General features: G+C 45.5%; 406 protein-coding genes, 2 tRNA genes and 8 pseudogenes (2 of these 416 only partly in view). 166 read left to right on the top strand and 250 right to left on the bottom strand.

The features are described from left to right. From PK654_RS07580 to PK654_RS07495, 18 genes are all read right to left on the bottom strand, one after another. On the bottom strand, positions 1-188 hold the 5' portion of the coding sequence (locus PK654_RS07580; RefSeq protein WP_271698647.1) for a hypothetical protein. It extends 4 nt beyond the left edge of the window; the window shows 188 of its 192 coding nt (coding positions 1-188); the start codon lies at positions 186-188; its stop codon lies beyond the left edge, outside the window. After that, positions 178-570, bottom strand: a complete 393-nt coding sequence (locus tag PK654_RS07575; protein ID WP_271698645.1) for a hypothetical protein — start codon at positions 568-570, stop codon at positions 178-180. Before PK654_RS07575 ends, PK654_RS07580 begins: the two co-directional genes overlap by 11 nt. Beyond that, positions 548-1,027 (bottom strand): structural protein, encoded by a 480-nt coding sequence (locus PK654_RS07570; RefSeq protein WP_271698643.1) that lies wholly within the window; start codon positions 1,025-1,027, stop codon positions 548-550. The genes PK654_RS07575 and PK654_RS07570 overlap by 23 nt, the downstream gene beginning before the upstream one ends. Then, positions 969-1,220 (bottom strand): hypothetical protein, encoded by a 252-nt coding sequence (locus PK654_RS07565; protein ID WP_271698642.1) that lies wholly within the window; start codon positions 1,218-1,220, stop codon positions 969-971. The genes PK654_RS07570 and PK654_RS07565 overlap by 59 nt, the downstream gene beginning before the upstream one ends. Positions 1,221-1,306: 86 nt before the next feature. After that, positions 1,307-1,741 carry a hypothetical protein gene (locus PK654_RS07560; protein WP_271698641.1) on the bottom strand — a complete coding sequence of 145 codons (435 nt, stop codon included), beginning with the start codon at positions 1,739-1,741 and terminating at the stop codon, positions 1,307-1,309. Then, positions 1,741-2,262 (bottom strand): hypothetical protein, encoded by a 522-nt coding sequence (locus PK654_RS07555; RefSeq protein WP_271698640.1) that lies wholly within the window; start codon positions 2,260-2,262, stop codon positions 1,741-1,743. Before PK654_RS07555 ends, PK654_RS07560 begins: the two co-directional genes overlap by 1 nt. Continuing rightward, entirely contained in the window at positions 2,262-2,705 is a 444-nt protein-coding gene (locus PK654_RS07550) for a hypothetical protein (RefSeq protein ID WP_271698639.1), read from the bottom strand. The genes PK654_RS07555 and PK654_RS07550 overlap by 1 nt, the downstream gene beginning before the upstream one ends. 9 nt (positions 2,706-2,714) lie before the next feature. Further along, positions 2,715-2,918 (bottom strand): hypothetical protein, encoded by a 204-nt coding sequence (locus tag PK654_RS07545; RefSeq protein WP_271698638.1) that lies wholly within the window; start codon positions 2,916-2,918, stop codon positions 2,715-2,717. A gap of 9 nt (positions 2,919-2,927) precedes the next feature. Then, positions 2,928-3,203 carry a hypothetical protein gene (locus tag PK654_RS07540; RefSeq protein WP_271698637.1) on the bottom strand — a complete coding sequence of 92 codons (276 nt, stop codon included), beginning with the start codon at positions 3,201-3,203 and terminating at the stop codon, positions 2,928-2,930. A gap of 11 nt (positions 3,204-3,214) precedes the next feature. Continuing rightward, on the bottom strand, positions 3,215-4,024 hold the full coding sequence (locus PK654_RS07535; protein ID WP_271698635.1) for a major capsid protein P2: 810 nt from the start codon (positions 4,022-4,024) through the stop codon (positions 3,215-3,217). 265 nt (positions 4,025-4,289) lie between these two features. Next, positions 4,290-4,979, bottom strand: coding sequence for a DUF87 domain-containing protein (locus tag PK654_RS07530; protein ID WP_271698633.1), 690 nt, complete (start codon positions 4,977-4,979; stop codon positions 4,290-4,292). Continuing rightward, positions 4,966-5,463 carry a hypothetical protein gene (locus PK654_RS07525; RefSeq protein WP_271698632.1) on the bottom strand — a complete coding sequence of 166 codons (498 nt, stop codon included), beginning with the start codon at positions 5,461-5,463 and terminating at the stop codon, positions 4,966-4,968. Before PK654_RS07525 ends, PK654_RS07530 begins: the two co-directional genes overlap by 14 nt. Then, entirely contained in the window at positions 5,447-5,746 is a 300-nt protein-coding gene (locus PK654_RS07520) for a hypothetical protein (RefSeq protein ID WP_271698631.1), read from the bottom strand. Before PK654_RS07520 ends, PK654_RS07525 begins: the two co-directional genes overlap by 17 nt. Further along, entirely contained in the window at positions 5,739-5,930 is a 192-nt protein-coding gene (locus PK654_RS07515) for a hypothetical protein (RefSeq protein ID WP_271698630.1), read from the bottom strand. The genes PK654_RS07520 and PK654_RS07515 overlap by 8 nt, the downstream gene beginning before the upstream one ends. A 209-nt stretch (positions 5,931-6,139) precedes the next feature. Next, complete coding sequence (locus PK654_RS07510) at positions 6,140-7,828, bottom strand: rolling circle replication-associated protein (protein ID WP_271698628.1); 1,689 nt, start codon at positions 7,826-7,828, stop codon at positions 6,140-6,142. 160 nt (positions 7,829-7,988) lie between these two features. After that, a complete protein-coding gene (locus tag PK654_RS07505; protein ID WP_271698627.1) occupies positions 7,989-8,246 on the bottom strand; it encodes a hypothetical protein in 258 nt (85 codons plus the stop codon). Next, a complete protein-coding gene (locus PK654_RS07500) occupies positions 8,243-8,572 on the bottom strand; it encodes a hypothetical protein (protein ID WP_271698625.1) in 330 nt (109 codons plus the stop codon). Before PK654_RS07500 ends, PK654_RS07505 begins: the two co-directional genes overlap by 4 nt. 10 nt (positions 8,573-8,582) lie before the next feature. Continuing rightward, positions 8,583-8,795: a hypothetical protein gene (locus tag PK654_RS07495; protein WP_271698624.1), complete on the bottom strand. Its 213-nt coding sequence runs from the start codon at positions 8,793-8,795 to the stop codon at positions 8,583-8,585. A 139-nt stretch (positions 8,796-8,934) separates the two neighbouring features. On the opposite strand from PK654_RS07495, the gene PK654_RS07490 reads away from it, so the two are divergent. After that, the gene (locus PK654_RS07490) at positions 8,935-9,201 is read left to right on the top strand and encodes a transcriptional regulator (protein WP_271698623.1); all 267 of its coding nucleotides are present in this window, start codon (positions 8,935-8,937) and stop codon (positions 9,199-9,201) included. Positions 9,202-9,344: 143 nt separating this feature from the next. On the opposite strand, the gene PK654_RS07485 is transcribed toward PK654_RS07490, so the two are convergent. Both PK654_RS07485 and matP read right to left on the bottom strand, forming a co-directional pair. Continuing rightward, positions 9,345-9,656: a DUF3634 family protein gene (locus tag PK654_RS07485; protein ID WP_271698622.1), complete on the bottom strand. Its 312-nt coding sequence runs from the start codon at positions 9,654-9,656 to the stop codon at positions 9,345-9,347. A gap of 18 nt (positions 9,657-9,674) precedes the next feature. Further along, positions 9,675-10,124, bottom strand: a complete 450-nt coding sequence (matP, locus tag PK654_RS07480) for a macrodomain Ter protein MatP (RefSeq protein ID WP_271698621.1) — start codon at positions 10,122-10,124, stop codon at positions 9,675-9,677. Positions 10,125-10,286: 162 nt separating this feature from the next. Here matP and PK654_RS07475 point away from each other — a divergent pair, with 162 nt between their 5' ends. Both PK654_RS07475 and fabA read left to right on the top strand, forming a co-directional pair. Then, positions 10,287-11,945 (top strand): Lon protease family protein, encoded by a 1,659-nt coding sequence (locus PK654_RS07475; protein ID WP_271698619.1) that lies wholly within the window; start codon positions 10,287-10,289, stop codon positions 11,943-11,945. A 65-nt stretch (positions 11,946-12,010) separates the two neighbouring features. After that, positions 12,011-12,529 carry a bifunctional 3-hydroxydecanoyl-ACP dehydratase/trans-2-decenoyl-ACP isomerase gene (gene fabA, locus PK654_RS07470; RefSeq protein WP_271698618.1) on the top strand — a complete coding sequence of 173 codons (519 nt, stop codon included), beginning with the start codon at positions 12,011-12,013 and terminating at the stop codon, positions 12,527-12,529. Between the two features lie 122 nt (positions 12,530-12,651). Here the strand turns inward: fabA and rmf are convergent, their stop codons facing one another. From rmf to PK654_RS07400, 14 genes are all read right to left on the bottom strand, one after another. Beyond that, a complete protein-coding gene (rmf, locus tag PK654_RS07465; RefSeq protein ID WP_271698617.1) occupies positions 12,652-12,825 on the bottom strand; it encodes a ribosome modulation factor in 174 nt (57 codons plus the stop codon). A gap of 165 nt (positions 12,826-12,990) precedes the next feature. Further along, entirely contained in the window at positions 12,991-14,949 is a 1,959-nt protein-coding gene (locus PK654_RS07460; RefSeq protein ID WP_271698616.1) for a DUF3466 family protein, read from the bottom strand. Continuing rightward, positions 14,950-16,869: an ABC transporter ATP-binding protein gene (locus tag PK654_RS07455; protein WP_271698614.1), complete on the bottom strand. Its 1,920-nt coding sequence runs from the start codon at positions 16,867-16,869 to the stop codon at positions 14,950-14,952. After that, positions 16,847-17,095, bottom strand: a complete 249-nt coding sequence (locus PK654_RS07450; RefSeq protein ID WP_271698613.1) for a glutaredoxin family protein — start codon at positions 17,093-17,095, stop codon at positions 16,847-16,849. Before PK654_RS07450 ends, PK654_RS07455 begins: the two co-directional genes overlap by 23 nt. Continuing rightward, positions 17,088-19,211 (bottom strand): bifunctional 23S rRNA (guanine(2069)-N(7))-methyltransferase RlmK/23S rRNA (guanine(2445)-N(2))-methyltransferase RlmL, encoded by a 2,124-nt coding sequence (gene rlmKL, locus PK654_RS07445; RefSeq protein WP_271698612.1) that lies wholly within the window; start codon positions 19,209-19,211, stop codon positions 17,088-17,090. Before rlmKL ends, PK654_RS07450 begins: the two co-directional genes overlap by 8 nt. A gap of 557 nt (positions 19,212-19,768) precedes the next feature. Further along, the gene (locus tag PK654_RS07440; RefSeq protein ID WP_271698610.1) at positions 19,769-20,311 is read right to left on the bottom strand and encodes a cell division protein ZapC; all 543 of its coding nucleotides are present in this window, start codon (positions 20,309-20,311) and stop codon (positions 19,769-19,771) included. A gap of 158 nt (positions 20,312-20,469) precedes the next feature. Continuing rightward, a complete protein-coding gene (pyrD, locus tag PK654_RS07435) occupies positions 20,470-21,480 on the bottom strand; it encodes a quinone-dependent dihydroorotate dehydrogenase (protein ID WP_271698609.1) in 1,011 nt (336 codons plus the stop codon). Positions 21,481-21,527: 47 nt separating this feature from the next. Beyond that, complete coding sequence (locus tag PK654_RS07430) at positions 21,528-26,369, bottom strand: NAD-glutamate dehydrogenase (RefSeq protein ID WP_271698608.1); 4,842 nt, start codon at positions 26,367-26,369, stop codon at positions 21,528-21,530. A 221-nt stretch (positions 26,370-26,590) separates the two neighbouring features. Beyond that, positions 26,591-26,809, bottom strand: coding sequence for a DUF2835 domain-containing protein (locus tag PK654_RS07425; RefSeq protein ID WP_271698606.1), 219 nt, complete (start codon positions 26,807-26,809; stop codon positions 26,591-26,593). A 47-nt stretch (positions 26,810-26,856) separates the two neighbouring features. After that, positions 26,857-29,478, bottom strand: a complete 2,622-nt coding sequence (pepN, locus tag PK654_RS07420; protein WP_271698604.1) for an aminopeptidase N — start codon at positions 29,476-29,478, stop codon at positions 26,857-26,859. A 189-nt stretch (positions 29,479-29,667) separates the two neighbouring features. Then, positions 29,668-30,333 carry a hypothetical protein gene (locus tag PK654_RS07415; RefSeq protein ID WP_271698603.1) on the bottom strand — a complete coding sequence of 222 codons (666 nt, stop codon included), beginning with the start codon at positions 30,331-30,333 and terminating at the stop codon, positions 29,668-29,670. Positions 30,334-30,472: 139 nt separating this feature from the next. Continuing rightward, the gene (prc, locus tag PK654_RS07410; protein ID WP_271698602.1) at positions 30,473-32,476 is read right to left on the bottom strand and encodes a carboxy terminal-processing peptidase; all 2,004 of its coding nucleotides are present in this window, start codon (positions 32,474-32,476) and stop codon (positions 30,473-30,475) included. A gap of 17 nt (positions 32,477-32,493) precedes the next feature. Beyond that, positions 32,494-33,129: an RNA chaperone ProQ gene (proQ, locus tag PK654_RS07405; protein ID WP_271698600.1), complete on the bottom strand. Its 636-nt coding sequence runs from the start codon at positions 33,127-33,129 to the stop codon at positions 32,494-32,496. 100 nt (positions 33,130-33,229) lie between these two features. Next, positions 33,230-33,703 (bottom strand): GAF domain-containing protein, encoded by a 474-nt coding sequence (locus PK654_RS07400; protein ID WP_271698599.1) that lies wholly within the window; start codon positions 33,701-33,703, stop codon positions 33,230-33,232. Positions 33,704-34,052: 349 nt separating this feature from the next. Between PK654_RS07400 and PK654_RS07395 the strand changes: the two genes are divergently transcribed. From PK654_RS07395 to rsmF, 3 genes are all read left to right on the top strand, one after another. Next, positions 34,053-35,285 (top strand): paraquat-inducible protein A, encoded by a 1,233-nt coding sequence (locus tag PK654_RS07395; RefSeq protein WP_271698598.1) that lies wholly within the window; start codon positions 34,053-34,055, stop codon positions 35,283-35,285. A gap of 31 nt (positions 35,286-35,316) precedes the next feature. Next, a complete protein-coding gene (locus tag PK654_RS07390; RefSeq protein WP_271698596.1) occupies positions 35,317-37,953 on the top strand; it encodes a PqiB family protein in 2,637 nt (878 codons plus the stop codon). Between the two features lie 102 nt (positions 37,954-38,055). Continuing rightward, the gene (rsmF, locus tag PK654_RS07385; RefSeq protein ID WP_271698593.1) at positions 38,056-39,483 is read left to right on the top strand and encodes a 16S rRNA (cytosine(1407)-C(5))-methyltransferase RsmF; all 1,428 of its coding nucleotides are present in this window, start codon (positions 38,056-38,058) and stop codon (positions 39,481-39,483) included. 206 nt (positions 39,484-39,689) lie between these two features. Here rsmF and PK654_RS07380 read toward each other — a convergent pair whose 3' ends face one another. Together PK654_RS07380 and PK654_RS07375 are read right to left on the bottom strand one after the other, a co-directional pair. Next, entirely contained in the window at positions 39,690-40,529 is an 840-nt protein-coding gene (locus tag PK654_RS07380) for a CvfB family protein (protein ID WP_271698831.1), read from the bottom strand. An 80-nt stretch (positions 40,530-40,609) separates the two neighbouring features. Beyond that, complete coding sequence (locus tag PK654_RS07375) at positions 40,610-41,086, bottom strand: PaaI family thioesterase (RefSeq protein WP_271698591.1); 477 nt, start codon at positions 41,084-41,086, stop codon at positions 40,610-40,612. 304 nt (positions 41,087-41,390) lie between these two features. Between PK654_RS07375 and PK654_RS07370 the strand changes: the two genes are divergently transcribed. Together PK654_RS07370 and PK654_RS07365 are read left to right on the top strand one after the other, a co-directional pair. Continuing rightward, positions 41,391-42,446: a 3-deoxy-7-phosphoheptulonate synthase gene (locus PK654_RS07370; protein ID WP_271698589.1), complete on the top strand. Its 1,056-nt coding sequence runs from the start codon at positions 41,391-41,393 to the stop codon at positions 42,444-42,446. A gap of 12 nt (positions 42,447-42,458) precedes the next feature. Next, positions 42,459-42,941: a YajQ family cyclic di-GMP-binding protein gene (locus PK654_RS07365; protein ID WP_271698588.1), complete on the top strand. Its 483-nt coding sequence runs from the start codon at positions 42,459-42,461 to the stop codon at positions 42,939-42,941. A gap of 94 nt (positions 42,942-43,035) precedes the next feature. Here the strand turns inward: PK654_RS07365 and PK654_RS07360 are convergent, their stop codons facing one another. Further along, on the bottom strand, positions 43,036-43,980 hold the full coding sequence (locus tag PK654_RS07360; protein ID WP_271698587.1) for a precorrin-2 dehydrogenase/sirohydrochlorin ferrochelatase family protein: 945 nt from the start codon (positions 43,978-43,980) through the stop codon (positions 43,036-43,038). A 436-nt stretch (positions 43,981-44,416) separates the two neighbouring features. Between PK654_RS07360 and PK654_RS07355 the strand changes: the two genes are divergently transcribed. From PK654_RS07355 to PK654_RS07330, 6 genes are all read left to right on the top strand, one after another. Continuing rightward, the gene (locus PK654_RS07355) at positions 44,417-45,445 is read left to right on the top strand and encodes an amino acid ABC transporter substrate-binding protein (protein WP_271698586.1); all 1,029 of its coding nucleotides are present in this window, start codon (positions 44,417-44,419) and stop codon (positions 45,443-45,445) included. A 72-nt stretch (positions 45,446-45,517) separates the two neighbouring features. Further along, positions 45,518-46,723: an amino acid ABC transporter permease gene (locus PK654_RS07350; RefSeq protein ID WP_271698585.1), complete on the top strand. Its 1,206-nt coding sequence runs from the start codon at positions 45,518-45,520 to the stop codon at positions 46,721-46,723. A 2-nt stretch (positions 46,724-46,725) separates the two neighbouring features. Further along, positions 46,726-47,823, top strand: coding sequence for an amino acid ABC transporter permease (locus tag PK654_RS07345; protein WP_271698584.1), 1,098 nt, complete (start codon positions 46,726-46,728; stop codon positions 47,821-47,823). Positions 47,824-47,844: 21 nt separating this feature from the next. Continuing rightward, on the top strand, positions 47,845-48,594 hold the full coding sequence (locus PK654_RS07340; RefSeq protein ID WP_271698583.1) for an amino acid ABC transporter ATP-binding protein: 750 nt from the start codon (positions 47,845-47,847) through the stop codon (positions 48,592-48,594). A gap of 213 nt (positions 48,595-48,807) precedes the next feature. Beyond that, positions 48,808-49,470, top strand: a complete 663-nt coding sequence (locus tag PK654_RS07335) for a Bax inhibitor-1/YccA family protein (RefSeq protein ID WP_271698581.1) — start codon at positions 48,808-48,810, stop codon at positions 49,468-49,470. A 99-nt stretch (positions 49,471-49,569) separates the two neighbouring features. Further along, a complete protein-coding gene (locus tag PK654_RS07330) occupies positions 49,570-49,899 on the top strand; it encodes a TusE/DsrC/DsvC family sulfur relay protein (protein WP_271698579.1) in 330 nt (109 codons plus the stop codon). Positions 49,900-49,945: 46 nt separating this feature from the next. On the opposite strand, the gene yccX is transcribed toward PK654_RS07330, so the two are convergent. Beyond that, a complete protein-coding gene (gene yccX, locus PK654_RS07325) occupies positions 49,946-50,221 on the bottom strand; it encodes an acylphosphatase (RefSeq protein ID WP_271698577.1) in 276 nt (91 codons plus the stop codon). Positions 50,222-50,373: 152 nt separating this feature from the next. Here yccX and PK654_RS07320 point away from each other — a divergent pair, with 152 nt between their 5' ends. Beyond that, complete coding sequence (locus PK654_RS07320; RefSeq protein ID WP_271698576.1) at positions 50,374-51,567, top strand: class I SAM-dependent methyltransferase; 1,194 nt, start codon at positions 50,374-50,376, stop codon at positions 51,565-51,567. 70 nt (positions 51,568-51,637) lie between these two features. Here PK654_RS07320 and PK654_RS07315 read toward each other — a convergent pair whose 3' ends face one another. Continuing rightward, positions 51,638-55,204 (bottom strand): VCBS domain-containing protein, encoded by a 3,567-nt coding sequence (locus PK654_RS07315; protein ID WP_271698575.1) that lies wholly within the window; start codon positions 55,202-55,204, stop codon positions 51,638-51,640. Between the two features lie 445 nt (positions 55,205-55,649). Here PK654_RS07315 and PK654_RS07310 point away from each other — a divergent pair, with 445 nt between their 5' ends. Together PK654_RS07310 and PK654_RS07305 are read left to right on the top strand one after the other, a co-directional pair. After that, on the top strand, positions 55,650-56,954 hold the full coding sequence (locus PK654_RS07310; RefSeq protein ID WP_271698574.1) for a TolC family outer membrane protein: 1,305 nt from the start codon (positions 55,650-55,652) through the stop codon (positions 56,952-56,954). Between the two features lie 9 nt (positions 56,955-56,963). Beyond that, complete coding sequence (locus PK654_RS07305; protein WP_271698573.1) at positions 56,964-57,575, top strand: OmpA family protein; 612 nt, start codon at positions 56,964-56,966, stop codon at positions 57,573-57,575. Between the two features lie 72 nt (positions 57,576-57,647). Here the strand turns inward: PK654_RS07305 and PK654_RS07300 are convergent, their stop codons facing one another. The 4 genes from PK654_RS07300 to PK654_RS07285 form a co-directional block, all read right to left on the bottom strand. Further along, positions 57,648-65,966 carry a cadherin domain-containing protein gene (locus PK654_RS07300; protein WP_271698829.1) on the bottom strand — a complete coding sequence of 2,773 codons (8,319 nt, stop codon included), beginning with the start codon at positions 65,964-65,966 and terminating at the stop codon, positions 57,648-57,650. 302 nt (positions 65,967-66,268) lie between these two features. Then, positions 66,269-66,403, bottom strand: a complete 135-nt coding sequence (locus PK654_RS07295) for a hypothetical protein (RefSeq protein WP_271698572.1) — start codon at positions 66,401-66,403, stop codon at positions 66,269-66,271. A gap of 119 nt (positions 66,404-66,522) precedes the next feature. Beyond that, on the bottom strand, positions 66,523-66,720 hold the full coding sequence (locus tag PK654_RS07290; protein WP_271698570.1) for a VCBS domain-containing protein: 198 nt from the start codon (positions 66,718-66,720) through the stop codon (positions 66,523-66,525). 269 nt (positions 66,721-66,989) lie between these two features. Beyond that, positions 66,990-68,933 (bottom strand): VCBS domain-containing protein, encoded by a 1,944-nt coding sequence (locus PK654_RS07285; protein WP_271698569.1) that lies wholly within the window; start codon positions 68,931-68,933, stop codon positions 66,990-66,992. A gap of 442 nt (positions 68,934-69,375) precedes the next feature. Between PK654_RS07285 and PK654_RS07280 the strand changes: the two genes are divergently transcribed. From PK654_RS07280 to PK654_RS07270, 3 genes are all read left to right on the top strand, one after another. Next, positions 69,376-70,686, top strand: a complete 1,311-nt coding sequence (locus PK654_RS07280; protein ID WP_271698568.1) for a TolC family outer membrane protein — start codon at positions 69,376-69,378, stop codon at positions 70,684-70,686. Positions 70,687-70,696: 10 nt separating this feature from the next. Continuing rightward, positions 70,697-71,311: an OmpA family protein gene (locus PK654_RS07275; protein WP_271698567.1), complete on the top strand. Its 615-nt coding sequence runs from the start codon at positions 70,697-70,699 to the stop codon at positions 71,309-71,311. A gap of 146 nt (positions 71,312-71,457) precedes the next feature. Then, positions 71,458-71,961, top strand: coding sequence for a C40 family peptidase (locus tag PK654_RS07270; RefSeq protein WP_443088741.1), 504 nt, complete (start codon positions 71,458-71,460; stop codon positions 71,959-71,961). Here PK654_RS07270 and PK654_RS07265 read toward each other — a convergent pair. Further along, complete coding sequence (locus PK654_RS07265; protein WP_271698565.1) at positions 71,958-72,302, bottom strand: DUF3802 family protein; 345 nt, start codon at positions 72,300-72,302, stop codon at positions 71,958-71,960. The genes PK654_RS07270 and PK654_RS07265 overlap by 4 nt on opposite strands. A gap of 274 nt (positions 72,303-72,576) precedes the next feature. Here PK654_RS07265 and PK654_RS07260 point away from each other — a divergent pair, with 274 nt between their 5' ends. Together PK654_RS07260 and PK654_RS07255 are read left to right on the top strand one after the other, a co-directional pair. Continuing rightward, a complete protein-coding gene (locus PK654_RS07260; RefSeq protein ID WP_271698564.1) occupies positions 72,577-73,437 on the top strand; it encodes a fructosamine kinase family protein in 861 nt (286 codons plus the stop codon). Between the two features lie 39 nt (positions 73,438-73,476). Continuing rightward, complete coding sequence (locus PK654_RS07255; RefSeq protein ID WP_271698562.1) at positions 73,477-73,680, top strand: CPXCG motif-containing cysteine-rich protein; 204 nt, start codon at positions 73,477-73,479, stop codon at positions 73,678-73,680. Position 73,681: 1 nt separating this feature from the next. Here the strand turns inward: PK654_RS07255 and PK654_RS07250 are convergent, their stop codons facing one another. Continuing rightward, positions 73,682-74,296 (bottom strand): riboflavin synthase subunit alpha, encoded by a 615-nt coding sequence (locus PK654_RS07250; protein WP_271698560.1) that lies wholly within the window; start codon positions 74,294-74,296, stop codon positions 73,682-73,684. 214 nt (positions 74,297-74,510) lie between these two features. On the opposite strand from PK654_RS07250, the gene PK654_RS07245 reads away from it, so the two are divergent. The 3 genes from PK654_RS07245 to PK654_RS07235 all read left to right on the top strand — a co-directional run bounded on the left by PK654_RS07245 (position 74,511) and on the right by PK654_RS07235 (position 77,448). Next, positions 74,511-75,881, top strand: a complete 1,371-nt coding sequence (locus tag PK654_RS07245) for an MATE family efflux transporter (protein ID WP_271698559.1) — start codon at positions 74,511-74,513, stop codon at positions 75,879-75,881. 272 nt (positions 75,882-76,153) lie between these two features. Then, entirely contained in the window at positions 76,154-77,095 is a 942-nt protein-coding gene (locus tag PK654_RS07240) for a peptidoglycan DD-metalloendopeptidase family protein (RefSeq protein WP_271698557.1), read from the top strand. Beyond that, positions 77,005-77,448 carry a bactofilin family protein gene (locus PK654_RS07235; protein WP_271698554.1) on the top strand — a complete coding sequence of 148 codons (444 nt, stop codon included), beginning with the start codon at positions 77,005-77,007 and terminating at the stop codon, positions 77,446-77,448. Before PK654_RS07240 ends, PK654_RS07235 begins: the two co-directional genes overlap by 91 nt. A 74-nt stretch (positions 77,449-77,522) precedes the next feature. On the opposite strand, the gene PK654_RS07230 is transcribed toward PK654_RS07235, so the two are convergent. Beyond that, a complete protein-coding gene (locus tag PK654_RS07230) occupies positions 77,523-78,365 on the bottom strand; it encodes a DNA ligase (RefSeq protein WP_443088740.1) in 843 nt (280 codons plus the stop codon). 287 nt (positions 78,366-78,652) lie between these two features. Between PK654_RS07230 and PK654_RS07225 the strand changes: the two genes are divergently transcribed. Continuing rightward, positions 78,653-78,729 (top strand) — tRNA-Val (locus PK654_RS07225). Between the two features lie 346 nt (positions 78,730-79,075). Here PK654_RS07225 and PK654_RS07220 read toward each other — a convergent pair. Beyond that, positions 79,076-79,429, bottom strand: a complete 354-nt coding sequence (locus PK654_RS07220; RefSeq protein WP_271698552.1) for a type II toxin-antitoxin system RelE/ParE family toxin — start codon at positions 79,427-79,429, stop codon at positions 79,076-79,078. Beyond that, the gene (locus PK654_RS07215; protein WP_271698551.1) at positions 79,407-79,691 is read right to left on the bottom strand and encodes a type II toxin-antitoxin system Phd/YefM family antitoxin; all 285 of its coding nucleotides are present in this window, start codon (positions 79,689-79,691) and stop codon (positions 79,407-79,409) included. Before PK654_RS07215 ends, PK654_RS07220 begins: the two co-directional genes overlap by 23 nt. Before the next feature lie 416 nt (positions 79,692-80,107). Here PK654_RS07215 and PK654_RS07210 point away from each other — a divergent pair, with 416 nt between their 5' ends. Together PK654_RS07210 and PK654_RS07205 are read left to right on the top strand one after the other, a co-directional pair. Continuing rightward, complete coding sequence (locus PK654_RS07210; RefSeq protein ID WP_271698549.1) at positions 80,108-80,449, top strand: DUF4258 domain-containing protein; 342 nt, start codon at positions 80,108-80,110, stop codon at positions 80,447-80,449. Positions 80,450-80,462: 13 nt separating this feature from the next. Then, positions 80,463-80,912, top strand: a complete 450-nt coding sequence (locus PK654_RS07205; RefSeq protein ID WP_271698547.1) for a transcriptional regulator — start codon at positions 80,463-80,465, stop codon at positions 80,910-80,912. A gap of 60 nt (positions 80,913-80,972) precedes the next feature. On the opposite strand, the gene PK654_RS07200 is transcribed toward PK654_RS07205, so the two are convergent. Beyond that, positions 80,973-81,179 (bottom strand): hypothetical protein, encoded by a 207-nt coding sequence (locus PK654_RS07200; RefSeq protein WP_271698544.1) that lies wholly within the window; start codon positions 81,177-81,179, stop codon positions 80,973-80,975. 443 nt (positions 81,180-81,622) lie between these two features. Here PK654_RS07200 and PK654_RS07195 point away from each other — a divergent pair, with 443 nt between their 5' ends. After that, positions 81,623-82,471, top strand: a complete 849-nt coding sequence (locus PK654_RS07195; RefSeq protein ID WP_271698541.1) for a hypothetical protein — start codon at positions 81,623-81,625, stop codon at positions 82,469-82,471. A gap of 107 nt (positions 82,472-82,578) precedes the next feature. Here PK654_RS07195 and PK654_RS07190 read toward each other — a convergent pair whose 3' ends face one another. Further along, entirely contained in the window at positions 82,579-82,767 is a 189-nt protein-coding gene (locus PK654_RS07190) for a hypothetical protein (RefSeq protein WP_271698539.1), read from the bottom strand. A gap of 92 nt (positions 82,768-82,859) precedes the next feature. Next, positions 82,860-83,183, bottom strand: coding sequence for a hypothetical protein (locus PK654_RS07185; RefSeq protein ID WP_271698538.1), 324 nt, complete (start codon positions 83,181-83,183; stop codon positions 82,860-82,862). Between the two features lie 205 nt (positions 83,184-83,388). Between PK654_RS07185 and cqsA the strand changes: the two genes are divergently transcribed. Beyond that, on the top strand, positions 83,389-84,564 hold the full coding sequence (gene cqsA, locus PK654_RS07180; protein ID WP_271698536.1) for an alpha-hydroxyketone-type quorum-sensing autoinducer synthase: 1,176 nt from the start codon (positions 83,389-83,391) through the stop codon (positions 84,562-84,564). Positions 84,565-84,620: 56 nt separating this feature from the next. Here cqsA and PK654_RS07175 read toward each other — a convergent pair whose 3' ends face one another. Beyond that, complete coding sequence (locus PK654_RS07175; protein WP_271698535.1) at positions 84,621-86,660, bottom strand: response regulator; 2,040 nt, start codon at positions 86,658-86,660, stop codon at positions 84,621-84,623. 287 nt (positions 86,661-86,947) lie between these two features. On the opposite strand from PK654_RS07175, the gene PK654_RS07170 reads away from it, so the two are divergent. From PK654_RS07170 to PK654_RS07160, 3 genes are read left to right on the top strand one after another with little or no spacing between them, the layout of a single operon-like run. Continuing rightward, positions 86,948-88,984, top strand: coding sequence for a type VI secretion system Vgr family protein (locus PK654_RS07170; protein ID WP_271698534.1), 2,037 nt, complete (start codon positions 86,948-86,950; stop codon positions 88,982-88,984). Continuing rightward, positions 88,984-89,556, top strand: a complete 573-nt coding sequence (locus PK654_RS07165) for a DUF6931 family protein (protein WP_271698533.1) — start codon at positions 88,984-88,986, stop codon at positions 89,554-89,556. Before PK654_RS07170 ends, PK654_RS07165 begins: the two co-directional genes overlap by 1 nt. Before the next feature lies 1 nt (position 89,557). Further along, a complete protein-coding gene (locus tag PK654_RS07160) occupies positions 89,558-89,854 on the top strand; it encodes a PAAR domain-containing protein (protein WP_271698531.1) in 297 nt (98 codons plus the stop codon). Here PK654_RS07160 and PK654_RS07155 read toward each other — a convergent pair. The 24 genes from PK654_RS07155 to PK654_RS07040 form a co-directional block, all read right to left on the bottom strand. Further along, positions 89,840-90,394, bottom strand: a complete 555-nt coding sequence (locus PK654_RS07155) for a protein kinase domain-containing protein (protein WP_271698530.1) — start codon at positions 90,392-90,394, stop codon at positions 89,840-89,842. The two genes, PK654_RS07160 and PK654_RS07155, sit on opposite strands and share 15 nt — an antisense overlap. Positions 90,395-90,653: 259 nt before the next feature. After that, entirely contained in the window at positions 90,654-94,115 is a 3,462-nt protein-coding gene (tssM, locus tag PK654_RS07150; RefSeq protein WP_271698527.1) for a type VI secretion system membrane subunit TssM, read from the bottom strand. Between the two features lies 1 nt (position 94,116). Further along, positions 94,117-95,274 (bottom strand): type IVB secretion system protein IcmH/DotU, encoded by a 1,158-nt coding sequence (gene icmH, locus PK654_RS07145; RefSeq protein WP_271698526.1) that lies wholly within the window; start codon positions 95,272-95,274, stop codon positions 94,117-94,119. 8 nt (positions 95,275-95,282) lie between these two features. Next, complete coding sequence (gene tssK / locus PK654_RS07140; RefSeq protein WP_271698524.1) at positions 95,283-96,599, bottom strand: type VI secretion system baseplate subunit TssK; 1,317 nt, start codon at positions 96,597-96,599, stop codon at positions 95,283-95,285. Beyond that, the gene (gene tssJ / locus PK654_RS07135) at positions 96,599-97,069 is read right to left on the bottom strand and encodes a type VI secretion system lipoprotein TssJ (protein WP_271698523.1); all 471 of its coding nucleotides are present in this window, start codon (positions 97,067-97,069) and stop codon (positions 96,599-96,601) included. The genes tssK and tssJ overlap by 1 nt, the downstream gene beginning before the upstream one ends. Next, positions 97,066-98,037, bottom strand: coding sequence for a type VI secretion system-associated FHA domain protein (locus PK654_RS07130; protein ID WP_271698522.1), 972 nt, complete (start codon positions 98,035-98,037; stop codon positions 97,066-97,068). Before PK654_RS07130 ends, tssJ begins: the two co-directional genes overlap by 4 nt. A gap of 1 nt (position 98,038) precedes the next feature. After that, entirely contained in the window at positions 98,039-98,761 is a 723-nt protein-coding gene (locus PK654_RS07125) for a transporter substrate-binding domain-containing protein (RefSeq protein ID WP_271698520.1), read from the bottom strand. Then, on the bottom strand, positions 98,761-99,912 hold the full coding sequence (locus PK654_RS07120; protein ID WP_271698519.1) for an ABC transporter substrate binding protein: 1,152 nt from the start codon (positions 99,910-99,912) through the stop codon (positions 98,761-98,763). The genes PK654_RS07125 and PK654_RS07120 overlap by 1 nt, the downstream gene beginning before the upstream one ends. After that, complete coding sequence (locus PK654_RS07115) at positions 99,909-102,104, bottom strand: MFS transporter (protein ID WP_271698518.1); 2,196 nt, start codon at positions 102,102-102,104, stop codon at positions 99,909-99,911. Before PK654_RS07115 ends, PK654_RS07120 begins: the two co-directional genes overlap by 4 nt. A 6-nt stretch (positions 102,105-102,110) precedes the next feature. Next, on the bottom strand, positions 102,111-103,268 hold the full coding sequence (locus PK654_RS07110; protein WP_271698517.1) for a D-alanine--D-alanine ligase family protein: 1,158 nt from the start codon (positions 103,266-103,268) through the stop codon (positions 102,111-102,113). 114 nt (positions 103,269-103,382) lie between these two features. Further along, positions 103,383-105,995 (bottom strand): type VI secretion system ATPase TssH, encoded by a 2,613-nt coding sequence (gene tssH, locus PK654_RS07105; protein ID WP_271698828.1) that lies wholly within the window; start codon positions 105,993-105,995, stop codon positions 103,383-103,385. Positions 105,996-105,997: 2 nt separating this feature from the next. After that, the gene (locus tag PK654_RS07100; RefSeq protein WP_271698516.1) at positions 105,998-106,987 is read right to left on the bottom strand and encodes a type VI secretion system baseplate subunit TssG; all 990 of its coding nucleotides are present in this window, start codon (positions 106,985-106,987) and stop codon (positions 105,998-106,000) included. After that, entirely contained in the window at positions 106,969-108,750 is a 1,782-nt protein-coding gene (gene tssF, locus PK654_RS07095; RefSeq protein WP_271698515.1) for a type VI secretion system baseplate subunit TssF, read from the bottom strand. Before tssF ends, PK654_RS07100 begins: the two co-directional genes overlap by 19 nt. Continuing rightward, positions 108,743-109,165 carry a type VI secretion system baseplate subunit TssE gene (tssE, locus tag PK654_RS07090; protein WP_271698514.1) on the bottom strand — a complete coding sequence of 141 codons (423 nt, stop codon included), beginning with the start codon at positions 109,163-109,165 and terminating at the stop codon, positions 108,743-108,745. Before tssE ends, tssF begins: the two co-directional genes overlap by 8 nt. Beyond that, positions 109,162-110,529 (bottom strand): type VI secretion system contractile sheath domain-containing protein, encoded by a 1,368-nt coding sequence (locus tag PK654_RS07085; protein WP_271698511.1) that lies wholly within the window; start codon positions 110,527-110,529, stop codon positions 109,162-109,164. The genes tssE and PK654_RS07085 overlap by 4 nt, the downstream gene beginning before the upstream one ends. Positions 110,530-110,580: 51 nt before the next feature. After that, positions 110,581-112,062, bottom strand: coding sequence for a type VI secretion system contractile sheath large subunit (tssC, locus tag PK654_RS07080; RefSeq protein ID WP_271698509.1), 1,482 nt, complete (start codon positions 112,060-112,062; stop codon positions 110,581-110,583). Beyond that, on the bottom strand, positions 112,062-112,568 hold the full coding sequence (tssB, locus tag PK654_RS07075) for a type VI secretion system contractile sheath small subunit (RefSeq protein ID WP_271698508.1): 507 nt from the start codon (positions 112,566-112,568) through the stop codon (positions 112,062-112,064). The genes tssC and tssB overlap by 1 nt, the downstream gene beginning before the upstream one ends. Before the next feature lie 81 nt (positions 112,569-112,649). After that, the gene (locus PK654_RS07070; RefSeq protein WP_271698507.1) at positions 112,650-113,168 is read right to left on the bottom strand and encodes an Hcp family type VI secretion system effector; all 519 of its coding nucleotides are present in this window, start codon (positions 113,166-113,168) and stop codon (positions 112,650-112,652) included. Positions 113,169-113,199: 31 nt separating this feature from the next. Beyond that, positions 113,200-114,606, bottom strand: a complete 1,407-nt coding sequence (locus PK654_RS07065; protein ID WP_271698505.1) for a type VI secretion system protein TssA — start codon at positions 114,604-114,606, stop codon at positions 113,200-113,202. Between the two features lie 24 nt (positions 114,607-114,630). Then, complete coding sequence (locus tag PK654_RS07060) at positions 114,631-115,932, bottom strand: hypothetical protein (RefSeq protein WP_271698504.1); 1,302 nt, start codon at positions 115,930-115,932, stop codon at positions 114,631-114,633. A gap of 639 nt (positions 115,933-116,571) precedes the next feature. Continuing rightward, positions 116,572-117,744, bottom strand: coding sequence for an EAL domain-containing protein (locus tag PK654_RS07055; RefSeq protein ID WP_271698502.1), 1,173 nt, complete (start codon positions 117,742-117,744; stop codon positions 116,572-116,574). A 153-nt stretch (positions 117,745-117,897) separates the two neighbouring features. After that, positions 117,898-119,142 carry a sensor domain-containing diguanylate cyclase gene (locus PK654_RS07050; protein WP_271698501.1) on the bottom strand — a complete coding sequence of 415 codons (1,245 nt, stop codon included), beginning with the start codon at positions 119,140-119,142 and terminating at the stop codon, positions 117,898-117,900. 184 nt (positions 119,143-119,326) lie between these two features. Beyond that, positions 119,327-119,749, bottom strand: coding sequence for a DUF3859 domain-containing protein (locus PK654_RS07045; RefSeq protein WP_271698499.1), 423 nt, complete (start codon positions 119,747-119,749; stop codon positions 119,327-119,329). Between the two features lie 110 nt (positions 119,750-119,859). Continuing rightward, positions 119,860-121,374, bottom strand: a complete 1,515-nt coding sequence (locus tag PK654_RS07040; RefSeq protein WP_271698498.1) for a DUF3612 domain-containing protein — start codon at positions 121,372-121,374, stop codon at positions 119,860-119,862. A 176-nt stretch (positions 121,375-121,550) separates the two neighbouring features. Between PK654_RS07040 and PK654_RS07035 the strand changes: the two genes are divergently transcribed. After that, positions 121,551-122,126, top strand: coding sequence for a hypothetical protein (locus tag PK654_RS07035; RefSeq protein ID WP_271698497.1), 576 nt, complete (start codon positions 121,551-121,553; stop codon positions 122,124-122,126). Between the two features lie 64 nt (positions 122,127-122,190). Here PK654_RS07035 and PK654_RS07030 read toward each other — a convergent pair whose 3' ends face one another. Together PK654_RS07030 and PK654_RS07025 are read right to left on the bottom strand one after the other, a co-directional pair. Continuing rightward, positions 122,191-122,364 carry a hypothetical protein gene (locus PK654_RS07030; RefSeq protein ID WP_271698496.1) on the bottom strand — a complete coding sequence of 58 codons (174 nt, stop codon included), beginning with the start codon at positions 122,362-122,364 and terminating at the stop codon, positions 122,191-122,193. Between the two features lie 67 nt (positions 122,365-122,431). Continuing rightward, entirely contained in the window at positions 122,432-122,929 is a 498-nt protein-coding gene (locus PK654_RS07025) for a M48 metallopeptidase family protein (protein ID WP_271698494.1), read from the bottom strand. Positions 122,930-123,016: 87 nt separating this feature from the next. Here PK654_RS07025 and PK654_RS07020 point away from each other — a divergent pair, with 87 nt between their 5' ends. Beyond that, positions 123,017-123,250 (top strand): glutaredoxin family protein, encoded by a 234-nt coding sequence (locus PK654_RS07020; RefSeq protein ID WP_271698492.1) that lies wholly within the window; start codon positions 123,017-123,019, stop codon positions 123,248-123,250. 3 nt (positions 123,251-123,253) lie between these two features. Here the strand turns inward: PK654_RS07020 and PK654_RS07015 are convergent, their stop codons facing one another. Both PK654_RS07015 and PK654_RS07010 read right to left on the bottom strand, forming a co-directional pair. Beyond that, on the bottom strand, positions 123,254-123,634 hold the full coding sequence (locus PK654_RS07015; RefSeq protein ID WP_333909659.1) for an MmcQ/YjbR family DNA-binding protein: 381 nt from the start codon (positions 123,632-123,634) through the stop codon (positions 123,254-123,256). Continuing rightward, positions 123,585-124,673, bottom strand: a complete 1,089-nt coding sequence (locus tag PK654_RS07010; protein WP_271698490.1) for a sensor domain-containing diguanylate cyclase — start codon at positions 124,671-124,673, stop codon at positions 123,585-123,587. The genes PK654_RS07015 and PK654_RS07010 overlap by 50 nt, the downstream gene beginning before the upstream one ends. Positions 124,674-124,956: 283 nt before the next feature. On the opposite strand from PK654_RS07010, the gene PK654_RS07005 reads away from it, so the two are divergent. Further along, positions 124,957-125,529 carry a nucleoside triphosphate pyrophosphohydrolase family protein gene (locus PK654_RS07005; RefSeq protein WP_271698488.1) on the top strand — a complete coding sequence of 191 codons (573 nt, stop codon included), beginning with the start codon at positions 124,957-124,959 and terminating at the stop codon, positions 125,527-125,529. Between the two features lie 73 nt (positions 125,530-125,602). On the opposite strand, the gene PK654_RS07000 is transcribed toward PK654_RS07005, so the two are convergent. The 3 genes from PK654_RS07000 to PK654_RS06990 form a co-directional block, all read right to left on the bottom strand. Continuing rightward, positions 125,603-126,634, bottom strand: a complete 1,032-nt coding sequence (locus tag PK654_RS07000) for a succinylglutamate desuccinylase (protein WP_271698487.1) — start codon at positions 126,632-126,634, stop codon at positions 125,603-125,605. 147 nt (positions 126,635-126,781) lie between these two features. Beyond that, entirely contained in the window at positions 126,782-127,810 is a 1,029-nt protein-coding gene (gene cobT / locus PK654_RS06995) for a nicotinate-nucleotide--dimethylbenzimidazole phosphoribosyltransferase (RefSeq protein WP_271698827.1), read from the bottom strand. 85 nt (positions 127,811-127,895) lie between these two features. Next, positions 127,896-128,849: a lactate/malate family dehydrogenase gene (locus PK654_RS06990; protein WP_271698486.1), complete on the bottom strand. Its 954-nt coding sequence runs from the start codon at positions 128,847-128,849 to the stop codon at positions 127,896-127,898. Between the two features lie 413 nt (positions 128,850-129,262). On the opposite strand from PK654_RS06990, the gene PK654_RS06985 reads away from it, so the two are divergent. The 6 genes from PK654_RS06985 (at position 129,263) to purT (ending at position 134,936) form a co-directional block, all read left to right on the top strand. Next, positions 129,263-129,970 (top strand): NAD(P)H-binding protein, encoded by a 708-nt coding sequence (locus PK654_RS06985; RefSeq protein ID WP_271698485.1) that lies wholly within the window; start codon positions 129,263-129,265, stop codon positions 129,968-129,970. Positions 129,971-130,103: 133 nt separating this feature from the next. Then, on the top strand, positions 130,104-131,528 hold the full coding sequence (gene sbcB / locus PK654_RS06980) for an exodeoxyribonuclease I (protein ID WP_271698483.1): 1,425 nt from the start codon (positions 130,104-130,106) through the stop codon (positions 131,526-131,528). A gap of 2 nt (positions 131,529-131,530) precedes the next feature. Next, a complete protein-coding gene (locus tag PK654_RS06975) occupies positions 131,531-131,893 on the top strand; it encodes a CidA/LrgA family protein (protein WP_271698481.1) in 363 nt (120 codons plus the stop codon). Beyond that, positions 131,893-132,570: an LrgB family protein gene (locus PK654_RS06970; protein WP_271698826.1), complete on the top strand. Its 678-nt coding sequence runs from the start codon at positions 131,893-131,895 to the stop codon at positions 132,568-132,570. The genes PK654_RS06975 and PK654_RS06970 overlap by 1 nt, the downstream gene beginning before the upstream one ends. Positions 132,571-132,744: 174 nt before the next feature. Beyond that, the gene (gene cdd / locus PK654_RS06965) at positions 132,745-133,632 is read left to right on the top strand and encodes a cytidine deaminase (protein WP_271698480.1); all 888 of its coding nucleotides are present in this window, start codon (positions 132,745-132,747) and stop codon (positions 133,630-133,632) included. Positions 133,633-133,760: 128 nt separating this feature from the next. Further along, positions 133,761-134,936 carry a formate-dependent phosphoribosylglycinamide formyltransferase gene (gene purT / locus PK654_RS06960; RefSeq protein WP_271698479.1) on the top strand — a complete coding sequence of 392 codons (1,176 nt, stop codon included), beginning with the start codon at positions 133,761-133,763 and terminating at the stop codon, positions 134,934-134,936. 24 nt (positions 134,937-134,960) lie between these two features. Here the strand turns inward: purT and PK654_RS06955 are convergent, their stop codons facing one another. Continuing rightward, entirely contained in the window at positions 134,961-135,611 is a 651-nt protein-coding gene (locus PK654_RS06955; protein WP_271698478.1) for a thiopurine S-methyltransferase, read from the bottom strand. Positions 135,612-135,851: 240 nt separating this feature from the next. On the opposite strand from PK654_RS06955, the gene PK654_RS06950 reads away from it, so the two are divergent. Beyond that, positions 135,852-136,622: a RelA/SpoT domain-containing protein gene (locus tag PK654_RS06950; RefSeq protein WP_271698477.1), complete on the top strand. Its 771-nt coding sequence runs from the start codon at positions 135,852-135,854 to the stop codon at positions 136,620-136,622. Positions 136,623-136,734: 112 nt separating this feature from the next. On the opposite strand, the gene ihfA is transcribed toward PK654_RS06950, so the two are convergent. Continuing rightward, a complete protein-coding gene (ihfA, locus tag PK654_RS06945) occupies positions 136,735-137,031 on the bottom strand; it encodes an integration host factor subunit alpha (RefSeq protein ID WP_271698476.1) in 297 nt (98 codons plus the stop codon). A gap of 685 nt (positions 137,032-137,716) precedes the next feature. Here ihfA and glgC point away from each other — a divergent pair. Continuing rightward, positions 137,717-138,970, top strand: a complete 1,254-nt coding sequence (glgC, locus tag PK654_RS06940; protein ID WP_271698475.1) for a glucose-1-phosphate adenylyltransferase — start codon at positions 137,717-137,719, stop codon at positions 138,968-138,970. Positions 138,971-139,068: 98 nt separating this feature from the next. Here the strand turns inward: glgC and pheT are convergent, their stop codons facing one another. Together pheT and pheS are read right to left on the bottom strand one after the other, a co-directional pair. Then, positions 139,069-141,456: a phenylalanine--tRNA ligase subunit beta gene (pheT, locus tag PK654_RS06935; protein ID WP_271698474.1), complete on the bottom strand. Its 2,388-nt coding sequence runs from the start codon at positions 141,454-141,456 to the stop codon at positions 139,069-139,071. Between the two features lie 17 nt (positions 141,457-141,473). Beyond that, positions 141,474-142,457 carry a phenylalanine--tRNA ligase subunit alpha gene (gene pheS / locus PK654_RS06930; protein ID WP_271698473.1) on the bottom strand — a complete coding sequence of 328 codons (984 nt, stop codon included), beginning with the start codon at positions 142,455-142,457 and terminating at the stop codon, positions 141,474-141,476. A 418-nt stretch (positions 142,458-142,875) separates the two neighbouring features. Here pheS and PK654_RS06925 point away from each other — a divergent pair, with 418 nt between their 5' ends. Beyond that, positions 142,876-144,972 (top strand): methyl-accepting chemotaxis protein, encoded by a 2,097-nt coding sequence (locus tag PK654_RS06925; protein ID WP_271698472.1) that lies wholly within the window; start codon positions 142,876-142,878, stop codon positions 144,970-144,972. Between the two features lie 67 nt (positions 144,973-145,039). Here the strand turns inward: PK654_RS06925 and rlmF are convergent, their stop codons facing one another. Both rlmF and PK654_RS06915 read right to left on the bottom strand, forming a co-directional pair. Next, the gene (gene rlmF, locus PK654_RS06920) at positions 145,040-146,086 is read right to left on the bottom strand and encodes a 23S rRNA (adenine(1618)-N(6))-methyltransferase RlmF (protein ID WP_271698470.1); all 1,047 of its coding nucleotides are present in this window, start codon (positions 146,084-146,086) and stop codon (positions 145,040-145,042) included. Between the two features lie 78 nt (positions 146,087-146,164). Then, the gene (locus tag PK654_RS06915) at positions 146,165-147,274 is read right to left on the bottom strand and encodes a GGDEF domain-containing protein (protein ID WP_271698469.1); all 1,110 of its coding nucleotides are present in this window, start codon (positions 147,272-147,274) and stop codon (positions 146,165-146,167) included. Between the two features lie 160 nt (positions 147,275-147,434). On the opposite strand from PK654_RS06915, the gene PK654_RS06910 reads away from it, so the two are divergent. Together PK654_RS06910 and PK654_RS06905 are read left to right on the top strand one after the other, a co-directional pair. Continuing rightward, positions 147,435-148,511 carry a PQQ-dependent sugar dehydrogenase gene (locus PK654_RS06910; protein WP_271698467.1) on the top strand — a complete coding sequence of 359 codons (1,077 nt, stop codon included), beginning with the start codon at positions 147,435-147,437 and terminating at the stop codon, positions 148,509-148,511. A 305-nt stretch (positions 148,512-148,816) separates the two neighbouring features. Continuing rightward, complete coding sequence (locus PK654_RS06905) at positions 148,817-148,999, top strand: hypothetical protein (protein ID WP_271698466.1); 183 nt, start codon at positions 148,817-148,819, stop codon at positions 148,997-148,999. Positions 149,000-149,111: 112 nt separating this feature from the next. Here the strand turns inward: PK654_RS06905 and PK654_RS06900 are convergent, their stop codons facing one another. The 7 genes from PK654_RS06900 to yqfB form a co-directional block, all read right to left on the bottom strand. Beyond that, on the bottom strand, positions 149,112-149,357 hold the full coding sequence (locus tag PK654_RS06900) for a Rho-binding antiterminator (RefSeq protein ID WP_271698464.1): 246 nt from the start codon (positions 149,355-149,357) through the stop codon (positions 149,112-149,114). Positions 149,358-149,391: 34 nt separating this feature from the next. Next, positions 149,392-149,586: a DUF1289 domain-containing protein gene (locus PK654_RS06895; RefSeq protein ID WP_271698463.1), complete on the bottom strand. Its 195-nt coding sequence runs from the start codon at positions 149,584-149,586 to the stop codon at positions 149,392-149,394. Between the two features lie 125 nt (positions 149,587-149,711). Beyond that, on the bottom strand, positions 149,712-150,065 hold the full coding sequence (gene rplT, locus PK654_RS06890; protein WP_271698462.1) for a 50S ribosomal protein L20: 354 nt from the start codon (positions 150,063-150,065) through the stop codon (positions 149,712-149,714). A 41-nt stretch (positions 150,066-150,106) separates the two neighbouring features. After that, positions 150,107-150,301, bottom strand: a complete 195-nt coding sequence (gene rpmI, locus PK654_RS06885) for a 50S ribosomal protein L35 (protein ID WP_271698461.1) — start codon at positions 150,299-150,301, stop codon at positions 150,107-150,109. 105 nt (positions 150,302-150,406) lie between these two features. Continuing rightward, positions 150,407-150,958 (bottom strand): translation initiation factor IF-3, encoded by a 552-nt coding sequence (gene infC / locus PK654_RS06880; RefSeq protein WP_271698825.1) that lies wholly within the window; start codon positions 150,956-150,958, stop codon positions 150,407-150,409. 3 nt (positions 150,959-150,961) lie between these two features. Further along, the gene (gene thrS, locus PK654_RS06875) at positions 150,962-152,887 is read right to left on the bottom strand and encodes a threonine--tRNA ligase (RefSeq protein WP_271698460.1); all 1,926 of its coding nucleotides are present in this window, start codon (positions 152,885-152,887) and stop codon (positions 150,962-150,964) included. Between the two features lie 173 nt (positions 152,888-153,060). Then, a complete protein-coding gene (yqfB, locus tag PK654_RS06870; RefSeq protein WP_271698459.1) occupies positions 153,061-153,378 on the bottom strand; it encodes a N(4)-acetylcytidine aminohydrolase in 318 nt (105 codons plus the stop codon). 401 nt (positions 153,379-153,779) lie between these two features. Here yqfB and PK654_RS06865 point away from each other — a divergent pair, with 401 nt between their 5' ends. Then, positions 153,780-154,505: a DUF3581 domain-containing protein gene (locus PK654_RS06865; RefSeq protein WP_271698458.1), complete on the top strand. Its 726-nt coding sequence runs from the start codon at positions 153,780-153,782 to the stop codon at positions 154,503-154,505. Positions 154,506-154,565: 60 nt separating this feature from the next. Here the strand turns inward: PK654_RS06865 and PK654_RS06860 are convergent, their stop codons facing one another. Both PK654_RS06860 and ydiJ read right to left on the bottom strand, forming a co-directional pair. Continuing rightward, positions 154,566-155,024 (bottom strand): methyltransferase family protein, encoded by a 459-nt coding sequence (locus tag PK654_RS06860; RefSeq protein WP_271698457.1) that lies wholly within the window; start codon positions 155,022-155,024, stop codon positions 154,566-154,568. 21 nt (positions 155,025-155,045) lie between these two features. Next, positions 155,046-158,087 (bottom strand): D-2-hydroxyglutarate dehydrogenase YdiJ, encoded by a 3,042-nt coding sequence (gene ydiJ / locus PK654_RS06855; RefSeq protein WP_271698456.1) that lies wholly within the window; start codon positions 158,085-158,087, stop codon positions 155,046-155,048. A gap of 168 nt (positions 158,088-158,255) precedes the next feature. Here ydiJ and PK654_RS06850 point away from each other — a divergent pair, with 168 nt between their 5' ends. The 4 genes from PK654_RS06850 to PK654_RS06835 all read left to right on the top strand — a co-directional run bounded on the left by PK654_RS06850 (position 158,256) and on the right by PK654_RS06835 (position 161,070). Beyond that, positions 158,256-158,936: a DUF3334 family protein gene (locus tag PK654_RS06850; protein ID WP_271698455.1), complete on the top strand. Its 681-nt coding sequence runs from the start codon at positions 158,256-158,258 to the stop codon at positions 158,934-158,936. A 211-nt stretch (positions 158,937-159,147) separates the two neighbouring features. After that, positions 159,148-159,831 (top strand): DUF2786 domain-containing protein, encoded by a 684-nt coding sequence (locus PK654_RS06845; RefSeq protein ID WP_271698454.1) that lies wholly within the window; start codon positions 159,148-159,150, stop codon positions 159,829-159,831. 45 nt (positions 159,832-159,876) lie between these two features. After that, positions 159,877-160,782 carry a hypothetical protein gene (locus tag PK654_RS06840; RefSeq protein ID WP_271698453.1) on the top strand — a complete coding sequence of 302 codons (906 nt, stop codon included), beginning with the start codon at positions 159,877-159,879 and terminating at the stop codon, positions 160,780-160,782. A 102-nt stretch (positions 160,783-160,884) separates the two neighbouring features. Further along, positions 160,885-161,070 (top strand): hypothetical protein, encoded by a 186-nt coding sequence (locus tag PK654_RS06835; protein WP_271698452.1) that lies wholly within the window; start codon positions 160,885-160,887, stop codon positions 161,068-161,070. Here the strand turns inward: PK654_RS06835 and PK654_RS06830 are convergent. Next, positions 161,014-161,157 (bottom strand): hypothetical protein, encoded by a 144-nt coding sequence (locus tag PK654_RS06830; RefSeq protein ID WP_271698906.1) that lies wholly within the window; start codon positions 161,155-161,157, stop codon positions 161,014-161,016. The genes PK654_RS06835 and PK654_RS06830 overlap by 57 nt on opposite strands. A 152-nt stretch (positions 161,158-161,309) precedes the next feature. On the opposite strand from PK654_RS06830, the gene PK654_RS06825 reads away from it, so the two are divergent. The 3 genes from PK654_RS06825 to PK654_RS06815 all read left to right on the top strand — a co-directional run bounded on the left by PK654_RS06825 (position 161,310) and on the right by PK654_RS06815 (position 163,729). After that, positions 161,310-161,717: a hypothetical protein gene (locus PK654_RS06825; protein ID WP_271698451.1), complete on the top strand. Its 408-nt coding sequence runs from the start codon at positions 161,310-161,312 to the stop codon at positions 161,715-161,717. Between the two features lie 204 nt (positions 161,718-161,921). Next, positions 161,922-163,028 (top strand): phosphoribosylaminoimidazolesuccinocarboxamide synthase, encoded by a 1,107-nt coding sequence (locus PK654_RS06820; protein WP_271698450.1) that lies wholly within the window; start codon positions 161,922-161,924, stop codon positions 163,026-163,028. Between the two features lie 254 nt (positions 163,029-163,282). Further along, positions 163,283-163,729: a hypothetical protein gene (locus PK654_RS06815; protein WP_271698449.1), complete on the top strand. Its 447-nt coding sequence runs from the start codon at positions 163,283-163,285 to the stop codon at positions 163,727-163,729. Between the two features lie 114 nt (positions 163,730-163,843). Here PK654_RS06815 and PK654_RS06810 read toward each other — a convergent pair whose 3' ends face one another. The 4 genes from PK654_RS06810 to PK654_RS06795 all read right to left on the bottom strand — a co-directional run bounded on the left by PK654_RS06810 (position 163,844) and on the right by PK654_RS06795 (position 169,397). Then, positions 163,844-164,563 (bottom strand): substrate-binding periplasmic protein, encoded by a 720-nt coding sequence (locus tag PK654_RS06810; protein ID WP_271698448.1) that lies wholly within the window; start codon positions 164,561-164,563, stop codon positions 163,844-163,846. Continuing rightward, positions 164,548-166,257 carry an ABC transporter substrate-binding protein gene (locus PK654_RS06805; RefSeq protein ID WP_271698447.1) on the bottom strand — a complete coding sequence of 570 codons (1,710 nt, stop codon included), beginning with the start codon at positions 166,255-166,257 and terminating at the stop codon, positions 164,548-164,550. Before PK654_RS06805 ends, PK654_RS06810 begins: the two co-directional genes overlap by 16 nt. A 158-nt stretch (positions 166,258-166,415) precedes the next feature. Then, complete coding sequence (locus PK654_RS06800) at positions 166,416-166,793, bottom strand: transporter (RefSeq protein WP_271698446.1); 378 nt, start codon at positions 166,791-166,793, stop codon at positions 166,416-166,418. 255 nt (positions 166,794-167,048) lie between these two features. Then, a complete protein-coding gene (locus PK654_RS06795; RefSeq protein ID WP_271698445.1) occupies positions 167,049-169,397 on the bottom strand; it encodes a helicase-related protein in 2,349 nt (782 codons plus the stop codon). 163 nt (positions 169,398-169,560) lie between these two features. Between PK654_RS06795 and PK654_RS06790 the strand changes: the two genes are divergently transcribed. Beyond that, a complete protein-coding gene (locus PK654_RS06790) occupies positions 169,561-169,884 on the top strand; it encodes a DUF3392 family protein (RefSeq protein ID WP_443088739.1) in 324 nt (107 codons plus the stop codon). Here the strand turns inward: PK654_RS06790 and PK654_RS06785 are convergent. Continuing rightward, a pseudogene (locus tag PK654_RS06785) lies at positions 169,856-171,260 on the bottom strand (helicase-related protein); the annotation flags it as partial. The gene PK654_RS06790 and the pseudogene PK654_RS06785 sit on opposite strands and share 29 nt — an antisense overlap. A gap of 163 nt (positions 171,261-171,423) precedes the next feature. Here PK654_RS06785 and PK654_RS06780 point away from each other — a divergent pair. The 6 genes and pseudogenes from PK654_RS06780 to cydC all read left to right on the top strand — a co-directional run bounded on the left by PK654_RS06780 (position 171,424) and on the right by cydC (position 178,903). Then, on the top strand, positions 171,424-171,753 hold the full coding sequence (locus PK654_RS06780) for a DUF3392 domain-containing protein (RefSeq protein WP_443088738.1): 330 nt from the start codon (positions 171,424-171,426) through the stop codon (positions 171,751-171,753). Beyond that, positions 171,726-172,437 (top strand): annotated as a pseudogene (locus PK654_RS06775) (SanA/YdcF family protein). The gene PK654_RS06780 and the pseudogene PK654_RS06775 overlap by 28 nt, the downstream one beginning before the upstream one ends. A gap of 281 nt (positions 172,438-172,718) precedes the next feature. Next, positions 172,719-174,056, top strand: a complete 1,338-nt coding sequence (locus PK654_RS06770) for an SLC13 family permease (RefSeq protein ID WP_443088737.1) — start codon at positions 172,719-172,721, stop codon at positions 174,054-174,056. A 147-nt stretch (positions 174,057-174,203) separates the two neighbouring features. After that, positions 174,204-175,163, top strand: a complete 960-nt coding sequence (trxB, locus tag PK654_RS06765; RefSeq protein ID WP_271698441.1) for a thioredoxin-disulfide reductase — start codon at positions 174,204-174,206, stop codon at positions 175,161-175,163. 244 nt (positions 175,164-175,407) lie between these two features. Beyond that, positions 175,408-177,189, top strand: a complete 1,782-nt coding sequence (gene cydD, locus PK654_RS06760) for a heme ABC transporter permease/ATP-binding protein CydD (protein WP_271698440.1) — start codon at positions 175,408-175,410, stop codon at positions 177,187-177,189. Then, a complete protein-coding gene (gene cydC / locus PK654_RS06755; RefSeq protein WP_271698439.1) occupies positions 177,182-178,903 on the top strand; it encodes a heme ABC transporter ATP-binding protein/permease CydC in 1,722 nt (573 codons plus the stop codon). The genes cydD and cydC overlap by 8 nt, the downstream gene beginning before the upstream one ends. Positions 178,904-178,979: 76 nt before the next feature. On the opposite strand, the gene serC is transcribed toward cydC, so the two are convergent. Beyond that, the gene (gene serC / locus PK654_RS06750) at positions 178,980-180,062 is read right to left on the bottom strand and encodes a 3-phosphoserine/phosphohydroxythreonine transaminase (RefSeq protein ID WP_271698437.1); all 1,083 of its coding nucleotides are present in this window, start codon (positions 180,060-180,062) and stop codon (positions 178,980-178,982) included. A 133-nt stretch (positions 180,063-180,195) separates the two neighbouring features. Next, positions 180,196-181,458 carry a DUF945 family protein gene (locus PK654_RS06745; RefSeq protein ID WP_271698435.1) on the bottom strand — a complete coding sequence of 421 codons (1,263 nt, stop codon included), beginning with the start codon at positions 181,456-181,458 and terminating at the stop codon, positions 180,196-180,198. Between the two features lie 174 nt (positions 181,459-181,632). Between PK654_RS06745 and PK654_RS06740 the strand changes: the two genes are divergently transcribed. The 3 genes from PK654_RS06740 to PK654_RS06730 all read left to right on the top strand — a co-directional run bounded on the left by PK654_RS06740 (position 181,633) and on the right by PK654_RS06730 (position 184,810). Further along, positions 181,633-183,591 (top strand): ATP-binding protein, encoded by a 1,959-nt coding sequence (locus tag PK654_RS06740; RefSeq protein WP_271698433.1) that lies wholly within the window; start codon positions 181,633-181,635, stop codon positions 183,589-183,591. Beyond that, a complete protein-coding gene (locus PK654_RS06735) occupies positions 183,591-184,088 on the top strand; it encodes a response regulator (protein WP_271698432.1) in 498 nt (165 codons plus the stop codon). Before PK654_RS06740 ends, PK654_RS06735 begins: the two co-directional genes overlap by 1 nt. A gap of 176 nt (positions 184,089-184,264) precedes the next feature. Beyond that, the gene (locus PK654_RS06730) at positions 184,265-184,810 is read left to right on the top strand and encodes a hypothetical protein (protein WP_271698431.1); all 546 of its coding nucleotides are present in this window, start codon (positions 184,265-184,267) and stop codon (positions 184,808-184,810) included. A gap of 70 nt (positions 184,811-184,880) precedes the next feature. Here PK654_RS06730 and PK654_RS06725 read toward each other — a convergent pair whose 3' ends face one another. From PK654_RS06725 to PK654_RS06700, 6 genes are all read right to left on the bottom strand, one after another. After that, positions 184,881-185,687 (bottom strand): ABC transporter ATP-binding protein, encoded by an 807-nt coding sequence (locus tag PK654_RS06725; RefSeq protein ID WP_271698430.1) that lies wholly within the window; start codon positions 185,685-185,687, stop codon positions 184,881-184,883. A 25-nt stretch (positions 185,688-185,712) separates the two neighbouring features. Then, positions 185,713-186,546: an ABC transporter ATP-binding protein gene (locus PK654_RS06720; protein WP_271698429.1), complete on the bottom strand. Its 834-nt coding sequence runs from the start codon at positions 186,544-186,546 to the stop codon at positions 185,713-185,715. A gap of 9 nt (positions 186,547-186,555) precedes the next feature. After that, complete coding sequence (locus tag PK654_RS06715; protein ID WP_443088736.1) at positions 186,556-188,382, bottom strand: extracellular solute-binding protein; 1,827 nt, start codon at positions 188,380-188,382, stop codon at positions 186,556-186,558. Positions 188,383-188,410: 28 nt separating this feature from the next. After that, positions 188,411-189,454: an ABC transporter permease gene (locus PK654_RS06710; protein ID WP_271698428.1), complete on the bottom strand. Its 1,044-nt coding sequence runs from the start codon at positions 189,452-189,454 to the stop codon at positions 188,411-188,413. 2 nt (positions 189,455-189,456) lie between these two features. Next, a complete protein-coding gene (locus PK654_RS06705; protein WP_271698427.1) occupies positions 189,457-190,485 on the bottom strand; it encodes an ABC transporter permease subunit in 1,029 nt (342 codons plus the stop codon). A 176-nt stretch (positions 190,486-190,661) separates the two neighbouring features. Further along, positions 190,662-191,252, bottom strand: coding sequence for a TfoX/Sxy family DNA transformation protein (locus PK654_RS06700; protein ID WP_271698426.1), 591 nt, complete (start codon positions 191,250-191,252; stop codon positions 190,662-190,664). A 384-nt stretch (positions 191,253-191,636) separates the two neighbouring features. Here PK654_RS06700 and PK654_RS06695 point away from each other — a divergent pair, with 384 nt between their 5' ends. The 5 genes from PK654_RS06695 (at position 191,637) to PK654_RS06675 (ending at position 197,393) form a co-directional block, all read left to right on the top strand. Beyond that, a complete protein-coding gene (locus tag PK654_RS06695; protein WP_271698425.1) occupies positions 191,637-192,557 on the top strand; it encodes an HDOD domain-containing protein in 921 nt (306 codons plus the stop codon). Between the two features lie 32 nt (positions 192,558-192,589). Beyond that, a complete protein-coding gene (locus tag PK654_RS06690; protein WP_271698424.1) occupies positions 192,590-193,495 on the top strand; it encodes a lysine exporter LysO family protein in 906 nt (301 codons plus the stop codon). Between the two features lie 173 nt (positions 193,496-193,668). Continuing rightward, positions 193,669-194,181: a hypothetical protein gene (locus PK654_RS06685; protein ID WP_271698423.1), complete on the top strand. Its 513-nt coding sequence runs from the start codon at positions 193,669-193,671 to the stop codon at positions 194,179-194,181. 133 nt (positions 194,182-194,314) lie between these two features. Beyond that, a complete protein-coding gene (gene panP, locus PK654_RS06680; RefSeq protein ID WP_271698422.1) occupies positions 194,315-195,955 on the top strand; it encodes a pyridoxal-dependent aspartate 1-decarboxylase PanP in 1,641 nt (546 codons plus the stop codon). A 583-nt stretch (positions 195,956-196,538) separates the two neighbouring features. Beyond that, positions 196,539-197,393 carry a MurR/RpiR family transcriptional regulator gene (locus PK654_RS06675; protein WP_271698421.1) on the top strand — a complete coding sequence of 285 codons (855 nt, stop codon included), beginning with the start codon at positions 196,539-196,541 and terminating at the stop codon, positions 197,391-197,393. A gap of 57 nt (positions 197,394-197,450) precedes the next feature. Here the strand turns inward: PK654_RS06675 and PK654_RS06670 are convergent, their stop codons facing one another. Next, a complete protein-coding gene (locus tag PK654_RS06670; protein WP_271698420.1) occupies positions 197,451-198,698 on the bottom strand; it encodes an iron-containing alcohol dehydrogenase in 1,248 nt (415 codons plus the stop codon). A gap of 349 nt (positions 198,699-199,047) precedes the next feature. On the opposite strand from PK654_RS06670, the gene PK654_RS06665 reads away from it, so the two are divergent. Further along, on the top strand, positions 199,048-199,308 hold the full coding sequence (locus PK654_RS06665; RefSeq protein WP_271698419.1) for a GrxA family glutaredoxin: 261 nt from the start codon (positions 199,048-199,050) through the stop codon (positions 199,306-199,308). 84 nt (positions 199,309-199,392) lie between these two features. On the opposite strand, the gene fabV is transcribed toward PK654_RS06665, so the two are convergent. The 8 genes from fabV to PK654_RS06625 form a co-directional block, all read right to left on the bottom strand. Next, positions 199,393-200,595: an enoyl-ACP reductase FabV gene (gene fabV, locus PK654_RS06660; protein WP_271698417.1), complete on the bottom strand. Its 1,203-nt coding sequence runs from the start codon at positions 200,593-200,595 to the stop codon at positions 199,393-199,395. 193 nt (positions 200,596-200,788) lie between these two features. Further along, the gene (locus tag PK654_RS06655) at positions 200,789-203,071 is read right to left on the bottom strand and encodes an acyl-CoA dehydrogenase (protein WP_271698416.1); all 2,283 of its coding nucleotides are present in this window, start codon (positions 203,069-203,071) and stop codon (positions 200,789-200,791) included. Between the two features lie 56 nt (positions 203,072-203,127). Beyond that, entirely contained in the window at positions 203,128-203,754 is a 627-nt protein-coding gene (locus PK654_RS06650; RefSeq protein ID WP_271698415.1) for a TetR/AcrR family transcriptional regulator, read from the bottom strand. Positions 203,755-204,164: 410 nt separating this feature from the next. Next, positions 204,165-205,340, bottom strand: coding sequence for a Na+/H+ antiporter NhaA (gene nhaA, locus PK654_RS06645; RefSeq protein ID WP_271698414.1), 1,176 nt, complete (start codon positions 205,338-205,340; stop codon positions 204,165-204,167). 301 nt (positions 205,341-205,641) lie between these two features. Further along, positions 205,642-206,748: a lipocalin-like domain-containing protein gene (locus PK654_RS06640; RefSeq protein WP_271698413.1), complete on the bottom strand. Its 1,107-nt coding sequence runs from the start codon at positions 206,746-206,748 to the stop codon at positions 205,642-205,644. 1 nt (position 206,749) lies between these two features. Further along, on the bottom strand, positions 206,750-209,230 hold the full coding sequence (locus PK654_RS06635) for an ABC transporter permease (RefSeq protein ID WP_271698412.1): 2,481 nt from the start codon (positions 209,228-209,230) through the stop codon (positions 206,750-206,752). Further along, positions 209,211-209,882 (bottom strand): ABC transporter ATP-binding protein, encoded by a 672-nt coding sequence (locus tag PK654_RS06630; RefSeq protein WP_271698410.1) that lies wholly within the window; start codon positions 209,880-209,882, stop codon positions 209,211-209,213. Before PK654_RS06630 ends, PK654_RS06635 begins: the two co-directional genes overlap by 20 nt. A 198-nt stretch (positions 209,883-210,080) precedes the next feature. Next, complete coding sequence (locus tag PK654_RS06625) at positions 210,081-211,460, bottom strand: MATE family efflux transporter (protein WP_271698409.1); 1,380 nt, start codon at positions 211,458-211,460, stop codon at positions 210,081-210,083. 97 nt (positions 211,461-211,557) lie between these two features. Between PK654_RS06625 and PK654_RS06620 the strand changes: the two genes are divergently transcribed. Continuing rightward, positions 211,558-213,006, top strand: a complete 1,449-nt coding sequence (locus PK654_RS06620) for a DUF2867 domain-containing protein (RefSeq protein ID WP_271698408.1) — start codon at positions 211,558-211,560, stop codon at positions 213,004-213,006. A gap of 1 nt (position 213,007) precedes the next feature. On the opposite strand, the gene PK654_RS06615 is transcribed toward PK654_RS06620, so the two are convergent. The 3 genes from PK654_RS06615 to rsuA all read right to left on the bottom strand — a co-directional run bounded on the left by PK654_RS06615 (position 213,008) and on the right by rsuA (position 215,627). Continuing rightward, positions 213,008-213,658: a DUF2913 family protein gene (locus PK654_RS06615; RefSeq protein ID WP_271698407.1), complete on the bottom strand. Its 651-nt coding sequence runs from the start codon at positions 213,656-213,658 to the stop codon at positions 213,008-213,010. Further along, positions 213,655-214,848 carry a Bcr/CflA family multidrug efflux MFS transporter gene (locus tag PK654_RS06610; RefSeq protein WP_271698406.1) on the bottom strand — a complete coding sequence of 398 codons (1,194 nt, stop codon included), beginning with the start codon at positions 214,846-214,848 and terminating at the stop codon, positions 213,655-213,657. The genes PK654_RS06615 and PK654_RS06610 overlap by 4 nt, the downstream gene beginning before the upstream one ends. Before the next feature lie 83 nt (positions 214,849-214,931). Further along, positions 214,932-215,627 carry a 16S rRNA pseudouridine(516) synthase RsuA gene (gene rsuA / locus PK654_RS06605; RefSeq protein WP_271698405.1) on the bottom strand — a complete coding sequence of 232 codons (696 nt, stop codon included), beginning with the start codon at positions 215,625-215,627 and terminating at the stop codon, positions 214,932-214,934. A 79-nt stretch (positions 215,628-215,706) separates the two neighbouring features. Here rsuA and PK654_RS06600 point away from each other — a divergent pair, with 79 nt between their 5' ends. The 3 genes from PK654_RS06600 to PK654_RS06590 all read left to right on the top strand — a co-directional run bounded on the left by PK654_RS06600 (position 215,707) and on the right by PK654_RS06590 (position 219,566). Next, positions 215,707-217,446: a DEAD/DEAH box helicase gene (locus tag PK654_RS06600; RefSeq protein WP_271698404.1), complete on the top strand. Its 1,740-nt coding sequence runs from the start codon at positions 215,707-215,709 to the stop codon at positions 217,444-217,446. 121 nt (positions 217,447-217,567) lie between these two features. Next, complete coding sequence (locus PK654_RS06595; protein ID WP_271698403.1) at positions 217,568-218,227, top strand: response regulator transcription factor; 660 nt, start codon at positions 217,568-217,570, stop codon at positions 218,225-218,227. Continuing rightward, the gene (locus tag PK654_RS06590; protein ID WP_271698402.1) at positions 218,217-219,566 is read left to right on the top strand and encodes an ATP-binding protein; all 1,350 of its coding nucleotides are present in this window, start codon (positions 218,217-218,219) and stop codon (positions 219,564-219,566) included. Before PK654_RS06595 ends, PK654_RS06590 begins: the two co-directional genes overlap by 11 nt. A gap of 211 nt (positions 219,567-219,777) precedes the next feature. Here PK654_RS06590 and PK654_RS06585 read toward each other — a convergent pair whose 3' ends face one another. Further along, entirely contained in the window at positions 219,778-220,272 is a 495-nt protein-coding gene (locus PK654_RS06585; RefSeq protein WP_271698401.1) for a GNAT family N-acetyltransferase, read from the bottom strand. Positions 220,273-220,385: 113 nt separating this feature from the next. On the opposite strand from PK654_RS06585, the gene PK654_RS06580 reads away from it, so the two are divergent. Continuing rightward, entirely contained in the window at positions 220,386-220,739 is a 354-nt protein-coding gene (locus PK654_RS06580) for a DUF1428 domain-containing protein (protein ID WP_271698400.1), read from the top strand. A 7-nt stretch (positions 220,740-220,746) separates the two neighbouring features. Here PK654_RS06580 and PK654_RS06575 read toward each other — a convergent pair whose 3' ends face one another. The 3 genes and pseudogenes from PK654_RS06575 to PK654_RS23010 all read right to left on the bottom strand — a co-directional run bounded on the left by PK654_RS06575 (position 220,747) and on the right by PK654_RS23010 (position 221,739). Beyond that, positions 220,747-220,965 (bottom strand): hypothetical protein, encoded by a 219-nt coding sequence (locus PK654_RS06575; RefSeq protein ID WP_271698399.1) that lies wholly within the window; start codon positions 220,963-220,965, stop codon positions 220,747-220,749. A 44-nt stretch (positions 220,966-221,009) separates the two neighbouring features. After that, a complete protein-coding gene (locus PK654_RS06570; RefSeq protein ID WP_271698398.1) occupies positions 221,010-221,507 on the bottom strand; it encodes a GNAT family N-acetyltransferase in 498 nt (165 codons plus the stop codon). Between the two features lie 43 nt (positions 221,508-221,550). Beyond that, a pseudogene (locus tag PK654_RS23010) lies at positions 221,551-221,739 on the bottom strand (type II toxin-antitoxin system Phd/YefM family antitoxin). Between the two features lie 159 nt (positions 221,740-221,898). Between PK654_RS23010 and PK654_RS06560 the strand changes: the two are divergent. Continuing rightward, positions 221,899-222,348: a superoxide dismutase [Ni] gene (locus tag PK654_RS06560; RefSeq protein ID WP_271698397.1), complete on the top strand. Its 450-nt coding sequence runs from the start codon at positions 221,899-221,901 to the stop codon at positions 222,346-222,348. A 108-nt stretch (positions 222,349-222,456) separates the two neighbouring features. Here PK654_RS06560 and PK654_RS06555 read toward each other — a convergent pair whose 3' ends face one another. Together PK654_RS06555 and PK654_RS06550 are read right to left on the bottom strand one after the other, a co-directional pair. Then, positions 222,457-223,077, bottom strand: coding sequence for a DsbA family protein (locus tag PK654_RS06555; RefSeq protein WP_271698396.1), 621 nt, complete (start codon positions 223,075-223,077; stop codon positions 222,457-222,459). After that, positions 223,071-223,937 carry an MBL fold metallo-hydrolase gene (locus PK654_RS06550; protein WP_271698395.1) on the bottom strand — a complete coding sequence of 289 codons (867 nt, stop codon included), beginning with the start codon at positions 223,935-223,937 and terminating at the stop codon, positions 223,071-223,073. Before PK654_RS06550 ends, PK654_RS06555 begins: the two co-directional genes overlap by 7 nt. 107 nt (positions 223,938-224,044) lie before the next feature. On the opposite strand from PK654_RS06550, the gene PK654_RS06545 reads away from it, so the two are divergent. Both PK654_RS06545 and PK654_RS06540 read left to right on the top strand, forming a co-directional pair. After that, positions 224,045-224,932, top strand: coding sequence for a LysR family transcriptional regulator (locus PK654_RS06545; protein ID WP_271698394.1), 888 nt, complete (start codon positions 224,045-224,047; stop codon positions 224,930-224,932). A 131-nt stretch (positions 224,933-225,063) separates the two neighbouring features. Continuing rightward, positions 225,064-225,681 (top strand): HAD family hydrolase, encoded by a 618-nt coding sequence (locus PK654_RS06540; protein ID WP_271698393.1) that lies wholly within the window; start codon positions 225,064-225,066, stop codon positions 225,679-225,681. A gap of 137 nt (positions 225,682-225,818) precedes the next feature. On the opposite strand, the gene PK654_RS06535 is transcribed toward PK654_RS06540, so the two are convergent. The 6 genes from PK654_RS06535 to PK654_RS06510 all read right to left on the bottom strand — a co-directional run bounded on the left by PK654_RS06535 (position 225,819) and on the right by PK654_RS06510 (position 229,203). Further along, entirely contained in the window at positions 225,819-226,115 is a 297-nt protein-coding gene (locus PK654_RS06535; protein ID WP_271698392.1) for a hypothetical protein, read from the bottom strand. A 90-nt stretch (positions 226,116-226,205) separates the two neighbouring features. Further along, on the bottom strand, positions 226,206-226,685 hold the full coding sequence (locus PK654_RS06530) for a hypothetical protein (protein ID WP_271698391.1): 480 nt from the start codon (positions 226,683-226,685) through the stop codon (positions 226,206-226,208). A 70-nt stretch (positions 226,686-226,755) separates the two neighbouring features. Then, positions 226,756-227,151 (bottom strand): DUF6896 domain-containing protein, encoded by a 396-nt coding sequence (locus PK654_RS06525; RefSeq protein WP_443088730.1) that lies wholly within the window; start codon positions 227,149-227,151, stop codon positions 226,756-226,758. Positions 227,152-227,223: 72 nt separating this feature from the next. Then, positions 227,224-227,598 carry a Ypar14, super integron cassette gene (locus PK654_RS06520; protein ID WP_271698389.1) on the bottom strand — a complete coding sequence of 125 codons (375 nt, stop codon included), beginning with the start codon at positions 227,596-227,598 and terminating at the stop codon, positions 227,224-227,226. 88 nt (positions 227,599-227,686) lie between these two features. Further along, on the bottom strand, positions 227,687-228,175 hold the full coding sequence (locus PK654_RS06515) for a hypothetical protein (RefSeq protein ID WP_271698388.1): 489 nt from the start codon (positions 228,173-228,175) through the stop codon (positions 227,687-227,689). Positions 228,176-228,474: 299 nt separating this feature from the next. Then, complete coding sequence (locus tag PK654_RS06510; RefSeq protein WP_271698387.1) at positions 228,475-229,203, bottom strand: glycosyltransferase; 729 nt, start codon at positions 229,201-229,203, stop codon at positions 228,475-228,477. Positions 229,204-229,525: 322 nt separating this feature from the next. Here PK654_RS06510 and rplY point away from each other — a divergent pair, with 322 nt between their 5' ends. Further along, a complete protein-coding gene (gene rplY / locus PK654_RS06505; protein WP_271698386.1) occupies positions 229,526-229,804 on the top strand; it encodes a 50S ribosomal protein L25 in 279 nt (92 codons plus the stop codon). 140 nt (positions 229,805-229,944) lie between these two features. On the opposite strand, the gene PK654_RS06500 is transcribed toward rplY, so the two are convergent. From PK654_RS06500 to paaZ, 14 genes are all read right to left on the bottom strand, one after another. Continuing rightward, on the bottom strand, positions 229,945-230,550 hold the full coding sequence (locus PK654_RS06500) for a DapH/DapD/GlmU-related protein (RefSeq protein ID WP_271698385.1): 606 nt from the start codon (positions 230,548-230,550) through the stop codon (positions 229,945-229,947). Positions 230,551-230,640: 90 nt separating this feature from the next. Next, the gene (locus PK654_RS06495; protein ID WP_271698384.1) at positions 230,641-231,564 is read right to left on the bottom strand and encodes a PaaX family transcriptional regulator; all 924 of its coding nucleotides are present in this window, start codon (positions 231,562-231,564) and stop codon (positions 230,641-230,643) included. A gap of 115 nt (positions 231,565-231,679) precedes the next feature. Next, entirely contained in the window at positions 231,680-232,978 is a 1,299-nt protein-coding gene (gene paaK / locus PK654_RS06490; RefSeq protein WP_271698383.1) for a phenylacetate--CoA ligase PaaK, read from the bottom strand. Between the two features lie 146 nt (positions 232,979-233,124). Then, entirely contained in the window at positions 233,125-234,330 is a 1,206-nt protein-coding gene (gene pcaF / locus PK654_RS06485) for a 3-oxoadipyl-CoA thiolase (protein ID WP_271698382.1), read from the bottom strand. Further along, positions 234,331-234,807: a hydroxyphenylacetyl-CoA thioesterase PaaI gene (gene paaI / locus PK654_RS06480; RefSeq protein WP_271698381.1), complete on the bottom strand. Its 477-nt coding sequence runs from the start codon at positions 234,805-234,807 to the stop codon at positions 234,331-234,333. Between the two features lie 2 nt (positions 234,808-234,809). Beyond that, complete coding sequence (locus tag PK654_RS06475; protein WP_271698380.1) at positions 234,810-236,309, bottom strand: 3-hydroxyacyl-CoA dehydrogenase; 1,500 nt, start codon at positions 236,307-236,309, stop codon at positions 234,810-234,812. 3 nt (positions 236,310-236,312) lie between these two features. After that, positions 236,313-237,101 carry a 2-(1,2-epoxy-1,2-dihydrophenyl)acetyl-CoA isomerase PaaG gene (paaG, locus tag PK654_RS06470; RefSeq protein ID WP_271698379.1) on the bottom strand — a complete coding sequence of 263 codons (789 nt, stop codon included), beginning with the start codon at positions 237,099-237,101 and terminating at the stop codon, positions 236,313-236,315. A 2-nt stretch (positions 237,102-237,103) separates the two neighbouring features. After that, complete coding sequence (locus tag PK654_RS06465) at positions 237,104-237,892, bottom strand: enoyl-CoA hydratase-related protein (protein WP_271698378.1); 789 nt, start codon at positions 237,890-237,892, stop codon at positions 237,104-237,106. Between the two features lie 24 nt (positions 237,893-237,916). Further along, entirely contained in the window at positions 237,917-238,972 is a 1,056-nt protein-coding gene (gene paaE / locus PK654_RS06460; protein ID WP_271698377.1) for a 1,2-phenylacetyl-CoA epoxidase subunit PaaE, read from the bottom strand. Between the two features lie 14 nt (positions 238,973-238,986). Continuing rightward, entirely contained in the window at positions 238,987-239,493 is a 507-nt protein-coding gene (gene paaD, locus PK654_RS06455; protein ID WP_271698376.1) for a 1,2-phenylacetyl-CoA epoxidase subunit PaaD, read from the bottom strand. Between the two features lie 8 nt (positions 239,494-239,501). Beyond that, entirely contained in the window at positions 239,502-240,260 is a 759-nt protein-coding gene (gene paaC / locus PK654_RS06450) for a 1,2-phenylacetyl-CoA epoxidase subunit PaaC (RefSeq protein WP_271698375.1), read from the bottom strand. Between the two features lie 10 nt (positions 240,261-240,270). Next, the gene (paaB, locus tag PK654_RS06445) at positions 240,271-240,558 is read right to left on the bottom strand and encodes a 1,2-phenylacetyl-CoA epoxidase subunit PaaB (protein ID WP_271698374.1); all 288 of its coding nucleotides are present in this window, start codon (positions 240,556-240,558) and stop codon (positions 240,271-240,273) included. A gap of 75 nt (positions 240,559-240,633) precedes the next feature. Continuing rightward, positions 240,634-241,563 carry a 1,2-phenylacetyl-CoA epoxidase subunit PaaA gene (gene paaA, locus PK654_RS06440; protein WP_271698373.1) on the bottom strand — a complete coding sequence of 310 codons (930 nt, stop codon included), beginning with the start codon at positions 241,561-241,563 and terminating at the stop codon, positions 240,634-240,636. A 181-nt stretch (positions 241,564-241,744) separates the two neighbouring features. After that, positions 241,745-243,796, bottom strand: a complete 2,052-nt coding sequence (paaZ, locus tag PK654_RS06435; RefSeq protein WP_271698372.1) for a phenylacetic acid degradation bifunctional protein PaaZ — start codon at positions 243,794-243,796, stop codon at positions 241,745-241,747. A gap of 204 nt (positions 243,797-244,000) precedes the next feature. On the opposite strand from paaZ, the gene PK654_RS06430 reads away from it, so the two are divergent. Genes PK654_RS06430 through PK654_RS06420 form a run of 3 tightly spaced genes read left to right on the top strand, consistent with a single transcriptional unit; the run spans position 244,001 to position 246,869 of the window. Beyond that, a complete protein-coding gene (locus PK654_RS06430; protein ID WP_271698371.1) occupies positions 244,001-245,035 on the top strand; it encodes a TRAP transporter substrate-binding protein in 1,035 nt (344 codons plus the stop codon). 9 nt (positions 245,036-245,044) lie between these two features. Continuing rightward, positions 245,045-245,569: a TRAP transporter small permease gene (locus PK654_RS06425; protein WP_271698370.1), complete on the top strand. Its 525-nt coding sequence runs from the start codon at positions 245,045-245,047 to the stop codon at positions 245,567-245,569. Position 245,570: 1 nt separating this feature from the next. Further along, a complete protein-coding gene (locus PK654_RS06420; protein ID WP_271698369.1) occupies positions 245,571-246,869 on the top strand; it encodes a TRAP transporter large permease in 1,299 nt (432 codons plus the stop codon). An 84-nt stretch (positions 246,870-246,953) separates the two neighbouring features. Here PK654_RS06420 and argF read toward each other — a convergent pair whose 3' ends face one another. Both argF and PK654_RS06410 read right to left on the bottom strand, forming a co-directional pair. After that, positions 246,954-248,000: an ornithine carbamoyltransferase gene (argF, locus tag PK654_RS06415; protein ID WP_271698368.1), complete on the bottom strand. Its 1,047-nt coding sequence runs from the start codon at positions 247,998-248,000 to the stop codon at positions 246,954-246,956. Positions 248,001-248,298: 298 nt separating this feature from the next. Beyond that, positions 248,299-248,904, bottom strand: coding sequence for a TetR/AcrR family transcriptional regulator (locus PK654_RS06410; protein ID WP_271698367.1), 606 nt, complete (start codon positions 248,902-248,904; stop codon positions 248,299-248,301). Between the two features lie 487 nt (positions 248,905-249,391). On the opposite strand from PK654_RS06410, the gene PK654_RS06405 reads away from it, so the two are divergent. After that, positions 249,392-250,816: an APC family permease gene (locus tag PK654_RS06405; RefSeq protein ID WP_271698366.1), complete on the top strand. Its 1,425-nt coding sequence runs from the start codon at positions 249,392-249,394 to the stop codon at positions 250,814-250,816. A 17-nt stretch (positions 250,817-250,833) separates the two neighbouring features. Then, positions 250,834-251,925, top strand: a complete 1,092-nt coding sequence (gene aguA / locus PK654_RS06400) for an agmatine deiminase (RefSeq protein WP_271698365.1) — start codon at positions 250,834-250,836, stop codon at positions 251,923-251,925. 68 nt (positions 251,926-251,993) lie between these two features. Here aguA and PK654_RS06395 read toward each other — a convergent pair whose 3' ends face one another. Beyond that, positions 251,994-252,260: a DUF1289 domain-containing protein gene (locus PK654_RS06395; protein ID WP_271698364.1), complete on the bottom strand. Its 267-nt coding sequence runs from the start codon at positions 252,258-252,260 to the stop codon at positions 251,994-251,996. Between the two features lie 218 nt (positions 252,261-252,478). Between PK654_RS06395 and PK654_RS06390 the strand changes: the two genes are divergently transcribed. Next, positions 252,479-252,907, top strand: coding sequence for an META domain-containing protein (locus PK654_RS06390; RefSeq protein WP_271698363.1), 429 nt, complete (start codon positions 252,479-252,481; stop codon positions 252,905-252,907). A 99-nt stretch (positions 252,908-253,006) separates the two neighbouring features. After that, on the top strand, positions 253,007-253,918 hold the full coding sequence (gene metR, locus PK654_RS06385; RefSeq protein WP_271698362.1) for an HTH-type transcriptional regulator MetR: 912 nt from the start codon (positions 253,007-253,009) through the stop codon (positions 253,916-253,918). Between the two features lie 131 nt (positions 253,919-254,049). Here metR and PK654_RS06380 read toward each other — a convergent pair whose 3' ends face one another. Together PK654_RS06380 and PK654_RS06375 are read right to left on the bottom strand one after the other, a co-directional pair. Beyond that, positions 254,050-254,250 carry a DUF4250 domain-containing protein gene (locus PK654_RS06380; protein WP_271698361.1) on the bottom strand — a complete coding sequence of 67 codons (201 nt, stop codon included), beginning with the start codon at positions 254,248-254,250 and terminating at the stop codon, positions 254,050-254,052. Between the two features lie 85 nt (positions 254,251-254,335). Beyond that, complete coding sequence (locus PK654_RS06375; protein ID WP_271698360.1) at positions 254,336-255,016, bottom strand: hypothetical protein; 681 nt, start codon at positions 255,014-255,016, stop codon at positions 254,336-254,338. 124 nt (positions 255,017-255,140) lie between these two features. Between PK654_RS06375 and PK654_RS06370 the strand changes: the two genes are divergently transcribed. After that, entirely contained in the window at positions 255,141-257,417 is a 2,277-nt protein-coding gene (locus tag PK654_RS06370; protein WP_271698823.1) for a YgiQ family radical SAM protein, read from the top strand. Positions 257,418-257,439: 22 nt separating this feature from the next. Here the strand turns inward: PK654_RS06370 and PK654_RS06365 are convergent, their stop codons facing one another. Beyond that, complete coding sequence (locus PK654_RS06365; protein ID WP_271698359.1) at positions 257,440-259,935, bottom strand: bifunctional diguanylate cyclase/phosphodiesterase; 2,496 nt, start codon at positions 259,933-259,935, stop codon at positions 257,440-257,442. Positions 259,936-260,101: 166 nt separating this feature from the next. Beyond that, a complete protein-coding gene (locus tag PK654_RS06360) occupies positions 260,102-262,606 on the bottom strand; it encodes a bifunctional diguanylate cyclase/phosphodiesterase (protein WP_271698358.1) in 2,505 nt (834 codons plus the stop codon). 257 nt (positions 262,607-262,863) lie between these two features. On the opposite strand from PK654_RS06360, the gene PK654_RS06355 reads away from it, so the two are divergent. Genes PK654_RS06355 through PK654_RS06345 form a run of 3 tightly spaced genes read left to right on the top strand, consistent with a single transcriptional unit; the run spans position 262,864 to position 266,048 of the window. Then, positions 262,864-264,195, top strand: a complete 1,332-nt coding sequence (locus tag PK654_RS06355) for an aspartate aminotransferase family protein (RefSeq protein WP_271698357.1) — start codon at positions 262,864-262,866, stop codon at positions 264,193-264,195. A 2-nt stretch (positions 264,196-264,197) separates the two neighbouring features. Further along, complete coding sequence (locus PK654_RS06350) at positions 264,198-265,028, top strand: 3-keto-5-aminohexanoate cleavage protein (protein ID WP_271698356.1); 831 nt, start codon at positions 264,198-264,200, stop codon at positions 265,026-265,028. 48 nt (positions 265,029-265,076) lie between these two features. Then, positions 265,077-266,048: a TAXI family TRAP transporter solute-binding subunit gene (locus PK654_RS06345; RefSeq protein ID WP_271698355.1), complete on the top strand. Its 972-nt coding sequence runs from the start codon at positions 265,077-265,079 to the stop codon at positions 266,046-266,048. 92 nt (positions 266,049-266,140) lie between these two features. Here the strand turns inward: PK654_RS06345 and PK654_RS06340 are convergent, their stop codons facing one another. Next, positions 266,141-267,064 carry a LysR family transcriptional regulator gene (locus PK654_RS06340; RefSeq protein ID WP_271698354.1) on the bottom strand — a complete coding sequence of 308 codons (924 nt, stop codon included), beginning with the start codon at positions 267,062-267,064 and terminating at the stop codon, positions 266,141-266,143. An 11-nt stretch (positions 267,065-267,075) separates the two neighbouring features. Further along, on the bottom strand, positions 267,076-267,987 hold the full coding sequence (locus PK654_RS06335; RefSeq protein WP_271698353.1) for a LysR family transcriptional regulator: 912 nt from the start codon (positions 267,985-267,987) through the stop codon (positions 267,076-267,078). Positions 267,988-268,263: 276 nt separating this feature from the next. Between PK654_RS06335 and PK654_RS06330 the strand changes: the two genes are divergently transcribed. Genes PK654_RS06330 through PK654_RS06320 form a run of 3 tightly spaced genes read left to right on the top strand, consistent with a single transcriptional unit; the run spans position 268,264 to position 270,824 of the window. Next, a complete protein-coding gene (locus tag PK654_RS06330; RefSeq protein ID WP_271698352.1) occupies positions 268,264-269,469 on the top strand; it encodes an acetyl-CoA C-acetyltransferase in 1,206 nt (401 codons plus the stop codon). A 22-nt stretch (positions 269,470-269,491) separates the two neighbouring features. After that, a complete protein-coding gene (locus tag PK654_RS06325) occupies positions 269,492-270,166 on the top strand; it encodes a CoA transferase subunit A (protein WP_271698351.1) in 675 nt (224 codons plus the stop codon). Beyond that, positions 270,159-270,824, top strand: coding sequence for a 3-oxoacid CoA-transferase subunit B (locus tag PK654_RS06320; RefSeq protein ID WP_271698350.1), 666 nt, complete (start codon positions 270,159-270,161; stop codon positions 270,822-270,824). Before PK654_RS06325 ends, PK654_RS06320 begins: the two co-directional genes overlap by 8 nt. On the opposite strand, the gene mak is transcribed toward PK654_RS06320, so the two are convergent. The 6 genes from mak to PK654_RS06290 all read right to left on the bottom strand — a co-directional run bounded on the left by mak (position 270,825) and on the right by PK654_RS06290 (position 279,357). Continuing rightward, positions 270,825-271,748, bottom strand: a complete 924-nt coding sequence (mak, locus tag PK654_RS06315; RefSeq protein WP_271698349.1) for a fructokinase — start codon at positions 271,746-271,748, stop codon at positions 270,825-270,827. A gap of 96 nt (positions 271,749-271,844) precedes the next feature. After that, positions 271,845-273,614: an HD domain-containing phosphohydrolase gene (locus PK654_RS06310; RefSeq protein ID WP_271698348.1), complete on the bottom strand. Its 1,770-nt coding sequence runs from the start codon at positions 273,612-273,614 to the stop codon at positions 271,845-271,847. A gap of 225 nt (positions 273,615-273,839) precedes the next feature. After that, entirely contained in the window at positions 273,840-275,084 is a 1,245-nt protein-coding gene (locus PK654_RS06305; protein ID WP_271698347.1) for a B12-binding domain-containing radical SAM protein, read from the bottom strand. Between the two features lie 78 nt (positions 275,085-275,162). After that, positions 275,163-276,959, bottom strand: coding sequence for an ABC transporter ATP-binding protein/permease (locus tag PK654_RS06300; protein WP_271698346.1), 1,797 nt, complete (start codon positions 276,957-276,959; stop codon positions 275,163-275,165). Between the two features lie 73 nt (positions 276,960-277,032). Further along, positions 277,033-277,836, bottom strand: a complete 804-nt coding sequence (locus PK654_RS06295) for a substrate-binding periplasmic protein (RefSeq protein WP_271698345.1) — start codon at positions 277,834-277,836, stop codon at positions 277,033-277,035. A gap of 495 nt (positions 277,837-278,331) precedes the next feature. Then, positions 278,332-279,357: an IS110 family transposase gene (locus PK654_RS06290; protein WP_271698813.1), complete on the bottom strand. Its 1,026-nt coding sequence runs from the start codon at positions 279,355-279,357 to the stop codon at positions 278,332-278,334. A gap of 206 nt (positions 279,358-279,563) precedes the next feature. Here PK654_RS06290 and PK654_RS06285 point away from each other — a divergent pair, with 206 nt between their 5' ends. After that, entirely contained in the window at positions 279,564-280,526 is a 963-nt protein-coding gene (locus tag PK654_RS06285) for a transposase (protein WP_271698344.1), read from the top strand. Positions 280,527-280,781: 255 nt separating this feature from the next. On the opposite strand, the gene ppsA is transcribed toward PK654_RS06285, so the two are convergent. Continuing rightward, complete coding sequence (ppsA, locus tag PK654_RS06280; protein ID WP_271698822.1) at positions 280,782-283,181, bottom strand: phosphoenolpyruvate synthase; 2,400 nt, start codon at positions 283,179-283,181, stop codon at positions 280,782-280,784. A gap of 145 nt (positions 283,182-283,326) precedes the next feature. On the opposite strand from ppsA, the gene ppsR reads away from it, so the two are divergent. After that, a complete protein-coding gene (gene ppsR, locus PK654_RS06275; RefSeq protein ID WP_271698343.1) occupies positions 283,327-284,160 on the top strand; it encodes a posphoenolpyruvate synthetase regulatory kinase/phosphorylase PpsR in 834 nt (277 codons plus the stop codon). A gap of 64 nt (positions 284,161-284,224) precedes the next feature. Here ppsR and PK654_RS06270 read toward each other — a convergent pair whose 3' ends face one another. Next, complete coding sequence (locus tag PK654_RS06270; protein ID WP_271698342.1) at positions 284,225-284,821, bottom strand: TfoX/Sxy family DNA transformation protein; 597 nt, start codon at positions 284,819-284,821, stop codon at positions 284,225-284,227. 425 nt (positions 284,822-285,246) lie between these two features. Further along, on the bottom strand, positions 285,247-286,767 hold the full coding sequence (exaC, locus tag PK654_RS06265; protein ID WP_271698341.1) for an acetaldehyde dehydrogenase ExaC: 1,521 nt from the start codon (positions 286,765-286,767) through the stop codon (positions 285,247-285,249). Between the two features lie 256 nt (positions 286,768-287,023). Between exaC and PK654_RS06260 the strand changes: the two genes are divergently transcribed. Further along, entirely contained in the window at positions 287,024-288,784 is a 1,761-nt protein-coding gene (locus PK654_RS06260; RefSeq protein ID WP_271698340.1) for a sigma-54-dependent Fis family transcriptional regulator, read from the top strand. Between the two features lie 12 nt (positions 288,785-288,796). Here the strand turns inward: PK654_RS06260 and PK654_RS06255 are convergent, their stop codons facing one another. Both PK654_RS06255 and PK654_RS06250 read right to left on the bottom strand, forming a co-directional pair. Beyond that, positions 288,797-289,486: an aspartate/glutamate racemase family protein gene (locus tag PK654_RS06255; protein ID WP_271698339.1), complete on the bottom strand. Its 690-nt coding sequence runs from the start codon at positions 289,484-289,486 to the stop codon at positions 288,797-288,799. A gap of 108 nt (positions 289,487-289,594) precedes the next feature. After that, positions 289,595-289,792 (bottom strand): hypothetical protein, encoded by a 198-nt coding sequence (locus tag PK654_RS06250; RefSeq protein WP_271698338.1) that lies wholly within the window; start codon positions 289,790-289,792, stop codon positions 289,595-289,597. Between the two features lie 262 nt (positions 289,793-290,054). On the opposite strand from PK654_RS06250, the gene PK654_RS06245 reads away from it, so the two are divergent. The 3 genes from PK654_RS06245 (at position 290,055) to PK654_RS06235 (ending at position 292,435) form a co-directional block, all read left to right on the top strand. Continuing rightward, positions 290,055-290,897, top strand: a complete 843-nt coding sequence (locus PK654_RS06245; RefSeq protein ID WP_271698337.1) for a substrate-binding periplasmic protein — start codon at positions 290,055-290,057, stop codon at positions 290,895-290,897. Positions 290,898-290,989: 92 nt separating this feature from the next. Further along, entirely contained in the window at positions 290,990-291,610 is a 621-nt protein-coding gene (locus PK654_RS06240; RefSeq protein WP_271698336.1) for an alpha/beta hydrolase, read from the top strand. A gap of 228 nt (positions 291,611-291,838) precedes the next feature. Continuing rightward, complete coding sequence (locus tag PK654_RS06235; protein WP_271698335.1) at positions 291,839-292,435, top strand: EF-hand domain-containing protein; 597 nt, start codon at positions 291,839-291,841, stop codon at positions 292,433-292,435. Between the two features lie 42 nt (positions 292,436-292,477). Here PK654_RS06235 and PK654_RS06230 read toward each other — a convergent pair whose 3' ends face one another. After that, entirely contained in the window at positions 292,478-294,028 is a 1,551-nt protein-coding gene (locus PK654_RS06230) for a methyl-accepting chemotaxis protein (protein ID WP_271698334.1), read from the bottom strand. Positions 294,029-294,318: 290 nt separating this feature from the next. Between PK654_RS06230 and PK654_RS06225 the strand changes: the two genes are divergently transcribed. Then, complete coding sequence (locus PK654_RS06225; RefSeq protein WP_271698333.1) at positions 294,319-295,065, top strand: MBL fold metallo-hydrolase; 747 nt, start codon at positions 294,319-294,321, stop codon at positions 295,063-295,065. Between the two features lie 14 nt (positions 295,066-295,079). Here the strand turns inward: PK654_RS06225 and PK654_RS06220 are convergent. The 7 genes and pseudogenes from PK654_RS06220 to PK654_RS06190 form a co-directional block, all read right to left on the bottom strand. Next, positions 295,080-295,445 (bottom strand): annotated as a pseudogene (locus tag PK654_RS06220) (DNA alkylation repair protein). Positions 295,446-295,531: 86 nt separating this feature from the next. After that, on the bottom strand, positions 295,532-295,864 hold the full coding sequence (locus tag PK654_RS06215; protein ID WP_271698332.1) for a hypothetical protein: 333 nt from the start codon (positions 295,862-295,864) through the stop codon (positions 295,532-295,534). A gap of 393 nt (positions 295,865-296,257) precedes the next feature. Beyond that, complete coding sequence (locus PK654_RS06210) at positions 296,258-298,105, bottom strand: alpha-amylase family glycosyl hydrolase (protein WP_271698331.1); 1,848 nt, start codon at positions 298,103-298,105, stop codon at positions 296,258-296,260. 122 nt (positions 298,106-298,227) lie between these two features. Continuing rightward, the gene (locus tag PK654_RS06205) at positions 298,228-299,349 is read right to left on the bottom strand and encodes an ABC transporter ATP-binding protein (RefSeq protein WP_271698330.1); all 1,122 of its coding nucleotides are present in this window, start codon (positions 299,347-299,349) and stop codon (positions 298,228-298,230) included. Positions 299,350-299,441: 92 nt separating this feature from the next. After that, on the bottom strand, positions 299,442-299,921 hold the full coding sequence (locus PK654_RS06200; RefSeq protein WP_271698329.1) for a glycosidase: 480 nt from the start codon (positions 299,919-299,921) through the stop codon (positions 299,442-299,444). Between the two features lie 11 nt (positions 299,922-299,932). After that, on the bottom strand, positions 299,933-300,874 hold the full coding sequence (locus tag PK654_RS06195; RefSeq protein WP_271698328.1) for a UDP-3-O-(3-hydroxymyristoyl)glucosamine N-acyltransferase: 942 nt from the start codon (positions 300,872-300,874) through the stop codon (positions 299,933-299,935). 24 nt (positions 300,875-300,898) lie between these two features. Next, positions 300,899-301,921 carry a porin gene (locus tag PK654_RS06190; protein ID WP_271698327.1) on the bottom strand — a complete coding sequence of 341 codons (1,023 nt, stop codon included), beginning with the start codon at positions 301,919-301,921 and terminating at the stop codon, positions 300,899-300,901. 433 nt (positions 301,922-302,354) lie between these two features. Here PK654_RS06190 and PK654_RS06185 point away from each other — a divergent pair, with 433 nt between their 5' ends. The 7 genes from PK654_RS06185 (at position 302,355) to PK654_RS06155 (ending at position 309,827) form a co-directional block, all read left to right on the top strand. Then, on the top strand, positions 302,355-303,581 hold the full coding sequence (locus PK654_RS06185) for a sugar ABC transporter substrate-binding protein (protein ID WP_271698326.1): 1,227 nt from the start codon (positions 302,355-302,357) through the stop codon (positions 303,579-303,581). A gap of 8 nt (positions 303,582-303,589) precedes the next feature. Next, positions 303,590-304,873 carry a carbohydrate ABC transporter permease gene (locus PK654_RS06180; protein ID WP_271698820.1) on the top strand — a complete coding sequence of 428 codons (1,284 nt, stop codon included), beginning with the start codon at positions 303,590-303,592 and terminating at the stop codon, positions 304,871-304,873. Between the two features lies 1 nt (position 304,874). Beyond that, positions 304,875-305,708: a sugar ABC transporter permease gene (locus PK654_RS06175; protein ID WP_271698325.1), complete on the top strand. Its 834-nt coding sequence runs from the start codon at positions 304,875-304,877 to the stop codon at positions 305,706-305,708. 17 nt (positions 305,709-305,725) lie between these two features. Then, a complete protein-coding gene (locus PK654_RS06170) occupies positions 305,726-307,495 on the top strand; it encodes a glycoside hydrolase family 13 protein (protein WP_271698324.1) in 1,770 nt (589 codons plus the stop codon). Positions 307,496-307,518: 23 nt separating this feature from the next. Continuing rightward, positions 307,519-308,394, top strand: a complete 876-nt coding sequence (locus PK654_RS06165; RefSeq protein ID WP_271698323.1) for an ROK family protein — start codon at positions 307,519-307,521, stop codon at positions 308,392-308,394. Positions 308,395-308,459: 65 nt separating this feature from the next. Then, positions 308,460-309,260 carry a TrmB family transcriptional regulator gene (locus PK654_RS06160; RefSeq protein WP_271698322.1) on the top strand — a complete coding sequence of 267 codons (801 nt, stop codon included), beginning with the start codon at positions 308,460-308,462 and terminating at the stop codon, positions 309,258-309,260. Positions 309,261-309,416: 156 nt separating this feature from the next. After that, positions 309,417-309,827 (top strand): hypothetical protein, encoded by a 411-nt coding sequence (locus PK654_RS06155; RefSeq protein ID WP_271698321.1) that lies wholly within the window; start codon positions 309,417-309,419, stop codon positions 309,825-309,827. A gap of 31 nt (positions 309,828-309,858) precedes the next feature. Here PK654_RS06155 and PK654_RS06150 read toward each other — a convergent pair whose 3' ends face one another. Further along, positions 309,859-310,215: an HMA2 domain-containing protein gene (locus PK654_RS06150; protein WP_271698320.1), complete on the bottom strand. Its 357-nt coding sequence runs from the start codon at positions 310,213-310,215 to the stop codon at positions 309,859-309,861. Positions 310,216-310,410: 195 nt separating this feature from the next. Between PK654_RS06150 and PK654_RS06145 the strand changes: the two genes are divergently transcribed. The 7 genes from PK654_RS06145 (at position 310,411) to PK654_RS06115 (ending at position 315,355) form a co-directional block, all read left to right on the top strand. After that, positions 310,411-310,740 (top strand): HMA2 domain-containing protein, encoded by a 330-nt coding sequence (locus tag PK654_RS06145; protein ID WP_271698319.1) that lies wholly within the window; start codon positions 310,411-310,413, stop codon positions 310,738-310,740. Beyond that, positions 310,740-311,492 (top strand): YtxH domain-containing protein, encoded by a 753-nt coding sequence (locus tag PK654_RS06140; RefSeq protein ID WP_271698318.1) that lies wholly within the window; start codon positions 310,740-310,742, stop codon positions 311,490-311,492. Before PK654_RS06145 ends, PK654_RS06140 begins: the two co-directional genes overlap by 1 nt. Then, positions 311,489-311,794 carry a hypothetical protein gene (locus PK654_RS06135; RefSeq protein WP_271698317.1) on the top strand — a complete coding sequence of 102 codons (306 nt, stop codon included), beginning with the start codon at positions 311,489-311,491 and terminating at the stop codon, positions 311,792-311,794. Before PK654_RS06140 ends, PK654_RS06135 begins: the two co-directional genes overlap by 4 nt. Further along, positions 311,772-312,089 carry a YtxH domain-containing protein gene (locus tag PK654_RS06130; protein WP_271698316.1) on the top strand — a complete coding sequence of 106 codons (318 nt, stop codon included), beginning with the start codon at positions 311,772-311,774 and terminating at the stop codon, positions 312,087-312,089. The genes PK654_RS06135 and PK654_RS06130 overlap by 23 nt, the downstream gene beginning before the upstream one ends. A 2-nt stretch (positions 312,090-312,091) precedes the next feature. Then, positions 312,092-314,149, top strand: a complete 2,058-nt coding sequence (locus PK654_RS06125; RefSeq protein ID WP_271698315.1) for a heavy metal translocating P-type ATPase — start codon at positions 312,092-312,094, stop codon at positions 314,147-314,149. Positions 314,150-314,375: 226 nt separating this feature from the next. Further along, complete coding sequence (locus PK654_RS06120; RefSeq protein WP_271698314.1) at positions 314,376-315,020, top strand: TIGR04219 family outer membrane beta-barrel protein; 645 nt, start codon at positions 314,376-314,378, stop codon at positions 315,018-315,020. Between the two features lie 137 nt (positions 315,021-315,157). After that, on the top strand, positions 315,158-315,355 hold the full coding sequence (locus PK654_RS06115) for a lipoprotein (RefSeq protein ID WP_271698313.1): 198 nt from the start codon (positions 315,158-315,160) through the stop codon (positions 315,353-315,355). Between the two features lie 20 nt (positions 315,356-315,375). Here the strand turns inward: PK654_RS06115 and PK654_RS06110 are convergent, their stop codons facing one another. Then, the gene (locus PK654_RS06110) at positions 315,376-317,214 is read right to left on the bottom strand and encodes an HD domain-containing phosphohydrolase (protein WP_271698312.1); all 1,839 of its coding nucleotides are present in this window, start codon (positions 317,212-317,214) and stop codon (positions 315,376-315,378) included. Between the two features lie 539 nt (positions 317,215-317,753). Between PK654_RS06110 and PK654_RS06105 the strand changes: the two genes are divergently transcribed. Then, positions 317,754-318,410 (top strand): substrate-binding periplasmic protein, encoded by a 657-nt coding sequence (locus PK654_RS06105; protein ID WP_271698819.1) that lies wholly within the window; start codon positions 317,754-317,756, stop codon positions 318,408-318,410. 72 nt (positions 318,411-318,482) lie between these two features. On the opposite strand, the gene PK654_RS06100 is transcribed toward PK654_RS06105, so the two are convergent. The 3 genes from PK654_RS06100 to iadA all read right to left on the bottom strand — a co-directional run bounded on the left by PK654_RS06100 (position 318,483) and on the right by iadA (position 322,592). Then, complete coding sequence (locus PK654_RS06100) at positions 318,483-319,709, bottom strand: hypothetical protein (protein ID WP_271698311.1); 1,227 nt, start codon at positions 319,707-319,709, stop codon at positions 318,483-318,485. 267 nt (positions 319,710-319,976) lie between these two features. After that, complete coding sequence (dcuC, locus tag PK654_RS06095) at positions 319,977-321,443, bottom strand: C4-dicarboxylate transporter DcuC (protein WP_271698310.1); 1,467 nt, start codon at positions 321,441-321,443, stop codon at positions 319,977-319,979. A 12-nt stretch (positions 321,444-321,455) separates the two neighbouring features. Next, positions 321,456-322,592, bottom strand: coding sequence for a beta-aspartyl-peptidase (gene iadA / locus PK654_RS06090; protein WP_271698309.1), 1,137 nt, complete (start codon positions 322,590-322,592; stop codon positions 321,456-321,458). Between the two features lie 301 nt (positions 322,593-322,893). On the opposite strand from iadA, the gene PK654_RS06085 reads away from it, so the two are divergent. Beyond that, positions 322,894-323,811, top strand: a complete 918-nt coding sequence (locus tag PK654_RS06085; RefSeq protein ID WP_271698308.1) for a LysR family transcriptional regulator — start codon at positions 322,894-322,896, stop codon at positions 323,809-323,811. A 49-nt stretch (positions 323,812-323,860) separates the two neighbouring features. Here PK654_RS06085 and PK654_RS06080 read toward each other — a convergent pair whose 3' ends face one another. Then, positions 323,861-324,919 carry an NAD(P)/FAD-dependent oxidoreductase gene (locus PK654_RS06080; RefSeq protein WP_271698307.1) on the bottom strand — a complete coding sequence of 353 codons (1,059 nt, stop codon included), beginning with the start codon at positions 324,917-324,919 and terminating at the stop codon, positions 323,861-323,863. A gap of 125 nt (positions 324,920-325,044) precedes the next feature. Between PK654_RS06080 and PK654_RS06075 the strand changes: the two genes are divergently transcribed. After that, on the top strand, positions 325,045-325,920 hold the full coding sequence (locus PK654_RS06075; protein WP_271698306.1) for a LysR family transcriptional regulator: 876 nt from the start codon (positions 325,045-325,047) through the stop codon (positions 325,918-325,920). A gap of 167 nt (positions 325,921-326,087) precedes the next feature. On the opposite strand, the gene PK654_RS06070 is transcribed toward PK654_RS06075, so the two are convergent. Continuing rightward, positions 326,088-326,651 carry a dihydrofolate reductase family protein gene (locus PK654_RS06070; protein WP_271698305.1) on the bottom strand — a complete coding sequence of 188 codons (564 nt, stop codon included), beginning with the start codon at positions 326,649-326,651 and terminating at the stop codon, positions 326,088-326,090. Between the two features lie 122 nt (positions 326,652-326,773). Here PK654_RS06070 and PK654_RS06065 point away from each other — a divergent pair, with 122 nt between their 5' ends. Beyond that, positions 326,774-327,346 (top strand): TetR/AcrR family transcriptional regulator, encoded by a 573-nt coding sequence (locus PK654_RS06065; RefSeq protein ID WP_271698304.1) that lies wholly within the window; start codon positions 326,774-326,776, stop codon positions 327,344-327,346. Between the two features lie 52 nt (positions 327,347-327,398). Here PK654_RS06065 and PK654_RS06060 read toward each other — a convergent pair whose 3' ends face one another. Beyond that, positions 327,399-327,911, bottom strand: coding sequence for a PIN domain-containing protein (locus PK654_RS06060; RefSeq protein ID WP_271698303.1), 513 nt, complete (start codon positions 327,909-327,911; stop codon positions 327,399-327,401). Next, a complete protein-coding gene (locus PK654_RS06055) occupies positions 327,911-328,363 on the bottom strand; it encodes an excisionase family DNA-binding protein (RefSeq protein WP_271698302.1) in 453 nt (150 codons plus the stop codon). Before PK654_RS06055 ends, PK654_RS06060 begins: the two co-directional genes overlap by 1 nt. A 207-nt stretch (positions 328,364-328,570) precedes the next feature. Between PK654_RS06055 and PK654_RS06050 the strand changes: the two genes are divergently transcribed. Continuing rightward, positions 328,571-329,041, top strand: a complete 471-nt coding sequence (locus PK654_RS06050) for an AraC family transcriptional regulator (protein ID WP_271698301.1) — start codon at positions 328,571-328,573, stop codon at positions 329,039-329,041. A gap of 23 nt (positions 329,042-329,064) precedes the next feature. Here the strand turns inward: PK654_RS06050 and PK654_RS06045 are convergent, their stop codons facing one another. Then, positions 329,065-329,829: a GNAT family N-acetyltransferase gene (locus PK654_RS06045; protein WP_271698300.1), complete on the bottom strand. Its 765-nt coding sequence runs from the start codon at positions 329,827-329,829 to the stop codon at positions 329,065-329,067. Positions 329,830-330,171: 342 nt separating this feature from the next. Between PK654_RS06045 and PK654_RS06040 the strand changes: the two are divergent. Then, a pseudogene (locus PK654_RS06040) lies at positions 330,172-331,791 on the top strand (ATP-binding cassette domain-containing protein). 61 nt (positions 331,792-331,852) lie between these two features. Beyond that, a complete protein-coding gene (locus PK654_RS06035) occupies positions 331,853-332,731 on the top strand; it encodes a sensor domain-containing diguanylate cyclase (RefSeq protein WP_271698299.1) in 879 nt (292 codons plus the stop codon). A 1-nt stretch (position 332,732) separates the two neighbouring features. Here the strand turns inward: PK654_RS06035 and PK654_RS06030 are convergent, their stop codons facing one another. Both PK654_RS06030 and PK654_RS06025 read right to left on the bottom strand, forming a co-directional pair. Next, entirely contained in the window at positions 332,733-333,254 is a 522-nt protein-coding gene (locus PK654_RS06030) for a rhodanese-like domain-containing protein (RefSeq protein WP_271698298.1), read from the bottom strand. 1 nt (position 333,255) lies between these two features. Beyond that, positions 333,256-333,714 (bottom strand): MauE/DoxX family redox-associated membrane protein, encoded by a 459-nt coding sequence (locus PK654_RS06025; protein ID WP_271698297.1) that lies wholly within the window; start codon positions 333,712-333,714, stop codon positions 333,256-333,258. A 505-nt stretch (positions 333,715-334,219) separates the two neighbouring features. On the opposite strand from PK654_RS06025, the gene PK654_RS06020 reads away from it, so the two are divergent. Beyond that, on the top strand, positions 334,220-335,626 hold the full coding sequence (locus PK654_RS06020) for a hypothetical protein (RefSeq protein ID WP_271698296.1): 1,407 nt from the start codon (positions 334,220-334,222) through the stop codon (positions 335,624-335,626). 48 nt (positions 335,627-335,674) lie between these two features. On the opposite strand, the gene PK654_RS06015 is transcribed toward PK654_RS06020, so the two are convergent. Then, positions 335,675-336,292, bottom strand: coding sequence for a DsbA family protein (locus PK654_RS06015; protein WP_271698295.1), 618 nt, complete (start codon positions 336,290-336,292; stop codon positions 335,675-335,677). Between the two features lie 201 nt (positions 336,293-336,493). After that, positions 336,494-337,027 carry a molybdopterin adenylyltransferase gene (gene mog, locus PK654_RS06010; RefSeq protein ID WP_271698294.1) on the bottom strand — a complete coding sequence of 178 codons (534 nt, stop codon included), beginning with the start codon at positions 337,025-337,027 and terminating at the stop codon, positions 336,494-336,496. Between the two features lie 335 nt (positions 337,028-337,362). On the opposite strand from mog, the gene PK654_RS06005 reads away from it, so the two are divergent. The 3 genes from PK654_RS06005 (at position 337,363) to PK654_RS05995 (ending at position 340,050) form a co-directional block, all read left to right on the top strand. After that, positions 337,363-339,363 (top strand): methyl-accepting chemotaxis protein, encoded by a 2,001-nt coding sequence (locus PK654_RS06005; protein WP_271698293.1) that lies wholly within the window; start codon positions 337,363-337,365, stop codon positions 339,361-339,363. A 167-nt stretch (positions 339,364-339,530) separates the two neighbouring features. Next, positions 339,531-339,773, top strand: coding sequence for a type II toxin-antitoxin system ParD family antitoxin (locus PK654_RS06000; RefSeq protein WP_271698818.1), 243 nt, complete (start codon positions 339,531-339,533; stop codon positions 339,771-339,773). Next, the gene (locus PK654_RS05995) at positions 339,766-340,050 is read left to right on the top strand and encodes a type II toxin-antitoxin system RelE/ParE family toxin (protein ID WP_271698292.1); all 285 of its coding nucleotides are present in this window, start codon (positions 339,766-339,768) and stop codon (positions 340,048-340,050) included. The genes PK654_RS06000 and PK654_RS05995 overlap by 8 nt, the downstream gene beginning before the upstream one ends. 102 nt (positions 340,051-340,152) lie before the next feature. Here PK654_RS05995 and PK654_RS05990 read toward each other — a convergent pair whose 3' ends face one another. The 12 genes and pseudogenes from PK654_RS05990 to PK654_RS05935 all read right to left on the bottom strand — a co-directional run bounded on the left by PK654_RS05990 (position 340,153) and on the right by PK654_RS05935 (position 357,091). Then, a complete protein-coding gene (locus PK654_RS05990; RefSeq protein ID WP_271698291.1) occupies positions 340,153-341,403 on the bottom strand; it encodes a DEAD/DEAH box helicase in 1,251 nt (416 codons plus the stop codon). 405 nt (positions 341,404-341,808) lie between these two features. Next, positions 341,809-342,750, bottom strand: a complete 942-nt coding sequence (locus PK654_RS05985; protein ID WP_271698290.1) for a sensor domain-containing diguanylate cyclase — start codon at positions 342,748-342,750, stop codon at positions 341,809-341,811. Positions 342,751-342,837: 87 nt separating this feature from the next. Next, positions 342,838-345,327: a bifunctional diguanylate cyclase/phosphodiesterase gene (locus PK654_RS05980; RefSeq protein WP_443088729.1), complete on the bottom strand. Its 2,490-nt coding sequence runs from the start codon at positions 345,325-345,327 to the stop codon at positions 342,838-342,840. An 839-nt stretch (positions 345,328-346,166) separates the two neighbouring features. Further along, positions 346,167-346,568: a hypothetical protein gene (locus PK654_RS05975; protein ID WP_271698288.1), complete on the bottom strand. Its 402-nt coding sequence runs from the start codon at positions 346,566-346,568 to the stop codon at positions 346,167-346,169. 141 nt (positions 346,569-346,709) lie between these two features. Next, positions 346,710-347,600 (bottom strand): YeeE/YedE thiosulfate transporter family protein, encoded by an 891-nt coding sequence (locus tag PK654_RS05970; RefSeq protein ID WP_333909658.1) that lies wholly within the window; start codon positions 347,598-347,600, stop codon positions 346,710-346,712. Positions 347,601-348,103: 503 nt separating this feature from the next. After that, positions 348,104-349,294, bottom strand: coding sequence for a phosphorylase family protein (locus tag PK654_RS05965; protein WP_271698287.1), 1,191 nt, complete (start codon positions 349,292-349,294; stop codon positions 348,104-348,106). Beyond that, on the bottom strand, positions 349,287-349,742 hold the full coding sequence (locus tag PK654_RS05960) for a hypothetical protein (RefSeq protein ID WP_271698286.1): 456 nt from the start codon (positions 349,740-349,742) through the stop codon (positions 349,287-349,289). Before PK654_RS05960 ends, PK654_RS05965 begins: the two co-directional genes overlap by 8 nt. 8 nt (positions 349,743-349,750) lie before the next feature. Further along, complete coding sequence (locus tag PK654_RS05955) at positions 349,751-352,951, bottom strand: hypothetical protein (protein ID WP_271698285.1); 3,201 nt, start codon at positions 352,949-352,951, stop codon at positions 349,751-349,753. Positions 352,952-353,108: 157 nt separating this feature from the next. Continuing rightward, positions 353,109-354,801: pseudogene (locus PK654_RS05950) on the bottom strand (methyltransferase). Between the two features lie 107 nt (positions 354,802-354,908). Further along, on the bottom strand, positions 354,909-355,073 hold the full coding sequence (locus PK654_RS05945; RefSeq protein ID WP_271698814.1) for a hypothetical protein: 165 nt from the start codon (positions 355,071-355,073) through the stop codon (positions 354,909-354,911). 4 nt (positions 355,074-355,077) lie between these two features. Next, the gene (locus PK654_RS05940) at positions 355,078-355,377 is read right to left on the bottom strand and encodes a hypothetical protein (RefSeq protein WP_271698284.1); all 300 of its coding nucleotides are present in this window, start codon (positions 355,375-355,377) and stop codon (positions 355,078-355,080) included. A gap of 310 nt (positions 355,378-355,687) precedes the next feature. Continuing rightward, the gene (locus tag PK654_RS05935) at positions 355,688-357,091 is read right to left on the bottom strand and encodes an ankyrin repeat domain-containing protein (protein WP_271698283.1); all 1,404 of its coding nucleotides are present in this window, start codon (positions 357,089-357,091) and stop codon (positions 355,688-355,690) included. Positions 357,092-357,552: 461 nt separating this feature from the next. On the opposite strand from PK654_RS05935, the gene PK654_RS05930 reads away from it, so the two are divergent. Then, on the top strand, positions 357,553-358,191 hold the full coding sequence (locus PK654_RS05930; RefSeq protein WP_271698282.1) for a ZinT/AdcA family metal-binding protein: 639 nt from the start codon (positions 357,553-357,555) through the stop codon (positions 358,189-358,191). A gap of 227 nt (positions 358,192-358,418) precedes the next feature. On the opposite strand, the gene PK654_RS05925 is transcribed toward PK654_RS05930, so the two are convergent. Next, positions 358,419-359,141 carry an HD domain-containing protein gene (locus PK654_RS05925; protein WP_271698281.1) on the bottom strand — a complete coding sequence of 241 codons (723 nt, stop codon included), beginning with the start codon at positions 359,139-359,141 and terminating at the stop codon, positions 358,419-358,421. A 151-nt stretch (positions 359,142-359,292) separates the two neighbouring features. Between PK654_RS05925 and PK654_RS05920 the strand changes: the two genes are divergently transcribed. The 4 genes from PK654_RS05920 to PK654_RS05905 all read left to right on the top strand — a co-directional run bounded on the left by PK654_RS05920 (position 359,293) and on the right by PK654_RS05905 (position 364,457). Beyond that, positions 359,293-360,282 (top strand): GlxA family transcriptional regulator, encoded by a 990-nt coding sequence (locus PK654_RS05920; protein ID WP_271698280.1) that lies wholly within the window; start codon positions 359,293-359,295, stop codon positions 360,280-360,282. A 184-nt stretch (positions 360,283-360,466) separates the two neighbouring features. Continuing rightward, positions 360,467-361,195, top strand: a complete 729-nt coding sequence (locus PK654_RS05915) for a hypothetical protein (RefSeq protein WP_271698279.1) — start codon at positions 360,467-360,469, stop codon at positions 361,193-361,195. 653 nt (positions 361,196-361,848) lie between these two features. After that, complete coding sequence (locus PK654_RS05910; protein ID WP_271698278.1) at positions 361,849-363,312, top strand: C69 family dipeptidase; 1,464 nt, start codon at positions 361,849-361,851, stop codon at positions 363,310-363,312. Between the two features lie 119 nt (positions 363,313-363,431). Further along, positions 363,432-364,457 carry an IS110 family transposase gene (locus tag PK654_RS05905; RefSeq protein WP_271698813.1) on the top strand — a complete coding sequence of 342 codons (1,026 nt, stop codon included), beginning with the start codon at positions 363,432-363,434 and terminating at the stop codon, positions 364,455-364,457. Between the two features lie 307 nt (positions 364,458-364,764). On the opposite strand, the gene PK654_RS05900 is transcribed toward PK654_RS05905, so the two are convergent. Further along, positions 364,765-365,313 carry a GNAT family N-acetyltransferase gene (locus PK654_RS05900; protein ID WP_271698277.1) on the bottom strand — a complete coding sequence of 183 codons (549 nt, stop codon included), beginning with the start codon at positions 365,311-365,313 and terminating at the stop codon, positions 364,765-364,767. A gap of 296 nt (positions 365,314-365,609) precedes the next feature. Here PK654_RS05900 and PK654_RS05895 point away from each other — a divergent pair, with 296 nt between their 5' ends. Together PK654_RS05895 and PK654_RS05890 are read left to right on the top strand one after the other, a co-directional pair. Further along, complete coding sequence (locus PK654_RS05895; RefSeq protein WP_271698276.1) at positions 365,610-366,095, top strand: DUF3015 family protein; 486 nt, start codon at positions 365,610-365,612, stop codon at positions 366,093-366,095. Between the two features lie 32 nt (positions 366,096-366,127). Next, complete coding sequence (locus PK654_RS05890; RefSeq protein ID WP_271698275.1) at positions 366,128-367,951, top strand: Lnb N-terminal periplasmic domain-containing protein; 1,824 nt, start codon at positions 366,128-366,130, stop codon at positions 367,949-367,951. Positions 367,952-368,244: 293 nt separating this feature from the next. Here PK654_RS05890 and PK654_RS05885 read toward each other — a convergent pair whose 3' ends face one another. Beyond that, positions 368,245-369,207 (bottom strand): transposase, encoded by a 963-nt coding sequence (locus PK654_RS05885; RefSeq protein WP_271698274.1) that lies wholly within the window; start codon positions 369,205-369,207, stop codon positions 368,245-368,247. A 151-nt stretch (positions 369,208-369,358) separates the two neighbouring features. Continuing rightward, positions 369,359-369,835: a GNAT family N-acetyltransferase gene (locus PK654_RS05880; protein ID WP_271698273.1), complete on the bottom strand. Its 477-nt coding sequence runs from the start codon at positions 369,833-369,835 to the stop codon at positions 369,359-369,361. 123 nt (positions 369,836-369,958) lie between these two features. Between PK654_RS05880 and PK654_RS05875 the strand changes: the two genes are divergently transcribed. Next, positions 369,959-370,264, top strand: a complete 306-nt coding sequence (locus PK654_RS05875) for an ATP-binding protein (protein WP_271698272.1) — start codon at positions 369,959-369,961, stop codon at positions 370,262-370,264. 59 nt (positions 370,265-370,323) lie between these two features. Here PK654_RS05875 and PK654_RS05870 read toward each other — a convergent pair whose 3' ends face one another. Next, a complete protein-coding gene (locus tag PK654_RS05870) occupies positions 370,324-370,587 on the bottom strand; it encodes a hypothetical protein (RefSeq protein ID WP_271698271.1) in 264 nt (87 codons plus the stop codon). Positions 370,588-370,958: 371 nt separating this feature from the next. Between PK654_RS05870 and PK654_RS05865 the strand changes: the two genes are divergently transcribed. Next, positions 370,959-371,384 (top strand): hypothetical protein, encoded by a 426-nt coding sequence (locus tag PK654_RS05865; protein WP_271698270.1) that lies wholly within the window; start codon positions 370,959-370,961, stop codon positions 371,382-371,384. 33 nt (positions 371,385-371,417) lie between these two features. Here the strand turns inward: PK654_RS05865 and PK654_RS05860 are convergent, their stop codons facing one another. From PK654_RS05860 to PK654_RS05845, 4 genes are all read right to left on the bottom strand, one after another. Next, positions 371,418-372,092: a Crp/Fnr family transcriptional regulator gene (locus PK654_RS05860; protein WP_271698269.1), complete on the bottom strand. Its 675-nt coding sequence runs from the start codon at positions 372,090-372,092 to the stop codon at positions 371,418-371,420. Between the two features lie 419 nt (positions 372,093-372,511). Further along, positions 372,512-373,834: an extracellular solute-binding protein gene (locus PK654_RS05855; protein ID WP_271698268.1), complete on the bottom strand. Its 1,323-nt coding sequence runs from the start codon at positions 373,832-373,834 to the stop codon at positions 372,512-372,514. Between the two features lie 48 nt (positions 373,835-373,882). Next, entirely contained in the window at positions 373,883-374,740 is an 858-nt protein-coding gene (locus PK654_RS05850; protein WP_271698267.1) for a carbohydrate ABC transporter permease, read from the bottom strand. 11 nt (positions 374,741-374,751) lie between these two features. Next, positions 374,752-375,585 carry a carbohydrate ABC transporter permease gene (locus PK654_RS05845; RefSeq protein WP_271698266.1) on the bottom strand — a complete coding sequence of 278 codons (834 nt, stop codon included), beginning with the start codon at positions 375,583-375,585 and terminating at the stop codon, positions 374,752-374,754. A 170-nt stretch (positions 375,586-375,755) separates the two neighbouring features. On the opposite strand from PK654_RS05845, the gene PK654_RS05840 reads away from it, so the two are divergent. Continuing rightward, entirely contained in the window at positions 375,756-376,781 is a 1,026-nt protein-coding gene (locus PK654_RS05840) for an IS110 family transposase (RefSeq protein WP_271698813.1), read from the top strand. A 412-nt stretch (positions 376,782-377,193) separates the two neighbouring features. On the opposite strand, the gene PK654_RS05835 is transcribed toward PK654_RS05840, so the two are convergent. Both PK654_RS05835 and PK654_RS05830 read right to left on the bottom strand, forming a co-directional pair. Then, a complete protein-coding gene (locus tag PK654_RS05835) occupies positions 377,194-378,282 on the bottom strand; it encodes an ABC transporter ATP-binding protein (RefSeq protein ID WP_271698265.1) in 1,089 nt (362 codons plus the stop codon). Positions 378,283-378,298: 16 nt separating this feature from the next. Next, positions 378,299-380,170, bottom strand: coding sequence for a beta-L-arabinofuranosidase domain-containing protein (locus PK654_RS05830; RefSeq protein ID WP_271698264.1), 1,872 nt, complete (start codon positions 380,168-380,170; stop codon positions 378,299-378,301). A gap of 212 nt (positions 380,171-380,382) precedes the next feature. Here PK654_RS05830 and PK654_RS05825 point away from each other — a divergent pair, with 212 nt between their 5' ends. Continuing rightward, a complete protein-coding gene (locus tag PK654_RS05825) occupies positions 380,383-381,417 on the top strand; it encodes a LacI family DNA-binding transcriptional regulator (RefSeq protein ID WP_271698263.1) in 1,035 nt (344 codons plus the stop codon). Between the two features lie 35 nt (positions 381,418-381,452). Here the strand turns inward: PK654_RS05825 and PK654_RS05820 are convergent, their stop codons facing one another. After that, positions 381,453-383,132, bottom strand: coding sequence for an amidohydrolase (locus tag PK654_RS05820; RefSeq protein WP_443088728.1), 1,680 nt, complete (start codon positions 383,130-383,132; stop codon positions 381,453-381,455). A gap of 366 nt (positions 383,133-383,498) precedes the next feature. Here PK654_RS05820 and PK654_RS05815 point away from each other — a divergent pair, with 366 nt between their 5' ends. Both PK654_RS05815 and PK654_RS05810 read left to right on the top strand, forming a co-directional pair. Next, complete coding sequence (locus tag PK654_RS05815; protein WP_271698262.1) at positions 383,499-385,370, top strand: methyl-accepting chemotaxis protein; 1,872 nt, start codon at positions 383,499-383,501, stop codon at positions 385,368-385,370. A 423-nt stretch (positions 385,371-385,793) separates the two neighbouring features. Beyond that, a complete protein-coding gene (locus PK654_RS05810; protein ID WP_271698261.1) occupies positions 385,794-387,614 on the top strand; it encodes an Ig-like domain-containing protein in 1,821 nt (606 codons plus the stop codon). Between the two features lie 90 nt (positions 387,615-387,704). On the opposite strand, the gene PK654_RS05805 is transcribed toward PK654_RS05810, so the two are convergent. The 7 genes from PK654_RS05805 to PK654_RS05775 form a co-directional block, all read right to left on the bottom strand. Next, positions 387,705-389,342 (bottom strand): hypothetical protein, encoded by a 1,638-nt coding sequence (locus tag PK654_RS05805; RefSeq protein ID WP_271698260.1) that lies wholly within the window; start codon positions 389,340-389,342, stop codon positions 387,705-387,707. Between the two features lie 287 nt (positions 389,343-389,629). Next, on the bottom strand, positions 389,630-390,997 hold the full coding sequence (locus PK654_RS05800; protein WP_271698259.1) for a sigma-54-dependent transcriptional regulator: 1,368 nt from the start codon (positions 390,995-390,997) through the stop codon (positions 389,630-389,632). Between the two features lie 323 nt (positions 390,998-391,320). After that, the gene (locus PK654_RS05795) at positions 391,321-392,574 is read right to left on the bottom strand and encodes a hypothetical protein (protein WP_271698258.1); all 1,254 of its coding nucleotides are present in this window, start codon (positions 392,572-392,574) and stop codon (positions 391,321-391,323) included. A gap of 30 nt (positions 392,575-392,604) precedes the next feature. Further along, complete coding sequence (locus PK654_RS05790; RefSeq protein ID WP_271698257.1) at positions 392,605-393,543, bottom strand: DUF2860 family protein; 939 nt, start codon at positions 393,541-393,543, stop codon at positions 392,605-392,607. A 133-nt stretch (positions 393,544-393,676) separates the two neighbouring features. After that, positions 393,677-394,555 (bottom strand): AEC family transporter, encoded by an 879-nt coding sequence (locus PK654_RS05785; protein ID WP_271698256.1) that lies wholly within the window; start codon positions 394,553-394,555, stop codon positions 393,677-393,679. A gap of 113 nt (positions 394,556-394,668) precedes the next feature. After that, on the bottom strand, positions 394,669-395,292 hold the full coding sequence (locus PK654_RS05780) for a bifunctional 4-hydroxy-2-oxoglutarate aldolase/2-dehydro-3-deoxy-phosphogluconate aldolase (protein WP_271698255.1): 624 nt from the start codon (positions 395,290-395,292) through the stop codon (positions 394,669-394,671). 330 nt (positions 395,293-395,622) lie between these two features. Then, the gene (locus PK654_RS05775; RefSeq protein WP_271698254.1) at positions 395,623-396,075 is read right to left on the bottom strand and encodes a type II secretion system protein; all 453 of its coding nucleotides are present in this window, start codon (positions 396,073-396,075) and stop codon (positions 395,623-395,625) included. A gap of 349 nt (positions 396,076-396,424) precedes the next feature. On the opposite strand from PK654_RS05775, the gene PK654_RS05770 reads away from it, so the two are divergent. Continuing rightward, entirely contained in the window at positions 396,425-397,225 is an 801-nt protein-coding gene (locus PK654_RS05770) for a type IV toxin-antitoxin system AbiEi family antitoxin (RefSeq protein ID WP_271698253.1), read from the top strand. Continuing rightward, positions 397,209-398,132 (top strand): nucleotidyl transferase AbiEii/AbiGii toxin family protein, encoded by a 924-nt coding sequence (locus PK654_RS05765; RefSeq protein ID WP_271698811.1) that lies wholly within the window; start codon positions 397,209-397,211, stop codon positions 398,130-398,132. The genes PK654_RS05770 and PK654_RS05765 overlap by 17 nt, the downstream gene beginning before the upstream one ends. Before the next feature lie 279 nt (positions 398,133-398,411). On the opposite strand, the gene PK654_RS05760 is transcribed toward PK654_RS05765, so the two are convergent. The 11 genes and pseudogenes from PK654_RS05760 to PK654_RS05715 all read right to left on the bottom strand — a co-directional run bounded on the left by PK654_RS05760 (position 398,412) and on the right by PK654_RS05715 (position 411,112). Beyond that, complete coding sequence (locus PK654_RS05760; protein WP_271698252.1) at positions 398,412-398,657, bottom strand: hypothetical protein; 246 nt, start codon at positions 398,655-398,657, stop codon at positions 398,412-398,414. Next, positions 398,633-399,805 carry a methyl-accepting chemotaxis protein gene (locus PK654_RS05755; RefSeq protein ID WP_271698251.1) on the bottom strand — a complete coding sequence of 391 codons (1,173 nt, stop codon included), beginning with the start codon at positions 399,803-399,805 and terminating at the stop codon, positions 398,633-398,635. The genes PK654_RS05760 and PK654_RS05755 overlap by 25 nt, the downstream gene beginning before the upstream one ends. Positions 399,806-399,906: 101 nt before the next feature. Continuing rightward, entirely contained in the window at positions 399,907-400,719 is an 813-nt protein-coding gene (locus PK654_RS05750; protein WP_271698250.1) for a nucleoside-specific channel-forming Tsx family protein, read from the bottom strand. 39 nt (positions 400,720-400,758) lie between these two features. Continuing rightward, entirely contained in the window at positions 400,759-402,006 is a 1,248-nt protein-coding gene (locus tag PK654_RS05745) for a NupC/NupG family nucleoside CNT transporter (protein WP_271698249.1), read from the bottom strand. A 68-nt stretch (positions 402,007-402,074) separates the two neighbouring features. Beyond that, positions 402,075-402,326, bottom strand: coding sequence for a YgjV family protein (locus PK654_RS23005; protein WP_443088727.1), 252 nt, complete (start codon positions 402,324-402,326; stop codon positions 402,075-402,077). A 12-nt stretch (positions 402,327-402,338) separates the two neighbouring features. Continuing rightward, positions 402,339-403,265: a nucleoside hydrolase gene (locus PK654_RS05740; protein ID WP_271698248.1), complete on the bottom strand. Its 927-nt coding sequence runs from the start codon at positions 403,263-403,265 to the stop codon at positions 402,339-402,341. A gap of 223 nt (positions 403,266-403,488) precedes the next feature. After that, positions 403,489-404,154: a Crp/Fnr family transcriptional regulator gene (locus PK654_RS05735; RefSeq protein WP_271698247.1), complete on the bottom strand. Its 666-nt coding sequence runs from the start codon at positions 404,152-404,154 to the stop codon at positions 403,489-403,491. A 59-nt stretch (positions 404,155-404,213) separates the two neighbouring features. Beyond that, positions 404,214-405,440 (bottom strand): ribokinase, encoded by a 1,227-nt coding sequence (gene rbsK, locus PK654_RS05730; RefSeq protein WP_271698246.1) that lies wholly within the window; start codon positions 405,438-405,440, stop codon positions 404,214-404,216. A 522-nt stretch (positions 405,441-405,962) separates the two neighbouring features. Continuing rightward, positions 405,963-407,496: pseudogene (locus PK654_RS05725) on the bottom strand (IS3 family transposase). Between the two features lie 323 nt (positions 407,497-407,819). Further along, positions 407,820-410,720: a DUF3427 domain-containing protein gene (locus PK654_RS05720; RefSeq protein ID WP_271698245.1), complete on the bottom strand. Its 2,901-nt coding sequence runs from the start codon at positions 410,718-410,720 to the stop codon at positions 407,820-407,822. Beyond that, positions 410,720-411,112, bottom strand: a complete 393-nt coding sequence (locus tag PK654_RS05715; protein WP_271698244.1) for a (deoxy)nucleoside triphosphate pyrophosphohydrolase — start codon at positions 411,110-411,112, stop codon at positions 410,720-410,722. Before PK654_RS05715 ends, PK654_RS05720 begins: the two co-directional genes overlap by 1 nt. Before the next feature lie 260 nt (positions 411,113-411,372). Here PK654_RS05715 and dgt point away from each other — a divergent pair, with 260 nt between their 5' ends. From dgt to PK654_RS05700, 3 genes are read left to right on the top strand one after another with little or no spacing between them, the layout of a single operon-like run. Further along, positions 411,373-412,971 carry a dGTPase gene (gene dgt, locus PK654_RS05710; protein ID WP_271698243.1) on the top strand — a complete coding sequence of 533 codons (1,599 nt, stop codon included), beginning with the start codon at positions 411,373-411,375 and terminating at the stop codon, positions 412,969-412,971. A 51-nt stretch (positions 412,972-413,022) separates the two neighbouring features. Beyond that, positions 413,023-413,406 (top strand): hypothetical protein, encoded by a 384-nt coding sequence (locus PK654_RS05705; RefSeq protein ID WP_271698242.1) that lies wholly within the window; start codon positions 413,023-413,025, stop codon positions 413,404-413,406. After that, a complete protein-coding gene (locus PK654_RS05700; protein ID WP_271698241.1) occupies positions 413,379-413,804 on the top strand; it encodes a hypothetical protein in 426 nt (141 codons plus the stop codon). Before PK654_RS05705 ends, PK654_RS05700 begins: the two co-directional genes overlap by 28 nt. 164 nt (positions 413,805-413,968) lie before the next feature. Here PK654_RS05700 and PK654_RS23000 read toward each other — a convergent pair. Both PK654_RS23000 and PK654_RS05695 read right to left on the bottom strand, forming a co-directional pair. Further along, a pseudogene (locus PK654_RS23000) lies at positions 413,969-414,079 on the bottom strand (nuclear transport factor 2 family protein); the annotation flags it as partial. Then, the gene (locus tag PK654_RS05695) at positions 414,079-414,933 is read right to left on the bottom strand and encodes an SDR family oxidoreductase (RefSeq protein ID WP_271698240.1); all 855 of its coding nucleotides are present in this window, start codon (positions 414,931-414,933) and stop codon (positions 414,079-414,081) included. The pseudogene PK654_RS23000 and the gene PK654_RS05695, both read right to left, overlap by 1 nt. A 117-nt stretch (positions 414,934-415,050) precedes the next feature. Between PK654_RS05695 and PK654_RS05690 the strand changes: the two genes are divergently transcribed. The 4 genes from PK654_RS05690 to PK654_RS05675 all read left to right on the top strand — a co-directional run bounded on the left by PK654_RS05690 (position 415,051) and on the right by PK654_RS05675 (position 420,823). Then, positions 415,051-415,941, top strand: a complete 891-nt coding sequence (locus PK654_RS05690) for a LysR family transcriptional regulator (protein ID WP_271698239.1) — start codon at positions 415,051-415,053, stop codon at positions 415,939-415,941. Between the two features lie 125 nt (positions 415,942-416,066). Then, positions 416,067-416,369, top strand: coding sequence for a helix-turn-helix domain-containing protein (locus tag PK654_RS05685; protein WP_271698238.1), 303 nt, complete (start codon positions 416,067-416,069; stop codon positions 416,367-416,369). A 225-nt stretch (positions 416,370-416,594) separates the two neighbouring features. After that, positions 416,595-417,737 (top strand): efflux RND transporter periplasmic adaptor subunit, encoded by a 1,143-nt coding sequence (locus tag PK654_RS05680; RefSeq protein ID WP_271698237.1) that lies wholly within the window; start codon positions 416,595-416,597, stop codon positions 417,735-417,737. Continuing rightward, on the top strand, positions 417,734-420,823 hold the full coding sequence (locus tag PK654_RS05675; RefSeq protein ID WP_271698236.1) for an efflux RND transporter permease subunit: 3,090 nt from the start codon (positions 417,734-417,736) through the stop codon (positions 420,821-420,823). Before PK654_RS05680 ends, PK654_RS05675 begins: the two co-directional genes overlap by 4 nt. Positions 420,824-420,876: 53 nt before the next feature. On the opposite strand, the gene PK654_RS05670 is transcribed toward PK654_RS05675, so the two are convergent. Together PK654_RS05670 and PK654_RS05665 are read right to left on the bottom strand one after the other, a co-directional pair. After that, entirely contained in the window at positions 420,877-421,434 is a 558-nt protein-coding gene (locus tag PK654_RS05670) for a nucleotidyltransferase family protein (protein WP_271698235.1), read from the bottom strand. Positions 421,435-421,443: 9 nt separating this feature from the next. Further along, the gene (locus PK654_RS05665) at positions 421,444-422,247 is read right to left on the bottom strand and encodes a LysR family transcriptional regulator (protein WP_271698234.1); all 804 of its coding nucleotides are present in this window, start codon (positions 422,245-422,247) and stop codon (positions 421,444-421,446) included. 143 nt (positions 422,248-422,390) lie between these two features. Here PK654_RS05665 and PK654_RS05660 point away from each other — a divergent pair, with 143 nt between their 5' ends. Further along, positions 422,391-422,600, top strand: coding sequence for a hypothetical protein (locus PK654_RS05660; RefSeq protein ID WP_271698233.1), 210 nt, complete (start codon positions 422,391-422,393; stop codon positions 422,598-422,600). Here the strand turns inward: PK654_RS05660 and PK654_RS05655 are convergent. Beyond that, the gene (locus PK654_RS05655; RefSeq protein ID WP_271698232.1) at positions 422,575-423,507 is read right to left on the bottom strand and encodes a LysR family transcriptional regulator; all 933 of its coding nucleotides are present in this window, start codon (positions 423,505-423,507) and stop codon (positions 422,575-422,577) included. The genes PK654_RS05660 and PK654_RS05655 overlap by 26 nt on opposite strands. A gap of 115 nt (positions 423,508-423,622) precedes the next feature. Between PK654_RS05655 and PK654_RS05650 the strand changes: the two genes are divergently transcribed. Both PK654_RS05650 and PK654_RS05645 read left to right on the top strand, forming a co-directional pair. Further along, a complete protein-coding gene (locus PK654_RS05650; protein WP_271698231.1) occupies positions 423,623-424,546 on the top strand; it encodes an SDR family NAD(P)-dependent oxidoreductase in 924 nt (307 codons plus the stop codon). 31 nt (positions 424,547-424,577) lie between these two features. Continuing rightward, complete coding sequence (locus tag PK654_RS05645; RefSeq protein WP_271698230.1) at positions 424,578-424,949, top strand: DUF4345 family protein; 372 nt, start codon at positions 424,578-424,580, stop codon at positions 424,947-424,949. A gap of 79 nt (positions 424,950-425,028) precedes the next feature. On the opposite strand, the gene PK654_RS05640 is transcribed toward PK654_RS05645, so the two are convergent. The 6 genes from PK654_RS05640 to PK654_RS05615 form a co-directional block, all read right to left on the bottom strand. Further along, positions 425,029-426,933 carry a methyl-accepting chemotaxis protein gene (locus tag PK654_RS05640; protein WP_271698229.1) on the bottom strand — a complete coding sequence of 635 codons (1,905 nt, stop codon included), beginning with the start codon at positions 426,931-426,933 and terminating at the stop codon, positions 425,029-425,031. Between the two features lie 319 nt (positions 426,934-427,252). Beyond that, positions 427,253-428,503 (bottom strand): SGNH/GDSL hydrolase family protein, encoded by a 1,251-nt coding sequence (locus PK654_RS05635; RefSeq protein ID WP_271698228.1) that lies wholly within the window; start codon positions 428,501-428,503, stop codon positions 427,253-427,255. A 72-nt stretch (positions 428,504-428,575) separates the two neighbouring features. Next, positions 428,576-433,954, bottom strand: a complete 5,379-nt coding sequence (locus tag PK654_RS05630) for a hypothetical protein (RefSeq protein ID WP_271698227.1) — start codon at positions 433,952-433,954, stop codon at positions 428,576-428,578. A gap of 150 nt (positions 433,955-434,104) precedes the next feature. After that, entirely contained in the window at positions 434,105-436,249 is a 2,145-nt protein-coding gene (locus PK654_RS05625) for a type I secretion system permease/ATPase (protein WP_443088726.1), read from the bottom strand. A 4-nt stretch (positions 436,250-436,253) separates the two neighbouring features. Beyond that, a complete protein-coding gene (locus PK654_RS05620) occupies positions 436,254-437,630 on the bottom strand; it encodes an HlyD family type I secretion periplasmic adaptor subunit (RefSeq protein WP_271698225.1) in 1,377 nt (458 codons plus the stop codon). Beyond that, positions 437,631-439,754 carry a type I secretion system permease/ATPase gene (locus tag PK654_RS05615; protein ID WP_271698809.1) on the bottom strand — a complete coding sequence of 708 codons (2,124 nt, stop codon included), beginning with the start codon at positions 439,752-439,754 and terminating at the stop codon, positions 437,631-437,633. Positions 439,755-440,497: 743 nt separating this feature from the next. Here PK654_RS05615 and PK654_RS05610 point away from each other — a divergent pair. Continuing rightward, positions 440,498-441,079 carry a TetR/AcrR family transcriptional regulator gene (locus PK654_RS05610; RefSeq protein WP_271698224.1) on the top strand — a complete coding sequence of 194 codons (582 nt, stop codon included), beginning with the start codon at positions 440,498-440,500 and terminating at the stop codon, positions 441,077-441,079. 20 nt (positions 441,080-441,099) lie between these two features. Next, positions 441,100-442,515 carry a coniferyl aldehyde dehydrogenase gene (locus PK654_RS05605; protein WP_443088735.1) on the top strand — a complete coding sequence of 472 codons (1,416 nt, stop codon included), beginning with the start codon at positions 441,100-441,102 and terminating at the stop codon, positions 442,513-442,515. Between the two features lie 103 nt (positions 442,516-442,618). Here PK654_RS05605 and PK654_RS05600 read toward each other — a convergent pair. Beyond that, positions 442,619-442,706, bottom strand: a tRNA-Ser gene (locus tag PK654_RS05600). Between the two features lie 277 nt (positions 442,707-442,983). On the opposite strand from PK654_RS05600, the gene PK654_RS05595 reads away from it, so the two are divergent. From PK654_RS05595 to PK654_RS05555, 9 genes are all read left to right on the top strand, one after another. Further along, a complete protein-coding gene (locus tag PK654_RS05595; protein WP_271698222.1) occupies positions 442,984-443,613 on the top strand; it encodes a response regulator in 630 nt (209 codons plus the stop codon). Between the two features lie 20 nt (positions 443,614-443,633). Further along, positions 443,634-445,181, top strand: coding sequence for a signal transduction histidine-protein kinase/phosphatase UhpB (uhpB, locus tag PK654_RS05590; RefSeq protein WP_271698808.1), 1,548 nt, complete (start codon positions 443,634-443,636; stop codon positions 445,179-445,181). 11 nt (positions 445,182-445,192) lie between these two features. Further along, positions 445,193-446,524 (top strand): MFS transporter, encoded by a 1,332-nt coding sequence (locus tag PK654_RS05585; RefSeq protein WP_271698221.1) that lies wholly within the window; start codon positions 445,193-445,195, stop codon positions 446,522-446,524. Positions 446,525-446,940: 416 nt separating this feature from the next. Beyond that, positions 446,941-447,978: an ABC transporter substrate-binding protein gene (locus tag PK654_RS05580; protein WP_271698220.1), complete on the top strand. Its 1,038-nt coding sequence runs from the start codon at positions 446,941-446,943 to the stop codon at positions 447,976-447,978. 168 nt (positions 447,979-448,146) lie between these two features. Then, a complete protein-coding gene (locus tag PK654_RS05575) occupies positions 448,147-450,246 on the top strand; it encodes an ABC transporter permease (protein WP_271698219.1) in 2,100 nt (699 codons plus the stop codon). Between the two features lie 17 nt (positions 450,247-450,263). Then, a complete protein-coding gene (gene fbpC / locus PK654_RS05570) occupies positions 450,264-451,319 on the top strand; it encodes a ferric ABC transporter ATP-binding protein (RefSeq protein ID WP_271698218.1) in 1,056 nt (351 codons plus the stop codon). A gap of 355 nt (positions 451,320-451,674) precedes the next feature. Then, the gene (locus tag PK654_RS05565) at positions 451,675-452,046 is read left to right on the top strand and encodes a GntR family transcriptional regulator (protein ID WP_271698217.1); all 372 of its coding nucleotides are present in this window, start codon (positions 451,675-451,677) and stop codon (positions 452,044-452,046) included. Then, on the top strand, positions 452,043-452,897 hold the full coding sequence (locus PK654_RS05560; protein ID WP_271698216.1) for an ABC transporter ATP-binding protein: 855 nt from the start codon (positions 452,043-452,045) through the stop codon (positions 452,895-452,897). The genes PK654_RS05565 and PK654_RS05560 overlap by 4 nt, the downstream gene beginning before the upstream one ends. Then, a complete protein-coding gene (locus PK654_RS05555; protein WP_271698215.1) occupies positions 452,897-453,742 on the top strand; it encodes a hypothetical protein in 846 nt (281 codons plus the stop codon). The genes PK654_RS05560 and PK654_RS05555 overlap by 1 nt, the downstream gene beginning before the upstream one ends. Positions 453,743-453,773: 31 nt before the next feature. Here the strand turns inward: PK654_RS05555 and PK654_RS05550 are convergent, their stop codons facing one another. Beyond that, positions 453,774-454,838 (bottom strand): cysteine synthase A, encoded by a 1,065-nt coding sequence (locus tag PK654_RS05550; protein WP_271698214.1) that lies wholly within the window; start codon positions 454,836-454,838, stop codon positions 453,774-453,776. Positions 454,839-455,041: 203 nt separating this feature from the next. On the opposite strand from PK654_RS05550, the gene PK654_RS05545 reads away from it, so the two are divergent. The 4 genes from PK654_RS05545 (at position 455,042) to PK654_RS05530 (ending at position 458,287) form a co-directional block, all read left to right on the top strand. After that, positions 455,042-455,266, top strand: a complete 225-nt coding sequence (locus PK654_RS05545) for an acetyltransferase (RefSeq protein ID WP_271698213.1) — start codon at positions 455,042-455,044, stop codon at positions 455,264-455,266. A 103-nt stretch (positions 455,267-455,369) separates the two neighbouring features. Continuing rightward, a complete protein-coding gene (locus PK654_RS05540) occupies positions 455,370-456,743 on the top strand; it encodes an NfeD family protein (protein WP_271698212.1) in 1,374 nt (457 codons plus the stop codon). Next, on the top strand, positions 456,740-457,540 hold the full coding sequence (locus tag PK654_RS05535) for a slipin family protein (protein ID WP_271698211.1): 801 nt from the start codon (positions 456,740-456,742) through the stop codon (positions 457,538-457,540). Before PK654_RS05540 ends, PK654_RS05535 begins: the two co-directional genes overlap by 4 nt. A 207-nt stretch (positions 457,541-457,747) precedes the next feature. Further along, positions 457,748-458,287, top strand: coding sequence for a type II secretion system protein (locus PK654_RS05530; protein ID WP_271698210.1), 540 nt, complete (start codon positions 457,748-457,750; stop codon positions 458,285-458,287). A gap of 343 nt (positions 458,288-458,630) precedes the next feature. Here PK654_RS05530 and glpC read toward each other — a convergent pair whose 3' ends face one another. The 3 genes in view from glpC to glpA are tightly spaced (each overlapping or abutting the next) and all read right to left on the bottom strand, a layout consistent with a single transcriptional unit that may run on beyond the window. Beyond that, the gene (gene glpC, locus PK654_RS05525; RefSeq protein WP_271698209.1) at positions 458,631-459,854 is read right to left on the bottom strand and encodes an anaerobic glycerol-3-phosphate dehydrogenase subunit GlpC; all 1,224 of its coding nucleotides are present in this window, start codon (positions 459,852-459,854) and stop codon (positions 458,631-458,633) included. Beyond that, on the bottom strand, positions 459,848-461,179 hold the full coding sequence (glpB, locus tag PK654_RS05520) for a glycerol-3-phosphate dehydrogenase subunit GlpB (RefSeq protein WP_271698208.1): 1,332 nt from the start codon (positions 461,177-461,179) through the stop codon (positions 459,848-459,850). Before glpB ends, glpC begins: the two co-directional genes overlap by 7 nt. Beyond that, on the bottom strand, positions 461,176-461,373 hold the 3' end of the coding sequence (gene glpA, locus PK654_RS05515) for an anaerobic glycerol-3-phosphate dehydrogenase subunit A (RefSeq protein ID WP_271698207.1). 1,446 nt of this gene lie beyond the right edge of the window; the window shows 198 of its 1,644 coding nt (coding positions 1,447-1,644); the start codon falls outside the window, past its right edge; its stop codon occupies positions 461,176-461,178. Before glpA ends, glpB begins: the two co-directional genes overlap by 4 nt.

The following is a 461,373-nucleotide window of genomic DNA, read 5'->3' as shown; positions in this document are numbered from 1 at the left end:
GCAGCCGCTTTGCTGTCGTCGCTAAACGTTTCAACTAAGCCAGATACGGAACCCGCCGCCGCGATAGCCGCGCCCATTAAGCCACCCGTTGCTGCTTCCCCTGCTACATAACCCAGAGTCAGTGCTAAGGTAGATAAGCCTTGCCAAGTAGAACGCTGTTTTAAATACTTTTTTAGTTTACCGAACATGTAATTTCTCTCTTGTAATAGATTGATTAATGAGTGGCAGATACTGCGGTTTCATTGCGCCGCCTTTACTGCCGAAAAGCTCTGTTAAAAGTGGCCGCCATGGTGACCATTGCCACAAGGTGCGCTCCGCATCCGCTGTTAACCGGTAGTTTTCATCCAGATAAAAATCCTGAATCATTAACGGCTTAAGCTCCACCGGAGACCAGCCATTCATTCTGGCGCTCAGCTCTGAAAACACCTCACTGACCGGACGAGTGGCGTTATCGGCTAACTGGTTCAGTTTGCGCCCAGCAACAAAGCCGGCACCACCAACCAGTGACACCGCCGCCAGTAACAGGCCAGCGCCTATCAGAAATGCATCAAGCTGCTTGGATACCAGCATGGATTACCTCATCGCTGTAGGGTTGAACGCCGTTTTCGTGCTTGATAATGGTCTTTATCAGTTCCGGATAACGCTCCATTGGAATGCGGGTATAACGGTCTAAGTTGAGCGCCTTTTCAGCGTGTGCAATGTACGCTTCCGTGTCATTCTCAACCGCCGGAGCCCAGCGGTTAATCACTTCATGGATAGTATCGAACCCCTGCCCGCCTATGCCTGACAAACCCTGATACTTATTGCGGTAAGTAAACAGCGTTCGCGCCATGGCTCTGATACCGTTCGTCGCGTGGTCAAAGATGATAAAGCGGCCATCATTACCGACGCGACCGCGCCATGGTGTGCCGTTATCCTCTATGTTGCCCGGATTGTTGTTTCTGATTCCACGAACCATAGTTGACCCCTTAAGCGCCAGCAGCAGCGTTGCCGCCGTTGCCAGCATCCACAAGTGCTTGTTGTTCATTGGCCAACGCCTCCGCTTTTGCCTGTACTTCGGCCTGATGTTTCTGGTAACGCTCATGCTCAGTGACCAACCATGCATAGTGCGCGTCAAAACCTTGCTGGGTTAACGCTTCGTTCGGGCGGTTATCCAGATACTCAATTTCGCCATAGCCTTTGTCGGTATCAAAATGCACTGCCCATTCACCGCGCGTCATGTTGTATCCGCCAAGCTCCGCCATGAGCGCAACCGCGCCATTCACGACAATAATCTGGTCTTGTGTAACTGCTGTAATGTTCACGGTTAAAGTTTCCTTATTACATAAAGTGCAACGGATTTTTGTCTTACATCCATGTTGCCGTGGTCATGCGCCTGACTGCCGCCCTTACTGCTGGTTCTCGGATGACTAGCACCATAGGGAACATTTCCGTAATCTTCACGGAATCCGCCGCCTACTTCCTCAACGCCATAAATGGCCGCACCTTCGTAGCCGTCAGATATGACGCCTGCCTGAAGATGGTAATGGTAGGGAATCTGCGCCTCTGACAATGTGTGTGCATTGGTTCGTTTTGTGTCCTCTCCGAACTGAGCGCCACTTTGATGGGTACCGCCCGCACCAACAATGGCGCGGTCTAACGTATCACCATCAATGACCCACCCTTTAGGGATGGAATCGGCAGAACCATGCCACAAACGACGGTCACCTGATTGCCATCGGCGTTCCTGAATTCGTGCCATTAGTTCACCTCAGCCATGTATTTCACACGAATCGCACTCCCTGAAAGCACATACAGTGCGGCACTGGCCTTGATTTCAATGGCACCATCCACTTCAATGCCGTTATCCGTGGTCAGGTTCTCCCCGCCAACCAGAAACGGGCTGTCTGCTTGCATCAGCACGGAGCGCCGCCCCAGTTGCTGCGGGACGACTTTAGTCAACGTATTCACCGGCACGTCTTTAAAACCGTTCAATATGGCGGTTGCCCCATTGATAGTGGTTTCTCCGCTTTTGTTGGTCATTTCGGCCATGCCCGACCAGACCGTTATGGTCTGGGCGAATTCGGTTTTAACCCAGACGGCCTTAAACGGCACATCAAAGCGAATGCCGCGCCCCTGTGTCAGCTCAATTTTTTCGGTTTTCGCGCCGTCAAATTCAAACGTTAGTGACACAACGCCAGCCGCTGCAATTACATCAAAATAACGCCCCGTCAGACCATTCGCCGCGCCGGAATTACCTGTAAAAAGCTTGTGTTGTGCCATTACCATTTCCCCCGTAATGCGAATGCAACGCCTACTGCCGCCATGGCATAGGCAAAGTACTTCCCTAACTCTTGCGATGTGCTGGCGTCGTTGGCTTTTGCCGTGGTTGCTGCCCACTCCATCGCCCCCATGGTGGCGCGCTCTGTGGTTCTTAATGCGTCACCGGTTACGCTGTTGGTGATATCCCTGACCAGACTGGTTAAGTCAGTCGTTAGCTGTGAAGCCAGTCCGGTCACCTTCTCTGTGGCTTGTTGCGTTACCAAGCCGTTCGACTGGAGTGCTGCCGAAACCGCGCCACCATCGGTCATAGTGATGGTTGAACGGTTGATGTTTGAGAGCAAAACGCCCTGATTGGCACCAGATACACCGACGGTTGAACTGTTCGCTTCCGTTTGCGTGTTATTGGTGGTACTTGAACTGCTGCTGCCGCCAAATAATCCCATGATTGCCCCCTATTTTTTGTACAGATAGGCGGCAACGCCCAATGCTGCGACCGCGATTAGCGGCCAGTTAATGGCGCTTTTGGGTTGCGCCATGTTCAGAACCGGATTGAGCACAAACGAAGAATCATGATAGCCACCGTATGCGCCGGACGGACCCGCCGCACCACCGGAAGCTGATTCAAGCGCGCCGAACGCGCCTGTTAAATCCATCATTTTGCCCCCTTAGCGACGAGCAACGAGCACCAGAACCCCGACCGCCATTAATGCGCCAATACCGTATTTCATTTCTTTGGAAATACCGCCTTGCGTTGGTGTTGCCAACGTTGAGTTTTTCGGAATGGCTTGGCTGTCTTTTTGAGGTACTTTTGTGATTGTTTCCTGACTCTGGCCAGAAGCATCAATACCATGCTGTATGCGCTGATACTCCAAGCCATAACCAATCATTCTGTCAAAGGCACCATCTTTATCAAACAAGCCTGTAAACATGCTTGTATCCATTGGCTACCCCCTTAACCCAGAATGGTTTGTGCGCCGTTTTCGATGTACTCAACCACAATGTCACCGCTGGTTGCCTTGGCTAAGTCCATCGTCAGGCGGAAATCATTCACCTTATCCAACTGAATGGCCTGAGCGATATCACCTTCAAGGATGAAATCCAGAGATAGCTTATCGGCGCTTTGCGGGTCGCGTCCGTAATCGGTCTGCACCTTCGCCGCCATGGCGCGTTCCAGCTCGAAAACCGTTTCGTTATTGCGCTTAAGCGTTACGCCGTCCACATCCGCCGAATAGATGTGAATCGCCGCAATTGCCGCGCCTTTGGTGTCAATTGGGATGTTAGATACTTCAAACTTGCCGCCTGTACTTGAGGCGAAAGGCAGTACCAGTTTGCGAGTGATGATATCCAGTGGCGCTGGGTCACCGTGAATTGTCCACGCATCCAGTTTCGGGTTTACCGCATCGTCTGCAATGGTGATATGCAGTGACATAGTAGACACGTCCGCCGTACCAATGGCGAACATACGACGAGCAAACACGTTATCCATTTCCGGACGGATAAAGTACAACGGCAGCATATTGGCCGTAGCCGCGCCGCGCTTATAGTGCTTGTTGTCTGAGTTCAGGCGTTCGCCGTCCTTCCATTCCTGAAACGTGTGACCGTTGATTTTCAGCTTGATGTCCGTCATTTGAGCCAGTGACATGTTTTCAAACTTCAGAATGGTTTCGTGGTACGACAGACCGCCAACAGGAAAAGTTAGCACTGCGGTCGAACCCGGAGCGACGTTGTTAAATGATGCGTTTTTTGTGGTTAAGCGTCCCATGTAACCCCCTGTTACTGGCCGTGAACAAGCTGGCGAACAGGCTGGATGCGATTAACAATCGCGGCGCTTACGATAGATACCAATACGAGAGGTAAATACTTTTTAACCATGTTTTATGATTCCTATAAGTGACGTCATCACGACGTGAAAAATGGGCGGCGTCTCCCGACGTGACCCGTAATGAGGACTGAACCGTAACGGGCGGAAATCAGCCCGTCAAATCGCCCCATTTCCTACGTAACGTAAGGTTACGTAACGTAGGTATTTAGCCTCCTTTTCGTTTTGTGAAGCCGTTCACAATTAGCGGTGCATTCCAGTTCTCACGGACAATAATCCCCTTGCCTTTGTACCCGCCTTTCAGCTCTCCGGTTCGTCTGTCCAGTTCAAAAAATTCCAGCTCACCCAGAGAGGAAATCAACTGCGGGTCAATGCGCATATTCGCGGCTACTCTGGCAATATCCCCTTCACCATCCAGACGACCTGACCAGATTTTCGCGGCTTGAGTAAACACGGTTTTATCCGCCTCAGCTGGGCGCTGAGTCACGGCAAAAACCGTTACCCCACGTTTACGGCCACGACGAAGCACAACGCCCCACCCGCTTGCCGCTTTGCTGGCGCTGGTTACGTCTGCGATTTCTTCCCCCACAAAGGCGCATTTACCCCAGACGAACGCGGCCAGAGAGATAAACCCGAAGCATTTACACAGCATCTTGCTGTCCATGGTTTTCGGTACAAATCGATAAATACCATCACCGGATGCAATGAAATCCATCAACTCAGAGGCTAAATGCGTTGTTTTGATGCCGGGCATTGCTCCATACTCATCGTCTGGATCCCAAATCAAAACTCGCTTAAAGGATTTAATGCGCTGTTTGACCTGATAACTCTTACCAGAGCCGGACGCACCAATCACATAAACGTGTTCACAACGCAGAGTTGTATCAACCTTCGTCATGGTTTTCCCCCTTACTTGGAAGCTCACCACGCGGCGGGATACCGGCCTGAGTGCGGGACATAACGACACCGGCAACCGCAATACCTAGCGCGATTTCGGGGCCACCTTTTTCAACCAAGTTCGGGCAGTGTTTATCCAGTAGCAGCTTTGATAGCTGGGCAATGGGTTTCAGCTCCGCCTCTTCCAGTTTCCAGTTAGGGAAAGCCAGCGACCAAATTGCGTCTACACCACCTGCAACAATGGCTTCAGCTTGGGAATCGGCAATATCCACAGCGGCGCTATCGATGCTTTGCCGTCGCTCTGCTTCATCCGCTGCTTGCTGCTCTTCCGGCGTGAGGGGCAACGCTTGCGCACCGTCAATTTCCGCCGCAATAGCGCGCATTTGCGCCAGCTCGTGCGACACATCGCTCTGATACTCACTATCAGATTCAGAACCGTTAAGAGGCTGGTTATCTGGATTAGAATTATTAAGCGATACATTCATCAGCACCCCCGAACACGTCATCTAACAGACCACTGAACAGCCCACCTGACTTGGCAGTTTCTTCACGTTCAATGTTTGTTGCAATCGGCTCTTCATGTGCTGGTTCAGGTTCTACCCCTTCCAGATTGGCATGAGCTTTTAACCAGCTCTGACCGTCTGCACTCTTAGGTGATATCAATCCGGCCTTGCCTGAATAGTAAAGTTTGCCGTTTTTGTCCTTACGAACGTCAGCGACATCACCGCACATAGGGCAAATAATGGTTCCGATGGTAGGGTTAGCCATGGTGCGCCCCCTTTAACGACTGAATTTCCAGCATCAAATATTCAACAATATCAATGGCGATGCTCGCGGCCTTTTCGGCCTCAGCCGCTTTGGTTAGCGGGCTAATGGATTTTTTCGCCGTCTGTTGGTGCTGGCGAATCTGTGCAAGCTGATATGATGCTGCACTCATGTTTTGAATTTTCATTTTTCGACGTCTCCCGACGGTAAATTAAGAAATGGCGGCGTCTCACGACGTGACCAGACAGTGATTAATTGTGTTGATTCTCCTGGGCCATCGCCTCCATTTGCTGCTCTAACTGTAGGAACTTGGATTTAATAAAAATCCAAATCATCCGAGGTAAGTAATGCGAGTTCTTTACCTTGTCGTCAATTTCTTGCTGTAGCCGGTCAATTTCATGCTGTGATTTGTTGAATTTCATAATGCGATAATGTCTCCAGATATTGCTTTTCTGCCAATGCTATTTCGTCATCTGAATACACATGTGGCCTAGCTTGTGTTAACTGACTGCGCCAGTCGGCGCGGGTTTCTAAAAATCGTTGGTATTCATCTTCATAACGCTCTACGGCGTATTGCTGAAGGTCGGATAAATCCGCGTCTTTGGTGTTCATTGTCCAGTTACGAGCGCCAGCCGCCCAAACCAGAAAGTTGTCCATTTTTTCGCGCGCTTGCTCACCCTCAAAGACGATAGAAAATGTATTGTCACTGCGGGCAAACGCGCCGCGATTTCTGATAGTCTGCTTAAGCTCAAAACATTCTGTTTCCAGAGTAGAAATCAGCCTTTTCAGCTTGTTTAGTGTACGTCCGTCGCCCTTCTCTTTAGCAACGCCAGCCGCCTTGATAAATTCATCTTTCTTCTGCTTTTTGGCGTATATCTTGCGCTCTATTGGTTTTCGCCAACGCTCCAATTTATAACCGCATTCTTTGATGATTGCGGCCATGTTATCAGCGTCGAACGAGGCCAGAACCTCCCAAGCGGGAGCGCGCGAGCAGCGAGCAATGTTATAGCGGTTTCCACGTATAACACCTTGCTCTGCATTAGCGCCCTTAGCAGCGTAACCAACAGCCTTAATCAAGTAAGCACTAGCGGCCTTAGGTTGTTTAATTCTCTCCAGCTTTGCATACCCATGACCCCAAACGCCCTCAATTCGCTCAGCCCATGTTTTAAAGTGGCGACGTGCAACATTCCAACTAAGCAAAACGTGAATGTGTGGGTTCGGGCTACCATCTTCATTTTGCGGGCATTCCGCAACCCATATGTAATGAAAATCGTCGGATTTTCCCTCTACAAACTCAGTTTCGTTGAAATCAGCTATGTCACCTTGACGATTGTCGGCGTTTTGTCCTGAAATGACCGCATCAAATCCACGGCGGTATATTTTTTTAATACCATCCAGAAAGCGGGAAACTTCAGCCCCCATGGTTAGCTCATTGTTAACTAATATTTTCTCTCTTTGTTCCGGTGTAAATGTCAGCGTCAAAAACGTGTTAAAGCCATTTTCACAGGTTGCCACATATGCGCCTGATTCAAATATCTTGCGAACAGCGCGAGAGGTTAGTTTTTCGCTATATCGGTCACCGCTGTTTGCGTCTGGGGCGTCACATGGGCGCGGCTGGTAAATCATCTGCGCTTTAATTTGCTCTGACCATGGACGATTAAGCACATAGACTCTTGATTTGCCATGGTGCTGGCGCTCTCCAAGCTCATACAAGGCGTCAGAGTTGTAAAACGACTCACTGCTAGAAAGAATACTAACAGGGCTAATCTGACCCGACAGGGTACGCAGACGGCGGGATAAACGTGTTTTTCTTGCGTCTGGTTTGCCTGTCGGACTTTTGCGCCCTTTGACGAGCCTAGCCTTTTCGGCACTTCGTGCCGCCGCTTCGCGGCCGTGTTCCGTATGTAAATTCCTGCGCACAGCATGCGCCTGTTCCATAGCTTTTAGCTTACGGTTTTCAGATCCAATTCGTTCTGCAGAATCCTGAGCACTAAAAAAACCGCTATCATAAGCGGCTAAATTCTTTTCAGTAATGTTATGCGGCTGAACAGCAGCCGCAACATACAAAATGTCTTTTTCGTTCATCAGATTAGCCCTTTTTTGTCAAAAAGGTTAAGCACCTGATACAAGGCCAAGAAAAATAATGCTACACCGCCACTGATTGGCGGCCAGTAGTTGGCTAACCAACTGGATACAATAAACCCATTCATGAAAATGAAAATTGAGCGACGCTTAAAGGGGTTCATTATTTCGCTCCCTTAGCTGCACCAGATGCAATTGTTGCTTTAGTGATTATCACTCTGTGAGGCAATGACATTTTGGATTTAGTTGGATGAGCAGCTAAATAGCCAGCCATGGATTCTGCTACTATCACAGCCACATATTGGAATCTCAAAGAAGAACCAGTGGCTTTCTCTTTCATCCATTCGATAAAGAGTTTTTCTTTTCGATGGTTAGCCTCAAGGACGGCCATTTCGGTAATTGGTGATTTGAACCCTCTCACGCATCACCCCCAACAAGGGAAGAATCCGCGCCATCAACGGTTAAAACCTCCGGCGCTTCATCTTGCTTAGGGATTCTTTTCTTAAGGGCGCGAATCTTAGCGCGTAGCTTTTTCGACTGAAGTCTAAAAACTAACGACTGTTCGCGTGTGGCATCTCTCGTGATTAGTAAGCCTGAGATAAGGAGATTTATATCTCTCGCTAACCGTTCGCTTCCAAGCTCTTCAGCCAAGTCCTCAGTGTTATGAATTATTCCGATGATATTACCCAGCTCAGATGAAACCTTCTGCTGAGCATAATATTCACGAAACTCTTTTGAACTCTTCATACCGATGCCCTCACTTCTCATCTGCTGGAATGTCACGGATAGACGCTTGTCGATAGCTCTCAGGAATCTGAGAAACTGTCTTGCGAGGCATTCCGGAGCGAACCATTTTCAACAGTTCGGCCAGCTTTGGCGCATTGCGCTTCGAAAGTGATGGGTCGAAATTGGTACACCCTGCCATATCTGGGCAAGGCAAGTGAATGGGGTCTGAAACTTGAGTTGTCATAACGGCGTATCCCTAAGCTGTTGTTTGTTCTTAAATCACAATAAGGCAAACAATTTGCTATGACAACTCGGTTTCGCATAGTGAAAAGAACATTATGATCCACTATGATTTAACAAATGACCTTTAAGGGATTTTGCAAATGACAAATTACACCAACACGCTGCTAGACCGCTTGAAACTTAAGTTTGAGCTAACTAGCGAGTACCAATTGGCTCAATTATTAGAGGTTGGGCATGGTAGATTGCGCCACTGGCGCAAAGGTAAGTGTTCTATGGACTGGGATGTGGCTTTCCAAATAGCCGATTTGTTAGAGGAAGAGGATCAAAATGTCGTCTATGGTTTGATAGACGATAAGTATACAAACCCTCGCCTAATCAATGCCTTACATGATGGGCGCGCCTCCTAGCGCCTATTTACCACATTATACCTAATGCGAACTGAGACATGGAGGTGCTTGTATCTTCAATACATAACAAAAAAGCCCGTAAGCATGTCAGATTATGGGCTTATAATTAAAACGATTTTTTTACTGTTTACATCTACCAAAAACTAGCGAGCCTTTTTGTTTCCTTTGCTGGTGAAACCCTGATGTGGAAAAACATTCCTGATCCGTTGTTGAATCTTATTTGAAATACCTTTTGAAAACTTCAATTTTGGGCCTGAGCGCGTCATATAGACTTTAACCGTTCCGCTAAATGGTGTCTTATGCCCAATTTCGCGGCAGTTATGACTGAAACCATGAGGCATATTACCTTTATGCTTTATCAGTTCGCCATCTTTAAACTCCATTTTCAAAACAGGCCTGTCTATTGCAACTAACCAGAAAATTACTAAAGCACCTGCAATTATTACATACATCATAACTTACAACTCTCCTAATTAATCACCTAGCAATTTGCTTAAATCTTCCTTTAAAGTATTCACTTTCTTTGCCGCTTTTTCTGTGCGTGCTGCTTCACTAAGAAGATATTCAATAGCATCTGACAAGGTACAGCCAAGCTCATTTGCCTGATTGGACAATTTTTCCCAGACACGATAATCAAGATCGATCGACTTCTTCTTAGTATGGACCTGTTCGGCGTTAAAGTGACGCTTGCGCTTGGCACGAATAGCCTGCTTTAACTTATTATCCAACTCGGGAGCCATATTAGCGTCAATCCAATCCAGTACTTTCACCGGATCATGTTCTAGTGCCTTCAGTGCCTCAATGGCTTGCTGCGCTTCACTAGTATCAATATGACGCGTAATGGTTTCTCCATCTTTCCATTTCTTTATAAGATAATGCCACTTCCAGCCACACTCTAAGTTTTCAAGTTGTTGGTATTTCATAAATTATTCCTGCCGCAAGTTATAGTGACAGCGTAACCCACATATCACTAACAACCAAACATTTTTTTACTGACAGATTAAAAAATGTTAACTAGATTAGAAGTATAAGAAGCAGACATTTTTATATATAATCGACACCCTTTTCCTTAACTTAGTTTTTCAATGAATCAAGAAAACTGGCGCTCAGTCACTCCTCAATATGATGAATACCAAACGAGTATTGATCGTTTTGCCTCTATAAACAGTCTTACATTTTTAGATCTGCAACCAAGATTGCGTGCAGCCTTGGTTCGTTTCGAACAACTTAAAAACTGGACCAAAGTTCTTCTTGTTAACTCTCCGGACAATGCTATCTACCGTAATGCTGTAATTGACGCTATCCGCAAAGAGCATTTAGTTCCTGATGACCGGGTTGTTATAAAAGCCGAAACGCTTGAGATTCGCTCTATTCTGGGTGAGTACAAAGCCAAAGATGGTCAGGTTGATATTTTATCTGAAGGTTTATTAAGTAAGGCAAATGGCGGCTATCTCGTGGTATCAGCCAACTTAATTATGGCAAATCCATCATCCTGGATGATACTGAAGTCAGCTCTACTTGGTGAGTCGGTATCCCCAGTCAGTGTTGATCCTAAACACCTGACATTAACCCCACCCTCTAATCAGTATGACATCAAACTGATCGTTATCGGTGACAGGGAGCAGATGAGTGAGCTCGACTATTTTGATTCTGATATTCATTCAGGCTTTTGCATCTTTAGCGAAATTGAGTTAGAGGCCAAACTCACATCAGAAAGCATTGAGGGCTATCTTGGCTATGTTAAAGGTCTGTGCAGTGAGTTTGAACTACCGCTCCCTGACAGCAGCGGAGTTAAGCGCTTATTATTAGCCGGTGCGAGAGAAAGAGAAGATCGACATGTTGTTCCTCTGTGTCTTCAATGGCATAACTCTTTGTTATCAGAAGCCGCATTAGAATCTAACGGGAATTTCATCTCTGATGGCGATCTTGATGCTGCACTTGATAAGAAGTATTACCGAGAGTCTTACCTGCCCTTACGAGCCCTTGATGATATTCTTGACGGCCAGGTAATTATTGAAACTAGTGGCGAGCAAGTTGGTCAGGTAAATGGTCTTACTGTTATCGACGTGCCCGGGCACCCGGTCTCTTACGGCGAACCGGCACGAATTTCCTGCGTTATTCATTTTGGTGACGGGGATATTTCAGATGTAGAAAGAAAGGCTGAGCTGGGCGGAAATCTCCATGCTAAAGGTATGATGATAATGCAGGCCTTCGTTAGTTCAGCTTTAAATCTCGATGAACCTTTACCCTACTCAGCTTCTATCGTATTTGAACAGTCTTACTGCGAAGTTGACGGCGACAGTGCCTCTCTGGCTGAGCTCTGTAGTTTAGTCAGTGCCCTTTCCGGATACCCTATTAATCAGCAAATCGCGGTTACAGGAGCGGTAGACCAGTTCGGCCGGGTCCAGGCTGTGGGTGGATTAAACGAAAAAATAGAAGGTTTCTACCGGGTTTGCGAGCATCAAACTCTGACAGGAAACCAAGGTGTAATTTTACCTAAATCGAACCTCAAGCATTTAGCATTGCATAAAGACGTTATTCAAAGTGTTAAAGATGGACGTTTTCATATCTGGTCCGTTGAGAATGTCGATGAAGCTATAGCGTTACTAACTGGTAAGGTGTTCAGAGGCGATGACGACGACACCATTATTGAAAAAATATCTGAGCGGATCGATCATTTTAACCGTGGTGATTATGCTCCCGGCCTAATTCAGAGGTTAAAAAACAGGCTGCTAGGTAACTGATCGGACTTGATTAGCGTACACCTGTTCACTAAGATGCTCTTACCAAAATCTGGAGTAACTAAAAAATGCAAAATAAGCGTAGTTCATATAATCGTGAAGACCTTTTAGCTTCTAGCCGTGGCGAACTTTTTGGCCCGGGCTACCCACAACTTCCTGCACCTAACATGCTGATGATGGATCGCGTCACTCTGATGACAGAAGATGGCGGTGATTTCGGTAAAGGTTATATTGAGGCAGAGCTGGATATCACTCCAGATTTATGGTTCTTCGACTGCCACTTCCCGGGCGACCCGGTCATGCCAGGCTGTCTTGGCCTTGATGCAATGTGGCAGCTAGTTGGTTTCTTCCTTGGCTGGGTTGGCGGAAAAGGTAAAGGCCGCGCACTAGGTGTTGGTGAAGTTAAGTTCACAGGCCAAATTCTGCCAACAGCGAAAAAAGTAACTTACCAAATTAACATGAAGCGTGTTGTAAACCGCAAGCTAGTTATGGGTTTAGCTGATGGTCGCGTTCTGGTTGACGGTAAAGAAATTTATGTAGCGAAAGACCTTAAAGTTGGACTCTTCCAAGACACATCTAATTTCTGATAAGATTTTGAAAAGGCAGCAGAAATGCTGTCTTTTTTGTATCTAAATATTTAGTTATAATGCATTATAGGTGTAAAATATGACCCCAATTAAGGGGTCTTTGCTAAAATTCTGAGACTTATCTATTTATAGAGACCCGTCTGTTTGTCGTCTCTCGCATCACGCCATCCGCCTAGCCAGAATGATCTTGCGTCTGTTTGTTGATATGGACATGCGTCCACTGACCTTCCGTTTAGACCCGCTTTATAGCCTTGCGATTGTGCTCTTTCCAGGCGATCACGCTTCTGTCTCTTCATAGTGCAGTTCCTCATACCTTGAGATGTTTCCTAACGTACTACTATTACTGTTTCGTGGATGTTTTGTTACCCCACGAATTAAGAATGAGTGAATTAAAACTGTTTCTCAAGCACAAAAAAAGCACAGGCTCAAAAGTTTGAACCTGTGCCTCGTGAAAGAAAAAATTATTTTCTTCTGATGAAACTTATTAGCCCTAATAGTGTCAAAGTTATCCAGCCAAGGCCAGAACCCTGACGCGACACTTTAGTTGTCGTTGTCGAGCGCTCTACAATATCTGCGCTAGTAGCACCATTAATCGGAATCAATTTAACTGCAACAATCTTCTCTACTGATGAACCACCACCACATAACGCATTGTGAGCCGTAGTGTCATATTCACCAGCAGAACACTTCACTGCCGTTGCAGAAATTACACCGGCATCATTAATATCTGACGCATTAATTACACGGAAGTGGTTGTTTGCACTGCTAAACGCACCACCGTTGGTCAGATTATCAATCCACCAAGCCTGATTTTTAAATCTGGCCATACGTGTTGCATTAGAGTTAGTACCGTTGTACGGATAAATAAATGCCCTATGTTTGCGCTCCCGGCCATTTATTTCTCTAACAGCTTCTGAATCTACCTGACCTACAATTTCATTGTGGTTGTTGATCGCGTTAGCTTCTCCACCGGCACCATTAAAGAAGATACCACCGGAAAAATAGTTTGCTGATGGGTTACCAGTTGAAGCATCGGCAATAAACATCTTATTAGGTAAAGCATTGTTATCATTAATTGCGCGCTTTGCTTCACCAATAACTAATAAGTTTTTATTTATATCTTTGGCCAGAGAGTTACGGTAAACCACATCACTGCCATCTTTCACCGTTGCGCTGGTAATAAATTTGTTCTCCCACGCTTCCGGGTTAGTAATAGTAAAACCCGCTTTAGGATAATACACTGCCGCCTGCATAAATAAGCTTGAACCATCTTTTTGGGTATTAAAACCGGCTAGTACAGGGTTACCATTATGCAAAGCTACATCTGATAATACCGCCGCTCTTACACTACCAATAGCTGAAGCATTACCTTCTCTTGAATTGTCCACTGTTTCACTGTCATGAGCAGCACTCATTCCCACCCAGTTAACGGCTGGCAGCCCTGAAGGTGTTGCTGGTGTCGTAGTCATATCCCAGACATATGGTTTAAGAGCGAAACCGACAGTCTGACATGCTTTTACTGACGATGGGTTAGCTGCGGCCGCACATGTACTAACGTCACCTAATACATCTTTGTTTACGTCATCAAAATAGTAAGGTGCAACGGCTGCTGCTCCGACAACGTAAGTTTTCCCTCCGAACGTGAAAGAATCATAAGCAAAGGTTCTGCCCATCTCTTTTACAATGGCTGCCGACGCACCTTGTCTTGGAGGTAAAAGTACGGGAGAACCACCAACAACATCATAAAAACCGCGACTTCTGAATACCTGAGCATTTTTAGTCGTTGCTCCCATCGTATAAAAGCCGCTACTAGTGATGCCTATGGCTTGGGTTCCGTCTAACGCAGTAATCACTATATTCTTCGAGTTAACATTTGGGTTAGCACTAGCGCCCGCGGGAGCAGAAGCCGCGTCTGCGGTATCAATAGCGGTTGTTGATGTAGGCTCGATAAATCCCGAAGCATTCGACGGATAATTTGTTGAACTGTTCCACGCAAACAGCTCTCTTTTAAATCCACCTAGTCCCTGAGCATCTAGCCCCAACCACTCTGCAGTGGTCCACGCTCCGCAAGTCGCGTAATTAAGATAAGTTGAGCAATAACCACTTAAATCAGATTCAGAGTTATATGAAAAAGTATTATCTACTTTAAAGGCTACTTCATCTTTATATGGGTTCCCTTCCGGTCCCTGCAATATTTCCCCGGCGAGATCATAGGCATTGTCTGCACAAGCTGATGTAAAACAGTCGCCTGTACCCGCTTCTATTGCACTACCGTATGTACCACGTACATCAGGCTGTAGGTTATAGTTCTGAAGAGTCGGTCCCGGTACTTCCACAATACGATACAGAGCCGCATTTGCCTGTGTGGCTGCCAGAATAACAGCGGATAATGTCGATAATTTAAAAATTGTACTTCTCATTTAACTACTAAATTCCTGTTGCATCGCTTCAAGCTCTTCCCATCGTTCAAACGCTGTTTCAAGCTCTTGTTCTTTTGCAGAAAGTTTATCTAAAACTGTTTGTGTGTAATCGACGGGTTTTGTGAAAAACTCAGCCGAATTCACTTCTTGTTGTATAAGTTCTATTTCACTCTCAAGCTCTTCAAGCTTAAGAGGTAGCGACTCTAATTCGCGCTGTAGTTTATACGATAGTTTGTTTGGTTTACTTCTCGAAACCTGAGGTTTGGGACTTTCGACAACCTCTTTTTGCTTATCGGTCAAATGTTGTGCACGTGACTGACGTACTTGCTCTCTCTGTTGTTGTGCATCGTGATATCCGCCAACAAACTCTTCGATTACGCCATTGCCTTCAAAAATCCAACTTGTGGTAACTGTGTTATCAACAAACTGCCTGTCGTGGCTGACCAATAATAATGTGCCCTCATAGTTGGCAAGCAAATCTTCTAAAAGTTCCAGAGTTTCGATATCTAAATCGTTAGTTGGTTCATCGAGCACCAATAAATTGTTCGGTTTTAGCAGGATTCTCGCCAGAAGAAGCCTATTTTTTTCACCACCAGAAAGGGCTTTTACCGGAGTTCTGGCCCGCTTAGGCGGAAACAGAAAGTCTTGCAGATAACTAAGGGCATGACGCTGTCTGCCGCCTACCATCACTTCCTGCTTACCATCGGCAAGGTTATCGATTACCGTCTTCTCAGGGTCTAACTTCTCCCGGTACTGATCAAAATAGGCCACTTCAAGCTTAGTGCCACAGCGAAGTTTGCCGGTCTCCGGCTTTAGCTCGTCAAGCAGTAATTTAAGTACGGTACTTTTACCGCAGCCATTTGGCCCGATTAAAGCAATACGATCCCCACGCATAATATTAAAGCTGAAGTTGTTAACAATTGGTTTTCCTTCATAACTGAAGTTGACCTTTTCAGCTTCAAATACAATTTTGCCGGAGCGGGCTGAGCTATCAATATTCAGGTTTGCTTTACCCTGCACTTCGATCCGCTCTTTTCTTTCCCGTCTAAGCTGTTTCAGCGCCCTTACCCGTCCTTCGTTACGTGTTCTTCGCGCTTTAATACCCTGCCGTATCCAAACCTCTTCCTGAGCCAGCTTTTTGTCGAACTCAGCGTTCTGCATCTCTTCTACCCGCAGAGCTTCTTCTTTATCGACAAGATACTGATCGTAGTTACCCGGATAAGAGCTCAGTTTGCCCCGATCAAGATCGACAATACGTGTCGCCATAGATTTGATAAAGGCCCGGTCGTGAGAGATAAAGATAATTGAGCCACGGAAATCTTTCAGAAAAGTCTCCAGCCACTCAATAGTGGTCACATCAAGGTGGTTGGTCGGTTCATCGAGCAGAAGAACGTCTGGGTCGCACACCAGCGCCTTAGCAAGAGCCGCTTTTCTCTGCCAGCCACCAGACAAAGATGAAAGTTCCGTATGTCCATCCAGTTTCAGGGCACCAAGTACATTCTTGATACGATCTTCAAAGCGCCATGCACCGGAATGCTCCAACTGCTCCTGAATTCTTGCCAGACGGGCAATATTCCCGTCTGTCGGTTCAGTCGCTATCAGATCTAATTGATCCTGATAGATCTTTAACTGCTCACCTATCTCTTGCAGGCCACTGGCCACATAGTCCATAACGGTTCCGGACTGATCTCGCGGTGGGTCCTGTTCCAGACGGGATACAACAACATCCTGAGTCACCTGCATCTTGCCGTCGTCCATAATGACTTCGCCGGCAAGAACTTTCATCAGGGTTGATTTGCCGGCTCCGTTACGCCCGACAAGACACACCCTTTCGTTCTCTTGTAAAACGAAATCAGATTTATCTAATAAGGGGTGATCGCCGAACGCGAGTTGTCCGTTATGTATGGTAAGTAATGCCATTATTTTCTAACCAAATTTGTAATTGTTCTATTTGAAAAGGCCAGTTGAGCTCTGATTCGTTAAACTTAACTACGGGAATAGTGACCCCGTAACGCTCAAACAGTGTGTCGTCGAATGCTATATCCACCAGCTGATAACTGACGCCACATGCATTAAGCTGCTCACTTGCTAACTCACATAAGTGGCAGCCATCCGTGCTGTATAAAATTACCTTGTTATCAGGCATGTGAAATCACCCAGCAGTTATGAATATGCTTGTTTCTCTGAAAATCGAGGGGCAGCGTTTGTGAGGATATATTATTAGCTGACAATCCAAGAGACTTAAGGCCTTCAAGGTCCATTTTAAAGTGACGCTTGTTATTAGAGAACACAATGACGCCGTCGTTTCTCAGCAGACGCTTAAGGTTTTTCATCAGCTCAAGATGATCGCGCTGAACATCGAAGGTTTTTTCCATTCTTTTTGAGTTTGAGAACGTCGGCGGATCAATAAAAATAAGGTCATACTGCCCCTTCTCACTCTCCAGCCACTGAAGACAGTCAGCCTGCTCAAATCTATGTTGTCTGCCGACAATGCCATTTAGCTTCAGGTTCTCTTTTGCCCATTCAAGGTAGGTTTTGGACATATCTACTGTTGTGGTGGACTTAGCGCCACCACAAGCAGCATGAACGGTAGCAGAACCAGTATAAGCAAACAGGTTAAGGAAATCTTTACCTTGTGCCATCTCAGCAAGCTTGCGTCTGGTCAGTTTGTGGTCAAGGAACAGGCCGGTATCCAGATAGTCGTGTAAGTTAACCAGCAGTTTTACGCCATACTCTTGTACAGCGAAGCTGGCAGAGCCCTGATTCAGTTTCTGATACTGAGAACTGCCCTTCTTTTTCTCCCGTGTTTTCAGCACCACATCATTGGCATTAACACCCAATACCTGAATCGTAGCGCGGATAACATCGGTTAAACGGCGTTTGGCTTTCTCTTCTGCGATATTCTTAGGCGCGGCATACTCCTGAATCACCACCTGATCTAAATAGAGATCGATAGCGACGTTGTAGTCCGGCAGATCGGCATCGTAGACCCTGTAGCAGTCAAGTTTCTCTTTACGGGCCCACTTTCCTATTTTCTTAAGGTTTTTCTTTAGCCTATTCGAGAAGTCCGGAGCGATTTCAGCCTCTTGTTTAACCGCCTGACCATCGCTTTCAGCCCTTTTTTCAGAAATACTGTAGTTCTTTTGGTGACATTGTAACGAACCATTGTTCAGCTTGTACTGCTTATCTGCCCGCATACGCAGGCAACTTAACAGCTCATCAGAACTAGAGAAGATAGAGGCTTTACAGCCGGCAAACTGCTCTTTTAAGCGTCCGCCAAAAGCTGTGTATAGGGCGATAAGGCCCGGCTCAGTGCCCAGTCGCTCACCATATGGCGGGTTACAGATAATAACACCCGATTCAAAGCTTTCAGGCTTCTCAATTACAGAAGCGTCTCCAAGTTCAAACTCGATAAACTGGTCAACACCCGCGCGCTTTGCGTTCTCTTTCGCTGTGCGAAGTACTTTTTTATCGTTATCAAAACCGAAAAACTTAGTGTCATTATTTTTGACACCACGTCTGGCTTGTACATTTGCTTCTGATTTAATCTCAGCCCAAAGCTCGGGTTCAAAGTCCGTTAATGACTCAAATCCCCAGTAGTTACGCTTCACTCCCGGAGCGATATTACAGGCTATTAATGCCGCTTCAATTAGTAACGTACCTGAGCCACACATAGGGTCTAGCAGTGAGAGCTCCTTGTTCCAGCCTGATCTCAATACGATAGCAGCAGCTAAAGTTTCTCTTAGAGGCGCCCTGCCTGATTCAGTCCGGTAACCTCTTTGATGAAGGCCGGAACCAACCATATCAATACCAAGAATCGCTTTGTCTCTATGCAGCCTTACATGTACGCGAAGATCAGGTTGATCTTTGCTGATCACCGGTCTTGGAAGATTCTTTTTGTTGAAGCTGTCGACAATGGCATCTTTCACTTTCATCGCGCCATACTGGCTATTGCGGATTTCCCGGTTGGTACCATTGAAGTCCACCACCAGCTTACTACCCGCTTTAAACTGAGACGACCAGTTAACTGCGCTAGCTGACAAATAAAGGTCCATATCATCCTGACATCGAAATTCTGATAAAACCCTTACAAATCTGGACGCTATTCTGCTCCAGATACAACAACGATAAATCTGTTCATTGGTTGCTTTAAATTTTACTCCCGCCTGAACTGGTTTCGGTTCATTTATTCCGAGCATTTTAAGCTCTTCAACCAGAAGGTTTTCCAGCCCGTTTGAGGTAATCGCTAAATATTGATTCATGGTGTTCTTTGTCAGCAAAAAAATGAGCTTGATTATACCTGAGAATCCGTCAAATGCAGAAAAGAAAGCAGTATAAATACAAACTACTCAGCTAACTGGGCAGAAATTAGGCACAGACAACCGCCCTTATAGCCAGTCATCTTAATTTTTTGAAAAAATGAAGTGAGCATTTACTTTAGAATTCGTCCGAACTTATCTAACTCATTTTTAAATGCTTCCAGCCGAAGTGACTACTTATTCACTTAAATTTTGGTCTAGACCAATGGCAAATTAACACTGTAAATTTGCTACATTTTTATCTAAAACGGGAAGAATTGGCGAGTTGTTAAGCTAAAAGTGAGGTTATTGCGGAAATAAATAAGTAAAAAAATAATCGATATTTTGTCACCACCTCACAAAGACGGAGACAACAAACGGTAGGATTATCTTCTGATAGCAATAAAGTCTACTCTCTGAGTCTGTAAGCAGACGCTTTTGGAATTTCAGACTTGTTTATAACAGGCAAAAAAAATCGACCACCTGGGTCGACTATATAAAACAACAAAGGAACGAATAAATCAGCCGACAAGTGCTATCGGCAAATCGGAGAAATGGTGGTTTGCACATTCCATTCTATCGTGCATAACTTTGATTGGCTGGCCTAAGGTTAAGCATTTACGTCCGTCAAGAACAAACTCACCCTGTTCAATAAAGGAGCACAAGCTTGCGGTTTCGCAAACTTCAATAACCATAAAATAGCCTTGGCCATATTTATTGTGCAGGTGAACGATATCTCCTTCATTTGGAAGGTATCCTTCCCCTTTCGGATCGAAGAACCAGCTCTTTGGCTGTACTGGTTTATGAAACCGTTTCGCCGCAACACAGTTTAAAACTAACTCGGCCTGACGAGGAACAGAGAGCTCTAATAGTTCTGCTTGTTCTTTAAAAGTTTGAAATGCAGACGCATCATCAACGGTGAACTCGTTATTACGTAGCGCACAATCAACAAGTAATTTTTTAGGGAGGTTTACTTTGAACAGCATATCGTTGCCAAGATCCAGCATCAAAGTATCTTTACGTTCTTCAAAGAACCACTTCCATGTATCGTTTGGTTTTAGCATCGTTCCGTCTCTTAAAATTATTATGTCAGATTTGGTAACCTGAAAGTTACCTATAGCCAACCTGCCAATTAATTCTACAAACGGATAGAGAAAAAAAAAGAGGAAATCAACATTCCCTCTTCTCTCTTACTAACAGTAAATTCTGAGCTATTTTGTCGTTATAGTCCCTTTACGATGTCACGAACCAAACCCGGCCCTTTATAAATGAATCCGGAATAGACCTGAACCAGTTTTGCACCAGCCAGTAATTTTTCTTTTGCTGATACATAACTATCAATACCGCCTACACCAATAATCGGAATGTCGTCTGCCAGTTCCTGATATAGCTTGCGTACAACTTCCGTACTTCTCGACTGAAGCGGACGACCACTCAAACCACCCGCTTCTTCTGCATGCTTCATCCCTTTTACGATACTTCGGTCAAGAGTTGTGTTTGTAGCAATCACGCCATCAATTTTGTAGCGTTTCAATGAGTCGCAAATCTGTACTATCTCTTCGTCACTGAGATCTGGTGCAATCTTTAATGCCAGAGGAACATATTGATTGTATTTGTCTGCAAGCTCTTGCTGTTTTGTCTTTAAATCAGAAAGCAAACTATCTAATGCTTCACCATACTGAAGTTTTCGTAAATCCGGCGTATTCGGAGAAGAGATATTTACCGCAATATAACCAGCGTACTGATATACCTTATCCATACAGATCAGGTAGTCTTCACTGCCGTTTTCTATCGGTGTATCTTTATTTTTTCCGATATTGATTCCGAGTACACCGTCATAGTTTGAACGCTTAACGTTTTCAACCAAAGCATCAACACCTTGGTTGTTAAAACCCATCCTGTTAATGAGTGCTTCAGACTCCACCAGACGGAACAACCTTGGTTTATCGTTGCCCGGCTGCGGTCGTGGTGTTACTGTGCCGACTTCAATAAAACCGAATCCCATGGCACCAAATGCATCAATACATTCGCCATTTTTATCCAGACCCGCCGCCAATCCGACCGGGTTTTTAAAAGTGATCCCCATGCACTCAACGGATCTATTCGGCAGTTGCTGACGATAAACCAGATCAAGTGGAGTTCCCTGAACGCGTTTGAAATTTTGAATTGCTAGATCGTGTGCCTTTTCGGCATCGAGTTGAAAAAAGCCAGTCCTGGCCAGACGGTAAAGCATACTTGCCTCCGATAGAAAAAAGCCCCGTGTAAACGGGGCTGTATTATTTACTTATTTGTTGAACAATTCAAATTTAATAACATCAACTCCCTTAACGCCACGGAGAACTTAGCAAATTCGTGTACTGTACCAACCTTAAACTCGTTAAGTATATTCTCCCATCGTTGCAATGACGCTTCATTGGTCTCAATCCAGCTGTCGAGTGCTTTAACCGGTTCGAAATCATCCGTTGCACAACCACAACCAAGAACCTGAGCGGTCAATTGACGCTGTTGCCAGTCAAGATCTTCGCGGAATGCCGCTCTTGCCAGTGCCTGCCAGTTATTATCAACACCCTGAGCATTGATCTGTTTCAGGAACCAGTGCAGCATGATTCGATCGCCAAGGGTAAAGTAGAGCTCTGCCGCACCCTGAATACTTCTGCCACTCTCTTTAGCAACAGATGAGATATCCAGTGCAGAGTTAAGGCTTGAAAGACGGGCAACATGATTGGCCAGATCTTTACCCACGCCTTGATCTATCCATGATTGTGCCAGATCGTTATGCTCCTGAACCTCTTCCGGCACCAAGAACTGATCCAAACCAGATCGAACGGCAGTAACATCCTGTTTAAACTCATTAATCAGATCACTTACTGACGAGTGTGTTGGTCTGTTTCGGATCAACCAGCGGGATAAACGACGCAGTGTTCTTCTTACATAGAACATCAATTCATACTGAGCTGTTGTGCTGGCAATATTATCCAGTTTACGAATCTCTTTTAACGTCTGCTCAAAATCATAAATATCCCGTGCAGCACTATAAGCTTTCGCAACGCTGGCAACGCTCGCTCCTGTCTCCTCCTGCAGACGGGTAACAAAGTTGCAGCCCATTTCGTTCACCATCTGGTTAGCCAGTGTTGTTGCGACAATCTCTGCTTTCAGCGGATGGTTTTCTGCATGGTGAATATAGTTACGTCGTAACTCTTCCGGGAAGTACTTCACTAATAGTTGTTTGTGATAGTCATCTGAAGCTATCTCATCACAGACAAGTTCTTCTTTCAGTACCATTTTTCCGTAAGCAACCAGAACGGACAGCTCAGGTCTGGTAAAGGCAAGCCCCCGCTTTTCACGCTCTAACAGCGTTTCGTCATCGGGAATATATTCCAGAGCACGATCCAGATGACCGGCTTTTTCCAGATGGTGAATAAAGCGAATCTGTTCTTTAACCAGAGAGACGCCAAGCAGTTCACTTACCGAAATAGATTCTGCCTGACAGTATGCATCGTCAAGAACGATCTCACCGACTTCATCTTCCATCTTTTCCAGAATCTCATTCCGCTGCTTAACGGTCATATCGCCATTGCTGACCAGACCGTTAAGGAATATCTTGATATTTACCTCATTATCCGAACAGTCAACGCCGCCAACATTATCAACAAAGTCAGTATTAACACGACCGCCTTTCAACGCGTACTCGATACGTCCTTTCTGAGTAACGCCCAGGTTACCACCTTCGCCGATAACCTTAGCTTTCACTTCACTGCCGTTAATACGCAGCACGTCGTTCGCTCTGTCACCTACATCGACATCGGTTTCATCTGCCGCTTTAATATAGGTACCAATACCGCCATTCCATAACAGATCAACTTCCATCTTAAGGATCATTTTTATCAGATCGTTTGGCGCCACAGAAGCTTTACGGGTACCCAGCATCTTCTGAATTTCAGGTGTAAGCGTAATGGACTTGGATCTTCTTGAGAAAATGCCACCACCTTTAGAGATCAGTTTTGTATTGTAATCTTCCCAGCTTGATCGAGGCAGATTAAACAGACGATCCCTCTCTTTCCAGCTTTTCGCTGAATCAGGGTTTGGATCAATAAAGATGTGCATATGGTTAAATGCAGCCTGCAGGCGGATATGTTTCGACAACAACATACCATTACCGAATACGTCACCAGCCATATCACCGATACCCACGGCAGTAAAATCCGTTGTCTGGCAGTTGATTCCCATTTCACGGAAGTGACGTTTAACTGATTCCCAGCCACCTTTGGCAGTAATACCCATGGCTTTATGGTCGTAGCCATTTGAACCACCGGATGCAAATGCATCACCCAGCCAGAAGTTGTACTCCTGCGAGACAAAGTTAGCCAGATCAGAGAAAGTAGCTGTCCCCTTATCCGCAGCAACCACCAGATAGGCATCATCTTCATCGTGACGCACCACATTTGGCGGAGGTAGAACCTCACCTTCTACGATATTGTCAGAAACATCCAGCAAGGCGCGGATAAATCTCTGATAACAGCGTTGCCCTTCTGCAAAGATCTCGTCACGGCCGGACATCAGGTGTTGACGCTTACAGACAAAGCCGCCTTTAGCACCAACAGGAACAATTACCGTATTCTTAACCTGCTGAGCTTTAACCAGCCCTAGTATTTCAGTCCTGAAATCTTCTTGCCTGTCAGACCAGCGTAGACCACCACGGGCAACTTTGCCGCCACGCAGGTGAACACCTTCGATATCCGGTGCATAAACAAAGATCTCAAATGCAGGAACCGGAGCAGGAATTTCAGGAATCTCAGACGGGCGAAGTTTAAGAGACAGCCAAGGTTTAGGCTGGTCACGACGATCTTTCTGGAAATAGTTTGTTCTGAGGGTGGCAGAAATCATCTCCATATAACGGCGGATGATCCTATCATCATCAAGACTTTCTACATGATCCAGTTGCTCTGTCAGTTTAGCAATAAGATCAGCCTGACCTTTTTTGCTGCCTTTAAACTTAGGATCAAAACGCTTATTAAATAGTGCCACTAACCCTTTAGCCAACTCAGTATGGGAGTTCAGGGTATCCTCAATATAGCTCTGACTAAACGGGAACCCGACCTGACGCATATATCTGGCATAACTACGAAGAATAGTCACTTCTCTGCCGTTTAGCCCTGCGCCTAAAACAAGTCGGTTAAAGCCGTCACTTTCCAGCTCTCCCTTCCAGATAGCAGCAAATGCCTGCTGGAAACGATCCCTTGCTTCGCGAAGATCAATTCTGGTTTCACTACGGTGAAGCATTGAGAAATCAAGGATCCAATAAACAGTGCCATTCGCTTTTCGGATCTCGTAAGGCGATTCACCGACTACCCTTAAGCCGAGGTTTTCAAGCATTGGCATAACATCAGACAGATGTATAGGTTCATCACGATGGTAAAGTTTTAAGTGAACAACTTTAGAGTTTGACGCCTCTTCCTGCGGACGGTAAAACAGCATGCCCAGTTTGTTATCATCACTGAGCGCATCCAGACGTTCAATATCGGCAACAGCGGTTCCCGGCATCACATCAGATTTATAGGAACTCGGGAATGCGCGTTTAAACTCTTTGGAGATAGGCACTCCGCGGCTTTCACCAAAACTTGCAATAATCGCGCTCTTTAATCTGTCGTCCCAGGTAGATGATGCTTCCATTAGGTTGTGCTCTATCTCTTTAACATCGATATTAATATTGTTGTTATCAACGCGAACTATATAGTGCGTTCTGGCCAGTGAACTTTCGGAGAAATAGGTAGTAAACTCCACGTCTTGTTCTGAGCGGCAATACTGCTTCAGCAATCTTTGGGTTTGTCTTCTTAGTTCAGTGTTGTATCTCTCTTTAGTTACATACACCATACAACTGAAGAAGCGGCCAAACGGGTCTTTGCGCACAAACAGACGAACTAGATCCCTGTCCTGCATCTGAACAACACCGGTACCCACTTCAAGCAGTTCATCTTCTCTTGCCTGCAGCAGTTCGTCTCGGGGGAAGTTTTCCATAATATTTAGCAGTGCTTTATAAGCATAAGAACCTGCGCGGTATCCGCTGGCTGCCAGAATACGGTCAACTTTCTGACCAACTAAAGGAATGCTTGAAACACTCTGGTTATAAACGATCGAGGTATATAAACCAGTAAATCTGTGCTCGCCGATTACCTTGCCGTTTTTATCAAATTTCTTAATGCCGATATAGTCAGTGTAAGCCGGTCGGTGAATTCTGGAAGCGGCATGGCCTTTTGTCAGAATAAGCAGATAAGGTTTTGTTGCCTCTGCCTGAGCAGACTCAGCAAACTCAGACAGTTTTACTGTTCTTACCCTGCGTTCAGCAGCAAATAATCCAAGCCCCTGTTCTTCAGTGGGTTGCAGAACAGTTTCCCCGTCAATATCAACAAGGTCATACTCTTTATAGCCCATAAAGGTAAAGTTATGATCCCCTAGCCAACGCAAGAACTGAAGGCTCTCTTCCAGATGTTCCTCTGAAAATCCGATATGTTTCGCCTGCTTTTCTACCTGTTTAGTGACCTGCTCAAGTTTCGCTGACATTGGTTTCCAGTCAGAAACCACTAATCCTGTATCAATTAAAACGCTGATCAGTTCTTCTTTCAGCGCTTTCATCTCAGCTTTTTCGTTCAGGCGGTCAACTTCAATATGGAACAGAGACTGATAACCACCTTTACTGCTGTTCAGTTCGACGATTTTATTTTTGCTGTCTCGTTCAACACGCGTCGGGCCGTGCAGCATAAAATGGCAATTCAGCTCAAGCCGGTTTAGTGCCATTTTGGTTGAATCAACCAGGAAAGGACTGTCCGGCACAACAATCTCAACAATAGTATGAGTTGACTGCCAGCCATGACGGCTTAATGTCGGGTTAAAAACCTGAACGGATATTTCACTCTGTTTCGTTTCAACAACGTGTTGCCACAAACTGACCACCGCGCCATATAAATCGGATTCGTTTCGATGAAAAAGGTCATCGTGAGCGATGTTGTTAAACATATGTTGCGCTAGTTGGGTGACTAACGGTCTTTGTGCAAGTTCAACTTTTTCTTGAATCAGCTGATAAACCTTTTCAAGCAGAACCGGTACTACAGGCTCTCGTGCAGTCATAATATCGCTCCATTCTTTGCATTCACTGGGGGAAACTATAGACACTGTCTATCTTTAGCGACTGTTAGTTTTACCTATGCGGTAACGAACAACAGCCGAAAATGTGTATCTATATTGTAAAAGCAATATTGTTTTTTAGTTAACAGTATCGGAGGGATTTGCCATGAAATGTTTGAAATTGTGATAAGTATATCGATTTAAATCACTGATAAAAAAGAGAACTATAGAACTTCTAACTTTACAAAGCGATTGTTCTGGTCAGTTGTCAGCCTGAAACGCCCTTTTAGCCCGATTTGACTAACAAAAGGTCGTAGCCGCGAAGCTGGCACCTGTAATTTTAAACCCTGTTCGGTATAAACAATTACATTACTTGCGGCACCACTGTAGTGCTGTAGAAAGGTTTGATAAGGAATGGATAAACGAAAAGTGTACTGTCTCATCTCTCTGGCTCAAAGAAAAGGGTGACAACGTCACCCTTAAATAGTAATTATGATTCAAGTGCTTTGGTCACTTTCTCATACAGGTCTTTGGCTAGATTATCCAGTCTGGAAAGTTTTTCAAGCTGTTCACGCATTAACCCCTGTCTCTTTTCGTCATAGTTGCGGTACTTCAGCAGAGGATCAATCAGACGGGAAGCCACTTGTGGGTTGCTGCTGTTAAGTTCAGTCAGAATCTCACCGGCAAAAACATAACCGGAACCATCAATAGCATGGAAGTTAGTTGGGTTTGCAGTAAGGAAAGACCCAATCAAACTTCTGATCCGGTTCGGGTTTTTAAGACTGAATGCAGTATGGTTCATGGTCTGTTTCACCACCTCAAGGGCATTGTCTGCCGGCGTTGTTCCCTGAAGGCTAAACCATTTATCCATCACCAGACCATCGTGACTCCACTGCTCACTAAAGTCATCCATTAAAGCACTACGACAAGACAACTGAGCCATATTGGCATTGGAAAGTGCCGCCATTTTGTCGGTCATATTATCGGCTGACTGGTATTGCGCCTTAACAAGATCTTCGCCACCATTAAGGTGAGCAAGATAACTGAGACAACTGTTTCTCAGTGCGCGTTTACCTATTGAGGCGTGCTCAATATTGTAGCTTTCTTGTGCCAGTGAGTGATAAACCGCAGAAAGTTCATCTTGCAGTTCAGTCGCTATTGTCACTTTAAAGAACTTAAGAACCGCAGCAATTCCATCAACATCTACCGGCTTACTCCAGCCTGCCACTTCATTCTGATTTGGCAATGCCATCATTTCAGCAATAAAGGCCGGCTCAAGATCCCGATTTAACAATACACCACGGAATGCGTCTACGACTTCTGACGGCAGTTGTAGCTCTTTACCGGCTGAATGATTTTCTAGGTTGCTACGAATATATTTTGCCAACAGCATCTGACCTGCATCCCAACGGGCAAAATCATTACGCGCATGTACCATCAGGAAGATGAGCTCATCATCACTGTATTGATAGTTAAGTTTCACTGGTGCTGAGAACTCTCGCAACATTGAAATTATTGGCTTTTCACTTACCTGTTCAAACACAAAAGTCTGCTCTTGTTCAGTAAAGTTAAGCACGTTTGAAACGCTGTTTCCGTTACAGTGTAATGGAATAACGCTGCCATCTTTTGAATACAGCTCAATATCAAATGGAATATGCAGAGCACTCTTATCACTCTGCTCTTGAGTCGGCGGAGTAAACTGGCTCAGTGTTACTGAGAAAGTTTTGTTTTGCTCATCATAGTCAGTCTTCGCCGTTACCGAAGGCGTACCCGACTGGCTATACCAAAGTTTAAACTGGCAAAGGTCAACACCAGAAGCATCCTGCATAGCTGCAACAAAATCATCGCAAGTTGCCGCTGTACCGTCATGGCGTTCAAAGTAGAGTTTCATCCCTTTCTGGAAGTTCTGTTCGCCCAGCAGAGTATGCATCATACGGATAACTTCGCTTCCCTTTTCGTAAACCGTCAGGGTATAGAAGTTATTCATCTCAATCACTTTGTCCGGACGGATAGGATGAGACATAGGGCTTGCATCTTCTGCGAACTGTGGTCCGCGAATAATTCTTACATTATTAATTCTGTTTACCGCGCGGGAACCCAAATCTGAAGAAAACTCCTGATCACGGAAAACCGTCAGGCCCTCTTTCAGGCTAAGCTGGAACCAGTCGCGGCAGGTAACGCGGTTACCTGTCCAGTTGTGGAAGTACTCATGGCCGATAACCGCTTCAATACCAAGGTAATCGGTATCCGTCGCAGTCTTCTCATTGGCAAGAACAAACTTGGAGTTAAATACGTTCAGACCTTTGTTTTCCATTGCTCCCATATTGAAGAAGTCAACGGCAACAATCATGTAGATATCCAGATCATACTCAAGACCAAAGCGTTCTTCGTCCCACTTCATCGAGTTAATCAGCGAAACCATGGCGTGATTTGCCCGGTCAAGGTTACCTTTATCAACAAAGATCTCCAGCGCTACTTCGCGGCCTGATATAGTGGTATAGCTGTCGGTCAGAACATCAAAATCACCGGCAACTAAGGCAAACAGGTAGGCTGGCTTCGGATGTGGATCCTGCCATTTAACCCAGTGTCTTCCTTCACCTGCCTCTCCCTGAGAAACCTTGTTACCGTTGCTAAGCAGGAACGGATACGCTTGTTTATCGGCGATAACGGTAGTGGTGAATGTTGCCAGAACATCAGGGCGATCCAGGTAGTAAGTGATACGGCGAAAACCTTCTGCCTCACACTGGGTACAAAACGCACCATCGGATTTATACAATCCTTCCAGTGCACTGTTTGCTTCCGGGTTAATTTCTGTCTCAATCTGCAGTTCAAACTCTGACGGTAACTGGGATATTTCCAGCAAACCTTCACTCTCCTTAAACTGGCTCCACTCTTCACCATTTACTTTTACTGAGCGCAAAGTCAATTGCTCTCCGCTAAGAGTTAAAGTATTACTCTCTTTAAGCTGAGTGACTTTTGATACAGCGGTAACAGTTGTCTTTGTGTCGTGCAGATCAAAAGTTAAATCTATATGGGAGATAGTATGGTCCGGAGACTGGTAGTCTTTGCGGTATTTCGCTTTTGGCGACTGGCTCTGTGAAGGTTGAGACATTGTAATATCCTTTTCGAATTCTTTTCAGATAGCTAGATCTATCCTAGTTCTATATTTATGGACTGCAACGGTAAAAAGCAAGTGATAACAATTATTAATTTCGAAAAATAGACATATATCAGAAATGAGTATGGCTTAGTAAGAACTATGCCATACATATAACTATATAATTGAGAAACATTAGATTATTCATTCAATACGATTAAGCACAGCGAGCATATCGAAGTTACCGCTCTCAAGGGTGAGTTTACCTTCATTGATACTGTATTTAGAAGCCTGTTCGCCTTTTTCATACATAAGCACCAGGTTGTCCCCTTCGAAATAGTATATTCCCTGATAAGCAGCGAGATTACCATCAGTAGATTCAGCCTTAAACATGAACATAAAGTCAGGCTGCAGAACCAAATTCACTTTGCTCACTTTACTTGCACGTATCTCTTCGCCTTTCAAATCTTCACTTGTCCAGCTTCCGACTAACTCCGAATGGTATCCTTTAGAAAAATAGATGCCGTTTAGAATAAGTTGGTTGTGATTAACCATATAGCTATAAAGCTGCGGATTTTCACTGTCCATGCCCAGCACTATGGTGTCACTGTTAGCACTGTATTCACCACCCCAGTACTCATAAGTGTTATCTATTTTCTGGATTTCGATACCGAATGTGTAATCTGATGTGATATGTAGCCGGATAACAACAAAATCCTGTTCTGATTCATCAGGATAATGATTAACCAGATACCAGTCACCTAAAAGAAAAGGATGGTCGAACTGGGTAATGTCAGATCTATCATTATCTATCTCGTAGCTTGCAACTGTAAAAGAGATGCAGGCAAGAATTACTATGATCCATCTCATAACTAATTCTCCTCACTTTTCTTTAAGCGTAGAGTTAGTTATCAAATAAAGCGAAATTTTAGACCCAAATCACACTAATTAGCAGAAATGAAAAAAGCGAGTTATTCACTCGCTTTTTGACAGTTTACACAATAAACGACTATTTACTTTCTTCGTTTATCATGTCCACCATAATGGCAACTGTTTCATTCAGGTAGGCGTCTGGTGCTTCATAGTCTTTTGGCACATCTTCAAGAGATTTATATGTCTCTTCATTCGCAGCAGACTGACGCTCATTGATTCGCGCTAAACGACGTTCGTCACGCTCATCACTTTTATTACGTCTCACTTTCTCATTCAGAGAAAGCATATTGTCATCTTTCTCAGCTTTATAACGGGCAATATCCGATTCGATAAAGCTAAACTCAAGATCCTTTGCAGTACGGGCGTGATGCGCTTTTTTCAGTTGAGCAATTTCGGCATCCCTACTCGCCAGCTTTTTATAACTTGCCCGATCTATGCTGTCCCACGGCAATGCGTTGTCTTCGACACTTTCACCGGTTTCGCTTGGATCAATAGCAGTAGGATAAAGGATATCCGGAACAACACCCTTGTTCTGAGTACTACCGCCGTCAATACGATAGAACTTCTGAATAGTGAACTGGATATAGCCCGGATCTTTATCGAACATATCGTAGATTTCACTTAGTGTTTTATGCTGCTGAACGGTACCTTTACCGAAGGATTGCTCACCTAAAATAATTGCCCTGCCATAATCCTGCATGGCTGCAGCAAAGATTTCTGAAGCTGATGCGCTATATCGGTTGACCAAAACGGTTAGTGGTCCCTGATAGCTAACAACGCCATCTGTATCCCGGTTAACGGTTACCCGTCCGTAACTGTCACGGACCTGAACAACCGGTCCTTTAGAGATAAACAATCCTGAAAGTGCCGTTGCTTCTGTGAGTGCACCACCGCCATTATTACGCAGATCGACAATAATACCGTCTACAGACTGAGCTTTAAGTTCCTGAATCAGCTTATCAGTATCTTTCGAGAGACCGACATAGAAGCTAGGCACTTCTAGTACACCAATTTTTTTGCCATCTTTTTCAATGACTTCTGACTTAACTGCTCTGTCTTCCAGACGAATTTTATCGCGGACAATAGTGACATTGTGACTTTTTGCATTCTTACCTTCCGGCAGAACCTGTAAAATCACCTTAGTCCCTTTCGGGCCTTTGATCAGTTGAACAACATCATCAAGTCGCCAGCCGATAACATCCACCATTTCAGAGTCTTCCTGAGCAACACCAATGATTCTGTCGCCTTCAGATAACTCCTTGCTTTTAGATGCAGGGCCACCAGCCACTAATGAACGAATTACCGTGTAATCGTCAGTCATCTGCAACACAGCACCAATCCCTTCCAGAGACAAATTCATCTCTGACTGGAACTGCTCGGCGTTACGCGGTGACAAATAGCTTGTGTGCGGATCAACTTCACGGGCAAAGGCATTCATATAGGTCTGAAATGCATCTTCGCTATGTGACTGAGTGATACGCTTGATGGCATTGTTATAACGCTTTTCAAGCATCTCTTTGATTTCCGGCCACTCTTTGTCCGTCAGCTTCAGGCTCAGAGCGTCATATTTAACCCTTTTGCGCCAGAGCTCATTCAGCTCTTTTTCATCTTTGGCCCACGGCGCTTCCGAGCGGTCTAACTCGATCTCTTCATCCGTATCAAACTTCATCTCTTGGTCGAGAAGAGATAACGCATATTCAAAACGTTCAAAGCGCCTTTTCATCGCCAGATTATAAACATCAAATGCGATCTGGTTATTACCCGCTTTTAGCTGGTCATCCAGTTGAACAGACCAGTTCTGAAACGAATCAATATCTGATTGAGTGAAAACATTACGGTTAAAGTCGAGCATTTTCAGGTAACGATTAAAAATCGCTTTAGAAAACTCGTCATTAAGACTGAAGCGTTTGTAGTGGGTGGTTGTAAACTTAGAGGTTACCCGGCGACTGGCAGTTTTATGCTGCGATTCAGGGGCAAGAGTTGGTAATTGATCTTTAGAAATTTTTGCTTCTAAAGCTTGAGCAGAAGCCGCTAAGCAGATGCTAGCGGCTAATAATGTAACTTTTAAACGGCAATTCATGCGTAGGAATTTCTCCTTTATGCGCGCAAGTGTTCCGCTTTTACCACCATTTGAAGGCCGTTGGTTAGGCGAACTCGCACATCATCCTTATTAATTTCAACAATGGTCGCAGCCATGTTTCCTTTACCCATATTTACATTGACATCTTTACCTGTCTTTAGTTCATCAGATGCTAATGCACGTGTTTCAGTCACTACGGGTTTGCTATTCTGCTTGTTCTGCTTACTTGGGTTTTTCGCACGACGTTGCTGAGGTTTATTTGCCTTAGCTTTTGCCTTTGCTTCTTCCCTTGCTTTACTTGCCTGCTCTTTGCGACGAGCCTGAACACGGGCTTTGCTTTCAGCTAGTGCTGTTTTTGCATGCTCAACATGTTCTTCTTCAAGTTCACCACACGCATTACCATCAAGATCAACACGAACTGCACCCGGCTTAACACCATGCAGGTAACGCCATGATGACGTGTACTGTCTTAACGCTGCACGAAGCTGAGTCTTACTCACTTTAGCATCATCGGCCAATCGTTCTGCCAAATCTTGGAAGATACCGATCTTTAATGGTTTTGCTTCACCTTCTAGAGTAAAGCAGTTAGGGAAACATTCAGCAATATATGCAATCACTTCTTTGCTGTTTTTTAACTTTTCAGTGTTTTCCATGTGGATTCCTGGTTTTTGCGGCTTTTTCCGCAGAGCGTTCTGATAAATATTTGGGCTATTATAGTGAGATGCTTATGAAAAACCACTCTGATTACTGATTTTATTCATCGTTAGCGTGCGAATTGAGCAGCTTTTCAACTTCTGACATCAGATATGTCAGTCCGCTCTCGTCGTTTTCATCAAATCGGCCTATTTCAGGACTATCAATATCCAGCACACCAGCCACTTTGCCATTAATAGAAAATGGGATCACAATCTCTGAATTACTTTGTGCATCACAGGCAATATGGCCTTCAAACTGATGAACATCATAAACACGCTGAACGCTGTTTTCAGCTACTGCTGTACCGCATACGCCTTTACCTACAGGAATACGTACGCAGGCCGGTAAACCCTGAAAAGGCCCCAGTACCAACTCTTCCTCTTTAAGGAGATAAAAACCGACCCAGTTAATATCTTCCAGCATCATATTGAGCAAAGCGCTCAGGTTTGAAAGGTTAGCAACAAAATCTTTTTCCGATTCAATCAGTGCTACAGCTTGTTTGGTTAGTGTCTGATATTTCTTTACTTTCATATTTCTTCTATTTATTAGTTTAACTATTCAGGTCAACAGCAAGGTCTAACCGGTTATTTAACCATAAAGAACTTGCCATCTTTTCTGTTAAGCCAGTGTTTATACCTTACATTTACCCTTGCCGCTATTAAAATGTCGGTTGGTTTTATTCCAGTTTGCTTAAAGATAGATTTAGCAGATCTATTGATGCTCAGGAAATATTAGCCTGGCACTGGTATTTAGACCTATTATTAGAGCCTCGTATATAGAGAAAATCTCTGGTTTTGTTATTATCACTGTTCGCCTTACCGGCAACATTCAATACCTAACTAGATGTTTTATCAAGGATAAGGGATATAGGGACCAATTAGTGATTGTAGAACAAAGCCCGGCTATCCGCTTATGTAAAGGTTGTGAGCTACCCGTCTCTGTTGAGACCCTGCCGAGAGGAAAAAGTGCTTATTGCCCACGCTGCGGTACCAAACTCTATAAAGGTGGCACCCTTCCGTTAGCAGGAAATCTCGCCATCGCGGTCACCTGCCTGCTGCTTTTTATTCCTTCTCACTTTTTTCCTTTTATCAGTATTCGTCTGTTTGGCGTGATGATTCCGGCCACACTCCCGTCCGGAACCTTTACCCTGATGCAGGAAGGCTTTATCGGGCTAGGCCTGCTGATTCTTTTTTGCAGCTCCATAGCTCCTCTATTGGTCTGTAGTGCGGTCACACTTTGTCATCTGTCCCTGAAAAAGCGCTGGTTTAACTCATTTCGCTATAGCGTACTGACAATGCAGATGCTTAAGCCATGGATGATGCTCGACGTATTTCTGGTCAGTGTGGCTGTCTCTTGTTTTAAGTTACAGGATTACGCCGACATCTTTGTCGGGCCAGGGCTAACGGGCATTATATTATTACAACTGTTTACCCTGATGTTGATACCGAGATTAAGTGTCAGGCGTTACTGGGAGGCCTGGCAGGCCGAAACCGACTATCAGTTTTCAGAAAAACAGGAGCAGTGCCGTCACTGCTATCTTTCTCAGCCATTAGGCTCGCACTGCCTGCGCTGTAAAGGTAAGCTCTACTACAGAAAACCCCGCTCCATACAGAAAACCTGGGCACTGCTTATCGCCGCGGCTGCTTTTATCGTTCCGGCGAACATCATTCCCATTTCAATCCTTTTTACCAACGGAAAACGCATTGAAGATACTATCTTCTCCGGCGTTGCCAGCCTGATAAACAAAGAGATGTACGGCATAGCCCTGATTATTTTTGTTGCCAGTATTGTCGTTCCTGTCGCCAAGATTGTTGGTATGAGTTACATACTAGCCAGTATTCAGCTTAAACAGAAACGGTTTAAAAAACAGAGAATGATCATATATTTCGTGGTCAAGTGGATAGGAAAATGGTCTGTAATGGATCTCTTTGTAATATCCATTATGATGACTCTGGTTGACCGCGGACAGATACTAAATTTCTCGCCGGGTTTCGGCGCCGTGGCTTTCGGTGTTGTCGTTGTCCTGACCATGCTTGCAACAGAAAATTTCGATCCCAGATTGATCTGGGATGACAGAGAAGATAACAAGACGAAACCGGACAGTACCGGTTGAAGTAGTTTGAGATTGACGGAAGAAACTATCAATGAATGATAAAGATTCACAGGTACATAAACCCAAGGTTCAAAGGGATTACGGTATCTCACCTCTGTGGATTCTCCCTATTGTGACACTGGCCCTCGCCGGCTGGCTGGTCATTAATGCCATTAATGAAGCGGGACAACGGATTCAGATCTACTTCTCTGATGCTCAGGGGCTGATTGCCGGCAGAACCACCGTCCGTTATCAGGGGCTGGAAGTGGGTATGGTAAGGGATATTACCCTTTCACCTGATCTTGAAAGTATCTATGTTGATGCCGATATCTATCCTGAAGCAACAAAATTACTGGGTGAAGATACCCGTTTCTGGCTGGTAAAACCGACTGCCAGTATTTCCGGCATTTCCGGTCTGGACGCACTGGTTTCAGGCAACTATATCGCTATTCAGCCCGGCAGTGAGTCAGATGACGACGATGAGCTAACCAAGGTTTATACCGCCCTTGAAAACAGACCGGCAGATTTACAGGCGTCACAAGGGCTTAATATCACCCTGAATTCACGCGACCTTGGCTCCCTGTCCATTGGATCTCAAATTGTCTACCGTAAAATTCCTATCGGGGAGGTTTACAGCTATAAGCTTGATGAAGAGGCTCACTCTGTACTGATTAAAGCCTTTATCAAAAATGAGTACGCCCACATCATTACTGACAAGAGTCGTTTCTGGAACGTCAGCGGTGCAGGTGCGCAAATCGGTTTTTCCGGTGTGGATGTTCAGTTTGAAAGCCTCAGTGCATTACTTGCCGGTGCCATCGCAGTAGACTCTCCTGACGAGGGCGAACCGGTGAAAGAGAACAGTGAATTTAAACTATACAGAGATCTTAAAACCGCCGGCCGCGGTATAGCGGTTAAGATCGCCCTGCCGGATAACAATAAGATACGCAGTAGTGGCGCTCCCATTATGTACCGTGGGCTGGAAATCGGCCAAATTACTGACCTGAATTTCAGTGAGGGCAGACAGAGCATTATTGCCTCCGCGGCAATACAACCCTCTTTTGCCGATATGCTTAACACCGGCTCCCAGTTTATGCTGGAGGAGACAAGGTTATCGATTTCTGAGGTAAATAATCTTTCTAACCTTGTTACCGGCAACTACCTCTCTATTATTCCGGGTGAAGGTGAAAAGTCCCGCCAGTTCACTGCCATAAGAAAAGACGATCTGCTTAAACAGAGCATGCACTCTATTCCGGTCACTCTGATTGCCGACGAATCACGTGCTGTCTCTGAAGGGACAGAAGTTCACTATAAAGGCATTAAAGTCGGCTATATCTCTGAGGTCAGGCTAAAGCAAGATAACGTGGTTATCACCGCCCTAATCGATAGTGCCTATAAGCATTTAATCAAATCGCGAAACCGCTTCTACGTAAACGGCAGTGCTTCTGCGGAACTAACCGATTCGGGCTTAAATATCACTGTGCCGCCAGCTAAATATCTGCTTACCGGCTCTGTGGCTTTTATCAGTGACGGCTCAGAAAAAATTAACAATAGTTACCGTCTATATAAAAACCGCTCACTGGCGGAGATAGCCCTGTATAACCAGTCAGGCTCAAGAACTCTGACTCTTTTCTCAGAACAGTTGCCACCGGTATCTAAAGGCAGTCCGCTGCTCTACCGCAACCTTGAGGTTGGTAAAGTTTCCGGCTATACCCTTACCTCCCAGGGCGTTCAGATTAAGGTTCAGATAGAAAACCGCTACCGTAATCTGATCAAAGATCAAACCGTATTCTGGAATCACTCCGGTGTAGAGGTGGATGCCAGCCTTTCCGGCGTGAACATTAAAGCTGCCCCGCTAAAAGCCATGCTTCAGGGAGGAATTGCCTTTGATACGATTTCGGGTGTGGAGAACAGATCTGGCAAGCACTGGAAACTGTACAACAGCGTCAATGAAGCAAGAAAATTTGGCGCTACCATTATGCTTAGCGCTTCGGATGCATCCAGTGTACGTGAAGGCACTCCGATTAAGTATCAGGGCGTGGATATCGGCGAAGTGATTCATCTCTCTCCTGACTTTGAAAGCAAACGGGTTAATATCACCGCCCGTATTAAACCTGAGTTTACGGCTACTATCGTCCGTAACGGCAGCTATTTCTGGACCACCTCTCCACAAATTGGCCTTAAGCAGATTAAAAACCTGGATAGCCTGATTTCGGCCTATATACAGGTTGCTCCCGGTAAAGGTGCGGTAAAACGCAGTTTTGTGCTGCACAATGAAGCCTCGCGCCAAGGCGGCACTAGCTTTACCCTACAGAGCGAAAAGAGAAGCTCTATCGACATTGATACGCCTGTTCTGTACCGCGATATTGAAGTGGGTCGTGTTACTCAGGTTGAGCTGGGCGCTTTTGCAGACAGGGTCATTACCACAATCGAAATTCAGGATGAATACGCTTATCTTGTAAGAACAAATAGCGTGTTCTGGAATGTTTCTGGTGTGGATGTCTCTATCGGCCTTGCCGGTGCACAAATCCGCTCCGGTACTGTTGATAGCCTGTTGAGGGGCGGCATTGCCTTTGCCACACCGGAGAACAGTAAGCTATTACCGCCAGCAAAACCGGACACCGCTTTTATCCTGAACAGTGAACCTCAGGATGAGTGGACTCAGTGGCGCACAGCCATACCTAAGCCCTGATAGCCAGCAGGAAATAATCAGCAAGAAATGCAGCTTACGGGCTGCATTTCTTTTTGATGTTGTATAAAATTGGCGCCTATTTTTTCCTGCTGAGATTTAACCGTGCACGCAAACATAAAACTTCCAGACGCCTTTATCAGTCAGATTGAACAAATCATGCCTTCCCACCTGAACATGGATGACTTTATTGCCGCCTGTAAGCGCCCGTTAAGACGAAGCATACGGGTAAACACCCTTAAAATCTCAGTGGCTGACTTTCTGGACAGAGCAGCAGATAAAGGCTGGAGCCTGACGCCGGTTCCGTGGTGTGATACCGGCTTTTGGATCGAGCGCGACCAAGCTGACAAAACACCGCTGGGCAATACTGCTGAACATATGGCCGGTCTTTTCTATATTCAGGAAGCCAGTTCTATGATGCCGGTAACGGCTCTGCTGGACAATCTGGATGCCCCATTTGAAACGGTTCTGGATGTCGCTGCCGCACCCGGTTCTAAAACCACGCAAATCGCAGCGGCTATGAACAACAACGGTGCTCTGGTGGCGAATGAGTTCTCAGCCAGCCGTATTAAAGGCCTCTACTCCAACGTTCAGCGCTGTGGTGTACGCAATGTGGCGTTAACCAACTTTGACGGCCGTGTATTTGGCGGCTGGCTGCCTGAACAATTCGATGCCATTTTGCTCGATGCACCATGTTCAGGCGAAGGCACTATCCGTAAGGATGCCGATGCCATGAACAACTGGAGCAAAGAGTCGGTACTGGAGATAGCGGAAACACAGAAAGACCTGATTGAAAGCGCTTTCCATGCACTTAAACCGGGCGGTGTTATGGTCTACTCTACCTGTACCCTTAACCTTGAAGAGAACCAGCAGGTTTGCCACCACTTAGCAGAGACGTTTCCCGGCAAGGTCGCCTTTGAACCACTAAACCATTTATTTGAGAATGCTGAAGCCGCAATCACAGAGGATGGTTTTTTGCACATCTATCCGCAGATTTTTGATAGCGAAGGTTTTTTTGTTGCCCGTATCCGTAAGTTAGAATCAGAGCCGGCTCCGGCAGTAAAGAAAAGGCTCGGCAAGTTCCCGTTCAGTAAAGCTTCTAACAAAGAGTCTGAAAAGGTAAGTAAAGCTCTGGCAGACACATTAGAGATCACTCTGCCCGATTCCGGACAAATCTGGCTACGTGACAATGAGGTGTGGCTGTTTCCTAAAAACCTTGAACCTATGATTGGCGAGATCCGTTTTGATCGTATGGGAATCAAGTTAGCGGAAGCCCATAAAAAGGGATATCGCTGGCAGCATGAAATGGTGATGGCTCTTGCCAAAGGCAGTGAATCCAATACCGTTTCCCTGACCACTGAGCAGGCCAGAGAGTGGTATATGGGCAGAGATATCAGGCCGGAAGAGGTAACGGGTAAAGGCGAAGTTATCGTAAAACTTGAAAACGACGTTATCGGTCTTGGAAAGTGGGTAGGAAACCGGATTAAAAATGGCTTGCCAAGAGAGTTAGTAAGAGACGGGAATCTGTTCTGATTTAGAGGTTGCTTCTAAAAGTGAAACTCCTCCCTGCCCTTTAGTGGCAAAGGCCGGAGCCTGTACTAGACTTATTACTAATGCAAGTGAGTAATGATTAGCGCAGGTTCTATACTTTTAAATACTCAGTTTAGAACCTTTCCCCTAAGCCCAGCCACAGGAGAGCGCTGGGCTCTTTTTCGTCTTTACATTCTTATTATTAAAAATTAACTGTTTTTCAGGCGAATACCTTCTTTTTCCAGCGTTATTTTACCGGCTTTATACAGCGCACCAATACTCTTTTTAAAGGTACCTTTACTGGTTCTGAATACAGAGAAGATAGCATCCGGTGTCGATTTGTCATTCAGTGGCAGGAAGCCATCTTTCTTTTCTAATAAATCCAGAATCTTTTCACTCAAATCATCCATCTTACCGGTGCCGATTTTCTGTAGTGCAAGATCGATTTTGCCGTCAGCGCGGACATTTTTGATATAACCCTTTAGACGCTTACCGATAAAGAGTTTTCCGAACACATCTGAAGGAAAAATCATTCCCCAGTGGCTGCCGTTAATGATGGCTTTATAACCGAGATCACTACGCTCAGCGATGAGTAGCTCCACCTGCTGGTTTCTGCTGTAATTTGCCGGCGTTTTATCAAGCAGTTTATTGAACTTGGTTGTACCCACGATTCGGCCGGACGCTTTATCGGTATAGACATAAACCAGAATGTTCTGTCCTTCACGGTAACGTGCACGCTGCTCACTGAATGGTACAAGAAGATCTTTTTGGGCCACGCCCCAGTCAACAAAAGCACCGGTACTATTAACACCGACAATTTTCATTAATCCCCATTCGCCTACCTGCGCAATTGGGGTTTCGGTGGTTGCCGTTAGCTGGTTATCAGCATCAAAGAACAGAAAAACGTCCAGTTTTTCTCCCACAGTGACCTGTTCAGGAGCCAAACGTCTGGCAAGCATGACACTGCCGTAATCGTCTGCATCTAGAAAGATACCGAAATCTTCAATTTTCTGTACTTCAAGGGAATTAATCTGACCAACTTTTATCATCAATATGTACTCGTACCTTAATCTGGAGGGGAATTATACCCAATCCCTGTTAAGAAGCGAGTGCCGATCAGTCAGCAAGCTCAACTAAGGGTTTTAACCGACAGCATTAGATCGAATTCGGCCATGGGCTCATCACCATTTATCGACGGGCAAGTAGCTACAATGCGCACCGGACGGTTAACCCTTTCACCCGTCTCACTGCTCTGCTGAAGTATTTCGTCAATCAATTTACCGTCGGTACAGGTAAAAATCACATCCGCTTCAGGCCGTTTCAGAAATCGCCCTTCTACCTGCTTAAAAGCAAGAGAGATTTTTTTGTTGTTCTCTTTTGCCTTGCTCATGGCTAAAAAGCCACCAGCCACGTCGGCACCTACGGCAAGAACACCAAAATACATACTGTTCAGGTGATTTTTGGTTCTTCTCTTCAGAGGAATCTTTACCACCACTTTCTCTTGGTCTATTTCGATGATTTTTGGCCGGCAAAGCCAGATTAAAGGCACCTTAGTAAAGGCAAACAGGTTTAAGTAAAAATTAACTTTTGTAAGATTTGAAAACATAGTTCCATCCTTGGATAACTGATTAGACCAGTTAACCTGCCATCAAAATAATTGTCAACATATTGTTAACAAAACAGATTCACTTTTAGACTAAGGGAGTAGAGAGTATGGCAGCAAAATAAACCCTCTGAACTAACATGCTGACCGCCACTTGCCTAGTAGCAAATATAGCCGTAAATCAACCTGATAGAGCTCGCTTTACACTTGATGGGCTGTTTTTTTTATTGATCTAAGCAATCTCTGTTTATTACTTGCTTCATTTCCGTTATCTTTAGCCCTTCGCCATAGAAATACAGTTGTAACAATGCCTTTAAAAACTGATGAATTAAGAACTCAGCCTCTTGGCCCGATGCCAACACCGGCAGAGCTCAGTGATCAACACCCTATTACAGATGAAGTTGCAGAAAGAATTGCAAACTCCCGCCGACAAATTGAAAGAATTCTTAACGGACAAGATAACCGCCTGCTGGTCATTGTCGGTCCTTGTTCAGTTCACGATACGGACGCCGCGTTAGAATATGCCAACCGTCTGGCACACGTTCAGGAAAAGTATCAGGACGAGCTATTTATCGTCATGAGAACCTATTTTGAAAAACCGCGCACCGTTGTTGGCTGGAAAGGCTTGATTACCGATCCTAACCTTGATGGTTCTTATGCGCTGGAAGCGGGTCTTAATAAGGCGAGAAAACTTCTTCTTGATATCAATAAACTCGGGCTGGCAACGGCAACCGAGTTTCTCGATATGATTACCGGCCAGTACATTGCTGACCTGATCACCTGGGGTGCAATCGGTGCCCGTACAACAGAGTCACAGATTCACCGTGAAATGGCTTCCGCTCTTTCTTGCCCTGTCGGTTTTAAAAACGGTACTAACGGCAATGTTAAAACGGCTATTGACGCCATTCGCGCCAGCCATGCCAGCCACTATTTTTACTCGCCGGACAAAAATGGCCGCATGACGGTATATCGCACCAGCGGCAACCCATGGGGACATATTATCCTGCGTGGCGGCGATACTGGTCCTAACTTTGATGCAGAGTCTATTGAATCTGCCTGCAAGAGACTGGCAGAGTTTGATCTTCCACAACGTCTGGTTGTTGACTTCAGCCACGCCAACTGTGAGAAGAAACACCGTAAACAGTTAGACGTTGCCAAAAATATCTGTGATCAGATCCGTGGCGGCAGTAAGTTTATTGCAGGAATTATGGCTGAGAGCTTCATAGAAGAAGGTAACCAGCCAATGCATGATCTCACGGCACTTAAGTATGGTCAGTCAATTACTGATCCATGTATCGGCTGGAATGATACCCTTACTATGCTAGATATGTTGGCAGAAGCCATTAAAACACAAAACAATTAGGAGCCAATCCAAATGCCCTCTTTTGATATTATTTCCGAAATAGATTTAGTCGAAGTCAGAAATGCTGTCGATAACTCTAACCGTGAACTTTCAACACGTTTTGACTTCCGCGGTGTTGACGCCAGCTTCGAACTTAAAGATGAAGTGGTTAAAATGGCCGCTCCTGATGATTTCCAGCTAAGACAGCTTATGGATATCCTGCGTGGTAACCTTGCTAAGCGTGGCGTCGATGCAGCTGCTATCGAAACCAAAACTGCGGTTCATTCCGGTAAAAGCTGGTATCAGGACGTTCTGTTTAAACAAGGTATCGAGACACCTGTTGCCAAGAAAGTGGTTAAAGCCATTAAAGATGCCAAGATTAAAGTACAGTCTTCAATTCAGGGAGACAAGGTACGTGTAACAGGCAAAAAACGTGACGATCTTCAGGCTGCTATCGGTCTGATTAAAGAAGCTGAACTGGGTCAGCCATTCCAGTTCGATAACTTCAGAGATTAATTACTGTTCAGTAATAAACAATCACCACCGCCACAGACGGTGGTACAAGGTTCTAAAAACAAAGGGAAGCATGCTGCTTCCCTTTTTTATTTCCCTACTCAACGACTCTGAAAAGCGCCTCATTTTTCGCAAAATCAGCGAGTTTCTGATTGGCAGACATTTCACCTCTCGGAATAAATATGCAGATATCAGTCATATTTTCATTCTCAGCATTGCCTAGTAATTGTTGTAAATCGTGCAAGTTTTTATACTCAACTCTTTCAGCATCCCTGCGACATAGATCGATAAACTCGAACGGACAATCAGCCGGATAAAAAACCACTTCAGCTTTCTGCATTGTTCTGAGGGTTTTCAGACTTAAACTGTCAGCGTCGCAGCCAAACTCCAGCCAGTTACGTGACAGTGTCTCTTTTATACCCTGCTTTAATATCGTCTTGTACAGAGTCTCAAGCTCTTCTTTACTGCCTGCACTATCAATGGCCGGAGAATCGAAAAAATTCTGCCAGAACACTCGACGCTGAGAGACTGAGCTAAACCTACTCTGTACATCCTCTCGTTTATCCATCGCGAAATCAGCTATCAACTCCAGATTCTGAGCAAGGGATGTTTCTATCGTTTCACGGATTCTTCTTACCAATACCGGCGAAGCACCACCACTCGATATGGCCACCTGAATACGCCCGCGGTTAACCATAGAAGGAGTAATAAAGTCACAGTAGGGTTTATCGTCAACCACGTTAACCATTATCCCATCACTTTTGGCATTTTTATGCACCAAATGGTTCAGTGGCTTATCATCGGTAGTCGCCCATACCTGCACCATACCGGATTGATGTTCTTTGTTATAAACACCTTCAATCCAGCGGCACTGCTTGCGGCTGATCAGATCTTGCAGAAAAGGAGTAACCTGCGGTGAAACGATAGTGACATCAGCACCGGCTCTCACCAGCATATCGACTTTACGTGAAGCGACTTCTCCCCCACCGACTACTAAAACGGGCTTATTGGTTAAATTATAAAACAGCGGAAAATACTGCATATTCTCTTTACTACCTCAATGACTAAGCCTCTGCGCACCACTTTAGTGCACAAAATTAACATATTTGTTACATCCAGAACGATGAACTATTAAATTTCCAACTCCGACCAGTGATCATGTTTACTTTAATCGAAATTGATAGTGGATATATCTATTAAGTCGACTATACATAATATATATAACCGCGAACCTATATGGTGCGCTTTTGCACTATTTACAAATAAGCAACATTTGGTCATTCTAACAACTGTTCGGTTATAAAAATTCTCTGGCTCAGGTGATGTTGAAATTCTCTAGGAATTTTATAGACCTTGCCGGTAGATACAACAGATTGTTTTAGGCCATCCGGTCATAAAACAGTTCAAATAAACATAACATCAAGGAACTTGTATCAGGTGTCACCTGGTTCAAAATGGATCATACAGGAAGGATACAAATGGCAAATAAACTTACAATTCTTGCTTCAGTCGTAGCTGCATCAACAGCCCTTATGAGCAACACTGCATCCGCCGCAGACGGTACTCTTGATAAAGTCACTTCACAAGGTTTTCTGACTTGTGGTGTGAGTACTGGTCTTCCGGGCTTCTCTAACCCTAACTCCAAAGGTGAATGGGAAGGTATCGATGTTGCTTACTGTCAGGCACTGGCAGCAGCTGTTTTAGGAGACAAGTCTAAAGTTAAATATGTCCCTCTAACTGCTAAAGAACGTTTTACAGCCCTTCAGTCTGGCGAAATCGACATTCTGTCCCGTAACACCACATGGACTCTGCACCGTGATACCGCACTGGGTCTGAACTTCGTCGGTGTAACTTACTATGACGGTCAGGGCTTTATGGTAAATAAAGATCTGGGCCTGAAAAGTGCTAAAGAGCTTGACGGCGCATCAGTATGTGTTCAGTCAGGTACAACAACAGAACTTAACCTTGCCGACTACTTCCGTAACAACGGAATGTCGTATAAGCCTGTAGTATTTGATACAGCAGCTCAGACATCGAAAGGCTTTGACGCAGGTCGTTGTGACGTGCTGACTACTGACCAGTCTGGCCTGTACGCACTTCGCCTGAATCTGAAAGATCCATCTTCAGCAGTGGTATTACCGGAAATCATCTCTAAAGAACCTCTAGGACCGGTAGTAAGACAAGGCGACGACCAGTGGTTCAACATCGCTAAATGGACTCTGGCAGCAATGATCAACGCTGAAGAGTACGGTATTACCTCTAAGAATGCCGACAAGATGCTTAAGTCTACCGATCCAAATATCAAACGTATTCTGGGTGTAGACGGACCTAAAGGTAAGGCACTTGGTATTCGTGACGACTGGGGCTACCAAATCGTTAAGCAAGTGGGTAACTACGGTGAACTTTTTGAGTCTACTGTAGGTGAAGGCTCACCACTGAAAATCTCTCGTGGCGTTAACGCACTGTGGAATGCGGGTGGCTTTATGTACGCTCCGCCAATCCGTTAATTCGCTAATTGGATAGCTTGATTGGGCGGAACTTTCCGCCCTTTATTCAATGAATTCAGAGGTTATAGTTGTATGAAACCCACAGATACTGTCGCGCATGATTCGCAGGCACCAAAAGCGAAAAGTGCCAATCTGCTTTACAATCCCACCTTTCGTTCCGTCATTTTTCAGGCACTGGCCATTCTTGCACTGGTTTACTTCTTCTACACCATTGTAAACAACGCTCTTACTAACCTTGATGCCCGTGGCATTTCCACCGGTTTTGGCTTTCTCAGTCAGGAAGCAGGGTTTGGTATTGGCCTGACACTGATTGAATATGATGAAACATTTTCTTACGGAAGAACCTTTGTTGTCGGTCTTCTGAACACAGCACTTGTCTCGTTTCTGGGCATTATACTGGCAACGGTACTCGGATTTGCTATTGGTATAGCTCGTCTCTCTTCAAACTGGCTAGTCAGTCGTCTGGCAGCGGTTTATATCGAGATTTTCCGTAATGTCCCTCTGCTTCTGCAGATCTTTTTCTGGTATTTCGCCGTACTTCAGGCTTTACCGTCGCCACGCCAAAGTATGAGCTTAGGCGAAGCGATATTCCTTAACGTTCGGGGCCTTTACTTCCCTGCTCCGGTGTTTGAAGCCGGAAGTGCTATCGTGATCGGTGCCTTTGTACTTGGTATCGTTCTGTCGGTACTAATCAATATCTGGGGCAATAACCGTCAGAGACTGACAGGCCAGATAACTCCAATGGGACGAATCGTCTTCGGTCTCTGCGTCGTTATGCCTGTTGTGGTTTACTTCCTTGCCGGTTCACCTATCTCAAGTGAGTACCCTGAATTGAAAGGGTTTAACTTCCGCGGTGGTATCAGCATTATTCCTGAGCTTGCAGCCCTGTTGCTTGCCCTGAGTATTTATACCGCTTCTTTTATCGCTGAAATTGTACGCTCCGGTATCAATGCCGTCAGTCATGGTCAGACGGAAGCGGCTATGTCTCTTGGCTTACCAAGAAACCGTACCCTGAAGCTAATTGTGATCCCTCAGGCACTGAGAATTATTATTCCGCCGCTTACCAGCCAGTACCTTAACCTGACTAAAAACTCATCGCTGGCGATGGCTATCGGTTATCCGGATCTGGTGTCTGTGTTTGCCGGTACCACCCTTAACCAAACCGGTCAGGCTATTGAGATCATCGCAATGACCATGGCGGTTTATCTGACCCTGAGTCTGGTGACATCAGCGTTGATGAACATCTATAACAAGAAAGTCGCATTGGTGGAGAGGTAATTATGAAAGTGCATCAATTTCAAGAAAGCCTCCCGCCCCCGGCAAATACTGTCGGTGTTGTTGGCTGGCTGAGAAAAAACCTGTTTAACGGCCCGGTCAACTCTGTTGTTACCGTCATACTTGGTTATTTAGTTTTTAATTTGCTCTGGGTTATCGCTGACTGGGCATTCCTTAACGCTGACTGGATTGGCACCACCAGAGAAGCCTGTAGCCGTGACGGAGCCTGCTGGGTGTTTATCAGCGTCCGTTGGGAACAGTTTATGTATGGCTTCTACCCGGAAGCTGAACTTTGGCGTCCCCGCCTGTTCTACGCAACGCTGGCTATCTTTGTCGCTCTGCTGATGTATGAGAAAACACCAAAGAGAACCTGGATCTGGCTGTTTTTTGTAAACATCTATCCGTTTATGGTGGCGGCACTGTTATATGGCGGCATCTTCGGCCTTGAAGTGGTTGAAACCCATAAATGGGGCGGCTTGCTGGTTACTCTGATTATCGCCATTGTCGGTATCGTTGTTTCCCTGCCAATTGGCGTTGCCCTTGCGCTGGGACGGCGTTCAGAGATGCCTATTATCCGCAGCATCTGTACCACCTACATTGAGATCTGGCGTGGTGTGCCTCTGATTACTGTTCTGTTTATGGCTTCGGTTATGTTACCCCTGTTCCTGGCAGAAGGCTCAGAGACAGATAAGCTGATCCGTGCCCTTATCGGTGTGGTGATGTTTAGTGCTGCTTATATGGCGGAAGTTATTCGTGGCGGTCTTCAGGCCATTCCGAAAGGCCAGTATGAAGCTGCCGATGCGCTGGGTCTGAGTTACTGGAAGAAAATGGGACTGATTATCCTGCCTCAGGCACTGAAAATCACCATTCCATCTATTGTTAACACCTTTATAGGCCTGTTTAAAGACACCAGTCTGGTACTGATTATCGGTATGTTTGATGTACTTGGTATCGGACAGGCAGCAAACACCGACCCTGAGTGGTTAGGTTTTGCAACGGAAAGTTATGTATTTGTCGCGTTAGTGTTCTGGGTGTTCTGTTTCGGCATGTCGCGTTACTCGATATGGCTGGAAAACAAACTCCACACCGGTCACAAACGATAGTTAAGAATTCAAGGACGTATTATGACGCAACAACAAGATTACGTAATCGAACTGGATGATATGAACAAATGGTACGGAGAGTTCCATGTTCTTAAAAATATCAACCTGAAAGTAAAAAAAGGCGAAAAAATCGTTATTTGTGGCCCTTCCGGCTCAGGTAAATCAACCATGATTCGCTGTATTAACCGTCTGGAAGAACATCAGAAAGGCAAGATCATCGTCGCCGATAATGAGCTGACAGAAGATCTGAAAAACATTGAAGCGGTGCGAAGAGAAGTTGGAATGTGTTTCCAGCACTTTAATCTGTTCCCTCACCTCACGGTACTGGAAAACTGCACATTGGCACCTATTTGGGTTAAGAAGATGCCGAAAGACGAAGCAGAAGAGATTGCCATGAAATATCTGGAAAGGGTTAAGATCCCGGATCAGGCAGATAAGTATCCCGGTCAGTTATCCGGTGGTCAGCAGCAGCGTGTTGCCATCGCCCGCTCTCTCTGTATGAACCCTCAGATCATGTTGTTCGATGAGCCTACATCAGCACTCGACCCAGAAATGGTTCGTGAGGTACTGGACGTTATGGTAGAACTGGCTGAAGAAGGTATGACCATGCTCTGTGTAACCCATGAAATGGGCTTTGCTAAAGAGGTTGCCGACCGGGTGATATTTATGGATGCAGGGGAAATCATTGAGGAGAATAATCCTGTTGATTTCTTTGAGAATCCACAGTCGGATCGAACTCAAAACTTCTTAAGTCAGATCTTGAGTCACTAACAGAAGTGTTACACAATAACGGAAAGGCAGCTAAGCTGCCTTTTTTCTGATTGGTCAGCCGATTACAGAAAGTTTTCTATTTATAAATAAAGTGAACTTGTTAATTATAAGGGTATTTAAACGACTACTCTTTATATATCAGGACTTGAAAATTGGAACTTTCAGGCCAATATATATACTAAGTAATTAATCAGTTACCTATTGAGGAAGATTATGAACAGTCCAATGGTTTCCCGCTCGTCAACACAACAAGGCGTGATTCAAACGAACAAAGTATTACGCAATACTTATTTTCTATTATCTCTAACGCTATTGTGGTCAGCGGTTGTCGCTGGTGTTTCAATGGCAATGAACCTGCCATACCCTAACTTTATTATTGTACTGGTTGGTTTTTACGGTCTGCTTTTCATGATTGAAAAGAACCGCAACAACAGCTTAGGTTTAGTATTTACTTTCGCACTGACCGGATTTATGGGCTATACCTTAGGTCCTATCCTTAACATGTATATCGGCGCCGGCATGGGTGACGTTGTAATGACGGCTCTGGGTGGTACTGCCCTTGCCTTTATGGCAGCCTCAGCTTATGCACTAACGACTAAGCGTGACCTGTCGTTCCTTAACGGTATGATGCTGGCTGGTTTTGTAGTACTGATTGTTGGCATGATTGCTAACTTCTTCCTGCAAATGCCTGTGCTGTCACTGGCGCTAAGCGGTATGTTTATCCTGTTCTCTACCGGTGCAATCCTTCTGACGACTCAGTCGATTGTACGTGGCGGTGAAACAAACTATATCTCAGCAACGGTGACTCTGTATGTTTCTATCTACAACATCTTTATCAGCTTGCTAAGCATCCTTGGCGTTATGAACGACGACTAAATCTGATGCAACTAAATATAAGCCCGGATATTTTATCCGGGCTTTTTTGTTACGCTAAAACGGGTTATTCTGTCGCAAAATTTCCACCGGACAGAGACAATGTTTGAATACAACGGCCATAAGATAGAGACTGATGCAGAGGGTTACCTCCTCCACTTTGATCAGTGGGAAAAAGGCATGATTGAGATATTAGCCAAGGAAGAAGGTATTGAGGTCACTGAGGCTCATCTTGAAGTGATCTTTTTTGTTCGTGCATTCTACGAAGAGTTTAACACCTCTCCCGCTATCCGCATGTTAGTAAAAGCGATGGAGAAAGAGCACGGCCCTGAAAAAGGCAACAGCAAATACCTGTTTAAGTTATTTCGCAAAGGCCCTGCAAAGCAGGCAACTAAGCTTGCCGGCTTACCTAAACCGGCCAAATGCCTGTAGTTTTAAATAGGTAACCGTCAAAGAGTAGCCAGATGCTACTCTTTTTTTAGTAACGAATTTCAAAACGGCTGTAAGGTTTTACCTCGATTACCTCGGTGACCAACCGATCAACCCGGGCGGATACCGGCCCCTGTTTTAACCACTCATGAATAGAATCAACCTGCTGTTCACTCCCGCAGGCAATCACTTCTACGTCGCCGTTCATCAGATTTTTGGCATATCCCGTCAGGCCCCGCTTAATGCCCTCATGACAGGTGTGATAGCGAAACCCTACCCCCTGAACCAGCCCTGAAACAATAAACTTCATTGCTTTTTCACTCATTGAAGATCTCCATTTGCAGCAATTTCTCAGCAAAAGTGTATACCATCCGCCTGAAGGCTGGTTTGATATACAACTCAAACTGAGTTTCCCTGTTGATTTTCCCATACTAATTCCCCACAATACCGCTCCTTCTAAACTATCTGGAACTCATCATGGCTGCAGCAATTTATCTGGAAAAAGGGCGCGAAAAATCTCTGAGACGTAAACATCCTTGGATTTTCTCCCGCGGAATCAAAAGAGTTGAAGGTGATCCTGTTTCTGGTGAAACCGTTGATGTTTTTGCTGCAAACGGCGAATGGCTGGCTAAAGCCGCCTATTCTCCCAGTTCACAAATCCGTGCCCGTATCTGGAGTTTTGACAAGCAAGCTATCGACAAGTCATTTTTTATTCAGCGTATCAAACAGGCCCAGTTGCTTCGTGAAGAGGTAATTGAACGCGACGGTCTGACTGGTTACCGCCTTATTGCTGCTGAATCTGACGGCTTACCGGGTATTACTATTGATAAATACCAAAATTTTCTGGTCTGCCAGTTACTCAGTGCCGGCGCCGAGTATCAGAAAACCAACCTGATTGAAGCCCTTATTGACTGCTTCCCCGACTGCAATATTTATGAGCGCTCAGACGTCGCTATCCGTAAAAAAGAAGGCCTGAAAGAGGCCATGGGAGTACTTCACGGTGAAGAGCCGCCAAAATCTGTCGTGATTGAAGAGAACGGTATCAAGATTAATGTTGATATTCAGGGCGGTCATAAAACCGGCTTCTACCTTGATCAGAGAGACAGCCGCCAACAGTCGATGAAATATGTTAAGGACCGCGAAGTACTCAACTGCTTCTCTTATACCGGTGGTTTCGGTCTTTATGCCCTCAAAGGTGGTGCTAAGCGTGTAATTAACGCCGATGTTTCTCAGCCAGCACTGGATAATGCAAAAGAGAATGCCCTGCTTAACGGCTTTGATATCTCCAAAAAGCGCGCTGTATTTCTCAATGCAGATGTTTTCAAGTTGCTTCGTGAATACCGTGATCAGGGAACAAAGTTTGACGTGGTTATTATGGATCCGCCAAAGTTTGCTGACTCAAAAGCCCAGTTAAATGGTGCCTGCCGTGGTTACAAAGACATCAATATGCTGGCAATGCAAATCCTTAAACCGGGCGGAACCTTGCTAACTTACTCCTGCTCCGGCCTGATGGATCAAAATCTGTTCCAAAAGATCCTTTCCGATGCGGCTCTGGACGCAGGAAGAAGTGTTAAATTTGTCGAGCGTTTTGAGCAAGCCGCTGACCACCCGGTCGATACCGCCTACCCCGAAGGTTTTTACCTGAAAGGCTTTGCCTGTAAGGTTCTGTAGCTTTAGCAGTGAAGTCATATAAGAAAGGGGCATTAGATGCCCCTTTTCTATTTTAGTCCAAACCCTATCTTTACGGCTCTGAAGTCATACTGGCTTTAAGTGAATCCAGATAGTTTGTCATTTCTGTATCCGTTACTCCGGTAAATTCAATCATTACAGATTCACTTCCCGAGCCGACGATAACAGTGGAATTCACACCGTCATCAGTAACTGTGTTGATCATATCGTCAAAGTAATTCTCAATCTCTTCGTTATCCATTCCCTCAAGAATAGCGGAGAAATCAAGTGAGTCACCCTCTGCCAGATTAAAATCAACGATTCTGTCAGTACTGCCATCCAGATCGGTTTCTGTGTATCTGAAGGTATCGGCATCGTTACCACCTTTCAGAACATCATTCCCTTCGCCACCGTTCAGGACATCATTACCATGATGGCCTTCGATATCATCATCACCGGATTCACCAAAGATAATATCGTCACCTTCATTACCGTTAGCGTAGTCATCACCTTCGCCCAGTAAAATAAGGTCATCCTGCTTAGTACCGTTAACATGGTCATCCAACTCACCGGTATCAATGAAAGCACCGTTTTCTACATCTTCAATAATGGTGATTACCGGCCTTCCGTCGACAGGATCATATTTCCAGTTGAGTTCATCATTACCATGACGCGCTGTAACGATATCAACCGCCATACCTTCTGAGACAATATCAAAATGGATATTTACCGTAACATCGACTTCACCAGTGACTGTACTGGTTCCGTCGTACACTTCATACTCAAAATTACCGGCATCAAAGCTAAAGGTCTGACTGCTGTCACCGTTATCCAAATCGGTCGGGTCTATGATATCAGGAGCCGCATAAACAAGGCCTGTCAATTGCTCAGAGGTAAGCACCATACCCACAGTTACCATAGTAAGGCCATCGGCAAGATAAACGGTTCCCTGCGGAAGCTTAGTGACAGTTATCAGCAGGTTATCGCTGTCTACATCCGTTGGTGCAGATAAACCGAGGTTAGTCAGGTTATCTTTATAATCAACTTCCAGTGAGTTACTTGAGACGATTGGCTGATCATCAGAACCTTCAATTTTCACTTCAATCTGGTATGTTCCGGTTCCGTCTATTGAAGTGATATCCAGTGTATCTGTCAGTGGTTCGTCTTCCGGCAGCAGTGCATCAACTGCCGGGTTATTATCATTTAAGGTATAACTCCACTCACCGGTTTTACTGTCAAAGGTAAAGGTACCGTACATACCATCAAGGCTAACCGGCGTCTGGAATATATCCGGATTTTCCTCTGAACCTATGTCTGAGCTATCCACATTATCTACATCTGAAACCACAAGAACACCTGATGTAGAAGGGCTACCAACGGATGACTCAACCCCGTCAATGGTTTGATCCGCTGCTTCTACAACGATTTTTTCTTCTTCATTCTCAGGTACTATGATGGCTTGATCATTGCTGCCTTCAATATTGACAGTGATGGTATATTGCGCTGTTCCGTCTGTTGATGTCACCAACAAAGTATCTGTTACACCGACATCATCCGTATTAAGCGGGTCAGCCAAGTCCTGATCTAAGGTATAACTCCAGGTACCATCTTCAAAGAAGGTAAAGGTACCGTAGCTACCCTGTAGATCCTGTGGAACAATAAACTTGCTCTCGCCACTATCAGGGTCAGAAACCGTCAGCTTACCACCTGCATTTGGATCACCGGCTACCTGATAGCCCTGCTCCACAACATTGTAGTCTGCTTCGCCACCTTCTCCGTCACCATCGTCGGTGATCACCGCGCCATCATTTGTCCCTTCAACATTCACCACAATCTCATAGCTGGCCGTTGAATCAAACGAGTTGACTGTTAGTGTATCCTGCACCTGAGCACCATCAACAAGTGCCTGAGTCTCCGGCTTAGTATTGTCTAAAGTATAGCTCCAGACTCCGCTGTCTGAGTCAAACGTAAAGGTTCCGTACATGCCTTCATGTTCACCTGAATCATCGGGGTGGAATACATTTTCACCATCATCGACATCCAGTACCTGAAGCTGACCACCTGCTGAGTCATCTCCCGCTTCGGTCACGGTTCCGTCACCAGACTTACCCTCTTCTTTTACATCTGTATCCTGATCACCCACAGTAACAATTTTAGCTTCGTCATTAGAACCTAAAACGTTGACCGTAATCGTATAAGAGTCTGTACCGTCCGCGGAGACTACAGTAAGCTCATCAACTTCCTGTTGACCTTCTGTCAGGCCATTGGTTGCCGCTCTCTCGTTGTCCAGGGTATAGCTCCATACACCTGTATCAGGATCGAAGGAGAAGTCGCCATAAACACCAGTCAGATCGTCAGCATCAACAGGCTGGAACACATCCTCGCCCTCATCAACATCCTGAACCAACAATTTACCACCGGCACTTGAGTCTCCGGGATCGATCACCACACCATCTGCGTCACTTGATGCCTCAACGGTATTGGTGTCCTGTCCGCCTTCACCCTCTCCGCCATCGTCATCATCCACAATAATGGTTGCACCATCATTTGTCCCCACTACTTCTACGGTAATGGTTTCCGTAGCGGTACCGTCAAAAGAGGTTACCGTGAGTGAGTCAGACTCAACATCTCCGTCATTTAATTTATCCGCCAGATCTTCATCAATGGTATAAGTCCAGGTTCCGTCATCGGTGTTAAAGGTGAAAACACCATAGTCACCCTGTAAATCTTCGGCTGTAGGAGGCTGGAATGTAGCTTCACCATCATCCACATCACTAACAAATAACTGACCACCGGCGGTTGAATCTGCCGGTTGCTCCTGATCGGTTCCTGTTTCAGTAACGCTGTTATCTCCCTCACCGCTAGTAATAAACGCGCCGTCATTGGTACCAAATATAGTAATGGTAATTTCCTGAGTGGCAGTGCCGTCAAGGGATGTAACGGTTAACACATCGGTTTCGATATCACCTTGATTTAACGGATCGGCCAGAGTGTTATCAAGGGTATAGGTCCAGTTACCCTCTTCATCAAAGGTAAAGGTTCCCCAGTCACCAACAAGATCTTCTTCCGGAGGAAGGGCAAACAGGCTTTCGCCGTCATCAGGATCAGTAATATCCAGCTTTCCGCTGGCCTCATCGTCGCCAACCACATTTAGGCCAGCCTCGACAACACTGTCGGCCGCAAAACCTGATACTACTGCATCGGCCAGTAGTTGAAATAACTCCAGACTCTGGGTAGTTGATAATCCCTGACTTTCCAGCCCGGTGGTATCAAAAGAGGTGGATGCCAAAGTCTCGGCGCCTGTCCTTTCTATGGTTCCGGATGTTGTCAGCGCAGAACCCTGCTGTTCACCAGCAGCCGGTGCAAACTCTTCACCCAACAATGTAGGGTCCAATCCTGCCTCTAATTGGGCCAACAAGGCCTGAATATCATCACCAAGATTAATATTGGTAAGTTCATTTTGGTCATTTGCTATGGCAGCTATGGAATCTAAATCCGTTACAATCGGTCGGCTGCCGCTCGACACCACCACTTCACCGGGAAGAACCTGTGAGGGATCGTCTAAGAATCTCATACGGCCATTAACATCTAAAATGATAAATTTTGTGCCTTCCGCTGCACCTGCGAATAATACGTTCATAACCTTAGCCCTTAATAAAAGCAGAGTTTATATAAGATTATTCTTATACAAAGAGTACTGACTTCTATTAATAGTTACGCTCATATTTACAAAACTGTCAAAAGTACTAACATCTGAATCTATCTATATATTTTTCAACAAGATAAGTTTTAAGCAATATATAAAACAGAACCTTAAAGAGCCTAATATGACATTTAGAGTATAATTACTAATGCTAAACAAAGATAACAACTACTTTAAAAACATACTGTTATTATTATTTGTATCAAAAGTAAAACAAACACACTAATTCCTTCTCCTTGCTTTGCGCTATCAAATTAACTCTCCTAGACTTTTACACAAATAATAATTATTTAATCCAATTCCCAATCTTGAGACATTTTATACGGAAGTTTTTGGAACTTATTTAGTTTAAATAGGGACAGACAATTTCAGGAGACAAATTTTGAAACGGTATCAACTCAGTGTGCTCGCCAGTTTGATTGCCTTAAGCAGCTCTGTACAAGGACAGACACTGGAACAAGCTATTGCCATTACATTGGCAACTAACCCCGACCTCAGAGCGTCCTACAATGATTACGCCAGTTATGTAGAGCTACATAACAAGTCGCGCGGAGATTATCTTCCCACTCTGGATCTTGACGCAGGTATCGGTTACGAAGGGATAGATCCCGTAACGGGAGACGGTACAGACCTTACCCGTAAAGAAGCGTCACTTATCTTGAGGCAGCTTATCTGGGACGGGGGTGCGACATGGAACGATATGGACAGAACCGCTGCAGAAGCTGAATCAATGCGGATGCAACTCCATGCGGACGCCTCAGATAAGGCTCTGGAGGTGACAAAGATCTATCTTGACGCAGTTAAGGCTCACGAGGTGCTGGCGCTCTCTGAGAGTAATCTGGCTACCCATAAGCGTATCTTCCGAAACATTCGCAAACGGGCTGAATCCGGCGTTGGTTCAACTGCTGACTTGTCTCAGATAGAAACACGCTTAGCACGTGCTCATGGCAACCTTCTGGCCGCTCAGAACAACATCTATGATGCACATACCCAATTTACCAGAATAGTCAGCCAGGGACCTCAGGGGCTGATATTTCCCCAGGCTGACGAAGAAGCTATCCCGACAACCCTTCAGGACGCAGTCGATCAGGCAAATCAGTCTCATCCTGTCATCAAGATTGCTCAGGCCGATGTAGAGGCTGCCCGTTTTCAATATAAACAGTCTAAAGGCGCCTACTATCCGACCTTCTCTTTTGAGGCCAATCAAACTTGGTACGATGATGTTGACGGTATTGAAGGTGGCAGAGAAGAGCTCACTGTTATGTTACGGATGAAATATAACTTATTTAATGGCGGCTCCGATCACGCTCAGTCTGAACAGACTGCTTATATGCTAAACAAAGCAAAAGATCTCAGGGATGCCGCCTCAAAGAACGTGGAAGAGAGCCTGAGACTGGCGTGGAGTGCCCTTGACCTGACACTTCAGCAAAAAGAGTTTCTGGCTGATCAGGTGGATACGGCATCAGATACCGTGGATGGTTATGAAAAACAATATTTAATTGGCCAAAGAACACTTCTTGATCTATTAAATATGGAGAACGAATTATTTGAGGCAAGAAAAGATTATCTGGATGCCCATTACGAAGAACAATATGCAAAATACCGTGTTTTAAATTCAACTGGTATTTTACTTGAGTCTCTTCTGGTGGACACTCCATCCGATTGGAATAATAAACAGGATTATTAAGGGGTAAGCATGAAGTATAAACTCTATATTCTTTCATTTTTTATCTGTCTATTCTCCTTAGTAGTAAAAGCTGGAGATGAATATGCCTATCGTGCGGTTCCCGTGGCAGATCAAATAGCGGATTTAATGGATGATGATAAAGATGGTGTAATTAATGCAAGAGATATCTGCCCTGATACACCATTAGCATCTGATATTGATAATGACGGTTGTGAAACCTATCTTGATGATGAGGAAAACTGGGAACTTAAAGTTTTATTTGAGCATGACTCTTCCAATATAAGCCCTGCTTTTATCGGTGAAATCAGCAGCATGGTTGAATTTCTCAATCAATATCCTGAAACCTCTATTGAGCTGCACGGCCATGCCAGTGTGGTAGGTGAACCTGCTTACAATCAGAACCTTTCTGAAGAGCGTGCGTTAAAGGTTCAGGAGCAACTTATCACTTCGGGAATTACCCCTGATCGTGTTCGCATTGTCGGCTTCGGTGAAAATGTGGTGGCCAACAAAGGCGACTCCCCTATCGATCACGCCGTTAACCGCCGCGTTGTTGCCAGAGTGGTTGGTTATGACCGGGATGTAATCAAAGAGTGGACCATATTTACTAAGCGTAAGAAGTAACTGTAATTCAGTTAACGCTGTTTTGAGGGTGTAATAAAGGGCTCCGAAGAGCCCTTTTGCAATTACTGTACTTTATGGATTTTGAATGAACAAATCGTCCAATAGTCCATTCACTATACTGGAATCTAAAGCACCATCGCTCTGATTATCAACTCCCAGCGTGCTTGCACCATGATCAATCACTATAGTCTGATTGTTTCCATGGTCTGCATCCAAGTGAATTTCTAAATCATCACCGTTTTTAACAATTCCACCGACATCCGCCAGCAAATCAGTTACTGATTCACCTTCACCTAGCAAATCAGACAAGTCGATCTTATCACCTTCAGCTTTGCTGAAATCAGTGATGGTATCAGTGCCGTTCTCAACTGATGTCTTAGTCCAGACAAATGTATCTGCACCTGACCCACCAACAAGGATATCGTTGCCTAAGCCGCCATCTAACGTATCGTTACCTGAGCCACCATGTAGGCCATCATTACCCGAACCGCCTACTAAGGTATCATTACCTGAACCACCAAAGATGATATCGGTACCCTCTTCACCGTAAACAGTATCATTGCCCGAGCCTGCATCAGCATAGTCAACTGCATCAGAATGACCTTTTAAGCCGCTATTTGAAATTGAGCCATTCTGAGCAAAATCAGCCAAATATGTTTCTGCTTTGCCATGATCGACAGAGGTTCCACCTGAGCTTTCACCAAGATAGATAGTGTCATTACCGGTCCCAGATTCAACATAGTCACCGCCGGCACCAACATCAATATGGTTATCACCATCTTCGAACTTGTTACCTTTAGCTTTATCAACACCATAGTTTGGATCATCAGCTAAAAAGACATGTCCATTTTCGTTGGCTGTTGCTGAATGGTGTACATGCAGCCCCTTACCATTAACCGTAATGGTATCAACATGATTACTCGCATCACTGTCAGAATCAGTTGAATCACCACCAGATACAGGATTTGTTTGCCCAGAAACCTTAACAGTTGCTACTTCAACACTTTCCAAACCGTTTGAATCAACTGCCCGATATTGAACTTCATCTACAACTTCAGCATTAGTAACTTTAATACTGTCAAACGTTATGTTGGAGTTGATCGTAGGGTCAGAATTAATATCAGCACCGTTATTAATATGTTGAGTAGTAAAGATACGGAACTCATCTATAGTTAAACCGTCATCAGCAGTAATATTCGCTTTAAACTGCTTGCCTCCATCGTACACATCACCAACATTTTCAGTAGTAATAGCAGTCTGGATGCCATTAGAGTCATAGTGGATAACGGTGGCTATATCATTTCCATTTTCATTGGTATCACTAAATGTATATAGTTTACTGCTACCGTCGCTCTGACTAACTAGTACATTAATTTGCGCATCTGTCCTGACATCATCGGATGATGTCCACCAAGTTCCATTTGAGCTGATATAGTCTTGACTATAATGAGCAGCGACACTTCCAAAGGTAAGCTCTGCACTTTTAACTGCTGCATCAGCATTTGAGTAGTCAATACTTATAACTTCTTTATCAAGAACATCAATCTCAGTGCTCTTTCCTCCCTTAACACCAAGACCAGTTTTGCCATTATCCAACACTAACTCTTTAGACTCTAACTCTCCAAATGGCACTGCACTTGTAGAAGTACCAGCGGTAATTACCACCCCACTATCTGTCTCACCATTTTCAAGAGAGCTAAAGTCGCTAAGCGAGTTAAAGCTCAGATCTTCATTTATCTCATCTAAACTAGAATTAAGAACAAATTGAACATCCTTAATACCAGTTACCACATCGTCCTCAACCAACTCAACTGTCTTGCCATCCACCACGTGATAGAGTGAGCCATATTTTCCTACGCTTTCAATAACAACAGAGGTCATTGCGCCTGAATTATCATCTTCTACGTCTGAAATATTATTCTGATCACTCTGACCTTTATCAAATGAGAATTGTGCAGAGTTACCACTGTTTAATTTGACATCAAAGTCAGAGTTAGTTGGATTGTCGTTTACTGCATTCACAGTTACGTCAACACTATCAAAGACTGTTTTATCGCCATCATAAACACTGTAACTGAACGCACCAGCCGATGAATTAGTTGCAACTTCATCAGGCGCATCATAGACAAGCTGAGTCAGTTCAGCTTTTGAAAGTACTTGATTAACAGCGACTGGTTCACCATTAAGCTTGATTGTACCCATGCTAGGTAAATTAGTGACTGTAATGGTCAAGTTATCGTTTTCAGCATCTGTCGGTGCAGAAATATTAAGCGGAGTATCTAAAGCCTCTTCATTGACATTTAAAGGTGAACTTTGAGTTTCAGGCGCATCATTTACTGCCTCTACCGTGATAGTAGAAGTAGCAGTGGCCTTACCTCCATGTTCATCAATAACAGTAATATCTATACTACGCGGAGATTCATCTGGATTCTGGCTGTCAGACTGGAAACGAATAGCTTTCAGCGCTTGTTCATAAACCTCATGAGACAGCAACTCCCCCCCATCAACATTGGTAATTACAATCGTTTGATTCGCATCAATTGTATTACTAACCGCAATAGGAGCATCTTCACCTGTGCCTAACTTGATAACAACGCCTGCTGGGAAGTCATCGTCAACAACAATCGTGAACTTATCACCATTTTGTGGGTTATCAAGTTTCACCTGTACTGACTGTAGAGCGTCACCATCAACATCTTTAATAGACACATCGGTGTCAACAATGGAGACACCATCACTGTTACCTTCTTTAAAATGATTAGTATAATCAATCGCCGAAGCTGGTTCGCTTTCAATACGAAGTAATACATCAGCAAAATCTGCATCACCTAAGTTAGGGAGATCTTCAATATTTACTTCTAAAGTTGAACCGCCATTAGATTTTACAATCTTAAAATGATCTTTTTTATCTGAGTTTAATTCTGGTTGATCAAAATAAACTGGCTTACTGATAGCAACACCATTATTATCTACCAAGGTTGTTCCAGAGAATGATAGATTACCCGTTACGCTGTGGTCTGCATCGGCAATTATAAAGAAATGCAGTTCTTCTATTGGAACGTCTATCCCCTCTGCCAGCACTGTTCCTTTAGCTGTAACATCTCTGTTCAACCCTTCAGATAAAAGTACTGGATCAGTTGGATTTCCATCTTTGTCCAAGGTGTAGTAACCAACAGCACTAACAAATGCACCATTTTCATCCAAGAAAGTAACTTTAGTTTCAGAGCCATTTAGATCAATAGTTGGCTTTTCGTTTACATTGCTCTCTTTCAGTGTCACCGTCGCTTCAACTTTCGAGCCATAACCGTCGGTCATCACCACTTGATAATCACCGCTATTACCGCCTTTCTCGAAGTCATTTACGTCCGCTGACACGCCCGCTGCCGTGATGCGGATATCACCGTTCGCATCGATGGTGTAGAACCCATCCGGGCTGGTGTTGCTCAAGCTGCCATTGGCGCCTTTGAACTGGTAGTTGCTCACGCCATCTAAATCGTTGCCTGAAACGCTGCCAACGACCGCATTTTCAACCTGATTTTCTGCGTACGTCACTGTCTGCGCATTAAACGAACCAGATTCATCCACATTGCTCTCTTTCAGTGTCACCGTCGCTTCAACTTTCGAGCCATAACCGTCGGTCATCACCACTTGATAATCACCGCTATTACCGCCTTTCTCGAAGTCATTCACGTCCGCTGACACGCCCGCTGCCGTGATGCGGATATCACCGTTCGCATCGATGGTGTAGAACCCATCCGGGCTGGTGTTGCTCAAGCTGCCATTGGCGCCTTTGAACTGGTAGTTGCTCACGCCATCTAAATCGTTGCCTGAAACGCTGCCAACGACCGCATTTTCAACCTGATTTTCTGCGTACGTCACTGTCTGCGCATTAAACGAACCAGATTCATCCACATTGCTCTCTTTCAGTGTCACCGTCGCTTCAACTTTCGAGCCATAACCGTCGGTCATCACCACTTGATAGTCACCGCTATTACCGCCTTTTTCGAAGTCATTCACGTCCGCTGACACGCCCGCTGCCGTGATGCGGATATCACCGTTCGCATCGATGGTGTAGAACCCATCCGGGCTGGTGTTGCTCAAGCTGCCATTGGCGCCTTTGAACTGGTAGTTGCTCACGCCATCTAAATCGTTGCCTGAAACGCTGCCAACGACCGCATTTTCAACCTGATTTTCTGCGTACGTCACTGTCTGCGCATTAAACGAACCAGATTCATCCACATTGCTCTCTTTCAGTGTCACCGTCGCTTCAACTTTCGAGCCATAACCGTCGGTCATCACCACTTGATAATCACCGCTATTACCGCCTTTTTCGAAGTCATTCACGTCCGCTGACACGCCCGCTGCCGTGATGCGGATATCACCGTTCGCATCGATGGTGTAGAACCCATCCGCGCTGGTGTTGCTCAAGCTGCCATTGGCGCCCTTGAACTGGTAGTTGCTCACGCCATCCAAATCGCTGCCTGAAACGCTGCCAACGACCGCATTTTCAACCTGATTTTCTGCGTACGTCACTGTCTGCGCATTAAACGAACCAGATTCATCCACATTGCTCTCTTTCAGTGTCACCGTCGCTTCAACTTTCGAGCCATAACCGTCGGTCATCACCACTTGATAATCACCGCTATTACCGCCTTTCTCGAAGTCATTCACGTCCGCTGACACGCCCGCTGCCGTGATGCGGATATCACCGTTCGCATCGATGGTGTAGAACCCATCCGGGCTGGTGTTGCTCAAGCTGCCATTGGCGCCCTTGAACTGGTAGTTGCTCACGCCATCCAAATCGCTGCCTGAAACGCTGCCAACGACCGCATTTTCAACCTGATTTTCTGCGTACGTCACTGTCTGCGCATTAAACGAACCAGATTCATCTACATTGCTCTCATTCAGTGTCACTTTCTGTTGAGCAACACCACCTTTACTATCTGTAGCAGTGATAATTAGCGAATGAGAATCAATGCCTTGTGCATCCTCAAAATCATTTGCTGCAGCATTCGCGCCGGCTACAGTCAATGAAATTGCGCCTGTCTTCGAATCAATCTGGAACCATTTGTTCGAGTTACCACCGGTAATGGTATAAGTAACGTCATTCAGATCATCTTTATCAGTTGCCTCTACCTTCGCAAGCTCGACACCAGCTGCAGTATTCTCGTTATATGAGAACTGCATAGCGTCAGAAGCAAACTCTGGCGCATCATTAGCATCAAGCACGTCAAGTTTAAACGACCCAGTAGACTCAGGACCTTTTGTATTATCAGACTCAACTGAATGAGCTATAACACCAACGGTATAATTACCTGAATCAGCAACATTGATGGTCAGCTTTGACAAATCGAGTTCTGAAATATCAGCTGGATTTGTACCATCGGCAGTAACCGACTTAGTTCCATCGGATATTACAGCGCCTTTAGGAAGTCCTGTTAACTTAACAACTAAGTCTTCTGAAGTGTCGGTATCTTGTAAAGATGCCTTAATTTCATTGACTTTGATCGGAGTACCTTCATAGCCGGTATTCGCCAGAGAAGAAACGGTTACATCATCGATTAGCGCACCTACTGTGCTAGAGGTATCAAGGTCAGCACTTTCAAACACCAACTTATAGCTACCATCTTTCGCATCTTCAGGAATAGCAAAGACAACGTTTTTGGTAGACCAACTAGTATCAGACGGATCAAATACATAAAGCAGTTTTTCTTGCTGTACACCGTCCTTGTCGATGTAAACAAGTTTTAGGTTGGCATCGGACTGAGTATCATTGTTCGAAGGTAAAGAGCGTGCTGAGATATCAAATTTAACTTCGATAACTTCATTTGGCTCTGCTTTAAAATCGGCAGTAAAGGTTTTGTCATTTGCTCCGCCTTCAAGCTCCATTACTGTATTGGTAGAGCTGCCACCTTTATATGTTTTCTCAAGTCCGACTTCAAACTCGTTATCTGAGTTGTTTGTACCCCAAGTAACATCTGTTTGACCTGTGTTAGCAGCATTTGCATTCCCGCGGGAAGTCCAGCCACCACTGAACTTAATATTGTCAAAGTCAATGGTCTGAGACCAGCCTTCGTTTGGAACAATCTCAAAGTTAACAGGATCTGCTACAGGTGAAACTTCAATACTCAGTGTTTTTGATACAACAGCCGTATCACCGCCATCAGTTTCCTGAGTAGTAACTTCTACAGTCAGATCAAAATCTTTATCTGAATCATGTGGTGGAGTAATAGTCAGATCTTTCAAGTCGTCTGACGTTAAAGTCCATGTACCGTCTTTATTATCAGTACCTGCACTTAGCAGGGCGCCTTGTGGAACACCTTTAATCACAATGGAAGATATTGATTCACTGTTATCAGTGTCTGTCAGACCGGCTGTGATATTCAGGCTAATCGCGCTATCTTCATCACCAGTAGTGACTTCTTTAACCCACTCACCTGCACCATTGCGGACATAAACACCATCATCAAACTGAAGACGCTCTATATCAGTAGATACATAATCGTGGCCACCTTCTTTGGTATCAACAGAATAGTGGTTGCCTTGTTTATGAAGTTCAATATCTGCGTCTTTAAAGTCGCCTTTAAAGACAACGGTATCATTGCCCTTGTAGCCGTAATAGGTTGTTGCATCTTTACCTGTGTCATACATAACATCATTGGCAACAACATTACCAATATCACCGTGGTTGCCTGCGGTTATTGTTGTATCTGAAGCGCCAGTTGTTACAACAGGAGCATCAGCAACAGGGTTAACTGACACATTTAGTGTTTCACTCACAACAGCTTTGTCACCACCGTTTGTTTCAGTAGTGGTAACTTCAACGGTCAAAACAAAATCTTCACCTGAGTTATGTGGCGGAGTAATAGTCAGATCTTTCAACTCGTGTGATGTTAAAGTCCATGTACCGTCTTTATTATCAGTACCTGCACTTAATACAGCGCCTGCCGGAACACCTTTTATGGTAACGGACAAGGTTTCACTGCCATCTTTATCTGTCAGTGCCGTAGTTATATCCAGAGCAATCGCTGTATCTTCATCACCTGAAGCATCTTTTACAGTCAACTCTGCTTCATCTGCCAGCGCATTAACTTCGATACTTAAGGTTTTTGATACAACTGCAGTATTGGCGGCATCATTGCCTTCCTGAGTGGTAACAACAACTTGCAGATCAAAGTTCTTATCTGAATGCTCTGGTGGTGTAATAGTTAAGCCTTTTAACTGAGCCGGGGTTAATGTCCATGTACCATCTTCATTATCAGTACCTGCACTTAGCTTGGCTCCTTTTGGAACATCTTTAATCAAGATAGATGATATTGATTCACTACCATCAGTATCTGCCAGCCCTACATTAATGTTCAGGCTAATCGCTGTATCTTCATCACCAGCGGTGACTTCTTTAACCCACTCACCAGCGTCGTTCCGGACATAAACACCATCATCAAACTGAAGACGCTCTATATCGGTAGAGACATAGTCGTGACCACCTTCAGTGGTATCAACAGAAAAATGCTTTCCTTCCCAGTGTTTTTCGATTTCCGCGTCTTTAAAATCCCCTTTAAAGACAACAGTATCAACACCTTCATTACCATAATATGTTTTAGCGTCACTTCCGGTGTCGTACATTACATTGTCAGCGGCATCACCCTGAGAACCCTCAATGATCTTGCCAAGGTTGCCAGTAGTTAGCACTGCTTGATCGGCAACCGGAGTTACGTTGACCGTTAATTGATAGCTATCCTCACTGAAGTCTTTACCATCACCAACTTTGAAGCCGATTTGAGCATGATCATCGCCACTTGCATTCGAAGCTGGCGTGTACTGCAAGCGCCCTTCGGAAATGTCGTTTGCAGAGAAAACCTGGCCTTCTGTTACTGCAACCCATTTGCCTTCAGCGTTCTTATACTCAAGCTTACCTGCATCAGGCAGATCCGTTATCTGGATTTCAGCCAGAGCTTCATTTTCAACATCATTATAATTGCCAAAATCATTTAGCGTCAGAGCTACGGTTGTGTCTTCATTTATTTCAATAATATCAACGGTACTAGTTGGGGCGTCATTAGTACCTGTTATGGTGATAGTCGCTGTGGTTGGGTGCGTAGCTATAAGGTTACCTTCATCATCCTTTTCCAGCACATTATAGGTGTACTTGATAACCGCTTTTTCACCCGCAGCAAGGTAGTTGTATGCATTCGGATCAACTATTAGTTCGCCGCCATCAACCGTTACGCCTTTAGGCTCTCCCACAGGAGTTACATCGCTCACACTCAGTACATCACTGGTATCTGCATCACTACTGTTTTCCAGTAGATTTACCCTAAACTCGTCCGCATCTTCCGTACGTTCAGCTGTTACTTCCGACACTACAGCAGCGTCATTTTTGCCTGTAATAGTGATGGTCCGCTGTGGTTGGGTGCGTATCTATAAGGTTACCTTCATCATCCTTTTCCAGCACATTATAGGTGTACTTGATAACCGCTTTTTCACCCGCAGCAAGGTGGTTGTATGCATTCGGATCAACTATTAGTTCGCCGCCACAACCGTTACGCCTTTAGGCTCTCCCACAGGAGTTACATCGCTCACACTCAGTACATCACTGGTGTCTGCATCACTACTGTTTTCCAGTAGATTTACCCTAAACTCGTCCGCATCTTCCGTACGTTCAGCTGTTTACTTCCGACACTACAGCAGCGTCATTTTTGCCTGTAATATGTGGTCGCTGTGGTTGGGTGCGTATCTATAAGGTTACCTTCATCATCCTTTTCCAGCACATTATAGGTGTAACTTGATACCGCTTTTTCACCCGCAGCAAGGTAGTTTGTATGCATTCGGATCAACTATTATTTCGCCGCCATCAACCGTTACGCCTTTAGGCTCTCCACAGGAGTTACATCGCTCACACTCAGTACATCACTGGTATCTGCATCACTACTGTTTTCCAGTAGATTTACCCTAACTCGTCCGCATCTTCCGTACGTTCAGCTGTTACTTCCGACACTACAGCATCGTCATTTTTGCCTGTAATAGTGATGGTCGCTGTGGTTGGGTGCGTATCTATAAGGTTACCTTCATCATCCTTTTCCAGCACATTATAGGTGTACTTGATAACCGCTTTTTCACGCCGCAGCAAGGTAGTTGTATGCATTCGGATCAACTATTAGTTCGCCGCCATCAACCGTTACGCCTTTAGGCTCTCCCACAGGAGTTACATCGCTCACACTCAGTACATCACTGGTATCTGCATCACTACTGTTTTCCAGTAGATTTACCCTAAACTCGTCCGCATCTTCCGTACGTTTCAGCTGTTACTTACTTCCGACACTACAGCAGCGTCATTTTTGCCTGTAATAGTGATGGTCGCTGTGGTTGGGTGCGTATCTATAAGGTTACCTTCATCATCCTTTTCCCAGCACATTATAGGTGTATTTGATAACCGCTTTTTTCACCCGCAAAGGTATTGTATGCATTCGGATCAACTATTAGTTCGCCGCCATCAACCGTTACGCCTTTAGGCTCTCCCACAGGAGTTACATCGCTCACACTCAGTACATCACTGGTATCTGCATCACTACTGTTTTCCAGTAGATTTACCCTAAACTCGTCCGTATCTTCCGTACGTTCAGCTGTTACTTCCGACACTACAGCAGCGTCATTTTTGCCTGTAATAGTGATGGTCGCTGTGGTTGGGTGCGTATCTATAAGGTTACCTTCATCATCCTTTTCCAGCACATTATAGGTGTACTTGATAACCGCTTTTTCACCCGCAGCAAGGTAGTTGTATGCATTCGGATCAACTATTAGTTCGCCGCCATCAACCGTTACGCCTTTAGGCTCTCCCACAGGAGTTACATCGCTCACACTCAGTACATCACTGGTGTCTGCATCACTACTGTTTTCCAGTAGATTTACCCTAAACTCGTCCGCATCTTCCGTACGTTCAGCTGTTACTTCCGACACTACAGCAGCGTCATTTTTGCCTGTAATAGTGATGGTCGCTGTGGTTGGGTGCGTATCTATAAGGTTACCTTCATCATCCTTTTCCAGCACATTATAGGTGTACTTGATAACCGCTTTTTCACCCGCAGCAAGGTAGTTGTATGCATTCGGATCAACTATTAGTTCACCGCCATCAACCGTTACGCCTTTAGGCTCTCCCACAGGAGTTACATCGCTCACACTCAGTACATCACTGGTGTCTGCATCACTACTGTTTTCCAGTAGATTTACCCTAAACTCGTCCGCATCTTCCGTACGTTCAGCTGTTACTTCCGACACTACAGCTGCGTCATTTGTGCCAGTGACAGTGATAGTTACTGTATTTGGTACACTTAGTCCACCGCTGTCTACTACATCATAAGAAACTGAAACGACACGAGTTTCTCCTACAGCCATCGAGTTAAATACAGAGTTACTTGGATCTACTTTTATCTGATTTCCATCCAGCACAAAACCTGTAGGCAGGCTACTTACGTTTGCAACAGAAAGCACATCTCCGTCATCAACATCACTCGCACCCTGTAACAAATCAATTTTGTATTCTGATTTGCCTTCATCGGTTTCGGATGTAAGAGGCGCAGCTACGGTTGGTGCTTCGTTAATATCATTAACATCAAGAGTGGTGCTTGTTGAAGTTGGTGCAACACCTGCAAGGCTGGTATCTGTTACAACAACATCAACATCCATACTTGCCAAAGTTTCGTGGTCAAGTTGCTGACCTGCACGCAGATATAGTTCAGAACCAATAATTTCAAACTTATCAGCATCAGTACCCGTCAGGCTTAATACGTTTGCACCTTGCTCATCATCGATAATGCTGATATCAGCAATTTTAATTCGGTTTGTCGTGTCAGTGTTCTCATCGATATTTAACAGAACACCACTTAACGCAACCGATGGTGGGTTATTGATAAACTGCTGCTGAGAAGTCAGTAATGTATTCGCCTGAAACGCCGTTAAACCCTGCGCCTCTAAACCTGAAGTATCAAAAGAGGTTGACGCAATAGTCTCGGCACCTGTGCGCGCAATAGTTGGCAGAGGAGTAGTAGAAGAACCCGTAGTTCCGTCACCACCTGCGGCAGTCGCAAACTCATCGCCTAATTGAGTCGGGTCCTGCCCGGCCTCTAACTGGCCCAAAATCTGCGCGATTTCATCATCGGTATCAAGAGGAGTGATTTCACCTTCATCACCAACAATAGCAGCTTCAATAACTACGTCAGAAACCATAGGGTCGTCACCCTTGGTTAATATGACTTCGCCTGGAAGTAGCTGGGTATAGTCTGTAATCGTTTTTATATTTCCGTTTTTATCGATAACTACTAAATTGCTGCCTGCAGCAATACCGCCAATAAGTGCATTCATTAATTAGATCCTTTCTCAAGCTGCTCTGTTTGTTTAGCCAACAACTTTCTCACTAAAACAATTCATGGATTGGTATTCATATAGTGAATAAAATACCATTGTTGTGGAAGCAAGACCACACTTTTACCAAAAACGATGAAACAAGTAGTGCGCTGGCTCTAAATTTCATTTGTTAACAGTATGTTGTATTTTTACTGATATTTAAGTCATTACTTAATCTTTTTAAATTGCTGTATCTTAAAGGTATTTTTTAACCTCTATATGCCATTACACGTTGTTGCTTCTTTCAATGCTGTTAACATAGTTGAGCAAAAACCCTAGATCTGCACTTTAAAAATTTGTATTACTTCAAGAAGTTAGTCAAAATGATACAAAATATGAATGAATTCTCATAAATGAGACAGATTTTGTGCTTAGAATACCCCATTCCAAACTGAGGAGAATGACTTTGAAACGGACTCGATTAGTTACACTCGCTTGCCTAGTTGCACTTAGCTTCGGTGCAAACAGCCAGACATTAGAGCAAGCTATTGCAACCACCATTTCAACAAACCCTGAAATTAAGAGCGCATACAACGACTACATGAGCTATGTTGAGTTAAACAATGTGGCCTTTGGTCACTATATGCCGTCACTGGATCTGGATGCTGGTATAGGGAAAGAGCGTACAAGCCAAGCAACTGGTAGTGCATCCAATTTTACCCGCAAAGATGCCACACTAAGGTTGACTCAGCTATTATGGGATGGTTCTTCTACCCTGAACGATATTGACCGTACTGCAGCAGAAGCAGAATCTATGCGCCTTCAGGTGGTCTCCAGCGCTCAGGATAAAGCACTGGAAGTTTCCCGTGTGTACCTGAATGCCGTACAGGCACAGGAAGTACTGAGATTATCTGAGAAAAACCTTGCCATCCACAAACGTATCTACCGCGATATTAAGAGACGTGCAGAATCGGGAATTGGTTCAACAGCAGACCTTTCTCAGGTTGAGACACGACTGGCCAGCGCTCAAAGTAACCTGTTAGCGGCTCAAAACAACATTTTTGATACTCACACCCAATTTACCCGTCTGGTTGGTCAGGCTCCAATGGGTCTGATCTTCCCTAGAGTTGACGAAACAGCGATTCCTGTATCAGTTGAAGAAGCGACAACGATTTCAGAACAGAAACACCCGGTTCTGAAAATTGCGGCTGCCGATATCGATGCTGCCAGATATCAATATAAACAATCGAAGGGTACTAACCTTCCGACCTTCTCCATCGAAGCTGCTCAAACCTGGTATGACGATGCAGCTGGTATTCCGGGCCGACGTAACGAAAGTTCTGCAATGCTAAGAATGCGATATAACCTGTTTAATGGTGGCTCCGATGCAGCAACTCAGGACAGAATGGCTTATCAGTTAAACAAAGCCAAAGATCTTCGCGACAATGCTCACCGCTCATTAACTGAGAGCCTGCGCCTGTCATGGAGTGCGCTTGATCTAACGCTTCAGCAAAAAGAGTTTTTGGCCGATCAAGTTGATTCTGCTGCTGAAACGGTAATCGCTTATGAGAAACAGTACCGCATTGGTAAGCGTACGCTGTTGGATCTTCTTAACTCAGAGAACGAGTTGTTTGAAGCCCGTCGAGCTTACCTGACTGCCAGCTACGATGAGCAGTACGCCAAGTACCGCGTATTGAATGCTTGTGGAATCTTGCTTGATTCACTGTTAGTGGATATGCCTGCGGAGTGGAACCAAGCAGTTGAATACTAAGGGAAGTACTATGAAATTAGCTAAACTGACCCTGTGTATTTTTGCTCTGGGTGTTTTTGCAAACGCAAATGCGGCCGACAATGCTTCAAAGTATAATGATATGGCACCGGCTAAGCAAGTTGCTGATCTAGCAGATGATGATCGCGATGGCGTGGTAAATGCCCGTGACAAATGCATGACAACCCCGCTTGGGGCTGAAGTAGATAATAGTGGCTGCAGCAGTCATGTAATGGCAGCAAACGAGTTACAGCTGAAAATTTTGTTTGCTAACGACTCCTCTGAAATAAATCCAGCGTTTTTGAATGAGATAAAACGCATGGTGGAATTTCTCAGCCAGTATCCGCAAACAGCCATTGAGTTACAAGGTTATGCCAGCAAGGTAGGCACATCTGATTACAATATGAAGCTGTCTCAACAGAGAGCCTCTAAAGTCAGACAAAGCCTGATTGATGCCGGTATTGAAAGCTCTCGTGTCACTATTCTCGGCTTTGGTGATACAGCATTAGCGGATAGCGGCAGCTCTGAAGTGGCTCACGCTCTTAACCGTAGGGTTATTGCCAATGTTGTCGGTTATAACGACAAAATACTGGACGAGTGGAACATCTACACTAAGCGTAAAAGGTAAGCGTAAGAGATAACATCGCCCCTCCTAATAAGCCCGGATTTAATCAGTCCGGGCTTTTTTAAGGTGATAGCAAATAGTATTCAGGGTTAGATTGAAATTGAGTTAAAGGATGATTAGGATAAATATCATTAATTCATTGAGAGAAACTGCAACAGATGAAAGTGAACATTTCCCATATCACTCTAGTTTTTATTCTCGGTATTAGCGGTTGCAGTACTACATCTCTAATCGGCCAAAATGGTGCAGAGCCAGTTTCACATTCAGCTCAATCTGTTCTTAACAGAGCAGAGAATCAAGCCTATAAAACCGAATTTGAGAAATGGGCAGGAACACCATATAAATACGGCGGCAATACTAAGCAAGGTATTGATTGCTCTGCCTTTGTACAATCAGTTATTTTTTCCGCGCAGCAAAAGTCACTACCAAGAACAACAGAAAAGCAGAGTCAGTCAGGAATAAAAATAGATTATAACGATGCCAAAAGCGGAGATTTGGTGTTTTTCAAAACCAACTTAAAAGATAAGCATGTGGGCATTTTTATCGGCAATAACCAATTTATGCACGCGTCTACTTCAAAAGGGGTTATCATTTCAAGGCTAGATAACCCATATTGGGCATCGGTATTTTGGCAGGTACGAAGAGTTAATTAATCGTATTTAGCAACAGCACTGTCAAATAAGTTTTTTACTAAAGCGATATACTCATCCAGAAAGATAATTTGTTCGTTCGTTGCTTTTTTGACCCACACACCAGCAAGCACTTCACCTAAGTCTTCTAAGACTAAATCGGCTTCTTTCAACAACTTGAAACGCACGCTTGAGTGAAGCTCTGGGTTTTGTTCAAATATTGTCATAATATTTGAAGCAATCATATCCGTCACGACATCTTCAACAGTCTCTACCCCTGTGTCCCCTTCTTCCGAAGTGAAAACACTCAGGTTGAATGTTAAATGCTCAATCAGAGACAAATACCCATCAGTATCTACAACCACTATATAACTCCAACGGAAATTCTTGTTTGATACGACTATCACCTACACAACTAAACTTATACTAATCCATTGAAATAAATGTTGCCACTTATTCAGTAAGCTAATGATCAAATATCAGAGCTACCACTTTATTTCCTTTATAAGCTCACTGTAGCTCTTTGTGATGAGATGCTAAATTTTTGAAGTAAGTAATTATTTTTATGATCATTTTTGTAGCAATTGAAAACAATGTCCTAAAATCAGGTTATGAGATTTGAGTTTTCAAGGGGTAGTTATGTGGCAGGCTATATCTCAGCGACTTTCTGATGAGCTAATGTTCGATTTTAAAATAAGAGAACGCACCCGTGTGGAAGGCGGGGATATCAACGAATGCTACATGATCAGTGATGGCGAACAACGCTACTTCGTTAAAGTAAACTCACGGGAGTTTCAGGTTAAGTTTGAAGCCGAAGCCGACAATCTTAAAGAGCTTCGCGCAACAGATACTGTCTATGTTCCTGAGCTGGTTCTGTTCGATAACTGTAAAGAGAGCGCTTACCTTATTCTCAACTATATCGCTACCAAACCGCTTGACAATGGTAAAGCAAGCTATCAGTTGGGTGAATCAATCGCAAAACTGCATCAATGGGGCGAGCAGCAAGAGTACGGCTTCGATCAGGATAACTATCTGGGGGCTACATTACAGCCCAACCAATGGCGGAAAAAGTGGAGTCGGTTTTTCTCAGAACAGCGAATTGGCTGGCAACTCAAATTACTTGAAGAAAAAGGAATCAGCTTCGGCCATATTGACGATATTGTTGAAACCATAAACGAGAGACTGATTAACCATCACCCCAAACCGTCCCTGCTCCATGGTGATCTCTGGCACGGCAATGTTGCTAACACTGCCTTTGGCCCTCTCTGTTATGATCCTGCCTGTTACTGGGGTGATCGCGAATGCGACATCGCCATGACAGAACTTTTTGAAGGGTTTCAACCGGAGTTTTATCAAGGCTACGAAAGTATCGCCCCTTTAGATTTAGGCTATAGCGAAAGAAAACCTATCTATAACCTTTATCATATTCTCAACCACTGCAACTTATTTGGCGGTCACTATCTGGATGAAGCAGACCAGTATTTTTCCGGAATCCTCTGACTCGCATCAGAGCCTTCTGAAAACAGAAGAGGAAAGAGTATGAAAACCATCAGCAGAAAATTCTATTCCTGCCCCCATTGCGGGCACTCCATTGAAGTAACCTTAGATACCTCGCAAGGGAGTCAGGAGTTCTATGATGACTGTCCGGCCTGTTGCCAGACAAATCATCTGACCATGCAGTTGGATGAATTGCATGACGAAATTCAGCTATCTGTCGATGCGGACGACGAACAGTACTTTTAAATTATTGAGCTAGCTTCTCTGCCAATACTCGTTCTACCGTATCTACAATCGCTTGTGTCTGCGGGTCAAATTCGATATTGACTCTGTCACCAACCTTACGCGAACCAAACAGAGTTCTCTGCATTGTTTCAGGGATCAGGTGCACGCTAAATTTATCTCCCTGCACTTCACCTATAGTCAGTGAACAACCATCTATTCCGATATATCCCTTTGCCAGCACGTACTTTATTCCCTCATTCTGAACAGAGAACCAGATCGTTCTGTTATTTTCTGTATCAATAACATCACAGATTTCAGCAGTACAGGAGATATGGCCAGACATACTATGACCGCCAATCTCATCACCAAACCGCGCTGCGCGCTCAAAATTTACTTTGTCACCAGCAATCAAACTCCCCAGATTGGTGTGCTTTAGTGTCGCCTGCATTAGGTCAAAAGAGATATCACCCCCATCTATTGCCGTCACCGTCAGGCAGCAGCCGTTGTGGGCAACAGAGGCGCCGATATTAATGCCTTCAACAGCCTGAGGATCAAACCTTACGATATGGGTTTGAAAATCTTTTTTTCTGATAATTTCAACAACTTCCGCCGTTCCCTGAACAATTCCTGTAAACACGGATTACCTCATTTTTTAATGGTACTGATAACAACAATTCACTATTATATACACAATTGAGCAATCGATACTTACGGCTCGGTAGATAAACCGGAACAAGTTGTTTTTCAGACCCGTTTCCCTCCGGAGCAATCACTGCTGATTTACCTTTTCAGCCCTCCATTTACCGCAGTTTATAGCCGTACTCAGACTTCAATATATACAGGAGAATTTCGTGCACCTTTATCAGGAAGAGGCCATTAAACTTATCCGGCTGGCCTCCCCGGTACTTCTCGCATCTGTGGCGCAAATGGGAATGGGATTTGTAGACACCATTATGGCGGGAGGCGTTAGCGCAACCGATATGGCCGCTGTTGCGGTTGCTGCCAGTATATGGAACCCGAGCATTCTGTTTGGCGCCGGTTTATTAATGGCGTTAGTACCTGTTGTTGCGCAGTTAAATGGTGCCGATAAAACCCATAAAGTGCCATTTGAGATTTTTCAGGGCTTCTGGCTTTCTCTGTTTCTTACCCTACCTACTATTGCCGTTCTGTTTCAGACACAGGTCATACTCGGCTGGATGGATATTGAACCGCTGCTGGCTGAAAAAACCATCGGCTATATGAACGCCATTATGTGGTCAGTTCCGGCGTTTCTGCTCTATCAGACCCTAAGAAGTTTTACTGATGGTATGGCGGTTACTAAGCCAGCTATGATCATCGGTTTTATCGGTCTGGCAGCGAATATCCCGTTAAACTGGATGTTTGTGTACGGTAAACTCGGTGCCCCCGCTCTGGGCGGTGTCGGTTGCGGCGTGGCTACCGCCATCGTTTACTGGCTGATGTTTATCGCTATGCTTGTTTATATTCTGGTCTCATCCAGACTAAAACACGTCAAACTGCTTGAAAAGAACCACTGGCCCGTTAGCCGTTCACAAATAAGGTTAATCAAACTTGGTCTTCCGGTCGCACTGGCTCTGTTTTTTGAGATAACGCTATTTGCCGTTGTAGCCTTGCTTATCGCCCCGTTAGGTTCAACCATCGTTGCGGCCCATCAGGTTGCTATTAACTTCTCATCCATGGTGTTTATGCTGCCGATGAGTATTGGTGTTGCGGTTAGTATCCGTGTCGGGCAAAAACTTGGTGAAGAGAACACTCAGGCAGCAAAAATTGCCTCCCATGTTGCCTTAATGGTTGGCGTGCTTTGTGCCATGGCAACGGGTTTACTGACCATCCTTTTCAAAGAGCCTATAACCCAGCTCTATACATCAGATATAGATGTGTTAAACATTGCTGTCCAGTTACTGTTTATTGCCGCAATCTATCAGGTTACCGATGCCATTCAGGTGGTAGCGGCAGGTGCGCTACGCGGCTACAAAGATATGAAAGCCATCTTTATCTGTACTTTTATTGCCTACTGGATGCTGGGACTGCCTGCCGGATACCTGCTGGGTCTTACCGACGTCATTATAGAAAGGATCGGGGTATATGGATTCTGGATAGGGTTTATTATCGGCTTAAGCAGCGCTGCAGTTATGCTGGGAGCAAGACTGAAATGGATGCACGGGCAGGATCATGAGACTCAGTTAAGGTTTTCTCTTCGCTAAGTATTCTCTCTGTTAGAATTAACCTGCTAAGCTTTTGCCGCAACCCTGTGGCAAAAGCCTGCAACAATAGCAACACATGAAATACACTTTGTTAACAAACAATCAGTTGCTTATGTAAACAGTATCCCTCCGATAATTGTGAGCTTTTCACAAAATTCACTCTTTTTCTGCCATTTTTTACCCACAAACAGGTTTTCCGCCCTCTCAAGGATAGCGGAAACGGCTATTTCCCTTTAAAATCGGCCTTCAAGTATTTACCAGAGTATCAAGATATGCCCAACAGTTTAGCTGTTACCGTTTCAGGAGTGAAAGGAACCAGCCACTTCAAATTAAGTCGTAAGACGGTTGCACGCCTCAAATTATTAATGTTCGGCATTATTGTGACACTATTTGTTGTCACCACGACTGTACTTAAACTTGTCGATGAAGTTCAGTTGTCCCGTGAGAAACAGGCGTTTCTGGAAACTCAGTCATCGGATCTTTCCACCCAACTTGAACAATATCAAAACCTGAAGCAGCAACTGGAAGGTGATATCTCAGCCAAAGAAGATGAACTGCTTTCTGTCTCTTCCCGTCTGGAAGAGATCGAAGAGTATCTGGGAGGCGAAAAACTAGAGCTGGATATGAACTCCCGGCTTGATTTAGCCGCGATAAACACCGCTGTAAGGCTTGAACTGTTAAAACAGATTCCCAATGGATCACCGGTAAAAATCGGAAGACGCTCTTCACGATACGGTATGCGTACCCACCCGGTGACCAAAAAGAAAACCATGCACCGCGGGCTGGATTTCGCCGTTAACACAGGTACAGCGATTTATTCGCCAGCGGACGGCGTGATAGAAGTAACCAGAAAGAGTGATAAGGGTTCAGGAAACTTTATTCGTATTTCGCATTCTTTTGGAATTACGTCATCATATTCGCACATGAAATCATTCAAGGTGAAATCCGGACAATTTGTCAAGAAAGGCGACCTGATTGGTTACTCCGGAAACAGCGGCCTTACCTCCGGCCCTCACCTGCATTATGAAATTCGATTCGTTGGCCGTTCAATGAATCCGGCAAATTTTGTAGATTGGAACATCGATAATTTCGAATCCTTATTTGAGAACCAAAAGGGCATACAATGGGACTTTTTGATAAAAAGCGTGGAGCAGCAGGTAAGCATGGCGCTCCAACTATCATCGCCGAAGGGGCACGTATCACCGGAGAGCTAACTCTCTCCAGCAACATACAAATAGATGGTGAAATTAAAGGTACGATACGTACTGAATATGATGTCACCATTAGCCCGACCGGCCATGTTGAAGGTTCTATATACGCCAACAATGCCATTGTAAACGGTCGCTTCGAAGGTGAGATTTTTGCTAAGAATATCGATATTCTCAGCCGGGGTGATCTGAAAGGTAATATCACCTGTTCTGAAGTTACCATTGCTAAGGGTGGTTTGTTCTTAGGTACTTCTGAAACCGTCACCAATGATGAAGTTGTCTGTCTGGCAGAAAGTAAAGAGAATGCGCTGCAACTTGAGCAGAAAATTACTGAAGCCAAGGTAGTTGAGCAGAAATAAACAACAGCTGTAGCACCGGGTTGCCAAAACACAAAAGAGAGCTTGTCCGGCTCTCTTTTGTGTTTGTTTGAAAACTAGTTTTTCGGCACCACTCTGATAAAGCGGGCGAATCTTGGCAACCCCTTACTGGTCATACCGTTAAATCTGAATGTAATCACCTCGCCTATTGCCGGTGGGTGCTTTCTCAACTGCTCAGATAAACCAGAGCCTATGTAAAACTGTTTACCATTTTTCTGACGAACAAGAAGTGAGCCCGTCATTCCTGTGTACTTTCCCTTCCCTGCCCGATAACCCACTACCATTGCTTCTGCATCCTGATGCTTCTTCAGCTTAATAAGATCATTACTTCTCCCCTGCCGATACACGGAATCAGGGTTACGTAACATCAAGCCTTCTGCACCATTTTTATCGGTCTCGTTAAACAAATGTGACAGTTGATGCTGAGATTCTATAGCGTACTGTCGTATAACCTTTACAAAATTTGCTTTAGCCACAACCTCCAAATCAAGAAGCCGTTGATAACGCTGCCTGTACGTCTTTTTTGAGCCGGGAATATCAAACAACATAAAGCGGATATCCTTCCACGCAACATCTGATGGCTGAGAAGTCAGTACCGTCTGTTGAACCTTATAAAAGTTGCCTCTGCCAGCCCATAGCTCTCCCTCTAGTGGAATACCGGGCAGCGCCTTATAAAACCAATCCGGCGCCACAATCTTGTTTCCTTTTCGCGTAAGCAGCTCTTTTCCGGTCCATAATGCGCGAATACCATCCAGTTTTTCACTATACCAGTACCCTTTCAGATGCTGATCTTCCGAATACTCCTCTGCAAGAATCAGACTTTGCTCAAGTGTCGATGCCTGACTGTAAAATGGACATAAAACGAAGGAAATACTGATACTAAGTAACGAAAGGCTGATTCTCTGATTCATTTCTCACTCCTGCCTGTTGTAACTCACTTAAAAGCAGAGCGATAGCAGCATGAAACCGGTAAAGAAACAAAACCAATCAGCAGAGAATGCGAGTAAAACTAAGATAGGGCCGACAGTTTACTTAGCCGACATAATGAAGAAACGACTGAATTCACGTTTCAAAGAGTACTTTTTCGACAATGTGATGAATATAGCGTCAAACAGTTCAAAAACATGGAAATTCTTCTTGCACAGCACAAGGTGAAACTATAATATTCACAGCGTTCCAAGACAATGCGTCCGTAGCTCAGTTGGTTAGAGCACCACCTTGACATGGTGGGGGTCGGTGATTCGAGTTCACTCGGACGCACCATATTTAAACAGAGAAGCCTGCACATAAGTGCGGGCTTTTTTGTATCTGAAATTTGCCCTATAACACCGACAATTATCGGAAAGCAGATGAATAGCACCCTGCGGTGCAGAAGATGACAGAGCCAGTATTACACCAGCCGCGATGTAAGAGCGTTTCACAAGATTCCCTGTGGCTGTATACGAAAAGAGCCCCTGATAAATCAGGGCCCCGGTCGCCAATTCCAGGCACTTGGAATGCGGGGGTGACTGTTTGGAGGGGAGATCAAAAAAGCCCGAGCAATGCTCAGGCTCCATGTTCCGATTCACCCAAAAAGTACTTGAGATACTAAAGGCTTCGGATGACAAAATTATTGGTATAGGCAGTACTCAATTAACTGCTTTTCAATGCTCTGTTTGGTTCTCAGGAACAACAGCAGATTCACGGTGATTTCGTTCTCTCCATCTTCTACTTCGTAAAGAAGACGAAACTCACTAATATGAGCATTACGGACTGAGTTCACTCCCAGTTCCATAAGTTCAGGGCAGCGCGAATAGGATAATGGCTGCGACAGGACTTGTGACTCAAATTTTTCCAGGGCACTTTCTACACCAGTTATAACGTTTAACTCTTCATTCCACTGACTTAAGTAGGTGATCGAGTTATCGATCGTTTTATCAAATGATGCAGTGGTAAAAATATTAACGGGTTTCTTCTGATTCATTGATGTTATCACCCTCTAAAGTCTGTTTGCGTTCTGACAAACGAGCTTTTAGATTCCCCAGCGAACTAACACGGCCATTGGATACATCCTGTTTAGCCAGCATAACCATTTTCATCATGGCTACCGCATCATCACGTCGTTGTTTCTCTTCATAAGATTCAATAACGTACTTAGGTGTTCCGTTCTGTGTTATTACTAGTGGCTCATCTAAAGGCAGATCTGCCGCGTTTTTTTTCAAATAACTGATTGTCTCAGTGTTCATGGTGTCTTACTCCTAGTGCCGCTCCCTAATATCGATGCGGTTTCTGGCGGTTCAGGTGGTGGGTAGTATTTTAAGGAACCTTAATTATTATTCAGCAGCGAACTAATGCATCACTCTAGCCGCCTTACTGTTACAGATACTTCGCTATACTCTCCTCTTTACTTCAATGAACCAAATTTAGACCATATTTAGAACCCAGTCAACAATCAGTTTTAATTTGGACTAAATTTAGTGCTTCAGTATTTACGCACAGTTTTTCTATATCATTTTGATACAAAAATACCTTGACGATTTCCCTCATCAGAACTAACATTTGTATCAATTTGATACAATTTTCGTTAACTTTAAGTCCATACGTTGGTGACCGTGCCTGTATACTTGGCCTTGACTGCATAGTAAACAGAGACATTTTAGCTATGAGCACATCACAACCTTTGACTGTTGCAGAGTTTCCGCTGACACCAAAAACCGCTAAGCGGATTGTTCAGGATTTAGCAACGAACCATACGGGCAGGATAAAGTTATCTAAACATACCCGTATCCGGATGGACGAAAGGGATATTACTTTTCAGCAGATTATCGCTGTACTGAGAAGCAACTCCAGTCGTTTTGAAGAGCATCCTTATCAAACGGAATGCGGAGACTGGAAAATGAATTTTGAGGGCATCTCTTCTGGTGAAACGATAAGAGTACCGTTAATACTCAGAAGGTATGAAGATGATCCATCGGTTTTAATCGTGACGGTAATCGATGTTTAAAAGAGAGATAAACATGAGCGCAACTTACCACTACACCGAATGTGGTTTGCCCAATGTGTACCTGAAGAACGGTTACACTCTAGAAACCATAGACGGTGAAGAATATTTCAGTGTTGACGATATAGACGGGCTGCATATTGCTATCGGCTGCTTGTTGGCTGAGAAGCCCCAATCTCTTACAGGAAATGAGTTTAAGTTCTTCAGACAGCATTTTAATCACTCCCGAAGAGTGCTTGGTGAACTGCTTGGTGTCGACCAACAAACTGTAGGGCGCTGGGAAAAGGCGGAATCCACTATTCCTAAAACCGTTGATGTCACAATGCGTTTACTGTTTCTTGAGTCTATCAATCAGGACAGCAATATCGGCTACCTTTTGCAGAAGTTAGCAGAGAATGAAGCGGAAGCGTTAATGTCTGAAATTGTTCTGGAAGAAGTGGATCATCACTGGCTTAGAGCCGTCTGACATACTAAGCCATATTAACTACAAAGCCTGAGCACCCGCTCAGGCTTTTTTACCTCTCCCCTATGCCGCGTCTGAAAGCTCCAACTCTTCCAGTGCATCATCAAGTTTGTCGCTTAGCGAGGAAAGCAGGAAGTAGAGTTGATCGCCGGTGAGGGTTTCAAAGCAACCTTCGGCTTCGCTGGCCAGTGAGGCGATTCCGCCGCATATCTGACGGGCTTCAACGATGATGGTGTGGGGATCTTTTCTGGATTGGTGTTGTGTAGACACAATGATGTCTCCTATGGAAGTTAACTACCTCTGCCTCCGAGAGAATGCTAATACCCAAAGGAGACAGCTCGAACAGCGTTAGCATTACCAGTCCATAGGTTCTGGCGCAACCGAAGTCGCCACTGTTCGAGCCACCATAGAGTACAACTTTTTTTGGTATGCGCGAACCCTGCCCACAAAAAAAGACGCGAGCGCGTCTTTATGAGCTCCTATGAAATTATTCTGGATGCTAAGCCAGATAACAGATTTTGCTGTTATGCAACCACACTACCTTTACGCAGTTCAACGGTCAATAAAATGCGCAGGTGAAAAGTGTAACAGGGTGTTAATGGAATCAAACATGTATTTGGTGATGGATAAAGTACCCAAAATCAAAACTTCATTGCTCAATAAAGTACATCTATTTATTATGCTTTAAATTCAATCACTAACTTTACTGAAAGATGATTCCGTTTAACTTAAGTCTTGATGTTATTATTGAAGCTCCATCTATCTTTGATGCTTTGGGAGTATTGGCGACTTCTGCCGCTGCAATAGCGACTGCATATGCAGCATATGCTACACATAAAGCATCAGAATCAGCTGAAAAAAGTGCTATCGCAGCAGAGAAAAGCGCAAACCAATGGAAGGAGCAGATATCATTTAACCTATATTACCAAAAAGCAGGCTACGCACTTGCTGCATTTGATAAGATTGACCGCGCTCTATTCACTCCATGCTTAGTTAATATAATTAGTTGCCAAAACGACGAAGAAATAGCAACTGCTTTTAGTCAAATAGGGACAGCAAGAAATGTAATACTAGATGCCGAAGTCAAACCTATACGCAAAAAAATATTGAACAGTATAGAGGTCCTTGAAGATTCGCTAGACAATGTATATCAATCTATAAAAGAAGCACATATTTTAAGTAAGGAACATATAAAGTTATCCGCTTCAGCTCATAAAAATATTGGTTACGCTATAGAAGAGTCTCATAAGCTATCTCTCAGTATTCTTGATAGCTTTAAAATGCTCGGTTTTGGTGAAGCCCGTGAAGTGGATGTAAAAAATATAATAAAGAAGAATAGTCAAAGAACAATGCTGTCAAAAAAAAGTCAGGCATACAATCACTTGATGGAAGCCTATCTTAAGTTTCTCTTAGATCATAACAATAAGAATAGTCAAAAATGGGATGAAGCAAAAACTAAGTTTATTCAAGATTTATACACTTTTAGTGAGCGTGTTCAAGAAAACCTAGACGAGAAACAAAGTAACAACTTGAAAACTAACTATGACACATATTTTGATTAGTGACCTCACGCCACACAGAGTTGTTCTAGTTTATAGGCAAAGGTAAAGTGCTTAAAATACTAGAATAATAATCATAGAAGTAAATAGGTCTGTACATAGCTCAGACCTTACTCCCACCCAACAGGCACCCTTACCCACCTTTTACATCTGCACAGTGCTTTTCCTTCGCGTAGCTTTACGCAGCGGGCGCGGATTATTCCCCTGTCGTCGCAGATACGGTGGCCGCAGATACAGATAACTTCGGTGTAAGTCTGAGGTTTGGCATGGTAATAGGATTGGTTGGCAGGCTTAATCATGTTCTGGCTCCTATGCTTTTTCATATCGCTGTCGCAGGCATTATATAAGCTGAAGCTTGGAAAACAGGGGGCAAGTTATTCACAGGCGGGCGCTACAAACTGTCCGTATCAATGCCCTTTCGCTTTAGTGCCGGCTCCACATATTTCCATGGTGTGGCGATCATGTTCTGGCTTAAATGACCTTTCCTTAGTGCCGAGACTTTCTTGCCATGGCCAAGCACGGCGATTTGGGTTTGATAGTTCTGGCTCTTTAGCCAGCTCAGGCGGTCGGTTTGCCCTTGCTTATCTTTATCGGTTACCTCATCCACAAACACCACCTGCTCATAACTCAGTGTATTGGGGTGTGCCGGCCACGGGCTTTTGCCTTGCGGGTATCCCCCATTACCCAGCCCGTAAAGGTTGGCTTTGGCGTGCATATCGCAGATATCCAGTTTAGGGTGATTAGGGCTAAGACTATACCGCCAACAGCCTACCCATCTGACTCTTCTATCCAATCCGTAAATAGTGTATTTGCTACCCTGCTAATAAACATCACAATTTCGTAATGACTCTCTCTTAAAAGTAAGCAATATAACAGCTTGCCAGCGCTGGCGTTTTTCTAACTGACTAAGAGATTTCATTATGATAACTAAATCAAAACCTCTTCCCTCTTTTATTGAGGAACGCCTGAATTTTTATATTGAAGATATTATTGAACCAACGCAGAACAAAAAGCATTTGGTACTTGGAAAACGCCCTAACGAAGGGGATATCGTTATGCAGAGTAACGATTATCTGGCGTTATCCCACAACCGCGAGATTCAGGCTGCCCATAAAAGAGCCATCTCTGAATGTGATGATAACGTGGTAATGTCCGGCGTGTTTTTGCAGGATAAAGAGAGCAAGCCTGCGTTCGAAGCCGAACTGGCAACTTTTACCGGAATGGAGAGTTGCCTGATATCTCAGTCAGGCTGGGCAGCGAATATTGGCCTACTTCAGGCTATATGCACCGAAGGGACTCCTGTTTATATCGATTTCTTTGCCCATATGTCTTTATGGGAAGGTGCCAGAATTGCGGGGGCTTCTGCCTACCCTTTTATGCACAACAATATCCGTCACCTGCGTAAACAGATAAAGCGTTACGGTGCAGGAATCATTGTGGTTGACTCGGTCTACAGCACCATAGGCACGGTAGCGCCTCTGGAAACTCTGTGTGATATCGCAGAAGAATCTGGTTGTGCCCTTCTGGTGGATGAATCACATTCACTCGGCACACACGGGCCCAGGGGTTCCGGCTTGGTCAGCGCATTGGGGCTGACAAGTCGTGTTAACTTTATCACCGTCAGTCTGGCAAAGACTTTTGCCTACCGTGCCGGTGCGATTATAGGTCCTGAAAAGCTGAACAAAACACTGCCGTTTATCTCTTATCCGGCTATTTTCAGCTCGACCATTCTGCCACAGGAGATGGTTAGGCTTAGCAAAACCCTTGAAGTGATTAAAGAAGCGGACCAGAAACGTGAACGGCTGTTCCAGCGCGCCGGTGAACTAAGAAGCGGGCTTAAAGATATTGGCTTTACTATCCGCAGTGAAAGTCAGATCGTATCACTAGAGACAGGTACGGAACGAAATACCGAAAAGGTACGTGATTTTCTTGAGCAAAGAGGCGTATTTGGTGCCATTTTTTGCCGGCCGGCTACCGGAGCCAACAAAAACATTATGCGCTTCTCCGTTAATGCCGATTTAACGGCCGCTGATGTGGATCATGTGCTGACGGTATGTCATCAGGCTTACAACCAACCTAAACTAGAGTTTGTCTGATTACCGGTATAGTTAAACCCCTGAGGGGCTAGCAAGCAGTAGCTCCTCTATACCGGCTAAATCCAGTCGGCGATTTTATCCAGTAACTTCTCTTTGTCTGCTGGTTTTAAGATATAGTCAGACATATCCGAAGAGTCGATTTTATCCATCATAGCCACGGAGTTATCGCCGGTATGAGCGATAATCGGAATTCCGGCGTAGTTTTTATCGGAGCGGCGGATCCGGCTGCTCGCTTCAATGCCGTCCATTAACGGCATTTCAATATCCATCAGTATCAGGTCAACATCCTCTTTTTCAAGAGTATCAATCGCCTGAAGACCATTTTCCTTCTGAATCACCTCAATACCCTGTTTTTCCAACAGAATAGCGGTAAACCTGCGTAGGGACTCATTATCGTCAACGATCATTACGGTTCTTTTGAAATCCGTTTTAGGGATCGCCACACTAACAGGTACTATTACCTGTTCGGAGTCAAACAGCAGCTTATCCATTTGTTGAACCGGACTCTGCTGCCACTGCTCTTTCTTTATCCAGAGTGGAGAGACACCAGCCTTGACAGGCCGTTTAATAATTTCACCGCAATAAAGATAGACAAGTTGGCCTTCACCATAGGCATACATGGCTTCAAGTTTATCCAGTAGGTTTGCCGACCGTCGAAGCGGATCCAAGTCGATAAGCACAACATCGTAATTGGCCTGACTGCTGCTCAGGGCAGATTCAGCTGTCACGGTAGTTAACTCAAAACCGATGATATCCGCCGCTCCTCTTATCTGATTGACCAGAAGCTCACCTTTAGAAATCATTAAAACTGACTTTTGTTTGGCCAGTTCATTTTTGATTTCCGCCACTGAATCTGATTTTGACAGAGGAAGGGTTAAAGTGAACTTAGTCCATTTACCCGGCTCAGAACTGCATTTTATTTTGCCGCCAAAAGAAGCCATTACTTTTTTGCAGAAGGGCAAGCCAAGGCCATGACTACCGCTTTGGCCTGTGGTATAGAAATCCCTGAAGATATCGTTAATTAACTCAGGCGCAATACCCGTGCCGTTGTCGCGTACTATAACCTTGTTATTACGCACTCCGGCACGAAGGGTAACATCAATGGAGAACGCCTCTTTAAAGCCGTGGTGAAAAGCATTTTTTAACAGGTTATAGACCACATACTTCAGCAAGGTATCGCTACCGAAAAACTCAAAATCACCCTTTATATTGAGGCTTACCGCATTCCTCTCTTCACTACTTTTATAGCTAAAACTCTCTATCGCATTTTCGACTATATCCTGAGCTGAGTAGAGCTTAAAACTGGAGCGGGAAACCCGGTTTTCATCAATAGAGGTAAGCAGAAGATCTATAGTTTCGTTTCCGGAGCGAATCACTTTCCAGGCATCATCACTCGCCTGCTGTAGCCTTGTTATCTGGCTGCGGCTAAGCTGATAGTGATCTTTTCTGTCAATGCGGGTATTAGGAAGCGAGCTTTGAATTACATCGATAAAACGGCTAAGGCTACTTAGCGGGTTGCGCATTTCATGGGCAATGCCGGCGCCGAAAGATTTTGCCAACGCCACTTTGGAGTCATAATCCACGTTATAGCGGTAAAAACATAAACTGCCGAACAGGTAAGTAAACAGAAACACAGGTAGCTGAGACCAGTCAACCACCATCTCCAGACTGTACCCTTTGGCCACCCAGGCAAAAAACGTTGCCAGAACTAGCGCAATAATCGTCTGAAGGCACATTATCCAGGTAATGTGTACCAATAGAATATGCAGAAATATAGATGACATAAACGACATCACCCAGATCTGGGACCAGCCGTTCATCAACAACATATAGAAAAAAAAGAATGGCAGACCAGCGATAATAACCAGCTGGTAATAGAGGTGCATATAAGAACGCAGCCTGACGTTCAGCTTATTGCGGACAACAATGCCAAGAAACAGCAGTGAACAAATCAGGCGAAGCCACACGTTTTCATAGGGCTGAGGAAAGATATATTGCCAGACAAAGTAATAGGCAGGGAAACCGACAAAACCCAACCAGCCAATTAAGGTAAGGTTAGGTTCAGCATATTGATAAACCTTGCGCAACTGTTCCATCAGACTTAAATGCCAACCAAAAATGTCATTATTATTTAGTTAAACAATAGTACTGGGCTGAGTTGTTTATCGCAATAATGTTCGCCCTGATGTGAGAGCTCTGATTAGCAATAGCTTTTATTCACTAATAGGCAAACTATCACTACTTACTCGTCTTGTTTTAATCCGGCCACATCAACTGGTCTTATTAGGTTTTTACTGCCTCTTCATCTGATGACTAACAAAGGGATATGATGTAATCTTAATTGATTGAATCTATGATAATTTGTTAGTCATTTGGGGGATTTATGGCTTCAGGCGAGTACAATAGCGGCTCCCGCCCTTTAACAACCAAGCTTAACGGAAAAGGCCCCTATATCACCACAGATCTCACCTGCAAAGAACAGCTCTCTGCAGGGTGTAAAATCAGCTTGTCTCTGGTTGCACCTGAGCCTATCGATGAGTCAGCTCTTGGCAAAGCCGTCAGCATCGAGTTTACTTTCCAGCAGGAATCCCGCTTCTACAATGGCTTAGTCACTTCTATTGAGCTGATTGAGTACAGTATTGAGAAAGATCTCTACTACTACCGTATCGGTTCCAGCGACGCTTTCTCACTGCTGGCTTTCCGCCATAACCGGCAGATTTTCCAGCAGATGACCAGCAAGCAGGTTATCGAGCAGATCTTCGGCGATGCCGGAATTAAAAGTTACACCGACTTCTCAGTATCTGGTGACGGAGAAGAACATGAGTACTGCACTCAGATGGATGAAACAGATCTCGCCTTTGTTCAGCGTGTAATGGCGACGGAAGGCTGGCACTACCGGGTAGATCACTCCTCATCTTCCCACAAGGTACAGCTATCGGACAGCAACCAGAATTTCGAAAGTGCAGAAAACTCGCCATATAGCTATAAGAAAACCGGCAGCAGCGATTACAATCTGGCTAACTGGAAACAAAAGAGCAAAGTGACCACAGCTAAAATCAGCCTTGCCGATTACAGTCAGGAACTACCTGAACTGATCGACAGCGGTGAGCAGGCCTCTTCTCTCTCTAACTCACTGAGTGAGTTAAGTGACTATTACTATGGTCAGGGCAGCAAGGATAAATCTGTTATCCGCGATCTGGCCAAAACCAGAATGGAAGCTTATGACTCTGCCAAGATTATCTGTAGTGCTTCCTCGACCATTATGGCGCTCTCTGCCGGTAAGAAGTTTAAACTGACAGAACACCCTATCTCCGCCAGCAATCAGGAGTATCTGGTCACTGAGATTGTTCACCATATTAAGTGTTCAGAATCCGGCCGTGAGCTGCAATACCGCAATCAATTTGAGTGTATCCCCTCTTCGACCCCGTTCCGGCCTAAGCACCTTGGCAAGCCCAAAGTGTCTTGCGTGCACAGCGCGACAGTGACGGGCCCTAGCGGAGAAGAGATCTACAGTGACGCTCTTGGCCGGGTTAAGGTTCAGTTTCACTGGGATGCTAACGGTAAAAATGATGAAAACACCTCCTGCTGGCTACCTGTATCGCAAAACTTTGCCAGTAAAGGGTTTGGAGTGCAGTTTACGCCGCGCATCGGCGATGAGGTGCTGGTAAGCTATATTGACGGTGACCCTGATTACCCTGTTGTCTCAGGTTCTATCTATAATCCAACCAATACGCCTCCGTTTGAATCCGCAACCCAAAGTGGCGTAAGAACCCGTGCTACTCCTGACGGCAGCAGTAAAACCAGTAATGAAATCCGCTTTGACGATCAAAAAGACAAAGAAGAGTTCTATATCCACGCCCAGAAAGATATGTTAACGGAAGTGGAGAACGACGCCACCAGTACCATCACCGGGATTAAAACCGTCAGTGTAGAAAAGAGTCTGGATATCAGCAGTAAAGAGGAGTTCTCAGCGGCAACGGAAAAGAGCATGTCGGTTTCATCGAAGGAGGCCTTCTCCCTTAGCTCTGACAAAACCGCGGATATGTCAAGTAAAGAGGATTTCTCCGTTAAGTCTGATAAGAATGTGGCTATCGAAGCTAGCTCTAATGCCGACTTAAAAGCTACCGCTTCCATTACCGTTGACGGACAAGAGATCTCCCTAAAAGGCAAAACCAAAATTGCACTGGCCGTCGGTGCCTGCAAAATCGAGCTGAGTGCCAGCGGAATTAAGATTGAAGCACCGCAAGTCAGTATCGCCGGTCAGGCCAAAGCTGAGTTAAAAGCCGCTATGGTTACCGTTGAAGGGCAAGGTAAAGCCGACCTAAAAGGTGCACTGGTCTCCGTTAACGGCAGTGCAATGACGCAGATTAAAGCCGGAGCCATGGTAGAAATTCAGGGCGCAATCGCTAAGGTAAACTAATGAAATATATTAAAATTCCTCATCAGTTCGCAGAAGACATTCTTGCTCTGTATCAGCCCAGTGCAGAGATAAAAGCCCTGACAGAACCGGAAATGTCTCCGGCTGAACTGGTTAGCAAAGCACTGGAAGCCGAGCTATATAGTGACGCGGTCACCTTTATTGCCCATGGCCTGCCTATCCGCGAGTCTATCTGGTGGGCTTGTAATTGTGCCAGCCAGCGGCATGACTGGTCACAACAAGAGAACGATGCCATTAATGCAGCTAAAGCGTGGGTACATACTCCCGATGAAACCAGCCGCCGTCACGCTGAGAATATGGCAAAAGAAGCAACACTGGATAGCGGTGCCGGCTGGGCAGCACAAGCTGCTTTCTGGAGCGGAGGAAGTATGACCTCACCGAAAGACCCTGTGGTTCCGCCACCGCCTTATCTATATGCGCAGGCCGTGACTGGCTGTATTAACCTGAGCGCAATACTGCCTGACGGTGCTGATGCTAAACAGCGTTTTAATCACTTTATCGAAATCGGTACCGATATCGCCAATGGCGGTAACGGCGAACTGGAGGAAAGCTAATATGTTTCCTGCTGCAAGAGCAACTGATATGCATGTCTGCCCGATGCAGACACCGGCTGTGGTTCCCATCCCCCATGTTGGAGGGCCTATTCTACCGATGCCTTCGACCGTGCTGATCGGTAACCTACCCGCAGCTACTCTTGGGCAGATGTGCGTTTGTGTCGGTCCGCCGGACAGCATTATTAAAGGCAGTGCCACAGTACTGATCAACAATATGCCTGCCGCCAGAATGACGGATATGACGGCACATGGCGGAACCATCATTCTTGGCTGGCCGACAGTGTTAATCGGCGGCTGATATCTGGCTCTCCAGCCAGCCAATTATCCGCTTTACCTTTAAGGTCTGTCTTGTCGTGAGTGGCTTGCTCAGCAACTGTTCCAGCCACCGCTTCAGGGCATACCAGTCATCGGCTTCACAAGCTACACCTTCACCTTTTCTCTGATGTTCGCGGGCAAACTGAGAGGTAAACTGCCACTCCGTCAGTTCTTCGCGGCTCTGGCCGATAGGTAGCGCCGCGGCAAAATCAATCAAGATCACCCTCTCCTCACCAGCAAGATACAGCAAGTTTGAAGGTTTAATATCTCCGTGTACCCAACCCTGCTGATGGCAATAACGGATTGCCCTGATAATTTGCGGCAGTAAGGTAAGAAACTTGTCAGCATCTTTATAAGAGAAGGAGAGAAAGTTATCGGCCTGTTCAAAATAGTGCAGCCAGAGCGTTTTGCTTTCAGAGTCTTGGTCCAGCAGCGGTTGCAGCCGGTAGCAGGCACACTGCTGCAACGCCTTTAGTTCAAAGCGAAATGCTGTTTTATCTTTTCTGACCTTAACTAATGCCATTAATAGCAAATACCCTGATTATCTGATTTATGTTTTAGCTTGCCTGCGACCTAAGCTGATATCTTCACCTTTTCGTCGGGCAAATATCGATAAATAAACCCTCTGCGCCAGGGATGGCGCGGCGGAGCCCCAAGGACGGGTTTATGCGTGTTTGTGCTCGATACTTGCCAAGATAATATTATATTGCTTCATCTGGCGAATAAAAAATTAAGCCAGCAAAATGCTGGCTTAATTGAACCCTGACTCTTCTCTGTTTCAGTTATAGCTTACGCGGCAGGCTGAAGCCAGAAAAGAAAGGTTTGCTGAACTTCACAGAGCCATCACCAATAGAGCTATCGAAGATAATATGCTTACCCTCTTCCTCAAAACGAACCTTGCTGATGCGACTGTCACCAGTGGCTGATATCTTACTGTCAAACACCACCCTTATCAGACCCCATTTGCCCTGATAAGCCTGTGTAGCGACTCTGTCTTCACCACGGAAGAAGCTAAGCCTCAGTTCAGAGTCTTCGGCGTTGGACGGCCAGTTGATATCACTCCATACCCTTGGGCCATGACGATAATCAAACAGCAGTTCCACCTCGCTCATTCTGAACTCAGTTACATCAGTACTCATAGAACTTGGCTTAACCCTGAAGTTTAGCGCCAGCTCTTGCCCGGAAGTATTAAAGAACAGCTTCTGCAGCTGCTTACTCTTAGAGAGCTGAGCAAGGGCATCACGCTTAACCGGAAGAGCACGGCCGTCAATTTCACGGGTAACCAGCTTTTGATTTTCCCACTCTACAAACGGGCTAAGCACATCATCGACAAACTTCTCTACCGTTCCCTGAGCTTTAAAGAACATAGCAAAGTCATTCAGTTCAATCTCACTTCTGCTGTCCGTTGAGAACGGGAATCGACCGGCAATCGCCTGAGAATAAAAGCCGTACACCCGGTTTTGCCACTCAACATTAATATGCTCAACCGAGCTGTTAATAACACTGGCCCACGACTGACCGGCAATAGCTTTCACCCAGCCGGCAACCTGATTTGGCGCTTTTCCGGCCTCACGGGAGAACATCACAATAGCGTCCTGACTTCCCTGAGCATGAGCAGTCGCATAGCCATAAAAAGCTTTGGCCGGATTTGCGCTACTTAAAGCGGAGTCAAAGTAGCTATTAAGTTGATCAAACTGAGCCAGCAGGCTGTTCATCGGCGCTCCGCCAGTTGCTGCTGCTTCAGAATCAATATAAGCGGCGTAATTTTTAAACGCTTCATTCACCACAAATGACGGTTGCAGCCTTAATAGCTTATCTCCGGCCAGACGATTAATTTTGTCAGCCTTCTTAGCGATATTGGTCAGCTGTTTTACCCCAAGTTGTGCCGCCACCTGTTTCTGCTGGCGAGTATCCGGTTGCTCTTCCACTGCCAGTGTGGTGTTAACCACAATAGCATCCAACACATCCAGAATCGGGCTGGTGGCTGGTTCTCTTGCCAGTCTAAGGGCGAGAGATAGCTCCTGAGCAGTAGCAAAGTCTCTTACCTTGATATTGGCGATCAGATCCTTCCAGCGGTAGATATAATCGGCAAAGTAGAGACGCTGAATCTGACGGCTCAGTTCTGTCATTTCAGTGATAGAGACGGCTGAGAAGTCGCCCTGCATCATCTTAAACTCTTTCATCTGCAATCTGAGAATTGCTGACTTAGCACTAAGGTCAAGATTGCTGTAACCCTGACGGGTATAAATCTCAGGTATCAGGAAGCCGTGATACCCGTCTTCAAAAAGGAATATATCACTGAACTTCTCTCCCAGTTGCCTGCGGATATCCACCTGACCGTTATAGGCTGGAAGGCTCTTAATTCTCGAGTAAATCAGACGTTCGGCTGACAGACCTTCAAGGTTGTTCACCGCAACAGCAATCAGCTCTTCATTGGCCGTCAGAGTTTTGTCGTAAGGGCCGGAAAACAGGTCATCAATCAGCAGTGACAACTTGTTAATATCCTGCTCTGAAACATCCCCCTGATCATTGAGGTTTTCCAGCAGGTACTCCTGCATATCATTAATATCCAAACGCTTTTCATCAAACAGCATCTGATAAAAACGTAGAATCTCAAAGATCTTACTCGGGTTTCCAAGGCTGATATAGACATACAGTTCGTTACTGATGATCTCTTCCACCCGTGGCAGAAGTATCTCGTTAAGCTGGTCGTGGTAAGCACGGTTAACCAGCTGCGCCGTCTCATCCTGACGGATACTCACCTTCTCATACCATGGACGGTCAACTGCACCTTCAACCACTACTTCACGCAGCTCATACAGTACCGCAATAATATCAGTAATGGAGACTGTCTCCCGGTTCAGGCGGGCAATGTCTGAGGCATAAACACTTAACTGAGTGGTTGTTTTAGCACGCCAGGCTTCATCCTGATTCCAGTTATTCTTAAGTTCAAGACCAGCCAGTGTCAGTACAGAAACCATAGCCAGCATGGCTACGGCAGTCAGCAGAAAATAGCTTGTTTGTCTTCTGCTGTTCACACCAACTAAACGGCTCTCAGGAAGAATCACCTTACTGAACAGACCGGATACAAAATAGCTACGGCGGTTTTGATCCTGCTCACTAACCACAGCGGTATTAAACTCCGAGCGGTCAGCCATGGTTTGCGTCAGCAAGTCAAAACTGGCCCCTTTCTGGCCGGAAGAGAGGAAATAGCTGCCGCGAATCCAGACTGACTCCCGTACCCGGTTCTCTCTGCCGATATCACGCAGAAGCTGCTTACAGCGCTGCAGAAAGATAGTGAACTGATACGGGAACGCAACTACCGATCCCGCTTTATCACTGTGGCTGTTCTTAAGCAGTTCAAACTGCTGATCAGCAAGGGAAGAAACCAGTGCCTTGGCTTGTTTATCAAACAGGTAAGAGTCAAACTGACCGGCAGGAGTATCTTCAAAGGTGATGCCCATAGGGCTATCAAGTGTTGTACCTGAGAATGACTCAAAGAACTCGGTAAAGTCCGTCAAAGTGTCGCTCTTAGAGAAGGTCGCATAGACAGGTACGCGGATACCGATGCGATCACTCAGGGTCAGAATCGCTTCCTGAATAATGCTGCTCAGTCTCTGTCTGTCTTTACGATCTCCCTTCAGCAAGCGGTCACAACCGATAACAGAAACCACACCGTTGATTGCCTGACGAGGACGATACTTAATCAGTTGCTGGCACAGTACGCTCCACAGAGCTTCATCGATACCTTCGTTATCAAACAGGCGGTGTCCTACTTCCAGTACCACTACCCTGTCATTACTCCAGAACTTAAGGTAGTGCTCTTCATCCTCTTTCTGAGTCTGATTATTCAGTACCGGCTCAAGGCCATTTTGCTGCAGTATCGAGCTCTTGGCATCGCCTTCACCACCAATAAGCAGGTACCAAGGCAAGTCATACAGTGTTTTTAGCTTAACGCTGCCGCTACCCTGTACCCGTTTTACGGATTTTTTAAAGATATCCTGAATATACTGAGTATCTTTTTTTAGCAGAACTTCCTGCTCATGGGCTTTTCGGGCTGCACGATCTTTACTTCTCTGTCTGTAGAGCCATATCAATGCCGCTACAAATACAATAGAACCAGCAATAAGAGAGGCGATATTTAGCCAGCCCAGATCCTGTTTAAACACCTCAAACCACCATACGGAAATTCCCGATAGCAGTATTAGCAGGGCGATAACAGTGACGATTATTTTTTTTATCATATTACTTCTGCGCCCTCTCTAAGGTGGCACTTAACCCGAAGCGGACATTGATTTCATTTTTCAGTTTTTTCGCCGCTGAAAGATCACTACCGGCATTCAGAATGACATCAAATCGGCTTTCTTCATTATGACTTTCTTCATTACGAACAGACACGTCATACCCTGAACGCGTCAGGGTGTTAAGCAGAGAGTCAGCATCTACTTTTTTGGCAAAAGAACCCAGCATCAACTCCCATTCCCGCTGTGTAACCGGTGTGGTGGGTTTCTTCTCCTGCGGCTCCGCTTTAGGTTTTACCCCTATATCGCTATCGCTGCTGACATAGACCAGATCGCCTCCGCCATCTGTCAGCTTCATACTGACCTGATTCAGTTGATCCAGTTGACGGATAAAAGGCTCACTACGGTTCAAATACCAATACTCAGAAGCAGCGTAGGCCAGCACTAACAGACTGCCCATTAATATCAGGCTTTTAGTCAGGCTTAATGGCCGGGTCGGCTGCTTGCCGTTTTTAAGTTCCGGTGTTTGCGGAGATAACAGAGGTTTCTCCTCGCGGAAATGACGGATAACCGAATAGGTCTCGGCTTTAATTTCATTCAGCTCATTTTCTTCACCGTGCCTGAAACGCCCTTTGAAACCAAGCATCATCAACACATACTGGAGTTCCAAAAAGTCCACCAGCTTGGTCGGTTGCTCTTTTGCTTTATTCAACAGAACAAAAAAGGCTTCACCACCGTTTCGCTGTGAAAATACCTTACTCAGCAGAGAGTAGTTCTCCCAACGGCTCGCCTGCCCCCAACGGGTATAGAGAACCGCTTCATCAAAAGCGGCACACAGTACGAAACAGCTTTTATCAATCACGCTAGGGTGATAATCAAGATAGAGGCCTTTGTTTTTAAACTCGCTGATGCCATCCAGCACCTGCTGACGAAAACGCTCTATATTTCTCGGCACTCCCTGACGGGGAATCGTCACCAAAATACTTAACAGATCACCGGCTGCATCCAGCAACGGCGAATCGTAGAGGTGTAGATCGTCCAGCACACTATCAGCGCCGCTGGTATCAAGAAACACCTTCTCCTGCGATTCACTGCTTTGCTGAGCTTGTGGCCGGCTACGCTGAACAACAACCGTCGCCTCTTCACTAAATAGTCCACTCATGGATTCACCTACCTAATCACATGAAATTCAACCTGCACATCGCCGATCCGATCATCGATATGCAAGGCTATAGGCTCATCTTTCTTCACCAGCGATTTCCACAACTCTGACTGGGTATCCAGCTCAAAGTAAGCAGCATCGTGGCGGGTTTTCAGCTCAGAAGGCGCATAAGGAAGTGGCAACAAAGGTACACCAGACAAAGCATTACGAACCAGATCAGCAATGGCACTGTTACCCGCAAGCTTTGCCGCATATGGGAACTGTTCGCCCAGCTTGGCAGAACCTAATGATGAAGTGACCACAAGAACAAAGCGGCCTTTACTAAACAGGCTGCGCTCTTTAACCAGTGTCCGCAGCAGGCGTCGGCTTTCAAACAATTTAGTATCCCACTTAAGAGTGGTTACATTATCCAACTGCACTTCACGCAGATGCAGCATCAGGTGAGAGAAAACCGTAGAGAACAGTTTATACAGCTCATTGGGGTTCCAGCTTAATGCCTCTTTTGGCATCTTGCCTTCTAAGCCGGACATCTGCCCTGCCATAGAGATGCATTCGAAATAGAGAGAGCGTGTAGCGATATAATCACCTTCGACCCAGAGCTTCAGCTTAGGCAGCCAGCCTCCCAGTGCCTGCATCCACATATAATCACGAATCAGTGACTGGTAACTCTTACTCTGGCTCTCGGCATTCAGACGCACCGAGATCGCTTTGGCCCGGTACTGCATCTGGGCATAAATATCACCAAGGTTTTCCACCAAATAGGCCGATGCGCCAAAGTGGAGGCAGTTAGGAACAAAAGCACGGTTCAGCACCACGGTTCCTTCTGATTTATGTTCACTTATCTGGGCAACAGGGATCAGGGTATAGTCTTTCAGCTCTTCACCCTGAAGTTTGAGTGAAAGATTAAGGGCTGCGACTTCAAGCTCAACGGGCTCACTACGGTCACGGCTGGTGTCATAGACACTGTTTTGCATCGGGCGCAGTCTTAATCTGTCATCTTCGCCGACATTAACCGCACCGGAGCGATAAACGGGAATCGCCAGATAGACACATTTATTCAGGAAGCCCTCAGGAATATCAATCACCAGAGATTCCTGTAACTCAAACGGCGTTCCGTCCGGAAAAACACCCTTGGCTTTCTTCAGGCCAAACTTACCTATTTTCAACAGTGAACTGTCGATCTCCAGCTCAGAAAAGCCAAAATCTTTCTGACCACACTGTTCATTGATCTCTCTGACATAGTTTTCAAGGTAGCGTTCCTGCTGCTGAAAGTGTTGAGGGCTGAGGAACATGCCTTCACTCCAGACAACTTTATTATTATCCATTATTCTTCCTCTGTTCCGGAGATGGAAACATTCAGACCGTCGACGGAGATATTGACGGTGACAAGACCAAACTGGTCAATTTTGTAGATGGCTTTACTTTTCGCTTCACGGTAATTAGCGAACGCCCCGAGCACGGCAATATAGCGGCTGTCCAGAACAAGGGGAAATTCCTCTTCCCTTGTCTCGCCGGGCAAAATACTCGGCAAATGACGCTTGGCCGTCAGCCCCGACTTTAACGCCCCCTGATCATCAGAATAGAGCTGTAAAAAGCTGGCCTGATTAAAAGCATCATCATCAGAAAGCTGATAGATACGCAGCTCAAGGGGAGACGCCTTGCCGTTTACATTGGGGTTAATATTATCCTGTGCGGTGATTTTCACCGTTAACTTGGGCTGAATAACTTCATCATCAAAGAAACTACAGGCTGAAAGCAGTGTTGCCGCGATCAGCGACACAAAGAGCTTTTTCATTCTTTCTCTCCTTCCAGTTTATGCTGAACCTTAATTGAGTCCTTAAAATAGGCGTTAAATTTAACGTGGAGATCGCGGGAGTTGATCTGCCTTTTAAAGTAGCGTTTATACAAGTCCCAGTATTTCGGCTGCCTGCGGAACAGTCCCGGAGTAGACAAGTCATCAAACATAGATTCCAGATGTTCAGGAGAGAGCTCTGTCAGCAGGCGGGTCAGCGCCATTTCAATGGCCTGCTCTATATCCGGTTCATAACGCTTCACTTTATAGTAAGGGTCTTCTGCCAGACTGTTTTCCGGGCTGACCGGCGAATGAGAGGCAAAAGAGAGGCTCTCTTCCGGCTGAACTGCATGAGCTTCAGTGGCGAAGTCCGGGGACAGGTCTACCTCAGCAAACGGGTCATCATCCATATCGCTGAAGTTCTGCTTAACGGGTTCGGCTTTGCTGCTCTTCTGTTTTACTTCTCCGCCAAAGGGGTCGTCTTCCACCACCGCATAGTCAGAGATGGTAAATTTCACCTCTTCTATCTCATTTTCTTTGGCTGGTTTACCGGAACTCTCTGTCTCCTCCTGTACGGAAGCAAATGGGTCATCAAATACATCGTCCGCACTTTCCGCTAACGGGCGGGATAACAGAGCCGGCTCGCTCGGTACAAAGCAGGAGACCAGTAACCTAAATCGTCCCATATCCAGTACATCACCATCATTGAGCGGTGACTGGTTACCTTTGCCCAATGGTGTACCGTTACCATTGAGATAAAGCCCGTTAGAGCTGTTATCAATAATATGATAGCCACGGCCGGACTTCTTAATGATCGCATGAGTATTTGAAAGCTCCCGTGTGGCGTCGTTGAGCTGCAGTGTTGAACCAAACGCCCGACCAATATCGCCACCTTCTTCGGGAAACTGTTTGTTCCACTCTGTAATGTTCTCTCCGTCCGGAGAACTTATAATTCTAATCGATAATGGCATACTAAATACTCTTACACTTGTTTATCGCAAGATTAAATTCCGGTAAAAATCCCGGATACTTCTTGGTAAAAGATCTGGAAAAATAGACCCCCAGAGGCTTTCTTTTAACCAAGGTTTTTGAGATCGCCCTGTAGCTTAATCCCATCTGTTTTATGGTCTGTTCAATTACCTCGTCATTACCGAGGATCGCCCCTACTTCACCGCTAATCAGCAGCTCCAGCATGGCTTTTGCCGACCTTGGTTTTTTGTTGACCAGGTAGCCCTGATTTTGCAGCCAAAACCACTTATTGGAGCCAAACAGTGCCACCACTTCCACCTGCTGCTTAAACATAGACTGATTAAGATCTATCGCATCAGAAAGGGAAAACCAGCTCCACTTCTGTTCCAGCACCATGTCGGACAGCTCAGCATACTTGTCCCGGACATCGTTTCTTGATGCCAGAAAAAAACCGTTATGGGTGCCCACTTCTACTAACAACTGGGCATTATCCCATTTTGTCATGGTCAGTTGATAAGGCTGTTTCATCTCACGCATGATGCACTTGACCTTATCAATACCACGGCCTTTCATCTCTCCGTTTACACTGTATTGAAACGGATACCACTCCTGTGTGGTTAACAATAGCCGCTCCGGTTTTGCCGCAGCAAATACCGGGAGTGATAACCCCAGACACAATGCAGCGCTAATAACTGTTTTTAACCCGGCCGGCTTTCTTACTTTCATTAATTAAATATTTCCTTGCTCATACCACCAGTCCTGATAATTGCACCATCCTGAGCGTATATTTCGCTGGCCATTTCCACCAGTACAAAAGGGATTACTGTATCAATCCTTTCAGCTTGTTTAAAGTTTAGAGAAATATCAGGCGGATAGATAACACCAACGGGTAAATCTTCAGGTTCAGTCTCTTTGTTTAGTATTTTTAATCCGTAAAGTGCTGCCTGATAGGCGTTATTAACAAAACTTGTCCCCACCGACATCAGGGCACTACTGTTACTGTTATTTACTGCCTCAGGAACAGCCGTCAGCAGAGGAAGATTATCCGATAACTGATTTATCTCTTCTACACGTTTAAGCAAGCTTGAACTGCCCGTCAACCAGAGCAGCGAATGTTTCAGATCAGGATCCTGCTGCTTCATCTTCTCAAGCTGTCTGGTCATAACCTCATTTAAGCCGGAACCAGCCACCGTTTCATCAACGGCAATCGGATAAACGGCGATTCCCTGCTTTTCAGCCTGCTCCTTAAGCGGCAGATACTGAGTCAGATAGGCACTCTGGTTTTGCTGCGCGTACAATACGCCAATTTGCGCCAATTGCTCATCGTACTTCTTAATAAAGCTAAGAGTGACAGCCGATGAGAGATTGAGCGAGGTAAAGGCAAAGTTATTGCCTGAGCCGGAATAGCTATCTATTAGTCCAAGCAGTACAGGATCTTTTGCGTTTACTGAAACAACCGGCACGTTACCACCTGCATACTGCCGGTAAATAGTAACCGTCGCTTTTGAACCGACGGTATAGAGTAAATCGGCCTGTTGCTCCATTTTCTTTAACCAGCCCTGCAAATCTTGCTGCTGTTCACTTAACAAAAACACCCGGAACTCAATATCATCCGCCTGCTTCTGGTACACATTCAGCATGGTTTTCAGTGCCGTATCGTAAGAGTCTGCTTTCTTGGAGAGGATCACCCACACCTTTGACTGCTTACTGATACTGGAGAGGCGTACCGACTCCTCACCCTTTAAAATATTCCAGTTAGCCTGTGCACTCTGTTTTACTTTACTGCCTAGCCATGCCGGCCAGTTGTCTGCCTGCTCGGCATGGACAGGAATAAAAAAGCTCAGAGTTATCAGCAGCAGTGTCAGCCATCTGTTCATGCTGTCACCTCCGCTTTTTGATCTTTTTCCCAGATAAACACCACCAGAGTCGCCAGAACAAAGAACAACGCCAGAATATAGAAGGCCTGCTCACTACCAAAAGTACTTACCAGAACAGCTACCACCACAGCACCAAGTACATGACCTATACGTTCCAGAAAACGATAAGTCGAAGCAATGGTGGTATCAGAGTCTGCAGTGGAAACGCTGACTACGTGGCTGATAATCGGTGCATTAATAAAGCCATGAGAGATACCCATAATCAACATAGCTGTCATAGTCAAGTTCACTACCGTTGTGCCGGACTGGAAGGTAACGCCATAAGCCAACAACAGCAATGAGAAGACTGAAACCAGACTGCCCAGAGTCAGTGCCGTTTTATAATTCTGTTTCGCATCTATCGCTTTTGACGCCCTTCCGCTCACCAGCAAGACTGCACCGGCATAGGCCATCAGTACCTGACCGATGCTCTCTTTAGAAACGCCCTGATCGCTTAGCAGTATCGGTACCATATAACTGACCACACCAGTCAGCATCATCTTGGTCGGGATACCGACAAAGAAAATAGTACGAAAGAAGGGTTTCTGTCTTATTAACTGAGCAGAATGTGTCAGCGTTAGTTTTAATTGTGCGGAAAAAGAACCCGATGCTTTTTTGCTGGCTTTCATACGTGGCAGTAAGGTGGCAAACGCCAGTACTAGTAACCCGCTTAATGCAGACAAGATAAAGATACCTGTGATACCGATATAGTCCACCAGCAGAGCACCAATGGAAGCACCGGCAATAAAGGCGGCGTTAAAACAGAACACAATAATAGCCGCTGCCTGTGTCTTATTAGCCTTATTACTAAAGCGCAGTATATAGCTCTGCACCGAGATAAATATCACCGCCTGACCAATGCCGGCAAAGAAGCGGGAAGCAAACACCATGGTGACAGCGTCACTATATGCCAGTATCAGACTGGCTGCGACGGAGAGCAGAATACCGCTATTAAGCACACTCTTAATCGGATAGAGCTCAACCAGCCTGGATGCCGGCAACAGCATTAACGCAAAACCAGCAAAGTAGACAGTAAAGATATAGGATGAAAGTGCCATATCACTACCGGCTGCACTGGCCAGCTCTGCCAGATACGGTGGCAATACCGGCGCCATAATGGACTCCATCAGTACGGCCATCAGAAACAGGGGTTTAAGCCTCTCCAGCACGGTATCTGACTGCGGCTGCTCTTCGGGCGTATGCAGCACTCTGGCAAAGACAAAACAGATAAAGGCACAGCCGATAAACAAAATCACAAAGCTCTTAATAATGCTCAGCAGATTTGAGATAAGCGCAGAAGCGTTAAAGCTCACTTCCACTTCACTTCCGTCTGTTACTGCAAACTGATAACTGGAGAAATCACTCGATTCAACCATGCCACCGCTCGCTGTGGTTGCAGCAACAATCGTCTCCCCTTGCGTCACTATAATTGAAGAGACTTCACTGTTGGCTGTGCGGTAGGTTTCCAGCAGCTGGTCAAGGCCGCTTACCCTCTCCGCACTGATATCGGAGCTAAGCACAGGAGCCAGTCTCTGACTAAGAATATTAGCCATAGAGCCAGCTTTATCCTCCAGACCGGAACGATACAGGCTGACCACTACAAAGATCACCGCCAATGTAACCACGGCAAATACCGCACTAAAGCGTTTCAGATACTGTTTCGGGTCGCTGTTGTGCAGTTCGCGGAAAAAGAACAGCAGTAACACCAATGCCGATCCGGCCAGCAGAATACCGAACTCACCCTGTACCCGCTTTTCAATAACACTGTCGTTCACCACGATCTCAAGATAACCCACCTCGGTAAACTTGTTTTTCAGTGGAATCTTAAGGTAGGTACCAAGAGTGGAATCATTGTACTGATACAGAGACTTTTCATTGGCAATGATACGGATATTGGTTACCGCATCGTTTACCGCCACAATAGGTTTTAGTACAGTTTCCAGATTGGCAATATCGTAAATAGGCACCCCTGAACCCAGAACCTGCTCTATGCCTATTTTTACCGCTTCAGCCTGTGCCAGCACTACTTCATTGGTCTGCTGCTTATAGCTTTTAATTGCCTGTGCATAACCGATCACCATCACAAGGGTGACTGACAATGCAATCAGCAAAGTGCCCGACAGCAGATTCAGTAGTGCTCTTCTGTTTCCCATACTCTGTTAGTCTTCCTTTCCTAACGCTTCAAACTCTTGCGTAAAACAGTGCTTAAGTGTCACTGCCCGTGTTTTTCTTAAATGGATAAGACGGTTAAACACCATGGACTGCAACAGGTCCGTATAGCTCATCTTCTCGCTGGCGAGATCGTGACAAACAAGGCTCACCTTATTACCGCACGGCTTTTTCAGATCCGGTTTAGGGTTGGTCTCCAGAACCAGAAGGTGACCTCTGTGATCCATTCTCAGATCGACACGTACCAGAGTCTGCAAACCAAGCAGCTTATATATCTTCTCACCTATGGTTGAAAGCTGTTCTCGCAGCTTTGGATCCCTTACTGCCAGTAATCTGTCCTGAGTAATGGGCTTAACGTCCATAGAAGTGAAAATAACTTCATCCTCTGCCAGTACCCGTTCAGTAATAGAGAAAGTAAATGGCTTACCCAGCGGCTCAATGGCACCATCACGGTAAACATTGTCACCAGCGACAGCGACCACAAACTCGCGGCCGTTCAGGTAGGGCTCCACCATGACCGTATTGCTGGTCGCTTTTTGTACTTTCTCTACCGTGGCATTCAGTTCACTGCGGTCAAACACCGGATAGACATGAATCGATGCACGGCCGGACACCGGCTTAACGATAAATCCCTTACCATACTCTGCTTCGATACTATCTAACTCACGCTGATAGGCAGCTTCTGCAATGCTCTCTTCCGGCTGAACAGTAATAAATGGCGCAGTGGCAATTCCTGCTGTGCCTATCTCATGCTTAAACAGATGCTTATTGTCCAGAACACCTGCTGTCATTGGAGAGTGACCGACATAAGGTACTCCGGCCATTTCCAGCAGTGACGGCAGATGGCACATGGAATCAAAGCCTTGCAGGCCACCGCTGTTGGTTATAACCAGATCCACCTGCTGCTCTTTCAGGCGCGATATCAGGTGAATATCTTCAGGCAGCACTGTGACATGCCGGAAACCGACACTTTTTAGTGCCTCAGCCATATCATAAGCTACTGCCTGATAACTTTTGGTCGACCTCGGATTGAGGTTTTTATAAATATAACTACCGCTATCCTGATTATCGCCACCATGGATCACCGCCAGTTTCAGGTGATCTCTTATCCAGTCTGTCTGTTTTCTGGAAAAAACTGTACTACTCATATCATTTACCTTTAATCAGTTTCATCCGATGAAACACTTGGACTTGTTTACTTAACCACTTGTTTACTTAACCACTTGTTTACTTAACCACTTGTTTACTTAACCACAAGCTCCTTACTGGATATCAAACTCAAATTCGCCTTTACCCATACCAACACGAATCTGCTTAATCGGCAGTGACTCGCTCATGCGGGTAATACACATATTAGCCAACTCAGGCATCAGTTTGCGGTTGATTAGCTGTTCAACGGCCCTTGCACCTGTTTCCGGTGAGTTATTTAGTGCCACAAGACGTTCAATCACCGCCTCGTCGTATTCAAACGTCGCTCCGTAATGTTCCTGAACCCGTTTCTTAATTCTACCCAGTGACAGACCGGCAATCTTAGCCATTTCTTCTTCATTCAGCGGGAAATAAGGAATAATGGTGGTTCTGCCCAGAAATGCCGGTTTAAAGAACTTCTGCAGTTCAGGGAAAATGGTCTCCGTCAGTTTAGCCACGCTCGGACGGCTCTCTGAACAGGCATTCACCACCGCACTGTCAGCGGCATTGGAGGTCATAATGATAATGGTATTTCTGAAGTCGATATTACGTCCTTCACTGTCAGAGATGCTGCCCTTATCAAAAATCTGATAAAAGACATCGTGAACACTCGGGTGTGCTTTCTCCATTTCGTCCAACAGCAGCACGCTATATGGGTTCTTGCGCACCGCCTCTGTCAGAATACCGCCTTTACCGTACCCCACATAACCGGCCGGAGAGCCTAGCAGCATGGAGATCTTATGCTCCTCTTTAAACTCGGTCATATTGATGGTGGTGATATTGTTTTCACCGCCATAGAGAAGATCCGTTAACGCCAGAGCCGTCTCTGTTTTACCCACACCACTCGGGCCACACATCAGGAACACACCAACAGGTTTGCGCGGATCCGTCAGTCCGGCACGGGACATTCTGATGGACTGGGCAATCTCGTTGATTGGCGTTGTCTGGCCGATAACCCTTTCACCGATATGGCTCTCAAGGTGCATCAGACGCTCTACTTCTTTCTTCAGCATGTTGCCGACAGGAATACCCGTCCAGAGAGAGATAACCTCGGCAATAGTCTGATGAGTAACCTGAGGCAGAACCAGAGGTTGCTCGCCCTGAAGGGATTTAAGCTGCTGCATTTTCTGCTTCAGTTCGGTTTTCTGCTCAAGTCCTGATAGCTCTTCGCCGGCAAGGAACCGGTCATCCAGCTCTGCCTGAAGTTCCAGGATCTCTTTAACCAGTGTTTTTTCCTGTTCCCAACGTTTCTCAAGCTCATCGTGCTGTTCAGTGATACGCTTCAGTTTCTCTTCACAACCCTGAAGACGATCATCTTCAATAGACCAAAGGGCTTTCTCGTGATTCAGGGATTCTATCTCATTCTTGGTATAAGCGATCTGTTCTGCCAGCCCTTCCAGCTGGAACGGTGTAGCGCTCTGGCTAAGGCCGATCCGTGAACAGGCGGTATCCAGCAGGCTGATGGCTTTGTCCGGCAGCTTACGTTCAGGAAGATAACGGACTGACAGGCTGACCGCGGCATCAATGGCTTCCCTGAGCACTTTCACGTCATGGTGTTTTTCAAGAGCAATTTTGACCCCGCGTAGCATCTGCACCGTATCTTCTTCGCTTGGCTCACCGACAGAGACCACCTGAAAACGCCTTGTTAGCGCCGCATCACTTTCAAAATACTGCTTATACTCGGCCCAGGTCGTCGCAGCTAAAGAGCGAAACTCTCCACGCGCCAGAGCAGGTTTGAGAATATTGGCTGCATCATTCTGCCCTGCTGCACCACCGGCACCAATCAGGGTATGAGCCTCATCGATAAACATAATGATCGGCTCAGGCGATTGTTTAATCTCGTTGATAATGTCTTTCAGGCGGTTTTCAAACTCACCTTTAATGCTGGCACCTGCCTGTAGAAGAGAAAGATCCAAACTTCTTAGCTCCACATTGGCTAGCGAAGGGGGAACATTGCCATCCACAATCTGTTGCGCCAGACCTTCCACAATGGCGGTTTTACCTACCCCCGGATCACCGACCAGAATCGGACTGTTCTGACGGCGGCGGCAGAGAATATCGATAGACTTTCTGATCTCCGAGCCCCTGCCGACAATCGGATCCAGCTCGCCATTGCGGGCAGCCTCCGTCAGGTTTCGTGAATATTTGTCCAGCGCTGTCGTTCCTGCTTCGCCCTGTGGCATAGCTGGCTGACCTGCTGCCTGTCCTGCGCTTGTTGCCGCCGGAGCCAACCCGGCAGATTCTGATTTCAGCCACTCATTGGAGATAGTACCCAACCAGCCGCTCAGGCAGCCGGCATAAGCGCCGTCGGTGACCCGCTGTTTCAGCACCATCAGCAGATGATATTCGTTAATTGCCGCATGGGAGTGATCCAGCGATGCCAGCATCCAGCTGTCTTTCAGCAGTTCAACCAGCCCTGCAGCCAGAGCCGGTGCAGAATCATTACCTTTAGAGTAACGCGCCAGTTGCTGATTTAGCTGGTCGATTAAAGTCTCTTTTGCCACCCCGGTTTTTACCGCTGCCGAATGCCAGCCCATAGAAGGCTCCTGCAACAACTGAATAAACCAGTGTTCGAGTTCGATACTAAAATGAGTTCTTGCCAGACAATCGCCTGCAGCTGCCTCTAATGTTGTTTTAAGTTGAGGAGTAAGTCTTTTTACCAGACTCTGTAGTTCGATATTCACCATAATTAGCTCGCTTTTAGTGGCAATTCCACATATTGAGTGACACTGTTTTTTCCTTCCATCCATGCGGATTCGCCCAGCTTTAAACCGCGTTCTCTGTTATGAGTCAGCTTAAGGCCGGGAAGGTAACTGCCGTTCACTTTCATATGCAAACTGAAAAGAATATTGACGCCGAGATACACCTTAATCATTTGATAAATGGCGCGGATCAGCGTGGGATTACTGTTTATTTCCTGATATTGACGGTAACTGGCGGGACACACTTTTATTCTCAGCTTTTGCCCTGCCATTGCCGCGCTCTGACCGATTAATGCCCCCATACCAAGAGCCTGATTCTGTCCGTCCTGACCGATACGGGTAAGCGAACAGGCGGTCAAAGGCTGATACTCAACCGATGAATGTTCGACTTCAAACTCGTAGCAGAAGTAGTCTTTAAGCAGGTTTTTCAGCACACGCGGACAGGTCAGTTTCATACCTATTGTGCCGGTATACTGAATCAGGTGTGAAGTGGGGATATCTCTCAGTTGGCTGCCTGCACCGGTCAGGTTGACCAACATATCTGAGATGGATTTCTGATAATTCTGTGCGTTCCAGCTAAAGGTCTCCTCTTCCATCAGATCCACAAGGCTATGCTTGATCATGCTGGAACAGTAGAGCCTGTAATAGCGGTTATTGAAAGAGTTATAAAAATCCAGCGGCGCTTCATTGCCCTCATCAAACAGTGCAGAGAGTGCCTGTTTGTTCATGGAACGCTGCAACACACCCTGATTACCAGACAAAGCCGGAACACTGGTTTTAATCACCCAGCCGTTTGCCGGCTTCTGATAGACGGCGGTCACTTCTGAGCTGTAATAAGCGGGAAGATCTTCGCTTATAAAGCGCACTTTTGGCCGGTTGCCCATACTCTGGGCATGGTGCTTCATCAACTGCCATGCCCTATGCAGTTGTTTATCAAAGCCGTCAGAAAGCAGGAGATCTATAACAGGTTTTTGCATCCTGATCTCCTCGGGTAGCTTTTATAGATACCCTCTTTACTTTGCAGACGGATATCCAGCTGGGTAAAACTGTTAAAGCCACAAAAGTAGCTAAAGAATCGATCCAGCATGGCTGAAAACAGTTCAACACCTCCGTTAAGGGATTTGTCGTCTAGTGTCACTTCAATACGGGTACCGTAGGCAAAACAAGATTTACCGGACAAGCGGATGGGAGCCACCACATGCTCCTGCTCAATAGCGGTTACTGATTCAATATAGGCGACATTTTGCGGGCTCTGATTATGGTTATACAGATGGAAAACATGCTTCAGGTTGGCCACAGGATCTTCTGCACCCAGTATCGCCTGATAATTGAACTGCAGATGGGATAACAGTACCCAGGCACTCTTCTTGGCGTCCAGATTACTCACCGGTGTTGTCGGCCTTTTCGCCAGTGTCATTTCACCGGGAATGGTCAGTGAGTCGCGGCAGCGAATTTCACTACTGGCCTGTAAAAGAGCAGCCCTGCTGCCATTGGAGCAGGTAACATCCGCCACCCAGACCCTTTCATCGTCAGCCAGACAGTTATTTTCCAGATCCGCCACCTGAAAGCTGCTGGCCAGCCTGCCGCTCTCCTTTATGGTCTGAACCAGATTCCAGTGCAGACCGGCACTGTCAGCGGCAAATTTGTTGCTGTAAATTTGCGGTACTTCAAGCGTTTTTGATGGCGAGACATCCAGCACCTTATCGACGGAAAACAGCTCACAGGCAGTCGGATTTGAGGCATCCACCACAATAGGGTATTCATTGCGGCTGAAGTCTATAGTCAACGGCTCTGTTGTGGTGTTAAACAGGTTCACCAACGGAACCGTGTAAAGGGAAAAGTTATCCCGGCTCAGTGCCCGTGCCAGATCTACTGAAAGCTCAGAAAGGTATAACTGTACCGTAAAGCTGTTGCCCTCAAGCTTTGAAACTGCACTGTTCAGATCCAGTTTCAGACAGTTAAACTTATCCGGAAACATAAAGAATTCCGTCAGCAGTTTATAGCCGTCAAAAGTAACCGGGTTATAAGGCAGCATTGCTTCATCAATATCAAAGCCTGAGCTCTGCAGGGCATCACGTCCCAGAGGCACTACTTTATCGCCCGCTTTTACACACACCTGTGATACAGAGTGAAATAGCAGGTCGTATAAGCGCAGTATAAAGCCTGAGTCGCCGCGAAGGTTAAGCTGCAGTGAGTCCGGATTGATTTCACACACTTCCAGCCCTTCATCCACAGCACAAATATCAAATTCAATCAGAGCCTTTGCATGTTCTGCACCGCGCGGTTTCTGATTTTTAAAAGGGGCAAAATGAACATTAACCTCGTCCAGTTTTAACGGGTACAGGGTCAAGTCGCGCGACGTTCTGAAGATAGCAGCGGAACCGTCACTGTCTTTAATTTCAAATTCGGTTCCTTTCGGGATCGGGTGTCTTGCGCTGGCATCATCGCCTATTTCAATATTCAACTGGCTATATGATGGGATCTGCCTCAGATAATGGGGGTACAGCAAACGGATCAAGCTTTCTGTCAGTTGCGGAAAGCTGTCATCCAGCCTTTGCTGTAACCTGCCGTTTAGCAGCGCTACGCTTTCGACCAAACGGGCAATTTGCGGGTCATCAATACTTTCATTGCGGATACCGAGCGCATCAGCGGTTCCCGGATGGCGGGCGGCAAATTCGCCCGCTTCTTCACGGATAAATCTTAGTTCCTGCTCAAAATACGATAACAGTGAATCAGACAAGATTAGACTTCCTTATATCCAGTTTACTACTTCCAAAATCGAGGAATGAATCAAGCACAATGGCCTCACTCCCCTGACTGGTATTCATCACAGCGGAAATTCTGAACTGCAGGCGGTTCTGCTTTATGCTCTCTTCTGCCAGCTCAAGCTCTACCTGACTCAGCCGTGGCTCAAACTTGCGGATCACCTGAGTAATATCCTGAAGCACCACCTCACTGTTGGCCTTACTCTGTGAACGCGCCACATTCTGCAGGCCAAGGGTGGCTATGGTTCCGTCAAACTGAGAGAGATCTGCAGATTCAGGCCAGACAGGTGCGCGGCTGGAAATCAGTGAGCAGATGTTTTCGATAATCGAGTCACGAATATCGTCGCTGTTGTTTTTCCAGTTGTTGTTTAATTTAGCTACCAGACTCATGCCACCTCCCCGACTTCCATATCAGATACAGATGTCGCCAACACAATATGAGCATCCAGAATTTCATACTGATACTGAGGCTGCAGGGTGATGCGGCACAGATAGCGGGTTTTATCCTGCGGGTCTTCCACTAACTCAATATCGCAGGATTTAAGCGGATAACGGGCCATTACCGCATCTTCGCCATAATCGACTTCACTGATGTAGTTACGCAGCCACTTCTCAAGGCTTCTGCGGCAATCATCCGCGCTATCGTAACTCCCCAACTGGTCGCGTATCTGGGCTTTGATATAGTGGCCGAAGCGGCAGGCCATCAGGTTAGTCTGTAACATTCCCAGCAAGCGCGACGCTTCATTTGGTGCTTTCCACACCGACTGATTGCTGAAAAATCCGTTCTGTTCAGAAAGGTAGAGGCTGGAGAGGGGAACAAAACCCTGCTCGGCCCAGAAGCCGTCATCTTCACTAAAGATCTCTACCCTGCCCTGCACCTTACGGTTGGCAAACTCAGGGATAATCGCGCCATAAGAGCCCTGCTCATCATAGGCGCGGAGGAATCCAAACCAGCTGATACGGTCAAACTCTCTCAATACATTACCCGCCAGCAGATAAACCGGATTGCCCCACAAAGTACTCTGCTCTGAGTAGCTCTCGTTAAACACAAACCCTGCCGCGCAGTTTTTCCACCCTGAACGCTGAAAATACTCGGGAAGTACCAGATGCAGGAACCGGGCTGAGTTAACCTCTCTCAGTAGCTGCCAGCTCTGGAAATCACGGCTGTCGAGAATACGTCTGATACGCGAACTATCATGAAGCTGACGGTTTTGATCATCTCCAAAGAAGTGCGGGTGAACCCCAAGCAGTACCGGACAAAGGGCGCGCTCACCTATCTCAGCCAGCAGCTGAAGGGTATAGAGATCATCAAACTCTTCATCGTCCGCCATATCAACAGAAACCTTGTGGTCTACCATCAACATTCCGTATGGATTACCTCCGGCAGTGTCCAGCTCCTGCATATACACTTTTTTGTAAATCAGGCTTCGTTTTAGGTCGAAGCAGAGATTAAGATCGGCAGAAAAACGTGACCAACTGACATCCAGCATCTTTATTTTGATGCGTCTCTGGGATACAGGTAGAGTACAAAGGCCATGTACGCCTCTCCAGCTGGATTCCAGCTGTTTAAAGTCATCGTGCTGAATCACTTCAGACAACTGGCTGCTGAGTCTGCGGTCAATCTGGGAGATAAGAGTAGTTAGAATAGCTTTAAATTGAATACTGTCCTGACCCGAAGCGGCTTGAGCCAGCTTTGCCAGCGCCTCTTTCCCTAAAATGTTTTCCAGTTCTGAGCGCATTTCCGGGTTCTTCATACAAATTCCAATTCAAAGCTATTCAGGGGCTTTCGCCCCTGAATATGGCGGTTAACCAGGTATGTTTGCAACCATACGCAGTGAAGTCGTCAACTCCTCCATCTGCAGCCATGGACGCAGGTAAGCAACCGCAGAGTAAGCGCCCGGACGACCGGCCTGCTCTTCAACAGTTACTTTCGCTTCAACCAGCGGGTGTCTGGCTTTCGCTTCGTTGCCGATGGCATTCGGGTTAACGTACTGATGAATCCAGGTATTCAGATCCTTTTCAACATCAGCCGGCTCAAGGTTTGAACCGATACGGTCACGACCCATTACTTTCAGATACTGAGCGATACGGCTACTTGCCATTGTATATGGCAGGCGCGCAGAAATTGCAGCGTTAGCCGTTGCATCAGGATCGGTATAAGTCTTAGGCTTATGTGCGGTTTGTGCACCAAGGAAAACAGCGTAGTTACTGTTTTTATAGTGAACCAGTGGCAGGAAGCCAAGATCACTCAGCTCTTTTTCACGCTCATCTGTCAGGTTAACTTCTGTCGGGCACTGCTGAAGCAGATCACCAGCATCAGACTGATAAGTAAAGTTTGGCAGGTTCTCAACTTTACCACCATTCTCGGCACCACGAATTGCTGTACACCAGCCAAACTGAGTGTATGCCTGAGTCATCAGCAAACCGTAATCATAGGCCGCGTTACTCCAGACAAAATCACTGTCTGAGTTCACTTCTTTGTTACCGTTGGCTTTAGTCGGCAGCTCTTCAAAATCGAACGATTTCACAGGTACCGTGTCTGCGCCGTATGGCAGGCGAGCCATGGTTTTAGGCAGAGTCAGTGCCACATAGCGGGAGTCATCACTGGCACGGAATGCATTCCAGCTTGCGTAAGCTGGTGAGTCAAAGCCTGCCGCGACAGGTTTGCCATCGGCAAATGTACCGAATGAGTTGAAGTCAAACATGCTGGCATCTGCCGCCGCAACAAACGGAGAGTGAGATGCTGAAGCCACTTCACCCATATAGCGAAGCAGTGCGACGTCTTCGTCACCGTAGCCAAACTCGTAGTCACCAATCAGCGCACCGTATGGCTGGCCACCGGCTGTACCGAACTCTTCCTGATACACCATGGTAAAGAAACGGCTGCGGTCAATGGCAGGTGCATCTTCAAACTGCTCTAACAGCTCATCTTTGGTGTAGTCAGCCAGTTTGATTTTAAGATCCGGACCCAGCTCGCTGTTTTTAACCAGCTTCTGCAGGCCAAGCCATGTGCCTTCCAGCTTCTGGAAGTCATCATTTCGCATTACATCTGACAGCTGCTCAGAAATCTTAGCGTCAAGAGATTTAATCGCTTTCTCAATGGTCAGGGTCAGGTTTTTATCCCAGGTCACTGTACCTTCCAGCGCCTGAGAAGTAAGAATACCCAGCAGTTCTTTAGTGGTATCAACCGGCGTCTGCGCCGTAGCGGTTATCGCTCTTTCCAGAATGCTCTGCTGTTCTACTGTTTCTTGCCCTTGTTCAGGGCTGTTTTGCTGTTCAGTCGACATTACTCTTCTCCTTTACCAACGCCCAGTTCTTCTGCCAGTCCCTGAATCGCTTCTGTGCTCTGCAGTACTTCTTTCAATAGTTTTTCCAGATCGCGTGAACGATCTGCTTTGCTTAGCAGAACCTTAAGCTGATTACGGGTCTCAACCAGTTGTTTAAGCGGGTCAATCTGCTCAACCACGCTCTCCGGGTGAAAATCTTTCATCGAGTTAAAAGAGAGATTTACTTCAAACTGGCTGTCATCGTCAGCAAGTTTGTTGTCAACCTTATAAGAGAGCTGAGGGCCAATCTGCCCCATTACTGAATCAAAATTATCTTTGTCTACGCCGGTAAACTCACGCTCATCGAGGTCAGTTTTCTGGTCTTCTGGTTTGTGGCCGGAGAAATCACCAATGACACCGACGACAAACGGCAGCTCTTTAGTTTCTACAGCTCCGTTTGTTTCAACGTCATAAGTAATACTTACTCTGTTTTTGCTTACACGTTTATGTTGTGAATTTAATGCCATGACAATTTCCTAATTGTTATGATTTTTAACTGATCAAAGCCCCGGACAGACTGCCCGGGGCTTTTATTCTCGTCTTTTTTGTTACTTAGCGCCAGATAACAGCTTAGCTTGTGGAACGTTATACGTCACAATACCGCCATCTTTCATTTCACCGCCTTCCAGTTCGTAGTTGTGCTTCTGAGAAATCTCAACATAAGAAAGTGCAACACTTTCGTATGGCTGAGCACCGTCAGAACCACTTACGTTATAAGATACAAGACGTGCATTAGTTAGTTTAATCTGGAAGTAAACAATTGCACCCTGTCCTGTTGGTTCAGGCTTAGTAAATGCAATCTCAACTGTCTTACCTTCTTTGCCCGGGTTGAACAGGAAAGATAATAGGTCTTCAGAAGCACCATCTACTTGCTTAGAGATGTTTACTTCGCTCATTGCAACCATGCCTGAGTCAGCATTGTTGCCGTTACCGATGTCCATTGCTACGTTACGTACACCACCCCAGCTATAGGAGCTTAGTGCAAACCAACCTGTACCTTCCAGGCCCTCAACCGTAGCACCGCCTTTAACATCAACACCGTCAATACGCATATAAATACTTGCCATAATGATCTACTCTCTTTTAATTGTTGAAAAATTACCAGCGCAAACTCGATGATGAGCCGGACGCTTTCTTGGTTTCACTTTGTTGTTTTGGTTCTGTATCAGCAGGCTGTTCTGCTGACTGTTTTGACATCCCCGAACCCGGATGATTGTGGTTCGCACCGGAAGCCGGGGCAAACTCATTCTTTTGACTGATAGCGTAACCGGCAACGTCCGGTAACACTGTCTGTTCTGTTTGATCTAAGCCGGCAAGGCTGAAGATCAAATCTGTATCTCCCTGCTTTTCTGCCATCATTTCATTGAGCAGATCCGGCAGCGGCATATAGCCCCAACGAATCGCCTTTTCAATTAAAAATGATACCGGGCTATGAGGTTCACTGACCCGGAAGAACTCCGCCAGCTCACGCAGCTGATGAAACGCTTTATCCCGGTTCATACTGTTTGTATTAGCCACTTCCGACAATGAACGCATATTATTAACCGTTAGTTGCTGTTGAGAATAACCAGACTGATCTTCACTCTGCTGGTCAACCGGTGCCTGAACCGCATCAGCACTGACACTTTCCGGCGAGCTGGCCGTTACTTGCTCCGCTTGCGCTTCTGCAACTGCCGGGGCTGGTTCGCTTTTCTCTGCCAGCCTTAAGCCAGTCAGTTGCGTCACCGCGCCTTTGACTTTATCCAACAACGACTGTACAGAGCGGAAGTTTGGCGGGTTGACGCCGTGCTCCATCGCCTTGCGTTTGGTCACCTGTACCAAGTGTTCGAGGCCAGTCTCAGCAGCCGCTATATTGGCAAGTAAGGCAAGGATCTCTTCCCGTGCACTCTGAGCCTCTCTGGTTGCCTGTTGCCTCAGAACACTAAGCTCACCTCTTTTCTCTGCACTCTGGTACTGATAAAAGGTGATTTGCCCCACTATCGGCATCATCAGGATGGGCGCATACAGCAGGCTACTCTCTTCATTCTCACCCAGCAGTTGAGTAAACGCATTCAGCTGCGCTTCGCAACGCTCATCCTGTCGCCCTTTCTCCGTCTCGGATTTAAGCTTCTTCTCCGGCAATATCGGATGAAGGGCATCCCAGCTCGATTCTGCCAGCTGGCTGAACCAGTCAAGGGTGACAGAGAAGCTCTTCATACTGGTATCCAGAATAATCTGCGATGCCAGCATCCAGCCAATCAGCTCTACATCACGCGACTGGCTGCTAAAGGTCTTCATCAGGCTGGCAGAAATAGCAGACCAGTTATTGATGTTCTCTTCGTGTAACGCTTCAAGCTCGCTCGCATCGGGATTCTGAGTCAGTTTTCTCAGCGACGTTAACGCCACATTAAACTCGTTCCTCAGCGGGCGATACAGGCTTCTGTCCCCCTTCAGGTAGACACCACATATAGCTTCATCAGAGATGGGAGCCAGAAGCTGTTCAATATTTTGTTTGGCAAATAACAAGTTTTAATTCACCTGATTTAATTATTAAACGGTAGTTTCTTTATGGGTTACAAAGGCAGTTGCTGTTTTAGCAATGGCGCCCAGTCCGTTTCTGGTGACTGACTCAACCACAAACTCTTCACCATGCAAAACACCCTTACCTGTGTGCAGCTCAGCTAAGCGGGCGGCAACAATGCCATCCTCGCTGCGAAACTCAACGTTATACCCGTCTGCATATTCTTGAACGTACGAAGCGGATAAATCTTTCAATTTTTCTATATAATTGACGCCTTTATCATATTCTGCCTGACTGGCGATCTCTGTACTGCTCAGCAGAGAAAGGAACTTCATCGGGTGAGCAACAAAGCCTGAACCCATGACCAGTGCCGCAATAATTGGTGTAGTCACTACCGCACTCTGGAACCATTCTGAGAAAGTTTTATGGTCGTTCAGCATGCTGGTTGAAGAACTACGGTTATCCCACTCTTTGCGTGCTTTTTTCAGAACTTTACGTACCAGGCTGCGCTGAATCATGCAGTCGAAGAAAGCCACTACCCGCTCCAACATACCCGACAGGGCACTAACCAGAGTACCGACACCGGCGAAGGCATCACCTGCGGCTTCTAAGCCAATTTTGGTTGCTGCCACTGCGGTGGTTTTTAGTCCACCCATCAGACCAACTGCTGAGTGACGCGCCAGTGCATTGGCAATAATGCTCGGATGTCCGCCAAGAAGCTCTACACCACGTCCCGCATACATCTGAGTAATAAGATCTTTTGATTTAAAGATGGCTTGTTTAACACCAGAATAGAGGTCTACTGCACTCTGCACATAACCCCAACCCGGAATAAGATTTGAAAGGTTGCCGGCAAACTCTGCCACCATCCAGCCTGCATACTCAGCAAACCAGCCTAAATCTTCCAGCACATCGCCATAAACCAGCTTAGCTTTTTCTACTAACCCTCTGAAAAACTCAGAGATGTAAGTTTTAATCTTTTGAATAACGGCAGAGGTTGCTTCGCCTACAACAGAAACTGTCTCAACAAGCTTCTTACCTGCATTGCTTTTCTCAATCAGTGCTTTGGTTTTAGAAGCGGCACCCGTTTTATCGATAATAGACATAGAGATGCTTTTTAAATCGGAAAGAGGCTCTGAACCGACAACAAAGTTATCGAACAGATGGGAAGCTGAAAACGCCGGTAACTTATGGTAGTCAGTTTTAGCCAGCATATACATGGCTCCCATTCGCGCATCGGCCATTTCGATACTCTGAACGCCCACGGCTGTGTCCGTCGTTTTGCCGTAAAATTTATCTTTTATGCGACGCTTATAAACTTTAAATTGCATAGGGCCTTCTCCAAAATTTATTTTCTCTTAGTACGACTTATTTCATTCGTCAAGCAACCTACTGCTTATATAGTTACACCATCCAACAATTGATAATTATTGTAAATATATTTGTTATACAAAAATTACTGTTCAGACCACAAAATAAAATTAGAAGCCCCTAATTTAAAAGGCAAACTTCACAGTTCACAAATTTAAACAAATAGTACTGAACGTTTTATTCAACTTCTTTATTTATCATATATATCAATATGATACGGACAAAAACCACAAGGCAAACGTTTGCCTTGAGAATGAGTCAGTTAAAATTTGACCAAACCAGATATATAAATGACTTATTAGGTCACATTTTCCATAAAACGGGATTATTTATTGCAAATTAGAGTTTTGACTCGAAATGAGATTTAGGTCACATCATCATCTTTTGCTAATATGTTTATATTTTGGTCACCAATATTAGTTTAAGCTTTATTATGGTTTGATAAAATAACCAACTGGTACAGAATTAATAGGTTAATGAAGTGTGTATAAATCTTAGCAAAATATAATTTGCGCCTTACAGAAAAGAGTCCCGATTTAACAACTCCTACCAGTGAATATATAGCTAAATGAACTCGATAAGCAGAATTTAAAGTTATGCTAGTTTAGTACTTTTAACGGCTCAGACAGAGCCTGATTCGAGATATCAACAATAGGCTGAGGCTTGCTATAAAGATACCCCTGCTGAAAGCCAACACCCAATTCGCGCAGCATATCGGCCTGATGTTCAGTTTCTACCCCTTCTGCTACTACCCTACAATCGAGAGAGTCAGCAACAGCAACCAAAGCTTTAACCACCTTATAGGCGCGTGACGAATCTTTAAGATCACAGACAAAACTTCGGTCAATTTTCAGTTCTGAGAAGGGTAATTTAAGCAGCTCAGTAAACCCTGAGTTCTGGGTACCAAAATCGTCAATCGACAGGCTACAACCGGCGATTCTGAACTCATTTAAGTTATGCATAACAAAGATATTGATGACCGGGCTGTTTTCAGTTATTTCAATGGTCAGCCTCTCTACCGGGAAATTGAAACGTCTCACTATATCTAACAGACGTCCGGCAAAGTCCTGCTCACTCAACGACTGGTAATCAACATTAACCGAGAGATTACCGTCAAAAGCATCTACAACCCGCAACAGTCGCAGAGACTTTTTAAGTAACTTGCAGGTAAAGTCCGATATCTTCTCAGCCTGCACCAGTACACCAATGAATTCTGAAGGCAGATAAATCATACCGTTACATGAAAGGCGGGCGAGCAGCTCAAACCCTGTTACTTGCCTTGAATCAGAACTGACCTGAGCCTGAAAGAAAGGTTCGTAGCTGTCATTATCAAGAGCAGCAAGTATGTGGTTTCTGGACAGAGGTTCCCTGTAGTCCGGCGTCATACAGACAATCTTATCCAGCTCAACGATTTTAGAAATCTTATTTCGTATCGCCTGATTTTCAGCAGGCAGCGTCAGACCATCTATATTATTGAAGCCCAGATCATTAGCAATCAGCTTTGCAGTAGAAATAATGTCATCACTGTATTGGCTGAGAAATAAGATACCCCTGAAATTCTTCATCTGAAGAATCATATACATATTGGCCAGATCAAAGTCTCTTGAGCTGATGATTTCACTTAAAAGGATAAAAGGAGATGTCTGCTGACGGACGTAATCCAGTGCTTCATAAACAGACGAAAAGGAAGAGAGGCTATAGGCTTGAGTTCCGATACAATTCTGGATAAGTTGTCGTGTCAGTTGCTCTGTTTCAATTATTATTATTTTCATAAGCCTATCTGCGAATGACGTTTAATTGGGTTAACTAAACGTATAATTCACGATATGCATTTTGTCGACTAAGCAGAGGCTCGGTTTGTACTTGTCTTAATTTTGATACGCTACTGAAGAGTGTATAACCTGATGATCTGATTACAGCTCTGCCTAACCAACCACCCGATTCTTACCCTGTGACTTAGCCTGATACAGCCGATCATCGGCATCTCTAATCAGGCTCTCTATGTCTTTACCCTTTTTGCCAACAGAATAGCTTCCATCTGAATAACTAAAACCGATACTAACGCTGACATTAAACTGGCTGTCAGCAGTTTCAAAAATAATCTCGTTAAATGATTTGCACAGCTTTTCAGCCAGCTTACGGCTGTCACCTTCACTGGCATCCGGCAGAAAAACGATAAACTCTTCTCCGCCCCAGCGTCCGGCTACACCTTTGCCTTCAACTATAGATTTGATAATGGATGCGAAAGTGCCGATAACGTTATCACCTGCCATATGGCCATGGGTATCATTAATCTTTTTAAAATCATCGATATCCATCAACATACAACTCATGGTCTCTGCCGTCGCCTGCTGTTCCTTCAGCCACTCATAAACAGAAAAACGGTTAAGAAGGTCCGTCAGTTGGTCATGGCTGGCTTTGTAGGCCAGCTCTTTTTCCAGCATTACCTTTTCAGTAACATCTTCCAGAACCACCTGAATAGCAGGTTCATTATCCCACTCAATCAGGTTGTCATAGACATTAAAGTAACGTTTAGTGCCGTCATAACAGATATTGGCAAACACATTGCTCTCACTTTCGACGGTTTCTCCTGACAGCTTGCTTTGGTTGCGCTCTATTGCCGTCTGACGGCTTTCAGGCTCAACAACATCCAGTACTGAATCTTTGTTCATCACGGCTTCAATGGATTCGGCACGCATCATTTTAACCCATGACTCATTTACCATCAGAGGTTTAAAGTTACGGTGTACCAGAATGCCCTGACCAGAGCGGGTAATCAGGCGCTTATATTTAAGATCACTTTCCCGTAAACGCCGGTTAGCCTCTTCCACCATGGTCAGATCCATGACAGTTACCTGAAGAGCAGGTCTGCCCTGCCACTCTATAAGGTGATCTATGGTAAAAACGGTAAACTCACGTCCGTTAGGATCGACATTTTTAAAGGTGTGGCCACGGGGTACTGTCTGGCCGGAAATAATGTCATTGTAGTTCTGACGGGCAATGTCATGCCACGAAGGGTCAATCAGGTCAAGAAAGCTATCTATGCTGGAAAGTAGCTCTTCCGGGGTGCGGTATCCATAGATTTTTGCATAATTTTCATCAACACTAACGGCTTTCATATCCTGAACAATGATAACGCCATAAGAAGAGTCTATATTTAGCTCTGTCATAGATAACCTTGTACTACTTTTACAGTAACGGGGTACACCCCAATTTTGGAACAAGTATAACAATGGTGAATGTACGTTACAGTATAAATCTATTAATAGTATGATCCAGCTTTCAGTGTGAATGCTATTTATACCATTTTCCCGCTTTGTGATTTTTTAAAAAGCTCAGTTTTTCTTATTTAAGTTAGAATCCACGCTGTCTCCAGAACTCACCTTCATCCCGGGCATAAAGCTGAAAAGTTTTATCGGCAACAATGGCTCCGTTTAACTCTATGGTCATGCGCCACGGGCCAATTTTATTCTCTATCGGTTGCCAAATGGTGTCACCAAGATAGAAGCTCCAGTCATTGCTGTTAATATGCTCTTCGCCGTCAAAAGGGGCAAGTGTCTCGCCTTTATCGGTGGTAATTCCCGGGTGGTAGATACAGTAACGAATCTTCTCACCTTTGGCCTTTTTAATGTTAATGATAAAGCCGAACTCAACATCGAGCTCCGCCGGAACCCGAACAGTAAACTCACTGATTTTCGGCAGGTGCTTTGACTTTGAATCCCAACCTGAATAGATACCATATGAGCTCATTTCAACAACAGGTGTACGTTTTGCCATTTTTATATATTCGCCCTTAAGCCTTGCTTACGCTTATTTTCTGAGCCGGTAAAATAGCACTACTAAATATAAACAGCCAATTTATCGCTGCATCTTTTACCGTTTAATGGTTATCCGTTACATTCTGAATAACAACTTGGCTTTCTCGGGCAAACTGCCCCACGGGAACAGATAAGTCTGGCCGGAGATTCTATTCCCCGTTCCACCCAGTTGATATTCAAAATACGGGAAATGGTCGACAGATCTTTCTTAATATGGCGGGGAATCACCACCTCTCCCCCGCCCTTAACACACAACTCCTTAAGCTCACTGGCGATTGCGATAGCATTTCCACCCTGAGCATCAATAGCCGGGTTTAGATCAAGACCGGCACACAATACTCTTTTATTGCTCGCCGGATCAGTCACATGCACAGATTCACAACAGTAAAGCCTTGGCTCATCATTAACATTCAATATGGAAATCTGGGCGCAAGTACCCTCACGGGAATCAGATAACATTCTGAATACTGACCAGTGCTGACAAGGATCGTTCACCAGGCGCATATTACCCCACGGCAAGGGGATACCATTGCCGCGATAAACGGCCTTCAGTTTACCAGGAGCATAAGCATCAAAGTAATGCCAGTGCGGGTAAGGAGATACTACAGTCATACGCCGCATTGCCACCGATGGCGAAACACCAATCGCTTTATGCACATCAACTTCATAACCGTGCCTGTCCAGCAACTGACGAAATGGTACTTTCGGGCACAAAAGTGCACCGGCAAAAAAGCTTGATTCAAAATCGCGCCAGGCATGCAAAATGTCCTGCGGATTGATAGGAGATCCCTGTGAGACACTATCATCAGCACGCCACGAATGGTTGCCGATAGTGAGAACGCTCTTTAACCCTTCCCGGTTATGCAGCACACAATGGCCGATGTAAACAGCAAGGTCATACTTCAGCCGGGTAGGATATTGCTTAAGAATGGAGTTGAGATAGATATTGCCGGGTGGCTCAAAATGGGAAGTCATTAACTGACGGCTTACAGTACCCAATTCATCGATCACTTCCTGCGGCGTTGAATCCACCCAGTTGATAGTCAGCCCCTGCGCTTTAGCCAGCTCAATCATATCTTCCGCCGACAAGTTGAGACGCTTAAGCCCTATCTCCTCTGCCGCCCTTTCCAGATCGGGAAAGTGGTTCTGGTGGTGTTCCTGATAGGCCCTGATCAATAGCTGGGCAAACTGACGTCCGTTTACTCCTGTTTGTGAAAGCAGCTCAGGGATCGCTATCTGCAACATATCGTTGGAAAACAGAAAACTCGGCTCGAGAGGAATTCCGTTAATGCCCCCTTTTCTGCCTTTATCCGGCGTTATGTTTTGTGCTTCCGGTTCGTCATCAAGAAACCATGCCGGTTCTTTCTGAAAAACCTTAGCAATCACTTCAAGCATATCGGCACTGGGGACCCGTTTTCCACGCTCAATCATGGAAAGGTATGAGACAGAGGGAGAATTCTCAGCATCAATCCTTACACAGCGGGCGGAAAGATCCTCCATGGTTAAGTGATTGCGTTTTCTCAGATTTCTGATTTTTGTACCGAGAAAATGGGACTTTCTGATCAAGCTCTGTGTCTGTCTCATATTGTAAAATTCACATTGTAAAATTTTTGTTGTGAAATTGTAGTCAAAAATTAGTTAGGCTACAAACTAAGCAAGAAAACAAATCAGACCTGTTTAAAGAAATGTTAACTCAGTGACGACTTGCTTGAACATTAAAGGACTTCCCAACTAACGGAATAGCTAAAGAGGGCGAAACCATGAATATGCCAGCACACATCAGCACCAACAACCAGAATAAAAACGGATCTTTTATTGCTGAAGCGGTTTTCGCCGTCGAGACAATAAAAAGCCAGCAATTAAGTGAGAAACAGAACAGAGCTAAGCAACTACTGGATACCATTTTCCCGCTGGATAACGGCTCTCATGCAGAAGTAACCAGCTATATCCTAAACGGCCGCCATCTGATGGCATTCTTTAAGCAAGGCAAACATTGTGGTCTGTCTGAATCAGGACAATTTGTTGCTTACACAGGCCACAGAGACTGCCCTGACTCTATACTGCTACGCCAGCGTGACGGTAGCCATATTGAAGTAAGCTTTGTAAAAGGCAGTAACCACGGTAACAGTCAGAGCGTAGAAATCAGCGATATTCAGATGGAGACTTGTGCCACTTTCAGTCACGGCAGCCTTGATCAGTCACTGGAAGGAATGCGTCACTGGATTAGTCTGCTGAAAACCGATCAGTATGGTCAGCCAAAAGCGTGTCTGGATGACAAGGACTTTACTGCCAAAAACGGTGAAAACTATCTGCTTACCTGCTGGTTTATAAAGTAACCTGCCTGTGAAAACGCATAGCAATACATACCACCTGTTTAGCTCTGTTAATCAGGTGGTTTTATCATTTATTCTTACTGATGTTTTTCTTTCTTCCGTGAGCTTTAATGGATTGATACTCCCGCCAGACAACCCGGATAAACAGCAGGCAAAAAACAATAGCAGCAAGGGCAATTAACAGGTTGATGCCGTCACAAACTATTTCAGGCTCGCACGGCATATAAATCTCAATGGGCATAGCTCACCTTTTGATAGTGGCCGATGGCTAGATAGCCGACTCCCATAAACAGACCTGTTTTGGCAGGTTATTCTTTCAGCTGCAAATAGATCATATACAGGCGGGCATCCAGTTCTAACTGGTGATAATCAGGCTCCATATGGCAGCAGAGCGCATAAAATGCCTTATTATGCTCCTTCTCCTTCAGGTGTGCCAGTTCATGTACCACCAGCATACGCAATAGTGCTTCAGGAGCCTCCCTGAACAGACTGGCAATACGGATCTCATTCTTTGCTTTTAGTTTTCCGCCATGATTTCTGGAGACAAAAGAGTGCAGGCCAAGGGCATTATTAATCAGGTGGATTTTTCCGTCATACACCACTTTGCTGACCGGCGCGCCCTTTTTGATATAGCGGTTCTTTATATCGGTGGCGTAATCAAACAGGGCTTTCTCACTTTTATAATTGTGACGGTCGGGATAGCGGCTGTCGAACCAGCGGATAAAGCGCCCTGAATCTATCAGGGACTGAACCTGAGAAACAATATGTTCGGGATAACCCTGAATTGAACGAAGTAGATCTGTCATAGCTTTTTAAGATTCTGGAAAATGGCGCTATTGTATGTTTCAATTCGTATCCATTCCAGAGCTATATACATACGGGAAACCATACTAATGAAGCGATTGGTTTTATATATTAAAGACAAATGCCCGCACTGCAAAGATGCGCAACGCTACCTTGACTCCAAAGGGATTAAGTACCGTCTGACCAATGCCAAAATGCAGCGTGGCCGCAAAGAGCTTGATGCCATAGGCGCACGCTCAGTACCTGTACTGAAAATCGGCGATCAGATTATGATTGGCTGGAACCTGAAAAACTTTGAGCGTATGTATAACGCAAAGAACTAGAAGCTATATACTTAACGCCAGCTTCTGCGCTTTGGTCAGTTTGGAAACCACCAACTGATAGGATTTAGCAATTAAATCCTCTAAAACAATTTCATTTTCAGAATGATCGAGCGTCACTGTAACCCAGTGGCGCTTATTCATATGGTAACCACCTGAAATAGACTCAAATTGTTCAATTAAAAAAGGAACATCTTCGGGGTCGGCCTTTAGATTAATAAAATCTTTCCCTTCCCTGCGGCCTATCAGGGCAAACATCTTACCTTTTACTTTAAACACCTGAGTCTCAGGTCCGAACGGAAACTCCTCTGTTGAGCCCTTATACGACAGCAACAGACTAACTAGCGACTTTAATTGCACAACTATCCTCAGACAAAAACGGTTCATGACAGCTGACTACTCTATCACGTCCGGAGGATTTTGCTTCATACAGCGCTTTATCTGCACTGGATAACAGCTTATCGATGATCTCATTGCCGGCAGGAAGCTGAGGACTATTTAAGCTAAAATGGCAGACACCACAGGAAAGCGTTAATGGCTGACCATCCAGTAAAATATGATTAACTGCCTTCGCCAGCTGCAACACCACCTTACTTCTATACTGTTGGCTGGAATCCGGCAGCCATACAACAAACTCTTCTCCGCCAAATCTGGCGATAAAATCCCCTTCACCTGTGCACTCTTTCAGAAGACGTGCTGATTCTACTAAAATCTCATCCCCTCTCTGATGGCCGTAGGTGTCGTTGATCATTTTAAAATAATCCAGATCGATTACCACAATACTGCCCTCAGCTCCTTTGCTGCGCAGAGCTTCTATCTGTTGGTTTAAGGTTTCAAACAGAAAACGGCGGTTAGGAATCTTGGTCAGGGCGTCATAATTTGCCTGATAAGCCAGCTTTTCATTTAGACGGGTAAGCTCTTTCTCCTGTTTATGGCGGACAAGTTCAGACTCTATCCATGACGCCATCAGACGAATAAGATCAACATCATTCTGCCGGAATGGTTCACTATGTCGCTCTGCACTGGAAAAATTGAGCGTGCCGTAAAGCTCATTATTTAAGTAAATCGGCACTCCTATGTAGCTCTCAAGTTTCATCTCCCGGTAAGCAGGATGCCTGGCGTACTGTTCACTTTCACCTGCAAAATCAACCGCAACCGGAGTGAGTGACCGGCAGGTTACTTCACAGTAGGTTGCCTCAAAATCGAAACAGTCACCACTGCTTAGCTCAACCCCTTCAGGCGCAATACACTGGATAATTTCATATTTATTGTTACGAATTTTGGAGAAAATACCGATATCGAGATTAAATTGTTCTAACCCAAGCATTAGTAACTGGAGAAGTTGAGTATCAAACCCTTTTTGATAGTCACTCGTTACCTGGTATAAACGACGAATGATCATTTCCGTCTGGCTTGTTCTATTCATATCAAAGCCTTTTTGTAATTTTTGAAATCCTTTTCTCAGCAGCTCCAGTGTTTGCCTAATCACTGTGCCTTAGTTAAATATAGACAAATATTCTGGTTTTGTTGTTACTTTTATCACTTAGGAGAATTGTATAAAAACAGCGCTTACATACGCATTTACCCTTACATTGATTAAGGTTAATAATAGTTTTCATACTATAAAACTGACAGCTTTGCTGCACCTGACGACAAGTTACGGTTATAATGCTGGCTTTACCGTTTTCCGATAAACCACAGGGATAAAAATGAAGCTTACTCAGTTGACTCAGCCAATCTACGATCACATCTACAAAGATATAGAAGAGTTCCGTTCCACATTTGATCTGCCCGTTGATGACGCCTCATCTATGGATGACAAGCTGGATACGCTACACACCTCGCTGATTATTGAGGAGCTGACAGAACTTGCTCAGGCTGACAGTAAAATCGAACAGGCCGATGCCATTGTTGACAGTGTTTACGTATTAATGGGCCGTCTGGTTCACCTTGGTCAGAAACGCGTTGAAGATAATATCGCCATCAGTTACCTGATTGATATCCTGTTAAATGCCGCGGTCAACCTTGATATTGACTTTGTTCCCTGCTGGGATGAAGTACACTCAAGCAATATGAGTAAAGTGTGTCGCAACACCGGCGAATATCAGGAAACAGAAGCCTTTTATGCTGAGCAGGGCATTAAACTGATGGCTATAGAAAAAGGTCACTATGTTATTGCCAAATGTGCCAAGGATTTTGTATCAGAAAGTAAAACCGTACGTGCCGGAAAGGTTCTTAAGTCCGTTTACTACCGCCCTGCCGACCTCTCTACTCTGGTTTGATGATTTCTAGGTTCTAAAAAAATGCCTGACTTATAAAGTCAGGCATTTTTCTATTTAAATAAGCTAACACCACTTAATCGTAGACCAGTTGATCTTCTTCATAGCGGGTTTCAACAGGGGACACCATCAATGCAGCCCTCTGCCCTACCGCAACTTTTCTGTTAGGGAAAACCACCGCTTCATGCTCTACTTTGGCAAACAATAGCTTGTCACCATCATGACCAATTACCTGTCCATGCTCAAACTCGGTAAAGTTCTCTACATCATCGCTGAAATTAAAGTCAAAATCTTCATGCAGACGTTTGATTGTCTGTGTTACCCGATAAGTCGTCAGCGGTTTTGCAGCTAAAGCGTCAATACTATTGCTCAATAGCCCGCGAAGTGCATTATCAAACGTCTCCAGTACAGAAAGGTCATTCTCTCCCAGAGGCGCGACCCTTCCTAACTCAAGCGTCAGCGCCTGCGCAGCAAAGTTCTCAGCGCTATACCAGCTAAATGTACTGGACGGAGAATTGGAAAGCAGGATAGCTTCAATATGTGCTTTCTCTATAAAGCTGACCAGTTCTCTGCTACGGCTCAGACCATTAGTGACTTTCGGACTAACAGCAAAAGTATAATGTCTCGACTTCCGGATGGCACAATGAAGATCCAGATGCCAGCGCTGATGCATTTCAGTGCCGTTATAGAACTCTGTCACTACTTTCTTGTGCTGCTCTGCCAGCCGGGTTTCCAGTGATTCGGAATGAGGCTTGTCATCAAACAGGCGGTTTAGGTTCTCATCGATAAAGCGGACGTGGCTGTTGGTTGCAACAGGGTGACCGATCAGGAAAAGACAACGTTCAGTGATTTTCAGTTCACCGCTTAGAATATCTGAGATGATGCTGTCAATCAGCTCCATTGGCGCCGTTTCATCACCATGGATCCCGGTGGAAATCACAATAGATTTGCTTTTATCTGACATTGCATAAGGAGTGACTTCAAGCACCCCTCTCTGCAGCAGTTTTACGCTCGCACCACTCACAAGCTCCAGTTGACGAGCGGGCATTTCATTGTCTAAATCCAGAGTATCGTATAGAAAGGATTGACGAAACAAAGGTTTTACCATATCTGACGAGCTCCGTTGTAACATCAGGTTTTTACCAGTTAATTTCGGTAGATTATGTTAATAAGTTCTGTTTTCAAAGTATGGCTCACATCTAAAATATGTGAGCTGGCTTTGGCAAATAAGCGGTTTTAAGCAATATGCCTTTTGCTACACCGTGACACCGGCACTTTCAAAGCTGGCCATATGGTTATAGAACTCAGCAGCCGCTTCAATCAGTGAGAAGGCCAGTGCCGCTCCGGTACCTTCCCCCAGCCTTAACTCAAGATCCAGCAAAGGTTTACCATGCATCTGCTCCAGAAGTAGCTGATGACCCGCCTCATGGGACTGGTGGGCAAAGATATAGTAATCACGGCAGTGCGGGTTTATCAGGCTGGCAACATAAGCAGCGCTGGAAGCAATAAAGCCATCGATGACTACCGGTATATTGCTCTCTGTTGCGCCCAGAATCGCACCGGCAATCTGTACAATTTCAAATCCGCCTACTTCTGCAAGAACCTGCTTAGCTGATAAGCCTTTACAGCGCTCTACCCCCTTACCAACCAGAGCCACTTTCTTAGCAAACTGCTCGGCACTGATGCCTGTACCGTACCCGACACAAACACTTGGATCTTTACCGGACAGTGCACTAAGAATCGCCGCCGCTGAGCTGGTATTGCCGATACCCATCTCGCCGAACATAAGAATATTGCTGCCCTGCTCAATGCAGCTCTTGGCTAATGCGCTACCTTTGGCCAGCCCCTCTTCAACGGTTTCGATACTCATCGCCGGCTCATTGGCAAAGTTATTGGTTCTGTCACCAAGGCGCTGAGATATAAAGTTTTTAGCTGGGCTCTCAACAGGCAATAAGATACCTGCGTCAATAACCTTAAGTTCAATAGCATTGGTACGGCAAAAACAGTTAATAGCCGCTCCGCCATTAAGAAAGTTCAGTACCATCTGCTGGGTTACCGCACTAGGTGCAATACTGACCCCTTCTTCCGCAATACCGTGGTCTCCGGCAAACACCAGCATGGTCGGCCGGCTGATATCGATGTAGGTTACTGCCTCTTCTTTTCCCTGACTCTGAATCAAAGCCAGTTTTGCCGCAACACTCTCCAATTGTCCCAGCGCCCCCAGAGGTTTGGTTTTTTGGTCAATCCGTTCAGAGATGGCTGGAATATACTGGGTATCTAACATCGGCATAATAGGTCTTCCGCAACAAAATAGGTCAGACCCTAAAGTGTACTGACCACAAGGCTAATTGGCTATATAAAAGAGTAACTTATTTCATTAAACCTGTGTTTTTTGCTACCTCGGCAATATGACTTTGCAACTGGGTGGATATCTCGTTCAGACGCTCAGTTTCAGAAGGTTCAAATGGATGGATAAGTATTTTCTCCGCGCCTTTGCGGGAAATAATGGTTGGCAAACTAAGCACAACGTCACTCAATCCGTACTGCCCCTGAATCAGGGTACCGACCGGCAGTACTGATTTCTCATCAATCATTATAGCCTGAATAATACGGAACACACTGGCTGCAATACCATGAGTGGTGTTCTGCTTTTTGGTAAAGATTTCAAAACCGGCCTGCTTCACCTCATCCAATAGTTCATCAGCGTCGATAGCAGACAAGCCATTACTGCTGCAGTAGTAATCCGCCGGCTGCCCTGCAATACTAATTAAACTCTTTGGTGTGAAGCAGTTGCTTCCGTGCTCGCCAATCACGTAACCAAATACGTTTTTAGGGTCTATGCTGGCTTTGTCGGCCACAATGGTCATCAGGCGTGCAGTATCAATCAGACAACCGGAACTGATCACCTGAGAAGCGGTATAACTGGTATTGGCAGCAACAAAGTAGGTAACAATATCGCACGGGTTAGTCACCACAATAAGAATGGCATCCGGAGCAACTTTTTCCGTTTGTTTAGCGATATCAACGCAGATTCTACTATTGATTTCGGCCAGATCTAATCGTGTCTGTCCCTGCTTTATCTGAGCTCCGGCGGTAATAACCACTATGTCTGCTCCACGCAGTATTTCGTAGTCATCGCCCGACTTAAGATGAGTGTTTTTGCTAAACGTGAGAGCATTGGTGTGGCTGAAATCCAGCATCTCTCCGTCTGCTTTTTCCCTGTTAAGATCCAGCAGTGCCAGTTCACTGACGCTACCAAGAGTTAACAGGTAATTGCATATCCCTACACCTACAGCTCCGGCTCCGATAACACCGATTTTCATACACTTCTCCATGTTAAGTATGTAACAACCCAAGACAATAACTCAGATAATAATTTTTTTACAAACGATAAGTCTGGTCATTGAGCATTTCAGCAGAATCTTCTGCTGGAAGCTTTATTATTAAGCATAGTATCAATACAGAGCTATAATCTAATAGCGAAGGAGAAAAACAGAAGCAGGAGGTAAGTTGTATGCTGCTAAACAGAACTTCTGGAAACAATAAGCGATCTAAATCTTCCAATAAGAAACGGCAAAAGCCGGGAAATTTTTTCCCTACTTCTCTTACATAATGTAACCAAAGAGCTCATTACTCTGATTTATCACCAATGTGATGAGCCCTGAGAGCACTACTTGTTCTGCACTCAGAATAGACATATGATTAATCTATGTGAATCAAATAGATGGATCAGGTTATGGACAAATTCGGAGACGGTGCTCAGGTCGTTATTGCCGGTGCAAGTGGATTAGTTGGTCAGCAACTAACAAAATTGCTGCTGGACGAGCAAGCCGTCCGTCAGGTTCATGCTCTGGTAAGATCCCCACTTTCTTTAGAACACCCTAAACTTAATCAGATACAGGACGGCCAGCTAAGAATTACCCAATGGGATGACAAGCAAACGGCTGCCGATTTTGGTTTTATCTGTCTGGGAACCACGAAAAAGCAGGCCGGCGGTAAACAAGGATTGGCCCATGTTGACTATGAGCTTGTCTGTCAGGTTGCACAAACCATGAAGCTTGTCGGTGTTAAACGTATTGCTGTGGTATCCAGCTTCGGCGCCAATGCCCGCTCTTTGTCTCACTACCTGAGATGCAAAGGCAAAATGGAACAGAAGCTTCTAACCATGGGCTTTGAGCGCACCGTGTTTGTCAGGCCGGGGCCTCTGGCAGGAGAAAGATATCCGGCCAGAACGGATGAGGTGTTTATAGGAGCAATCCTGAAGGTACTCTCTCCGCTTCTGATTGGTACGGTAGCTAACTTTAAACCCATTCTGGCTAAAGATGTTGCCAGAGCCATGCTCTATTCCATCTATAAGCCATTCCATTCACCAGGCGATAATTACATCACTTTAACCAGCAGGGAGATGCATCAGTTATTAGATAGCTACCATATCAGCTCTTAGAGCTTTTTCAGACGCATATCTAAAAGCATAGTAATTTGACCATAATTAATGCAGATAAACGCGGCATTGATTGATATGCACCCTCTGCAATGGTCTAATGTGCCCGATGGCTCATTTAACCTGCGGAAATTACATGCAAAACGAACAGCAACCGACCTTTTTCTGGTTTGATTATGAAACATGGGGAGTGAACCCGGCAACGGACAGACCTTCTCAGTTTGCGGGTGTTCGTACCGATAAGGATTTCAATATTATCGGTGAACCGCTGGTGATTTACTGTCAGCCTCCGTCAGATTATCTTCCTTCTCCTGAAGCCGCGCTTATTACCCGGATTACTCCGCAACGAACGGTACAGAAGGGTTTGCCTGAGCCTGAGTTTATCCGCCGGATTCATCAGGAGTTATCGGTGCCAAACACAACGTCACTCGGCTACAACAGTATCCGCTTTGATGATGAAGTTACCCGCCATACCCTGTACAGAAACTTTATTGACCCCTATGCGTGGAGCTGGAAAAACGGCAATTCCCGCTGGGATCTTCTGGATGTGATGCGCACCTGTTACGCACTACGCCCCGACGGTATTAACTGGCCGACCGATGACGAAGGAAGACCAAGCTTTAAGCTGGAAAAACTGTCTGTCGCTAACGGTATTGAACATGAAAATGCCCACGATGCCATGGCAGACGTTATCGCAACCATTGAGTTAGCAAAGAAATTGAAAGCCGCCCAGCCTAAGCTGTTTGATTACCTCTACAGCATGCGAAACAAGCGTAAACTGAATGAGCTTATCGATATCGTTAATATGACTCCTCTGGTGCATGTATCAGGTATGTTAGGGCTGGAGTGTTCTAATACCAGTTGGATGGTTCCGTTGGCCTGGCATCCGGACAATCAGAATGCCGCCATTATGGTCAATCTGGCCATGGATCCTGAACCACTTTTCCAGCTTAACAGCGAGCAGCTAAGGGAACGTCTCTATACCCGACGCGACGAGTTAGCCCCCGATGAACTGCCGGTACCGGTGAAACTGGTTCATATAAACAAGTGCCCGATACTGGCTCCGGCAAAAACCCTGACGGCAGAAAATGCAGAACGAATCGGCATCGATCGTGAACAGTGTCTGAAAAACCTCAACAGACTTAAACAGCACCCTGAAATCCGGGAAAAGCTTATAGAAATGTATAGTGTTGAGCGCGAATACCCACAGGATAGTGATGTGGATAGCCAGCTTTACAACAACTTTTTCTCACCTGCTGACCGCGCCTCAATGGATATTATTCTGGAGACTAAGCCGGAAAATCTGGCTGCACTGGATATCAGTTTCAATGACAGCCGTATTGAACCGCTGCTGTTCCGCTACCGGGCGAGAAATTTCCCCCATACCTTAAGTGAGTCAGAACAAGCGCGCTGGGCTGCACACTGTCGTGACTATTTTGAGTCGAGACTGCCGGACTATATGCTCAATCTGGAAAATCTTGCCCATGAGCATGAGAGTGATGCAGACAAAATGGCCATTCTTAAGTCTGTTTACCAATATGTGGAGAAACTTGTTTCCTGATTATGCTAAAAACCCTAATCGTTTATTGCCGTTCTCTGGCAATCTTACTATCAGCACTTGCACTCGGCATTCTGATTCAGAACACACTTAACATTAGCATTCCCGGCAGCGTTATCGGCATGCTGCTGCTGTTCTTTGCTATGGCGGGTGGCCTGATCCCGGCGAAATGGGTACAACCTTCCGCCAGTTTATTTATCCGTTACATGATTCTGATGTTTATTCCCATTAGTACCGGGCTGATGGAGCATATGGATCTGCTCACGGATAACGCACTGCAAATTCTGGCCAGTACAATCGGAGCAACATTTATCACGCTGATCTCACTCAGCTACCTTCTTGAGCGGCTTCTGGTAGGTAAGAAATGATCTGGTTAGCCCTGACACTAGTCACCTTTTTAATTGCCCGCGCACTAAGCAAAAAGCTTAATCACCCGCTGGCAAACCCACTGTTAATCAGTATCTCTATAGTTATTCCCCTGCTGCTGTTTCTTGACGTCCCCTATCAGGAATATTACCAGCATAATCAGTGGCTCACCTATCTGCTTCAGCCGGCGGTGGTTGCTCTTGCCTACCCTCTTTACGAGCAGTTACCCGAAATTAAGGCAAACTGGCGAATCATTTTCCTCGCTTGCGGTGTAGGCAGTACTTTATCTATGTTAACCGCCTCCCTGATTGCTGTAGCTCTGGGAACCGATTTACCGCTGATAGCCAGTATTCTCGGTAAGTCTGTCACCACACCGATTGCCATGGCAATCTCCAGTCAGCTAGGCGGTGAAGCGGCAATAGCCGCTATTATGGTTCTCCTTGTCGGCGTGTTCGGGGCGATTTTTGCTTATCCCATCTATAAGCTTATCGGCATAACTCACCCGATAGCTAAAGGGCTAACCATGGGCACTGTATCTCATGCTTTGGGTACGGCAACCTGCGTAGAAAAAGATCCCCGTGATGCCGCCTTTAGTTCACTGGCGCTGGTTCTGTGCGGAGTTATCACCTCGATACTGGCTCCTGCATTTTTTACCTTTGCTCTCTGGCTTTCTTCTTAAGCTCAAAACCTTGGTTAAATTAGGTGCTTTTGGCTATTTTTTGCCCTCACACAAATGTGACCTCACTCAATTTATGCAACATGAAAATACATTGCAACATCTAATGTGACGTTAATCACAGATAATAATGAAATACTATCTAAAATAAAATGAATGCTTAACTAAGGATTCGTCATGAACTCAAGAATTGAAACCGCGCTAAAAGAGGCTCCCTCTCATATCGCATCCTATCTGGAAAATATCTTTAAAGCGGATGACTTTGACGCCACTATTTCTAAGCAACAGTTTGAAGAGCTGCTGGAACTCTCTGGTCTGGAAGATAATGAGCTACGTGTAGCCCTGCTTCCTTTTGCTGCTGCTTACTCCTACGCTCCGATTTCAAATTTCTATGTTGGTTCCATTGTCCGCGGTCTGTCCGGCCGCATCTACTTTGGCGCCAATATGGAGCTGATTGGTGCCCAGCTTGGACAGACGGTTCACGCCGAACAGGCAGGTATCAGCCACGCCTGGATGAAAGGTGAGAAAGGCGTTCAGGACATTACTATCAACTACAGCCCTTGCGGCCACTGTCGCCAGTTTATGAACGAACTAACCACTGCAAAAGAGCTGATTGTTCAGCTTCCTCAGCGTGATGAGCAAACTCTGCAGGAATATCTTCCTGAGTCTTTCGGACCAAGCGACCTTGATATTGATGCCCGTCTGATGGGTGATGCCGACCTTGGCCACTCTACAGAAGGCTGTGAACCACTACTGGCCGCTGCAGTTGAATCCCTGAACATGAGCCACTCACCTTACACTGAGAACTTCAGTGGTGTTGCTCTGGAGCTGGACGATGGTTCCGTTTACCGTGGTGCTTACGCGGAAAATGCGGCATTTAACCCTAGCCTGCCTCCTCTTCAGGTTGCACTGATTCAGATTATGGTTGCCGGCAAATCCTTCGAGCAAATTAAATCAGCCGCCCTAGCAGAGCTTTCAAGCGGTAAGATCAGTCATCTGGCTTGTACTCAGTCGACACTGGATGTGATCAACCCGGATATTCCGTTAAGCTATATCGAGCTATAAACGAGTGCTCTTTCGACAGGCTCTGATTAATCAGGGCCTTTTTTAAATCTCATTACGCAAACGTTTGCTTTAAAGAAAAAACTACGTATGATCCGCTAAAACTGTAAAAATAGCTTTAAGGACGATGTATGTTTGGAACAGCAGGGTGTAAAAGTTCAACTAAGGTACTTCTACTGGGAAGTGGTGAACTAGGAAAAGAAATTGCCATTGAGTGTCAGCGGCTCGGTATTGAGGTCATCGCCTGTGACCGCTATAGCAATGCGCCGGCTATGCAAGTTGCCCACCGCAGTTATGTATTTGATATGTTAGATGAAGTCAGTCTCAGAGAAATCATTGAATCTGAGCAACCTGATTTTGTTGTACCGGAAATTGAAGCGATCGCCACATCGGCATTAATTGACATTGAAAAATCGGGCACCCGTGTCGTCCCTACCGCTCAGGCAACTCAGTTAACCATGAACCGGGAAGGTATCAGACGCCTTGCTGCTGAAGAGTTATCAATCACAACTTCCCCTTATCAGTTTGCCGATAACTATGACCAATTTGTCGATGCCGTTAACCAAGTCGGAATGCCCTGTGTCATTAAACCTGTGATGAGTTCATCAGGTAAAGGACAAAGCGTCATTAAAACAGAAAGGGACATAGAGAGAGCATGGAACTACGCGCAGGAAGGCGGCAGAGCCGGACGAGGAAAAGTGATTGTAGAGGGTTTTGTCGATTTTGACTTTGAAATCACCCTGCTTACGGTACGTGCCGTTGATGGTGTGTTTTTCTGTCAGCCTATCGGCCACAGACAGGAAGATGGTGATTATCGCGAATCATGGCAGCCACAGGCTCTCTCCCCCGTTGCAGCGCAACAGGCGCAACAGATGGCTGAAAAAGTGGTTAACGCCCTCGGAGGTTACGGACTGTTTGGCGTAGAACTGTTTATTAAAGGTGACACTGTCATTTTCAGTGAAGTATCACCCCGCCCTCACGATACCGGCCTTGTTACTTTAATATCTCAGGATCTGTCGGAATTTGCCCTGCATGTGCGTGCTTTCCTTGGCCTGCCGGTAAAAAGTATAACCCATTACGGCCCCTCTTCTTCTGCGGTTATTCTAGGTCAGGGCGTTTCACAAGATATCCGTTTCAACGGCTTAAACTCAGCCCTTATCCAGCCTCAGACTCAGCTAAGGCTGTTTGGTAAGCCGGATATTGATGGCAGACGACGCTTAGGTGTTGTACTTGCCCGTCGTGATAGTGTTGAAACCGCCGTAGAAGATGCCGTCAGTGCAGCATCACAGATTAACGTTCACTATTAACAGGCTGAACTCTCAACAGATAAGTCAGGGCTTCTCTATCAGCCAGACAAACTCAGCAAAGCGGCTTAAGCCCTTTTGGGCTATTTTCGGATGAGTTTCGTCGGCTACATCTCTGTTCAACTGGGTTACTATGTAATCACTGAACAGAGCCCTGACTTCACTCTCAGGCACGCTGAACGGAGGGCCGCTCATTTCATCCTGAATGTAATCCAGCGTGACCAGCAGAATGCGCCCGGATGGCTTGAGCAGCGTCTTCACTCTCTCAACATACTCTTTTCTCATCTCTTCAGGCAGTGCAACCAGTGCAGCTCTGTCATAGATAAGTTCATACTCCGCCAGTGGCGCGGTAAAAAAGTCGCCGCTATAAACCGACAGTTCATCAAACTGATACAAGGTCTGCTCACCATCTAGCTTAGTGACAGTCGGGGTATAAAAGTGTTCTGCAAACAATGCCCTCACGGCAATATCACTCAACTCTGCCCCGGTCACTGAATCATGCTTTGAGGCCAGCCAGATAAGATCTTCTGACTTTCCGCATAACGGCACCAATACCTTTTCATCACGCTGTGGTGACAAGTGACTCCAAAAGTTAATCAGTAAGGGGTTAACGTCTTCCAGATGAAAACCTATCTGATTTTTTGCCCATTTATCGTGCCAGAATTCTCTATCTCTCATAGTTCCAATCAATAATACGTCTCAGTTAACCGGTTATGTTAACCATGTGATTGCCCTTTTCAAGAAATATATGTGAGCCATATCGCGCTGAATGTAAATAAATGCAAATGGAGCATTGTTTTTCTTAGTTTTGCCCTAAGATAAAAAATGTACGCGACAGAAAACCTTCGCAGCGAGATAAATTCCAGTTCTTTTAACTCACCGTTTTACTGAGAAATTATCTACTCTGAAGGAGTTTAAATGAGCGTAATCCTACGAACAGTTCTGACTATGTTGATGCTAAGCCGTGCTCCGGCATTTGCCTCGACTGAGCAGATTTCTCAAGAACCTAGCAACAAAAAGCAGACCCAGAATCAGGTCACCCCTAAACTGTTTAAGCACAGCCTCAGCGGGCTGTATGGTATTGAATCTTTTAAGCAGGATATCCACCAACCCTACTCCGAGTTTGAATCGTTATACCTAACCGCCGTTTCAGCACAACAGGAACTGGAAACTATCTGTATGAGCAGCGCTCTGATTTCCGGCACTCAGACTCAGTTCGCCGGTGTTAAGTCCCGCCAGAGAGCAGAAGAAAAAATCGCTGCTGATCTTGACGGTAATGTAAGCAAAATCACTGATCTGGCGAGGGCCACCATTATTGCAGAAGATGTTGAAGGCTTAGTCAGTGCCTTTGAAAGCATCAGCAATCAAACCAAGATTGTAGGGGTAAAAAACCGCTTCAAATCTCCGGCACCTTCCGGTTACCGGGATCTGAATATTCTTGTTGAACTACCGGAGACAAAAATCGTTGCTGAGGTTCAGTTGCATCTGGCCGGGATTGAAAAAGTGAAAAGCGGCCCCGAGCATGATCTTTATGAAATTATTCAGGGTATTGAACGCAAAGCGCAGAGTGAAAACAGAGCAATGACCGAGTGGGAGGAAAGCAAAATAGCCAGCCTGAGAAATGAGTCTAAAGCACTTTATCAGCAAGCCTGGCAACCCTATATCACCACGCACTTAAAAGCCGCTTAGGTTAAGAGTGTAAGCCTGGGAAATGACATCTGTCAGATAAACAAAGACCACCGATTTAGACGGTGGTCAGGCAGAAAATAAAAAGACCACATTATGTGGTCTTTTTACTTGGCTATTTCTCGACTTTGATATTCTCAACCCGAGCTTTCAATTTCTGGCCGGGACGGAAAGTCACAACACGTCGGGCAGTAATTGGTATATCTTCGCCAGTTTTAGGATTTCGGCCTGGTCTTTCGCTTTTTTCTCTTAGGTCAAAATTGCCAAATCCGGATAGTTTGACCTGTTCGCCACTTTCGAGAGCTTTGCGAATCTCCTCGAAAAAAACTTCAACTGTTTCCTTGGCATCCCGTTTACTATATCCAAGTTTCTCAAACAGGTTCTCAGCCAAATCGGCTTTTGTGAGTGCCATAAAAACTTCCCTCAAAGCTGTGTTAAACAATGCTACCGGTAAGTAGCGCCAAATCATTATTAGTAACAGCCGATTGCGTTATCGGCAATATCAAGTGAAGTGTATGCCAAGCTCATGATTTTCGCCAATTTTTTTCTTTCATTTATCTGTGATTTTTTCTAAATAAACGGAAAACGGCCTTATTGATACAAATAAATATAAGGAATTAGTGACAATACTCTCACTAATTCTGGCATATATCACTGCATATTATAAAATATCAGCATAAACCACCAATGCTGGCTTTTTGGCTAATATTTAAATTTTTTTCAATCATTTCATGATCTTGCATATGTTTCTATGTTAATTTTACTCCAATATAAGCAATTGTGAATATTCATTGCTGTGAGAGTGGATAGTAGCAAACTGGAGTTGCTATACCCTGTGTCAGGCAAACCGTCAGAGAGTGAGTAAAAGGTAGCTATTACAGTTTAGTGATGTACATCATAAACAATAAACTTTTACTACATTCTTATTCAATCGGTGACAAACCTGACATCCGCAGGCAGTTAATCATAGTAGTTTATATTCAGTACCGGTTGTTTTCTCTGCCGGTCTACATGTAAGTTTTTTGCCGCCCCCTAAACTCTGAAACGGCAAAGGCTTATATCAAGGATTACATTCGATCTATAAGGCTTTAAAATTTATGTCAAGTAACAACTATTCGCATGCTGATACCAACAAACTTGTTAGGGAAACAAGTGCATTAATTCTGGCTGGAGGCAAAGGAACTCGATTAAAGGAACTGACAATTAATAATGCTAAGCCTGCCGTTTCGTTTGGCGGTAAGTTTCGTATTATAGATTTTACGTTATCTAACTGTATCAACTCAGGGATTCGTCGTATCGGGGTGTTAACTCAGTATATGGCTCAGGATCTTATCGATCACCTACAAGCTGGCTGGCAAATTTTGTCTCCTGCTATGGGTGAAGGGGTAAACATAGTACCGGCACAACAAAGAACAGGTGAAAGCTGGTACAGAGGGACAGCAGATGCTGTCTATCAGAATCTGGATATGATTCGCAGACAGAACTCAAAGCAAGTTCTGATTCTGGGTGGTGATCATATCTATAAAATGGACTACTCACGTATGCTGAACTTCCATGTGGAAAACAATGCAGCCGTTACGGTTGCCTGCATACACAAACCTATTGAAGAAGCCTCTTCTTTCGGGGTTATGGGCATTGATGAGACCGGTGAGATAAAGACCTTCGTTGAGAAGCCGGAGAACCCGATGCCAGATCCGAATGATTCAAGTAAAGCGCTTGTCTCTATGGGCATCTATATCTTTAATGCTGATCTGCTGGAAGAAGAACTTGTAGCTGCGTTGGAAGACCCGGACTACAACCACGACTTTGGTCATAACATTATTCCCGGCCTGCTTGGCCGCCATAAAGTGTTTGGCTATGTGTTTACTGAACAGGGTCACCCGAGTAAAACTGCATACTGGCGTGATGTCGGTAACCTTGATGAGTACTATGCTGCCAGCATGGATCTTCTGTCACCGGACCCGGAACTAGACCTCTACTCTCACTACTGGCCGATTCTGACCAATCAGAAGCAGCGCCCCGGTGTTAAGTTTGTCTTTAATGATGAAGGTCGTCGCGGCTATGCGGTTGACTCGGTACTGGCTGCCGGTGCTATTGTATCCGGTGCGGCAATTGAGCACTCTCTGGTATCAGTCGACGTTATTGTCCACAGCTATGCTGAAGTCAAAGATTCCATTCTGCTGCCGAACAGCGATATCGGCAGGCACTGCCGCCTTAACAAGGTGATTGTCGGCGAAGGATGTAAAATTCCTGAAGGCACCGTAATTGGCGAGAACCTCGAAGAGGATAAGCAGAAGTACACCGTATCTGAAAACGGCGTTATTCTGGTAACTGCTGAAATGTTTAAATAAATTTCGGTTTTCAAATAATCAGATAGCAAAAAAGGGTTCATATGAACCCTTTTTATTTTCTAATCTGCGGACGATTGCCCGCAGTTTAGTCGTTAAGCTTAGTCACGCAGTGCAGCGCCAAACTTGTCAGAAACTGAAGCAACAATCGCTTCTACAGCGCCTGCAATATCAGCTTCTTCCAGAGTGCGCTCTACTGATTGCAGTGTCAGGGCAATAGCAAGGCTCTTCTTACCTTCCTCTACGCCTTTACCAACATATACGTCGAACAGTTTAGCATCTGTCAGGAACTCACCACCCGCTTCAAGACAAGCAGCAACAACATCACCGGACTTCACAGAGTCATCAACAACCAGTGCGATATCGCGGCGGTTTGCAGGGAACTTAGAAACCGCTACAGCTTCAGGAAGTACACGCTTATTAATAGCATCCCACTCAATCTCAAATACGATAGTACGGCCATTCAGGCCAAATGCACGCTCAAGCTCAGGGTGAACGGTACCGATAACACCGATCTGCTTGCCATCTAGCATTACAGCGGCAGCCTGACCCGGGTGCAGAGCAGGATGTTTAACAGCAGCAAAGCTATAAGCTTTCTCGTTTGCGGTCAGTTCAAGTACCGCTTCCAGATCACCTTTAAGATCGAAGAAATCTACCGTATTAGATTCGATATCCCAGTGTTCTTCACTTCTGGTACCGGCAATAACACCTGCCAGCATCTGCTCCTGACGCATACCGTTTTCAGCCTGCTCATCAGGAGTAAAGCGTAAACCAGATTCAAACAGACGTACACGCGGCTGCTGACGCTTCTGGTTGTGAACCACTGTGTTTAACAGGCCCTGAATCAGACCCAGACGCATTGCAGACATATCTGCTGAGATCGGGAATGGCAGAATCAGCGGCTCAACATCAGGCACAATCAGTTTCTGCTGCTCAGGCTCTACAAAGCTATAGGTAATTGCTTCGTGATAACCACGGTCAACAAGCAGGTCACGCACACGTTTCAGAGGCTGGTTTACCTCTTTGTGTAAGTTCATATTAAGCGCTGCAACAGGCGCCTGATTAGGGATGTTGTCGTAACCATAGATACGGCCGACTTCTTCAATCAGATCCTGCTCGATAGCAATATCAAAACGCCATGCCGGTGAAACGGCTGTCCAGCCCTGCTCAGTTTCAGAAACCTGACAACCAAGGCGGGTAAGAATTTCACTGACATCTTCTGAAGGAATTTGGTGGCCTAGCAGATCGTCCAGCTTAGTGCGACGCAGAGACACTGTGTTCGCTTTAGGCAGATCGGCTTCTGATTCAAAACCAGCAACAGGACCGGCTTCACCGCCACAGATATCGATTAGCAACTGAGTTGCGCGTTCCATACACTCAGCCTGGCGTGAGTAATCCACACCACGCTCATAACGCATAGAAGCATCGGTATGCAGACCATAGCTACGGGCACGGCCGCGGATCGCATCCGGCGAGAAGAACGCACACTCAAGCAGTACATCTGTAGTTTCTGTTGTAACACCAGAACCTTCACCACCAAAAATACCACCAATTGCCAGTGGCTTGTTATGGTCACAGATGATTAGCGTATCGCTATTAAGTTCTGCTTCGTTACCGTCAAGAAGGGTCAGTTTTTCACCCTGCTCCGCATGACGAACAACAATACCGCCTTCAATCTTGCTTAGATCGAATGCGTGCATTGGTTGTCCCTGCTCAAGCAGAACATAGTTGGTAATATCAACCACAGGATCGATAGAACGGATACCACAGCGACGCAGTTTCTCCTGCATCCAGATAGGTGTTTCTGCTTTAACATTAACATTCTTAACCACACGGCCAAGATAGCGGGGACACGCCTCAGCAGACTTAACTTCGATAGAAACTGTCTCATCAATTGATGCCGTTACGGCTTCAAAAGCGGGTTCAGTCACTTCGGCACGGTTTAGTACACCAACTTCACGGGCAAGGCCACGCAGACTGAAGCAATCAGCACGGTTTGCCGTCAGGTCTACATCAACAGTTACATCATTAAGATCCAGAAACTCTCTGAAATCTTTACCGATCTCTGCACTTTCCGGCAGCTCAAGAATGCCGTCAGACTCAACATCGATACCCAGTTCGGTAAATGAACAAAGCATACCGTGAGAAGGCTGACCACGAAGCTTGGCTTTCTTGATCTTAAAATCGCCCGGCAGAACAGCACCTACAGTAGCAACCGCTACCTTGATGCCCTGACGGCAGTTAGAGGCACCACAAACAATATCTAGCAGCTCTTCTTCGCCAACATCAACTTTGGTTACTCTCAGCTTATCGGCGTCCGGATGCTGACCACATTCAACAACCTGACCAACCTTTACGCCGGTAAAAGTGCCCGCTACCGGGATAACATCATCAACTTCCAGACCAGCCATAGTGATCTGATGCGTTAGTTCATCGGTGGAAACAGCAGGATTAACCCACTCACGTAGCCAGGATTCACTGAATTTCATTTTCGACTACCTCTGTCTTACTTGAACTGTTTAAGGAAACGCAGATCGTTCTCGAAGAACGAACGAAGATCATTTACGCCATAGCGAAGCATGGTCAGACGCTCAACGCCCATACCAAAGGCAAAACCGGAGTACTTCTCAGGGTCGATACCAACTGAACGCAGTACATTCGGGTGAACCATGCCACAGCCAAGAACTTCAAGCCATTTGCCGTTCTTGCCTTTTACGTCTACTTCAGCAGAAGGCTCGGTAAACGGGAAGTAAGAAGGACGGAAACGGACTTCAAGATCTTCTTCGAAGAAGTTGCACAGGAAGTCATTCAGAATGCCTTTAAGCTGGGCAAAGTTTACCTTTTCATCAACCAGCATACCTTCTACCTGATGGAACATTGGCGTATGAGTCTGGTCGTAGTCGTTACGGTATACACGACCCGGGGCAATAAAGCGCAATGGCGGCTGACGCTCTTCCATAGTACGGATCTGAACACCAGAGGTGTGAGTACGAAGCATCAGCTTAGGGTTAAAGAAAAAGGTGTCATGATCAGTACGTGCCGGATGATCATCTGCGATGTTCAGTGCATCAAAGTTATGGAAATCATCTTCAATTTCAGGACCAGACTCAACGGTAAAGCCTAACTCGCTGAAAAAGCTTTCGATTCTTTCGATGGTACGGGTAACTGGGTGCAGGCCGCCATTCTCAATACGACGTCCCGGAAGAGTCACATCAATGGTCTCAGCAGCAAGTTTTGCTTCCAGTTCTGCTTTTTGCAGAGCGTCTTTTCTTGCCGCAATTGCTTGCTGTACCAAGCCTTTTGCTTTGTTGATTTCCTGACCCGCCGTACGACGTTCTTCAGGAGGAAGTTTACCCAGGCTCTGAAGCTGAGCCGTAAGCTCACCTTTTTTACCCAGGAACTGAACTCGCACTTCATCCAGTGCGACTAACGAATCAGCACTCTCGATAGCTGATTGAGCGTTAGCAATAATCTCTTGTAGATGTTGCATCTTTTCCTCATCTACCCTCAGGTAGTATCCATAAACAGGGCGTTTTGTTCTTTCAAAATGGCACTCTTATTTTGAAAGACCAATACGCCCGACAACGATAATTTGAATAGCTGTACATAGTAATCAAACCTAAGGTCAATGCCAATCTGAATATGAGTTTATTGGCCTTATTGCCGAAAAAAAATACAGTTTTTTCAGTTCTTTTACGTACATTAGTGCAAATAGGCTAAGACAATTAATAAGGCCGGGATCAACAGATATAAAATAATCTTTTACCTGCTAAGTAGAACTGCGGAACAAAATTTTATTATGAGCTGATAACAAAACACATCAAAACCGGTTTTGGTTATTGTTAGATCTGTCACGGTGAGCACCCGGTGTAATTGATAGACTGATGCTCTTCTTGCTGGAGGATGTAATGAAACTTAAATCTATTCAAAGCCGTATCGGGCTCTATATTTTAATGTGCTCTGTTGTTGTCTCATCGGTGCTGGTATTTAGCTCGGTGGTCAGCTCGGACAATATTCTGGAGCTCACCCGTAGCAATACTCAGACACTGGTTACCGGGTTGACTGAAGCCAACCTGAAATCAGAAAGTAATAAAATAGCCAGAACCGTGCACGAGGAAGTAAGCTCTGCACAAAAGTTTGTCGGCTCTCTTGCCCTTAGTTTTGAAGCTGTGAAGCGGGAACTCGCTAACGGCAGCATAGGCGCCATGGAGGTCAGGCAACTTCTTAACGGCCTGCTGGCCAGCAGCGTAGAGAAAAACCCTGACTACGAAGGCTTTTTCAGTGTCTGGCAGCCTAACGTGCTCGGTGGTTCAGATAAAATTTTCCGCCATCAGCAGGGACATAATAAGCAGGGCCGCTTTTCTCCCTACTGGACAATGGAAGGCGGTGAGCTGAAAGTCATAGCCCTGAACGACTTTGAAGATCAGTCTCTGCATAACTCCGGAGAGAGAAAAGGCGAGTACTATCTCTGCCCTAAGGAGAGCAAACAGACCTGCTTTAGTAAACCACACCGTTCCGCCAGCGACGGTAACAATAAACTGATTACTTCCCTTTCTGCACCCATTGTTGTGCGGGATAAGTTTTTTGGTGTTGTCGGCCTGAATCTCGATATCCAGTTTCTCAATGAAATTGCCACCAAATCGGCCTCTGCTCTATTTGACGGCAGCGGTAAAGTTATGATCCTATCCGAAACCGGTTTTGTTTTAGGTAGTAGCATAAATGGTCAATCGGGAAGTGAGATTTCAGACAGCTCAGTACAATCCTTGCTGGGGAACAATCAGGCTCAGGTCTCTATCGAAAATGGGGTTATTACCGCATCAAGCCCAATCCGCTTTACCGAACTTAATCAAGGATGGCAGATCATTATTCAGATTGATGAGGCAGTCGTATTTAGTGATATTAACCAGCTGGAAGCCACCATTATTGCGGAAAATCAGGCCAGCAGAAATATACAGTTTGTTATCGCGATTTCTGTTGCTCTGGTGTGCGTGATCATCACCTCTCTGTTGGCGAAAAAAATCGTCACCCCTATTCACCGTGCCGTATCACTTCTCTCTGAAGTTGCTTCAGGTAACCTGACTCAGCGGACAGAAGCATTAAGCAACGATGAAACCCGCACTCTGGTTGAAGCTTGTAATAGCTTCCTGAACAAAATGCAGCCGGTGATTCAGGATGTCTCCCGCTCCACCAGCCGCTTGTCTCAGGCGTCAGAGAGTATATCTGCCGGAGCAAGCGATAACAGTGCAAGAATAGAGCAGCAACATCAGCAGTTAAATCAGCTGGCAACGGCGTCCGGTGAGATGGCCTCAACCTCTTCAGAACTGGCAGAAATTGCCAGCAATGCATCTGATGCCGCCTCTCAGGGCCACACCGCCATTACATCAGGCAAAGAGTCGTTAGAGCAGCTTAAACGGGTAACAGGAGAACTTTCTGAGGAAGTTGTCCATACCACTGACGTAGTGAATGTACTGAGCGAACGTAGCCAACAGGTTTGCAGTGTGATGGAAGTGATTCAGAGCATCGCAGAACAGACTAACCTGCTCGCCCTGAACGCGGCAATAGAAGCAGCACGTGCCGGCGATCAGGGCCGTGGCTTTGCTGTTGTAGCCGATGAAGTTCGCTCACTGGCGATGAGAACACAGTCTTCCACAGAGGAGATCGATGCAATTCTGAAAAATCTGGAAGCCGACACCAGTACTGCGGTCAGCGCTATGCAACTGAGTAAAGAAAAAGTCGAACTTAACCTGACTCAGGTTGAAGAGGTAAGCCACTCTCTTGAATCTATCAGCAGCAGTATGAACACCATTGGCAGCCTGAATGATCAGGTTGCAACAGTTTCAGAGGAACAGAGCGCCGTAGCCAGTGAAATCAATGATGCTGTTAATAACGTAAGCCATTCAGCCACCCGGGTATCTGAAGAGAGTGATAAAGCAGAAGTGCTGAGTAAAGAGCTTTCCAAAATCTCAGACTCCCTGAGCAAAGCGGTTTCAATATTTAAAGTATAAGCATTCGCTCAGCAAGGATAAAAAGCAGGCCAAAGGCCTGCTTTTTTATGAGGAAACGTTAACGCCGCTACCCTCTCTCCTTTAGCCACTGTTTTCGCTCTGAGTGGTTCATAAAGCTCCAGCAAACAAAACGGCTCTTCTTCTGCCCCTGCTGCATCTCAACTATTTTGATATCGGCTACAGCGACTTTTTCCAGTGCTTTACGCAGAAAGCGTACGTTTTCCTTTTTTGAAACCAGCGTACTAAACCAGAGCACCTGCCCTTTAAACTGGCCACTTTCCCGAGCGAGATTTCTGATAAAAGCTTCTTCACCGCCGGAGCACCATAACTCCGCTTTTTGTCCGGCAAAGTTAAGAACGGTTTTGCTTTTTTCTTTGCCGAAGTCCTTATTCTGGCCACGTTTTTGCCTGTTGGCATTCAGGTTACTGATTTTACGTTCAGTCCCTTTAGTCGCTTCCTGCAGAGATTTATGAAAAGGCGGGTTGCAGGTGGTGACATGGTAATACTCATCGGGCCGGATAATTCCGCGGAAAAAGTGTCTCGCTTCTGACTGAAGACGGCAGTGAATGTTTCCCTGCAATACAGCATTATTCTCAGCGATGACCTGTGCTGACTTTACCGAGACTGGATCAATATCGCTGGCAGTATAATGCCAGCCATATTCAGTGACTCCGATTATCGGGTAGATACAGTTTGCCCCGACACCGATATCCAGCGCCTTTATTGCGGCGGCTTTTAAAACGGGACTGTCCTTGACTAACAAGTCAGAGAGACGGTGAATATAGTCTGCCCTGCCGGGGATCGGTGGACAAAGATAGCCCTCAGGAATATCCCAGTTGCTGACTTTATACTCTTTAGCAAGAAGGGCTTTATTGAGCAGTTTAACCGCCACCGGGTCGGAAAAGTTAATACTCTGTTCGCCACGCGGCGTAATAACCAGATGCTTTTCCAACTCAGGAACGGCACGAATCAGAGCCGGAAGATCATATCGGCCTTTATGCCTGTTGTTGTGGTGAAGGCCTGACGAACTGATCTTGGTTATTTTAACCTGTCGCGAGGTATCCTTTTGCCTGACATCTGCGTTTTGGCCGTCTTCTGCCTTAGATTTACTCATATCACTCTATCTGGATGCTGATTGAACCGCGCATCATAAATAGCAATAAAAGAGTTTGTCAACGTAAGGGCGAGAGAATTACTCTTGTATCGCCCTGATACAGTTTTTACCGGCATTTTTGGCCAGATAAACGGACTCATCAGACAGCTTTATCAACTGCTCAACGGTTTCTACGCCTTGTCCGATACTACTGACACCAACACTAATACTGCCCTGCCAGCAAAACTCATCAAACTCCATACGGATCTTCTGCATCTCATTATGCATTTTTGCCGCCAGTAACAACCCCTGATGCATATCCAGCTCCGGGCAGATTACCAGAAACTCATCACCACCCAAGCGACATACCATGTCTTCTTTTCTGAAATTTTCTTTTAATCTGGTAGCGATCTCAATCAGTAACTCATCACCGGCATCATGGCCGCAGGTATCATTGACCAGCTTAAACTTATCAACATCGATAAGCATGCAGATCAGCCCTGCTCCGCTGCTTGTCGAATACTGCCACTGTTTTGCTATCTCTTTCATCGCAAAACGGCGATTCGGTAACTGGGTAAGGGTATCTGTGTAAGAGAGCTGCTTTAGTTTTTCATTGGCCAGAGAGAGTTCCTGAGTACGCTGTTTTACTTTATCTTCAAGGGACTGGTTAAGAAGTAGCAACTCTTTATTTCGCTGGGATAGCTGCTCAAACATTCCTTTCAGAGATTTAATCAGCGGGCCGATGGCACCATCGTGTTCACGCTCACCATCCTCAAAGGCAGTGTCTGCATCTTTACCTGCCTCTATAGCCCTGACCTGACGAGCCATATTCTGATCACTGCCGAGAATATGATAAACCAGCCACTGAACAAGGAAGTCCCGCAACGAAGCAGACAGGTTAACGCTATCGTGGGAAACAGCATCGGCAAACTCTTCGATATCACGGACAAACTTCTGGTGGGTTTCACAATGTTCATCGTAATGTTGGCGGGAGATACCTGCTCTCTTCATCATCATCTCTTCATTGCGGAAGTGGTACGAAGTATAAGCGGAGAGCTCTTTCAGGGCAGATTTGGCATCTTCAATGGAAAAGTCATTTTCAGTAATTAGTTCACCATAGCGGTTAACCAACTCAACCAGATATAGATGCTGTTCATCGACCTCTTTTATTCCGGTCTCAAAGTTTTTATCCCAAATAAATGACTTCATTCTGCCTTCCTGATTATGCCGATATTTCAAGTATATATAATGACAATATTAGCTATGCATTATTTTCTAAAATAATCAGCTAAACTTTGACTCCGGCATATTTTGGCTAAAATAACTACAATTACTCTATTGAAAATAGTCCGGCGAAAGAGTCTTAACCATGAAAAAGCTTGTCGTTTCCACACTAATTGCACTCTGTAGCTCTGTTTCAGCACAGGAATATCAATATCAAAAAGTCTTTTCCGGCTTGAGCGTACCATGGGGTTTTGACTTTGTAGATGCTTCCACTCTGATAGTGACAGAACGATCCGGTTCTCTTAAGCGACTAAACCTGACTAACGGCACATCTGAAAGCTTAAATGCACCGAACAATGTCTATAGCGGTGGTCAGGGCGGCCTGATGGATATTAAATTGCAACCCGGCAGCTCCGGCCAGATGTTCCTTACTTACAGCAAAAAAACTAACCCGGGTGCGGTTACTACCCTTGTTAAAGGTAAGCTTAGTCAAAATAACCGAATTGAGTGGCAACAAGTATTGCAGACAGATTCCGCCACTAACACCAGCCGTCACTTTGGCAGCAGAATTACCTTTGATGATAAGGGCTACCTCTATATGTCCGTTGGTGACCGCGGAGTAAGAGAAAATGGTCAGGACACAAGTAACCATGCCGGCACAATTCTTCGCCTTAATGCTGACGGAACCAGCCCGGCAGATAACCCTTTTACAGATGATGCAAAAGTGCCTGACGAGATCTGGAGTTTTGGTCACCGTAATCCGCAAGGTATCTTCTATGACAAACGAAAAAAACAGTTGTGGTCCATCGAACACGGCCCCCGTGGCGGTGACGAAATCAACTTAATCAAACCCGGTGCAAACTACGGCTGGCCGGTGACTTCACACGGAAAAGAGTATTGGGGGCCAATCAATGTTTCAGATTTTAAAGAGAAAGCCGGAATAGAGTCGCCTCTTCTGGTCTATATTCCCTCAATCGCACCTAGCAGCCTTATTCTTTACCGCGGAACTAAATATCCGCAGCTGGATGGCAAACTTCTGTCCGGTGCCCTTAAGCTGACCCATATTAACGTGGTGTCTGTCTCAGACAGCAATGTTCTTAAGGAGGAGGAAAGGCTGGCAACTGATCTCAATCAACGGATTCGCCATATTGCCCTAAGCCCGGACGGCTTTCTCTATTTCAGTACTGACAGAGGAAATATCTACCGGATACTACCGCTTTAAGCCGTACCGCTGGCTACCTTAACGTAGACCAGAACAAATAAGCCGGCAAACACAAACACAGTAAGCAGAAGTTTTAGCCAGAGAAATTTCATGATTAATCCTGTTTTAATATTGTAATAGCAGTCTGCTGCTGAATAACTGATGGAAATAGCAGCGACAATTTAACCGTCCACTATCACTAATTTAACAAACAACCTTAATCCTTTAGAGGTAAAAGCATTTTATTATTGATTTAGATCAACATTTCAATCCCGCAAGCATAATATGTTGCAAGCAGGTAAACAAAAGATTAAGGATGTAACCATATGAAATTAAAACAAGACCCTAAATGTTACACAGATGTATGTGTTAACGGTAAATGGTTCCACCATGATCATGGCACAACAACCGCATACATGTTGAAAGGGGGAGCTTCTGCTTATGTAGAGCTGTCTAAAATGCCCACAACAGAAAATGAGCTGGTAGAACTGTTAACCGAAACCTTCTAAGTTGGTTTAAAAAATACTCCGTTTACGAAGGCCCGCAAGGGCTTTCTTCCTTTCTGTAAACCGAAAACAGAGAAGCAGTGCTCTATATCTACTGCTTTATTCAGTAGAAATATTAGCTGAACCTGACATGGCTAAAATGGGGATTATGCTTTAGTACTTCCATCTCGGTTATCTGTTGCAAAACAACCAGTCTGATCTTATCCTCCTGCTGAATCTTAATGCACTCATTGCGCTCGCTGTCCAGCGAAGTATCCAGTGCCACGCCTTCAATAACATCAGAACTTTGCATAGTGATTTTCAGCGGATATCTGTGCATACAGGCTATTTCAATATAATCATAAAGATTGCAGCTAATCATAAACTCTCCATATCCTACTTCCGTGAGAACATGCTTATGTTTTTTGTTGTCGTGTTAAGCATCTCTCCAGTATCTGCTGTCGCTGACTATTGTTGCTGGCAGACCAGTTAATAATCTCATCAAGGCTTCTGAAACAACCGACACAAATGTCCTGCTCATCCAGACAGCAGTGCCTGATACAGGGCGACTCCACCTGCGACTCTTCACCCTTTGCTGTGGGATTTTTCACACTCACTCCATAGGTAACACTTTTCGCTGACATTAAGTTTAGCCCAGCCAGTCAGAAGACTTTTGTTCAGCTATAAAAAAAGAGACCCTAAGGTCTCTTTTTAAAAGCCTTTACAGCAGCTCTGATTAAAGAGCAGCTTTCGCTTTTTCAACAAGTACTGCGAAAGCAGCTTTGTCGAATACAGCGATATCAGCAAGGATCTTACGATCGATCTCGATAGAAGCTTTCTTAAGACCGTTGATGAAACGGCTGTAAGATAGACCATTCTGACGAGAAGCAGCGTTAATACGAGCGATCCATAGTTGACGGAACTGACGCTTCTTAGCGCGACGGTCACGGTATGCATATTGACCAGCTTTAGTAACTGCCTGAAAAGCTACACGATATACACGTGAACGTGCACCGTAGTAACCTTTAGCTTGCTTTAGAACTTTCTTGTGAGATGCACGAGCTTGTACACCACGTTTTACGCGAGGCATGTTGTCTCTCCTAAACTAAACGATTAATAAACTAAAAAGAATTATGCGTATGGAAGCATACGAACAACTGCAGCTACTTCACACTTAGGAAGGATTGCATTTGGACGAAGCTGACGCTTGTTCTTAGTAGTACGCTTGGTCAGGATGTGACGTTTTGTAGCGTGCTTGTACTTAATACCACCAGCTGTTTTCTTGAAACGCTTAGCAGCACCTCTGTTGGTTTTCATCTTAGGCATGATGAAGAACTCCGCATTGTTAGTTGTTAATAAACATAGTAACCAGGGCGAATAAAACCCCGTAGCCTTAACAGCTACAGGGCTGTATTACTTGCAAGCCGTTAGTTACTTCTTCTTAGGGGCTAGCACCATGATCATTTGACGACCTTCAATTCTGGTCGGGAAAGATTCTACTACTGCTAAATCAACAGTGTCCTCTTTCAGACGATTCAGAACATCAACGCCAATCTCTTGGTGTGCCATTTCGCGGCCACGGAAGCGAATTGTTACCTTCACTTTGTTGCCGTCTTCAAGGAAACGGGTCAGGTTGCGTAGTTTTACCTGATAGTCTCCAATATCAGTTCCAGGACGGAATTTAACTTCCTTAATCTGAACCTGCTTTTGCTTCTTCTTCTGCTCTTTAGCAGCTTTGCTCTTTTCGAAGAGGAACTTGCCATAGTCCATCACACGACAAACTGGTGGCTCGGCGTTAGGGCTGATCTCAACAAGATCCATACCAGCTTCTGCGGCAGCTTCTAATGCTTCAGCAATCTTTACGACACCTACTGATTCACCATCTGCGCCAGTTAAACGAACTTCACGAACGCCACGAATTTCACCGTTTAAACGGTGCTGGTTTTGTTTGGCCGGTTGTTGGCCACGTCTTCCGCCTTTAATAGTTTATTCCTCCAGATTAAGCTTACGGCTTGAAACCTCTTGTTCAAGGTGACTAATAAAGTCTTCAACCTTAAACTTACCCAGGTCCTTGCCCTTACGAGTACGTACTGCGATTTCGCCGGCTTCCATCTCCTGGTCACCACAAACGAGCATATACGGCACACGTTTTAAAGTATGTTCGCGGATTTTAAAGCCTATCTTCTCATTTCTCAAGTCTGGTTTGACTCTAAATCCTGATTTTTGCAATTTATTTGCTACTTCTTTAACGTATTCAGCCTGTTTGTCAGTGATATTCATAATCACTGCCTGCTCAGGAGCAAGCCAGGTCGGGAAGAAACCTGCATATTCTTCAATAAGAATACCGATAAAGCGCTCTAACGAGCCTAAAATAGCACGGTGAATCATAACAGGAATTAATCTCTCGTTATTTTCACCAACATAAGTTGCACCTAAACGACCCGGCAAGTTGAAGTCTAGCTGAACCGTACCACATTGCCATGCGCGATCCAGACAGTCATGCAGGGTAAACTCGATTTTAGGTCCGTAGAATGCACCCTCGCCTTCCTGAATCTCATATTTGATATCCAGATTTTCCAGCGACTCTTTCAGTGCTTCTTCTGAACGGTCCCAAATTTCATCACTACCTACACGCTTTTCAGGACGGGTAGAAAGCTTAACTTCAATCTCTTCAAAGCCGAATGTCTTGTATACGTCATAAACCATCTTGATACATTCAGTCACTTCAGACTGAATCTGGTCTTCCGTACAGAATACGTGAGCATCATCCTGAGTGAATCCGCGTACACGCATCAGACCGTGTAGAGCACCAGATGGCTCGTTACGGTGACATGAACCGAACTCAGCCATACGCAGAGGCAGGTCACGGTAAGATTTCAGGCCCTGGTTAAAGATCTGAACATGTCCCGGACAGTTCATTGGTTTGATTGCGTACTCACGGTTCTCTGAGCTGGTTGTAAACATGGCATCTGCATACTTGTCCCAGTGACCAGAGCGCTCCCACAGTACACGGTCCATCATCAGAGGACCTTTTACTTCCTGATAGCCGTACTCATCCAGCTTGGCGCGGACAAACACTTCCAGATCGCGGAAGATTGACCAGCCGTTATGATGCCAGAACACCATACCCGGTGCTTCCTGCTGCATATGGAACAGGTCAAGTTGTTTACCGATTTTACGGTGGTCACGCTTAGCGGCTTCTTCCAGACGAGTCAGATGCGCTTTCAGTGCTTTCTTATCATGAAAAGCCGTACCGTAGATACGCTGAAGCATTTTGTTATCGCTGTTACCACGCCAGTATGCGCCGGCAACATTCAGCAGAGTAAAGTGCTGACAGAATCCCATATGTGGTACGTGAGGACCACGACACATATCGATATATTCTTCATGGTGGTAAAGTCCCGGACGGTCATCTTTAGAGACGTTTTCATCCAGAATTTCCATTTTGTAGCTCTCGCCACGCGCTTCAAAAGTATCGCGCGCTTCCTGCCAGCTAACGTTCTTTTTGATAACCTGATACTTGGTTTTCGCCAGCTCTTTCATACGCTTTTCCAGCGCATCAAGATCTTCTTGAGTCAGAGAGCGCTCAAGATCGATATCGTAATAAAAACCGCTATCAATGGTTGGACCGATAGCCATTTTCGTTTCAGGGAACAGCTGTTTAATTGCATGACCAAGCAGGTGAGCACAGGAGTGACGAACAATTTCCAGTCCATCTTCATCTTTAGTAGTGATGATCTCCAGACTTGCATCGTTTTCAATCAGGTCACAGGCATCAACACGGTTGCCATCAACACGGCCGGCAATGGTTGCTTTAGCAAGACCAGGGCCGATAGATGCAGCAACATCCATAGTTGAAACAGGGTTATCAAATTGACGTTGACTACCGTCAGGAAGAGTAATTACAGGCATGTTAGTTCCTTACAGTGGTGTTGCGTACCAAGCAACACATGTTAGTTTTGGTAAATTGAATAATTTGCTCAGTGAACCTCACTCAGTAATACGTATACCGGAGATTCACCAAGAGGGGGATTTTACTCGCTAATAATTGAAATGCAAAGAGAAGCGGCGAATAAATTATCAATCTATTCGGCTAATTGATATGAGATAACCCATAACTTACTTATGCCGGGATAGATTTCAGCAATAATCTCCTTTAACTGCTGAAGAGTCATATTCTCCTGACTGGCGTGATAATCGGTCAATTCATCAAACAGTATCGGTTCAACCTTGGTTATTTTCAGACGACAAAACCACTGATTCTCTTCGAAGGTACTTACTTCTACGGTACTTCCCGGCAGATAGTTGTTCTCACTTTCATCTCTGATGGTGATTACTTTTTTGCCCGACAAAATATCGCTGACAAAGCGTTTGAAAAAGGTCATTTCAGTTGGATGAGACACGAGTATATTTCCTGTTAATGCTATTTTTGCGCAGCAAGTTTACCACTGTTGTTGCGTTTCTCTCTGGATTTAATCAAAAAAGCTCTAAATAACGGTTCTTAATTGTGCTCCAGATTTTGTCATCAGGCAGATATCGAAAAACAAACCCTCCGCGCCAAGGATGGCGCGGCGGAGCCCCATGGATGGGTTTACGCGTGTTTTTGTTCGATATTTGCCGAAGTGACGCATATTTAGGTACAACTATTTAGCTGCTGAAATGAAAATCTATTTATTTTTTCTGCAAAATACTCCGTCACACTATATGATTGTCATTACATATCTGATGCTGTGGCACTGGATAGACCATTGACTCAGTTATTTTGTATATAATTACCCCGTTTTTTGGCTATATAAAGAAAATTATGTTTCTAAATCCCTATTTTTCAGTAAGTAACGAACAGTTTCAGTTTACCCGCCAACAGGCAAGCCACTTTGCCAAAAAGGTAGCGGGCGACTTTAACCCTATCCATGACGAAGATAACAAACGTTTTTGCGTTCCGGGCGATCTACTGTTTGCCGTTCTGCTGAAAAAAGAAGGTATCAGCCAGAAGATGCGTTTTGACTTCTCCGGTATGGTCAGTGACGGAGTAGCACTACACATTGAAGAGAGAGGCGAAAATGACAGCTCTCTGGTAGATGAAAAAGGTAAAGAGTACCTGCATATGCAGCATCAGGGTGAAGTAAACCACAACCCTGAATTTATCGAACATGTAGTGAAAAGCTATGTGCAGTTCTCTGGCATGAACTTCCCTCATATTATGGTTCCGCTGATGGAAGAGCAGCAGATGATGATCAATTGCCAGCGCCCGTTAGTGATCTACGAAAGTATGGAAGTAGAGTTTGACCGTATGGATATTACTCACCCTGAAGTAGAGTTTGCCGGTGCCACTTTTGACGTAGACGGTAAACGTGGTGTTGTAACACTTAATTTTGATTTTAAAGAAGATGGCAATATAGTAGGTAAAGGCGTTAAGCGTATGGTTGCCAGCGGCCTTCGTCCATACGATCAGCAAGCTATCGATCAGCTAGTGGAATACTTCTTTGAGTGTAAAGAAGCTTTCCTGCAAAAACTGGATGCTGCTGCATAAGCAAATTATCCGATCAAATTAGTAAGGCCTGCTTTTTAGCAGGCCTTTTACTTTTTTCAACTATATCCAGCGTCTTACCTTTTCCTTATAGCGAGTGTAATCATCCGCGAACTTAAGCTGCAAAAAGCTCTCTTCAGGAGTGATCTGAAAACGGTTCATATACAGCACAAACAAAACTGAAACCAGCAGGCTCAATAGGTTTTGCTGCAGATAACCATAGCCAATCAGAAGTAACAGCAAACCAAGATACATAGGGTTACGGCTAAACCTATATACACCACTATCAACAACTGCGCTGGCTTTCTCTATCTCTACCGGGTTAACCGTGGTACCGGCCTTTTTAAATGCCCAGATACCACTCAGGCCAAAATAGCCGCTGGCAACAAAGCAAACGGCAAACACAAGCCAGCTAAACGGCAACTCAATATCAAAGGTGTTAACCTTATCAGCCAGATAGATAAGCAGCAGAGAAACAATAAAAACCGCTACAGGTGGTACTTTTAGCTCAAGTTTATCCATCTCTTTCTCCGCAACTTGCTGTTAGTTTTCCGTCAGGCTCAGTAATGCCTGTAGCGGATGTCTGACTTTTTGCTGTTCAAAGCGTTTTACCTGACTACGACAGGAGTAACCAGAGACCAGACAGCGCTCTTTCGGCAACTTCTCCATTTGACCACTCCAGCTCAGATCATAGATATCTTTCGACATCTGATACTTATCCAGTTCATGACCAAAAGTACCCGCCATACCACAGCAACCAACAGGAACACTCTCAAGTACACCACCAAAGAATTTGAAAATAGTCTGCCACTCTTTTTCAGCATTCGGCATACGTGTTTTCTCGGTACAGTGAGCAAACAGATACCAAGGCGCCTGATCGGACGGGTTGCCTACTTTCAGGCTATCAAGGGTTTGTAGCAGGTACTCATGTACATTCGCCACATGAAACTCTCCCCTGCCCTCAGCAAGAATATCTTTATATTCATCGCGATAGCAGAGCACCAATGCGGGGTCAACGCCGACCATTGGAATATTAAGGTCAGCGACCATATTAAGAAAACCAGACGTTGTTCTGGCGGTATCAGTAAACTGCTTTAAAAAGCCTTTAATATGTTGCGCTTTACCATTTGGTTTAAAGGGTAAAATTACCGGCTTCTTGCCAATTCTCTCCAGCAACGCAACAAAATCAGCCACAACCTCAGCTTCATAGAAAGAAGTGAACGGGTCCTGAACAATCAATACATGTTGCTCACGCTCCTCTGCTGAAAGTGACGCCAGAGCCTGCATATCAAATAACTTGGTCGGATAATCAGCAATCCGTTTCGCCAGTACCGGAGTGGAGAGCAGAGGCGCATCTATATAGCCGACTGTTGACGCTGTCAGCTTCTGTACCCAGGACTGTGAGAGAGCCGCATTCACCACTTTCGGTACTTTAGCCATCACAGGCAGCATGGTCTCAATATTGGCCACAAGATAGTCTTTTGCCGGCCGCTGATAGCGCGAATAGTAGAGGTTAAGGAAGCGGGCTCTGAAACTTGGTACATCGACCTTGATAGGACACTGAGTGCCACACGCCTTACAGGCAAGACAGCCATTCATGGCATCATAGACTTCATGAGAGAAGTCATACTCATGTCGTTTATTAACGCTGTTTGTTACTCTGTCCAGCATCTGCTTTATTGTCGGGCTTTTCTGCAGGGAATTATTCTCTAAATCCAGAATATCAATACCCTGATCAGTCAGTTGCCTCAGCCACTCCCTCACCAGACCGGCACGCCCTTTAGGAGAGTGACGCCTGTCAGCAGTAACCTTCATTGATGGACACATTGGTGAACTGGTATCGTAATTAAAGCAGAGACCGTTGCCGTTACACTCCATTGCCTGACGGAAGCTGTCGCGAACTTTTACATCTATCTGACGGTCAAAATGGGCCCGCTTAGTTCCGTCCACTTTGACCAGTTCGGCACCGGATTCAAGGGGAGTACATATCTTGCCCGGGTTCATTTTGTTATGAGGATCGAAGGCCGTTTTAACTCTTCTTAGCTGATAAAACAGTGAATCACCGAAAAACTCCGGGCCATATTCTGAACGGTAGCCTTTTCCATGCTCTCCCCACATCAGGCCGCCATATTTGGCAACCAGTTTTACAACATGATCAGAGATCTCCAGCATTAGCTGCTCTTGTAGAGGATCACACAGGTCTAAGGCAGGACGAACATGCAGTACCCCGGAATCAACATGGCCGAACATACCGTACTGCAGGGATTTGCTGTCCAACAGCTCACGGAACTCAGCAATAAAGTCCGCCAGATTTTCCGGTGGCACACAAGTATCTTCAACAAAGGCGATAGGTTTTGCTTTACCTTCCGTTGCACCAAGCAACCCCACCGCTTTTTTACGCATATTGTAGATGCGGCCGATACTGGCAAGATCATCACAAACCTGATAGCCGATAATGCCCTGCTGCTGCTTTTCTGCCATACCATCCAGAATACCCGTCAGGCGCTCAACGGCAGCCGTGATCTCTTCACTATCATTTCCGGCAAACTCAACAATATTAATGCCCAGCATCTCTTTATCCGGAACATCGGTAAGAAGTTCGCTGACGCTATTCCAGACAATATCCTGCTTAGCCAGATTAAGTACTCTTGAGTCTACAGTCTCAACCGACAGTGCATTGGCTTCAACCAGTAACGGAGCAGTTCTTAGTGCCGAATCAAAACTGTCATACTTTACATTAACCAGAACACGTTTCTCGGGAATCGGTGTCAGGTTCAGCTTTGCCTCAGTTATAAACGCGAGGGAGCCTTCAGAGCCACATAAAATCCGCGTCAGATCAAACTCACCACTTTCACTCAGGGCATTTTTCAGATCATACCCGGTCAGAAAGCGGCTGAGAGGCGGAAACTTAGCGCAAATCTCCTCTCTGTTCTCCCGGCAGACCTGCTCAGCTATCTCAAAAGCCTGATAAGCCAACTCTCCTTGCTGAGGAAGCCCTTTTGAACCGTCGGTTTCAAACTGAGAACCATCGGCAAATACCGCCTGAAGAGAGAGAACGTGATCGGAGGTTTTTCCGTACACCAACGAGCCCTGACCGGACGCGTCAGTATTAATCATTCCGCCTAGTGTTGCCCGGTTGCTGGTTGAGAGTTCCGGAGAGAAGAAATAGCCGTATGGCCTGATAGCATCATTGAGCTGGTCTTTGATGATTCCGGTCTGAACCCGCACCCAGCCTTCCTGCTGATTGATTTCCAGAACCTTATTCATATGGCGGGAGAGATCCACCACTATTCCGGGAGTCAGTGACTGACCATTGGTGCCGGTACCACCGCCCCGTGGCGAAACGGTAACTCTTTCATATTCCTGATTGCACAACAGTTTACCGAGTAAAACGATATCTTCTGTTGCTTTAGGATGGACAACCGCCTGAGGCAGTTGCTGATAAATACTGTTGTCAGTCGCAACGGCTAAGCGGCTGCTATACTGAGTTTCGATATCACCCAAAAAACCTTTAACTTTTAGATCATTGAGTAACTTAATAACGACGGGATCAACACTGTTGCTATTTTCTAGTCTTGGTAACATCTTGCTTCCTGCCCCAACTTCACTGAGTCCTACAGTACGGGTTTCGTTCTGATTTTTATGATTGCGGTCACTTTACAACATTTGAAATATGAACAAAACCTTGCAGACTGCTAATCTTTTTAATCAGTATCAGAAAGTGTGTCAAAACCTGCGAAAGAACGGACTAAAATGAGAAAAAATAAAGTAGTAACTACAGAAGATATTCTTCTTAAATTATGCCAGTCAGTATCTGGCGTTTTATCATCAGCCACAGATTCAAATGTTTCTTACTCTGCTATGGTGCAGAAAATCAATAAAACCTGCTTAAAGCCTGACTTTGGCTGTTTTGTTCTGTTTGACGGCGGTTTCTCCGGCTTAGTTGTTATTAACTTCACTTCACAAGCTGCTTTAGAGATCTACACCAACTACATGAGACATATGGGAATGCCGGAAGAGGAACTGGCAATCCTGCACACTTCTGACGAAGTAGGTGATGTACTGGGCGAACTGATGAACCAGCTGGTCGGTGACTTTACCAGTAAAGTCCGTAAAGAGTTAAAAACTAATATTACTCAGAACCAGCCTAAAATGCTGGCCATCAACAAGCAGGTAATGATCTCTATCGATACTAACCTCGACAGACCTCAGGCACGCCGTGTTACCTTCACCACAGAAAACAACAACATTTTCTATCTGGAACTGGCGATGGACAAAACTGAGTTTATTCAGTTAGAAGAGTTTGATTCTGAAGAAGAGAATGAAACACCGGATTCCATTATTGAAGCGGCGCAAAACAAGAGTAATCAGGCCAAAGAGAAAGATATCCCTGATGACCTTGCCAGTGATCTTCTGGACGAGCTGGGAATTTAACGCCACAGCCCGCAATCGCATCATTAAGCGGCCACTCTCTAAGGGTGGCCTTTTTATTGTTCCTGCCCCCGAATAGATTCACATCTTTTATAATTAAAACAGTCAAAGCCGTTTAAGCCGCCCGGTTTTATTAGCCATTGCTTTATCTCACAGGCAAAAATCGGTAAAATAGCCGACTTTCTTTACCAAATTGGTCAGAATAAGAAGTTCGATGGATAAACAAAAAGCCCTTAAAAAAATCGCCAAATGTCTTGAACTGGGTAACTCAGCCAACGTAAATGAGGCTGCTCAGGCGATAAAAATGGCTCACAGACTGATGCTTAAGTATGGTCTGGATAAAGACGATATTGAGTTTATAAAAATGGGTAAGACCCAGTCGACTCATCTGCTACCGGCGAGTATCAGCTCAACCATCCTCAGAATTATTCGTGGTATCAATACTAAATTTGGAGTGGAAGCGGTACTGCTTAACCACAAAGGACTTAAGCGCGCCGAGTTTATCGGTGAAGCGGACAGAGCGATTTTCGCCGCCTTTGCCTTTGACATTATCTACCGTGAGATGAATGAACAAACGGGACAGTTCCGTAATAGCTTTGCCGGTTCCGGCACCAGCAATACTGAAGTGACGAAAAGGGTTAACTCCTTTGTTTCCGGCTGGGTAGAAGGAGCACTGGAAAAGCTGCCTGAAATTGCGCCTGATGAAGACTCTAACAACAAAATCAATAACTATATTGATAAAGAGTTTAAAAATATCGACCGGGAAACGTTTAAACAACAGCTAAAAGAAGCGATGAAAAATATTACCGCGGATTACGAAGTCGGCCTGAAAAAAGGGCGCAAGATCTCGGTAAATAAACCTGTTGAAGGTGCACAAGCGCGTAAGATGCTTAAATAAACATAAGCTATAAACCGAGAGCAACTAACCGAGGATAGGATAACAATGGGAAGTCATAACAAAACGCTGCGCTTTCTCTGGCTTTCCCTGATTTTCAATTGCTCACTGATGGCACAACCCAGTGAAGACCTTATTGCCCGGGCAGAACAAAACCAGCTTGATGCCCAGATAGAACTGGCAACTCAGTATCAGAAGGAAAATAAGTTCAAACGGGCTCACTATTGGGCTGCAAAAGCCGCTGTTAATGGTGACAGTTCAGCGGCAGCGCTGTTAGCCAGCTTGTATGAATCAAAACAAGAACAGTTTCTTAACCCACTCACTGTCTCTGAAAACTGGTATCAAATTGCCACAGAACAGGGAGACTCAGAAGCAGAACAAGGCTATGCCCGCGTATTGGAAGCCTTGTTTAATCAACAGCGCGCCAGACAGGTCTCTTCTATTGCCTCACTGGATAAACAGATAGATGAAGATCTCGCTCAGAGTGAAGATATCCCGCCGGCGAAAAACACAGACTCAGAATCTCATAAACTATTCCGGCTGGATGCCGTTATCACCGCGACTCTGCTCACTATGGTGGTCGCTTTCGTTGCCCTGAAACGTTCCAGAAGAACTAAAAAGCAGTCTCAGACTGACGCGCTGCAACAGACCATATCTCAACAGAAAAAGAAGATTAAATCCCTTCAGTTACATATCAATAAAGCTCATCAACAGTTAAAACAGAATCAGCAGGTAAAACAGATAAACGCTGCAGATAATAATCTTTCCCTTGCTTGTGCCCTGCTCGGCTTTAAAACAAATGATATCCCCGGCGAAAAAGCGATAAAGGCCAGATATAAAATGCTCAGCCGTGTTTACCACCCCGATGCCAACGGCAGCGAAGAAGAGATGAAACGCTTGAATGCTGCGGTAAAGCTTGTTGTTAGCCACTTAAAAAAAACCAGTAAAAATTAAAATAACATTTTATTAACACGCCAAGATGTTTTGTGTATAATCCGTGACCGAATTACGATTCCCTACTCGTAATCGATTAATCGATGTTGACGGAGAAAAGTTATGTTCACTAAAGAAGGCGTATGCGATTGGTGTAACAAACTAAGCTTACTGACACGTCACGATTATGTTGACGGCAAATGCCATTTTTCATGTGCTCAATGCAATGATATGGCAAGGTTAGATGTCCGCCTATTCAACAGGGATGAACTCGCACTCAACGGAAGAAGCAGCGATATCAACCAATAAAATAAGCTTAGCTTCAATAGAGTCGCTGTATAGCGACTCTTTTTGATCCTGCCCACTCTCTATCTTCAGCAAAGTACTCTCTGTCAAAATTCCTTTTCAGAAACAGGTTAAAACCGCTCTCGCGCATCAATTTGTCAGTTTATTCATCACATCGATGAATTAACCGACAAAAAACACTTGATCAATGGGTGAAATACAAGTACTGTTTGTTTATACAGTATGTACATGGGAACAGTATTATGCTTCAAATCAATACAGAAAAACGCGCACTACCGGTTAATAACAGCACTGATTTCTCTCTGAATACTAATCAGTATGATCACAATGTTTATCGCCAACTGGCAGAGCTATCCAATAAAAGACAATGGATTTTGTTTACTGCAAACTGTCCCCGCCCTTCTCATACTGAGCTAACTTCATTCGATATTAATTGCAGCAATGTCATCCATATGAAACCTTCACTGCACCTGAGTGAAGCAGAGATTGTTATTAAGGCAATTCAGGCTGGTACCGCAAGTGCCGTTGTTGCCAGTAGCACTCTTAGCCATTACGAAAAGGCCAAAGTTCTTTCTGTTGCCGGCGACTATCACTGTAACGTTTTTTTCCTCACTGAGTCACAGCAGAGCGCTTCTCACCTTTGGCACTAATTTACTTCAGCCTGCCTGCATCCGCAGTCAGGCTTTTTCTCTGTTCTTCCTTTAAGCCTGCTGTTATTTTCTAAAACTCAATTCTTACGCAATCGTTTGCTTTTTATCTGGAAGGTTTGAAAACTTCTGGTATCATTCGCAGTTATCTACAGCCTGACCTGTAAAATAGTCGATTAAAATCATTACGTAGTAAGGGAATACAACATGAACCTTTCGGATCAAGTGCTCGCCGTTAACGATGATCTTCCAATTCGCACCGATAAGCCCGTTCATAGCGGTAAAGTCCGCTCCGTTTACTGGCTTACTGAACAAGATAGCCGTAGGCTGATTAAACAGAAAGGTTATGATGTTCCTGCCGACACCCCTCTTGCGGTCATGGTAATCAGTGATCGTATCTCGGCATTTGATTGCATCTGGAAAGGTGAAAACGGACTTAAAGGCGTTCCGGGAAAAGGAGCGGCGCTAAATGCTATCTCTAATCACTGGTTCCGGCTGTTTAAAGAGAACGGTCTGGCCGAAAGCCATATTCTCGATATTCCCCACCCTTTTGTCTGGATCGTTCAGAAAGCCAGACCGGTAATGATAGAAGCCATTTGCCGCCGCTATATCACAGGTTCGATGTGGCGTTCATACAGTAACGGAGAGCGTGAGTTTTGTGGCATCAAGCTTGCTGAAGGACTAACGCAGAATGGCCGCCTTGCCGAGCTTCTGTTCACACCATCGACCAAAGGCATACTTAAAGGTATTCCGGGCGTTCCTGAGGCTGATGATGTCAATATCACCCGCGACGATATTGTAAACAACTACAACGCTTTTAATTTTCAAAGCAGCGAAGATATCGCTTTATACGAAAAGCTGCTCAAGGATGGTTTTGAGGTAATTAGCAATGCCCTTGAAAAGCTAGGTCAGATCTTTGTTGATACCAAATTTGAATTCGGATATGTCACAGATAAAAACGGCCAGAGCAAATTAATCTATATGGATGAGGTTGGTACTCCCGACTCTTCACGTATCTGGCAGGAATCAGAATATAAAAAAGGCAATATTGTCGAGAATTCCAAAGAGGGCTTCCGCCAGTTTCTACTTAACTACTTCCCTGACCCGGATATTCTGCTGAATAAAAGTAGAATGGATGAGCGTCAGGCACTGGCAGAAGACAACGAGTTGCCTCTTCATGCCATTCAGCAAATCTCAGAAACTTATATAGGTATCGCTGAAAAAATCACCGGCAGTAAAATTGAGTTATCTGCCAACCCTAAGCAAGAGATAATTCAGGTTCTGCAACAGGATTACGATTTAATCGTCAGCTAAACTGAACCCATTCGTCGAACTCCACCGCGCCATCACTGGCGCGGTGTTTTTTTATTGATATCTGTCTGATGACAATCGCGGTAACTTTTTGCGATCTGTTATTTAAAATCTTCCCTGATGACAGAACGGTGGTTACTTTACAATCGCCCTTTTCTCCACTAAATAAAAAGTTATATCTTTGTGAAATATTTTTCAGCCCTCTTTGGTCTTTTGATGGTATACGCCACTGGCCACTTAATTACAAAGGACTTCTCATGAAATCTAAGCTACTAAAATTTGTACCATCCGCATTTATTGCATTTGTTTTTATTCAGTCTCTGTTTTTTAAATTTACCGGTTCTTATGAGACAGAATTTATTTTCGGTACATTGGGTGAATGGTCAGGGCTGGCATGGTTTGGCAGTGTCGGTGGTTATCTAATCGGCTTCGCCGAGCTGATTGCCGCCTTTATGCTGTTTAGTCGTTTTCACGGTCTGGGCGCGCTGATGAGTGTTGGCATTATGACTGGTGCGATTTTCTTCCACCTGTTCACACCACTAGGTATCGTGATGCCTGAATTTAACAGTGCCGGTGAAGTGATTGGTAACGATGGTGGCCTGCTGTTTACTATGGCGTGTATTGTATGGACATGTGGCGCATTCCTGACTATCCGCGATCTACGCAGCGAACAAAGTACTTTAAAGCTGTTACTTAACAGATAGAGTTTTAAATGTTGAGCAGGTAACCGCCTTTTCTGCCTGCTCAACAACTCTTCTTGTTCAACTGCCAGCACAACTAACTTCTACCCCGCCGTTTATCTGCCTTAATCAAACTCGTTAAAGATCAATTTCCAGAAACTGCTGAACGTCGCCGCTGATATACATCTCCTCCAGTGCCCTGTCTATCTTCTCCAGTTTTGACTCGGAAATATCCGGGTGACAGGCCATATAGTTAATACTGGTAAAGAACACCAGCTCTGGTTTACCTAATTTAAATCCATATTGCTCTGACAGCCTTTTTGCTGCATTAACATTAACCACCCACAAATCCACCCGGCCATGTTTCAGCATCAGCAGGCCTTGTTTCATCTCTCTGGTAAGTCGTACGCTAAAGCCGTTTTTCTTCAGATAATTGCCGATACTTCCGCCAAGGTAGGTAGCGATATGGTATTCAGAAGCATCACTAAGGTTTATCAGAGGAATCTTTTTGTCCGGCGCACTGTAAAAAGCGTACTGATTAATGGCTATCGGACCGACCCACGAGAACATAGACTCCCTTTCCTGAGTGCGGTTAACAGGAAACACACAACTGTTTTTGTTGTGAACGACTGTGCTAAACCCTCGCATCACGGGTTTAACCACTACCTGATACTCAGTTTGCGACTTATCCAGCAGTTGCCTGACTACATTCCATGCACTGCCATTAATATTTTCAGGATCAGACGCGTCTACCAAAGGGGGATAATGGTAAGTGAAAAGAGTCAATGGCTGCTCCGCCAACAGTTTAAATGAAGGCAGAACAGACAATGCCAGCAATGTGATTAGTCTGATAACCATAATTGAAACGACTCTTCAAATGTCAGTGTTTGCGGCTTATCTTCCACGGAAAGCGCCTTCCACGGGGCTCCTTTTCTATTTAGCCAGTAATCTTGCTTGCGGGGCTCATTCAGGCGCGGTTCGCAGCGAATATCGGCCCGGTTGCCAATTTTTATTAATCTGCGTTCCATCTCTGCAGCCAAATCCCCCATGCTCTGCTCTACACTCTTCTCTAGTTTGACTGCGGGCCCTATATGTTGCCACCATGCACTCGCCAGTTCCGCATAGTTAGGCACACTAAAGCCGGTTGGTGTCCAGTAATTACGGGCATTACTGCCATAGAACTTTAGTAATCCGCCCCACTCAGAGGCCCTTTTTTGCAGATATTTTGAATTAATATCAGACTGTCGGATTGGGGTAAAACCAGTTAAAAACTTCTGCATGGATACGGTTTTTGACACGGTAAACTGGGCGTAAAGCCAGGCCGCCATGCTTCTTTTGTCCGGAGTAAACACCAGAAAAGTCCAGCCGCCGATATCCTGATAACCAAGCTTCATGCCCTCTTTCCAGTATGCACCACGAGGTGAGGGAGCCAGACGCCACAGCGGCTTACCTTCATTGTCTACTACAGCCGAATCCGGATCAATTAAGTCGGAAATAAAGGCGGTATACCAGAAAATCTGCTGGGCAATATTGCCTTTGGCTAAATACTGGCTGGAGGAGCTGAAATCCTGATCTTTTGCTTCCGGGGGAGCATACTGATAGAGCCACTGGATATACTTGTCTACGGCATAAATCGCCGCCGGACTGTCCAGAGCCCCTCCCCTGCGCACCGTTGCGCCTGCCGGATGGCAACCATTAAGACGAATGCCCCAGTCGCCCACTGAGTTATCAGGGTCATTAACACCGGCAAGGCTCAGCCATGAATCAGATATGCGCCAGCCAAGGGAGGGTTCAAAATGGCCATAATCCATATGCCCCCAAATCCGTTCACCATCAATATACTGAACCACCTCGGTAAAAAACTCAGCAATATCCTCATAGGCTGCCCAGTTTTGCGGTACACCAAGCTCATAGCCGTAGAGTTGCTGAAACTGCTGTTTCAAGTCAGGGCGGGAAAACAAGTCGTGGCGATACCAATACAGATTGGCAAATTGCTGGCTGGGAAGCTGATACATCACTTTGTCTGGGCCGGTAACAAACTGAATACCGATAAAATCATCAAGATCTATAGTGGGAAGAGTAAGGTTACGCCATTGGCCGTTCATTTTTTCTGTAAGAGACACCACCTTCTGGCTGCGGTAATGGGTTCCCAGAAAATCAGCATCATTGACATAGGCATCATAGATGTTGATACCTGTATCGAGTTGAACCTGAAGCTTTTTTACCAGATCATCCTCTCCGGTCACTTCCTGAATAACATGAATTCCCGTTAGCTCAGTAAAAGCTTTTGCCAGTACATCTGACTCGTATCTATGGGTCTGAATATCCTCAGAGACAACCCGGATAGTCATCCCTTTAAACGGCTTTGCTGCATTAATAAACCACTCAAGTTCTTTGTACTGCTCCTGACGGGAAATAGAAGAGTGTACAAACTCGTTATCAAGCCAATGGTTGATCTGCTTCTGATCCTCTGCGGTCAACGGGTTTTCACCACAGAACGCTGAAAAGCTGACCAGCAAAGATAGAATGACGGAGGTACGAATCTTGGCCAATAGTCAATCTCTTAGACACATTTAGTAACAAAAAAGAAATATATCATCAACTTCTTATAAGACTAGAAAAAGATAGGCGAATTGCGACTTAATAACGCACAGAAAGTAATAAATCGCAGTTTTCACTGCGATTTAACCATAACCATCATAACTATTGGTTATAAACCAATAACAAACTCATCCTTATCAACATGAAGTATTTTTGCGTTGGTTTTCTCTGATATTAACTCTAGTTGCTGCTGATCCAGTTCGTAAGGCATCATCAGCTTTAACTCACCAATACCTTCTATTTTGGCCAGCTTTACCAGCCGGATAAGATTACTCTCATCACTGTTTTGAGCTGAAAGGGTGTTAAACGCCTGCTCCCACAGCCTATCTTCAGGTCTTGCTGAATCATTAAGACTATCTTTCCACACCGTACTAAATACAGGTGCTATCGAGGTGAGAATCTCTAAAAAAGTCCATTTTTTCTTACAAGATGCTCCTAAAAATGAAGTGTAATCAAATACAGCTGATACGGTTTCATTTTTCTCCATTATCTACTCCCCATTTATGGTGGTAATTACTACCTATATACCCAAGTCTCTGACTTAGGTATAACTACTATTGACCACCTTTATGCATATAGCAATGCGATATAAAACATTGGTCTTTTATACTTTGCTATATAAGGTAAAAGGAATATAAAAACCAGATTGTTAACAAGTTAATATACAGCTGTTCTAACTCTTGGTTCTTACGTTTAATATTTTAGCTATCAAAGTAAATTACTTTGAAATCAAGCTTATCCGTTATTTAATTATTTTTATGCGGCTGGCTTTTTTATATTGAATCTGCCAACCTTGCCACTTAGGCAACTCCCAACGTTTGGGATCTCCCTTACGGTTTCCCTCAAGATACACAATTTGCACCAGTTTTCTGCCGGCAAAATACTCTACTTTCATTCTGAGATCACCCAGATTGATGTTATAGGGGTAAGTTTCAGCAAACTCTTTATACTCCCAGTAAGGAATACCCTGAAAAGGAAAATCCTCACCGCTGAACATGCTAAGTTCATCTGCTGTACTGATGCCAAGCTCTTGTAGCTGTCCGGTAAACCAGCTTTCAAAACTTAGTTCACTAATATCATTTTTTGTTTCGGCCAAGCCAAGTTGATTGTATAAACACCAGTGCGCAATCTGCTGGCTACGCTCACTGGCAAAACCGGGTAAGATCTCCTGAGAAATAACCGCATCCAGAATTGACTTAAGTAACAGATCGCCTTCCGGTTGCACCCTTTTGCTGGCAATGTTTCTTCCGGCATAAATAAGGTCAAACCGGGAATATATCTTACCGTTCTCAAGCAGGGTTTCTCCCTGAAGCCACTCTCCCAGAGAAGCGTCAGACAAATAGCTAAGGGGAACAGGCAACATAACCGTGGCCAGATTCAGTGTCTGTTTCACCCCTCTTCCCGGCAATGAGTGTTGATCTAATACAATGGCCGCTTCGGATTTATCGCTAAAGCGGCTATTTCTGCCCGGTGACACTTCACTGTAACCATTTCCCAACGCCTGACGCCGCTTCTCCCGCCGGACAAATACCAGCTCACTATGGCTGTTGATGATCGACTTAACCAGTGACTGCCTGTCCAGAGCAGATGCGACCTCCAGTTGAGGAAGCTCGAATAACTCCCTCATCTGTCTGGCGAGGGCTTTCGCCTCTTTTAGGGCATCACTGTCCACATTCAGGGAATCAAAAGTTTCACCACGAACCAGACGGATAATCAGCTCGCCATCACAGTGCTGCTTCTCCTGTTCATTCAGACGTTCTGCTTTCTCTTCTGAACAGGGCAACTTGTATAGATTAGCCGGAACTGACAAACCAGCAGCCAGATCAACCATGGCTTCAGTGGCTTTTTTTGTCTCCATTCTGGTAATTAAGTCAGCGTATAGCGCATCGATTGGCAGAGGATAGATAACTCTTCCATGTTCTGTAACCTTACCCTTGCTATCAATAGCCCGCATACCTTCAAGATAGGCACGTGCATTCGCCAGAGACTTTGCCGGTAGAGTATCCAGAAATGAAAGCTGCACCAGTTGATAACCACAACAAGCACATGCCAGCATCGCTTCTGTCAGTTCTTCGCGAAGTAACTCAGGCGGGGTAACTGACTCCATAGCCGCATGGCGGCCATACAGGCGGATACAACGCCCATCCATTACCCGCCCTGCCCTGCCTGCTCTCTGCCTGGCACTGGCCTTAGATATACTTTTCAGTGACAGTACTGTTCTTCCGTTTCTCTGACCGGTTCTGCGCTCTAAACCGGAGTCAATCACCAAACTAATATCAGGAATGGTCAGAGAGGTCTCAGCAATATTGGTGGCCAGAACCACTTTTCGTTGCTCAAGTTTATGAAGAGCCTGATGCCTCTGTTCATCGGATACTGATGAGTGCAAAGGAACAGTGATAACTTCTGGCACCGCTTTCAGTGCCTGCATACATTGGCTAATCTCCTTTCTGCCCGGAAGAAACACCAAAATATCGCCTTCACTCCGGCTGAGGTTTGCTTTTACTGCATCCAGTACTCTTTTATCTAACTCCCTTTGATCCGGCAGATAGTGACTGTCAGCGGCGGAATGCTCAATATCAACCTTATAGACCCGTCCTTCGGCTGCCATCCTCTCAGCGCCGACATAAGCCGCCAGTTTCTCTCCCTCGATAGTGGCAGAGGTGATCACAAGGCGATGCCGGTTAATCTGTTTCAGAAGGGCAAGTAGCAGATCCGTATCCCAGCGCCGCTCATGAAACTCATCGATTAAAACCACATCAAAATCTTCCAGCCGGTTTTCTGCCAGCCAGCGCAATGCTACGCCCGGGGTAACAAACACCACTTCACTGTTTTCGTTAAAGCAGCTGTCCAGTTTTATGGCGTAACCAATCTTATCCCCCAACTGACAAGCTTCATTTCCGGCAATAAACTCTGCCAGAGAAGTGCAGGCAATTCTTCTTGGCTCAACCACTAAAACCCGGCCACAAGCTCTCGACCACAGCGGCAGCTTAGTCGACTTACCTGAGCCAGTTTCAGCTTCCACAACAAGGTGATTCTGCTTAATGCTTTGAATAAATTGGGTTTTTATTGCATCGATCGGAAGTGAGGGCATAAGGAGTTATTCTGAGTTTCTTAGTTCGGGCGAAGCATTATACCTAGGGTCAATATACTTGTCTGATAAAAAATTATTGACCCAGAGGCGGGAAACGCATTTCAGATTGCGGTATGCTGATTGTTTTCTCTGGCGGATTTATGGTCTGCCAAGTTGCGGAGACATAATAATGCTGGAAGTATTTGCCCCGGCAGGTCAGCACATCGTACATTACATTTCGCAGATTTCAGTTGCCTTTATCGCCTGTAGCCTTGTTATTCTGGGCGGAGATATTAACCGCTTATTGCGTAATATATTATCAGGACAACATTTCATCATCAGGACACTGGCCTTTATCGCCCTGAATGCCTTTGGTTACGGCTTACTGATTGTCAAAGCTTCGCCGCTTCTGTCTGGCTGGCTCCACTCTCTTGACAGAGGGACACTGTTTGCGGCTGTGTTGTCCAGCTTTATGAATCAAAAGTTTCACCACGAACCAGACGGATAATCAGCTCGCCATCACAGTGCTGCTTCTCCTGTTCATTCAGACGTTCTGCTTTCTCTTCTGAACAGGGCAACTTGTATAGATTAGCCGGAACTGACAAACCAGCAGCCAGATCAACCATGGCTTCAGTGGCTTTTTTTGTCTCCATTCTGGTAATTAAGTCAGCGTATAGCGCATCGATTGGCAGAGGATAGATAACTCTTCCATGTTCTGTAACCTTACCCTTGCTATCAATAGCCCGCATACCTTCAAGATAGGCACGTGCATTCGCCAGAGACTTTGCCGGTAGAGTATCCAGAAATGAAAGCTGCACCAGTTGATAACCACAACAAGCACATGCCAGCATCGCTTCTGTCAGTCTTCGCGAAGTAACTCAGGCGGGGTAACTGACTCCATAGCCGCATGGCGGCCATACAGGCGGATACAACGCCCATCCATTACCCGCCCTGCCTGCCTGCTCTCTGCCTGGCACTGGCCTTAGATATACTTTTCAGTGACAGTACTGTTCTTCCGTTTCTCTGACCGGTTCTGCGCTCTAAACCGGAGTCAATCACCAAACTAATATCAGGAATGGTCAGAGAGGTCTCAGCAATATTGGTGGCCAGAACCACTTTTCGTTGCTCAAGTTTATGAAGAGCCTGATGCCTCTGTTCATCGGATACTGATGAGTGCAAAGGAACAGTGATAACTTCTGGCACCGCTTTCAGTGCCTGCATACATTGGCTAATCTCCTTTCTGCCCGGAAGAAACACCAAAATATCGCCTTCACTCCGGCTGAGGTTTGCTTTTACTGCATCCAGTACTCTTTTATCTAACTCCCTTTGATCCGGCAGATAGTGACTGTCAGCGGCGGAATGCTCAATATCAACCTTATAGACCCGTCCTTCGGCTGCCATCCTCTCAGCGCCGACATAAGCCGCCAGTTTCTCTCCCTCGATAGTGGCAGAGGTGATCACAAGGCGATGCCGGTTAATCTGTTTCAGAAGGGCAAGTAGCAGATCCGTATCCCAGCGCCGCTCATGAAACTCATCGATTAAAACCACATCAAAATCTTCCAGCCGGTTTTCTGCCAGCCAGCGCAATGCTACGCCCGGGGTAACAAACACCACTTCACTGTTTTCGTTAAAGCAGCTGTCCAGTTTTATGGCGTAACCAATCTTATCCCCCAACTGACAAGCTTCATTTCCGGCAATAAACTCTGCCAGAGAAGTGCAGGCAATTCTTCTTGGCTCAACCACTAAAACCCGGCCACAAGCTCTCGACCACAGCGGCAGCTTAGTCGACTTACCTGAGCCAGTTTCAGCTTCCACAACAAGGTGATTCTGCTTAATGCTTTGAATAAATTGGGTTTTTATTGCATCGATCGGAAGTGAGGGCATAAGGAGTTATTCTGAGTTTCTTAGTTCGGGCGAAGCATTATACCTAGGGTCAATATACTTGTCTGATAAAAAATTATTGACCCAGAGGCGGGAAACGCATTTCAGATTGCGGTATGCTGATTGTTTTCTCTGGCGGATTTATGGTCTGCCAAGTTGCGGAGACATAATAATGCTGGAAGTATTTGCCCCGGCAGGTCAGCACATCGTACATTACATTTCGCAGATTTCAGTTGCCTTTATCGCCTGTAGCCTTGTTATTCTGGGCGGAGATATTAACCGCTTATTGCGTAATATATTATCAGGACAACATTTCATCATCAGGACACTGGCCTTTATCGCCCTGAATGCCTTTGGTTACGGCTTACTGATTGTCAAAGCTTCGCCGCTTCTGTCTGGCTGGCTCCACTCTCTTGACAGAGGGACACTGTTTGCGGCTGTGTTGTCCAGCTTTATTGTTGTCGGTATGTGGGCACAAAGAAACCGTCACGTTTAAAGGAATTGCCGTTGAAAAGAGCGCTTATCAGAAAGTTCAGAATTGCCTCACTCTTGATTGCCGCTTCGCTGCTGTCAGTTGTGGCTATTGTCTGGCTTTCTGACCACCTGATAAGCCATAACAGCGAAGACAAAATTTACACCCGCCATGCCGATCTGCCCAATTACCAGACGGCGCTGGTTTTGGGTACCAGCAAATATCTCGGCAGAATACTTAATGACTATTATGCCAACCGCATTGACGCCGCCATCGCTCTTTACAACGAGAAAAAAGTAAATACCTTTTTACTCAGCGGAGACAACGCTCATCGTTCCTATAATGAACCCTGGACGATGAAGCGTGATTTACTTAAAAGCGGGTGTTCCCGAGCAGGCTATTTTTCTCGACTATGCCGGATTCCGCACCCTTGACTCCATTATCAGGGCCAAAGAGGTATTTGCTGCCGATGAGTTCATTATCATCACCCAGCGCTTTCATTGTGAGCGGGCCCTCTATATCGCCAACCACTTCGATGTTCATGCTGTTTGTCTCGCCGTTCCCGGCCCGCAGCAAGGTTCCAATCTCTCTATCCGTCTCAGGGAGATGCTGGCGCGGGTAAAAGCCATGCTGGATCTCTATATATTCCGGACTCAACCTAAGTTTCTCGGACCCAAAGAACCTATCCAACAGAATGAGACGCTCTGATCTCTGCTTAGCTCTCAGCTACAGATTTCGTTGAATATTTTAACCAGATCGGCTTTTGCAGCGGTTTTCGCAACAAAACACTAAGTTCACCCGCCAAAACAATACGTTAACTTCTATACTTAAATCGTTATACCTAACTAACCTCTGGCATAACTTAATGTAATGAGCTTACGACTTTACTACGTATTAGTTGTCTACCAAGCAGAGGTTAATTTGGTATATCTACTACAAATCAGGAGTTTGGTATGTTGGAATTATCCTCTCATTCTCCAAAAGGGTATATGATCAAAAAAGCGACCATTATCATTCTGGATATCGCCCTGTTTTTGACTCTGCTGTTTACACTTCCTTTTGAGAAGGACATTGTTTACGGACTTAGCATCCTAATCTTTATCGCCATATTATGGCTGACAGAAGCGTTGCACGTCAGCATCACTGCCCTTCTGGTGCCCATGCTTGCCGTTGTTTTTGGCATTTTTGATACCTCAAAGGCGTTAAGCCACTTTGCAAATTCCATTATCTTTATTTTCCTTGGTGGTTTTGCCCTTGCGGCTGCCCTGCATAAACAAGAAATTGATAAAGCCATTGCCGATAAGGTTTTAATTGCCGCCAAGGGCAAAATGTCGCTGGCAGTACTTATGCTGTTTTCCGTCAGTGCAGGGCTTTCAATGTGGATCTCTAACACAGCTACCATTGCTATGATGCTGCCATTGGTGCTTGGCGTTATGAGTAATGTTGATAAACAGAAACATAAAAGTACTTATATTTTTGTTCTGTTAGGCATAGCGTATTGCGCCTCAATCGGCGGAATCGCTACTCTGGTAGGCAGCCCGCCTAACGCGATTGCAGCAGCCGAACTCGGCCTGAGCTTTACCGACTGGGTGGCAATGGGGCTGCCTGTCTCACTGACTCTGCTACCCATTGCGGTCATTGTGCTTTATCTGATCACTAAGCCGAATCTGAAGCACACCTTCGAAATTCATCATACTACGCTGGAGTGGACCACTAACCGCAAGCTCACCTTAATGATCTTCCTTATCACCGTCAGCTTCTGGATATTCAGCAAACCCATTAACGCTATGCTTGGCGGCTTCTCTAAGTTCGATACTCTAGTTGCAATAGGCGCGATACTGATGCTGGGTTCTGCCCGGGTAGTTGAGTGGAAGGATATTGAAAAGACCGTCGACTGGGGTGTGTTACTCTTATTTGGCGGTGGTATCTGCCTGAGTAATGTATTGAAGGCAACCGGCACCAGTGTTTTTCTTGCCCAACAGCTAAGCGAAGTTCTTAGCCAGATGGGTATGTTTATTACCCTGCTTGCTATTATTGGGTTTGTGGTATTTCTTACTGAGTTCGCCAGTAATACCGCCAGTGCGGCACTGCTCATCCCAATATTTGCCAGCATTGCAGAAGTACTCGGCGTCTCTCCGGTAATACTGTCTGTAATTATTGCCGTATCAGCTTCATGCGCCTTTATGCTGCCAGTGGCAACACCGCCAAATGCTTTAGTATTTGCCTCAGGTCATATAGAACAGAGAGATATGATGCGGGTGGGAATCGTGCTTAACCTTGTCTGCATCTGTACCCTGACAGTGATAGCGCATTTCTTCTGGTCATAAGCAACAGGTAAAATAACCAGATTGCCGTTCTGCCTATAATTCCGGCAGAACGGCAATCACTATTTTCCGGCTTCAGCATTTACTCTTTAACCTGATGCGGTTTTTACTTACAATCGACAAAAATTAATATAATTCGGAGTCAGCTCAATGAGTGAAGTTAAACATTGCAACCTGCTAATTTTGGGGTCAGGTCCTGCCGGTTATACCGCTGCAGTCTATGCTGCGCGTGCAAACCTTAATCCGGTTCTGATCACTGGTATGCAGCAGGGCGGACAGTTAACAACAACCACTGAGGTTGAGAACTGGCCGGGCGACGCAGAAGACCTGACCGGTCCTGCGCTGATGGAGCGCATGCAGGCTCACGCAGAAAAGTTTGAAACAGAAATTATTTTTGACCAGATTTCAGAAGTCAACCTGAACCGCCGTCCGTTCCAGCTTAAAGGTGACAGTGGCGAATACACTTGCGATGCCCTGATTATCTCTACCGGTGCATCAGCTAAATATCTGGGTCTGGAATCGGAAGAAGCATTTAAAGGCCGCGGCGTATCTGCTTGTGCTACCTGTGACGGTTTTTTCTATCGCAACCAAAAAGTCGCGGTTGTCGGTGGTGGTAATACTGCCGTTGAAGAAGCGCTTTATCTGTCCAATATCGCCTCCGAAGTTCACCTGATCCACAGACGCGAAGGCTTTCGTGCAGAGAAAATTCTGATGAAACGTCTGATGGATAAGGTAGAGAACGGCAATATCACTCTGCACCTGAACCAGACTCTGGAAGAAGTGACCGGAGACGATATGGGTGTTACCGGTCTGAAACTGAAGAACACCGTATCTGGTGATATCAGTGACCTGGAAGTAATGGGGGCCTTTATCGCTATCGGCCACCAGCCAAATACCGCTATCTTCAAAGGCCAGCTTGAGATGAACAATGACTACATCATTGTTAAGTCCGGCCTTGACGGTAATGCTACCCAAACCAGCATTGAAGGCGTTTTTGCCGCCGGTGATGTAATGGATCATAACTACCGACAAGCAATCACATCAGCAGGTACAGGTTGTATGGCAGCGCTGGATGCCGAACGCTATCTGGATGCATTGGCTGCCAAATAATCAGCAAATAGTGGCCTGATATCAAAACCCTATAAACCAGTGGTATTCCCGCTGGTTTTCTTTTTGTATACTCAGGCTCCGGGTTTTCCAGCCAATACTGCCATCCACAAAGTAGCTTGTATTGCCGGAGACTCAGGTATTAAACCCATTGGTTTTACCGGCACAGTTATTCGTTCCTGAACAGCGGCGATAACCTGCAAGTACAACTCCTGATAACAATTATTAAAAGAACACCTTCAAAGTAATGGACAAATCTAAACAGCGAAACTTAAATAAGTGGCTGAAACAACAAGGGAAACAGGCTAAGCGTTGGTTAATGCTTACCATCTCTCTTGGTGTTATATCCAGTCTACTTCTGCTGGCACAGGCAGGCCTTCTTGCTTCCATACTTCACCAGCTTATTATTGAAAACACCGACAAACATCAGCTAATTCCTCACTTTGTCGGCCTGTTTGCCACCATAGCCGCCCGATCTGCCTGTACATGGGGAAGAGAGATAGCCGGTTTCCGCGCCGGTGAACAGATACGCGGTTATATCCGCCATCTTATTCTGCAAAGGTTAAGGGAAGTCGGCCCAGCCTATATCAAGGGTAAGCCAGCCGGAACATGGGCAACCCTGTTACTGGAACAAGTAGAAGATATGCAGGATTTCTTTGCCCGCTATCTTCCGCAGATGTCCCTGTCAGTACTCACCCCGTTAATCATTCTGGTCGTGGTGTTTCCAACCAACTGGGCAGCCGGCCTGATTTTTCTGATCACCGCACCATTGGTGCCTATCTTTATGGCACTGGTCGGCAAAAAGGCTTCCGATGCTAACCGGAAAAACTTTAAAGCTCTGCAGAGGTTGTCAGGACATTTTTATGACCGCCTGCAATCTATGACCACTATCAGGCTGTTCAACCGTTCAGAAGTGGAAACAGAAACTTTGCGTGGTGCCTCTGAAGTATTCAGAAGCCGTACCATGGACGTGCTGAAAGTCGCCTTTTTATCGTCAGCCGTTCTGGAATTTTTCACCTCTATCTCTATCGCGATTACTGCTGTTTACTTTGGTTTCAGCTTTATAGGTGAGCTGGACTTTGGCTATTACGGTGCAGGTATTACCTTGTTTACCGGCCTGTTTATCCTGATTCTGGCACCAGAGTTTTATCAGCCGCTACGGGACCTTGGTACTTTTTACCATGCCAAGGCACAGGCGGTTGGTGCCGCAGAAAGTATTGTCGAGTTTCTGGAAACCGATATCGAACTACAGAAACAGGGGGATACCGCTATCCCTTGCGTTGAAAACATCGCCATCAGTGCCAGTGATCTGATTGTGAAAAGTCCGCAGAGTAAACCACTGCTTGGCCCGGTTTCATTCACTATCGATTCAAACCAGACGACGGCTCTGGTGGGGCCTAGCGGCGCCGGTAAAACCAGCCTTATCAACGCTATTCTCGGTTTTCTGCCTTATGAGGGCAGCCTGAAAGTAAACGGTGTTGAACTGAGCCAGAGTGATAAAGCTCAGTGGCGGGAACAGATTAGCTGGGTAGGACAAAATCCTCTGCTTCTGCACGGCTCCGTTAAAGAAAACATTACGCTGGGTAGAGATGAAGTGACCGAAGCTGAAATCCGTCAGGTACTTGAAGAGTCCTTCTCTGCCGAGTTTGTAAACAAACATGGCCTTGATTATCAGATAAGCGATCGTTCCGGCGGTCTCTCTGTCGGTCAGGCACAGCGCCTTGCTCTGGCACGGGCTATGTTGCAGAAAGGCAATTTCTGGTTGCTGGACGAGCCTACCGCCAGTCTGGATGCCCGCAGCGAAAAGCTAGTTATGCAGGGTATTTCGAACAAAATTGAAGGCCGTACGGCACTTATGATTACTCATCAACTGTCACAATTACAGAGTGTGGAAAACATACTGGTGATGCAACAAGGGAAAATTATTGAATCTGGCAGCTACGCTTCACTGGCTGGATCAGACGGGCTATTCGCTGAAATGCTCAATAACAACCGTGCCCAGTTGAAACAAGGAGATCTCGATGCGTGATTTACTGCCGTTTCTGAAACTGTATAAAAAGCACTGGTTCGGCCTCTCTTTAGGGATGATTCTGGCGTTTCTGACTTTATGCGCCTCAATAGGTTTGCTTACTCTGTCGGGCTGGTTTATCTCTGCCGCCGCTGTTGCCGGCCTTACCATAGCCAGACAAACCTTCAACTATATGTTACCCGGTGGTGGTGTCAGAGGGCTTGCCATTGCCCGTACCGCAGGACGCTGGGGGGAAAGAGTTGTCAGCCATGACGCAACGTTTAAGCTACTGACGGAACTAAGGGTATTTTTCTTTAAAAAGTTGACCCCGTTGATTCCGGGGCGGGTAGCTAATGTCAGGGATGGTGATCTGCTTAACCGTCTGGTGGCTGACGTAGATGCTATGGATCACGTCTACCTGAGGTTAATCAGCCCAATTATTGTCGGTGTACTAGGCATTATCTCCCTTACACTGCTGCTGTGCTGGTTTGATATGACTCTTGGTCTGACCCTTGGTGCATTTCTTTTCTCACTGCTGCTTACCTGGCCTGTTATTTTCTATAAGTTAGGTAAGAAAAACGGTGCGGAACTAACCGAGAACAAGTCGGCACTGCGTGTTACTTCTCTGGACTGGTTACAAGGTCACAGTGAATTGGTTCTGTTTGCTGCTGAGGAGCGCTACCGGGATGCCATTCTGCACTCGGAACAGAAACTGTTTAACAACCAGTATGTGAATGCCAAACTCACCGGACTGGCAAATGCCCTGCTTATGCTGGCGAACGGTTTTGCCTTAACCCTGATTCTCTGGATGGCAGCAGACGGTGTTGGCGGAGCAGCTCCTGATCCTATGGTAGCTATGTTTGCCTTTGCAACTATGGCCAGTTTTGAACTGCTAATGCCAATCGCCGGAGCATTCCAGTACTTAGGACAGACACTAACTTCTGCCCGTCGCTTAAATGAAATTATCACAGCAGAACCAGAGGTGACCTTTGCTGAACATGGTCCGTTAGAATCTGAGCAATACGATATCTGTTTTGACAATATCTCGTTTAGCTACCCGGATGCCGATCAGTCAGCTATTCAGGATCTAAGCCTGTCTATACCGGCGAAAAACCGCGTGGCCATTCTTGGTCAGACTGGCTCAGGCAAATCTACCCTGCTACAGCTGTTATGCCGTTACTGGGATGTAAACAATGGCAGCATCTCCATCGCCGGAACAGAAATAAAACAGATCAGCGAAGCTGTGCTGCGTAATTCAATTTCTGTAGTAAGCCAGCGAGTGGATGTTCTTAACGGCTCCCTGCGCGATAACCTGATTATGGCCCGTCCTGATGCCGATGACAGCGAATTAATTGCTGTGCTGAACAAAGTTGGTTTAGAAGCTCTTATTGAAGATAAAGGGCTGGATAGCTGGTTAGGCGATGGCGGGCGTCAGCTATCCGGTGGCGAAAAACGCAGAACTGGTATTGCACGGGCTATTCTGCACAATGCACCGATTATCCTACTGGATGAACCTACGGAAGGTCTGGATAAGAAGACAGAGCAGCAGATAATGGCGCTGTTTGACCAGCATTTCACCGATAAAACTGTACTGTTTATCACCCACCGTCTGGTCAGTCTGGAACAGATGGATAGCATCTGTCTGATTGAAAACGGTACTATTGTCGAGCAGGGAACTCATAATGAGCTTCTGCAACAGCAAGGCAGATATTTTGCCTTACATCAGACGCTGTAGCCTATAAAAGGTTAGAAAAAAGCCCCTGACAGTCATTCTGTCAGGGGCTTTTTATATCAGTTGTTGTTTACAACGCTTATGCGTTTTCGGCTTCAAACTCTTTCATAAAATCAACCAGCGCCTGAACACCCTCAACCGGCATAGCGTTATAGATAGAGGCTCTCATGCCACCGACAGCACGGTGCCCTTTCAGCGCTTTCAGACCAGCTTCATCAGCGAGTTGTAAAAACTTGCCATCCAGTTCAGGTTTAGCCAACTGGAATGGTACATTCATCAATGAACGGTTATCGCTGTGTACCTGGTTACTATAAAATGGCGAAGCATCAATATAATCATAAAGTAGCGCGGCTTTCTCTTTGTTAATCTTCTCAATGGCCTCAACACCACCCTGCTGTTTCAGCCATTTAAACACCAGACCAGACAGGTACCAAGCATAAGTTGGCGGTGTGTTATACATGGACTCTTTTTCTGCCAGCACTTTATAGTTAAGTACGCTCGGCAGCTCATTCATGGCAAGCTCAAGAAGATCATCCCGCACAATAACAATACAGATACCGGCTGGGCCGATATTTTTCTGCGCACCGGCATAAATCACACCGTATTTTGAAACATCGATCCGGCGGGAAAGAATGGTCGAAGACATATCGGCAACAATGATTTTATCCGTTTCTGGCAGATCATTAATCTCGATACCGTCAATGGTTTCATTAGGGCAGAAATGAACATAAGCTGCATCTTCAGCAATCTGCCACTCAGAAGCAGGAGTTATGGCAACTTTGCCTTCTTTCTCTGTCTTAGCATTAAAAACATCCGGCCGGCAGTATTTTCCCGCCTCTTTAATGGCACTTTCCGCCCAGTAACCGCCATCGATATAGCTGGCTTTGCTCTGGCCGCCTAACAGGTTCATCGGTACTGCAGCAAACTGAGCTCTGGCACCGCCCTGACAGAACAGAACCTTATAGTTATCAGGCACAGCCAGTAATTCACGGAAATCCTGCTCTGCTGTTTCAGCCACCTGAATAAACTCTTTGCTTCGATGGCTGATCTCCATCACTGACGTTCCAAGTCCGTTCCAGTCAACCAGTTCTGACTGCGCTTTCTCCATAACAGCTTTAGGTAAAGCGGCGGGGCCGGCACTGAAATTGTAAATCCTTCTCATGATGGTGATTGCTCCTGCTTAAAGGTAAATAAATGTGAACTGGGACAAAGTAATACCATGTTTTCTTCTGATTAAAAAGCACAAAAAAGAGCTCAGAAGAGCTCTTTTTTATGAAACGGCTATTTTCTTACATTTATTGTGTCATTGAAGAGAGTAATAAGCTTAATAAAGGTAGTTTTTCCCCGCTGGAGAATGTCAGTTCCCCATTGCCTATCTCTGCATTCAGCTTATAACCCGACTCTTCCTTGGTCATATATTGCATAGCCACCATATTATCAATACCCGGTCTGATAAAAGGATAAGAGTCAACCAACCCTTCGGAGATAAAGGAGTCAACATCCCCCTGCAGTATAGAAATGACACGGCTGAAATCCTGAGATATGTTACTGCTGCCCTGAGGAACAACCAACTTCCATTGATTATCAAAATAACCGCCGGCCAGCTCCATCTTCATATTATCCATCGAAAGATAAAAGCCCTGCTCAAACAGGCTATCAATATATGGCGTTGACTGAGCAAAAACCTGCTCGGTAATCACAGGGTTATCCTGATAAATCGCCACCAACTGCTCAAAAGACTGGCTGTGCAGATCGCCAATAGAGAAGTCCAGAGTCAGCTTGTCTACCTTGCCACTGTCTGTTTGCAGCTCTCCCGTTGTAAATTGATGGTGAGTATTAATGCGCTCACCAGTCTCATCGGCCTTAGAGTTAAACTGATAGTTGATCGACTTTCCGCCAGCCAGAGTAACACCGTCATTGGTCATTACTGACACAGTATCTATCTGTAAACTCTGTTCACCATGCCAGAATTGATTGATTTTCTTACCCCGCGCATGGCCGGTAACGTTAGAGAATGACAAGTTTTCGCCATTGGCAAATTTAAACTGAGTCGAAGGGAAACGGAAAGATAAATCAACTTCACCCAATACCGTTGCGCTACCTTCAACGATAGAGTTACCTATGTACAAAGCTGAGCCGGGCGAGTTTTCCGGCTGATAGTTAAGCTTTTCCAGAGCCAGTACAAAGTCCGTGTTGCCATTTAACTGGGTTGTGGTTGACAGAGTCAGAGGTACCTGGTCCATATCAATCAGGTGGGATTCCGCTGCAATCCTCATCAAGCCATGCTGTATCTCATGCTTTACTCTGAACTCAGTCGGCAGACCGTCGGAGATTAACTGCTCTCTGACAACGGGGTTAACTACTGAGTACTCTGTTTCAGCAGAGGCAGAAAGATAACTTCTGTCATAACTGACCAGAGTGGCAGAGTAATCTTTACTGTTCAGGTTCTTTACGGCATCAGTCAGTACATTCTGGGCAATCTGCCCCACTGCCAACGGCCAACAGGCAACCAGAACAACAGCACCACCAATGGCAGCAATTCTTTTTAAATCTTGCATGAAATCTCTTATCTGTTTAAGACTATTTATCTAGTCTAGCTTATGTGGAATTAAGTTAAAACCTTGAGTTAAATCAGGCTTTTCTCTCAATCCAAACAAAAGAACAGTACTCACCTCTCAACTCCCTCGGAGGAAAATTGCTACATTGAAAAATAAAACTGTTCCGAGGCTGATGTGAATCCCTACGTATTACTCTATCTGGACAATGATCCGGTAGCAGTAGAGTTATTAAGAAAAGAGCTTACCCCGTTATCTGCCCTGTTTGATATCTACTGTGTAGATTCTCCTGATGAAGCTATCCAGACTTTAGAGTATGTTCAGGAGCAGAAACAGACCCTTGCTATGGCCATTGCAGCCAGTAGCCGCAGTTTTAATGGCGCAGATTTCCTTATCCATCTGGAGCGCTCTGACCATACAAAAAATTCACGTAAAGTTCTTGTCAGTGACGGAGAAGATATTGAGAGCATTCTTGCCGCAGTCAATGAAGGCCGTCTGGATCACTGTCTGACAAAGCCTCTGAAACACAACGCCCTGTTTGATACTGCTAAAAAAGAACTCACTACCTTTATTCTCAGTATTAAAGATGAAAACTGGCTGCACTACAGTGGTGTACTGGATCAATCCCGCATACTCAGTGCCCATATTGAAAACAAACTCGACTCTTTCCGCACCGGCTTTATTCATAATTTTCATGAGCTGAGTGACTCTTATCTTGCCGATCAGTTTATTGGCACCTTGTTGCAGTTTTTCTCCGAAAAAGATGAGACCAGAGCCTGCCGCACCTATTCTCCCGACCACCTGCTCACTGTAGAGGGCGAACCAAATCAGTTTCTCTGGTTTATTGTTGAAGGTGAAGTGGCACTGTATAAATACGATGAGCAGAATGTTCAGCGCGAGGTTGTCCGCCACTCAAAAGGTAATATTGTCGGTGGTATGTCATTTGTTACCGGAGAGCTCTCTTTCTCCACGGCTATTACTCTGACAACCACCAAAGTGATAAAGCTGAACAAAGAGGTTTTCGCTCAGGTAATGCACTCAGACAGCGAGCTGCTGCCCCTGTTCACCAACCTGTTACTTCGTCACTTTAACCGCCGGCTTCAACGTAGTATCAATACCAAGCTGGAACTTCAGCACACCTATGAATCGCTGGAAACCGCTCATCAACAACTGATTGAAAGAGAAAAAATGGCCATACTGGGCCAGTTGGTGGCAGGCGTTGCTCATGAGCTAAATAACCCGGTAGCCGCCATACTACGTGGTGCCGACACCCTGACAGCTAAAATTGATGAACTGATACACTCGCCACTGCCCGTATCTCATCAGGAACTCGGGGCAAATATTCTTAATGAGTCGCTCGGCTCACGCCCTATGTCTACTTCAGAAATCCGTCAGCAGACAAAACAGATTTTACCTCAGATTGATGACCGCCAACTGGCGAAAAAGATTGTTCAGTTAAATCTGCATAATGATCTGGACGAAGTGCTGCAACTGGCCAATGAGACCAAAGACCTGAAAGGAACCATAACCGGGCTGGAGAAATACCATATTGCCGGGACAACGCTTCGCTCCATTCAGGTTTGTGCCAAACGCATTGCTGATATGGTGAAGAGCCTGAAAGGCTATGCCCGTCAGGACGATGAGATTATGCATGTCACTGACATTCATGAAGGAATAGAAGATACTCTGGTGATATTCGAAAACAAACTGAAGAGACATACTGTTATCAAAGAGTATCAGTCTATTCCGCAGATCCTCTGCCTGACCAACGCTATGCAGCAGGTCTGGACCAATCTGATCTCAAACGCCATTGACGCTTTTCCTCAGGACGGCATTCTTAAAATCAGTAGTGAGCAAGCCATTAGTGACGGTACACATTACGCAAAAGTAACTTTTGAAGACAATGGCTCAGGTATCCCGGAAGAGCAGAAGGAAAAAATATTTGAGCTGAACTATACCACCAAGAAAGAGGGTAACTTCGGGCTGGGCATCGGTTTGTCCGTCTGCCAGCAGATATTAGCCCAGCACAAAGGCTGGATTGAAGTTGACTCCCGCCTTGGCGAATACACCAAAATGATCGTCTGGCTGCCCTTTCATTCAGCCGGTAGTGTGATTAAGAAAGATAAGGAAATGTGATGAAAAAGTATCTTATTCTCTGTGTCGATGATGAACGCGAAGTACTTGATAGTGTGGTACAGGATCTGTCTGCTTTCGAAGATCACTTTATTATTGAAGATGCCGAATCTGTTGCTGAAGCCAGAGAGGTCATAGAAGAGTATTCTGAAGACGATGTGCCTTTGGCATTGATACTCTGTGACCATATTATGCCGGAGCAGACAGGCATCAGTTTCTTGATTGAGTTAAATAATCAAGATAAAACCAAAGCGGCGAAAAAGCTTCTTCTTACCGGTCAGGCCGACCTTGAGGCGACGATCGAAGCGGTAAACAGTGCCAGTCTGGATTTCTATATCGCGAAGCCGTGGAAAGGGGAAGAGCTGGTTGACACTCTGACTCAGCAGCTGACCCAGTATATGATAGACAACGAATCTGACCTGATGCCGTGGGGAAGAATTCTGGATACAGAGAAGATTTTTAACGCCATAGCGTCAAAAAGAAGTCAGTTTGGCGAATAAATTGTAGTAAATGACTCTTTATTCTGGCATTTTTATTGCTTATTTTGATTGGTCAGCACAATATTGACAAACATTTGCTGACTAAAGTCGGAATTTGACTAAGATACTGACTCTATAGAAGTAGCCAAAAGCTACTTTCCCCATGGATTCAAATAGAACATAGGTTTACTTAAATTATGCGTAAGATTTTACTTGTTGCTGGCCTAGCACTTGCAACCAGCTCGGCGTTTGCCGTCACAGACCCTAGCAGTCCTGCAATCATGAGCAACTTTAGCTACGACTACGCAGAAGCGCGTATTGGTATGGATCCTGTTACTTTTGGTGGTGCGTACAGTAAATCAATTCACCCTAATGCTCACGCCATTGTTCGTCTGGATTCTAAGTTCGACAGTGATTATAACTTTGGTGGTGGTATGGGTTTCCATGCACCAATCAATAACTGGGCAGACCTTACCGGTGAAATGCTGATGCGTGTTGTTGACGGTAAATCTAACAGCAACGATATCGGTCTGGAACTGAACCTGGGTGTACGTCAGTGGCTTGGGCCACAGCTGGAAGTTGGCGGCCGTATCGGTTATGTAGAGATCGAAGATGACAACGACGTAGTAACAACTGCTTTCGCTCGTTTCCACTCTACTGAGCTGTTCTCTCTGGGCATCGAAGGTAAGTTTAATGATTTCTATGGTGACCAGCTAATGTTCACCACCCGCTTTAAATTCTGATAAGACAAGGTTCTTATAACAGAGCTCTGAGCGACAATAAAAGCACTGCTTACTAAAGGCTGTGCTTTTTTTATTTTCTTCGCCTGTTTTTCGGGTGGTTAGCCGGAATTGCGGCCAGCAGTGTACGCGTATAATCGGCCTTCGGCGACTCAAAAATATCCTGCACACTTCCCTCTTCCACTATCTTACCAAAATACATTACCGCCACCCGGTCTGATACATGGCGGACAACGGAGAGATCATGGGAGATAAAGATCATGGCCAAATCCATCTCCTGTTGCAGTTTCAGTAACAGATTCAGAATCTGAGCCTGAACCGAAACGTCCAGCGCAGACACAGATTCATCACATATCAGCAGCTTAGGTTTTAGCGCTATGGCTCTGGCAATGCCTATTCTCTGTCTCTGGCCTCCGGAAAATTCATGGGGATAGCGGTTCACCGCCCCTTTATCTAAGCCGACTTTTTCCAGTAACTCTTCTACCCATTGTCTGCGCTCTTCAGCTGTACCGATTTTGTGTATCACAAAGGGCTCTTCAATGATCATTCCGACCGTATGCCTTTGATTCAGAGACTCAAGGGGATCCTGAAAAATAATCTGCATCTCCTTTCTCAGCGGCCGCATCTGCTTGGCAGATAAATGAGTAATACTCTGCCCCTGATAATAGATCTCCCCTTCTGTCGGCTCATAGAGCTTAAGAATGGTTCTGCCCAGTGTACTTTTACCGCAGCCAGACTCTCCCACCAGCCCCAGAGTTTCCCCGCGGGCTACCTGAAGAGAGACACCATCTACCGCCTTCACCGTATACCCTTTACGAAAGACGCCTCCTCCGGAGGTAAAGTACTGCTTAATGTTCTCAATTCTTAATATTTCTTGCATCTACAGGCACCTTTACAACGCAGTATCATTCAAGATCAATCATCTGCTTAGGAGGATTATCAAGATTCGGCATCAGACCAAGAAGTTTTCGGGTATAAGGATGCTGAGGATTATCAAAAAGCTGAAATACATCCGCCTGTTCCACTATTTTCCCCTGATACATAACCGCAACATCGTCACAAATCTCTGCGACAACACCCAAATCATGAGTAATAAATATCATCGCCATTCCGGTCTCATTTTGCAGTTCAATCATTAAGTCCAGAATGGAAGCCTGTACCGTCACATCCAGTGCTGTGGTCGGTTCGTCACAGATTAATATATCGGGTTTACAGGCAAGAGCCATGGCGATCATTACCCTCTGCCGCATGCCTCCGGAAAGGTTATGAGGGTACTCGTTCAACCGTTTTTCCGGCTGGGGAATACGTACTTTCTCCAGCATCTCAAGGGCGTAGCTTTCTCTTTGCTGCTTAGACAGCTCAGGGCGATGCAGAACTAACACCTCTTCCAGCTGTTTCTTAATGGTATGAACCGGATTAAGTGCCGTCATAGGGTCCTGAAATATAACCGAGATTTTGTTGCCGCGCATAGCAAACATCTGCTCCGGCGGCATGGTCAGCAAATCGGTTCCCCTATAGTAGATCCTTCCCTTGGTGACCTGACCGTAAGGCTTAGGCAACAAGCCGAGTATCGACATGGAGGTGACACTCTTGCCACAACCCGACTCTCCGACCAAGCCGAGGGTTTTACCGGCACGGACATCAAAACTGACACCATGCAGCACTTTTACTCTGCCATCATCGGTTAAGAACTCAGTTTCCAGCTCTTCAACCTTTAGTATCGTCTCTCTGCTCTCCACTCGCTGGCCTCAGAACTTATAGGTTTCGTCAATGGTGGTTACCGGCTCAAACTTGCTTCCTTTCTTGATTGCCGCTTTCGTCTCTTTCTTCAGCTCTTCATCTATCCAGTAAGTACCAAGGTCATAAGGCCCGCCAATACTGAACAGGGCTTCGGTTTTTTTCGTCATTGGTTTGGCCGGGAACTTCATCCAGCGCCAGTAAGCTTCTCTGGTATACGGAACCATATAACCGGGAATGATGACAAACTGATCCGCCACTATCTGCTGAATCTGGCGGGACAGCTTCTCTCTTTTATCACGGCTGAACTCTGTGCGGTACTGCATCACCAGCTCATCCATTTCCGGTGAGCTGTAGTTGGTAAAGTTGTTGGTTTGCGGTTTATTGGCATTAGATGAGTGCAGATACTCCCAGTATTGAGGTACATCACCGCCGCCCATGGTATGGAAAGAGATATCGTGTTTCTTCTCGCTGACATACTTAAACGCTGAAGAGCCATCAATCAGATTAAGGCTGAACTCTAATCCGGCTTTTTTAGCCTGCTCTTTCAGATAAGCAATACGTGGTGTGTGATGGCGGGCTGAGTAAGTGATAGCAAATGACAGCCTGTCACCTTGCGCATTCATTCTGATGCCATCTGAGCCAAACTGGTCATATCCGGCTTTGGCAAAAAATTCTGCCGCTTTATTTGGATCAAACTCAGGGGCTGTCACTGAAGTGTTAGTGAAGCTATCCTGACCAACTCCCATTCCGTTTGGCTTTCTGACATAGTCTCCGCGGAGTACATTGTCTATCATGCCGTCAAAATCGGTGGCGTAGCTAAGGCCTTTTCTGACATTGATATCACTCAGCTTATCTTTAGCTGTGTTCAGCCACATACCGCCGGCGCCCTGAGGCGTCTGGTTAAAGCCCCAGAACTTATGGATATAGCCATTCTGGTAAGGCTTGGTATCAGATTTATCATGCCAGAGCTCAGGCAACACTAGGGCGTAAGCATCCAGATCGCCTTTCTCAAAGTATTTTCTGGCAATATCGTTATCTCGGATCACCTGAACACGGATCTTCTCAACGTTGTAACGATTTTTATAATAAGGGTTGCTGTATCCCCACCACTCTTTACCCACGTGTTTCATGGTAACAGAACGCCCTTTCTTCACTTTATCGACTTTATACGCCCAGGTTGTCGGTTCAGCTTTAAAGTTGTATTTACGGACAAAGTTGTCATCAATACCGTCACTGTTCTTATCTACGCCCGGTTTATAAAAATGCTTAGGCCGCGGACTAAGGGAAGTTGAGCTAAGCAGATCCTTCTTATCTTTCGGCTCAGATAAGCTGACAGAAATAGTATGGGAGTCATACTTAGTAATGTCCTTGAGCACCTTGGTGTAGTAGGTGTTATACCATGGCGCAACAATATCTTTGGAGCGCATCAGGGTTAGCACAAAAGTAAAGTCATCGGCAGTAACAGGCTTACCGTCAGACCATTTCGCTTTAGGGTTAATTTTGTAGTAAACGGTTTTATTATCTTCGCCAAACGCCCAGTCAGTGGCCAGATCCGGAATCCAGTTGCCTGTTTCAGGGTGCTTACTGAGCAAGCTTGGGTGGGCATCGAGCAGCCATGTGCGGAACGACCCATTGGCATCCGGCCCTACGATACGGAAGGTTTGCGGAAAACTACTGATATAAGTACGGAATGTTCCGCCAAACTGAGCCTGATCCGAGGCAAAAAGTGGCTCATCCAGATTTGTCTGCCAGTCAAGGTTCTCCGGTAGCTTATTGGCCGCTAAGGAAAACAGGGGAAAAGTGGTCAGTATCAGACTGGTCATCATTTTATTCATTTTCATATTCTCTTCCTTATACTGGTACTCAGCTATAGCGGGTAAACTTCTTGGGATCGAACGCTGCCCGGACCGCCTCTCCGATAAAGGTCACCATTACCAGAACAGAGACAATGGCGGTGACCACAGAGGTTGCTATCCATGGAGAATCAAGGTTTGACTTTCCTTGCTGTAATAACTCACCCCAGCTTGGCGTCGGCGGCATAAGCCCTAAACCGAGATAATCCAGTGCGGTCAGGGCGGTGATATTGGCGGCAATGGTAAAAGGCGCCAACGTCACAATCATCACCATGGTATTGGGCAATATATGCTTTAAAAGAATTCGTGAGGTCGACGCCCCTATTGCTCTTGCTGCCAGCACATATTCTCGCGCTGACTCTTTGTAAGTCATGGTTCTCATATACCAGGTCATCCCCATCCAGCCAAACAGCACGTTTATAAAGACAAACAGCATAAAGGTTGGCTGGATAATAGAGACCAGAATCATAATCACGTACAGGAACGGAACCATAGACCAGATTTCAATCAGTCTCTGGACAATAAGGTCGAACTTTCCGCCCCAGAACCCCATAGCGCAGCCCACCACAGTACCTATTGCGTAGGAGATAGACATGGTGATCAGGGCGAAACCCATGGCAATTCTGAAGCCATAAACCAGCCTTGCCAGAATGTCCCGGCCAATAACATCGGTACCAAGATAATGTTCGGCGGCAAAATCAGGAGCGACAGGCGGGTAATCGCCACTAAAGTCCTGCTCATATGGGTTCCACGGCACAAGGGGCATAATGACGAAATCACCGTTGCCTTGCTCTGAAAGCTTTGCTGAAAGCTCACGGTAGTTCGCCTCTGCCGCATAGCCAAGACCAAACTCGTCCCCTCTTCTTACATCGGTAAAAATCGGAAAGCTGTATTCGCCCTGATAACGAACCACTAAGGCTTTACTGTTAATAAACAGCTCAGCAACCACGGAAAACAGCAGTAACACGCTAAGTAAAATAAAAGACCAATAGCCGCGCTTAATTGACTTAAACCGTTTTATTTTCTTTGCCGTCAAAGGATCAAGTGTCATCATCTTTACCCTCCGAACTTAACGCGCGGATCAACCAGCGCAACACAGATATCAGAGACAATATTGCCAATCAGCAGCATAAGGGCATTAATAGCCACAATGCCCATCACTACGGGGTAATCACGTTCAACAATGGATTCATAACCAAGCAGACCTATTCCGTCGATATCAAAAATTACCTCAATTAAAAATGAGCCGGTCATAAAGAACAGCAGTGAGTTGCCAAAATGGCTGGCAATGGGAATAAGGCTATTACGTAACGCATGTTTGCGCACCGCCTGACGAAACGGCAACCCCTTGGCGATGGCAGTACGAATATAGTCAGCTGATAGATTCTCCATCAAATTATTTTTCATGGTCATGGTCAGGGTGGCAAAATCCCCTATCAGGTAGCAGATAAGCGGCAGTACCGCATGCCACATAATGTCTTTTACCTGCAACAGCACCGATTCATAATCTTCAAACTCATCACTGGTAAAGCCTCCCATAGGAAACCATTCAAGGTTGTAGGCAAACCAGGTAATCAGCAAAACCCCCACCACATAACCCGGCAGAGCGTAGCCGATAAAAATCAGTACAGACGAAGCAGAGTCGAACAGGGAACCGTGCTTAAGGGCTTTAAAGTAACCTAGGGGAATGGAAATAAAATAAGCGATAAAAAAGGTCATTCCGCCATAGAACAACGAGATGGGCAAACGTTCGGCAATCATATCCGTAACGGGTTCGTAGTAGCGGGTAGATTCTCCGAAATCCAGTACCAGCAACTTTTTCAGCCACTCCCAGTAAGCCTGAGTAACCGGTTTATCCAGCCCGTAAAAAGCATTTAGCTGAGCAATTTGATCATCAGAAAGTGCTGTGCTTGCACCGACTTCATTGGATACCGCTGCAGTTTCTTCACTACTAAACTGCATGCTGGACAAAATTCTCTCTACCGGCCCGCCCGGCACTAATCTGGTAATAGCAAAGATAAGAATGGTGATGCCGATAAAAGTCGGTATAACTAACGCCATCCTGCGTAAAAAATAATCTAGCACTAAGAAAGAGTCTCCAAGTCCTTTGGTTGCTCCGGTTACAACATTCTTGTAACAAATTAATCTTAGTTAATCATATATTTATTATCTATATAAATGCCAGTAAAACAGCCACTTTTATGCGTAAAAAGCACAAAGCCTGATGATTAATCAGGCTTTTTCATAGGTGAGTTTATTTTTTAGTTCAATTTACAAGCTTCCAGTAAACCCTTTTTCCTCGACTCCGGCAAAAGCATCCAATGCACACCGTCTATTGCCCCGGCAAACTTCCACAGCAGTTGCTCGTTAATGTGCGGCCCGTGTTTGTCTTTAACCAACACAAAGGTTTTCTCTGCGCCATAATCGAAAAATGTAGCTACATCGGCAATACCGGAACGTTTCAGCATTCGTTCCAGAGTAAGATTTAGGTTTGGCAGATCCCTTAGTCGCCGGCTTTCAAAGGAGCTCTTGTACTTTTTATGTTCAATAGCGCACTGTATGGAACGCCTTATCAAATGATCCAACTCCCTGCTACCGGAATAAAAGAGAGCAGTCACATTATAATAGTTCACCAAAGCAGTAGACTGTCTTTTTCTATGGAGGTATTTGTCGCAATTTAGCCTGATAAAACACTCATCAAGCCCCTCCCCACCACGAATAAAATACTTTTCATCAACAATCAATGCGTACATAGCGTTCTCAACAAACAAGCCTATCCCACCAAACATTGAACGCTTTTGAAAACAACCAAACTTTTCAATATAGCGATAAAACATCTTAGTCATAGTCATTTCACCCTTCACTTTTTTGTAAAACAGACCAAGAACGCGTTTAATTTTACCCAGTGAATTGTTGTGAAAAGTATTAATGTTAAGATTGTGTCTAAAGACTGGCTTAGGATTTTTATTGCATATACACAATATGGCTATAATACTTGAGTGAGAATGATTAAAAAATATGGTGAAACTAGCCAAGTTCCACTTGAGCTATTATTTCTTTGTTCGCTTATATAACAACCAGTTAAATATCAATTAGTTAAAAGTCACATCGTTGTATTTTGTTACAATTTTAACAAAATAAATGTTTGAAAACAGACCAAAAACAACGACAAATTTATGTTGGTACTTTCAAAACCCTAGATGTACTATATCGTTCTGAAGACTAGGACAAACTATATGAATCACTTATCATTTTTTTGGCTTTCAGAAAACCGACAAGAGTTAGTCGAGAGTCTGGAATCTGAATTTGCCCAACTTGTAGAGCAATCTATTGCTTCCGGGCGAATTACCCTACCACCCATTCCGGATGTTGTTCTGAAAATTCAGCAGCTCTGTATTCAGGAAGAAACAGGCATTGCGGAAATTACTGAGTGTCTTATTGAAGATCCGAGTCTTGCCGCCGTTGTTATTCGTGTAGCAAATTCCGTTATTTTTAACCGCCGTAATATCACCTGTACTGATATCCAGACTGCAGTATCACGGCTGGGCATTATGCGAGTCAGGGATATTGTTACTGCTCAGGCCATAGAGCAACTCAAACATACCGCAAACCTTGGTAAAGAGTGCAGCTCTATTTTGGTGAAAAGTGCCGCCAGCTCTAAAGAGTTTGCCGCCACTATGGTTCTGGTGACCAACGAGTTACTGGAGCACTCCGCTGATGAATATGATTATCTGGAAGTTGAGAAAGCTCTGCTGGTCGGTCTTCTTGCGGATATTGGTTTGTACTGTCTGGTGAACGAATACCATATTTACCTGGACAGGGGCAATTACCTTGACAGCAAACTGGCACTGCAGATTTTTAACTCCCGTTGTCCCGCAACCAGCGAACTGGTACTGAAACATTGGCAGTTTGACACTGACTTTATAGAAGTTGCCAAGAATCAAGAAATAGATGACAATCGCAAAGAAATCTCATACTTAGATATTGCCAGAATGGCTAATCACCTGCTGATGTTCAGACGCGATGACGAAAACATCGATGAGCACCATGTAGAGATTAACCTTGCAGGTGCGGAAGCACTTTATCAACTGAGCAATCTCAATGAGAGAGAATTTAAGTCACGCATCGGAGATGTCATAACCGCAACCGGGCTCTAACTATGTAAAGCCCGTTCAATACAGGCTTTAACATGTTTTCAGGGATGATCTTTATTTTTACCCCACTGGTTGTGGGTTATCTTTTTTCGCTTTCAAATAAAAACCTATTAGACAAGATAAACCGATACACCTCTTATCTTGTCTATGTGATTTTATCACTGATGGGACTGAGCTTGGCTGCACTGGACAACCTCGGTTCCAATATTCAGACCATTCTGACTTATACCGCCACCTTTTTTATTCTTATCGGTGGCTGTAACCTGGCTGTCCTTCCTATTCTGGACAAACTATTTCCCCTGAAAACTGAGCAACTAAGGCAAAATCTCCCCCTTTCCGCTATGGCGGCGGAATCATTGAAACTGATCTTTGTTGTAGGTGCGGGTTTACTTATCGGCCTTGTATTGCCCTTAGACCTTAGCTGGGTAGATACTGCTAGCGAATGGATCCTGTTTATTCTGCTGTTTCTTATCGGCATTCAGCTCAGAAACAGTGGCCTGACCCTAAAACAGATCCTGCTTAACAAACACGGTATGCTAATCGCTGTCGCTATTATTATCACTTCATGGTGCGGCGGCATACTGGCAGCATTAGTGCTGGATATACCACTGACCAAAGGTCTGGCTATGGCTTCAGGTTTCGGCTGGTATTCACTGGCGGGTATTTTAATGGGAGACGCTTTCGGGCCGGTTTTCGGCGGGGCGTCCTTTATGATAGAGCTGCTACGCGAACTGGTTGCGCTGGTAATGATCCCCATGCTTATCAGTAAAAAGCCATGCAGTGCTATCGGCTATGCCGGAGCGACCGCTATGGACTTCACCCTTCCGGTAATACAAACTACCGGAGGTGTCAGATGTGTTCCGATAGCAATAGTCAGCGGCTTTATTCTCAGCCTGTTGGTTCCGGTGTTTATGCTGTTTTTCGTTTCTCTAACCGCCTGAGTTAGTTAATAGATTAAGTATAAGTCTGTTACACGGCTCTCAGCATACCGGTTAATAACTTGTTACCATCTGGCAAATTATAAGATCCAAATGCCCTGAAAGGCTGGCTACAAAAAGGTTTTTTCAGAGTGCATATGACAATAAAAACATAATTATATAGTAAAGGAAGAAAAATGAAGCGCCTTGCCCTGACACTGCTGCTATGCAGTGCTACTTCAACATCATTTGCTGCTGACACTCAATGTTTGTCCGGTAAATACGATAGTTATATCGACGCATCTCTAAATTGGTATAAAGATCTGCTTTCACTAACAACAGAGCAGTACCCTGACCTTAAAGAGGTTGGCGACTGGTTTTATAACGGAAGACAGAATCACTTTGAGCTCAACCGCACAGCCGTTCACTATTATCTGCAAAACGATATGGCCAAAGTCGCTACAGAAAAACCGGTAGAAGCGTGGCTAAAACTTGAACAAAAAGACATTAAACAGTTGGCAGAACGTTCCGATGAGTTAGGCACAATTGCTGCTAAGTCTTTCGCTGATCGCCAGTCTAAGCCTCACCCGAAAAACTACGAGCTAAGATCGGCATTTGCTGATTTACTTAGCCATCCCAATAAAATTGATACTGCCCTAAGCAAATATAACCAGTCAATTTCAGCAGCTGAAGGCATTACGTGCCAGTAACCATATCAGACGCTTAATGTCGATCATCGAGTTATCGAAAATCAGATTGCGCAATTAAAACGGGACATCAGTCCCGTTTTCGTTTAGATTTAGCTCCTCGAAATCAGAGATAGTTACAAAAGTATTTGTCGTTATGGAAAACAGAACAGCAGAAGCCAGCTTCGAAAGCCTATTGCGAATCTTCACCATTCCGGAAGCAGCAGATTCCGCACTGACCAAAATAGAAGCACGCCTTTCTCAGAACCTGAACGAATTTCTTAGGGAACATATTGTTGCTGAAGAAAAGCCATTAAGAGAGATCGAGAAAGACTTTTCTGACGCTGTTATTCCGGAAACTCCGGCATTTGTTTCCGAGCATACCCAGCATCTGCTGGACACTCTTGTTTCTCACTCCGTGCATACCTCTGCGCCGAGCTTTATCGGCCATATGACCTCAGCACTGCCCTACTTTCTGATGCCTCTGTCCAAGATTATGATTGCCCTGAATCAGAATCTGGTAAAGATTGAAACCTCTAAAGCGTTTACACCGCTGGAGCGTCAGGTGCTCGGTATGCTGCATAAGCTGATCTATGGAGAGTCAGATGACTTTTACAATCAGTGGATGCACAGTGCCAAACACTCTCTGGGGGCATTCTGTTCCGGCGGAACCATCGCCAACATCACTGCACTTTGGGTAGCACGAAACAACGCACTAAAAGCGGACGGCGACTTCACCGGTGTACAGAACGAAGGGCTGTTCAGTGCCATGCGTCATTATGGCTACGAAGGTCTGGCGATTCTGGTATCAGAACGAGGCCACTACTCGCTGAAAAAAGCAGCCAATGTTCTGGGTATAGGCCAGAGTTCACTGGTGGCGATAAAAACTGATGACCATAACCGTATCTGTACTGAGGATCTGGAACAGAAAATCAGCCAGCTTAAGGCAAAAAACATTAAGCCTTTTGCTATTGTCGGTGTTGCCGGCACAACCGAGACAGGCAGCATAGACCCGATCAGAAAAATAGCCGAAATCAGCCAGCGCGAAGGCTGCCATTTCCATGTCGATGCGGCATGGGGGGGCGCCACACTGATGTCCAACAATTATCGTCACCTTCTGGACGGTATCGAACTGGCAGACTCTGTCACCATTGATGCCCACAAACAGCTGTATATCCCTATGGGAGCCGGAATGGTGCTGTTCCGCAATCCGGACGATATGAGAGCGGTCGAGCATCATGCTGAATATATTCTGCGTAAAGGCTCAAAAGATTTGGGCAGTCACACCCTTGAAGGTTCACGCTCCGGAATGGCCATGCTGGTATATTCCAGCATGCATATTATCAGCCGTCCCGGCTATGAGCTGTTGATCGATCAAAGTATCGACAAAGCCAAGTACTTCTCTTCACTGATTAAAGAGCAGCAAGACTTTGAGCTTATTACTGAGCCTGAGTTATGCCTGCTTACCTATCGATATGTTCCGGTTATTACTCAGCAAGCTCTTGCTGCCGCTAACCCTGCGCAAAAGAGAAAGCTTCTTAAGCTTCTGAATGATCTCACCAAATATGTTCAGAAGAAACAGCGTGAAACCGGTAAATCATTTGTTTCAAGAACACGCCTTAATCCACTGCAATGGGATAAACATGACACCATTGTTTTCAGGGTGGTACTTGCCAATCCGTTGACCAGTGAACAGATATTACAATCGGTTCTTAAAGAGCAGCGGGAAATTGCCACAAACAGCGGTTCTCTTATAAATGAAATAGAAAGTTACAGCCGGAAAGTTATTTCTAATTAGGGAAAGTAATGTTTGCAAAACTGAAACTTTCTTTCTTAATTTTGTAACTTAATCATCATTTAACCCTTAGGAAAACGTTAAATTTCAAAGATGATTCAGGCTTAAGTTTCTAAACTGAAATTTAGTTTGAACTTTGTCATGTTATTGCCATTAAATTGCAATTTTGATCCTCTTTTGTTTCTTTCCTGAACAGAGATGGGTTTATACTGATTCAGAGTTATATACTCAAGTGATCTCAAAATGCAGGATTCAGAGCTGCATCAAGGTGTTCAGTTCAAGGAAGGTAACTGTAGGAATGGTAATCCCTTTCAAAGTTGCCTGACACAGAAATGGACACCTTGATGAGCTCCCCGAGGGCGAGTTATATTGGCTCCTGCTCTGTGTTACTGATTCTCACCGTAGAATGACTATGGCTTCAAATCAGTGCCTTGATCAGAAGCCAATATATTCTCGCTGAAAGTGCATCTTGAGGTCACCTTGGGTATAAGTTCAATTATTGCCTAATTCTACAAGACCATAATTAAATGGCGTCTGAGCAATAGTATATGAACCCGTTTTTGATACTAACTTATTAGTAGTAATTATGAATACATTAGAAAAAATTCAGAAAAATCTGGAAAACTTCAGCAAATCCGAAAGAAAGGTTGCTGAAGTAATAATGGCCTCCCCCCAGACTGCCATTCACTCCAGTATTGCAACACTGGCCAAAATGGCCGATGTCAGTGAGCCGACTGTTAACCGATTTTGTCGTCGTTTAGACACCAAAGGCTTCCCGGACTTTAAACTTCACCTTGCGCAGAGCCTTGCTAACGGCACGCCTTATGTGAACCGCAATGTTGAAGAAGATGACGGACCTGATGCTTATACGCACAAGATTTTCGAGTCCACAATGGCTTGCCTTGACGTGGCGAAAAATAGTCTGGACTCAATGCAAATCAACCGCGCCGTTGATCTGTTAACACAGGCTAAACGAATCTCTTTCTTCGGACTTGGTGCATCTTCAGCAGTAGCTAAAGACGCACAAAACAAATTTATCCGATTTAATATTCCTATCGCCTGTTTTGAAGATATTGTTATGCAGCGCATGAGTTGCATTAACTGTACAGATAACGATGTTATTGTACTTATCTCTCATACCGGCAGAACTAAGAGCATGGTAGAGGTAGCAAATCTTGGCAGGGAGAATGGCGCAACGGTTATTGCCATTACCGCTAAAGATTCGCCGCTGGATAAAGCCGCTTCTCTTTCTATCACGCTGGATGTGCCTGAAGATACCGATGTTTATATGCCGATGGCCAGCAGAGTTGTACAGATGACGGTTATTGATGTCCTGGCAACCGGCTTTACCTTACGCCGTGGTTCAGGCTTCAGGGATAACCTGAAACGGGTTAAAGATGCACTAAAAGATTCCCGCTACGATAAAATCACCAATTTCTGATCATTGGTTTTAGTGCAGTAAAAAACTTTAAAAACGGAGCAATATTTGCTCCGTTTTTTATTCAGAGGTCTGCTTTTCATCTACAGCATAACCGAACCTGTTCACTTTCACGCTGACCTTCTGCTGTTCCGGCATTTCGCTGTCCGTTTGTTCATGACAGTCACAAACCTGCTCAAGAATATGCACAAGTCGTTCCTGTGTCAGGGGTATCGGATTACCTTTGATTGATACCGAGTGCATTCCGTCCTGAGCAACTTTCTCAAAACTTGTCATACAGATACCGAATTCCGCCAGATTTGGCAGAGATAGTGCCTCTAATACTTGCTGAGTCCAGACGACTGAATCTCCATACTCTGCATCCGGGCGAGCGGTGACTATTTCAGCAATCGTCTTATAGCGACTGAGGATATCACTCCTACCAGCCTCTTCAGCAGCCTGAATATTCTCCTGCATAACAAAAGGTGCCAACCTTGCAGTAATCACGCTATGAGGTGCTGTCAGTTTTCCCCCTAAAGAAGAAGCCAGACCGTGCGCTGCGCCAAGTTTGGCATTTGAGATAGCCATTCCGCCAAGCATAGCAGCAAAAGCCAGATCGGAACGAACCGCTTGATCATAGCCCTTCTTCAGGCCTTCAGTGGCTCTGACCAGCCGCCTTAACCCTTCTTCACACACCATATCCGTTAATGGGTTCGGCGCCCCACAGACATAGGCTTCCATCAAATGAGTAAAGGTCTCCATCGCCCCGCGACTGACAATATCTGACGGGGTATCAATGGTTAAATCGGGATCGACGATCGCCACATCAGGGAAGATATCAGCAGAACGTAAACTCACTTTCACCTTATCCTGACCAGATCTCAGCACCGCTTTATTAGTCACCTCTGCGCCGGTACTGGCCGTAGTGGGAACTGCTATAAATGGCAGAGGCTTGGTTTTCAGGGGCACACTACGGCCGACAACTTCCACATAATCATAGACATCGCCCTGATTGGGAATAATTGCGGCAAGTGCTTTACCCATATCAATAGCGCTGCCGCCACCGACGGCCACCACCATATCAGGCTTAAAGCGCCTGCCAATTACAGCGGTCTCTTCAATCATGGTGATATAAGGTTCACCGGAAATAGATACATGCTGGTAGCGCATGTTTTGCGAGTTGATATAACGGATAACCTTTTCAGCACGTTGAGTATTCTGCCCTGTGACTAAGAGTACACTGTATCCATACTGATTTAGCATAGAAAGGGAAGCATTCAGCGAACCTTCGCCAAATACTATCTTTGAAGATGTCATAAACTGGAACATACGTATCCCTGATAAATTTAGTATACCCAAGTTGTCTCTTTACACCCCTAACTGAACATAACCGGAAAACGACTTGGGTATACTGATATCAGAGTGCGCCTGTTCTCAATGCAACTTATTGATTTAGTTCAAGTCCACATAATTCTTTTCAACTCATGAGCAAAAGTTTGCAATGGTTCACACCAAGGAGGAATCAACAAATTAAGATAGTATCGGACTTGGTCACAGGTTACTTTGCCGTCAATCGATTTTACCTATCAGATCCAGAGGTTATTCAAGCTTTATTTTCTAAATCGCTTAAGGCATAGTTAGCCCATCAGAAAAATATAGATAAATCAGGAGAAAGCAGATGTTTGTAGTTATTTTTGGTCGCCCGGGTTGCCCATACTGTGTAAGAGCAAAGGATATTGCAGAAACCCTTAAAGAAAAACGTGATGACTTCAACTACCGTTATGTAGATATTCATGCGGAAGGCATCAGCAAAGCCGATCTGGAAAAGACAGTAGGTAAACCAGTAGAAACTGTACCTCAGATCTTTATCGACCAAGACCACGTAGGTGGCTGTACTGAGTTTGAAGCGTACGCAAAAGAGAACTTAGAGCTGTACTAATTAGCAGATAATTAGAATAGAGATTGAAAAAGCTGCTAACATCAATATGTTAGCGGCTTTTTATTTAACCTGAGTTCGGGATATTTAGATATCAATAATATCGAAATCTACAGCCGGGTTAACGTCAGCTTCATAATCCACGCCTTCAACACCAAAGCCGAACAGTTTCAGGAACTCTTCTTTATACTCAACGTAATCTGTCAGTTCCTTCAGGTTTTCAGTCGTGATCTGAGGCCATAGCTCACGACAGTGCTGCTGGATATCATCACGCAGTTCCCAGTCATCCAGACGCAGACGATTCTTATCATCAACTTCTGCTGCGCTACCGTCTTCTTTATACAGGCGCTGACTGAACATGCGGTAGATCTGTTCCATACAACCTTCATGAACATTCTCTTCACGCATCTTCTTAAATACCATTGCAATATACAGAGGCATTACAGGAATAGCTGAACTTGCCTGAGTGACTACAGATTTCAGTACTGCAACGTTAGCGCTACCGCCAGTTTCAGCAAGCTTGCTGTTCAGGGCATCAGCGGCTCTGTCCAGATCCATCTTAGCCTGACCCAGCGCACCATCCCAGTAGATTGGCCATGTCAGTTCTGTACCGATATAACTGTATGCCACTGTCTTACAACCATCAGCCAGTACGCCAGCTTCAGAAAGCGCGTTGATCCACAGCTCCCAGTCTTCGCCGCCCATAACAGTAACCGTATCTTTGATTTCCTGCTCTGTTGCCGGCTCTACACTCGCTTCAATAATAACGTCTTTGTTAGTATCAACAGCGGTAGAAGTATAAGTGTCACCAATTGGTTTCAGGGCAGAACGAATCACTTCACCCGTTTCCGGAAGCTTACGTACCGGAGAAGCCAGTGAGTAAACCACCATATCGATCTGACCAAGGTCTTCTTTAATCAAATCAATGGTTTTTTGCTTCGCTTCGTTAGAGAACGCATCACCGTTCAGGCTCTTAGCGTACAGACCTTCTTCGTGAGCCAGCTTGTCGAATGCGGCAGCGTTATAGAAACCGGCTGTGCCCGGCTTTCTCTCTGTACCCGCTTTCTCAAAGAAAACACCGATTGTTGATGCACCGCCACCGAATGCAGCTGCGATACGTGAAGATAGTCCATAACCACTTGATGAACCTACAACCAGCACCCGCTTAGGTGCATTTTTGATTTCGCCCTGAGCTTTTGTGTATTCAATCTGCTCTTTTACATTAGCTTCACAGCCTACAGGGTGTGTTGTTGTACAAATAAATCCACGGATACGGGGTTTAATGATCATTTTCAACGTCCTTTAATAAGTGAGGTTCGCACTGTTTTTGCTGCGTCACCTTTTAGATTCCCGCTAGGATAAAAGTTTAGCCGCAAATTCGCATCTTTTTTCTGCCAATTAGCCGTTTATTTTGAAGTGGTTGGAGTTGTTGAGACGAAAAAGGCACCCCGGATGAGGTGCCTCAGTTACGTCAGTGAATATTCTACGCGACGCTATTTAGCTTAGGTGTTGACTGCTTATGAGTCAGAGTCTCCGAGAAGTCATGACTGAAGTGATCCACCTGTACCGCTTTAATTCGTATCGCTTCTGCCTCAAGGATCTGCTTCACTTCCTGATCGGTCAGTACGCCAGCATCAAAGGCCTGCTTAAGTCTCTCTTTCAGGATACCTTTACGGGCTACTTTGCCCTCTTTCGCTGCCTGAACCAGCTTACGCTCAAGGCTACGAATCTCATACATCTTAATAAAGGCGGTTTCCATCAGACCAACCGCATCATCTGGATCATTACCGATATAACAAAGATGAGTCAGACGGTCACGATGTGCACCCGGAGTCATAATGCTTTCCGCAATACGCACAGAAAGGTTATCTTCAGGCTTATTAAAGTGGTTACCCAGCGGGAATACCAGAAGCTTCAATAAGCGACCGGCAACCTTGTTAGGGAAGTTAGTATAAGCTTCCTGCAGAGATTTCGCCGCGTTATACAGACAGTGCTGAATCGAGTAGTGAACATAATCCAGATCACTCTGCTGACGGCCGTCATCTTCATACTTCTTCAGCACTGCCGATGCCATATAGAGGAAACTCAATGCATCACCAAGGCGGGCAGAGATCATCTCTTTACGCTTCAGATCGCCCCCCAGCGTCGCCATGGCAACATCGGAACTCAACGCCAGCGCACGGCTGATTCGGGTCAAATCTTTATAGTAAACCTTGGTCGGCCCGCTCATGCTTGCCTTGATAAACTTAGAGCCAGTCAAAGCGGCAAACAGCGATCCAAAGGTGTTCTTCGCGCCATGTTTAATATGTTTAAATAGCAGTTCATCAAACTCTTTAGCACCCTGCCCCTGATCCGGGTTTGCCGCTGCTTCCATCTCTTTCAGTACATAAGGGTGACAACGTGTTGCACCTTGTCCGAAGATCATCAGGTTACGGGTAAGAATGTTGGCGCCTTCTACAGTAATGGCAACCGGAGCACCAATATAGAAGTTGGCCAGATAGTTCATCGGCCCCTGCTGAATACCACGACCGGCATGGATATCCATCGAGTCATCCAGCACAGTTCTTGCCATCTCAGTCATATGGTACTTAGCAATGGCAGTAACAATGCCTGGCTTCTCTTTCATATCCAGTGACGTCGTTGTCAGGGTGCGGGTCGCTTCAAGCAAATAAGTTAAACCACCAATACGTCCCAAAGCTTCTGCAACACCTTCAAACTTACCGATTGGCAGGCCAAACTGCTTACGTACATAAGCGTAAGCACCAGTAGTACGGGTAGTCAGGTGGCCCACTGCTGCCCCCATTGCCGGCAGTGAAATACCACGACCTGCAGACAAACACTCTACCAGCATACGCCAGCCTTTACCTACGTAGTCCTGTCCGCCGATAACCCAATCCATAGGAATAAACACATCTTCACCGCGGGTCGGGCCATTCATAAAGGCAAGCCCCAGCGGGTCATGACGTTCACCTATTTCAACGCCATTATGGTCAGATGGGATCAAAGCACAGGTTATACCCAAATCAACCCCGCCACCCAGAAGCCCGTCCGGATCCTGCAGTTTAAAGGCCAGTCCCAGAACCGTTGCAACCGGAGCCAGCGTGATATAACGCTTGTTCCAGCTGATACGCATACCAAGAACTTCTTTACCCTCATGCATGCCTTTACAGACAACACCAGTATCAGGAATACCGCCGGCATCAGAACCCGCTTCCGGCCCTGTCAGGGCAAAACAAGGAATATCGGTTCCGTCAGCCAGACGCGGCAGCCAGTAATCTTTCTGTTCCTGTGTACCGTAATGGGTAATCAACTCACCCGGGCCTAAAGAGTTAGGAACCATCACACTGACCGCAACACTATTACTGCGGGTAGCGATTTTAGAAACGATGGTTGAGTTCGCATGAGAGGAGAACTCACGGCCCCCATATTTTTTAGAAATGATCAGAGAGAAGAACCGCTCTTTAAGGATATAGTCCCAGACCTCTTTCGGAAGGTCTCTGTCCTCTTTCACAATCTTATGGTCATCAATCATTTCAAGAAGCGTTTCCACTTCATTATCAATAAACGACTGCTCTTCAGCGGTTAAGCTTGGTTTTGGGTAATGATGCAGCTTCTGCCAGTCAGGAGCACCGGAAAACAGTTCACCGTCCCACCAGACACTCCCAGCTTCCATTGCCTCTTTTTCCGTACTGGACAAAGGGGGGAGTACTTTTTTAAACATCTTAAATGCCGGGTCACTAACCCATTTTCTACGTAGAGAGCACATAGTTCAGATCCTTTTGTTCTATTCGATATTATTGCTTTAATTTTTGAATGTTGATGTTATTTCGCAGCAACGCCTGCTGCTAAAAATGGAATCAGCTGGTTAATGACCACTGTAGAATCAACCGCCTGACCATAATCGTTAAAAGCGATTTCCGCTAACGCCTGACTTGAAGCCATAGTGAAAACGCAAGTACCTAAAGTGAAGTGAAGCCGCCAGAACAGGGTTTCCGGACTAAGAGCCGGACCCGCTTTAATAATAGATTCAGTAAAATGGCGAAGTACTTCGCTGTATCTGGTAGTAATAAACCAGCGCAGGTGACCCTGAACATCGGTATATCCCCTACCCACCAGCAACATAAACCGGCTGGCTCCGTTTGGTCTCATTTCGTCCAGCTTAAGCAGAGGTTCCCTGAGGGTCTCAAACACCTCTTCCATGCTGTAGTCTTGTCTTTGGTTCAGAGTTATTAATGCATCACCAACGGCAGGCATAAACGCTTCCAGATAACGGTCTAAAACCGCCCTTACTAAGGTTTTCTTATCACCGAAATGATAATTCACAGAAGCCAGATTCACTCCCGCTTTGCTGGTGATCGCCCGCAATGAGGTATCGTTAAAGCCCTGCTCTGCAAACAGGCTCTCTGCCACATCTAAAATTTTGTCTTTTGTTTTGTTCTTCTGAACCATTTCAATCAACCGTATCAAACAACTGTTTGAAAATATACATCCGCAAAACAATATTAACAAGTACGCAACATCACATTTATGCTTTTCACATAAAGTAAATGAAAAATTTTCTGAAAAACTTATTTGTTACCGGAAATGGAAAAACTATAAATATCAATGAATAAGCAGCAAATATCCGTGCTCATAAGAGGAAGCTAATAATTTATTCTAAATTAATTAAAAATTAATTGAACTGTTTGCACATAGGCAAGTCTGATATTAGGTAAGTAAACAGAGCATTCGGAAAGGGGGCTTTGCAGGTCATCCTTGATTTCACACTGTTGAAAGCGAACATGCTGCTTTTTTTCTTATTAACTCCTATATTTGTAAAGCCCAATCCGGAATGGATTGGGCTCTTTTTTTATCTGGCTTTACAAATTCTGACTTTCTACTGCTTCCGGTTTCTTGTCTGGCAGAGTTACACGCAAAAGAACAAAGCCTATTACTGCTGCGCAAGTTGATCCCATCAAGATTCCCAGTCGCGCATAAGTATCAAACTCAGGGCTTACGCCTACGAACGCTAGAGACGAAATAAATATTGACATGGTAAATCCGATACCACACAAAACCGAAACCGCAAATATATGCCTTAACTTAATCCCGTCCGGAAGTTTTGCCACGCCCATTTTCACTGCAACCCAACTGAAAGTGAATATACCCAGAGGCTTACCAATCAACAATCCAAGCCCGATTCCCAGTGGTACCATAGAGGTAAGTCCCGACATTGAAACCCCTTCCAGAGATATACCCGCATTGGCAAAAGCAAATATCGGCAGAATAATAAAGGCAACATAAGGGTGTAATGCATGTTCCAGATGTTTAAGGGGCGAATACTCTGACCCTTTATCTCCGTCAAGGGGAATGGAGAATCCGATAACAACACCCGCCAGAGTTGCGTGCACACCGGACTTAAGAACCGCTATCCACAAAATGGTACCGGCTATCAAATACCAGGTCAGGTTAATCACATGACGCGAGTTCATGATAAACAGAACCGCAGTCATAACAAACCCTATCGCCAGTGCCCAGGTAGAGAGATCACTGCTGTAGAACAGGGCAATAATCACAACAACGCCAAGGTCATCGATGATCGCCAGCGCCAGCAGGAACACCTTCAGGCTGATAGGAACACGGGAGCCCAGCAGAGCCATAATACCTAATGCAAATGCAATATCTGTTGCAGCAGGAATCGCCCAGCCCTGAATGGCATCGGGATCAGAGAAGTTAAATACCGAGTAAATTAAAGCCGGTGCCAGCATACCACCTACCGCTGCAATAGCAGGAAAGATGGCTGTTTCTCTTGACTTTAACGCCCCTTCCATCAGCTCTCGTTTCACTTCAAGGCCAATCAGCAGGAAGAAGACAGCCATAAGGGCATCATTAATCCAGTGCAGAATAGACAGACCGAAAACATAAGTATGCAACACGGCATAATAGGTCTCACCCAGTGCTGAGTTGGCAACAACCATGGCGACCGCAGCAGCAATCACCAGCAGAATACCGCCGGCAGACTCCATTTTTAAAAAGTCACGAATGATATCAGTCAAAGTTCACCTCACTGTTATTTTTATTCGAGTTTTGTTTCATAACGAGTAATGCGCAGTTTAAAGCCTCAATAAAGACAGGAATAATCGATTCTTCAGAGATAATAGTTCGGAAATACCGAATTTTTAACATGCTAACAACATTTATAACCAGTATTCGCAAATACTGTATAAAATAGTAGAACAATTTCTGTCAGTTAGAATATTTTTAGCTGATATCTTGATTGCGCATGCACACAGTTTCACTTGTTTGGCAATCAATTTCTGTGAAGTGACAAGGAGTTAATTGGATTTAAAACAGAGATCAGTAACCGGATAGCCGTAATGAGCCGCTTCCTTTGCTATTGCCCAGTACTGCCACTGGCCCCTGCCAGTATGGTTCAATAAAGGCGTGCCACATCTCTTTCTTCAGTGCGCTTACGGTGAACTTAACATCCAGCTTGGGGATTGAAACTACCCAGTTAAGAGGAAGGGATTTACCATTGTATAGTTGCGACAACTGTAATGGGGTTATTTCAATATCGCTGTCTTGTAACAAAATACGGTGACCTTGCCGGTCGGTAACAGAGCCAAAACTATAGCTTGGCAGTGACTTGATACGGTTGTGCCGAATAGAGACAAGCCTGCCGTCGTCAAGGTTAACAACGAACTCTGCCTGCTTCTGTACCTGCATAATCGCTGAGTCACTATGCCACTCTTTATCCAGTGTTGCCCTGCCCTCAACAGCAATCAGTTTTCCGTCCAGCAGCAAATTTCCGATAACGCGGATAAAGGGAACCTGAAAACCGTAGGAAGCAACAGGTAGTAAATTATGCTGTTCAACATAACCTGACACTCCTTCTGGTATATAAGGTGATTGCGCCAGAGATTTTAATGACAACGAGAAGCTATCCGTTGCGACATCCAGAATACCGGGCAGAGGAGAAGCACTTGCAGAGCGCCACAACCAGTTATCAATCCAGAGTCTGAATGGACGGGTTCTTAATCCTGCCTGCCCCAGCCCTCCCCTTGCAAGGCGCTGCTGGCGCCAGACACCTTTGTCGGAACTGACAATAATCTGGGCAATATAGAGCTGGGAGCTTTTCCATCCACCTGAGATATCCTCATCACGGGAGACTCTCTGATAGTTCCAGTGCACCGAGTAACGATTATTTTTTGTGTCGGTCAGATGCGCTGAATAGTGCCAGGTTTCATTCTGAAAGCCGGGGTGAAAGGCAAAATCTTGTGGAAATGTAACGGTTGAGTCAGGAAGAACAGGATCAAAGGTGGCAGCTGGGTTTACCCCATAGGTGCTGTGTAATTTAACAGACACACTTTCGCCCGGCTGCTGTTGAAAAGCAGAAAAGTAAAAGGCTATTCCGGCTACCACAATAACGAATAATGCGCTGTTGAGAACCCCTTTAAGCTTCATATTACAACGCATCCCTTAAGGACTTCATCGGCGTTCGTTTTACCATACCCACCACAGGAATCGCCCCCGCTATCACCAGAGCGATCATAGCCCACATAAAGGTATTAAAGTATTTCCAGGGTATTACGTATAGATGCATTGTCCAGCCGAAAGACTCTTTCAGCACCACTTCCACCATTATCTGAGCCAGAGCCAGTCCCAGCGGCATGGCCACCAACGCAGAAATCACCCCAAAGACAAACAGCTGCAAACAACTCAAAAACACCAGTTCTTTACCGGACATACCAAAGCATCTGAGTAAGGCAATATTTCTCTGTTTAGAGATTTCACCGGCGATGGTAGCAAAGAAGATACCACAAACCGCAATAATCAAAGTCAGGTTACCCAAGGTGTCGGCAATAACGAATGTCCGGTCGAACACTCTCATCGCCTGACTATGAATATCCTTGTTGTTAAAGATTCTTTCCGCCGACATACGGAAAGAGGCCTGCAACTTATCGGTCAGAGCGGCATGTTCTGCATCAGGTTTTAGCACAACACCAAGCCCAACATTGCCCTTGCCGTCAAACAGCCTCATCCAGTTATTGTGTGATAGCAGCACCTGACGATATGGGTTACCGTAATCGTAATAGACACCAACAACCTGCCATTTATCTGCGGGACGGTTGTTCGCTATTGAAGAGTCTGCAGCACTGCCGAGGGCAATATAATCACCGGGACGGATACCATCCTTAAGAGCCATAGACTCACTGACCATCAGGCCTCGGGAACTGTTCAGGTGATACCAGAAATTAGGGATAGCCAGTTTCACCGTAACCGCATTTCTTTCTGCCAGACTCTGCCCCGTACTGACCACTTCCAGCATGCCTTTTGATGTGCTGACATCTTTCTCCCAGCGCCACCAGACATCATCGACTTCCGGCTGATTTTCCAGCCAGCGGCTGATGCGCGACACAGAACTGCTGGTCGGATAAATATACATATCAGCGGCTAGCTTTTGATTCAGCCAGTTATCTGTTGTTTCGCGGAAGCTCCCAACTAAGGTTTCTACCGCAACGTTCGCAGACATAGCCAACATAAAGGCCATCACTGCCACACCACGAAAGCTCATACTTGCCGCCGCATCGGCAAAGAACCAGCGTGCTTTAACCCACTTAAGTGAAAACGACAAAACCGTAAACAGCTCGAAGATAACGAACGGCATAAACAGGGCAACGCTGATCAGCAGAAGCGCCACAATAACAAAGCCCACCTGAGGGCTGTCAGACACCTGATACAAAGCAGCAGCAATCACACAAAGTACGCAGGCAACAAACGCCTGCCATGAGAACTCTCGCCCGGCAAAACGAACCAAAGATAACCGGGCTGTCAGGCGGATAGGCTGAGAGCGCAGCAGACGAATCATAGGCCAGGTACAGGCCAGTACGGTACCGAAAACCGCCATTCCAAGGCTCTGCACCATCGACATCCAGTCCCAGTCGATGGTAAGGCTTACGTTAGCATTGTATAAATCCGATAACGTGGTCGATACGGCCGGCATCAGTTTATTGGCCAGCATTAAGCCGAATACATTGCCGTAGATCCAGCCGGATAGAATCAATATTACCAGTTCAAGAATCAGAGCTTTGGCAAGTTGCCAGCCTGAAACACCAGCCTGACGCAGAATTCCCACCATAGGCTGACGCTGAATAAAAGAGAGTGAAATCGCCTGGTAGAAGATAAAAAGACCGACCACAAAGGAGAGCATCCCCATAGCCGTCAGGTTCATATGAAATGCCTGAGTAATAGACTCAAGTTCCGCCTTAGAGTTTTTAGAGAACTCCATTCCGTTAGGAATCATGCCCTTCAGTCTTTTCAGCTTCTGTTCCGGCATATTGGCGCAGGCAATAGATGAGAACCCACCCTGCCTCTTTAAAGAGCGAACCAGCGACATATCGGCAACAATCAGAGTACCGTCCAGCAGCTTGTTATTATCGATAATAACCGGGCCAAGAGAGATGCCATTCTTAAGCTCAATTTGATCACCGGCCTGTTTTCTCAGATGAGATGCCAGCTCCTGACTTAGCAGAACCGGCGAGCCCTGCTGCATTAACTGAAAGTGAGAAAGCTGGTTTGAACCGACTGATAACCCGAGCTCAATCATAGCAACAGGATCTATGCCCACCAGAGAGATATCCTGCCCTTTTTCGGTTTCTATCTGCACCGTATCAAACGGCACACACTGATGAAAACCATCACGACGCAGCTGAATATAGAAACCCTGCGGAATTTTATTGGCATTAAACTTAGGTGTTATCCGGTAAGGCAGAGGATTAGAGAAAAACTTTTCCCCGTCTTTATAGCTCTCTTTAGCGTGATGGTTTATCGCCGTTACACCGACAAAGATAGAGACACCGAGTGTCAGGCCAAACAGAACCAATAGAAGTTGCAGGGGATGACGACGGTAGTGGCCAAGTAGCGCTTTAACTACGGGCCATAACATGCAACTGCCCTCCCTGAAGGCGGATGCAGCCGTTCATATGTTGCGCCACTTTTTCACTGTGAGTGACCAGAAGCAGCGTCGTGTTAAGTTGCTTGGCCAGCGAGGTCAGAAGGCGCATTACCGCTTCGGCATTTCGTTCATCTAAGCTACCAGTTGGCTCATCAGCCAGCAGAAGCTTCGGCTCCATATAAAGCGCCCTTGCGATCGCTGCGCGCTGTTGCTGGCCACCGGACACCTCTTCAGGGTAACGTCCCAACAGAGCCATAAGATCAAGAGAAGAGAGGATCTGACGCCATAAACCTTTATCTTCCGGCAAACCTTTAAGCTGGCGGCAGAAACGAATATTGTCGGCAATGTTAAGAGTCGGTAGCAGGTTATATTGCTGGAAGATATGGCCGATATTATTGCGGCGGTAGGCGGTCTTTTTTACTTCAGAACTGTCATTCATATCGAAGTCAGGAAAGGTGATATCACCGCTGTCAGCGACATCCAGACCGGCAATCAGGTTGAGCAGAGTACTTTTGCCTGAACCGCTCTCTCCCATCAGTGCCAGTTGGTCACCCTGATTTAATACTAAGTCTGCGCCCTGAAGTACAGGATGGAACTCACCTCCATCAACATAACCTTTACTCAGGTTGACAAGTTTAAGCATTAAATCACTCTCAACAATTCCAAATTGGGTATGTGAATCTACACTAAAACCGCACAATCTCAAAGTGTTTTGAATAGCTGATCACACTATTTAAATTGAATATGAAAAACTGAACGATTCGTGTCCTATTTTGACTAATTTTTTTTGCAAAACGAAAAAAATAGCACCTTTCTGCTCAAATCGCCGACAGGTAAAGAGTTAATGCTCAATAAGGTTGCGAATCCACTTTTTACTTCTTAGCCGGGCGATGGCGGTAAAGCACTTAATCACCTCTTCAAGCAAAAATAGAGCGTATACCCATTCAGGCCGGATACCGAAGTAAATCGCTGCGGCCGCCGCAACGGGAATACCGATAAACCACTGAGTGATCATATCCTGATACAAACAGTACTTAACATCGCCTCCCGCTCTTAATACCCCGACAACCAAGGTAAGGGGAATCGAACGAATAACCATAGCAACACAAAGTACCAACATAAATTTATCCGCCAGTTGGCGGGTTTCAGCAGTCAGGGCGCTGAACGAGTCCAGAATGGGTATCTGCACCAGATAAAGCAGAATAGCGACACAAAAACCAAGGCCGATGCTTAAAAACAGCAAACCGACTGACTGGTAATAGACGGCATCATAACGTTTTGCCCCGATCTGATTTCCCGTTAATACTGCGGCGGCATTAGAGGTTCCTATTAGCAGGCTTAAGGCAATAGAGTCTACCGGCGTCATAACAGAGAGCGCAGTCAAACCCTGCACCCCTGTCTGGCCCATAATGGCATGATAAGTAAACATACCGGCAGCCCAGATAAAGAAGTTAAAGGTGGTGGGAAGAGAGAGTTTCAGAAAGCGATAAACCTTAGTACCCTGCATAGCGACACGGATATCGCATAACCTGAAAGCGAGCAAATTATCTCTGGAGTAGAGATAGTAGTACAGACAGACAATCTCAATGGCACCACTCATCACAGTGGCAATAGCCGCGCCCTTAATGCCCAGCGCCGGCATACCAAGATTACCGAAAATAAGAACCCAGTTAAGAAACACATTGGAAAGAATGCCGATACCACTAAAAAAGGTACTGATGCCCGGCTTATGCATGGCCCTTAAGCCAACCGCCATACTGCTGACACAAGCAACGGCAAACATACTTAATGAGGTGATAACAATGTATTCACTGCCAAGTTGAGTTACTTCTGCGGAATCCGTTGCCAGCCCCATAACCTGCTCAGGAAACATCATAAACAGGACAACCGTTAACAGGGCAAACAGGTTAGCAATTACCCAGGTCAGGGCGGTACTCGCGCGCACGCCATCTCTGTTACCTGCCCCCCAGTACTGCGCCGTTAACAAAGCACCGCCTGTGTTTACCCCCACCAGCATAATGGTGGTCACAAACATGGCCCGGCTGGCCACCCCTACAGCGGCAATATCTGCTTCACCTAACTGACCCAGCATCAGTACATCCACCAGACCACGGCTGGAGAACATTATATTCTGCAGTGCTATTGGCAGGGCAATAGCAAACAGACGACGCAGAAAATCGCCTTTTGTATGCTGGTAAACTAGTGATAAGGTATTGTTCATTAAGACCTCAATGAAGGGAAAGAAGCTGCCGGACGGGATTAAATGGCATTCTACGCCCAATACGCATCAATCACCATAAAAAAGGAACTCGTCTTAAATGGAACAGAAAAAAATATTGGTACTTGGTGCTTCCGGTTATGTCGGATCCCAGCTTATTCCCCTATTACTATCTGAAGGACACAAGGTCACTGCGGCTTCAAGGAACATCGATTATCTGAAAGCGCGGGTAAAACCCGATGACAATCTGGCCATTTGCTATCTGGATCTGGTTGATAAAGAGGAAACCGAAAAGGTTGTACTAGGGCATGACTTAGTCTTCTTTCTTGTCCATGGTATGGCTCACGGCCATGACTTTCTCGACTATGAAATCTCTCTTGCCAATAACTTCAGAGATGCACTGGCTCAAAGTGAGGTAAAGCATGTGGTTTACCTGAGTGCTATCCAGCCTCAGACAGGCAACTCAGAACACCTTATTGCCCGCAAAAAAACCGGAGAGATCATTCGTCAGGCTGGTGTTCCCGTTACCGAACTTCGTGCTGGTGTGATTATCGGCCCCGGTTCTGCCGCGTTTGAGATCATGAAGGATTTTACCTATAACCTGCCGATACTCATTGCACCTAAATGGGTGGATTCAAAAGCCAACCCCATTGCACTAGAAAACCTTAATCATTATCTGCTTGCCCAGCTCGAAGAGTCCCCGACCGAGCATCTCTACTACGAAGTGGGCGGCCCTGATGTACTTAGCTACCGTGACCAGTTTGCTGTGATTTGTGAGGCTGTTAACCGCCCGCTGAGGCTGGTTTCGACTTCACTACTGACACCTAAAATGGCCTCATACTGGCTGGGCTTAGTCACTTCTGTCCCGTCCAATATCGGCAGAGCATTACTTGCCGGACTGGAACACGACTATATTGCCGACTCACAAGCCATCAGAACCAAATACCCGCAAATATTAATCCGCTATAAAGATGCGGTATTCAGTTCAATCCGTTCAGAGGGTGAGTTTGTAAGAAGCAATATCTGGGGTTACGACTCTGCCGCCTTAAAACGCTGGCAGCCCGGCTATGGCTATTACGCCAAAAACGCCGGTTCTTCTATAAAAACCCAGTTGAGTAGCGAAGAGTTATGGCAGGTAGTTAAACAGATAGGCAGCAAGAAAGAAGGCTACTTCTTTGCCAACTCACTATGGCGTACACGGGAGTGGCTGGATATCTTTTTTGGCGGAGGCCTGCCCAAAAGGCGCTCTCCGGCCGGGCCGGAACTTAAAATCGGTGACCATATCGACTCATGGAAAGTGATCCGCTGCAAAAAGAATCGGTTCTTGTCATTGCTATTCGGTATGAAAGCGCCCGGTTTAGGACGACTGGAATGCACCATAACAGATCACGGTGATTACAGAGAGTTGGATGTGCGGGCGTGGTGGCACCCTGCCGGATTCAGGGGACTACTCTACTGGTTCGCTATGATGCCTGCGCACCTGTTTATATTCCGAGGAATGGTCAGGGCGATCGACCGTAAAGCCGCCGCCCTGAAAAACAGAGCCTGAATTAAAAGCCGATTGGGATTTCAGCCAGCTGATTTCCGGCATTGTTAGGAAACAGCAGATACTCGCCGTGATATTTCACCAGAGATTTATACTTGGTTCGCTTATGCAGCAAAAAGCCAGCATCCGTGGCCAGTTTAATAAACTCAGCGTGGTTGCCACGAACGTAAAAACTCATTGGTTTCACCAGCTCACTGCCGCCTTCAAAGCAGTCGTCGCACTGCTTTGCACACAGTACCAGAGAGTTATCCCCTTCGGTATAAACCTGCACTTTTTCAGTCACTTCATATTCTGAACAGTAGCTCCAGCCTTTATCATAAAGCTGATCCAGAAACTCATTAATCTGAGAGTCCAGAACCGGCTTTGGCGCTTCATCTACTGGTAAAAACTGACCATAAAAACGAGAGATATTTTCAAAGGTAAACATCAGCTCAGACTGAGTTCCCTTACTACGCCCCATTTTCTGCCAACGTTTTAAATCGTCGACAACACAGCGATCAAAGGTCTGTGATTTAAGGTGCTTACTTACCCAGCGAACCAGAAAGTGGGTATTGCTGACCGGAGAGTTTACCAACCGGCCTTTTTTATGTTGCTGCTGAATCTCGCTTAACGCGCTATTCACTACATTTTGTATTTCAATATAGTAACAGGTCATGAAACCTTTCTTCCTAAAAACCAATAGAGTGAGGCTGATAATACAGCACACATTGTCATTACAAGTATCATCGGCCAGGCACTGTTACTCGGTAACATAGCCACCAGAACACCAACCAGAGAACCGGTACCGAATCTCAGGGTTCCTGCCAGTGATGAAGCCGTACCCGCCATGCCCGGATAATTAGATAGCAGTAACGCCATAGAGTTACTACCGATTGTGGACATAGTTCCGATATAAAGCATAACAAAAGGCACAATGCCCCATAAACCTATGTCTGCCATCCAGCCGAAAAACAGCGCTATACCGGCAATTAACTGAACAGAAATGCCGAATGCCAGCATCCACTTCGAACCCATCTTTTTAACGATACGGCCATTAATGGTGGTCATCAGAGTCAGACAGATAATATTAAGGCCGAACAGATAACCGAAATCCGACGGGTCTACACCGTATATATCGATATAAACAAACGAACCTGCCGTCAGAAAAGCAAACATACCGGAAAAAGAGAAAGCGCCGGAAAAGATCAGCCCGATAGCAATAGGGTTGGTGCATAAGCGGGCGTAATTCTGCATGGTAGTCTTGAAGCGCAGCGGCTGCCGGTTCTCCGCGGCCAGCGTTTCCGGGATCTTCCACAATACAGAGAGAATAACTAAACCAGAGAACAGAGTCAGAACCCAAAAAATAGAACGCCAGCCAAACCATTCAGCAAGATGTCCGCCCAGCATAGGCGCAATCAGTGGAGCAACCATCATCACCAGAGTGATAAAAGACATGGTACGGGCGAAGTCTTCCCGGTCAAACATATCCCTGACCACAGCCTGAATAATGACCGCTGCCGCGGCACCGGCAAAACCCTGAGCTGCACGGATATAGGTAAGTGACTCAATATCCGTTGAGATGGCGCATACAATGGAGCCGACGGCAAACAGCAGTATTCCCGTCAGCAGAACAGGCCGGCGGCCATAGCTGTCGGATAACGGCCCATGCAGTAGCTGGCCGATAGCAAAACCTGCGGTATAAGTGGTCAGGGTAATCTGAACCGCACCCGGCTCTACGCCGAGTTCACGGGCAATGCTGGGCATTGCAGGCAGATACATATCAATCGCCAGAGGAGTCAGGGCACTGATAGCGCCCAGTATTAAGAAAACAAGCAGGCTGAGTTGGGTAGTTTGACTCTGAGTCATACGCCTCCAGAAATGGGTTGAATGTTAAAAAGCAAAAAATTATTTAACATCTTAATCTTTAGTTTGACAAATGTTACAAAAAATCAGCCCCAAACAGAGTTAATTTCTTCTTCAGTCAGATAGCGGTACTCGCCCGGTTCAAGCTCTTCATCCAGCTCAATGGCGCCGATGCGCTCACGATGCAGAGCTTCTACTTTGTTGCCCAGCGCAGCAAACATACGTTTTACCTGATGGTACTTACCTTCAGTGATGGTCAACAGCACCTGATGCTCGTCAATGATCTCTAGTTCAGCAGGCAGAGTGGCTTCGCGCTCGTTTCTTAACTCGATACCGTTTTTAAACTGCTCTGCGTAACTGTCCTGAACAGGATCAGCCAGCCATACCCGGTAGGTCTTTTCGCATTTATGTTTAGGTGAGGTGATCTTATGGGACCATTTACCGTCATCGGTAATCAATACAAGGCCTGTGGTATCCACATCCAGCCGGCCTGCAAAGTGGAGCTTTTCCATCTTCACTTCATCCAGCAGAGCAAATGCTGTGTGATTAAAACCATCTTCGTGAGAGCAGACAAAACCTTCCGGCTTAAACAGCATAATATATCTTGGCCCCTGCTTAGCCACTTCCCTGCCCTGCCACTCAACAATGCAGCTCTCGGTCACCTTATAAGAACCGCTTTTCTGTACCTGCTCATTGACGGTGACATCACCACTTTTAATGATCTTTGTCGCTTCTTTACGGGTTGCCCCCAGCGCATCACACAAAAATTTATCCAGACGCATGATTACCTCTTTTTTATCAAGTGGGGTAGTATAATCGCTTTCCCTTTATTAGTTGAGCTATTTCACACTTTTAACTCAGATGTATACACTCAGACCCTACCAGGCCGACTCCGTAAAAGCGGTGGTTCACTACTTCCGCAAACAGAGTACGCCTGCTGTCATCGTACTGCCTACCGGCGCAGGAAAAAGCCTTGTTATCGCTGAACTGGCGCGCTTAGCCAAAGGGCGGGTGCTGGTACTGGCTCATGTAAAAGAACTGGTAGAGCAGAACCATGCTAAATATGAAGGATACGGACTAAAAGGCTCGATATTCTCAGCGGGTCTGGGCAGAAAAGAGACCGACCAGCAGGTTGTGTTTGCCTCGGTACAGTCGGTAGTGCGAAATCTGGACGCCTTTGCTAATCAGTTTTCCCTGCTGGTTATCGATGAGTGCCACCGTGTGCCAGATGATAAGAAAAGTAGCTATCAGAAAGTGATTAGCCACCTGACTGAGCTTAACCCCGGAATTAAAGTACTTGGATTGACCGCCACACCTTACCGGTTGGGAATGGGCTGGATTTATCAGTACCACACAAGGGGACAAGTGCGCACAGAAGAGAAACGCTTTTTCCGCGACTGTATTTTTGAGCTGCCAATCCGCTATCTGCTGGATGAAGGCTTTTTGACTCCGGCAGAGCTGATTGATGCCCCCACGTTAAGCTATGACTTCTCTCAGCTAAAACCAGCCAATACCGGACGTTATAAAGAGTCGGAACTGGATATGGTGATTGAGCAGTCGAAACGAGCAACACCGCAAATCGTCCGCCAGATAATTGAACAGAGCAAACAGCGACAAGGAGTAATGATCTTTGCCGCTACCGTCAGGCATGCTCAGGAAATTCTCAGCCTGCTTCCGCAAGAAGAGTCCGCCATTGTTATTGGCGATACTCCGGGGCCGGAGCGGGACTTAATTATCAAACGATTTAAACAGCGGGAATATCGTTATCTGGTTAACGTATCGGTACTCACCACCGGATTTGATGCCCCCCATGTTGATCTGATTGCCATTCTGCGCCCGACAGAATCCATCAGCCTGTATCAGCAGATTGTCGGCCGTGGTTTGCGTCTGTCGGAAGGGAAAACCGACTGTCTGGTGCTGGATTATGCCGGCAACAACTACGACCTTTATCAGCCGGAAGTAGGCAACCCGAAACCGGACAGCGATAGTGACATTGTCACGGTTCCCTGCCCCGCCTGCGGCTTTAACAATAACTTCTGGGGAAAACTGGACAGCAACGGCTTCCTGCTGGAACACTTTGGCCGCCGCTGTCAGGGCTATTTTGAAGAAGAAGACGGCACGCGGGAACATTGCGGCTACCGCTTCAGGGCAAAATATTGCAACGACTGTGGTGCAGACAATGATATCGCCGCCCGAATCTGCCACGAGTGTGATGCCACCTTAGTGGATCCGGATAAGAAGTTAAAAGAAGCCCTCAACCTGAAAGATGCACTGGTGTTTGAGTGTCGCGATATGCAGCTGTCCACCATTAAAGATAAGTCCGGCAAAAACCAACTTAGGGTCACTTATATTGGTGACGATAACGCGCAAGTTCATGAGTTTTGGTCTCTAAGCAGCAAAAATCAGAAGTTGGCTTTCGAGAAGAAGTTTGTCCGCCCTCACCTAGCCGATCATCACAGACCATTTACAGAAAGTTCTCCCACTAAGGTAGTCAGCAACCAGCACAGATTCAGGCTTCCTCTATTTATTATCGCCCGTAAATCAGGCCGCTTCTGGAAGCTCAGGGACAAAATATTTGATGATGAACTGACAAGCCGATAACCACAATCAGATGCGCAGCAGCGCAATTAACCTGTTTGCATCTGTTATCTTATTCAGGTTTTGTTCATACTCACTAGGATAAGCTCTGTCGAAGATAAAAACGTAACTAGCGAATATAGATATGAAAGTACTGATTGTTGAAGATGATGTAATTCTTGCAGGACAACTTAGCGACGCACTGGAGAATGAAGGCTGGACTACGGAGATTTCCGCGGATGGCATAGATGCCCTCTACCGCGCCACTTCAGAGAGCTGGGATGCGATTATACTGGATCTCGGCTTACCTAAACTAAACGGTATTGCAGTACTTAAAGGTATCCGTGATGAAGGCATCACTGCTCCTGTGATTATTCTTAGTGCGCGGGATGCCCTTACCCAACGCATAGAGGGTTTAAACGAAGGCGCAGATGACTATGTAACTAAGCCTTTTGAAATGGCTGAACTGGTAGCCCGCCTTCAGGTTCAAATCCGCAGGCAATCCGGCACCGCGTCACCAGTTATCCGCAGCGGCTGCCTTTCACTGGATACGGTTTCCTCAAAAATCTCCCTTAACGGGACACCTTTAACCTTGACGGCACTGGAGTACAAAGTGCTGTCTTACTTTATCAGAAACAAAGATAAGGTTATCTCCCGCACCGAGCTGGTAGAGCATATCTACAAACAGGATTTCGACCGCGACTCCAACACCATAGAAGTGTTTATCGGTCGGTTACGCAAAAAGCTGGGGGCGGAAAAAATTAAAACCGTACGTGGTCTGGGGTATCAGCTCAATGCGGATTAAGTCCCTGATTAAAGAGAGCCGCAACTGGCTACAACCAAGGGTTAAGCAAAAACTGGCCAACCTTAGTGTGCGTAACCGACTGATTCTGGTTACGGCACTCTGGCTTAGTTTAATTGTCTCTCTTACCGGTACAGTAATCCCGTTGCTGATGAGCTATCAGCTTGAACAGAATGCCAAGTCTGAGCTTAACTTTACCCTTGAAGAAATTACCGAGCTGCTTCGTTCCAACCCGGCTCAAAACCTGAATAACATTACCCTTTCAAACAGCAAGCTGTATGAAAAAAAACAGGATAGATTCTGGCTGATTGAAATTGACGACAGGTTATATGGTTCTCCCTCACTTGACGGTAAAGATCTTTCCGATAAATCTGAATTCTCCAGTCACAAACTGGTTATGGTGCACGATAAGCTAAATATTGAACCGTTCGGCAAGGTTAAAATCTGGGTCGCCTTTGATGATGACGATCTGGAAGAGAGCTTAGAGCTACTAACAGGGGTGCTCTGGTTTATTCTCTCCTGCCTGTTCTTTGGCGTACTGATACTGGTCGCCGTACAGGTTCGCTGGTCATTAAAGCCAATAAATTCAATGCAAAACGAGCTAATCAACCTGAAATCCGGCAATATCGAGAAGCTGGAGAACCGCTACCCAAAAGAGCTGGCTCCATTAGCAGGCAGCCTGAACGATCTTCTGTTCCATTATCAGGATTTACTGCGCCGTGCCCGTAACCATACCGGAAATATGGCACACGCCCTGAAAACCCCTCTGGCTGCCCTGAAAAACCAAATCAACCAGTTACCTGAGCAGCAAAAAAGCGACATGCAGGAATCTGTCTCCCGTATTGAACGCTATATTGACTACCATCTGACCCGCGCAAGAGTGGCTGGCTCTAACACCATACTTTCAGTAAAATCCTCACCTTCTCAACGGGTTGAGGCCATCAATATCGCCTTTGATAAGGTATATGCCGAAAGAGAAATACTGCTTATCAATGAACTGGATGATGATCTGGAAGTAAAAGTTGATAGTGCCGATCTGGATGAAATGCTGGGTAACCTGCTGGAAAACGCCTATAAGTGGGCGAACTCTCTAATCCGGGTATATTCAGAACAAGCAGACGATAACCAACTGAAGCTTATTATTGAAGATGACGGCAAAGGCATTGATGAGCAAGAGTTCCAGACCGTATTGAAGAGAGGTGCAAGGCTGGATGAAAAAGTAGCCGGAACCGGCCTTGGCCTGAATATCGTTCAGGAGATCGCTCAAAGCTATCAGGGCAGTATCCAACTCTCCCACGGCCAACGCGGCGGACTAAAAGTGATATTGACTTTGCCTTGTTGATATATGTCTGAATTCCCCAGAAAAAACTTCTGGGGTTATACCCTCTCCCCTTGTTCCAATGCTTAGCGTTGGAACACATACCGGACTTATCAGATCTGCAAGATCCAACATTCGCACGATTCTGCACTAATAAAGCTAGCCCGGTATGCATTACCACGGGAACCGTGGTAATGAGTGCAAAACAGTTAATGCACTGCCTGTCAAAGCTTATTTAAAGAGATTTTGAAAGCTGGAGTACATGATTGTTATAAAATTCCCCATCTAGATCAAAATTCACTTCACCTATCATCTTAAAACCTAACTTATGGTAAAAACCAATAGCATTAACATTTCCTTCCCAAGTCGAAAGCCAAAATGGTAAACCGAACTGAGCCTGAACTTTACAGAGTAACTGTCGGCCAATACCCATTCCGTGAAAATGTTCCGAAACATATAGAGTACTAATCTCATAGCCGTTGCCTTCCGACTCATACTCAGAGGTTAGATCTACGGTAACAAAACCCACCAAATGCTCGTCTTTAATATAAACCAGTACTTTAATTTCTGGCCTGTTCAAAAAATTAAGAAATTGTTGCTCGGTAAAGTTATTAAGTACATAACGAGAAATTTTTTCTCTGACTCCATCTGTCGCGTAGGTATGCAGCCACACTTGAATGGACAATGCCGCAAGGTCTACGCAATCTGTTGGTTTCGCTTCCCGTATCATTACTTTTCTCAATATTGTGAATGGAAAACTGCAAGCATATCACTGATAACGTATTGAGTTGTGTTTATCAGCAACTGACCTATGTTTATAGCTCTGCCTACAGGAGTATAAATATGTCATATGTAGATGGTTTTGTTGCCGCAGTCCCGACCGCTAACAAAGAAAAATATATTGAACATGCAAAAATGGCTTCAGAAATGTTCAAAGAGTATGGTGCAGTAAAGGTTGTAGAAACATGGGGAAGTGATGTTCCTGACGGAGAGGTAACTTCATTTCCAATGGCGGTGAAAGCAGACAGCACAGAAACTGTCGTTTTCTCCTGGGTCGTCTGGCCTTCAAAAGAAGTTCGTGATGCAGGCTGGCAAAAAATGATGGATGATCCCAGAATGAACCCTGAGAATAACCCTATGCCTTTTGACGGTAAAAGGCTGATTTATGGTGGCTTTAACGTTATTTTAGATAACTAGTTGAAGGCTAGTTATCTTGCTCATTCCTTATATGGCTGACTACCTCTTGTTCTATCTCGGCTAGAATTTTCTTTGCTTGAGTAAACTCCAGATCCAGTTCAACCCAGCCATCAGTACCCATATATTCAGCCGAACTATAGCAAATAGATACGTGCTCACTCACCATGCCCGACAGACGAAATATTCCTTTTGATGTGTGTATACGGCTAATAGTAAATTGCTTCATTTGTGCTTTACCTGTACCTACATTACATATATCTCAACATACCGTCAGGCCAATTCTAATTCATAGAACTGTACTGGCATCCCCTGAAATGAACCTTTATCTCTTTGCTTAAATCCGAGCTTCTGAAGAATATGGTGCGAAGCCAAGTTATCTGTATGTGTAAGTGCCAGAACTAATGTATGACCTTTCTGTTTTAGGCTCTCAAGTATTGCTTCACTGGCTTCTAGCGCATAACCATTGCCGCGGGCTGACGCTGCCAGCCGATATCCAAGTTCAATATGAGCTTCCCCATGATAATTAAAAGGCTCAACACCGCAGTATCCAATCAAACTTCCAGATATTTTTTCTACAACTGCAAGCTTTCCGATTTCACTATCTTGATATCCTGTAAACTGACGATACCGGATTTCAGCTTCCGGGTATGTCATCGCGCCATTTGGAGAATAGGCCATAAAAACGGCATCCGTTAGCAGAGAGATAATCTCTGATTTATCTTCTTCACTAAATGGCCTGAGAAGTAACCTTTCTGTTTGAATATTCATAATGAAACCTGTTAATCAGGATCGCTCTAGTTCAAATGTCAGTTTATAAATCATCTAATGGCACCTCTATCTCCGGCGAGTTTTGACGTTCTCGTACGATTTGAGCAAGCTCGATATCTTCCAGCTTTTTCATTAACAGCTAACAAGCCTCTGCTGGTACGCAATAAAAAGCTGGTTGATTCCGATTCAATACTGCTACTGGAAAACCATCGGCACCTTCCTCCACTGCCATAGGGTTTTTCTTAAAATCACCGATACTGATTGAACAATCTACAAGAATAGGCTGGATAACGAAAGGATTCTCATATCTAAGCCAGAGCAAAATCAATATTGATTGAGCCATCACCTATACTTATTTCTTAATATCTGAGTCCAACAGGGAGAGCACCAGATGAAGAAATTAGCCAATACCATTCTGCTATTAATAGGCCTGCTTGTTTTATCACCGTTTGCCCTTAGCCACTGCCAAGTGCCTTGCGGCATTTATGACGATCATGCGCGGGTTCAGGCTATGATTGAAGATGCCCAAATCACTAGAAAAGCCGTCATGGAGATGTCAGCGTTGGAAAAACAATCCGGCATTCAGGTTACCAATCAGTCCGTCCGCTGGGTGATGAACAAAGAACAACACGCTCAAAAAATCATCTCAACAATAAGTGATTATTTCCTGACTCAACGTGTAAAAGCATCTCAAAAAGATTATGTAGAAAGGCTAAAAAAACACCACGCTGTAATCGTTGCAGCCATGAAAGTAAAACAAACGGCAGATCTAAACTATGTGGATAAGCTTGAAGAAGCCATTAAAAGTCTGCTGCCGTATTACCCTGAACATAAACATTGATAGATTTTTTAGCTAAGTCAGATAGCAACACACCAGATATTATTACCAATGGTGTGTTGCGTGTTATTACACTGTTTAACAGTTCTCTTCTTACAACTAAACACCGTCTCAAACATGGCTAGCCAACAGCAACTCCCACGCTTTCGGCCTGCCATAAAAACGGCTGTGAGGAAGTACGGTAAACACAGTATCCTTTTCAACAATCAGGGTCGGATAGCCCTGAACTTGTAACTGTTGCATTAGTTGATGGCTTTTGTGGATTTCTGCCCGTTTAATATTCTGATTGGCAGTGAACGCTTTTTTCCACACTGCTGTGTCTAACCCTAAGCTGGCTGCAAGCTCCTGCAGAACTTCAGGGCGATTAACCTGCTTACCTTCAAAGTAATGAGCAGACTGAATCGCTTTCAGCATTTCCAACGGAGCAGCGCCAAGTTGCTGCGCAGTAACAATGGCGCGGGCAGTGATAAATGAATCCAGCACCATTTCATCACCGCTTTTTACGCGCTGAATATATCCTTCACCAAACTCAGCGCCTGTTATTTGGGCAATACGTTGATCACTGGCCAGAATATGGTTACGGAAATCCGGTTCGATAGCTCTGTTATCAATCATACCGCCGGGATGAAGCTCTAACGTAATCTCAGAGTTAGCTGCAATAGCAGCTAACAAAGAAGTCGCACCGTAACACCAACCGCACATCGGGTCGAAGAAGTAGTGAACTTTTACCATTTCATCTCACCTGTATGTACCTTAGCGCCAATACTTAATACCATAGGTAATTGTGCATCAGGATAGCTTGCTGACATTTTGTCGATCAGTTCGGCACTATTTTTACTGCTGGCTTTAGCCTGCTTAAAATCTGAAAGATAGTTCAACGAATAACTTATAGTACTTGCATCCAGCTTGGTTCCGGCTTTCATATGTCCCGGAATCACAATCTTCGGGTCAAGGCTCTTCAGTTCATTTAACTGATCAACCCAGCCTTTCTGAGCACTGTCTGACTGAGCATCTGCCATCCAAAGGTGCAAATCACCGTATACCGCAACATTACCCAGAACCGCTTTACTGGAAGGGATCCATAGGTAAGGACGATGAGCCAGTTCTCCCTGAGTGCCGCGAATTTCAACCTTGTGTCCATCAACGGTCAGGAAGTCAGCCTCAATAGCCTTTGGAAGATAAGGTTCTACCGGAGCATTGCCGCCCATTTTCGGGCCCCAGAACGCCAGTTTACCTGCAAGCTTTTTCTCAATAACTTTTTTAACTGCCGGAGTGGTCAGAACTTTTGCATCAGGAAACAGCGCATGCAACGCTTCAGCACCAAAGTAATAATCAGGGTCAGCCTGACTGATAAAGATGGTTTTCAGCTCTTTGCCGCTGTCCAGAACCTTGGCGGCAATGCGCAGGGCGTCAGCTTTGGTAAAACCGGTATCCACCACCATCACTTCGCTCTCACCCATAACCAGAGTTGAGTTTACGTGAAAGCTGTTTTTGTCAGCGTTATAAACATCGAACGTCAGTGGTGTTTTGTCAGCAGCAGTTGCGTTTGCGGCCAGTAATACAGATGCAGCCAGAAGAGTTAACTTGTTCATACCTTTCTCCTTTGTTGTGTTTGGGTACGGAGAGAATATTAAAGAATTGACATGCTCGGAAAAACATACCAAACTGAGCATTATTATTTCTTAAATCGAGCAAATAAATGGACAGGCTAACCGCAGCAAAAGTGTTTGTTGACGTTGCAAGCAGCGGCAGTTTCACTGCCACGGCAGACAGGCTGGAGATGTCCCGCCCTATGGTGACCAGATATATCGAAGCAATGGAAGGCTGGCTGAACACCCGCCTGCTACATCGCACTACACGAAAAGTCTCATTAACCACAGCGGGAGAAACTTGCCTTGAAGAGGTAAAGCAGTGGCTAAAGCAGGCAGAAAGTTTGAGTGCTCTGGCCGACAATAGCGGTGAACTGTCAGGCAACGTTCGCTTAGCCACTAGTATGTCGTTTGGGTATTCTCATTTGGTGCCGGCCATTCAGGCATTTATGGCAAAGCACCCTAAAGTAAATATCGATATCGACTTGCAGGACTCTGTCGCCGATCTGACAGAAAGGCAGATAGATCTGGCTATCCGCATTGCTTCATCACCGGATCCATCCCTGATAGGCAAACCTATATCAGTTTGTGAGTCGGTTATCGTGGCTTCGCGTCAGTACTTAGCGGGAAACAAAACCATCTCCACACCAGAGGATTTAGCCGATCACGCCTGCCTCGGTTATAAAAATTTTCAACAGCATATCTGGCATCTGACAAAAGACGGCTCGCAACAACCGGTCGCGGTAAACTGCCAGCTCACCGCCAATGAAGCAACCGCTTTGTTACATGCCGCATTGTGTGGCGCTGGCTTAGCCATTCAGCCAACCTATCTGGTCAATCAATATATTGAGAGTGGAGAACTTCATCAGGTGCTACCGGACTGGAAACCGGACGACCTTACTATTTACGTTCTCTATTCTTCCAGAAAATATATGTCGCCCACTGTCTGTGCTTTGATTGATTATTTGTCGGAGTATTTTTCTGAGGCTCGTTGGTAGCGTTTATCCATTCTGAACAGACTCAAGCTAACTTACTAATACTGATTGAGTTACTTTCCAACTGAGAGCACAATAAACAGACTGAAAAATTGATAACCACAACCTGACAACAGTTATATAAAGGGGCGAGAATGAGTTCTGGTAACATCAAAAATATAGTTTTTGACATCGGGAATGTTGTGGTTCGATGGAGCCCCTTAGAAATTGTCAAACTTACATTTGGCGACAACGAGCCTATTGAGGAACAAGCAAAGGCAATATTTCAGTCTGAAACTTGGTTAAGTTTGAATAAAGGTGTGATTTCTGCAGACGATGCCAAAGCTCAGTACCAAAAAAACCTTGGTTTGACTGAGTTAGAGTGTGAGCGCCTTTTCTACTATGTAAAGCAAACGCAGATTCTGATATTTGGGTCTGTACAGCTAATTAAACGTTGTAAGTCAGCGGGCTATAACGTCTTTGCTTTAACCGATAATGTTCACGAAATCGTATCTCACTTAAAAGAGACCTACAAATTCTGGAACTTATTCGACGGTGCAACTGTATCTGCGGAGGTTGGCTTGTTAAAACCTCAAGCGGAAATTTATCGGTCATTACTTTCGCAATATGACTTAGAAGCTTCAGAAACCGTGTTCATCGATGATATGCCTTACAACGTCGAAGGTGCAGAATCTGTTGGTATTGCCGCAATTCAGTTTAAAAATACAACCCAATGCGAACAAGCCTTAAAATCATTGGGGGTACAGCTATAATAATTAGCCTTTTACCAGCAGGTAGTGAAATTTCCAGTTTTTGCTTACCTTGCTAAACCACTATAAGCATTCTGAGCAGATGAATTAGTGTTCGTTAGATAGCAAAACACCAGAGTGTTAGGATGAATTACACCTTGTTATTCATTTTTACTAAATTTCTCAATGAGCTGTTTCGCTACAACTAAATCATCTTCTTCTTTTCGAAACGATTCATATAAGAAGTTATAGATCTCCTTAGACTCTTCTCTATCGAAAGTATCAGCGATACCACGAACAAACAACTCGCGCAGAGTAAATGAGCCTCCATTCAATCCCCAACCATACCCTTCGGTGACATCAAACACTTTCTTTTCTTCTAGCTTAACCGATAGAGTGATAGGGAAATTGGCATCATTACCACCTTTCCATTTTTTAGTGATATTTATGATCTGCATTAGCTTACTCCTAGTGCATAACGCCGCCAGCACAGGCCGGAGCACGTAGTGCGGATGTTCAACCTCAAAGGGGCGACATTGATTGACTTATTATGAGTTTTTACACGCATGTTTTATTTCTAAATATTTTGTATTCATTTCTAAGTTAAGACCTCCTTGTTTAAGATCCCAAGGTGAATCAGGTGAAACCCACGGATTTGAAGTTAGTGACCAGCATGCCGGAAGCTCAAACTCTTCACTAAAGTTCTCTTCGGATTTTGCATATACACGCCAACAACGGCCAGTTGAGCCACGAGAAAAGCTCTGAATTCGTATAACCTTTAATTCAGCCCCAACGGGCAAAGTGGTAACAACACTCTTTTTCTCACGAAATGTCCCCCACATACGAATGTAGCTCTCATCGGTGCCAACGATGTACTCTTTTGAGGCGTAATCTTCCCTCATATATATATCGAATGGCTCAACCACCTCGAAACATTTATTAGCCACATTGCTTGCATAGAGCTCATTTGTAACGATTGACGAGCACCCACTAATACACAAAATGATTAGTACCAGATAGTTTCTCATTCAGACTCACTCCGACTCATAATACCTGCCAATCGGGGTTCAGTTTTCTGCGTCCCTCTGACTGGACTTGTTACGTGGTTGCAACATAATACAGATTTCCCTGTTCGAACCTGACTATATCTTCATTTCTTTTAGCGAGCTCAAAATCAGAATCAATCTTCTTTGATTTAATATAATGTTTAAACTCATCAAATTGTTCCCCAAATCGAGAAAGCCTCCACAAATCAAAGCCATCAATACGGCCATCAACTGCATAGTCGTAATCTACGGTAAGGTTGTGGAAACTAAAGCAGCACCCAATTCCGTGAAATGCATAGGAATAAGTATCAAAATTCCCAGTCCTGCTGATTCCTTCTTGCCTGAAGTACCGTGGTTCTTCGATTTCAAAGTGTGCTTTCATTATTTCTTCCGCTTCTTTAACTCTAGAAAGAAATAACACTATTAATTCATGTAGCACCGGATTCATAATTTATACACGTAACACCTTTAGCATGTGCGGCTGCGGAGTAGCCGTCGCATACCTAAACTTATTATATCTTCACCCATACAATGACACATTTACACTTGGCTTAACTGAAACCCGGACACCATAAGGAATAGATGATTCCCCGTCATATCTGTTCGAGCCAAAACACTTTGCCGGAGCGAACTCTAGATATTCTTGAGACCGCTCATATTTTCTTGCTACGCCAGCACAATCGATTAGCAGCATTGAGAATAAGGCGCGCTCACTTTCTTCGCTAAACAGCTCAATCCTGACATCGCCATCATATTGATAAATGGTTAGGGCGAGCGTAATGCTTCCTTTGGTTACGGTGTATTTGTGCCAAATTCCATCGACCTCAACTTCTGGCTCAGCCTCAAGCACAGCCAATACATCCGTTTCATCCCAAACTAACACGTAATCTCCCATGAGTTATAACACCTCAATAAAGGACAGGAGCACGCAGTGCTGAGGTCCAGCCCCGTAGGGTCAACATTGATTGATTTGTTATAAGGCATTAGGCACGGCCTCGCAGCGTTTTAAACAAATTGAGCCAGAAAGTTGATGCACTAGCAAGCCATAATCCAACAGCCAATTGGAACACCAAACCAGCAGGCCAAAGAACGCTTGATAATGATATTTCTATAGTGTTTGGTAGAAATGATAATGAGCGAGGTAAATAAGCTAGGGCGTTAACGACAAAATACAAGCCCGCTAGCTGGAACAATACTTTTTGAGAGTCGCTACTCAACGTTGCCTGAGAATCAGACGTAGCACGACTCAATACAGAATTGGCTGCTTTGTTAATTAAGAATACGGCAATGAGGCCAACTAGGATAAATGCTCCGATGAGGCCAGCATAAACACCCATAGGCATTTCTTGTTGCTGATATTGCCCGACGCTGGCGAATAGCATTACAAAGCTTGGTAAATTCAAGATGAGCTGAATTAAAAGCCAGATTGAAAAAAGCCTTAATGCAATTGCTGTGACTTGCTGCGTAATCATGGTTTGCCTCTTAACGTTCTTAATAACCGGCAGGCTCGTTTTTTCGCCTTCCTAATTTTCAATCAACCTACCATAACCATCTAAAAAATAAAGCATATTAGCCTTATTTCTTATTCCACCATCGCAAGAAAACAAGCCAAAGACCCTTTCTGTACTACTCCCTGCTTTTTGTTCTGCAAGCTACGACATCTCCAGACTCTGCACTTATTAAACTAGTCCGGTATGCATTACCATTTCCCAAAGACCAAAAAGCCTTTTACCCGAAAGTAAAAAGCTTTCCATCATTACTCAACTTAGGATTACTGACTGTAATGCCCAAACCGGTACTCTATCTGGCTGTCTCTTAGTTCACCGATAAAAATACGGTGTAGGTTGGCGCGTAGATAGACAAATGCGGTTTTAAAGATACCGTCCTGATCCAGCCTGCGGGAGTCAAAGCGGAAGCTTAATGGCAGGAAGCGGAAACGCCATGTTTTGCTGGCACGTTTTACGTAGTCACAGTCTTCACATAGATAGATCTTCTCATCAAATCCACCTATGGCTTTGTGTACTCGCTTGGAGGAGAAAATACAAGCACCTACTGCGGTCGGGAAGATAAACTGGGTAACAAAGAAGCCGGCATTAAACAGGCTGTACCCTGCGCGATGTAGTGGCGATAGCCCTTTGCCATTCATATAAACACCAGCTACTTCCAGCCCGCTCTTCTCCAGTTCGTGATCAGCTTTCTCCAGAAATTCACTATCCAGACGTACATCGGCATCTAGAAACAGCAGGCGTTGGTTCTTGGCGATTAATGCGCCCTGATTGCGCCCTAAGCTGGCACCGCGTTTCTTCATTTTATGTATGGTCAGTTTAGGCAGAATGTCGCTGTACTCAGCCGCTACTTCAATGGTTCGGTCTTCACTATTTGAGTCCACCAGAACCACCTCAAAGTTCTGATTGGTCTGCTCACTCAGGTCACCCAATAGCCGGCCGATATTCTTCTCTTCGTTTAAGGTAATAATCACTATACTTACTGGCTTGCTCATTTTAATATCCTTTGTCTGTTCAATGGTTACAGACTAATTCAGCCGCAGTTAACCCCCGCTGAAACCGGCATTAATTTTCTGTTCATCTTGGTTAATTAAGTGTTGCCTGAGCCCGTTTACAAAACAGCAAAAGCGTAAGGCAAATTAATCGCTGTTTTTCAGCCTATATCAGGCTGATTCTATTGCTCTTAAACAGAGAGAATGATAGTATCCGCGCTCGCTTACAGGTAACAAGCTTGTTCCGGTAAGCGATTAAGCATTGTCAGCTAGGTCGCTATGTAGACAATCACACTATTTTTTTACTAATTTGAGAGTAAATACTATGAAATTCGAAGCAGTAGTACGTACTGAACTAGGTAAGGGTGCGAGCCGCCGCCTACGTCACGCTGGTCAATTCCCAGCAATCGTTTATGGTGGTGAAGCAGCACCAGTTTCTGTTGCACTTATCCACGATGACGTGATCAACCAAATGGACAAGCCAGAATTCTACGAAGGCATCACTCTAGTGATCGACGGCGCAGAAGTTAAGGTTAAGCCGCAAGACGTTCAACGTCACGCGTTCAAGCCAAAAGTTGAGCACATGGACTTCATCCGCATCTAATTCCCTACCAAGGAATTAGTTGGATAAATCCAGCCTTTTGCATAAAGATTGACGGTCTTACCAGCCGGAAAGTCTAAAAATTAGAAACCCCAGATGCTACCAACATCTGGGGTTTCGCCATTCTGGTAATGGAAAAATCTTTAAACTTCTTTAGCCGGCTCCTTAATGCCATGAGTTACATCCCATGACACCCGTTTGCGGTCGGGTTCAACTTCGCGCAGCGGCTCTGTTAGTTCCAGTTCGCTATGACAGCGTTGTGCCAGTCGCTGATAGAGAGAGGTGCCATTCTCTTTCCATTGCAACTCGTTGTCTTTTACGCTTCGGATCACCCTTGCCGGGCTGCCGATAATCATGCTTCTCGCATCATACTGGCTTTTGGTTTTTACAAAGCTGTTGGCACCGACAATAGACTCTTTGCCAATTCTGGCTAAATCCATAATCACCGCATTCATACCGATTAAAGTGTTCTCTTCAATATGACAGCCGTGCACAATGGCGCCGTGGCCGACGTGAACGTTTCTCTCCAGTACAGTATCTTCACCGGGGAAGCCGTGCATAACGCAGCTATCCTGAACATTGCTGCCGCTTTTTATAATCAGGCGGCCGAAATCACCCCTTAGCACGGCTAAAGGCCCGATATAGACATTCTGTTCAATAATCACATCGCCGATGATTTCGGCACTTGGGTGGATGTAAGCGCTGGGGTGAATTACAGGTGTGACGTTGGCAAAGCGGTAGACTGGCATAGTTCCTTCCTTGAATTTTCTTCCTGATAATAACCAGCTCCTTCCCTGAAGCTTGTTATTGTCAGGGGCTACTTGTCCCTGCTTGTTGACTTAACTCAAACCACCAAAGCGAATGTAGTAGTTAGGTGACGGCATTGGCAGTTTTCCGTTTGCTGTTTCGCCATGAGCCATCAGATATTCCATCGCCTTAGCATGAACCTTGTGATAAATATTAATCGCCACTTGTTCTGCCCGTTTTCTCGGCCACTCTTGCGGCAACAGTGCCACAGGCAGATCGGGATCGCGGACGATAATACGGCGATAAAAGTGAATCACCAGCAGACGCAATTTAAAGGCCTCTTCTTCACTGATATCGCTGCTGGTCATCTTTTCCAGTACCTGACTGACAGGTTCAAACAGAGTGTAGAAATCGCGGTACTCGGCTTCTATACGCTCCAGATCCCATGCCTGACTGACCATTTCCCGTAAAGTGTCACCGTCACTGGAAAACAGCTCTGCCTGCTGGAATATCCTTGCAGAAGGTACTCTCGCTACTATCTGCTGCTTTATCTCCGGCGTTAACTGCTGAAGATCCGGCTGAATAAAGAAGTCCTTCTCATACAGGCCAAAACCTTTGTGCTGAATAAAACGTACTTCCGCTTTGTTGCTGTGTGTCGGCCCCAGATTGGTGTGGATCAGGTTCCAGCGGTTGTTCCATTCATGTTCCAGCGAGTGATAAATTTTTTTGTTGGCGCCGAGCATCTCGTTGTATCTTTCCGGCTCCAGATAGTAGTAACTCTTACGCCCCTCTTTGGAGACGGTAAGCCACTCATCTTTATGCAGCCTGAATACGGAAGAACGGACAACCCTCTGATTAAAGCCTAATGTATCCATCAGGTTTATCAGTGAACCAAGCCAGATCCCGCCACCGCAGGTCCATAAATAGTCACCGTAAAAAGAGATAATCAACGAAGTACCACTGATGGACTGATGACTCTTTATCTGGTCAAAAAATTGCTCTAGTTCTTTATTCAAGACGACTCCGGTTACAACAAACTACTGATTCAACCAGTTAATATTGATAGTTCGGTTTTTATTGTCAACTACTAAAAATAAACAATGCCTCCCGCCAAGGAGGCATTACATTCAACTACTTGCGTAGATCCCTTACACGTACGGCTTTACCTTCCGAACGTGGAATACCGTCAATCGGCAGCAGTTCTATGGTGGTAGAGATACCAATCATAGATTTAATCTGATGCTGCAACTGGCCGATAATCTGAACATTTTGATCAAGGAAGATATTGTCCTTCACTTCCACTAATACCATCAGGTGGTCAAGGTTACCTTTACGGATAACTTCCAGCTGATAGTGAGGGCTAAGCTGCTCAATTTTGAGGATCTGCTCTTCAATTTGCGACGGGAACACATTCACACCACGGATAATCAGCATATCATCACTGCGGCCGGTGATCTTGTCCATACGGCGCATTGGCCTTGCGGTTCCCGGTAGCAGACGGGTCAGGTCGCGGGTACGGTAACGGATAACCGGCATCGCCTCTTTAGTCAGTGAGGTAAACACCAGCTCACCATGTTCACCATCCGGCATTACTGTGCCTGTGTTCGGGTCGATAACTTCCGGATAGAAGTGATCTTCCCAGATGGTCGGGCCGTCCTGAGTTTCCGCACACTCCATTGCCACACCCGGCCCCATCACTTCAGACAGGCCATAAATATCAAGGGCAACAATGCCGAGACGCTGTTCAATCTCTTTACGCATCTCGTTCGACCAAGGCTCAGCACCAAAGATACCAATCTTCAGTGAACAGCCTGATGCATCACCATCCGGGTACTCTTTCTCCAGCTTATCAAGCAGGTTCAGACAGTAAGACGGCGTCACCATAATAATGGTTGGCTCAAAGTCTTTAATCAACTGCACCTGTTTCTCTGTCTGACCGCCGGACATAGGGATAACCGTTGCACCCAGCTTTTCAGCGCCATAGTGGGCACCCAGACCACCGGTGAACAGGCCGTATCCGTAAGAGATATGGATAAGATCCTTTGCGCTACCGCCTGCTGCACGGATAGAACGAGCAACGATGGTTGACCATGTATCAATATCGCCCTGAGTGTAACCAACTACGGTAGGTTTACCCGTGGTACCGGAAGAGGCGTGAACACGGGCAACATCTTGCATTGGCACAGCAAAAGTGCCGAACGGATAGTTGTCACGCAAATCCTGCTTAGTGGTGTACGGAAACTTGTTGATGTCTTCCAGACACTTAAAATCTGACGGATGAACACCGGCCTCATCAAACTTTCTGGTGTACATTGGCGCGTTTCTGTAGGCATGTTCCAGCGTCCACTTCATACGTCTGAACTGCAACTCGCGTAGCTCTTCTATTGAAGCCGTTTCAATACCTTCCAGTGTATTTGAAAAATTAACCATGCTTGTTTCTCCTCATAAATCCTTTTAATAATTTGGCTGCTGACTAGGCTAAGTGGTTATTTTTAATCTCGTATTCCTTAAGAACAAATTAGCTAAGAGCGTGTTTTCTGTTTTTGTTCTGTACACGCTCTATTTAAACGTCTTACTTATACGTTCTCTATAATCATGGCGATGCCCTGACCGACGCCGACACACATACAACATAAGGCGTACTTGGCCTGCTTTCTTTTCAGTTCATTACAGGCGGCCATTACAATTCGCGCCCCGCTCATACCCAGCGGGTGACCAAGTGCAATGGCGCCGCCGTTGGCATTTACGTGGGGAGCATCATCGGGAAGCCCCAGTTCACGCATTACCGCCAGAGCCTGTGAAGCGAAGGCTTCGTTCAGTTCAATCACGTCCATATCGTCGATGGAGAGCCCGGTCATCTCCAGCACCTTCTTCGCAGCAGGAGCAGGACCGATGCCCATAATGGCAGGTTCCACACCCACGGTTGCCGTTGCCAGTACTTTAGCTTTTGGCGTTAATCCGTGTTGTTTAACCGCTTCATCGCCAGCCAGTAACAGAGCCGCAGCGCCGTCGTTTACACCTGATGAGTTACCGGCGGTTACCGAACCCGATTCAGCAAACGGCGTTTTAAGGGCAGACAGCTGAGTCATGGTAGTTTGCGGGCGCGGATGCTCATCTTCTGTCACTACCAAATCATCCCCTTTGCGCTGTGGAATAGAGACCGGCACTATCTCTTCGGCAAGGATGCCCTTCTCTTTCGCCTGTTGGGTACGCTGCTGACTTCTCAGGGCATAAGCATCCTGATCTTCACGGCTGATGTTGAAACGGTTAGCCACATTTTCAGCGGTTTCAGGCATAGAGTCTGTGCCGTATTCGGCTTTCATCTTAGGGTTGATAAAGCGCCAGCCTATAGTGGTATCAAACATCTGACAGTTGCGGTCAAAACCGGTTACTGGTTTGCCCATCACATACGGAGCACGGGACATAGACTCAACCCCGCCCGCTACCATCAAAGAGGCTTCTCCCGCTTTAATGGAACGTGCTGCATGGCTGATGGCATCCATACCTGAGCCGCACAGACGGTTGATAGTGGTGCCAGAAACTCCTACCGGCATACCTGCCAGCAGCAGAGACATACGGGCAACATCACGGTTGTCATCACCGGCCTGATTGGCACAACCCAGAATCACATCATCCACCTGAGACCAGTCAACTTCCGGATGTCTCTCTTTAAGTGCTTTTAGCGGAATTGCGCCTAAATCATCAGCACGAACTGCTGATAAAGCCCCGCCGTAGCGGCCGATTGGCGTTCTCACGCCATCACAAATATATGCATTGGTCACCTAACTCTCCTCCACAAGTTGTTTACCTGTCCGGTGGGATTTGCCCCGGAAAAGCGCAACTAATTTATTGTCCTGATTACTGATCTCTACGTCGTATGTGCCCGTAGTTCTTCCCTGAGATTTAACTTGTGCAACGGCCGTCAGCAGATCACCTTCAAACGCCGGACGGATATATTCAATACTGCATCCGGCTGCTACTGCCGCCTGATTTTCGCTGTTGCAGGCAAAAGCAAATGCACTGTCACCAAGAGCGAACAGCATGCCGCCGTGGCAACTGCTGTGGCCGTTTAACATGGCTTGGGTAATGCGCATGCAGACAGTGGCTGTACCCTTTGCCACATCAAGCACTTCCATGCCCATTTCCTTAGTGCAGTGGTCGTTCTCCAGCATGGCGGCAACGGCTCTCTCTGCAACCTGCCTTTCTATAAGCTGCTGTTCCGTCAATTCTGTAGCTGGGTGCTCTGAAGTCATTGTCATACTTAGTTCCCTTTTTTACTGTTCAGGCTTAAACGGCGCAGCAGTGGCGACGAACGATAACGCTCTTCACCGTAAAATGACTGCAGATGATTGAGCGTAGTAAGAACGCGGTTCCAGCCAAGGCTTTCGCCCAGCTCTACCGGCCCGAACGGGTAGTTCACACCGCTTTTCATGGCGATATCGATATCTTCAAGGGAGGCACCGTTTTGGTTAGCAAGATCCAGCGCTTCATTAATCAGCATGCACCAGGTACGCCAGACAATAAGTCCCGGATAATCATCCAGCAGCATTACCTGCTTACCTTTGGACTGAAAATAAGCCACTGCTTTTTCTGTCTGCTCAGTGCTGTTTTGATCAGCCGCGGCCAGTATGATCACTTCACTGTCCATATAGCTCTGACAGTAATCCATCAACACCACCGGCTGTTTCAGTTGGTCAGATAGCTGTGATGCGGTAATACCCTGAGTGAAAGCAACATAAACACCGTCAATATCCAGATAGGCTGAATCGGCTTTTTCCGCTGTGAGTCCGGTCAGTTGAGCAAAATCTGAAATCAAATTTCCGTCGCTATACAGAGTGACAGAGCAGCTGTCAGTTAAAGCGCAAGGTTTAGCAAAATTCGGTTCAGGCTTTTCAGTGGCACCAGTGTAGTCGTAGAAGCCACGCCCTGACTTGCGCCCCAGCAGGCCGGCATCCACCAGCTCTTTCTGGATAAGTGACGGAGTAAAGCGTCTGTCCTGATAATAGGCGTCGTAAACGCTTTTTGTTACAGCGTAATTTACGTCATGGCCGATAAGATCCATCAGCTCGAACGGTCCCATTCGGAACTGAGCCGTTTTAGTCAGGCAGTAATCGATATCCTGAATAGGCGCTACGTTCACTTCCAAAGCACGTAGGGCTTCAGCATAAAACGGACGAGCAACACGGTTTACAATAAAGCCCGGTAATGAGCGGGTGACTACTGCACGCTTACCGCATGATTCGGCCCACCCTTTGGCTCTGCTGCACACTTCATCGCTGGTTTCTATGCCGCGAACTACTTCAACCAACGCCATTAATGGCGCAGGGTTAAAGAAGTGCAGGCCGACAAATCTGTCCGGCTTGTTCAGGGCACTGGCAATGGAGGTGACAGAGATGGAAGAGGTGTTGGTAGCCAGCATGCACTCTTCAGCGCAGATGGCTTCTAAATCGCGGAATAATCCCTGCTTTATCTGCAAGTCTTCTACGATGGCTTCAATCACTAAGTCAGCCGATGAGACACTCTGCAATTCCGTGCTGCATTTGATGCTTTGCACAATTTCATCACGCTGAACAGCGGACATTTTATTGCGGGAAACCTTCTTATCCAGACGGGCGGCAATTTCAGCTTTTGCCTGTTCGGCTTTACCTTCCGCCAAATCAAAAAGAATGGTCTGATAGCCCGACTGGGCAGCAACTTGTGCAATGCCCGCGCCCATAGCACCGGCGCCGATAACGGCAACGGTCTGTATCGATTCTGTCATGGCTTACTTCCCTTTAAACTCAGGCGTGCGCTTTTCGAAAAAGGCGCGTACCCCTTCCCGGTAGTCTTCCGTGCGACCGGCGATGGTTTGCAGATCCTTTTCAACTTCTAGCTGTTGAGAGAGATCGTTATGGCTGGAGTGCGCCAATGCTTGTTTTATCAGGCTCAGCCCTTTGGTTGGCTGAACCGCTAGCTGACTTGCCAGCGTCGTTGCGGTTTCAAGTAACTTATCGTCAGCGACACACTGCCAGATCATGCCCCACTCTTCAGCCTGACGGGCAGGCAGCTTATTGCCCATCATCATTAGCCCTTTGGCGCGGGCATTGCCCACAAGGCGTGGCAATAACCAGGTACCACCAGAATCAGGCACAAGGCCGATTTTGCAGAAGGCCTGAATAAATGAGGCGGACTCTGCCGCCAATACAAGGTCACACGCCAGTGCGATATTACAACCTGCACCTGCCGCTACACCGTTGACAGCGGCGATAACCGGCTTCGGCATTGAGGTGATCTGCTTAATCAGCGGGTTATAGTATTTCTCGATACTTTCACCCAAATTTGGCGGCTCAGATACGTCACTTACGTTACGGTCATTGAGATCCTGACCGGCACAGAACCCACGGCCGCTGCCAGTCAGAAGGACGGCGCGCACAGATTCATCCTGCTCCGCCTGTCTCAGTGCTGACTTCAGCGCTTTATGCATTTCTGGGTTAAAACTGTTTAACTGCTTAGGACGATTGAGGGTAATCAGGGCTACACCTGCCTCAATAGTCAGTAATACCGGACTTTCCATGTCTATCTTCCTTTATAGATTGGCTTTCTCTTGGAGAAAAATGCCTCTATGCCTTCTTTTCTGTCTTGCGTTTCAGCCAGTAAGCTGAACAGCTGCCTTTCCATTAGCAGCCCCTGACTAAGGGAGTTTTCTGGTACTGATTTTAGGGACGCTTTTGCTGCTTTAACCGCCAGAGGTGCCTGACGGGCAATAGTTGCAGCAATCTGCTGTGCCTTATTTAACGTGTTGTCTGCCGGGGTTATCTCACTAACCAGACCTGACTCCAGCGCTTTTCTGGCTGAGATAGGCTTGCCCGTCAGCACCATCTGGTTTGCCAGTGACTTACCGACTGTACGTGCCAGACGCTGGGTTCCGCCGGCACCGGGCATTAAGCCTAAGGTAATTTCAGGCAGACCAAACTGGCCGTTATCTCCGGCAACCACCACATCGCAAAGTAGAACCAGTTCCAGACCGGCACCCAGCGCGTAACCATTTACCGCAGCAATCAGCGGCTTTTCGAACTGGTTTATTCTCTGCCACAACTGAGGCCTTGGGTTCAGCCAGGTCTCAACGGCTTTTTGTGACGACAGCTCCTGCAAGTCAGCACCGGCGGCAAAAATGGTTTTTCCGCCGTAAACCACAACCGCTTTAACATCAGGGTTGCTGTTGGCTTCACTGAGTAGATCACCCATCTGCGTCAGCACATCATTGCTGAGTGCATTGCGCTTTTCAGGGCGATTCAGTGTCAGGGTCAGAACGCCGTTGTTATTCAGGTCGCAGAGAAGGTAAGCGTCATCCATTTGCTCTTTCATCCATTTACTCTTTAAGCTAGGCCTCTAAACGTCAAAATCGATTTCAATTTCACTGCTTGTCGGTACTGTCTGACAGCTCAGTACATAACCGTTATCGATTTGGTCCGATTCGAGGCTATAGTTGGTGGCCATTTCAACCTCACCTGAATTCACTTTACAGATACAGGTGGCACAAACACCGCCTTTACAGGCATAAGGTAAATCGACGCCCTGACGAAGTGCCGCATCCAGCAGGCTGTCGTCCTGAGAGGTCATATCAATGGTCATCTTACGACCATCGCGTTTGATTTTTACCAGCGTATTTTCAGACTGATTAAGGGATTTTTCCCTTGGCTTACTGGTGGTGTTAAAACGCTCTGCGTGGTAGTTCTCTTCACTTAGCCCGCCTTCAACCAGTGCGGTGTAGCAATCTTCGAAGATCTCTTCAGGGCCACAGATATAGCAGGCATCAAACTGGCTCCAGTCAAACAGCCCTTTACCTAGTTCACGCAGTTTTGCGCCGTCCAAGCGACCGTTCCACAACGGAACATCATTGGTTTCCCGCGAGAAGAAGTAGTTAATATGCAGGCGCTGAGGGTAACGGTTTTTCAGACCCAGCAGTTCGTTGCGGAACATCATGCTGTTGGCGTTACGGTTGCCGTACAGCAGGGTAAATGTGCTGTCCTGTTCCTGCTCTAAAGCACTTTTCAGCATGGAGAGAACCGGCGTGATTCCTGAGCCGACCGCGATACCGAGGTAGTTTTTCTGCTGCCCTGCTTCAGGGGTAAAACCGAAGTGTCCCTGCGGCGTCATCACTTCCAGTTGATCGCCAGCCTGCAACTCTTTTACCGCATAGTTTGAAAAACGCCCTTCCGGAATCGCCTTAATACCGATCTCAAGCTGCTGTTGCTGCGGTGATGAACAGATGGAGTAGCAGCGTCTTAACTCTTCGCCGTTCACTTCGGCTTTAATGGTTAAGTGCTGACCGGGATGAAAGTTAAACTGCTGCTCTTTTTCTGGCGGAACATCCAGTAGCACCACTACTGAATCGTCTGTTTGTTTATTCACACCCGCCACGGTTAGTGTGTAAAAATCTGTCATAGTAATCCCTTACTTTATATGCATTTGAAGTAATCAAATGGTTCCTTGCATTCCCTGCACTGATAGTGAGCTTTACAAGCCGTTGAACCGAACTCGCTCACCAGTTTGCTGTCGCTGCTGCCACAAGACGGACATTGCGGGTTAGGGTTAATGGCCGTCTGCATACAGGCTTTTCTGTCCGGAGGAGAGATGCCGAACTCACGCAGTTTCTGCTTGCTCGACTCCTGCATCCAGTCAGTGGTCCACGCCGGATCAAGCTGAACCTCAACCACTACATCGTTATAGCCCTGCTTAGCCAGTACCTCTGAGATATCACTCATCAGCATGTCCGTTGCCGGACAGCCGGAATAGGTCGGGGTAAACTTCACTACCCACTGGGCACCGTTTTTTTCTACCCCACGAACCATTCCCAGTTCGCCTATGGTGATAACAGGGATCTCCGGGTCAGGAATGTCGCTCACCAGTTGCAATACCTGATGGGTTTCTGCATCGGATACTGTGTCTACGATTTGATTAACCATAGCAACACCTACCATTGCTGATTCGGATAGGTACGCTGCATATACTGAAGCTCAGCCAGAACAAAGCCCAGATACTCACTGTGTTTGCCCTCTTTACCGCCAGTGTGCGCATAGCGCAGCTCCGGCAGTGTCAGGTTGGATTTGCTTAAGTCCGCCTGCACGTTCTCAAGCCATTGCGCTTTTAGCTGACTCATATCTGCAATCACACCTGCCTCAGCGAGAGCCTGCTCTTCCGCGCCGGGAATAAACATCTCTTCGGTAAAGCTCCATAAGCTGTCCAGAGCAGCCTGAATTTTCTGGTTACTCAGTTCAGTGCCGTCGCCCAGACGCTCAATCCAGCCAGAGGTGTAACGCAGATGGTAAGAGACCTCTTTCAGGGATTTCTTGGCAATTGCCGCTAACTGCTCATCACTGCTCTGTTGTAGCGACTGCAGCTGCAGAATATGGAAGTGGTCGTAAAGGAACTGACGAACCACTGACACATCAAACCCTTCGTTAGGGCGCTCGGCAATCAGCAGGTTTTTATACTCACGCTCTTCGCGCAGATAAGCGTAGTCATCTTCTGTTTTGCCCTGACCTTCCAGTTCCGCTGCATACTGATAACAGTTGCGCGCTTCACCCAGCAGATCCAGACCGATATTTGCCCACGCCATATCGATTTCCAGCTCAGGCGCCACACCACACCACTCCGCCAGACGGTGGCTCAGAATAAGGTTGGTATCAGCAAGCTGCAGCAGATAGTTCACTTTGAGATGTTGTAAATCCATTTCCATCCCCTTACATGTGCTTTATATCTGACGGAATAATGTAGTGGCTGGCGTGTCGGTACACCTTATCTTCTGCAGGGTCGAAGAAAGGCCCTGACTCGCCCGGCTGAGAGGCGGTGATTTCTGATGACAGTACTACCCAGATTGAACACCCTTCATTACGGCGAGTGTATAAATCGCGGGCAGCTTCCAGTGCCATTTGTCCGTCAGCGGCGCGTACGCTGCCTACATGTTTGTGGTCTAAACCCTGCTTGCTACGGACAAATACTTCATACAGTGGCCAGTTAAATGAACTCATCTTGATTCTCCTTAATCTTTTTTATTTGGTTACGATAAACTCGTTGATGACTGCGCGCTCATTGGTTACAACGAACTAAGCCGCGCTATCCACCTGTTTCTTTGCATGTGCCAGTGCTGCTTCCCGCACCCACTCGCCTGACTTCCACGCCTCTCGCTTGGCTTTCAGACGGTCGTCATTACACATGCCGTAACCATTAATCACCTGATAAAACTCAGCCCAGTCGATAGTGCCGAATTTATAGTGACCACTCTCTTCATCCCATTTCAGATCTTCATCAGGAATGGTCATACCTAGGGCATGTACCTGATGAACTGTGTTATCGATAAATTTCTGACGCAGGTCGTCGTTGCTGACACGCTTGATTTTCCATGCCATGCTCTTTGCCGAATTCGGGGAGTCGTTATCGTTAGGACCGAACATCATTAGTGCCGGCCACCACCAGCGGTTGATAGCATCCTGCAACATGGCTTTCTGCTCTCCGTTGCCGTCAGCCAGCGCCCTGCACGCCTCATAGCCCTGACGCTGATGGAAGCTCTCTTCCTTACAGATACGAACCATGGCTCTGGCATATGGGCCGTATGAAGTGCGGCATAGTGCCACCTGATTGACGATAGCAGCGCCATCCACCAGCCAGCCGATAACACCGATATCCGCCCAGTTCAGTGTCGGATAGTTAAAGATGGACGAGTACTTCATCTCACCACTCAGCATCTTCTGATACAGTTCATGGCGCTCACCACCCAGTGTTTCCGCCGCGCTATACAGATACATGCCGTGGCCGGCTTCATCCTGAATCTTTGCCAGCAAAACCGCTTTACGGCGCAGCGAAGGTGCCCGTGTCAGCCAGTTTGCTTCCGGCAACATTCCCACTACTTCTGAGTGAGCATGCTGACCAATCTGACGTATTAGTGTTTTCCGGTAGCCCTCAGGCATCCAATCCTTAGGTTCTACAGCAATTTCATCTGCTATCTTGCCATCGAACATTGTTTGCTCTACAGACATCACGCCTCCTTATGTGATACGCATTTTTTTATTTATTGATTATTACTGTATCATAAGAATAACATCCGACAACATTATATTTACATTTGACATGAAAATATATTCGACTTTGTAATATATTAACTAAAAACAGAGCCCGGAGGCTCTGTTTTAATTAGGGTTTTCTAATTAATGATAAAAATTAAAAATCGCCGTGCTTTCTCGCTACCAAGGTCAAAATGGTGTACAAGGCTACCGGTGACCCCTCCTGATTGGTCACTTCGACATCCCAGGCCACTACCCCCTGAGCCTGATCTTCAACCGTCTTCTGACGCTTCTTGATCTTGTTCTTACAAGTAAGGTGTACCTGAATGGTATCGCCTACTTTAACCGGCTCTATAAAGCGCAGCCCTTCCATACCATAGTTAGCCAGTACCGGCCCCGGAGCAGCTTCCACAAACAGCCCTGCCGCAGCAGAGATAACAAAATAGCCGTGGGCAACCCGCTCTCCGAACATGGAGTCTTTCGCCGCTATTTCATCCATATGGGCATAGAAGTGGTCGCCACTCAGGCAGGCAAAATTAACAATATCTGCTTCGGTAATGGTTCTTCTCGCGGTTGTCAGGGTTTCACCTATCGCCAGCTCTTCGAAGTACTTCTTAAACGGATGTACCACATCGCTGATGGTCTCAGCCCCTCGCACCCACGCTCTGCCGATATTGGCCAGCATGGTCGGAGAGCCCTGAATAGCGGTACGCTGCATATAGTGTTTCACACCACGAAGACCCCCCATCTCTTCGCCGCCACCAGCGCGACCCGGCCCGCCGTGCACCAGCATAGGCAGTGGTGAACCGTGTCCGGTAGACTCTTTAGACGATTGCTCATTAAGCACATGTAAACGGCCGTGATAAGCCCCCATATCAAGAGCCAGCGCAGAGGCGACTTCCGGCGACGCAGTAACAATACTGGCCACCAGACTTCCTTGTCCCATCTTAGCGATCTCTCCTGCCTGACTCAGGTCGCTATATGGCATCAAAGTACTTACCGGGCCGAAGGCTTCCACTGAGTGAACCTCTTCAACCTCAAGAGGATTACGGCAGCAAAGCAGTGTCGGCGGATAGTAAGCACCTTCCGCTGAGCCTTTAATATCAAGCTCCGCGTTATTGCCACCAGTCAGAATTTCACAATGGTTTGAAAGTGTAGTGACCTTCTCTTCCACATCGGTAACCTGTGAACGGCCAACCAGAGCGCCCATCTTGACGCCTTCAATAGAAGGATCACCTACGGTTACCTGCTCAAGCTTGCTGACAAGAGCTTTACCCACTTCATCCAGCATATTTTCCGGCACAATAACACGACGGATAGCAGTACATTTCTGGCCGGCTTTCACTGTCATCTCCCTGACAACTTCACGGATAAACTGCTTAAATTCCGGCATATCTGTGGTGACATCACTGCCGAGAATGGCGCAGTTCAGAGAGTCAGCTTCCATTGTAAACGGCACTGATTTAGCAATAATATTAGGGTGCGACTTTAGCATCTGCCCCGTTGATGCTGATCCGGTAAAGGTCACCACATCCTGACAATCTAAGTGATCAAACATATCGCCCACTGAGCCACAGACCACCTGAATCGCCCCTTCAGGCAGCAGGCCGCTCTCTTCCATCGCCTTAACCATGGCCTGAGTAAGATAAGCGGTATCCGTTGCCGGTTTTACAATTGCCGCAACCCCCGCCAGCCATGTCGGAGCCAGTTTCTCCAGCATCCCCCAGCACGGGAAGTTATAAGCATTGATATGTAACGCAACACCTTTTTTACTGGTGAGGAAGTGGCGGGCAGCGAAGCCGCCCTCTTTAGATAGGGGAATTAACTCATCTTCCGGCCAGATAAGATCATTCGGCAGCTCACGGTTGGCGACACCGGAATAGTTGAACAGAGTGGCAACGCCCCCTTCTATATCTATCCATGAATCCACCCGCGTTGCACCGGTATGGGCTGATAATTGATAAAACTCTTCTTTTCTGGTCAGCAGGTATTTGGCCAACTCTTTCATCATATTGGCTCGTTCAAGAAAGGTCATGGCTGACAACGCCTTGGTTCCCTTCTCCCTGCCGTACTCCAATGCTTCCTGGGTGTTCATTCCTTCTGAACTCACTTGCCACATAGGTTCACCGCTAATGGCACTCGAAACGGTTCGCACTTTCTCTCCGCCGAAATACCACTTCCCTGCTACGTAGCTGGCTAAATTTTCCATTTTATTTTCCCTCATTAAACAAACACTGAATCGCTGTTCTGAGTGCATGGAATCATCACACTCATCAATAAAAATTACTTTTTATTAACATTTAATATACACAAACCCATTTTTAAATGATACGCTTATTTTGCAATGTGATGCTAATGCGTGTCATTTAAAGAATGGATTCACTCACTACAGAGAATTGATAAAGGAATTGTTATGTTTAAATCAACTGTCGCGAAAAGCATGTCCGGATTACTCATCTCCACCCTTTTGGTTAGCCAGAGCGCACTGGCTCAGGTTCAGGAACTAAAAGTCGCAACCTGGTTAAGCCCGATGCAGACCATGAACGCAGATGTACTGCCTACATGGGGAAAGTGGATTGAGCAAGCAACGGAAGGACGCGTCAAAATCAAACTTGAGTACGATCTGGCCCACCCTAAAAGCCTTATAGAACTGGTTGAAGATGGTGCAGTTGATGCAGCATGGACCTTCCACGGTTATATGCCGGGTCGTTTCCGCCTGACACAAATCGCAGAGCTGCCGACTAACAAAGCCTCTGCTGAAGCGGCTTCTGTTGCTCACTGGCGGGTAAATGAAAAGTACTTTAAAGACTCTTTCGAATATGAAGGTGTTGAGCTGGCTGGTGTATTTGTACACGGCCCGGGTCAGGTTCATATGCGTGAGCCAATCAGCTCTCTTAAAGATCTGAAGGGCAAGAAAATGCGTGTAGGCGGCGGTATCTCAACAGAAGTCGGCAAACTGCTGGAAGTATCCGGTGTAAGTGCTCCGGCGACTAAAGCTTATGAGATGCTGTCTCAGGGTGTGGCTGACGGTCTGTTTATGCAGATGGATATGATGAAAGCGGCCCGCTTTAAAGATGTAGCACCATACAGCTACAAACTGCCTACCGGCCTGTATCTGGGTTCATTTGGTATCTTTATCAGCCCGCAGTTTATGGATAAGTTGTCAGAGCAGGATCGTCAGGCTATCCGCAGTGTGTCAGGCGAGAAGCTTTCTGCTCTCGCCGGTCGCTACTGGAATCAGGCAGATACCATTGGTGAAGCAGATATTATCGCATCAGGTTCTCAGGTTACCGATCTTTCACAGCAGGACATCAGCTACTTTAATGAGCTGACCAAAGGCCTGGATGAGAAGTGGATGAAATCTGTCTCTTCCCGCAAGGTTGATTCAAAAGCCGCTCTGACAGAGTTCCGTAAAATCGTTAGTGACTACCAGCCTCTGGAACTATAGGAACTGACCATGAGAGCATCTGTACTCTGGTTCACTAAGAGTTGGGAGTATTGCGCCCAACTCTTAGATACCGCACTCAAACTGTTCGCCAGCGCTGCCCTTATGTTTATGATGACGCTGACCTGTGTTGATGTAGCAGGTCGCTATCTGTTCGACAAGCCCGTTACCGGCAGTGTTGAGCTGACGGAAATTCTGCTCGGCTCACTGGTGTTTCTGACCATGCCCCTTGTGACATGGCGCAAAGAGCATATCAGCGTTGACCTTACTGACAGCATTATTCCCCGCGGCATTAAAAACATCAGGGATATGGGGTTTGATATTGCCGTTGCTGCCAGCTTGTCTGTTATCGGAGTAAAAGTCTGGGATCTTGGTGATCGTGCATTTCGCTACGGTGAAATGACGGAATACCTTGAAATTCCCACTTATTACTTTGTCTATTTTCTGGCTATTTCATGCTGGCTGACGGCATTAACCTCTTTGGTACTGGTGATTACCCGCCTGTATAACAAAGAATATAACAATCAAAAGGACTGATATGGATATCGCATTAATCGGTTTTGCGGCTCTGCTGATATTGATACTGCTGCGAATGCCTATAGCCTTTGCCATGGGTGTAGTCGGTTTTATCGGCTACGCCGCCTTAAGTGACTGGAACTTTAACGGCGCACTGACCGTAAGTGCCAAACGTCTGATAGATACGGCACAGGATTATGGGCTATCGGTAATCCCTATGTTTATTCTTATGGGTAACCTGATCACCCGCGCCGGTATGTCGCAAGAGTTATATAAAGCTTGTTACGCCTTTCTCGGCCACCATCGCGGTGGGCTGGCAATGGCAACCATCACGGCATGCGGTGGTTTCTCTGCTATCTCCGGCTCAAGCCTTGCCACTTCTGCCACCATGGCAAAAGTAGCTATGCCTCCGATGAGAAAGTACGGTTATTCTGACAGCCTTGCTGCGGCATCTATTGCCGCGGGTGGTACTCTGGGCATTCTTATTCCGCCAAGTGTGATTCTGATTATCTACGGTGTACTGACTGAGCAGAGTATCCGCGATCTGTTCGCCGCCGGTTTTATTCCCGGTATTCTCGGCATTGCCTTCTACCTGCTGGCAACCCGTTATGTTGTCTGGCGTAACCCTGAATCAGGCCCGAGTGGCAGAAGAATGTCGAAGGAAGAGAAGAGCGCAGCCCTTAAATCGGTGTCTGGCATCCTCGGCCTGTTTATGGTGGTGATGGGCGGTATTTACCTTGGGGTATTTACTCCCACTGAAGCGGCCGGAATTGGTGCCGGAGGTGCATTTGCTATCGCACTTTACCGCCGTTCGCTGACATGGAAGATCCTGCACGAAATCTTGCTGGATACCGCGCGTACTTCAACCATGCTGTTTGGTGTCATTATCGGCGCACTTATCTACTCCAACTTTGTTAACCGCACCGGTTTGCCTAACGAGTTGGTAGTCTGGATGCAGTCGTTTGGCGCAGAACCTTTGCTGGTTATTCTGGCCATAATGGGCGTTTATATCTTGCTGGGCACAGTGTTTGAAAGCCTTTCAATGCTGCTGCTGACGGTACCTATCTTCTACCCGCTGGTTGCCAGCCTTGGTTTTGACTTAGTCTGGTTCGGTATTGTGGTTGTGGTGGTGACTGAGATTAGCTTAATTACCCCGCCTGTAGGGCTGAATATCTTTGTGCTCAGTAGTGTGGTTAAAGATATAAAGACCAGCACCATTTTCAAAGGTGTGACACCTTACTGGTGTGCTGATATCGTCAGGCTGCTGCTTCTGCTGCTATTGCCTCCCCTGTCACTCTGGCTGCCAAGTGTTATTTCATAACTTATCGGCGGGCATAAAAAAGGTCTGGCGTTAAGCCAGACCTAAATGGAGCATCGATAAATTATCTATTATCACTATCAGTTATTATAGTTTTGCAAGAAAGCCTTCGATCTTCTCTTTGTGCTCAGCCAGTTTCTGTTCTGTCGGCTGCTGGATATGCTTATGAGTAAAGTAAACCAGAATCGCCATCTGTGCAGTCAGGCGGTTCTCTGCTTCATCAAATGCCACTGAGTATTCACTTTCCAGCGCACCACGAGTTACTTCTTCTTTGTCGTTTGCAGGCAGGCAGTGTAGCAGCATTGCACCCGGCTTAGCTTTCGCCATCAACTCTTCAGTGATTACATAGTCAGGCATAAAGGCGTTCAGACGCTCTTCTTTCTCATCCATCTGAGTAACCCAGTAGAAGCTGTCACCGTATACCACGTCACACTCGCTGATTCTTTCAACGTCGTCAGTGATTTCAATATGACCACCAGACTCTTTACAGAATGATTCAGCCAGATCAACCCACTCTTGTTCCATCTGATATTTCTTAGGACCAATCTGCTTGAAGCCCATACCGTACTTAGCACAAGTCAGCATTAGTGAACGACATACGTCAGTTGCGTCACCCATAAAGGCCAGCGTCATATCAGACAGAGTACGGCCGTCTGTGATGTGCTCTCTGATGGTGTAAAGGTCAGCCAGCATCTGAGTCGGGTGGAAACGAGTGTCCAGACCATTGATAACAGGAACCGTAGACATTTCAAGCAGGCCGTCTAGTGTTTCAGGGCTGTTAGTACGCGCCATAATGATGTCACACATACGGGAAAGTACACGTGAAGTATCATCGATAGACTCTTTACCACCCAGATGGATATCTTTAGGAGACAAGAACAGCGCATGACCGCCCAGCAGCGTTGCCGCAACTTCAAATGAAACGCGGGTACGGGTAGAACCGGCTTCAAAAATCATACCTACAGACTTACCTTTGAACAGCTGAGGGATAGCGTTATCTCTGCGCGCTTGTTTCAGATAGGTCATCAGTTCCATCATGTTGTCCATCTCCTCTACGGAGAAGTCTTTCATTGAAACCATATGTTCCATATGTTTTTTGTTTAGTTCAGTTGCACTAGAAGATGGCAGTTTCATATTCTCTGTTCCTTTTATACATCATTTTTAAAGTCAGAGTGCAGGTAACATCCTGACTCTATTTTTATTTACAGATTAGTTAAATAAGTAACCAATCCCGATGAAGCAAGTATCAGGAAAAACCGCGCTGAATTCTGAAACCAGAATCACTAATCGATTTAATCAGAGAGAGTTACAAAATTATCATGACACAAATCACAAACTAATTTTTGGCCAAGATAGTTTTTTCGATATTTGATTTTAATGGAGATAAAAAAAACGCCTGAATTAATCAGACGCTCTATTTTAAAATACTATTTTAATTAACTCTCTGCATGTATTTAGGTAAATAAGCACCTAAATAAGCCTCGGTTAATATTACCGCCTCCCGGGCCATTTCCGGTGCAATCTCACCATTTTCCCGGTAATTCATTGAGTAGACTTTATCGGCTACCTGCAGGGCAATTGCAAAAATATTCACATCCTTCGGAAGCTCCGGCAGTACAAAGAACTGACGGTATATCTCCTCTACCTTCTGCCCCAGTAATAGGTCATTTTGCGCATCAGCATGACGTACCGTCGCATAAGTGTGCTGGCCCAACAAGGTATGCTGCGCAAGGGGTGTCGACATATAATAGTTAACATATCCCTGCTCGATCATGCGGTTTATATCGCTCCAGTGATGGACCTTTTCCGCATCCACAGCACTTTCCAGAACGTTGAGAAAGTCGGAAAACACATCGTTCATTAGTTCGCAGATCAGAGACTCTATATTTGGGTAGTGATGATAAACCGTAGAGGCTGCAATAGCCGCTTCTTTAGCTACATCATAGATGGAGATTGAGTTAACATTTCGCTGGGACGCAAGGCTAATTGCTGCTTTATGTATTCTCTCAAGCCTTTGTTCTGTTGACTCTTTTTTCATAGTAAACCACCAACTCCCTAATTAAGTTATATACCAGCACCCTGTTACAGGCTGATTCAGCAGTGTATCAGGCATTAAGATATTAATGTACCACAAGTTCCCTCAACTCTGAGAAGGTAACCGATTGATTTAATTAATCGCTCATGAAATAAGCGGCTTTGTTACTCTCTGCTTAAAACATCCGCACTTACGCAATAACCACAATATCTGCATAGCTATTCGATATTGTGTTCTGCATTTTACCGATAGAATTATCTTTAACTTGCCACTGCATAAATTGATCAGAATCAATTTTCTCGCCTGAGATAGGTTAATTAGGTTTATTTATGGTCGGTATCACGTCTTACTCTCCAATTAATATATGAACACCGATAAGTGATTCTAATAACAAACTACTTTAATCAAACTAATTATATTTACAGCGTCTAATTGTAAATTAACTTCACTTGTAAATAACTTACTCGTGTGAATAAACACGGAGAATAATATGGAAACGCAAACTTCTGGCGGAAAAATGGGTGTCGGTAGTCTCGCCTTATTTAGCCTTTGTGCTGTAATTGTAGTTGATACATTAACAGCCTCGGCTTCAATTGGTGTAAGTTCTATCGGTTGGTGGCTAATAACATTAATTATTTTTGTTATCCCTTATGGCCTGATCACCTCTGAATTAGGTACAACTTATCCCGGTGACGGTGGTATTTATGACTGGGTAAAACAAGCCTTTGGTTACAAATGGGCCGTCAGAACAACCTGGTTCTACTGGATTAACGTAGGTTTATGGATGCCGGCAGTATATATCATGTTCGCTGGTATGTTTGCTGAGTTGTTCTTCCCTGATCTCTCTATGTTCGCCCAGATCGCTATCTGTATTGTGCTGACATGGCTGACTATCTGGATCTGTAACGTCTCCGTTGATGTCGGCGTATGGGTAACCAATGTCGGTGCCATTCTGAAGATCACTGTTATCTCTGTACTGGGCTTTGGTGGCTTTATCTATGCAGCTAAGAACGGCGTTGCAAATGAGTTTTCAATTTCAGCCATGATGCCTAGCCTTGATACCGGTGTTGCCTTCCTTCCAGCGCTAGTATTCAACCTGATGGGTTTTGAGCTGGTTGCAACTATGACCAAAGAGATGAAAGACGTACGCGACATGCCTAAGTCTATCTTCCTTGCAGCTGGTATCACTGCCTTCCTGTACGTATTCGGTACTGTTGGTATCCTGCTGGCGCTACCGGTAGAAGATATCGGTCTGGTTGCCGGTATTATCGATACCCTGCACAAACTATTTGGTGACAGCGCATTCGGTAACTTTATGGTTAACGCTATCGGTGTTATGGCTCTGCTTACCTTTATCGGTAACATGGTGACCTGGACTATGGGTGCAAGCCGTGCCGCAGCTGAAGCAGCAAGCGAAGGCGAGCTACCTGATGCTGTAGCGAAAATGTCTGAAAAATATGACACACCTGTCGGCGCAAACAACATCACAGGTATTATCTCGACTATCGTTATTCTGGCTTACGCAGTATTTGCGCAAGACAGTGACGAGCTATTCTGGTCAGTGTTTGCATTCTCAAGCTGTGTATTCCTGCTGCCATACCTGTTTATGTTCCCTTCATACCTGAAACTTCGTATCTCAGAACCAGAGAAAGAGCGTCCTTTCCGTGTTCCGGGTGGTATGGGTGTGCAGTGGGCTCTGAGTATTGTCTGCTTTATGGTCATCGCTCAGGCAGTAGTGCTGTTTATCTTCCCTGACCTAATCACAATGACGATTGACTGGGTATACAGTGCACCGGTCGCCATTGGTGTTGTGGTCACAATTTTGATTGGTGAGTACCTTCTGAAACTCGCAATCGATAAGAAAAATGCTGCATCCGCAGAACAATCCGATAATAATCTAACTCATAGCCATTAATGTAGGAGGCAATAAAAATGAGCAAAAGAATCGACTCTACACCAAGAAATGATGGCTTCAGAATGCCCGGTGAACACGAACCACAAGCAGCAGTATGGATGGCGTGGCCGGAAAGAACAGATAACTGGCGCTTCGGTGGTAAACCAGCACAAACAACCTTTGTTGAAGTAGCAAAAGCTATCTCTCAGACAACGCCTGTGATTATGGCAGTAAGTGCACAGCAGTTCGAAAATGCCCGCACTCTGCTTCCTGAGAATATCAAGCTGGTTGAGATGAGCACCGATGACTCATGGATGCGCGATATCGGTCCTTCTTACGTGGTTAACGGTGAAGGTGAGCGTCGCGGTGTCGACTGGCACTTCAACGCATGGGGCGGACTGGTAGATGGTCTGTATTTCCCTTGGGACAAAGATGATGCCGTCGCACAGAAGATCTGTGAAATTCACGAAGACGACAGCTACCGTGCGCCTATCGTACTTGAAGGTGGTTCAATCCACGTCGATGGTGAAGGCACACTATATACTACTGAAGAGTGTCTGCTGCACCCTAGCCGCAACCCTGACTTGTCTAAAGAAGAGCTTGAGCAGGTACTTTGCGACTATCTGTCAGTGGAAAAAATTGTCTGGATCCCGAACGGTTTATACAACGATGAGACTAACGGCCATGTGGACAACTTAATTCATGTGGTACGTCCGGGCGAAGTGGTTCTGACCTGGTGTGAAGACGAGAACGATCCTCAGTATGAGATTTCAAGAACGGCACTGGATACTCTGCTAAGCCAGACCGATGCCAAAGGCCGTCAGATTAAAGTGCACAAACTACCGATGCCGGGACCACTGTATATCTCTGAAGATGAAGCGAGCGGTGTTGATGTTTCTGAAGGTATGGAAAGAACGCCGGGTGAGCGCCTTGCAGGCTCTTATGCTAACTATCTGGTCACCAATGATCAGGTGGTTTACCCATTACTGGACAAGAAACTGGATGCGGAAGTGGAAACTCTGCTTAACAACCTCTATCCGGGCTATAAGATCACTGGTGTTGATGCCAGAGAGATTCTGCTTGGTGGTGGTAATATCCACTGTATTACTCAGCAGGTTCCAGCTGTCTGATTAAATCAGTAATCAAGAGCAGTTGACCTGATAAGCAAAGGGCAAAATAGTTTCTATTTTGCCCTTTTTTATTGCTGTTCTTCAGTTCCAAACAGATTCTGTTGCGGGCTTGCCGGTTCTGCCGGTGCTTCAGCCACTTTACGGTTCTGACGAATTTTACGCAGATAGCGCTGCTTACAGAGCTTAATGACATGGCGCTGCTGTGCCGGAGTATAAGAGAGCCAGTTAAAACGCTCTTCCCGTTTTCTCATACATCCTTTGCAGTAGCCCTTTTCATCTACGCTACACACCCCAATACAAGGGCTGGGAACGGTAAAAAACTCTAATTGTTCCATATCACTTCAACCCTTACTTCCCTAGAGGCAAATCTTTAATCAAGCAAGCTCAAAAACCATCAAAATCCCGCATTTTTTAAGTCACTTGGGTATATATAAATAGTAGCTGTTTGTGTAACTGTAAACAAATTCAGCCATTTAATTTACATTGTTCTATAATCAGGTCACTGTTTATAAAAAGATTAATTGTTCAGTCAGCCTGAGTGCCGGAGATTTCAATGAAAAAACAACTTGCCGTTCTGACCATACCACTTGTACTAACCGCCTGCTCATCCACCGGAGATCTTGCTCAGGTTTCCGCAGACGATCTGCAACACCATAACTGGACGCTGACAAAAATTGATAATGAAGTCTTTGTTACCCCAAATCTTATGCAGGCCCCTAACTTAGAGATTGGTGAGAAACTGACGGCCAACGGCAATGCCGGTTGCAATAATTTTTTCGGTCAGGGCGAGCTAAAAAATAATCAGTTCCGCATTACCGGTATGGGCATGACCATGAAAATGTGTATGGGTGAAGCAATGAAAACAGAAGCTGTGTTCGCTCAGTCTCTGGCAGAGTGGAACGACATTATTCTCACCAAAGAGAACTTAGTACTGAAAAACAGCGCTCATACCCTGACTTTCAAACTGAGTGACTGGAAGTAATCATCAATATTTTTAGACGTCTAGACGTTTACATTGCTTTTAAAATGCTTTAGTTTGTTAGCAGGATTAATGAGTTCATAAGGATTATGAACATCTCTCATGATTGAACTAAAGCATTTAAAGACACTGACGTCACTGCGGGAGACCGGCTCTCTCACCGCAACAGCAACGGTACTTCATCTTACCCAGTCTGCCCTTTCCCACCAGATAAAAGATCTGGAACAGCGAATCGGTGGACAGCTGTTTCTCAGAAAGACCCGCCCGGTTAAATTCACCCCTGAAGGCGAAAGGCTGCTAAAACTGGCTGATGAGGTGTTGCCTAAATTTGCTTTGGCGGAGCAGGAGCTGTTCAGCATGAAGGAAGATATTAACGGCAGGCTGCATATCGCCATTGATTGTCACTCCTGCTTCCAGTGGCTGATGCCGGCGTTAAGAGAGTACCAACTGGCATGGCCGGGGGTAACTCTGGACTTCTCTTCCGGATTCAGTTTCGAGCCAGTTCCGGCACTGGTAAACGGTGAACTGGACTTAGTCATTACCTCGGATATTATCCCCCGTGCTGATGTTCATTATCAGCCGCTATTTGATTTTGAAATGAAATTGGTAACATCAATAAATCACCCTCTCACCAGCAAATCTGCGATTACGCCGGACGATCTTGCTGATGAAATGTTTATCTCCTATCCGGTACAAAAAAACCGCCTTGATGCCTACAAACACTTCCTTCAGCCTGCCGGTATCGAACCGGTAAAATGGAAACAGACGGATAATACTCTAATGCTGGTACAAATGGTCTCTGCCGGATTAGGTGTCAGCGCCCTGCCCAACTGGGCGGTTCATGAGTTTTCACGGCAGGGATTGATTAGCAGCTTACCTTTGGGAGGGGGGTTATGGAGCCGGCTTTACGCCGCAGTGCGAAGCTCTGAGGCAGAGAAAAGTTATCTTCAGGCGTTCTTTAATACCGCAAGACAACAGTGCCAGAATAACCTTGAAGGCATTAAACTGGCCTAAGTTATAGCGACAATTCACGCCGGAAAACATAGAACATAAACACAAACAAACCCTCTGCGACTTCCTGCCTAAGAGGGTTTGTTTGTTGAAATTTCCCCGAAGATATTAACGGTGAAACAGATATTAGAAGATTACCGATGAAAGGACTTAAACTGGTTGGTCAGCGGATCATACTGGTAGCCCAGAATATCCAGCTTGCTGATCAGGCACTCAACATCGATTTCATAGCGACTGATTAAATCTTCAAAACTGTCGCACTCTAAACGCAGTTTTTCGTTCACAATACCGAGCAAAATGGTACTGTCAAAATGGTTCACATTGCTTAAGTCCATCGCGCAACTCCTTTATAGCTACCCTGCTATAAAGCTTAGTTGATCTGCGGGCAAGCTCAAGCAAGCCGTTTCTGTAGCAGACGACCTACAGCTGTAGCAGAGGCCAGAAACAGATCCCTGATATATAGATAAGCAGTAATGCCACTGATAGCTGTGCTTTGGCTGGTTTTACTTTACGGAACAGATGCCAGCACCAGGCCACCAAACCAGAAATCAGCAGAGCAAACCCTGACAAGAAGTTATTCAATACAGGTTCTATTGCTGCATCACTTAGTGAGATAAGCGGCAATGAAAGTACCAGTGCCCCCGCGATTCCACTCATCACTCCGCTAACCGGCAGTAACTGATGAAACGCTTCCAGCCGGCTTCTCGCCAACAGCAGATTAAGGTGAGCAAACAGGGCACCGGACATAGCGGCAAAAATAAACCAGAATAGCCCTGCTGAAACAGAATCAAACTGCTTTAACTGATAGCCGACAAACAGTAACGCCAGCAGATCAGCCAGCCACATCACCCAAAGCGGCCCCTCATCACGGGTTTTGCCGGTTTTTACCTGAGAATAGAAATAGAACAGCGCCGCTGAGATCAGAAATGCACTCACTTCTACAGAAGCAATTGCCAGCCATAATACGCCTGAAGCAGGAAGAAGTTTATGTACCCTTCCCCGCTGACCGGGGCAAATTTCGCCTTTTTGTAACACCAGAGTCAGAATGGTCTGAGCGACAAAAAGCATAGGGGCTAACAGGATAAGTGCAGAATATGTCATTGATTTTTACGGCTCTGAATTAAGGCGCAGGATAATAACATAATTCTCTATACCCAACTAACCTTAAGATTTGCTATTATGCCCGCCTCTTGAGTTCCGGGATTAAAAAATGCACAACGCAATCATGCAAAAAGAAGTCACAGCAATCTACGACTATAAGCCGTATTGGGCTGAGTGTTACGGCACTGCGCCATTTCTGCCTACCAGTCGCAAAGAGATGAAGAAACTGGGCTGGGATAGCTGCGACATTATTATTGTCACCGGTGATGCGTATGTGGACCACCCGAGCTTTGGTATGGCCATTATCGGCCGCCTGCTGGAAGCTCAGGGCTTCCGTGTCGGCATTATTGCCCAGCCTGACTGGAGCAATAAAGATGCCTTTATGGCACTGGGTAAACCTAATCTGTTTTTCGGCATCACAGCCGGAAACATGGACTCAATGATCAACCGCTACACAGCAGACCGCAAACTACGCCACGACGATGCCTATACTCCGGGTAACGAAGGCGGAAAGCGGCCAGACAGAGCCGTACTGGTTTACTCTCAGCGTTGTCGTGAAGCATATAAAGAGACACCTATAGTTTTAGGCGGTATTGAAGCCAGCCTGAGACGAATTTCCCACTACGATTACTGGTCAGATAAAGTGCGCCGTTCAGTTCTGTTTGATGCCAAAGCGGATATCCTGCTATTTGGTAATGCAGAGCGTGCCCTGATTGAGGTTGCCCATCGTCTGGCTGGCGGTGAGCCGGTCTCACAACTGACCCGTATCCGCGGTACGGCAGTGAATCTGGCTCAGGAGCCGGAAGATTTCACCATTATTGACTCTTCAAGAATTGAAAAACCGGGCAAACCTTTTGTACCGGTCAATCCGTACCAGACTGAAGAGAAGTGTGAGAAGAAAGACGAAGATCAGGCGGCAAAGCCGATAGTTATTCGCCCTTCCCGACACGATGCCAAAACGACCGCTGTACGCCTGCCGCCATTTGAAAAACTGAATAATGACCGCATTCTCTATGCCCATGCCAGCAGAGTAATGCATCTGGAAACCAACCCTTATTCCGGCCGCGCCCTGATACAGAAACACGGTAACCGTGAGCTATGGGTTAACCAACCGCCGATCCCGTTGTCTACGGAAGAGATGGACTATGTATTCGGCCTGCCTTTTGCCCGTGTCCCTCACCCTATGTATGGTAAGGCGAAGATACCAGCTTATGAAATGATCAAAACCTCGGTCAATATTATGCGTGGCTGTTTTGGTGGTTGCTCGTTCTGTTCTATTACCGAACACGAAGGTCGTATCATTCAGAACCGTTCTCAGGAATCTATTCTGAATGAACTGGAAGAGATCCGCGATAAAGTACCCGGTTTTACCGGCACCATTTCTGATCTTGGTGGCCCGACAGCGAACATGTATCGCCTTGGTTGTTCCGACCCTAAAGCGGAAGAGAACTGTCGTCACCCGTCTTGTGTGTTCCCACGCATCTGTAACAAGCTGAATACTGATCATAAACATCTGATCGATCTTTATCGTGCTGCGCGTAATGTTAAAGGGGTTAAGAAAATAATGATCGCTTCAGGCGTTCGTTATGATCTTGCTATTGAATCACCTCAGTATGTAAAAGAGCTGGTTACTCACCATGTCGGTGGCTATCTGAAAATTGCACCTGAGCATACAGAAAAAGGCCCGCTGGATAAGATGATGAAACCGGGAATGGGGACTTATGACACCTTTAAAGAGATGTTCCAGAAGTACAGTGCCGAAGCGGGTAAAAAGCAGTATCTGATCCCTTACTTTATCTCCGCCCACCCGGGGGCAGAAGATGAAGATATGCTTAATCTGGCGCTATGGCTGAAAGCAAATGACTTTGAGTGCGATCAGGTTCAGAACTTCTATCCGTCACCTATGTGTAACGCCACAGCCATGTACTACTCAGAAACAAACCCTCTGAAACGGGTTAAGTACAAAAAGCGCGAAGAGGTGCCTGTTGCTAAAGGTGAACGTCAGCGCCGGCTGCATAAAGCCCTGCTCCGTTATCACGATCCTGATAACTGGCCAATGCTGCGTGAAGCTCTGATCAATATGGGTAAAGCGCACCTTATTGGCGATAAAAAAGGTTGCCTGATACCGGCAGAAGATAATAACGCTAAAACACCGGCACAAAGAAGACGCTCAGGGCGTCATGGGGCAAACCGTTTTGCCACTAAGCACACTAAAGGACAACCGGATATCCGTACCGACAAAAAACAGGGTGGTAAAGGCCGCGCTGGTGACAACCGGACTAACGAACGCGGTAACGGAACGAATAACCGTAATTCAGGCGGAAACAAACCGGCAGGTCATAAGCCAAAAGGCAAACCATTCACAGCGAAAACCGGTAAGAAGCCGGCGAAAAGAAAATAACCAATATGCTGTAACAGGCCGGCTATGCGCTGGCCTGTCCTTCATCCCGTTCAATTAGCACTTCAATTGGCAGTGGCCTGCTGATGTAATAGCCCTGAGCCAGACTACAGCCATAACTAATCAATTCCTTATACTGCTCTTTTGTTTCTACCCCTTCAGCAACCACCTGCAAACCACTGGATTCACCAATAGCAATAATGGCTCTGATTAAGGTATTGCTCTGCTCATTAACCAGCAGATTATCGATAAAGCAGCGGTCGATCTTTATCTCACTAATTGGCAGGCTGTTAAGGTAACTGAGTGAAGAGAAACCTGTGCCAAAATCGTCCAGTGAAATACCAAAGCCAAGGTTGCGCAGCATGTTCAGTACAGGGGCCACTTTGTCGATATCATTAATCAACACATTCTCGGTAATCTCAAGATTAATACGTTCCACATCGATACCTACATCCGAGGTAATCTGTAGCAGTTGTTCGGCAAAGTTCTCTTCCAGCAACTGACGAGGTGAGATATTCACCGATACCTTCATGGCATTACGGCAATTTCTGCTCAACCTGAAGATGTCTTCACAGGCAGTACGGAACACAAATAAGCCTATCTGATGAATAATGCCTATCTCTTCCGCCAGAGCAATAAACTTAACCGGAGAAACGCTACCCAGCCTTTCGTTTGTCCAGCGGGCCAGAGCTTCGACCGACACCACTTTTTCATTTTTAGTATCAAACTGAGGCTGATACAAAACGGTAATTTCATTTTTGCTCAGGGCACGGCGTAACTCTTCTTCCAGAATAAAATCAAACTGCACCTGCCGGTTGATGCTACTGTCATAGAACATCACATCGCCTTTATGTACAGACTTGGATTTATACAACACGATATCGGCTTTTCTGATCAAAGATTCAGCATCATCGCTGTCACCGGGATACATACTGACACCGACGCTGCAATCGGTCATCAGTATCTTACCGTCAATAACAAACGGATCATTAAACACCTCTTTCACCTTCTGAACCCGGTTTTCAGCTTGTTTTACATCATTCAGCATAGGGAAACAGAAAATAAACTCATCACCACCAAAGCGGGATACGCTGTCGTAATCTCCCAGTAAAGACTCAAATTTTTTGCTGATAGTCTCCAGCAACCTGTCACCGGAAGAGTGACCGTAGAGATCATTCACCTTCTTAAAGTTATCCAGATCAACAAACACAACAGCCAGTTGCTTGTTGTATTTTTGCGTTAACTGAATACCGTGATTAATATTCTCTATCAGCAATAAGCGGTTTGGCAGGCCGGTCAGGGCATCATGTAACGCCATATGCTGCATCTGATCTTTAGCCGACTCCAACTCATTAAAATCCTGATTGATTCTGGATTCAAAACGCTCAAAGCGGCGGGCAACAATGTTGCTCAGTACAAGGGAAAGGCCGGTCAGGACGGCCGTAATCAGTAAACTGAGAATAGATAGAGTAACGAGTTCGGTACGGTTTTTTTCCTGCAATAACACTCTCTGTTTCTCAAAATAAGCTTCAAAATCGCTCAGGTTAAATCCGGTTCCCAGATACCATCCCCACCCTTCCAACATCTTGACATAGCTGATTTTCTCTTCTTTGACATCCCCACCCGCCAGCAGCGGAAGTTGGTACTGAACAAAACTGCCGAAGCTGTCAGAGTTCATGATCATGCCGTGCATCTGCAGGCCGGCAGCGTCATTAAAATCCGCCAGATTCTTTCCAATATAAGAGGGCTCACGATGAGAGAGGACATTTCCTTCACTATCTACCACAAAAATATAACCATTTTTGTCGTAGCTATACTCATTAATCCAGTTTAATACCTGTTTTTTAATATCTTCCTCAACATCGGCGACATACTCTCCGGTGCCGATAAACCAGTCGAAAGGTTCAAACCTCTTACCGAAACCAATTTTCTCAAACTCTTCACTTTCAGGCTTTCCGGGTTTTGGGTACCACCAGTGGTAAAAAGCTTCTCCATTACTTCTGATCAGATCGATATGCTCCTTCAGAATAAAGGTGCCACGTATGTCCTGCGAACCAATCAGGTTTTTACCTTCAACATGAGGGCGTAAACCGTGCATCACATTGGTTCCGTCCATATTAAAAACAAAGAAGTAGCCACGCTGATCAAAAAACCGTATCGGCCTTAGCGCTTCTGAAATAAGCTTGGTAATCTCTTTTTCAGGTTTATCCAGATTGGTCCGGTACAAATTGCTCGCAATGTCATAAGCCTCGTCAACCCGCGCTTTAGCCTGCTGCTTCAGCACTTTTTCAGCTAAGTTTTTTTGGTAATCTACCTCGCTGACAATAATGTTGACGTGTTGCCGGATAGACTCTTTGCGGGCGCGAATGACTTCCGAACGAAGCGTTTCAATGCTGTGCTCTGCTTTGTCACGGTTATCCTTAATGACAATAACATTAACAGCCAGAGCAAAGATGCCGATAATGGCTACCGGCATATAGCGGATCAGACGAAGCAGTTTTAAATCCCTGACTGTCGACATAGTGCCTCTGATATGAAAAATGACAGGACTACTATCCAGTATAGTGAACAGCTGGCCAAAGGAGCCTCTGTCACTACCAAGAATAACTATACAGTGTGATATTATTAGCTTATAAAAATGTACCGAACTGATATAAAGATCTGATTTTTAGAATTTTTCTTTAAAACTACTTTTCAGCTTGTCTGATCCAGTGATCGTCAGCTCGTTCTCTCAGTTCATTAACCGTAAGAGGTTTATCAAAAAAGTAACCCTGAACCATATCGCAACGATACTCACGCAGTTGGTTGAACTGTTCTCTGGTCTCAACCCCCTCAGCGACTACTTTCATTTCGCAGGATTGCCCAATAGCCAGAATCGCTTTCACCAGTGAATCGCTCTGCTTATTGTTCAGCATCTTAATCACAAAAGATCTATCGATTTTTATTTCGCTAATTGGCAGATTGTTCAGGTAGCTCAGAGAGGAAAAACCGGTACCAAAATCATCAAGGGAGATACCAAAGCCTAACGCTCTTAGCTCCTCCAGTATAGGAGCTACCGACTCTTTGTCGTCCAGCAGAACGTTTTCGGTAATCTCAAGGGTGACCCGGTTAGCGTTTATACCTGATTCTTTAATACTGGTATAAAAATCATCGGCAAAGTGAGGAAGCTTAAGTTGCTTAGGTGAGATATTAACCGACAGTTTCACTTTACTCTGATCGTCAGGAAACAGAGCCATCATATCCCTGCAGGCAGTTTGCAATACATACTGTCCGATCGGGTGAATCATTCCGATCCTCTCTGCCACTTCAATAAAATCCAGTGGTGAAACCGCCCCCAGTTTAGCGCTGTTCCAGCGGCAAAGTGCCTCGACTCCGGCCAGTTTTCCTTCCTCTGAACAGATCTGAGGCTGATAATAGACACTGATTTCGTTGCGCTCCAGAGCGCCTTTTAACTGCTCTTCCAACATAAACTCATAGTCGAGCTTCTTGGCTATAGATGCGTCAAAGTAGGTAACCGTTCCTTTGCTCTCTTTTGCCTGATAAAGGGATAAATCAGCCCGGCTTATCAGCTCTTCCGCTCCGGATGCATCAAAAGGATAGCCGGCCACCCCAATAGAACAACTGACCTTAATGCGTACATTGTTCACAAGCAGGGGTTTTTCAAACAGAGCCTGAATTCCTATCACCTTGCTCCTGATCTCTTCCCTGGATTTAATATGTTGCAGGCAGAATATAAACTCATCACCACCGAACCGCGAGACACTGTCTTCTACTTCCAGAATCAACTCAAACTTTCTTGATATCAGCTTAAGCAACTGGTCGCCAACCCCGTGGCCGTAAAAGTCGTTTATCTTTTTAAAGTCATCAATATCCACTAACACAACGGCAAGAGAATGCCCCGCCTTTGCGGCTTTCTCAACGGTATGCTTGGTCTCTCTGGTGAAGTGAATCCGGTTAGGAAGCTCGGTTAATGAGTCATACATAGCCAGATGCTGCATGGTATTTTTGGCCTGCTCCAGCTTTTTAAAATCCGTGTTGATTTTTTTCTGAAAGCTCTTGAAGCGGGAAGAGACCTGAGTAGTCAGGAAGGTTGCCAGCATAGTCATGACAATAAACAACACCAGGCTAAACAGTAAAATATTGGTCAGGTCTTCACTGTTGTCCTGTTTAAGCTGCGCCTCTTTATCCGCTAAATAGGCTTCGGATTCTGACAGGTAAAAACCTGTCCCTATCACCCAGTGCCATGCGCCAAACCAACGCACATAACTTATCTTCTCACTGTTGCTGACACTCTCCGGGGTAAAGCTGCTAAAGTAGCGTACAAAGCCACCTCCCTTTTTCGCGGTACTGATTATCTGTTTAATATATTCGTTGCCAGTCTGATCAACAAACCCAAGGGCGTTAACACCAATTAAATTTTTGTTTTGGTGAGCAATAATATTTCCGTCACCATTAACAATAAACAGATAACCTGTATTACCGTAACGTATTTCTGATATCCAGCTTAGTAACTTATGCTGCACTTCCCGCTCAAAATCTTCAATGTATTCACCGGTGCCTATCATCATATCCAGCGGAGCAAAATATTTTATAAAACCAAGTTTTTCATAATCTTGCTCATTATCTCCCGGCTTAAAGAACCACCAGCGATGAAAACCTTCGTCTTTATGCCGGGCAATATTTATCACATCTCTAGTAATATAAGCGCCCCGGCTATCCTGCATGTCCCAGCGGGAGGTACCTTCCATATGAGGCAGTATTGGATGTAAAACATTTACCCCATCCATCTTATAAATAAAATAGTAGCCACGCCCTTTATTAAAACGTAGCGCCCTTAAGGCGTCAGTGATCATTTTGGTCACTTCAGCACGGGGTTTATCAACATTACTGTTATAGATTTCTGTGGCAATGCGGTGTGCTTCGTAAACTCGTTCGCGGATGTCTTGCTTTAACGCACTTTCAGTACGCATAACTTCATAGGCCAGTTGACGATATACGCTGTCAACTTCTTGCTGGGTATGGACTTTCTGCTGCTGTAGATAATCTTCTCTCAGGGAGGCGAGACTATCCTGAGCTTCGGTATGGCTGCTTCTGAGTTGAAGGGCAATAACAGTGAGGGTTGCTATCACAATAACGAGTACAGGCATCACCCTGATAAATTTCAACAACTTTTTATCGTTTACCTGTTCCATCAAAGATACTCAGTACAGCGGCGGATTTGATCAATTATAGCTGAATTTTTCTTAATGGCAGCTACATAACTCATTGTTGCTAAATAGGTTGATCAAACTGATAACTTTGCCACTTTATCTGACGGTTCAGTTGTTCGAAACGTTTCGCCAGTCACTATTCCATTAGCTCATACCGGTAAATTTTTTTTCCATTGTCCGTAACGAAAAACTAAACCAGTATAAAAAACCATCAAGGGTTACCTATTAAGGGCATTGCAATGAGCAACGTATTTTACCGTCATTGTCACGTCAAGCTTCCCGTTATATCAAGGGGAGATGGCGTCTACCTGTTTGACGAGAACAATAACAAATATCTTGACGCCTGTGGCGGGGCCGCCGTTTCTAATCTCGGCCATAGCCATGCTGCGGTAAAGCAGGCAATTATACAACAAGTCTCATGCATTCCTTATGCTCATACCGGTTTCTTTACCAGCTCGGCCGGTGAAGCTCTGGCTCAGAAGCTATGTGAACTGGCCCCTGACTCTCTTAACCACGCCTATTTTGTCAGCGGTGGTTCGGAAGCAGTAGAAACCGCCCTTAAGCTGGCACGGCAGTACTTTTACGAAACCGGCCAGCCAGCAAAAAATCAGTTTATTGCCCGCCGACAGAGTTACCACGGCAACACGCTGGGAGCACTGTCCGTCGGAGGTAATGAGTGGCGAAGAGAGCCGTTCCGGCCTTTGCTTTCGACCGGACACCATATTGCCCCCTATTATCCATACAGGGACAAAGCAGATGAGGAGTCCATCGAACAGTACTCTGTCAGGGTAGCTGACGAACTGGAAGATAAAATCGTACAGATCGGTGCCGAAAATGTGATGGCCTTTGTTGCGGAGCCTGTTGTTGGAGCCACAGCCGGTGCCCTCGCGGCCAACAAGCTCTATTTTTCCCGTATACGGCAGATATGCGACAAATACAATGTATTGCTGATTCTGGATGAGGTAATGTGCGGTGTTGGAAGGACAGGCACCTTTTACGCCTTTGAGCAGGACCAAGTGATTCCGGACATCGTCACTATGGCCAAAGGCTTGGGAGCCGGTTACCAACCTATTGGTGCCGTACTCGCCAGTGATTGTATCTATCAGTCTATCTCCTCTGGCAGCGGCTTTTTCCAGCACGGCCATACCTTTACCGGACACCCCACCGCCTGTGCCGCCGCTCTGGCAACCGTCAATACCATTATTGATGAGAATCTTCTCGGCCGGGTAACCCGAATGGGAGAATACTTAAAAGACAAACTGCAACAGCGACTGTCCTCATTAACGAATATCGGGGATATAAGAGGAAGGGGGCTGTTTATCGGCATAGAGTTAGTGGCAGATAAGCAGTCTAAACAACCTATTCCGCTATCATCAAATGCCGATAAGCAGGTTAAGTCTCTTGCGATGCAACATGGCCTACTCTGCTATCCCATGGCTGGAACCATAGACGGCAAACAGGGGCACCATATCCTGCTTGCACCGCCTTTTATTATTACAGAGTCCGAGATAGATGAACTGGTTGAAAAACTGCATCAGACCATTTCAGACTCAGCGGCAAGCTGGAGTTAACCATGATACATGACGAAAAGAGAGCCATTATTGTTGCCCCTAACGGAGCGCGAAAGACCAAAGCGGATCATCCGGCGGTTCCCGTCAGTGCAGATGAGATAGCAGAAGACGTACTGGCCTGTTATCAAGCCGGGGCTGCAATGGTGCACCTCCATGCCAGAAAGCCCGATGGCAGCCACTCACTGGATATCTCCGATAATCTGGCGGTGCTTGAAGCGGTACACTCGGCCGTGGGGGATAAAATTATGGTTCAGCTAACGACTGAGGCTGTCGGTATATATAAGCCGGAGCAACAGATGGAGCTTATCCGGGAAACCAAACCGGAAGCTGCCTCATTTGCCCTTAAAGAGCTGATTCCCGACGATTCTTATCTGGACACCGCCGCTGAGTTCTTTCACTGGGTGGCATCTGAACAGATAATTGCTCAATACATCCTCTATTCTGAACAAGATCTTCTGCGCTACTTCTCACTTCTTAAATCTGGTTTATTGCCTGAAAAACACCATCATACCCTTATTGTTCTGGGTCGCTATCAGGCTCAAATGCAGGCCAGCCCAAAGGATCTACTACCATTTCTCAGGGAAATGCCCAATACACTAAAAAGTCGCTGGGCGGTATGCGCCTTTGGTCGAATGGAACAGACTTGTCTGATCAGTGCTATGCTAATGGGAGCCGACGTAAGAATCGGCTTTGAAAATAATCATATGAATAACCATGGCTTACCAGCCAAAAACAATGCTCATCAGATAAGTCAATTAGCCGAACTGATGAGATTGATGAACATTGAAAAACACAACGCTGAAAGTTTCAGAGCCAAATTAGTGAATAGCTAATGGCTCATTGTTACTGAAAAAAGTTCATTACTAGTAAAAGGAATTATTATGGCACGTATTAAAACCCTGCTAACCGCTACCGCAACAACCGCACTACTCAGCACCTCACTGTATGCCAGTGCTCAGGATCGGTTCGTCACAATTGGTACCGGTGGTGTAACGGGCGTGTATTACCCTACTGGTGGTGCAATTTGCCGCTTAGTAAACAAATCTAAGAAAGAGCACGGTATCCGCTGTTCTGTTGAAAGTACTGGTGGTTCAATTTACAACATCAACACTATCCGTGCCGGTGAACTGGATCTGGGCATTGCTCAGTCAGACTGGCAGTACCACGCTTACAACGGAACCAGCAAGTTTGAAGATAAAGGTGCGTTTAAAAAACTACGCGCTGTATTCTCAGTTCACCCGGAACCGTTCACAGTTGTTGCCCGTGCTGATTCAGGCATTAAAACCTTTGATGACCTGAAAGGTAAGCGCGTCAATATCGGTAACCCGGGCTCAGGTCAGCGCGGCACTATGGAAGTACTGATGGATCGCTACGGCTGGAGCACTGATGACTTTAAACTGGTTTCTGAGCTAAAAGCTTCTGAGCAGTCTAAAGCTCTTTGTGATAACAAAATTGATGCCATGGTTTACGTAGTAGGCCACCCAAGTGGTGCTATCAAAGAAGCGACTACCTCTTGTGACAGCAAGATCGTTTCTGTAGCCAGCCCGACCGTTGAGAAACTGGTGGCTGACAAATCCTTCTACCGTACAGCAACAGTACCGGGCGGCATGTATAACGGTAACCCGTCTGATGTGGGTACATTTGGTGTAGGTGCTACATTTGTTTCTTCTACAGATGTTCCTGAAGATGTGGTTTATCAGATTGTAAAAGCGGTATTTGAAAACTTTGACACCTTCAAGAAACTGCACCCTGCTTTCGCTAACCTGAAGAAAGAAGAGATGATTAAAGACGGTCTGTCTGCACCTCTTCATCCGGGCGCAGCGAAATACTACAAAGAAGCCGGCCTGATGTAATCATCACTCCCCTTCATTTAAAACCAGCAAAACCGATACTTAACCGTATCGGTTTTGTTTTTTAGCTTCTCAAATAACCGAAACAGGCATTTTCAGCGAGATGATAAACCTTTCTCATGTAACAACCTTCCGTGTTCTTCAAGCCAAACGTTTTTAAAATGCTGTGCCACTGATGAAGCTTTACTCTCCGGCTGATAATAGAGATTTAGACTCCATATACTGGTTTCAAACTCCGGTAAAAGAGTGACTAATTTACCCGATTCAACAGCCTGCTCAACCAAAAAACTGGGTAGGTAAGCAATACCGGTGCTATTGAGTACGCCCTGAAGCAGAAGATCACTGTCGTTCACTTCAAGGGTCCGGGGAATCTTTACTATCTGTGACTCACTACCGCGGGTAAACACCCAGTCATTACTTCCTGTCAGTGTGGTAGCAAACAGACACAAGTGTTGTTTTAAATCCACGGGCAGCTCAGGCACTTTGCTTCTGTTCAGATACTCTGGTGTCGCAACGACCACAAAAGGATAAGAGAGTAGCTCACGCCTTACCAACAGGAGGTCCCGCTCACGATAACCCTGATAGTTAGCAATGGCGCTGACAGCAAAATCCACGTTGCTGGCGTCATCCAGCGCCCATGGAGTGACATTCAGATTAAAAGTAACATGGGGGTGCTCAGCCAGATAGCGGCTAATGACAGGCATCATAAAGTGGTTGGCATAAACCGGGGTGCAGCAGATATCAATATGCCCCTTCTGGTGAGACTGGAATCCCTGAACTTCACGGATAATGGTCTGAGAACGGTCCACAAGGGGAGCATACTCTTCAAACAACTTAAGCCCTGCAGGAGTGGGGGTTAAAAGCCGGTTATTGCGCCGGTATAACGGTGTCCCCATTTGTTGCTCAAGCTCCTGTAACCACCGGCTTCCGGCAGAAACTGAAATATTAAAATGCTTAGAAGCCGATGAGATCGAACTCAGCCTGACTACGTAAACAAAGAAAGCCATTTTATCCAGCACAGTCTCCCTCCTTAGCTTCTGTTTGCCATTTCACCCATCACGGCAAGATGAGCATTTAACCATTGGTTAAACATATACACCTTACGTGAGGTTAGCCGGTAACTAGGCACAATCACATAGTAACCATAGCCACTTTCTACCGATAACTGCATTGGGTTAGTCAGGCGTTTCTCCCTAAGTTGCCGATTTACCATAAAGTCTGGCAGTAGGGCCATTCCGCTGCGTTTTTTAACGGCTTCCAATGACATATAAAAGTGTTCAAAACCGACACCATAAAAGCGGCTGTTCTGGCTGATTTCATGTTCAGCCTTAAACTGCTCCCACAGTTGTGGCCTTGTTGTCTGAGGAATAAAAGGCAGGCTCTCTAGTTGTGGCTCCCCTACTTTACTGGCTGAGTAGCTAGCAGGAGCCACCAGCAACAACTTCTCTTTGCGTAACAATGTAGCGTTTTCATAATGCTTGGAGAGTGGCAGGCAGCGGATATAGAGATCGCTGTCGCCGTTAATGTTTTTTATCAGTCCGTCGCCGGTTTTCACACTCAGGCGGATATTGGGATTTAAGCCGTTAAAACTCTCAATATTGGGAATAAGCCACAGACTGGCAAACGAAGGGGTAACATTAACACTAAGAATTTCTTGTTCTAACTCTGTCTGTAACAGGCTGGAAGTGGAGTACTGAATCATCTCTATCGCCTGAGATATTTTCGGCAGATAACGTTTCCCGGCACCAGACAGGGAAAGACCATTGATATGCCTTTCAAAAAGAGGCTGACCTAACTGCTGTTCCAGCGCGGCAATCTGTTTACTCACGGCACCCTGTGTCACGGACAGCTCAATAGCCGCTTTGGAAAAACTCATATTATTTGCCACTGCCACAAAGGTTCTTAAAGCCTTCATAGATGGTAGTTCACTGCCCTTTAACACACTAACTCCTTTGGTGCCTGTCCCGATAAGATGCCGATAAAATATTATTGGTGTCTGTCCCGACAACTTACGACTTATGGTGCCTGTCCCGACAACTTAATCCAACATAACTATAATCCCTGCCCCCTTCAAACGATATAGCCGGACAATTTGAGCTAAGCCAGACTTGTTTGCATATTTTCAATCCCACTTCCTGTTTTTGGATATATATCCTACATCAGGTTTATTCATACACTAATAACAAGAGGCAATTAAAAGGATGTAAAGGAGTATTAGATGCAGTCGGTATATATTGTTGCGGCAAAACGAACCCCTATAGGTTCATTTTGTGGCTCTCTCTCATCAGTGTCAGCAGCAGACTTGGGCAGCACGGCTATCAGGGGCGCTCTCAGGCAGAGTGCAATTGATCCGGCACTGGTTGACGAAGTGATCTGCGGCAATGTGATTAATGCAGGACAAGGAATGGGGCCTGGTCGTCAGGCGGCAATTCAGGCCGGTATTCCTGCTGATACACCGGCATATAGCCTGAACATGATCTGTGGCAGCGGTATGAAATCGGTCATGGACGCGGTTTCTCATATTCGAGCCGGTGACGCAGAGATAGTGGTTGCCTGTGGCATGGAAAACATGTCACAAATTCCTTACCTTGTACCGGCAGCAGCGAGAGCGGGTATCCGCCTTGGTCATCAGCCTCTGGAAGATGCCCTGTTAAAAGACGGGCTGACAGACGCATTTCACCAATACCATATGGGCGTTACTGCGGAAAATATCGCCCGTAAGCATAACCTCAGCCGTGAAATGCAGGATAAGTTCGCCTTGCAGAGCCAGAAAAAAGCCTGTGCCGCCATAGAGTCAGGTCACTTTAAGCAAGAGATAGAACCCGTTGAAATCACCGGCAGAAAAGGCGTGACCCTGGTTACTGAGGATGAATATCCAAAACCAGATTCCAGCAGTGAAAAGCTGGCTAAGCTGCGAGCGGCATTTGAAGCTGACGGCAGCGTGACCGCCGGAAACGCCTCGGGGATTAATGATGGTGCAGCGGCACTGATCCTCGCTTCGGCTCAGGCAGTAAAACAGCACAACCTAACCGTACTGGCTGAGGTGGTCAGTTATGCTCAGGCAGGTGTAGATCCGGCCTATATGGGGCTGGGTCCGGTGCCCGCCATCGCAAAAGCACTTGGTAAAACAGACTATACTTTAGCAGATATGCAGGTCATTGAACTGAATGAAGCGTTCGCGGCTCAGGCGCTTGGTGTGATCCGTGAACTGTCCGCTGAGCATCATATTGATGAGCAGCTTATCATAGAGCGGGCAAACCCTAACGGCGGTGCTATTGCTCTCGGTCACCCTCTCGGTGCGTCAGGCTGCCGCATTCTGGTCTCTCTTATTTATCAATTACAGGCAGCAGAAAAGCATCTGGGGCTTGCTTCACTTTGTGTCGGTGGTGGAATGGGCACAGCCATGATGTTACGCAGAAACTAACCTTATTAATCAGGGACGATATATGAACAAACTATCCGATATTGATATTGTCGCTAAATCACTGAAAAGCGGCATGACGGTGATGATAGGTGGCTTTATGGCCAACGGCGCGCCGGAAACCATTATTGATGCAATTCTTGACAGTGATATTAAGGACTTAACATTGATCAGCACCGATACAGGTATGCCGGAATCCGGTTCCGGCAGGCTAATTTGTGCTAAACGTATTCGTAAGCTGTACGCTTCTCACATAGGGCTCAACCCGGAAACCGGCCGTCAGATGAACAGCGGCGAACTTGACGTTGAGCTGGTGCCTCAGGGAACCCTGGCAGAAAAAATACGCGCCGGCGGCTCCGGTCTGGGTGGCGTTCTTACCCCGACCGGCATCGGCACAATGGTGGCGGAAGGAAAGGAAGTTATTACCATTGATGGTAAACCTTATCTGCTGGAAAAGCCTTTGCGTGCCGACGTCGCCCTTATCAGAGGTTCAGTGGTGGATAGCAAGGGTAATGTGTTTTATAGAAAAACCACCCAGAATTTTAACCCTCTTATGGCGACCGCTGCGGATATTGTTATTGCTGAAGCTGAGACACTAGTGGCACCCGGTGAAATCCAGCCGGAAGCGGTGCACACCCCATCCATTTTCATTGACTACATTGTTAAGACAAGCGTTAAGAAAGGAGTCCGTCATGGCTGATACAGAAGCAGTGCAGCGCAGAAAAAGAATTGCCCGCCGGGTCGCTCAGGAACTAAAAGACGGTTACGTGGTTAATCTTGGCATCGGGCTCCCTACTATGGTCGCTGATGAGATAGAGAGTGATGTCACTGTACTATTTCAGTCTGAGAACGGCTTGCTCGGAATTAAAGGGATGGCAGGAGACGCTGACGCCGATGCAGATCTGGTTAATGCCGGTGGCCAGCCGATTATCGCTATTGAAGGCGCCGCTTATTTTAACAGCTCAGAATCCTTTACCATTATTCGCGGCGGCCACGTAGATGCTACTGTGCTTGGTGCGTTGCAAGTGGCAGAGAATGGTGATCTGGCCAACTGGATTATCCCCGGAAAAATGGTGCCCGGAATGGGCGGGGCGATGGATCTGGTCGTCGGGGCAAAGAAAGTTATCGTCGCGATGGAGCACACCGCCAAAGGTAAAGCCAAACTGCTCAGGCAGTGTACCCTTCCCCTTACTGCTCAGGGGCAGGTAAATATGATCGTGACTGAACTTGGCGTTATACGTATTACCAGTGAGGGAATGTTACTGGAAGAGATTGCCCCTGATGTAACGGTTGAAGAGATCCAGAGCGTCACCGAAGCAACGCTGCTGGTATCAGATACACTTAAAGTAATGGAATAACTAAGATTTCTGCTCTGGTGTGGCAGGCCAGAGCCATGCTGCACCTCGGACACCGCTGGAGTCACCGTGTACAGCCGCTTTAATCGGTGTATGACACTCCCCTCCAAAGGTATATTCCGGCAGCAATGCCGGAACATTATCGTACAGGCGCTCAATATTGCAGACTCCGCCGGCAAGGACAATTACGTCCGGGTCAAGCAAGTTAATGGTTGCAGCAATTGATTTAGCAAGGCGGCGCTCATAAGCCTCAAGAGTCTGAAGCGCAATCTCATCGCCTTGATCAGCTAACTCTGATATCTCTTTGCCTTTAAGTTTCACGCCGGTTCTTCTTTCATAGTCCGCACATAATCCGGTGCCGGAAACAAACTGTTCAACACAAGCTTTTCTGCCACAGTAGCAAGGAGTCGCATCAGAAAATGTCCGCTCTTCATCGTCCAGCCAGGGCATAGGGTTGTGTCCCCACTCTCCGCCGATACCATTTCCGCCGATATGAGGAGCGCCATTGACGACAATTCCGGCACCGGCACCGGTTCCCAGAATAAGCGCTAACACCACACTATAACCCTGGCCAGCACCATCGGTTGCTTCCGATACCGCCATACAGTTTGCATCGTTGGCTACCCTCACCTCGCGGCCTAACATCTCTGATAAATCGACATCAAGAGGCTGACCATTGAGCCAGACAGAGTTGGCGTTCTTCACCACTTTTGAGTACGGGGAGATGGTTCCGGGAATGCCGATGCCCACTGTACCACGCTGGCCTGTGGCTGACTCCGCATCATCCACCAGACCGGTTATCGCCTGAAGCGTCTGAGGATAAGAACCCTTCGGGGTATCCACCCGTTTACGGAACAGTTCACTACCGTCATCAGACAGCGCAATAACCTCTATCTTGGTTCCACCCAGATCTATGCCAATTCTCATTTTTGTTCTCACTAAAGTAGGAAGGATTATCCGCACAGTCTGTACAATCTGTTCCTAACAGTCTGTGCGAAAGTTCAAAGGTTGGGAAAAAGCGATTTAATCAGCCGGCAGCTCACTACCATCGGTATACAGATCCCGAATCTGAATAAAGTCATTAATATGTTCTAAAAACAGCTCTGCAAGATGGGGATCAAACTGCTCTCCACCGCGTGATTTTATATAATCAATCACTTCAATAATGGTCCATGCTTCTTTATAGCAGCGCTTGGTAAGAAGCACATCGAACACATCGACAATAGTAATTATCCGGGCAAAAATGTGGATGGAATACTCAGATTTACCATGAGGGTAACCATTACCATTCCAATGCTCATGATGATCAAGAGCAACGGCAGCAGCCAGTTTCATCTGCTCATCATCGATCATAGATAAAATCTTATGACCGACCTTGGTATGGTTCTGAACCATCTGCCACTCGTCTGCTGATAGCTTTCCGGGCTTATTCAGGATTGATTCAGGCACGCCTATCTTACCAATATCATGCACGGTACTGATCTTTTCTATCATCTCCTGTTCCTGAAGCGTCAGGCCGGCATACATGGCCAGACGGGAGGACATTTTTGCCACTCTGAGAACATGCCTTCCCCCTTCACCGGGACGGTTTTCAATAGCATCGCTGAGTACCGCCACCAGCTCGCCGTGAGCTTCAAGACCGGTTGTTTGTTTTAGCAGAACATCCGTTTGCTGCCGGCACTGGCGCTTCTTCTGTTTAAGCAGGGACAGCAGTGACACTATCACCATAAACAGCAATAGAATAATGGCACCTGAGACAGAAAGTATCGCCATATTCTCCTGAAAATAAGAGGAGGGTTTACCCAGAATTACTGTGCCTTTAGGAATGAACTCGTTTCCGATATCAAACCGGTTCAATGCCGAATGGTTAAACACCACTGCATGTTCATCCTTAACCTCTATTGATATTTCGAGGGGGTCATCCAGTTTAGCGCCTAAAATCTCAACCGCCTGCACTCCCATTTTATAAGATCGGTTTACATAGCCGCCCAGTACATCGCCTTTAATGTAAAACTCCCAGAACACAAAAATGGGTGCGGCACTTTTTTCGGAAATAAATCGGGCTACCTCATCATAGCCATAAAAGGTCCCCATATTGATTTCGGTATTGAAGTGAGTGAGCAAAACAGCATCGTCTGGTGAAATTTTTGACAGCGTCTTCCCGGCCTGTGCCAGACTCTGGTTGCGGATCTCAACTAATTTTATGTCCGTATGTCTGGTCAGTTCTTCTAATACTTTCAGGCGGGTAATTTTTGAAGTGACACCGTAATCTGAAAGAAAGTAGAGCTTCTCAAGGTTGGGCCTTACCTGTTTTATCAGCCTCAGATTTTCAGCAATATAATCGTGCTCATAAATCACCGTTCCCTTCTCAGTAGAAGAGTAAAGATTGGCATCAAGGTTATTAATACCTACTGCAACCGTCGGCAGACGTTTCAGGTTGGCTAAATCCAGACTATTGAAAAAGGTCAGGGCGTTATCGTCGGTGATGATGACACCGTCAAAATGGTAATTGCTGTACTTATAACGGATATACTCACGCATATTAGCGTAATAACGCGGGTTATTGATTCGCTTAGTATCCAGATACTCGACTGAGAGTTTTAAAGGGCGGGATGCTGAATCGATAGCATCTTCGATGCCGTGTTGTAAATCTACCGTCCAGCCATAGGCCGCATCATAGGAGTGGAGAACCAGTACATTCTGCATGCTCTTTGCGTAGGAAAATGAAGCGAGCATAAGCAGAACAGCAGTCAGAAAGGTTTTTTTAATACCAAACCAGCGGCTTGTGAACATCTCCCCTCCTTAGGATTCAAAATCTGAACGACTAAATTATCGCGCTATACCCGTTAAGTATAGATAAAATATAATTAATTCATGGCTGTATCATCAAAGGTGAGCCTTGTATCACTATTATTTTTTCTCATACAGATTTATAGGTTGGCAGCAGAGATAATTGCAGGCACAAAAGCTGTACAAAGAGTACAGCTCTGGATAACTCTCGTGAGTGAATCTGGAAGTTTATGGCAGCATATACGCCGTTGACATACCAAAACGACGGGTCTGACGCCATTTTCTCGCCAGAGATTCTGTGGCGGAATAATACCTATCCACAAACTTCTGATGCCCCTGCTCGAGCTCTTTAGACGACATGTTTTGTGGCTGATATACGGCATGAACACCATCATACAGCGACCAGTCTCTGGTCAGAATACGCCCTTGCTGCTCCAGATCGTTAAACAGCGGAGTGCCGGGGAACGGAATCATGATTACCGGGTGACAGACATCCAGTTCTACGTCGTGAATATAGTCCCAGGTGTCATCAAAAATATCTTTGTTGTGTTCATCAAAACCAAACAACATACAGGAGTCCACCACAATTTTATGCTGATGCAGTTTATCGATGTACTCTTTAGATTTATGAATATTATTAAACCCTTTTGATGCCTCTTTAAGTGCACTTTTTGACGGTGTTTCCAGCCCTACCAGCAGATAGATCAAACCACTTTTCGATGCCAGTTGCAGCAGCTCTTCATCGTCTGCAAATCTCAGGTTAGTTTCAGCAACCCACTGAATGTTAAGAGGTGTCAACGCTTCAAACAGTTCCAGACAATACTCCCTGTCCGAGGTCAGATTGTCTGCTTTCAACTCAATATACTGCGCTCCGCTCTGTTTAATTTCATCTACAACCTGACCAATAGGTCTGTAGGTCTGGTTTTTAAAGAAGTTAGGAATGGTGCAGTAATGGCATTTAAACCGGCAGCCCCGTGAAACCGTTACCGACCAGATATTTTTATAGATACCGGCATTCAGGTAGCGGGTGGGATAAGGCTTAACCTGTTTCAGGTCAAAGGCTTGGTCAGCCTGATAAACCGGCTGCATCTTATTGGCCGCCACATCCAGAAGGATCTGCGGCCACAAAGCATCGGACTCACCTTTAATAATTGAATGGGCATGCAGCAAAGCTTCCTGTGGCATAAAGGTGGTATGCAGGCCTCCCAGAATAACCTTGATTCCTTTAGCCATATAGGCATCGGCGAGCTGATAGGCTCTCAGGGCATCAGGGGTAGACATAAAAATTACTGCTAACTCCGCCTTCAGCTTAGCCGGGGCTGCTTTACCGGAAGTCTCATCGTACATCTCAATATCGGCAACCCCTTCCAGTGCTGCTGCAGCTGAAAAAATGCTCTGTGGCGGCGCGCCGACATACTTTTTGTATTGCTTGAAATCACTCTCCTGACTTGCCTTAATCAGCGCAACTTTCATCACTCTCTCCTGGTAAACTTTTAAACTTGTGCCACTGTATGCAAACTATAGTTAAGCTTTGGTTACCTGCTTAGGGGGTCAGTGTTGCAGGTGCTTAAACTGAAGTTCCACAAGGCGTTGGTAAAGTTCGCAATCCTCCATTAGTGTCTGATGATCACCCGTTGCGACCAGTTGCCCCTGATCCAGCACAGCGATTTTGTCAGCATGCTGTATGGTCGACAACCTGTGGGCAATAATTAGCGTGGTGCGGTCTTTCATAAGTTGCTCCAGTGCTTTCTGAACATGGTGTTCACTCTCGCTGTCCAGCGCACTGGTCGCTTCATCCAGCAGAAGAATATGAGGGTCTTTCAGAATCGCTCTGGCAATGGCAATACGCTGCTTCTGCCCGCCGGATAACCGGACTCCCCGTTCACCCAGAAAACTGCCATACCCCTCAGGAAGCTGCATTATAAATTCATGAGCGTTAGCTTTTTTGGCTGCCTCTATCACCTCTTCATCAGATGCCTGAGGATTACCGTAGCGGATATTGTGCATAACATCACTGCTAAACAGCGCCGGTTGCTGAGGAACCAGTGCCATCTGTCTGCGCAGGTCGGTAGGATCCAACTGACGAATATCGGTGCCGCCAAACTCAATAGAGCCGGACTGGGGGTCATAAAATCGTTGTAACAGCTCAAACAGCGTGGTTTTTCCCGCACCGGAAGGGCCAACCAGAGCCAACACCTTGCCCTTTTCTGCCTTCAGGGAAAGGTTAGCGATTGCCGGCTGAGCCGGACGGGACGGATAGCAGAAGTTAACATCGCTAAAGCTAATTTCTGCGTTCAGTGCTGATGCGTCAGCCGCATTTTCCACAGGTGCAAGAATATGGCTCTCAACCTGAAGCACTTCGATAAGACGCTCTGTTGCACCCGCTGCACGTTGCAGCTCACCCAACACTTCAGAAATGGTCGCCAGAGAAGAAGCCACCAAAATGGAATAAAACACAAAAGCGCCGAGATCACCGCCGCTCATCTGTCCGGAAATGACATCACTACCGCCGACCCAGAGCATGCCGGTAATAGCGCCGAAGACTATAATAATCACACCGGCAATCAGGGTTGCCCGCTGCTGTATGCGGTTTCGTCCCACCTGAAAGGCAGCTTCTACTTCTTGTGCGAAAGAGACCTTCTCCTGCGACTCGCGCACATAACTCTGAACAGTTTTGATATGCTCAATGGCTTCCCCGGCGTAGCTGCCGACATCTGACATAGAGTCCTGACTTTTCCTCGACAACGCCCGCACTCTGCGGCCATAAATCAAAATCGGCAGCAAAATAAAAGGGACAGACGCCAGAACAATCAAGGTCAGCTTAATATTAGTGGCAAACAGCATTACCAGCGCACCGATAAACATCAGCACACTACGCATCGCCATAGAAAATGAAGAACCGATAATACTTTGCAGCAAGGTGGTATCTGTAGTCAGACGGGACATAATGTCACCGCTACCACTAGTCTCAAAGTAGCTTGGATGCAGGGTAATTACATGGTTAAACACCGCTTTACGGATATCGGCACTGACCCGCTCCCCCAGCCATGAAACCAGATAAAAACGGGCAAAAGTGCCGGCTGCAATCAGGACAGTCACAACAAAAATAAACAGCACCGCATTTTTGAGCTGCTCCAGCGACTGCTGGGCAAAGCCCTGATCGATTAATACTCTTACCCCCTGCCCCACAGAAAGCATCACCGAAGCAGTAAAAACCAGTGCAATAAGCGCGGCAGCTATTCTTAACTTATATGGACGGACAAACTGCAACAGTTTCAGCAAAATGGAGAGTCGTTTATTGTTTTTGTTTCCGGTAACCACCGATGAATCGAAACTGTTTTCAGACATAGATTTCCCTTATAGGTCTCTGCGGGTAATTCAAAAGGGAAAATCATCTTATAGGATAAATCTGACCTCTGGCTTACTTCCGCCCGATATGGCTATAGTTGCCTTCTCTGAACTTCTGGTATAACTCCTCATATCTGCCCTCTTGTTTAATCAATTTCAATCCCTTATTGAAAAGTTTTATCAGTTTCTGGTTCTCAGGGCGGTTTCTTGAAAATAACAGATACATTTTTCTGTCCTGTGCAGACTTAGGCAGATAAGCGATCTGTTCTCTGCGTTCCTTATCAAGGCGGTGTTGCAAATAGTAGAAACCGACCTCTTTCATAATAATTACTGCGTCTAGGTTTCTGAATATCAGCCTTTGCATTGACTTGTCATCATCACCGGCTCGAATCAGTTTCAAAATACCCTGTTTTTGCAACCCTTCAAACTTGGGGTAAGGCGTGTATTCTGTACCACCGACCAATAAGCCTTTAAGATCACTGTCGTTCTCCCAGATAATGGGATCAGATTTCAGATAAAACAGAACCTCCTGAGTTTCAATAACGGCATCACTATATTCCAACTCTTTGTTTCTCTCGTCGGAATAAAGCCATAGAGAGGTGGCATGCCACGTCTCACCATGCTCTCCTTTGCCATTCACAGCGTAACGATAGGAGCGCTTCCAGGGGAAATAACCAAACTCAGTTTCAACACCCACACGGGCGAAGGCATGCCGGACAATATCTGTCGCCAGACCACCATGTTGAAGATTTTGTGATAAGTAAGGGGCCCAGTCGCCAGAGGCAATTCTGATTACTTCCTTTGCAATCAGAAGAGATGGAAACACAGCACAGATAAATGCGGTTAACCAGCAAACAAATAAAGGCTTTAACAACATAGCTCAGGACCTGTTTAACGTTGACGACTCAATATGGAGACTAGTACAGTTTTTTCCATAATGTTTTGATAGTGCCCTTTTTAACGGGGACATACACCGTAAAGTATGAACTCTTTTTAACGGGGACACACACCGTAAAGTATGAACTCTTTTTAACGGGGACATATATGGTCACTCCAATCAAGTAAAGATTGAAGGTTTGTTAGTTACAAAGCCATAGTCGTTTGTCCGTTACATAAGATTCACCTGATTAATGGTATTGGCATCAGTTAAGAATACGGTCTTTTGACATATATCCGGCGTCTCTGTTTCGCTTTAGTGCGAAGCGCCCTAATGAGATTCAAGAGCCCTGTTTGCCTGTTACACACACTATGCTTTCACTATCAAGCAGTTGTCCTCGACGAGGTTCTAAACAGGGCGAATGCCGTTTTTTCATTAACTGTGTTGCTACCGTTTCCTGTTTGTTGTCTGGTTTTCAGTATTTTGTGTTGCTAACTAAGCACATGCTTTAGAAGCTTGGAACTCTGTTTTCGTTGCTAATACCACCCAGATAATACGAGCAAGCTTATTAGCTAAAGCTACGGTACATTTACATGGGTGCATACGCTCTTTTAAGCCATTCATCCACTGGCTGAGGCGGTCGTCTTTGCCCGAGCTTCTGCTTAGTATTGCTCGCGCTCCATGAATGAGAAGCTTTCTGAGTGTCCGGTTTCCCCGTTTGCTGATTTTACCCAGCCGGTTGATATCTCCACTGGCGTATTGTCGAGGCGTTAATCCAACCCAGGCGGCGAACTGGCGGCCATTTTTAAAGCAACCAATGTCATTGATATAAGCCAGAAGTGCTGAGGCCACTATCGGCCCAACTCCGGGAACATTAAGCAGCCTTTGATAGTCATTTCGCTGGGCAAGAAGATGCTGTAATTCTATTTCGATGTCTTTAATCTGCTTAGAGCATAAGCGAATATTAAGCGCAATTCTGGTGATAAAACCACGCGAGACAGGCGTCAGTTCATTGCTGTTATCTTCTAAAATTAAAGGTAACTGACGTTTTATATGCGCAATGCCCTTGGGAAGTACTTCACCATACTCGGCAAGTAATCCCCTGAGCTGGTTCATCCAAGCACCACGCTGCTTAATGAGTAACTCCCTGATTTTATGAAGAGACTGAACATCTTGTTGCTCAATCGATTTGATGGGAACAAAACGCAGTGTTGGCCGGAATGAGGCTTCAGCGATTGCCAGTGCATCGTTGTTGTCGTTTTTATTGCCAATAACGAACGGCTTCACCGCAAAAGCAGGAATACACTTAACGGTATGGCCGAGCTTCTGAATACGACGCCCCCAAGGGTTGGAAGAGTAGCAGGCTTCCATAACGACCAGAGTCGGTTCGAACTGTCGTAGCTCATGCAGCAAGTTAGAGCGTTTTACTTTCTTGTTGAACAAGACTGTTCTTTCGTTACTGAGTGCGCAAATTTGAAAGACATTCTTTGCTAAATCGATACTAATAACACTACATTTCATAATGGTCACTCCGTTAGATTGTCGCTGTAACACTTCAATCTTGGCACATTGCGATGCCGGTTGCGGAGTGACCATCTCAACACACACCGTAAAGTATGAACTTAGTATTACCCTTTGATACATCGATCGTAATCCCACTGCGACCTGATTGCTGTTGAAAATCAAAAGCGTAATTTAGGCTTGTTCTCTTGATTCGGTGACTTCCTATGACAACAGCAAGAAAACAACTCGTTTCTCCTGAAGCAACACCTTACTATCATTGCGTTTCCCGCTGTGTCAGGCGCAGCTTTCTATGCGGCGAAGACCCAGTAACTCACAAAAGCTACGAACATCGCAGAGACTGGATTGAACATAAAATCTGTGCATTGTCGCAGGTCTTTTGTATTGATATTTGTGCTTATGCTGTGATGAGTAATCACTATCATCTTGTTCTTCATATCAATAAAGAAGAGGCCTTAGAGCTTAACAAAATAGCTGTCGTTAAGCGCTGGCAACAACTTCATAAACTCCCTTCGTTAGTCCAGAATTGGCTGGCAGGAAAGCTGAGCAGAGATGCCGAAAAGCTAGCTGCATCTGCGATTATTGAAAGCTGGCGAAAGCGGCTGTGGAGCCTGAGCTGGTTTATGAAAGAGCTTAACTTTGATATCGCTTGCCGGGCAAATCAAGAAGATAACTGCAAAGGGCATTTCTGGGAGAGTCGTTTTAAAAGTCAGGCATTGCTTGATGAACAAGCCCTAATAGCTGCCATGACATATGTTGATCTAAACCCGCTTCGGGCAGGAGCAGCAGATACACCAGAATCGTCGGAATACACTTCTATCAAAGCTAGGTTAGAGGCACTGACAAGCGGCCTGGAAACTGCACCATGTCTCCACCCATTTGTCGGTAACCCGAAAAATAAAACGCTCGAAGGCATTCCTTTCCGGCTTATGGATTATATTGAGCTGGTTGACTGGACGGCCAGACAATACCGCGAAAACAAAGCCGTTTTAGACTCTTCTCTCCCACCCATTCTGCAACGCCTAAACATTAATCAGACCAAGTGGTTAAAGGCATGTACTAAACTAGAACGTTACCGTAGCACCGCGGTTGGTTGCATTTGTCAGGCAGAATCAGCAAAACACAAACTCAACAAAAAACGAGTTCACCTTTTTAGGTTGGACGGATAAATTAAGCCCCGCTACTGAACAATCTGGAAGCATCCTTTACATAGTTAACCCAAGATCTGTCTATTTCCATTCACTCGATAAATCTGTTCAAGTTTGATATCAGCTTGCTGGCTAACCACCCGTTTAGACCTCTCTCTTACCAATTAGCAAAAGCTTATCATTGGTTCGATATGTTTATTTTGATAATGGTGATAATGGTGCCTGTCCCCACAAAAAAAATAACCCCCGCTGTTTAACGGGGGTTACTCTGTTCTGTTATTTATCTAGCTGTTTACCCAGAGATATCCAGGTATCGACGACTGTATCCGGGTTGAGGGAGACAGAGCTAATACCTTCATCCATCAACCACTGAGCAAAGTCTTGGTGATCCGATGGCCCCTGACCACAGATACCAACATACTTTCCTGCACGTTTTGCAGCATCTATAGCCAGTTTAAGCATGGCTTTCACGGCTGCATTACGCTCGTCAAATATATGGGCGATATCTGCTGAATCGCGATCCAGACCTAAGGTCAGTTGAGTCATATCATTTGAGCCGATAGAGAAGCCATCAAAGTAGTTAAGGAAGTCATCCGCCAGCACTGCGTTAGACGGAAGTTCACACATCATAATCACTTTAAGGCCATCTTCGCCCCTGCGCAGGCCGAACTTAGCCAGAAGATCGATGACTGATGCCGCTTCACTTGGTGTACGGACAAACGGGATCATAATCTCAACATTCTTCAGACCCATGGTATTGCGCACACGTTTCATCGCCTGAGTTTCCAGCTCAAAGCAATCTTCAAACTCAGAAGAGACGTAACGTGATGCACCACGGAAACCAAGCATCGGGTTCTCTTCGTGTGGTTCGTACTCCTGACCGCCAATCAGGTTGCTGTACTCGTTTGACTTAAAGTCAGACATACGCACAATCACACGCTTAGGCCAGAATGCCGCGGCAATGGTTGAGATACCTTCCGTCAGTTTAGCAACATAGAACTCTACCGGGTTGTCATAACCGCGTATCATCACATCAATCTTGGCTTTCACTTCTTCAGACTGAACGTCATAGTTCAGCAGCGCCTTAGGATGAATACCGATCATCTTGTTGATGATAAATTCAAGACGGGCAAGACCGACACCTTCGTTAGGCATACAGGCAAAGTCAAACGCCCTGTCAGGGTTGCCCACGTTCATCATTACCTTAGCCGGAAGTTGTGGCAGCTCATCAATCGCGGAGCGGCGTACTTCAAACTCAAGCTCACCTTCGTAAACAAAGCCGGTCTCCCCTTCTGCACAAGAAACAGTGACCTTCTCACCTTCCACCAGTTTTTCCGTTGCATCGTGACAACCGACAATGGCCGGAATGCCGAGCTCACGAGCGATGATCGCTGCGTGACAGGTACGTCCGCCACGGTTAGTCACAATAGCAGACGCCCGCTTCATCACAGGCTCCCAGTCCGGGTCTGTCATATCGGTTACCAGAATATCACCCTGCTGAACCAGTTCCATCTCACTAAGATCTTTAACCAGCCTTACCGGACCCGTTCCAATCTTCTGGCCGATGGCACGACCTTCCACTTTAACGTTTGCTTTTTTGTTTAACTGAAAACGCTCTACAACGTTAGCATCATCCTGGGAACGAACGGTTTCCGGACGAGCCTGAACGATAAACAGATCGCCGGAAACACCATCTTTCGCCCACTCAATGTCCATCGGGCAACCGTAATGTTTCTCGATAATGACCGCCTGAGCCGCCAGAGAGATGATCTCCTGCTCAGTAACCGAGAAGCTGTTTTGTTCTGCTTCAGTGGTATCACAGATAGAAACTTGTCGTCCCAGCTCACGGCTGTCACCATAGGTCATCTTAGTCAGCTTAGAACCCATGGTCTTTTTCACTATCGGATGGTTACCCATCTCCAGCATTGGTTTGTGTACGTAAAACTCATCCGGGTTTACTGCACCCTGAACCACCATTTCACCAAGGCCCCATGAAGAGGTGATAAACACGACCTGATCAAAGCCAGATTCTGTATCAAGGGTGAACATCACACCTGATGCACCTTTGTCAGAGCGAACCATTCTCTGAATACCGGCTGACAGGGCAACACCGCGGTGATCAAAGCCCTGATGCACACGGTAAGAGATAGCTCTGTCATTAAACAGAGAGGCAAATACATGCTTAGTCGCTTCAAGAACGGCGTCTATTCCACATACATTGAGGAAAGTTTCCTGCTGGCCGGCAAAAGAGGCATCAGGAAGGTCTTCTGCCGTCGCGGAGGAACGAACGGCAACAGAGATTGAGTCGTCTCCGGCCAGAAGTTCGCTATAACTTTCGCGGATATCCTGTTCAAGGGACGGTGGGAAAGGAGCATCCAGTACCCAGTTACGTATGGTCTCTCCGGCTTTACGCAGAGCCACTACATCTTCTACATCCAGATCATCCAGAATGGTATGAATCCGTTCATCCAGGCCTTCAAAATCCAGAAATTGATTAAAAGCATATGAGGTAGTCGCAAATCCATTAGGGACAGACACTCCGGCCTTTGCCAGGTTTGAGACCATTTCACCAAGTGACGCATTTTTTCCGCCAACCTTATCAACATCCTTCATTGATAGAGTGTTGAACCAAAGTACGTTCTGTTTCACATTTTTCTCCTGAGCTTTACTAAGCATCTCGTGTAGGGGGGGACAGCAAGAGCGTTTGGCCGACATCAAATTTCCAATTATGAGAGGACAGACCAAAAACCGATTTGCCTGGTGTTACTATCGGTATTATTCTTATACAAATATAAAATATTTTTGAAAGATTCAACAAAATATGCAAACTTTAAACCAAAGACGTGACGTGTTTTATGTTTCTGATGGAACGGCCATTACATGTGAAACATTAGGACATGCTGTATTAGGCCAATTTCCTTTTATAGCTAACGAGCAAACGATTCCCTTTGTCGAAAATACTACAAAAGCTCTTCAGGTAGTTCAAAGAATAAATCAGGCAAAAAAGGAAACCGGATCACAACCTGTAGTATTTCTTTCCACTGTTGTTCCCGAAGTGAAAGAGATTCTTATGACAGCTGATGCAAACATATACGACGTATTGAGTATGTTGGTGGAACCAATCCAGAAAGACCTTCAGTTAGAAGCGACACCCAAACTGCAGCGCTCAAGAAGTGTTAGTAAAGATGAAAAAGCCTACTATGATCGTATCTCTGCTGTGGAATACACCTTAAGCCATGATGACGGTATTTCCCTGAAGAATATTGAAGAGGCAGATCTAATTCTATTGGGCGTTTCCCGCAGCGGTAAAACCCCTACCAGCCTCTATATGGCACTTCAGTTTGGAGTCAGGGTAATTAACTATCCGTTTATCAGTGAGGATATGGAAAAGCTGCGTTTACCGCCGGTATTCGAGATATACCGTCATAAGCTGTTTGGCCTGACTATAGACACTCACAGATTGTCTGAAATAAGAAATGAACGTCTTGCTGACAGCACTTATGCCAGTGAGCAACAGTGTCAGGACGAGTTGGATAAAGTGGAAACCTTGTTCCGCAGAGAGGCAATCCCGTATATCAATACTTCGTCCCTTTCCGTAGAAGAAATCTCTGCCCGGATACTGCAGAAAACCGGTCTGAAACGTAGTATGTTTTGATAAGAAAAGTTATTTGGATAACTCCGCCGTACCATCTTTGGCACGGCGGATTTGTTTATTACTGTTAACTAGCCTGAGTATAAAACTCTTCCACAAACATATAATGTTTATTAGTTATCGCACCTTCTAAACGGCTAAAGTAGCTATCCGGAATATCTGGATCCGTTGCCTTTAGCTTATTGTACGCCTGATAAGAACCCATACTCATCAAATCATCAACGCTATTAACACCAATATTATTTAGCGATAACGCCAGTGTCTTAGTTATATTAATCATCTTATTTATTGACGGAACATTAGGCGCTTCACCTAAGTTATACCAGTAATACATGACCTTTTTAACCAGTTCCAGACACTCAATAGAGATAAGAGTAAAACAGTCTTCATGGATTGAGTAGTAAGACATTTTTTTGGTCACTTCAGAATAGTCATAGACCTCCTGACCTCCAGCCAGAAGAAGCCGTTGCTGAAGCATTTTGTTATTACCAAACTTAAGGGCCAGTCGTCCATCAATAATCATAGCGAAAGCATGGCCATGAAAGCTTAGAATATGGTACTTGAACATGTAATGAACTTTTAGCGCGTTGCGTTCAATATCGCAATGTTCCGCTATGGTATCCAGTACATAATCTTCATTGGGGAAAGAAACAATATTTTCCATAGTTATCACATACACCCTGACAGGAAAACAGCAGCAGACAGAGCAAAAAGCTATAAACCGTGTGTTGTTCAAAACTGAGAGGCCTGCCTGAATATTAATATAAACGATATAATATTTAAGGATTACATCTCAAGTGGTGATTATAATTTTGTAGGTAATAAAAATATTAAACGTGATATATATCAATAATGATATATCAATATTAAAGAAGAATATAAAACATATAATAATTTCAATAGTAAATTTACCACCATTTAAATAAAAATATAATTATTAATATATTTTAATCATTTTATACAATTATTATTATTTCAGAATAAATAAAAGCAGCATAGCTGCTTTTATCGGATAGATTTAACCTAATACTTGTTCCGCGCCATTGCCGGCGCGGAGAGTCTATGGGTTACTGTTTATCAGGCTGTCGGTCAGAAGAAACCCAGCGGGTTAACATCATAGCTGACCAACAAGTTTTTGGTGTTCTGATAGTGGTCCAGCATCATTTTATGAGTTTCACGGCCGATACCTGATTTCTTATAGCCGCCAAACGCAGCATGAGCCGGATAAGCGTGGTAGCAGTTAACCCAGATCCTGCCCGCTTCGATCTTACGTCCCATCCGGTAGGCAAGATTGCTGTCACGGGTCCATACACCAGCTCCGAGACCATACTCAGTATCATTGGCTATCTCCAGTGCCTCTTTTTCATCTTTAAAGGTAGTAATAGCAATAACAGGACCAAAAATTTCTTCCTGGAATACCCGCATAGAGTTATCACCCTTTAGCATGGTCGGCTGAATATAATAGCCTGCATCTAAGCCCTCTTTCTGAGTAGCCGGCTCACCCCCAACCAGAACCTGAGCGCCTTCCTGACGGCCGATTTCCAGATAACTCAGGATCTTATCAAACTGCTCCTGTGAAGCCTGTGCACCTACCTGAGTGCCGGTATCAAGCGGGTTACCCTGCTGAATGGTTTTTGCACGTTCTATCGCTTTTTCAATAAAGCGGTCATAGATGGACTCATGAACCAGTACACGTGACGGACAAGTACACACTTCGCCCTGATTAAAGAACGCCAGCAACAAACCTTCGATACATTTTTCCAGATACTCGTCTTCATGATCGAACACATCAGCAAAGTAAATGTTTGGCGACTTACCGCCAAGCTCTACCGTTGACGGGATCAGGCTCTCAGCAGCGCACTTAAGAATATGATGACCAATCTCCGTTGAACCGGTAAAGGCTAACTTAGCAATTCTGTTACTGGTAGCCAGCGCCTGCCCCGCCTCATGGCCGAAACCATTGACCACATTCAGAACACCGGCAGGAAGAAGATCGGCAATTTTTTCCAGCATCACCAATATTGATGTTGGCGTCTGCTCAGCTGGCTTAAGTACAATACAACAGCCTGCTGCCAGTGCCGGTGCAATCTTCCACGCCGCCATCAGCATCGGGAAGTTCCACGGAATGATCTGGCCTACTACCCCGACAGGTTCCGGGAAGTGATAACTTGCGGTATTGACATCCAGCTCTGCCGCTGAACCTTCCTGCGCGCGGATACATCCGGCGAAATAACGGAAATGGTCAACAACAAGAGGTAAATCCGCCGCCAGAGTTTCGCGAACCGGCTTGCCGTTTTCCCATGTTTCAGCGACGGCCAGTTCTTCCAGATTCTGTTCGATACGATCAGCAATTTTTAGCAGAATATTGGATCGTTCAGCAACACTGGTCGCGGCCCATGATTCTCTGGCAGCGTGGGCTGCATCAAGTGCAAGGTTGATATCATCTTCTGTTGAACGAGCCACCTTGCAGTAAACCTGACCGTTTACCGGAGAAAGGTTATCAAAATATTCTCCGCCCACAGGAGCTACCCACTCCCCGCCAATAAAGTTGTTATAAGATGGCTTAAACTGAACGACAGAACCTTCTGTTCCCGGCTGAGCATAGATCATAGAAATTTCCCTTTTTAATTAAATGGTTACATCATCCCTTACTTAGGGTGTTCCGTTTATCAGCTCCCTTGGCTGACCTATCTCTTAACGCAAATCACAGGCCAACTCATTGCGATTTGCCTCAACCACCCGATAACACTATGATTACAATTCATTTACATTTGGCCATTCGCTGATTTTGAGGAACACAAACGGTGATATCACTGTTCAACTGTCCCGGAATGGCACACAAAAACTGCTACAAAATGGAACAGTTATGCAGCTACAAACGGACAAATCGACAAACTGGTTACACGATTCATGGAAGCGAAGCAGTGATGCAGGGTTGAGGGAAAGAAGGCTGCCTGAAGAGATACGGGTGGCCCGGACACAGCTCTCTGAACGCCGGCAAATACACGCGCAGTTAATAGAGATAACTGAACAATATGCCCGCCCCCTATTTAACCAGCTATTTGCCAAAAGCGACAGTCGCTTAATTCTGACCGATGCAGACGGCGTGGTGATTGCCTCTTGGGGACAGAAGCAGTTTAAAAGCAAGCTGACTACCATTGCACTGGAGAGTGGTGTCTGCTGGAAAGAGGACCTTAAAGGAACCAACGCCATAGGCACCGCTATCGTAGAACAGAAGCCGGTCTCCATTATTGGTGATCAGCACTTTATTCATCAGCACCGCTTTATTAGCTGTTCAGCCAGCCCGGTATTCGATCACACAGGTAAACTGGTCGCCGTATTGGATATCACCAGTGAGCAGCAGGTTCATCACGACAACACCCGCCATCTTATCCAGACCATGGTGCAAAAAATCGAGAGAGAAATGCTGTGCAGATTACCGGAAGGAATGCTGCGTATCGATTTGGCGACTGAACATTCGGTGCTGCAAAGTGGCTGGCAGGGTATTCTTATCGCGGACGATAACCGCAATATCATTGCCCATAATCAGATGGCATCGCACCTGCTCAGACAGGAGTCTATTGTGGGGCAGCCTGTAGACCACTTTCTGCAACAGGAGTCTGACAGTTTAGTCTTCAGGCTGCATAACCTTTCTGATAACCAAGCCATAAAGAGAGCCACCTATTCGCCGGCCAGTGAACTTCATTACGGAGATGAAAGAATTGAGCACGCATGGCAACAGGGATGCAAGGTAATTAACCGTCAGATTAGCCTGCTGATTTTAGGGGAAACAGGGGTCGGTAAGGGAGAATTTGTTAAGGCTCTGCATCGTCAAAGCAGCAGAAAGTCCGCCCCTCTTGTCAGCGTTAACTGTGGCGCATTGGCCAAAGATCTGCTTGAGTCTGAGCTGTTTGGTTATGTCGGTGGCGCCTTTACCGGGGCAAACAGCAAAGGTTATAAGGGCAAAATCCGTCAGGCTGACAAAGGGATACTGTTTCTTGATGAGATAGCAGATATGCCGCTGGAAGCACAGTGTCGCCTGCTGCATGTAATACAGGACAAGCAGGTAGTGCCTCTTGGCTGCAACCAGAGTATCGAAGTAGATATTCAAATTATAGCTGCCACTCATAAAGATTTAGAGCAGATGGTGGAACAGGGGCTGTTCAGACAGGATCTCTATTACCGCCTGAACGGTTTGGTGGTTACCCTGCCTCCTATGAGGGAGCGCAAAGATAAACTGACTCTTATTAAAACCCTTCACCATAAATACGCGTCACCTGACCAGTCTCTCTGTGATGAGCTTCAGCAACTTCTGCTGAGCTACCACTGGCCGGGTAATATTCGTCAGTTAGACAATGTGATCAAGGTGGCTTCTCTTCTTGCACAAGACGAGGAGAAACTCTGTCTGGAACATATTCCGCAGCATATCGCGCAACATATCACTTCAGAGCAAGTGGGAATGAGTAAGGATAAGGAGACGGAATCAAGCCTGAAAAGCACCATAGATGATGCCTTGCTTACCACCTATCAGGCAAACAAGGGCAATATCAGCAAAACCTCAAAGGTGTTGGGGGTGAGCCGCAACACCATTTACAGGAAACTGAAAAAAATCGGAGTACTAAAGTAATGGCAATGCTTATTACTGGTAGTAATAGTAACGGACGCACTCATCAGCGAGCAGATCCAGTGAGTCCAGCGCCTGACGTTTTTTCTCAGCCGGGAATCCGTCAAACGCCAACGGGATCTCGGTGCAGCCGAGAATCACGCCATCGGCTCCCTGAGCAATTAAGGCATCAAATACAGGTTCCATTAGCTCCCTACCCAGCTCTATGTTGCCCGCTTTAACCTGATATATGCCTTCCATCACATCGGCTTGTTGCTGCGAGTCCGGCAGCATAACCTGCATACCTTTTGTCTCAATGGCATTGGCATACATGCCAGTTTTTACCGTGGCATTCGTTGCCAGAATGCCGATACGCTGCATTTTTCTGCGGCACGCTTCATTAAGAACACTGTCGATAATGCTGATAAAGGGCAAATCATCGCTCTTAAGCTTATCCAGCCAGTAGTGCGCTGTATTACAAGGGATAACGGCGTGAGTAGCACCCGACTCCTTCAGTGACATCAGATTACTCAGCATTACTTTAAGGGGATCTTCACCGTTTTCCAGGATGCATTTAGTACGGTCAGGGGTAATTGGATTATTCGAAATAATCATAGCCATATGTTCCTGATCAGAACATGCAGGGCTTTTCTCTACAATTCTTTTTACGAAATCAACGGTAGCCATTGGCCCCATACCACCAAGTACACCTAACTTCTTACTCATAAATACTCCTTTGTTACCGATAAATCTAACAAAGAAATATTTGCTCAAGAAATGAAATAACTGACATGGCCATGTATGAAATGCATAGCCACGTGGCCGATGAACAACTCACTCGTTGGAGAGACAACTCACCTCTATCTCAAGGGTCTCGTCATCTGAAAAGGTGATGCCCTGAACTTCTGTCTGTTCATCACTCAACACATCAATTAACTCATCCTCAAGACCACCATCAACTGCCCAGTTATAAAAACGTTGTGAGATTTCTCTGGCGTTATGGCCGACAAAAGTCAGTGTCACTTTACTCATGATCATGCTCTCCCTTTCAGCATAACTCCGGGTTTCACAGAGTCAGTCACAGAAACTATAGTGCAAGATATTGTGATATGCGTTATGACTCGCATTGCTTATAACTCTTATTTTTGTGATGCCTTTCAGGGAAAAGCAACAAGATTACCCGGCAAAGACACAATACCTTGAGAAATCACTCCGAATAGCATAGGGTCTGTGCCAATCTGTAGAATGCAGAAAATAACTAATAAAAACATCAGTATAGAACGAGTACCCTACAATGTTCCGCAAGAGCATATTGAGTCTGCCGGCTTTGATTATCTTTCTGACTATCGCCACTAGTTTTTCGGTACAGGCTGAAAAGCTCCTTCTGTCCGCTTTTAATTATCCCCCTTATATGGACGAATCGCTGCCGGATAAAGGTGTGTTTTGCGAACTTGTCTCCGCCGCTTATGATGCTGCGGGTTACAAAGTGGAGTTCCAGTTTTATCCTCTGGCCAGATCCACCAAATACGTTATTGACGGAAAAGTAATGGCTCAGCTAGGGACGGAATGGAACTTTCCTGAACAAGAGCGTAATGCCTCTGTAACCAGTGTCCCTCTGTTTTACTACCGGGTAGTTGGCTTTTACCTGAAAGATAAGTTCCCTGACATCTCCTTTAAATCCCTGCAGGATCTGCTGCCATACCGGCTGGGAGTGATCCGCGGCAGCTCAGATGCGGCCATTCTGAACTCCGCCCCCGAGCTTGGATTGGATCTGGAGGAAGTAAGCCGGATGGATCACCTGCTTAAAAAGGTAGCAGCCGGAAGAAATGATATCGCCTTTATGGTTGAACTCAGCGGGCTTTCCCGTATTAATAAGCTTTATCCTGACGGGAAGAGCGAGTGGAAAATGAGTGAAGATGCCATTCAGGGTATTCCCGCTCATGTGGTTTTCTCTAACCGTTATCCCGGTGTCACTCAATACATTAATGCGTTCCGTAAAGGGCTGGAACAGATACAGCAGAACGGTAGCTATCAGAAAATATTTGAAAAGTATTACGGTGAAGGCAAGGTTCCGGCCATCACCTCTGAACTGGACAGAGATATTTATATCATTCCGGAAACAATTTCAGAGCAGTGATAAGCCACTCCTTTTATGGCGTTTACCTGCCTTTCACTGCGTCGGGTTAACATAAATTATCTATTCAGCTACTACCCGACTCAGATTACAACATGAAAAAAATCATTCTGCTTAGCTCATTTTGCGTACTACTTTCTGCTTGCAGCCGCTCTGATCAAGCGAGCAACCAGTTTCGTTCTGATTGTGGTTTATTTGAGCTACAAGGAGATAAGCCCCTTACCTTCGAGGTAATCAACCCCAACGAAGCTTCTCTGGATGGCATTATCTGCTCCGGTTCACTGGATGCCTTTCAAGATATGCTGGACGCTTATCCTGCTGTTACCCGGCTACACATTGATATCATTGAAGGTAGTTCTGATGATGAAACCAATTTGCAGCTATCAAAACAGATACACGACAAAGGCATAAGTACTCACCTGAACGCAAACGGCCTGATTGCCAGTGGCGGCGTGGATCTTTTTCTCGCCGGCGTCCAAAGGACGGCAAGTGACAACGAACCGCAAATCGGCGTACATAGCTGGGGAAGCAGTGACGGTGAAGATGGTCGTCAGGTGGCAAAATCCGATCCAGTTCATCAGGAGTATTTAAGCTATTACCGTCATATCGGCATTAACCCACAGTTCTACTGGTTTACCCTTGAGGCCGCACCAGCCAGCGATATTCACTGGATGAACAAATCAGAACTCGATAAATACAAGGTGCTTAGCCGCTAATCCCTTCCTCAACGCTCTCCGGACTCTGGTCCGGACAACCGTTGCTTAGACAGTTTTCTCAACACAATAATTTCCCATCCGGAAAGTGATACTGCACATTCTGCAACATAAGGCGGGTCGAGATAACGTAAAGTTAACCATGGCTGCCATACCATCTCATTCGTTCACATAGTGGGCATTTTTGAGTTGGCCATCCCCCCTTTTCTGGCCGGATACAGAGGAAAAAATATGAGTCGTTTTAACACACTATCATTCGCCATTATGGCGTCACTTGTTTCTGCCAACGCTCTGGCATCGACAGAAACAGACAGCATCTTTAACTTCTTTGACACTGATAAAAACAACCAGATTAGCCTGAAAGAGTTTAAAACCGGTGGACTGGACTCTGAAGGAGATAGCTGGAACGAAGGACTATCAACTGTATGTACAGAGAAAACCTTAAGCATGGTCGAACCTGAACTTATCGACACTTTCAAACACCTTGATGACAATAAAGATAAGCAAATAAGTCGTGAAGAGTTCGCTAAAAATGCTAACCGTATTTACGACGAATACTGGCAGGCCTCGTTTAAGCAAGCCGATAAAAATAACGACAAACAACTGGACCGGAAAGAGTATGAAGCTCAGGCCGGTAATTATGTTAAGCGACTTAAAGAGTCATACAAACAAGATAAAGTTCCTGTGGAATGTAAGGCGGATGTTGAGTATTGGCAAGGCTACTACACACAAATCGATAACTATGTCGACGAGTCATTTGGCTATCTGGACAGCAACAAAGACAACAAGCTCAACTTTAACGAGTACATCGGTGAGCATCTGCGTTAATTCCTTATTTTGGTGAGCCCTGCATTGCAGGGCTTATCACCTTTACCGGGAAACCGGTTGATATCCCAGCCTTACTGCTCCCCAGTGCCGCCCGTTCACATAAACAGGTACAGATAAGTCATGCATCACCTCACCGGTATCTCTTTTGTAAGTTTGCAGCAGCATAGTCTTAGTATGTTTACCGCATCGCTCACCAACCCGATCATTAAAAATACGTTTGGTTCTGTTATGTAGCATATCGGTATTCTGATCACCGGTCAGTGGCTGACAAAACTGATCGTTATGGGTCGGGACATACCCTCTGTCATCCGTTGCAATAGCATAAACCACTTCACTTCTGGCCTTTAATAGAGGTTCCTGAAGGGCGGGAAGAACCTCATCGCAATACTTATCGTAACGGGTCTGATACTTGGCCGGAGTCACTCCCTCAACCGCAGTATAATTACGGTCAAACATAATTAAATCGGTTACTTTTCCAGAGCTGATATCACGTTCAAACTGCCCGGCAATCTCTTCCGCAAGGGAAGACGCCATCTGATAAAACGGAGCATGAATACTCGTCTGGTAATGTTCGGTTAAAACAGCATTGCTGTGCTCTGCCATCTCCATTAACTGTGCCGCCTCGTTTTGCAGGCTTAAAAGCTCTATATCCGCCTCAGCCAGTTCCTGATTAACCTCGCTGATCGCCTGATCAATGCAGACTAATCCATGTTCATTCTCTTTTACACCTTGTTCAATGGCAGAAATTTGATCTTTTACCTGCCTCGCCTGCCCGGCAATATTTCCTAGCTGATGCTCAACATTGCCGACACTTTCCGCCCCTTGTTTAACCTTTGCAGAGAGGGATTCAATGGTATTACTCACCTTCTTTGTACCGGAGAAAATTTCACTGACTATCTGTTCAACTTCTGCAGTACTTTCTGATGTTCTCTCCGCCAGTTTTCTTACTTCATCAGCGACAACCGCAAACCCTCTGCCTGAGTCACCTGCACGGGCAGCTTCAATGGCCGCATTTAATGCCAGAAGGTTGGTCTGGGAAGCTATCTCGCTGATAACCGCGGCAACGCTGTTAATCTGGCTGACTTTCTCGTCAAGCATGCTTATTTGCTCAACCGTGGTATCGGTGTGCAGCGATATATGCTGCATACTTTCCACCACAGAGCTAAGGCTTTCAACCCCGGAAAGGCTTGATTGGTGCATAGAGTCAGCAGAAGTGAGTGCATGATGGGCCGCAGCAGAAGATTCGGCCACTGTATTGGTAATCAGCGCTGAAGTTTGCGCAATATTGCTTATGGCAACCACCTGATTAGCCGCTTTATCCTTTAAGTTGTCGATAGCAAATGAGACTTCTGCAGCACTCACGGCATTAAGGTTCATTTCCGCTTCAATAAGGGGTGCAACCATATCCTTTGGTGTCTCAGCCACACTATCAACCGATTTTCTCCTTATTGCCATAAGCAGAAGCGGTGCAGACAGTGCCGCAGCAAGCACGACAAACATCGCGGGCTCTGCCCCGTATAAGAAAATAGAGACTCCGGTAAACATAAACCAAAGGCTAATTATTAACGCGTTATTGCGCACCTCTATCGACATTCCATTGCACCTCGGTAAGATAATTAGCCAACTAGCATAAACAGGTCACAGATGAAATAACGTGGAATATCAGCAACTTTTACCAAAGTCGTATATTAACGCACCAATAGTAAGGGCTCTTATCCGCCCCCTTTACTGGTCTGTTAAATAACGCTCATGTAACCATTGTTACAACGGGTATCTTTTGTTGCGTATATGTTCTTTACTCAGTATTAACGGCTTGCAAACTGGCCAGACCAGCAAACCTGTGTCTATACTGAGCGGACATAAAAATAAAATGTCATGCAAAAATGAAAGTTCATCACCTTCAGGGTTATATACAATCTATCTTTCTGGTTGAGTATCCGGACAAACTATTATTGTTGGACGGTTGCAGCCGGGCAGATGCATCGCTAATCTGTTCATTTATTACCGACAATTTAAATCGCCCGCTCAGTGATTTAAAGTTGGTTGTCGTCACTCATATGCACCCCGATCATGCCGGAGCAGCACATAAGCTAAGAAAACTGACCGGCTGTCAGATTGCCTCATCCAAACATATGCACCACTGGTACAGCGGCTGGGATGGCTGGCTGATGTACTTTACTGATCTCTTTCTCGCTCGTTGGGTGGCCCGACGACAAAAAAAGTCGCGTCAATGGCTCTACTATTGGCCGTGGTTAAAACCCGATATACGCCTGACTGACAAAGAAACCTTACCCGGTTTTGATGACTGGCAGGTACTGGAAACGCCGGAACACACCGACAGAGACCTTTCCCTCAGGCATATTCCAACTAACCGGATTTATGTGGCCGATCTTCTGGTAACGGTAAAGGGGCGTTATATTCCTCCCTTTCCGGTTTTCTATCTGAATAATTATCGTAAATCAGTGGAAAAAGTGCTCAGTTATCAGCCGGAATCGCTCTGGCTGGCGCATTCAGGAGAAGTTATTTTGAGCGATGAAGATATAGAACATCTGAAAAGCGTAATGCCAAAGCGCCCAGCTACCCATTGGCGTGCCATTAAATATAAGCTACATAAGGCTGTTGGCCGTTGATGTCTGATTAAACGCTACAGATATTTGCTGCCTATTAACCGGTCCAGACCGTCAATGGTATCCCACCATGATTTACTCTGTGCCAATTGCTTAAGGGCAGCTACATCGGTCTCTGTGAGACAAGATTTTTTCTTTTGAAGGTAATCAATGGCGACATATTGAAACTCCCTTTCCTACTGTTGCCAGCACTGTTCAACAAACTGTCAGTCAATTTGCTTTTCTTTCTGCTGCACAGCAAAAAAAGCCTTACAGATACCGCGCCGATCCGGTGTCTGAATACCAAGAAAAGGGAACTTGTGCTTCATATAAGCACTCATCTGCTTCCCTTTGTCAGGATCAATTGATTGTCTGAGTTGATAAAACAGCTGTTCTGGAGTCATGATCTGATTTGAATATAGGTTGCAGGAGCAAGCAGTTTATACGTCTTGTCACCTGCAACCAAATTTCCGGGGGGAATACTTAGCAATTACATAGCGTAATCGCGGATCACCTTTTTAAAGTCTCTCAGAGAGGCAATGGAAATGTCGTGGATTCTCAGCTTTCCGCTATCATAATCAATCTCTACTGAGCGGGAAAAATCATCAGCAAGCATGACAGGTTGGCCGTTGTTTTCCGCTTCAAGCGTCATTACGGCGCACTCACCGCTGGCGGCCAGCTCAAATCCGACAGATTGTATGCTCAAACCAATTTTCTTCGGCTCATTATATTCGGCAACCAAATGATTACTGGCAAGACGACGAACGGATTCCGGTTCAGTCTTATGCAGTATCTGGTTGACAGTTTCACTTAACTTTTTCATTGCAAATCCTTTTTGGCTTGGGGGGTACTTAGTTCTGTATCCAGAACCTTATCTGTGTATTACCTAAAGGGTTGATATTGTCTTAACGCAGAAGGGGGATTCTGACGGTTCAGGCTTCTTATAAAGGCAACGCCGACTCAATACGGCATACCGTTTTCGGGTATATAACACAGTTTCATAACGGAATTTTAGGATAAGTCTGAGAATCTGAAACCGCTCGCGATCACAAATGTAATATTCATAAATATATTAATAAAAGTGTGAGTTGCATTAAATTCCAATCTTATAGGGCAGGACTTCACCCTGTTGTTATAGATTGCATTTCACAGCAGCAAAACCGAAAAAAAGCGCTGTAACATAAGTCACAGCGCTTTTTACTTAGTTTAAGAATGATTAGTTACTTTTAAGTACAATAACTTCGTTCTGATCCAGATTAAATGTCGCAGAACCGTTAGCCACAACAACGTCATCACCCCCAATCACATTACTGTAGGTACCATTTGCCAGTCCAAGGTTAATCGCGTTAACAGAAGTTGCATTGCCTATGTTCATGGCAACCACTACAACGTCGTCACCGGCATTTCTCTCATAAACCAGAACTTCGTTGCTTACCCAGCGTTCTATATACTCGCCCTGCTGAATCGCGAAACTCTCTTTACGCAACTTACTCAGCTTCTTAATCAACTGAAACGCCGGTGTGTTTGTGCTGAAGCTCGGCATCATTTCACGGTTATACGGATCATCACCCACCTGACCAAAGCCGTTAGTAGTAAAGTTAGCCGCATAATGTTCTGTACCGTAGTAGATACATGGAATACCGCGGGATGTCATTATCAGCGCCAGCCCCAGCTCTACCCTGTCCTGTGCAAACGGAATACTCTGACGACCACCCCATTTGTTTTTGCCCGGACCAAAGTTTGTCGCATCGGAACGTAACACAGTAGAAAGTCGCGGAGCATCGTGGTTATCCAGGAACACCACCTGCCAGTCACTGCTGGTGAACTTGGTATCGCGGATCTTCATATAGTTATTGATCGCGTACATGCCGGTACCATTAGCACGCAGAAGCGCATCTTCTATGGTATTTCTTAGCCCAAAATCCAGCAGCGCAGAACCAGAAGTATTGGCAAAATCAATCGACTTCGCATTCAGACCAGTAGCCGTCGCACCGGCATCCATCCATTCACCAAAGAAGTAGAAACCCGGTTTGCCCTTAGATTTCGCATAAGCGTTCAACTCTGATGTCCAGCGCTGCATAAAGGACTTATCCATATGCTTAATGGCGTCAATACGAATAGCATCTACACCAAGGTCAATCCAGAATTTGGCCCCATCCACCAGATAACGGTATGTCTCTTCGTTACTCTGGTTAAAGTCAGACAAGTTGAACAAATTGTGGTTACGAACCTGATAATAATCCTCCCAGTTGGTTACCCCGCCATTATGGTGATAAATATTACGGTTATCACCATTGAAGTTAGTGATAAAGTTACCGTCCCGATACAGAGCACCATACTCGTTTTCATCGTTCGGATTCGAGTGGTTAGGAGCATAGTCCAGCACCAGTTTCATACCGTACTGCTCCATCTTCTGGCTCAGTTGACGGAACTCATCCACCGTCCCCAGGTGCTCATCCAGCTGGAAGAAATCGCGTCCCCAGTAACCGTGATAGCCCGCTGAGCCGTCTTTGTTCAGTTGGTCTACATTGTTCACCGGCGGCGTAATCCAGATAGCGGTAATACCCATCTCTTTCAGGTAATCCAGTTTATTGATCAAACCTTTAATATCACCACCAAAGTACTTTTTGAAATCTGACTTATCTGCAGAATAAGTAGCCGGGTTGTTACCCGTATTGTTTGCGGAATCACCGTCAGAAAAGCGGTCAAGGAAAACGAAGTACATGGTCTCATCACGCATATCGAACGGCAGTTTCTCGTGCACATAGACCTTGTGGCTGTCGTCATAGAAGTGAATTTCATAGGTTTTATTCGCTTCCACTACAAAATTAGCTGCCGGGTAGTTTTCTGCCCAGTTGCCGTGACGGTCAATTTTAAAGCTTGGAGGGTTACCACCTGCTCCATTTTTGAAGGTTTTTACAATCTTCCACTGGTTCGGACCTACTTTTTCCATCGCATCCGTCTGCCAGTTATTCGGTGTACCGCGGAAGTAAGCCTGATTCCAATCCGCTACCGATGGCAGAGAGATGAACAACGCTGATAACAGCAATAACTTGTGTTTCATTGTTTTCTCCATGATTTCAGGGCGCAGGAATCCCGCCCGCAAAAATATCACGAGAGAGTTACACAGGCCCGTATAGTAAAAAGCCACCGCAGAGACAATTTCTGCGGTGGCCGGTCTTAGGTTTAAAGGGTCAGGTTAATTTCAGACTCTTCATCAAAAATATGACAGAATGCTGAGTCGAAATTAAAACGCAGTTCAGATCCGATATCTGACGTGGTGATAAACTGGTTGCTGACGCGGGAGATAATCTCGTTTTCACCGATACGGAAATAGAGATATTTTTCATTGCCCAGATTTTCTACCACGGTGAGCTTACCGCTATGAACATTGATCTCTTCGTTCTCTTCCGCCAGTGAAATATGTTCAGGACGAATACCCAGATAAACGGTTTTATCGATATGACCGCTCAGTTTGTCCTGTTTTTCATAAGGAAGAATCACTTTACAGCCGGGCGCCAGCTCAGCAAATACATTGTCACCCTCTTTTCGTAACACAGTTTTGATCAGGTTCATTGAAGGAGAACCGATAAAACCGGCAACAAACTTATTGGCAGGATAGTTGTACAGGTTGGCTGGCGTATCTACCTGCATAATGTTGCCCTGATTCAGAACACAGATACGGTCACCCAGTGTTAGTGCCTCTGTCTGATCATGAGTAACGTAAATCATGGTGGCAGGGTTGCCTTCTTCTTTCAGTGACTGATGCAGTTGAGCAATCTTCACCCGCATAGAAACGCGTAGCTTGGCATCCAGATTGGAAAGGGGTTCATCAAACAGGAACACATCCGGCTTACGCACTATAGCCCGCCCTACGGCAACACGCTGACGCTGACCACCAGACATCTCTTTCGGTTTACGATCCAGCAGATCGGTAATTTCCAGCTTTTCCGCTGCTTCTTCTACCCGCTGGCGAATCTCCTCTTTTGGTCTTTTCTGCATCTTAAGACCAAAAGCCATATTATCGAACACAGTTTTATGGGGATAGAGAGCGTAGTTCTGAAACACCATGGCAATACCTCTGTCCTTTGGTGCAAGCTCATTTACCCGCTTCTCGCCGATGCGGATCTCTCCGCCGGAAATGGCTTCAAGGCCGGCAATCATACGTAGTGTGGTTGATTTTGCACAGCCCGACGGACCGACAAACACCATAAATTCACCTTCAGCGATATCCAGATCAATGCCATGGACAGCCTTAAAGCCGTTGTCATACTCTTTTTCTACTTTGCGCAGACTGACAGTTGCCATCTTACTTCTCCAGCCCAAAGCCGGTGAGACAATACCGGCCGGGAAAACTTAAACTTGTTGCGGTACCCTGAACTCAGTCAGGGCACAAAGTGTTACTTACAGCGCTTAACTAATGCCGCTATCGGCTTTTTATCTTCTGCTACCTTGATGCTCCACAGGTAACGGCCATCTTGATCAATTTTCACTAATGTGTTCTTCTCAAAACCACCACGCTTTAGGGTTTTCTCGTAGCCCACATCCATGGCAAGACCAGCCGCAGTGTACTGAGGGTTCCAGCCCATAGTGGCAAACTGAAGTCGCACATTACCCGCTTTTTCGTCGCTGACAACCTGATAGATACCATCACCTTTGTAACTCATTTTGCGGTTTTCCATATGGATCCACTGGCCGTCAGGGAAAGTACCGACAACATAAAGAGAAGGCCTGACCGGACCGCGCCCCTCAGCCACAGGCAGATTGCAGTCTGCCAGCGGTCCGTTAGCCATAACCGCATCAGACGGTGATTCAGAAGTACTGGCACAACCTACCGCCAGTACGGAAACAAAAGCAGAAAGTAGTAGTTTATGTTTCATATTGATTTCTCTTATTTTTTATCTGTTAAGCGATTAAGAACAGCCAGATTCTTATAGTAGGCTCTGGCCTCTTTGGCCGGATAGCCAAACAGATCGCTATGTTCAGGAAAGGAGTGGCTGACACCGGATTTTGCCTTTACCACTGAGTGGCTGCCGATGGACAAATTACCTGCGGTGCCCGCCTGACCATGAACAATGACATGGTCGCCAAGGGTGGTATGACCGGCAAAACCGCTCTGGGAGACCAGCAGGCAGTGGCGACCAATTTTACAGTCATGGCCGATCTGCACCAGATTATCGATTTTCGTTCCCCGGCCGATAACGGTATTACCCAGTGTGCCCCGGTCAATGGTGTTGTTACAGCCGATCTCTACGTCATCTTCAATAACGACGCGACCGACACTTTCAATACGTTCATATGGCTTATCTGTTCCCGCCATATACTCAAAACTGTAGTTGCCTATAGAGTTATTGGAATCAATTGTGACATTGTCACCAATTACCGTTCCCTCTTTTATCACGGTATTGGCATGAATAGCGACATTGTTACCAATGGTGACGCCATTCATGATCTTTACCCCGGGCATAAAGTGGCAACCCTGCCCGATAGCGCAATGCTTGCCGATATACACATCAGCATTGTCAGAAGTATTGCCCTGATCAAATAACTTGTATTTATTAACCTTATAGTAGCGAAGCAGATGGTTAATACTGTCGACCTTAAGTTGATCGATCACTATTTTGCACTCTGCGCTACTTTCCAGTATTTCCTGCGGACCAATAATGACATCGGCACTAGTTTCAGAAATAAACCTCAGATCTTTCTTGGCAAAAACAATGGCTAGCCCGCCTTTTTCATCGCTCTGAACAGGGCGGATAGTATCGATCTCCATCTGCTCATTACCAATAATCTCCCCCGAAACGATCTGGGCTATTTCTGAAACTTTTATCATTATACTTTCCTACAAGGTTATCGCTTAGAAACGATACAGCGCCTGAACCATTACAGTATGCTGTGTAAGTTCACTTTCATTTTTCTTTTCCCAACCCGCCAGCTTACTCTTCTTCTCAGTTTCGTTAGCGTATTCGTACTCAGCCTTCATCAGCCAATTGTCACCCACAGCCTGCTCATAACCAACTGTTGCTTTACGGATATCTTTAAAATATGTGGTATTGGCATTACCACCGCCACTTTTACTGCTGTGCTTGGTTTCATTTTCACCAATACGTACGCGTACATAAGCAGTACCAGCATCATCAAAGCTATATTGAGCAATTGGTTCAAAATATTTTTCAGTAAAGTCACTGTCTTCAACAATGGCACCTGAGGTGTTCTTCTCGTCGTTCTCTTTAACCTGATAGAAGAACTCCACACCTAGCATCCAGTTACCGAAGCGGGTATAAGGTTTAAACAGAATACTATAGCCCTCTTCTTCCCTTTTACCCCATGCGCTTTTATCTTCATCATTAAATAGATATTCAAGGTTGGAATAGAAGCCTAGGCTATATTCATTGTTCCAATAAGTCAGGTATGGACGAACACTATGCTCAGCTTTAGTTTTGTTTAATCCCTTAACATTAGGTGAATATACCTTGCTCTTAGTATGCTCAAGCTCATAAATCAGGCCTGAATCCCAGCCATTGGATAGTTCAAAACCTTTGTTCAGAGAGAAAAGCTGTTTAACACCCTCTTCGGTTTCATGGTAACCCGGTTCTTCCTGGCTGCGGTTTTCAAGCTTAAGCGCGTATAGCGCAGTAACATCCCAGCTAGGGTTGTTGTAGAAAACATTAAACACTTCATGGGTCTTGGTTTTCTCTTTCTTTTTATTACCGTTAAACCCGTCTGTTACTTTATCTTCATATTCAAAAGAGGTACCAACATGGCCGCCAAAGTCCATCGCTTGATCAAAAAAGCCTTTTTCGCTTGTCTCTGATGCGTACGCGGCACAACTCATTGCCAGAGTATTCGCCACCAGTACCGACAGTATTGTTCTTTTCACAGTAAATCCTTAGTTCGCAAATAAATTAGAAGTAATTTTGCTTTGGCCAATTAGCATTTATTGTCGCTTACGCAACTTGTAGTAGTTCACGTTGAACGCCTAAAATATATTGTTCTTTATTTATTTTTATTTTTCTCCCCGAACAAGGGTTAAACGTGATCAAAATCACCACAAAACCGCGATTTTATTGACTGGAATCACAATAAACTGGCCATTTAGATAAAAAGAGCAAATATTAGCCACTTTTAATACCAAGCGATTTCGGTCTTTCTGATGCCTGACAATACTAGCCTTACAGCTCGTATCAAAAGACAATCTCAATTTGCATTTGAACAAGATCACAATAAAACACCCTTATGTTGACTTCTATCGGAGAAAATCTAATCTAGGTAGTAGTTCTATTTGTACTACTATTTTAATAATAGGTGTCACTATGAAATTTTCGCTAGTAAAAACAGCACTGCTTTCCTCAGTTTTGCTTTCACCAATACTGAGTGCAGAAGAGATTAAACCGGAAAACGGTGCTGATCTGCTTATCTGGACCGATAACACGACTCTTGAGTATATGGAGTATGCAGCTAAGCAGTTTAACAAAGACATGGGCTATAACGTTGACTTCTCTTTCCGCGGTATCGCTCCTATTGATGCGGCTTCCCGCCTGATTCAGGATGGCGGTTCAGCAAGAGTGGCTGATATTGCTGAGATTGAACACGACCTGCTGGGCAAACTGGTTGTTGCCGGCGGCGCAATGGAAAATCTGGTTTCTGCCGATAAAATTGAAAACGATTTTATGCACAATGCCAAAACGGCAGCCAGAGCGGAAGGCATCAGTTACGGGTTCCCGGTCAGCTTTGCCACTACGGTTCTTTTCTATAACAAGGATCTGCTACCTTCTGCTCCTGAATCTTTTGAACAGATCATTGAGTTTTCAAAAACCTTTAACGATAAAAAACAGAACAAATACGCCCTGCTATGGGATGTACAAAACTACTACGAATCCCGTATGTTCCTGACTCAATTTGGCGCTTATGAATTTGGTAACAATGGTACCGATGCAAAAGATATTGGTATCGCATCTGAGTTAGCACAGAAAGGCCTAGCTTCGATGAAGACGCTTCAGGCTGCCAACAACGCTAACCCTTCCGATATGCGCAACCCTCAAGTACGGCGCGGCCTGTTTAGCGAAGGTAAGGTTGCTGCCATTATTGACGGCCCGTGGGCAATTCAGGGCTACAAAGAATCAGGTGTAAATTTTGGCGTAGTTCCTATGCCAACCCTGAATGACCAGCAGCTAAGAACCTTCTCTACCGTTCGTCTTGCTGTTGTCTCCTCTTATACGGAATATCCGAAGGCGGCTCAGCTGTTTGCTGACTACCTGACGTCCGCCAAGATGCTGAAAAAACGCTTTGAGATGACCAACTCAATTCCGCCGCTTTCCACCGTGCTGAAAGAGGTCTCTGCCAACGTAGATGAAGCAACCATGGCGATCATCGCTCAGGGCTTCTATGCCGATGCTATGCCTTCTATTCCGGAAATGGGCTATATCTGGTCTCCGATGGCGAGCGCCATTACCGATCTCTGGGTGAACGACAAGTCACCTAAACTGGTACTGGAAAGAGCCTTATCTATCATTAAAGAACAGATTGAGTTGCAGGATTAATTGTGAACATGCTAGTGACTGAAGCCAATCAGACCCGCTCACTGCCGTTATCTGTGTTGCTGATGGGAGCAACACAGATCCGCAAGGGTCACCTGGTTAAAGGAGGGCTGTTTCTGACATTGCAGATACTCGCCCTGCTGATGCTGCCGGATATTATTATTGCCCTGAAAGGCCTTATCTCTTTAGGAGATGTCGCTCAGACCCGTAAAGGTTTTAAAGTTATACAGGGTGATAACTCCATCTTTATGTTGGTGGAAGGCGTGATGGCACTGATCGCCTCACTGCTGTTGATCGCGGCTTACCTGTTTAATATAAGTGATGCCCGCAGTAGCGCCCGTAGCCGCCTTACTATTCGCGAACAACTGGTCGACATCTATGATCGTAAGTTTGCCCTGATTGTGCTTTCACCGGCGTTTATCGCCTGTATCGCCTTTATCATTCTGCCGATCATTATTACCGTTCTAGTCTCCTTTACTAACTACTCAGCGCCGAACCATATTCCGCCGAGAAATCTGGTGGACTGGGTCGGCTTTAAGAACTTTTTTGCCCTGTTTGAACTAAGAATCTGGTCAAACACCTTCTTTGGTGTGGCGAGCTGGACCGTTATCTGGGCTACCTTTGCCACTATCTGTACCTGTGGTTTTGGTTTTCTGCTGGCATTAGCGCTGGAAAACAAGCAGATAAAAGCCAAAAAGGCGTGGCGCTTTGTGTTTATTCTGCCTTACGCCATTCCGGCTTTTGTTACCCTGTTGATGTTCCGTCTGCTGCTAAACGGTATCGGCCCGGTTAACAACGTGCTAAACGGCTGGGGGATTGAGTCCATCGCCTTTTTGTCTGACCCGTTTCTGGCCAAAATCTCTGTTATCGCTATCAGTGTATGGGTAGGTGCACCCTACTTTATGCTACTTATCTCTGGTGCATTAACCAATATTCCGGCTGACCTGTATGAAGCCAGTGAGGTAGACGGCGCCAGTAAGTTCCAGCAGTTCCGTGAGATTACCCTGCCTATGGTGCTTCATCAGGTCGCGCCTTCACTGGTAATGACCTTTGCCCACAACTTTAATAACTTTGGTGCCATCTTCCTGCTGACAGGCGGCGGACCGATTAATCCGGAATATCGTTTTGCCGGTCACACAGACATTCTGATCACCTGGATCTATAAGCTGACACTAGACTTCCAGCAGTATCAGATCGCGTCAGTTGTCTCCATTGTTATTTTCTTATTCCTGTCCGGTATTGCTATATGGCAGTTCCGTCGCATGAAGTCATTCAAAGACGATGTAGGTATGTAAGATGCAAAAACTAATCGGAAAAATGGGAACAGCCATCGTCTATCTGTTTCTTGCAACAAACGCCCTGCTGGTGCTTGGTCCGGTGATCTGGACAGTACTGGCCTCGTTTAAGCCGGGAAACAACCTGTTCAGTTCATCATTCGGTAAGCTGGAATTTACCCTTGATCATTACCGGGCACTGTTTGTCGATACTCCTTATCTGGAGTGGTACAAAAACACCTTTGTTCTGGCGACGGCAAACATGCTTATCTCTCTGGTGCTGGTCACCATGACGGCGTTTATCTTTTCCCGCTACCGCTTTAAGGGAAAAAGAAACACCATGATGGGTATTCTGGTGCTGCAGATGTTTCCGGCATTTCTGTCCATGACGGCTATCTATATTCTGCTGTCAAAACTTGGCCTGATTGATACCTATGCCGGCCTGCTGCTGGTTTATGTTACCGGTTCACTGCCGTTTATGACCTGGCTGGTAAAAGGCTACTTTGACGCTATCCCCACATCACTGGATGAAGCGGCCAAGATCGACGGAGCCGGTCACCTGACCATCTTTATCGAGATCATTCTGCCTTTGGCCAGACCGATATTAGTCTTTGTTGGTCTGGTTTCATTTACCGGTCCATGGATGGACTTTATTTTGCCTACGCTGATATTGCGTAGCGAAGAGAAAATGACCTTAGCGATAGGCATCTTTAGCTGGATCTCCTCTAACTCCGCAGAGAACTTCACTCTGTTTGCAGCAGGCTCACTGCTGGTAGCAATACCAATTACCCTGCTATTTGTAGCAACCCAGAAACACATTACGACCGGCCTTGTCAGTGGCGCAGTAAAAGAATAAAAATCAGGAAATTAAACATGATTACAAAAAGCTCTCTTACACACTCAGCAAAGAGTGCAGACAGTTACGCCTATGATAAAGAGACTCTTCATATCCGCTTTCGCAGCGCCAGAGGGGAGATAGATAAAGTTACCCTCTGGATTGGCGACCCATATATCTGGGCAGAAGGCGGTCTGGATGGCGGCAACTTAGGCGGCAGCGATGCCCACGGCTGGATAGGTGGCAATGAAGTCGATATGCAGTTAGAAGGGGTAACAGAACACCATGACCACTGGTTTGCAGAATTCAAGCCACCTAAGCGTCGCACCCGCTACGGCTTTATCCTGCATGGGAAAGAGGGAGAGAAAATACTGTTCGGTGAGCGTCGTTGCGTTGACCTTCAGGACAGCAAGATAGCAGAAGCTGAATTAAGTAATATCAGCAACTTTTTCTGTTTCCCTTATATCAACCCGAAAGATGTACTTACTACTCCTGACTGGGTACAGCAGACCATCTGGTACCAGATATTCCCGGAACGCTTTGCTAACGGCAGGCCGGAGATTTCCCCGCAAGGCGTTATGCCATGGGGCAGCGCACCTAAGTCCGATAACTTTATGGGGGGGGATCTATGGGGAGTGATAGACAAACTGGATTACCTGCAGGAGCTAGGCATCAACGGGCTCTATTTCTGTCCGATTTTTACTGCCAACGCCAACCATAAATATGACACGGTAGATTACTACCATGTTGATCCTCACTTTGGCGGAGATGAGGCGTTTCATGCTCTGGTAAAAGAAGCCCATAGACGCGGCATGAAAGTGATGCTGGATGCGGTATTTAATCATATCGGCCATCAGTCTCCCCTTTGGCTGGATGTGGTAGAAAAGGGGAAAGAGTCCAAATACGCAGACTGGTTCTGGATTAAGCAGTTTCCTGTCTACCCTGACCTGCCGAAAGATCAATGGGATCACTGGAACCTGAACTTCGAGACATTTGCCAATGTCAGTGAAATGCCAAAGCTGAATACAGAAAACGAACAGTGTCGCCAGTACCTGCTTGATGTCGCCCGATACTGGGTGGAAGAGTTTGATATTGACGGCTGGCGGCTGGATGTTGCCAATGAAGTGGATCACGAGTTCTGGCGCGATTTCCGCCGGGTGGTGAAAGGGATAAAACCTGACTGCTATATTCTTGGCGAAATCTGGCACGAAGGCATGCCGTGGCTGCGTGGTGAACAGTATGACTCGCTAATGAACTACCCCCTGACGCAGGCCATGACAGACTATTTCGCTTTGGGTCTCTGCGACAAAGAAGAGTTTATGCATGCTGTCAGTCAGTCCTATATGGCTTACCCACGCAACGTTAATCAGGCCATGTTTAACCTGCTGGACAGCCATGACACCACCCGCATTCTCACCCTTTGCGGCGGCAATAAAGCTAAGGTACGTCTGGCGTATCTGTTTATGTTTACTCAGGTGGGTTCGCCATGCATTTACTATGGCGGCGAAATTGGCATGGATGGCGGCCGGCGTATGGGCAGTGAAGATAACCGTAAGTGCATGAACTGGGACAGTGACACTCAGGATCTGGAGCTAATGGCCTTTATCCGCTCGTTAATTCAAATGCGTAAACAGTACACCTGCCTGAATCAACCCTTTATTGAGTGGTTGAACGTTGATTGTCCGGACTGCGTTGCTTACCGGCGCGGCGATCTGATCTTTATTCTGAATAATTCTGAGCAGCGGCAGTTGGTCAATCTGAATGGTGAGCAGTATCAGCTACCCGCATACGGTTATCAGATTGTATAGAGTCTATTGACCTAGGGGGAAAAATGAACATCGGCATCTCAATCGACCGGCAATGGCTGCACTACTATGTTGCCAGAACACCGACTAATGAACTGTATCGTAGCTCAGTAAGGATCCCAAAAAACTATCTGATGTTACTACAGACGATTGAGACGCTGATTTCTAACATGCAAAAACTGTATGGCAAGCACCGTACACTGGGTCTTAGCCTTGCAGAAGAACTAGTGAGTGAAAATCAGCAACTGGCTGATCAACTAAAAAAAGATATTCATCAGAGAACCAGTATCCGCTGCACTGTGGTGTTACACAGTCAGTCTGCCACGCTGGCTCAGTCCCATAGCAAAAAACAGTTTAAGAACCAGAAATTGTTGGGCGCTTATCTTGATCACGGCTGCGGTATTGAGCTGGTAGAGAACCGGCAGTTACACGCCATTCAGGCAAAATCTTACTCCTTGTGGGCTCATTCTCTGCTTCCTGAGTTTGACAGCGTCACAGACGGGCTGACACCCGTCTGTCACTGCGGACAAGAAACCTGTCTTGAACAGTTTATTACTGTTGAGGGCCTTGAACGCCAATACCACCAGCTAGTACTTAAAGATATGACCTTAGAAAATATCTACGCTCAGGTAGACAACTGTGATATTCAGTCCACCCGCATCTACCGGATATTTCTTGATCAACTCGCCCGTTCCCTTAGCAAATTAATTAGCCGCTATTCCCCCGGTTATCTGCTGCTTTTCGGAGCGGTCTCCGCCTACCATTCTCTTGCCGGAGATCTCAAATTGGCACTGGTCAGATATTGCCGTAGTGATCTTATTCCGGACATTATTACTCCGGAACAAGATGCGTTTATTTATGCCCGCGGAGCATCACTGTTAAAAAAGAAAACAATAATTTAGGCACACTCTGAAAGGAGTGGTAATCTAGTAAGAGTTTAAGAATGAATAGTATCAGAGGAATCCCCGTGTCTGAACTTGTTACCAAGTTAATGGATTTTGGATTTACCAAAACAGATGCCCTTGTGTATATCAACCTTTTGAAAAACGGCCAGTCGACTGGCTATAAAATCGCAAAAGAGATTGCCCTGTCCCGCTCTTCCGTTTATTCGTCTATCGATAATCTGTATAAGAACGGCTATATCTTTATGTCCGATGGCGACACCAAAGAATATGAGGCCAAATCGCCGGAGCTAATCTTTAGCCAGATAGAAAAGAAAACCGTTAAAAACATCCATATTCTCAAGAAAGAGCTGTCTAAAATGATGCTGCATGAGGAGAAAGAGTTTGTTTATAACGTTACCGGCTTTGACAACCTGATTCAGAAAGCCAAAGAGATGATTAATCAGGCGGTATTGGAAATTTACCTTAATACCGACTTCCACCTCTCGGTACTTGAAAAAGAGATCTGTGCCGCCATTGAACGCGGCGTGCGGGTTATTGGCTTCTCCTTTAATAAGGTGGCCGTTCCCCATGAAAAGATGGAGCTCTACTCCCGCTCTGAAAACGAAGAGACAGAGTATCCGTCTCATCGCTTTATGCTAGTGGCGGATATGAAGCTGGCGTTGATGTTCTCTCACCGGGAAGAGACTATCGGCTTGTACTCCAACAATCGTCTAATCGTAAAAATGGTTGCAGAACATATCCACAGTGATATCTATCTGGCTGAGTACGAGAAACTCGAGCCGGAAAAACGTATCCGGGTAAACACCATCCATGAGCAGAGTAATGCCATGGTAATGGATGATAACCGGAAAAAGCAGGAATAGCGGTTTAACAATACCTTCCTATAAGGGGTAACCGTTTGGTTACCCCTTTTTATATTCATCATAAACAGAAGCTTGTTATGGACAAGCCGGCTATCACGGGTATAATTTGCGAATAAGAATCACTATCATTAACTTTGATTCGTAACAGGGTGCAACGTGAGTGCTATTAAGGCGTTAAAAAAGCTAAAGAAAACCACTAAAAAGATCAGTAAACCTTCTGTCATTCAACTTCAGCAACTGAAGAAGAGTGATAGCGCTTCAGCGGTTAATATTCAAGCTGATTTAAAAAAGTTATCAGGACAGGTAACTCTGGATATTGTCTCTGAGCTTGCTGCGCCCCTTAACCCTATTCTTTCCTGGTTTGGTTCTAACCATCACGCCATTAGTAACAATGGCTTTTCTGCAATAACCAGCAAACCCGTTATCCGTTCTGTATCGAATAGCCAGCCTGAGGGAAAAGTAAGCCAAATTGCATTGGCAAGGGTGCCGCTAAAATCGCCACCTTGTAAGAAATGCCCCGCTCTGTCCGGAAGCAACTGTAAATGTGCAATGAAGAAATTTGCTTAGGCTTTAGAGTGCCAGAAAGTAGTATAACCCGTTAATTAAATAGCAAACGGCTGACGGAAGGGGCAATAAAACGGGAAAGAGCGATAGTTGCAGCACCTTTTACCAGAGACTTAGTGCCGCTGATGGCAGCATTCTCAATAAAGAAGTTTTTCTCTTCTGCTTTTGTCCAGCCATGGCTGTCTAGTATCTCCAGCAGTGACTCGCAATCCAGCTCAGAGTTATCAAACTTAATCGCTACAGAACCAGCATATCTCTTGTGTTTAACCGCCTGAATCGCATCAATTTCATTAAGATCTTTAATCAAGTCTTTCACTTCACCGGGATGGTTAAGAATAAAATCAGAACGGATACGTAACCGGCAGTCCGTTTTGTGGATATACGTCATCATAGGATCAGTCAACTCACGTTTATGCGAATAAATATCATTTACAATATCATTTCCATAACAGATATTGAATCAAAAAATATAAAAAAAATGATGTTGGTTACAAGAACGAAATCTAATTTCTTAAAAAACGATTTAGATCAATAAAGTCGTTGTTAATCCAGTTTCTTCATTTCAATAAATCTATACTTAAACGCTATGAAAGATGACGTAAAAACAGTTTTAAAATTAAGATCTTGGGTTCGAATAGCCCATCATATACCCGGAAGAATCCGGCTGAAATATAAGTTGGGGATCATCGCTCATCTGGCGCGATTTAACTCTGACGATATTGCGCGGGCCTTAGATGATATTCCGGCATTTAGGAACTATAAACTGAACAGCAGCACCGGAAGCGTACTTATTGAGTATGACCCCGGCACGGTTAGTCCGGCTTTGATTGAAGAGTTATTCTCACAGGAAGACTCTGTTGCAGAACAGGCCTGTTACAAACTTGCTGACTGTCTCAACTTAAACGGAGCTGAATAATGAGTGACGAAGAAAAGCAACCTCAAGGAATTCCTCCTGAATGGGCAGGGCAAATGCCCCCTCCCTACGGATATGGCTTTCCGCCTTATCCGCCAATGATGCCTCACGGGCATATGCAACAAAACATGAGCCCGGAAATGGCTCAGCATCACGCCTATATGCATGCAATGGCCATGCAGCACGCTCAGGCGATGCAATATCAGGCAGCACAATACCATCAGGCAATGATGGCGGCACAAGCTGGGGCAAATGTTAATGCTCCCCAGCCGGGCAATGATGCTCAGGCGGGAGCTAACGCGGGTGATCCGCAAAATCCGTTCGCGACCGATCCTCTCTATGCACAAGCACAAGCAATGCTTGACGGTGCAATGGGAGAAGAAGAAGCGGGAATGTTTAAAGAGATACTTGGGAGCTTAGGCATGAGTGATAAAGAATTCTGGAAAGGCGCAGTGGTTGGCGCAGCAGCCGCATTACTATTAAGCAACGAGAATGTACGCGGCAAGCTGATGGGTTTAGTCGGTGGTGCCGGCGATATGCTGAAAAGTGGTGGCTCTAGTGTAAAAGAGAGCGCAATGAACACGGCATCTTCAGTAAAAGAAAATGTCTCTGCAGGCAGCGAAATCTTTCGTGATACCTATCAGGCAGGAAGAGAAGGCTTTAAAGATTCCGTAGAGCGCCACAAACAAGCTCCTCAGCAAGAAGCTGAACTGCCTGAAGCGGATCCTGAGTCCGAGCAAGGCTCTAATATATGAGCAATATACAAAATGAGTTAAGCCCTGCCAGCAGAGCCATGCTGGTTGGTGCCATGCTCGGAGGAGCTGCATCAGTGGCTTCACAGTGGAAAGAGCGTCAGTCTGGTGAACTCAGTGCCGATCAGTTTGTTACTAATGTGGCGAAAGATACTGTGAAAGCCGGAGCCATCAGCGGCGCAACTACCTATGTAGCGGGAAAGATGGCGGGTCAGCCCGTGCTTTCACTATTTACTATTCTTGCAGCTGGTGCAGCCGGCGTTTATATGCTGGATCAGGCAAATGAGAACAAAGCAGATGAATAACTACAATCCCTATATGTATAACCCGTATCTGAATCAGGCCGCCTCTCAGGCTCAGCAGAAAGATGAAAACAAAGAGTATAAACAGCAAAACTCTACCACTCATTTTGTAATGGGCATTGCCGCTGGTGCTGCTGTTGCTTACCTGCTAAGCAACAAAAAGTTTCAGAAGAGCGTATCGGCAACCGGAGAAAAAGCCTGGTCAGCCGTGCGTGGTGAAGTAGAAGAACTGAAAGAGCGTCTGGAAGACACACAGGCTGAGCTAGAATACTACCGAAACCTTCATAAAGGTGAGTAAGTTTGGTTAGTGTAAAAAGCCACTTTCCCGGCCGCATTCGTTTTAAAATCAAGGAACTTGCTCAGTTTCCCGGTATAGGTGACTGGGTAAAGCAGAGCCTGATTGCCATTCAGGGTGTTAAAGATGTCCGGGTAAATGAATATGCCCGCTCTATCGCTATTGAGTATGATGAGCAGTTACTTGATTCAGCCACACTTGAGGCCAGAGTCTCAGCTTTTGATTACCGTGAAGGCGAACTCAGCGAGGTCCATTATCACTATACCCGTGGTGATGTGGCGATGAACATCATTGGAGCTCTATCTACCTTTATGCTGCCTCGCTACCTTGGTGCAGTCAGTACTGCAACCCTTATCGCACCGACTGTACTCGAAGGCGTTAAAGAGATTGCAGATAAAAAACTCTCCATCGAAGTACTAGACGCTTTTGCCCTAGGTTTATCCTATTGGCGCGGCGACTACAAAACCGCCATGATGACCCAAAGCCTGATCAGCCTTGGCGAGTATATGGAAGAGCAGACTAACCGCAGCAGTGACAGGTTACTGGCCGAACTGATGACGCCCAACGAGACCATGGTCTGGCATATCGATGATCAAGGTCAGAAGAGTCAGATACACTCTTCCAACCTGAAAGAAGGTGATCTGATTGAGTTGATGCCGGGGGATGCTATTCCTATCGACGGAAGCATTGAGTCCGGTGAAGCACTGATTAATCAGGCTTCACTGACCGGCGAAAGCGTTCCTGTCCGCCGAGAAATCAATGCCGTTGTCTACTCCGGCACATCAGTGCATGAAGGTCAGATAAAAGTACGGGTGCAGAAAGTCGGTAGTGAAGCAACAACAGCCCAGATTGCTAAACTGATCTATGATTCACTGTCTGAAAAGAGTGAAACACAGCAGGTAACGCAGGAAATGGCAGACCGCCGCGTTAAAATCACTCTGGGGATAGGGGCAGGTGTATTCGCTCTTACTCAGGATATTAACCGGGTAGCCTCAGTATTTCTTGTCGACTATTCCTGTGCCCTTAAACTAAGTACTCCGGTCACCTTTAAATCCATAATGTACCGTGCAGCTCAAAGCGGCATTCTGCTTAAAGGTGGTAGCGCCATTGAAAAGCTGGTGAAAGTTGATACCTGTGTGTTTGATAAAACCGGAACCCTTACTCACGGCGATATGGAAGTGACCGATGTTATCTCCTTCTGTGACGCCAACAGTGCACGGGATCTACTGGCGATAAGTGCCTCCGTTGAAGAGCACAGTAGCCACCCACTATCCCAGTCCATCGTAAATGCGGCGAAGAACAATGCCCTGCCCCATATCGATCATGGAGAGGTAGAGTATGTTATTGCTCACGGCCTGCGCAGTACACTGGATGGCCGGACACTGGTTATGGGTAGCCGCCACTTCCTTGAAGTGCATGAAAAGGTTGATTTTACTCCGTTTGAACAGCAGATAATCTCTTATGAGCAGATGGGACGTCATCTGATTTTTATCTCCAGTGAGAGTCGTCTGCTGGGTATGATCGGCTTAAAAGACCATTTACGCGAAGATGCCATCGAGACTCTTGAACATCTGCGTGAACTAGGGGTTAATCATCTGGTGATGATATCCGGTGACCGTAAGTACAAAGCAGAAAAAATCGGCAATGAACTGAAGATCGATCAGGTATATGCAGAAGCAACGCCTAAGAGTAAGTCAGCTATCATTGAAGAGATTCAAGCTCAGGGACGAACGGTAATGTTTGTCGGAGACGGTGTTAATGATGCTCCGGCATTAAGTAAAGCGGATGTCGGTGTGGCTATGTGTGTCGGAACCGATCTCGCCAGACAAGTCGCCGATGTCGTATTGTTAAAAGACAGACTCTATGGTCTGGTTGAGGCCAGACAACTGGCGCAAACCGCCATGTCTATAATCAACAGCAATATTAAGATCGCAGAGTACGTTAACAGCGGGATTATGCTGGCAGCGGCCATGGGCTGGTTAAGCCCGACAGCAAGTGCCCTGCTGCACAACGGCACAACATTGGGTGTACTGGCAAGGTCAATATCTGCACGGAAATCCTAGCAAATATAACGCTCAGAACCTGTAAAGCGAAAGATATAAACCGGCCGTATTAGATTACCGGCCGGTTTTCTGTTGAGGCCGTTATAGATTGACAATAATCTATCCATTCTTTACCGTCGGCTAAGTATAATGTTGGCATAATGATTGCTAGTTTCTCAGAGTGGCAATGTAAAGGACTCATGGCTCTGATGCCATAAATGATCAACGACGGAAACAGAGAACCAGTATGAAAAAATCCCTTATTACTATGGCGCTGCTTACAGGCGCATTCACAGCCCATGCCGATACGCTGGCAGGCGGCGATATCGAAATCAACTCATGGCAACCAGATTACAAGTATCAGAACAGTGACGATGGTGACAGTACAGAAGTCACTATTGAAGCTTCATTTGAGCACCCTATTCCATTGATTCCAAACATCAAGTTTGCACAGTCAGCCGTCGATGCGAAAAAGTTTGAATACACCAAACGTGACTATATTCTCTACTATGAAATTCTGGATAACGATCTGGTTTCATTCGATATCGGTGCTGGTGCCAGTCACCTGAGTAACGGTAAAATCACTCTACCACCAGCCAGCACACAGAAGTTCAGCGGATACGTACCAACCTTATACGCTATGGGTGAAATCGGCCTGCCTGCAACGCCGTTGTTTGTGTTTGCCAAAGGCTCTGGTATAGCTTACAACGACACAGAAATGTTAGACCTCTCCGCCGGGGTAAAATATGAAATAGGCCTTGGTCTGATTGGAATTGAACTGCAGGCGGGATATCGCACCCAGACATTTAATCTGGAAGATTTTGATTCCCTGACGGTCGATCTGGATACGTCTGCCAGTGGTTTCTTTGCCGGTGTAAATCTCGACTTTTAACTCAGACAGCGCTAGCTAATAAGTACTAAGTGATACCTTCGGGTATCACTTTTTGCGTTTTAGTTTATTGAATTTACTTTAAATTTACGTTTTATCCTGTATAAATAGCTGACACTTTTATTTATAGAGACAAAGCAATGAAAAAACTGTTGTTCCCGCTGCTACTTATCACCCTGTTAAGCGGGTGTTCTATCATTGCCCTGCCTTTTAAGGCGGTAGGTGCAGTCGGCGATATTATTTCCCACAACGAATCAGCAAAGCAGAGTGAAGAGATGCAAACCGCTGCACTTTTTGCTAGTCCGGAGCAGCAAATAGACGATGAGATTCAACTGTAATCTTGGCGAACCTCCCGAGGTTACCCTGCTTTTGCCGGAGTAACCTCATCAGATAAGCGGTTACGGATATCCCAAAACTCCTCTCTGATACTTTCAAATACCTGATAGATTTCCGGGTCAAAAAAAGTGCCGCAGCTCTGCTTCATTATCTTAAAGGTCTCTTCCTTACCGAATGCACGCTTGTAGACCCGCTGACAAGAGATGGCGTCAAACACATCTGCCACCATCATGATTCTGGCCGGCAACGGAATCTCTTCCCCTTTCAGTCCTTCCGGATAACCGGTTCCGTCCCACTTTTCATGGTGATAGTTAATAATCTGTTTGGCATACAAGAGAAAATCTGGTGCCTGTGAACCGGGAAGCTCTGTCTCCATCATGGAAATAGACTCCTTAAACGCATTCACACCAATCACAGGATGCTGTTTCATTACTTCAAATTCATCATCCGTCAGTTTGCCCGGCTTAAGCAAAATTTCATCGGGGATCCCGACCTTGCCGATATCATGTAACGGGGCAGATTTGTAAATTAACCTGACCGACTCACTATCCAATACTGAGCGATATTTCGGCTGCTTCTGCAGTTCCTGAGCCAGACGCTTAACAAACAGCTGAGTTCTTTTGATATGCAGCCCTGTTTCTTCGTCACGGGTCTCCGCCAGCGTAGCCATACTCAGTACAGTGATATCTTTTATCACCTGAAGTTCGCGGGTACGCGCCTGAACCTTATTTTCCAGAGTCTGATTCAGTTCCAGCAGGTTTTGCTCTGCCAGCTCCTGCGCCGCCGATGCCCTTGCCCAAAACCAAATCAGTAACAGTACTATCGGGTAAACAATCAAAAGAGGATAGGCATGAGGCAGGCTTTCAGCGAGTAGTGCCAGAACTTTAATATCATCGCGAGCAACAATAATGGTCCAGTGATTTTCATTACCTGAGCCTTGTTGTAGCAAAGAAGAACCAGACTCAGAAAATGGATTAATGGTCAGGTAAGTAAAGGTTGTATCCCCTGAACGCAACAGGCCATTTTTTTTCTGTTGCATTTCACTCCATATGTCAGGGTATGTGGATGCGAAGCTTTGGTTGTGGCCTAAAATATTCCCCCATTCAAGGGAATGATCACGGTTGTAGAGCCAGAAACTTCGCTTGTTAACCAGCATTGCTTCATCAGGAATGGACGCCATCAAGGTTTCAAACTTAGATAAAATCTCTGCTCCGTGATAGTTGAGCAGTACCATCCCCTTAAACTCCCCTTGTTTATCATGAAGAGAGCGGGAAAAACGAATCACAGGATTAAGAGGGTACTCAACTGAGCCATACTCCATATTCAGATCCATTGGCGACATATAAATCGTACCGGATGGCGTTTTCCTGCCTTCCTGAAAGTAGTAACGCTTCGATTTATCCTGAAGATAGTCGTCTTCAATGATAACGGGACCTTCAGCCTCCTGATTTACCCGCACAAGCTCTCTGCCGTTGGCACCAATTAATCGTGCCTGATCGTATATCCGCCTTGTATCTATCAGGTTAAAAAGAGCATAAGCAACCTTATCTCTAGCGGCTTGGTCACCCTTGCTAACATAATTCTGGATAGCCAGACTCGACTGGATGAAACTCAGACTGGAAGCGATATGCTCCATGTCCCTGTGAATAAGGGAACGGGCAGATTCTACAGAAGTATCAATCTGATGCTGCTGTTCTATATCGAGAAAGCGGCTATAAAGAGAAAACGCCGCAAACACCGCGATTAAGTTAATAATCAGCAGCGGGACCAGCGCCTTTAAAAACTTACGGGCAGTAATAACTCTTAACCTGTCATGGTTAAGATCTCCTGCCAGAAGCAGAATTGTATTTGACGGGGACATACCTAGCCTTATAGATATTTTTTATAATGTTCGTCATTACTAACTCTAGTACAACGAACTTTTTTAGCCAGAATGTCATGCTGTAATAGTACTAGGTATACAACTTTAGTATTAGATTTTCGTCACTGTGAACTAGGTGGCATAACTAAAGCAACTAACGTTCAAATTGCGTACAAAATGTATGATAAACATACCGTTAGCCCTAACCTTACCAATAAGAAACCAAATGCACCATTGTTCTCCCATTAACACTCAATTAATATAATAAAGATTTCATATAAAACACTACCGAAATACCATTTATCAACTATACTTGACACATTTTGTGTAGAGTAAAAACGTTTGAATTTTGCACAAAACCAAACTATTAATGGCTTCGGCTAGTTTATATTTAGTGATTGATATATCATTAATAATGATGACAGTCCTACTGAACAAAGAATAATAAAATGAGAATCAGACCATTGCGATTTAGTACATTTTTAGTATTGCTTGTTTCCCTTTTCTCACACTTAAGTTCAGCTGAAACTTTTAAGGTGATGCTTCATACGGGTTCATTTCCACCTTACTTTTTTGCAGAAAGTGACCCACGGACAGGCACAATAAAAGATATTTACTCCGCCATCGCCAAAGAGACCGGAGACGAGTTCGAGTATGTTCGAGTCCCGTTCAACCGGGCGCTGCATCTGTTTGAAAAAGGCGATATTCATATAGAACCTATGACCAATCCTGCTTATCGTGGAGAGTCATCGGTTCACGGCTTGTACAGTACACCTTTTGCTGTTGCTGAAGAGATTGTACTGTTTAACAAAAAACACTTTATCGAGTTTCATTCTCCCGAGGATTTACTGGGCGAAACTATTGGCGTCATTAAGGGTTATTACTATCCGGAATTTGCACCTTACTTCGAAGATGGCAGAATCAAAACTTCACCAGTAAAGAGTGAAAATATTCTTATCAAACTGCTGGCAGCAGACCGTTATTCTCAGGCTTTGATCAATAAAGACTTTGCTCAGTTTAAAATTAAAGATGAACACTTAAGTAAACAGCTGGCTGTCGGCAGTACATACAGCGCCTTAGATATGATGCTACGCCTGCACCCTGAAATGAGTGACGCTATGCCAAGGTTTAATAAGGCGATAGAAAAACTAAAATCCAACGGCACCATTGACGCGATTTACAGTAAATATCGCTAACAAAGTCAGCACCATCAGATAATAAACGGGGAGCAATCTTAATGATGGCTCCCCGTTTCTTTTTAATCTATTTTATAACCCGCCGTAGTAACCCAACATGGTCACAGTGAAGTGACAGACAGGCTTACCCTCTATCTCAATCCATTCATAGGATTCAATCTTAAACCTTGTTGTCGGCGGGAAGTTCACTTCAAAGGTGTCCGGGTTGAGTGAAAAATCCGTAATATCAGCGCCACCCGGCCAGACGTCATACCCTTGCGGCGGGTTACAGGTAAACAGTAAACCACGTTGCCAGACCTTAGCCCCGTCCAGATCATTTGAGAAACTCCACGGCGTTTTCAGGGTAATCACCGACCCGGGCTTCAGCATACCATCTAAGGCTTGCTCGAGCGGATAAATTAAGGGCTCAGTTGTTGGTCCGTCATTACCCGGAAACTCAAAAAATGACGGGGCAAAGTTGTCCAGTATATTACCGGAAATAGCCATACCACCGCGGTAAAGCTGCGGATACTCCTCAATTGAAACCTTAGGTAGCCTAGCTAACGCATTAATCTGCAAAGTGGTTTCTGCCGATGCGTATTGCTGCACCTTGCCAGCCACTTCACCAAGCTGCTTACGCACGTCTTGCTGTGAATCCGCCGGCTTCATGGTAAACATATTCATAAAGTCAGCATCTTTTGGCGTGCACTGCGGATAATCACAACGCCAGATAGTCTCTGCCATAGAGTCCAGATCGAGGGGAAGAGCAGTCAAACCTGTATAAGCAAACTGATTAAAGGCATCCATACGGATAAATGACGGGCTGGTCCAGTCATAGAGACACATAGCAAAGTTAAAACCATTCGGATCACCGGGGTAGTACTTTTCGCCCAGCGCTTTTAGCTCTTCAACGGATTTTGTCGTACCCGATGGCGGGTTCTGATAAGGAACAATATTGATTTCCATCATCTCATTAAACAGTGCCAAAACTTGCGGGGTAACTGCCGGGATAGGTACGAGCTTACCAACAACCTGATTGCCCTGTCCTGTTGCCAGAAATGAACCATCGCCTTCAACCGTAATCTCTAAACTGCCTTCACCGTCATACCAGTAACGTTCACCATTCAGTTCCAATGCCCAGTAATGTTCACCACCCGGCTGATGGCCAATATCCTTAATGTCGATATAACCGAGCGCATTAATCATTAAACGATAACTTTCCCCTTCAGGGCCACGAACAGAGTGCAACGGTAAACCGTCACACATATAACCGCTGTCAGAAAGTTGAGAATTGATTTTTACTGATGAAATAGACCACATAATCACTACCTTTGCTAACCTGTCTCGCGCATGATGCACCAGCCAGAAACTGACGAAAACCGGCTGAGCTGCCGGAGAGTAATAGTTAAGTAACCGTTCACTACCATACTCAATTAAATCGTCATGAGCTAATACGGTGAATTATTTACTGTTTTATATGTGATGTAAGCAAAGGCAGAAAAAAGGCCACCATGGCTGAAGGCAATCTGGTAGTCGTGATTGCGGTCAGTCAGGGTGGCCTGAAACAGTGTGTACTACGAGTAGTCTTTATGAAGCACTTGTCGCGTTTACCTGCGCGTTTTTACGCTTCATTACCGCAACCGGAACCAATATCAGTACCGCGATACCGATAATAAACGGCAGCAGCTCTGTAATTTGTCCTGTCTTAGTAAAGGTGATAATCAGCATAATCAGCCAGCCGCTAATCATAGGAATAAAGGTGCGGCGCACAATATCAAACGGAGACAAGCCAGAGATACCCGCAACAGCGATAATCACACCAGCGATAGGCGAGATAGTACGACCCATACCGGCAGAGAGCTGAATCGGCAGAATCATTTCCGCCACGTTGGTACCAATTTTATCGGCGATTTGCGGCACCATAGGCGCAAATGAGAAGAATGCCGCATTACCTGAGCCCATCAAGGCAGAGATGGAGAAAGTCAGCAACGCCATAATCAGAACAATAACGCTGGCAGCAAAACCGGCACCACTGGCCAGATTCAGCAAGGCATCAACAGCGCCGATAGATTTCAATCCCATTGCAAAGGTCTGACCGGCTATAATCAGGGTAACAACCATAGCGAACACCTTACCCATATCACTAAAGATATTCTGCAGCTTATCAAACACCGGTTTTGCTTTTTTAATACGGATATATTCACATGCTAAAGCGATAAAAATACTAATAAGAATGGCGGTGGCCATACCTACCCGGATAGTACCTACACCCATCTTGCTGAAAGTAAGCATAAAGAACAGAGGTAGCATAGGGAGAAGCATATAGTAGAGCGGCGCATCTGGCTCATCACTGTTAATTTCCTGTTCAGGTTCTGCAGACTGCTGAGAAAGATCCAGTTTGCTGTCAAAATAACGCTGCACCAGAGCATGAATAGACGCCACTATCAGAATCAGCGCAGTGATCACAGGCAACTGATCATTGACAAAGTACTCGGTGATATCCAGCCCGGCAGTTTGTGCTGCCAGAATTGAGTTACCGGAGCCCGGCCCGAACTCAATAGCACAAGTACTTGCCAGAACCGACGCCACCGCGGCTTTACTGCAACCAAGACGAATAAGTACAGGGTAAAGGGTTGCCATCAGCAGCAGGCCAAGGCCGGTTGCACTGGAAATAAACAGTGAAAGAGCCTGACCAAGAATAAACGCCAGCGCCAGCATAATGTAAGGTGAGTTTAGCTTCATCAGGGGTTTAGCCGCGACACGTACCATCACCTGACTGGCGCCAATCGCCGACATAAACATGGCGAAACCGCCTATCAACATGATCTTAAGACCAAGGCCACCGGCGCGATTGCTGAATACACCTTTAATGTACTCAAAAATATCGAAACCAATCCAGCCGGTTGATTTGCTGACGAACACAGCATTGTTAGTGAAGATAGCAATCGCCATCAAAATGATGCCGGTAAAAAACAGCACCGCCTGCGGGTTGTAGTTTTTCAGGATCAACCGCCCTGCAAAAACCAGACTAATAAAGGCTATAAGTAAGCTCATTGTTGTCGTTCCTTATTCAAAGTTTCCGTTAACAAGAATTTCGTTGTTCAGCATTAGGGTGTTTCCTCTTGCGATCACCGACTCCAGCGTCAGTGAGCTATCGAAAATACACAGGTCGGCATCTGCCCCTGTCTGAACCCGCCCTTTATTAATACCCAGAGAATCTGCAACGTTAGAGGTTAGCATGGCCAAGGCCAGCTCAAGGGCAATGCCCTGTTCCACTAGCTTCGGCAGCAGTAACAAGTTGCTATCGACACTCGCAGCAGTTAAGCCTGTCAGTTTACCATTTGCATCAAACTTCGGCAGGCTGCCGTTGCCATCACTGCTTATGGTGATTTGCTTTGCGTCCACGCCGGAATCAAGAGCCAGTTTGGCGGCCTGCTCAGGCGGAGTGAAGCGACTTCCGCCGGAAGTGATATCAATGTAACCACCGCTTAATGCAAAGCTAATCGCTTCATCAAACAGGTTTTCAGTACGGGCGACATGAGTAGGAGAAAGGTGGTGGACAGGAATGCCCATCTTCACCAGTTCATTAAGTGGGGCAAAAGCATCGGGCAGGTTACCCATATGCACATGTAATAAGCCTTTTTTACCCGCCAGCAAGCTGGCCACACGGATATCCGACACAATGCGGGAAAGCTCATTAAGGGTAGGAAATGAACAGCGGTGGTCGGCAAGGGCAATTTTCACACCGAGTATGGCGGGAACAAACGCCATGTCATCCCGGATAGAACCAGTGATAGTCCGGGTCGGCACCTCGTAAGATCCGGTATGCATATAGGCCGTTAAGCCTTCTTCACACAAGGCTGCCGCTTTGGCATAAAGGTCTCTCGGAGAACGGGAGATACCGTCAGTTCCCAACACACCGACTGCTGTAGTAGTACCAGCCTTAATCAGGTTTGACAGCGTTACCTGAAGAGTACGGCTGCTAAAACCGGCTTCACCACCGCCACCTGTCAGGTGAAGGTGTTGATCAATCAATCCGGGGGCAACAATTTTTCCGCTACAGTCAATAGTATTCAAGTCTTCCAGACCCGATACATTCAGTTGCGGAGAAATAGCCAGTACCTTTCCCTGCCCGATCAGAATATCGGATCTGCCCATATAGTCCGGGCTATATAAATCTGCATTTTTTAGTAGGGTAAACATCTATATTTCTCTTTTTATTTCAGAAAATAAAATTAAATATCGAACACAAAACTATAGAAACAAGACTTGCATACCATATATTTAAGGTGCAGAAACCCACTTACTAAAACAAAGTAAGAAAATAAAAACACCAAGGTTAAAATATATTATCCAGTTATAAATCCGAGTTCATAAAATAGTCATCTCCGATAATTTGATATCAGTCTATACCCACAATAAAAATATGTAATTATCTTTCTATTGCTGATTTAGAATGATAATATTCAAATTATGAATAACCCTAAACCTCAGGAATATAGCATTGGATATCAAGTGGTTAGATGACTTTATGGCGTTAGCAGAACTAGAAAGCTTCTCTGCTGCCGCCAAAGCAAGGCACGTTACTCAATCTGCTTTTAGCCGGAGAATACAAGCTCTGGAAGTTTGGCTAGGTGTGCCTTTATTTGATCGTTCTACTCACCCAATCACATTGACTGAGCACGGGAAAAACTTTGTTCAATATGCTGAAAAGATATTAGAAACCGTCCGGATAACAAAAGAAGATTTTTATAATGCCTCATTAAAAACGGATACTTCTGTTCGTATAGTCTGTTTACACTCTTTCGCAATAAACCTTATTCCCAGACTATTTGATCAGGCAAAAGAATATATAGCCGGATTATATTTTGATATTAACCCTTCCGTTCAGGGAATTGATAACCATTATCAGGCATTACTGGATAACTCATCAGATATATTATTTGCTTACGATACGAGAGGAATGCGTCCTTCTTTGTCAATCGAGGACAGATTTGAACAGTTACCGCTGCTGGAGGAGAAGATATTGCCTGTAGCAGCCCCTTCTCTGCTGGAAAACTGGCCTGAAGACAAACCGTTTCCTTATTTGGCCTATTCTGAACAGACATTTCTGAAAAGTGTGGTTACACCAGTAATAGAAGCACCACAACTGGCATTAAAGCAGGTTGTGGAAACCACACTTAGCGAAACTCTGATAAAAATGGCTACGGCAGGACAAGGCATCGCATGGGTTCCCTATCACGCCATAGAAGCAGAACTTGCCCGCGGGGATCTGGTTCCGGCCTTTCCACACCAGCCAGAACTGACCATTCCTCTTAAAGTGGTCTGTTACCGTTCAAAAGGCATAATGCGCCCGTCTGTCCGCCAGTTCTGGCAAGGGTTGGAGAAGATAATCCATAAGATAGATCAACAAAAACCGTAATTCTGCGCCAGGCAAACAGCCCCCGAAAACGGGGGCTAGTCGACAAAGGTTACGCACCAAAAGCTTTGTACGTCTTGCTGATAAAAAGATCTTTCTGCTTCATATTCACCAGAGGCTTCCAGCTTGTCACAGCAAAAGGCAGCTGAACCACTCCGGTTTTCTGCCCTGTCGGCACCAGAGCCATAAACGGGTTGCGCTTGTAGCCTTTGACTGATTTACCCGCCAGTTTATTTGCGATGGTTTTAGCCAGATAAGTTCCCTGCTGCAGAGCCAGATAACCCAGTTTGGCCTCTCCGACATCCGCAATATCACCAAGGGCATACAGGTTAGGCTGATTTATCACCGCCAGATGTTTATCCACTTTTACCAGCCCCCTTTCATTGAGGGTATCTGCAAAGTTTTGCAAAAGAAATTCATTATTCGGCTTAGTGCCTACTGCAGAAAACACCAAATCTGCACCACTGGATCTGCCCGAGTTGTTATCAATATAGCGGCCATTTTTAACTTGATAATCACTGTTAAACTCAACCCGGACGCCAAGCTCATTTAACTGTTTAAGAACTCTTGATTGCGCCTTGTTATTAAAGCCATCCAGCAAAGCAGTTCCTTTATGAGCAAGTGTCACAGCGAGATGAGGCATAGCATCAGCGATTTCGCCGGCCAGTTCCACCCCCACAACGCCGCCGCCAATAATCAACACCTCAGAAGCCGACTTAAGCTGCTGATGGTAGCCCGAAAGTTCACTATTTCTGGCCTGAATATCAATCGCGGTGTGAGACTTAGAGACAGGCATAGTCGGATAACGGGAGCCAGACGCAATTACCGCGTAATCAAACTGGAGCTCATCGCCGTTATCCAGCAGTGCACTTTTGTCACGCAGTTCTTTAACACCACTTTGAATAAAGGTGCCATTAAGGAAATCGCGATAACGCTTTCTGGCTTTATTGCTATTTTGCTGCGGTGCAGTGATATCTCTCAGCACCGCGTAAGTCACTTCAAAATAGTCTTTTTTATCCACCAGCGTGGTTTTAATCCCCTTACTTTCAAGGCCCTGAGCCGTCGCAACTCCGGCAAAACCACCACCAATCACTAATACCTGAGTGTTCATATTTCATACCTGCACAAAATCTAATAACAGACTCAGATGTTACCTTGTTGCGCATTCGCACTAAATGCGTAATATAAATACTCACACGTGCATTAATGCAACAAAATAATTAAGTGGAAAATCACATGGACAGATGGAACGAGTTAAGAACCGCTTATAAGCTGGCAAAACTAAAAACGCTAAGTGCAACAGCCAACGAACTTGGCATCCACCGTTCCACGGTTATGCGCCATATTGATGCACTGGAAGAGAGTCTTGGTATAAAGCTATTTCAGCGCAACGATAAGGGCTATATCCCGACGGAGTCCGGCCTTGAAATTATGCAGCTCGGTGAAGTGACCGAAGAACGTTTTAGTCAGTTCGCCAACAAAGCGAAGCACAGAGATGAGATGAGCGGAGGGACCCTGACCCTCACTTGTGTAGAAGATATGGGAAAACTGCTGGTTCCTGCCATTGCCGGGTACCAGCGCTTATACCCACAGATGCAAGTTGAAGTGAAAGGCGACACCAGAATTTACCAACTGGAGTACGGCGAGGCAGATTTGGCGGTGCGAACCGGCCCTAAGCCCACCACTCCAGATAATGTAGTGATTCCGTTTCACAACGTCGAACTGGTGCTGTGTGCAAGCCGAAAGTATATAAACCAGCACGGTATGCCTTCAGCAGACCAGTTTGCCAAGCATAGATTTATCGCTTTAAACGAAAAATCAGAGCACCTGAAATGGAACGAATGGATATACAGCATTGTAGAGCCAAAACAGATCGTTTTCACCAGCTCTGCCCATCAAATCCTGCATAAAGCCTTGCTTCAGGGATGTGGTATTGGCTTCACCACCAGACACACAATAGAAGCCAATAACGATCTAATAGAAATCCCCGTTGATAAGCACTGGCAGATACCAATCTGGATTCTGGTGCACCGCGATATGATTAATATCCCTAAAATCCGTAAATTTCTGGATATCTTAACGCAGCAGAAAGGGCAGAGGGTTGAAGTTTAACTAACAACTAAAATCTAAGGTTAAGTTGTCTTCCCAATTCGAGACGCATTGCGTCTCGATTTATCAAGGACTCACTCTTATTAGGTTCAACCTTTCTGCTTTATGTATGTCACCAACGTGCAAAAAAACCAGAAGTGCATTGAAACTCGGCAAAAATAAAGCGCAAATTACGAATAGACAACCTTGTATTTCACCAGCACAAAATCATTAGCAAACGCTTCTGACTGAGCATTTGTCAATTTGATCTCAATGTCGGTTTTGCCGAACAAAGGAATACCCTCCCCTAAAAGAACCGGGGCGCGGAAGATACTCATTTCATCAATTAACTTGTGATTCAGAAATGACTGAATGGTTTTACCACCATCGACATATGCCCGCTGGTGACCTTGCTGCTCCAGCAGTTTGATCAAAGACGGAATATCACCTGAGTAGAGCTCTATCTCAGCCGGGATACTATCCGGAACCTGCTGCAGGGTCTTGCTCAGCACAATAATCTTCATATCACCATAGGGCCATTTATCCACGGTCAGATTCATAGCGGCAATGGCTTCCATCGTACCACGCCCCATAATCAGGCAATCATGTGAGGCAAGATGCTCAGCCCAGCCCATATCGGCATTATCTCCCATATCGGCTTGTTTGTTCCCGGCGGCATGCAGCCAGTCAAGGCTGCCATCTTTGCTGGCGATAAAACCATCAGCACTTGTGGCGATAAAAACAGAAAATTTCATAATGCTCTCTCTTAAACTGGACAATTTAGTCGCTAAACAGAGCCTCTCCTTGGCATACTGCTCAATATAAGTTAAAATATTCTACATCGTAGAATTTAATATTAGTCTAGCGAGAGAAAGAAATGAGTGTCAAGGAAAAAAAACGCGGCCGGCCAAAAGGATCCGGTAACCAGCTAAGTACTGAAAAGATTATGCAGGCAGCCAAAAGCCTGATGAAACTGGAGGGAAAAATACCCAGTATCCGTAAACTGGCTACAGAATTAGATGTCGATGCTATGGCCATTTATTATTACTTTGATAATAAAACCAAACTGCTTGAAGCTATCACCACATCGCTGATTGACGATATCTACCAGCCCACAAGCAATCAGGAATGGCAAACTGAACTGTTTAAACTCAGCAAAAGTTATCTAACTCTTCTGCATACTTACCCCGGCCTACTGGAAACTTTACTGGGGATGAGTTGTGAAGGGCCTGCTGAGGTATTTTCACAGCGATTTTATACGGTGATAAAGCCACTTAACCTCAGTGAGGAATCGGCCCGGAGCGGATTACATCTTCTGGTAGATTATCTGCACGGCTTCGCATTGGCAATGAGCTGCAATAATAGCGATTGTGAAATCACCGAACAGATGATGGAAGGTCCTTTAAAGCTCTACTGTCGTGGGTTGGAGAGCTTTACATCTGACAGTTAAAGCATCGCTTTAAAAGCTATTATTTAGATATAAAAGTAGGCAGTTTCTGCCGTTAAAGACAAGCCAGATACTCATTAACTGTCATCGGAGGATTTCTTAGACTTCTCCGCTGCATTTGCGCAGCTTTAACACAAGCGCCAGAATTGAGTTCAAACATGTCACATAAAAACTCATCCGGGTGAATGGCATTTAAATCCATAGCTTTAAGCATATCGTTTGGAAAGTCTTTCAGGTTAAACGTGATTATAGACTCAGCCTGTCCTTTGACGGCAGCAGCAACAACGTGCCTGTCATCCATATCAGGAAGCTCAATACCGGCAATAAGTGATTCATAATCTTCGATCAGACAGTCCGGAACACTTTTGTCCATAAGTTGCTTGGCTCGTTTTAGCTTTTTAACGTCTATGTCGGGGTTATTTTTAAGCACATTTCGCATCCATTCATCGTGTATCTGTTTCGTCCATCGGGCACGATACAAACCAGTGCAAGAGAGGTAAATCAAGTAACTACGCAGTGGTGCCGGATACATAACGCAGGCATCGAGTATAACTGTATATGACCCCATCAATACCCCATATCTAACTCCTGATCGAGGGCAGAAAGTTCGTCCAGTGAAGCGAAGCTCTCTTTCTCACGTTGCTTTTTGTACTTCATTACATCAGCAAATGCGACCTTTCTGCGGTTGCCCGTACGAGTATACTTAATCACTCCCGAATCCAGTAGTTTGATAAAAGTAGGACGCGAGACACTTAAAAGATCCGCTCCCTCTTGTGAAGTCAGTTCAGCGTGGACAGGTGTAATATTCACTGAATTACCCTGACCCAGTTGTGTCAGTACCTCAATCATCATGGTTAATGCACTCGCGGGCAAAGTGACATTGTGAGCATTACCACTCTTATCGATAACCTTAATGACCTGAGCCTCACCGTTTGCCTGCACTACAGCAGAAAGCTCCTGGCTGCCCAGTTTAGCAAGTGCCATTTCTTCAGCGCTTGGAAGTGTCGTCGTGACGCTCATGTTTTCCCTCTTACAACAACAGAAAGTACCTCTTTAAATTATCCGAAATATTCGAAACATGTCAACATTCGAAATTTTCGAAAACAAAGAACTACAACAAATTAATTCCTCTCTTGGTTTGTTAACATACAAGGTCTTATGCATGGTTTATGCATATAATTAAAATAACAAAAGAAAAACCAATAACACTCACAAGAGGTGAACGTGGTGAAAACACAGACATTAGAACCTTTCAAAATTGCCTATATACGTTTAACCGGCCCTTATGGAGAAGGGATCCCACAAGCCATGGAGAAAATTGGTGAATGGGCGAAGAGTCACGATATTCCCGATGCTAACCGGGTACATATCTTCCACGATGACCCTGATGTAACGCCGGCAGAAGCGTGCCGCGCAGATATTGGTATGATGGTGCCGGAAGACGTTGAAACCCCACACGATATCGCACTGCAGGAGATCCCGGCGGGCGAATATGCCACACTGCGTAAAATTGTTACTGAGTTCTCCCAATATGGTGAGATGTGGCAAAACCTGATGGAACAAATCGAAGCCTCTGATTCCCATATGGGTGACGGTCCCTGCTTTGAGCTTTACCACACCTGTGATGAACAGGCCACGGATGTCAGTGTTTATATATCTCTCTGTAACGACCAAAGCAGCCAGAAACAACAGGCGTAAAAACAAGCAGGTTTCTGCATACATTATTCAGGTGAAGAGTAGCCTGTTGTTTTCGCCACTAACTTAAAGCCGTGCTTTTCTACGATTGGACGACTCATTTCAGAGGCATCGATAATCAGATATTGCTTGCCTCTCTCCTTCGCTTCTGCGATGCGTTTATTCAGTAACAGAGAGTAATACCCTCTGCCACGATACTCCTCAACCGTACTGCCACCCCAGATGCCGGCAAAAGGGCTATTACCGTTAAAAGTCAGCCATGCCGACGTAACCGGCTTACCATCAACATAAACTACATAAATGGAAACCGCCTGCGGTGAGTGGATTTTCAGCTTTAGCAGATAGTTGTACTGCCACTCCAGATCACCACCCCACACCTGCTGCTGAACATCAATAGCATCGCGAATACCTTTACTGTCTGTCGCCTCTGTCAGCGCAAACTCATTAAATGTTCTTTCCTCAGCGGTGGCTAAATCCAGAACCATAAAAGATTCTGTCTCTTCCTGAGTAAAGCCTTTTGCCAACAAGAGATCTCCCATGTTTTCCGGCAGATCTGTTGAGTAAGTTTTCCACTCAAACTTCAGGCCTCTCTGCTTAAAGTAGTCCACTTGCTGCGCTATACGCTGTTCTGCCACTTGCTCACTAAAGCTGAAAAAAGAAATATAACTTCCATAAGTATCGTCGCAGACAAACTTAACCAGCTCCGCCTCGCAAACCTGCTCACCATTAAAGGCGTTCAGTTCCTTACGCTCAAACAGGTTATAGTCATGCATTATTTTCGCTATATTCATACCTTTCCTTACCGGGATTAAAACCTTTTTATATTAAGTAACTTACGCCAACAAATATTTAAAATCTTGCCTTTATGGCAAGCCTGTCGCTATACTCTGCCCATCACTTCTGCCGGAGATTACGCCAAGATGAACAACTAAACCTGTTATCCATATCAAATCATTATTTTTTGGATCTACAGGGTTAGTAGGCGTAGCTCACTATCTGAACTCTCGTTGCAATAACCGTTTACGGCAAATTATCTATTACTCTTCTGCCAAGGGAAGATTATAAATTGTCGGACGTTTATCATTAAGCCAGCATGAATAGCTACGGCTGCCCCTGCATAACAGGAGGCAACTATGCCCGTATTTATCGCCAGCAATATTGGCTACCAGTTTAACAACGGCCAACAGCTTTTCCTTGATATTTCTTGCTCAATGAACAAGCAACGGGTAGGCCTGACAGGCCGTAACGGCAGCGGAAAAAGTCTGCTTTCATCGCTCTTGTGTGGGGAGACTCAGCCCACCAGCGGCTCAGTCACCCCACCCGCCAGCTATGGTCTGTTTAATCAGCACGGTGCCCAAACCGTCAGCCCAAACTGCAGCATTGCCCGTTATCTCGGAAAGGAACACCAGCTCTATGCACTGAGGCAGATAGCGCTTGGTAGTTGTGATGAAAAGTGGTTTGAGCAAGTAAATGATCAATGGCAACTGGAAAGCCAGCTAAAACAGCAACTGGAGCAGATGAACCTGCCACCGAACCCAGAGTTAAACTGTACCTTTCTTAGCGGAGGGCAATTTGCCTGCCTGCAATTATGGAAACTATTTGAAAGTGACGTCGATCTGTTGCTACTTGATGAACCGTCTAATCATCTGGACAGCGACGCCAGACAGTGGTTAATCGACCGTATTCAGGCATACAAAGGTGCCATTCTTTTAATCAGCCACGACAGAGCGCTGCTGCGTCAGATGGAAGAGATTTGGGAACTGTCGGCACTAGGCTTGAAAGTATACGTCGGTAACTACGATATGTATTCAATGCAAAAGCAGGCGGAGCAGAACGCTGTAGAGAGACAACTGGTCAGCATCAACAAACAGAAAAAACAGTTAGAGCAACAGACTCAAAAAAGCAGGGAAAGAGCAGAACAGCGCGCCTCTCAGGGCAGCAAACAAAGAAAGTCCGGTAGCCAGCCAAAAATACTGACAGACGGTAAAAAGCAAAGCGCGGAAAATCGCGCCGCCAACCGTAACAAAAACGATCAGCTCAGAAAAAGCCATTTACAGCAGAAAGAACAGGCTCTCAGGCAGAGGCATCAACAACTAAAACGCCAGTCACTACATTTAGCCAGCGGAGAAAGTTCCAGCAGAAAAACCATTTCAATGCTGAACGGGGTGCTTTGCTTCGGCAGTCAGGCTCCGCTGACTTTCCAGTTACGCAATAATGAGAAAGTCCACCTGACCGGAAGCAATGGCAGTGGTAAATCTACACTGCTAAAAACTCTGACAGGCGATCTGGCTTTGCTTCAGGGTGAACTCACAGTAAACACCCCCGTTTACTATCTTGAACAACACTTTTCCGTTGTATGCCAACATTACTCCCTGCTGGAAAATATGATGCAGCACTGCTAGGATATGCCGGAGAAAGAAGCCCGAACCCTGCTGGCAGGCATAGGTTTTCGCAGTGACCATGTTTCCCGCCTTGGCGGACAGCTTAATGGCGGCGAGAAAATGAAACTGGCAATGCTGATTGCCAGCCATCAGCCGGACTACCCTTTGCTGCTACTGGATGAGCCTGACAACCATCTGGATTTGCAGTCAAAGCAGATATTGGCTGAAGCACTTAGAAACTACCCGTCCGGTTTTGTTTTGATAAGCCATGATGAGGAGTTTGCCATTGAGTCAGCTGTGGCACGAGAAATCCGTCTAGATTCCTGCGTTTATGCCCCTGATCCACAAACCCTAAGGGACAAGATTGACTAACTCATCAATAGTGCTATTACTTCAGTAAACGCTAAGATATAAGCTCCAATGAGGCTCAAAGATGACTAAACTCCAAAGAGCGGAAGATAAGTTTATTCTTCTGTTTGAGAACTCCCCTATCGGCATGGCGATGGTAAGCCATGATACCGGCGATTTTCTGGAGGTAAATGATGCGCTGTTAAGCTATGTCGGCTATACGCGCAGTGAGTTTTTGGCCATGAGTTTCTGGGATATTACGCCCCGCAAGTATGACTTTCAGGAACAGACACAGATGGAGGAGCTGAATCAGACCGGTCGTTTTGGCCCAAACGAGAAAGAGTATATCCGTAAAGATGGTTCCCTTGTGCCGATCCGCTTATCCGGATTTAAAATGCTGGATATTGATGGCCGTGAAGTTGTCTGGGGCGTGATTGAAGATATCAGTACTGAAAAGTCGCTGGAAGCGGAGCGGGAAAAGCTACGCAGAATGAGTATTACTGACCACCTGACCGGACTGAACAACCGGCAAAAGCTGGAAGAAGTACTACTAGACGCTGTCAGAGAACAGCATCAATCGCCATTCTGCGTTATCTTACTCGATATGGATCACTTTAAACTGATCAATGACTCATTCGGTCACTCTGCGGGAGATTATGCGCTGGTTGAAGTGGCCAATATTCTCAAAAGCCATGCCAGAGAGACTGATATTACCGGACGCTGGGGTGGTGAAGAATTTCTCATTATCTGCCCGGATACTAACGCTGATGAAGCCGGACTATTGGCAGAAAAAGTGCGTTATGCCATAGAACAAACCACTTTCACTAAAGCGGGAAACACCTCCGCCAGCTTCGGTGTAAGCCAGCTAACGGAGGGAGATAGCTCTTCTTCACTACTCAACCGGGCAGATAAAGCCATGTATCAGGCTAAACGCAAAGGAAGAAACCAAGTTATTTTCCTTTAAATTAACCGCCCTGCTCCACATCATAACCGGCGCCTTTCCACGCAAAAATACCGCCCGGATGTCTTAGAACATTGGTGTACCCCAACTTCACAGCCCACTGAGCACCATTGTGACTACGGGTACATTTCACAAAGCCACAGTAGATAACAATCTTTTTATTCAGATCATCGCCCAGCAGAGCTTTATAAGCTTCAATATCCTTGCCGTTGGTTTCTGCTGAATCCCATTCAGTCATTTCAGGAATAGGGAACAGAAACTGCTTTGCTCCGGGAATATGGTTCTTCTTGTAGCTGTCTTCGTACGGCATAGTATCGACGATGATCATATCTTCGTTGGCGGCAATACTGTCCTGCAACTCTTTAGTACTAATCAACTGATAACCACCACGGCTAACCTCACGGGCAAGTTTAATCCCGGACGCCTCAGTAGCCACTTCTTTTTCAAACTGCGAAGCGCCACCAAAATAAACAGCTGCGCCGGCAATAACGGCCACACAAGCCAGCCCTAAAACCACTTTTTTCATTTTAATACTCCGATTTTTCTAGTTGTAACCTAAACCAATAACTGAGTGCCAACGGCACCATACAGGCTATATATTTGACCAGTTCAATGCGCAGATTAGAGAACGCCTGATACTTAGGATCGTCTTCAGGCAGGCAGCCGCAGTCGATATCCAGACCGATTGCCACCCCATAACCGGCAACAATGGAAAAACAGATCAGTAGCGTCAATGCAAGCAAAATACCTTCCGTACGGCCAAGCAAAACCATCACTCCGGCGACCGTTCCCGATACCAGCAAAACAGCGGTAAAAACAGGCTCAAAAAACTCCGGTACTAATCCATAGGCTGAAACAATTGTGACGGAAGAGCGGAATTGAAAAGCACTATGAAGAGAGGTAACCAGAAACAGGCCGCCGACAATAAAGCGGACGACAAAGTCCCCCCACTTGAGAAACGGATTTGAAAATACTGCGTTGTTCAAAAAGCAACCTTATTGTCAGTTGTGACGTTTTACAGCCACAAGTTAATCAACATACGCGCAATACCAACATATTTCTCCCGGTAGCCTTATGATATTTCTCAAAGTTTTGTGGTATCTCATCGCTGAGAGCCGTCTTAAAACATGGCTCACAGTGCTAAGGCTATTACCATCATAAATGTTCTGAAGAGTTCACTTAATCTGTTGATAAATATAAAAATAGTATGTTCTCAGCCTTAAAATGTCACCTTACAAGATCTAACGAAATCAAAACTTGAGGAAACAGACAAATTCTGTAATCAGATGTAAGGGTATGTAAGGGTGGGATCTGACCGCGACAATACGTGCGTAAGTGCTTTAATCTTTATTATGGTTGCGTGTAAAACACTCACTGGCAACCGCTGACCGATGACAGTCCTTCCTCACTCTTACAAAGGCTTACACACACGATAAAGTCCTTTTTATATAATTGAGTTCCTTGTTAATAATCGCGCGAGAAACTAAGCAAATGCAACGTAATGTATACCCACTTCTCTTGTCATTGCCACTTTTTCTGATAGGTTGCGGAGGTGAAGGAAACTCATCTTCTTCCCAACTGACTTCAAGCATTGATGCTTCAAGTCCAACCTCCGTGGCTAAATTGGGTAATAACTACTCGTTGTCCTTAGCAGTAGCCTCAATCAAGCCACTTTCTGATAGCAATTTTAATGTTGATACCACAGTTTTTAGTGAACCAAGACTGGGCGCGGGTTCCTTTGCGAAAGTTCACGGCATAGTTGGGCGTAACTACAAAACTCTAACTGATGCTGAGATTACCTTCTCTGTTACAGCAACAACTAATGATGGAAAATCGTACCCAGTTACAAGCTATAACCTTTACTATGAGAATTTCGCTTCTACAACTACACCTGCGGGACTTGCTATCGCGAAAGTTGAAAATAATATCAATAACGTAATTCTTTGGGCAAACATCGACTCACTCACTATCAATAAAAATTTTGTGAATCTAAATAACGGTAAAACTTACTCAATAGACCAACAACGGCCAATGAACCTGTATGTCCGTATTGCCGACAAGCTGAGTAATGGTATTCAAATTTTACCAACAACGCCTGATTCTGTTACCTATTCAGCCGTTGATACAAGCGGTATGGATTGTTCAGCCATTTCTCTAACAACAGGCACGTTAAACACAAAAGGTATAAAGCACCAAACGTGTGTCGAAGCCCATGGCTATAAAATTCCATTGTTAATTGAAGATAAGGATCAAGGGGGTTCGGAAGCGAAAGTTGCGCACGTTAAAAAAGTGATGAAATACTATCTAGATAACTTCTCTACTGAAGTTACTAAAGCCATTTTCGATAGCAAAGCTACTATGGCTTTCTTTTATGATGAACATTGGAGTGGCCGTACTGGCGGAGAGTATTTAAGTGAGGCATATCGTTTTCAAGACCTATTTGCGACAGAAACAACCACTACTGACGGTACAGAAAATAAGCCGGATTTAACAGGTAAACGAGATGCCGCTTTTGAAGAAATCATACATTTTGTGCATGACTACGGAATCATGCACTTAGCGATTACTAATCCATCTTCAAAATGGGCACAATTGCAAAAAGAGCTCGATCAACTCAATGAAAAAGCGCTTAGATCAGGAAACTATTACCCTAATGGTAAAAACGCTAATATTGTGAGCGCCGATCTTGATGCCGAGTCTTATGATCAAGAATACCTAGCATATTCGCTCTATGCTTATTACGACTTAAACTACAAAACCTATACAGCTCAAGAATTGAAATCGGCCACTTATATACAGCTACAAGCGAATGACCCAGAAGTGGTCTCATTCATGAATAAGTACTTCCCTAGCCGGGCAGACGTTAAAGCAAAGTTCCCCGGTTATCCAAACAATTAAAACAACAAACCCACAGCCCCCAATAGTTGGCCAACCAATTATTGGGGGCTAAATCAACGCCCTAATCTGAGACAAGGTTACCCCGGGGTCTTCATAGTTAACCGGTAACTCTGTAATGCCCTGTTTTGAGCGGATGAACAGTGAAGGAAAGCTGTTTCCGCCGATGTTACGGGCAAACTGAAGCTCCTCAAGAAGTTCAGATTGAGTCTCCTCAGCCAGCAGATCGTCAGTAAACTGCTTGCTGTCCAGCCCTATTTTTTCTGCCACGCCGATCAGAGTTTCATTGTCACTCGGGTTCTTTGCTTCCAGATAGTAAGCATGCTGAATTCCGGCATACATGGCCTTTTCCGCATCTTGCTTTCGGGCCGCAATCACTGCCCTGCAAGCCGGATAGGTTGACCTTCTCGGCGTATTTTTGCTCCAGAATTCATAGTTAAACTCTGTACCAAGATAGGCTTCTATCCGTTTCCAGTAGGAGGCAATCAGGCTCTGTTGTTCAACCGGCATTGGTACATCAGAATCCGGAGCCAACCCACCCAGCAAATAAACAATCTCCACTTCTTCTTGAAGAGCGGTTTCAATCTGCTTCCAGACAGGCTTATACCCCCAGCACCAGGCGCACATAGGATCATATACATAATAAAGAATGGTTTTTTCAAAAGTCATAGATCACCGCTTACGTTTCTCTGCCGAACAGCTTATCTGAATCAATAATAGAACAGTATACCCACCGGAAGGACACAATGACCAACCCTTCATACGATAATAAAAACAAAATTAATCCACAGTTATGTAGATAAAACACAAAAGCGGCAAATTTATTGCCGCTTTTGGTTTATTCTGAGCTTGAATAAAAACTAAATGCTGCTATTTCTGCTTAGGACGAAAAGGCTTAATCACCTCTTCATTACACTCAAGAAACGGGCCTTCCATCAAGTCAATGCAGTAGGGAATAGCCGGAAATACAGCGTCCAGACATTCACGGATAGATTTAGGCTTACCGGGCAGGTTTACGATCAGTGAATCGTTACGAAGGCCTGCCGTCTGGCGTGACAGAATCGCCGTCGGAACAAATTTAAGAGACTCAGCACGCATCAGCTCACCAAAACCAGGCATCATGCGGTCACAAACGGCTTCCGTTGCTTCAGGAGTAACATCGCGCTTAGCCGGACCAGTGCCACCTGTGGTTACAATCAGGCTGCAATCCTGCTCATCGGCCATCTTGATCAGGGTGGCTTCAATAACATCCTGCTCGTCCGGGATCACTTCATAAACCGGTTCCCACTCCGAAACCAGATACTCATTCAAAGTTTCAATAATGGCCTTACCAGAAATGTCTTCATACACACCAGCGCTTGCACGGTCACTTACCGTCACAATCCCGATTTTCGCTTTTGTCATTTGTTAATCCTTTGGCTAACTACTTGTTGAGTGGCAAGTGTAAAGAAATAACCGGGAAGGATAAACCTTGCAACAAGAAAAACAGGCATTACGCCTCAGACTACAAATACACAATACTGACCTATCCAAATCAACTCACCAGCTAAGACATCACTTGCATAACATTTGCTTACATATATTTGTTTTACACAAACATAGAAAGAAATTACGGTGACAAAGCAATGTTACAGAAAAGGCTTCAATTGCCTGATTTATAAAAACTTTATTTTAAAAAACCACTGTAACAAAAAACAACAAACACATTTCACATGCCACTATGTTTACTGAGGTTATTTATGAAGATCAACTGGTTATACGATACAAAAGTTGGAACAAAACTGGCTATTGCTTTCGTTATGTTAATATTTTTCATTGCTTTCTCTACCGCAGTCGCCTTAATCAACACCAACGAAATGAGCAAAAACGTTGAGCATGCTGACAATCTCAACAGAATAGTGAAACATATTAAAGACGTCAGAATTGCCGAAAAGAACTTTGTTATCCACGAAGATAAGCAATACATTCAGACCATTGATGACCTGTTAGTTTCGGTCGAAAAACTCGCGGTAGAAGTTGCCAACACCGGCCTTTACGAGGAAACCGTGTTGTTAGGCATTGTTAAAGACTCTGACGAATACAGTGAAACACTAGAAAAGTACCTAGAAGGAATGGGACGCATAAACGGCTTAAATGAGCAGATGCGTACTGCTGCGCAAAATGCCGAAGCCGCATTGGTTTTAGTCAGGCAGTCACAAAAAGAGAGTTTGCTGCATCAGATTAATGAGCAACAAACATCAAATACCTATGAGGCAGTAACCAATATCTACCAGTCGGTTAATAGTGCTGATGATGCCAACCGTCTGATTAAGATGCTCTACGAAGCTCGTCAGGCTGAAAAGAACCTGATAATCATGGATGACTTCAGCTATGTTGAGCAGGTAAACGAGCTTGTTGCTTCGATCAATGTACTAATGAAAGAGACCTTCTATTACCCTGATGAAAATGTAGAAAAGGCCGTTCAGGCTATGCAGGAGTACCAAGCAGCATTCAACCAGTATGTTTCAACCGTAAAGGAAAATAAGGCAACCGGAACCTTGTTGCTTGAAAACGCTGACCAGATCCAAAGCTCTGCAGAGTCTATCCGTGCTACAGCCAAACAGATGCTGGAAACAAACAGCAAAGAGCTTACTGTCACCAATACTTCAATTGCCGCAATAGCGGTGATATTCGGTTGTATCATCTCTTTTGTTATGACCCGTATCATTGTTCCACCTCTGCAACTGGCCGTTGAGACCATGAATCAAATCGCTCAGGGCAAACTAAGTGTCAACATAGAGAACAACCGCAAAGACGAACTGGGGCAACTCTTATCGGCAATGGGAGGCATGTCAGAGCGTCTCGGCGCAATGATTGGCGAGATCAGTGACAATATATCGGTGATCGCCAGCTCTTCTGAAGAGCTTTCAGTCCTTACCGATCAGACATCACAACGGGTATCGACACAAAAACAAGATGTTGAGCAAGTTGCCACAGCCATGACAGAAATGAGCGCATCGGCTCATGAAGTCTCCACCAAAGCAGAACTCACCCTTGAGTCCGCCAACTTAGTCAGCTCTGAAACCTTTAAAGGCAACGAGCTGGTCTCCGATACGGTTGACGGCATGAGTACACTGGCTCAGACCATCAATGAGTCTGAGCACGTCATCATGTCAGTAAAAGAGGACAGTGAAAATATCGTCTCAATTTTGGATGTGATTAAAAACATCTCAGAACAAACCAACCTGTTGGCGTTAAACGCGGCCATTGAGGCTGCCAGAGCGGGGGAACACGGCAGAGGCTTTGCCGTTGTTGCCGATGAAGTGCGCTCACTGGCACAGAAAACCCAGAACTCTACCGTCGAAATCGAGAAGATGATCGATAGCCTGACCAACAGTGCAGATTCTGCAGTCGAGCGGATGCATCAAAGTAAAGTTCAGGTCGAAGAGATGGTAGAAAAAACAGAGAATGTGAAATGTACTCTGGATTCCATCTCCGGTGAAATAACCAATATCACAGAGATGAATGCTCAGGTGGCTCAGGCTGTGAAAGAGCAAGGTGATGTGGCTGAGGATGTGAGTGCCAGAACCAACACCATCCAAAATGTGGCCGACCAAACCTCAGAATCCTCTCTTCAGACTCTGGAGGCAAGTAAAGAGCTTGCCAGAGTCGGTGAAAACTTACGTGTCCTCAGTGACGCGTTTGACCGCGGAGATAACAAGGCAGTTTCACTGCAAGCCGGAATAAAAACAGAGTCATAAAAGTTACAAGAGAGCCAGAAATCTGGCTCTCTTTATGCCTCGCTGCCATGCTTCGGCGTGGTTGTGTGATCCACATGAGTTACCCGAAATTCCTGATACTCATCTCGAACAATCGGTATATGCATGCTATGATCATTTGTGTGAATAGTTAACACAGAGTAAAGATGATGCGTAGAACAACGAGTGTAACAATTGGAGAGTCTTTAGATGGTTTTGTTGATCGTATGGTAAAAAGTGGCCGTTACGGTTCAACTAGCGAAGTAATGCGTAGTGCTTTGCGCCTATTGGAGCAAAAAGAAAATCAGTTAGACTTACTTCGCCGGGCTATCGATGAGGGAGATGCGAGCGGAGAAAGTTCATTGTCTCTCAAAGAAATAGCTGCCCAGCGCAAGGCCAAATTAAATGTATAAGCTATCTCAAAAAGCTGCTGAAGATTTTGGCAATATCTACGAGTATACCTTTCTCAATTTTGGTGAAGATCAGGCGGATAAGTATACTGACGAACTCGAGTCAGTACTTAAAACCATATCAGAGGCACCTTTTATTGGTCGTGTTTGTGATGATATGAAAGCGGGGATTCGTCGACACGAACACCACAAACACTCTATTTTTTATCGAATCAGAAAAGTGGATATTTTTATAGTTAGGATTTTGCACCAGCAGATGAATCCTATGCTGTATTTGTAAATTACCATAGCCATAATGCAAAGCCGCAGTTGCAGCGAAGCGGGAAAAGTCATTGCATTTTATCTACCTATAACCCGCTAGCCCTCTCCCACCAGCTATACTCTACTGCTTACGCTTTTTCTTCTTTTTACCTGTACCGGCAGGTTTGGCACGTGGTTTCGCTGGTGCAAAGTAGGCTTCGCTTTGATCGTCTTCCACTTCAAAGCCCTCAACCTGCTCTCGCTCAAGCCGGAACTTATTTTTCTTCTCAATCACTTTAAAGTGGTGATAGTCATCGTAATCAATAAGCGATAACCCAAGGCCGACTTCGCCAGCACGACCACTACGTCCGATTCGGTGCATATAGTCAGCAGGGCTGCGTGGAAGGTCAAAGTTAATCACCACAGGTAGTTTTTCTATATCAAGACCACGAGCCGCGATATCGGTAGCAATAAGTACCTGAATCTCACCAGACTTAAATCCGTCAAGCACACGAGTACGGGCGCCCTGCCCCTTGTCACCATGGAAAACCTCAGCAGTGATACCACGTTTCGACAGTTTTTGAGCGAGGTGGTTACAGGCATTCTTGGCATTTACAAAAATCAGCGTCTGTCGCCACTGGTGCTGTTTAATCAGGTGCGCCAGTACTGCGCTCTTCTCGCCTTTATTTACACTAAATACACGTTGTACCAAGGTACTGGCTTCCGCACTCTGTAGCTGAACTTCTACAGGATCGTGTAGCAAGCCCTTAGCCAGACTCGTCACTTTTTCAGGGAAAGTGGCAGAAAACAGCAATGTCTGTTTATTCTCAGGTAGCAGTGCCAGAATCTTATTAAGTTCTTCGGTAAACCCAAGGCTTAACATGCGATCAGCTTCATCGAGAACCAATGTTTTTACCTGATTCAATTTGATAGCGTTACTGGACACCAGATCCAACAAACGGCCCGGCGTTGCAACAACAACGTCACTACCACCACGAAGCGCCTGCATTTGAGGGTTCACCGATACGCCACCAAACACCGCAACGGTTTTGATCTTATCTCTCAGATGGTACGAGTATGACTTAACGTTGTAAGCCACCTGTGATGCCAGCTCACGGGTCGGAACCAAAATCAGATGAGACACATAATTACCGCGGCGTTTAGGCGATGCCTCTTGCAGGTAGACCTTTTGCAGGATCGGCAACGCAAAAGCAGCCGTCTTACCAGAACCGGTATTAGCACCACCAATAATATCCCGCCCCTCAAGTACATGAGGAATAGTATGGGATTGAATTGGCGTCGGCTGGCTATATTCCAGAGACTCTAGTCGTTCAACTAAGGTTGGAATCAATCCAAGATCGGTAAAGGTCACTTGCTGTGTATTATCTGTCATTACGATGAGTGGCTCAGTGCTAAGTAAAGGCCGTGCATCTTATGCTATTTTCCGCAAAGATGTTAGTAATAATGGACTCAACAAAGTATTAGCCGGAGGCGGAATATTAAGTTAGCCCCTCGTTACCACGCTCTGCGTGGTAATGCATACCTGACTTAGAAATGATACGCATACTTCACATCGCATATCTCTTTCTCCCCTTTTTTCATTTCGCTGCCATGCTCCTGCGCGGCAGTGTATACGTTGGCAAAAAATCACTCCCCCTCTTTTAAATGAGCAATAAACAGCCGTAGTGGCACCATTGAGGGGTATTCCTTAGAGAAGTAGATGTACATGGCGGGTAAAGAGGCCAGATGCTCAGTCAGAAGTTCGCCAACTGACAATGACTGAGTTTAACTAAGAGGATTATCTGGCGTGGTGAATTACTTGATTTTTTCCATTCTTTTTGCCTTTATACATAGCAATATCAGCGTGGCTAAGCAACACTTTGCCTAAATAGCTGACCGTGTGATCATCTCCAGCTTGTTTTATAAAGGTTGAAACACCGACGCTTACCCTAACGGCGACTTTATCCCAAACCTGTTGCTCAATGCTTTTTCTTATACGCTCAGCTACCTCAATGCTGTCATCAACGTCGGTGTTCGGCAGCAATATAACAAACTCTTCACCACCATAACGGGCGCAAATATCACCGCCTCTGGTCGATTCTAAAATCACCTTGGCTACGCCATTTAAAATGCCATCTCCGTATAGGTGACCATGATTGTCATTAATTTTTTTGAAATCATCGATATCGATCATAATCAGAGAGAGCGGCTCTTGCCGGCGGATAGCAAGATGCAACATATTCGACAGCTCTTCAAACAAGAAATAACGATTGTATAAAGAGGTAAGCTCATCGTGGTAAGACTTAAACTCAGCGTTCTTTAAGCTGGTTACATCGTTATGAGCGCCAAGCATACGCACCGCTTTGCCATTCTCATCACGGATAGCGATACCCCGGCAGCGAATCCACACCGTTGAACCATCGCGGTGTTTATAACGAACAATTTGATCATAAGGGAACTGAGGGTCGTCGCAGTGCAGTTGGAAGTTTTCTATGGCAATTTTTAAATCATCCTGATTAATAATGTCCTGCCATTCTGAAGACAAATGCTTCTTGTCTTTAGGATCGTAACCTAACACTTCCCAAAAGCGTGGGCTCATCCATTCATCCACCGGGTTTTCCAGATTCCAGTACCATATCCCGTCAAGTGAACCTGATATCAAAAATTCGAAAATGCTGTCACTGTTCTTAACAAGAGAATACAACTCTTGTTTTAAGTAATGTTCATTTTGCTCTTTCATATAATCAATTAACTCAAATAATCACTTTCTGCATGCGGATTAAAAACGGCATACTTTCCCAAAGAAAAACCAAACCGGTTGAATTTGCTATGTCGCTTTATCCAGCTCGACTGACCAATCCTGATAAGGTACAGGGCGACTATAATAGAAGCCCTGCCCGAGCGGGCAATTAAGTTCAACCAGCAGTTGTTGCTGCTCTTCTACCTCGATGCCTTCTGCAATTATCTCAACCTGCTGATTTTTAGTGATATTGACGATGGCAGCAATAATAGAACTCTCAAGCTCTTCCCTATTAAGCTTAGCGACAAAAGCGCGGTCGATTTTCAGACAGTCAAATGGCAGATCGTTCAGGTAAGCCAGCGAACTATAACCGGTACCAAAATCATCAATGGCAATCTGAATGCCTAACTCTTTAATCGCATTCATATTTTTAATGATCACAGCATCATTATTGACGATTTGAGACTCGGTGATTTCTAACGTCAGGTTGTTGGCCGGCAGTTGAGACTCATCAAGAATACGTTTGATTTGATTCGGCAGTTCATCTTGCGCCAGCTGTTTAACCGACAGGTTAACGTGCATATGGAATGAGGTATCCCATTTGCCGTCGCTAATGCCCTGCATGGTGTCAAAACAGGCCTGCCTTAGAATAAGCTCACCAATGGAACCTATCAGGCCACTCTCTTCCGCAATCGGGATAAACTCTATAGGAGGGATCAAACTTGAGTTGGCAGACTGCCAGCGGGCTAACGCTTCTGCCCCGACAACCTTGCCAGTTTTAAGCTCAACAATCGGCTGATAAAAAGGTACAAATTCGTTTCGCTCAATGGCGTCACGAATCTTAGTCTGCATCAGGGTTTTATTGCGGGAAGCGTCTGCCATTTCCGGCAGATAATGGCTGATCAATGTCGGATCTTTCTTAGCATTACTTAATGCAATGCTGCCATTTCTCAGACATAACCTCATACTTTGGAAGGCCTGAACCTTAACAATTCCGATAGCAACACTCACCACAATATTCTCGCCATTAACTGAAAACGGAAAGGCAAATAATTGAGTAATTCTATTCACATACTGATCTAAATGACTTTTGTTCTTTAAATCAGGGAAGTAAATAGCAAACTCATCGCCACCCGTTCTCGCCATATAACAGTTGACCGGAAACAGCACAATCAGTTTGTTAGCAATATCCGACAGCAGCAAATCGCCTTGAGTATGCCCCAGACTGTCATTAACATCCCTGAACCTGTTAATGCCAATGGAGATCAAACTGCCTTCCAGTTTAGGAAGAGCATCACAAGTCTTAATCAAACCTTCGCGGCTATATAGCTTGGTCAATGAATCATATACAAGCTGAGTCCGCAGCTTTTCAAAGGAGGCCTGAAGGTTTTTGGCCATTTCATTAAAGCCATCTACCAGCATAGTGGTTTCATAAATATGCCCCGGCTTAGGCAATACTGTGTCCCAGTTACCACCGGCCAGATGCTTAGCGGCGTCGGCAGTTGAAGTGATAGGTCTTACAACGTAACTCAACACCACAAAACCGACACTGATACCAAACAGGCTCACCAGTAAACCAATAAGCCAGCCATCCCTTTGGCTTTGGGAAAGTTCCCCAACAAGGTTATGCTCGGAGACCATCACAACAATAAACCAGCGCAAACCGTACTCGTCAGAGAAAGGGGTCATCTGATTAAAATAACGCTCACCCTCTACGGTAGAGATAAACTGCATCGAAGCCGTTTGATTTTCTAAACCACCGTCGGGTAAATGGCCGGCGCTGGACTTGATTATTGAATTACTGCTGTCAACGGCCAGAATGCGTTCTGCTTCACCATCTGCAACAAAAGGGCTGCTACCTGCAGAGTTAGCAATAATGCGCCCGCTTTCATCAACAATATAAATAGTAGCGTTTGAGGTTTGCTGCTGCTTCTGCAAAAAAGCATTAAAACTGTTGATCTTCACATCGGTAACTACTACCCCCTGAAACGTGCCTTTATTAAGGACAGGCACAAGAGCCGACATGGTGATCTCTTTTTTCTCGTCATTATTTACATAAACGGAGGACCACTGCAGCTGCTTGTTGTCAGCCACCGGGGTATACCACGGGCGTTTTCGTGGATCATAGTTGTCAATAACGGTTCGGGTGTCATCACTAATGCTATCGTTGCGATACACGATCAACTTATTGTCGGTGCGCGAGTCCTGCACTATCAGGGTGAGGTCTTGATTATCCTCTTTCCTGAAGCCGATAAAATCACCGTTCTCACTGCCAAAGCCCATTGCATCCAATTGCGGCCTTGCCCTAAACGGCTGAGATAGATAACTATGAAGTTGCTGCTGAATGGATTTGGTATTCTCAGCGCTATAAAGCTGATTAAAACCAATAATCTGGCTTAAAGTTATGCTGGCGTCAAACGGGTTTGAAAGAAAATTATTCAGCTTAGAAGAAACTATAGTAGTTAAAACCGATAGCTGCTTGTTACTTATATTACTTACCGCATTTTCGTAAGCATTATGATGGACAACAGTAATCGCCCCGACAGTAATAACAAAAATCACTAATAGCGGGAGCATCACTGCGCTTCTTAAGGTTATTTGATAACTCGTTAACATTTAACCATTTTCTCTTACTTAACAGCCTGCTTTACTGCTTGAACGATCGTTTAAATCTAGCACTTAACTATTGAACATATCAATAAAATAAGATTATTTCATTACATTTATTGTTTGGCTTTGTAACAAAACAATAAGAACCAGTTGACAAAGTGCCAAAAGTAAAAAGTCCGAAATTCCTCCCCTGAACAAAGGCAATATCCGCTATGGCAAAGGAAAGCGATAATTCAGGCTGAGCGACCAAGAGTAATAAACCTTTTATGCCGATGATTGCTTAACTAACTATAGTAAAGCTGCAAAGAAAGATCCCAGAACTTAACGTATTTATTGGGACAGGTACTTTAAACTCAGTCATCCTCAAGTATCCCCCGCTTTCATGCTCTGCGTGGCAATACATACGGTGGGGTGAAAGTTCTGAGCCATGCATCCCACTCCCCCTCGTTGCCATGCTTCGCGTGGCAATGCATACCGTAATCTGAAGTTACACCTTGAGTTACCAGTTATAATCACGTCGGATATAAGCTTTGTTTTGAATATCGGGAGAGACTAGGCAACAAAAGAGCACCTAAGCAAAAACTGACCAAATGCCCAAGCTTCGGCAGGTGATGCTCACTAAAAATCACATCCAGAGTAAATGCAGGCAAAATGGTAAGGCTCAACACCGCAATGGCAATTTTGCTTCTTACTTCTCTTTTCAGGTACATCACTAACCCGACAGCAGCGACAGCTAAAATTGCTTGAGATCCTCAGGTACCTAAATTCCATGGTTCAGGAACAGTAAATACAACTATCTACAGATTTTAGAATGGAACACCAATCTCGGATATTTTCTCTCTGGCAAACGCCCGCTCTACTGATTTTACAGTTTCATAACTATTACCCTCGAGCTGTGCGCTTTGAATACCGTACTTACTTGTTCTTTTACCGGTAATCCAACCTTCGACTGGTACTTTTAAGCACCACCCTCCTGTGCCTTCATCAATCATAGGACCGCTGGCACGTCCATATGCGAAGAAACTGTTTTGATACTTCAAAATCAAAACATCATCTTCTTTTATCTTGTCAATTTGGCCTCGTTGCGTACAGTTTTGATGCATATAATAAGCAGAACCAATTATACAGCGTCTCAAATTATCGTCGTCGTAATCACTTCCTGGCTCACCGATGCTACAAATATAATACTTAGACATGTTACCTTTCATGTTATGTCATTGATTTGAAAGTATCTTCCCTCTCAGGAATAAGCAATGCAACACATAACTCTTATTCTGTGGCCACAAGTGGTTTTTTCTGGAATCTGATAGAACAAAACTAACTATAAATAGGCCTTAAGAAACAAAGACCTACCGCCTAACCAACCCACCAATATAAATCCCAAGAACAATAGCGATAACAGCAAGGGCACCAGACGGCGATAAAGCGGGTAAAGCTACCAAGAGTTGAGTGTCATTCCCACCACCTGCCAGCACAGCTCCAAGCCCCATTAGTATTCCGGCAAACAGATGCTGAACGTACTGTTTAAGGTTACCGGTTTCTGCTTTAAATGATCGGATGATTATTGCAGCCAATAACATTCCAAAGATCAAAAAGAAGATGAGAAGGAAGCGTTCAAACTTCGGCCAGCTATCGTCCGTGCCGTTCCAGATTGAAAGGCTGATCCCTTTTAACAGCCCGCTTGGTGTCCAGTGGGGTTCATATATAAAAACCGCTCCGGCCATCAAACCAATTCCAAGCATCGAAAGCCATAGCTTTCGATTTTCTGCGTTTAACTTATAGATGATAAGAAGCAAGAATACAGAAATCAGCACCAATACCGTGTACTGGGTGCGTGAAGATACTTCAAGTGCTTCGCGGGTTGTATTGATGTCCAAGGCAGAAAAAGCAACCCAAGCAGTCAGCCAGCCACAAATGATTGCGAGCATGACGAAGTGCCCCCGTGCCAAACGGCTAATGGTCGATACGCCGCAACCACTGTTAAATGCCGCTCCTAAACCAAACAGAAGTCCGCCAAACAATACATGCCAGCTTGGGTAATAGGCTGATGTGTCGACAGTGCCACTTAACTCGCCGAATAAAGCAAACGCAAACCAAGAGAGCGTACCACTGAATACGAAAGCTAACAGAAACATAGGTTTACCTGCCACCGTCTCTTTTACGCCACGAACCATACACAAGCCCGTAGATTGCGCTAAATAATCCAGTAGAGCGATAAGAACGAGTGACACATAAAGCATAAGCAGATCCCGCAAGCGGATTACTTATTTAACTATAGTAAAGCTGCCTGAAAAGTTCCGAGCGACCATACAAGCCAAGCAAAACAAGCATTGCACCTAAGCCTATGTTTTTATGCCCTGTTTCGGTACCGGCAAAATCCGGTGTCGGGATTGAGACCTTCGGGTGGTGATTAAACAAATTGCCTACGGAGGCCGCCATGGCTGATTTAAACTAACACCTAACCCCAAACACAGACAAAGATTACCTGCCCTCACTAGCTCGCGACTATCTAATAAAACTGCACGCCACCAGCACAGACAACAACCAAGACAAACTGCACTACGTACTGCTCTATCTGCATGAACTGATTGCGTTTGATGAGAAGGTTAATGGGGATTGATTTTGAGTTTGGAGGGAGAGCCCGTTTGGGCTCTCTTATCTCGATTGGATATAATTTAACTAGCTGCTCGTTTTACAACAAGCCGTAATATATCAATGCGTCGCCATAGAACCTCAAGTGTTGCTACTTATCACTTCTCAAAACAAACTCTACAAAATCTGAACATAATTTTCCGCATATCTCTGAACAGTAGCTATGATAGCTATCGCCCTTTTGTTCATTGCCAAAATCACATACTGATTTAAATCCAATAAAATCGGGATTAACGTTTGACTGTGTACAGGCAGCATATACGCCAAAAATTTCCATCTCAATACCAATCAACTTTCTATGCTGCTCTTTTAACTCTGTTACTTTGTCCGAATTAGAAATGACAGAAGAGCCAGAAACCATTGGTCCAAAATGGCATATAGGCTTGCTCTCGGGTCTTTTATTGTCGGTGTTTCTCCACAACTCATCTAAAATAGAACTATCTAACATCTGTTCAAATCTCCCAGCCATTTTTTGATTAATAGCTATCTGATAAGGCTCAATTGCAAAGCTATCTCCCTTCCATTTACCAGTTTGCCACTCCCATGAGGGGTTAGCTACTATGATATCTCCTAGCTCAACCTCGCCTTCTATACCAGCGCAAATACCAGGCATTAATACATAACGTGGCCTAATTTCATTTACAACCCTAGATGTTGTGATAGCACTGCTAACTAGCCCCATTCTAGGCAATATAACGATCGCAACTTTTTTCGTTTCATCATTTATCAATAATGAACTAACTCGAATATTAATATCTTCTAGCCCTGATACTTCCTGCCTAGACCAATTAAAACGACCATCATTGAGAATTGGACTTGCTTCTTCATCTAATGCAACGATAACCAATACGTCATAATTATAATCAAGCTGTCTATTTGCTTTTTCTATAGTCTCATACTGGTACTTTACAATATCAACTATATTACCGGTTCCATCGTGAAAGTGTAGTGTAACGCCAAGTTCCTTTAATGAATCTGAGTATTCTCTTTCTAAATCAGAATGCTGGGTAATCGCTAATATCTTTTTGGGAGACTTGAACCAATCAAACTCATTAATTTCCTGTACTAAGTTTGCACCTTCATTAGGATATGGTTCTTCATTGTCATACCGAGGAAGGGCTAGATCAATGAAAGCTAGGTCGTAAATTTTTTTTGAGAATGCTTTTTGTGCTGATGATTTTGATTTTGCTATGTCAACACTATTTCTAATACTCTCTGGTAGACCAGATAATATTGCTGAAATTTTTTCTTCACTATCATCTACTATTATTATTTTAATCATTTTCTAACTCTTTAATTGAATCTATTAATTGATTTTTCCATGCATCCGAAACAACATTAAAATGTACAAGATCATAAAATGTCTCCTCAAATTCATCTTTTAATTCATTTTGAATTTGATCTAAATCTATTTCTTGATTTCCAACAGGAATAGTTTCATATTGGGTTATCACAATCACTTTATTACTTAGGTCGAAAAAGTCCATATTTCTTAATATCTCGATCCCACCAAATCCCTGTGGTCGACCACCAGATGAACCATCTAGATCGTAGGTAGGAAGAGACATATCTAATAATACAATATAATCCTCTTCTAAATTTTCTAATAACACGACAGCAGAATTCACAGATTTAGCACATTTAAATACTGCATCTTCAAAAGCGTCAGTGATACAGTCAATTATTTTATTGTTTTTATAATCATCATCTTCAATAATAAGAAATTTCATTATAAACCTCAAAGTAACTCTAAACTCAAAGTTAAATTAACGAAAAATTCACCTTCATCATATCCAAAATCAATATCACTAGATTCAGATATAATCGGCATAGCAGCAAGCTTATGAAATCCTGAGCCTCCCTCTTGTCTGGATTTTAATTGATTGGATGCAATTTCGTTCCTAATTTTGTTTAATTTTTCATAGTCAACATATCTTTCATTTATCTCGTTTTTTACTATGACATTTATTTTTATTACTCTTGAATCAATGCTATGCGTGTTATTAAATAGTACATCAATCACAGGCTCATTATTTCTTCCATGGACATAAATATTAGAGAATACAATATTAAACACATCAACAAGCAAGGCAAGAGCACTACTATGAAACTTAAGATCAGTTATTTTTATGTCACTAACAACATTAGGGAAAAACTCTTGATAAATTCTCTTAGTTCTAGCCAAAGATATTTCTAAAACGTCTTCCATAGAATATGTTCTAATCGATGTTTTGTTCTCGCTAGATATATCAAACCATGCAGAAATATCATCCAATGTTTTGCTCAACTCAGTTCTAACACTAGCTATCTCAGAGCTCATAGGGTTTATGTAGAGATTATTTTTCTTTACAAGTGTATCGATAGAAGATTGCAGGTGATAAAGCTCATAGTTAATGTTTTTCTTTAAATTAGATTCAATAAAAAATTTCACTTCTTTAGATGACCTTTCAACCAATATTAAAAAATATTCAATTATGGTCATTAAAAAATCATCCATACTTGTCTGTGGTTTAATTGTCTCCTTTAGAATATCAAGACCACCTTGAGTAATTTTTATTGAAAACATACCGTGAGGTTTATCATCTGATCTCACTTGAATCTGATTGTCCTTAAAGCTCTTTATTAACTTGTCAAATTTATCAGAAAAATTTAACAATAGTTTATTAAGCTCGATTAACGAGTCAGTATCAAAATGATCCTTGTACTTATCGTACCAATACTCATTATCTAGATATTTTTCGTGTTGTTCAGAGTATTTTGTAACAAGCTTTCTTCTTTCTAAAGGTCCACGAGATACTCCTATCAATCGTCCATGTCTTATCCGCATACTCAAATAATAGTCTAATCCAAACTCTTGGTTCTTTAGAAACATATCCCCCAAATCGTGTATAAGCTTAACTAAAATAGTATCACCTTCATCCATTGGTTTGGTAATCAGTATATGCTCTCCAACACCTTTATCTTCATCTCCATTCCTAGCTTGTTTCCTATTGAGCATTAGTTCAACGAAAGATTTATACCTGTTAAAATCATTACGATGCTTCGTTTTTGCAACTATTTTAAATCTCTCTTGATCGACTGTTAGCCCTGCAATTTCTACTTCATTTAATCCATCTAGAATCGCGATACTACGTTCTAGACCATCTCTTTCTTCAATTATATCAATATTTAGCTCATGTTCTAAAAGAGTATTGCATATAGCAATACGCTCTAGTTTAATTTCTCTTTCACTATTATAGACATTCGCAGCACTGCCTATAACTTCTGGAATGCATATTCGCTCTAAAAAATACAGATACTTACTTTCATTTCCATTAAAATGTTCAAGCGTAAGCTCTGATGGATTTATAACATTTACCTCAGCCATAAATGACCGCCAGCATGCTTTCAAGTTAAACAGTTGTTTTTCATCATGAATGAAGTTGCTGTAAGCATCTAATACAATTGTCGCATCAACATACGAATCTAAATTCTTATAGAATTTCCATTTTCTACCCTGAATAAAATTGCTCAATTTAAATATTCTACTAACATTTGTATTTGATATATATGAGTCAACAAACAACCTAAATGCTTCAGAGTACATCTCTGCGTGAAGGAGAGCATGAAAGTTTATAACTAATGAGTGACTTAAAACATACTTTGAGAAATCAGCACATTCTATTTTCTTTACTGGGAAATTTGACTCCATTCTACTTTGTTTTTCTTCCAGCAAATTTATATAGTCAATTTTACTAGGTAGTTCATTATCCCTCAGCATTACTTTAAGTTGTTCTAAAATATCCGAGTCAGATATTACCTTTCCATATACACTAGCTAAATCTTTAACCAATCTCACTTCACTAACATCAAGAAATACTCTGGTGATATATAGCATTGAGTAAATTTCATCAACATGTTTGAAATTTACTGAAAATTGGGTTAAAAACGTGAACGCATCGTTGAAACCATCATTTTGTTCGACAATACTCCTTATTGAATTGTGATACTTATTTATATACTCCCCTTGTATATCAAGCATATAATCAAACATTATTAGTTTATTGTACATTTGAGGGTAAACAAGGTTCGTACCGTCAAAACAATTTAGTTCATCCCAATATTCACCTTTTGACACTCCATATGAATTAGCAATTCTATTAATTCTCTTTTCAGACACTTCTAAAAGAATCCTAATTGGCAAACGTACCTCACTTATATCAAGTTCATTTTTAAACTCTACCAACAATCTCAATATTAATTCATACATATCAATTGACGGCAAAGTTGCAAAATTCCAAATAAGGTCAGAAGGAGAGACATCTTTATTTATATCGTTAAACACCACATAACTTACAATAGATCCTAAATAATCAGAAAATTCATCATCATCAATATCATTAAGCACTTTGTTGATTCTGTAATAAAACTCAACAATATTACAACCATCCTCATTCCTTTCGCTAATTAGAAATGACAAATAGTAAACAAGATCAAATTCATCCGATAGACTTCTACTTACATATATTTCTTCCAAAAAGCCTTTGTTACCTTCGAGACCGTCTAATTGTTGTAAACAAAAGAACTTCGCTTCAATTAACCAGAGAGACCAACCACACTTAGCTTCAATTTTATCCAATATTTCTAAAGCATTCTTAAAATCACCTTTTAATAAGTACTCTGAGTAAAGCTCTTTAAAACAAATATAGTCTTTAATAATTCTTTTGTGGCTAGATATTATATTGCAGTGCCACACTAACTCTTTAAAAAAGTCACTTCTGGGTATGCGGATTATATTTTCAATATTTTCTAAGTTGCTTGGCACAAAATTAAAAAAGGAACCTAACTTAGTGTTAATAGTTGCTATTGCTTTAGGAAAATCACTTATACGGCCTACAGTTTTAATTTTCTTTATTCCTTTGAAAATCTGTCCACTGTCGTTTCTTCTTGCTCTCATCATGACACCACAGTTTCAAAAAATGATTTTTGACGAATACGCTCGTTCTTGTAAATATAAGACCTGCCGTTTTCCTTAATCAATTGCTTATACTTCATACATACCTCTTTTTTTAATTTATTCTACAATCAATGCAACAATTTTTGTGAACCAACACCCCTCACCACTCCCCCACCAATAACCTGCTTTTCACTCCGCTGATCTGTAAACCCATGGCCTGAAACACTTCTTCAAAGTCGTAGCATTGTGGCGGGATATTTGGGAGTGAGAGGGATGCTTCGGTAAAGAAGCGTTGTTGATGGTGTGGCTGTTCGCCCCATGCCAACTGCCACCAGTCGAGTATTCTGGCTTTAGAATCTATCAGCCTTTCGCGGCTTGGCAGACGGTCTTTTTTGCTCAGGTTTTCGCTGCTGGTTGTTGGCAGCAGGTTCCATTTATCGTTGTTCGGCCAGTAAGCGAACGGCAGGCAGTGATCTACCTGATAGGTTTTCCTCAGTCTGGTGGGGCTCCATACACTGCTGATCTCTTGTTTGTCCTGCTGTAGTTCTGTTACCCGCTGGCGCACATGGCTGGTGTCGTGATCTTTGTCCAGCCATTGCAGGCAGTCGTGGTAGGTTTGCATCGCTACCTGGTTCTGCTGATTTAACCGGAATCGTTGCATCTGCATCACCCACTGGTTCACTACCAGTGGTTCTATCCACGCATTGTATAGGCGGAAACATTCCCACAGGCTCTGCTTAAGCACAAAACTGCCATAGCCTGCAAAAAACTCGCTGTCTAAATAGATGCTCTCTTGCACCTTGGGTGTCTTGGCCGGTTTGCTGGTGGAAAACTCCTGCTTTTTATCATCAACAGATCCGCTGTAAATGTACTTTATCGGCCCTGTTTTCATCGCAAGAATGGAGGCCTGAATGGTTTTATGCAGTGCTTTGGCGTCATCGCCCACAAACAGTGAACCCACCGCCAAGTCATCGGCAGATAGGTGCTTTATTTTCTGCCAGCCATCAGGGGTAATAAAGGTTAAGCCCTTGTCGCTATTGCTGTTCTGTTGTAGTTCGCCTACATCTATCAGCCGCTTATAGGCCTTTATCCAATACAAGGCCACCAGCCCCAGCGGGATGGATACTTCATCATCGGTTCTGTCGGTGACGCATCCGGGATGAGCATCGGCAATGCGCAGCAACACCCGAAGCAATGCCAGTTTGTAGGTAGAGGCTTTGCTATCATTAACAATGATATGACGCACGCGGTTAAGGTCACCGGATCCGTCATCGGGCAGCGACAGTACCACCGTCTGCCACCATACTTCACTGCGGTTAAGGGAATCGTCCGATATGCACTTTTAATGCGGTCTGTTTTGCCAACTGTCTGAGTTCATCAACCGAAACTGGGTAACCTATGCGGCCGTCGGTGAACTCACCATGACGAAGGGTGATGATCAGCCTTCCGTTTGGGGCAAGCAGGTTAGAAAGTTTACGGAAAGCACGTTGCCGGTTGGCTGGTGCAATGTGCATCCAGACGGCACTTAGTAATATTACGTCGAAACGCATACCTAAGCTTTCTGCGGCTTTCAGGGCGGGAAGCTCATCGCGCAACCAGCTTACTTTGTCTCCGGTCAGTGCCCTGCCCTGTTCCAGCATGGCGGCAGAAGGTTCAAGTGCGGTCACTTCTGCCCCTTGTTCTGCCATCCATAACGCATCGCGGCCAGAGCCCGCTCCGACATCCAGCACCCGTTCCCCTTCCAGCGGCCAGTATGGCTTCCACGAGGCGTGTGCGGTTTCAAAGGAGACCGAGTTGTACTGCTCTGAGAGCTGTTGTGCGTTCTGTTGGTAAAACGATGATGTTGAAGGCATAGCATTAACCGTATTTCGACTGTCCCGATAATATACGGCTTCACAATTTAAAACTGGTTGAGTATGAAAATGGTATTATATTTCGTGAATCGCTTCACAATAAACGTCTAATTCAACAGGTATTTTTGCCAGTGCAACAGCCCTTTTAGTACCACTGTGTGGTCTTCAAAGCCGCAGGCAGGTTTTTTGGCATTGTGGTTATCTTGGTCTACTTCCAGCGTGATTTTCAGGTAGTCATTTTCAATAGCGAAGGCTTCTACTTGCTTTAGCAGGGTTTTACCAAAGCCTCTTCCGCGATAACCGGGTTGATACCATAAAGTCGTGTATGTTCAGCACCTTTTTGCAGCGGTATGACGAGAACGACTCAAAGCAAACAGCAAAGCCCGCCGGTGTGTCACCGTGGTAGGCCATAAAGCCGGTAAAGTACGGAAGCTCGCACAGCTTTTCGACTATGTCACTGCGGATCTCAGCCGTAGACGAAGCGCTGTACTCCTGAAAAAGTTGCTGCATTTCATTACGTTGCTGCGGGTTATTTATATCCAGCCGGATTACCTTGAATTCGGTTTCTGTTGTCATCTTGTCATATGTTCATGGCGGGTTTTCTGTTACTTGTACCTTAGTTTAGCGGCGATTGCTATGGTTGGAGCGGGTTTAGAATGCCTTGTTTTTGTTCCTTTCTCTGCAACCTTCTCCTAAGAGTCCCATCTGGTCCCATCTGGGACACACACCTCTTTACTGTTCTCAGTTGAAGTGTGTGTCCCTTTAAGTTCTTTAAGTTTCTCCTCCGTTGCCATCCTGTGCGTGGCAATGCAAAAAGTGGCCTGAAAAAATTCAGACCACTCTATAAAGCAAGCTATACAAGCATTAGCCCATGCCGCTTTAACGTTTAATCACAATCAATATACCCGCGCCCGCGCAAAATCACTCTGCTCGCTCCATAGCCATTCCCTTCGTAACTCTGTATCGCTTCCATTCCCTGAACAATACAAAGCCCTTGGTTGTTCTTGATAAAACCACTTGCTGTTACTGACCTTGAGACAATCAGCCCCTGTTCATTGCGCGAGATAGACCAACTGTTGCCACGAATCTTCACTTTTTTCATTTCAACAACCGGACTTTGCTCCCTCTTTGCCCGATGCGCGATGAGGTAATTGCCCTGCTGCAAAAACTCACTTGTAAGGGAGCGATCTTTCATTCCTTCAGGTATCTCATCCCAGTCTGTCCCGAAGCGGGAAGATTTCATTTTGCTGACACAATAACCTTGTAATTCAGCCTGATTAGGGGAGGCGTTGTCATAACAGGCCGCATAATCTACGGCTTCCAGAGGCGTCGCCTCGAGTTGTTTAATAAAATCTAAATCTCCGGCTTGCGCCGCAATTTTCACCACAAGCTTAGTATTGTTTAATGCCTTCAAATCTTCACCGTGAGACAGGAGCAGCTTAATCATATTAAGTTGAGCAACTTTGTTGTCAGAGTCCATAGCAGAAACAGCGATAAACAAAGGGGAGTTGCCTTTGTACTTCACGCCCTTACTGTTATTTATTAACAGAGTGACAATTTCAGGCCGGTTCATTTTAATGGCGTAAGCGATGGGCTCAATAGAGCTAAGATCGAGGCCATTGTTAATTGCTACCTTAGCGCCTTGCAAATCGTTGTTTTCGACGGTTTGCCTGTAATACAAATACGGATTTTGCTGGATTTTCCAGTTAACAATCTTGTTCTCGAAAGCAGCGAAGTCAGCAGAGCATTGATACTTTTTATACTTATCTAACTGATACGTGTATTTATGAATATTCGAACCGATGGAGTTTTGATGTATGCGTGGACTTTTTAGCGCAACAAGCCGCTCTATTTCTTGTTGAAGGGCGCTCATTATGTACTGTGCATCTTTACATTTTTCGCCATTTAACAAAGCCGCATAAGAAACGGCTTTGTTTCTGTATAAATCGGCCCCCTGACACTCTGCTTTTGTGAACTTGTTAAGCTCTTTACTGAACTTATTAAATACTCTTTCAGCAGAACGAGAATCACCGTTAGCGACAAACGTATTTATTTCTTCGGCATTGATTTTGTCCAGGTTCCCTTTATACCTGTTGCAGGTTTCTAGATTGAGTGCAGTCTCTACCTTTTGCTTAAGGCCACTATAAACAGCAGAATACTTATCAACATCCGGGCACTCTTCCTTTTCATATTTACTCAGCGTTTTGTTATAGGACTTAACTTGAGACAGCGCACTTTTGGCTTTACCAGCCGCTAAACGTTCTGTTGCTTTAACCTCTATCTTATCCATACTCTTTTGATAACTTACACACCGGTCGGATTGGGCAATACATATCGTCGGGAAAGTCAGAAAGAGAAAAGCTATTAACTTAAAATTATTCTTCATAGTGATCACTCATATTAATCAACTCTAAACAGCATATTATTTGGTGATTAGCAGGCAGCGTTTTCTGATATTAATCATGTATATCTCCCTGAATAACCAGAAGAAATTAGACTCCTTTAATTTGATTATTTGTTAGCAAGTGCAGTTAATTCTGGACGGAAACGCTAATCGATTTAACGCGATTTATCGCGCGATTTATCGGGACAGACACTTAAAGATTTTACCGGGACAGGCACTTTAAACTGATTTCAAAAAATACTGATTTAATTTGTGATCTTGTATCCGGTTCGCCCTCTTGATTTAAATGATAATAATTCTCATTAAGATAAAGGTTACTTTAAACATAAATAGTAAGGAGCCCCACAATGAACAAAAAGTTAATAACCTCGTTAATTTTTATAGTGTGTCTGTTTTCTAATTCCTTATTTGCAGGTGGTAAATCAACAGATACCATCTCCGATCTAACACCATGGAAAGGCTACAGCACATCGGTGATTGAACTTTTTCAAAACGAATCTGGAGAAAAGTTTTTTGAAGAGATGGTGAAAAACTTGCCCAATGGGTATACCAATAGAATGGCAAAGGATTTTGTTTATGATTTATATGCTACGAAAATAAACTCCCTTAGCGTAATTGACGAAAACACGATTACTATTAACGATAAGATGACTGGTGATTACGCTTATATTGCTAGTATCAGCGTGGCAAGGGGCGAGAAAACCGTCACCTGGCACATTTTTAAAACCGATGCACAAGCGATGATCCATGCCGGGTTTAAATACATACTGTTTATTCCATTCGATCAGCATGGTCCTGATACACTTCGACATAGTCATTTCAGATTCGGTAACGAGAATTTTGATTTCCTGACAACTGACCCTTCTCTGCAGTCATGGTGGCCTACGCTTTATCAGCCTTCAGAAGTTAGTGAAGCCAAAGCTATTGAGCAAATGACCAGACCAAAACTAGCCAAAAAGTTGGCGGCCATGCTGAAGAACCAATAAGTCACAATCCACTACTAAAATAACTGTATTTTATAAAGCAGCTTTTCCTTCCTCATTGCCATGCTCAGCGTGGCAATGCATACCAGAACCTTAAAACTATCTACTTATTTTATACTTAAACTCACGAGCTCAATGACATCTCTACGACAATCACTTATCGGGGACACACCTCTTTACTGTTCTCAGTTGAGGTGTGTGTCCCTTTAATTCCCTTTAATTTTAGTTTCTTAACGCAATTTGTTTTTGGCCATCTTATTTAAAAAGCCAAGCTCCACCATGGTCGACATATAGCTATCCGGCTTACGCTCTATCTGCTCCTGTATCAGCTTTGCCATGCCCTGTTTACACCCTTCATCATGGTAAGCGTCCAGCACTTCATTCAGGGTCTGTTTATGGATATCGTGCACCCACAAGCCAGCTACATCGGCTCCAGCGCCAAAATGCAGTAAGGCGATTTCAGGATCACACTTATGTGCGATGCCGACAGAGTTATGCAGAGCCACCATTTCGTGGATCAAATCTGATCGCTCAGCCGAAAGCCCCTGCTTTAGTGAAAATTCTCTTGCCACCCGGGCACCTTCAACTTCAAAGGTATGTTGCTGGGGAGCGTGTTCCGTTAAGCCTATATCGTGCATTATCGAACCGACAAAAAAGACCTCTTTATCTACCGGCTTGCTGACTTTATGGCTCATTGCCAGACCAAAGGCGTAGCTTCGTATGCTATGGTTTACCAGAAATTCAGGGCTGTACTGTTTAACCAGTTTTAATGCCTCTTCGCAGGCTTTGCTGTCCGGAAATGTGTAATGCTCCGGTGCTACATAAGGGGCTTTTCGCCTTAATACAACATCACGGGTCCTTTCTGCCGTGGTACGGATATCCCCCTTAATAAAATGGCAAAGTATGCAAAATTTGGTCGGTTTGGGTTTTGACAGGGTCAAATCTGGATTCATGGATGAGCTCCTTATAACAGGGTATTACCTGGCTGAGGCGTTAATTTTTAAAGTCCCCTATACCCATCAAACCGTGCGTTTTTCATTTGACAGAGAGTGACTTCATCTGAAATAACTATACACCCACGGTTAAATCCCCCAAGTAGTGTAAATGACAAATATCGCAACAAATTCGCCACCTAAACATCAAGTTGCCATCCTTCTTTTTGATGGTGTGGTACTAACGGACGCACTTCTACCCTATGAAACTTTTAGTCGGGCAACGCTGCCTAGTGGTGATCCTGCCTATCAGGTGTTTTTCTGCGGCGATGCAGAGATGGAAGATGCAGAGTGCCTCTCCGTTCAATCCGGAGCTGGCCTTGAAAAGTTATCTCAATTATCAGGGACAGACACTTTAATCGTGCCGGGAGTCAGGGGCTTGGATCTCCCTGTTCAGCAACTGGTAATAGAGGCCATTCGTCAACACGCTGACAAGGGCGGAAGAGTGCTTTCTATCTGCACCGGCGCCTTTGTGCTCGCAGCGACGGGGCTGCTCGACCACCTGCAGGTAACCACACACTGGAAGCATGCCGCATCCTTGCAGGAAAGGTATCCTCTCACCAAGGTCAACCCGGAGTTGCTGTATATAGACAGCGGGCAGTTTTTAACCTCTGCAGGCGCTATCGCGGGTGTGGATTTGTGCCTGTATGTTGTCGGGCTTGATTTGGGTAACTACGCCTGCAACGAGCTGGCAAAGATATCGGTGGTGCAAAGGCACCGTTCGGGAGGGCAAAAACAGTTTATTAGCCATAGCAGCAACGAAACCGGAGACGACAAAATTAACCAGCTTCTTAACTGGTTAGAGTCAAACTTACATGAAAATATCACTGTCGAGCAGATGGCAAGCCGGGTGTTTATGACTTCCCGCACCTTCAACAGAAAGTTTAAACAAGCACTGGGAGTGACGCCAACCGTATGGGTGACTCAGGCGAGAGTAAGATACGCTCAGCGGCTGCTGGAGACAACAACCCTCAGTTTCGAGCAGATAGCTGAGAAAGTCGGCTTTGGCTCCACAACAAACTTCCGCCGGCATTTCCATCAACAGTTAGGTACAAGCCCACGGGAGTATAAGAAGGCATTTCACTATCAGCCTGTCTGTTAGCGTTCGAATCAGTCGGAATTAGTCGGGACAGACACTTCTTTTATTCAGGACAGACACCTGAAAAGATCAGCTGTTTTGCCTGTGATCGGGCACTCAATAAGAACATAGGGTAAGGGTTCGGCTTTACCCTATTTGAACGACTAACTATCCTTCTAATAGGCTATTTGTGCTACGGAAAGGTGCGATGAACGCGATAAGGAAGGTTATTTTTTCTACTCTGTTATTGTTATCTGCTGCGGTGCAGGCTCAGCAGTATCTGAAAATTTCTGTACAAAAGCCGCCTGAAACACCAGCTTTTAACTATCTGACTTCCCTGTATAAAACCTTATCTCATCGTATTGGTATTGAGTTTGTTTTTCACGAGTACCCTCATAAAAGATCCAGCCAAATGCTGGCTGACGGGCTGCTTGATGGTGATATCAGTAGAGTTTATGAGTACAAGCAGTGGTATCCGGAGCTGGTACGGGTGGAAGAGCCCCATTACACGGGTTACGTGATTGCAGTTGCCCGCTTCAGTAATGTCACAGCCTGGTCTTTTGACGATATTGTCGCCAATAAAGTTAATATCTGCTTTCACCGGGGCTCGCTGATTGTGGAGAACCGCTTACATGAGCGTGTAGACAGAGCCCTTACACATCCAGTATCGTCTCTGAAACGCGGACTAAGAACACTACTGGCAGGGCGATGTGAAGTGCTGATTGGTGTTTCGAACCAACTGAGAAACCTAGTGCACGACACGGCGTTTAGTAATGCATCACTACACATTATCGATAACCTTTACTCTTATTCAGGGCATATGTACTTAGCGCCTCAACATAAGCTTTTAGCTGAAAGAATTTCAAACGAGCTGAGGCTGATGCGAAAGGAAGGGATTATAGACAAGCTGCTGGATGAAAGCGGTTTAGAGCTCTGAAGCACCATATTTTTGCAGGCTTAACTTTATACGCTAGCGGATAGTTTTATATATTCCTTATGTTAACTGTCAACTTTCCGGTTAAATTAATTTTCCTGCTATGCGACTTTATAAATTTGTGAACATCATCCTAGTCACTTCAATTTGAATTAATATCACATATTGGCGCCCACCTTAATTATTCCGAAAGTGGATATCTTTTCTGTTTTATTGAACTATATTTATCCTTTTTCAATTCTATTCTTGTTTATAAACACGATTTCTATAGCCGGGAGTTCAACAGTTAAACCCAGCAAACTATTACATTCCTTAAACCGTGGAGAGATGTACTGACGAAGCCTACATCCATAGTGGCTTGGACGAATTACAGACTCTCTGGCGGATAATTATTTCTACCTTTATGATTATATTGACCCCTTATAATTAGCTATTTTAATGCACTCGATTACTTTAATTTATACCGTATAACCATTTGAATAATTAACCCTGATTTCGTTGGTTTATTCATATATTTATTCAGGCTAATTTTGTGAGCCTTAATCCAATTTTATTTTCCTTTTGTTTTTATACTGCCTGTTATTATTTGTACGGAAGATAATTTCAATATTATCTGAATGTTATTTCTTATTTATTTACAAATCCGGAGTATTTATATGAAAATTCGTTTTATCGCGGGTGCCGTTGCCCTTGCATTAACTGGAAGCGCCTTTGCCTGTACCGGCCTTATTGTGGGTAAAGGAGCGTCTGCTGACGGCAGTATTATGATTGCCCGTAATGAAGATTTTGGTATCAACAACTGGAACAAGCATCTGGAGTACCGCCCGGCGCAAGACAACGAAGCGGGCGACTGGAAACTGGGCAACGGCCTTGTGGTGCCTATGCCGGAACACTTTTTTGCTTATTCAGCTATTCCTGACTGGGATGCCTACACAGTAGACAGCAAAGGCAAGTTCTACGAAGAGCGCGGTATTAACGAACACAATGTGGCGATTTCAGCGACCACCAGCGCCGATGTGAATGAGCGCATCGAAAAGGCCGATCCTCTGGTAGATACTGGTGTGATTGAAGCCATCATCCCTACCCTATTATTGCCTCAGGCCACTTCGGCCAAACACGCGGTAGAGCTGCTGGGCAAGTATATTGAAACCTACGGTGCGGGCGAAGGTAACAGCCTGTATATTGCCGATGTTAATGAAGTATGGCTGTTTGAAATTGGTTCGGGCCACCACTGGATTGCGGTGAAAGTGCCAAACGACAGCTACGCCATGATTGCCAACGGCCTGCGGGTTCACGGGGTGAACTTAAACAGTAAAGATGTTCTGCACTCTGAAGGCATGTTTGAGTTTGTTGAGCAGCATAAGCTGTTGAAGAACCCGGATAAGAAATCCTTCAACTTTGCTAAAGCCTTTGGCGTGGTGGCGGATGAGTACAATATCGACCGCGAATGGCTGGGACAGAAGATGCTAAGCCCATCGAACAAGCAGGAAGCGCGTCTTGCTCAGTACCCACTGTTTATGAAGCCGGACAATAAAATCTCAGTTAATGATGTCGCCGAAGTACTAAGTGCCACTTACCAAGGCACCAGCCTGGAAGGCAAAGCAGAGCGCCCGATGCGGGTAGAGCGTCAGCTTGAATCGCACATTATTCAGCTTCGCCCTGATATGCCTCACGAGCTACAAGGGGTTATCTGGCAGAGCTTCGGCGTGTTACCGGAGTCGGTACTTGTGCCGCTATACTCTACCCTGAAGGAGTATCCAAAGGCGTATAAAGTAGGTGACGATACCTACAGTGACGACTCTGCCTACTGGCAGTTCCGCAGCTTAACCGCGCTGGCTTCAGCCAATCAAGGCAAGTATCTGCCAATGCTAAAAGCAACATGGGATAAGGAAGAGACCAAGCTGTATAAGCAAGTGAAACATATGGATACCACCCTTGCAGCCATGTACAAAACCGATAAGCAGGCAGCGCTGACTATGGCAGCTGATTTCTCTTACGGTCAGCTAATGCGCACCCTGACCATCGCCACCGACCTCAGATACAAGATGATGACGGATCTGACTAAGAGCACCGAGAAGAAATACTCTGAGGAAGAGTTTGAGAAGATTATGAATTTGTAGGTTTTTATCGGGGACACACACTTCTTTGTTAGGTGTGTGTTGAGATGGTCACTCCGCAACCGGCATCGCAATGTGCCAAGATTGAAGTGTTACAGCGACAATCTAACGGAGTGACCATTATGAAATGTAGTGTTATTAGTATCGATTTAGCAAAGAATGTCTTTCAAATTTGCGCACTCAGTAACGAAAGAACAGTCTTGTTCAACAAGAAAGTAAAACGCTCTAACTTGCTGCATGAGCTACGACAGTTCGAACCGACTCTGGTCGTTATGGAAGCCTGCTACTCTTCCAACCCTTGGGGGCGTCGTATTCAGAAGCTCGGCCATACCGTTAAGTGTATTCCTGCTTTTGCGGTGAAGCCGTTCGTTATTGGCAATAAAAACGACAACAACGATGCACTGGCAATCGCTGAAGCCTCATTCCGGCCAACACTGCGTTTTGTTCCCATCAAATCGATTGAGCAACAAGATGTTCAGTCTCTTCATAAAATCAGGGAGTTACTCATTAAGCAGCGTGGTGCTTGGATGAACCAGCTCAGGGGATTACTTGCCGAGTATGGTGAAGTACTTCCCAAGGGCATTGCGCATATAAAACGTCAGTTACCTTTAATTTTAGAAGATAACAGCAATGAACTGACGCCTGTCTCGCGTGGTTTTATCACCAGAATTGCGCTTAATATTCGCTTATGCTCTAAGCAGATTAAAGACATCGAAATAGAATTACAGCATCTTCTTGCCCAGCGAAATGACTATCAAAGGCTGCTTAATGTTCCCGGAGTTGGGCCGATAGTGGCCTCAGCACTTCTGGCTTATATCAATGACATTGGTTGCTTTAAAAATGGCCGCCAGTTCGCCGCCTGGGTTGGATTAACGCCTCGACAATACGCCAGTGGAGATATCAACCGGCTGGGTAAAATCAGCAAACGGGGAAACCGGACACTCAGAAAGCTTCTCATTCATGGAGCGCGAGCAATACTAAGCAGAAGCTCGGGCAAAGACGACCGCCTCAGCCAGTGGATGAATGGCTTAAAAGAGCGTATGCACCCATGTAAATGTACCGTAGCTTTAGCTAATAAGCTTGCTCGTATTATCTGGGTGGTATTAGCAACGAAAACAGAGTTCCAAGCTTCTAAAGCATGTGCTTAGTTAGCAACACAAAATACTGAAAACCAGACAACAAACAGGAAACGGTAGCAACACAGTTAATGAAAAAACGGCATTCGCCCTGTTTAGAACCTCGTCGAGGACAACTGCTTGATAGTGAAAGCATAGTGTGTGTAACAGGCAAACAGGGCTCTTGAATCTCATTAGGGCGCTTCGCACTAAAGCGAAACAGAGACGCCGGATATATGTCAAAAGACCGTATTCTTAACTGATGCCAATACCATTAATCAGGTGAATCTTATGTAACGGACAAACGACTATGGCTTTGTAACTAACAAACCTTCAATCTTTACTTGATTGGAGTGACCATATATGTCCTTTTAATTTTCATAATCTTCATCGTAACCAAATCATCACTGTCATATAGTCGTTCGCTGGTCGTAGACATCCCCAGCTTATTTAACAGCTTAACTGAAGGTGTATTTTCCAGAACGGCCACGCCGTAAATAACGTTTAGGCCAGCTTGCCGGAAAGTAAAATCTATAACGGCTCGGGCTGCTTCCTCTGCATAGCCTTTGTCGTAAAACTCCGGCAGTAAGGCATAACGAATGTCGTTTAACTCTTCCCTGCTATCACTTCTTCCAACCGACTCTACTCCCGCATAGCCTATCTTCACGCCCGACTGCTTTAGAGAAACGATAAAGGTACCGTAACCCTTTTGCCAATGAGCTAGTTTCTGTTGCAGGTAGTTTTCTATATAAGTTTTGTAGAAAGGTTTCCCTCCCGGCAGGTATCGCGTGGTTTCTTTGCTGGTTAGTAATGTAGTGTAAATGTCGAGATCGTCACCAGAAACCGGCGTTAATGTTAAGCGCTCTGTTGTTATTGCTTTGGATTGCATTAGGTTTAATTTTCCATCCTTCAGGCCTCTATACTGACTTTTGTGAGCAAAGTTGGCAATTTTTATCGAAAAATCAGTTATCTGACCTAGTATTTATAAAGGACAGGCACTTGAAATAGGTGCAGACTTATCGGGGACACACACCTAATATCTGCTTCGATATTCAAAGCTGTCAGGCTTTCACCTGTTGTTCACTTACAGCCATTACATTAGGTATCCAAATGTCTTTAGGCTCTAAAATTCAAATAGGCATTGGTTGTTCATCAACTGTTACAAGTTTAAGAAGGAGCTTTACTTTGAAAAACAGAATCTTTGTTTTGCTATTAAGCACTTTTGCTTTTCTGCCAAACGCCAACGCTTCTCTCGATGGCATTTATAAAGGCTGCGGCCTTGGCCACTGGATTGCCAACGGTTATGCAAACGGCTGGCTGGCGGTTACCACAAACGTTACTTTCGACCTGGGTACAACTGCATCCATCTCTTACTATTCGAGCCCATCAACCTGCTCGGGTCCATTCTATGCAGCCGCCCAGTTTATCGACCGAACTTATCCGGAATTGGAGCAAGAGACAGTACAAGGTGAAGGCGAACATATGGTCGCGATGCTGAATATCCTTGAATGCGGACAAACTGAGCAACAATTGGTGCGTAATAACATCCGGAATGACTTTGCCAAAGTGCTGGCCAATGATAGCTATGCTGAAATGCCTCACCACGAAAAGGCTGACAGTTACTACCGAATTGTGGCGAAACACGCTTCAAAGCAGTGTACGGCGTCTTAATCTGCATTAAAAGACAGGTGGCACAATGCTGTGTGTCGCCTGTTTTCTGTATTCTGCTGTCTGTGACTCTACTGCTTCCGCGAACTGTACTGGCATCGGGTTCGCTTAGCGAAAAACAGATGGAACAGTGGGCAAAGCTGCTGCACTTTAAAGGAGGCAATAGTACTATCTCCAGCCCTGATTTTTTCCTTTCTAAAAACGGCAGTTCTGATGCAGATGATGAACTGATGGCGACTATTAGTGCCTTTACCAGACCATCAGAAATGGCCCATTGCCGTTACCCTGCCCGCTATATCTGGGTTAAAGCGAATTTCGGTTCTGATTTGGGACTGTCCTTGCAAGATTGCGACGACTATCAACAGTGGATTCAGCATAGTGATACTGAATCGGTCAGTCTGGTATATGTCACTGGCTATCTCGGCAACCCGGCCTCTTTTTTTGGCCACCTAATGATGAAATTTAATCGTCGGGATGACCATAAAACAGAAATAGAGCTGCTGGATACGGGTATCAACTTCGGGGCAGATGCTCACCCTGATGACAACCCGGTGAAATATGTATTGTACGGTATTTTTGGTGGCTACAGTGCCAGTTACACTACAGCAACTTACTACCTCCATACTGCCAGCTATGCTGAAAACGAGCAGCGTGAACTATGGGAGTACGAACTTAACCTGACCGAGCCTGAAGTTGCCTTGCTGCAGGCGCACCTGTTTGAGCTACAGAATGTTGATTTCAACTACTACTTCTTGAGTGACAACTGCTCTACGGCATTTAAAGATATTCTGAGTATTGTTCTGCAACAGCCTCTCGACACGGGCGTTCAGCCATGGGATATGCCCATCGATATATTCCACGCACTTCCGGAAGCAGAGCATCGCGGAAAGCCGTTGGTGAAAAAGGTCAATCAGCGTCAGTCTAAGTACAGTCGTATTCAAAACAAGTATCTGGCTCTTAGTGATGCAGAAAAGCAGCAGGCACTCACCATTGCTAAAGACATTTCAGAGCTGACATCTTTTATGCAGTCAGATGATTTTTCTGACTATGAAAAAGCCAAAGTTCTGGATGTGCTGACCGAGTATACCGAACTGCTATTGGTCACAAAAAAGGAGTCTAATACCGACTACAAGGAGCAAAAACGTAAGTTGCTGCTGGCAAGGCTACAGCTAGCTAGCTTCGCCGTTGAATGGCCAGAGAGTATAGCCAAGCCGCCCCATTTAGCTCAGTTGCCTATTAATCTCGGTATGGGGGCAGGTTATAGCGATAACTATGGCAGCTATGTGAGCTTGCGGGGATATGGCGCTTATTATGACTTTTTGTCTATCGATGCAGCACGGCTAAAAGATTCAGCTCTTACGGTTCTGGATACCGAACTGCATGTGACCGAAGACAAAGTTCGCCTCAAAAAGCTGGATTTCATTAATATTGCTTCCCTCAACACCAATGATGTGGACTTGTTTGAAAATGACCGTTTGGCCTGGCAGTTGGCTCTCTCAGTGGAGCATAGCGAATGTCATGACGATGAGTGTTACCGGTCTCTGTTCAAAGGTTATTTAGGCGTTGCAGATCGCTGGTTTAACGGCCTGTCGGCTTACGCAATGCTTGGCGGCCAAGTTGATTTCGCCTACTTCGATGACTCAGCTTTTCAGCTACCTGCAGGATTAATGTATAGCTGGTCTGACAGTTGGAAAACACACCTGCGGATAGTGCCCTCACTTGGGTTGAATGGTGAAGGTTGGGATTTTGCCTTTTACGGGGACACACGCTTTAACATCAGTAACAAAGCTGATGTCCGCTTTAGCGTTGAAAGTAGCTACGACAAGCTGGTAGGGGTTTATTACAACAGGTATTTTTAGTTTTGCATGGCATGCATTGCCGAGTTTTGCAGGGACAGTTTTGCAGGGACAGGCACTTCTTTGCTGGCACTTCTTTGCTTCTTTGTAGTTTGTCAGGACAGGCACTTAATTAAATATCCCTAAGACTTCTGTCTAGATTTTTAAGTTATTTTCGCTGATTCAGGGAGAGATTAAAGCGACTTTGATAGTTACCTATCAATCATTCCTCAAATGAATGATTTTAGATACAACATGCAATGTTATGTTATGAACGGAGTAACTTTATAGAAGTGTCGGAAGAGCTGCAGTCAATATCATCCATCCAGCCGGAATAGATTCAAGCGCTTTTTGTTTAGGCTCTGTTTCGCATGCTCAAGATGACATGCACACCCCACAGCTGTACTTTTGTAGCGCTCAAGTTTAGTCGCCGCATTAAACCACTTGATTTGATTGATACTCAAACGTTGAAGTATTGATGGCGTAGAAGAGTCCAGCGAACTCCTATCTGCACGATATTGTCTCGCCGTCCAGTCAACCAATTCGATATAGTCTAAAAGTCTAAACGGGATTCCTTTAACTAGTTTGTTAGTAGGATTTCCAACAAATGGATACAGGCACGGAGCTGTCTCCTGCTCACTATTCAGAGCCTCCAACCTAGCTTTTATCGATGTGTATTCTGATGTTTCGGGTGTCTGAGCAACTCCTGCCCGCAGCGGATTTAAATCAACATAAGTCATTGCAGAAATCAACGCCTGCTCATCAAGTAAGGCCTGACTCTTAAAGCGGCTTTCCCAGAAATGTCCTTTACAGTCGTCTTCCCGATTTGCTTTGCATGCGATATCAAAATTTAGCTCTTTCATAAACCAACTTAGATCCCATAGGCGAGAGCGCCAAGACTCGATTATCTTAGCTGCAGCTCGTCTTTCAGCCTCGGATTTCAACTGATTTGTCAGCCAACCCTGTATAAGAAAAGGAAGTTTATGGTTTTGTTGCCAACGCTCAACCACCATTGCATCAGTTAACTCCAAAGCCTCCTCTTTATTGATATGTAAGACAAGGTGGTAGTGGTTACTCATGACGGCATAAGCGCAAATATCAATACAATAAACGGCTGAAAGAGAATAGATTTTTCGTTCAATCCACCCTCTTCGATGTTCAAAGCATTTCTTTGTAACCGGGTCTTCGCCACAAAGAAAACTGTGCCTGACACAACGAGAGACACAGTGATAATAAGGTGTTGTTTCTGGTGAGACTAATTGCTTTCTTGCTGTTGTCATAACAAGTACCCAGCCTGAAAATATTGAGTGCAGGTTACTCTATACAGAAAATTAACCAACCAGCAGTTGGTCAGATTACAGCCGGGTTATCACTAGATCAGTCTTAACTTAATACTTTTATGTGTGTGTCCCGAATAAAAGTGGATTAAAGTCACAAATCAATTCCCAGTTTCAACATATCAATATGCTGCAAACCATGCTCGTAGATAGGCTCAGGGTAATGCTTGATGAAGTAGTTTTTCCTAACGCCTTCGACACGAAAACCAGCTCGCTGATAATAAGTTAGCTGATAACCAAAGGTGCCTGTCCCCAGAATAACTCTATCAAAGCCCTGCTCTTTCAACTGCTCTAAAACATACACCAGCAGTGTACTACCAATACCTTGCTTCTGATGCAGAGGAGATACAGCAATGTTATAGATCTCTGCCTCGTTAACCGAGTCACTATCACTGCTCTGATTTGTCACACACGCTGCGACGATCGTTTCTTCACCATTATCACCAGTCAAGTAAGTCGCAAAGCATGTTGCTCCTTGCAGGTAACGACCAATACAGGCTTCAGAAGGGTCAGCTTCCAACAAGAGTTCTATAGGAATCTGATTCGAAGTTATCTTTTTATATTCATACATTTATTAGTTTCCTATCAACATCGGCTCTTTATTTTGAGCAGTTCTTTCTCCAGCTTCAACTGAAATCAAAAACTGTGTTCCTGAGGTGTGTGTCCCGAATAAACTGAAGGCAAACCCGTCAGCGTGATCCGCAACTACCCTGAAGCAGAAACACCCTGCTCTGTTCCGGCGACGGCATTAAGGATTGTTCTGACTAACCTTATCCGCAACGCTTTCCAATATACCGATGAGGGTCACGTGTCTGTGCAAGTACTACCTGACGCAATGGTGTTCGAGAACGAAGAGTATGGCGACGATGAAGTTACCAGCGAAGAGAGTATAGGATTGGGGCTGATGCTGGTTGAGAAAACCTGTAACCGAATGAGCTGGAGATTAGAGATATATAGAAAAACAAACGGCCTGAAAGTGACATTTCGACTGAAGTCGTAGTCGCAGCTCCTCAACTGGATCTGTCCCGCCACAATCAGGTACAAAAGGTTGTTCAGCTATCAGCTTACCAGAGCCGCAACTTCAACCAGATATGGAGCATAGCTGGTAAAGTCAGGATGAGATGAAAACATCTCTTCCATCTGGGCAAATTTCTGATCGATAGACTGCATTTGCGTCATGCGGCTGAAGCCCGCTATAACCACATCTTCATTCATATCAATATAGTGGTTGATGCTCTCAAGGCTATGGTTGTGAATGCCCTCCACTTTACGGATAGCTTCGGAGATATCAATTTTGGTTAAGTTTTCTGTGGAACGGTTCATTGCTCGCCTCATTTGTTTGAAATCAACAAGCTAGCTACGTTTAACTCTGGCTTCTCTTTTCTTATTATCAGTCTGAATTTAACTGTAAGTTGAGTGAGTGAGTTGTTGTCTCAGAGGCTAAACATTGATGTAGATAGTCTTGGATATTCAACGAGTTATATATTCGTCATTGCGCTGTCCAAATTAGCACCAATACGTCTGGTAAACAATATAAAAACTGCTACTAATACCGCGCCACATCACATAATAACCACACTATTGATCTGGATTATATATTCTTCTAAAAATTGACAAAATTTGACTTAGGTTATTTACTTAGCCTCAATTGCAAACAATAATGATTATCATTTCAACAGTGTCAGGGGCAAACTATGAACTCATTAAGTCAGATGTATGAAATAAGCGATACTTCCTCTATAACGACAGAAGCTTTAGAGAGTGAGCGTCACTATCGCGACTCCATTTACTCTCTGGAGCAGAAGCTTACTCTGGATCCAAAATGCATTGAATCAATCCGCCTATGGATCAGCAGTTACCACCAATTGTCTGTTATCTATCAAAACCGCGGCGAGTGGATAGCAGCGCAGAAGTGTCTGCTTATTCCTCATCATTCAATGCTTTATATGGCCAATCATACCGATGATGAAGAAGTTGAACTTATCGCCATCCGTGCCATTAACATTACCCTGCCTAAGCTGATGGAGTTCGCAAAAGTCCATCCGCCCTGCCGTAGCTGTATGACCGAGCTAAGAGAGCAAATGAAAATGCTTGAAAGCAACAATAAGTCACTTCACTAAAAGTCACACAACTTATTGCCCCGGGTCGGTATTTCAGGAAAATATCTCGGGGGTTAAATCAACCGAGCGGCAAAGAGACGGAATATCGACCAGAGTAATATGACTTCCCGATTCAATAATATGACCATCGGATTTAAGTTTTTTCATTGCGCGGGAAAGAGTCTCAGGCGTCATACCAAGTTGTGTTGCCAGTAGTTTCTTTGTCACTGGAATAGAGAGCTTATCGCCTTTAACCATTTGCGAGCGATAAATTTCAGCCAGCTTCATTACCAGCCTCTGGTTGGCATTTACCTGAGTCAGAATATTAACCGTATTCATCAGATGACAGATGCGGTTACTCATAAAACTCATCACTTTCAGAGACAACTCAGGAGAATGAGTAACAACAGACTGCACCTGTTGGCAGCTAAAAGCACTCAACTCTGAATCTTGCTCAACACGGGCACTCATAGGGTATTCTCTCGGCTGCATAAACAGCGCCAGTTCAGCGATAAGATCTCCTGCCAGAAACACTCTGAATAACTTCTCATCACCATTTGGCATTAAGCGGTACAGGCTGACCTTGCCCTTCTCCAGAAGATACATATTGTCGGCACAGTCTCCCTTCTGAAATAGCTGATGACCTGCCGGACAACTAAGCTGTTTTCTGTCTGCAAATAGCGCCTGCTTCTGCTGTTCATCCAGCAATGATATAAAACTTGCGGTCACCTTCCCTCCCTGAGCTTGACAATAATCAAGTGAAGATTACGTTTTTCACCGATAAAATACAAATAATAATTATTATCAAATGGAAAGCCTAGGAGATTACTATGGAATGTATCAGCCCTGCTTTCCGGTGGATTGGCCTTTCAGCCATTTTGTCCCTATTTATACCTGTAATTCTGTTCTGTTAGGAGTGTTGATGTCTGAAAAGAGTCGGTGAATGGGTTCTGTGAGCGGCTATTTATCACACTTTTAATAATATCTATATAGAACAAGACAAGTACCGGACCAGCCCCCACCAGTCCGGTACTCATCTCTGTTCCCCCCTTTTTAAGCTGAATTGCTTGTTCTTCTCTCCCGTTTATTCTCCCGCCACCTTAAGGCTCGAAAGCGACGGGAAAAACTGTTAGCGGTTCAACTGTCAATTAACGGTTCATCACCCGGTTTGCACGTTTTTCAGCAGACTCAAGGGTCTCTTTCACCGGCTTATCTGTCAGCCATGCTGATTTAAACTCGTCACGCGCTACTTCAAGGAATGCACGACCGTTCTGGATTGGTGGTACCGGAATACCTGAAGTGATGTTTTTCAGATACTGAGTACGCTGAGGCAGCTTAAGAACAAAGTCACTCATAGCAATAGACTCACGAACCGGCATATGCCCCGTAGTTGCCCAGTAGTTGCTGTTATCACTCAGATACTCAAGGAAAGAACCAATAGCTTTGCTCTGTTCATTGGTTCTGCCTTTTTTGCTACTCACTACCCAGTTGTGGTTGTCCTGCCACACACCATCTTTATTGTAGATTTTAGGGAATGCCTGAGCACTGTATTGCTTAAGTAGTGCGCCGTCTTTCTTGGTCTGGCTGTTGTAGTAATCCACCACCCAGGTACCGTTGGCAAACACCGCTGCTTCACCATTCAGGAAGGCCTGTTCTGAGGCGTTATACTCGGTATACGGCTTCACATATCCCTTATCCACCAGCTCTTTAATCAGTGACAGTGCTTCCTGACCTTCCGGCGTGCTAAAGGTTGCTTTGTCGTTACTGTTGTTAGTGTAGTGCCCGCCCTGCTGACCAACCAGAGACTGCCAGAACCAAACAGGGTTAGACATGTTTACGTCGTTCATCGACATAGTGATGTAGTCTTTACCGGTTTTCTCTTTAATCAATTTTGCCTGCTCAAGCAGCTCTTTACGGCTGTGGGGCATAATTGGCTCGCCTAAATCATTGATCAGGCCAGCTTTCTCAAACAGATCAACATTCACGTGCCAAAGCAGAGAGTGAGAATCAAACGGAATAGCATACATATCACCGTTGTAACTTACAGACTCTTTTACCGTGTTAAAGAAGTCTTTCTTATCGATAGCGGCTCCCTGAATCACCGGCTCTACAGAAGTAATCAGCTTACGTTTCACATAACCCGGCATAACTGAGCTGTGCATAATGGAAATATCCGGCTGATCACCCGTGGCAAAAGAGGCACGATACGAATCGTAATAAGTGTTTTCCGGCAACGCCTTGTACTTAACTTCAACACCATCTTTATTGGTTTTGTTGTAGCTGTTAATCAGAGCGTTTACGATGGCACATTCACCCTGACCACGCGCCGCTTCAAGGTCAGCATTAGCCGCCCATTTTGCAGAACATCCGCTGAAGAAGTGGCTCACTTCGATAGTGCTGGCCGAAGCGTTGGCACTGAATGCCAGCCCCATTGCCGCGATAACGGAAATTGACAGAAGTTGTTGTTTCATAAATATTCCTTTTTAAGTTATTTCGTTATTGTCTGTTTACTTGCTTTATTACTTTCCTACGTTCATAGAGATGCCCTGAACGAGGTAGCGTTGAAAAATAATGAACATAATCAGCATCGGCAGGCAGGCGGTTACTGCTGCTGCACCAAGGGTGCCGAGCTGCTCTGTGCCGCCATATGGCCCCAACATTGAAGCCAGACCGATAGTCACCGTGTACATGCTTGAATCGGTTGCCGATACCAACGGCCACAGGTAATCGTTCCATGCACCTAGGAAGGTAAAGATGCCCAGAGTAGTCAGTGCCGGCTTCGACAGCGGCAGTATCAGCTTGTAGAAAATCTGGAACTGAGTGGCGTTATCTATCGCCGCCGCTTCATCAATATCTTTGGGTATCCCTTTAAAAAACTGAGTCATCAGGAACACACCAAAGGCCAGCGGTAGTCGTGGCAATATCAGGCCAAGGTAGCTGTTGTGTATACCCCACTCAGCGAACATGGTGTGCAGGGGAATAAAAATCGCCTGCTCCGGAACCATCAACCCAGCGATAACAAAAGGGAACACAAAACGCTTACCCTTAAACTCCAGCCGGGCAAAGGCGTAACCGGCCAGCGAGGCAATCACCAGGTGCACAAGGGTAACCACAAGAGCGACGGTCATGCTGTTAATAAACCAGGTAAGTGTTTCTGAGTTAGTAAATATCTCCACATAGTGAGAGAAAGAAAACTCCGACGGAAACAGCCCGTTAGTACTCAGTCTCAGAGACGAGTTTGAGCGGAAGGACAGGCTAAGGATCCACAGCAATGGGTAGATCCACACATAGGCCAGAACCCCTACTGCCACGGCGGTTACCCAGTTCAGTTTTCTGGTTGCCGGATCGATATCTGCTATCGTTTTTGCAAATGCCATTGTGCCTCTCCCTACTTCTGAGTCTTAAACTGTAAAAAACTAACGGCGGCCATAATAATGAACAGAATCATTGACATAGATGAGCCGTAACCCAATGACCAGTCACGCCAGCCGGTTTCATAGATGTACTGAACAATGGTTCGTGTTGAGTTAGCCGGCCCGCCGGCCGTCAGTAGTTGTACCTGTCCGAAGAATTGAAAATGGCCGACCGTCTGGGTAAGCACCACAAAAATCAGGGTGCGTGACAGTGACGGCAAAGTAATACTGGTGAACCTCTTCCATGGACCAGCATTATCTATAAGCGCCGCCTCATACAGCTCATGGGGTATCTGCTGTAATCCGGCCAGAAAGAGCATTACCGGGAAACCCACACCCCACCAAAGGGTTGCCACGATAATGGAGGCTGCAGCCCAGTCGATGCTTCCTGTGAAAGGAATCGCTTCCAGACCAAAACTCTGCAGTATGTTGGCGATAAGGCCGCTGTTTGGTGTCAGCACCTTCTGCCAGATAATGGCAATAACCGTTACCGACAACACACCTGAGCAGCAAAAGATGGTGCGAACAAAAGAGAAGTAACGTCCCTGCCGGTTCAGTGCCAACGCCAGTGCCAGCGACAAACTGGTCATCAGAGTGACGCCGAACAACACAAACTTAAAAGTGTTGTAGATAACGGTGCGGAACATGTCATCAGCAAACATTTCGCGGTAGTTATCCAGCCCTATGTATTCCTTGGTAAAGCCCACCAGATCCCAGTCATGCAGGCTAATATAAAAGCCTTTAAACAGCGGATAGACAATCAGCACCACATACAAACTAAGGAACGGAGCCAGAAACAGATAGGCCATAAAGGTCTTGTTGTTGCTGTCAGCCAGCTTAAAAAGCGAGAACTTTTCACTATCTAACGGTGCCTGTCCTTTTAAATCCTTAGGTGTGTGTTGAGATGGTCACTCCGCAACCGGCATCGCAATGTGCCAAGATTGAAGTGTTACAGCGACAATCTAACGGAGTGACCATTATGAAATGTAGTGTTATTAGTATCGATTTAGCAAAGAATGTCTTTCAAATTTGCGCACTCAGTAACGAAAGAACAGTCTTGTTCAACAAGAAAGTAAAACGCTCTAACTTGCTGCATGAGCTACGACAGTTCGAACCGACTCTGGTCGTTATGGAAGCCTGCTACTCTTCCAACCCTTGGGGGCGTCGTATTCAGAAGCTCGGCCATACCGTTAAGTGTATTCCTGCTTTTGCGGTGAAGCCGTTCGTTATTGGCAATAAAAACGACAACAACGATGCACTGGCAATCGCTGAAGCCTCATTCCGGCCAACACTGCGTTTTGTTCCCATCAAATCGATTGAGCAACAAGATGTTCAGTCTCTTCATAAAATCAGGGAGTTACTCATTAAGCAGCGTGGTGCTTGGATGAACCAGCTCAGGGGATTACTTGCCGAGTATGGTGAAGTACTTCCCAAGGGCATTGCGCATATAAAACGTCAGTTACCTTTAATTTTAGAAGATAACAGCAATGAACTGACGCCTGTCTCGCGTGGTTTTATCACCAGAATTGCGCTTAATATTCGCTTATGCTCTAAGCAGATTAAAGACATCGAAATAGAATTACAGCATCTTCTTGCCCAGCGAAATGACTATCAAAGGCTGCTTAATGTTCCCGGAGTTGGGCCGATAGTGGCCTCAGCACTTCTGGCTTATATCAATGACATTGGTTGCTTTAAAAATGGCCGCCAGTTCGCCGCCTGGGTTGGATTAACGCCTCGACAATACGCCAGTGGAGATATCAACCGGCTGGGTAAAATCAGCAAACGGGGAAACCGGACACTCAGAAAGCTTCTCATTCATGGAGCGCGAGCAATACTAAGCAGAAGCTCGGGCAAAGACGACCGCCTCAGCCAGTGGATGAATGGCTTAAAAGAGCGTATGCACCCATGTAAATGTACCGTAGCTTTAGCTAATAAGCTTGCTCGTATTATCTGGGTGGTATTAGCAACGAAAACAGAGTTCCAAGCTTCTAAAGCATGTGCTTAGTTAGCAACACAAAATACTGAAAACCAGACAACAAACAGGAAACGGTAGCAACACAGTTAATGAAAAAACGGCATTCGCCCTGTTTAGAACCTCGTCGAGGACAACTGCTTGATAGTGAAAGCATAGTGTGTGTAACAGGCAAACAGGGCTCTTGAATCTCATTAGGGCGCTTCGCACTAAAGCGAAACAGAGACGCCGGATATATGTCAAAAGACCGTATTCTTAACTGATGCCAATACCATTAATCAGGTGAATCTTATGTAACGGACAAACGACTATGGCTTTGTAACTAACAAACCTTCAATCTTTACTTGATTGGAGTGACCATATATGTCCTTTTAAATCTGAGGTGTGTGTCCTTTTAAATTCTTCACCTTTCAGAGGTGTGTGTCCCGGTAATTCTGAACTGGTTTTACTGTTCATAAGCCACCTCTTCCAGTCGCTTACCGTCCATGTCGAACAGGTGTGTGTCCTTAATATCAAAATTGAGGGTGACTTGATCTCCGACCGCTTCGCCGTTATAAACAGAGGATTTCACCAGTACTGTTTCGCCGGCATTGGTGCGTACCAGATAGTTGGTTTCATCACCCAGACGCTCTATTACCTCAACTCTGGCACGGCCGAGATTTCCGTCTTCTGCAAAGCTAATCTGTTTAGGCCTGATTCCTACGTACACCTGATGGCCGGCAATACGACGGTTGCCAAGGCTTACTTTGGTACCGGCATCAAACAGCAGCTTCTGCTCATTGTGTTCCTCTATCAGATGACAAGAGAAGATGTTCATCTTAGGCGCACCGATAAACTCCGCCACAAACTTGGTGGCCGGCTTTTCATAGATCTCCATCGGTGTTCCAACCTGTTCAATCAGGCCGTCTTTCAGCACCACAATGCGATCGGCCATGGTCATGGCTTCGACCTGATCATGAGTCACATAGATCATGGTGGCATCCAGCTTGGAGTGCAGCAGGGCAATCTCGGTACGCATCTCCTGCCTCAATGCGGCATCAAGATTCGATAGAGGTTCGTCAAACAGAAATACCCGTGGTTTACGTACTATTGAACGGCCGATAGCGACACGCTGCTGCTGACCACCGGACATCTCTCTCGGGCGACGCTCCAGCAAATGTTCCATCTTCAGTTGTTTGGTGGCATAGCGGATACGCTTTTCTATCTCTGCCTCATCAACCTTGAGGTTACGCAGACCAAACGCCATGTTGTCGTATACCGTCATATGCGGATAAAGGGCATAGTTCTGGAAAACCATGGAGATACCCCGCTTGCCGGGCGCCAGATCATTTACCTTCTCGCCGTCAAACATCAGATCGCCGCCGCTGATCTCCTCCAGACCGGCAATCATCCGCAGCAGGGTAGATTTGCCACAGCCAGAGGGGCCGACAAACACCACAAACTCGCCATCCTGAATATCCAGATCCAGTTGCGGAATCGCAGTAAAATCTGAAGGGTATGTTTTATTAATATTTCTTAGTGTTAATGCTGCCATCTCATCCTCTCCTCGATTAGTGCTGCTTGTCCGCTTTATAGGCGGGAAACTCTGCGATACGCAGGTCGGTACATCCGTATGGCACCAGTTCTATGCTTTGTGGCTGTTGTGTTGTCAGTACCTGAATAGGTAACGGGTTGGCATTGCCGTTCTGGCTTTGCCAGTTTTCAGCCTTCACCGCTTTGACCTGTATACGGTTTGAACGGTTACCGGCACTGAATGCTGCACCGTCATTCAAAGGCTGGCTGATATGCTTCAGCTCGGTTTTTTCCAGCAGAGCATAGTTCCACGGCTGAGTAGCTATCACTTCGTAGTCACAGTGCGGGAACTCGCGTCCTTCTTTTTCTCTGTTTATCTGATTGAAACGGGACGGAATATTGTAGGAGTAAAGCAGTGGTCCACGTTCCACATACAGGCCATACCCTTGTGTTGTACGGATATCAGCATGCATAGGCAGTGTCAGAACCAGCTCCAGTTTGTCTTCAACGATTTGCGAAAAGTTCAGATAGTCGCGCCCTTTCAGGCTACCACCCTGCCACTTCAGCTCACCTTGCGGACACCAGCCCGGTATACGTAGCTTAAGGTCAAGCTGAACCGGCTGCTGTGCCTGAATCACAAAGCGGATCTGCTCGCTAAACGGGTAGTCGGTTACCGTCTCAATAACCACCGGCTTACCGTCAATTTGAGTGCTCAGGCGGTTAGGCCCGTACGCCAGCGCCAGCAGGCTGTTACCCTGTCGTTTCCACAGAGAGGCAACAAACTTAGGGAAACCTTGATGCAGGTTAGAAGTACAGCAGCCAAAGTGTGGCTCCAGCCCGTAAATATTGGATTCATCGCTGTTGGTGGTATAGAGATGATCAGGTTTAACGCTGCACTCAACCTGATTGATCTGCTGTACATACTGATGTGCCCACATATCGCTGGTAAGTGTGGCCGGCAGAGCGTTATAAGCCAGCTTCTCAAGGCGGTCACCAATTTCGGTGTCATCACTGTAATCGGAGATCACTTCCAGCGAGTACATATGCTCCACGATGGAACAGAGCTCGGTGCCTGCCAGCGGGCTTTTTCCTGCCAGACACTCATCACCCGAAATAGTACCGCTCGGCAAACCGTGTGCACTGTCCAGAACCGACTGCATCTGTTTCCATGCATCTCTGTCCAGCTCATTACCACTGAACCTGTACCAGAGCGAACCACTTTTCAGGCACTGGGTATTGTTGACCACATGGTTCATATAGTTCCATTCGCCCTGACGGGAAGGTCTGCCGTACGGCCAGCCCGGCTGAATAAAGCCGTTCCAGTCAAAGCCTTGTGCCTTTAGCTTTGCGGCCAGTTGCAGCAGCCACTGCTCACCACATAAGTCATACAGCCACCAGATACCAATTAACACTTCATACCAGCGTGAATGAGCCCAGTGAGTAACCGGCTTAAGTTCGATATGGGATTCGATATTTCTCAGTGCATGACGTACCGCAGGCTCTACTCTTTTATCACCAGTGGCATCGTAATAAACCACCAGCATTTTTACTGCCAGAAACTGAGACCAGATATCGTGAGCCTGCTCGTCTTGTTCAGGCAGTGGCCCCAGCCAGCCATTTTCCAGTTGATGGCTGAAGATATAATCCATATAGCCGTTAATACGCTGCTTTAGTTCAGCATCGTCCAGTTGCCATGCAAGAGGAATCGCACCGTCCAGCCAGTAAGGGAAACGCTCCCATCCTTCTGACTCTCCCCCTATCCATGCGCTCTCAGAAACATCTTTCCAGAACAGGTCTAAATTACCGCTCAACCCGCTCATCTGAATCTCAAGCTGCTCCTTCAGCCAGCCCTGCGGTTTTATCTGCCCGATGGGTATAGATTCACTTTGTTTACTAAATAAACCTTTCACAACATCACCTTACATAATCAAGTTGCGAAGAATTTAGCTTACAAACGGCGCTATTTTTGTGATCAAAATCGCCTTACAAGCCCTTTTGAGCGTATAACCAAGAGTAATATCAGTAATTGTGATTCGCTCAAATAAACACAGCACATTCTTTACTAAACTTTATCAATTAAACAAAGTAAGATATTAAGTAAACAAATTAACGGATAAAGCGGATGAAGAAACCAACTAGCTATGATGTAGCCGAAAAGGCAGGTGTTTCGGTAACCACCGTCTCTCTGGTTCTGTCGGAAGGCAAACCTAACAGCATCTCCCTGGCCACCAGAAAGAAGGTGCTTAACGCAGTAGAAGAGCTGGGCTATGTAAAAAAACCGAGAAGAAAAAACAGTGCCGCAAAGTCCGCTTTATCCCATGTACGCACGCCGGGTATTGCGCTGATTATCGATGAGATCTGTATTTCTGACCCCTTTCTTGAGGTGTTTGCCGCACTGCGTGAGGTAACGGACAAACACGGCTATATCAGTGAAGTGTATGAAGTAGGCGACAACCCGAACCGGCTGGATCGTATCATTGGTAATATCAATGCCAGTGATACCACCGGGGTTATCTTTGCTACCCACAGAACAAGGGATATTGACTGTGAGATGCTGTCGAACATTCAGGTGCCAGTTGTTCTGCTTAACTGTTATACGGAAGGAAAAACCCTCTACTCGACAGTATTGCCGGGGGACAGTGCCGGTGCCTACGATGCCACCAGCCACCTGATAAACACCGGACGCAAGCGCATTGCCCATATTACCGGTGATATGAATGATGTCGCCGCACAAGAGCGGGTTAGCGGTTACCGCCGCGCCCTGATTTCCCATGATATCGCAGTAGATCACCGATTGATTGTTCATGGCGGATGGGCCCTTAACCACGGTTACGACTCAACCAAGGTACTGCTGGACTTAGATGAGATCCCCGATGCCATTGTCTGCGGCAACGATATGTCGGCCGTTGGTGCTTATCTGGCTCTGACGGAAGCTAAGGTGGAGATAGGCAGTCAGATTGCGCTAATCGGCTACGATAATCTGCCTATCTGCCAGACACTCTCTCCTGCCCTGACCTCTATGACGATTCCGTATGCAGATATGATGCGCTTTGCGCTAGAAGAGCTGTTTACTCAGCTAACGGACAGAAAGAAAAATATCCGTGTTACCAAGGTAGAGTCAGAAATTGTAGTAAGAGATTCAACAGGCGAAGTGTAATGCTTCGCGCTGTTTCTTCTCAACTTACTTATTAGCTAATACTCTGCTTCAAACACAACCCTACCCTGAAGCAGAGTCATCAATACCTGAGCATCAGCAATTACATCAGGAGCCAATCGGGTAATATTGCTATCCAACATGACCAAATCAGCAGATTTCCCGACTTCTATTGACCCTGTGACAGCGTCTAAACCCAGACTTCTGGCGGCATTAATGGTGTAAGCCCGGATAGCAGAATCGATATCCGGCAGACCGGTTTTACCCATCTTCAGGCTATTGGCAATACCGACAAGGGGATTAATACTATTCACATCCCAGTCGCTGCTTAAGGTAACATTGGCGCCGGTATTAAACAGCGCCCTGAGGTTCATCAGGTTTCTTGCCCTTTGAGCACCGATAAAGGCTTCTGCCCACTGGTGATCATGGTAGACAATATAGTCAGAGCCAACCTGAAAATCGGCACTCACCTTCAGCTGTGAAAAACGTTGCCTGTCCTGCTTATTGACCAGTTCAATATGGGTCAGTGTATACGGCTTGTCCGCCCCCAGATCACGCACATATTCAATAGCATCAAGGGATTCACGCACTGCTCCGTCACCGATGGCATGGATATGAGCACTGTAACCAATCTGATCCAGCCTTCTCAGCCAGACTTTCATCTGCTCCATGGGGATATAGTTCAGCCCGTACGGTGCATCTTTCAGATAACTAAAGCGGTATGGCTGAAGGATTTTTGCCGTGCCGTTGATAATAATGCCGTCGCTGTACATCTTAACCTGATCCACCAGCAACAAGCGGGAAGGATCATCAGACTGTATAGACTTCAGGTACGCTAATTGAGTCTGCAGTTTATCGGACGGATAGATCCAAGGACGAACAGACACCCGTGCCGTTAACTCGCCCTGTTGTTCAGCAGCCTGCCAGATATCAAACCAACCCCGCTTCCAGTACATGCGCCCGTCACCTATGGTAGTAATTCCGTTGGCTGCCGCCTCTTCCAGCCCGGCCATCAGCCCCTGATAGCTAAGCTCAAACTGATTGCTGATACTGTTCCACGCCTGCTCCATCACTAAATCACCGGCGTTATCCAGTAAAATACCGTTTAGCTCGCCGCTACGGCTATCTTTTAAAATACGACCGCCCTGCGGCCGAGGAGTGGACTTGCTGATACCAGCCAGATCCAGTGCAAGAGAGTTAACCCACATAGAGTGAGATGTCTGCTCCATCAGAATAACCGGCTGATCAGGAAAGATAGCATCAAGTACCTGTAACGGTGTCTCTCTGTTCTCTTCACTAAGCACGGTATCAAGGGAAAACCCGTAACCCAGCAGCCAGTTGTCAGAGTCCGCCTCGGCACGACACTTCTTCAGATAGGGGATCTGCCCTTTTAACAGCGCATTACCACTCAGTTCACATACACCAGCCGCCTGCGATGCTGCCTCAAAAACATGGTTATGATTATCAATAAAACCGGGCATAACAAAGGCGCCTTCAGCGTCAATAATTTCCGTTTCCGGGGAGAACATACCTCCGGCTTCTCTTTCACTGCCAATATAGAGAAACAGGCCGTCTTTAATGGCAAGGGTATCAGCATGAGGGTGACCATAAATAGTCGCATTGGTGATAATAGTATCTGCTTTCTGGGCTGCAGAAGCGTTTACTGCACCCATTAAGGCAAATATTGTAACTGCAATATGCACAATATTCTGTCTCATCACCGCTCCATCAACCTGAATAATTTGTACTGCTTATAGCATAAATCGCGATAGAAAGAAGTAATAGTCCGTCGCTCTGAACTGAAGGATACCCAATAATTATCTCTTCCATTTCTTTCGCTTCAGGTTTTCCTTATCAGCTCATTTCAGCCGACTAGTACAGGCTAGAAAGAAAACAAAAACCGCCTATGCAACAAAACACAGTTATACGTATGAATGTTAACCGAACGAGTTGATATAAAAATTTATTTATATAATTCAGTGATATATGTATCAAAAACACATAGCCTTACATATTAAAATGCTTACTCAATATTACAAATAGCAACTTATTGCATATTATTTTGTTTGTTTGGAATTCAAACCATGAAGTTTAATTATAAGATCGTTGCAGCATCCTCACTGATGCTGGTTCTGACCGTCGTGTTTTTAACGGTGGAACAACTCTATACAGTGAAAGCTCATATCGCTAATCAGGTGAAAGCCGATATCAGCGAAATGCTGACCAGTGTAAAGAACTACACCAACTCAGAACTGTCGGCACAAAAAGCGCTGGCAAAAACCATCACTGAATTTACTCAACTATCCGCTGAAGATTACGACCATGTTCAGAAGATTGTTGAACAGCCTCAGGTAAAAAAATCTTTCCTTGCCGCCGGCATGGGCTACGAAGCTAACGGAAAAATGCTGGAGAACGTTGACAGTTGGGAAGCCGACGCGAGCTTTAACCCGAGAGTCCGCCCCTGGTATCAGCTGGCTGAACAGAAGCAGCAGGTGGTGCTGACCGAACCCTACCTGAACAACTCAACCGGTGAAATTAATGTTTCTATCGGCAGCCCGGTACAGAGCAACGGCCGTTTTGTCGGCAGTATGTTCTTTGATGTATCCCTTACCAACCTTTCTGATGCAGTAAACCAGTTTAACGCTTTTGAATCCGGCTACATCTTTATTGTAACCCGTTCCGGAAACACTATCGCCCACCCGCAAAGTGACTATAACGGTAAAAACCTGTCAGAATTTCTTCCCGGCGTTGCGATTAAAGAAGGCGTTCAGCATATCGTACTGGATGGCGATGATCTTCAGATCACCTTCAGCCGTATTGCGGAACTAGACTGGTATGTAGGTGCGGTAGTTGATGAAGATATGGCCTACTCTGCCATCGACGATCTGAGAAACAGCTCGATTATCTACTCTGTTATCGCGCTGGTATTGAGTATTCTTGCCCTGACTTATCTTATCCGGCGTTTTATGCGCCCGCTGAACGATGTAAACAGCGCCATTGAAGATATCGCCACTGGTGACGGAGACCTGACCCAACGCCTTAACCCGAATACCGATCAAGAGTTCTCTGTTCTCGCTTCCGGTTTCAACACCTTTGTCGCCAAGCTACAAGGTCAGCTTAAGCAGTCAAAAGAGTTAAGTGTCAGCATCAAGCAGGGCACAGAGATGACAGCGGAAGGTGCGAAAAACTCCGCCATGGCAATGAGCACCCAGCTAAGTGAACTGGAACAGCTGGCAACAGCGATGAACCAGATGTCCCTCGCCTCTTCAGAAGTGGCAAGCAATGCCCAGTCAGCGGCGACCTCAGTAAAAGACGCAGAGAACGCCACCAACAACGGCAGCGAACTGGTTAGTAACACCTCTCAGACCATCGAGAGCCTGTCGCTAAAAATTGAACATGCCGTTGAAGAAGTTAAATCACTGGCCATGGCATCGGACAATATCGAATCCATCCTGAAAGTGATTAACGATATCGCCGACCAGACTAACCTGCTGGCACTGAATGCCGCAATCGAAGCAGCGCGTGCCGGTGAGTCAGGTCGAGGGTTTGCCGTGGTAGCCGATGAAGTAAGAACACTGGCACAGAAGACACAAGAGTCGACCACAGAGATCAAGGCGATGATTGACCAGCTTCAGTCTGGTGCCCATTCTGTTTCCCTTGCTATGGGTGAGAGCCAGCAGGCTGCGCAATTAGCTGTAGAACAGGCATCCGGTGCTAATTCGGCGCTTGATGATATTCAGCAACTGATTGTCACCATCAGTGATATGAACACTCATATCGCCTCCGCTGCGGAAGAGCAGAGTCTGGTGGCGGAAGAGGTGAACACCAATACCCTGAATATTAAGAGCCTGTCAGAGCAGGTGGCCGACGCAGCCTCTAACGCAAACGTCGCTATGGTGACTCAGATAGAGAACGTAAATGCTCAAGATAAGCTGTTAAACAGTTTTAAAGTGTAAAGAACAAAATCCAAGTAAAGCCTTCGGAGTGATCCGGAGGCTTTTTTACTAAAAGCTCATAATTTACTCAATCGCTCATTTAATTGAGTTTCCCCAGCGGCTAACTGAACCGATAGCCGTTAACTCCCTGCTAACATTACCGGTTTCTCTTCCCCTACACCCCTTTTAGCTCCATGTAACAAAGCGACATTTTTGGCGTTCAGTTTTTGCTATTTTTCAAGTCCGATTTCAGCTTCACAGCCTTATTCTTCTTACTGAGACAATTATCAATTAAATTTGGAACAAAGGTCAAATACCGACCATTTATTGCTTAATATTTAATCGCATCATTTGTTAACATTCATGTAACCCATTTAGAAATCACAACGGATTTGGTTTATTTATATTTCACAAGGACGCTTTTTTATTGGTAAGACAACTGTTATGGCAACTATCCGCACCCGGCTCCTTTCTACCCTTTCTAAGATAGCTAACTGTTTTTTAATCGGCTCTATCGCTCTTTCTGCTGCTGTTCTGGCAACTCCGTCAACCACAGGAGAGCAATCTACGCTGGTTATTCTGGTTAACTTTCAGGAAAACCCGAACGAAAACCCTATTTCAGCGACTCAGGCAAATGACCTTGTGTTTGGCGAAGTAAACCAGTTTTATCAGCAGGGTTCCTACGGCCAGACATGGCTGGCTGGGCAGACTGCCGGCTGGTACACATTGCCGCTGTCAAATCAGGAGTGCAATTATGGTGCCGTACAGGTTGCCGCCGATAACGCCGCCATTGCTGACGGCGTGGTTCTGGAAAACTACCAGCGCATCGTCTATCTGATGACTCAAACTGCTTGTCTGGAAGAAGGCATGGCGACAATGGACGGAACTCCTTCCCGCTCCTATATCAACGGCGTATTTACTTCACGCCTGATTGCCCACGAGCTTGGCCACAACTTTGGTCTTTTCCACTCACACGCTCTGGACTGCGGAGACGTTACACTGGCGAGTAACTGCACTCATAAAGAGTATGGCGACACCTATGATGTAATGGGTAAAGATGATATCGGCTATTTCAACACCTTTCAGAAAGAGCAGATGGGCTGGCTGAACGGCGAACACGCCACTGCCGTTAATCAGGTAAGCAACAGCGGTATCTACCCTATCGTTCAGTACGAATCTACAGACAGCCAGCAGCCTGTTGCGATTAAAATCCCGAGAGGAACAGACCCTGAATCAGGCCTGCCAAGCTTCTTCTATATCGAGTACAGACAAGCTGTCGGCTTCGATGATTTTCTTGCAGAGCGTTCTTACACCTCTTTCCGCGAAGACGTTACCGACGGTATCGTGGTACGTATGGCAAATGAAGGCGATGCAGACAGCAGCTATCTGCTACATATGAACACTAACTCACAGTATAAAGAGATTTATGGCCGTAATGACTGGAAAGACCCGGCGATGAAGGTAGGCAGCAGCTACACCGACCCTCTTTCCGGCGTAACCTTCAGCCTTGTCAGCGCCGCTAACGGCGTTGCGGAAGTTGAGGTTAACTTTGGCAGCAATAACACTTGTACCTATCACGCACCGACGCTTTCTTCATCTGCAGTAAACGGAACGGAAGCAGCAGCAGGACAAACCCTGAGTTACAACGTAAACATCACCAATAACAACAGTGCAAACTGCTCCGCAGCCACCTTTGACCTTCAGGCCAACACTCCGTCTGGTTGGGTATCTACCAGTGACTCAGTATCGCTGGCGTCAGGTGCAACGGCACAAGTGACTATTGATGTCACCTCAACAGACAGTGCGACTGCCGGAGAGTACAACCTGGACTTCACGGTTTATCATGTTGAACAGTCGTCCACCACACAAACCAGCAACAGCTATACGGTTACTGAAGTACAGGCAGCACCACCGGTGGCACAAAATGACAGCATTATTATCAGCTCTAAAACCGCTGTTGAGTTCGACGTACTGGTAAACGACATAATGCCACAGCCTGAACTGGTATCAGTTACTGGCTTTACTCAGGGTAACAAAGGCAGCGTCACCCTGCTGAGTGACGGAACTTTCCGCTATACACCGGGCAAACGATTTAAAACAACTGATAGTTTCAGCTATACCATCAGCGACGGCACATCGACATCCAGCGCAACGGTTACCATCACATTACAAGAGAGCTCAGGTTCAGATGGCGGCTCAGATAGTGGCAGCGATGACGGAAGCGACAGTGACAGCACCAAAGGCGGTAAAGGTAAGAAACGCTAATTTTTAAACAAGCAAAGAATAAAAAGCCCAAGAAAAAATGCCTGATACATGTCGTATCAGGCATTTTTATTATGAGCCGATAATTATTAATCAGAGTTCAGGTGCAGGACATAAGTCGCAACTTGCCTCAACCACCATTGATTCTACATCATCATTAAATATCGCCGTTGTACCAAAGGCCTGAATGGTGTCAGAGAAGGTTCTCAGGTTAGCAGAAGAAACCTCACCATCGACCTCTGCCCCCATAGGTGCAGGTACATAGCTATCAGCATAGTTTTTACAGCTTCCCGGCGCTAAGTCACCAATATTACCAAGTGGAACAACAATACCGTCATGCTCTTCAAAGAGAGTCACATCAAGGATCTTAACGGCAGAGTCATTACAAACCATACCGTTATAGTTTACTTTCAACCCATAGGCCCCGCCCACATCAGCAACGACAACATCACACTCTTTAGTGACATTCAGTTTGCCGGGAACAGAGAAGCCGGGACAAGTTGCTGTACTCTCTTTACTCACTTTAGTCTCACCACCCGGCACAAGTGCAGCCGTTACCGTCGCTTTGTTCAGAATAGAACTAGTCAGGGTTTTAAATGAACCAGAAACGACTTCCGACTCACCAGCATTTAAGGTTCCGACATCAAATATATAGTTACCAACCGGAGTTTGCTCACCGGCAGTGACATCTATAACTTCGATATCATGCAGGGCACCAAATCCAGTATTGGTTACGGTAATTGAGTAGTCATAAATGATCATATCCCCGTCTGGCGTCAGAGTACCGGTCGGACAGGTTTTCACTATCTCAAGATCGCACAACTCAAAATCCTTCAATACAAAGTCTTTCAGCGAAGCGGTAAAAGAGCTTGAAGAGCGGGTTTCAGCCATAAAGCTGCTGAAACAGGCATTACCTACCAACTGAGTTAAGTTAATACCACCTTCATAGAAGCTCTCAATAGGGAAGGTACCAGAAACGCCTGCTTTAGGCGTATAAATCCAAGGGGCAGGCTCTTCATCGGCATTAGTAATAGCGCATACATGGTCGTCATCTGCGGCAAAGGCACAGTTAGCGGCGTCACTACCATCGTCTGATTCAGCTTTCATCCTTAAGTTTTTAGCGGCGCAATCACCGGGGGAAGGATCATTACTGGCCGCCTTGCTGCAGGTAGTGTCCCAGACAATCACTGCGATATAAGGATCCTCGTTGGCGCCCTGCGGGTAATCCACCAACACAAGGGTGTCGTCTTTTACATGCTGACCGGAGAACGAGCCATCTTCCATTGCCACAACCTGAGACTGGAAGAACCAGAAGCCCATAAAGGCATCACCGGTATTTGCGAAGCGGTCTGCACCAAAGTAAATCACTAAATCATTCACTTCAGGGTCAGCATCACTTGGCACCGCATAAGCTGCCGCGTAAGCATTCGTCAGATCATCCTTATCCGGCACCGAACCATGCTTATGAGACCATTGCGGAATGTCCTGAATATCCTTGCGTCCGCCGGTAAAAATAGAGACAGGTGACGGGTCAGCAATAATCCCGGTAAATTCAACGGCATTACTAAGCTGATCCCAGTCATCACCTTCCACCTCTTCTTCGGCTGCCGGATTGCCATCCAGTTCAAACGCGCCGTCATCGTGCACCGCTGACGCCAGCGGGCTGAACAGTGCCAGTAGCAAGCTAAGAAAGAAGACTTTCAAAGCCTGTTCAATACTGCAAATTTGCATAATAAATCTCCTCATCCTTTCACCAGACAACATCACTGAAGCCAGCAAACCGGTAATCATTATTCCGTTTATTCTTTGCTGCTGAGCAGTAGCCACCGCAACAATGCAGGAATAGAGCAAAAGACAGGCCAGATATTTTTCTCTTTATAAACAATACGTTAAAGAAATTGATTTGCTAAAGAAGATAAGGTGAACAGTTTTTATCGTGCAAACACAGAAAAAGCTCATAACAATCAAAGAGTAACAAGAGTGAACAGTTGAACAAGGGATCTGTTAAGCGTGAACAGTCAGATCTTAATATTGCACTTTCTGACCAGTTTATAGAGAGTGGTACGGGAGATTTGCAGCTCTCTGGCGGCGGCGGAAATATTGTTGTTATTGCGCTGAATGGCCGCCAGCAGGGCTTCTGTTTCCAGATGAACTTTATTGCTGCTTCTTTTTTCCGGATTTCGGTTTTGCGAATAGCGGATACCCAGATCTGCCGCAGAAATCATGCTGTTCTCGCACAGCACCACAGCCCTCTGGATACGGTTTTTCAGCTCGCGGACATTACCGGGCCAGGAGTAACTCAACATGGCCTCAATAGCCTGATCAGAAAATGTTATATCCGGCCCCTGTTTCTGATACAGGGATAGAAAATCATTGGCCAGCAGTTCAATATCCTGCCTTCGTTCTCTTAACGCCGGCACCTGAACGGGAAGGATATTAATCCTGTGATAAAGATCTTCACGAAACTGGCCTCTGTCTACTGCCTGCTCAATGTCTACGTGAGTGGCAAATACAATACGGCAGTCGACTGTTATTCTGCTACCGCTGCCTAGCCTCTCTATGGTGTTATCTTCCAGAAAACGCAACAGATTCACCTGAGACTCAAGGCTGAGATCGCCGATTTCATCCAAAAACAGGGTTCCCTTATCAGCCCGCTCCAGATAGCCGATATGCCGTTTCGCTGCGCCGGTAAACGCGCCCTTCTCAAATCCGAACAGCTCTGAATGGATCAGGTTAGAAGGTAAAGCAGCACTGTTCACAATAACAAAAGGCCCATCTGCACGAGCCGAGTTTTCATGAATCCACTGGGCGCATAAGCCTTTACCGCAGCCAGTTTCGCCGTTGATCAATACCGTAGCATCCACAGACGCCACCTTCTCCAGCAGCTTTTTCAGTTTCTGCATCGCAGCAGAGCGGCCTGACATCACCGCTTTGGGGCTGCTCTGTTTTTCTGTCCTTGCATAGGCTTTGTTCCGTAACCTTGCCATACCGTAGGCATGACCAAGGGTATGCGCCAGCTTATCCCAGTCGACAGGATAGTGATGATAATCGAAAAACAGCATGGGGTTGCGCTTTACCTGACCGTATTCAGAAAAGCTGTTATCACAAGACAATGCAATCCAGATGAGGTTTTTATGCTGGCGGATAAGAGCAGTCAAACCGTTAAAAACCCGCTGTTGAGAATCAGAACAGATGGCCACAATAGCAACAGAGATTTTGTGGGATGCAATAGCCTCTCTGGCTTGTTCCAGTGAACTGACATAGACACTCTGCCAGCCGATTTTTGCCAGTTCGTCTTCACAATCGAAATCCGGATGCACGCTCAGGTTAAGGCACAATACCTTCCTGATTCGACCACACTGATTATCGATTGATGACCCAGCCATAACATGAAATTCCGGACAAACATTAAAGGCAAACAACTCTCATTTGCACTCTTCCTGTTTAACTATGGCCGCTGTTGGCGGTCAAGATCAAGCAAAGCGCGTCCCAATGCTGATACTGAGGGGCAATTAAGCGGGCGGAATATTCAAACGCTTTCATCCTTACTGGTGATGACTTAGGACAAACGAAAAAGCTGCCGCGATAACACATCCGGCAGCCCGATTAAGAAAAAAGATCCCGTTAAAACAGCGTTAAAAGGACCAGCGTTAAAAGGACAGTCCCTTATAAGAGAACTCAATGACTGAGGTTAAGTCATAAATATCAGCTATTTAATCACCGATATCGGCAATACCCCATCGGTAAAACTCAGAGCCTCAATACTGGTTAAGCGGTTAACGCCATCGCGGTTAGCGCGGTGATCGTCCACGACAAGCGTTGCGCCCTCACGGCGGATATCGTACTCGTATCGTAAACCGGAGAAGACCACAGTATTTTCACCCTGATTACCGCTGATATTGTTGTCTAACTCATTCACCACTACATTTACCGGATTATTACCTGTCAGGGTAATGTCCTTCAGATAACGCGACTGATTGGTGTATAACAGTTCACTGTCGAACTTAAGGCTGAAGGTGCCGTTGAAACTCTCATCAATGCGGGCATTGTAAGTAAGGTAAGGCTGGAAAAAGTCCGTCATTACCCTGTAACCTCTCGGGTCACGCTGTTCTACCTCTTCACGGGTTGAAGCGATGTAAAAACCCCACATGCCCCAGCCGCCGGTATACTCATCTAACATGCGCAGAGGCTGATGTTTATACGCGCCCCACAGCCCGTAGTAAGAGTCCGCCACCGAGGCTAGATACTCTTGCGACAAACTGTTCTCTTGCCTTAACTCCTCCAGCCAATCTTGCACCTCTGAGCTCATTGCCCAGATTTTACCGTCAAGGGCGGCCACCTGAGCACGGCGGATCTCCGCCTGATAAGCCGGAAGCGCACCGATAAACTGGTCGTAACCGTCTACGCCGATACCGTAGTCGTGCACCAGATGCAGGATCTCTTCAAAGGTGGCGTCCCTGTGCTCATAATTCTGAGCCATATACCATGGGCCGCCTTCTACCTGAATCTCATCATGAAACAGAGGCTGAGCTTCGAGCTCTGCTGCGTCGTTAGTGCCGTCGTCACTACCGTTCAGCAACATCAACACAGCACCGTTATCGGCCATTTTATTGGCCACCGCACTCTTGTTGCTGCCAAATTTCGACCCCTTAAAATCCGTCAGATAATGCTCCAACACAGAGCGGGCGCGAATAATCTGGTTATCGGTCAGTTGATCCTGCGACACAATATGTATCGCTTTACCGTTCGGAGCCACTACAGAGGTATAACGGTTAAAACGCAGCTCACCGGTAAACTGATCCGCCAGAGCAACCGGCACTTCAGAAATACCCAAATTGTGCTGAGCCTGCGAAATCGAAAAATTAACAGGCGGCAGAGCAGATGCAGAACCGGAAAACAATGATCCACAGCCAATCAGAGAAGCTATCGCAACGGGCAGTATTGCCGCTTTAAAAGGGGTCATAAAGTACTCCTGCTTAGTTATCGTTCGCTATTAAAACTCGTAGCTAAGGGCAACGCCTAAACCAAGCTCTTTAGTGTCGTAGAAATTGATGTTGGACTGTGTAGCCGAGTAGTTCAGGCTGGTCTCGATATACCAGTTTTCCCAGTCAAATGGCTGCTCATAACCGTGGCTGACACCGACAAAGTAGCCGTTGTTCTTCTGCTTCTTATTAAACACAGGGTTAGTCGCACTAAAGGTTTGGTTAAAGTAGCCCGCTTCCATCATGATCATATGGGCATCAAGCTCCAGCATATAAGTAAAGTCCAGACCATACTTGTTGTAGCTCATTGCCTTACCGTCGGCAGAGAACTTCTCATAGCTCAGGCCTGCACCCGCCATGGACACATCACTAACCGGAATCATCTGAGAAATACCAAGATTGTAGCCTTTACCGTCACGCTTCAGCTTAGAAGCCGCACCGGCAAAGTTGCTGCCTGACTTCTCTTTATCTACATCTACGGTAAAGTAGCCGGCAGTAACCGAGGTACCCATCTGGTTAAAGTTCTCGTAACCTAGCTCAAAACCCGTCATCTTCACGTCGGTTTTCTTTCTGGCTGAGCCCGTTACATAAGGATCCTGCCAGGTTTCATCTTTAACCAGACCCGGCATCAGCATTAGCGAAACAACCGAATCTTCTTCAACTTCAAACAGGTAACCAAGGCCGTCAGTTCCCAACATCACCTGATGGTTATTATCGTCACCAAAGGTATATGTCAGGTTACCGAAAGGCAGAAAAACAGCGTCAGATTCAGACTTGCCCTTCTTGTTCAGGTTGCCCTTAATGGTTGCGTTATCAGTGTTGAAGTTTGAGGTTGAGCTTTCGTAACCGGCAAAAATGCCAACATTACCGCCAAAGCCCTCTTCTCCCAGCTCAGCGAATGCAGATTGAGTGACTAAAAGGCTTGCCGCCGCCAGACAGATTTTTTTCATAGGATATTGTCCCTGCTATTTAATTGAGACTTGATCCTAAATCGGGGGTTGTGAATGGGCGGTGAAAGATAATTTTCACGAATGCACTTTTTTCATGATTCATGAAAAAGCCAAAAACGTGAAAAACGAAGATCTACCCCAACGACAACGCCAGCGTAAGCAGTAACGGAAGAGAGAGAATGCTGAAGAAGTTGCCGAACAGCACCATGGAAGCCACATTTTGTGGTTCGATTTTAAATCGCTCGGCGAACAGATAGCACATCACGGCCGGAGGCAGCATGGTGAACAGCACCATCATTTGCAGTTGCATGGCAGGTAGCGGGATCAGGAAATAGATAACCGCAAAAGAGACCGCGCCGCTGGAAAGGGAAAGTAGAGAACTGAGCAGCCCTACCCTTAAACCACTCAATTGAATAAAGCGCATCTGGCTGCCGAGGGAAAGCAGCATAACAGGCACAGCCGCCTGCCCCAACAAAGAGGTTGCTTCATACAGAGGTTTCCAGACAGTAACGCCCGATAGGTTTAACGCCAGTGCAATAACCGCAGCACTGAACATAGGCGTTCGCAGAATCTGTTGCAGCGGATTTCCTTTGCTCATCACCGACACACCGATACTGATATGCAGACAGGCCGACACCACAAACAGCAGCACTGCCGGAGCCAGTGCTGTTTCACCGAAGGTATAGTTAAACAGAGGGATAGCAAGGTTGCCGCTATTGCGGAACATCTGCGGCGGCGCCCACGCTTTGTAGTTGATATTGACCAGACGACAGACTGGTATCAACAGCAAACCGGGCAGCAGAACAGCAACTATTGCGGAGTATATCAGCGGAAGCTGGCTAATATCCAGCGGCATGGAAGTGAGGGAAGCAAACACCAGAGCAGGGATTAAAATATCCATATTGATGCGGTTTATAGGGGCAAAGTCCGGCTTTAACCACCGTCCGGTAATAAAACCGACCAACACCAGAAAAAACACCGGAAACAGTATTCCGACAACCTGCTCAAACATGCTCACCATTCCTTAGATTTAACCACCGGACTCCGCCGGTGGCATTCAGTTGTTCAATATACTGCGTATTGTGGCTGATGAACAGCTACCCTGTCAGGCAGGGCAAAGAAAGCTTAAGCCAGAATATCTCCCACCTGTTTAACCAGCTCCGCCAGCTCGTCCCACTTCTCTTCATCAATAAGTGCACCCGGCACCATCCATGTTCCGCCACAGGCAAATACAGACTTAACGGCAAGATAGTCTTTAACATTGGCAGGGCTGACACCGCCGGTTGGCATAAAGGAGACAGGATACACAGCAGACATTGCTTTTAGCATGGCCACGCCGCCAGAAGGCTCGGAAGGGAAAAACTTAAGGGTTTTAAGCCCCATTTCCATCGCTTGCTCTACCAGACTCGGGTTGTTTACCCCGGGAACAATCACCACTTTGCGCTGCTGACAGTACTTAACGATAGTTGGGTTAAAGCCGGGGCTGACAACAAAGTCGACGCCAGCATCAATAGCTTCATCTACCTGCTCTGTGGTCAGTACAGTACCGGCACCAATCAGCATCTCAGGAAAGGCTTTACGCATATTTTTAATTGCCTGAGCCGCCGCCTTGGTTCTGAAAGTAACCTCAGCACAAGGCAGGCCGTTTTCAGATAAGGTTTCAGCAAGCTTTACCGCTTTATCAGCGTCTTCAATAGCAATAACAGGAACTACCTTCAGTTCCGACAACTTCTCTACAATACTTTTCATCTCTAAACCCGCTTATTGATTGGAGGCATAAATTGCTCAGCAATGAGGTTTCAAGTGTAAGCCATTGTTTGTCAGATATTAAGCTGAAATATTCCTAGGCCCCCTCGCGCCCTTACTCCAGCATAAATGTATAGCTTCCATTCGCTCCAACGCTCCAGCATCGATGTGCACCCCCACCCCTCACTCCAACGCTCTGCGTTGGAGTGTATACAGTAGGTTGATTTAAAGGACATTAGCCAGGCTTATCCTTCTGAACCATTTTTGGGTTCGCCCATTGCTTTACAGAAAGGAGCTGAGCATGTCAGAGGCGATGTTTATTGACTGTGATAATCAGCAACCATCAGATACAACTGTCGTAACGGGAGTGGCTGCTGACACAGCATCTTTATAACTCACATAACATTTGCCATACCACGCTTGCTCTTTTGTAAAACTAATAAAGGCCTCTCTTCCGTCAGCATCACTTCCTCTATTCGTGATATAGACATCAGGGTTATTTATTGAAAAGGCCCTTTTCATATTTTCGATATGTGCCGTGGGATAACCATTTGTTATATAGATGTCGTCTAAAAAGACATACTGCTTACCATCAACACCATCTATAACTGCCTTGGAGTGGACGATATCTGAACCACTTCTTATTGCCGCAGCGATGCTTTTCAGCGTCGCTTTTCTCGCATCGGATTGGAACCCCAATACTTTAGGCGCAGCAGTAACGGACAGCACCGATAAAATCACTATTACGACAATCAACTCTATCAATGTGAAACCATTCACTTTCATAAACTGTATTTACCTCTACCCGATACGTACCAAAACCGACAGATAAAATTAAACACAAAAAAAACGACAAGTAAGTAAGAGTATGTATGGAAGCGTAAAATTTAGTCATTACCGGCAATTTATTGGTATTTTTCTAGGAAGACTAGCGACAAAACTTATTCCGCTCCGGTCTGCATTCCGACGCGCAGCGTGCGGAACGAGATGATCAGAAGAAACCTAACTCACTTTCTGCCAGCATCTCTCATTTAGTTTCTTTTATACTACTTTTTAATACCTAAAGTATTAAAATATCATCCATAATAAACTTATGGTTTATAGAATCAGCAATATTCATACTCAGGACATAAAAATGAACTCAAAAATAAACTGGCTTGTTACGCATACATCAGCGGGTTCATTGGTGCTTCAGCCTTGGCTGACTGAAAATGGCATCAGCTATTCACTGGCGCAAAGGTACACAAAAAGTGGCTGGCTTAAAAAGCTAAGTGCGGGTGTTTACTATCGTCCGGGGGCAACAGAGGAGGTTAAACCAGACTGGGTTGACGCGATTCAGGCCATAGACCAGCAATTACATCTACCTGTTCACCTTGCAGGTTTAAGCAGCCTCAACCATCAGGGGTTAAGCCATTACTTGCCATTAACAGAAGAGCGTGTCTGGGTCGGAAGCAAAAACAGACAATCGCTACCTAAATGGTTCCGTGAGTTCCCTGAGCAAAACTGGTTCTACAGCGGTAGCCATAAGGTTCCGTTACTTACTGAACGAGATTTCAAAACCATAACCATCAAAGGAAAAGAACTAAAAGCCAGCTGCCCTGAGTTAGCAGCCTATGAAGTGATTGATGCTGTCGGAAAGCAAATTTCTTTTGAGCATGCCGCAGAGCTGTTTCAGGGATTAGTTAATTTGAGTCCAAGAAAAGTGCAATCCATACTTGAGCGCAGTAGTTCAGTACAAACCAATCGGGTATTTTTATTTCTGAGCCATTACCACGGGCATCAATGGGCAAAACACCTTGATGAAACGGCTATCCAACTAGGCTCGGGAAAGCGGCAAATTGTAGAAAACGGACAGTTTGACCAACGCTATCAGATCACAGTGCCGAAGGGGCTGAGCATAAAAGAGAGCCATTATTATGATGGAGAGGGAAGCTAGCTATTACAAACAAGTCGCTTTGCTTGTCCGAATACTGCCTATAGTGGCATCAGAACCAGCATTCGCCCTCAAAGGTGGCACTGCCATCAACCTGTTTGTCAGAGATCTTCCCCGCCTTTCCGTAGATATTGACCTTACCTACTTACCCAAAGAACCCAGAGATGAAGCTTTAACCAATATCCGGACAGCCCTACAACGAATAGCGGTACAGATAAACAAACAGCCAAACACAAAAGCGGTCGTTCAGGACAACAAAACGGATGAGCTCAGAATTATTGTCACCACTTCGCAAGCAACAATAAAAATAGAAGTGTCACCAGTTGCGAGAGGATGTCTGCATAAGCCTCAAACCCTAACAGTACAAGAGTCCGTAGAAGATGAGTTTGGTTACGCCGAAATACCCGTTGTAAGTATCCCGGATCTCTATGGCGGGAAGTTATGTGCAGCTATGGACAGGCAGCATCCTCGTGATCTATTTGATGTTCTGGTGCTGATTAAAAATGAGGGTATTTCCAGAGAGATATTTGTCGGCTTCATTACTTACGCATTAGGCCATCCGAGGCCGATAAATGAGTTAATGACACCAAACTGGCGTTCGTTAGATAAAGAGTTTCATATTGAATTTGAAGGAATGACGGTTTCAGCTGTTAGCTTAGACGAACTGAAACAGGTGAGACAACAAATGATAGAAGCACTACAAGTGCATTTCACAAAGCGTGATCATGACTTTTTGTTGTCCTTCAAACAAGGAAATCCCGACTGGACACTGTTTGACTACCCCGACGTAGCCGAACTACCTGCGGTTCGCTGGAAGTTACATAACATCTCCCGTTTAGCTCAGAATCAGACGAAGCACGATGAACAGTTATCAAAACTGAAAAAAGTGCTTGATGAGTGGCTTAAGTAAAACTCCCTCTCGCTCCAATGCTTCGCGTTGGAGTGTATACAGTAGGTTGATTTAAAGGACATTAGCCTGATTTGTCTTTCTGACCCACCTTTTGGTTTCGCCCCTGCCCGGGCGAGCAACTTTTGCCTGCGGCTGCAAAAGTTACCAAAAAAGCCGTTTGTTTAGAGTGTTATTTGGCTTAGGCAGAACCGTTTTGTAACTCGCCTTTCTGACGAAAGCCTCAGACACGACAAAACTATTCACCTTTGTTATTTGATTGCCAACCTCAACTGTTCACCCTCACCCTACCTCCACATCGTTCATTAGCAGGCTGATTTTATCGGACTGAATGTTAAGAGTGCTGATTTCACTTCTGGTGGCTGAGATAAGCTGCACAATACTGTCCGATTCCTGACGGATACTGATTGCGTGGCGGGCAATCTCTTCTGTTACCTCTCTTTGTTCTTTGGTAGAGCGGGCAATGTCGCCGTTGTGTTCAGAGATCAACTGGCTCTTCTCCGCTACAGAAAGGTTGTTAGTGTCCACCCTTTCCAGCAGAGCCCGCAGTTTTCAACGTTGCTGACAATATGCCCTGTCAGCGAGCTAAGAGCCTGACAATGCTCTTTCAGAAACACTGTCTTGTTCTGAATCTCTTCGGTAGACTTTTGCGCGCTGCCGGCTAGGCTTCTTACCTCATCAGCGACAACAGCGAAGCCTCTGCCAAGCTCACCGGCTCTTGCCGCTTCAATCGCTGCATTCAGGGCCAGCAGGTTAGTCTGCTCAGAAATGTAATTGATAGCCGACACAGATTTATCTATCACTTCGCTGATCTGATCCAGTGAGGTAACGGCCTCAGAGACTTTATAAATACTGCCGGAGAGTTCATTGAGCGCCAGTTTTGTCGCTTCAACTTCACTGCAACCCTGAGAGACCATCTGCAAAGAGCTCCCTGCCAGCTCAGAAGAACCGGACGAAAAACTGGCAACATCATTTACCGATGTAGCCAACTGTTCCGTTGCCGTACTCAGGCTCTCCAGCCCCTTAAGCTGATGGGCAGCCATCTTTTCACTGCTTTCAACAGAACGTTCTATCCGCTGGCTGAGATCGCGCACCAATTCAACAATGTTTCTGCTCTCCCGCACCAGATTTTCCTCCCTCTCTGCCACCCTGTCGACTGCCATACCAATGCTGCTGAACTCATCCCGGGAGGGCATAAAGTGGGTACGGGTTGTTAAGTCGCCATCGGCCAGTTCATTCAGCGCCCTGTTAATGCTAAACATTGCGCCGCTGATATTGGTGACGATCCAGTAGGCAAAAACGGTGACCATAACCGCCACAGCACCGATGCAAAGCAGGTGAAGATCCGTAACGTAACCGTAGATATCTATCTCGCCGTTTTTCATTACCGTTTTATGGATCTCTTCTGCCACTATGGTCTGAATCCGATCCCCGTGGCTATCAAGTGCTTCAGAACCATTCGTTTCAACAAACTGGTTCACCCTTGCTGCAATGGCAGGGGCAAACTCCCGCTCATTTTTAATCAAGGTCTCGATCAGGCCATCGTTAGCACTATCAAACACAGATTTCAGAAGCAGCAAGGGCAAGAGCATCAAGCCAATTAACAGCAAAAACTTCTCACGCAGTTTTAACCTGATTAACTGGCCGTCTATCCAACGAAACTTAACTTCATTCATCACCTTACCTCCCGGGAAGAAAAAAGGCGCATTCACTGCGCCGGATAAAAAGCACCGCTGATTTTCTTAGCAGTGGATCATTGGTGCTTAACAGCGGATCATCAGAACTTATACGTTGCTGCGATATAGTGGCCAATCCCTGAAGACTGAGGCTTATCACCCAGTGCTCCGTCTTTAAGGCCGAACACATCATCATAGGCTTTCAGGCCGTAACCCAGCGCGTAACGTTCCGAATGCCAGTAGAGGCCATGGAACATAGCGCCACCACGGGAAGTTTTGGTTACAGGTTTATCGTCCATAGCAAACTGATAATCGAAATAGCCCTGATAAGAGAGGAACGAACCGTTGTCGAAAAAGTAAAAAGGCTTAAACCAGTTGGCCGATAACTGATAACCGTCCCACTTTTTATCGTTGCCGTTGTAATAGCGATAAAGGTTTACGCCAACCTTGCCGAGCCATGGCAGCTCTACATCTGCACCAAGGCCTATCTTCTGGTTGTTCACATTGCTGTTGCCGCCCCACTCCATCAGGGTAGAAATATAAAGCTCTTTCACCGCTCCGAATGACAGATCTTTCTCTGTTAAGGCATCCAGAGAAACACGCGGTGCAAACTTCATAAAGATCTTCTCTGCACCATTTTTATCGCTGTTGCTGTCGGAGGTGAGATTAAACACATCCACATAGCCATACAGGTCGAAAATGCCGGAACGGCCGCCAAATTCCATCTCCAGATAGTCATGGCTGGACTCAGTAAAACCCTTTTCGTTAAACGCTCCCATCAGGTTAAACTGCATCCACTTATAATCATTTTTATGAATATCACCATCGGTGTAATCTGCCGCTACAGCCTGACCAGACAAAGCACCGCCTGCTACTGCCGCTCCGAGGCACAAAGTGAGTATGTGATTTTTCATGCTACTGTTCCTTTTGTTAAATGAACTGGCTTTGCCCAGTTACAGAGCCAGAAAGAGGCCTGCCAGAGTTGCAGACATAAGATTGGAAAGCGTGCCGGCGATAACGGCCTTAAGGCCGAAGCGGGCAATTTCATGACGACGCTGAGGCACAATGCAGCCAAGGCCGCCAAGCAAAATGGCAATAGAGCCAAGGTTGGCAAAACCACACAGGGCAAAAGAGATGATCGCCTTAGTGCGCTCGCTCAGAATTACATCCGCGGCATCGGCCAGATACGGGGCGAAGTTGGCGTAAGCAACAAACTCGTTAGTTACCACCTTCTGGCCGATAAACGAGCCGGCGATCAGCACCTCATCCATAGGCACGCCAATAATGAAAGCAAGTGGCGAGAAGATGTATCCCAGAATCAGCTCAAGGGTCAGCCCTTCGAAGCCGAATACCCCGCCGATACCAGAAAGCATGCCGTTAATCAGAGCGATCAGGCCGATAAAGGCGATAAGCATGGCGCCAATGTTAAGGGCAAGCTGAAGACCGGCAGAGGCACCGCCCGCAGCGGCATCAAACACATTGCTTGGCTTGTCATCCGGTGCAATGTCCGCCATAGGATCAGCTTTATCGTTCACCTCTTCGGTTTCCGGCTTAATCAGCTTGGCAAACAGAAGCCCGCCAGGTGCAGCCATAAACGAAGCCGCCACCAGATACTCCATCTTTACGCCCATAGCGGCATACCCCGCCAGTACGCCACCGGCGACCGATGCCATACCGCCACACATAACGGCAAAGAATTCAGATTTGGTCATGCCCATAACATAAGGGCGTACTAACAGAGGTGCCTCTGTCGCTCCGACAAAAATATTGCCCGTGGCTGAAAGGGATTCAGCCCTTGAGGTGCCAAGCACCTTCTGCAGGCCGCCACCAAGAAAGTTGATCACCCGGCCCATAATGCCGAGGTAATAAAGAGTGCTGATTAAGGCAGAGAAGAAGATGATGATTGGCAGGCTGGAAAAGGCGAAAATAAAGCCCACTCCCGGCACACTGAAGTTAACCAGATTGCCGAACAGGAACCCAATACCGCTGTTTCCGTAAGCGATAACGTTGTTCACCGCGGAAGAGACAGCAAATAAAATGTCCTTTCCGACCGGAATGTAGAGTACAAAGGCACCAAACATAGCCTGAATGGCAAATACGCCACCCACAGTGCGTAATTTAATCGCCTTTTTATTGTCTGATAATAAATATCCAAGGAATAATAATACAATTATCCCTACTATACTGATGATAGCATCCATAACAGTTACCTTTTGTTTATTTGGGTACGTTTAACGGAATAAATAAAACAATGGATTAAATTATTTATTCATTTCTCTTTTTGTGAATGTTTCTTTGTGAATATTGTTTTTTGAAAATACAATTTAAATAGATAAAAAAGGTTAATAACAATGCAGGCCGAGTTAAACAGCATCACAGGTAAGGCATTGATTACAAAACCGTAGTACACCCACACTGAACAGCCCACAATGTTTATATACCTGAACTTTCTGAAATCTTTCATTAGTAACGAGATTATAATAAAAACAGAAGCCAGATAACCTATATAGTCAGCAAACATAATATTCACCTGTTAATCTGAAAGAAGTTCAATCAGTTTATTTTTAAATCCGGAGGCATCTATTTTGGTAATAATATTTACGTTGTGCTTATTACCGGTAACATTAAACCTGTCCAGCATAAACTGGCCGTAACACTTGTCACTCTTATGCTCAATTTCACCGAAGGTGCTGAACTGGCTGACAATCAACTCCGGGTAAAGCGCCACAGCAACCGCCGTCGGGTCCGGCAGGTCAAAACCATCCTTGCCCAACGACTTATTGAACTCAATCAACGTCTTGTTGCAACGCACAGAGAACTGCCCGAGTTCACCACACTCATTAAGCTGAGCGATATCCTGTTGGTTAAGGAAGGTTTCATCCATGCAGACATCCCAGCCAATCACGGTTTTCTCAACATCGGCTTGAATAACAATGCTAGCGGCCTCTGCATCAACCCAGAAGTTAAACTCCGCCACCGGGGTAATGTTGCCCGGGCCTAAGCCGGTTCCGCCCATAATATAAATATGTTTAATCAGCCCCTGAATGGCCGGATCTTTACGTATAGCCATCGCAACATTGGTCAGTGGCCCGATAGTGATAATCTCCAGTTCACCGGGAAAGGCGTAGGCATATTCGATAATTTTATCTACCGCGTTCCCTTCTGCCACCATCAATGAAGGCTCCGGCAGGTTCATATCGCCCATGCCGTCTTCACCGTGCACATTTTCACAGGTGTGAAGGTCACGCAGGATCGGGCGGGCCATGCCTTTATAAACCGGCGGCGCATAAGTCGCTGCCTTCTCAATCGTCACCAGCGCATTTTTGCTGGCGGTATCCAGCGGGCAGTTACCACATACCGTTGTAATGGCCTCAATGCTGACTTCCGGCTCCCTCAGTGCCATCAACAGGGCGACTGCATCATCGGAGGCGGTATCTGTATCAATTAAAAACTTTCTCATACCTTACTTACTCATACCTTGCTTACTCATACCTTGACTACAAATAGCGTTAATAAATAATTCAGCATCAGTGTAAGGATTTTGCCTGATGGCTAAGTGGACATATGTCCTTTTGACTGCATAAGAAATTTGAAGTCGATCAAGATATTGCTTTGTTGACAGAAGTGAAAATAGGTCTGAATCAGACTGAGAAATTGCCCTTTGACGGCTTAACTGAGTGTGTTTAACGGAATGAGCTAAACAAGGTATCGTGGCTTATTACACGCACCTGTTTACGCCTGAGTTCGATAGCGCCTTGCTGCTCCAGTTTTTTCAGCACCCGGTTGAGATGCCTGACAGACACCCCGAACATAGAGGCGATGGAGCTGCGGCTTTCCAGCATGAATTCCTCCCCCTCAAACTTCATTTTTTCAGAGAGGTAACATGCGACACGATATTCCAGCGGCTGGGCAACCTTATTGTGAATGCTGACAGAGAAGTTCAGCTTTTTGCGGATATAACGGATGATAAAACGCAGGAACAGCGGATCGTTATAGGCTTCTTTTTTCAGGAACTGAGTGCTTAACGAGAACAGATAACAGTTTTCCAGAGCAATCACATTGCTGAGGATATTCATCTCCTCAAACAGCTCCAAATCCCCCAGAATAGAGAACGGCGTCTCGAATGAGAAGGTGGTATGAGAGCCGTCCTTGTGGCTGCTGTCGACCTGCAACTTTCCCTGCAACAGAAAATAAATGAACTCCAGCTTATTGTTCTGGTGGTAAAGGTGTTCGCCCTTTTCCAGATAAGTAAGCTGAAGGTTATCCAGAATATAGGCGGGTAGCTCGCTGTCGAGATGAAACTGCCTGGCAAACCTCATCTTTAACTTGTGATTAGCAACCCGCTCCATAGCTTTCCTTAATAACTTTCTTTAATAAACAACCTTTGATGGTGAGTATAGAACACCCGTTAACGCAAACTTACCAGCCGCTGCTCCACCAGCGATGAGTCCGGCATATTGGCGGCGCCTACCCTTTCAACCTTCAGTGAGGCGTAGGCCGAGGCGTATTTGGCGGCATCTTCCAGCCTTCTGCCCTGCCCCAACTGGGAAACCAGAGCACCGTTAAAGGAGTCACCCGCGCCTGTGGTATCAACCACGGCGGAGTTAAACACCGGCACCTCAGTAAAGCGGCCGTTTTCATAAACCAAAGCGCCCTTTGAGCCACGGGTGATCACCACACTCTCAACCCCGAGGTTATGGATGATTTTGGCAGCGTTTTTGGCATCGTCCAGTGTTTCTACCGGCACACCAGCAATCTCTGAAGCCTCAGTTTCATTAGGGGTGATGATATCCACATAAGGGATAAGCTGGTTTACCTCCGGCTTAAACGGCGCAGGGTTTAGCACCACCTTAACCCCGCTGCCACTTGCCATACGCATGGCAGCCAGAATGGCATCGGTATTGGTTTCCAACTGGGTAACCAGAATGTCCGACGCCACAATACGGCTCTCTGCGGCGGCCACCTCTTCAGGCTGAATGTGCACATTGGCACCGGAGTTAACCGCAATCATATTCTCACCGTTTTCGCTGCTGACCATAATCAGAGCGTTACCTGTAGGCTGGGTTTCTGACTCCAGAATGATATTGTGATTAATGCCGGTTTTACTCAGGTGCTCTTTAGCGAACAGGTTAAACTGATCGTTACCGATTTTGGTCATAAAGGTTACCTCGGCACCGTTTCTGGCGGCGGCATAAGCCTGATTGGCACCTTTACCACCCGCCCCGTAACCGCTGCTGTGCGAGCTGACCGTTTCTCCGGGAACAGGGAACCTGTCCACATTGGAGGTGATGTCCACGTTAAATGAACCCAAAACAAAAACCTTATTACCCATGCTGTTTAACCCCATAGTGCTTTTATTGCTGTGCGGACTGAGATGCAGATAACTGCTTTCCATCACAATCGACATTAAGCTGGCGTCCAGACTGTAGCGACCGGCCTGATAATGGCTGGCCTTAGTGACCCCGCCGTGCACACGCTTAATAAGCTGCTCCTGCTCCAGTTGGCGCACATCGCAACGTATGGTTTTAACCGACACCTTAAGCAGCTTTGCCAGCGTGTTGTTATCAATTTTCTGGTGAACGTTTACCAGTTTTAAAATGGCCGACAGCCTTTCGTTTGAACTTAGCTTTTTCATACTGGGCATTCTATGGGGAAAAATTTGGGGCGACTGTGACCCTTAATATAGAACACAGGGCAAAACGAACAAACTGGTTCGCTTTGGAAACTAGCAATAAAACGTAAAGCTACGAGCCAGCCGACAAAACAGCCATTGCACCTAAGCCTATGTTTTTATACCCTGTTCCGGCACTGGCAAAATCCAGTGACGGGATTGGTACCCCGACCTGTTTACCTACAGCGCAGCAGAACTAGCATTCTGATACTGCGTAGCTTCTAATACCTGATTTTCAGCAAATTGATGAAGTTATATTCGATTTGTACAAAATTATGGTGAGCTGGGCGGGGCAGCATTATGCTGGCCGCTCTCGTAGGTAGTGGTAGTACCAACCCCGTTCAGTTCACCACCCTTTAGATTGGTACCTTCTGTGTGGTGATTTATAAACAATTACCTACGGAGGCCAATATGGCTGATTTAAAACTTAAACGAGAAATAGATAACCGGCGTTTTTCAAGATAGTTGTCACTATTTGCTTAGTTTTCAAGCAACTTCTTTTTCTGGGTTCAGATGAACTTCTCCGATCGGTTCACAGTTCCTGATATTCCGTGACCAGCGTTCTGGCTTTTGCCTTCGGTGTTCCATCAACACTCTTTCACGATGCTTCAAGATTTCCATATCTTTACCGTTGTGACGCTCCGATGGGGTCACATAGTTTAATCGGCTGTGCTTATGTTCCGTGTTGTACCAGTTAGCGAAGGTCTCTACCCACACACGGCTTGCTTCAAGACTATTAAAACCGCCAGACGGCCAGCTTGGCACATACTTAAGCGTACGGAACAGCGATTCCACATAAGGATTATCATCACTGACTCTTGGACGGCTATAAGAAGGTGTGATCCCCAGCTCTTCCATTTTCGCTTTTAACGTAAACGACTTCATCGGTCCACCGTTATCTGAGTGCAGAACCAGAGGCTGGTTGAAGCACTGTTCACGCATCAGCGTACGTTGTAATAACTGCGAAGCCAGCTCTCCGCATTCACGTTCATGCACCTCGTAACCTACGATTTTTCTGCTGTAGATGTCTTCTATCACATACAGATAATAATATTGCCCGCGGACACCTGACGGGAGATAGGTAATATCCCAAGTAAAAACCTGATTAGGAGCTGTTGCGGTGTAGCTCGTTGGCCTAGATGCCTTTTGTCGACTACGCTGGCGTCCTCTGCGGTTAAGTTGTCCTGCTGCTTTCAGTACGCGATAGAAGCTCGACTCTGAAGCTATATAGTCACCTTTGTCCAGTAACGTTGGTACAATCTGAGTCGGTGGCAGACTTGCGTACTCTGCGTTGTTGCTCACATCGATGATGGCTTGTCGTCTAGCTCTGTGAGCTTGTTAACTGGCACTGGTCGCGGAGCTATCGGCCGTTGATCTTCCTGAACCTCTCCATCTTGATACCAGCGGCGGTAAGTTCGGAGATCTATCTCAACTTCGTGACATGCGTTTTCCAACCTACAGCCGCTTTGGCGAGCCTCGTGTATAAGTGTGATCAGGCTTTGCCTTTCATAGGTCGAGGTTAATCGTCCTCTGGTTCTTCCCCGTAAAAGGCTCTCAGCTTTTTTCTCAGCACCAGCAAGGCGGCAGTTTCAGCTAAGGCTTTTTCTTTATGGCGGAGTTCTTTCTTTAACTCTTTGATTTCTCTTTTATCTTCTTTGGCTTGTTTCTTCGCTTGGGCTTCTCGTTCCTTACTGGACATGAAGCCTTGCATACACTCACCGCGCCACTCTTTAATCTGCTCGGGATAAAGTCCTTTCTCACGACAGTACTGGCTTAGTTCGTTCTCTGTCATGGAATAAGTTTCTGCCACAACGGCCAATTTAGTTTGAGCTGACCACTGCTCGGAAGAAGTATTACTGTTTGGCACAACGGTTCCTGATTCTCTGAGTTGTTTTCGCCAATTGTACAGGGTTGCTTCATGAATTCCTTCTTCGAGCGCCACTTCTGCCACTGACCGGGAGTACGGAGGTAACAACTTCTTCAGTACTGCTTCTCTTCTTTCTTGGGAATAACGAGCCATTCTTTACTCTGTTACCGCCCCTAACTGGTTAAATTTTAACAGTGACAACTATCCTGCCAGAGGGGGTAACCTTCCCCTGCTGGCACGCGACTATCTCGCCACCCTGCACGCCACCCAAACCGGCACCGACCAAGACGAGCTATACACCGTACTGGTTTATCTGCATGATTTGATCACGTTTGATGAGAAGGAACAGGCGAAGGATTCGAGCTTACATCTCGTAGACTAGAAATATAACTAGTTAATGAGGGGTTATAATATTGCCCAAAAGCACCAATACTTGACCTTAGTATTGGTGCTATTTTAGTTTTAGGAAACGAGTATTATTTTTCAACAATATAGGAATATATATCTTGTCTAACTTCATCAACCATATCAAAAACAACTTTAACCACAGATGTACCCGAGATTTCAGTTTGCTCAAAGCTATCCTTCTTCGGCTCTAGATCTCCCATATAATAAAAGTCGTTACCCTCAACATTATGCTTTTTAACAAATAATGGTAAGCGAGGAACGGAATTCTCTGAAGCAAACAACCTTATTTCAGGGCTATTTAACGTTCTTTTAGATTTAGACATCCAGCCAAACATTGATTCATTGATAAAATGGTCTTCATATTTTGTAGTATCAGCAATATCGTCAGCTTTATGGTAATTAACAAATATCGGACAGTTAGTTTTGTCCTTGCTAACCATGTAGCCTCCTACATTCTGCGGGTTAGGATTCTCTGACCACCCTAAAACTCTAAAGACATCTTTTCGTGAGTACTTCCTATATAACTGAAATCCATCTCGGAAGTCATTCAGCTTGAAACCTTCGGAGTACTTGGAAATTGCATATTCAGTACTATCAAGCAAATAACGAACAAATGTGTCATCTTCTAATAATGGGGAAAAACTGTCGTTCCATGAGAGAACATTATCATCTAGGTTAACTATTGATATATTAAGTTTGTCTCCAACAGCAACGTTTTTACCACCACTACGAGCAGTTACAAAACGAAGATTTAAATTATGTACTGCTGACGTTGCAGTTCCTAAAGTTAGTTCAAAACCAAATCTACGTAGAAGCTCAGCCGAAATATCATTGATAGTACAAGCGCTATTTTCGATAAGTGCTTTCAGAATAATGCTTTCTTCTACACGCTTGGCATTATTAATTTCTTTCGAAAGAACAGCCAATAAATCGGTTTGAATCTCGCTAAGCCTTGGAAGAGATTCCCCTTCTTGCTGCTTTGAAAAGTTGTAATAAGATTTAGCATACTCAACATAAGCAAAAGGATCGCGGCTACCAAACTCAACAAAATCCATCATCTTTGGTGCGTAACCTAACTTATATTTCAATAAGTTATAGTCTTTAACTAAGTCACGTTTAGTCTGGAGGTTTGTTGTATCAATTGAGTCATAAATACGCTCTTTAGAAATCTTATCAAAGCTAACTGACGAACTTCCCGGAATGTAACAGTCATCACCAGAGACTAAACGACGTAAGTTGTCTTTGTTGTAAGATCGGTCACCGTACAGTGCAATCGGCACCATAAAGTTGTTCCTGTAGTTACCTATAAAATCAATAACAGTTAAGTACTCTTTGTTATCTGCCTTTCGAAGTCCACGACCCAATTGCTGCACAAAAATGATGGCTGACTCTGTAGGGCGTAACATCACAATCTGATTCACCGATGGAATATCAATCCCTTCATTGAAGATTCCTACTGAAAATATGTAGTCGAGCTTTTCATCTTCATTGTCTGACTCTAGGCGGGAAATTGCCTCGTCTCTTGCTGTTTCGTTATGTTTTCCAGTTAAAGCAACTGAGCGAAGTCCATTATCGTTAAAGGCCGATGCTAAAGCTGTACATTCTTCGATGTTTGAGCAAAAGACCAATCCTCTTACTCTTCCGTTATCACAACCATACCGATCAAGATAATTCAGAATATGCTTAACACGTTCTTCTCTAACCAAGAAATTGATAGCCGAAACATCATCTACAGATTCCCCATCAATCGTTAGATCCGTTACACCGTAGTAATGAAAAGGAGACAGAATATCCATCTCTAAAGCTTGTTGAAGACGTATTTCATACGCAATGTTGTGATCAAAAATCTTATATACATCTAAATCATCTGTTCTTTCAGGAGTAGCAGTCATACCCAAAAGAAATCGAGTATCAAAGTGATCTAGAATTTTTTGATAAGACTTTGCACTAGCTCTATGGGTCTCATCGATAATGATGTAATCAAAAGAATCCGATGCAAATTTAGCTAGATGCTCATCTCTGGATAGGGTTTGCACCGTTGTGAAGATAAAGTCACTATCTGTATTAGCATCAGATCCGCTATAAAATCCAAAGCTAACATCATTAGGAAATAAGCTTCGAAATGTCTCCATCGCTTTTTTTGCGATATTTGCTCTATGAACGACAAATAATAAGCGTTTTGGTTTTACCTGAAGGGCATCAAACGCGGATAGGTAAGTTTTTCCTGTTCCTGTAGCAGAAATAAGTAACGCTTTGTCTGCACCAGAGTCCCGAAGTTCAGAAAGATTGTTTAATGCTTCTTTCTGCATTTGGTTCGGTTTTATCTCTATACTTTTATGGTTTTTTCCTAGCTGTTGAACTTCCTTTTCAAACGTTTTCGCTTGCGAATAAATAGCTTCGTAGTCTGAAACGAATTTATCTGTTACAGGTACAGCAGTTTCAAATTCATGTTCAAATTGGGCGAGAGACTGAAGGTAAATGGCGCCTTTTTCAGTAGTAGCAACTTTTAAATTCCACTCTTTGTTCGTAGTCAGAGCGTTTGCCGTTAAATTACTACTCCCAATGATCAACTGATGAGTATCTGCATCCCCAAACAAATAGCCTTTAGCATGAAAATTTGAATCGGTAGCTATTTTCACCTCAATGTTGTCAAATTTAAGCAACTCTCTTAAAGCTTCTGGTTGGGTAAAGTTTAGATATTGAGATACCAGAATTTTCCCTCGAACACCTCTTTTTTCCAACTCAATCAGTTCTTGCTTGATACAGGCAATACCACTAGTAGTAACGAAGGCGGTAGAAAACCAAAATCGATCACAATAATTCAATTGATTTCTAATAGCGGTTAAAACTTTTCGTCCTTGACCATCATTGAATAGTAAATCTGGTTTAAGTACATGTTTACAAGCATGACTGCTATCAACATAGCCTGCCGTTAAAGCATCTGACAATTCGCTCACTGCATTGACCATCAAGCTTCCTTTAGTTTTTCAACAAAAGGAATATCTGCCGCAGCCCAATCTAAATTTGGTAACTCTTCAACTGACAACCACTTAGCATCAATGTGTTCCGTTAGAACAATATCTCGATTCTCTACAGGACAAATATAGGCATGCATCGTGATATGGAAGTCTGGATAAGTATGATCGACAGTCATAAAGTAATCAGCTGTAGAAACATCAAGATGAAGCTCTTCTTTCAGCTCACGGATAATCGCCTGCTCACCACTTTCACCTTCTTCTATCTTTCCACCCGGAAACTCAAATTTATGGTGAACATAGTCATATTTCGCAGGTCCACGCTGAACACACAACGTTTTATCTTCATGCTGAATTATGGCTGCCACTACTTCTATCGATTTCATCTGTTTTTCACTTTAAAAGAACATAATCCACAGATTTTAATACTTTTATAGGAAAAGAACAGCTCCAGAATAGTGTAAGGCTGAAAACTGATACCAATACACACTGACAATCCGTGATACCGGAACTTGACTCAATCTATTTAAATCACATTCACTGGATTAACTTTAGTTACTTCTAACACCAATGACGTAATCTCAACCACAACCCACTGAATTAAAAGCCTATTCACTCACCTACATCACAACGCCAGCAAGCTGATATGGATATTGAGGCATATCCGGTTTACATTGCTTTGGTGTTGTCCGATGGAGAGTTAGCAGTGAGTATTAATTTTAATCAGAAAATCAGAGGCACCAGAGTCTTTCACAATGGTGCGCTCTCACGTCCTCGCCCCCTTAATGAGCCTGATAAAGTTGCATTGCAAGGCAGTTTTGAAAGTGATCGCGGGCGGATTCTTAACTCTGCCGCCATTCGCCGCTTACAACAAAAAACTCAGGTATTCCCGTTAGAAAGAAATGCCGCTGTACGCAGCAGGCTCACCCACTCTCTTGAGGTACAGCAGGTCGGGCGCTATATCACCCAGCTTGTTTTTCAGAATCTGAGTAAAGAAGAACGCGAGCAATACAAGCTAACTGATCTTGAACGCCAGTTTGAATCCATCGTAGAAATGTCCTGTCTGATGCATGATGTCGGCAACCCTCCTTTCGGCCACTTTGGTGAGCAGGCCATTAACGATTGGTTCTCGCGCAACTTAACCTCATTAGCGCTTGGTGAAGACGATAAACCAAGATTAGATTTGCCTCCGGAAGTGCGTCAGGATCTCTCTAACTTTGAAGGCAACGCTCAGGCGATTCGCTTAGTACATACTCTTCTTGCCCTTAACCTTACCTACTCTCAGGTGTCGGGCATTTTTAAGTATACCCGCAGGGCAGATACCCCTGCGCCTAAACATCAAAACGATGAACAGAAAGCCGAACTGGAAAACTACAACTACCTGATGAAAAAGGTCGGCTACTACATGAGTGAGCACCGCTATGTAGAATCGCTGAAAACCGTGTTATCTATGGACTCTCACTGCCGTTCTCCCTTCTCATACATTATGGAAGCCGCTGATGATATCTCTTACGGTATCGCCGATATTGAAGACGCTGTTGAGAAAGGCATTCTAACCGTTGAACAACTAAGTAGCGTATTAGATGAAGAGTTTCAAAAAGTAGCGGCTGAATACAACCTTGATGATAAATCGGCCATGAAGAGTATTGTTGCTGTCGCCGAAGCAAGCGCCCGAAAAGCTGAAAACTGTGCCGACAGTCAGTTCTTTATTTCTTTACGGGTAGAGATCAATAAGCGTTTACCACAGCATGCCTGCCAACAGTTCATAGACAATATCGAACAGGTTTTTAACGGCTCATTTAACCGCGCTCTAATTGAAGACCAAAGCGAAAACCATGCAATTGTGAAAACCCTTAAGAATGTAGCAATGAACTACGCCTTCTGCGATCCCGATGTCGAAAAAAGTGAGCTTCAGGGTTACACCATTATTACGGGGTTACTGGAAGCCTATAAGCCGTTGTTGCTACTCGACAGAGCCACTTTTGCCGATATCAAAACTGCCCCGCTCTACGAAAGAAGGCTGCACAAAAAACTGCCTAACAAGCACCTCAAAGCCTATGACATTGCAATGAAAACACTGCAAGAAGAGAAAGGCACAAAACCGGATATCGCTTTTCTGCCATACGATTTTGATGATGATGTCTGGGAGTTCTACTTCCGCGTACGCCTTATTCAGGACTACATCAGCGGTATGACAGACCAGTTCGCCTATGATGAGTACCGCGCACTGCGGGTGGTTGATTGAGTAGATTTAAGCTCTAAAACCTTGTTTGTTTAAGCGCTAAAGTGAGAGATTATGGAAAACATAGATATGTTCAATGTAAAAATTATTGCAGCCTTAATTGGTATAATCGGAATACTGATAACGGCAATACTGAGTAGCTTTGGGTATTTATATAAAACACAACTAGATACGAAAAAAAGCGCGAAAAGAGTACTTTATCAACTGTTAGAAATACGTTACTCGATAATACACTCTCTATATGATCCAGAGGATGCTACCAATGCGTATTTTGATCACGTAGAAAAAAGGGCTAGTCAGCTTGGAGATTTAGATGGTTTCTACAAAAGTAAGCAGTTTGCCTACGATTTAATCAACACTCACTTTCAAAATCTTGTCGATGCAATGAGTACAGATATACAAAAAAATTATTGCCTCCATTTGAAGAAGCTCTATTAGAATTTGCCTCCGTAAAACCTGTGTTGGCCTATAAACTTAGAGGCAAGGAGAAACTTTACGCCTTAGTATCGCATACAAATAGTTATCGCCAAAACTGTAAAAAAGCAATAGAAAATCAAGTAGAGGAAGAATGGTTTAAAGAAATACTACATAACAGTTCAGATAACCTAAAAGAAAATAACATATCTGAATTAATTGATTCTTTAGACCAAGATATACTGCTTTTAGCTGAGCATTGTGGCAGTAACGACTTTAAGGAATGCAAACAGGTTTTAACCGAGAAGAGGATTAAACCAGATGAAATCGACTTTTCAGATCTAGATAAGTTTTTAGATGAGTTAACTACAGAGATATCAAATGCAGCTCAGGAAGTTCATCAGAGTCAATCCTCTAGCTGAGACTGAGCCCGACACTACTATCTTTCATTTCACCAGTTCATATATCACATTAGCACCTAACAAATACCCGAAGACTATTTGGAATAAAGAAAAAGGACAAACGACCTTTATTACCCTCCCCCAAAACCAGAGAGCCTCAATTGAGGCTCTTCGTATATTTAGACTTAGAACATACCGTTGCTATGTGCCATTTTCTCAGGGATTTCCTGAATAACATCCCAGTGCTCTACTATTTTGCCGTTTTCAATGCGGAACAGGTCGTAAAATGCTGTGTTTACTGAACTGTCTCTTTGAGCATGGCAATCAGGCTTTTTGTCGGGTGGCCGATTAATGTGCTTAGCTGTTTTTTGTCATCAAACAGGCCGCCTTTTGATGCACCAACATCTGAGTTTGCCAGCAATGCCACCAGTGGTTCAGGTAGCCCTGCGCCGATAAGAGCTTGTTCAAACTCGTTTTCAGGCAGGTTTACATAAGGCACCTCTTTGCCCGCCACCTGACTAACTAAGGCTGCAAGCTCTGTTAGCGTGTAAGACTCATCTCCCGCTAACTCATACACTTTTCCGGCCTGTGGGGCTTGTGCGGTAAGCACGGCCGCGGCTGCTTCAGCATAATCTTCTCTTGCAGCGGAGCTAATTTTTCCCGCTTCAGCACTACCAATAAAGGCACCATGTTCAACAGAAGCAGGAACACTCGCCAGATAGTTCTCTGTATACCAGCCGTTGCGTAGCAGCACATAAGGCACTCCGCTCTGGCTTAGCTGTTTCTCAGTTTCAATATGTTCTTCAGCCAGCGCCAGCGGAGATGTATCTGCATTCAGCAAGCTTGTGTAAGCCACGAGTGATACGCCCTGCTCTTTTGCTGCATCAATAACGTTTTTGTGTTGCTCGGCCCTTTGCCCAATCTCACTCGATGAAATCAGAAGCACTTTTTCAGCACCTTTAAATGCGGAGTTCAGCGTTTCCGGCTTTGAGTAATCGGCTTCACGAACTTGTACGCCTAAATCCGCTAAGTCACTTGCTTTTGCAGGTGTGCGAACCGCTGCAATGATGTTTGAAGCATCTACTTTATTGATTAAGTGTTTGATAACTAAGCGGCCAAGTTGACCCGTTGCGCCTGTAACTACAATCATGTTTTGTTCCTCGTGTTCATCTCTGTTTTGTTGAGACCACTATATCGTTTCCGGTTTGATTAATAATTACCTGCAAGATAAACTCATCGTTAACTCTGGCTAAACTATGTGAAAATAATGATCTCGATTGATGACATGATGGTCTTTACCAAGGTGGTGGAAACTCATTCTTTTACTAAAGCGGCGGAGCAACTCGGTGTCGGTAAGGCGAGGATTTCTCAGATAGTCACAAAGCTGGAGCAGAATTTAGATACCCGCCTGTTGCAGCGCACCACACGGTCGCTGTCGCTGACGGAAGCCGGGCAGAGTTATTACAACAAGTGCCAGATGATTCAGGACTTGGCCATGCAGGCCAATACCGAGGCGCAAAAGTCCGCCAGCATACCAAGCGGGTTAATCCGGGTTTCAACGCCAATAGGCAATGCGGCTTACATCCGCCTTTTTAGCCAGTTTCTCAGTCAGTATCCGAAAATCCAGTTGGATATTATTGAGAGTGACAGTTACAGCGACTTGATTGAATCACGTTGTGATATTGCTATCCGCGCTTCGTCAATGCTTGAAGATTCCAGCCTGTATGCCACTAAAACCAGCGAGTTTACTGATATTCTTTGTGCTTCACCTGAATACCTGAAACGTTTTGATGAGCTTAAATCAGCAGAAGATCTGCTTAAACTGGACTGGGTAACACACCAGATAGTACACGGTGACAAAGTACTGACGTTAAAATCGGCTCAGGGTGATGTCATTAAGCTAAGCAAAAAGCCTAAGGTGCTGGTCCGCACCTCCAGCGCACTAAAAGAGTTTCTTTGTAATCATATGGGGTTTGGCATTATGCCCGACTTTGCCGTAAAGGATGAGCTGGCAAGCGGCAAGCTGGTCAGGATCCTGCCCCATGTACACAACACTACCATTCCTATGTACGCCGTTTATCAAAACAAAGCCCATATGCCCCTGAGAATACGGACGTTGATTAACTTTCTAAAGCAGGAGGGGGGTGAGGTTAGGTAGGTGGGTAAGCAAGTCAGGGAACATATTTCATTACAAAACTCTGCTTTTATCATTCAGCATAAAGGGCGATAAATAACCGCCCTTTCACAATCTCAGCAGAATTCAGATAAACGAGTAATAAGATTATGAGTGATATCCTTAATACCATTCATGAAACAGCAACAGGTTTGCATAAGCAGGGGAAGCTGGATAAACAGACATTACGCCAGTTTGATGCAATGTGCCTTACTCCGGTTAATGAATTTGATGCGAATGATGTTAAAGCCCTGCGAAGCCGTTTTAATCTTAGTCAGGCCGTTCTGGCGGAATACCTGAATGTAAGCACAAAGCTGGTGCAAAAATGGGAACAGAATGTAAGCCAGCCAAAAGGCGCTGCACTCAAACTCCTCTCTCTTGCTAAGAAAAAGGGTATTGACGCTATTGCCTGACAGATAAGGTAGACGCTTTACTCGTATAGATTGCATTAACACATCATTAAGTTTTTTGTCCCTGTATAGTCGATCAAAAATCCATTCTCTCCTTTTATCAGGCACCTGCCTTCCACCATAAACCCTCCGGTTACCTACCGATAACTTAAAGGTAACCTCCGCCATGATATAAATCGCCGCACTAACCCCTGACGGCACATTTATTCGAAGGCAAAGGAACCATATATGAAGTTAAAAAATATTCTCGCAATTCTGGCGGGCTGCGGAGCGATTTTCGCAGCAATCGTTGTGTTGGATATTTTGCAGCCCGAACCGGTTGAAGCTATTGAGAAACCAGAGGTAAAAACACCGGTTTCCGTATTAAAAGTAACCCCCGAAAACCATAAATCCAGCCTGACGCTACTGGCAACCACAGCAGCACGCTGGCCGGTAAAACTTAAGGCATCCAGCAGTGCCCAGCTTGCGTGGCTGAATCCGGACATTGAACCGGGAGTGCTGGTAACAAAAGGCTCTTCACTGGCAAAGCTAAATACCAGCGCCCTTGAATCTAATCTCGCTCAGGCAAACAACAGCGTTAAGCAGGCTGAACTCAACCTGAAGCAGGCACTGCATGAGCAGACCGTAGCCCTGAAAATGTTATCACCAAGCAACAGCTCGCCTTTTGCCCGTCGTGAACCTCAGGTGGAAGCCGCAAAAGCCGCCCTTGCTCAGGCAAAGCAGTCGTTCACCAGTGCAGAAACCCTGTTGAAGGAAGCGAATATTGAAGCTCCGTTTGATGCGGTGATTCTGTCGCGCAATGTCAGCCCGGGTGAATGGCTGGAAGCGGGTCAGGTTACCTTTGAACTGGCGGCCAGTGACTCTCTGGATGTAAAACTTCCTGTTTCTGAAACCAACTGGCCGCAGGTTAAATCTGCATTAATGGATCCAGCTCTTCAGGTTGGCAACCGTAGCGGAAATCAATGGCCGGCAAAGGTTCGTTACATTGCACCTCAAGCCGACTCCACCAGCCGCCAGAGAGAAGTGGTGCTCTCTGTCAGCCAGCCTTATCAGGGTAATAACCGTCTGCTGCCGAATCAGCAGGTGAAGGTAAACATCAGCCTTGGACAACAGCCGGAAATTGTCACTCTGCCTTTAAGCGCCCTGACCCGCGACGGCTATGTCTGGACTATTGATAGTCAGGACAAGCTACAAAAAGAGTGGGTAACCCTGACCGGCCAGTCAGCTAATCAGGTTTTTGTACGATTTGAAAAACAGAGTGATAAATCGCGTCAGGTGGTGGTCTATCCGTTGCTCTCTATGCTGCCAGGTAAGCAGATTGCCCCGCAACCGGCAAAATTGCTGATGGCTAACAAGGAGGCTAACCAATGAGCTGGCTGACAAAGTGGTTTATTGATAACCCGGTCGGAGCCAATCTGCTGATGCTGGCTATTATTACCAGCGGCCTGATGTCCTTTGGTCAGTTGCGGGTTAAGTCTTTTCCGCAGATTGCACCCTCTTCCATCAGTATCAATGTCGCTTATCCGGGTGGTACGGCTAAGCAAATTGACGAGAGTATTACTCAGCGAATCGAAGAGTCTCTCAGCGGTGTTGCCGGCATTAAGAAGATAACCAGCCAGTCCAGTGCCGGCTCGTCCAGCATTACCGTGCGAAAGACCAGCGATACCGATCTGGATAAGCTGCTTGATGATGTGCGTAACCGGGTTAATGCCATCAACGGCTTTCCCGAGCAGGCGGAAAAGCCTCAGGTGGTGCGCAATGAGTTCACTAACCTTGCTGCTTTTGTCATTGTCTCCGGGCCGCGCAGTGATGAAGAGCTTCAGCCCGTTGCAAGGCAGGTAGAGCAGGCTCTGAAAAACAATCCCGGTATCTCTAAGGTAACGAACTGGGGCAGCCGTGACCCTCAGTTACTGATTGAACCAGACCCTGCACAGCTTAAAAAACTGGGGCTTAGCCTTGAGGATCTGGCCGGAAAAATCAGCAGCATGTCACTGGAATCACGCACTGGTGAGCTGGTCAGTGATAAAGGCCGTATGGTTATCCGTGGTGACGGTTATGCCGATGATATCCAGAAACTAAAAAATCTGGTTATTGATTCAAGCCCTGCGGGAACCGTGTATCTTGGCGATATTGCCAAACTGAGCCGCAGCTACGAAGATAGCGGTGCTATTGTGCGTAATAACGGTATTAATGCCATTGCCCTGCTGGTCAGCACCAGCCAGACCGATAACCTGCTTAAAGTGAGTGACGCCATCGAGCAGACTCTGGAAGAAGAAAGCAAACTGCTGCCGGCAGATATCGAGCTGGATACCATGGCGGATATGGCGCCTTACATTGAAGAGCAATTGTTCCGTCTGGGTGACAATGCCTGGCAGGGGCTGTTGATCGTATTGATTCTTCTGGGTATTTTTCTGGAAGTGAAACTGGCCTTCTGGGTGGCAGTCGGTATTCCTGTTGCCCTCGCCGGTACTCTTGCGGCTATGAAGTTGGCTAACTACAGCATTAACGACATTACCCTTTTCGGCTTTATTCTGGTGCTGGGTATTCTGGTGGACGACGCCGTAGTAGTGGGCGAAGCCATTCATGAACAGCGTGGCAAACAGAGTAGCGGCCGCAAAGCCGCATGGCATGGTGTTCACTCGGTATCCGTGGCAACGGTATTCGGTGTGCTGACTACTATCGCCGCCTTCTCGCCTATGTTGTGGATTAATAACGACTTTGCCAAAGTACTGGCTGGCTTCTCTGCGGTGGTTATCTTTGCTCTGGCGTTCTCACTGATTGAAAGTAAGTTTATTTTGCCGTCGCATCTGGCTCAGCTATCAGTAAGCAAGCCGTCTAAAGGCATTTTATTCCGCATTCAGTCTGCGGCTCAGGGTGGCCTCGACTGGTTTAATCAGAACATCTATAAACCGACTCTGGAAAAGGTGCTGGATTACAAACTCGCTTCTCTGCTGGGTTTTGTCGCTGCCATTGTTCTGGCTTACGGTATGTGGTCGAACGGCACAATCCGCAGTGCCATGTTCCCGGAAATTCCCGGTCGTTATGTTACTGCGAAAATCGAGCTGGAAGATGGTGCTCCCCTGCCATTGCAGAAAAAGGCACTTGATCAGGTGGAACACGCTATGACAGCGGTTGAAAAGAGCCTGATGCAAGAGTATCCGCTAAGTGAACCACCTATCGTCAACCTGTTGGCATGGTCTGACGGTTACGGCGAAATTGAGATAACGGCGGAGCTGACCAGCGAAGCACTGAGTACCCTGCCTGCTAACCTGCTGACAGATAGCTGGCGTAGTCAGTCGGGCGAGATTGAAGGAGCCTACTCTGTTCAGTTTAATGCGGCTGAAGCCCCTGCAGGCGGAACTTATATTTCTGTTTCATCACGGGACAGGGATCTAGCCAAACGTGTCAGCAGTCAGTTAGCAGACAAGCTGACGACCCTACCGGGGGTTTCTGATGTCTATGACGATGGCAAAAGCGGCCAGCCGCAAATTCGTCTGATTCTGAATGAGTATGGCCGCCAGTTAGGTCTGACGCAGGATAAGCTGGCACAACTTGCCGGTGAGGCATTTGGTGAGCGGGAGATCCACCGTCTGCTTGAGCAGGGGCAGGAGATCAAAGTTCTGCTGAAATACCCGCGTTCAGAGAAGAAAACCTTAGCTCAGCTAAAACAGAGCACGGTATTACTGTCGGAAGGCAAGAGCGTTCTACTTGGTGATATTGCGATCTTCCATCATGAGCAAGTACCGGAAACCCTGTACCGTCGTAACCGCGAACAGGTTGTTAACCTCTACTGGCGGCAAAACCGCGATATTCAGGCTCCTGAGCAAACCATGGAGCAGCTAGACACAAGCATTGAGACCTTGCAGCAGCAATACCCCGGTGTACGCATCAAAGCAGGTGGTGAGTTTGAAGAGATTAGCGAAGTATCCGGCGGGTTCCGTTCCGCTATGGTTCTCACCATTCTGCTCATCTATATCCTGCTTGCTGTGCCGCTTAAGTCTTACTGGCAGCCGTTTATTATTATGGCGGTGATACCTTTCGGTTTTGCCGGTGCTATTTTCGGCCACTATCTGATGGGATTGCCTATCAGCCTGCTCTCTATGTTCGGTATGATGGCCATGACAGGGATTGTGATTAATGACTCGCTGGTACTGATTACCCGCTTTAACTCTGAGTACCGCAGCGGAGTGCCGCTAAAGCAGGCTCTGGTGACTGCCGGAACCAGCCGTTTACGGGCGATATTCCTCACCACCATTACTACGGTATGTGGTTTGCTGCCACTGCTGAGTGAAACGGCAGAGCAGGCTCAGTACCTGAAACCCGCTGCGGTATCGCTGGTGTTTGGTGAACTGTTCGCAACCGCCGTTACCTTGCTGTTGATTCCGATCCTGCTGGGCATTGTTACCCGAAAAGCACCAGCTCCGGCAGAGGAGTCACTGGTATTGGAAGAGGCATAAAGCAAGGCTTTTGAACTATAAAATCAGGGGACGCAGTTAGCGTCCCCTTTTAATTAATACCTGACCTCCAGCTTAGGCCACTTCTCCAGCCAGCCCTTTGTATCTACCCTTTGCTGAAAAACCTCTCTGCTGCGTTTCGGGTTATAAGTGATATGCCCCTGAAACAGACTGTCAAAACCATATGCCGCAATACACTCAATCTGCTTTTCATCGCTCAACCTTATAGCAACCGCCGTCTCTTTCTCCGGCCAGTAGCTTAAGGCGTCCAATGTGCTGCTGTAGGGTTTATCGCCATTTCGCACATGCATCAGTGCCTGATTGCGCACCTGCCAGTTTAGCTGCGGCATTAACTGTTTAAGCTGCTGTTCATAAAGCAGATACTGCTGTGGATTCTGCTCCTGCCGGTCAAAATAAACTACATCTACATCATTCAGATTGGTTGCTGACTGCCGCGAGTGCAGATAATCCCACACCAGATTACGCACAAAACCCGCGCCGATATAACAGTCCGGCAAACTAAGCTGACGAACAACTTCAAGCGCCTGACTACGCAGTTTGTCTTGCGAAACTAAGTGGATGATGGTGGTTTGATAAGTATCTTCTTTTGCCATAATGCCCTGTTATCCCAGAATCTGTCCGAGCTGACTAATTAAGTTTCGAACCTCAGGCAAATACCTGTCTTCATGATGAGTAACCAACCATTGATCATGGCTTAGGGTTTCAATTACCTTCCCCACCCTTTGCAGCTTAGGTTGTTCATCCCCGATAAAAGTTGGTAATAGTGCAATACCTTGTCCGGCCAAGGCTAAATCCAGACTATTGCGGGGCACGCTAACCTCACAAATCGCATTAGTTCCTATATGTTCATCCAGCCATCTGCCGGAAGGAACATCCGCCAGCACTTTTATCCAGTGCTGTATTGAAGCATCAACGGCATAAGGGGCAAACTCCACTCGTTTAAGCCTGCGACAGACCAAATGCTCTTCAACTGGCCGCTGATTTCTTATCCCGATGACAACTTCCCGGTGTGAAATATCTAAGGTTTGCTCCGTAGAAATAAAACGCAAGCGGGCATCATTTAACGTCGCTGAAAGCTTATCCACATTTTCAATCAGCCGCTGGGTTGTCCATGTACCTGCAGATATCTTAACAAGCGGTTTTTGTTGCTCAGTCGCAGGCTGAACCAGCTTTGCGATATCCGATTCTATTGCGGTTAAACCGTCAAGAAGTGTTTTTCCCTCAGCCAGCAACTCATAACCGCGATCATGCCGTTTAAACAACTCCCTGCCTAAGCTCTGCTCAAGGGCAATCATCCTTCGTCCCAGCGTAGCAGGGCTCCGGTTACAGGATTTTGCCGCTGCTGATAATCCTCCTTCCCTTGCAACACTAAGAAAAAGTTGTAGATCACTCCAGTCGACACTCACTTCACTCACCTCAGTCATTTCATTTATGAAAAGGCCTTACCATTTCATTTTATTGATGAAACAAGCTTCACCTGTAATCCTTGTCTGTGTCAACAACCTCGACTGGCAATACGCCCTTGCATCACAATTGACGGGGAAACAAAATGAAAACTGAATCAAAACGATTAAGACAAGCAGACAAAGAGCAACAGTTTTATCAGGAGTTTGGATCCGATGATATTTTCCGCTTTTACGCTCAGCTTAAAGCTGTTGCAGGATGTTGTGCAGGACTGAAGTCTTTCTCCTTAAAAGTACTTTGCTCTCCAACCCGCTTGCGGAGTAGAAGAGTTAAGAACCTGCCGGAGCCGAGTTAACGGTTTCAGCCACCCAGAACTCGTTCTCTCTTGACTGAATCCGCTCGGCGAGGAAATCCACCAGACAGCGTATCCGGGCAGTACGGCGCAAATCCCGGTGCAGCAGTAACCACATGCTGCGGTAAGGTAGAGGCTTCTGAAACGGAGCCCGCACCAGATCAGGATGCCGGTCACCAAGGTTACAGGCCAGATAGGCCATGCCCAATCCGGAGGCTGCAAGCGTAATTAAAGGTACCAGTTCAGACACTCTGTGTTTTAACTGCGCTTTGGGATAGTAACTCTGGCGCAGCCACTTTGAAGAGGTTTCACCTTCCGGTTCATGCCAGCCGATAAAGTGCAGCCCTTCTCCGCCATTATTTTGTATCTTCTGCGCATACTCTCTTGTGCAATAGGCTGCCTGAGACATCTGCACCAGCCTTCGCCCGACGATATCGCCACTTACACTGTCTGCTATACGGATAGAAACATCCGCTTCACGTCGGGTCAGATCAGCAATCTCATTACCAAACTGCAGGTTAAGGGTGATCTCGGGGTAGCGTTGTGAAAAGGCGGTGAGATCATCCATTATTGAGGTCATCGCCAGTCCGTGAGGCATTGACAGGTAAACTGTCCCTTTGGGTTCTGCATCCCTGCCGACAATCATACGTGATGCCGAGGTCATCTCCTCTTCCACCCTTTCAGCATAAGGCAGAAGTTCTTCACCGAGCTGAGTTAGCACCAGCCCCTGTTTAGAACGATCAAACAGACGGCTGCCGATACGCTCTTCCATCACAGATAGACGGCGGGTCATTGTGGTGTGATTAACATGAATACTCTCTGCCCCGCCCCTCAACGTTCCAGTGCGGACTACGGCTAGAAAAAATTTCAGATCATCCCAGTTAAATGCGTGGCTTTCACTTCCCGACATGCTGCTTACCTTGGTTCATTTTTGAAACACAATGTTCACTTTTACCCGGATACAACACATTTTTCAACCATGTTAATTTTATCTCACTTGTTCAGTCACACCTTAGGAGAGAGAGATGAGTTCTATTCAGACTGTTTTTATTACCGGTGCAAACGCCGGACTGGGTTTTGAATCTGCACGCCAACTGGCTGAGCAGAAAGGTATCAAGAAGATTTATTTAGGTTGCCGCAACCTTGCCAAAGCCGAAACAGCCAAATCAAAGCTGGTTGCCCGGACAGGTAAGGACATTTTTGAGATTGTGATCATTGATGTGTCTGATTCTCAGTCGGTACGCAACGCAGTTAAAAACCTTAATGCGCCGATAGACGCAGTGATTCTCAACGCTGGTGGTTCCGGAGGTAAAACACCCAACTCACTGACCAAAGATGGCGTAACCACTATTTTTGCCGCCAATGTACTAGGCCACACTATTTTTGTTGATGAGCTGCTAAAGCGTCAGATGATTACTTCTACAGTGCTTTACGCCGGTTCAGAGACTGCCCGTGGCGTTCCTAAAATGGGCGTCGCTAAACCAGATTTAGTTAATTACTCAAAAGATGAATTTACCTCGGTTGCTAACGGTAGCAGATTCGCCGCTAACGCTGACCTTATGACCGTCTACGGCACAATTAAACTGACCGCCACCCTCTGGATGTCATCCATGGCACGCCAGTATCCTCATATCCGTTTCGTCACCATGAGCCCCGGCGGCACAACAGGCACTAACGGCGCGGATGATCTGCCCTTTGCTAAGAAGTTGTTCTTTAAGTATATCGGTGGCCTGTTTATGCCGATTCTGGGCATGATGCACAGTGTTGAGAAAGGCGCAAAACGCTATGTTGACGGCCTGTTTGATCCCAGATTCGAAAGCGGCAGCTTCTACGCCAGCCGTCAGGGCGCACCAACTGGTCCGGTAGTCGATCAGGTGTTTATTGAACCCGCTTTTGGCGACAAACAGGCGCAAGATAATGCCCGCTTTGCCATAGAGCAGTTCTCATAATTACTCAGTCAGTTATTAAAAGGAAAAAACTATGCAGTTTACTCTACAGATACTGGTCATACTGACCACTTTTATGCTTACCATGTTGGGTGTTATGTCCATGTTTGCCCCAAAAAAGATGCTGGCTAATTTTGCACTGGAGCCAGTGGGCAAGGCTGGAATGAACACAGTTCGCTCCGTTATCGGCGGCTTTTTTCTGGCAGCGGTCACTATGTTGATGTTTAGTCAGATCACCAGCCAGACTCTTGGTTACATTCCCGTCGCCATTATGATGCTGGCCGTCGCTATCGGCCGCGTGGTCGGCCTTGTATTGGATGGGGCAGATAAAGCCGTTATCCCGCCTCTATTGCTGGAGCTGGTTATTGCTGCTGTGCTGATAGCCGCTCATTATCAGGCAACATAAGTTAGCCAAAGTTAAAAACGAAAGGGCTTTCCACACTGCCGGAAAGCCCTTTTTTATTTGCTGTTATCTCACCGTCATTTTACAACTTAAATCGGGCTACTATCTCTGACAGTTGATTGTTAATGTCAGCAATCTCTTCTGCACTGGCAAGGGCCTGATGTCCATTACTATCCAGCTCTCCGACTATTTCGTTAATTGTTGACATATTCCGGCTAAGCTCCTGAGTAACACTACTCTGCTCTTCAGCTGCTGTTGCAATTTGGGTACTCAGGTTATTTATCTCATCAACATAGCTTGTCATCGTCCCTAAACTATCCGCTACGTTGCCCGACTCTTCCGCTGTCTCTTTACAACGATGTTTAGTATTTTCCATCGATTCAACAACAGCCTGAGAACCTTTTACCAATCGGTTCAGGGCAACTTCGACCTCTTCTGTGCTGTCTTTTGTTCTGCTGGCCAGATTACGCACCTCATCGGCAACAACCGCAAATCCGCGCCCTTGCTCTCCTGCCCGCGCTGCTTCTATTGCTGCATTCAGGGCAAGCAGGTTGGTTTGTTCAGCGATATCTCCTATAACTGCCAAAATAGCATTTATACTCTGTGTTTCATCATTCATCTTCTGTACGTTATCTGAAGATTCTTCCACGTCTGAAATCAGTGTTGATACTGTTTGTTGTGATCTTTCTACCGTTACACGAGACTCATAACTTGTCTCGTTTGCCTGATTTGTCAGGCTGGCAGTATTTGCAGCATCTGTTGCCATCGCACTTGCTGTGGCGTTCATTTCTTCAATAGCAGTAACAATCTGCTCCGTCTCAGACACATGCCCCTGAAGAATGGAACTGTTCCTCTCAGACTGCTCTCGCATAAGTCCTACATTAGACTGTAACTTTGTCGAAGCTATCTGTATCTCTATCATCATGTTTTGTAAGCTTTCGATAAACAGGTTTACTCCCTGCGAAATCTCTCCAAGCTCGTCATTAGATGTAACTTGTAATCTTTGCGTCAAATCACCGTCTCCCTGAGATAAACCAGATATTGTCTCTTTCAGAGCCAGAATCGGTCTGTATAAAACATGTATCAAGGCAAATGCAATTAATGCGCTCACTATGGCCGACAGTAGAACAACCATTATTGCGTTGTTTTTCGATTCTTCCAGCTTTTCAAATGCCACGGCTCTGTCCAGTCCTATGGCGAAATACCAGTTCTTATCTCCGGCATTTATGCGGTAAGAGAAAAGAATTTTTTCTTCACTGTTGTACTGATAGTCAATAACTGTACTTTTGTTGTTCACCACTTCAGCAACAATATCCCGAAACCAAACATAGGAGTTCGCAGTGTTTCCAACCTTAAGATCTCCCAGTGAAGATGCCAATACGGTTGTATCCTGATTGAGTATTACAGCAGTCGCTCCGGGAAAATCAGCCGCTACTGCGACAAGATCATTAAGAAACTCCAGTTTCATATCTACCGAAATTGTCCCTCCTTTGATCTTTTCGATAATGGTCAGCCAGTAGCTGCTTCCTGATCCCATATAAGGCTCAGTCACAGTTACATCTTCAGCGCGTCGTCCTTCCTGATACCATTTCCTCTGCTTAACATCACCATTGAACTTATTGTCCGGCCAGTCTGCCGCACTCTGATTCCAATAGGCATCACCTGATTCAAAAGCCAAAACTGCACTATTCAGATTCATTGCATTCGCTAAGAACTTAGTTTGCTCAATAATGTCAGCCTCATTTCCCTTTAGTTGTTTAAAACGAAACTGATCAGCCAGCTTATTGATGCCTCCTACTTTTTCATTAATCATTGTTTCTACAATCGCAGCTTTAGCCTTAGCAAACCCCTGACTTTCGCTTATGATTGAATCAGTTAACGCTTTTTCTTCCTGTGAATACAAGATTAAGCTGGAAATAGTCACCGATAAACTCACCAGTAATACCACTGATAAGACTAGTATTTTTTTTAATCCGAGATGTTTCATATACAATTATCCTGTCTAAGTAACTGTTACTTTGACGTTGATACAAATAAAAATTAAAAAAGGTTGCATAAACAACAATCCCATCCAACAAACCTGACAAAGTGCCATCCTGGCTATTAATATAATCAATGACTTAGTATGCTATTTTAAGCTTCACGTTTTATCTAATTTATTCTAATTAAAAGAGCGCTGAGTAATTGCTTTTTGAGAACACTCTTCCTTGAAATTAATTTAAAGTTTGAAACTCCTTTTATTATTTAAGCAACTTAATGTCAGGCCAGCGCCTGATAACCAAACGCCGGGCCTGAACTATTTTGGGTTAATTACCTGAGAACCTAAACTTACCCAGTGAGGTGGCAATAATCTTATTGGCCATCAACTTATGCATGGCAGTTGTAGGGTGAGTTATTCCCCAGAAAACGAACTTATCTGAACCATGATATGCACAATCATTGGTTAGGCTATGTGATAGCAAGTAATCACGCGCTGAGCTGCGGTTGATGTCTAGGCAAGGCTCAGACACCACTTTGAAACCATGTTTTTCAGGGTTAGTTGTCACGTCTTCAAATAAGTTATAAGCATCAAACAGAACCATATTCAGATGAGGATACAGGTTTGCCTGCTCACGAATAAACTGATTGAAAGCCAGAATTTTGTTCTTAACTTCAATTGCTTTCTCATTACTTGAATACTTAAACTGAGGCGCTTTTGTTGCATCAGGTAGTGTCAGAAGTAAGATGTTTTTAGCTCCTGAATCCACTAAGCGGGTTAGTGCTTTGATGTAGTCCGCTTTTGCTTCATCCACGGTTCGGTCATAGTTCATAAAGTCATTCAGACCAAACTCCATGGCATACAGAGTGTTTTCCGGCTTATAGTTTTTTGCCAGTTTTCGGTAGACAAGATAGGATTCAACCTGATCTTTAACCCCCGTTAACTCTATGTATTTATTACTTCCGGCAGCACCACCTACTGCCCAGTTGTATACCGGAATATCCTTGTCTCTGGCAATGTACTCAGTCCAGACAAATCCATTGGTAAAGTGGCCTAAAAACCATGAGTTACGGTTAGGGAAAAGCCACTGCGAACCATTAAACATGTTTCCGGTGTCAGAAAGGCTGTCGCCGAACACTACCATTTTATTTATCTCTGAAGGCTGACTAGCTTTGTCGTTTGTCCATACAGAGTGGTTGTATGAAAGACGGTTATCGGCCGCAAAGAAAGTGATATCTGCGGTAGCATGATCTACGCCAAGGGTTTCTTTACAACGTTGCATAATCGTGCTTTGGGCAACATCGGTGTAAAACATGTTCTTAAATGATACTGACGACCACCAGTACCCATCTAATGTGAAGTAATTGCCATCACTATCAAGTGCCCACTCCCAATCACTGGCAGAGTCATCATGAGAAGTGTGTGGGCGATACCAACAGCGGACATAGGTATAAGTTTCTGATTCCTGTGCGCTGCTTACCTGAGCGGCGGAGATGGCCTCCGCAGTTAAAGGAGTTTCCTGCGCATAAGTAAACGTGCTGCCAAGCAGGGCTAACGAAGCTAATAATTTAATTTTCATTTTTTACCGATTCTTAATTAATAAATATGGTGAATGCAGCTCTTCCGGAACAGAAGAGCCGCTTTGCCTTTACTAAACCTGTGGTGGTGCTATCAGACTCTTAAACGTATAGGTTGTGCCTCTGGTACTGCTGCCATCAGCTGATGTTGCATCTTTATCAAAGGTCGCCATTGCTCCCGTCAGTTTCGACAGGCGCACGTTGTCAAACACGGTGACAGGTTCACCACCTTGACTAGGGTAGATATTTTTCCCTTGCACGATTTCTATAGTCAGCTTCTGGTTCTGATCCGCCGTTCCTTTCAGGTTAGAACCATCAATATGCACCTCCAGCTCTTTCCAGTAACTTGACATACTGTCCCAGTATTGTTCAGGACTGAACGTTACTGCACCGACTACCGTATGCCCTGCCAGCAGACGAATACTTAGAGTCGACTTTATAAGGGTTTCATGTGCGATATTGATCTTCAGCTTATAATCCGCTGAAGTATCAATGAGTTCATGATGCAAGGTATGTGATGCTTCTTGCCCACCAGAAAGGCGCAAAGCTTTACTTCCGTGACCATTAATTTTCTGTCTGTCACTGAAAGAGCTAACTCCTCCAGTTCCAAGCCAGTCCTGAACATACCTATAGTTACCATTTTCAAAGGATGCATTGGTAAGGCGTAACTGTTCTTCTTTACCCTTATCCTTAACTGGCTGCTCTACAACAACCTGTTTATCGGTAAGAGTCAGCCCCGGTTCAAGGTGAACTTTACTACTGTCAGAAAGAAGAGTTTGCAGATAAGCGTGAACCTCTTTACCGGTAAGCGTTTTATCACCAAACTTCAGACTACCCTGAGCATCTGCGGCAATTCCTTTGATCAGGTCAGCTCTATTGATATACGAATGGTTAATTTCAGAGAAATCGAAACTAGCCAGCGTCCGGCTGTTACCTTGTAATCTGACATGCAATCCGTCCTTAGTACTGCCCATCCAGACTTTAAGGCCATTGCTGTTAACCGACTCCAGGTTTAGGGACGGGTTGCCATCCTTATCCAGATAGTGAGTAAAACCGGATGGAGAGAACGGTGTATTACCAGTCAAGATATTACTGATCTGCTCAGCGTTATCAGTGATGTAGGTATTGCCATTTGCTTTTATGGCTAACTTAGCAGGCATACCTTTAATAAATGACGAACGGAACGTTTTTCTTGATACGATGGTTACATCACTTAGTCGGTCACCCGAAGACATAAAGGCAATATCTTTCATATCCGCATAGTTCAGAACCAGAGTATCTCTATCCCCTTCCTGGGCACCTGTAGTAAAGTCAACAAAAACGCTACGGCTGTCATCACCCAGCACCACAGTATCACTGCCGGCTCCGGCAACAATAGTTGTAGAGACCGGATTGTCGTACGACGTACGTCCCTTCCATTTGCGGTTGGCAAGAATAATATCGTCTCCCGCCCCTGCATCTATACGATCAACGCTGTTTCCTGCAAAACCGTCAGCAACAATAATGTCATCCCCTAGCTTGCTGTTGATGGTCGCCTGCTTAGACTGGCTTTGAATAATACGATCATTTACCGCAAGTTCATGGCCTTTCAGAGAGTTTACAAATGTCGATAACTTGGTATTGAACTGAGCCATATCGAGGTTCTTCTGGGTACTCAGCAGATTAATTTGAGGGAAACGCTTCACAAAGTTACTACTTAACTCTGCTAGCGTTGTTTTACCGGCTGAGAACTCGCGACCGAACTGAACATCAACAATAACATCCTGTCCCTGCTTATTTTTTATAACCAGATTATTGTCTTTATCCAGTGCAAACTGAATATCATTGATGTCTTTGATACCACCAAGGCGAAGTACATTATTAATGCCTGACTCATCGATACGGGTAACTGAACCCGCTGATTCATAACCAGCAGAAAGCTGAACTTTCTCATTCGCTTTCAGATTAGCAAAATGCCCTTGAGTATTAATTACAAGCTGATTATCAACAACCGAAATCAATCCATTGTTGCTTACATCTTTACCTGCACTGTCTTTCAGTGTCAGCCCTGATAATAGGGTGAGTGCAGACTTATCAACGCCAAGTACATTCAGGTTATGTTTACCCGGTTGTAGGGTTTTCATTCCCTGACCAAAGTCGACCATAATGGTCACTTTTCCTTTGGAGTCAGCCTGAGCAACAATAGAGACTGAACCACTGTTTACAGGCCCCATTACAGTATAGAGGTCTGAACCTTCACCGCCTATCAGAGTGTGAGTTCCCTGACGGGAAACCAGATGATCATCACCGCCCATGCCGAACAAAGTATCACTGCCACCCTGAGCAACCAATGTGTTTGACCGGCTGCTGCCTGTCAGTACATCACCGCTATAGCGGGAAGCGAAGACGTTATCAAAGTTATGCACCAGCCCTGTCAGACTGCCGTGAATCTGACCATTTTCTAAGTTCACTTTAACGGCACCTTTTTGGTATCCGCCAAAATCGAGGATATCCTGACCACCTGAACTTCTGAACTGGCTGCCATCCGCCGCTGAGTTGACTTTGACCTTATCATCATGCTTTGAAGTAACGATATCGGCCTGACGCTCAAGGTTGGTTACATAGGTCATTCCTTTACCAAGTGCAGAAGCATCAAGGGTTGTTGATCCTCTTACGCCCGATGCAGCAGAGTCATCTAGTACTACAGACTCTATGCCATCAACCGCAACCATTCTGTAGTTTTTATTGCCATAAGAGTGACCATAAAACTGACCGAACTCACTAAGAGATTTATGACCATGATCAACAAGGTAATAGGCGTGGTACTTGTTATCTAAAGAATCATGGTTAGTATTAATGTTCTTAAGAACTAATGAGTCGTAGCCATCACCGCCTTGTATCGCATTTTTATAAATAAAGTTATTGTGAAAGTCGTTTACATGACTACTGTCCGCTTCAAGAACAATCGTGTCATTGCCATCCCTTGCATCGACTGCGGCAAATCCACCAGATCCAATGCGGATCATATTGTCCTGACTGTCACCGTAGATATTAGCTAACGAAGAACCAGAAAGTTGTACGTCTCCGTTTTCGAAGTTTTTCACCCAATCAGTACTTGAGAATGAAAGGTACAGTAATGCCTCTACTTCATTACCATTCGATACATTGGCTGTACGGTGATCCCCTGACCAACTTACCACTGAGTCGGAAATCCCTTTTATAGAGAACTGCCCCTGATGAACTGAGCCATCTGCGTTCTGCTTATAGATTCGTTCACCGTCAGTGTAGTAGCGGACACCGTTTCCGGTATTAGCTAACTGCCACAACTGATGCCCTTTGGTCGCTTTAACTAAATCGGCATAGCTGCCTATAGATGACGATCCACGGCTCATCAATGACTCAAGCTGAGCCGACGCTTTTACCCCATCGCTACCGGTAAAGTAGCTAGTCAGGTTAGACGGAGCACTTGCTGAGTATTTAGCTGTATCGACAATGCAGTCTTTTCCAAGACCAACACCAGCCTGCTTGTTTTCCAGATCAAGGTGCACACCACCTAACTGATGCTGCATTTGCCCTGAGCGCAGCGAAATATGGTCACCATTGCCAAAGTTCACTTTAAGGGTATCTTTACCTGCACCACCATCTGCAGATTTATCAATTGCCGGCTGGAAGTTAACAATATCATCGCCATCTCCACCGTAGAACTCATCAACACCAGCACCGCCATCCAGATAGTCATTACCTTTACCACCATCCAGTTTACTGTTGCCTTTGGCGTCGATGATAATATCGTCACCGCCTTCACCGTAGAGATTACGATTACCGCCACCAAGAATCTGGATAAGATCATCACCATTCATTCCGTGATAGTCGCCATCCTTATAACTTGTGTCGACATAAGCTTTTTTCAGCTCATCAAAACTCTTCTTAAACATGCCATCGCTTAATAAACGAAGTACTTTTTTGACCGGCACTTTGTCATGAGCAGAATCAGAACCTTCTACACCTGCACTCTGGGAATCAACAACATATTCGAAGATGTCGTAGCCTTGTTTCTTAAAGTCATCTGCCAGCACATCAACATGCTTTTTAAAGGCATCGGATTCAACCAGTTGAGTGAACTTCTCGTTCACTTTCTCTGCTTCCGTACGGTTATCAAATAGTTTGGAGAAATGTTCTATCGTAGACTTAATAAACTCAACAGCCACAGAAACCATATTAACGGCAAACGACAAGGCGGTGCCTGCTCCCGGAACAAACTCCAGAGCTAAAGCCACACTGTTTAGAACGACGTTAACCCCGTCTAATGCAGCCATGGTGCCGTACACAGCTGTACGACCTGTATTTCCTGATTTTCTTGCCTGATCAGCCGCAATTGCATTCTTAGCCAGTGACACTGAAGACATACCAATTGCCAGCATATCGCCAATACCAGGTGCAATTTTCACAAAGTTTTTTGCTGCCGTATTCGCTACACCTTTAGAAGTGTGCTTCACAATCTGAGTCGCTATCGTCTTCGAGCCTTCGACAACACCTGATGTGATCGTTAGTGCTCCTGATGCTGTCATCAAATCAAATTGAGCCTTTCGGGCCTTATACTCACTTTCTGAGATAATGCCTTTTTCGTACAAGTCATGAATTTTATCGACATTATCCTGAGCCCATACAGCAGTATATACACCACCACCAGCAGTTGTCAGAGGGCCACCAACAGCCCAGACTTTCTTACCATATTTGCCTGCTTTTGATAGTAAGTCCTGACCTGGAGCGTTCTTGACATTCATCTCTTTGATAAAGCTATCAGACTGATCTAGGGCATTTTGAATACGATTGAGCGCTTTTTGCTTTGGAGAAAGTGTCGTTTTGGTGATTATTTTTCCATCCAGTTCAATTTCTACTGGCGGATGACGCTTGGCAAATAACTTTTCGAAAGAGTCAGTTTTATATTCTGAAGGAAGATTATCAAACTCTTCCAGCGCTTTACTCAGTTCTGTTTCTATATTGAGCGCTCTGGAGGCATCTTTGAACTCGCCCCACTTGCCTTTTAAATCCCACCCGGAACTGGCTACTCCTTTAACTGTTTTACCAATTGCAGTATGTGTCTTGTAATCTGCCTCTTGTTTTAAACTGTTGACCAGATTTGATAATTCACTGTTGTTCAGTTGAACCTTACTAAACTTATCCTGGTCGATTGAGGAGGCAGAAGACGGAGCTTCATCACTGCTCAATACTTTATCGAATTGATCAAACTGCTCGATCACTTTTTGATCGGTTTTAAGCAGCGCTACCGCATCAACGGCATCTTTGCTTACGCCATTCTCTTCTAATGCAAGCTCCATTGCCTTAATCGCCAAATTGGGATCAAGACTGTCTTTGCCAGAGGTTACAGACTCTGTCACCGCCTGAATTAAAGCTCGGTTAAAATGCTTCTGAAACGACGCCTGAATAGCATTGTTTAAACTACTTGAACTCATATTATGAATACCTTGTAGTAGGGTTTCTGGCTTCCTTACACAAAAACACCATCAACTTAAGAACCCTTATCCATTTGGGTTAACGAAACGTCATTCACACAAAATTGACGCGTTACACGCGGCATTTTTAGGGTAAATAACAAAGCAAGATCAACCTCCGGCTTGTTTTTTCCACAAGCCTGAATATATTCCACCTTTGAGAATCAGTTCGTCATGTGTGCCTTGTTCAACAATATCCCCTTGATCAATCACCAAAATCCGGTCTGCATGACGAATGGTGTTCAGGCGGTGCGCGATACTGATTACTGTCCTGTCTTGTGATATTTCACTCATGTTGGACATAATGGCCGCCTCTGACTCATAGTCGAGAGCGCTTGTAGCTTCATCAAGTAACAATATTCGGGGGTTGGTAAGTAATGCACGGGCAAGGGCGACTCTCTGCCGTTGACCGCCGGAAAGGCGGCTGCCTTTTTCGCCTACCTGACTGTCGTAACCATCAGCCATTTCACGGATAAAACCATCAGCACCGGCAATGGTGGCAACCTGCACTATCTCTTCTATGTTGGCATCGGGGCGGCAAAGACTGATGTTTTCAGCAATGGTGCCGGAAAAGAGAATACTTTCTTGCAGAACAACACTCATGTTGCGCCGAAGTGCTACCGGATCAGCAATAGCCAAATCAATTCCGTCAATTAGAATATGCCCGTTCTGAGGTACATACAGGCGCTGCAGTAATCGGGTTAAAGTGGACTTTCCTGAACCGGAAGGGCCTGTCACACCTACAAATTCACCAGCCTTAATATCCAGATTCAGATTACGCAGAATCTCTTTTCCATCTTCACTGTAACGAAAACGCACATTGGAAAAGCTCACTTCTCCGCTCAACTTTGGAACAGATGCTAAACCCGAAGAGCCGCTTTCAGTCTTTTCATCCAGAATGTCACCGACCCGCCGAAGAGAAATAAGAGTGTGTTGAAAGTCCTGCCAGACCTGAGCGAGCCTTAAAATAGGCTGCGTAACATGACCGGATAGCATATTAAATGCGACCAATTCGCCCGCACTTAACTGCCCTTCCATAACAAGAGTCACTCCCCACCAAAGCACCAGTGCAGAAGTCAGCTTCTGAATCAAGCCAATTCCCTGTCCGGCCCAAATACCAACCACTTTTGCCTTGAATGCGGCCCTGATAAAGCTTGCCAGCTGTTTCTCCCAACGCTGAAGAAATTTTTCTTCTGTCGCTGTGGTTTTAATTGTCTCAATCCCGGTGACAGATTCAGCCAAAAAAGCCGTATTATCTGCCGAGAGTTCGTACTCTCTGGTTACGCGCGCTCTCAAACCTGGTCCGACGGCAAGCCAGAATACGAAATACAGCACCAATGAACCTAAAACCAGCCAAGTCAGCTTAGGGGCATAGCTGAACATCACTGCGACAAAAAGAGCGATAAAAATTAGATCCAGCAACATGGTTAATGCAGAGCCCGTGAGGAACTGCCGTATCTGATTCATCTCCTTAACCCGGGCGATAATTTGCCCGGTCTGGCGCTGCTGAAAATAGTTCAGTGGAAGAGCAATTAAGTGCTGATACAACCGGGCGGACAGTTCAGAATTTACTTTACTGGCTAGATTAGAAAACAACCAAGAGCGTATAAAGCCATATACTGGTTCAAAAATAGCCAGCATCAGCATCGCAAAACCCAAAACTTCCAGACTGGTTAGACTTCGGCTTACTAATACTCTGTCAATTACATTTTCAAACAGCATTGGAGTAACCAGTGCAATAAGCTGCAGCATCAAAGATACTATCAACACCACTTTAAACTGGCTTGCATGCTTACGGATGGAGGGCAGGAACCACTGAAAACCAAATTTATGAGCCTTATGATGCTCCTTAACCACAGATATAAGGATGCTCTCCCCATCCCAATACTGGCTCAATAGTGTCTTCGGATATTGCCGGCTACTATCGGTGGCAGGATGGTAAAGAGTTACTCTTTCTTTACTTACACTTTTCAGCACCAGCCAACCCTGGCTTGTGTTCAGCAAAACCGGAGTCGGTAAAAACTCCAGACGTTCAAAGTTAGTGCTAATTCGTTTCGCCCGAAGCCCAGTCCAGCGGACAATACGACACAAATCATCACCGCTGACCTTTTTCCCGGCTTTGCCCAGTTTGTGTGCCAACTGCTCTGGTTCAACGGAAAGATTGAAATGACCCGCAACATAAGTAACAGCCTGCATGGCTGTTTCTTTCTGACTCATCTCTATTTTTTCAGTAAGGCTTTCGCAAACAGCAACCATAAATCTATCGCTCTCTCAATGCTTCAGATTGGTATTGTTGTAACGGGCTTAACAGGTAATCGATGACTCTGCGGTTTCCGGTTCTGATTTCGCCGGTCACACTCATTCCCGCCTGCAGTTTGCTCTCACTCTCCTCAACTACGATATAGTTCTGATTCAGCCGTATACGTGCCGGAAAGACCAAACCCATTCTTTCATCTTCTACCGAGTCTTTTGAAACATGGGCGACAACACCACTGATGGTTCCGTAACGAGTATAAGGAAAAGCATCTACTTTTATCTCTACGTGTTGTCCGGCCTGAACAAATCCGACATCTTTGTTCAACACCATGACTTTTGCCTCTATAGCGCTATCATCAGGCACGATAACCATCAATTGCTTTGCCGGCTCTATCACTCCTCCTATCGTGTGAATCGCTAATTGTTGCACTACCCCATCTACCGGCGCTTTTAAAACCTGCAACCTTGATTTTTCTTCTGCTTTAATCAGGTCCTGTTCAACAAGTGCAATGGAGGCGTCAATCTGTGTAAGCTGCTGATAATATTCACGATTTACCTTCGCCAAATAACTCGTTTTTTGTTCACTAAGGTTTTGATACTGAGCATCTAATACTTTGTTTTCAGCCGTCTGACTGGCTAGTAAGCGCTCCACTTCGATTAACTCTTTTTCCTTTTCTAACAACTCCATTTTTGCTAAAAGCTTGTTCGCTTCCAGAGCACGCTGGGCACGCAGCCGGTAACGGATATTGGTTGCCAGCCGTTCAAGTGCTTGTACTTCTATTTCTCCCTTCTGCTGACTGGCACGATTAACCGAGATCTGGCTTTCATAATTTTTTAGCTGGGCAGAAACTTCTTTCCAGATGCTGTGTAAGTGTTTCTCTGTGAGCTCTACCTGCTGTGGAGTTGATTTACCCTTAGCTGCCTGAGAGAAAAAAACCATCGGAGCATCAGAAAGTAATGCCGTTAAGCGTGTCTTTTCCAATAGCTGATAATTTAGTTGGTTTTGAAGGCGTTGAAGTTCTGCCTCTGCACCGACAGGGTTAAGACTTATCAGCACATCACCTTGCTGAACCGATTGACCGTCACGTACATGGATTGCAGCAACTTCTCCCGTTTCCAGTGACTGAATAATTTTAGAGTGGGAAGAGACCAACAAGCGACCGGCGGCACTAGCATGGATATCCAGTCTGCCTATAACAGACCACGCAATGGCAATAAATAACAACAGACAGATAACCAAAGCACTGCGCCTTGCCCAGGGAGAGGGAGGACGTTCAATAATTTCAAGGTGCCCAGGCTGAAACTCAAACTCATCAGTTGAGCGCTGGTTGGCACCAACCGCTTTTCGTTTCATAAAACCAAATCCAGAGAACCAACTCATCTACACCTTCTCCTCTGCTAACTCTTGCTGCAAATTCCACAAGCGTGCATAACAACCCTGCAAAGACAACAGCTCTGAATGGCTTCCCATTTCTGTGATCTCTCCTTTTTCCAGTGTAATAATGCGATCGCAATCCCGGACGGTTGATAGCCTATGAGCAATGCTGATAACTGTTCTGCCTTTGGCAATATTTGCCATGTTGCTTTGAATAATGGCCTGAGATTCATCATCCAACGCACTGGTGGCTTCATCAAAAATCAAAATTCTGGGGTCGGCGATTAACGCCCGGGCAATCGCCAACCGCTGACGCTGCCCTCCGGATAATGAACTCCCTCCTTCTGCAATTACCGTGTCGTACCCAAGGGGAAGTTGCAGTATAAAATCGTGAGCACCTGCCAGTTTTGCCGCTTTGACAACGTCTTCCAGTGGTACCGCTACATCACGGATTGCTATGTTCTCTCTCACAGTGGTGTTAAACAGATAGTTCTCTTGTAAAACGACACCTATCTGGCTGCGCAAGTAACAAGGTGATATGTCCGTTATAGAAAGATCATCAACCAATATCTCTCCTTCGTCCTGTGTATAAAGCTTTTGCAGTAACTTCGTCAGAGTGCTTTTCCCCGAACCCGAAGGTCCGACAATACCAATGGTTTCGCCCGGCTTTATATGCAGGTCGATGTTGTTTAACACCATGGGTAAATCAGGTTGATAACGGAATGAAATATTGTTGAGGCGTAGTTCTCCTCTAAGAGAAGTAGCAGGAGATTCATCACCCTGCTTTTGCTCAACGGGAAGATCCAACATATCTCCGAGCTTATCTATTGCCACACGGGTCTGGACAAACTGCTGCCACAGTTCAATCAGCTTAGCCACTGGCTGGTTAACATGGGATGCCATCATGTTAAAGGCGATCAGTTGCCCTATTGTCAGTTCAAGTGACATCACCTTATGTGCACCTATCCAGATAATCAGCACACCAGACACTTTTTGTAACAGCATCACGCCATGATTAACAAAGGAGTTCAGAGTCTGAGTTTTAAAGCCTGCCGTAACCATGTCATTAGTCTGCTGCTCCCAATTTCGTTGCATTCTTGGTTCAACAGCAAGACTTTTGATCGTTTCTGCACCACTCACTGATTCGTTAAGAAAAGACATGTTGGCAGCAGATGTCTGGAACTGATCTTCAATACGTTTTTGCAGTGGTTTGGTCGTTCCCCATGCAAGCAATAAATAGAAAGGCAGAACTGCCAGAACAACCAAAGTGAGATCCGTTGAAAGCCATGCCATGACTGCAAAAAAAACAAATGTAAACAGAACATCAACTGACAATGTGAGCAGTGATCCCGTTAAGAAATCACGTATGCTATCAAGCTCTTGAACCCTTGTTACAATGGCCCCCACTTGTCTGCTTTTGAAATAGAGTAATGGCAACCCCAACAGATGCCTGAATAACTTTATGCCAAGGCGGATATCAATTCTGTTCGCAGTATGAGCGAACAGGTATTCCCGTAATCCCCTGAGAATGACATCAAATATTCCAACCACAATCAGCACGATAACCAACACATCAAGTGTTGATAACGCTCTGTGCACTAAGACTTTGTCCATCACCACTTGAAAAAAAAGCGGCGTGATCAAAGCCAAAAACTGCAACATCAGGGAAAATACCAGTACCTCAGCAATAAGCTTCCGGTAGCGGCTAAATTCAGGAATAAACCATGAAATATCGAACTTCATTGACGCCTGCTTGAGCAGTATTACCTCATTGGCCCAGTTTTTCTCCAGCTCAGCAACTGAGATTACATCCGGTGTCGCACTAGACACTTTCTGAATTAAGGCTTGTTGTTCTGACATTTGCGCGAGTATTGAGAATGTTCCGTCTTTCGTTTTAAAAGCCAGAGGTAACATCTCATTGGTGACTTTCTTAACATTAAGATATTTAAAACAAATGGAAACTCTGTGTTTCTTTTTAATTAATTTAAATTCATCATTCAATGCTAATTTAGAATTAACTTCTGAATTAGCACAGTATTGAACACCACTGAGATTAAGCAATATCTCACTACATTTAATTGCTGAATAGCAGTTTAAATTTGATGATTCCACCAGATTAAAGACACCCATTAAAATAACAAACATGACACGAGCAAATGACACCCATGTAAATAAAAATGTAACCACCTAATCAAGAATATATTTAGGCTAGCTTTTTATATTTTAAACATCCAACATCAAGCGCAAGATAACTTCTTTTCTTACAAACCATTACAATAATAAAAACTATGATTACAAACCATTAAATCATTACATATCAATTGGTTATGATGGAAATTAATTTATTTATACAATTACGTTTACTATTACTGTTTATTTATTGGTACAAGAAGTTATTTTTGTAAATTTTATAAAAGAGTAAAAATAGATTATATTGCACACAGGTAAAGTAAAAACTCTAACACTGTTAAAAGTGCGCAAACGATAGAAGCATTCATATATGCAAGTGATTTATAAGCAATAAAGTAGTGTTATTACTAGTCAACCAACGAATAAGTTAAATATGCGTATCTACCAGCAACCTGAATGAGAAAATGCCAGAAGTAGAATATAGATACGGACTGGTATCTCAATTGAGCATATTTGATTAGACGCTTTTTTCCTATTGACGATATTTTCTGACAATCACTGCTTTCAAAATCACCAGACAGAACTGTCCCATCAGGTCGACTAACATAGTCACTTTTTAACAGGAATATCCAGACCATTAAGTTTGCATGTTTACATTTAAAGGTATTTTTGTAAACTTTTAATTGACAAAAAATCATTTGATGTAAATTTAACCACATAAACACGCTAATGGTTATCTGACCATGCAGAGAAAAGAGAATCAGGAAATGTCCCGAACCGATCATCAGGAACAGAGTCTGGCCAAGCAACTGCTGCTGACCTTTGCCCTACACGGCTATCAAAAAACGTCTATGCAAGATCTTGCCAATAGTGCCGGCTTATCCAGACAATCTGTTTATAAAAAATTTGGTTCTAAAGATAAGTGTTATCAATGGGTTATTCATACCTATCTGAGCAACATGTATTCAGAGATCTTTCAGATACTGGATGACAATAGCCTGGAGGCCTCCGAAGGGCTGGAAAAAACCTTTGACGTGTTTATCGGCAATGCTGTTGAAGTCATTGCCAAAAAACACGGTACTCAGGTACTGGACGATACATTAAAAGCAACTCACTCATCTGTTGAAGACTGGCCGCTTAGGTTCAGAACCCGGCTAGCGGACTATCTGATCCGACACAAACTGGCAGCAGAGGACAACGCCCTAGGTATTGCCTACACGCTGATTTCTGCCGGAAAGGGCTTGTTGGTCGAAGAGTCATCCAGAGAAAGTTTTACTAAAAATATGGCCTTCATTATAAATAGCGTCAAAAAGGCTGATGTTTAATCTATAAAATCAGAGAAACCATTATGTCAATCTTACAGAAAGTAAAGCCTCAACAGCTTCACAGCGACTTTTCTGAAATGAAAAGCGCCTATAACAATAACCCGGCGCCAACTTACGCTGAGCGTATAGAGGTGCTGAAAAAGCTCAAGAAAGGGATTCTTAGCCACGAACAAGAGATTTATGACGCACTAAAGCGCGATTACGGATACCGCAGCGAGTTCGATACCTTAATGGCGGATGTTTTACCCAGCGTGGCCGGCATTAACTATGCGATAAAGAACCTGAAAAAATGGATGAAGCCGTCCAAGCGCCATGCAGGGTTATTGTTAGCCCCTTCCAGCGTAACGGTTCACTACCAGCCTCTCGGCGTCGTCGGGGTGATTACCCCATGGAACTTCCCGTTTTATCTGGCTCTTGGCCCGGCAGTACAGGCACTTGCTGCCGGTAACCGGGTAATGATTAAAATGAGTGAGTTTACCCCCAACGCCAATGCTGCCCTGCGCAAAGTGATCAACGATGTCAGTGAGCATATCTGTATTATTGAAGGTGAAGCAGATGTCGGAGCCGCTTTTTCTGCCCTGCCGTTTGACCACCTGATTTTCACCGGCTCTTCCACGGTCGGTAAAATGGTTGCCCACTCTGCTGCCGATAACTTAACCCCGATCACCCTTGAGCTGGGCGGTAAATCTCCAACCATTATCGACGATAACATCGATATCAACATCGCGGTAGATGCGTTGATTGTGGGTAAGTCGGTCAACTCAGGGCAAATATGTGTCGCACCGGATTATGTGTTTGTGCCCGAAGCGCGCGAGCAAGAGTTTATTGAGGCCTTTATTCAACGATACCGGGAATATCATATCGACAATGGGGCGGATAACACCCAGACCCATATCGTGTCAGATCGTCAGTACAGCCGGTTAATGGGCTTCCTTGATGACGCCAAAGCCCATGGTGCAACAGTGCACCCGGTGAAAGAGATTGAAAGTGATCAGGGGCGACGGGTATATCCTCATTTAGTGACCAACTTAACTGCGGAAATGAAGATTCTTCAGGAAGAGATATTCGGCTCTATTCTGCCAGTGATGACCTACAACAATATTGAACAGGTGATCAGCTATATCAATGACAGGCCGCGACCACTGGCTCTGTATATTATGTCCAATGACAATCAGCTAATAGAGACGTTTATCACCCGAACTCACAGTGGTGGCGTAGCGGTTAATGACACGGCAATGCATGTAGCTGCCGATGATGCGCCATTTGGCGGTGTGGGCAACTCAGGTATGGGGCACTATCACGGACACGAGGGTTTTCTCACCTTCTCAAAGGCAAAAACCGTGCTGCGCTCAAGTAGCTGGTTGCCGAAAAACCGCTTTGTTCTTAAGCACAGAGATTTTGTTTTCAATACCTTAAGAAAATATCTGCTTAAGTAGCAATAGCGTAAAAGCAAAACAGTTACTTCAGCAGGTTACAGGCCGTTGAATTTACTTATCAGTAAACAAGAAAACCCCAGCATTTCTGCTGGGGTTTTGAATGTGGCGGTGAGTGAGAGATTCGAACTCTCGATACGTTGCCGTATACACACTTTCCAGGCGTGCTCCTTCAGCCACTCGGACAACTCACCGTATTTTGGGTTACCACGCTGGGCAACGAGGCGCTAATTTAATGATTATGTTGGGTTTGGTCAAGGAGAAAAACCGTAAAAAGTGCGCATTTGCGTTTAACTGGCTATTAATTAGCTAATTTGCTTAACTTTACTTCCACTGAACCTTCTTATTTCCTGCTCTGTCTGGCTGATATGGTCAGTTAGGAATATCGACAAGTGTCACACCTCACCGCAGCTTTTTTGATAAAAGCATCACCTTTTGCGAACATTGCCCCGTTTTTAGAAGGAAACCCCAATGATATCTGTTGCCCTAATTGACGATCACGTCATGGTTCGTTCTGGCTTCGCTCAGCTGTTAAGTGTCGAACCGGATATTTCTGTAGTCGGTGAGTTCAGCTCCGCAAAAGAGGCCTTTAATGCCCTTGCCGCTGTGCCTGACCTGAATGTGGCGGTGATTGATATCTCTATGCCCGATGAAAGCGGCCTCTCCCTGCTTAGCCGCCTTAAGCATATTAAACCGGATCTAAAAGCGATTATTCTCAGCATCTACGATTCTGCGTCGTTTGTCAGTCAGGCCATTGATGCCGGTGCTCTGGGTTACCTTTCTAAACGCTGCGGGCCGGGCGAACTGGTGACTGCTATCCGTACCGTTGCTAACGGTGATCGCTATCTGTGCGCCGATGCCCTGTTTAACCTGAGCAACGCTTCTGCGCCACCAGCGGCACTGAATGAGCTGACCAAACGTGAAAAAGAGATTTTCGAGCATCTGATTCAGGGCAAAGATGTTAAAGAGGTGGCTTACGACCTCTCCCTCAGCCATAAAACCGTGCATGTACACCGCGCCAATATTCTTAGCAAGCTGTCTCTGTCCAACAATGTTGACCTGATCCGCTTTGCTATTAAAAACAACCTTCTGCCTGAATGATGAATGAGAAAGAAGCGTTAATCGGCAAGGTGTTTACTGCGGTATTTACCTTTGTTATCTACGCCATCACCTGGTTCTGCCTGTGGGGGATCAGCGGTTATCTGGTGTCGGATATTCATGTTGCCGCCCTGTTTCTTCCCGTCGGCCTGCGCTTAGCGGTTCTGCTGATTATGCCGGTACGCCACTGGTGGGTAGTGCTGCTTAGTGAGCTCTGTGTTGCAATTGGTATTATTAAGTCCATGGTGTTTAACCCCATCGATTTTCTGTTAATTGTCGGCCCTTTTGTCAGTTATGCCCTGATTCGTCCCCTCCAGTCATGGTGGAAACAGCTTGAAACCTACTGGCAACAACTACTGGCTCTGCTGGGCTTTGTGGTGGTGAATGGTTTATTACAGGCCTGCACCATCTTTCTGCTGGCCAAGCCTCTTTCTCTGTCCGTCACCATTGTGTACAGCTGCACTGTCGCCACCATTACCGGCGGTATTATTCTGGCGCCGTTTTTCTACCTGCTGCATGATTACCTGAACCGTAAAGTATGGGTGCCACTCTCCCCTACCCTGATCCATAAAGAAGTGACCCTGCGCCCTTCTGCGTTTTTATGGATGGCGTTTTTCTTCTGCGTCGGCCTGATTGCTGAGCTGAGCTTTAAGCAGCAGATGGCTTCGTTGCTGCTAATTGTGGTGCTGCTACCCAATATTTTTATGGCCTACCGTTATGGCTGGCAGGGTGGTGTTCTGGCGGCAGTGATGAACAGCGTACTGCTGACACTGGCTAAGAAGGTAATGGGCTCTTTTACCACTTATGAAGAGATGCAGCTGTTTCTGATCACTCAGGCGATTGTCGGGCTGGGACTGGGTATTGCCATCAGCCGACAGCACCTGCTGTCGGAGAAGCTAAAACGGGTCAATACTGAGCTGGCCTATGAGCTGGATGCTAAGCAGAACCTGACCCGCCAGTTAGTGCATGTAGAGGAAGATATCCGCAAATCTGTTGCACGGGAACTGCATGATGAGATAGGCCAGAATATTACCGCGATTCAGATTCAGGCCACACTGGCCAACCGTACCGCCAAAGAAGATCAAACCAAGCAGATAGCCGATGCCATTAATGATCTGGCCTTTCAGATTCACAGCGCCACCCGCCAGCTGTTAACTCAACTTCGCCCGCATATTCTTGATGAACTGGGTCTGGAAAGTGCCCTTAAGCAGCTTGCCAATGAGATGAAGTTTGCTGAACGCGGCGTACGCTTTCAGCTCAATATCGGCTTTAATACTGAGCTGCTGGATGAGATCACTTCGGTCACCCTGTACCGGATTGTTCAGGAGCTGTTAAATAACGCCACCAAGCACTCTCAGGCCAGCGATGTTCACCTTACCTTGTTACCGGGTGCTCTGTTTAGTATGGAGTACCGCGATAACGGTGTCGGCCTGCCTGCCAACTGGCGCACTAAGGGCACCGGCCTTAAAGGTCTGGAAGAAAGGGTAACCGCCCTTGGCGGAAGTATTGCTATCGATGGCAGTGAAGGAACACGAATTGTGGTCAATCTGCCCACCAAAGGCACAGGTTAAAGGAAGTAGTTATGTTTGGCTTTTTATCCCAGAAGCAGCCTGTGGCTCAAATTAAAGATAAGCACATTATCGACAACACTTACCGCTACTGGCGTCTGCACCTGATGCTTTCGATGTACGTGGGTTACGGTATCTTCTATTTCACCCGTAAGAGCCTTAACTTCAGTATGCCGGTGATGCTGACGGATCTTGGCTGGGAGCCGTCCGATATCGGTGTTATTGCCACCATCTATTATGTCACCTACGGTACCTCCAAGTTTATCTCCGGCATGATCAGTGATAACTCCAATCCCAGCTATTTTATGGGTTTTGGGCTGATAGCTACCGGTGTGGTGAATATCCTGTTCGGCTTCAGCTCGTCGCTGGCGGCTATGGTGGTGCTCTGGATGCTGAATGCCTTTTTCCAGAGCTGGGGCTGGCCGGCCTGTGCCAAGCTGCTGACTACATGGTATTCCCGTTCAGAGCGGGGTTTCTGGTGGTCTATCTGGAACACCTGCATCAATGTCAGCGGTGCCTTGTTACCGATTCTTATCGGCTATATCGCCATTACCTGGGGTTGGCGCTTCGGCTTTATTGTTCCCGGTACCATCGCCATTCTGGTGGGGCTGTTCCTTACCTTCCGTATGCAGGATAAGCCTACCACCATTGGCCTGCCAACTGTCGGTGACTGGCGTAATGACCCGCTGGAAAAGCAGCAGGAGAAAGAAGGGAAAGGGCTGCCTTTCCGAAAAATTCTTAAAACCTATGTACTGGGTAACAAATATATCTGGCTTCTGTGCAGCTCTTATCTGCTGGTGTATGTGGTGCGTATCGCGGTCAATGACTGGGGCAGCCTCTATCTGGTAGACCGTCACCATGTGGACTTACTCACCGCTAATACCGCTGTTTCCATGTTTGAAGTTGGCGGCTTTATGGGCTCGCTGCTCGGCGGCTGGGGATCGGATAAATTCTTCCACGGCAACCGTGCACCGATGAACCTGATCTTTGCCTTGGGCATTTTTATCTCCGTTGCTGCTTTGTGGCTGATGCCCCTAAACAATATTTTTGTGCTGTCCGGCTGCCTGTTCTCCATCGGTTTCTTTATCTTCGGCCCGCAGATGATGATTGGTATGGCAGCGGCTGAATGTTCCCACAAAGATCTGGCCGGTACCGCCACCGGCTTTGTCGGCCTGTTCGGTTATCTGGGTGCAGCACTGGCCGGTTACCCTCTTTCCATTGTGATTGAAGAGCTGCAGTGGGAAGGCTTCTTTAGTGTGATTACCATTGCCGCTGCGGCTGTCGGTATGCTGCTGATTCCGTTTTTGCGGGCGCAACAGCGAAGCGCGGAAGTTACTCCAGCCTAACCGAGTTACCTCCGTCACCCTTCGCCAATCAGGTGAAAACGCTAATTAAACAACTCTCCGCATCACCTCCGCGTCACCTCTACATAAGGAATAACGGCGCGGTGAAATTCACCGTCCATTCAGCTCTGTTTGTGAGCACAATCCCAATTCTTCCCAAAGCCACCCAAAACTAGGAATTTTTCCTAGTTGGCTAAAAACCTGTCTCATTCTATTTGTCTTCGCATTTTTTAGTATTGCAATGTACCCAAACAAATTTCGCCTCCGGGCGGAAACAGAACATCAAAGTGACATCTGTCCAAACCTGATTTCAGGTAAGGCGAATAAATAAAAGGATTAGCCGCATGAAGTGGCTTCCACCCGGTCAACAGAAGCAATCGTTTCTCCTGCCGGGCCAATACTATAAAGAGGAAACAAAGATGAAAGGTAATATGAAACGCCATCTGTTAGCTGCCTGCATTCTTGGTTCTGCCGCTCTTGCTGCCCCGCAAGTTATGGCTGAAGGCCGTCTGGTTGTTTACTGCAGTGCAACCAACGCTATGTGTGAAGCAGAAACAAAAGCGTTTTCTGAAAAGTATGATGTAAAAACATCTTTTGTACGTAACGGTTCAGGCAGTACGCTGGCTAAGATTCAGGCTGAGCGTAAAAACCCTCGTGCTGACGTATGGTACGGCGGTACTCTGGACCCACAATCTCAGGCTGGCGAAATGGATCTTCTGACTCCATATAAATCCGAGCAGCTAGAATACATCATCCCAGAATTCAGAGATCCTGCAAAACGTAAAGGTAACTACTCTTCCGCCGTTTACATGGGTATTCTTGGTTTCGGTGTGAACACTGAGCGTCTGGCTGAAAAAGGCCTTGCGATTCCTCGTTGCTGGGAAGATCTGACTAAGCCTGAATACAGAGAAGAGATTCAGATTGCTGATCCACAAAGTTCAGGTACAGCTTATACAGCACTAGCGACTTTCATCCAGCTTTGGGGTGAAGAGAAAGCGTTTGAATACTTCCAGCGTCTTGATAAAAACATCTCTCAGTACACTAAGTCTGGTGTAACTCCGTCCCGTAACTCAGCCCGTGGCGAGATCGCTATCGGTATTGGCTTCCTGCACGATTACTCTCTTGAGCAGTCTCAGGGTGCACCACTTGAGCTTATCTCTCCTTGCGAAGGCACAGGTTATGAGATCGGCGGTGTAAGTATGATTAAAGGTGCCCGTAACGAGAAGAACGCTAAGCTGTTCATCGACTGGGTACTGTCTAAAGAAGGCCAGCAGTTAGCATGGCAGAAAGGTAAGTCTTTCCAAATCCTGACTAACGTTGATGCTGAGCAGTCTCCTTATGCTCTTGATCCTAAGAAACTGGATCTTATCGATTACGATATGAGCACTTATGGTGCATCTGACACACGTAAACGCCTGATTAAGAAGTGGGTTAACGTGGTTAAGATGGGCAACTAAGCCTTTGATACCTCTGCGACGTCCGTAGGCTCCAACTCTTCAAAATGTCGCAGAAGTATTAATCCGGGCAGCACTGCGGTGCTGCCCAACTCCCCTGTTTTATATTGCTTTAGGGCTGATTTTGTCAGTTCAGGGCTCGTTTTAACTTAATTTTGCTTGGTGAATATCATGTCTCAATTAGCAGCAGAGTCAGACTTGAAAAACCGCCTGGAAGAAAAGCCACATCGTGACTACGTCTTCTACTGGATAATGTCTATCATCGCCGCTTTCGTCCTCTTACCTACTTTCTCTCTCGATTACGGATTACTCGAATCGACTTCGGATGAGTTTTTAGAAGCCATGGGATGGAGCAGCACCAATATCGCCTGGCTCTGGTTCGGCCTTCCCCTCGTCCTTTTAATAAGACCCAAGTTTGCTCAGGATAAGTATCATGTCAGCCGTCATAAGTTTGATATTGGTTACTCCTTTTTCTGTATTGTTTTTATCCTGATTTCATCTTATGTGACGGGTAAAGGGCTCGGATACTCCTGTATCTTCCTGTTTGCCGCCCTTGGCAGCGTAATGACTCTCGGCCTTGCCCGCCTTGAATATCTGGGTGGCGATACCTTTGTTATCGGTGCTCTGGTTTCTATTATCGGCCTGATATCTGCCTTTATTCTTTATCCGAGTATCGCCATTTTCATCCCTATGTTTCAGGATGATATGGGCAACTTTGTCGCCTGGCAGTTTATTGAGATCCTCTCCCAGCGCCAGATTGTACAGATCATCGGTAACTCAATAATGCTGGGGACATCGGTAGGTGTGACAGCAACCTTCTTTGGTCTGATTTTTGCCATCTACTCTACCCGTATTGCGGTTAAATCGGCCTTTATTGCGCGTATTTTCTCCATTCTGCCAATCGTAACACCGCCGTTTGTGGTCGGCCTTGGTGTAACCCTGATGCTTGGCCGATCCGGCTATATTACTGAGCTGATGGTAGACTGGTTCGGCTTACAGCAGACTAACTGGCTATATGGTTTTACCGGCATCTGGATGGCTCAGGTGCTCGCCTTTGCGCCAATGTCCTTTATGATTCTGGACGGTGCGATGAAGTCGCTGCACCCTTCACTGGAAGAAGCCTCTTATACCCTGCGTGCTAACCGCTACCAGACCTTCTTCGGAATTGTTATGCCGCTGCTGAAACCGGCTCTGGCTAACTCCTTCCTGATTATTTTTGTTCAGTCGCTGGCTGACTTCAGTAACCCGCTGGTTCTCGGCGGCAGCTTTGACGTTCTGGCCACTCAGATCTACTTCTACATTGCCGGTGCCCAGCTTGATTATGCCTCTGCCAGTACCCTTGGTGCGGTTCTGTTGATCTTCTCACTGGCTATTTTTGTTATCCAGTATCTGTGGATTGGTAAGCGCTCTTACGTGACCATTTCCGGTAAGTCTTACCGTGGTGATGTTCAGCCTCTGCCGACCAGCCTGCGTAACTTTGTTTCTATCACGCTATATGGCTGGATGGCCTTTAATATCCTGCTGTACGGCAGCATTGTTTACGGTAGCTTTACTGTTAACTGGGGTGTGGACTACTCACTGACTCTGGACAACTATATCAACCTGTTTGGTATGGGCTTCGGTGAAGGTGCATGGCCGTCACTGATCAGTACCATGACGTATGCCGGTATTGCCGCGCCTATCACTGCCACCTTCGGTCTGCTTATCGCATATATCGTCGTGCGTCAGCAGTTCCACGGTAAGAAGGTGGTTGAGTTCGTCACTATGCTCTGCTTCGCGGTTCCGGGTACAGTTGCCGGTGTTTCTTATATCCTTGCCTTTAACGATGCACCTATCTACATCACGGGTACTGCTGCGATAGTGGTGATCTCTATGGTGATGAGAAACGTGCCTGTGGGTATCCGCGCCGGTGTTGCCGGTCTGGGACAGCTGGATAAGTCGCTGGATGAAGCGTCACTCAGCCTGCGTGCTAACTCGTTTAAGACCATTATTCATATCCTGATACCACTGCTTCGTCCGGCTATTCTGTCGTCGCTGATTTACAGCTTCGTACGTGCCATGACCACAGTGAGTGCCATTATCTTCCTTGTTACACCGGAGACCCGTGTAGCAACCTCCTACATCCTTAACCGGGTGGAAGATGGTGAATATGGTATCGCTATCGCCTATGGCTCACTGCTTATCTTTGTCATGTTAGCCATCATACTTACCTTCGACTACTTCGTAGGCGAAGCCCGAATTGCCCGTTCAAAAGCCAAGAACCAAGATTAAGTTTGGAGAACCAGAAAATGAGTAAGAACAGTTTTGTAGTGCTAAAAAATGTTTGTAAGCGCTTTGGAGACAACACGGTAATTGGCAACCTTGATCTGGAAATCGAGAAAGGCAGCCTTGTTACACTGCTCGGCCCTTCAGGCTGTGGTAAAACCACCGTGCTTCGTTTGGTTGCCGGGCTGGAGAAACCGACCAGCGGTCAGATTTTTATCGACGGAGAGGATGTCACTAACACCTCTATTCAGCACCGTGACATCTGTATGGTGTTCCAATCTTATGCCCTGTTCCCGCATATGTCTCTGTTTGAGAACGTGGCATACGGCCTGAAGATGATTAAGCTGCCGGCGGATGAGATCAAGAAACGTGTAGATGAAGCATTGAAGCTGGTTGACCTTGACCAGATGGGTGACCGCTTTGTTGACCAGATCTCCGGTGGTCAGCAGCAGCGTGTGGCTCTGGCGCGTGCCCTTGTACTTAAGCCAAAAGTACTGCTGTTTGATGAGCCGTTAAGTAACCTTGATGCTAACCTGCGTCGTAGTATGCGTGAAACCATCCGCGATCTTCAGCAGCGTTTTAACATCACTTCCCTTTACGTAACCCACGATCAGGCAGAAGCTTTTGCGGTATCGGATACGGTTATCGTAATGAAGGACGGCGACATTATGCAGGAAGGTACACCGGATGAGCTGTACCGCTCTCCTGCCTCTATGTTTATGGCTAACTTTATGGGTGATGCCAATATCTTCCAGGGTGCGTATGTTAACAACAGCCTGAACATTAACGGCTATTCAATCCCTGCGGAAGCAAGCGTAGTTGAAGGCTTCCCGGAAGGTGAATATCAGATTGGTGTCCGTCCTGAAGCGATTCTGCTGGCCGGTGAAGGTGAAGCGTGTCAGCAGTGTCAGGTGAAAGGCATTGTCTATATGGGCTCCATGTATGAGGTTGCCGTGAACTGGCACGGTCAGGAACTGTTGCTTCAGTTGAACTCTTCCCAGTTTGACCCTGAGATTTCAGACCACGCTTACCTGACCATTAACCCGACTGGTATCTTTATGCTGCCTGCTTCGGCTTAATCTTTCCCTTTCTATAGAAACCATTCTATAGAAAAAAGAAGCGGAAACAGAAAAACAGAGTCGCTCAGCGGTTCTGTTTTTTTTATTACCCGCGGAACTAACTATTTGCTGTTATGTCATACCTCTGTCAGTGTTATACTTATATATAACACCATCATACTAAGTAGCTGCTCCTGATAGTGCTGACGCTTTGATCGTCAGGCAGTTTTAATCAGCTGGCAGATATCGATAAACAAACCCTCCGCGCCAAGGATGGCGCGGCGGAGCCCCATGGACGGGTTTATGCGTGTTTGTGTTCGATGTTTGCCAAGGTGACTCATGTATAGCGGTTACTTAGCCACTACGGAGAAACAGGATGACGGACTGGAACAACAACCAGCCCATTTTTCGTCAGTTAAGTGAGCAGGTTGAACAGAAAATACTGCAAGGTGTATGGCAAGAAGGCGATGCCCTTCCTTCGGTAAGAAGCGTGGCGGCGGATCTGAAAATCAACCATCTCACGGTAATGAAAGGTTACCAGCTTTTGGTCGATCAGGGACTGGTTGAGAAAAAGCGTGGACAGGGTATGTTTGTTGCTCAGGGAGCGGTTACTAGCCTGAAAAACAGACAGAAGAACGATTTTATCGGACAACAGATTCCCATGATAGCCACTACACTGAAACAGATTGACATGTCTGTAGATGATTTTATCCGCCAACTACAACAACATATAACAGGTGAACAATGACCCCCTTGGTTAGTGTAAATAAGGTTTCAAAAACCTATTCCCGTCAGGAAGCCCTGCACGATATCAGCTTCCAGCTTGAAGCAGGTCAGGTGCTGGGATTACTCGGTCACAACGGCGCAGGAAAGTCGACTTTAATTAACGCCATGTTAGGTGCGCACAGATACGACGGCAGTATCGAAATTAACGGCTGCCACCCTATTAATCAACACGCTCAGCTAATGGAGCATCTGGCTTATATTTCGGATGTTAATGTGCTTCCCGAATGGATGACGGTAAAACAGCTACTGCGCTACACCCGTGGCGTTCATCCCGGCTTCGATATAGAAAAAGCGCGTAAAACCCTGTCAGAGACCAATATTGTTCTGTCATCTAAAATAGGCAGCCTCTCCAAAGGGATGAAGGTCCAGTTGCATCTGGCCGTGGTAATGGCTACCCAGACCAAGGTTCTGATTCTGGATGAACCGACTCTGGGATTGGATCTTCTCTACCGGGACACCTTCTACCGGCACCTGCTGGAATGGTTTCATGACGGTGACAGAGCCTTGATTATTGCCAGCCACGAAATATCGGAAATAGAACATCTGCTGACCGATGTGCTGATATTGAAACAAGGCCGTTGTGTACTGCAAAGCAGCATGGAAAATATTGCGCAAGACTTCTTTGTCCTTGATGCTGCTACAGAACATAACCAGACCATTGCTCCCCTCAAGCCTCTTGCCAGCCAGCCCGGTCTGGGCTCCACTAAATGGCTGTTACGCAGTGAGCATAAAATCGGTGTTGAGCCACTGGGAACGGTTCAGAATGCCGCTCTTGCTGATCTGTTTATTGCCCTACAGAAGGAGGAAGCATAATGCATCCGGCCATTTATATGCTCGAAAAAGAGTTTATTGAACATAAAATTGTCACCCGCGTACCTCTGTTTGTGCTCGCCTGTATGGTGCTGGTTTTCTTTGCTTTATTTATGCGTGGTGCACTGCCGGGAGATGTCTCTTACCAGTTTCACATCAGCGGCCATATTTCCGATGCCTCTCCAATGAGCCTCAACCAGGCTCTGGCCTCAATGGCAGGCATTGTTTCACTGGTGCTCTCTTCTCTTTATCTGCCTAAAACCCTGCGTAAAGAGAGAATGGAAGGCAGCTCTATGTTCTGGCGTAGCATGCCGGTAGGGCTGGCAACCAGCCATATTGTTAAGCTGATATTCGGCTTGCTGGTTATTCCGCTTATCTGTTCCGTTATCGTGATTGTGGGCAATATGATGTTGTGGTTTTTAACCAATGGCACGAACGCACAATTGGCGGTGTTGCTTAGCCAGACTTCTGTAACGGGTATCTTTATTAACTGGTTTAGCTATCTTGCCAGAATGGCGCTGGCTGCGATTGGCCTGTTACCGCTGGCCTGTGTCGCCCTTATGGTATCTCAACTGGTCACAGCACCTATTTTGGTGATGTTGCTGGGAACATACGCCATAAAGTGGTTATCCGTCTACCTGTTTGGCTTGTATGGTGTCGGGGAGTTCTTCAACGCCATCTTTGCTATTCCGGTGATGGTATTTACCAGTAATCCGTTTTCTGGCTTTATGCAGGCCGGAGTTTTAAACCTTGTTGTTTATCTGCTGATCGGTGCTGCTTCGCTGGCGGTTAGCCTGAAACTAAGCAAAACCAATGAGGTTAGCCTGCGCGGTCTTTTTTCCCGCTAACGACTGCAACAACTGAAATAGAGCCGGCTACTTACTTGTCAGCCGGTTTTACATTCACTACCAGTGATTCATCTTCTGCCTGATACCTTTTGAACATATGTGTCAGGCTCTCTTTACTCTGCACAATACCTCTCTCTTCAAGGAACTCTTTGTTGTACAACTTGGAGTAGGAACGCTCTGCCAGATCACAACAAAAAGTCACTATGGTTTTACCCCGCCCCATCTTGGCCGCGGCATAGAGGGCACCGGCAACATTCAGGGCGGAGCTGCTGCCAAGCAGTATTCCGTCACGTTCAGCCACGATGCGCGATATGGTGACTAAGTCCTGATCGGGCAAGGTGATGGCGTGATCGATTTTCGCTTTTCTGAAGTTCTCCACACTACGCATAATGCCGATACCTTCGGTAAAAGAGCTGCCGGATGACTTATACTCTCCGCTCTTCAGGTAGGAATAAATGCCGGATCCGTCAGGATCCACCAGCCAAGTTTTCAGGTTTGGGTTCTGTTCAGACAAATAACTGGAATTCCCGGCAATGGTGCCTCCGGTTCCCACCACAGAAACCAGTGCATCAATACAGCCCTGAGTCTGATGCCATATTTCCGGGCCGGTATTAAGGTAGTGCGCTTTATAGTTACTCAGGTTCTCAAACTGATCAGCCCACCAATAGTGACGATACTCCGCCCCCAGCCTGCGCGCAGTATGATAGAAGTGCTGCGGATTGGAGAATGGACAGGCATCCACCAGCAGAAGCTCTGCGCCATACAGCTCAATCATCCGCTCCTTCTCTTTAGCCTGCCCTTTCGGCATCACCACCAGCATTTTATAGCCCAGCGCCTTGGCCACCAAGGCAAGGCCAATTCCGGTATTGCCGGCTGTACCTTCGACAATGGTCATTCCCGGCTCCAGCTTATAGGTATCAATGGCGTCTTTAACCAGTTGCAATGCAGCCCTGTCTTTTATCGAGCCGCCGGGGTTTTGCTGCTCACATTTAAGCAGAATGTCACAGCCGGACATATCTGACAGGCTGTTGATCCTGACCAGATCCGTATTACCAATTAAATCTGCCACACTATTTGCGATTAAGGGATTTTCCATAAGCTATCCGGTTAGCACACTTTACTATTAAGCGTAGGTCTGCTGACCCGTTAGTCAAATTGAACATCCATCAGGTATTCTTACTCTATTGACAATAATATTGCTAACTTACAATCAGTTAGGCGGAAAACACTCCGCAACGGGCGTCACAGCGGCCTTTGGCTATAATTAAGGGTGAGCAAATAAAGTCACAGGGACTAATTATGTTTTTGAAAGAGCGTAAGAGTGGCGATCTTGTCGATATCGTCGAGATGAAGGATCTGACCGACCTGTTTACTGACTCCGTGGTAGGCCGCTATCAGGCCGGTGAAGAGCAGCAGGATCCAGAACCGTTTAAAAAATCTGATCTGGTGTTTATGTCCGGAGAAGAGCTACCCCGTTGCTGGACAGACCCCGGCTACCGCTCCCATAAAGTCAGGCGCAGATAGTCTATGTGCTGCCAATGACCGCGTGTCCGGTCAGCAGCGTATGATCTGTAACGTCAGGTTCAAACCTGACTGAATGACCACTGGCTCTGCCTTCGGAGGCAATATGGGTCGAAATTTTATCGCGACGGTTCCCGGCTTTTGTTTGGGCTTTGTTTTAAGCTTGTTCACTCCTTTGTCCGTTGCTGAAACCAGCAATAACAGTAGCACAGCCATTAAATCCGTACCGGTGATTTCCGTTAAAGGCGCCATCGGCCCGGCTGTGGGGGCGTATATTATTGAAGAGATACAGCGGGCAAATCAGGCTTCCAATACTCCCGCCCTGATCATGACTATTGACACACCCGGCGGTCTGGTTTCCAGCCTGCGCGCTATTAACCAACAGATTCTCTCCTCTGACATTCCGGTACTCTGCCTTGTCTATCCTCAGGGGGCACGTGCCGCCAGTGCAGGAACTTATATGCTTTATGCCTGCCATATTGCCGCTATGTCTTCGGCCACTACTCTCGGGGCAGCGACACCCGTCAGCATCGGCAGCCCTGCCGGTAGTGATAACCAGCAGCAAGAGAAGCCAACGGAGCCCAGTGCAATGGAGAAAAAGATGCTCAATGACTCCATCGCCTATATACGCTCTCTGGCTCAACTGCGCGGGCGCAATGTGGAATGGGCAGAAAAAGCAGTGCGGGAAGCGGCTACCCTCTCCTCTTCAGAGGCTCTGGAACTGAATGTGATTAACCTTATTGCTGAAGATCCCCTGTCGCTACTTAGCCTGACCCATGGCCAGACTGTCAGCATCAATAAGCAGCAAATCTCTATGGATTTCGCCGATACCACGCTGGAAATGCGTGAGCCGGACTGGCGTAACCAGTTTCTTGCCACCATTACCGACCCGAATATCGCTTATATTCTGATGATCATCGGCATTTACGGCCTGTTGCTGGAGTTTTACAGCCCCGGCTTTGGTGTTTCCGGTATTGCCGGTGCTATTTCCCTGCTGCTCGCCCTATACGCTTTCCAGTTACTGCCGGTGAACTATGCCGGTCTGGGGCTTATTCTGCTCGGGCTGGCACTGCTTGTGGCTGAATCCATGCTGCCCAGCTTCGGCCTGCTCGGCTTTGGTGGTGTGGTCGCCTTTACACTGGGCTCGGTATTTCTGTTTGACAGTGAGCTGCCGGAATTGCGTATTTCACTCAGCCTTATCTACGCCATTGCGGCAACCTCAGCACTGTTTGTCCTTTTTGTTCTGAGACGAATCTGGCTGTTCCGCAAGCGCAAAGCAGTGAGCGGGCCGGACACTTTTCTTGGCAGCGAAGCCGTGGTAACCGCAGATTTCAGCTCTAAAGGCATTGTACTTATCCGCGGCGAAGAGTGGGCAGCCATCAGTGATAGCAAATTAGAGAAAGGTGACATCGTCACTGTCACCGCAGTCAACGGATTAACATTAACGGTCATAAAGGCCGACGGGAGTAACAGACCATGATGGAACTGATTCTTGCCAGCGGTATGCTGACACCCATTATTATTGTTGTTTTGATCGTATTATTGGCGTTCAGCCTGTTCCATGTCCTGAGGGAGTACGAGCGCGGTGTTATCTTTTTTCTCGGACGATTTGAACGGGTAAAAGGACCGGGGCTGATTATTGTTATCCCGGTGATCCAGCAGATGGTGCGGGTTGATTTACGAACCGTGGTGATGGATGTCCCCAGTCAGGATGTTATCAGCCGTGATAATGTCTCCGTCAGGGTAAATGCCGTTATCTACTTCCGGGTGGTTGATGCCCAGAAAGCCATTATCAATGTAGAAGACTATCTGGCGGCTACTTCACAACTTGCACAGACCACCCTGAGATCCGTATTAGGTCAGCATGAACTGGACGAAATGCTGGCCAACCGTGAAATGCTTAATACGGATATACAGGAAATCTTAGATGCCAGAACCGATGGCTGGGGTATTAAGGTTTCCAATGTTGAGATCAAACATGTAGATCTGAACGAAACCATGGTTCGTGCTATTGCAAGGCAGGCTGAAGCAGAGAGAACCAGACGGGCAAAAGTTATCCATGCGTCGGGTGAAATGGAGGCCTCAGAGAAACTGGTAGAAGCGGCCAATAAACTGGCACTGGAGCCAAACGCCATTCTGCTGCGTTACCTGCAAACCCTGACAGAAATTGCCGGAGAGAAAAATTCAACCATACTTTTCCCAATGCCGATGGACTTAATGGAGGCACTGTTTAATAAAAATACACAACAAGGCGGTAAGGAAAACAGTAACCAATAAACAGCTAACACTGACGGGTGACAGAGCGGTTCTGCTAACAATTGATTGCAGGAAACCAATTTATAAACCTTTATTTTCAGCCAGTTAATGCTAACTAATTGTTAACATAATTTGGGTTTATATGACACATCGCAAAATATCAACAGGGTTTATAATTTAGACTAGCTACTCTAGTGTGTCTAAGTTTTAACCTGTTGTACTCTCTCTATGATTAATAAAAGTAGTTCCGGTTTTACCCTGATAGAACTGGTGGTCGTTATCGTTATTCTGGGTATCCTGTCGGTGACCGCCGCACCCCGTTTTCTTTCCCTGAGTTCAGAGGCAAATGCAGCGGCCATCCGAGGTGTTTATGGCGCTTTTAATAGTGCGGCTGAACTGGCGCATTCTAAATCCATTATTGACGGTAATGAATCTAAAGCCACTTCGACTATCTCTATCGGTGGTCAAAGCGTAAATATGGTTTACGGCTATCCCAACGCCTTTAACGGAATTGCAGCTGCTACAGAACTGGGCGATGTTGCCGGCTATGGCAAAAACAGCAACAACAGTGAACATGACTGGGTTATTCATTACTGGAACTGGTCATTAGATGGCGGTGGTACTGCACCTGCAATTCTTCTTTCTGCTGGTTCAGTTACCGGAGACGCGCCTGCAACTGCGCCACGCGACACTAAATGTTATGTACGTTATGTGCAGGCTACGCAAACGACCACTCCGGAGATTTTTGTAGATACCAGCGGTTGCTAGAAGAGCACTCAGAAACAAAAAAGCCGGTTGTACCTCATATATACCCAAGTGACCTCAAGATGAAGGATTCAGAGCTGCATCAAGGTGTTCAGTTCAAGGAAGATAACTGTAGGAATGGCACTCCCTTTCAAAGTTATCTGACACAGAAATGGGCGCCTTGATGCGCTCCCAAAGGGCGAGTTTTATTGGCTCCTGCTCTGTGTTACTGATTCTCACCGTAGAATGACTATGGCTTCAAATCAGTGCCTTGATCAGAAACCAATAAATTCTCGCTGAAAAGGCATCTTGAGGTGACTTGGGTATATTAACCGGCAAAGACATGTCAGAGCCTTACGGCTCTTTTTTATATCTGCTCTCCGCTAATGGCTTGCGCCAGCAGAGAGACAGGGTGAATACACTCTAAATCGGTGTTTTCTTCAATCTGCCATTTACAGGTTTCACAGTCGGTGATGGCCAGATCCGCCTCAGCCGCTTCTATCTGCTTAAACAGCCCGCTGCCAATCATCATAGAGGCATCGTAATTCTCTTCCTTAAAGCCGTAAGTTCCGGCTGAACCGCAACATTCACTATTCAGCACCTGCAGCTTAAGGCCGGGGATTGCTTTCAGCAGCTCAATGGTAAACATGGTGTTACCGCTACGCTCAAGATGACACGGCGTGTGATAAACCACCTTTTTGTTCAGTGGTTTCATCTTAGGCGTATTACCATTCATAAACTCTTTCAGCAGATAACGGGTGATAAACTGAATCCGGTCTGCCACCCGCTCATTATTAACACCCAGCACATGAGGGTACTCATTCTGCAGGGTAAATGAACAGGTTGAAGAAGTGGCGACGATATCACGCTGGTAAGTCTCCACAGACTGCTCCAGTTTCTTCACATTATACTGAGCATTTTTCTGCGCCTTTTTATGAAAACCGTTGGCAATTAAAGGAACACCACAGCACTTTTCGCCATCCAGCAAGTGCACACCTATATTCATTGCATTCAGTACAGTGACCAGATCTTTACCCAGTTGTGGATGGTTATAGTTAACGTAACAACCGTGGAAAAAGCTGACACCACGCTTAAATCCAGACTGATCCGGACAGGATTTTTTATACCAGCGACGAAAAGTACCATGGGAATACTTGGGCAGAGATTTATGGTCATGAACCCCGACAGTTTTGTGCATGATTTTCTTCACGATCGGCATACTGGTCGCGGCATTCACAATTGGTGCTACTGGTGTTGCCAGTGAACCAAACAGGTCAGTATGGCTGAGCACAAAGTCACGTACAGTTTTCGGGTTCGCTTCTAACTTGCCGTACTTACCGCGGGCAACGGCAATTATATCGCCGATACGGACATTAGACGGACAAGCGGTTTCGCAACGCTTACAGTTAGTGCAGTACTTAAGCACATCTTCAAAATACTGAGGGTCTTTGATTCTCAGACGCTCCCCATCCGGACCACACTGCTTTGGTCCGGGAAAGTCAGGGTTGGCTTTCGCCACCGGACAATATACGGTACAGACAGTACACTTTATGCACTGATCAAAGCTGGTATCCAGTGCGACATCTAACATTGGTTGGTCTCCATTACCACTTGCTCGTTGTAGTTGCGGGTAATTTTATCTGTTACAAAATAGGCCGATGAGATGGCAACACCGCCTCCTGAGCCTTCTGCCACTGGGTTGTAGTGCGCGAGGATAGAGCCACAGCAATATAGGTTGCTGACAGTTTTACCCCGTTTTGTCGGCTTTAACTCTGCATCGGTTTCCACGCCAAAGGACATAAAGGCGTGAGACGCAGGAGAGAAGAACTTTTCGTTATACCAGTCCGTTCTTGAACCTGTATGGCAGATATCCAAACCGAATACTGACTCTTCGATACTGTTTAGTCTGGCTCTCAGGCCATTACTGAAAAAACTGCCAGTGGCGAGAACAAAGTGATCCGCCTGCAACTGATAATCACGCAGGTTTTTCGTTGAGATAGTCTTCAGGGTTAAGCCTGTTTCACTCTCTTCAAACTCACCGCCAGTAACGCAGTCACCCTTAAGCAGTACACCGCCCAGGCGGATAAACTGCTTTTCCAGAGTCTCTTCTAAACGGATTCCCATCAGTGACGGCGGCATGGTCGGTACTTCGTGGAAATTGAGGCCGGTATACACTTTTAGGCGCTGCAGTATTTCCAGCCCCTGAGTAGTACCTAGTATTGCAGGCATTACCACCAGATCTTTAGGCGTGGCACAACTTGCTATCTGATTTGCCAGGTGGAAAAAGCTTTCATCTCTGTTTAGCGCCTTAATAAAATCGGTCGAGCGGTAGTTATTCGTCACTACTTTTGAGCTTGATCTGTTTTCCAGCGATACTGTAGCCGACACTACCGGGGTATTTTTAAACAGAGCACTCGACTTCAGATTATCTGCCACCACATCGGTCTGGAAATCGCGGAAGTTTTCAATAGAGAGCAGCACAATACGCTCAAAGGAGTGACCGCTGGCGTTATAACCAATCTGCTCAACAAAGGGTTGTGACAAAAAGGTACTTCTCACCATCCCCAGCGTTGAGATACGCTGATGGTTCTCGTTGTTCTCCCGCTGAGTCAATTGCACACCGGCTCCCGCCATCATCTCGGTAAACCAGTTCACCGCATCAGAAACTTTTTCTGCACCGATTTTTGCGTAAGGGTGCTCCGCGTACTCCTTATCAAATTTCGCTATGGCTTCAAAAGGCGCCCGTACCGGCGTGCCGGAAGGGGTCGCTGAAAGCAGGTCAACAGAGCCTGATGAGAAATGCAGCGCGCTGCGGCCATTGTTAATCAATGCCGTTTTCTTACCCTTTTCCAGACAACGGATAGCCGAGGTGTACCCTGCCATTCCGCCGCCAATCACAACAACATCGTATTTCATTGTGCCTCTCCCGCTTTTTTGTTGTGATTTTCTGAACTGGATGCACCCAGTAAACCTTCGTAGATCCAGTAACTAAACTCGGCTTCGCGCAGTGCATCGCCCCAGAGTACAGGCTTGGTACCTTTCCAGCGCTCCTCCATAAAGTCCACCAGAAGCTGGCTGCAATCATTTCCGCTAAAGTCACCAAACTCGTT

Source organism: Vibrio sp. SCSIO 43137 (assembly GCF_028201475.1).
Lineage (GTDB): Bacteria > Pseudomonadota > Gammaproteobacteria > Enterobacterales > Vibrionaceae > Vibrio.
This window is presented reverse-complemented; position numbering and strand designations above follow the sequence as displayed.

Coding starts and splice junctions, on each gene's coding strand:
- PK654_RS07575 (WP_271698645.1), bottom strand. CDS start 570: ATGCTGGTATCCAAGCAGCTTGATGCATTTCTGATAGGCGCTGGCCTG.
- PK654_RS07570 (WP_271698643.1), bottom strand. CDS start 1,027: ATGAACAACAAGCACTTGTGGATGCTGGCAACGGCGGCAACGCTGCTG.
- PK654_RS07565 (WP_271698642.1), bottom strand. CDS start 1,220: ATGACGCGCGGTGAATGGGCAGTGCATTTTGATACCGACAAAGGCTAT.
- PK654_RS07560 (WP_271698641.1), bottom strand. CDS start 1,741: ATGGCACGAATTCAGGAACGCCGATGGCAATCAGGTGACCGTCGTTTG.
- PK654_RS07555 (WP_271698640.1), bottom strand. CDS start 2,262: ATGGCACAACACAAGCTTTTTACAGGTAATTCCGGCGCGGCGAATGGT.
- PK654_RS07550 (WP_271698639.1), bottom strand. CDS start 2,705: ATGGGATTATTTGGCGGCAGCAGCAGTTCAAGTACCACCAATAACACG.
- PK654_RS07545 (WP_271698638.1), bottom strand. CDS start 2,918: ATGATGGATTTAACAGGCGCGTTCGGCGCGCTTGAATCAGCTTCCGGT.
- PK654_RS07540 (WP_271698637.1), bottom strand. CDS start 3,203: ATGGATACAAGCATGTTTACAGGCTTGTTTGATAAAGATGGTGCCTTT.
- PK654_RS07535 (WP_271698635.1), bottom strand. CDS start 4,024: ATGGGACGCTTAACCACAAAAAACGCATCATTTAACAACGTCGCTCCG.
- PK654_RS07530 (WP_271698633.1), bottom strand. CDS start 4,979: ATGACGAAGGTTGATACAACTCTGCGTTGTGAACACGTTTATGTGATT.
- PK654_RS07525 (WP_271698632.1), bottom strand. CDS start 5,463: ATGAATGTATCGCTTAATAATTCTAATCCAGATAACCAGCCTCTTAAC.
- PK654_RS07520 (WP_271698631.1), bottom strand. CDS start 5,746: ATGGCTAACCCTACCATCGGAACCATTATTTGCCCTATGTGCGGTGAT.
- PK654_RS07515 (WP_271698630.1), bottom strand. CDS start 5,930: ATGAAAATTCAAAACATGAGTGCAGCATCATATCAGCTTGCACAGATT.
- PK654_RS07510 (WP_271698628.1), bottom strand. CDS start 7,828: ATGAACGAAAAAGACATTTTGTATGTTGCGGCTGCTGTTCAGCCGCAT.
- PK654_RS07500 (WP_271698625.1), bottom strand. CDS start 8,572: ATGAAGAGTTCAAAAGAGTTTCGTGAATATTATGCTCAGCAGAAGGTT.
- PK654_RS07495 (WP_271698624.1), bottom strand. CDS start 8,795: ATGACAACTCAAGTTTCAGACCCCATTCACTTGCCTTGCCCAGATATG.
- PK654_RS07490 (WP_271698623.1), top strand. CDS start 8,935: ATGACAAATTACACCAACACGCTGCTAGACCGCTTGAAACTTAAGTTT.
- PK654_RS07485 (WP_271698622.1), bottom strand. CDS start 9,656: ATGATGTATGTAATAATTGCAGGTGCTTTAGTAATTTTCTGGTTAGTT.
- matP (WP_271698621.1), bottom strand. CDS start 10,124: ATGAAATACCAACAACTTGAAAACTTAGAGTGTGGCTGGAAGTGGCAT.
- PK654_RS07475 (WP_271698619.1), top strand. CDS start 10,287: ATGAATCAAGAAAACTGGCGCTCAGTCACTCCTCAATATGATGAATAC.
- fabA (WP_271698618.1), top strand. CDS start 12,011: ATGCAAAATAAGCGTAGTTCATATAATCGTGAAGACCTTTTAGCTTCT.
- rmf (WP_271698617.1), bottom strand. CDS start 12,825: ATGAAGAGACAGAAGCGTGATCGCCTGGAAAGAGCACAATCGCAAGGC.
- PK654_RS07460 (WP_271698616.1), bottom strand. CDS start 14,949: ATGAGAAGTACAATTTTTAAATTATCGACATTATCCGCTGTTATTCTG.
- PK654_RS07455 (WP_271698614.1), bottom strand. CDS start 16,869: ATGGCATTACTTACCATACATAACGGACAACTCGCGTTCGGCGATCAC.
- PK654_RS07450 (WP_271698613.1), bottom strand. CDS start 17,095: ATGCCTGATAACAAGGTAATTTTATACAGCACGGATGGCTGCCACTTA.
- rlmKL (WP_271698612.1), bottom strand. CDS start 19,211: ATGAATCAATATTTAGCGATTACCTCAAACGGGCTGGAAAACCTTCTG.
- PK654_RS07440 (WP_271698610.1), bottom strand. CDS start 20,311: ATGCTAAAACCAAACGATACATGGAAGTGGTTCTTTGAAGAACGTAAA.
- pyrD (WP_271698609.1), bottom strand. CDS start 21,480: ATGCTTTACCGTCTGGCCAGGACTGGCTTTTTTCAACTCGATGCCGAA.
- PK654_RS07430 (WP_271698608.1), bottom strand. CDS start 26,369: ATGACTGCACGAGAGCCTGTAGTACCGGTTCTGCTTGAAAAGGTTTAT.
- PK654_RS07425 (WP_271698606.1), bottom strand. CDS start 26,809: ATGAGACAGTACACTTTTCGTTTATCCATTCCTTATCAAACCTTTCTA.
- pepN (WP_271698604.1), bottom strand. CDS start 29,478: ATGTCTCAACCTTCACAGAGCCAGTCGCCAAAAGCGAAATACCGCAAA.
- PK654_RS07415 (WP_271698603.1), bottom strand. CDS start 30,333: ATGAGATGGATCATAGTAATTCTTGCCTGCATCTCTTTTACAGTTGCA.
- prc (WP_271698602.1), bottom strand. CDS start 32,476: ATGAATTGCCGTTTAAAAGTTACATTATTAGCCGCTAGCATCTGCTTA.
- proQ (WP_271698600.1), bottom strand. CDS start 33,129: ATGGAAAACACTGAAAAGTTAAAAAACAGCAAAGAAGTGATTGCATAT.
- PK654_RS07400 (WP_271698599.1), bottom strand. CDS start 33,703: ATGAAAGTAAAGAAATATCAGACACTAACCAAACAAGCTGTAGCACTG.
- PK654_RS07390 (WP_271698596.1), top strand. CDS start 35,317: ATGAATGATAAAGATTCACAGGTACATAAACCCAAGGTTCAAAGGGAT.
- PK654_RS07380 (WP_271698831.1), bottom strand. CDS start 40,529: ATGATAAAAGTTGGTCAGATTAATTCCCTTGAAGTACAGAAAATTGAA.
- PK654_RS07375 (WP_271698591.1), bottom strand. CDS start 41,086: ATGTTTTCAAATCTTACAAAAGTTAATTTTTACTTAAACCTGTTTGCC.
- PK654_RS07370 (WP_271698589.1), top strand. CDS start 41,391: ATGCCTTTAAAAACTGATGAATTAAGAACTCAGCCTCTTGGCCCGATG.
- PK654_RS07365 (WP_271698588.1), top strand. CDS start 42,459: ATGCCCTCTTTTGATATTATTTCCGAAATAGATTTAGTCGAAGTCAGA.
- PK654_RS07360 (WP_271698587.1), bottom strand. CDS start 43,980: ATGCAGTATTTTCCGCTGTTTTATAATTTAACCAATAAGCCCGTTTTA.
- PK654_RS07355 (WP_271698586.1), top strand. CDS start 44,417: ATGGCAAATAAACTTACAATTCTTGCTTCAGTCGTAGCTGCATCAACA.
- PK654_RS07350 (WP_271698585.1), top strand. CDS start 45,518: ATGAAACCCACAGATACTGTCGCGCATGATTCGCAGGCACCAAAAGCG.
- PK654_RS07345 (WP_271698584.1), top strand. CDS start 46,726: ATGAAAGTGCATCAATTTCAAGAAAGCCTCCCGCCCCCGGCAAATACT.
- PK654_RS07340 (WP_271698583.1), top strand. CDS start 47,845: ATGACGCAACAACAAGATTACGTAATCGAACTGGATGATATGAACAAA.
- PK654_RS07335 (WP_271698581.1), top strand. CDS start 48,808: ATGAACAGTCCAATGGTTTCCCGCTCGTCAACACAACAAGGCGTGATT.
- PK654_RS07330 (WP_271698579.1), top strand. CDS start 49,570: ATGTTTGAATACAACGGCCATAAGATAGAGACTGATGCAGAGGGTTAC.
- yccX (WP_271698577.1), bottom strand. CDS start 50,221: ATGAGTGAAAAAGCAATGAAGTTTATTGTTTCAGGGCTGGTTCAGGGG.
- PK654_RS07320 (WP_271698576.1), top strand. CDS start 50,374: ATGGCTGCAGCAATTTATCTGGAAAAAGGGCGCGAAAAATCTCTGAGA.
- PK654_RS07315 (WP_271698575.1), bottom strand. CDS start 55,204: ATGAACGTATTATTCGCAGGTGCAGCGGAAGGCACAAAATTTATCATT.
- PK654_RS07305 (WP_271698573.1), top strand. CDS start 56,964: ATGAAGTATAAACTCTATATTCTTTCATTTTTTATCTGTCTATTCTCC.
- PK654_RS07295 (WP_271698572.1), bottom strand. CDS start 66,403: ATGCATACAAACTACCTTGCTGCGGGTGAAAAAGCGGTATCAAGTTAC.
- PK654_RS07290 (WP_271698570.1), bottom strand. CDS start 66,720: ATGCATACAACTACCTTGCTGCGGCGTGAAAAAGCGGTTATCAAGTAC.
- PK654_RS07285 (WP_271698569.1), bottom strand. CDS start 68,933: ATGAATGCACTTATTGGCGGTATTGCTGCAGGCAGCAATTTAGTAGTT.
- PK654_RS07280 (WP_271698568.1), top strand. CDS start 69,376: ATGACTTTGAAACGGACTCGATTAGTTACACTCGCTTGCCTAGTTGCA.
- PK654_RS07275 (WP_271698567.1), top strand. CDS start 70,697: ATGAAATTAGCTAAACTGACCCTGTGTATTTTTGCTCTGGGTGTTTTT.
- PK654_RS07260 (WP_271698564.1), top strand. CDS start 72,577: ATGTGGCAGGCTATATCTCAGCGACTTTCTGATGAGCTAATGTTCGAT.
- PK654_RS07255 (WP_271698562.1), top strand. CDS start 73,477: ATGAAAACCATCAGCAGAAAATTCTATTCCTGCCCCCATTGCGGGCAC.
- PK654_RS07240 (WP_271698557.1), top strand. CDS start 76,154: ATGCCCAACAGTTTAGCTGTTACCGTTTCAGGAGTGAAAGGAACCAGC.
- PK654_RS07235 (WP_271698554.1), top strand. CDS start 77,005: ATGGGACTTTTTGATAAAAAGCGTGGAGCAGCAGGTAAGCATGGCGCT.
- PK654_RS07220 (WP_271698552.1), bottom strand. CDS start 79,429: ATGAATCAGAAGAAACCCGTTAATATTTTTACCACTGCATCATTTGAT.
- PK654_RS07215 (WP_271698551.1), bottom strand. CDS start 79,691: ATGAACACTGAGACAATCAGTTATTTGAAAAAAAACGCGGCAGATCTG.
- PK654_RS07210 (WP_271698549.1), top strand. CDS start 80,108: ATGAGCACATCACAACCTTTGACTGTTGCAGAGTTTCCGCTGACACCA.
- PK654_RS07205 (WP_271698547.1), top strand. CDS start 80,463: ATGAGCGCAACTTACCACTACACCGAATGTGGTTTGCCCAATGTGTAC.
- PK654_RS07195 (WP_271698541.1), top strand. CDS start 81,623: ATGATTCCGTTTAACTTAAGTCTTGATGTTATTATTGAAGCTCCATCT.
- PK654_RS07190 (WP_271698539.1), bottom strand. CDS start 82,767: ATGATTAAGCCTGCCAACCAATCCTATTACCATGCCAAACCTCAGACT.
- PK654_RS07185 (WP_271698538.1), bottom strand. CDS start 83,183: ATGCACGCCAAAGCCAACCTTTACGGGCTGGGTAATGGGGGATACCCG.
- cqsA (WP_271698536.1), top strand. CDS start 83,389: ATGATAACTAAATCAAAACCTCTTCCCTCTTTTATTGAGGAACGCCTG.
- PK654_RS07175 (WP_271698535.1), bottom strand. CDS start 86,660: ATGGAACAGTTGCGCAAGGTTTATCAATATGCTGAACCTAACCTTACC.
- PK654_RS07170 (WP_271698534.1), top strand. CDS start 86,948: ATGGCTTCAGGCGAGTACAATAGCGGCTCCCGCCCTTTAACAACCAAG.
- PK654_RS07165 (WP_271698533.1), top strand. CDS start 88,984: ATGAAATATATTAAAATTCCTCATCAGTTCGCAGAAGACATTCTTGCT.
- PK654_RS07160 (WP_271698531.1), top strand. CDS start 89,558: ATGTTTCCTGCTGCAAGAGCAACTGATATGCATGTCTGCCCGATGCAG.
- PK654_RS07155 (WP_271698530.1), bottom strand. CDS start 90,394: ATGGCATTAGTTAAGGTCAGAAAAGATAAAACAGCATTTCGCTTTGAA.
- tssM (WP_271698527.1), bottom strand. CDS start 94,115: ATGATAAAAAAAATAATCGTCACTGTTATCGCCCTGCTAATACTGCTA.
- icmH (WP_271698526.1), bottom strand. CDS start 95,274: ATGAGTGGACTATTTAGTGAAGAGGCGACGGTTGTTGTTCAGCGTAGC.
- tssK (WP_271698524.1), bottom strand. CDS start 96,599: ATGGATAATAATAAAGTTGTCTGGAGTGAAGGCATGTTCCTCAGCCCT.
- tssJ (WP_271698523.1), bottom strand. CDS start 97,069: ATGAAAAAGCTCTTTGTGTCGCTGATCGCGGCAACACTGCTTTCAGCC.
- PK654_RS07130 (WP_271698522.1), bottom strand. CDS start 98,037: ATGCCATTATCGATTAGAATTATAAGTTCTCCGGACGGAGAGAACATT.
- PK654_RS07125 (WP_271698520.1), bottom strand. CDS start 98,761: ATGAAAGTAAGAAAGCCGGCCGGGTTAAAAACAGTTATTAGCGCTGCA.
- PK654_RS07120 (WP_271698519.1), bottom strand. CDS start 99,912: ATGAACAGATGGCTGACACTGCTGCTGATAACTCTGAGCTTTTTTATT.
- PK654_RS07115 (WP_271698518.1), bottom strand. CDS start 102,104: ATGGGAAACAGAAGAGCACTACTGAATCTGCTGTCGGGCACTTTGCTG.
- PK654_RS07110 (WP_271698517.1), bottom strand. CDS start 103,268: ATGAGTAGTACAGTTTTTTCCAGAAAACAGACAGACTGGATAAGAGAT.
- tssH (WP_271698828.1), bottom strand. CDS start 105,995: ATGGTGAATATCGAACTACAGAGTCTGGTAAAAAGACTTACTCCTCAA.
- PK654_RS07100 (WP_271698516.1), bottom strand. CDS start 106,987: ATGCAAAAACCTGTTATAGATCTCCTGCTTTCTGACGGCTTTGATAAA.
- tssE (WP_271698514.1), bottom strand. CDS start 109,165: ATGAGTCTGGTAGCTAAATTAAACAACAACTGGAAAAACAACAGCGAC.
- PK654_RS07085 (WP_271698511.1), bottom strand. CDS start 110,529: ATGAAGAACCCGGAAATGCGCTCAGAACTGGAAAACATTTTAGGGAAA.
- tssC (WP_271698509.1), bottom strand. CDS start 112,062: ATGTCGACTGAACAGCAAAACAGCCCTGAACAAGGGCAAGAAACAGTA.
- tssB (WP_271698508.1), bottom strand. CDS start 112,568: ATGGCATTAAATTCACAACATAAACGTGTAAGCAAAAACAGAGTAAGT.
- PK654_RS07070 (WP_271698507.1), bottom strand. CDS start 113,168: ATGGCAAGTATTTATATGCGTATTGACGGTGTTGATGTTAAAGGCGGT.
- PK654_RS07060 (WP_271698504.1), bottom strand. CDS start 115,932: ATGCAATTTAAAGTTTATAAGCGTCGCATAAAAGATAAATTTTACGGC.
- PK654_RS07055 (WP_271698502.1), bottom strand. CDS start 117,744: ATGAAAATAATAATAATTGAAACAGAGCAACTGACACGACAACTTATC.
- PK654_RS07050 (WP_271698501.1), bottom strand. CDS start 119,142: ATGACAGAGCTAAATATAGACTCTTCTTATGGCGTTATCATTGTTCAG.
- PK654_RS07045 (WP_271698499.1), bottom strand. CDS start 119,749: ATGGCAAAACGTACACCTGTTGTTGAAATGAGCTCATATGGTATCTAT.
- PK654_RS07040 (WP_271698498.1), bottom strand. CDS start 121,374: ATGAGACAGACACAGAGCTTGATCAGAAAGTCCCATTTTCTCGGTACA.
- PK654_RS07035 (WP_271698497.1), top strand. CDS start 121,551: ATGAATATGCCAGCACACATCAGCACCAACAACCAGAATAAAAACGGA.
- PK654_RS07030 (WP_271698496.1), bottom strand. CDS start 122,364: ATGCCCATTGAGATTTATATGCCGTGCGAGCCTGAAATAGTTTGTGAC.
- PK654_RS07025 (WP_271698494.1), bottom strand. CDS start 122,929: ATGACAGATCTACTTCGTTCAATTCAGGGTTATCCCGAACATATTGTT.
- PK654_RS07020 (WP_271698492.1), top strand. CDS start 123,017: ATGAAGCGATTGGTTTTATATATTAAAGACAAATGCCCGCACTGCAAA.
- PK654_RS07015 (WP_333909659.1), bottom strand. CDS start 123,634: ATGAACCGTTTTTGTCTGAGGATAGTTGTGCAATTAAAGTCGCTAGTT.
- PK654_RS07010 (WP_271698490.1), bottom strand. CDS start 124,673: ATGAATAGAACAAGCCAGACGGAAATGATCATTCGTCGTTTATACCAG.
- PK654_RS07005 (WP_271698488.1), top strand. CDS start 124,957: ATGAAGCTTACTCAGTTGACTCAGCCAATCTACGATCACATCTACAAA.
- PK654_RS07000 (WP_271698487.1), bottom strand. CDS start 126,634: ATGGTAAAACCTTTGTTTCGTCAATCCTTTCTATACGATACTCTGGAT.
- cobT (WP_271698827.1), bottom strand. CDS start 127,810: ATGTTAGATACCCAGTATATTCCAGCCATCTCTGAACGGATTGACCAA.
- PK654_RS06990 (WP_271698486.1), bottom strand. CDS start 128,849: ATGAAAATCGGTGTTATCGGAGCCGGAGCTGTAGGTGTAGGGATATGC.
- PK654_RS06985 (WP_271698485.1), top strand. CDS start 129,263: ATGGACAAATTCGGAGACGGTGCTCAGGTCGTTATTGCCGGTGCAAGT.
- sbcB (WP_271698483.1), top strand. CDS start 130,104: ATGCAAAACGAACAGCAACCGACCTTTTTCTGGTTTGATTATGAAACA.
- PK654_RS06975 (WP_271698481.1), top strand. CDS start 131,531: ATGCTAAAAACCCTAATCGTTTATTGCCGTTCTCTGGCAATCTTACTA.
- cdd (WP_271698480.1), top strand. CDS start 132,745: ATGAACTCAAGAATTGAAACCGCGCTAAAAGAGGCTCCCTCTCATATC.
- purT (WP_271698479.1), top strand. CDS start 133,761: ATGTTTGGAACAGCAGGGTGTAAAAGTTCAACTAAGGTACTTCTACTG.
- PK654_RS06955 (WP_271698478.1), bottom strand. CDS start 135,611: ATGAGAGATAGAGAATTCTGGCACGATAAATGGGCAAAAAATCAGATA.
- PK654_RS06950 (WP_271698477.1), top strand. CDS start 135,852: ATGAGCGTAATCCTACGAACAGTTCTGACTATGTTGATGCTAAGCCGT.
- ihfA (WP_271698476.1), bottom strand. CDS start 137,031: ATGGCACTCACAAAAGCCGATTTGGCTGAGAACCTGTTTGAGAAACTT.
- glgC (WP_271698475.1), top strand. CDS start 137,717: ATGTCAAGTAACAACTATTCGCATGCTGATACCAACAAACTTGTTAGG.
- pheT (WP_271698474.1), bottom strand. CDS start 141,456: ATGAAATTCAGTGAATCCTGGCTACGTGAGTGGGTTAATCCTGCTGTT.
- pheS (WP_271698473.1), bottom strand. CDS start 142,457: ATGCAACATCTACAAGAGATTATTGCTAACGCTCAATCAGCTATCGAG.
- PK654_RS06925 (WP_271698472.1), top strand. CDS start 142,876: ATGAAACTTAAATCTATTCAAAGCCGTATCGGGCTCTATATTTTAATG.
- rlmF (WP_271698470.1), bottom strand. CDS start 146,086: ATGAGTAAATCTAAGGCAGAAGACGGCCAAAACGCAGATGTCAGGCAA.
- PK654_RS06915 (WP_271698469.1), bottom strand. CDS start 147,274: ATGAAGTCATTTATTTGGGATAAAAACTTTGAGACCGGAATAAAAGAG.
- PK654_RS06910 (WP_271698467.1), top strand. CDS start 147,435: ATGAAAAAGCTTGTCGTTTCCACACTAATTGCACTCTGTAGCTCTGTT.
- PK654_RS06905 (WP_271698466.1), top strand. CDS start 148,817: ATGAAATTAAAACAAGACCCTAAATGTTACACAGATGTATGTGTTAAC.
- PK654_RS06900 (WP_271698464.1), bottom strand. CDS start 149,357: ATGATTAGCTGCAATCTTTATGATTATATTGAAATAGCCTGTATGCAC.
- rplT (WP_271698462.1), bottom strand. CDS start 150,065: ATGCCTCGCGTAAAACGTGGTGTACAAGCTCGTGCATCTCACAAGAAA.
- rpmI (WP_271698461.1), bottom strand. CDS start 150,301: ATGCCTAAGATGAAAACCAACAGAGGTGCTGCTAAGCGTTTCAAGAAA.
- thrS (WP_271698460.1), bottom strand. CDS start 152,887: ATGCCTGTAATTACTCTTCCTGACGGTAGTCAACGTCAATTTGATAAC.
- PK654_RS06865 (WP_271698458.1), top strand. CDS start 153,780: ATGTTTCTAAATCCCTATTTTTCAGTAAGTAACGAACAGTTTCAGTTT.
- PK654_RS06860 (WP_271698457.1), bottom strand. CDS start 155,024: ATGGATAAACTTGAGCTAAAAGTACCACCTGTAGCGGTTTTTATTGTT.
- ydiJ (WP_271698456.1), bottom strand. CDS start 158,087: ATGTTACCAAGACTAGAAAATAGCAACAGTGTTGATCCCGTCGTTATT.
- PK654_RS06850 (WP_271698455.1), top strand. CDS start 158,256: ATGAGAAAAAATAAAGTAGTAACTACAGAAGATATTCTTCTTAAATTA.
- PK654_RS06845 (WP_271698454.1), top strand. CDS start 159,148: ATGGATAAACAAAAAGCCCTTAAAAAAATCGCCAAATGTCTTGAACTG.
- PK654_RS06840 (WP_271698453.1), top strand. CDS start 159,877: ATGGGAAGTCATAACAAAACGCTGCGCTTTCTCTGGCTTTCCCTGATT.
- PK654_RS06835 (WP_271698452.1), top strand. CDS start 160,885: ATGTTCACTAAAGAAGGCGTATGCGATTGGTGTAACAAACTAAGCTTA.
- PK654_RS06825 (WP_271698451.1), top strand. CDS start 161,310: ATGCTTCAAATCAATACAGAAAAACGCGCACTACCGGTTAATAACAGC.
- PK654_RS06820 (WP_271698450.1), top strand. CDS start 161,922: ATGAACCTTTCGGATCAAGTGCTCGCCGTTAACGATGATCTTCCAATT.
- PK654_RS06815 (WP_271698449.1), top strand. CDS start 163,283: ATGAAATCTAAGCTACTAAAATTTGTACCATCCGCATTTATTGCATTT.
- PK654_RS06810 (WP_271698448.1), bottom strand. CDS start 164,563: ATGGTTATCAGACTAATCACATTGCTGGCATTGTCTGTTCTGCCTTCA.
- PK654_RS06800 (WP_271698446.1), bottom strand. CDS start 166,793: ATGGAGAAAAATGAAACCGTATCAGCTGTATTTGATTACACTTCATTT.
- PK654_RS06795 (WP_271698445.1), bottom strand. CDS start 169,397: ATGCCCTCACTTCCGATCGATGCAATAAAAACCCAATTTATTCAAAGC.
- PK654_RS06770 (WP_443088737.1), top strand. CDS start 172,719: ATGATCAAAAAAGCGACCATTATCATTCTGGATATCGCCCTGTTTTTG.
- trxB (WP_271698441.1), top strand. CDS start 174,204: ATGAGTGAAGTTAAACATTGCAACCTGCTAATTTTGGGGTCAGGTCCT.
- cydD (WP_271698440.1), top strand. CDS start 175,408: ATGGACAAATCTAAACAGCGAAACTTAAATAAGTGGCTGAAACAACAA.
- cydC (WP_271698439.1), top strand. CDS start 177,182: ATGCGTGATTTACTGCCGTTTCTGAAACTGTATAAAAAGCACTGGTTC.
- serC (WP_271698437.1), bottom strand. CDS start 180,062: ATGAGAAGGATTTACAATTTCAGTGCCGGCCCCGCCGCTTTACCTAAA.
- PK654_RS06745 (WP_271698435.1), bottom strand. CDS start 181,458: ATGCAAGATTTAAAAAGAATTGCTGCCATTGGTGGTGCTGTTGTTCTG.
- PK654_RS06735 (WP_271698432.1), top strand. CDS start 183,591: ATGAAAAAGTATCTTATTCTCTGTGTCGATGATGAACGCGAAGTACTT.
- PK654_RS06730 (WP_271698431.1), top strand. CDS start 184,265: ATGCGTAAGATTTTACTTGTTGCTGGCCTAGCACTTGCAACCAGCTCG.
- PK654_RS06725 (WP_271698430.1), bottom strand. CDS start 185,687: ATGCAAGAAATATTAAGAATTGAGAACATTAAGCAGTACTTTACCTCC.
- PK654_RS06715 (WP_443088736.1), bottom strand. CDS start 188,382: ATGAATAAAATGATGACCAGTCTGATACTGACCACTTTTCCCCTGTTT.
- PK654_RS06710 (WP_271698428.1), bottom strand. CDS start 189,454: ATGATGACACTTGATCCTTTGACGGCAAAGAAAATAAAACGGTTTAAG.
- PK654_RS06700 (WP_271698426.1), bottom strand. CDS start 191,252: ATGACTATGACTAAGATGTTTTATCGCTATATTGAAAAGTTTGGTTGT.
- PK654_RS06695 (WP_271698425.1), top strand. CDS start 191,637: ATGAATCACTTATCATTTTTTTGGCTTTCAGAAAACCGACAAGAGTTA.
- PK654_RS06690 (WP_271698424.1), top strand. CDS start 192,590: ATGTTTTCAGGGATGATCTTTATTTTTACCCCACTGGTTGTGGGTTAT.
- PK654_RS06685 (WP_271698423.1), top strand. CDS start 193,669: ATGAAGCGCCTTGCCCTGACACTGCTGCTATGCAGTGCTACTTCAACA.
- panP (WP_271698422.1), top strand. CDS start 194,315: ATGGAAAACAGAACAGCAGAAGCCAGCTTCGAAAGCCTATTGCGAATC.
- PK654_RS06675 (WP_271698421.1), top strand. CDS start 196,539: ATGAATACATTAGAAAAAATTCAGAAAAATCTGGAAAACTTCAGCAAA.
- PK654_RS06670 (WP_271698420.1), bottom strand. CDS start 198,698: ATGTTCCAGTTTATGACATCTTCAAAGATAGTATTTGGCGAAGGTTCG.
- PK654_RS06665 (WP_271698419.1), top strand. CDS start 199,048: ATGTTTGTAGTTATTTTTGGTCGCCCGGGTTGCCCATACTGTGTAAGA.
- fabV (WP_271698417.1), bottom strand. CDS start 200,595: ATGATCATTAAACCCCGTATCCGTGGATTTATTTGTACAACAACACAC.
- PK654_RS06655 (WP_271698416.1), bottom strand. CDS start 203,071: ATGTGCTCTCTACGTAGAAAATGGGTTAGTGACCCGGCATTTAAGATG.
- PK654_RS06650 (WP_271698415.1), bottom strand. CDS start 203,754: ATGGTTCAGAAGAACAAAACAAAAGACAAAATTTTAGATGTGGCAGAG.
- PK654_RS06640 (WP_271698413.1), bottom strand. CDS start 206,748: ATGAAGCTTAAAGGGGTTCTCAACAGCGCATTATTCGTTATTGTGGTA.
- PK654_RS06635 (WP_271698412.1), bottom strand. CDS start 209,230: ATGTTATGGCCCGTAGTTAAAGCGCTACTTGGCCACTACCGTCGTCAT.
- PK654_RS06630 (WP_271698410.1), bottom strand. CDS start 209,882: ATGCTTAAACTTGTCAACCTGAGTAAAGGTTATGTTGATGGAGGTGAG.
- PK654_RS06625 (WP_271698409.1), bottom strand. CDS start 211,460: ATGAACAATACCTTATCACTAGTTTACCAGCATACAAAAGGCGATTTT.
- PK654_RS06620 (WP_271698408.1), top strand. CDS start 211,558: ATGGAACAGAAAAAAATATTGGTACTTGGTGCTTCCGGTTATGTCGGA.
- PK654_RS06615 (WP_271698407.1), bottom strand. CDS start 213,658: ATGACCTGTTACTATATTGAAATACAAAATGTAGTGAATAGCGCGTTA.
- PK654_RS06610 (WP_271698406.1), bottom strand. CDS start 214,848: ATGACTCAGAGTCAAACTACCCAACTCAGCCTGCTTGTTTTCTTAATA.
- rsuA (WP_271698405.1), bottom strand. CDS start 215,627: ATGCGTCTGGATAAATTTTTGTGTGATGCGCTGGGGGCAACCCGTAAA.
- PK654_RS06600 (WP_271698404.1), top strand. CDS start 215,707: ATGTATACACTCAGACCCTACCAGGCCGACTCCGTAAAAGCGGTGGTT.
- PK654_RS06595 (WP_271698403.1), top strand. CDS start 217,568: ATGAAAGTACTGATTGTTGAAGATGATGTAATTCTTGCAGGACAACTT.
- PK654_RS06590 (WP_271698402.1), top strand. CDS start 218,217: ATGCGGATTAAGTCCCTGATTAAAGAGAGCCGCAACTGGCTACAACCA.
- PK654_RS06585 (WP_271698401.1), bottom strand. CDS start 220,272: ATGATACGGGAAGCGAAACCAACAGATTGCGTAGACCTTGCGGCATTG.
- PK654_RS06580 (WP_271698400.1), top strand. CDS start 220,386: ATGTCATATGTAGATGGTTTTGTTGCCGCAGTCCCGACCGCTAACAAA.
- PK654_RS06575 (WP_271698399.1), bottom strand. CDS start 220,965: ATGAAGCAATTTACTATTAGCCGTATACACACATCAAAAGGAATATTT.
- PK654_RS06570 (WP_271698398.1), bottom strand. CDS start 221,507: ATGAATATTCAAACAGAAAGGTTACTTCTCAGGCCATTTAGTGAAGAA.
- PK654_RS06560 (WP_271698397.1), top strand. CDS start 221,899: ATGAAGAAATTAGCCAATACCATTCTGCTATTAATAGGCCTGCTTGTT.
- PK654_RS06555 (WP_271698396.1), bottom strand. CDS start 223,077: ATGGTAAAAGTTCACTACTTCTTCGACCCGATGTGCGGTTGGTGTTAC.
- PK654_RS06550 (WP_271698395.1), bottom strand. CDS start 223,937: ATGAACAAGTTAACTCTTCTGGCTGCATCTGTATTACTGGCCGCAAAC.
- PK654_RS06545 (WP_271698394.1), top strand. CDS start 224,045: ATGGACAGGCTAACCGCAGCAAAAGTGTTTGTTGACGTTGCAAGCAGC.
- PK654_RS06540 (WP_271698393.1), top strand. CDS start 225,064: ATGAGTTCTGGTAACATCAAAAATATAGTTTTTGACATCGGGAATGTT.
- PK654_RS06535 (WP_271698392.1), bottom strand. CDS start 226,115: ATGCAGATCATAAATATCACTAAAAAATGGAAAGGTGGTAATGATGCC.
- PK654_RS06530 (WP_271698391.1), bottom strand. CDS start 226,685: ATGAGAAACTATCTGGTACTAATCATTTTGTGTATTAGTGGGTGCTCG.
- PK654_RS06525 (WP_443088730.1), bottom strand. CDS start 227,151: ATGAATCCGGTGCTACATGAATTAATAGTGTTATTTCTTTCTAGAGTT.
- PK654_RS06520 (WP_271698389.1), bottom strand. CDS start 227,598: ATGGGAGATTACGTGTTAGTTTGGGATGAAACGGATGTATTGGCTGTG.
- PK654_RS06515 (WP_271698388.1), bottom strand. CDS start 228,175: ATGATTACGCAGCAAGTCACAGCAATTGCATTAAGGCTTTTTTCAATC.
- PK654_RS06510 (WP_271698387.1), bottom strand. CDS start 229,203: ATGAGCAAGCCAGTAAGTATAGTGATTATTACCTTAAACGAAGAGAAG.
- rplY (WP_271698386.1), top strand. CDS start 229,526: ATGAAATTCGAAGCAGTAGTACGTACTGAACTAGGTAAGGGTGCGAGC.
- PK654_RS06500 (WP_271698385.1), bottom strand. CDS start 230,550: ATGCCAGTCTACCGCTTTGCCAACGTCACACCTGTAATTCACCCCAGC.
- paaK (WP_271698383.1), bottom strand. CDS start 232,978: ATGGTTAATTTTTCAAATACACTGGAAGGTATTGAAACGGCTTCAATA.
- paaI (WP_271698381.1), bottom strand. CDS start 234,807: ATGACAATGACTTCAGAGCACCCAGCTACAGAATTGACGGAACAGCAG.
- PK654_RS06475 (WP_271698380.1), bottom strand. CDS start 236,309: ATGACAGAATCGATACAGACCGTTGCCGTTATCGGCGCCGGTGCTATG.
- paaG (WP_271698379.1), bottom strand. CDS start 237,101: ATGGAAAGTCCGGTATTACTGACTATTGAGGCAGGTGTAGCCCTGATT.
- PK654_RS06465 (WP_271698378.1), bottom strand. CDS start 237,892: ATGAAAGAGCAAATGGATGACGCTTACCTTCTCTGCGACCTGAATAAC.
- paaE (WP_271698377.1), bottom strand. CDS start 238,972: ATGACAGATTTTTACACACTAACCGTGGCGGGTGTGAATAAACAAACA.
- paaD (WP_271698376.1), bottom strand. CDS start 239,493: ATGGTTAATCAAATCGTAGACACAGTATCCGATGCAGAAACCCATCAG.
- paaC (WP_271698375.1), bottom strand. CDS start 240,260: ATGGATTTACAACATCTCAAAGTGAACTATCTGCTGCAGCTTGCTGAT.
- paaB (WP_271698374.1), bottom strand. CDS start 240,558: ATGAGTTCATTTAACTGGCCACTGTATGAAGTATTTGTCCGTAGCAAG.
- paaA (WP_271698373.1), bottom strand. CDS start 241,563: ATGTCTGTAGAGCAAACAATGTTCGATGGCAAGATAGCAGATGAAATT.
- paaZ (WP_271698372.1), bottom strand. CDS start 243,796: ATGGAAAATTTAGCCAGCTACGTAGCAGGGAAGTGGTATTTCGGCGGA.
- PK654_RS06430 (WP_271698371.1), top strand. CDS start 244,001: ATGTTTAAATCAACTGTCGCGAAAAGCATGTCCGGATTACTCATCTCC.
- PK654_RS06425 (WP_271698370.1), top strand. CDS start 245,045: ATGAGAGCATCTGTACTCTGGTTCACTAAGAGTTGGGAGTATTGCGCC.
- PK654_RS06420 (WP_271698369.1), top strand. CDS start 245,571: ATGGATATCGCATTAATCGGTTTTGCGGCTCTGCTGATATTGATACTG.
- argF (WP_271698368.1), bottom strand. CDS start 248,000: ATGAAACTGCCATCTTCTAGTGCAACTGAACTAAACAAAAAACATATG.
- PK654_RS06410 (WP_271698367.1), bottom strand. CDS start 248,904: ATGAAAAAAGAGTCAACAGAACAAAGGCTTGAGAGAATACATAAAGCA.
- PK654_RS06405 (WP_271698366.1), top strand. CDS start 249,392: ATGGAAACGCAAACTTCTGGCGGAAAAATGGGTGTCGGTAGTCTCGCC.
- aguA (WP_271698365.1), top strand. CDS start 250,834: ATGAGCAAAAGAATCGACTCTACACCAAGAAATGATGGCTTCAGAATG.
- PK654_RS06395 (WP_271698364.1), bottom strand. CDS start 252,260: ATGGAACAATTAGAGTTTTTTACCGTTCCCAGCCCTTGTATTGGGGTG.
- PK654_RS06390 (WP_271698363.1), top strand. CDS start 252,479: ATGAAAAAACAACTTGCCGTTCTGACCATACCACTTGTACTAACCGCC.
- metR (WP_271698362.1), top strand. CDS start 253,007: ATGATTGAACTAAAGCATTTAAAGACACTGACGTCACTGCGGGAGACC.
- PK654_RS06380 (WP_271698361.1), bottom strand. CDS start 254,250: ATGGACTTAAGCAATGTGAACCATTTTGACAGTACCATTTTGCTCGGT.
- PK654_RS06375 (WP_271698360.1), bottom strand. CDS start 255,016: ATGACATATTCTGCACTTATCCTGTTAGCCCCTATGCTTTTTGTCGCT.
- PK654_RS06370 (WP_271698823.1), top strand. CDS start 255,141: ATGCAAAAAGAAGTCACAGCAATCTACGACTATAAGCCGTATTGGGCT.
- PK654_RS06365 (WP_271698359.1), bottom strand. CDS start 259,935: ATGTCGACAGTCAGGGATTTAAAACTGCTTCGTCTGATCCGCTATATG.
- PK654_RS06360 (WP_271698358.1), bottom strand. CDS start 262,606: ATGGAACAGGTAAACGATAAAAAGTTGTTGAAATTTATCAGGGTGATG.
- PK654_RS06355 (WP_271698357.1), top strand. CDS start 262,864: ATGAGCAACGTATTTTACCGTCATTGTCACGTCAAGCTTCCCGTTATA.
- PK654_RS06350 (WP_271698356.1), top strand. CDS start 264,198: ATGATACATGACGAAAAGAGAGCCATTATTGTTGCCCCTAACGGAGCG.
- PK654_RS06345 (WP_271698355.1), top strand. CDS start 265,077: ATGGCACGTATTAAAACCCTGCTAACCGCTACCGCAACAACCGCACTA.
- PK654_RS06330 (WP_271698352.1), top strand. CDS start 268,264: ATGCAGTCGGTATATATTGTTGCGGCAAAACGAACCCCTATAGGTTCA.
- PK654_RS06325 (WP_271698351.1), top strand. CDS start 269,492: ATGAACAAACTATCCGATATTGATATTGTCGCTAAATCACTGAAAAGC.
- PK654_RS06320 (WP_271698350.1), top strand. CDS start 270,159: ATGGCTGATACAGAAGCAGTGCAGCGCAGAAAAAGAATTGCCCGCCGG.
- mak (WP_271698349.1), bottom strand. CDS start 271,748: ATGAGAATTGGCATAGATCTGGGTGGAACCAAGATAGAGGTTATTGCG.
- PK654_RS06310 (WP_271698348.1), bottom strand. CDS start 273,614: ATGTTCACAAGCCGCTGGTTTGGTATTAAAAAAACCTTTCTGACTGCT.
- PK654_RS06305 (WP_271698347.1), bottom strand. CDS start 275,084: ATGAAAGTTGCGCTGATTAAGGCAAGTCAGGAGAGTGATTTCAAGCAA.
- PK654_RS06300 (WP_271698346.1), bottom strand. CDS start 276,959: ATGTCTGAAAACAGTTTCGATTCATCGGTGGTTACCGGAAACAAAAAC.
- PK654_RS06295 (WP_271698345.1), bottom strand. CDS start 277,836: ATGTTGTTAAAGCCTTTATTTGTTTGCTGGTTAACCGCATTTATCTGT.
- PK654_RS06290 (WP_271698813.1), bottom strand. CDS start 279,357: ATGAAATGTAGTGTTATTAGTATCGATTTAGCAAAGAATGTCTTTCAA.
- PK654_RS06285 (WP_271698344.1), top strand. CDS start 279,564: ATGACAACAGCAAGAAAACAACTCGTTTCTCCTGAAGCAACACCTTAC.
- ppsA (WP_271698822.1), bottom strand. CDS start 283,181: ATGCTTAGTAAAGCTCAGGAGAAAAATGTGAAACAGAACGTACTTTGG.
- ppsR (WP_271698343.1), top strand. CDS start 283,327: ATGCAAACTTTAAACCAAAGACGTGACGTGTTTTATGTTTCTGATGGA.
- PK654_RS06270 (WP_271698342.1), bottom strand. CDS start 284,821: ATGGAAAATATTGTTTCTTTCCCCAATGAAGATTATGTACTGGATACC.
- exaC (WP_271698341.1), bottom strand. CDS start 286,767: ATGATCTATGCTCAGCCGGGAACAGAAGGTTCTGTCGTTCAGTTTAAG.
- PK654_RS06260 (WP_271698340.1), top strand. CDS start 287,024: ATGCAGCTACAAACGGACAAATCGACAAACTGGTTACACGATTCATGG.
- PK654_RS06255 (WP_271698339.1), bottom strand. CDS start 289,486: ATGAGTAAGAAGTTAGGTGTACTTGGTGGTATGGGGCCAATGGCTACC.
- PK654_RS06250 (WP_271698338.1), bottom strand. CDS start 289,792: ATGAGTAAAGTGACACTGACTTTTGTCGGCCATAACGCCAGAGAAATC.
- PK654_RS06245 (WP_271698337.1), top strand. CDS start 290,055: ATGTTCCGCAAGAGCATATTGAGTCTGCCGGCTTTGATTATCTTTCTG.
- PK654_RS06240 (WP_271698336.1), top strand. CDS start 290,990: ATGAAAAAAATCATTCTGCTTAGCTCATTTTGCGTACTACTTTCTGCT.
- PK654_RS06235 (WP_271698335.1), top strand. CDS start 291,839: ATGAGTCGTTTTAACACACTATCATTCGCCATTATGGCGTCACTTGTT.
- PK654_RS06230 (WP_271698334.1), bottom strand. CDS start 294,028: ATGTCGATAGAGGTGCGCAATAACGCGTTAATAATTAGCCTTTGGTTT.
- PK654_RS06225 (WP_271698333.1), top strand. CDS start 294,319: ATGAAAGTTCATCACCTTCAGGGTTATATACAATCTATCTTTCTGGTT.
- PK654_RS06215 (WP_271698332.1), bottom strand. CDS start 295,864: ATGAAAAAGTTAAGTGAAACTGTCAACCAGATACTGCATAAGACTGAA.
- PK654_RS06210 (WP_271698331.1), bottom strand. CDS start 298,105: ATGAAACACAAGTTATTGCTGTTATCAGCGTTGTTCATCTCTCTGCCA.
- PK654_RS06205 (WP_271698330.1), bottom strand. CDS start 299,349: ATGGCAACTGTCAGTCTGCGCAAAGTAGAAAAAGAGTATGACAACGGC.
- PK654_RS06200 (WP_271698329.1), bottom strand. CDS start 299,921: ATGAAACATAAACTACTACTTTCTGCTTTTGTTTCCGTACTGGCGGTA.
- PK654_RS06195 (WP_271698328.1), bottom strand. CDS start 300,874: ATGATAAAAGTTTCAGAAATAGCCCAGATCGTTTCGGGGGAGATTATT.
- PK654_RS06185 (WP_271698326.1), top strand. CDS start 302,355: ATGAAATTTTCGCTAGTAAAAACAGCACTGCTTTCCTCAGTTTTGCTT.
- PK654_RS06180 (WP_271698820.1), top strand. CDS start 303,590: ATGCTAGTGACTGAAGCCAATCAGACCCGCTCACTGCCGTTATCTGTG.
- PK654_RS06175 (WP_271698325.1), top strand. CDS start 304,875: ATGCAAAAACTAATCGGAAAAATGGGAACAGCCATCGTCTATCTGTTT.
- PK654_RS06170 (WP_271698324.1), top strand. CDS start 305,726: ATGATTACAAAAAGCTCTCTTACACACTCAGCAAAGAGTGCAGACAGT.
- PK654_RS06165 (WP_271698323.1), top strand. CDS start 307,519: ATGAACATCGGCATCTCAATCGACCGGCAATGGCTGCACTACTATGTT.
- PK654_RS06150 (WP_271698320.1), bottom strand. CDS start 310,215: ATGATGACGTATATCCACAAAACGGACTGCCGGTTACGTATCCGTTCT.
- PK654_RS06145 (WP_271698319.1), top strand. CDS start 310,411: ATGAAAGATGACGTAAAAACAGTTTTAAAATTAAGATCTTGGGTTCGA.
- PK654_RS06140 (WP_271698318.1), top strand. CDS start 310,740: ATGAGTGACGAAGAAAAGCAACCTCAAGGAATTCCTCCTGAATGGGCA.
- PK654_RS06135 (WP_271698317.1), top strand. CDS start 311,489: ATGAGCAATATACAAAATGAGTTAAGCCCTGCCAGCAGAGCCATGCTG.
- PK654_RS06130 (WP_271698316.1), top strand. CDS start 311,772: ATGAGAACAAAGCAGATGAATAACTACAATCCCTATATGTATAACCCG.
- PK654_RS06120 (WP_271698314.1), top strand. CDS start 314,376: ATGAAAAAATCCCTTATTACTATGGCGCTGCTTACAGGCGCATTCACA.
- PK654_RS06115 (WP_271698313.1), top strand. CDS start 315,158: ATGAAAAAACTGTTGTTCCCGCTGCTACTTATCACCCTGTTAAGCGGG.
- PK654_RS06110 (WP_271698312.1), bottom strand. CDS start 317,214: ATGTCCCCGTCAAATACAATTCTGCTTCTGGCAGGAGATCTTAACCAT.
- PK654_RS06105 (WP_271698819.1), top strand. CDS start 317,754: ATGCTTCATACGGGTTCATTTCCACCTTACTTTTTTGCAGAAAGTGAC.
- PK654_RS06100 (WP_271698311.1), bottom strand. CDS start 319,709: ATGTGGTCTATTTCATCAGTAAAAATCAATTCTCAACTTTCTGACAGC.
- dcuC (WP_271698310.1), bottom strand. CDS start 321,443: ATGAGCTTACTTATAGCCTTTATTAGTCTGGTTTTTGCAGGGCGGTTG.
- iadA (WP_271698309.1), bottom strand. CDS start 322,592: ATGTTTACCCTACTAAAAAATGCAGATTTATATAGCCCGGACTATATG.
- PK654_RS06080 (WP_271698307.1), bottom strand. CDS start 324,919: ATGAACACTCAGGTATTAGTGATTGGTGGTGGTTTTGCCGGAGTTGCG.
- PK654_RS06075 (WP_271698306.1), top strand. CDS start 325,045: ATGGACAGATGGAACGAGTTAAGAACCGCTTATAAGCTGGCAAAACTA.
- PK654_RS06070 (WP_271698305.1), bottom strand. CDS start 326,651: ATGAAATTTTCTGTTTTTATCGCCACAAGTGCTGATGGTTTTATCGCC.
- PK654_RS06065 (WP_271698304.1), top strand. CDS start 326,774: ATGAGTGTCAAGGAAAAAAAACGCGGCCGGCCAAAAGGATCCGGTAAC.
- PK654_RS06060 (WP_271698303.1), bottom strand. CDS start 327,911: ATGGGGTCATATACAGTTATACTCGATGCCTGCGTTATGTATCCGGCA.
- PK654_RS06055 (WP_271698302.1), bottom strand. CDS start 328,363: ATGAGCGTCACGACGACACTTCCAAGCGCTGAAGAAATGGCACTTGCT.
- PK654_RS06045 (WP_271698300.1), bottom strand. CDS start 329,829: ATGAATATAGCGAAAATAATGCATGACTATAACCTGTTTGAGCGTAAG.
- PK654_RS06035 (WP_271698299.1), top strand. CDS start 331,853: ATGACTAAACTCCAAAGAGCGGAAGATAAGTTTATTCTTCTGTTTGAG.
- PK654_RS06030 (WP_271698298.1), bottom strand. CDS start 333,254: ATGAAAAAAGTGGTTTTAGGGCTGGCTTGTGTGGCCGTTATTGCCGGC.
- PK654_RS06020 (WP_271698296.1), top strand. CDS start 334,220: ATGCAACGTAATGTATACCCACTTCTCTTGTCATTGCCACTTTTTCTG.
- PK654_RS06015 (WP_271698295.1), bottom strand. CDS start 336,292: ATGACTTTTGAAAAAACCATTCTTTATTATGTATATGATCCTATGTGC.
- mog (WP_271698294.1), bottom strand. CDS start 337,027: ATGACAAAAGCGAAAATCGGGATTGTGACGGTAAGTGACCGTGCAAGC.
- PK654_RS06005 (WP_271698293.1), top strand. CDS start 337,363: ATGAAGATCAACTGGTTATACGATACAAAAGTTGGAACAAAACTGGCT.
- PK654_RS06000 (WP_271698818.1), top strand. CDS start 339,531: ATGCGTAGAACAACGAGTGTAACAATTGGAGAGTCTTTAGATGGTTTT.
- PK654_RS05995 (WP_271698292.1), top strand. CDS start 339,766: ATGTATAAGCTATCTCAAAAAGCTGCTGAAGATTTTGGCAATATCTAC.
- PK654_RS05990 (WP_271698291.1), bottom strand. CDS start 341,403: ATGACAGATAATACACAGCAAGTGACCTTTACCGATCTTGGATTGATT.
- PK654_RS05985 (WP_271698290.1), bottom strand. CDS start 342,750: ATGAAAGAGCAAAATGAACATTACTTAAAACAAGAGTTGTATTCTCTT.
- PK654_RS05980 (WP_443088729.1), bottom strand. CDS start 345,327: ATGCTCCCGCTATTAGTGATTTTTGTTATTACTGTCGGGGCGATTACT.
- PK654_RS05975 (WP_271698288.1), bottom strand. CDS start 346,568: ATGAAAGGTAACATGTCTAAGTATTATATTTGTAGCATCGGTGAGCCA.
- PK654_RS05970 (WP_333909658.1), bottom strand. CDS start 347,600: ATGCTTTATGTGTCACTCGTTCTTATCGCTCTACTGGATTATTTAGCG.
- PK654_RS05965 (WP_271698287.1), bottom strand. CDS start 349,294: ATGATTAAAATAATAATAGTAGATGATAGTGAAGAAAAAATTTCAGCA.
- PK654_RS05960 (WP_271698286.1), bottom strand. CDS start 349,742: ATGAAATTTCTTATTATTGAAGATGATGATTATAAAAACAATAAAATA.
- PK654_RS05955 (WP_271698285.1), bottom strand. CDS start 352,951: ATGATGAGAGCAAGAAGAAACGACAGTGGACAGATTTTCAAAGGAATA.
- PK654_RS05940 (WP_271698284.1), bottom strand. CDS start 355,377: ATGACAACAGAAACCGAATTCAAGGTAATCCGGCTGGATATAAATAAC.
- PK654_RS05935 (WP_271698283.1), bottom strand. CDS start 357,091: ATGGATAAGATAGAGGTTAAAGCAACAGAACGTTTAGCGGCTGGTAAA.
- PK654_RS05930 (WP_271698282.1), top strand. CDS start 357,553: ATGAACAAAAAGTTAATAACCTCGTTAATTTTTATAGTGTGTCTGTTT.
- PK654_RS05925 (WP_271698281.1), bottom strand. CDS start 359,141: ATGAATCCAGATTTGACCCTGTCAAAACCCAAACCGACCAAATTTTGC.
- PK654_RS05920 (WP_271698280.1), top strand. CDS start 359,293: ATGACAAATATCGCAACAAATTCGCCACCTAAACATCAAGTTGCCATC.
- PK654_RS05915 (WP_271698279.1), top strand. CDS start 360,467: ATGAACGCGATAAGGAAGGTTATTTTTTCTACTCTGTTATTGTTATCT.
- PK654_RS05910 (WP_271698278.1), top strand. CDS start 361,849: ATGAAAATTCGTTTTATCGCGGGTGCCGTTGCCCTTGCATTAACTGGA.
- PK654_RS05905 (WP_271698813.1), top strand. CDS start 363,432: ATGAAATGTAGTGTTATTAGTATCGATTTAGCAAAGAATGTCTTTCAA.
- PK654_RS05900 (WP_271698277.1), bottom strand. CDS start 365,313: ATGCAATCCAAAGCAATAACAACAGAGCGCTTAACATTAACGCCGGTT.
- PK654_RS05885 (WP_271698274.1), bottom strand. CDS start 369,207: ATGACAACAGCAAGAAAGCAATTAGTCTCACCAGAAACAACACCTTAT.
- PK654_RS05880 (WP_271698273.1), bottom strand. CDS start 369,835: ATGTATGAATATAAAAAGATAACTTCGAATCAGATTCCTATAGAACTC.
- PK654_RS05870 (WP_271698271.1), bottom strand. CDS start 370,587: ATGAACCGTTCCACAGAAAACTTAACCAAAATTGATATCTCCGAAGCT.
- PK654_RS05865 (WP_271698270.1), top strand. CDS start 370,959: ATGAACTCATTAAGTCAGATGTATGAAATAAGCGATACTTCCTCTATA.
- PK654_RS05855 (WP_271698268.1), bottom strand. CDS start 373,834: ATGAAACAACAACTTCTGTCAATTTCCGTTATCGCGGCAATGGGGCTG.
- PK654_RS05850 (WP_271698267.1), bottom strand. CDS start 374,740: ATGGCATTTGCAAAAACGATAGCAGATATCGATCCGGCAACCAGAAAA.
- PK654_RS05845 (WP_271698266.1), bottom strand. CDS start 375,585: ATGGCCTATCTGTTTCTGGCTCCGTTCCTTAGTTTGTATGTGGTGCTG.
- PK654_RS05840 (WP_271698813.1), top strand. CDS start 375,756: ATGAAATGTAGTGTTATTAGTATCGATTTAGCAAAGAATGTCTTTCAA.
- PK654_RS05835 (WP_271698265.1), bottom strand. CDS start 378,282: ATGGCAGCATTAACACTAAGAAATATTAATAAAACATACCCTTCAGAT.
- PK654_RS05825 (WP_271698263.1), top strand. CDS start 380,383: ATGAAGAAACCAACTAGCTATGATGTAGCCGAAAAGGCAGGTGTTTCG.
- PK654_RS05820 (WP_443088728.1), bottom strand. CDS start 383,132: ATGAGACAGAATATTGTGCATATTGCAGTTACAATATTTGCCTTAATG.
- PK654_RS05815 (WP_271698262.1), top strand. CDS start 383,499: ATGAAGTTTAATTATAAGATCGTTGCAGCATCCTCACTGATGCTGGTT.
- PK654_RS05810 (WP_271698261.1), top strand. CDS start 385,794: ATGGCAACTATCCGCACCCGGCTCCTTTCTACCCTTTCTAAGATAGCT.
- PK654_RS05805 (WP_271698260.1), bottom strand. CDS start 389,342: ATGCAAATTTGCAGTATTGAACAGGCTTTGAAAGTCTTCTTTCTTAGC.
- PK654_RS05800 (WP_271698259.1), bottom strand. CDS start 390,997: ATGGCTGGGTCATCAATCGATAATCAGTGTGGTCGAATCAGGAAGGTA.
- PK654_RS05795 (WP_271698258.1), bottom strand. CDS start 392,574: ATGACCCCTTTTAAAGCGGCAATACTGCCCGTTGCGATAGCTTCTCTG.
- PK654_RS05790 (WP_271698257.1), bottom strand. CDS start 393,543: ATGAAAAAAATCTGTCTGGCGGCGGCAAGCCTTTTAGTCACTCAATCT.
- PK654_RS05785 (WP_271698256.1), bottom strand. CDS start 394,555: ATGTTTGAGCAGGTTGTCGGAATACTGTTTCCGGTGTTTTTTCTGGTG.
- PK654_RS05780 (WP_271698255.1), bottom strand. CDS start 395,292: ATGAAAAGTATTGTAGAGAAGTTGTCGGAACTGAAGGTAGTTCCTGTT.
- PK654_RS05775 (WP_271698254.1), bottom strand. CDS start 396,075: ATGAAAGTGAATGGTTTCACATTGATAGAGTTGATTGTCGTAATAGTG.
- PK654_RS05770 (WP_271698253.1), top strand. CDS start 396,425: ATGAACTCAAAAATAAACTGGCTTGTTACGCATACATCAGCGGGTTCA.
- PK654_RS05765 (WP_271698811.1), top strand. CDS start 397,209: ATGGAGAGGGAAGCTAGCTATTACAAACAAGTCGCTTTGCTTGTCCGA.
- PK654_RS05755 (WP_271698251.1), bottom strand. CDS start 399,805: ATGAATGAAGTTAAGTTTCGTTGGATAGACGGCCAGTTAATCAGGTTA.
- PK654_RS05750 (WP_271698250.1), bottom strand. CDS start 400,719: ATGAAAAATCACATACTCACTTTGTGCCTCGGAGCGGCAGTAGCAGGC.
- PK654_RS05745 (WP_271698249.1), bottom strand. CDS start 402,006: ATGGATGCTATCATCAGTATAGTAGGGATAATTGTATTATTATTCCTT.
- PK654_RS23005 (WP_443088727.1), bottom strand. CDS start 402,326: ATGTTTGCTGACTATATAGGTTATCTGGCTTCTGTTTTTATTATAATC.
- PK654_RS05740 (WP_271698248.1), bottom strand. CDS start 403,265: ATGAGAAAGTTTTTAATTGATACAGATACCGCCTCCGATGATGCAGTC.
- PK654_RS05735 (WP_271698247.1), bottom strand. CDS start 404,154: ATGGAGCGGGTTGCTAATCACAAGTTAAAGATGAGGTTTGCCAGGCAG.
- rbsK (WP_271698246.1), bottom strand. CDS start 405,440: ATGAAAAAGCTAAGTTCAAACGAAAGGCTGTCGGCCATTTTAAAACTG.
- PK654_RS05720 (WP_271698245.1), bottom strand. CDS start 410,720: ATGGTCAATGCAGTGAGCGAATTGTCAGATGCTTTAACGGCAGGCTAT.
- PK654_RS05715 (WP_271698244.1), bottom strand. CDS start 411,112: ATGAAATCGATAGAAGTAGTGGCAGCCATAATTCAGCATGAAGATAAA.
- dgt (WP_271698243.1), top strand. CDS start 411,373: ATGGATATTGAGGCATATCCGGTTTACATTGCTTTGGTGTTGTCCGAT.
- PK654_RS05705 (WP_271698242.1), top strand. CDS start 413,023: ATGGAAAACATAGATATGTTCAATGTAAAAATTATTGCAGCCTTAATT.
- PK654_RS05695 (WP_271698240.1), bottom strand. CDS start 414,933: ATGATTGTAGTTACAGGCGCAACGGGTCAACTTGGCCGCTTAGTTATC.
- PK654_RS05690 (WP_271698239.1), top strand. CDS start 415,051: ATGATCTCGATTGATGACATGATGGTCTTTACCAAGGTGGTGGAAACT.
- PK654_RS05685 (WP_271698238.1), top strand. CDS start 416,067: ATGAGTGATATCCTTAATACCATTCATGAAACAGCAACAGGTTTGCAT.
- PK654_RS05680 (WP_271698237.1), top strand. CDS start 416,595: ATGAAGTTAAAAAATATTCTCGCAATTCTGGCGGGCTGCGGAGCGATT.
- PK654_RS05675 (WP_271698236.1), top strand. CDS start 417,734: ATGAGCTGGCTGACAAAGTGGTTTATTGATAACCCGGTCGGAGCCAAT.
- PK654_RS05670 (WP_271698235.1), bottom strand. CDS start 421,434: ATGGCAAAAGAAGATACTTATCAAACCACCATCATCCACTTAGTTTCG.
- PK654_RS05660 (WP_271698233.1), top strand. CDS start 422,391: ATGAAAACTGAATCAAAACGATTAAGACAAGCAGACAAAGAGCAACAG.
- PK654_RS05655 (WP_271698232.1), bottom strand. CDS start 423,507: ATGTCGGGAAGTGAAAGCCACGCATTTAACTGGGATGATCTGAAATTT.
- PK654_RS05650 (WP_271698231.1), top strand. CDS start 423,623: ATGAGTTCTATTCAGACTGTTTTTATTACCGGTGCAAACGCCGGACTG.
- PK654_RS05645 (WP_271698230.1), top strand. CDS start 424,578: ATGCAGTTTACTCTACAGATACTGGTCATACTGACCACTTTTATGCTT.
- PK654_RS05640 (WP_271698229.1), bottom strand. CDS start 426,933: ATGAAACATCTCGGATTAAAAAAAATACTAGTCTTATCAGTGGTATTA.
- PK654_RS05635 (WP_271698228.1), bottom strand. CDS start 428,503: ATGAAAATTAAATTATTAGCTTCGTTAGCCCTGCTTGGCAGCACGTTT.
- PK654_RS05630 (WP_271698227.1), bottom strand. CDS start 433,954: ATGAGTTCAAGTAGTTTAAACAATGCTATTCAGGCGTCGTTTCAGAAG.
- PK654_RS05625 (WP_443088726.1), bottom strand. CDS start 436,249: ATGGTTGCTGTTTGCGAAAGCCTTACTGAAAAAATAGAGATGAGTCAG.
- PK654_RS05620 (WP_271698225.1), bottom strand. CDS start 437,630: ATGAGTTGGTTCTCTGGATTTGGTTTTATGAAACGAAAAGCGGTTGGT.
- PK654_RS05615 (WP_271698809.1), bottom strand. CDS start 439,754: ATGGGTGTCTTTAATCTGGTGGAATCATCAAATTTAAACTGCTATTCA.
- PK654_RS05610 (WP_271698224.1), top strand. CDS start 440,498: ATGCAGAGAAAAGAGAATCAGGAAATGTCCCGAACCGATCATCAGGAA.
- PK654_RS05595 (WP_271698222.1), top strand. CDS start 442,984: ATGATATCTGTTGCCCTAATTGACGATCACGTCATGGTTCGTTCTGGC.
- PK654_RS05585 (WP_271698221.1), top strand. CDS start 445,193: ATGTTTGGCTTTTTATCCCAGAAGCAGCCTGTGGCTCAAATTAAAGAT.
- PK654_RS05580 (WP_271698220.1), top strand. CDS start 446,941: ATGAAAGGTAATATGAAACGCCATCTGTTAGCTGCCTGCATTCTTGGT.
- PK654_RS05575 (WP_271698219.1), top strand. CDS start 448,147: ATGTCTCAATTAGCAGCAGAGTCAGACTTGAAAAACCGCCTGGAAGAA.
- fbpC (WP_271698218.1), top strand. CDS start 450,264: ATGAGTAAGAACAGTTTTGTAGTGCTAAAAAATGTTTGTAAGCGCTTT.
- PK654_RS05565 (WP_271698217.1), top strand. CDS start 451,675: ATGACGGACTGGAACAACAACCAGCCCATTTTTCGTCAGTTAAGTGAG.
- PK654_RS05560 (WP_271698216.1), top strand. CDS start 452,043: ATGACCCCCTTGGTTAGTGTAAATAAGGTTTCAAAAACCTATTCCCGT.
- PK654_RS05555 (WP_271698215.1), top strand. CDS start 452,897: ATGCATCCGGCCATTTATATGCTCGAAAAAGAGTTTATTGAACATAAA.
- PK654_RS05550 (WP_271698214.1), bottom strand. CDS start 454,838: ATGGAAAATCCCTTAATCGCAAATAGTGTGGCAGATTTAATTGGTAAT.
- PK654_RS05545 (WP_271698213.1), top strand. CDS start 455,042: ATGTTTTTGAAAGAGCGTAAGAGTGGCGATCTTGTCGATATCGTCGAG.
- PK654_RS05540 (WP_271698212.1), top strand. CDS start 455,370: ATGGGTCGAAATTTTATCGCGACGGTTCCCGGCTTTTGTTTGGGCTTT.
- PK654_RS05535 (WP_271698211.1), top strand. CDS start 456,740: ATGATGGAACTGATTCTTGCCAGCGGTATGCTGACACCCATTATTATT.
- PK654_RS05530 (WP_271698210.1), top strand. CDS start 457,748: ATGATTAATAAAAGTAGTTCCGGTTTTACCCTGATAGAACTGGTGGTC.
- glpC (WP_271698209.1), bottom strand. CDS start 459,854: ATGTTAGATGTCGCACTGGATACCAGCTTTGATCAGTGCATAAAGTGT.
- glpB (WP_271698208.1), bottom strand. CDS start 461,179: ATGAAATACGATGTTGTTGTGATTGGCGGCGGAATGGCAGGGTACACC.